The following is a 461,373-nucleotide window of genomic DNA, read 5'->3' on the forward strand; positions in this document are numbered from 1 at the left end:
CGGATGGGGTTTCTTTTTGTGTGGCGAGCAGGAACTGACTGGTACGCATAGTTGACCGTTCTGTCTGTTGCAAGGGCATTAAATTGACCGGCATTGTACGGTGCCTGCACGGAGACGTATAGGATGCAGCTACGCACAATAAGAGGAGATTAGGATGTCGGGACTAACCGCGGAGCAAGTTCAAGCACTTATCTGGTCCGGATTGCCGCAAGCAGAAGAGATGCAACTGACCATTGATCGACTTGATGCAGAGGGTGTTTTGGCGCGCGTACCCTTCTGCGCAAGGTTGGTGCGTCCCGGAGGCACTATTTCGGGGCCAACCATTATGGCGCTGGCAGATGCAGCGATGTATGCGGTGGTGCTAGGCCGATTAGGTCGAGTTGAGATGGCGGTGACTTCAAACTTGAATATTAATTTCCTGGTTAAGCCAAAGGCGGTCGACTTATTAGCACAAGCAAAAATATTGCGCTTAAGTCGGCGTCAAGCGGTGTGCGAAGTCGCGTTGTATTCAGCAGGCAATGAAGATGAGTTGGTTGCGCATGTGACAGGAACATATGCGTTACCCATTTGAGACGCTAGTACTTTATATATTGCTAGGCGATATTTAATTAAAGCGATAAAAAAACCCGGCCTAAGCCGGGTTTTTATAACGCTTATCAACTAACCGAGGATTACAGCACGTCCAGCGGGTAGTCTACGATCAGACGAAGGTCGTTCAGATCGCCACCGTTTGTATCGGCGTAGCTGTTGCTGTTGCGGTAGAAAGCGCTACGTACGCGGAGTGAGAGGTCTTTAGCAGCACCGTCCTGAATCACGTATTTGGCTTCAATGTCGATCTCGCGCTCTTGAGCGTCAGTACCTGTGCCAACGTCAATGTTGTCGCCAACGATGTAGCGGGTCATGAAGCTCAGACCTGGTACGCCGTAGGTGGCCATATTGATGTCGTAACGAGCCTGCCAAGAGGTTTCGTCTTTGCCGTTGAAGTCGGAGTATTGAACCGAGTTCGCCAGGTAGACGGTACCGCCACCGTCTACGCCGTAGACGTAGCCAGCATCACCGGAAGAGCGCTGGTGACCAACAGTGAAGGTGTGCGCGCCGATGTTGTAAGCGGCTGCCAAGCTCCAGATATCGTTGTCAGCTTCGCCTGAAAGCTCTGCGCCATCACCCTTGGTGTGGTAGCCGTTCAGGTCAAAGTTTAAGCTTTGATCTTCAGCGATTGGCAGGTTGTAGTTGACGTTCAGATAGGTTTTCTTGAAGTGATCTTCAACGTCGGAGTAGTGCACGCCAGCGCTGAGGTTATCAGTGAAGCTGTAGTTTGCGCCGAAGATATTTGCTGACTTCAGGCCGAAAGTGTCACGGTCTGTCGAAACTTGGCTGCTTATTGCAGTGAAGCGACCAGCGCTCAGTTCCAGGCCTTCGATTTCGTTGCTGACCAGGTAGGTACCGGTTGCAGATTCAGGCAGGATACGGCTGTCGTCAGTGCTGAATACTGGGCTGCTAACAAACTGGTCGCCGTATTTCAGGCCAGTGTTGGAAACACGGAACTTGACCGCGCCGCCAGCTTGGGACTGAGTTTTTTCGAAGTCGCCTTCGCTATCAACGTCAAACAGGCCATTGCCGCCGTGACCACTGCCGCCATCCAGCTTCAGGCTGCTCAGAGTGAAGGCGTCAAAGCCAACACCGATGGTGCCCTGGGTGAAGCCCGATTCGAACAGGGTGCGCAGGCCCCAGCCAGTTTCTTCGCGATAGCTTTGAGCGCTACGGCTTGCAGGGTTGCCGCTACGGAAGTCACGGTTCATGTACAGAATACGGTTGTGGATGTCGAAGCTGCTGTCTTCGAGAAAACCGTTAGATTCGGATTGGCTAGAGGCGAAAGCCATTTGAGTGCTACCTGCCGCGGCTACTGCCAGGGCCATTACGCTCCACTTCATCACTTGCATCGTGACTGCTCCTTTGGTTTTTAGAAGAGTTGTGCTGCCCAATTAATTATTGTATGGACGGCTCTTTCTTTTTGTGTCGACGATAACTTATAACACGCCGCCAATATTGGCGATAGTTGCCACCTGCTTGTTGCTAGTTCTTCTCAGTGATGTCGCAAATACCGATGGAACATGTCGCAAATTTGTAGGTTTCACTTGTGTCCTAAAATAACGCCAACGGATCTTGTAATTATTCACTTATTAAGCTTGGTTTGCGGGTTTGCATCACCACATTCCGAGCATTGTTGTAGCACTAAGCAAAAGTCGTGCTCAAAACGCAGTCTTTGCTAAATTCCTTGATCATTTGGTCCGCTCTTGTTGGCGGCTGGGCGATCTGGGCCATGTTATAGCTAGTCTTTGCGGGCCTCACAAGCATTTTTTCTTGGAATTTCAATGCTTGAGACGCTGTTTCAATTTTGTATCTTCGCTTTGCCCAGTGTTTGTCTGGGGATTGCCCTGAACTGCTTTTGAGCGGCTATTCATTACCGAAGGGAACAAAGTGGTGCATTCAAATGACCGTTTGGGATTATCTGTGCGATGTCTTGGTGCACATGTCTTACGCTAGCGTTCTGATGCATTCCTAAGCGTTTATGTGCAGCCTTTCGGCGCGTATCCTTGAAGCGTTGGCGGCAGGGTACGGCTGCTTGATTACAATTTTATTACTATCATTGTTGTGAGGTCATTTATGTTCGTGTTGGATTCACGTCTGCACAACGATACGCGGGTCATCGGCGATTTTGCTCTGTGTCGTCTGCTGTTAATGAATGATGCCAACTACCCATGGTTTATTCTGGTGCCACGGCGTGACGGGGTGAGCGAGGTGTTTGATCTGGAAGCGGCAGACCAGCTTTTGCTTTGGCAGGAGACCGCGCAGCTAGCCGCGTTCTTGAAGGATGAGTTTGCCGCGGATAAAATCAATATTGCGACCCTGGGTAACATGGTTCCCCAGCTTCATATGCATGTGGTCGTGCGGCGCACCTCAGATGCTGCTTGGCCTGCGCCTGTCTGGGGCAAGGCTCCAGCCCTGGCTTATTCCGAGGCCGAAATCGACAGCCTCCGTCAGTGTTTGCAGTCGGCGCAACTTCAAGGCTTTAGCGGGGCGCAGGTATGAGTAAGGAGATTGAAGGGCGGGTTGTTGAGCTTGAGACGCGTCTGGCATTTCAGGATGACACCATCCAATCGCTTAATGATGTGTTGGTCGAGCAGCAAAAGCGTATCGACCATCTGCAGCTGCAGGTTGCAGGGCTGGCTAAGCGTCAGGAAGAGTTAACCGGACAAATTGAGATTTCTGAGGATGAGGCGCCTCCGCCCCATTATTGATCGCTGAACAATACCCACAAAAAAACCCGCTAGATGCGGGTTTTTTTGTATTTAGCTGATTAGCGCCGTGCGGGCGGTGCAGCAATTACATCTTCAGCTTGCAGGCCTTTGTCGCGTTGCATCACTGAAAATTCGACACGCTGGCCTTCGACCAATACGCGGTGGCCTTCACCACGAATTGCCCGGAAGTGGACAAAAATGTCATCGCCGGAGTCGCGGGAAATAAAACCAAACCCCTTGGATGTATTGAACCACTTGACCGTACCATTTTCGCGGTTGGCGTCAGTCGGTGTAGAGATGGATTGACGTGATGCCAAGCGCAGGTTGATGCACAGGTGCAGCAATACGCCGACAGCCAACACCAGCAGGCTAAAGAGTATTGCTGGCAGATTTGCGATGGTTGGCAGTGGCGCAAGTAAAACCAAGGCTTGCAGCACACTTGCCGTCAATAAAAGTACAGAGACCAGATTTTGCAGATAACTGCGCTGCCCGGCATGCCAGATCGGCAGTTGTGGTGCGAGGATGAGGTTAAGCAGGCCAAACAAGGCAAGGCATAGCGCATCGGCGTGTTGCAGGAATGCCGGGGCGTTATTTGTAAGGCTGGGCACAAAAGATAGAAGCAGGGCTGCTAGGCCCGTTAGTAGGTGGACGATTTTCAACATGTTCAATGAGCTCACTTAATTTAACGAATCGCTAGGAAAACTGGCTGCCTATGCGTTGCCGTAGATGTGAAAGGCGTGGATAGCGTAAGCAGGCAGGCGTGCTAAAAAAGCCAAAAAGTGGAGTTGCTAGCACGGAGGCGTATTTAACAGTAAAGGGCAGGGCGACTCAATGCTGGTGCTGTTCTCTCACCGCTTTTGTGGGTGATAAATAATTTGGATCGTAATAACAAAGCCCGAACATGTCGGGCCTTGTGGCAATGCCATGCGAAACTTTATTCGGCGGCGAGCAGGCTGCGCAGCATCCAGGCAGTCTTCTCGTGGACTTGCATGCGCTGAGTCAGCAGGTCAGCTGTTGGCTCATCGTTAACCTTTTCCAGCAGCGGAAAAATTCCACGTGCAGTTCGAGTTACGGCTTCCTGACCTTGGACCAGTAGTTTGATCATGTCCTGAGCGTTAGGAATATCTTCTTCCTCTTTAATAGAGGAAAGGCGAGCGTAAGCCGCGTAAGTGCCCGGCGCAGGGAAACCAATGGCACGGATGCGTTCAGCAATATCGTCAACCGCTACTGCCAGCTCGGTGTACTGACCTTCAAACATCAGGTGCAGGGTATTGAACATCGGGCCGGTGACATTCCAGTGGAAATTGTGGGTTTTCAAGTAGAGGGTGTAAGTGTCTGCCAGCAGGCGAGAAAGCCCTTCGGCGATTGCTGCGCGATCCTGTTCGGCGATTCCGATGTTGATTTCCATACCATTTATCCTCTCAGGTTGGGCGTGAGGTGATGTGCCCCGTAATGGGCAAATTCTAACATTGGCAGTATGGCATTCTGCCTATGATTGTCTCAATGGGTGTCATTGGTTGAGCCTATCTAGAGCAGTTTGGTTCAATAAATGTCGCGCACGAGCGGGTTATGGCCCTCGCGATTGAGGGGAGAAGATTGCTGATTTACTTGCTGGTTAAGCGCCCGCCGTCCGGTCTGTGATCGAATAGCCGCAGTGGGGCGGCTGCATGTAGCGGCTTAACCATATATAATCTCGCGCTTTGCCGAGATTTATGCCGGTGTTTTGCGCTGCTCAAGCTCAGTGCAGAGCGATTGCGTGTTGTATCTTGTGTGTGATCAACACAAATTAGTGCATACATCTATAAGGCCAGATTTGCCTGAAGCTAAATGCTGCAAGTCGCACGCTAGGCGTTCGAACGTGCAGCCATACGAATTCAAGACTCAAGAGAAGCGATTACTACCATGATGCGCAGCCACTATTGCGGCCAGTTGAACGAGAGCCTGGACGGTCAGGAAATTACCCTTTGCGGCTGGGTTCACCGTCGCCGTGACCACGGCGGGGTTATCTTCCTCGATATTCGTGATCGTGAAGGCTTGGCTCAGGTAGTGTTTGACCCTGATCGTGCTGAAACCTTTGCTGTAGCCGACAAAGTGCGCAGCGAATTTGTGGTCAAGATCACCGGTAAGGTGCGCTTGCGTCCAGCGGGTGCGGGCAACTCGAACATGGCCTCCGGCGCGATTGAAGTGCTTGGCTATGAGCTTGAAGTGCTCAATGAAGCCGAAACGCCGCCATTCCCGCTCAACGAATACTCCGATGTCGGCGAAGAAACGCGCTTGCGCTACCGCTTTATCGACCTGCGTCGTCCAGAAATGGCGGCCAAGCTGAAGCTGCGTTCCAGCATCACCACCAGCATTCGTCGTTATCTCGACGAAAACGGCTTTCTTGATGTTGAAACGCCGATCCTGACCCGAGCCACTCCCGAGGGCGCGCGCGATTACTTGGTGCCTAGCCGTACCCATCCAGGCAGCTTCTTCGCATTGCCGCAGTCGCCACAGCTGTTCAAGCAGTTGTTGATGGTTGCTGGTTTTGATCGTTACTACCAGATCGCCAAGTGCTTCCGCGACGAAGACTTGCGTGCAGACCGCCAGCCAGAGTTCACCCAGATTGACATCGAGACCAGCTTCCTCGATGAAAAAGACATCATGGGCATCACCGAGAAGATGGTGCGCCAGTTGTTTAAAGAGGTGCTCGACGTTGAATTCGGCGAGTTCCCGCACATGACCTTTGCAGAAGCCATGCGTCGCTACGGTTCGGACAAGCCGGATCTGCGTAACCCAATGGAACTGGTTGATGTTGAAGACCAGCTCAAAGACGTTGAATTCAAGGTCTTCAGCGGCCCAGCCAATGATCCGAAATGCCGCGTTGCTGCGCTGCGCGTTCCGGGTGGTGCGAGCATGCCGCGTAAGCAGATCGACGACTACACCAAGTTTGTAGGTATCTACGGTGCTCGCGGTTTGGCGTACATCAAGGTCAATGACCGCGCCAGCGGTGTTGAGGGTCTGCAGTCGCCAATCGTTAAAAACATCCCGCTGGAAAACCTCAACGTGATCCTTGATCGCGTGGGTGCGGTTGACGGCGATATCGTCTTCTTCGGCGCTGACAAGGCTAAAGTCGTCAGCGAAGCGCTGGGTGCGTTGCGTCTGAAACTGGGCACCGACCTGGATCTGCTGACTTGTGCGTGGGCGCCAATGTGGGTGGTCGACTTCCCGATGTTCGAAGAGAACGACGACGGCAGCCTCAGCGCCTTGCATCACCCGTTCACTGCACCGAAGTGCAGCCCGCAAGAGCTGGAGGCTAATCCGGCCACCGCTCTGTCGCGCGCTTACGACATGGTGCTTAACGGTACTGAGTTGGGTGGTGGTTCGATTCGTATCCACCGTAAAGAAATGCAGCAAGCGGTGTTCCGTCTGCTCGGTATTGAGCCGGCTGAACAGGAAGAGAAGTTTGGCTTCCTGCTCGATGCACTGAAGTACGGTGCGCCGCCGCATGGTGGTCTGGCATTCGGTCTTGATCGTCTAGTGATGCTGATGACCGGCGCACAGTCGATCCGTGAAGTGATTGCCTTCCCGAAAACTCAAAGTGCTGCCTGCGTGATGACGCAAGCACCGGGTCTGGTCGATAACAAAGCGCTGCGTGAATTGCACATTCGCCTGCGCGAGCAGCCAAAGGCTGAGTAATAAGCATTGGGCGCTCTCGTTAAGTGGGCGCCCATAAGTAATAGAAAGCGGAGTTGTTATGGCGGGTCATTCCAAGTGGGCAAACATCAAGCATCGCAAAGGTCGTCAAGACGCCAAGCGCGGCAAGATATTTACCAAACTAATTCGTGAGCTGACAGTTGCTGCAAGTCAGGGCGGTGGGATTCCGGCGGATAACCCGCGTCTGCGTTTGGCGGTTGATAAAGCCCTGACCGCAAACATGACGCGCGACACCATTGATCGGGCCATTGCCCGTGGTGTGGGTTCGGCGGATGGCGAAAAAGTTGAAGAACTCAGCTACGAGGGTTACGCGCCGAGTGGTGTGGCAATCATCGTTGAAGCCATGACCGACAATCGCAACCGCACTGCCGCCGAGGTGCGCCATGCGTTCACCAAATGCGGTGGTAATCTCGGTACCGACGGTTCGGTTGCCTATATGTTCGAGCGCAAAGGGCAGATCAGTTTTGCCCCAGGCTTGGATGAAGAGGCGCTGATGGAGGCCGCTCTTGAAGCGGGCGCTGATGATATCGTCACCAACGACGATGGGTCGATTGATGTATTTACTGCGTTTGTCGACTTCATTGCGGTGAGCGAAGCCCTGAGTGCGGCAGGTTACAAGGCCGAGGAGTCGGAGGTGGTGATGTTACCGTCTACCTACTCAGCGCTTGAGGATGTCGACACTGCGCAGAAAGTGCTTAAGCTGATCGATATGCTCGAAGATCTGGACGATGTGCAGAATGTCCATTCAAACGCTGAGATTCCTGACGAGGTCATGGCCCAGTTGGGGTAATAAAAAAGCCGGGTTAGCCCCGGCTTTTTTAATTCGTCAGCGCTTTGCAGTGGTAGGGTGGGCAAGCTTCGCGTTCTCACACCCTGCGGGCTTTTAAATTCATCGGCGTTTTGTTGTTACCAGAGAGCCTGCTGTTATGACACTGATTCTAGGGATAGACCCAGGTTCACGGATCACCGGTTACGGCGTAGTGCGCGACACCGGGCGCACGTGTGAATACGTCGCTTCTGGCTGTATCCGTACAGGCAATGGCCCGCTGCCTGAGCGCCTGCAGATTGTATTTCGTGGTGTGCGTGAGGTTATCGAAACCTATGGCCCGGTAACGATGGGGATTGAACAGGTGTTTATGGCGCGCAATGCCGACTCGGCGCTTAAATTGGGGCAAGCCCGTGGTGCGGCAATTGTCGCAGGTGTCGAGGCTGGCTTGGATATTGCCGAATACACCGCAACCCAGGTTAAGCAGGCTATAACTGGCACAGGTGGCGCGGATAAAGAACAGGTGCAAATGATGGTCATGCACTTGCTCAAACTGGTAAAAAAGCCACAGATTGACGCTTCGGACGCCTTGGCCATTGCCTTGTGTCATGCGCACCATCGGCAAAGCCTTATTCCTCATGGTCTAGCCGGTGCTAAACGGCGCGGCGGACGTCTTCGTTTGTAGTTTGAATTTTTAAGGATTTAGCGGTGATCGGACGTTTGCGTGGCACCTTGGCGGAGAAGCAGCCGCCACATTTGATTCTGGATGTGAATGGCTTGGGTTATGAGTTGGAAGTGCCCATGACTACGTTGTACCGTTTGCCAGCAGTCGGTGAGCCGCTGACGCTGCACACGCATTTGGTTGTGCGTGAAGACGCGCAGTTGCTCTATGGTTTTTTTGAAAAACGCGAACGCGAGCTGTTTCGCGAGCTGATCCGGCTTAATGGTGTAGGCCCCAAGTTGGCGCTGGCATTGATGTCTGGGCTGGAAATCGATGAGCTGGTGCGCTGCGTGCAGGCGCAAGATACCTCGACACTGGTGAAGATCCCGGGCGTCGGTAAAAAGACCGCAGAACGCTTGCTGGTTGAGTTGAAGGATCGCTTCAAGGCTTGGGAAACCCAGCCGGGGATGACTTCTCTGGTGGTGCCGACTGTCGGCGTTGGTGTGCCAAGTGCTGAGAATGACGCGGTGAGCGCATTGGTTTCGTTGGGTTACAAGCCGCAAGAAGCCAGTCGTGCGGTTTCAGCGATTAAAGGTGATGGTTTGAGCAGTGAAGATTTGATCCGTCGTGCTCTGAAAGGAATGGTTTAAATGATAGAGGCTGACCGCCTGATTACTGCCAGCACGCGCGACCGCGATGAGCAGGTCGATCGTGCAATCCGTCCGCTGACGCTGGCCGAGTATATCGGCCAGCCGAGCGTGCGTGAGCAGATGGAGCTGTTTATCCAGGCGGCCAGAGGGCGTAATGAATCCTTGGACCATACCTTGATATTCGGTCCGCCGGGGCTGGGTAAAACCACGCTGGCCAATATCATCTCTCAAGAGATGGGTGTGTCGATCAAAAGCACCTCGGGTCCGGTGCTTGAGCGGCCTGGCGATTTAGCCGCGCTGCTGACCAATCTTGAGCCGGGTGATGTGCTGTTTATCGATGAAATTCACCGGCTTTCGCCCATTGTCGAAGAAGTGCTGTATCCAGCGATGGAAGATTTTCAGCTCGATATCATGATTGGTGAAGGTCCGGCAGCGCGCTCGATCAAGCTGGATTTGCCGCCTTTTACCTTGGTCGGCGCGACTACGCGTGCGGGTATGCTGACCAATCCGCTGCGTGACCGATTCGGTATCGTCCAGCGTCTAGAGTTTTACAACACAGATGATCTGGCGACTATCGTCACCCGGTCTGCTGGGATTTTGAATTTGCCAATAGAGGCTCAGGGCGCTTTCGAGATTGCCCGTCGGGCACGCGGCACGCCGCGCATTGCTAACCGCTTGTTGCGCCGGGTGCGTGATTTCGCCGAAGTGCGCAGTAATGGTGATATCACTCGTCAGGTTGCAGATTTGGCGCTTAACCTGCTGGATGTTGATGAGCGCGGCCTGGACCATCAAGACCGCCGCCTGCTGTTGACCATGATTGAGAAGTTTGACGGCGGTCCGGTAGGCATTGATAGCTTGGCGGCGGCGATCAGCGAAGAGCGCCACACCATTGAAGATGTGTTGGAGCCGTATTTGATCCAGCAGGGCTACATCATGCGGACCCCGCGGGGGCGCGTTGTTACACGGCATGCTTATTTACATTTTGGACTCAACGTACCGAAGCGCATGGGGGAACTTCCAGCCGCAGATCTGTTCAGTGTTGACGGGGATTCGGTTGTTTAGCTATGCCAGCCGTCGGCCAGATAACTGGCGAACGGTCAGGGATGTTCCAAAAAATATATTTGCTCTACCCAATTGGCAAGACTAGGAGCTAGCACTAAAGTATGCGCGCGCAAAACGGAGTTCAGCCGTTCGCTTATCATTGTCGGGTTTATTACGAAGACACTGATGCCGGCGGTATCGTCTACTACGTCAATTACCTCAAGTTTATGGAACGGGCTCGCACCGAACAGCTGAGATATCTGGGATTTTCCCAATCTACGCTGGCAAGTGAGGGCCTGTTATTCGTCGTGCATTCGACTGAAGCGCGTTACCACGCACCGGCGAAACTCGACGATGAGCTAAAAGTAAGTGCGCAAGTAATTGAATTGAACCGTGTCAGTCTAAAGTTTCGTCAACAAGTCAGGCGGGCAACGGATGATGTGCTGCTCTGTGAAGGGCAGTTTTTGGTGGCCTGTGTGCGCGCCGACAATTTGAAACCCCGGGCCATTCCCGAAGCTTTGCGCACAGCCTTTGCTGAGCAGAGCGGCGCGGGTACATCTACAGCAGGAGAGTAAGCGTGGAAGCCAACGCCGTTGACCACATGTCTATGTGGAGTTTGATCAGCAATGCCAGCCTGGTTGTTCAGTTGGTAATGTTGACCTTGGTGGCCGCATCGGTCACTTCCTGGATCATGATTTTCCAGCGCACCACCATGCTGCGCGCTGCCAAGCGTTCGCTCGACTCGTTCGAGGAGCGTTTTTGGTCAGGTATCGATTTGTCCAAGCTGTATCGTCAGGCGGGTAGCAATCCTGATCCGGATTCAGGTTTGGAACAGATCTTCCGCGCTGGTTTCAAAGAGTTTTCGCGCATGCGCCAGCAGCCAAATGTTCACCCTGATGCGGTCATGGACGGCGTGGCCCGTGCCATGCGTGTGGCAATCTCGCGTGAAGAAGAGAAGCTTGAAGCCAGCCTGCCATTCCTTGCGACCGTGGGTTCAACCAGTCCTTACATCGGCCTGTTCGGCACCGTTTGGGGCATCATGAACTCCTTCCGTGGTTTGGCTCAGGTTCAGCAAGCCACACTGGCAACCGTTGCTCCGGGTATTGCCGAGGCGTTGATCGCCACCGCAATCGGCTTGTTTGCCGCGATTCCGGCGGTAATTGCCTATAACCGTTTTGCTTCGCGCGGTGAGATGTTTATTGCGCGTTACTACACCTTTGCCGACGAATTCCACGCAATCCTGCACCGTAAAGTACATACAACAGAAGACTGACCGCCAGTTGATTTAATAGCGGGCGTCAGCTGATTACCAGGAGTGAGGCGGGTACACAGAGCACGCCAACTCTCAACGCTGACGCGGTATTCTGCCAAGGGCTGGTTTAGCTGTTGGCTCACTCGATAGGTTTTTAAGCGATGGCCAGAATTCGTAACAGACGCAAGCCGGTCGCCGAGATGAACGTGGTGCCTTACATCGACGTGATGTTGGTGCTGCTGGTTATCTTCATGGTGACTGCGCCAATGCTCAATCAAGGGGTCAAGGTCGATCTGCCGCAAGTCAGCACCCAGACTTTGCCGCAAGACAACGACTCAAAGGTGCTGACGATTTCGATCAAGGCGGATAAGTCGTATTACTGGAACATCGGTACAGAAGTCGACACCGACACCGTGCAAGACCAATCGGTATCGCTCGACGGCATGACCAAGGCGGTGACTGCGATCATCAATGAGAGTCGTCGTCAGGGCAAACAGGTTCAAGTGTTTGTACGCGGTGATAAATCGGTCGACTACGGCACGGTGATGGCTGCCATGGGTGGTTTGCAGCAGGCTGACGTGGGTAACGTCGGGCTGATTACCGAGGCCCCGTAATGCGCGAGCAACGTGAGCGCTCCACCTCAGAAAACTATTTCTGGCCGATTGTCTGGGCAGTAGCCCTGCACACGTTGATGTTCGGCATGTTGTTTGTCAGTTTTGCTTTTGCCCCCGATCTGCCACCGGCCAAGCCGATAGTTCAGGCGACGTTGTATCAGCTTAAATCGCAGAGTCAGGCGACCACGCAGACCAACCAGAAAATTGCCGGTGAAAAGAAGAAAACAGCCGCTCCGCAGTATGAAGCTGAACAACTGGAGCAAAAAAAGGCTGAAGAACAGAAGGTAGCAGCGGCCAAGGCGGCGGAACAAAAGAAAGCGGATGAGGCTCAAAAAGCCGAAGTCGCCAAGAAAGCTGATGAAGCTGCAAAAGCAGAGCAAGCCAAAAAAGCTGATATCGCCAAGAAGGCTGATGAGGCTGCTAAAAAGAAAGCAGCCGATGATGCGGCCAAGAAAAAAGCCGCTGAGGACGCGAAAAAGAAAGCGGCCGAAGACGCCAAGAAAAAGAAGGCAGCAGAGGACGCCAAGAAAAAGGCGGCGGATGATGCCAAGAAGAAAAAGGCCGCCGAAGAGGCGCGCCGTAAAGCTGTAGAAGATAAAAAAGCCGCTGCTTTGGCTGAGCTGCTCTCTGATGATGTGGGCCACCAGCAAGCACTGGCAGATGAAGTAGGTGATAACGTGGCTGGCAATCTTGATGATCTGATCATTAAGCTAGTCAGTGAACAATGGCGTCGTCCGCCTTCCGCACGTAATGGAATGAGTGTGGAGGTGGTCATAGAGATGTTGCCTGATGGCACCATCACCAATGCCAGTGTGTCGCGCTCAAGTGGCGATGCACCGTTTGATAATTCAGCGGTACAAGCTGTGCGTAACGTCGGCCGTATCACTGAGATGCAACAACTCGATCGCGCAACGTTTGACAGTCAGTACCGTAAACGTCGCGCCATCTTTAAACCGGAGGATTTAGATCTGTGAATACCCTGATGCGTATCGTTCTACTGGGTTTGACCATGATGGTCGGCGCAGTACAGGCGGCTGATCCACTGGTCATTAGCACCGGTACAGACCGTGCGACGCCAATTGCCGTAGTGCCATTTGGTTGGCAGGGCGGCAGTGTGCTGCCTGATGATATTGCCGAAATTGTTGGTAATGACCTGCGCAACTCGGGTGTTTTCGAACCCATTCCTCGGCAGAACATGATCAGCCAGCCGACCCAGGCCAGCGAAGTGATCTATCGCGACTGGAAAGCGGTTAACGCGCAGTACGTGTTAGTCGGTAGCATGGTGCCTGCTGGTGGCCGTATTCAGGTGCAGTACGCACTGTTTAACGTGGCCACTGAGCAGCAGGTGATGACCGGTACTGTTGGCGGTACGACTGATCAGCTGCGCGACATGGCGCACTACATTTCCGACCAGGCATACGAGAAGTTGACTGGCGTTAAAGGTGCGTTTTCTACCCGTTTGCTTTATGTCACGGCTGAGCGCTTCTCGGTAGATAACACTCGCTACACCTTGCAGCGTTCGGACTATGACGGCTCTCGTGCTGTAACCCTGCTGCAATCGCGTGAGCCAATCCTGTCGCCTTCGTTCGCGCCAGACGGCAAGCGTATTGCCTACGTATCGTTCGAGCAGCGTCGTCCGCGCATCTTTGTCCAGCATATTGATACCGGTCGTCGCGAGCAGATCACCAATTTTGAAGGCCTCAATGGCGCTCCAGCCTGGTCTCCGGATGGCAAGCGTCTGGCGTTTGTTTTGTCTAAAGACGGCAACCCGGAAATCTACGTGATGGACATGGCCTCCAAGTCACTGCGTCGCGTGACTAATCAGTTTGGTATTGATACCGAACCGTTCTGGGGTAAAGATGGTCAAACCATCTACTTCACATCGGATCGTGGCGGTAAGCCACAGATCTATAAAACCAATATCAATAGTGGTTCAGTTGAACGTGTAACGTTTGTAGGTAACTACAACGCCAACCCAAAATTGTCCGCTGATGAGAAAACCTTGGTCATGATTCATCGCCAAGAGGGCTTCACCAACTTCAAAGTAGCGGCTCAAGACCTGCAGCGCGGAAACGTGCGGATACTTTCATCCACAAATTTGGATGAATCACCCACTGTTGCGCCTAATGGCACCATGATAATCTTCGCAACCCGCCAGCAGGGTCGGGGAGTCTTGATGTTAGCGTCCGTAAATGGTCGTGTCAGGCTCCCTCTTCCTACCGCTCAAGGCGAAGTTCGAGAGCCTTCCTGGTCCCCCTACCTGAACTGATGCGGCGTTGTAGATTGCTATATTGAAATTTTTGCTTAACACACTGGGGTTCATTAGGAGCTATATGATGGAAATGCTGAAATTTGGTAAGTTTGCTGCGCTGAGCTTGGCTCTGGCTGTTGCTGTTGGTTGTTCTTCTAAAGGCGGCGATACCGCTGGCGAAGGCGCAATCGATCCTAACGCTGGTTACGGTGCTGACGCGGGTTCGGTTGACGGCAACATGAGCGAAGAAGCTGCTCTGCGTGCTATCACCACTTTCTACTTCGAATACGACAGTTCGGACCTGAAGCCAGAAGCCATGCGCGCTCTGGACGTTCACGCTAAAGACCTGAAAGGCAATGGCGCTCGCGTCGTTCTGGAAGGCAACACCGACGAGCGTGGTACTCGTGAGTACAACATGGCTCTGGGTGAGCGTCGTGCTAAAGCCGTTCAGCGTTACCTGGTTCTGCAGGGCGTTTCTCCTGCACAACTGGAACTGGTTTCCTACGGCGAAGAGCGTCCAGTTTCGACTGGCAACGACGAACAGTCGTGGGCTCAGAACCGTCGCGTAGAACTGCGTAAGTAATTCGATATGCAAACGTGCCGACGTCTCGTAAGCCTACTCGCTCTCAGCCTGCCACTTGTGGCGTGGGCTGAGGTTCCAGTTGTTGACAGTAACTCGGGTAGCTACCCAGCCCCGAGTTATGAGGCGTCCGGCGCTTATGCAGGAGGCGGAGCGCAAGCTCCGGCCTCTGCGCAGAGCATGCTATTCAACCAGTTGCAGCAGATGCAGGACGAGATCGGCCGGCTGCGCGGCATGCTTGAAGAGCAGCAAAACGATATTCAGCAGATGAAACAAGAAAACCTTGAGCGCTATAAGGACCTTGATCAGCGGCTGAGCAGTGGGGCAGCGGGTGCTGCAGCCACACAGAATTCTTCAGCGGATGGCGCCACAAACGCCAACGCGACACAAAACTCCCAGGCATCAGCCGGAGCCAGTGAGCCAGACCCAGAGAAGGAAAAGTTGTTTTATGACGCTGCCTTCGATCTGATCAAGGCTAAAGATTTTGACAAAGCCAATCAGGCGTTCAGCGCTTTTTTGCGTAAGTACCCTAAAAGCCAATATGCTGGGAATGCCCAGTACTGGTTGGGTGAAGTCAACCTGGCCCAAGGTAATCTGCAAGGGGCCGCACAGGCATTTGCCGACGTTGCCCAGAAGTACCCGCAGCACAGCAAAGTGCCTGACTCGATGTTCAAGCTGGGCGATGTTGAGCAGCGTCTAGGTGATCAGGCCAAGGCTAAGAGCACTTTCCAGCAAGTGATTGCGCAATACCCTAATTCATCCGCTGCGCAGCTTGCCCAGCGGAACCTGCAGCGGATGTAACTTAAGTTCTTCGTGCAGTAGTTCTTCGTGCAGTGGCTTGATGTTTGAATTGAAATTGTAATTGTAAAAGACGCCGTGCCCAAACTGAGCGCGGCGTTTTCATTGGTGGACAGGCTAACTGTGCTTGTCCTGGGTGTTATTCGTAATGATTAACACCTTTCTTTCCCGCAACGGAGGCGGACAGCCTGTTTAGCTGTTACGCCCGTGGCTACTATGCAAAAGACTCTGCGCATCACCGAGATTTTTTTCTCGCTGCAGGGGGAGACACGTACTGCTGGTTTACCCACAGTATTTGTGCGCCTGACCGGCTGCCCCCTGCGTTGTCAATATTGCGACACCGCTTACGCTTTCAACGGCGGCGAGCTAATGTCGCTTGACGCCATCATCGAAAAGATCGCCAGCTACTCACCGCGATACGTTTGTGTCACCGGTGGCGAACCCTTGGCTCAACCAAACTGCATAGCACTGCTTGAACGCCTGTGTGACGCTGGCTTTGAGGTGTCGCTGGAAACCAGTGGCGCGCTCGACGTTTCTGCGGTTGACGCGCGTGTGAGCAAGGTTCTTGACCTGAAAACACCGGGTTCGGCGGAGGTTGCGCGCAATCGCTACGAGAATATTGACCTGCTCACCCGCAATGACCAGGTCAAGTTCGTCATTTGCTCCCGTGAAGACTACGACTGGGCGACGACTAAACTGATCCAGTATCGGCTCAATGAGCGTGCCGGCGAGGTGCTGTTGTCGCCAAGCCATCAGCAAGTCAGCGCGCGTGATCTGGCTGACTGGATCGTCGCCGACAATTTGCCGGTTCGCCTGCAATTGCAGTTGCACAAAATTCTCTGGAATGACGAGCAAGGCCGTTAACCGGCCCCAGCGATTTTATGCCGACGCAGAATTTTGCGTTGTAAGCCTTCAATCTGAGCATGGCGTCCTAAGTTAAGGCGCGAGGATTCAATATGAGTATTAAACGAGCCGTTATCTTACTTTCTGGCGGCCTTGATTCGGCAACCGTGGTCGCGCTGGCCAAAGCCGAGGGTTATGCCTGCTACACCATGAGTTTTGACTACGGTCAGCGCCACCGCTCCGAGTTGCAGGCTGCCGAACATGTCGCCAGGCAGTTGGGCGTCGTTGAGCACAAGGTGATTGGTTTAAACCTTAACGGCATGGGCGGCTCAGCATTGACTGACAGCAGCATAGACGTACCTGAGGCGCCGTCTGAAGGCATTCCAGTGACTTACGTGCCTGCACGTAACACTGTGTTCCTCTCGTTGGCGCTCGGTTGGGCAGAGGTGCTGGGCGCGCGTGATATTTTTATCGGCGTGAATGCCGTGGATTATTCGGGTTACCCGGATTGCCGCCCAGAATTTGTCGAAGCATTTGAGCGCATGGCCAATTTAGCAACCAAGGCCGGTGTCGAAGGCAATGGCTTTCGGATACAGGCGCCGCTGCAAAACATGAGCAAAGCGCAAATTGTGCAAGCCGGGATTGCCCATGGCGTTGACTACGCCTTGACCGTGTCATGTTACCAGGCAGATGACCAAGGTAGAGCCTGCGGCAAGTGCGACAGCTGCCGCTTGCGCAGTGAGGGATTCATTGCTGCCGGGGTTGCTGATCCAACTCGGTACAGCTAAAAAATACGTTAAAGGGTTGAATTACTGAGTTAAATCAGTATTATGCGCCTCCGCAACGGGTCGTTAGCTCAGTTGGTAGAGCAGTTGGCTTTTAACCAATTGGTCGTAGGTTCGAATCCCACACGACCCACCATATTGCCTTCACAGTCAGATTACTTGGCTGTGAAGGGAAAAAGCCCGAGTGTTCTCTTGCAGAACCTCGGGTTTTTTTGTGTCTTCTGTTTGTGTGCTGGCTATGTAGATCAAGTGGTTTGAGCAAACTTGCCTGAACGCGATATTATGCTCGCCGCTACCCCAGTCGAGGCCTGAACATAACAGGCACGCTCCAGCCTCTCCGCTTGTACACCTGTCTGTTTGGCGCTTGTATTGCCGGCAGCGGGGGTATACTTGAATCCCGTGCTGATAGACCGTTACAGGGCCTGATGACATGACGCAGATTTCCGAACGCCTTCTGGTTCAGGCGCACTTAGATGCCAAGCAACCGGCGCCGCTGACCGCTGAGCAAGAAGCTTTTTATCGCGCTGAAATTGCCGCGGAGCTAAAAAAGCAGAACGCCGTGTTGGTCGCACATTATTACTGTGATCCGGTGCTGCAAGCGCTGGCCGAAGAAACTGGCGGCTGTGTTTCTGACTCGCTGGAGATGGCGCGTTTTGGTAACGAGCACGAGGCACAAACCGTGCTGGTGGCAGGCGTTAAATTCATGGGTGAGACGGCGAAGATTCTCAACCCTGAAAAGCGCGTGCTGATGCCGACGCTGGAAGCCACTTGCTCGTTAGACCTGGGTTGCCCGATCAATGAGTTTGCTGCTTTTTGTGATCAGCATCCTGAGCGCACCGTGGTGGTTTACGCCAATACTTCAGCAGCGGTTAAAGCGCGTGCCGACTGGGTGGTGACATCGAGTTGTGCGGTTGAGATTGTTGAGCACTTGATGGACAACGGTGAAAAAATCATCTGGGCACCTGACCAACACCTCGGCCGTTATATCCAGAACAAGACCGGTGCAGACATGCTGTTGTGGGATGGCGCCTGCATTGTCCACGAAGAATTCAAAGCCAAGCAGCTTGAAGACATGAAGGCGCTGTATCCAGACGCTGCAGTGTTGGTTCACCCGGAATCACCAACTGCGGTGATTGAGTTGGCCGATGCTGTCGGTTCGACCAGCCAACTGATTGCGGCTGCGCAAAGCTTGCCGAATAAGAAATTAATCGTCGCAACCGACCGCGGTATTTTCTACAAGATGCAGCAGTTGTGCCCGGATAAAGAATTTGTCGAGGCGCCAACCGCTGGTAACGGCGCGGCATGCCGGAGTTGCGCGCATTGCCCGTGGATGGCGATGAATACCCTTGAGCGTACGCTGAGTTGCCTGCGTGAAGGCAGCAATGAAATCTTTGTCGATTCAGCGCTGATTCCCAAGGCGATCAAACCGCTGACGCGCATGCTTGAGTTCACCAAGGCGGCGCGCATGAGGCTGTCCGGTAACGCCTGAGGCGGGTAGGGCTTCATTCACAACTGCTGTTAACGCGTCGCGCTTATTGTTGAGGTCTTGCCGTGAGTTTGCGGTGGACAAGCTTCGCGTTGTCCGCCCTTGTATCTCGACTACTGCTTATTTTAGAGCGATAGTTCCCGATTGATCCTCGGGGGAGCGAGTGCAAGCCGTGTCCGCCCTAAAGCTTCGAGCTTGTAACGTAGATAGCGCTGCACTCCTCCGCACTCATCCAGTAAGTCCGAACGGTATCCTGAGCCTCGAGCTCGCATCAGCAAGGTTGGACGGATGAAGTGATGATCGACCTAACTCAATGAGGAGTAAGCGTCATGACGATAGTTGTCGGCATCGACATAGCTAAACAGACCTTCGATATCGCCACTCTGCAAGATAACGGCAAGTACCGCACCAAAGCCAAGCTGAGTAATAACGCTGCGGGCTTTGAGGTCTTTCGGCAGTGGCTGCTTAAGCACGCTGAAGCCGATGCCTGGGTCGTAATGGAGGCCACTGGCATCTATCACGAAGCTTTGGCTGAGTGGCTGTTTAAGCTGGGTTACCGTGTTTGCGTCCTTAACCCCGCACAAATGGCCTATTACGCTCGCAGCCAGCTGCAGCGGGTAAAGACGGATAAAGTCGATGCCAAGCTCATCGCTGACTATGGCCGCAGGCATCAGACCGAACTACGAGCTTGGCAGCCTGAGCAGCCTTCTATTCGCCGTCTGAAAGCGTTAGTGCGCCGTTTGAAGGATTTGCAGGAGCTGGAGCAAATCGAACAAAACCGCCTAGATGTGACCAACGAACAGAAGGTCAGGGCGTCAATTGAATCGGTGCTTGAGCACTTGCGTCAACAAATCGATGAAACGCTAAAGGCGATCAAACAGCACTTCGATGACAACGACGATCTACGCGGCCAGCGAGACCTGCTAACCAGTATCGACGGCATTGCGGACAGAACCGCAGCGCTTGTACTGGCGGAGTTGGGCGATATCGAACGCTTCGAAAGCAGCCGTGCGGTCACGGCCTTTGCCGGACTTAATCCCAGGTTACAAGAATCAGGAATGCTCAAAGGTCATGTGCGGATATCGCGCATGGGCTCAGTTAGGTTACGCGCCGGGCTTTATATGCCAGGTATCGTATCCATCACTCGTAACCCCGCTATTCGGGCACTGGCTGAGCGAATGAGAGCCAATGGCAAAACGGGTAAACAGATCATCTGCGCAGCTATGCGCAAGCTGCTCTGCATTGCCTACGGAGTACTAAAATCCGGAAAACCATTTGACCCTCTTCTCGCTATTGCAAGATGAGGATCAAGACGGTATCTACGGTCGATTAGTTAAGCATTTCGTCGATCATGCGTTTCTCGGCAATCAACTCACGCTGGCGAGCATCAATCCGTGAGGCCAGTTGGAAGTTGTTGGTGGCGCGACGTTTGGCGTAGTCAAGTTGCTCAATTGCCTGCTTGTAGTCACCAACCAAAGCAAAGAACTCGGCACGGGCCTGGTGCAGGCCAATTCTATTGCCGCTGAGGCCGCGTACTTCTGCAACCTGATACCAGACGTCAGGATCCTTCGGTCGCGACTTGAGAAGGGCGTTGAGCTTGCTCTCGGCGTCTTGAGTGCGGCCTTGGCGGATCATCAAGTCGACCCGTGCCTGATTCAATGGATAATTGTCAGGAGAGTCGCGCAGCATCCGCTCAAGGCGGCTTTGTGCGTCGCTCAAGCGGCTAGCCGCAGTATCCAGGCTGACCTGGGCGAGGTTGTAGGGAACCGATTTGGGCGATTTGCTCAGCAACTGCTTGAGAATTTCACCGGCTTCTTTCTGGCGGCCGCCTTTTATTAGCGCAATAGCCAGGCCATAACGTGCGGCGTCGTTGTTCGGGTCTTCTGTCAGTTCTGCGCGAAAGCGTTTTGCCGCAAGCCCTGGAGTGCCTTCATAAAACAGCTGCACCCGTGCGCGCATTATCTGGTATTCCAAGCTGTCTTCCTTGCCGCCGCTCGGCAACTGCGCCGCGCGGTTGCGGGTATCGGCGATACGTGACTCAGACACCGGGTGAGTCAGCAGGAACTCGGGAGGCATGCGGTCATAACGGTATTGGCGCATCAAGTGCTCAAACATCGCTGGCATGGCTTTCGGATCGTAACCGGCTTTCTCCAGGTTGATGATGCCGATGCGGTCGGCTTCAGCTTCGTTTTGCCGGGAAAAGCGCCGTTGCTCCTGAATCGCCGCTGCCTGTGTCGAGGCAATTGCCGCAATACCGGCGTCACCTGCGCCTGCTGCTGCTGCGACAATGCCGGCAAGCATGGCTGCCATCACCGGCAGTTGCATGCGTTGCTGGGCCTCAAGGCCGCGAGCAAAGTGGCGTTGCGATAAGTGAGCTAATTCGTGAGCGAGTACCGAGGCATATTCGGCTTCAGTTTCGGCATATAGAAACAGGCCGCCGTTAACCCCGATTATCCCGCCAGGCGCCGCGAATGCGTTGATCTGCGGACTGTTCAACAGGACAAACTCAAGCCGGCGGTCATTCAGTTGGCTGCTTTCACTGAGCCGATAAACGCTGGTCTCGACGAAGTCTTTGAGCTGTGGGTCGGATAACTGGCTGACCTGACCGCGCAGCAGACTCAACCAGGCTCTGCCCAGCTGATGCTCTTGCTGGGGGGAGACAATTGCCGAGCTGGCGTCGCCTAATGACGGTAAGTCGCTGGCAGCCTGAGCCGAGGCTGACAGGCAGGCAAGCGTCAAAAGGGCAGGGCGCAGGAAATTCATTCAAGTTGCTCTTGGTTTTTCTAGTGTCCCTACTGTAGCTGTGATCAGGTTGCGATGACTAGCGTCTCCAGGAAACCGTTGGAAAGTTCTGTGAAAGATACTGTGAGGCAGCCCTTCGCTGCGGCAACCGACGCTGGGGCAGCCGTTCGCTATTCGGCTGCTGCCACCGCCAGTCCTTGCGCCCTGTACTTGCGCCGCTTGCACCGTCCCTTGGCGGCTCTACTGAGCATGGCATCCTTGGGTTACATCGCGTATGTTGCGCTTCGACAATCGTACCTGAGCGCGCATGTGGGTTATGCGGTTGTGAGTCATGAAATAACCGGTAAAAATATCAAGCATATTATCCGGCAGAATTTTGGAGATAGTTTGATGGCTGATGTGCAAGATTCGCCTCCAGCGTTTGATGCAGAGGTCGATGCCAGCGGTTTGAATTGCCCGATGCCACTGCTTAAAGCCAAACTTGAGTTGAATAAACTGGTCAGTGGCAATGTGCTCAAAGTGACCGCAACGGATGCTGGCTCACAGCGCGATTTTCGCGCTTTCGCTACTCTGGCAGGCCACGGCCTGTTGCATGAAGAAGTGCAGGACGGGGTTTATCGTTATTGGTTACGCAAAGCTTAAGCGATGCCGGTTGGTAGTGCGGCTCATTATCGGTTGATCAAGGATTTTTAATGCTCAAGGTTTTACGCGATTGGCTACACCGTTATTTCTCTGATGAGCAGGCGGTGATACTGGCAGTTTTGCTGGTTGTTGGCTTTGGCTTGATTTTGACCCTAGGCGGCATGTTGGCGCCTGTATTAACGGGTCTGGTTTTGGCTTTTTTAATGCAAGGCATGGTCAGTGCGCTTGAGCGCATTCGCGTGCCGCATATCATTTCGGTGTGGTTGGTCTTTGCTTTATTTGTCAGCGGTCTTGCGTTAATCATTCTGGGGTTGATGCCGTTGCTCTGGCATCAGCTCAGCACGTTATTCAATGAGTTGCCGCGCATGCTGGGCGAGTGGCAATCATTGTTTATGATGCTGCCTGAGCGTTATCCGGGCTTAGTCACCGAGCAACAGATCGTGCAGTCGATCGAGTCGCTGCGTGGCGGGGCAGGTCGATTCGGCCAGTGGGCCTTGTCGTTCTCGCTGTCGAGTCTGCCGGTGTTGATCAGCGTGATGATCTATCTGGTACTGGTACCGATCCTGGTGTTTTTCTTCCTCAAGGATCGCGAAGTCATCGGTCAATGGTTCCGTGGGTATCTGCCGCAAGAACGAACCCTGATCAGCCAGGTCGCAACCGAGATGAACAAGCAGATCGCCAATTACATTCGCGGCAAAGTGATCGAAATTATCATTTGCGGTGTGGTGACCTACATTGCCTTTGCTGCGCTCGGCCTCAACTATCCCGCATTGCTGGCACTGGCTGTGGGTTTATCAGTGGTGGTGCCGTATATCGGCGCAGTCGTGGTGACGGTTCCAGTGGCGCTGATTGGCTTGTTCCAGTGGGGGTTTGGTGATCAGTTTCTCTACTTGATGCTGGTTTACTCGATCATCCAGGCGCTCGATGGCAATGTGCTGGTGCCGCTGCTGTTCTCTGAGGCGGTCAATCTGCATCCGGTAGCGATCATCTGTGCGGTATTGCTGTTCGGCGGCCTGTGGGGCTTTTGGGGCGTGTTCTTTGCGATCCCATTAGCCACTCTGTTCAAGGCACTATTGGACGCGTGGCCGCGAGTGGAGGTCATCGAACCCCCTCAGCAGTCTTGCTTATAAGTTATGCAGTTTGAGTGGTTTAGCCCACTAGAACTCCACGCACAAAAAAAGGCCACTTAAACAGTGGCCTTTTTCGTACTTAGGGTAATCAGGCTTTATTGAGTTCTTGTGCCGCCGCCAGCACGGCATCCACGTGCCCCGGGACTTTAACCCCACGCCACTCCTGGCGCAGTACACCGTCTTTGTCGATCAGGAAGGTGCTGCGATCAACGCCCATGTATTCCTTGCCATAAAGCTTTTTCAGCTTGATCACCGCAAACAAATTGCACACGGCTTCATCTTTGTCGGAGATCAACTCAAACGGAAAGCCCTGCTTGGCCTTGAAGTTTTCGTGGGACTTCAAACCGTCGCGCGACACCCCGAAGATCTGCGTGTTAGCGGCCTGAAAATCGGCAAACCGATCACGAAAGCCTTGGCCTTCGGTGGTGCAGCCTGGCGTGCTGTCCTTCGGATAGAAGTAGATCACCACTTGTTGACCTTTGAGTGCGGACAACTGGAATTGCTGCTCGCTGGTGGCTGGTGCCTGGAAATCGGTTACCGGAACGTCAATTTTCACTGTCATACAAATCTCCTTGGAAAACCCTCTGCAAAACGACTGCACATAACGCTGTGACAGTCGATTTTAAGGGGTTTGTGGGCGCCAGGGCTCGATCAACGCATCCAGGTTGAGAGCATCGGCAAAATCCAGAAACTGATCGCGTAGCCAACTGATTTGCGTGCCCGCTGGCAGCGTGACGGTTAGCGTGGCATTGAGCATGGTGCCGCCCGTTTGTGGCGCCTGATAGGTGTCACACGTCAGGTTTTCCAGCTCGACGTTATGGTCGATAAAGAACTGGCACAACTCATTGAGGATGTCCGGGCGATACACCGAGCTGACATAGGCCACGTAAGGCAACGCCTGCGGACGATTTTCGGTGGCCGCGCTGCGAATCACGTTAGCGGTAAAGCTGTGCTTCTTGGACAGCGCTGGCAAACTTGTTTCCAGGCGAGCCAGAGCGTCCCAGCTACCCGTGATCTGCAATACCAGAGCGCTGAACTCTCCGTGTCGGCTCAAGCGCGTGCTGATTACCGCGCAGCGGTTTTCGTGGCTAGTGCGGCACAGGACGTTAGTCAGCTCCATGGCGTTAGGGCCAAGTGCGCTGATAACGAGGAATTGTTCGCGTACTGAGGGGGGGGACATGCAGCCTTCCTAAAACGATGAGCGAGCGACTTTACCTTAAACAGTGTCGCTCAAAGGGGGAAGGGTAGCGAAAAGCGCTGCTCAGGGGAATCACCCACGACTAACCGACTGATTAAGCCCAAGGCAAGCGCTGAAAAACACCCTGCGTGGTGATTATCAGCTGTATCAAGCTCATAACTTGCAAATACGCCCTGAAACGGGTGTCTCAAGACTGTTTATCCGTGCGCAAAACCTGGCAAAACGGTGTGTAATCCCGGTTGAGTGGTATCCACTTGCCGGTAACGCTTGCGCTTTGCTTGTGCAAGGCTCATAGCGCCAGTACCATTACGGCTCTCTTTTTTCGGCAGGAGCGGTTGCATGATTGCGGGCAGTATGGTGGCACTGGTCACTCCTATGGATGCACAAGGTGATCTCGACTGGGATAGCCTGAGCAAACTGGTGGATTTCCATCTGCAAGAAGGCACCAACGCCATCGTCGCGGTCGGCACCACGGGTGAGTCGGCGACGTTGGAAGTGTCTGAGCACATTGAGGCGATCCGTCGCGTTGTTGATCAGGTAGCGGGGCGCATCCCGGTGATCGCCGGCACTGGCGGCAACTCCACGCGTGAGTCAGTAGAGCTCACCCGCGCCGCCAAAGACGTCGGCGCAGACGCCTGCCTGCTGGTTACGCCTTACTACAACAAACCGACCCAGGAAGGTTTGTACCTGCATTTCCGGCATATCGCTGAAGCCGTCGCCATTCCGCAGATCCTGTATAACGTGCCGGGCCGTACTGTTTGCGACATGCTGCCTGAGACTGTTGAGCGTCTGTCGAAGATCGACAACATCATTGGTATCAAAGAAGCCACTGGTGACTTGCAGCGCGCAAAAGATGTGATTGATCGCGTCAGCAAAGACTTCCTGGTTTATTCCGGCGACGACGCCACCGCGGTTGAGCTGATGCTGCTGGGCGGTAAAGGCAATATTTCGGTCACCGCCAACGTTGCGCCACGCGCCATGAGCGACCTTTGCGCCGCTGCAATGCGTGGTGAAGCGGCAATCGCGCGCGCCATCAACGACCGTTTGATGCCGCTGCACAAGAACCTGTTTATCGAATCCAACCCGATTCCAGTCAAGTGGGCACTGCACGAGATGGGCATGATGCCAGACGGTATCCGTCTGCCTCTGACCTGGCTCAGCCCGCGCTGTCATGAGCCGCTGCGTCAGGCCCTGCGCCAGTGCGGCGTATTGGTTTAATTGAGGAATTACAACGCATGAAGCGACTGGCCGGACTTACAACACTTGCCTTGATTATCTCCAGCACCAGCGGTTGTGGCTGGATTTGGGGTGAAGATGGTTATTTTCGTGATCGTGGAAGCGATTACCTGACAGCTCGTCAGACTGCACCTATGCAGCTGCCAGCCGATGTTCACAGCAAACCGCTGGACCCACTGCTGCCTATTCCGCAGCAAGTTGCTACTTCAACCGTTGAAGGCGAATACGACATACCGCGCCCTCAGCAATTGCAGGTTCAGGCGGATGCCAGTGAATTTAGCCTGCAGAAGAGTGGCGCTTCACGCTGGATCGTTGCTCAGCGTGTGCCTGCCGAAGTCTGGCCAGTGGCGCGTCAGTTTTATGAGTCGAATGGCTTTCGTATTGCCGATGAGCGTCCGCAAACCGGCGAGTTCACCACCGACTGGCAGCGTTTTGGCGATCTTTCCGCCGCTATGGCACGTCGTCTGAGCACTCGCGTTTCCGGTTCTACCCCCGATGCAGAAACCCGTGTTCGAGTACGTATCGAGCCAGGCGTGCAGCGTAATACAAGTGAAATTTTCGTCGTGAGTGCTGAGCGACCTGCGGGTAGCACTGCCGATGTGGCCTTCACCGAGAAAAGCATCAACGAAAGTCTTGATGCCGCTTTGCTTGATGAAATGTTGGTGAGCATGGCGCGTAGCACCGAGCAAGGTGGTTCGGTTTCACTGCTGGCCGCGCGTGACTACGACACACCAAGCCGTGTGAGCCTGTCGCAAGACGGTAACGGCAACCCAATCCTGACCCTCGGTGCGGACTTCGACCGCGCTTGGTCTGGTGTTGGCCGCTCGCTGGATTCTGCGGATGTACGTATCGACGACCTCAACCGCAGCCTGGGTGTTTACTACGTCAACCTAGCGGAAGGTTCCAAATCCAAAGAAGAGGAGCCGGGCTTCTTCAGTAGCTTGTTTGGCAGCGAACCTGATCAAGAAGAGATCGATGCACGTGCCGAGCGTTATCAAGTACGCCTGACAACAGTGGGTGACAGTGTTCAAGTGTCGGTTGATAAAGACATCAACACCGTTGCACCTGAAGACGTATCGCGCAAAATCCTCGGCCTGATTCAGGACAACCTGGGTTAAACCGATATCACCTGGCTCGGGCCAGGTGGTTTGGACACCGCGCAAGGCTGCACGCGCAGCCCGCATGAAACCGATAGGCGAAACCCCGTGTTTCGCCTGTTTCGTTTGTTTAAGACGGAAACTCCGACATGACTATGCCTGCGACCCTCAGCCTGAAAAAAATCTACTCAGGTAAAGTCCGCGACCTCTATGAAATTGATGATAAGCGCATGTTGATGGTTGCGACCGACCGCCTTTCAGCGTTTGACGTCATCCTCGATGAGCCGATCCCAGAGAAGGGTAAAATTCTCACTTCGATTTCAAATTTCTGGTTCGACAAGCTCGCGGGTCTGGTGCCTAACCACTTCACCGGCGATAAAGTCGAGGACGTCGTTAGCGCTGCTGAATTGCCGTTGGTAGAAGGTCGTGCAGTGGTTGCCAAGCGCCTAAAACCAGTGGCTGTCGAAGCGATCGTACGTGGCTACATCGTTGGTTCTGGTTGGAAGGAATACCAAAACAGCGGCACCATCTGCGGGATTCAACTGCCTGCTGGCCTGAAAGAAGCTTCCAAGTTGCCGGCGCCTATCTTTACGCCATCGACCAAGGCCGCTGTAGGTGACCACGACGAGAACATCTCGTTTGAGCAGTGCCAGGCCATCATCGGTGACGAACTGGCGCTTAAAGTCCGCGACACCGCTATTGCCCTGTACAGCGCTGCTGTTGAATATGCAGCCACGCGCGGCATCATCATTGCCGACACCAAGTTTGAGTTCGGCCTCGATGAAGACGGTACGCTAACCTTGATGGATGAAGTACTGACCCCTGACTCAAGCCGCTTCTGGCCAGCCGAAAGCTACGTCGAAGGTAGCAACCCACCAAGCTTCGACAAACAGTTCGTACGCGATTGGCTAGAGTCCACCGGCTGGAACAAACAGGCTCCCGCGCCGACCGTTCCTGCTGATGTCGCGCAGAAAACTGCCGACAAATACCGTGAAGCACTGACCAAGCTAACAGCCTGATCGGGCAATCGGCTAAGAAGGGCGCTTAAGCGCCCTTTTTTGTGGGCGTAATTCGGCGTAATACGCGCTCGTGTGAATGCGCTCAATCTCTAGCGCTAGAGCTGTTTTGACTGGGCGCAACTGGTTGCCAGAGGCGGCAGCTATTGCGCGCCTGCTAATGCTTTTGTAATGCCTGGCGTTACTCCGACTCTATTCAACAGTTCGCAAGCGTCAAGGCAGCTCAGTGCTGGCGCCATGTGGGTACTTGTAGTGCTTATACCTGATAAGAATACCTATGCTCAGATTCTATTGTTGCCGTTAGTTTGATTATCGCAAACTATTTACCGCGCTAATGTTTAGTACAAATAGTATTGATTTTTCTGGAGAAGGATCGGGTGTTTAACTAGCTACGTACCCAGCAATTACCAGCCATAACCCTCAGGCGACAATGCCTGGATTGGCTCGGTAGATGCCCGAACACGACCTATTGAATTAACTCAGGAGTGACCCAGATGAAAGCTACCATTGCCCTCGCAGCAGCATTACTCAGCTTGGCACCTGCCGCATTTGCCAGCACCAGCAATTTTGCCAATATTGATCCAGTCCAATACCAATACGGTGACGAGTTGGATGTGGCAAAAGTGATTTCGTTGACCGATGTCAGCCAGCAACGCGGCGTAGTTCCGGTCACCATGGTGTATCAGGACAGCAAAGGCCAGGTACACGAACTGAAGTTCCTTCAGCTTGGCGGCGCAAATTCATCGGGCTAACCCATGCGTAACCACAAACCGGAAGCCGAACGTCAGCACGTTTCGCTTCCGGTTTTTTTATGCCTGCTGATCAGGCCGCGAGAAAGGGCTGGCATTTCAAAGTGAGCGGCTAATACGCCTCAATCACAGGAGAGGAGCAGGCGAATAATTGCTGCTACCAGTCATCGCCTTTGGCAGTCTTTTCTGTAATTTCAAGTGGCCACTTAACTCTATAAGCCCGTAAGAGTAAGCCGGTACTCAGGTGGCAACACAAGGACCGACCTAGAAACACCCAATGAATGGACTCAGGAGTTACCCAGATGAAAGCGACTACAGCCCTTGCGGCAATATTATTGAGCCTGGCCCCAGTAGCCTTTGCCAACGCCAGCAACATTGATGACATCAAGCCAGTTCAGTACGAGTACGGTAACAAGCTGGATGTGGCCAAAGTTATTTCCTTGACCGATGTCAGCGAGTTACGCGGCGTGGTTCCGGCCATCATGGTGTATCAAGACAGCCAAGGTAATGTGCACAAGTTGCAGTTCCTTCAGATTGGCGGTGCAGACTCTTCGGGCTAAGCATGGGCAACGCCACAACAAGCAGAACACCAAAGCTTCTGCTTGTTGTTTGATCAGATACCTCCCCGGGCTGTACATCCGCACCACGACAAGACATTTTCCCGTTTGGACTTCAAGCGCATGGGCACAGCCGCTTAGGTCGATAAACGTGGCAGTGACTTGGAGCTCTCGGCAGCCTTGCCTGCCAACTCAATTACGACCAACGATGAACATAGGTTCTCACAGTCGTACCTGCACACATTTCCCCAAGCAATGATGTTGACCTGCAGCCGCCAGCGCAGCAGTTTTCTGTGGTTTCTCTAAATTGAGTTTCAGAGGCGTGGAGCTGCGATAACGCGGCGCATCCTAGCGCTTGTGTGCCCTGCAATTATTTCAGCGCGGGCGGTTATCAGCACAGAAAGCTGTGGCTTGCCCGGTATTGCTCATGCAGCCTGTTTGAGCAGTACCGGGCTGTACCGTGTTAACAAGTAGTTGACCTGTCATTTCTCGACACCTTCGGAAACTTTACTATCGTTAAGGCTTATTGCTTTGCCTTGAATCTTAGCTGCTCGCTAGAACGCAAGGTTCGCTAGGTTGGATAGAGAAGCAACCGTACGCATCCTTATCCTATGATTTTCTGGGACCCCAGCTTCGCGAGTTAACACATATTTCAATGGAGATGAATAATGAAGTTAATGCTCACTGGATTAACCGCAGCGATCCTGCTGACAGGGTTACCTGTCCAGGCCGCGGAGTCCAAACCCAATATCATTTTGATTGTGTCGGATGACACGGGCTACGGTGATTTGGGAGCCTACGGCGGTGGTGAGGGGCGCGGAATGCCTACTCCTAATCTTGATCGGTTGGCTGATGAAGGCATGACCATGTTTTCATTCTATGCCCAACCAAGCTGTACGCCGGGTCGTGCTGCCATGCAGACGGGCAGGATCCCCAATCGTAGCGGTATGACGACTGTTGCGTTCCAGGGGCAGGGCGGCGGGCTTCCAGCTGCAGAATGGACGCTGGGTTCTGTACTCAAGAAAGCAGGGTATTCAACATACTTCACCGGCAAATGGCACTTGGGTGAAGATGATACCGCCTTGCCAAATGCGCAAGGCTACGACGAGATGAAATACGTCGGTCTTTACCATTTAAATGCTTACACCTACGCCGACCCAACATGGTTCCCAGACATGAGCGATGATCTGCGGGCCATGTTCAAAAAAGTCACCAAGGGCGCACTTTCTGGTAAGGCGGGAGAGGCTGCAACTGAAGACTTTGCGGTCAACGGCCAATACGTAGATAAACCAGACGAAAAGTCCGATGAGTACCCTAATGGCGTAGTGGGTATTCCGTTCTACGACAACTATGTTGAAAAAGCCTCGATAGACTTTATCGAAAAAGGCGCCAAGTCAGGTGAGCCGTTCTTTGTAAACGTGAACTTCATGAAGGTTCACCAACCCAGTATGCCTGCCCCCGAATTCAAGGGTAAGTCACTGTCTAAATCCAATTTTGCCGATTCGATAGTTGAGCTTGATACTCATATCGGACGCATCATGGATAAAGTCCGTGAACTTGGGATCGAAAAAAATACCCTGGTTTTCTATACCACTGATAATGGCGCGTGGCAGGATGTTTATCCGGACGCAGGTTACACACCATTCAGAGGTACAAAAGGGACCGTGCGTGAAGGCGGTAACCGTGTACCGGCAATTGCCTGGATGCCAGACAAAATCAAAGCTAACTCCAAGAACCATGACATTCTCGGTGGGCTCGACCTGATGGCAACCTTCGCTAAGGTCGCAGGAGTTGAACTGCCTAAGAACGATCGTGAAGATAAGCCAATCATTTTCGACAGCTATGATATGTCACCTGTGCTGTTCGGCACCGGCAAGTCAGAACGTAAGAGCTGGTTCTACTTCACTGAAAACGAGCTGACTCCAGGCGCAGTGCGCGTAGGCAACTACAAAGCGGTGTTCAATCTGCGTGGCGATAATGGTCAAGCCACCGGTGGTTTAGCCGTCGATACTAACCTTGGTTGGAAAGGGCCTGACAAATACGTCGCCACCGTGCCTCAGGTATTTGACCTGTGGCAGGACCCGCAAGAGCGCTATGACATTTTCATGAACAACTACACTGAGCGCACCTGGACACTGGTGACGATCAACGAAGCGATCAAAGAAAAAATGAAGACCTACATCGAATACCCACCACGTAAAATGCAAGGTGAAGGGTACGCAGGTCCGATCACACTCACCCAATATCAACGCTTTAAGTACGTGCGTGATGCCCTCGGTAAAGAAGGTTTCAGCATCCCAATGCCGACAGGTAACTAGTACGTATTAACCAACATTGCTGACACAACTTGGCCCTTCAAGGATTTCCTTGAAGGGCCATTTTATTTGCGGTTACCGCTGCTGTTTCAGCTATCTTTGCATTGCATACAACCTATAGAGACAAGGCGTTAGCCAGGCAGTGGTTGGGCTGAAGGGGAAACCATGCGAATGCAGCGTTTGAGCGGGTCGGGCTGATCGAGCATCAGTCCCTAAATATACTGCTTACCGCGCAAACAATGGGTGTCTTACATCTTGTCGTGGGATCCCGGAAAGGTATCTTTGCTGACAATATCGGTTGCGTACATAACAGCCGGCTTGCCGCTTTCATTGACTGCCCAGTGGGAGTCACCGCGACCGGCGCGGTAGACATCGCCTGGCTTCATCTCGACGCCGACGGTGCAGTTCTTGGAATAGATCATAACCTTGCCGTTCAGCATGGTTGCTATTTCAGGACGCTTGTCGTGGGAGTGAAGTTGCGCCACGGAATCCTTGCCAAAATAGATCGTGCGCGAGCGGAGATGCCAGCCTTTCGCTGCAACTTCCTCGTTATCGAGATCGATTTTGCCGTTTTGGATTACTTCGATTGAGCCTTTACTTTCCATGGCGGGCTTGAAAGGGGTCGGCCCCTCTTTGCCTGCTGGACACTCGTTTGCCATGGCGGCAGTTGACGAAAGTGCGAGTACACAAGTCGCAATTATAGAAGCAGTTTTCATTGAATAAATTCCATTTTAAATAAAACATAATCCCTCAATTCAAGAGGTTACGTTATCTCGCGAACTTAGATCAACACACACCTAGATTATAAGACCAGAGGTAGCCAGCATTTTGCCGTCCCGCTATTGGCCAGGCCAGTGAAGGCATCAATCTTATCAGCTACCGGGAGCACCTTCACATTGTCGGCCATGGGGTTGCGTTGGTTGAGCAAATGGCAATGTCACGCAAAGCTATTCCCTCCAAAATTTCCCCAATGAGCCAGAAACGAAAAGGCCCCAGAGGGGTGAACCTATGGAGCTTTTGAATGGTGGGGGGAGGGAGGGGATTTGAACCCGTTTCTATCGTTGTCCGTTGCTGACCTATTCAGGTCAAAGCCAGTCATTCTCTGGTTTACGTTTTCATCCATCTGGTCAATGCAGTGCATTTTTGGTTAGTGATTTCGACACTTTTTCGACACCTAGACTACTGAAGTCTATCCTTCGCTCTGTTGCTATGGCAGATTGATATTGCTGTGCTGCTTTCGTGAAAGTGTGGAGTTCTTTCAAATCACTGTTGCAGGCCTATATTTTGTCACTTGAAAAATTACCAATAGCAATGATAGATGACTTTAAGCGTTATCTAGAACATATGCCAATTAAAAGCGATGTCTCTCTATCTGTTCTCAAAGGACATTTGTTGATAGAAGAGCTAATCTGGTCATTAATACGCTCAAAAGTCGTATCTTCTAGCGAGCTTGAAAAAACTAGATTCTCATTTGAACAGTTAACATACTTAGCAAGAGCACTCTCCGGGGACAGCGGAGATTCATGGGTATGGGACTCGGTTAAAAAACTCAATAGAATACGCAATCTTCTTGCTCACAGGCTTGAACCAAAAAACCTAAATGTAAAGTTAAGCGAACTCTATATTAGTATACAAAAAGGACTGTCTGAAGAAAAAGAAATTAGCTCAATAGCACTGGTTGGAGAACTACACTGGTATCTTGGTGCGCTTTATCTTTCTCTGTCCGCGAGGCTGCATGTTAAACCTAAAACCTTGCTTGGTATGTCGCCTGAGGAATTGGCAAAGATCGTGCTCAATGAATAAAAAATACAAGCCTGTTAATTGCCCCGTTTTGTCTTGTTGTAGGTGTCCATTTTATGATAAGTAAAACGTAATATGATATAGGTTGTAGTCAAGCGTAAATTACAAAAAAATAGAGCTTGTCGCATATAAGGTTTGCTGGCGTAGCATTAAATAAGGTCATCAAGTGCTGTTATGTGTTTTATCGGATATTGGATGATTCATGGCAAAGAAAAATATATTGACTATCGGGTTTTCTGTAGCTGAAGAAGATGTTGAATTCAGTGATTTTGATTCGGATATGTCCTTGTTGGACTGGGATATCATTCTTTTTAAACCTGATATAAATGATTATATTCGAAGATGTGTAGACACATTTGAAGGAAGGCCATGTTTGTCTGACGATGATTCTTTTAAACTAAAATCACAATCAGAGCATTGGCGTAGAGAAATCAAGTCCGCTATGGATAATGGGAAGCTTGTAATTGTATTTCTGAGTGAGCTTACAAAGTTAAACATAGCTACTGGTGAGAAAAGATTTTCTGGCACAGGAAGAAATCAACAAGTTACACGGATAGTTACTAGTTATGATAATTACCATTCGATCCCTTTAAGCCTGAAACCTTTAATCGCTAAGGGTAAGGAGATTAAGCTATCGGCAAAAAATTCCGAAATTATTTCTTCTTACTGGAGTGAGTTCTCAGCCGTATCATCATATAAAGTCATTCTCGATGGAGAATGTGAACCATGCTTGGTTACTAAACATGGTGATAAGGTCGTTGGCACAATAGTTCGTTCAAAAAATTCTAATGGTGCTTTGGTATGTCTGCCGGATATAGAGTTTTATCCTGATTCATTCTTCGTTGGCGAGGAGGATGAGGAAAATGAAGGCGAATTTACAGAAGAAGCTAAGCAGTTCTCGTCCAAATTTATCAAGTACATTGTATCGCTAAGCAAGACGTTAAACTCTCAAGGGGAGTTGACCCCCGAGCCAGACTGGGCTAAGAGTTATAATTTCAAATTAGAATTGGAAAAATCTGAGGCACAAAAACTACTAAAAATAGAGCAAAAGCTTGAAAAGGTGCAAGCTGAAAAAGAAAGTGTTATCGATAAAGTTAAAGATCTCGAACGCATCAGGTATTTGTTATTCGAGAAAGGAAAACCGCTGGAGTATGCAATTCTTGATGCTTTGCGCACAATTGGGTTTGAAGTTTCTCAGTTCAACGATGGCGAATCTGAATTTGATGCTGTCTTTGAGTCAAAAGAAGGCAGATTGATTGGCGAGGTTGAAGGTAAGGACAATAAAGCGATAAATATTGATAAGTTACGTCAGCTTGCACTGAATATATACGAAGATCTAGAACGTGAAGAGGTGGAGGTTTCAGCCAAACCAGTACTTTTTGGAAACGCTTATCGATTGCTACCAGTAGAAAGTCGCGCTGCTCCCTTTACCTCCAAATGTCTCTCTGCAGCTATAATAAGCTCAACGGCTCTTGTGTCTACACCGGACCTTTTCGTAGTTGTTAAATATTTAAAAGACAACAAAGATATAAGGTTTGCAACCAAATGCCGCAAAGCAATATTGGATTCTGTAGGGTTAGTGGATTTTCCAGAAATTCCTAGAAGAGGAAGTGTGTTGAGTAAACAGGAGAGGGGGTCGAGTGCAATATAGTAATGTGTTCGATTTGTTCGCGCCTTTCACCGATTGCTGTACCTTATTGTTAGTTCTAACATCAGAAGTAAAGGGGGTTTTATGAGTGAATATAGTTATGGTTGGGAAAAACTTCACGTTTCTATTCATGCTCTTGCAGGGCCTGGAACACAATCTGAACGCTTGGTCAATGCGGTCGTTTTTAATTTGATTCATATTGACTCTGGTGTAGATTTGCCTCCGTCGATACGCGATGAATTTGAAGAATTTATAAGTTACATTAGTTCGGGGGAGCCGAAAGGAGAGGAAGGAACTGTAGAGGCTAAAGTTAATACTTTTAGCGATTTTGATTTGAAACTAGCAGTTGAGAGAATTATTAGTTTTTATGATCAAGTCTGCCGGTATATGGAGCCCAGCTAAGCTTGGTTAAGCTAATGGTGTTCCAGTCTTTGTATGCTAGAGTAGGTTAAAGTTAGCCTTTGTTTTAACTGTTGTATTCTCGAAGTTGAGGTGCCATATGAGTTACAGTGCAAAAGCTTATAGCGTCATGATTGCTTCGCCGGGTGATGTCGCTTCAGAGCGTGCAATTATTCGTGATGTCATATATGAATGGAACGCCGTACATGCCAATGCACGAAAAATTGTCTTGCTTCCGATTGGATGGGAGTCCCATTCATCACCTGATATGGGAGGAACACCTCAATCAATTATTAATGGTCAAATTTTAGAGAAATGTGATCTTCTTATTGGTGTTTTTTGGACAAGAATAGGTACTGCCACCGATGAATATGCTAGCGGGACTGTAGAAGAAATCGAAAAGCATATCGAAACAGGTAAGCCCGCAATGCTTTACTTTTCTAGCCAACCAGTAGCACTGGATACAGTCAATTTGGAGCAGGTGGCAGCTCTTAAAGATTTTAAAAACTCATGTCAGAGTCGAGGGCTGTATGAAAGTTACGACAGTCATTCAGATTTTAAGGAGAAGTTTTATAGACACCTACAGCTTAAAATTAATGACCATTCGTTATTCAAAGTGGCTAAGAGTGAAAGTTCTGTAGTTATTGCTGAGTCCAAAACGCAGCTTCCACAGCTTTCGGATGAGGCTCGGTCTCTATTGAAGGAAACAAGTCAAGACCCACAAGGAACAATTCTGTACATAAGGTATGTGGAGGGGGTTGATCTTCAGGTGAACGGAAGGAATATGATTCCTTCTGACGAAAGAAGAACAGTTGCAAAATGGGAGCAAGCCCTTAATGAGCTAGTCCAACTAAAACTCATTGTCGCTCGCGGTAAAAGAGGCGAGGTATTTGAGTTATCAAATCTTGGCTATCAAATTGCAGACATGATTGTGTTATAAGCATTGCAGTTTTCTTAAATCACTCATTTTCTCGCTGGCACCAGTTAAAGTTAGCACTCTAACTCTAACGCTGTATGTATAAGAGTGCTGCCTTAATTTAATCTCTGTAGTTTAGACCAACTCTTGCCCTGCAATTTCTTTTTACAATACTTCCTTCTTCAGCCACCCCACATACTCTGTCCTTCATGCTTGGCTTTTGCCCAACAATCGTGATTTTCGTCTTCTCTGGGGGATTCGGGGCTTGTATCGGTATTTTGGGTTCTTCGAATTTCAAAACGTTATCCGCGCCGCGTGGTACGTAGTTTCGGTCGTTGAAAGAAACTTGTTTAGCTTGGGCGGGTTCTGATTCGTTTTGAGACGGTGGGGGGATGGTCACTGTTTCACGGGCTTGATCACGCCTTGCTTGCTGTTCTACGACTCGATCCCAGTTTTTGGAATCACTGCTTTCGCTTTCGCTTACGCTTCTGCTGCGCTGCCTTTCATAGTCGGGCGTGGGCCGTACGTAGTTTGGGTTTGTGAAGTTCTTTGCCAAGTCGCCCATGCGGGAGTCGGTAAAGGCAATCCCTCCCAGCGTCACGCAGGTTCCGATCACACCGGCTATGATCAGTCCCTTTGTGTTTCCCCTGCGTGCCCTTGTCCGTATGTAGTCTGAATAATAGGGGTCATATGAATAATAGGGGTCAGACCACGTTTAATTCAAAATCTCAGCTCGAATAACGTGGTCTTTCCCCTGTTTACGTTACCGCACTCTTCAATACACTACGAAAATAATAGGGGTCAGACCACTAAAATAATAGGGGTCATAAAATAATAGGGGGCAGACCACGGTTTTCTAGTTGGGGTTTAGAATAAACGTGGTCTGTCCCCTATTGTACTCCACGGCCTTTTTACTAACTGCCTGAATAGCTTTGACCAGACGTTAGCCGCCTCAAAGATTCCCCTTCCTGCAGGCCAATCCTCGCACGTTCTCCGGCATACGTTTGCCAGTAGGTTTGTCATGAATGGCGGCAACATCCTGACCCTCCAGAAGATCCTTGGTCACACATCGTTGGCGATGACCATGCGCTATGCGCATTTGGCTCCCGATCACCTGCAGGATGCTGTTAAGTTTGGGCCGGTGAGTGATTTTTCCGTGTTGTTAGCTGAGCAGGGCTAGCTATTCAGAAGTACTTTCTTTCGTTGCTCTAGGTAACTCATCAACCTGCGACTTTCTGACCAATTCAGCCATGACTGCATGCACTACAAATGAGAAAATAACCATGCATAGAATTATGAAGCCGTTGAGAGCGCCAAACCAAGGGGATACGTTTTCAGCGAACGCAAGCCAAGCGACATAAGCACCTATGCCCAGCAGAAGCATTATCGAGATGAATGCAAAAACTATAAATTTCTCTATGGCGAGGTCAGTTCTGCTAGCGGCTAAGCCTTTCATGAGTGAAATGATGCTTAGCGCAGCCAAAATCATGCCTGCCATTGGTAGTTCAGGGCTGGCAATAAACTTATGGTAGGAGCCGTTCAAAAGGCTTCCAATCGCGTAGAACATGAAAGGTAGTAGTACAAAAGCAACCTCAACCCCAGCGCCTCTATACAACCATAGTATTTCGTTCTCTTTTCTATCGCTTACGTTGCCTAACAGCATTAGGCCCAATATACCCAACAGCGATAAAATTAAGATGGTGCTTAGTGTGTAGGCGACTGTGCTATCCAGCATGTCCATGTGCCATATCCTTGCGTCACATTAATTCCCTGCATTGTACTTTTTCGACACTTCTTCGACACATTGCGTGTCCAGAAACGCAAAAGCCCCCGAAACTCTAAGAATTTCAGGGGCTTAAGTATTGAATAGTGGCGGGAAGATAGGGATTTGAACCCTAGGAACTGTTGCCAGTTCAACGGATTTCGAATCCGTCCCGTTCGGCCACTCCGGCATCTTCCCACAGCGGCGCGCATGATATCAGCTGATTCGCATTTGGCGAAGCCTAAAGTGCATTTTTTCGCATCTTTTCATGTGCTTGCGATAGCTTTTAGGCTTCAGTCCGGGCTCGTGCGGATTAGTTCAGTCGCGGCTAGGGATATTCAGGCCGCGCTGAACCGCAGGGCGTGCCAGGAACTTATCCAGCACGCGCTTGATGTTCGGGCACTTGTTGAACTCGACCAGATCACCAGCCTCATAGAAGCCAATCATGTTGCGCATCCACGGGAAGATGGCGATGTCGGCGATGCTGTAGTCGTCGCCCATGATCCACTCGCGGCCTTGCAAGCGCTGCTCCAATACGCCGAGCAGCCGTTTGACCTCATCGACGTAGCGGTCGCGCGGGCGTTTGTCTTCGATGTCTTTGCCTGCGAATTTATGGAAGAAGCCCAACTGGCCGATCATTGGCCCGATACCGCCCATTTGGAACATCAGCCATTGCAGGGTTTCATAGCGCTGTGCCGGGTCGGTGGCTAGCAACTTTCCGGTTTTCTCCGCGAGGTAGATGAGCATGGCGCCTGACTCAACCAGCGCCAGCGGCTGGCCGTTTGGTCCGTTGGGGTCGATCATTGCGGGGATTTTATTGTTTGGATTGAGCGATAGATATTCTGGCGAAAACTGGTCGCGGGTTTCGAAGCTAACCAGATGCGGCTCATACGCCAGACCGATCTCTTCCAGCATGATCGACACCTTGACCCCGTTTGGCGTGGGCAAGGAATAAAGCTGCAGGCGCTCGGGGTGAGTTGCTGGCCATTTCTGGGTAATCTTGAAAGTAGATAGATCAGGCATACGGACTCCAAGTCAAAAGGCTTAGCGGATACGATTGGTTAAGCCTATCTAGTTTTATCTGTTTAGGTAAAACCGGTATGGTTAAGCTTTCATCCACTGATAATGGAAACCCTCATGAGCTTGCATGGCGATTACGACTCTCAGAACATTTTTGCCCAGATCATTCGTGGCGATGCGCCGTGCTACAAGCTTTATGAAGACGATGATGTGCTGGCTTTTCTCGACGTATTTCCGCAGTCGTTTGGCCACACGCTGGTAATTCCCAAGCGATCCGCTGCGCGCAATATGCTTGATATTGACGCCGATAGCCTGTGTAAGGTGATGCAGGTGGTGCAGAAAATCACCCGCGTATTGGTCGATGAATTGCAGCCCGCTGGCGTTCAGGTTGCGCAATTTAACGGTGCGCCTGCTGGGCAAACGGTTTTTCATATCCATATGCATGTGATCCCACGCTTCGCCGGTGAAGACCTCGGCATCCATGCCAGCGCCAAAGCCGATGCCAGTGAGCTTGAAGCTTTACAAGCGCGTTTGGTGACTCGCCTCAAGGCTTAAAGCCTTTGTTTGATTGCGTCCGGTGTAGGCGGGCGGCTGAATAGGCTGGCGAACTAGCCGAGCCAGTTCAGCGTCACGTCTTGTTTTCGTTCTGGTAGAAGCGCCGGGCCTTGGCCCGGTTGCCGCAGGTACTCATCGAGCACCATCGGCGCCTACGGCTGCGCGATGTATCAATAAACATCCAGGTGCACGCCTCGCATTCCTTGATCTGCTGGTATTTGCCGCCGGTAATGCCCTTGTTCAGGTGCAGGGCCAATCGATGCCTGATGGTCGGCAGCCCTGTTTGGTCTGGGTCGACATACCAAAAGGCGAGTTCGCCAGCTGCGTAGCGCAATTGAGCACTGGCCAGTGCTTGCTGGATAACCATCTCTACACCTTTTACAGCGCCAGCTTCTGGCTCTTGGCTGTGGGCATAGGCATGCATAAGCGCATGCACGGCTTCGCGCCACTGGATGATCAGGCTCAGTTCGCTATCGGCTGCAACAGGGGCAGCTTGGCCTAGCTGTGTCAGTAGTTGGTGTTCGTGATCATCAATCAGTTCTGCGGCCAAGCCCCAGTCAAACAGTGCGCGGCTTGAAGTGAGCCTTTCGTTCGTGCGTTGTTTGCTTTTACTGCCTGTGGTGTTGAGAAAGTCGAGCAGCAGATCTTCGGCGATGAAGTCGGCAGGGGCCCAGCACGCTTGATCGGTTGTATTCATATAACCCCTTTATTAATAGATAAAGGTTAGGTATGGTGAATTCAATTCTAACCTTTATTGATACTTAAAGGGGTTAAAAATGAATGCTGATGATCTGTCATTATCGTTGCCACACACTTTTGAGTTCGAAGGTCGACAGGTTCGCTACGGTGTCATGGGCGAAGGCCCTGCATTGGTATTGGTGCACGGCACGCCTTTTTCTTCTCAGGTGTGGCGACGCATTGCGCCACATCTGGCCAGTCATTACCGCCTGTATTACTTTGATTTACTCGGCTACGGACAGTCTGAAATGGCGGAGGGCGAAGATGTTTCGCTTGGCGTGCAGAATCACCTGCTCGCGGCGTTGATCGAGCATTGGGGATTGCGTAAGCCTCATGTCGTTGCCCATGACTTTGGTGGTGCTACGGCTTTGCGTTGCTTGCTTCTCAATCAATTGGAGTACGCAACGCTGACGTTGATCGACCCGGTTGCGATCGCGCCCTGGGGCTCACCTTTTGTGCAACACGTGCGTCAGCATCAGCAGGCATTCAGCGGTTTGCCCAGTTACATACACGAAGCGATATTGGCCGCCTACATACAGGGTGCGGTGTGTCATGCGATGCCTGAGCGCGATCTGCAGCACTACACCAAACCCTGGACAGGCGAGTGCGGACAAGCCGCTTTTTACCAGCAGATTGCGCAGATGGATCAGCGTTTTACTGATGAAGTTGAAAGCGCATACCCGTCGATAGGTTGCCCGGTCCTGCTGATTTGGGGCGAGCAGGATCAATGGATACCCATCGAGCGAGGCGAGGTGCTGGCGCGGCAGATTGGTAACTGCCAAATGGTACGTGTCCCCGGCGCAGGGCATTTGGTTCAGGAAGATGCCCCCGAAGCCATCATCGCTGAGCTACTCAAGTTCTTGCCCCGCGAATAGTGCGTGGCAATCGATACGCCTTGATCAACCTTGCGCTTCACGCTCAAGCAACTGGCGTTTACGTTCAATACCCCAGCGATAGCCCGACAGATTGCCGTCACTTCTGACCACGCGGTGGCATGGGATGGCCACCGCTAGTTTGTTGGCACCGCAGGCTTGGGCGACGGCACGGAATGATTTCGGGGCGCCAATCAATTGGGCGATTTCTGCATAGCTGGCGGTTGTGCCAATCGGAATATTGCGCAGCGCTTGCCAGACGCGCTCCTGAAACGCGGTGCCGCGTAGATCCAGTGGTAAGTCTAGGCCGATTGCCGGCGCTTCAATAAAGCCAATGACCTTGGCGATTAGCTGTTCGAAGTCATCGTCAGCGCCAATCAGGTTGGCGTGAGCAAAGGTGTCTTGCAGTTCATGGACCAAGGCCTCGGGGTTGTCACCAAGTAAGATTGCGCACACGCCACGGCTACTTTGTGCGACCAGAATGGCCCCGAGCGAGCATTGCGCCACGGCGAAGCGAATATCAGTATTGGCGCCACCTGCGCGGTAGTCACTGGGCTTCATGCCTAATACGCCTGCGCTGCTTTCATAAAAGCGGCTGCTGGCGTTGAAGCCGGCATGGTAAAACGCATCGGTGACCAAGCTGCCTTTTTGCAGTTGTGTGCGTACCTTGCGCGCACGGTTTGCGGTTGCGTAGGCCTTGGGCGTCAAGCCGGTTGCAGCTTTGAATAAGCGGTGAAAGTGATACGGGCTGACGCCTACTTGTTGAGCAAGCTGGTCAAGACTAAGCAGCTGCTCTGCATGTTCGATAATCTCGCAGGCCTTGCTGACTATCGCGGCGTGTTGCTGGTTAAGCGAGGTGTCGCCGCAATTGGCCCGCTTGCAAGGCCGATAACCGGCAGTGGTCGCTTGTTCTGGCGTGTCGAAAAACTCAACGTTATCGAACTTCGGAAGCCGTGAAGGGCAGTTGGGGCGGCAGTAGACTCCAGTGGTCTTGACCGCGTAGACAAAGGGCTTATCCAGTGATGGGTCGCGAGCGAGCACACGTTGCCAGCGCAAGTCATGCTCGCTGGCAGTTACTTTGGCGGCTACAGATTTAGTCGGTTTCATCGCGATGTCCACAAGCTGTGAAAGTGACTCAAGCTTAAGCGGTTAGGCGGTTACCAAAACTCCGAGTCTTGCTTTGCAATTCGCAGCCACTTCTAAAGGTTTATTCGTCGCGGGTGAGTACTTCGAGTAGCTCTATCTCAAAACACAGGTTTGAGTGTGGCTTGATATGTTGGCCCATCTGGCGCTCGCCGTAGGCCAGTTCGGCGGGTACGAAGAGTTTGCGCTTACCACCGACTTTCATACCGATCAGGCCTTGATCCCAGCCTTTAATAACGCGCCCTGTGCCGATCACACACTGAAACGGCTTGCCGCGATCATAAGATGAGTCGAATGTCGTCCCGTCTTCGAGGGTGCCGTGATATTGGGTGGTGATCAGCGCGCCTTTGACTGCTGCCTTGCCGTCGCCAAGACGGATATCTTCGATGATTAATTCATTGCTCATAATCTGTTCTCAATCAGTGTGTCGTTGCGGCAATGCTTAGCGCAGCAGTTTTCAGTCGGTGTCCAGAGATTGGCGCAGGTGTTTACGCAGCGTGACCAATGCCTGCTTGATTTCATCGAGCTGCTCAAGGGGAAGTCCTGCGGACTTGAGGATGCAGCCTGGCAGTGCTTTGGCCTGCTCATGCAACGCTCGACCTTTGTCACTCAGGTGCAGTTCGACCACACGCTCATCAGCCTTGGTACGGATGCGTTTTAGCAAGCCTTCAGCTTCAAGACGTTTGAGCAATGGTGTGACTGAGCCCGGGTCAGTAAGCAGTCGCGCACTGATTTCACTCACGGTAAGCCCGTCAGTCTCCCACAACACCAGCATCGCTAGGTATTGCGGGTAGGTGAGTCCGAGCTTTTGCAGTAAGGGTTTGTAAGTCTTGGTCATCAGCAACGAGGTCGAGTGCAAGGCAAAGCACAGCTGATTATCCAGCAGCAGGGCGTTGCAGGGTTCGAGCGAGGCGTTCATTGAGGTGACCTGTGCGCAGTAAAGATGGCAAATAAGTTAACGCACTAACAGCCTTCGCGCCAACAGATCAGCTGCGCTGGCTTTATAGGGACGTTACGAAACTGGGCCATTGAGAGACTCAATCATCGTGATAGATAAATCTGTAAATATTTATCTTGTGCGCTAAATAAATGCGCACTAATATTATTTCAAGCCAACGGTAATACCCCGGTCAACACGACCCGCTATCGTTGTAGCAGCTCTCAATTCATTTCATTCAAGCACTAAGAGGAAATCATTATGTCGATCGAAACTGTTGCATACCGTGCATACGCAGAAGCCACCGGCGGCCGTGATGGCCGGGCTATCTCGTCTGATGGTGTACTTGATGTTGCTCTGACCACGCCAAAAGAATTGGGCGGCGCAGGCGGCGAGGGCACTAACCCTGAGCAATTGTTCGCAGCGGGTTACTCGGCTTGTTTCCTTGGCGCGATGAAGTTTGTGGCTGCTCGCGACAAGTTGCAGGTTCCGGCGGACACATCGATCGAAGGCGTTGTCGGTATTGGCGCGATCCCGAATGGTTTCGGTATTGAAGTTGAATTGCGTATCAGCTTGCCGGGCCTGGAAAAAGATATCGCGCAAACGCTGATTGATCGCGCGCACATCGTTTGCCCATATTCGAACGCAACTCGTGGCAATATTGATGTCACGCTGACCTTGGTTTAATCGCCTGGCTGTAATCTGATGTGCAACAAAAACGCGCCTGAATGCAGGCGCGTTTTTTATCTACAACGACTTACTTTTTGACCCACTCACTGCCTTGTTGGATGTACTGTCCGGCAGGGGTTTTTTCGATCGCCTTTTTCCCGGCTATCGCCTCTACGGCGGTGACTTCGATGCCGTTCTTCTCAGCCAGTTTCTTGTATTCATTACGGCGCGCATCGTTGATCAACTTGGCTATCTCTTCGGCGTTGCCGCCGGGCTTGACCACACCCAGATAACCAGTTTGCGTTTCGCCCAACTGGCCAGATGCTTTGGCGCCGCCGAGTGCGCTCATCGCGTCATTAAGGTTTATGGCAAAAGCTGGAGCGCTCAGGCTGAGCAGCAATACCAGGCTGGCAATACGTTTATACAGGGTCATCACGTCGCTCCTTAAAACAATCCGCTTGATTCGTTGAACATGCTGTCGAGCTCTTTGTCGACCTTGATGTAAATCTCGTGCTCGATTTTGACGTTGAGATTGATATTGATGGGCTCGTTAGGCACCGCAAGCTGGACTGTTGGTGTACAGGCCACGCTTATCAAGCCGAATGCCAGAGCGGCTAAACCGTTGCGTAAACGCATGTTGCGTGCTCCTTATTAGTTGTCCTTTGGCGCTGCTTGTTGTTTGCGTTTGAGGATGTATTGTTGAACCCGTTGCTGAACGATATCACTGACTTTATCGCTCAGTTGGATGCTGGCCAACAATGTCGGAATGTTTTCTTCAAGGTTGATGTTGAAGTTGATCGGCCGTCCTTTCTCGATTGCCGGGTTTCTGCCCTCCAGGCGCAAGGCTAGCAAGAGCTGGCCGTCGGGGTCATAACTGACGCCACTGGAGAGGGTGGTGTAGTGGAAGTCTTCCAATGACTGCGCCACTAATTGCATTGCCGGATTGCTTCTGCCCATCGCTTTGATTTTGTCGTTGTTGAACTGCAAGCGACCACCGGGTTGGCGTGCACTGATCCGGCCTTGATCAACGCTGAGACCTGCAGCATTCACACGCAGAGGAATTGAGCCATCGATCAGGCCGCTACCTGACAAGCCTTCTGCGGGGTATGCGGCAAACAGGTTTTCCAATTTCAAGCCGTTTATCGTCAGGGCAAATAGCAAATCTGACTGCTTCAAGTCCCATTGTTTGGCAGGCAAAGTGACTTGTCCGCCAAGGACCTGAGCCGTGGCTTGCTGCAAGCTTAACTGGCCTTTATCGAGCGCATTGAGTGTGGCGCTGTAGCGGCCGCGCAGGTCGATTGGCCCAAGCGGTACTCCCGGGTTCGCCTCAGTTAAACGCAATCGTTTGACCTCAGCCTGAAGCCGTTGGTTCGCCAGGCGCAGCTGTACATCAGCGCTTAAACCGCTGAGTTCAGTGCGGTTATAAATGCCAGAAAGCCCTTGGCTGGCCAGGTTGAGGCTAAGTGCTGTGCTGCTGCCGGGCGCCAGGTGCAGATCTGCGCTGGCGTTGAGCCGACCATTATTGAGGTCGAGCAGAGCTGGCCAGCCGTTTAGAGTGCTTTTCAGCGGGTTGCCTGCACGGAAAAATATTTCAGCGAACTTAGCGTTTAACTGAATACCTTTTTGCACGGTGTTTTGTGCATCTAACTGCGCCTGCAAACCCGCGCCATTATTTAGCGAGCCAATAAGGGTTTGCTGCTGAGCGTCGGCCTGTAGTTTGCCTTTGAAGTCCCAGCTTTGTGGTTTTAACGCGGATTGCTGCAATGACTTGGCGCTCAAAGCAATGGGACCGCTGAGTTGCCAATCGCTCAGCGCTGAGTTGTTGAGTGTCGCATTCAGGCTTAACCCGGCGAGAGCGGCGCTGAGGTCAGTGGCGCTAAATTCCGGGTGGCTGAGTTGCGCCAGTTGCAGTCGCGAGCTTTTGTCCAGGTTGAGCTTGAGTTGCTGCGCGTCGGCATAGCCATTAAAAGCCAACTGCGCGTCTATGCCTTGGGCTTTCCAATCAGTTAATTGCAGGGCTTTGCTGCTGGCTTTAAACGTTGCGTTGTGCAGTTGCACGGCCCAAGGCAGGGTGTTGGCGAGGTCCAGCCGGGCTTGCAATTGCAAGGTGCTGGCGCCGCTGCTGTTGAGGCTGAGTTGTAGCGGGAGATTACGCCCGCGCAGTTGCTCTTGCACGGGGCTGGATACGTCATCTGCTGCTTTAGCAGGCTGCACGCTGAGGTGAAACTCATCGTTTTGCAGAGCCGCGGGCAGTTGGCTACGCAGCGATTCGGCGAGGTGTTGAAGCCTTAGATCAGCCTGTATTTGTTTGGCGAGCCACTGCCCTGCCTGCGCATTCAGCGCCAAGCTGAGTTCGCCTTGAACTTGACCCACACCCGGCATCGGCCAAGGTTCGGGCAGATTGGCAGTTGCCGCAATATTGCCGCTGGCCTGTTGTAGTTGTTCAAGATTGATAGGACCTGCAGGCAGCTCTAAATCCCAATTAGCCGATAACGCCGCGGCGCTCGGTGCTTCGGGTAGCTCAACACCTGCCGGTAACGCCCACTGACTCAGCCAATGTTGCAGGGCGCTGGCCTGGCTCAAATTGGGCGCAGCTATTGCGCCGGTAAGCTGATGGGTTGATTGCCCTGAGTTATCGGTCAGCTTGTGCACGCCCAAATTTGCACCCACTTGCGGTTGCCCATCGACCTGCAGCGCAAGCTGGAGGTCGATAGCGTCATCGGCATGCTGCAATTGACCATCAATGGTCAGCACTTGATCCTGACTTTGCAGATTGCTCAGCAGGGTCATGACTAAAGGCTGGTGTGAGGTTTTATTCAGTTGCAGGTCACCTTGCAGCGTGCAGTGCCCTTGGGCACAAGGCAGTTGTGCCGTGAGTTGTTCAATCTTCAGTGATTGCGGCGCCAGAGCCAGCGGAGCAACCATCTCCAGGAAATCAATGGCGGGTGAGGGCGCAGGTTCATCTTTGGCGCTCGGTTTCCAGTCGAGGTTGAGTGTGCCAAGTTCGATGTGCTGCCAGAACGGTGCAGCGGTGCTGAAGTCCTGCCATTTAAGGGTCAACCCCTTGGCGTCGAGACTCAGGGCTGCGCTGTCACTTTGTTGCTGTATCGAGAGGGTGCGCAGATGAATACCATCGAAGGAGATGCGCAGGCCTTGCCAGTCGAAACGACTAATCTGCTGACTTTGTAAAAAATGCTGCCAGCTGATTGCGGAAGCCCCGGCAAGCACGCTCAGAAGCACAACCAATCCGGCCAGCCGCAGCCATGCTCTGCGGCTAATCATCGGTAACGATCCATTGAATGAGTTGGTGCAATCAATTGCTGTGCAACCTCTGAAACTTCAGTGCTGGGTCTGTGCGCTTCGACAATTAATAGCAATCGTCGATCATGGCCAGAGCATGGGCTGACGTTAGCGCATGCAGACCATGCTGCCAATGAGGATGTTACATATTCTGTGCATTTGCGACATTAGGGTTTATTATTGATGTAAATAGACATTCGAGGGTGCTACGTATGAGCGCAAAAATACAGCCTGTTAGCGATGTTGACAGCGTATTGGCCAAAGCGTTGCTCAATACGCGCGAGCAACTCGGCCTTACTCAGCAAGAGCTTGCCGATATTGTCGGCGTGCACCGCAGTGCGATCAGTCGTTGGGTGGATGCAGGGTTAAATCCGCACAGTAAAACTGGCGAGTTAGCGCTGTTGTTTATTCGCGGTTATCGCGCATTGTTCGCCCTATTTGGCGGTGACCTGGCAGATATGCGCCATTTTTTGCGCACTGAGAACCGTCACCTGGCGGGTGTGCCTTTGCAAATGATGGGGCAAGTGCAAGGTTTGGTGCGGGTAGTCGAATACCTCGATGCGATTCGCGGCAAGGTTTGATCGCAAACTACCGTGCTTCTATAAGGCTGCGCTGATATGCAAATTTGGCAGGCCTGTCATGGCCCTGAACACATCACTGCGTTACGTGGCCGGCTGGTACGCTTGGTTGAGAGCCAGGAGCAGGTTGCCACCCTGCAGTTGGTTGATACTCTGGCTGAGCAGGCATTGCTCGAAGAAATGCTCGAAACCAGTAAACCGCCGCTGCCTGAGTCCGCGCAGGGTTTGCACTATCTATTAAAGACGCCATTTCGTTATCCACCGCTGCGTTGGGGCTCACGCTTTGGTTCGCGCTTTGAGCCAAGTTTGTTTTATGCGGCTCAACGTCTGGAAACGGCGATGGCTGAGGCGGCTTATTATCGATTTGTGCTCTGGGATGGTATGTCCGTGGCGCCGCCCAGTGAACGAATTCTGTCTGAGCATTGCTCGTTTGAGGCGCGCTATAAGGTGACGTGTGGCGTTGCGCTGCATAAATCACCCTTTGATCAATATCGCGCGCAGCTGATGCACCCCAGTCAATATCAGCAAACCCAGGTCTTAGGTGCGCAGATGCGCGAGGCTGGGGTTGAAGCATTTGAATATCGCTCAGCGCGCTGTGCTCAAGGTGGAATCAATGTTGCGCTCTATACTCCGCGAGCGCTGGCGGAGAAGCGCCCAAGTAACCTGATGCCATGGTTTTGTGAGACCACGGCAGAGTATGTGGCTTTCAAAAATCCGCATTCGGCTGCTGCGCTACAGGTGTTCAAGTTGACCGATTTTCAACGAGAAGGGCGGCTACCGTTGCCCGCCTAGAATCTGATCGAATGGTTGGTTAACTGCCAATCGGTTGTGCTGAGGACAATGAATGAGTGCGCGCTCATTTGCCGCAGTTTTTTTGGCGGTTAAATAGTGGGGTCGCTGGAGATGGCACAGTTACTGGGGTTGCATGTCAGGGTCAAGACTTTGACACCTACAGGCAGGGGTCTAAAAGTGGCAAATATGCGCCCAAATAGGGCATTTCTGACCTGTGGTAAATTGACTTGTGCACAATTTCAACGCGCCTTAGCAAGCTTGATTCAAAGAGCGTTGTAAATCATTGATTATTCATAGAGATTTTTTAAGTCAATGAAAAATATCAATTTTTTTTGCTGGTGAAAAAATCGTCAGTTTAAGCTCAGCCCCCAAAATACAGGCGTTCACGGCGCTTGCTCCCATCTTGTCCACCGAGTTATCCACAGGTTCTGTGGATTGTCTGCGGGGAGGCTACATACGTTTGTCACATTGATCTGTTTAGGGGTTTACCTCTGAAAAAAAGAGAGTAGAGTGGCGCGCCTTTCCACCCTATCGCCGTTATTTATGCCTCGCGTATTACCCCGTACTCATTCAGCCCCCGTTTCCATCAGCACCAAACTCCCCATGCGTGTCGCGCTGTGGCTGCTAGATAGCCCGCGCTTGGGCCAAGCGGCTTCGGTCAAGCGCTTTGCTGGCCAACTGCTTAAGCAACCTGCTCGTGAAGGTGTTGTCGTTGCGCAGAGCCGTTTGGGGCAAATGCTGTGCCGTGATTGCGGCAACACCCGTGATCGCCGCATGGGCCTTGAAATGTTGCGTCTGGCTGCGCGTGCGGGTGACAGCTGCGCTCAGCTGGAGCTCGGGCGTCATTACCTGAAGCCCCGTGTTAACGAGCCGCGTCAGGCGCATCAGTGGCTTGAACAAGCGGCTGCACATGGGTCGCAAGAAGCCAAAGCCTTGCTCAAGTCGCTCTAAAGCTGCGAAGCCGAATCAGGCAAAAACCAATCCAGCCAGAATGTTTCAGGCATGCAGCCATGTATGCCTGTGCTGAGATGTTGCCCAGCGAATGATTCAAGTGGCGCAACAGGTGCCTGACGTATCGGCAAACTACTGGGTATACTTCCAGTAATGCTGATGCGGAGTTGCATATGCCAATCGATTTACCGAGTTTGTTTGTCGGCCTTGCCGGGGCAGGAATACCTTTATTGGTGCTGGCACTGGTGCTGCAGCGCCGCGCTTCAACCTTGGGGTTTGAGTGCAGCTTGTTGCAGGAGCGCTTGAGTAGCGCGCAACTGGCGCAAACAGGGCTGAGTGCACAGCTCGATGCGTGCCGCGAAGAAATCTCCGAGATCGCTGAAATTAAGGCCGATCAGCAAGCAGAGCTCGCTGCAATGCGCCGCGAAGCCGAACTGTTGCAGCACGAGCAGCAGATATCACGTGAAGCCGCGCGTGACTGGCAGCAGCAGCGTGAGCAGCAAGAAGCTGAACTACGCCGCCTCGGTTCAGAGCGAGCAGGGCTTGCCGCAGAACTGCGCGATCAACAAGATCATCACCAGCAGCGCCTCACTGACCTGCAAGGCTCGCGGGATGAATTGCGTGCGCAATTTGCTGAGCTGGCCGGGAAAATCTTTGATGAGCGCGAGCAACGCTTTGCTGAAACCAGTCAGCAGCGTCTGGGGCAGTTGCTTGATCCATTGAAGGAGCGGATTCAATCGTTCGAGAAGCGCGTTGAAGAAAGCTATCAGCAAGAGGCGCGTGAGCGTTTTTCGCTGGGCAAGGAGCTTGAGCGTTTGCAGCAGCTTAATCAGCGCCTGGGTGATGAAGCGACCAACCTGACCCGCGCGCTGAAAGGTCAGAAGACGCAAGGCAACTGGGGTGAGTTGATTCTAGAGCGAGTGCTTGAACATGCCGGTTTGGAGAAGGGCCGCGAGTATCAAACGCAGGTCAACCTCAAAAGCGCGGATGGTGAGCGTTTTCAGCCTGATGTATTGATTCAACTGCCCGGCGATAAGCAAGTGGTGGTGGATGCCAAAGTCAGCCTGACAGCCTATCAACAGTACGTTTCAGCTGAAGATGAAGGCGCGCGCCAGCTGGCGCTTAAACAGCATGTTCAATCGCTACGCAGCCATCTCAAGGGCTTATCGCTGAAGGATTATCAGCGCCTTGAAGGCCTGCACAGCCTCGATTTTGTATTGCTGTTCGTGCCGATTGAAGCAGCATTTGCCGCCGCGCTACAGGCAGAACCTGGGCTGTTTCAGGAGGCGTTTGAGCAGAATATCGTGATCGTCAGCCCCACCACCTTGCTGGCGACTTTGCGCGTGACTGACAGCCTCTGGCGTCAGGAGCGTCAAGGTCAGAATGCGCGTGAAATTGCTGAGCGCGCCGGTGCGCTGTATGACAAGTTTTATGCCTTTGTTCAAGACCTTGATGAGATCGGCGCGCGCTTGCAACAACTGGACAAAGCCTACGCTGCGGCGCGGAACAAGCTCTGTGATGGGCGGGGCAATATTATTAGCCGTGTCGAGAATTTAAAGCTGCTTGGCGCGCGGGCAAGTAAAAGCTTGCCGACCGACTTGCTTGATCAGGCAGCGCAATTACCCTTTGAGGATGATGCCTGAGGCCGTGTTAGCCAGTGGTTGCGGTTGGTGGGCAAGCTTCGTATTGCCGCCTCCCTCGAGGGAGGCGGCGCGTTTTGACCTAGGGTGGGTAACGCTTTTTACCCACCACAAGCACGCTCACCGCAACGTCAGATGGCGACTGAGCAAGGCACGTAATGCGGCAGGCTTGACTGGCTTCGACAGGTAATCAAGCCCGGCTGCATGTACGGCGGCTATAAGTTCTGGGCGACCGTCCGCGCTAATCACCACGCCGGGCACGGGTTCGCCGAGCCGAGTGCGTAGCCATGCCATCAGTTCGGTGCCGGTATCACCTTCATCCAGGTGAAAATCGACCAGTGCAAGCTGCGGTCGTACATCTTCGCTAAGCAGGTGTTCACATTCCAACCGATTACGAGCTGTCCAGACTTGGCACCCCCAACGCGACAACAAGCTGTGCATGCCGGTCAGAATGCTGTCTTCGTTATCAATACACAGCACGTGGGAGCCCGGCAGCAAGGCATTGTTCTGTTCGATGCTGTTGTTGACCGGTTTGCGCTGTGGTGTTCGTGCCAGCGGAACGGTGACGCTAAACACACTGCCTTTGCCTGGCCACGAGCGAACCTCAAGAGAATGGTTGAGCACACGACACAAACCATCGGCAATCGCTAAACCTAAACCCAAACCTTTCTCTGCGCGGGTCTGATGGCTGTCCAAACGCTTGAACTCTTCAAAGATTTCCTTGCGTTTATTCTCAGGAATACCGGGGCCGCGGTCCCATACTTCAAGTCGCAAATGGCCTGGAATATGGCGCACGCCGAGGATCACGCGACCTTGAGCGTAGCGGAAGGCATTAGTCAGGAAGTTCTGCAGCACGCGGCGCAATAAACGGATGTCACTGTCTATACGCTGACGGCTGCCGCGCAGTCGAAAATCGATACCTTGCTCGGCGGCGAGCACCTTGAACTCAGCGCCAAGAGGGTCGAACAGGGTACTCAGTGGGAAGGGGTTGCAGTCGGGAGTGATGCGACCGCTTTCCAGGCGCGAGATATCCAGCAGGTCGGTTATCAACTCTTCGGCAGAACGTAGCGATGAATCGAGATGGCGCACCAATTCCTGAGCTTCACGCGGTAGCGCATCGTCCTGCAGTGACAGTGCGGCGGAGAACAGCCGAGCAGCATTCAAGGGCTGCATCAAGTCATGACTGACTGCGGCGAGAAACCGTGTTTTCGACTGATTGGCGGTTTCGGCATTGCCCTTGGCGTCGGTCAGCGCAATATTGAGTTGCGACAATTCGTGGGTGCGTTCGCTTACCCGGTGTTCGAGGCCTTCGTTGGCTTCTTTAAGGGCCTGCTCGGCTTGGCGGAATTCGGTAATGTCAGTGAAACTCATGACAAAGCCGCCGCCCGGCATTGGGTTGCCGATCAGCTCGATCACGCGGCCGTTGGGGAACATACGCTCGGAGGTGTGCGGCGTGCCTTGACGCATCCAGTACAAACGCTTGCTGACGTTGGTTTCAGTCCCGCCTTCTTTAAACAAGCCACGTTCAGCGTTGTAGCGGATGATGTCGGCGATTGGACGGCCAACGTAGATCAAATCCTCGGGATATTCGAACAGCTCAATGTAGCGATGATTCCACGCCACCAGCCGCAACGATTGATCGACCACACTAATGCCTTGGGTGATGTTTTCGATCGCACCTTGCAATAACGCACGATTGAACTGCAGCACTTCGGAGGCTTCGTCGACGATGCGCACGACGTCTTCAACCTGCATCTCACGGCCTTCAATGGCCGCTTTAACCACTGCACGTGTTGATGAAGCGCCGAGCACGCCGGCGAGCAAGCGCTCCGTGTGGGCGATCCATTCACTGTTGGCTTGATGGTTGGGGTTGAACTCAAGTTCCTGGCGCACCGCAAAGCGCATAAAGCTTTGCTTGGCGCGTTCCTCACCCACAAAGCGGCTGGCGAGTAATAGTAAATCGTTCACTTGCACGGCCAGGCTGTTGCGCGCACCGAGTTTGCTGCCCAGATCGTGACCGATAAAGCGTCCGGCTTGCCAGTGTTCCGATACCCGTGTTCGCGAGAAGTATGAGACCCAGGCAAATAGCAGCATATTGCCAGCTAGCGACAACACCACGCCGCGGGTGAGTGCATCGACCTCAAAGCCAATCGGTGCGTAGAGCAATGAATTTAAACCGGGCACATGCTCAATCGACCAGCCCATGCTGCCGGTGATCAAAGGAATTACCAAGGTGTAGAACCAGATCAGAGCGCCAACAATAAGCCCGGCGAACACGCCACGGCGATTGGCTTGTTTCCAGACCAAAGCACCGAACATGGCTGGTGCCAACTGACCAATAGCGGCGAATGAAACCTGGCCGATGGTTGCAAGGCTAGCGTTGGACCCGAGTAGGCGGTAGCAGACATAGGCGAGCAGTAGAATCAGCACAATACTCACGCGCCGCGCCGTGAGCATCCAGTGACGGAATGCTTCATAAGGCCGCTCGGTACTGTTGCGGTGCAAAAGCCAGGGTAAGAGCATGTCGTTGGAAATCATCGTCGACAGCGCAACAGAGGCCACAATCACCATGCCGGTTGCCGCCGACGCGCCACCAATGAATGCGAGCATTGCCAGCGCTGGATGCGCCTCTGCAAGTGGCAGGCTAATCACAAACGAATCCGGGGTTACGCCTGGGCTCAGAAGCATCTGCCCAGCAAGGGCAATCGGCACCACAAACATCGCTGCGAGTACCAGATAAGCCGGGAACACCCAGCGCGCCAGACGCAGGTCTTGCGGTTCGATGTTCTCGACAACGGTGACGTGGAACTGTCGCGGCAGGCAGACGATTGCAATCATCGCCAGACAGGTTTGCACCAGCATCGCTGGCCAGTTAACCGCTACTTGCCAGAAATCATTCAGTTCAGTGGCGTTTTTGGCCTGAGTGAAAACATCGTCAAAACCGTCGAACAGGCCAAAGGTGACGAAGGCGCCAACCGCGAGAAATGCGAGTAGCTTTACCAGTGATTCAAAGGCAATGGCCAACACCATGCCGCGGTGGTGTTCGGTGGCATCAAGGTTACGGGTGCCGAACAAGATGGTGAATAACGCCAATATCAGCGAAACAATCAACGCAGTGTCTTGTGCGCGTGTGCCGGAGGCGTTCGGCACGGAGCCCACTAACAGGTTTACCCCGAGTACGATGCCTTTCAGCTGCAGGGCAATGTAGGGCAGCACGCCAACCAGGCAGATCAGCGCGACAGCGACTGCAAGCCCTTGCGATTTGCCGTAGCGCGCGGCAATGAAGTCAGCAATCGAGGTGATGTTTTCTTGTTTGCTGATCAGCACCATTTTCTGTAGCACCCAAGGTGCGAACAGCAACAACAGAATGGGGCCAATATAAATAGGTAAGAACGACCACAGCTGTTCGGCCGACTGGCCCACAGCGCCAAAGAATGTCCAGCTGGTGCAGTAAACTGTCAGCGACAAGCTGTAGACCCAAGCGCGAATTTTCGGCGGCAAAGGTTTACGGCGCCTGTCGCCATAAAATGCGATGGCGAACAGGACAGCCATATAAATAAGGGCAACCGCAGCGATCAGCCCGCCAGACAGCGACATGCAGACTCCAACAGCAAACTAAGTAGAATTAACTCGGTCTTATCTTCAACAACCGATGGTTATGACATTTTGGGCGCTTCTGAAAAGTAATAGGCTGCATCATCGCAGTTGTTTTCAAAGGCTTGCGTGTTACGACCGACAGTGTCGCAGTAAAGTCTGCAAACGTCAGTTGCTACCTTGGTCGCAGGGCTGCGGCAAGGAATAAATCAGCGGTTGTTAATTGTGAAGTGGTTATCACCCTGTTAGCGTGATCTGTTGCAGTCAATGTATGTAAAGGAGCTTTATGTTCAAGCCGCAATTAATAACCCTGCAGCGCGGCGCTCTGCGCATTGAACCCATGGTTGATGCGGACATTCCTGGGCTGGTCACTCTGGCTGAGGCCAATCGCCGCGAGCTGGTCTATGTTGATGGCGCGCAACGTCTGGATTGGTATCGTCAGGGCCTGGCAGAGCAGCGTGAGGGTAAAGCCTTGCCGTTTACAATCCGCCTGAGCGACCAACTGGTAGGGACCACGCGTTTTGCTGACTTTATGCCCAAGCTGCCCGCCACTGAAATCGGCTGGACCTGGCTTGATCAAACCCAGCATGGCACCGGGCTGAACAGCATGATCAAGTACCTGATGCTACGTCATGCATTTGAAAACTGGCGCATGGTCCGCGTGCAGCTAAAAACCGCTGCGAGCAACCTGCGCTCACAAGCCGCCATTGAAAAACTCGGCGCTGAGCGTGAGGGATTACTGCGTAATCATCGGCGACTCGCAGATGGGCGCTTGGATGATACGGTGCTATACAGCGTTACTGATCGGCAGTGGCCGGCGATTAAACAGCAGTTGGAGGCGCGATTCGGCGCGTTGTGAAGTCATGGGCGAGGCGCGTGAACAAACCCGTTTTTGGCAGGCCAAGGGTCTTGCCGATGTCGAACTACTGCATGCACGTTATGTACAGCAGCGCTTTGTTCCGCATGTGCATGAAGGATTTGTCTTTACCGTCATCCAAAACGGTGCCCAGCAGTTCAGGCACCGAGGCAGTGACCATTTAGCGCCGCAAGGCAGCATGGTGCTGATCAACCCGGATGAGGTTCACACGGGGTCCAAGGCGCATGACGATGGCTGGCGTTATCGAGCTTTTTATCCCGATAACCGCCAAGTGCTTGGGGTGTTGCAAGAGCTTGATTTAGCGGGCGGCGGGCTGCCGAGCTTTGCCGTTAGCGTGCTCCATGACCCGCAATTGCACGCAGCATTCACTCGTTTGCATCTTTTGCTCGAAGGCGGCGCTGATGTTTTGCAGCAGCAAATCGTCTGGCGTGAAGCCGTCTTACTGTTGTTCCAGCGTTATGCCAAAGTGGCTGAACCGCGTGCGCCCGGCCGTGAGACGCGCGCGGTGGAGCAGGCCAAGGAATTGCTCAGCACTCAACTGGCTGCGCCGCCGTCACTCGAAGCTTTGGCGGCTGCGGTGAATCTCTCGCCATTTCATTTCGCTCGGGTATTCCGCCGCGCAACGGGCTTGCCGCCGCATGCCTGGTTGAAACAGCGGCGTTTAAGCCAGGCCCGCGCCATGCTCAAGCAAGGTTGCATGCCGTTGCAAGTAGCGATGCAGCTTGGCTTTGCTGATCAGAGTCATATGAGTCGCCAATTCAAACAGGTTTTCGGCGTTGCTCCCGGTGTTTATCGGGCTGCAAGTTCGGGGCTGGCAAGCTGGCCATAAGGTTTTGGGGCAAACATCTCAAGTGAGCAATATCGTTCAAGATGCTCGGCTGGAGTTGCGTTAGGCTTGCGGGTCAAGGAGATGCGTTATGACCCGCGTGCAGGAGTTTTATCAAGGTGTTCGCGACATGCTGCCTATGCTGTTAGGCGCCATGCCGTTCGGCATCATCTACGGCAGCCTGGCGGTTGCCTCCGGACTGAGCCCATGGCAAACCGTGGCCATGTCGGTATTTGTTTTCGCCGGCTCCGCACAGTTTATTGCGATTAGTTTGCTCAGCAGTGGCGTCGGTATCACCGTATTGCTGCTGACTACTTTGGTGGTCAATCTGCGCCATGCTTTATACAGCGCGAGTTTGCAGCCGTTTGTGCGGCACTTGCCGACGCGCTGGCGCATGAGTCTGGCTTTCTGGCTGACAGACGAAGCCTTTGCAGTGGTGCAGCACCGTTATGCGCTGCGTGATGAGTCGTTGAACAAGCACTGGTATTTTCTCGGCGCTTCGCTGGCGATGTACAGCAACTGGCTGCTGTGCACCGTTATTGGCTTGGTGTTTGGTCAGTCGGTACCCAATCTGGCCGAGTGGGGGCTGGATTTCGCCATGCTCGCGACATTTATCGGGATTGTCGTGCCCATGTTGCGTAATCGCCCACAAGTCGCAGCAGCCTTGGTTGCCGCAGCGGTTGCGCTGGTCTGCCATGAGTTGCCTTATAAGTTGGGGCTGATGGCGGCTGCATTCAGCGGAATTGTGGTGGGTGTCGTACTGGAACGGCACAGCGTGTTGCCAGAAGAGGAGCTTGCGTGATGGAGAATTGGTTGCTGATCTTCGGCATGGCCGTCATTACCTACAGCATTCGCTACAGTTTGTTTGCCTTGCCCAATTTGAGTTTTCCGCCGTTGGTACGCCAAGGTCTGCACTATGTGCCAACCGCAGTACTGACCGCCATTGTTGTGCCCGGCATGTTGCTGCCTGATGGTCAGAACTGGCAGTTTTCTCTGGATAATGCCTATCTGCTTGCGGGATTGATCACCATCGCGATTGCGGCGTTCACCCGGCATTTGCTGGCAACTATCGGCGGCGGTTTGCTGGTGTTTTTCCTGCTGCGCTGGGCGATGGGGCAGTTGCCGATTTAATAGAAAACCATCATTCACCCTGATGTAGGGTGTGACAACGCGAAGCTTGTCCACCGCAGGGCGCGAAATATTGGCGCCAAATGCTGGTGGAAGGGTGAAGGGTCTTCCACCCTGCCGAGCGGGGTTTACTAAATCAAAGAGCGCCCAACAGCGCTTTTTTCGTTAATCGCCTGCAAAAAAATGCTTTGGGTGTAGCTTTCAGCGGATGTGATGCAGTCAAATGCATAACAAATTCGCATTAGGTACATGGAAGATGACCCAACAATCGCAGTTTGCGTTGCTTAGCACTAAGCGGTTCTTGCCGTTTTTTCTGACTCAGTTGCTCGGCGCTTTTAACGACAATATTTTCAAGCAGTCGCTGATTCTGGCAATTCTGTTCAAGCTGACTGTGACTGCAGACCGCGATTTACTGGTCAACCTGTGCGCATTGCTGTTCATTCTGCCGTTTTTTCTGTTCTCGGCACTCGGCGGACAATTCGGCGAGAAATTCGATAAAGACTGGCTGATCCGCAAGATCAAGTTCGCTGAAATCATCATCATGCTTGCAGGCGCTGCCGGGGTTTTGCTGGGCAGCTTGCCGCTGATGTTGTTGGTGCTGTTTGCGATGGGGACTCAGTCGGCGCTATTTGGCCCGGTTAAATACTCAATCTTGCCGCAGCACTTGCTGGAGCGTGAGCTGATTGGTGGCAATGCGCTGGTTGAGATGGGCACATTTCTGGCGATTCTGGCGGGCACCATCGGCGCCGGTGTGATCATGGCAAGCAGCAACTACGCGAATATTGTTGCAGGCGCAGTGGTGACCGTTGCGGTACTCGGCTATTTGACCAGCTGTAAAATTCCTTCCGGTGCGGCAGCCTTGCCTGAGTTGAAGATGGACTGGAATATCTTCCGCCAGTCCTGGGCCACAATGAAAATTGGTTTAGGCCAAACCCCAGCCGTTTCACGTTCGCTGGTGGGCAACTCATGGTTCTGGTTTCTCGGCGCGGTGTACCTGACGCAGATCCCGGCATACGCGAAAGATTGGCTATATGGCGATGAGAGCGTAGTGACCCTGATTCTCACCGTGTTTTCGCTGGGTATTGGTCTGGGCTCGATGCTTTGCGAAAAGATGTCGGGTGGAAAGGTCGAGATTGGTCTGGTGCCGTTTGGCTCTATTGGTCTGACCGTATTTGGGATTTTGCTCTGGTGGGTGTCTGGTGGCTTTCCTCAAGCCGCGCAGCCGCATGATTGGCTCGGTGTGCTGGGTCATGCTCAGGCATGGGCAATTATGGGCTCGATCATGGGGATTGGCCTGTTTGGCGGTTTTTATATCGTGCCGTTGTACGCGTTGATTCAGTCGCGCAGCGTTGAGAGTCAGCGGGCGCGAGTGATCGCTGCCAACAACATCCTTAATGCGTTGTTTATGGTGGTTTCAGCGATCGTTTCGATTGCTTTTTTGACCGTGGCCGAGCTGTCGATTCCGCAGCTGTTCCTGGTCATCTCGCTGATGAACATTGCCGTCAACAGCTACATCTTCAAGATCGTGCCTGAGTTCAGCATGCGCTTTATGATCTGGCTGCTGAGCCATTCCATGTACCGCGTTGAACACAAGAATTTGCAAGTGATTCCAGATGAAGGCGCGGCATTGTTGGTCTGCAATCATGTCTCGTTCGTAGACGCGTTGCTGATTGGCGGCGCTATCCGGCGTCCGGTGCGCTTTGTGATGTATTACAAAATCTATAATTTGCCGGTGCTCAATTTTATCTTCCGCACGGCGGGAACTGTACCGATTGCCGGGCGCAATGAAGACCTGCTGATTTACGACGCTGCGTTTAAGCAAATTGCGGAGTATCTGCGCAACGGTGAAGTGGTGTGTATCTTCCCGGAAGGCAAGTTGACCACTGACGGCGAGATCAATGAGTTCAAGGGCGGTGTTGATCGCATTCTTGAGCAGACCCCGGTGCCGGTAATTCCGATGGCATTGCAGGGGTTGTGGGGAAGTTTCTTTAGTCGCGACCCGAACAAGGGCTTTTTAAAGCGCCTGTGGTCGCGCATTTGTCTAGTGGCGGGGGCGCCGATTGCCGCGCAAGATGTTAATCGCGCCTACTTGCATGAGCAGGTTGCAGGGCTGCGTGGCGATATTCGTTGAGGCTATAAGCTGTTTGCCAGCGCGACGTTTGTCGGCGCTGGCAGCCGTTGACGGGCTAGTGGCTGAGCTTCAAACCCAGCAGCCCAGTGACGATCAAGGCCACGCTGAGTATGCGCATCGGGGCCATTGATTCGCCGAACAGGATAATCCCGGCAATCACCGTGCCGATGGCGCCAATGCCGGTCCAGATCGCATAAGCGGTGCCGAGCGGCAGATCTTTCATGGCAATGCCAAGCAGCACCAGACTTACCGCCATGGCGGCAACGGTTAGCGCGGTAGGTATTGGGCGGGTAAAGCCGTCGGTGTATTTAAGGCCTACAGCCCAGCCAACTTCGAATAAGCCGGCGAAGAACAGAATGATCCAAGACACACAAACCTCCAGACGATATATGAACGTCGCTGGGGTCGTCCCCAAAGAATGGACATGTGGCTTGAGGTCGTCCTCAAGACATGGCTAGTCTAACGGAGTCTTGCGGCGAGGCAAATCGCCGCAATATCCAAATATTTCTGACTTATTGGCTTCTCTCTGGTCCGTCATCTTTCATGCGTCGATAGAGGCTGGCGACCAATGGCCCGGACAGGTTGTGCCAAACGCTGAACAGCGCGCTCGGTACGGCAGCCAATGGTGAGAAATGCGCACTGGCCAGTGCAGCACCAAGCCCTGAGTTTTGCATGCCGACTTCAATTGACATGGTTTTGCGCTGCGCCAACGGCATGCCCATCACACGACCTGCGAAGTAGCCAAGCGCCAAGCCGATACCGTTATGCAGAATTACTACCGCCATGATCAGCAGGCCAGACTCAGCAATCTTGGCCTGGCTCGCAGCAACTACGGCCGCAACGATTGCAACGATACTGACCACCGAGATTAGCGGTAATACATCGACCGCCAGTTTTACCCGCTCACCCAGCAGGCGCTGGACGACCAGGCCGAGAATGATCGGTAGCAGCACCATTTTCAGAATCGAGATAAACATTGCCATAAACGACACCGGCAGCCATTCCGAGGCAAGCAGCCATATCAGCGCCGGTGTCACCAGCGGGGCGAGGAGGGTGGTTACCGAGGTGATTGCCACCGACAGCGCAACATCACCACGGGCGAACCAGGTCATGACGTTTGACGCAGTACCGCCGGGGCAGCAGCCGACCAGAATGACCCCAACCGCAATTTCGGCAGGCAAATTCAGCAGTTTGCAGAGTAACCACGCCAAGCACGGCATGATCACAAATTGAGCGATCACCCCGGCGAAAACGCGGACTGGGCGTCGGGCGACTTCACGGAAATCATCGGTTTTCAGGGTCAGACCCATGCCGAACATAATCAGACCCAACAGCGGCACGATCCAAGCGGTGAGCGGTAAAAATACGCTTGGCAACATAAAGGCCAAGACCGCAAATAACAGCACCCACAAAGCAAACGTATTGCCGATAAAACGGCTCAGGCTAATCAATGCACGCATGTTGTTGATCCATTAAAAGATGGTGTGGTGGCCGATGCCCTGGGCATGCGCCGCTCTTATTCATAAGGGACTTACTTGTTATAGGGTGTTGCCGATGTAGCCATGTAGCGATGTTGCCGATATTGCGATATAGCTGGCGCCAGGGTGCGTCAATAGAACGCATCCTAGCGCCATGCTGGCTTAGAGACCTTGAGGGGTGTCTTCGCCGCCGAGGGCTTCAAACAACGCTGGCAGGAACTCAACGAAGGTCAGCATCATCAGGGTGAAGCTGGCATCGAGTTGACCAAGGTTGTCATCACCGCCGTCTTGCTCTGCCTGCTCTTGCAGCAGGTCTTCAAAGCGCAGGCGTTTGACGGTCAGCTTGTCATCGAGGACGAACGACAGTTTCTCTTGCCACGCCAGAGACAGCTGGGTGACTTGCTTGCCAGATTCCATGTGCAGCTGAATCTCATCGCTGGTCAGGTCCTGGCGTTTGACCCGCACCACGCCGCCATCTTCATGGGTGTCGCGCAGTTCGCATTCATCAAGTACATAGAAGTCGTCGGCGCTTTTCTGGGTCTTGACCCAGTCGGTCATGGTCGCGGACGGGGCGATTTTGACCGTCAATGGACGAACTGGCAGCGAGCCGATGGCCTCACGCAGAGTCGAAAGCAGGTCTTCAGCACGTTTAGGGCTGGATGCGTCTACCAGAATCAGGCCTTGAGCTGGGGCGATAGCGGCGAAGGTCGCTGACTTGCGGATGAACGCGCGGGGCAGGAAGGCTTGGACGATCTCATCTTTGATCTGATCGCGCTCCTTCTTGTAGACCTTACGCATTTGCTCCGCTTCGATCTCGTCGACCTTGTCCTTGACGGCGTCACGTACCACGCTTCCCGGCAGGATGCGTTCTTCTTTGCGTGCAGCAATCAGCAGGAAACCCTGACTGCTGTGGACCAATGGTGCATCGGCCCCTTTACCAAACGGCGCAACAAAACCGTAAGTGGTCAGTTCCTGACTAGCGCATGGGCGCGCCGGCTTGGCTGCGAGTGCGGCTTCCAGCGCATCTGCATCAAACGGCACATCTTGGGTGAGGCGATAAACCAGCAGGTTACGAAACCACATAGCAGGGTGACTCTCCATTAACGCAAAGCCGCCATTATTCCCGCCTAATCGTCTCAGGCCAACCCTGAGTGTAGGAATCGCTTTAAAAGCGGGTGAGTGGCGGCCGTGCAAATCTAAAAGGTGTAAAGACATACGGCAGTAAGCCCGTTGCTTGGGCAACGTTTTAACGCAGGAGTGCCTAACGCGGTAGCTTTTCAGGATTTATCTAAGCCTTTGCTGGATAAATAAAATTTATTTCTCAAAGGGGCTTGCCAAGGTGCGATTGGCTCTCTAGAATGCGCCCCACTTCGAGAGTGAAGGGTGATTAGCTCAGCTGGGAGAGCATCTGCCTTACAAGCAGAGGGTCGGCGGTTCGATCCCGTCATCACCCACCAAACTCGCTTTTTGAAGTTACGCGCAGCGGTAGTTCAGTTGGTTAGAATACCGGCCTGTCACGCCGGGGGTCGCGGGTTCGAGTCCCGTCCGCTGCGCCATTTTTTCCTCGCTACACTCGTTATTCCCCCCTCCTTGTAATATCTCTTAGTAATACCTCTTAAAGATTTATCTATTTCTCCTCAGATCGACTGTTTTCGTCGAATTTTGACTTAAATAGCTGAACTTATAAGCATTTTCCTAATCCTAAGCTGGTAGCCAGTGATCGTTGTGGCCTGCTAAGCTCGCGCTTTCACTCGAATGCCCTCCGGGCGTGCACCGAACAAGGAATAAGCATGAAACAGCATCGTTTAGCAGCTGCGGTAGCCCTGGTAGGGCTGGTGCTCGCTGGTTGTGATTCGCAAACCAGCAGCGTAGAGCTGAAAACCCCAGCGCAAAAAGCTTCTTATGGTATCGGCCTGAACATGGGCAGAAGCCTGGCCCAAGAAGGCATGGACGATCTTGATTCGAAAGCAGTTGCGCTAGGCATTGAAGATGCAATCGGCAAAAAAGATCAGCGTCTGAAAGACGACGAGCTGGTTGAAGCATTTGCCTCGCTGCAAAAACGTTCAGAAGAGCGTCTGGCCAAGCTGAGCGATGAGTCGAAAGCTGCTGGCAAGAAGTTCTTGGAAGAGAATGGCAAGCGCGATGGTGTTGTGACTACTGATTCTGGTCTGCAGTACGAAATCGTTAAGAAGTCTGACGGTGCGCAGCCGAAGGCAACCGATACCGTGACTGTTCACTACGAAGGCAAGCTGACTGACGGCACTGTTTTCGACAGTTCGGTTGAGCGTGGTAGCCCGATTGATCTGCCAGTTAACGGCGTAATTCCGGGTTGGGTCGAAGGCCTGCAACTGATGCACGTTGGTGAGAAAGTTAAGCTGTATATCCCGAGTGACTTGGCTTACGGCGAGCAAAGCCCAAGCCCAGCGATTCCAGCAAACTCGGTACTGGTGTTCGATCTTGAATTGATCGGAATCAAGGATCCGAAAGCTGAAGCTGCTGCTCCTGAAGCGCCAGCTGAAGAAGCTCCAACAGCCGAGTAATTCATACTCGCTTAAACAACGCCCTGTTTCGACGGGGCGTTGTCGTTTCTGCGAGTCATAAACAGAACCAAAAAGCGACTCCCTGGTCTTAAAATGAAGGGAGTGCTTGGTGACTGTTACTGTTATGCACATTTTTTGAGGGTTTCATTTTTAGCGATTTCTGCATGTCTAAAAAAACCTTTTGATTTATATAACTTATTGAATTTAAACGGTTTTATTTGCTGAGCAAAAAATGCCCGATCTGTAGAGAAGCCGCATGAGCTGGGCGTTTGGTAAGCTAATCAAGTATTTGTTCACAAGGTTATCCACAGCTTTGGTGGATAACCCATTCCAGCCCTTATAAGACGCGGGCTGGCGAGGGAGGCACTATGAAAGCACCCTGGAATTTTTCGCGTTACCTGAAGCTTGCGCAAAATTTTTTAGGCAACGGAAGGCTGCCAGCTTTATTGGCCGCTACGACTAAAAAGATCACCAAGAAAGGCCCGGCGCTGAGCGGTCTGAAAGAAGACTTAAGCCTACTGCAAAGTCTCTGCATTGCTTGGTGGCGGGGCGAATATCGCGCGATTAGTCACGAAGCGTTACTGGCGTTTGTGGGGGCATTGTTATACTTCGTAACACCGCTTGATGCGTTACCCGATTGGATCCTCGGTGTTGGTTTTGTTGATGACATTGCGGTATTGGCTTGGGTTCTGCGTAAATGGTCTGACGAGTTACGCATGTTCCGTCTATGGCAATCGCAGCAGCCTGCCGAAAAGCTCAAGCGCATTGAGCATGTACCTGACTCGCCGGTGCTTGAAATGGAAGAGCTCAAGCCCTGAGTAATGCCCGGTCAGCCCCTCAATGCTGGGCGTTTACTACCCAGCCTTGGTTAACATTGCCCGACTAATACTTGTTCAATGGCGCCAAGCAGGCGCCGATCACGCTTATTCCCCGCCGGGGCTGCTAAGATGTTGGTAAGCGAATGCAAATATTAGTCAGATGCCGCACTGTTTCATGGGCATCTGTATTGCATTGGTAAATTAGCGGGTGGAGAGTTGAACATGAGTGTGCAAGTTATCTCACGTGACGGTGAGCCTGAATATGCGGTAATCCCTTGGGCACAGTATCAAGCGCTGTTGCAAGCCGCAGGGACCGCTCAGCCAGTCGCTGCACCAAAGTCTGACGATGTCCCCGCTATCAGCAAATTGAGCGCCCTGCGCGAAGCCAAGGGCCTGGATATTGATGCACTGGCACGTGCCGTGGGGATTAGCCCGCATTACTTGAAAATGATTGAAAGTGGCGAGCGCGAACCTGATGCGGCGATTCAACGGGCACTGGCCTGGAATCTGGGTGTAGAGGGCTGGGAGTCAGACTCTTGAGTGTGCGAATTACTCGACAACACTATGACGCTTTATTGGGCGCTCTGGATGATGCACGGCGCCAGCGCCACCTCCTGACCTACCGCGCATTGATAGAGCGTTTGGCGTTACCGCCGCCAGCAATGCAGACGCTTACCGCCGCCCTCGAGCACTTGGCAGCCTTGGATGCCAAAGCGGATCGTCCGCTGCGCAGTTCCCTCGTAATCAGCCAAGGTGCGAGCCGCCTGCCACGTACCGGTTATTTTGATTGCGTGACTCGCCTTGGGCGCTTCAGTGGTGCGACTGATGGCGTGGCCGCTGCATCCTGGCATGCCTCTGAGGTGGCGCGGGTATTTGAGTTTGATTACCCGGCGGAGGACTAAATGCTGCATAAACTGCGTGCCCGAATCAGCTACTGGTTAGCCCGGCGTTTGTTTCATTGGCCGTGGTTGGTCAAGCAGCCGCGTGGCTGGCAGTGGCTCGAAGGGCAGTTTGCACGTATGGCCAATCTGGGTGACGTTCAGGCGCAGAGCTTCTACGGGCATATCCTGTTGTTTCGCGGTCAGGGCTTGGGCGCGCGCGAGGAAGGTGAGCGTTTGTTGCGATTGGCGGCAACCGCGGGTGACGCTAAGGCGGCCTATCAGGTCGGACTGTTGTCCCTCAAGGGTGGTACTCGGCAAGCCCCTGATGCCAGCCAGACGGCACATTGGTGGGCGTTGGCGGCAGCGGCAGGACACCCGCTGGCTGCGCAGCGATTGTCAGAGTTATACCGCGATGGTGCGCCTGGTTTACCCGCCGACCCGGTGCAAGCTGAGCACTTCGCTATGCGCGCAGAATCACTCGGCTTATAAGCCGCCCATTACCCCGTTGAATGCGCAAGCGCACAGGTCCAGTTCGCGAACGGTATGGCCGCAGCCGAACTTAGTGAGCTTTCCAGCGCTTGGAGCTGTGCGCAAGTTGTTGGCGCAGGGTTTCGAGGGTGGCGGATAACTCGAATGTCAGCAGCACATAACCGCCCATGCCCGATGCGGCGGCAGCTTCCAGCGCTAACATCTTTTCTGGTGGGTGAGTCGGCTCATTAAGCATTTTTGCTGAGTCAAGCCGTAGGGCGCGTGCCATGCTTATCATCAGCACTCGGATGCGTTTGTTTTCAGGTGCCAAAGTTGATTGCAGTAACTCCAGGCCTTTGCTGTCGTTGGCTTCTGGGCGCGTGTGAGCCAGTATTTCCAAGGTGCTGATACACATGCGCAGGCTACGCTGAATAGCATCCAGACGAGTCATCGAAACATGCATTTCCTTTGATGCCGATGGCATTAGCGAGCGTTGCTCAACCATGCGTTTATTCAGGCGGTTGAGCAGCTTTTGGTGCTCGTCATCGGTCACCGACAAGCCCGTGATAATGCGCCGGTGAATGGTCGCGCAATCGCGTAGTGCGCCGGACAAGTTGTAGCGCCACGAGTAATAGGCATAGAGCGGTAGGGCGAAGGAAAATATCAGCGCCAAGGCAATGCCAATGAGGATATTGACCCCACGCCAGATACCGTCACTCACCGGGTTCTCGCCGTGGCCTGCAACAACAAACAAGGTGATTGCTGCCAGCAGGGCTGTATAGCCGCCTTTGCCAATTGCGTGATAGGCAAAAAAGCCGCAGCAGATGGACATCAACAGATAGGTGAGCCCGGGTAGATCCATGTAACTGTGTTGGATAACCAGCAGTAAGCCCAGGCCTGCGCCTATCAGCGTGCCGACTGCACGTTCAGCTGCTTTTCTACGGATATTGCCGTGGTGCTGGAGGCCGCCAATTACCACGAGCATGGTGACTGACGCCCACTCGCCGTGGGGCAGGTTGAGCCCACTGGTGAGCAGGATCGAGGCCAGTAAGCCTACCGAAATGCGCGCAGAGTGAATCAGCCGGGCATTGCGGTAACGCCGATAAGGGTCTGTTATGGGTCTGGCGATTTTGCGCATCAATGCGCTGATAAAGGATGTGCGCAAGTTACCGGCCTTGGTCGAGAGTATTTCGCTGGTCGTGACAATCATGCAGGTCGTCAGCCAGGCTCGCACCGATAATCTTAACGCAAGCCGTGAGCGTATCGCAGCGAGGTTGTGACTAATTGCTCAGGAACCTCTGAAAAACGACTGCGCTTCGCTACCTTTTTCAGAGGCTCCCCAAGTCCTGGGCTCAGGCAATCGATTTTGACATGCTTCAGGCAGATAATTTTTGTGTATCGATCAGGTGCAGGCTGTAGCCGGGAATTGCCTTGGCGTGATGTTTGGCTTCTGAGGCCAGGGCGGCAAGTTGGCTGGCATCCATATCTGCAGTGTGTTGCGGGGTAATCTGCACGATACCTATGGAGATCGACAGTAACGCAAACTCTTGGCGATTGCCGTGACGGTCATGCGATACAAAGCAGCCGGCATTTAAATCCTCCTCGCGATAAAAACGTCGGCATTGACTCTGAAAGGCTTCAAACATTCGACTCAGCTGTTCACGCCATTGCTCTGAACTCAAGACCAAAAGAAAGTCATCGCCGCCAATGTGGCCAACAAAATCGCGGGTTGGGTCGACACACTCGCTCAGGCATTGCGCCAGATAAAGCAAAACCTCATCACCTTTGGCGTACCCGTATAAATCGTTAAAGGGTTTGAAATTATCAATGTCCACGTAGCAAACCACGGCGGGCCTGGCTTGTTGCAGCAGACGCGTGAGGCATTGCTGGATGGGCACATTGCCGGGAAGCATGGTCAGTGGATTGGCATGTTTGGCTTGCTGGATTTTTAATTCGGTAATCAGCTTGAGCACATCAATCACCCGGCCAAGCCCTTGGTAGCGGCCGTTGAGGGTGATGATGAAGTCTTCTTCAATACGTTGTCGCGCCCGACTGGTGAGCAAGCGACTGACTTTTTGCAATGACTGGCTGACTTCGACACTGAGAAAGTCTGTGCTCATCAAACGGCTAATGGGTTTGCGGGCGAACAGTTCCGTGGCAAAGGGTTTGAGCAAGGCATCGGCAAATGCTTGGCGGTGAACGATACCAACAGGCTGTTTCTGTTCATCAAGCACTGCCAGTGAATTTAGGTTGGCTTGTAGGCGAAAAGCTTCAAGCACCGCAGCCGTTGGCGTGTTGATGGTCACCGCCGGCTGCTCATTGAGCAGGGCGCATAGATCTCCCTCTTCCTCGCTGAGCGTGGCGGGAGAGTTGAGCAGTTTAGACAGTAATACCCGTGCATCCCGTGGCGGGTGCTCTTGTGGGCGGCAGAGTAGATAACCTTGGAGCAGGTCGACGCCCATCTCGGAAAGTACCGCGAGTTCCTCTTCAAGCTCGATTCCCTCGGCAATCACCGTTGCGCGTGATGCCTGGGCCATTTTAAGGATCGAGCCGACAAACTCGCGTTTAACCGAATCAAGGTGGATGCCGTCGATAAAGTGGCGATCAATTTTAACGTAGTCAGGCCTTAATTCTGACCACAAGCGCAGGCTCGAATAACCTGCGCCGAGGTCGTCCAGTGCGATTGAAAATCCCATGGCGCGATAGTGATGCAAGGCGGTATGGAGCAACGAGAAATCTTCAGTTGGGGTGTGCTCGGTCAGTTCGATCACCACATTGTTGGGTGATATGCCAAAGGCCTGAAGAAGTTGCAGAGTGCGGCCCGGGCGGTGGTTTGCTTCGAGCAGTGAGTCGGGGGAGACATTGAGGAACAGCTTACCTTCAAGCTTTTGCTGGCTGAAACTCTGGCAGGCACTCTTACGGCAAGCCAATTCCAGTTCGCTGAGGCGACCGGCCTGGCGCGCAACGCTAAATAGATTAACCGGTGAGTGCAGGGCGCTATTGGATGGACCACGGGAGAGCGCTTCGTAACCGATGATGCGTCGTTCGGATAGCGAGGCAATAGGTTGAAAAAGGCTATGCAAGTCGCCGTGAGCCAGGATGTGCTCCAAGGCGCTCAACTGCTCGGGGACGGTCATTTAGAGTCTCAGTGTCAGAAAAAACAAAAGGGCTGACGGTGCTGTCAGTCCTTTGATTTTGCGACAAATTAATGACTTTTTAATGACAGCTGAAATTACCGCGAAGAGTAAAACTCAGCCCTGCTCAAGCTCAGTTTCGAGCTTGAGCAGGAGCGGTCATTTTTTAACCAGCGCAGAGGTCAGGTTCAGGTAGTCGAGCAGAATCTGCCCAGCTTCGCTGAGGAAGGCATCATCTTCAGGCTTGGTTTTCTTGTCCGGGTCGGGAACTGCCTCTTCATCGACTTCTTTGAGTTTGGTCAGCAGTTCTTCGCCTTTGGACTTGCGCAGCTTGTTCTCGATGGCCAGTTGCTCGCCCTCGATTTGCTTGTGCTGTGCGCGGCGCGTGACTTCATTGAGGCTCACCTTGGTTTCTTTCATGAGCTTTTGCGCAAGCGCTAGGCGTTCACGAGAGAAGGTGAAGTCAGGATTTTGCGCAGTACGTTCCTCATAGTGCTCTTTGAGGCGCGCAAGGTAAGGTTTGAACGGATCACGCTCAGGCTTGATGGCCGGGCTGATGGTGTCCCAAGGCATGGCTTCAGGCAGAGCGCTTTCGCCAATTTCTTTGGTGTCCATTACATCCGGATAAGCAATATCAGGCAGTACACCCTGATTTTGCGTGCTTTGACCAGAAACCCGATAGAACTTAGCCAGGGTCAGCTTTAGCTCGCCGTGGTTAAGTGGCTGAATCGTCTGCACGGTGCCTTTACCGAAGGTCTGGCCGCCGATGATCAGGGCGCGGTGGTAGTCCTGCATGGCACCCGCGAAAATCTCCGAGGCTGAGGCAGACAGGCGGTTAACCAACAACACCATTGGCCCTTTGTAGAAGATGCCAGGGTTTTCATCGTTAAGTACATCAACCCGGCCGTCGCTGTTGCGCACTAACACTGTCGGGCCTTGATCGATAAACAGGCCTGTCAGTTCGGTGGCTTCTTGCAGAGAGCCGCCGCCGTTGTTGCGCAGGTCGATGACCACGCCATCTACTTTTTCTTTATTCAACTCTGTCAGCACACGCTTGACGTCACGCGTGGTGCTCTTGTAGTTGGGATCGCCGGCACGGAAGGCTTTGAAATCGAGGTAAAACGCAGGGATTTCAATGACGCCAAGCTTATAGTCACGACCATCGTGCTTGAGCTTGAGAATCGATTTCTGCACCGCTTGATCTTCAAGTTTGACCGCTTCACGGACGATGGTGACGGTCTTGCTGGTCTGGTCATTCGGCGCGTTGCTCGCCGGAATCACGTCGAGGCGAACCTTCGAGCCTTTAGGGCCGCGAATCAGCTTAACCACCTCGTCCAGACGCCAGCCGATGACATCAACCATTTCGTCATCGCCTTGGGCGACGCCAATGATTTTATCCGCAGGGGAAATTTGCTTGCTCTTTTCGGCAGGGCCGGCCGGAACCAGGCGTACGACTTTGACGTTGTCATTATCGCTTTGCAGAACCGCGCCAATACCTTCGAGCGACAAACTCATGTTGATGTCGAAGTTTTCCGCGTTATCCGGTGACAGATAAGAGGTATGCGGATCGTAAGACATCGCAAAAGCGTTGATGTAGGTCTGGAAGATATCTTCGCTACGGGTTTGATCAAGACGAACCAGTTGGCGCTTGTAGCGCTTGACCAGCGTTTCTTGAATTGTCTTGGTGTCTTTGCCCGCAATCTTCTGGCGCAACACTTCATCTTTGACCTGGCGACGCCACAGGTTTTGTAGCGCGGCTTCGTCTTTGACCCACGGTGATTTCTCACGGTCGAGAGTCAGTTCTTCATCGACGCTGTAGTCGATCTTGTCTACGCCTTTTTCAAGCATTGCCAAGGCGTAGTTAAGACGGCTTTTCAGGCGCTGAAGGTGGCGTTTGTACATGACAAAGCCAGGCTCAAGGTTGCCGCCCTTTAGAAAGTCATCGAACTGATCTTTCCACTTGTCGAACTCGGCGATATCGGCGTCAGTGAAATAACTGCGCTGAGGGTCGAGCATCTTCAAGTAGCCGGCGTAGATGATTTCCGAGCGGGCATCATCGAGCGGGGGCTTACTGTAGTGGTGGCGCTTGAGCAGCTCCACAACGTTGAGACTTGCAATGACTTGTTCGCGATCAGGCGTCAAATAATCCCAGCTATGATCACTGGTGGTCTTTGCTGCCAAAGGCAATGCACTCAATCCGAGTGCAAGGGCGAGGGTGGCGCTGATAAATGAACGCTTCATGCTGATTCGACGTGTGGGCTGTTGATAAAGCATATTAGGCCATCTTTAAGGGCGCCGAGTTCCAACGGCGCAATGCAAAAGCCCGACAGTCGTGCCGGGCTCGGTTCAATTGCACTATGGAGGCAGCGTGAAGTCATTGCAAGGCGTTGAAGGTCGTACTGAGTGGTTAGACACCACAACCCCATCATGTGATGTGGGTGAAATTCGTATAAAAGTGGCTGCAGCAGGGCTCAATCGAGCTGATCTACTGCAGCGCGCGGGCCTATATCCGCCGCCACCTGGAGCCAGTACCGCGCTTGGGCTTGAGTGCTCCGGGGTAATTACTGAAGTCGGTGCGGGCAGTGATTGGCAAGTGGGCGATCGGGTTTGCGCGTTACTGGCCGGTGGCGGTATGGCCGAAGAAGTCGTGGTTGACGGTCGCCATGCCTTGCCTGTGCCCGAAGGCATTTCCCTGCACGAGGCGGCGGCTATACCTGAAGTGTATGCGACCGCTTGGCTTAACTTATTTCAATTGGCCGGGCTTAAACCGGGTGAAAAGGTACTGCTGCACGCTGGCGCCAGCGGTGTTGGGTCAGCGGCAATCCAACTGTGTAAGGCCTTTGGTAGCCCTTGCTGGGTTAGTGTGGGTTCGGCTGATCGCTTAGTTTATTGCGAATCGCTGGGTGCGCAGGGCGGCGTTTTGCGTGGTGAAGAGGGGCCGCAGGCTTTGCGCGACTTTGCCCCCTTTGATGTGATTCTCGATCCGGTCGGCGGCAAATATGCGGCGCTGAACCTTGAATTGCTGGGGCTGGATGGTCGTTGGCTGAATATTGGCCTGATGGGCGGGCGCAAGGCAGAGTTGGATATGGCGTTGCTGCTAAGTAAGCGCGTGCAGTTGATCGGTTCGACTTTGCGCAGCCGCGATGAGCAATTCAAGGCAGATCTGATGAGCGATCTTTTGCAGCAGGTTTGGCCATTGTTTAGTGAAGGGCGGCTTAGTCCTCAGTTAGTGCGCAGTTTTGCGATTACCGATGCTGAAGCTGCATTTGCCGAACTGGCAGGTAATCAGGTGAATGGCAAGTTGGTATTGGTGGTTGATCCAAGCCTCGTCTAAGCGTCTTCAGCCCAGCAATGTGCATGAAAACGCTGCGGCTAATCCTGTTTAGCGGGCGCTGATCAGGCGCTGCGGCAGGTCATGAGCTTGATCTGAAGGGATATGGTGGGTTTCCGGCAATCGGAGGCTCATCTTATCTCTATGTTTTTTAAAGATTTTGTTGTGGTTCGATTGAGTTTCTTAATCAGCGCTATGGGGGCAATCAATAAGACCTTTTAAGACTCAATGGTTAATCTTGCAGGGTAAATTTTCAACCATCCAACCCTCCCAAGGAGTTCATCGATGTCTTATATCAATAGCGAAGTTAAGCCGTTCAACGCCACTGCCTATCACAACGGCGCATTTGTTGAGGTCAGTGAAGCCAACCTGAAAGGCAAATGGTCGGTCGTATTCTTCTACCCTGCCGACTTCACCTTCGTCTGCCCAACCGAGCTGGGTGACCTGGCTGATAACTACGCTGAGTTCCAGAAGCTGAATGTTGAGATTTACGGCGTGTCGACTGACACCCACTTCACACACAAAGCATGGCACGACACTTCTGACACCATCGGCAAAATCCAGTACCCACTGATTGGTGACCCAACTGGCACCATCACTCGCAACTTCGGCGTGATGATCGAAGAAGCTGGTTTGGCTGATCGCGGTACTTTCGTCATCGATCCAGAAGGCAAAATCCAGATCGTTGAAGTCAACGCAGGTGGCATTGGTCGTGATGCACAAGAACTGCTGCGCAAAGTAAAAGCTGCTCAGTACGTTGCTGCGCATCCAGGCGAAGTTTGCCCGGCTAAGTGGAAAGAAGGCGAAGCCACTCTGGCTCCATCGCTGGATCTGGTCGGCAAAATCTAAATCTGTTTTGCAAATCGCCAGCTAATTGGCTGGCGCGTTCAATGACAGATAGAGGCTGAGGTGTCTAGGCGCCTCAGTAGCTGGCAAACACGTTTTCGACAGAATCGATAGCGTTACAAGCGCCTGGGCGCAATCCGTCCGGGCGTTTTTGTCTCTGAAATTCGTAATAAGGGAAGTCGTATCATGTTGGACGCCAATCTGAAAAACCAGTTGAAGGCTTATCTGGAAAAGGTCACCCAGCCGTTCGAGATCGTCGCGTCCCTTGATGACAGCGATAAATCCCGTGAACTGCATGGCTTGCTTGAAGATATTCGCAGCCTTAGCGACAAAATTACCCTAAAGACCGATGGTGTCGATGCACGTACGCCATCATTCTCGTTAAATCGCCCTGGCGCTGATATCAGCTTGCGTTTTGCAGGTATCCCAATGGGGCACGAATTCACCTCGCTGGTGCTGGCGTTGCTGCAAGTCGGTGGGCATCCATCGAAGCTGGCCGCCGATGTGATTGAGCAGATCAAAGCCATTGAGGGCGATTTTGCCTTTGAAACCTATTACTCACTGTCGTGCCAGAACTGCCCGGATGTGGTGCAGGCGCTGAACTTGATGGCGGTGCTTAACCCAAATATTCGCCACGTAGCCATCGACGGCGCGCTGTTCCAGGCGGAAGTTGAAGAGCGCCAGGTCATGTCGGTGCCAAGCATTTACCTCAATGGTGAGTTGTTTGCTCAGGGGCGCATGGATGCCGAGCAGATTCTGGCCAAGATCGACACCGGCGCGGTTGCACGTGACGCTGAAAAAATCAGCAGCAAGGACGCCTTTGACGTATTGGTTGTCGGCGGTGGCCCCGCGGGTGCTGCAGCGGCCATTTATGCGGCGCGCAAAGGTATTCGTACCGGTGTCGCGGCTGAGCGTTTCGGCGGTCAGGTGCTCGACACCATGGCCATCGAAAACTTTATCTCGGTGCAGGAAACAGATGGCCCGAAAATGGCCCGCGCCCTGGAAGAGCACGTTCGCCAGTACGACGTCGATATCATCAATCTGCAACGCGCCAGCGCCCTGATTCCGGCCAGTGCAGCGGGTGGCTTGCATGAGGTTAAGTTCGACAGCGGCGCATCGCTTAAAGCCAAGACGGTAATTCTCGCCACTGGCGCACGCTGGAGAGAGATGAATGTGCCCGGTGAGCAGCAGTATCGCGGCCGTGGTGTCGCCTATTGCCCACACTGTGATGGTCCGCTATTCAAAGGCAAGCGTGTGGCTGTGATCGGCGGTGGTAACTCCGGTGTTGAGGCGGCGATTGATCTGGCTGGCATTGTTGCTCACGTCACCTTGATCGAGTTCGACAGCCAGTTACGCGCCGATGCGGTGTTGCAGAAAAAACTCGCCAGTTTGGCCAACGTGACGGTGATCAAGAGCGCCTTGACCACCGAAGTGCTGGGTGATGGCCAAAAGGTCAACGCCTTGGTTTACAAGGATCGCAACACTGATGAGTTGGTGACTGTTGAGCTGGAAGGTATCTTCGTGCAAATCGGCCTGTTGCCAAACAGCGACTGGTTGAAAGGTGCAATCGAGTTATCGCCACGCGGCGAGATCATCGTGGATGCCAAAGGTCAGAGCAACGTGCCAGGCATTTTTGCGGCCGGCGATGTGACCACTGTGCCCTACAAGCAAATCGTCATTGCCGTGGGTGAGGGTGCAAAAGCTTCATTGAGTGCATTCGATCACTTGATTCGCAGCGTCTAAACCAGCGCTGGCAGCGCCATCCACAGCGGGTAACCAGAAATGGTTACCCGCTTTTTTGTGCCTGTTGATTGGTGTCTGCGCCAGTGCCATATCCGGCTTCGTTTCGGGTTATTCGCAGGTGACAGTATCCGTATATCGACTGTCCGTTGTAGTGAACCTTGTGCGGCTGAACTTTCGGCTAGGCTTGTGCTGCTGAGTCGGTTTTTCCGCATCCTGGGTCCCACGGTGGTGTATGGTTTTTGCAGTGGTTAAATAAAATTATAGATGCAATATAAATATAGAATTATGATCGAAATATAACTATGTGGGACAGTTTTCTCACCGGCTCAATCGCAGCCATACCACTCCGAGGAAGCAACAATGAATCAACATCTGAATCAACATCCAAGTAAAGGAACCGCTTTGATCACTGGCGCATCCTCAGGGATTGGCGCCACCTATGCGCAGCGCCTTGCTAAGCGTGGTTATGACCTGCTGTTGGTGGCGCGTGATCAACAGCGGCTTGAAGCGCTTGCTGAAACCCTGAATAAAGAAACCGGGGTTAAGGTTGAAGTGCTCAAAGCAGATCTGACTAACCGTACTGATTTGCAAGTTGTAGAGCAGCGTTTGCGCAGCGATGCGGCGATAAGTCTGTTGGTCAACAATGCCGGTGTCGCGATCAATGGCACTTTGGTTGAGGGTGATGCAGCTAAGGTCGACACCTTGATTCAGTTGAATATCGTTGCCTTGACGCACCTGTCTGCGGCTGCCGCAGCAAGCTTTAGTGCGGCAGGGCGAGGCTCAATCATCAACCTTGCATCAGTGGTCGCTCTGATTCCTGAGATGTTCAACGCTGTCTACAGCGCGAGCAAGGCCTATGTGTTGAGCCTGACGCAAACACTGCACGCGGAAGTCGCCAAGCAAGGTGTGCAAGTTCAAGCCGTGTTGCCAGGCATTACCCGTACGGAAATCTGGGAGCGTTCAGGCATGGATGCAGCGGCACTGCCGCCAGAGATGGTGATGGATGTCGAAGAGATGGTGGATGCGGCGCTTGCAGGGTTTGATCAAGGCGAGCTTGTGACTATTCCATCGCTGCCAGACGTTGAGGACTGGCAGGGGCTGGTGACTGCACGGACAAAGTTGGGACCGAACCTGTCACGCAATCAAGCTGCTGCGCGCTACAAGTAAACCCTCAAGACCCGAACGCCCGGGTTAGCAGTAATCCAGCGCTAGCTCGGGCTTTTTTATATCGGATGGGGTTTTAGTTTGGCTAAGTCAGTCGGCTTGAGCCTGCGCCAATACCTGAGCCTGCGCCAATAACTGTTGGCGAGCTGTTTTAAGCAGACGTTCTGACAGCTCGGGATCACTGACGCTGCGTGCCAGCACCAATGCGCCGATCATTGTAGAAAGCATGACCACGCTCTGCTCAGCTGCATTCTCGCCGGGTAGGCAATTTTCGATAGACTCCAGACGCTTTTGCACCAGTTGATCGGTAACCGGGCTGGCCTGACCTCGTTGGCCAAGTTCCGCTGACATGGTTGGCAGCGGGCAACCTTCTCCCGGGTTGGCGCAGTGCGCACTGGACAGATAACTACGAATGAATGTGGCGAGCGGTGCTTCAGCGCTGAACAGCTGTTGCGTACGTTCGCCGAGTTGCTCGGCGCTATGGGCTAACGCGGTTTCAACCAGTTCATCCTTGGACTTGAAGTGCGCATAAAAGCCGCCGTGAGTTAACCCCAGGGTTTTCATCAGTGGCTGCAGCCCGGTCGCACCAATGCCGTCACGCCGAAACAGGCGCGCTGCTTCTTCAATGATGCGCTGGTGGGTTTTAGCCTTGTGATCGTCCGAGTAACGCATTGCTTGCCTCATAGGTTCTTTGCATGCTGACTGACATATTAATTGACCCAGTCCATCTTGGGTAAATGTTAATGGCCAACATCCTGATCGATGCTTTAGGGAAGCTCTGAAAAAGGTAGCGAGCGACGATAGTACAAGGCAAAAAAATGCGAAAAAGCGGAGTTTAGTTGACCTAAATGAGCATTTTGAGCAGTTTTTTAACGCAGTAATATCTAGCGCAGTAGTTTTTCAGAGGTTACTTAACTGGGCTGGCCAAGAATCAAACAAGTGGTCGAGCCAACGGCGTAGAGACGATCATCAACGTCATAGATACGTCCTTCAGCAATCGCTGTTGAGCGGCCGACATGCACAATGCGTCCTTCAGCACGTACCGGCCCGACTTTGCTGGTCAAGGCTCGTATGTAGCTGATACGCAAATCGGTGGTGGTATAGCCCTGACCGCGTTGCAAGCGGGTATGAATCGCGCAGCCCATGCAGGAGTCGAGCAATGTCGCGGCATAGCCGCCATGCACGCTGCCCAGAGGATTGTAATGGCGGGCATCGGGCGAGCCTTGAAACAGGAAAAATCCCTCTGCCCATTCAATCGGCACAAAATCGACCAAGTGCCCGAAAGGCGGGCAGGGCAGTTGCCCTTCGCCAATGCCGTTGAAGAACTCCGCAGGTGACATTTCGCTGATCTGCGCCATGTTCATGCTGCCAGGTGCAGCCAGCTTGCTATGGGCGATTTGTTCGGCATCATTCCAGCTTGCGAGTTTTTCTTCGCGGGAAAGTGTGTGCATGGCGTACGCCTCTAAAAGATGTATTAAACGGTTGCCTTATTAAATTACATGTGTAATCTGATCAAATAAATTACAACCATAATACTATCGTGGCAAGCGCTATTGTCGATTGCCTTCAATCATTTCTGAGCAGGAAAGTCGCTATGCAAACTGCCGTTCAGCCTTCGCGCCAGCTTCTTGTGCTGTTGATGGCACTCTGTGCATTGGGTGAGATATCAACTCAATTGATTATTCCCAGCCTCTCCGCATTGGAGTGGGTGATGGCGGCTAAACCGGGCAGTAGCATATTGGCGCTGTCAGTCTTCGTCGCAGCGTTCGGCTTGGGTCAACTGGTGCTTGGGCCGCTGTCTGATCGCCTGGGGCGCCGGCCGATACTGGTCGCAGGTTTGCTGGTTTATCTGGTTGCAACCTTGTGGATGCTTTTGGCTAACAGCATGCCTGAGTTCGTTGCTGCGCGAGCTTTACAAGGGCTCGGTGCTTGTGCGGCTTTGGTCATGTCCCGAGCGATTGTGCGTGATGTATGGCAGGCTCAAGCGGGGCCCGCATTGGCCCTGACCGTGATTGGCATGCTGTGCGCCATCGTTATTTCACCTGCGCTCGGCGGTGTATTGGTTAGATTGGGTGGCTGGCAAGCACCTATTCTGTTGGCGTTTGTGGTTGCCAGCATCATTGTCTTGGTGGTGCTCGGCCGCTATCGCGAAACTAACACCCAGCTTGACCCTCAGGCGGGTAGGTTGGCAAAACTGGCCGCAAATTATGCCGACTTGCTCGACCGCTCATTTTGCGCGTTGGCCCTGACCCTGGCATTTACTTATGGCGCGATGTTTGCGGTTATCGCGGGTTCTTCGGCGGTGTATATCGGCCTGTTGCACCTGAGCCCAAGCCAGTACGGCATGACCATAAGTGCGATCGTTGCCGCACTGATTGGCGGTGCGGTTTTTACTCAGCGCACCATCACTCGACTCGGGCCAAACAAGATTGTCAGTATTGGCGTGACCTTGGTCGCGCTGGGCGGGCTCATTACGCTGCTGGTTCATCAAATCTTCGGATTATCTGTGCTCGGGCTGTCTTTACCGCAAGTCTTGGTGACCCTCGGCGGTGGCATGGTTCTGCCTGCTTCTGTTGCGGGCGCGGTGATGCCTAATGCCCATCGGGCGGGTTTGGCTGCCGGATTTATGGGTTTTGCACAAATGGCTGGGGCAACATTCAGTGGTTTGCTGCTGAGTAATCTGCAGGACGGTAGCGCCTGGACTATGGTTTTTCTCAATGCCAGCTTCGCGTTTGTTGCGTGGTCGGTTTTCCATCTGCTGCAACGTCAGCGCCGGCCTGCTACCGCCTTGCCTTAATGTGTCTGTGCCGAAGCTAATTCCGTTGGCTAGCCTTTGATTGGCGGTGGTTCTGAAGGAGGTGCTCATGAGCAATATGTACGACGTGGTGATCATTGGCGGCGGCCCAGGTGGCTATAACGCGGCCATTCGTGCCGGTCAGTTGGGGCTTAAGGTTGCCTGTGTTGAGGGCCGTGAAACGCTTGGCGGTACCTGTCTCAACGTTGGGTGCATGCCGTCCAAGGCCTTGCTGCACGCCTCTGAGTTGTATGAAGCGGCCAGCAGCGGCGAGCTGAATAATCTGGGGGTTGAGGTGCAGCCAAGCTTGAACCTCGCGCAGATGATGAAGCAGAAAGATGCCAGCGTCAGCGCGTTGACCAAGGGTATTGAATTCCTGTTTCGCAAGAACAAGGTTGATTGGATCAAAGGCTGGGCAAAGCTTGACGGGGTTGGCAAGGTCAGCGTCAGCCATGCAGACGGAAGCCGTAGTCAGTTGCAGGCCCGCGACATCGTTTTAGCCAGCGGCTCAGAGCCAACCCCGTTGCCGGGTGTGGCCATCGATAACCAGCGAATTATTGATTCCACCGGAGCCCTTGAATTACCCGAGGTGCCCAAGCATTTGGTCGTTATCGGCGCTGGAGTTATCGGTCTGGAGTTGGGCTCGGTGTGGCGGCGTTTGGGCAGCAAAGTGACGGTGGTTGAATATCTCGATCGGATTTGTCCGGGGCTGGATAGCGAGACGGCTACTGCATTGCAGCGCACGCTTGGCAAGCAAGGCATGACGTTTAAGTTGGGAAGCAAGGTGGTCAGTGCGCAAAGCTCAACCAACAGTGTTGAATTGAAGATCGAGCCCGCGGCAGGCGGCGCGAGTGAAGTCTTGCAGGCCGATTATGTGCTGGTTGCCATTGGCCGGCGGCCGTACACCGAAGGCCTTGGTCTCGAAAGTGTCGGCATCAGCACTGATAAACGCGGCATGCTGAGTAATAAACAGCATCGCAGTGAGGTTCCGGGTATCTGGGTAATTGGCGATGTGACCTCCGGACCGATGCTGGCGCACAAGGCCGAGGATGAGGCGATTGCCTGCATTGAGCGAATTGCCGGGCACGCCGCCGAGGTCAATTATGGGGTGATTCCCAGTGTGATCTATACCAAACCGGAGGTTGCCAGCGTCGGCAGTAGCGAGCAGGCGCTGAAGGAGCAGGGGCGTGCTTACAAAGTTGGCAAGTTTCCGTTCACGGCCAACAGCCGGGCGAAAATAAATCACGAGGCCGAAGGTTTCGTCAAAGTGCTGGCTGATGAGCGTACCGATCAGATTCTCGGCGTACATATCATAGGCCCAAGCGCCAGTGAACTAATCGGCGAGTACTGCGTGGCCATGGAGTTTTCGGCCAGCGCTGAAGATATAGCCCTGGTTTGCCATCCGCATCCAACTCGCTCGGAAGCGTTACGTCAGGCGGCGATGAGTGTGCATGGCTGGACCATGCAGGCTTAGGGAAACGGCAAGCTCTGCCGCATACCAAAAAGCCCGTCAGGTTTGGCCTGACGGGCTTTTTACATTGCTAGTATTTACAGCCCAAGTGCCTTCACTAAGCCCGCACCGTAGGCCGGGTCAGCCTTGGTGCAGTTGTCGACGTGGCGCTGTTTGATTGGATCGGGTACGCCGTTCATGGCGCGTGCAGTGTTATCGAACAGCGCTTGCTGTTGCTCTGGGCTCATCAGGCGGAACAGATCGCCTGGCTGCTCGTAGTGATCATCATCAACTCGGTGATCCCAGGCTTTGGCGTCGCCATCAAGTGGTAATGCCGGTTCGGCCAGTGCTTGGTGGTCGGCCCATTCGCCTTGGCTGTTGGGCCAGTAAGCGATTTTCGAGCCGAGGTTGCCATCGGTGCGCATACCGCCGTCGCGGTGATAGCTTTGATGCGGGCAGATCGGCGCGTTGACTGGGATGTGGTTGAAGTTAACGCCCAGACGATAGCGCTGTGCGTCGCCGTATGAGAACAAGCGTGCTTGCAGCATCTTATCTGGCGAGAAACCAATGCCGGGCACGATGTTGGCTGGCGAGAAGGCTGCCTGCTCGACCTCGGCAAAGTGATTTTCGGCGTTGCGATTAAGCTGCATGACGCCGACATCGATCAATGGATAGTCGCCATGTGGCCAAACCTTGGTCAGATCGAATGGGTTGTGCTTGTGATGGCGCGCCTGCTCTTCGGTCATGACCTGAATGCGCAGCTTCCAGGATGGGAAATCGCCCGCTTCAATGCTCTCGTAAAGATCGCGCATGCTGCTTTCGCGGTCTTTACCGACTACGGCTTCAGCTTCGGCGTCAGTCAGGTTGTCGATGCCTTGCAGGCACTCAAAGTGAAACTTGACCCAAACCCGTTCATTCGCTGCGTTGAGCATGCTGAAGGTGTGGCTACCGAAACCATGCATATGCCTGAAGTCTTTCGGGATGCCACGATCGCTCATGACGATGGTCACCTGATGCAGTGCTTCGGGCAGTAGGGTCCAGAAGTCCCAGTTGCTGGTGGCGTTGCGCATGCCGGTGCGCGGATCACGCTTGACCACGTGATTGAGGTCGGGGAAGCGCATAGGGTCACGGAAGAAGAACACCGGCGTGTTGTTGCCAACGAGGTCCCAGTTGCCTTCTTCGGTGTAGAACTTCACGGCGAAGCCACGAATATCACGTTCAGCGTCAGCGGCGCCACGCTCACCGGCAACCGTTGAGAAGCGTAAAAAAAGCGGGGTTTCTTTGCCGACTTTAGAAAACAAAGCAGCGCGTGAATATTGGCTGATGTCGTCGGTCACGGTGAAGGTGCCGTAAGCGCCAGAACCTTTCGCGTGCATGCGTCGCTCAGGGATTACTTCGCGGTCGAAGTGAGCGAGTTTCTCAATCAACCAGATGTCTTGCATGAGGGCTGGGCCACGGGGGCCAGCAGTTTGTGTGTTGAGGTTATCGACAACAGGTGCGCCAGTGGCGTGGGTCAGGCTTTTCTCGGTCATTGCTGCGTTCCTAGTTATTGATTTGGCTCTGCAGGGAGTGACTCTGAAACGGCTGTGGCTATGTTGTTCAGAGGCTCTTGGTATGTTCGGCGGACTCTATACAACCCTTGATAATTTAGCTGTTTAGTCAATGGCTCAAGCTAATCAGCTTAGCGCATGGCTTGCGCTATTTTTTGATGTACGTCATTAGCCTAGACCGCCTTTGCTGCTCAACGTTACTAATGACGCTTTCTTTACATCCTCTTCCTCCGTTTTTCACACCTTCGTTGAGTCGTTATCCCGCAGTTCTCTGACTGGCGGGTTCTGGTGTTTACTGGCTGTTAGTTAACCTTGGTGCAGTGAATAAACTTGTATGAAGCTCGGTCCAGTTTTGTGGCTGATGGCTTAATGCTATGTAGGATGTTTCGGTGCTTTTGAATTGCAACCATCGTAAAGTTAGGCACCGCACACTTTGGCTCCGTCCTGTGTTTATATTACTTTTAGTCATTACTCTTAATGGGTTACGAGCCTGTTACCAGCTGCTTTGGGCCGTAACTCGACTGATATGAGGTGGCTGAGAACAACTCCTATTTACTAGCCAGAGAAGATTGGCATTTTGCCTCTTCTGGGCTTAGTTATTTTTTATACGAGGTTGCTATGCATACACTTTCGATCAATGGAACTGAACAACAAGTTGATGTGCCTGGCGACATGCCGCTGCTGTGGGTATTGCGTGATGTGCTGGGTATGACCGGCACCAAGTTTGGGTGTGGCATTGCTCAGTGTGGAGTTTGCACTGTGCATGTTGATGGCAATCCGGTGCGCTCCTGTGTGTTGCCGATCAGCGCCGTCGTTGGTCACGACATCACGACGATTGAAGCCATTGGTGAGACCGAGATCGGCAAGAAGGTTCAAGCTTCGTGGCTTGAGCATGAAGTCGTTCAGTGCGGCTATTGCCAGTCGGGCCAGGTTATGGCTGCTGTGGCTTTGCTTGAGAAGCAGCCCGATGCAGATGACTCCGCGATTGATGTGGCCATGGCAGGTAACCTTTGCCGCTGCGCCACTTACACGCGCATTCGTGCTGCGATTAAAAGCGTCAGCCAGGCTTAAGGAGCAATTTACTTATGGTAAAGCCAAGCTTTAAATCATCTCGTCGACGCTTTTTGCAGGGCAGTTCTCTGGCTATGGGCGGGTTGGTATTGAGTACCTGGTTGCCCCCGCTGGTTGCGCGCAGTGCGGCGGCTGAAGCCGTTGCTTCGGGGCGTCTCGGTGAACAAAGTGCTACCGGCTATGGCGCTTTTGTGCGGGTTGGGCATGATGGCCGGGTAACCGTTATTTCGCCCAAAATCGAGATGGGGCAGGGCACGCATACCGGCATTGCCATGATGGTGGCAGAAGAGCTCGAAGTCAGCCTTGATCAGATTGAAGTGGTCGATGCGCCGCCAAATGCCGAGCTGTACAGCGACTCATTGCTGGAGTTTCAGGGAACCGGTGGTTCAACCGCAACGCGTGTTACTTGGGAGCCATTGCGCCAGGCCGGTGCAACGGCGCGAATCCTGTTGATTCAAGCCGCCGCGCTAGGCTGGAAGGTTGCGCCGAGCCAGTGCCACGCTGAGAACGCAGTGGTCTTTGGTCCCAATGGTTTGCGAGCGGGTTATGGCGAGTTGGTTGATGCGGCCAGCGCTTTGCCGGTGCCCACTGATGTGCCGCTTAAAAAACCTGATCAGTTCAAGGTTATCGGCAAACCCCTGCAGCGTGTTGATACGCCAAACAAGGTCAATGGCAAAGCTAAATTCACCATCGACCTGAATGTTGCTGATATGCAGATTGCCTCGACACTCACTTGTCCTGTGCACGGCGGCACCTTGCGTAGCATTGACGACAGCGCCGCGCGTAAAGTGTCGGGGGTGCGTGATGTGGTCAAACTGGACAACGCCGTCGCGGTTATCGCCAGTAATTATTGGGCCTGCCAGCAGGGGCTCAATGCTCTGAAAATCGACTGGGATCTGGGCGCCAATGCTTCAATTAACTCGGCTGAGCTAGACCAAGCCCTGCAAGACGCCAGTAGCCGTGACGGTGTTATTGCCCATAAATCAGGCGATATCACCGCCAGCTTGCAGTCGGCCAGCAGCCAGTTTGAAGCAGTTTATGAGCAACCCTTTTTGTCCCATTCGCCACTTGAACCTATGACCTGCGTTGCCCATGTTCGTCCCGATGCCTGCGAGCTTTGGGTGGGTACTCAGGTGCCGGTGTTCGCTCAGCAGACTGCTGCGCAAGTCACGGGTTTGGCCCCGGAAAAAGTTACCGTGCATAACCAGTTGATTGGTGGAGCTTTTGGCCGGCGGCTGGATTTTGACTTTATTACCCAGGCGGTGGCCATCGCCAAGCAGGTCAGCTACCCGATCAAGCTGATCTGGAGCCGGGAAGAGGACATGACTCATGATATGTACCGTCCTCACTACGTTGACCGCATGAATGCTGCGTTCGATGGCGACAAGCTGCAGGGTTGGCAACATCGCATCGCCGGGGCATCGGTATTGGCCCGTTATGCTGGCAGTCTGCCGGACAATGGTGTGGATGCTGATGCAGTGGAAGTGGCGATTGAACCGCTATACGCCATGGACAACTTGCAGGTGCACTACATCCGCGAAGAGCCGAAAGCCATCCCCGTTTCGTGGTGGCGCGGGGTGGGCCCGTTGCGCAGTACCTTTGCGATCGAAAGTTTTATTGATGAGTTGGCCCACAACGCCAAAGCTGACTCAATTGAATATCGCCTCAAACTGATGCAGGACCAGCCGCGTGCTCAAGCGGTGCTGAAAACCCTCGCTGAAAAAGTCGACTGGAAAGCGCCGTTACCTGCTGGCCATGGCCGGGGAGTGTCGGTAGGCGCCGTGTTTGGTAGCTTTGTTGCGACCATGGTTGAGCTGGAGATGGTGGGCGATAAAGGCGTGCATTTCAAACGTCTGGTTAGCGTTGTTGATTGTGGTCTCGCGACTAACCCAACCTCGATTTCCGCGCAGATTGAAGGCGGTACTCTGTTTGGTTTATCGGCCGCGTTTTTCAACGAAATTTTGATCGAACAGGGACAGGTCCAACAGACCAACTTCGATAATTATCGTCAAATACGAATCAATGAAGCGCCTCCAGTTGAAGTACATCTGTTACCAAGTCTCGAAGCTCCGGGGGGTATCGGTGAGGCGGGGACCGCGCTCATTGCACCTGCGTTGGTCAATGCACTGCATGCTGCGTCTGGTACGCGTATACGCCGCTTACCGTTGATCCGTGCTGGATACTTCATTGTTTAGGGATGAACACATGAGCTATTTGAAAAACACCCTTGTGCTTCTAGGTTTATCTGTTGCAACGGGTAGCGCGATTGCTGCTGGCGCTGATGCGGCGTTGATCGAGAAAGGCGCATATCTGGCCAAAACAGCAGATTGCGTTGCCTGCCACACCACCGAGAAGGGCAAGCCATTTGCAGGCGGTGTCGAATTTGAGCTGCCATTTGGCTCGTTGTTTTCGCCCAATATCACTGCGGATGTGGAAACCGGAATTGGTGCTTGGAGTGATGATGATTTCGTCAGCGCCCTGCAAGAAGGGGTGGGTCGCGACGGTAAGCATTATTACCCGGCGTTCCCCTACACCTCGTATACCTTGATGCCTAGAGATGAAATTTTGGCGATCAAGGCGTACTTGTTCAGTTTGCCAACGGTTAAACAAGCACCGATTGAAAACACCTTATCGTTTCCGTTCAACCAACGATGGGGCATGTTCTTCTGGAATGCGTTATTTCTCGATAACCAGCGTTATGAGCCGAATAGTAAACAGTCGGCCGAGTGGAACCGTGGTGCCTATCTGGTTCAAGGTCCCGGTCACTGTGGTGAGTGCCATACACCTCGGACCCTGTTCCAATCGCTCGATTCAGATAAGCAATTGGCGGGTGCGCCAATTGAAGGCTGGCATGCTTACAACATCAGCTCGGATCCGCTGAAGGGGATTGGCGCCTGGTCGATCGAAGACCTCACTGATTACATGGCCAAGGGCTATTCCTCAGGTAACGGCTTTGCTGGCGGGCCAATGGCTGCGGTGGTTGAGCACAGCTTGAGCCAACTCACCCCCGCAGACCAAAAAGCCATTGCCGTGTACCTGAAAAGCACTCCGGCGCAAACAACTGGAGTGGCTCGTGCGGTACCCAAGGATCTCAGCGCTAGAGCTGTGGTTGCCGATGATCTGGGCAGTAGAGTTTTTGCCAAGGCTTGCGCCTCATGTCACCGCTGGGATGGTGAAGGCAATCAGAGTCCGGTGGCCAAGCTGGCTGGGCTGAAAACTGTGAATGATCCAAGCGCTGCAAACTTGCTCGGTGTCCTGCTCAATGGCCACATGAACCGTGATGGGCCAGTTGATCAACGCATGCCGAGCTTCGCCAAAGGCTATAACGATCAGGAACTGGCTGCCGTGAGCACCTTCGTCCTTAAACATTTTGGCCAGAGTGATGCGGTGATTACACCGGAGGCCGTAGCAGAGCGGCGCAAGGTGCAAAGCCACTGATTGAGCGTTTCCTGTACACCATTCGCGTGAACCATTAATACCGCCGGGCTTCGATTATCGAGGCTCGGTGTTTTTTTGTGGCGATGATTATATCCATCACAGAGTGAAACCAAGCATCTGCTTGGTGCTATTGTTTGAGTTCCTAAAGTGTTCAGCGAGAGAACAAAAACAATGGCTCTTGAACATCAGCATGTAGTGATTATCGGTGCAGGATTGTCAGGTATCGGCATGGCCTGCCATCTTGTCCGCGATTGCCCAGACAAGCGTTTCAGCATTATCGAACGGGCTGAAAACATCGGCGGTACCTGGGATCTGTTTCGCTATCCGGGCATTCGTTCTGACTCGGATATGTTCAGCTTCGGTTATCAGTTCCGCCCCTGGAATGAATTGAAAGTGCTGGCTGGTGGTCCCTCCATCCGCCAGTACATAGGCGAAACGGCTGAGCAATATGGCATCACTCAGCATATCCAGTTTGGCTCTGAAGTGACGGCAGCTGATTGGTCGAGCGCTGAGCAACGCTGGAGGCTAACGGTACAGTCAAGCGCCAGCGGCCAGACCCGCACGATGACCTGTGATTTCCTGATTTCCTGTACCGGTTATTACAACCACCGCAGTGGTTATCTACCCGATTTTCCCGGCATCGAGCAGTTCAATGGCCAGTGCATCCATCCGCAACACTGGCCAGAGCATCTGGACTATGCAGACAAGAAGGTTGTGGTGATTGGCAGTGGTGCGACAGCGGTAACGCTGGTTCCGGCAATGGCTGAAAGCGCTGCGCATATCACCATGCTGCAACGCTCACCCTCGTATATATTTTCGGTGCCGGGGCAAGATAAGTTGAGCGCTGTGCTGCGCCGTTTTCTTCCTGATGCCTGGGTTTACAAACTGGCGCGTAAACGCAATATCAGCCTGCAACGCTGGATGTTTAAAGCCGCCAAGCGCTGGCCAGACAAAGTGCGCAAGCTATTGCTTAATGGTGTGCGTAAACAACTGCCAGATGACTTTGACATGAGGCATTTCAGTCCGAGTTATAACCCTTGGGATGAGCGGCTGTGCGCAGTGCCGGATGGCAATTTATTCAGGGCAATCAGCAGTGGTAAAGCCTCGATAGTCACTGATCAAATTGAAACCTTTACCGAGCACGGTATTCGCCTCAAGTCGGGGCAACAACTCGATGCTGACATCATTATTACGGCGACAGGTCTGCAGTTGCAGGTGCTTGGCGGTATGGCGTTGAGCCTCGACGGCAAGCCGTGCCTGATCAATCAACAGCTGACCTACAAAGGCGTGATGATGGAAGGTGTGCCCAATATGGGGTGGATATTCGGCTACACCAATGCATCCTGGACGCTCAAGGCAGATATCGCTGCGCGTTACTTATGCCGCCTGCTCAAGCACATGGATGAGCAACAATACAAAACCGTGCACGCACATGATGCTGAAGGCTGCGCGGTGGATGAGTCGATCATGGGGTCGCTGCGGTCGGGTTATGTGCAGCGTGCCAATGAGGTGTTACCGCGTCAGGGCTCAAAGCTGCCATGGCGATTGCTGAACGACTACGCTCGCGACTCACATATGTTGCTGGAGGAGCCGATTGTTGACCGTTATTTGCAGTTTGGTACGGCCTCTGCGGTGCGCGCGCCTGCTGCGGCTGAGGCGCACGTTGGTTGAGGAGACTGGTGGTTTACGAGGGTGTGGTTTGCCGCTACAGCGTCGCTTAGCGCTGCGCAGCCCAGTAGTCGTGAATCGCCAGCGCTGCTGGTCCAATTGCCGCAACGTTCTGTTGATGTAAGGCGACGTCGAGATCAGCCGGAAGCTCGAAATTGTCCTGTTCAGCGCAAAGTGTGATTGCCTGAAATTTGGCAGTCAGTGGCGCAGGCAGTTCTGGCCAGTTACCCAGCGAAACGCCGCGCAGGTAACCAAAGCACCATTCTTCTGCCAGAGTTAACGGCTTGCCTTGATGCTCGATTTGCTCAAAGTGCGGGTTAAACGTTTGCGGCTCCAAAGCCAGTTGGCTTGCCAATGCATTCATGTGACGCACGCTAAGCTCGATAAACTGCTTAGCTTCGTCGGGGTTATCCCAATCAGGATTTTGCCCGCCCCAGATTGCCGGGAACCAGTCACTGATATCCACCTGTGTGGGGCTTGAAACCAGCGCGGTGAAATAGCCATCAAGTTCGGAGCAGTTGAGTACGCTGTTGTCATCGCCATACTTGAGTAGAATGTCCTCGATCAAGTCGAAGTCGGCAGCGTTGAGAGGTTGGTCTTGCATGGGAGTGTTCCTTGCGTAATCGGTAACAACAGCATCTTGTGCTGCGTGGAAAATATCCGCCTAGGATGGCGCTCTTGGTTGGTTTTATCCAGTCTCCGCGCGACCCAATCGTGCGTTTGTCAGGCTTAATTGAGTCTGCCTGAGTGGTTGCACTTCACGGTTTGGTAAATCCTTTGCACCATCCATCCTTTTGCAGTGAACTCAATCCATTCAACTGCTGTCTGTCCTTTGTCGGCCCGCCGGGTGGGTGTGGGGTGTTAGTCATCCAAGGGACTGCTTGGCAGCTTTTACCTTCACCAGCGCGTATTTCTGCATTTTATACATGGCCGATTTTTTTGCGTGCCCGTTTGCCGGGCTTCTTTTGATTGCCATGCGAAGATATTGCCTCATGTCCCTATTTAGTCATTCCCTTGTTCGTGTCATTCCATTTAAGCGTCATGCAATTAACGCCTGTGTGCTTGGCGGTTTGCTAATCGCCGGTACTTCGGTGCAGGCCGAGGAGGCTGCAGCAAATGTGCGCTGGGTGAGCGATAGCCTTACAACTTATGTGCGCAGCGGCCCTACAGATGGCTACCGTATTGTCGGCACCTTGGTTTCGGGGCAGAAACTTGAGCTACTGAAAACCCAAGGGGATTACAGTCAAGTGCGCAGTGAAAATGGCGACAGCGTATGGATTCCAAGTCGCGACCTGCAGAATGTACCGGGTCAGGCTGAGCGCTTGCCGCAGTTGGAAGAAAAGTTGGCTGAGCTGACATCTGAGCTGGCTGGCATTGACGAGACATGGAAAAACCGGGTTCAGGGCATGCAGGAAACCATGGATGCGCGTAAGAAGCTGATCGACGAGTTACAGACTGCGCGAACCACGCAAGATACTGCGTTGAGCCAAGCGCGTTCGGAACTGCGCGAAGCTAAAGCGCAGCTCGGCAATGAACAGCAGCAAGTATTGATGCGTTATATGGTTTACGGCGGCGGCATTGCCGGTGCTGGCTTGTTTGCCGGTTTGATCTTGCCAGCTTTGCTACGTGTTCGGCGCAAGCGTAATGATCAGTGGTTTTAAGCGGAGTAAATAGATAGCCGCGTTCGAGTTTGGTCAATGGCCGGGATTGTGCTGTGGCTGGCGGACAAAAGAGCGCTGTCCGCCCTTGTATCTCGACTACTGCTTATTTTAGAGCGATAGTTCCCGATTGATCCTCGGGGGAGCGAGTGCAAGCCGTGTCCGCCCTAAAGCTTCGAGCTTGTAACGTAGATAGCGCTGCACTCCTCCGCACTCATCCAGCAAGTCCGAACGGTATCCTGAGCCTCGAGCTCGCATCAGCAAGGTTGGACGGATGAAGTGATGATCGACCTAACTCAATGAGGAGTAAGCGTCATGACGATAGTTGTCGGCATCGACATAGCTAAACAGACCTTCGATATCGCCACTCTGCAAGATAACGGCAAGTACCGCACCAAAGCCAAGCTGAGTAATAACGCTGCGGGCTTTGAGGTCTTTCGGCAGTGGTTGCTTAAGCACGCTGAAGCCGATGCCTGGGTCGTAATGGAGGCCACTGGCATCTATCACGAAGCTTTGGCTGAGTGGCTGTTTAAGCTGGGTTACCGTGTTTGCGTCCTTAACCCCGCACAAATGGCCTATTACGCTCGCAGCCAGCTGCAGCGGGTAAAGACGGATAAAGTCGATGCCAAGCTCATCGCTGACTATGGCCGCAGGCATCAGACCGAACTACGAGCTTGGCAGCCTGAGCAGCCTTCTATTCGCCGTCTGAAAGCGTTAGTGCGCCGTTTGAAGGATTTGCAGGAGCTGGAGCAAATCGAACAAAACCGCCTAGATGTGACCAACGAACAGAAGGTCAGGGCGTCAATTGAATCGGTGCTTGAGCACTTGCGTCAACAAATCGATGAAACGCTAAAGGCGATCAAACAGCACTTCGATGACAACGACGATCTACGCGGCCAGCGAGACCTGCTAACCAGTATCGATGGCATTGCGGACAGAACCGCAGCGCTTGTACTGGCGGAGTTGGGCGATATCGAACGCTTCGAAAGCAGCCGTGCGGTCACGGCCTTTGCCGGACTTAATCCCAGGTTACAAGAATCAGGAATGCTCAAAGGTCATGTGCGGATATCGCGCATGGGCTCAGTTAGGTTACGCGCCGGGCTTTATATGCCAGGTATCGTATCCATCACTCGTAACCCCGCTATTCGGGCACTGGCTGAGCGAATGAGAGCCAATGGCAAAACGGGTAAACAGATCATCTGCGCAGCTATGCGCAAGCTGCTCTGCATTGCCTACGGAGTACTAAAATCCGGAAAACCATTTGATCCTCTTCTCGCTATTGCAAGATGAGGATCAAGACGGTATCTACGATGCTGCGGCAGTGGGTGGACAAAAAAGTGTTGTCCACCACGGCTTCGTACCCAGGCAGTGGCTAACTTTTTCGTGAACCGCCATGCAGTTGGCGGTTGCCCCAGCTACGCAGTGCCCGCTGAGTAATACTGGCGATCTTTAGTTGTCCGTCCACTTCGCTGAACACAAACTCATAGGCGCCGCATGAATGGAAAAAGTCATCGGCGTCTTCTCGCGCTGTACTGTCGAATCGCAGGATCAGGTAATTGCAGCGGGCGTTGATGCCTGCTGCGCTTTTCGATAGCAACAGGTTGGAAAAGCTGTGGTGTTTGCTCAAGTTGTCCACGGCATTCTGACGGCGCTGCACAAATTCCTGATTGCTCATCCTGCCTGGCTGCTCTCGTCCTGATGAGGCGTAATCAATATGCACTTGAGGCGCCAGGCAGTCGCTCATCAGCTGCCAGTCACGCTCATCGAATGCCAGAAAAAAACGGCTCAAGGTATCGTTTATGGTCATGAATTCGAGTGGGCTTACTGTCGGCATCACTTGGTTTCCTGGGTCAGGTTTGGGGCCAGATAAATCCGCTGTTGCGGGTTGATTGGTTATTTCACGAGCTCAAAATTGGATTGTCTTGATCTGTGCTCAGCGAAGTCCCAAGCGTTTGGCGAGCCGGTTAAGGTTGGCGCGATCAACTCCCAGCTCACGTGCGACATCAGCCCACTTGCCCTGATGGCGAGTCAGTGCCTCGCTGATCAAGCTGCTTTGGTAGATATCGATCGACTCTTTTAAGTCTCGTCCGCGCACAGTTGAGGCGCCACTATCAATAGCTGAGACTGCGTGGTTCTGGGTTTTAGAGTCCAGACCTAACGCATCTTCATCGATGGTCAGTACGCGCGGTCGCTCAGGTTTCGTCTGCAGGGCTTTGAGCGCGGCTCGGCTGACCAGGTGTTCGAGTTCGCGCACGTTGCCGGGCCAGGTGTAGGCGAGTAATGCGCGTTGGCTGTCGCTGTTTAAACGCAAGCTGCGCAAGCCGAGGCGTGCGCGATTTTGTTCGAGAAAGTAGCCCGCAAGCAGCAATACATCGCGACCGCGCTCACGCAATGCGGGCACATGCAGCGGATAAACACTGAGGCGATGATAAAGGTCAGCGCGAAAGCGACCGTTGCGCACTTCTTCAGCCAGGTCACGATTGGTTGCCGCAATCACCCGCACATCAACATGGTGCTCGCTATCGGACCCCACACGCTGTAACTGACCGCTCTGTAATACGCGCAGCAACTTGGCTTGCATGGCCAGCGGTAACTCGCCGACTTCATCCAGAAATAACGTACCGCCATCGGCTAGCTCGAACTTGCCGCTGCGCTCACTCATGGCGCCGGAGAAGGCGCCTTTTACGTGGCCGAACAATTCGCTTTCGGCCAAGGTTTCCGGCAGGGCGGCGCAGTTAAGGCTGATTAGCGGTTTGCTGGCTCGCGGCGAGTGCTTGTGAATGGCTTCGGCGACCAATTCTTTACCGACCCCTGTTTCACCGGTAATCAAGACACTCAAAGCGCTGTTGGCGACGACGTCGATTTCTTTTCGCAGTTGGCGCAGGCTACTGCTTTGGCCGATTAATTCCTGGTTGTGCTTACTCCCTGCGGCGCGTTTGTAGATCTCGGCCAGTTGGCGCTGATCCTCGGCGTTACGGGCGAGAAGATTGATTCGTTCGCCAGCCATCACCGTCGCCGCAGCAAGGCTGGCGAAAGCATCAAGGGTGCTCAGGTCCACTTTGCCAAAACTGGACGGATCAAGTGAGTCCAACGTGATCAACCCCCAGATCTGTTCCTGCACATACAACGGGCAGCCCAGGCAGTCGTGAACGACGAGATGACCTCGGTGGTTTTCAACTAAGCCGTCATAGGGGTCCGGTAGTTCACAATCGGTAGCAAACCGCATCGGACCATTGTTATTAAGCAATGCGTTTAAGCGTGGGTGCTCGTCCACCTTAAACCGTCGCCCCAGCGTATCCGCGCTCAAGCCGTCTACTGCCAAAGGTACCAACACCTGGCCTTCCAGCTTGAGCAGTGCCACGGCATCGCAAGGCAACAGTTGGCGCAACGCCATAAGCAGGCGTCGGTAGCGTTCATCGTCTGACAAGTCTCGCGAAAGATCAGCGATTAGCGGTATCAGGGTCAATAACAAAGGGTTTGTCAAAATGACTCCATTAAGTCTTTATGACTACAAATTGCATGAGTCATAAAGACCAATATTTTTATAAGCTATTGAATTTATTGGTTTGTTTATTTGGCATGGAAAATGATTGTCTATTGGTGAAAGAACACTACCACGCGGCCGCCAAACCGACCAGTTAGCAAGATTGACCAAGGAAACCCCAGAATGACTCCTGAACAACGTGCAATCGTTAAATCAACTGTGCCATTGCTAGAAACGGGTGGTGAGGCGCTCACTCGACATTTTTACGCGCTGATGTTCACTGAATATCCGCAAGTGCGTTCCTTGTTCAATCAGGCGCATCAGGCCAGTGGTGATCAGCAACGTGCGTTGGCTAATGGCGTGCTGATGTATGCCAAGCATATTGACCGTCTGGAGGCGCTCGGCCCACTAGTCGGGCAGATTGTCAGCAAGCATGTGTCGTTGAATATCTTGCCGGAACACTACCCGATCGTTGGCACCTGTTTGCTGCGGGCAATTCGCGAAGTCCTGGGTGAAGAGGTCGCCACTGACCCAGTGATTGAGGCCTGGGCGCAGGCATACGGCCAGCTGGCAGACATTCTGATTGCCGCTGAAGAGAGTGCCTACAAAACCAACGAACAAGCGGCGGGTGGTTGGCGCGGGCGCCGTACCTTCAAGGTTGCGCAGAAGATTGTTGAGAGCGATGAAATTACTTCGTTTTACCTGAGCCCAGTCGATGGCAAAGCGGTGCTGGCGCATCAGCCTGGCCAATACATCTGCCTTGTTGTAACGCTGAACGGTGAAGAAGTACGGCGTAATTATTCATTGTCTGCACTGAGTAATGGTCAGACTTATCGAATCAGCGTCAAGCGCGAGCCACAGGGTTCGGTCTCCAACCATTTGCATGACAACGTAGCTGTGAACGATGAGATTGAATTGTTTGCGCCGGCTGGTGAGTTTGTTCTGCGCGAGTCGCAAAAGCCGCTCGCGCTGATCACTGCTGGGGTGGGTGTTACGCCTGCACTGGCCATGCTCGATGCGGCGAAGGCCAGTGGCCGGCCGATTCACTTTATTCACTGTGCACGTAACGGTGCCGTGCACGCCTTTAAAGACTGGGTCGACAGCCAAGTTGCTGCCCATCCTCAGCTAAAGCGGTTTTTCTGTTACAGCGAGCCTGGGCCGCATGATCAGAGCGATGCTCAGGGTTTACTCAGTCGTGATTTGTTGGCTGAGTGGCTACCGGAGAACCTGGATTTAGACGCTTACTTCCTTGGGCCGAAACCCTTTATGGCGCAGGTTAAAAAGCACTTGGGTGATTTAGGTGTACCCAGCGATCAGTGTCATTACGAGTTTTTTGGCCCCGCCAGTGCTTTGGAGGCTTAATCATTAATCGTCCGAACATTGCCGAGGGGTATGTGTTGCGTTTGGCTGCACGTAATCGATTAGGTTTCTAGCCTAAAGTGAGCGGTGTAAATTGAGTGGTCAGCGCTGTTCTGAAGCTTGAGCGCGCTGGCCACTACCTGAGATTTTAGAGGGGGCAAGATGACAGTTTTAACCCAGCGTTTAGGGATTGAACATCCGATTGTGCAGGCGCCTATGGCGGGTACTTCAACTGCTCAGCTGGCTGCGCAGGTCAGTAATGCCGGAGGTTTGGGCTCAATTGCGATTGCCGCGGTTGACGCTGGCGCCGGGCAAAAAATGATTGCCGAGACACGCGCACTGACTTCGCGTCCGTTTAATGTGAATGTCTTCTGTCATCAACCGAGCAGCGCAAATGCACCGGTCGAGCAGGCGTGGATCAAGCATTTACAGCCATACTTCGCTGAATTCGGCGTGTCTGCTCCGACAGCTTTAAAAGATATCTACAGCAGCTTTTGCAACAACGATGACCAGCTCGAGGTGCTGCTTGCGGAGCGTCCGGCGGTCGTGAGTTTTCACTTGGGGTTACCGCCGCAGTCGCGCATTGATGCACTCAAGGAAGCCGGTATTACCCTTTTTGCCTCGGCGACAACCCTTGAAGAGGGCTTGCTGGTGCAAGAGGCGGGCATCGATGTGGTCGTTGCTCAGGGGATTGAAGCCGGTGGCCATCGCGGTGTTTTCAACCCTGAACAAGATCAAGCGATTGGCACTACTGCCTTGGTGCGGTTGCTGGCAACTCATACACGGCTGCCAGTGGTTGCGGCAGGCGGCATTATGGATGGCGCAGGTATCGCTTCGGTTATGGCGCTTGGTGCCAGCGCGGCGCAACTGGGTACTGCCTTTGTGTTATGCCCGGAGAGCGCTGCGAATGCCGGTTACAGGCACATGCTCAGCAGCGAACGAGCACGTACAACGCAAGTGACCAAGGTGATCTCTGGACGTCCGGCACGGGGCATGGTTAACCGCTTCATGCGCGAGGTTGGCGCAGCAGGGCATCCGCCTGTGCCTAGCTTCGGCATCGGTTATGACGCTGGCAAGCAACTGATCGCGGCGGCAGCGGCGGCCGGTAATCTGGAGTTCGCAGCCTACTGGGCTGGGCAAGGTGCAGCGCTGGCCCGCGAGCTGCCTGCGGCTGAGCTGTTTGCTTTGTTGGTGCAGGAGTATCAGGCTGCGCTTGGGCATTAAGATTGCCGATCGATTGATCGGTAGCAGGCAAGGCTCTGGGCTAGGCGTCAATTTCCTTTTCGCCCGGGTCCTTGCCTTCCTCGACACTGTGCTCAATGACTGCATTCAGTTCGGCACCGAATAGCAGCACCGCCGATGAGATATACAGGTAGAGCAGCAAGATGATGATTGCGCCAATGCTGCCGTAGGTGGCGTTGTAGCTGGCGAAGTTCTGCGCATAGTAGCTAAAGCCAGCTGACGCCGATATCCATACAATTACCGCGAGTATGGAGCCCGGCGTGATGAAGCGAAATTCCTGCTCGACATCTGGCGCGACGTAATAGACCACCGATACCACGAGCATCAGCATGCAAATCGCGATGGGCCAGCGCAGGATCGACCAGAGCGTGACCACGATTTGCTCGATATCGAGTTGCTGCGCAAGCCAGTTCATCGCCTGTGGTCCCAGCACCATTAGCCCGGCAGCGCTGAGCAGGGTAATGGCAATGGCTATGGTGTAGATAAATGAAAGAGGGAAGCGCTTCCAGGCTGGGCGGCCTTCCTTGACGCCGTAAGCTCGATTGGTCGCGGTCATCACTGAGCGAACCGCTGATGATGCGGTCCATAGCGCGACTACGATGGCGACCGAAAACAGCCCAGCTTTTTGCGTCTGCAGCTGATCGATCGCCGGGTTGACCAAGTCATATGCCGCGCGCGGCATCACCAGTGCGGCTTGCTCACGCAACCAGTCAAAGAACGGCTGAAGATCAAGCACACTGATGATCGCGACCAAAAACAACATGAAGGGGAACAGAGAGAAGAATATCTGAAACGCTAACGCCGAGGCATAAGTGGGCAGCTCGTCGTCGACATAATCGATAACGGTTTTTTTGATGATTTTATGTAGCTTGAGGCCGGTCAAATCCGGGAAAAGCATGCTGTTTCCTTGCTGCGCGATTCGGGCCAGTGACTCGTAAATGCTTCGCTTATTTACTTTTGAGCGCAGCCGATTAATAACAGTTCAGTTGTGTTTGCAGCAAACAGTCGCAAGGCATTCAAACTCAAACCTCTACGGTTTCGACCTTGCGGGTGTCGGCTTGATTCGAGATCGCTTGCGCTTCGCCGGTGAACCGTTGGAGCTGCATCTCTTGCAGGCGACTCAACGTGCGCCGAAAGGCAAATTGCAGATAGCCTTGGGTATACAGCTCAGTCAGTTCTACTGCAGCCTCGATATACAGCGGCACGCGGCGGTCGTAGCACTCATCAACCAAGGCAATAAAGCGGCGTACGCTGTCGTCGTGAACTGACAGACTCGGCAGCTCGCGATCACCCGCATCAATGCGTTGCGCACCATCTTCGGTGCCGCGGGCGATCTTTGCACTGCGTTGCTCAGCGCTCAGATCAGGTACAGCGCTGACGAGAATAGCGCTGAATTGGTCGCACAGGGCGATGTAGTCTTCTGGAGCCAGCGCCTCTACGCAGAGGTCGGCAAAGCGGCACCAGATTACAGTGTCCGCACGGCGCACTAATTTTATCCTGCGTTGATTGAGGATGATGGGTTCGGCGGTGTTGTGCTGACCTTCACTCAAACGGAGAAAGACGTCATGCAAGGCGCTGGGACTATCCTTGGCGCTGCGCCAGAAACGTTGGACTTGCGTACCCGGATGCAAACGGTGGTCTTGGCCGCCATCAATCTTGACCACTTGCATATTCGCCTTAATAGCTGCGATTGCCGGAAGGAACCGCTCGCGATTAAAGCCACCTTCATACAGCTGATCCGGAGGTTGGTTCGATGTGCAGACCAGCACCACACCTTCCTCGAACATCACCTGGAACAGCTTGCCGAGAATAATCGCGTCACCAATATCATTGACGTACAGCTCGTCAAAACACAGCACGCGCACTTCATTGCGCAATTCACAAGCCAGCGCCCGCAACGGGTCCGCGGTACCGGTTAACTGGAACATGCGCTGATGTACCCAGCGGATAAAGTGATGGAAATGCTGACGGCGACTCGGTACTTGCAGGCTTTTATGGAACTGATCCATCAACCAGGTTTTGCCACGCCCAACCGGGCCCCACAGATACACCCCGGTTGCCAACGCTTTATCTGGCGCTGTGCTATGCAGCGCTTGATAACAGGCTTGCAGTTGCTCCGCGGCGAATAGCTGCGCACTGTCCGGTTTGAAGCCGAGTTGGTCGAGGGCGCGCTGGTAAGCAGCGAGCGGGGCGAGTTCTGTCATGGTTGCAAGCGCGCTCTATAAATTCGCTCGGCGATATCGCTGCCTGTTGCCGTGCAGCTTTCGGTGCGGGAGTGTGTGTTGCAAACAAACCCGATTGTAACCTGCTCGACTGCGTGCTGAACAAGGATTAGGGAACAGTTATTGCTTTCTTTGTTAGCAAAACATCAAAAGATAGCTAGCAAAGTTAGGAGCTGAACCGATGATAGCTGAGTCTCCTCGTGGCGTGATCTGTACACCACACCCTGATGCGAGCGCTGCGGGCCTGCAGATTATGCAGACCGGCGGCACTGCGATTGATGCGATGTTGGCCGCGAGTGCGATGCTTGCAGCGGTGTATCCGCACATGACGGGTTTGGGTGGTGATGCGCTATGGATGATTCACGACAGTCAAGTACGCACCATTATGGGGATCGGTCAGGCCGGGCAGCAGTTACCGCTGGGTGGGGCAATTACCTTGCGTGGGCCCGGCGCTGTCGCGACGACAGCAGGCGCTATGGCGAGTTGGAAAACGGCTCAGCAAATTAGCCGGCAGTGGGGCTCACGTATGAGCTGGACTGACTTGTTGGATGAAGCAGCTGCAACCGCGCAGCGCGGGGTTGCAGTGTCAGAGTCGCAATTATTCTGGCAGGAGCGGCGCAAAGCCATGATCGAAGGGCTGCCCGACCTCCATGCTCTGTGCAAGCGTGATGGGCGCTGGATGCAACCGGGCGATATATTGCGCCAACCTGAACTGGCCAATACCTTGCGGCAGTTGTCACGCGCAGGGATTGATGACTTTTATCAGGGGGAACTCGCGCATACGTTTGCCCAGTCATTCAGCCAGTTGGAGTGTGGTTTAACCGCTGCAGATCTAGCCGCCACGCGGGCGCCAGAAGTCGCACCAATCTCGATTCGCTATCGTCAGGGACGGCTATTTAATGTTGCGCCTCCGTGCCAAGGGCTTTACACCCTTCAGGCAATGTCGGCGTTGCAGCATATGCCGTTGCACGAATATGCAAATGGCTCCGCCCGTTATTACCACTGCCTGGTTGAAGCCATCAAGCAAGGCTTGCTGCGGCGCAATGCGCAATTGTGTGATCCGCTTGTGACGGGGTGGGATTTCAACGCCAGCCTGTCTGACTCCTGTGCTCGGCAATATGCTGCGCAGATTGATGAGAACCGTGCTGCGGCGTGGTCTGAACCCGGCCGCCCGGCGGATACGGTGTGGATGGCGGCAACAGATGAACAAGGCCGGAGCGCATGCTTGATCCAGAGCCTGTTTCACGACTTCGGCTCGGGCTGCATTCTCGGTGACACGGGCGTGCTTTGGCAAAACCGCGCAGCAGGTTTTAGCGCTAACCCGGCACACGCAAATGCATGGGCGGCGGGTAAACGTCCGGCCCATACGCTTAATCCGTCGTGTTACTTGGCAGACGATGGGCGCCGCTTATTCTTTGGCACGCAAGGCGGTGATGGCCAGCCGCAAACTCAGCTGGTATTAGCCACGCAACTGATCGATTTTGCTCAACCCATCGATGAAGCCCTGAGCATGCCGAGGTTTTTGTTGGGCAGAAGCTTCTTCGACAGCACTGATAACTTGAAACTTGAGGCGGATATCGGCAGCAACGTAATCGATCAACTAGCAACGCTGGGGCATGATGTTGAAGTGATACCTGCCGGTAGTCCATTTACTGGGCAAGCCGGTGCTATTGCCATCGAAAACACTGGCAAACGCTTTGCAATGCATGACCCTCGTGGCCAAGGAGTAAGTTTGGCTCAGCCAGATTAAGCATTGCTTGCGGGTTGAGTGTTTACCGGGTTGTCGACTGTGGCGGATAATAAGCCTCGATTATGGGTGTTTTGCAATGTAGCGACTGGGTGACCGAGGGCAACATGGGTTCGATGAGCGTCAGCGCTAAACAAATTGAGGTCCAGCGCATTGTTGATGTGCTGTCAAAGGCGATTGCTCAGCATCGCCTGCGACCAGGTACGCGCCTGGTTGAGGCGCAAATCGTCGAAACACTGCAGGCCAACCGCAATCACGTTCAAGTTGCGATACAGCGTTTAGCGATGCAGCGTATTGTCACCATCGAACCGAACCGCGGGGCACTGGTTTCTCAGCCGACAGCAAAAGAGGCGCGTGAAGTATTCGCGGCCCGACGGGCCATCGAGCGTGCGATAGTCGAGAGCATCAGCCCGCAAGTAATGCGTGACCATGCGCAACGGGTCAGTACTCATTTGAGTAACGAGCGCTGTGCCACCAACGCAACTGATCGTCGGGCAATTGTGCGTGAACTCAGTGAATTTCACCTGCTCCTGGGGGAACTCAGCGGCAACAGTGTGCTGAGTGAAATACTGGCTAATCTGATGGTGCGAAGTTCGCTTATCGTTGCGCTATACCAGCGCAATGATGTGCCATCCTGCGCCTCTGACGAGCATCAGGACATCATCACTGCATTGCAAGAGGGTGATCGTGAAAGGGCGGTGCAGGTCATGCTTGATCACCTTGATGAGCTTGAAGGCCAGCTGGCACTTGATGATCAAGAGCCTGAAGAGGTGAATCTGCGTCAGGCCCTCGCCGGGCTTTAAATCAGGAGCGGCCTGTTTAACCATTAACGCCCAAGCCGTGCAGCATAACTGCAGTGCTTGGGCGTCTGTATTGAACAGGTATTGTTACTGCAGTAGCTTCAGTACGGCTTCAGCTGTGGCTTCTGACGAAGCAGGGTTCTGACCTGTGACGAGGTGGCCGTCGCTGACCACATAGCTTTCCCAGTCTGCTGATTTTGAATAGATACCGCCTTTCTCCTGAAGCATGTCTTCAACCAGGAAGGGCACGACGTCGGTCAGTTGCACGGCGTCCTCTTCGCTGTTGCTGAAACCAGTGACACTTTTGCCGTTAACCAGTGGCTTACCATCGACTCCTTTGGTGTGACGGAAAATTGCTGGCGCATGGCAAACTGCGCTAACCGGCTTACCTGCCGCGTGAAAGTCTTCGATCAGGGCAATTGAGTGTTGATCCTCGGCCAGGTCCCACAGAGGGCCGTGGCCGCCAGGATAGAATATGGCGTCATAATCCGTGGCATTCAGGGTTTCAAGCTTCGCGGTATTGGCCAAGGCTTTTTGCGCTACCGCATCGGTACGAAACCGCTCGGTAGCCGCCGTTTGCGCGTCTGGCTCATCGCTTTTGGGGTCAAGTGGCGGTTGGCCGCCTTTGGGTGAGGCTAGAGTGATTGCTGCGTTAGCATCCTTGAACACGTAGTAAGGCGCGGCGAATTCTTCGAGCCAGAAGCCGGTTTTATGGCCGGTGTCTCCAAGCGTGTCGTGCGATGTTAAAACCATCAGAATTTTCATATCAACCTCATCATAGGTGTGCGGTTTAGCGATCAGTCGGATTGGTTTTCAGCGCCCACTTGAATCACCAATTTGCCGAAATTCTTGCCTACAAGCAGGCCGATGAATGCTTCAGGGGCATTCTCCAAACCGTGTACCAACTGTTCGCGGTAACTGATTTTTCCATCCGAGAGCCATTGGCTCATGTCGCGGGCAAACTCGTCGTAGCGGTCTGCGTAATCATCGAAAATAATGAAACCTTGAATCTTCAAGCGCTTGGTGAGGATGGTGCGGGTTAGCAGAGTCAAACGGTCCGGTCCGTCTGGCAAAGCGGTCATGTTGTACTGGGCAATCAGCCCGCAAACCGGAATCCGCGCACGGGTATTGAGCAGTGGCAGCACTGCGTCGAAGACCTTGCCGCCGACGTTTTCGTAATACACATCAATGCCTTTAGGGCAGGCTTTTGCCAATTGTTCAGCAAAGTCGCTGGCATGGTGATCCAGGCAGGCATCAAACCCCAGTGTTTCGACCGCATGGCGACACTTTTCGGCGCCACCGGCGATGCCGACAACATGGCATTGTTTGATTTTGCCGATCTGGCCGACAGTTGCGCCGACAGGCCCGGTTGCCGCCGCCACGACTAATGTTTCACCCGCTTGCGGCTGACCAATATCGAGCAAGCCCATATAAGCCGTGAAACCGGGCATGCCCATGATGCCCAAGGCATAAGATGGATTTTGCGGGTTGCTGCCAAGGTTGGTCAGGCCAGTACCATCGGACAATGAGTAATCTTGCCAGCCGCTGTAGGACAGCACCCAGTCGCCGGGTTTGAAGGCTGGATTATTTGAGCTGACGACCCGGCAAACGGTGCCGCCGATCATCAGATCGCCAACCTCAACTGGGTCGGCATAGGAGGCTGCGTCGCTCATACGCCCACGCATATAGGGGTCGAGTGAAAGATACACGGTGCGCAATAACAGCTGATTTTGTTCAGGCGTGGGCAGCGGCTTTTGTTCAATTCGGAAGTTTTCTGCGGTCGGCGCGCCATGCGGGCGAGAGGCGAGAACAACTTGGCGGTTAATACTCGTTGATTGCGGCATATCTGCATGACTCCTTTTGTGTGGCTTCAGCCCCGATTAATAATCGTGACGGCTAGTGATTGCGTGCCGTAGCTACAGGCTTAGGCGCGCTTTCTGCACAATCGTTTCAATTAACTGTTGATCGAGCTCAGCGCTAAGCCTAGCTGTTCTCGATCAATAGAGATTATTGGACGGGGCGTCTATGAGAAGTCGAGCTAATTTGAATGGCTGATGACGCTTCAATCACTGAGTTGCTGCTTGCTTTAAGTCCCAAGCAGCATACAAGCAGCATGGTTATCAGCTCGGATTCAGCAGTTGCGCCTGATGACGCTGAAAGGTTTGTCGGCCCGCTTTGAAACCGGCCAGCGGTGGGCTTATTTCGGCAATTACTGCGACACTGTCAGGCGCATCAAAGACGATAAAGTCAGCCCGACAGTTGGGTTCGAGACCATAGTTTGGCAGGTGTAAAAGCTTGGCTGACTCGGTTGAAACCCAGCTCATGCAGTTAAGTAACTCGACCTCGGTGGCGAGTTGGCTGACGTTTGCGAATAAATTCGCCTGGCGCACCAGAGAGGCGTCTCCATAAGGGGTGAATGGGTTGCCGATGTTGTTGGTTGAAAGCGAGCAGGTTACGCCGCACGCATGCAGGTGGGCCAGTGGCGCCAAGCCTCGGGGTTTATTATGGAAGTGCTCGCGAGCGGTTAAAAACAAATCGGTACTTGGCAGGCAAGTCACTTGCACACCCGCTTCGCCCAGGGCCATCGCTATGCTTATCAACTGAGCTTTGGGCAGTGCCGAGAGCTTGGTCACATGGCCGATGGCAACTCTATGTTGCCAGCCAAAATCGAGGGTGCAGCGGATCACTTCGTCAACCGTCAAGCCTTCTGGGTTGAGGTCAAAGTCGAGATGAAAATCGATCTCGCAATCGTATTCGCGGGCTAATTCAAACACTCGCTGGATATGCGCCAAGGGTTGATCGTCCATGTACGGGCAACCGCCGATTACGCTTGCACCTTGCTCAAGGGCTTGGCGCATAAGCGCCTCGGTTCCCGGGTTATTGAGCAGTCCTTCCTGGGGGAAGACGCATAGCTGCAGGGTGATTGCCCACGCGTAATCTGCCTGCAAGCGTTTGATCGCGTTGAAACCGGTCAAGCCGATTTGCGGATCAATCTCAATGTGCGTGCGCATGTGGCTGGTGCCTTGAACGATGGCTTTTTCCAGCACGCTTGCGCCGCGTTGATAGACATCCTCTTCGGTAAAGTCAGCTTTTGCTGCTCGGGTCTGACTGATCGCCTCGTTCAATGTGCCGTGCTGCAGTTGGCAGCGCGACATAATGCAGGCTTTGTCCAAATGGATATGGCTTTCAACCAGCCCCGGCAAGATCAACTTTCCTGCCAGATCCAGCACTTCAATGTGTCGAGCGGGAGAGGGCGCTGCAACGAACACACCGTCCTCAATATACAGTTCGACTGTTTGTGTCGGCTGATCTGCGCGGCGCGCATTGATGATTTTCAAGCTGTTCATGCTGCGGCCCCTTCACCGAGATAGGCCGCTTCAAGTTCGGGGTCGCCACGGAGTTGTTCAGCGCTACCTGTTTTGACGATGCGTCCGGTTTCGAGCACATAAGCGCGGTCAGCGACTTGCAAGGCCAGGTTGGCCATCTGGTCGACCAGCAATATGGTCACGCCTTCATCGCGTAGCGCGGCTAGTGTGTTGTAAAGCTCACCGATCATGGCGGGTGACAGCCCCAGCGAAGGTTCGTCGAGTAACAATATTTTCGGTTTGGCCATTAACCCACGGCCAATGGCGACCATTTGTTGTTCGCCGCCAGAGAGCAACCCAGCAGGGCTGTCGATACGGTCGCGCAAGCGCGGGAAGCGCTTGAGAATTGCCTCAACTTCTGCGGCTGCGTCATAAGTGTCGCCACGCGAATAGCCACCTAGCAGAAGATTGTCGCGCACACTCAGCAGTGGAAAGACTTGGCGTCCTTCCGGGACTAACGCCAGCCCTTGAGCAGCAATACTATTGGGCGGCGCGTGGTGAATACTCTCGTTATCCAGGAGGATGCTGCCGGACGTTGCCGAGTGCAGGCCCGCCAAACATTGCAGGATGCTTGATTTGCCTGCGCCATTCGCACCGAGAATCGCCACCAGTTCACCTGGATTAACCAGAAGGTTGACCTTGTCGACCACGGGCGCTGCTCCATAGTCAATCACCAAGTCTTTGACGAACAGGCGCGCATCTCGTGAGCCGTCCCAAGGTGTGTGACGCGGGGGCGCCTGATAGCTGGTACTGCCTAAGTAGGCGGCAATAACACGCTCGTTGCTGCGCACTTCTTCGGGCGTTCCCCAGGCAATTGGTTTACCTGCATCCAGCACCAGTAAACGTTCGGAAACGGCCATGACCAAGGTCATGTCGTGCTCGACTAAAATCACGGCTATACCAAATTCGGCTAAGCGCTTGAACAGAATCGCCAGTTTGTCAGTGTCGCTGCGGCTTAAACCGGCTGCAGGCTCATCCAGCAACAGCACGGCTGGGCGAGTTGCCAGCGCTCGGGCAATTTCAACCAGACGCCGGTCTACGTGCGGCAAGTCTTCTGTCTGTGTATTCACCGAGCCGGCATAGCCAACCAAGGCTAATAGTTGCAACGCAAGTTCGCGTTGTTGCTCATTCGCCTGACTGAAGGGCTGCTTCAATCGACCTTTTTGCAAGGCAATCAACAGGTTTTCAAGTACAGATAACTCACCGAACAATTGTGTTGTCTGGTAGGTGCGGGCGATACCTGCACGGGCTACTTTCCAGGCCGGTTTACCCGCCAGTGGTTGGTTCAGGTTAATACTGCCGCTGTCGGGCGCGTAGAAACCGCTGATCATATTGAGGACAGTGGTTTTACCCGCACCGTTTGGACCAATAATACTGGTGATGCTGCCAGGCTGCGCTGAAAAGCTAACGCCCTGTGCTGCCTGGACGCCACCGAAGCGAATGCCAATCTCGCTGACCTGTAACCCTTGGCTTGTATCGGCTTGAGCGAAGTGCTGGGCCAATAGCTGGGTGTTAACTGTGCTGCTGACAAGCAATTTAGCGGGGCGCATCCATAGGCCGGCAAGGGTACCTAAAACGCCACGGGGGGCGACCCAAAGCACAGCAAGCAACAAGGCTGAGAATATGAGTAGACGGTATTCGGCAAAGTCCGAAAGCATTTCGGGCAAAAGCACGATCAGCAAAGCCCCGAGTAACGGGCCAAACAATGTGCCGCTACCGCCGACTATCACTGCCAGTACAAACAGAATGGATTGCGAGAATGGGAAGGACGCCGGATTGATAAACATCATCAAGGGTGCGACCAAAGCACCTGCAATTCCGGTCAGCCCAGCGGATAAGGCAAAGGCTAACGTTTTGCTGTGCATGGGGTTAAATCCCAGCGATTTTGCTGCGATCTCTGTTGATTTCACCGCGCGCATCGCCAGCCCCCAGCCGCTATTGCGTAAACGCTGATAAAACACCAAAGAGGCGATCATTAGCGCACTTGAAATCAAGGCCAAAGAGACGGTTGGGTCGAGTGAGCCAAATTCAGGCAGAGGAATTCCCATCAATCCATTAGCGCCGCCGGTCAGCGAGCGCCATTCGATCAGGCTGTGATGAACCACCAGTGCAAATGCAATCGTAATCATCGCCAGATAAGGTCCGCTAACCCTTAAAGCCGGGATTGCCAATAGCCCGCCAATGGTCGCGCAAACCAGTCCTGCTGCCAGCATTGCCAAGCCAAGGGGAATTTGCGCAATGCTGAGCAAGGCGCAAACATAGGCGCCTATTGCGTAAAAAGCGATGTGGCCGAAGGAGATTTGCCCGCTTAAGCCGATCAGGATGTTCAAGCCGACACCGACCACGACAGTCAGTGCACAGAATGTAAATACCAACAGCGAATAGCTGTCGAGCGTCAGCGCTAACACACCGCTGACAATGGCAAGCAAGACTAGGCAAGCAGGCGCGATCAGTGTTTTATTCAGGCTCATACTTTCACCAGTGTTTTGCTGCCGAAAAGGCCGTTGGGGCGCAGGGCCAAGGCCACGATAACCAGTGCAAAGGTAAATATTTGGGTAAACGCCGAACCGAAATAGACCGTGATCAAGGCTTCAGCCAAACCAAAAATCAGCCCTGCGGCGAATACTCCGCTGGCGCTGGAAATACCGCCCAAAATAGCCACGGCAAAGGCCTTGAGACCGAATAAGGTGCCCATCTCGGCGCTGACGTTGAACAAGGGCGCTATCAACAGACCGGCCAGCGCGGCAAATACACTCGACACGGCGAATGCGATTGCAACAACCCGGTTAACCCGTATGCCCATCAACATGGCGGCACGCGGGTTCTGCACACACGCCTCCAAAACCTTGCCTAAACGCGTATAGCGGCGCACCAAAAACAGCGCGAGGGCAATGCTTGCTCCTGCAATCGGGATCAGCATTTGCAGGGTACCTATGCTGCTGCCAAACACGTCCAGACGTTGGCTCGCCAATTCAGAGGTGAATTGGCGGGGCTCCTTGCCGAAACTGAACATCGCCAGGTTATCCACCAGAATGCCACCGGCTACTGTCGCCATCAGCCAGGCTTCTGATCCGCGCGAGTGGAATGGCCTGACTAAAAAGCGCTCAATCGCCAAGCCGTAAATCGCACACAACGTCAGGGTAGCGGGTACCGCCAACCAGAGCGGCCAACCCCAAGTGATATAGAAGCTGTAGCCTAAGACTGCGCCTACCATCATGGCGCTGCCCTGGGCAAAATTGACCGTATGTGAAACCACGTAAGTGATGTGAAAACCCAAGGCCAGCAAGGCATACATACTGCCCAAGCCGATGCCGGTAATGATGGCGGCGGTTATCATCTGCATATCCTTCTGGCGGCCCTGTACGCAGGGCCGCTCACAGCTGCGTTTAAGGTGCTATCGGGACAATCTGGTCGTTTACGAAATGGGTGAACACATAATCATTCGGGCCCAGGGCGTCATGCTTGGTCGGGGTGAACGGCTGTTTATAATCTTTGATCAGGCCGCTGTATTGATTGATCGCATAAAAACCATCGCGCACCTCTGTGCCTTTGGTACTGCCTGCTTTCTCGATAGCCAGCGAAGCAAGGAACATTGCGTCGTAGGCGTTGGCAATACCGACGGCAGGGGTGACATCAGCCAGGGTTTTAATTTCCGTATAGCGTTTTTTCAATGCCGCCAGAACCGCGTCTCCTCTGGGGCTATTGTTGTCGGTAAATACATAGGTCTGAATGAAATGAACTTTGCTGGCATTTGCACCTGCTAGCTCACCGAAGCGACCGCCAGCCGGGCCCCAGTGAGAAACAATCGGTACATCCCAACCCATCCGGTCGAGTGACTTGACCACTTGTGCTGACGGCCCCACGTTGCCGACCATTAATAAACTGTCAGCACCGGCATTTTTCAGGCGTGTTAGCTGTGGGATAACGTCGAGGTCACTGTCTTCTATACGCTCGATGCCGGCCGCTTGCATGTTGCGTTTATCCAGTGCGTGCTTAAAGCCGATCTCATTCGACTCGCCCCATGGATTGTTAATCAGGATCATGCCGGGTTTGCGCATACCTTTTTTGCTGACGCCATATTCCACCAATGCCTCGTCGACAAGTTCATCGACGGCTGACACACGAAACACGTAGTTATCTTTAGCGCCGTTTTCAGTGATTTTGGTGCCGGCCGCCCAAATGCCCATGAAGGGCGCTTTGAGTTGGTTGGCCAGAGGCACGATAGCCAGTGATACCGGGGTGTCGAGACCACCAAATAACACCGCAACCTGTTCGCGCTGAATCAGTTCTCGCGCTGCCAGCATGCCTTTGGCTGGGTTGCTCTCATCGTCACGGCGGATCAGTTCCACTGGTCGTCCGAGAATCCCGCCAGCGGCATTGATTTCGTCAATTGCTACCGTCAAACCACGGGTCAGGGCTTCGCCTGATTTTGCTGACTGCCCAGAAAGTGCTGCAACCAGCCCCACTTTGATCGGTTCCTCAGCATAAGCACTGTTCAGGGTCAGGCTAATAGTTGCTATGGCCACTGCACGGGGCAGCAAGTTGGTAATGGGGGAGAGCAGTTTTTGCATGTTTTGCATGTTGTTTCTCCAGATTGCTAGCATTTGTATGAAGTTTGCTAGCAAACTGGGTGCCACATAGCAAAGCCCCATGTTCTGGGGGTATAGAGCACTATTACTGGTTCTTTACGCACAGCATTTGGGCGGCTTGCACCAGACCAATGCGCCAATTTGAATACCTAAACGTTTATTGATTCGGAGTTAACAGCCATGCAGCACGACAACCCAGCCGTACAAATTGTCAGTGATTTTTTAGATGCCTCGATGGCACCTGACCCAGTCAAGGCCGCAACCTACATGTCTGCAGATGTACGTATAACCTTTACCGGTGGGCGGGTAATGCCAACCGCAAAAGACATCACGGCTTTCAACGCGGCGCGTTATAACTGGGTCAAAAAGGCGTTAGGGCAGTTTGACTGGACTGATCGCGGCGACCATACGGTGGTGTACTCGAACGGCACCCTGTACGGCGAGTGGCCTGATGGCCGCAGTTTTAGTGGCAACCGTTATCTGGATCGCTTTGAGGTGCGTGATGGAAAAATCACCCGAATGGATGTTTGGAATGACAGCGCCGAGTGGATACTGGCTCCAGCTGTGGCGAAAGCCTGACGCGGATTAAAATGTATGGCGTGAGCCAATACTGTTTAGTCGCTAACCACAACATCCTTCCAAAACGCCACGTGGCCCTGAATGTTGGCAGCTGCCTCTTTGGGTTCTGGGTAATACCAGGCTGCGTCGGCGTTGTGCTTATCCTTAACTTCAAGACTGTAGTAGTGCGCCTTGCCTTTCCATGGGCAATGGGTGCTGTAGTCGCTGGGCTTGAAATACTCGCTGACGATGGAGTCTGGCGGAAAGTAGTGGTTACCCTCAACTACGACAGTGGCATCGGACTGAGCGATCACCGTTTCATTCCAAGTCGCTTTCATGTCTATGTCCTCATGACACAACAAGCTGTGGCGCGGTCTCGCGCCACAGGACTAACAGCAATTAAAGTTTTTTAATCGAGCTTCTTCAAGGAGACGGCATTCATGCAGAAGCGCAAACCGGTTGGCTCTGGCCCATCGGGGAACACGTGGCCCAAATGTGCACCACAAACATTGCAGGTGTTCTCTATGCGGGTCATGCCGTGGCTTGAGTCCGTATGATAGGCAACCGCGTTGTCTTTGATGGGTTGCGTGAATGACGGCCAGCCGCTGTGCGACTCGTACTTGCTGCTGCCATCAAACAGTGGTGTGTCGCAGCACACACAACCATAAACACCCGGCTCAAACAGGCTACACATTTGCGAGCTGTGTGGTCGTTCTGTGCCGGCTTGGCGGGTGACCCGGTATTGCTCCGCATCGAGTTGGGCACGCCACTCGTCTTCGGTTTTGGTGACCTTACGATCAGGCGCTGGGTTGCCGTGGGTGGCTCGAGAAATAACATCGTTCCAGTTATGCATCTTAGGCTCCTAGCTAAATATCGAATGTGCAGCTGACTGAGGCAACTCAGGTAGACGCTGTTTGTATCGCGTCGTTGAGAAGTAAGTGCCGAGAGTGGCACATCTTGAGTCTCAACGAGCCGACTGTTAAGCATCTACACAGTAGGGACTCGTGAACTTGCAAACTGTTACAGGCGTTGAGTGTCAGCGCGCTGGGCTGTGCGCTGCGCTAGTGCAGGTTTGGTGGCTGGCTGGACATCGCTGAAAAGCGATGTCCAGCAGCATCAGCATCTTACACAATCTACAAGCCTTAGCGGCTGCCGTGGGTGCGTGGATTGGCTCACGCCACTCTCAGGCTCAGCGCCAGTTGAGGATTGGCCAGCCGGCCTGCTCGGCATAGCGTCGCAGCTCTGCAACCGGGTTCACCGCTCGCGGGTTGTCGACTAGCTTGAGCAGTGGCAAGTCATTGTGTGAGTCTGAGTAAAAATAGGCACCTGCAAGTGATTCGTCGTGTTCGGCAAGCCACTGCTTGAGGCGTGTGACTTTACCTTCACGATAGGTCAACACGCCCTGGGTGTTGCCACTGTAGCAGCCATGCTGAATATCCAGGTCTATCGCCAGCACCTCATCGATGCCTAAGCGTTGTGCAATCGCGCTGACCAAAAAGTGCGCTGAGGCAGAGATAATCACTATGCGCTCGCCCGCTTTACGGTGAGTGGCCAAGCAGCGGGTTGCATCACTGTGCAATAGTGGTTCGATCACATCCTCGACAAATGGCTCGACGACAAAAGCGACTTCCTCCGGGGTGCGGCCAACCAGTGGCGACAGGCTGAACGCCATGTAGTCTTCCATCGCCAGTTCGCCTTGGGCGTACAAAGCCATTAACTGGTGATCGCGGGCAAGAAAGCTTTCGCCGTCGACCCAGCCAATCTTGGCCATTTCGGCACTCCACAAGCTCGCGCAGTCGCCATCAATCAAGGTGTCATCAAGGTCAAAAATTGCCAGAGTCATCATGCCACCTCACGCACGGCTTGCTCATCGATGCTGAGGATAATGCGTTGGCCTTTGCCGTGCAGATCACTCTCGCTACGGTTGAGTACATCGACCAGCAACTCAACGCCCCGCGCTTCCACGCGGTAGCGGATAACGTTACCGAGCAAGCTGTGGCTGCGAATCAGACCTTCAATTTCGCCCCCGGCGCTAATCGCAATCGCTTCTGGGCGAATGGCCACACGCGTGCTGATAGGACGGCCGAGTAGACGGCTGGCGGTTTCAGCATCGAGTAAGTTGTAGTTGCCGATAAAGCCTGCAGCGAAGGCATCAACAGGTTCGGTATACAGCGTTTCAGCATTGCCGCTTTGGACGATCTTGCCCGCGTTCATCAAGAAGATGCGGTCGCTCATGACCAGTGCTTCTTCTTGATCGTGAGTGACGAAAATCGTGGTCAGGCCGAGTTCTTGCTGAATCTCGCGGATCTGCTCACGCAAATGTTTACGAATACGCGCATCGAGCGCCGAAAGCGGCTCATCCAGCAACAGCAAACGTGGGCGAGTGACCAGCGATCGGGCCAGCGCCACACGCTGGCATTGGCCGCCAGACAGCTGGTGCGGATAGCGATCGGTGAAATCGCCCAGCTCAACCATCTTCAGCGCTTCTTTGACCCGCTCGCGGCTTTGCTCTTTATTGACTTTCTGCATGCGCAGGCCGAATGCGACGTTTTGCTCGACGCTCATGTTCGGAAACAACGCATAGCTTTGGAACACCATGCCGATCCCGCGCTTTTGCGGAGTGACGGGTACCAGATCTTCGCCGTCGAGCAGGATCTGCCCGCCATTGACTGTGGTCAGGCCAGCAATGCAGCGCAGCAAGGTCGACTTACCGCAACCTGATGGGCCGAGCAGGGTGACGAATTCACCTTGAGCGATTTCACAGTTGATATCGCTGAAAATCTGCGTGTTGCCATAGCGTTTATGCAGGCTCTGAATACTCAGAAAACTCATGATTTGTCCTTGTTCAGGCGGTTGGCTGCCCAGGTAAATATCAACACAAAGAAGAAATAAGAGATCACCAGCGCACTGTTGAAGTGACCGCTGCTGTTGCGCATGTTGTTGAGGTAAACCTGCAATGTTTCATAGCGCGTACCGACCAACATATTGGCGAAGACAAACTCGCCAAACAAAAACGAGAACGACAGAAACAGCGATACCATCAAGCCTTTGCGCAGGTTTGGTAGCACCACCAGAAAGGCTGCTTTCCAAGTGCTGGCACCAAGCAGATGCGCTGCATCCATCAGGTCTGGCAGGTTGATCGCCTGCAGGTTATTGGTGATCGCACGGTACATAAAAGGCAGGGCAATGGTGAAGTAGCAACCAATCAGAATCCACGGCGTACCCACCAACTGCACAGGCCCGGAGCCGTAAACTTGCAGCAAGCCAACCGATGACACCACGGGAGGCATGGCGAAGGGCAGCAGGATGAGGATATTCATCAGCGCGTCTAGTTTCGGGAAGTAGTAATGCACCACAAACAGCAGTGGCAGAATCAGTACTGAGGCCAGAAACAACGCGGAAAAGCAGATCAACAGCGATTGCCCAAAGGCCTTGAGAAAACGCGGTTCGCCCCACAGTTCGAGGTACCACTTGAAGGTCAGGCCATCAGGCAGAATGGTTGCCGACCAGCTGGTCGCCAGCGAATACAACAAAGTGCCTGCCAGCGGGAGCAGCAAGATCAAAAACAGCAACCACACCACAACACGGTGATAGAGGATGCTGACGGTTTGGCCTTCAACGCGCGACATGGTAGCTCCTCTTCAGTAGCAGTTGATGGACGACGGTAATCAGCGCCATAAGCCCGAGCAGCACCATCGACAACGCGCTGGCCAGGTTCGGGTTCAGCGAGATATCGCCGGAAACCAGGCCCGCGATGCGAATCGGCATAATGTTGAAGTTACCTGTGGTCAGGTAATACACCGTGGCATAGGCGCCCAATGCGTTTGCCAGCAGAATCACAAAAGTGCCGAGCAATGCCGGTGTCAGTACGGGTAAGCCGATATGACGCCAGAAATCCCAGGTGTTGGCACCGAGCAAGGCTGCCGACTCGCGCCAGTCTTCGCGCAGTGCGTCAAAAGCGGGGTAGAGGAGCATGACCCCGAGTGGAATCTGGAAGTAGGTGTAGAGCACGATCAAGCCGGTTTTGGAGTACAGATTGAAGTCTTCAATCCAGCCAATTTGTTTGAGCAGCAGGGTGATCGCGCCATTGAAGCCGAGCAGGATGATAAAGGCGAACGCCAGAGGCACCCCCGCGAAGTTGCTGGTCATGTTGGAGAACGCCATGACGAAATCGCGCAACTTTGAATCAACCTGATGCAGCGAATAACTGCCGATGATGGCGATGATGATGCCGAATAGACTCGACCAGAATCCCACCTGCAAACTGTGTTTGATTGCTTGTAGGTAGAACTTGGAGGAGAAGATTTTCTCGAAGTTGGCCAGGCTCCAACTGCCATCAACGTTAACGCTGTTGAGCGTGATCCAGATCAGCGGGGCGATCTGAAACGCGAAAAAAAACAGCGCAAATGGAATCAGACACAGCGCAGCCAGCCATTTGCTTCGTGATCCTCGTGGTTTCAGGGCACTCACTTAAGCAGTTCCTTACACTGTGGTTTGTCGTGGGCCACGCCAAGCAATTGGCAGACGGTGCCGCACAGCTCCGTCTGCTTGGGCGCAGCTTGTGGGTCCAGGCTGAAGGCCTCACCCAGTACAAACAGCGGCACTTCGCGCTCTTCAGCCAGCAAGCCGTTGTGCGAGCGATCGTTGTTCATGCCGTGATCGGCGGTCACCAAGACTTGATAGCCGTCATCAAGCCAACGCTGCAAATATTCGGCGATGACTAAATCAGCGCGTCTGGCGCTGTTGCGATACTGCGCTGAATCAAGCCCATGCTTATGACCGGCATCGTCAATATTCATGGGATGAACCAGTAAGAAATTCGGTTTGTGCTGCGCGCGTAAGTGCTCAGCATCATCAAACACGTGTGAATCCGGGTAGTGATCGGCGTAGTAAAAGTGGCCATGTTGAATCATCAGCGTGGCGTCGTCGGTGTGGCGATCACGGGCAGGCATGAACGGTGAACGGTTATACAACTCGCTCATCCAGTGATAAGCCGCCGCAGCCGTAGTCAACCCAGCATCACGGGCATAATGGAAGATGCTGCGTTGGTTGCTCAGGCGCACCACATCGTTATGCACGATGCCGCTGTCGATGGGGGCAACACCGGTCATGATGCATTCGTAGAGTGGCCGAGACAGCGAAGGTAGCTCACATTCGAGTTTATACAGTGCAGCGCGACCAGCGCCACAGTAGGCCTGCAGATGGCCCATGGCATGTTGGGCGACCTCATAGTTCAGGCCATCCAGAATCACTAGGATGACGTTGTGTTTCATAGTCGACTCACAGCCAGTACTGGGTTTTCTAAATCAACAGGGAGGCAACTCGCGTTGCCTCCCTTTTGGTTAAGCATTTAGAAAACGCTTATTCCATGTTGATGATGACGTTCTCTTGCCACATTTGCGGCAGAGCTTTGGAGGTTGCCTCCCAAGCGGCGGCATCTTTGATCGGCTTGACATTGGCGTACTGCTCGTTAGGCAATAGTTTGGCCTGAACCTCTGCTGGCAATTTCAGGTGCTCGGCACGAATGGGCCGTGCATTACCTTTGGCCAAGTTGATCTGGCCTGCGTCGCTGAGAATATATTCACGTGCGAGTTTGGCCGCATTAGGGTGCTTGGCGTATTTGTTGATGATGGTGGTGTAGCCCGAAATCACCGAGCCGTCAGACGGGATCAGTACTTCAAAGCGGCTTGGGTCGATCTGGTCGCGGTAGCTAAGGCCGTTGAAGTCCCAGACTACGCCGACTTCAACTTCACCTTTCTCCAGGGTTTGGATGGTCGGGTTAGACAGCGACAGGCGACCTTGCTCGGCAATGGTGCCAAAGAAGTCCAGGCCGGGTTGGATGTTCTTCTCGTCACCGCCGTTGGCGATGGCGGCTGCCAATACGCCGTTTACAGCTTGAGCGGCGGCACTGACATCGCCAATGGCAACTTTGTATTTGCCGTTTTTCAGGTCAGCCCAGCTCTTGGGTATATCTTTAACCAACTGCTTGTTGACAATGAACGCGATCGAGCCGGTGTAGGCAAGCATCCAGTGGCCATCTTTATCTTTGGCCCAATCTGGAATCTGCTCCCAAGTGGTTGGTTTGTAGGGTTGGGTTACACCTTGCTGCACGGCGATAGGGCCGAACGCAGCGCCAACATCGCCGATGTCTGCGGTGGCATTGTCTTTCTCAGCGGCGAACTTGGCGATTTCTTGGGCCGAGCTCATGTCCGTATCGAGGTGTTTGAGGCCGTAGATTTTGTTCAGGTCTGCCCAGGTGTCTTTCCAGTTAGCCCAGCTGTCGGGCATGCCAACGCTGTTCACTTCGCCTTCGGTACGAGCAGCCTGCTCGAGTGCTTTGACATCTGTATCCGCAGCCATTGCAGTTGTTGCCATGGCGATGGCCGAGCCCATCAAGGTCGCTAGCAGCAGTTGTTTCATTTGAAACTCCCTTGCAAATTAAGTGTTGGTCTAGATCAGCAATACCCGAGCCAATTTAGGCTCTATAAATGACAGTTTTATGTCTTGCGCCACTGCGTATTTTGAATAGGCGCTGGCAGCGGACTGCTACTCAAGCGTAGACCATAGATAAGTGGCTGTTTTCATAGACCATATTTGCCCGAATAGGCGGTGTAAGAGGCGCTGTAAGTCTGACTGTCATCTAGGCGTCATCTAGACTGCCTAGGCTTGCTGCAAATGCTGAGCTGCTTAAATTGAGCATTAAATCAGGCTGGACTAGTCCAAAAGGAACAACTTGATGCGTGAGGTAACACCGCGGGCGGTAACGACTATCTGTCGAGCACTTGAAGAGCAGATCGAGCACGGCTTGCTCGTATCTGGCAACAAGCTGCCCGCTGAGCGTAAGTTGAGTGAGCTGTTCGATACCACGCGCATCACGTTGCGCGAGGCTTTGGGGCAACTGGAATCGCAGGGGCTGGTGTACCGTGAAGAGCGTCGTGGCTGGTTTGTTTCGCCAGCACGTGTGGCTTACAACCCATTGGTGCGCAGTCATTTTCATGCGATGGTTGCTGAGCAAGGGCGTGAGCCAGCCACAGAGGTGTTAAGCGCTCGGTTGATTCCGGCAAATGCAGAAATTTGCCAGATACTCGGTCTGCCAGCGCTAACCAGTGTGTTTCAGATTCGCCGGGCTCGGCGTATTGATGGACGCTTGGTGCTCTATGTTGAGCATTACTTGAACCCGCTGTATTTCCCGGCAATTCTCGAGTTTGATCTGACCCGCTCGCTGACTGAGCTGTACGCCAAGCAATATCAGATTCGATACGGTCGGGTGCGCTTTGACATGGTGCCAACAGCGCTGCATGCAGAGGCCGCGAGCAGTTTGAAGGTTGCGGTGGGCAGTCCGGCACTGCGCATTACTCGAGTCAATCGCGATCAGCATGACCGGTTGATCGACTGTGACCTCGAATATTGGCGCCATGACGCGATTCACGTCAGTGTTGAGGTACCGGATTGATTGCCGGGCAATGGTGGACAAGCTGCGCGTTGTCACCCCCTGCGCGTAGGGTGGGGGACGCTTTATCCACCCACCACAGCGCTTATATCATGCGTAGTTTTCAGGATTGAGCTTGCGCTCAATCAGCTCAATCAGGATATGCACGACTTTGATGTGCAGCTCCTGAACGCGGTCGGCGTAGTTGCCCCCTGGCGCGCAAATACAAATATCCGCCAGCTCTTCCAGCTTGGAGCCGGGCTTACCGGTCAGGCCAATGACTTTGACCCCGAGTTGCTTGGCTGCAGCTACAGCATTGAGCACGTTGGGGCTCTTGCCGCTGGTGCTGAAAGCCAGCAATACATCGCCTTCACGACCGTGCGATTCGATATAACGCGAGAAGATGTATTCGTAACCGAAGTCATTGGCCACGCAGCTTATGTGGCTGGCATCGCTGATTGAAACCGCAGCAATACCCGGGCGATTGCCGCGATAACGGCCCGTCAACTCTTCGGCGAAGTGCATGGCGTCGCACATCGAGCCGCCGTTGCCGCAGGAGAAGACCTTGCCTTTGTGCTCAAAACTATCGACCAGCATTTGCGCTGCGTCTTCGATGTTTTGCAGGGTCTGCTGGTTGTTGATGAAGTTGTCCAGCGCACTTTGCGCTTCCAGCAGGCTGTTGCGAATATGCTCGATCATATAGGCCTCAAGGCAGCTCGGAGCTGCTGTAGAACGCACTCAGAACTTTGACCAGATGAGCCAGGTCGTGGCTACCGGCAAGCTCGCGGATTGAATGCATGGCAAAGGTTGGCAAGCCGATATCAACGGTTCGTACACCCAGTTGGCTAGCGGTGATTGGGCCTATGGTCGAGCCACAGGCCATGTCACTGCGTACCACGAAGCTTTGTACCGGAACTTCGTTTTCCAGGCACAGATGCCGGAAGAAGCCCGCGGTTTCACTGTTGGTGGCGTAGCGCTGGTTGCTGTTGATTTTGATCACTGGACCGGCATTGAGCTTGGGGCCGTGATTCTCATCATGTTTGTCTGGGTAGTTCGGGTGAATGCCATGGGCATTGTCGGCAGAGACCAGCAGCGAGCGCTGGATGCTACGGATGAAGTCTTGGTCCTGTGGAATGACTCGACGCAATACTTGCTCGAGCATTGGACCATCGGCGCCGCATGCGGAGCTGGAACCAATTTCTTCGTGGTCGGTGCAGACCAGCACGCAGGTTTCAGCATCACCGGCGCTGAGCAGGGCTTGTAGTCCGGCGTAGCAAGAGAGCAGGTTGTCGAGACGCGCACCGGCGATGAAGTCACGGTTAAGCCCGATTATGGCTGCAGGTTGGGTATCGTAGAAGCTCAGTTCGTAATCGAGCACAGCATCGGCGTTCAAGCTGTGTTCAAGGGTCAGTTGGTTGGCGAGCAGGGCGCGAAAATCAACCGGTTCAGTGCCCGCGACCTGGGCCAGAATCGGTGGCATCTCGGTCTGCTTGTTGATCTCCCAACCACTGTTCGCTTCACGGTTAAGGTGAATGGCCAGGTTGGGGATGACAGCTATCGGCAGTTCGAAGTTGATCAGTTGGCTTTCAACTTTACCGTCGCGGCGGAAAGTTACACGGCCAGCTAACGATAAGTCGCGGTCGAACCAAGGGGCGAGCAACGCACCGCCGTAGATCTCTACACCCAACTGGAAAAAACCGTGGCGTTGCAGTTCCGGGTGCGGTTTAACGCGCAGGCATGGGCTGTCTGTATGGGCGCCAACGAGGCGAATACCGGCATCAGTCAGCGAACGTTTGCCGACTTTAAAGGCAATGACAGCTGAGTCATTGCGAGTGACGTAATACTGGCCACCGGCTTCGGTGTGCCAAGTATCGCGTTCATCTAAACGCTGGTAACCAGCCGCTTCTAGGCGAAGGGCAAGGTTAGCTGTGGCATGAAAGGGCGTTGGCGAGGCTTTGAGGAAGTCGATCAAGCCTTGGTTCAGTTCGTCGCGCATAGGTGCTCCTGGCAGCAATTACCAGAGTTTATCGGATTTGCGCGCGAGAAGGGATTAACTGACGCTACTGTGATGATTGATGTGGAATATGGACCAAACTCATCAGGTGGTGACCGAACATGCAAAACTGTCCTTCGATTTCACTCCCTGCGGGCCAATCATGATTCAAGTCGATAAGTAAACGCAGGCGGGCTCGTCCTTGCTGGCTGTTGTCGCAGTTGATTAGCTCGGCATCCTCAAAGTAAAAACGGGTCAAAACCAAAGGGTAGAGGGCTTTGAACAGACTTTCTTTGAGTGAGAACGTCAGGCTGATCCGCCAGGCTTGTTGCTCAGCGCTGGTGCTGGCAATGCTGTGTAACTCGCGCTGGGTCAGAATTTCACTGGCCAGGCGTATTGCCCGCTCAGCACTCAAGGGCTCCTCGATATCCAGACCAAGGCCTCGCCAATGTGTCCGTTCGGCAACAACCGCAGCAGCCAGACCGTGGCCGTGAGAGATGGAGCCACAGACATCCAATGGCCAGACTGGTGCGCGGTCTTCACCCACTGCTGGCACGCCAGCCACGCCAGTAACCTGACGCAGTGCTTCGCGTGCACAAATACGGCCCGCAAGGTACTCGGTTTGACGTTTTGCAACGCCGCGCACCGGGGCAATCGCACAGCACTCAAACGCCGTGGGGTCAAACAAGCTGGGGTCAAATTGCGTGCTGATTAGCCGAACGCCAGGCATTTGCACCGGTAATGGCCAGCACTCACTCAGTGGTGTGCAGCAGTTCGGTAAGTAGTTTTCATTCATCGTTGTATTCTGCACTGTGTCCAACAGTCGATCCAGGCAAGGCTGCGGCTACTAAGGTGGGCATCGTCAAATTCTTTATTGCTGTCAGCGTATGTCGCAAAGTGCCAGCTTGTATCAGGCCAGCTTAAGGGTTACGACGCCGAGCAGGATCACTAGACAGGAGACAATCCTGAGCAGTGGCAATGACTCTTTGAGGACTAAGCGTCCGATCAGCAAGGCAAACAACACACTGCTTTCACGCAGCGCAGAGACTACGGCAACCGGAGCCAGGGTCATGGCCCAGATGACGATGCTATACGCCAGCAGCGACATCACACCGCCGCCCAGTCCACCTTTCCAGTGCTGGCTTAATTTACCCAAAACTGATGTGCCACGCAGGCCGACGAGGATAATAAATGTGGCTGCGCCATTCATCGCAAACAGCCACATTGCGTAAGACAGCGCATCACCATTAACCCGTGCGCCAACAGCATCGGCCAAGGTATAGGCGGCAATAAAGCTCGCAGTGGTGAGTGCGGTCAGTAGCAGTGGGGTATTGAACTGGCTGTCCTTGTGGGTTCGCAGCGCCATCATCCAGATACCCGTTACCAGAATCAGCAGCCCACTTATTTGTTCCCAGCTCAGGGTCTCATGGAGCAGGGCGACGGATATCAATGCGACGATCAGCGGCGAGCTACCCCGAGAGAGCGGGTAGACCTGACTCAGGTCGCCGTATTTATATGCATGGGCGAGGAAACCGTTGTAACCGATATGCAGCAATACCGAGAGGATGATCCACGGCCAAGCAGCGGTTTCGGGAAAGGTGACGAAGGGCAGGGTGCAAATTGCAGCTATGCCAGCGCCCATTTGAATCAGGCACACACTCAGGTAGCGGTCCAGACCAATTTTGATCAGGGCGTTCCAGCCTGCATGCAGCATGGCGGCTGCCATCACTGCGAAGAAAATGCTGCTGTCCAAGCGCGTTTATCCTTGTCACAACCCATTGCGATGTCAACGCGCAGTAGAAACAGGCGTACCCAGTGCAACAGTGTACGCCTGTCTTTTTACCGTTTACCAACCCGGCACGCCAGTCATGTCCGGTAGTTTGTGGGCGATCCCTTTATGGCAATCAATACAGGTGGCCTCACCGCTGGCCAATGAAGTTGAGTGCATTTGTGCAGCACGTTTACTTTGCTTGGTGAAGTCCATGAAGTCGAAGTTGTGGCAGTTGCGACATTCCAGCGAGTCGTTGGCCTTGAGCCGCTGCCATTCATGTTCGGCAAGTTCGCGGCGGTGGGCGAGAAATTTCTCCCGGGTGTTGATGGTGCCAAAAATCTTGCCCCACACCTCTTTTGATGCCTGCATTTTACGGGCGATTTTATCAGTCCACTTATGCGGCACGTGACAATCCGGGCAAGTTGCGCGAACGCCTGAGCGGTTGCTGTAATGGATGGTGTCCTTGAGCTCAACAAATACGTTGTCACGCATCTCGTGGCACGAGGTGCAAAATTGCTCGGTGTTGGTTACTTCCAGAGCGGTGTTGAAACCACCCCAAAAAATGATTCCGGCAATAAACCCGCCAAGGGTTAAGACCCCCAGGCTGATGTGCAGGCTGGGTCGGCGCAGTGTGCCCCAGTAATCCTTCAGGAAGGCGAACAAAGATTTCATAACACCTCCTCAAGGATTCTGCTTGGCCGATTTGTTTTCTTGTTCAAGCACTCTATCGATGTTCTTGAAGGTATTGCCCACGAGTGGCGGCGCCTCTTTTTGCGTAACATGGCACTGGTTGCAGAAGTAGCGCCGAGGCGAGACCGCCGCCAGTGCCTGACCATCACGGTCCATGTAATGCGTGATGCTGATCATCGGGGCCTGAGTTTTGGCACTGTTGGCGCGGCTGTGACATGACAGACACTTGTTGCTGTTTATATCCAGGTGATAGCCGCGCGTACTGTGCGGAATCGTCGGCGGCTGTTCTGGATAATTACGTTCGCGTTTGATGTCCTTGTTTTCAGTGCTACTCAACTTCGGAGCAGGAAGATCCTGGCTCAAGGTGCCACCCGGACGTCGCCCATCGGGTGCGGGCGCGTCGAGTGGATAATTGATGTCGCTGGCAACTGCAATGCCAAACACGGCAAGTAGTAAAAGCGGCAGTAGGCGGTAGCTCATGACTGTATTCCTCAGGCCAGGTTGACCAGTTCGATCTTCACCGCACATTTTTTGTAGTCGGTTTGTTTGGAGATCGGGTCGGTGGCATCCAACGTGACTTTATTGATCAGTTTTCGAGCATCAAAAAAGGGTACGAATACCAGCCCTTGAGGAGGCTTGTTACGCCCGCGGGTTTCGATGCGTGCACGGGTTTCGCCACGGCGGCTGATGACCTTAACTTCGCTGCCGCGCCGTGCCTTCATGGCTTTAGCATCGTCGGGATGCATGTAAACCACTGCGTCCGGCACGGCTCTATGCAACTCCGGTACGCGCTGGGTCATGGTCCCGGTGTGCCAGTGTTCGAGCACTCGACCGGTACACAGCCAGAACGGGTATTCCTCATCCGGTGATTCTGCTGGCGGCTCGTACGGCAGGGCGAAGATGATGGCTTTTTTATCGGCATGGCCGTAGAACTGCACCTCGCTGCCTTTTTCCACGTACGGGTCAGAGCCTTCGCGGTAGCGCCACAAGGTTTCCTTGCCATCCACCACCGGCCAACGCAGGCCGCGAGCGTTGTGATAATCATCAAAGGGTGCGAGATCATGGCCATGCCCTCGGCCAAAGGCGGCGTACTCTTCAAACAAGCCTTTTTGCACATAGAAGCCAAAGGCTTTGGTCTCATCATTGAGATAGCCTTCAGCCAATTGTTCGCTTGGGAATTGGTCGACCTGACCATTTTTGTAGAGCACTTCGAACAGCGACTTGCCTTTTAGCTCTGGGGTTTTTGCCAGCAGCTCTGCTGGCCAGACATCTTCCGTTTTGAAGCGCTTGGAAAACTCCATCAGTTGCCACAAATCTGACTTTGCATCGCCCGGCGGGCTGACAAGCTGATGCCAAAATTGCGTACGCCGCTCGGCGTTGCCGTAAGCACCTTCCTTCTCGACCCACATGGCAGTCGGCAATATCAGGTCGGCGGCCTGGGCAGACACGGTTGGGTAGGGGTCGGAGACAATTACAAAAACATCGGGGTTACGCCATCCCGGCAATACTTCCTGCATGATGTTGGGCCCGGCCTGCATGTTGTTGCTGGCCATGGTCCAGTAAACCTTGAGTACGCTGTCTTTGAGCATGCGGCTCTGTTGCACCGCATGAAAGCCTGGTTTTTCCTGAATCGTTCCGGCGGGTAGCTTCCAGATCTTCTCCGCCGTTTCTCGGTGTTTAGGATTGGTGACGACTAAGTCAGCCGGTAAACGGTGTGAAAAGGTGCCCACTTCTCGAGCAGTACCGCAGGCTGATGGCTGGCCTGTCAGCGAGAAAGGGCTGTTGCCCGGCTCGCTGATTTTGCCGGTGAGCAAGTGAATGTTGTAAACCATGTTGTTGGCCCAGACGCCGCGAGTGTGCTGGTTAAAGCCCATGGTCCAGAACGACACTACTTTACGTTTTGGGTCGGCGTACAACTCGGCCAACTGCTGCAGCCGCTCAGCTGGCACGCCACTCTCTTTGGCCGCTCGCTCAAGGGTATAGGGTTTGACGAATTCAGCGTATTGCTCGAACGAGATATCGCCCCAGGTGTTGGCGTTGTCGGCGTTCTTGGCTTGCACCTCCAGTGGGTTGTCTGGACGCAGGCCGTATCCAATGTCTTCGGCACCTTTGGCGAAGCGGGTGTGCTTGCTGACAAAGTCCTTGTTCACTGCGCCAGACTGAATGATGTGGTTGGCGATGTAGTTAAGGATTAACAAGTCAGTCTGTGGGGTGAAAACCATGGGTATATCGGCAAGCTCAAAACTGCGGTGCTCAAAGGTCGAAAGCACGGCCACTTTGACATGGGGAGAACTCAGGCGCCGGTCAGTCAGACGGCTCCAGAGAATCGGGTGCATCTCCGCCATATTTGAGCCCCAAAGCACAAATGCATCGGTGGCTTCAATGTCGTCATAGCAGCCCATTGGCTCATCCATGCCGAAGGTACGCATGAAGCCCATGACCGCTGAGGCCATGCAGTGGCGCGCGTTAGGGTCGATGTTGTTACTGCGAAAACCTGCCTTCATCAACTTATTGGCGGCGTAGCCTTCCCAGACTGTCCACTGGCCGGAACCAAACATGCCGAGCGCTGTTGGGCCGTCTGATTTAAGGGTCTGTTTGACCTTGGTTTCCATGATGTCGAACGCTTGCTCCCAGCTGATCGGCTGGAAGTCGCCCTGTTTGTCGTATTGACCGTCCTTCATGCGCAGCATCGGCTGGGTCAAGCGATCGCTGCCGTACATGATCTTCGACAGGAAGTAGCCTTTAACGCAGTTAAGGCCGCGGTTGACCTCAGCCTTGACATCACCATGGGTTGCCACCACTTGGTTATCGCGAGTCGCAACCATCACACTGCAACCGGTACCACAAAAGCGGCAGGGTGCCTTGTTCCAGTTCAGCGTGGTCATGTCTGACTCAGTGACTAGATTGGAGGCCGTGGTAATTATTGGTAAACCCGCTGCGGCTGCAGCGATTGCAGCGGCCTGTGCTTTGGCAAACTGACGACGAGTCAGGTTCATGGTGTTGCTCCTTCGCTGGCAAGGAGTTCGTGATAAACCAGTGCGGCATTTAGCACACCGGGAATGTTGTTGATCTGGTCAATACGTTGAAGTATTTGCTGCTCATCTTTCGCCTCAATGACCACTACGAGCTTGCCGACAGGGCTCTCCTGATGCAGTTCAAGGCCAGGTAGCAAGCGCAAGTTGGCTTTCACCGCGGCAAATAATTCGGGGCGTGCGTGTACCAATAAACTGGCGATATGCATAGATTCATCCATGTCACGTTGCTCCAGGTTGAGCGTGTGCTGTGCGGTGAAATGCGAAGTTAGGAAGGAGGAGGGCCGGGTGGGCCGACAAGCATCTGCAAAAACCAGACAAAGAAGCCGTAGCCACCCACAATGGCGATGGCTAACGCAGGGAATAGGCAAATAACAAGAAATAGGAAAAGTCGGGTTTCCTTGCCCTTTGTGCCCTTATCATCCGCAGTATCACGCATGCAGGCTCACTCCTTTAGATAGGTGTGAAGCAAGTTTAGACACGCTTGGAAAAAGCGAATTGATTGAGGTCAATGACCTGATAAATGGTAGGGGAAAGTAGCGGTGGAAACAGGCTCTGGAGGTTTTTGATTGTGCCCGAGCGGCGCGCAAGGTGGATAGCATGCTAACATTTGTTTGCGGCCAATCAGGGGCCGTTTTTTGTGAGCAGTAGAATGTCCGATAGCAATCCTTCCAGCCATCTGCAACAAGGCACCAGAGCTTATAAACGCGCAACCTTCGCGTTATTTTGTGCAGGGTTTTCGACCTTTGCTTTGCTCTATTGTGTGCAACCGTTGCTGCCTTTACTGGCCAGTTATTTCAGTGTTTCAGCCGCAGCAAGCAGCTTGGCGTTATCCCTGACAACGCTGAGCCTTGCCTTGTGTTTGTTGATCTCTGGCGCGCTAGCAGAAAGCTGGGGGCGTAAGCCGGTCATGGCTGTTGCACTGGGGCTGGCTAGCCTGCTTGGTGTGGCCTGCGCATTTGTCAGCGACTGGGATCATTTATTGGTTTTGCGCGCATTGCTCGGTTTGGCGCTCAGCGGGTTGCCAGCACTGGCTATGGCTTATGTGGGCGAAGAGTTCGACCCTGAAGCCTTGCCTGCTGCGATGGGGCTGTATATCGGCGGCACCGCATTGGGTGGTTTGTTAGGGCGATTGCTGGCGGGTCTACTCAGCGATATTGGTGGATGGCACCTGGCCTTGGCCGGTATTGGCGGCCTTGGGGTTTTAGGTCTTGGTTTGTTCATCTGGCTGTTACCTGCTTCGCGACATTTTCAGGCGCAGTCGTTGTCGTTCAGCGGCCTGTTACGCAACTTTCGGTTGCACCTGGCCAATCGAGAGCTACGGCTGTTATTCAGCATGGGTTTCTTGTTGATGGGCGGTTTTGTCGCCATGTTCAATTACGTAGGCTTCCGTTTGGCTGCAGCCCCATTCAACTTGTCGTCGACGGTGATTGGCTTGCTGTTTACGGTTTATCTGGTAGGTATTTTCAGTGCCGGCTGGGCTGGAAGACTTGTGCCACGTTTGGGCGCACGCCAGGTTATGCAGGGCGGGATTGTCATCATGCTGATCGGTGTCGGGCTGTGCGCGACGCCTTGGCTGGTTGCCGTAGTCATTGGTTTGGGATTGTTCACCCTTGGCTTTTTTGCTGCGCATGCGGTCGCCAGTGGCCAAATCGGCCAGCGAGCAAAAGGCGCTAAAGCTCAGGCGTCTGCACTGTACCTGTGTGCCTATTATCTGGGCTCAAGCGTGGTCGGTTACGTTGGCGGCTATGTATGGGAGCACGCGGGTTGGTTGCCGTTGTTGGGCGTTTTGGCGGGTTTGTTTATTGTCGCTGCATGGCGTGCTCGCAAGCTGTAAGTATCAGCACGCAGCCAATTCACTGCTCCATCGAGCGATACGCTCCAGGCGTTAATCCGGTCCATTTTTTGAAAGCACGATGAAAGGCTGAAGGTTCAGAAAACCCCAGCTGTTCGGCAATCATCTGAATCGACACCTCATCGCGGCTCAGGTGGTAAATAGCCAGGTCGCGGCGTAAATGGTCTTTCAACTCCTGAAAACTGGAGCCTTCTTCGCGCAGGCGGCGACGCAAGGTTTGTGGGCTCATGTGCAGTTTTTGCGCGACTTCTTCAAGGTCCGGCCAGTCGCTGCAATCACGTCCGAGCGAGCGCCTTATCTGACTGTTCAAGCTATGCCCGCCGTCGGGGCGGGCAAGAAGATCTGCCGGTGAATGTTGAAGAAAATGCTTGAGCGTGCGTTCGTCCTGCAGCAAGGGCATCGCCAGATAACGCTTGTGAAAACGTATGCAGGTTCGTTGACTATTGAACTCCCGCGGGCAGGGAAACAGCAGTTGATAGTGCGTTTCATGATCCGGCTTGGCGTAGCTGAATGTTGCTTGCTCAAGGCGAATACGCTGACCGATCAGCCAACTGCCCAAGCGGTGCCAAATAACCAGTAATGACTCGATCAAAAAATGTTCAGGGTCATCCAGGGTTGGGCCATCGACTGTGAGGCAGGCGAAGTCACCTTCGTGGCTTATTTGAATGCTTGGTGCTTCGGGGAACAAGCTATAAAACAGGCTGCCGCGACTCAGGGCTTTTTCCAGTGAATGGCAATGGATAATTGCATGGCACATCATGGCGAAGGTGCCGCGCTTGCTTGGGTATTTAGCGAAACCGAGATATTCGTCGTCGAGCATTTCCCAAAGCTGCTGAATAAGCAGGGCGAATTGTTCGGGAGCGATGCGTGCTCGCGGCTCGTCCAGTAGCGCGGGTTGGATATTGAGCTGGCGAAGCAGTGCCGAACAGTCACAACCCTTGCGCTGCGCACCGCCTAGAACGGCACGGACAAAATGGCTGGCAATGGTTTGTTCGCTCATGAAAATGTTCCCGGCTAACGACTGCCCGATGGTGCCAGTCAGTCGCGGCAGGGACAAGCATACTGGCGCACGGATGAGCAGACGTGCGCTGAAATGGCCGTTTCAGCGCATGGCGTGTTATCTGTCAGCGCCGATAAATACCAGGTCAGATGGATTGCCAATGCTGACTCGTTGCTGGACTTTTCCCAGTTTGCCGCTGAGCGCGTCGCGGGTAATCACCAGCACTTCATTGCTGCCTTGATTGGCAACCAGCAGGTGATTACCACTCGGGTCCAGGCTGAATTCACGTAACTCTTTGCCTTCGATCATGTGGCGCTGAATTAACGCTAGTTGAGCATCCGCTGGGTTAGTTTTGAATACCAGTATCTGACTCACCGGACCGCGAGTTGCAACGTATAAAAAGCGGCCATCCGCTGAGGTGTGCAAAGCCCCGGCTGCATAACTTGCGGGTTCAGTGTTGGCCTGATCAAGGTCAATAATGTGCGGGTTTAATAGCTTGCCTTGCTCGTAGTCGAACACGGCTAACTGATTACTGAGCTCAAGTGTCAGGTAGGCTTGCTTGCCGTCATTGCTGAACAGCAGGTGGCGCGGGCCGCTGCCGGGTGGCAACGCAGTTGAGCCTGCGGGCGTTAAGGGGGTTGAGCCTGCTTGGGGGTTATAGCGATAGCTAAACACTTGATCAGCGCCTAGGTCGCTGGCAAACAAATACTGGTGATCATTGCTCATTATCACAGAGTGAACGTGTGAGCTAGCTTGACGCTCTTTGTTGACACGGCTGGGCGGGTGGCTGAAGCGCTGGCTTGGCGCATGCAACTCACCGTCGGCGCCAACGGGTAACACGCTTAGACTGCCGCCAGGGTTCGGATTGACCGCATAGTTGGCGACAAACAGGAAGCGCTCATCAGCGCTCAAACTGGCATGGGTTGGCTCATCACCGCCGCTGTCGACACGGTTGATTGGCTTAATCGAGCGGTTGTTTGCGTCAATTGAAAAACTACTGGCCTGACCGATATTAGCGGCTTGGCCCGGACCGTTTTCATTAACGCTAAATAGCCTGCTTTGATCCGCCGAAAGCAACAGGAAGGATGGATTAGCAGCGCTGATGACTTGTTCCGGTTGCTCACCGATACGACCTGTTTGGTTGTCGTAGTGATAACGATAAATACCTTGGCTTGTGCCTTGGGTGTAGCTGCCAATTAACAGATCGTATTGGTTGGGCATGGTCGGGCTCGTGGTGCAGGCGCATAAGCTGGAAATGCTTAGCAACAGGGCGGTTGGTTTGAGCATGCTTGCTCCTTGGCAAAACAAAAAGAGGGCCTTGCGGCCCTCTTGAAGTACAAACAGCTAGTTTAAGCGCTGTTATTTTTTCGGCAGTGCAAAGGCCATTACATAATCACCTTGCTTGGTGCCGAGCGAGCCGTGACCACCGGCAACCACCAACACGTACTGACGACCGTCTTTGCCGGTGTACGTCATCGGTGTGGTCTGGCCGCCAGCAGGTAGACGGCCTTCCCATAGTTGCTTGCCGTTACGCACGTCATAGGCGCGCAGGTATTGGTCGAGTGTACCGCTGAGGAAGGCCACGCCAGCTTCAGTGGTGATTGTTCCACCAAGGCTTGGTACGCCCATCGGTAGCGGCAAAGGTACAGGTGAGCTGTCACGCACGGTGCCGTTTTTGTGCTGCCAGATGACTTGATTGGTGGTCAGGTCAACAGCTGCGACATAGCCCCAGGGTGGCGACTGGCACGGCAAGCCTAGCTGCGACAGCAATGGCTGTAGAATCACGCCATATGGCGCGCCTTTGTTTGGTTGCACGCCTTCTGTTTCACTCTTGCGGGCTGGGCCACCTTCAACGGCCTCACTCGGTACCAGTTGTGAAGTAAACGCCATGTAGTTGGGGTTTACGATGGCAATCTGACGTTTAGGGTCAACCGAGATACCGCCCCAGTCAAACACGCCGAAGTTGCCCGGGTAGACAATCGAACCTTGCAGCGATGGCGGGGTGTAGATGCCTTCATAGCGCAGCGATTTGTACTGGATGCGGCATAGCATCTGGTCAAATGGCGTGCCGCCCCACATGTCCTTCTCGGTCAGGGTTTCCGGCATGAAATGCAGTTCAGACATTGGCTGCGTCGGGGACGTGAAATCGCCTTCGACTGCGCCCTGCGGAACGGCTACTTCATTGACCGGGACAATCGGCTTACCGGTTGCACGGTCAAGCACATAAATGCTGCCTTGCTTGGTCGAAGCCACCAGCGCCGGCTTGACGCCGTCTGCTGTTTTGATATCAATCAGGGTTGGTTGGCCACCAATGTCCATGTCCCACAAGTCGTGGTGGGTCATCTGGAAGGTCCAGCGGACTTTACCCGTTTTGGTATCCAGCGCTGTTACGCCAGCACTGTAGGTTTCTGATGCCTCAGAGCGATTGCCGCCCCATTGGTCAGGCATTTGGTTGCCCATCGGCAGGTACAGCAGGCCGAGTTTGTCGTCGATGCTCATCACCGACCACATGTTCGGTGAGTTGCGGGTGTAGGTTTCACCTTCGGCAATAGGCGCAGTGGCATCTGGATTGCCGCTGTCCCAGTTCCATACCAGGTGGCCATCTTTGGCGTCGTAGGCGCGAATTACCCCAGAAGGTTCATCGATCGACAGGTTGTCAGTCACATGACCGCCAATGATCACCAGATCGCCACTGACACCGGGAGGCGAGGTCGAGTAGTAGCCACCTGGGGTGAAGCTGCCAATGTTGGCAGTCAGATTAACTGTGCCATTGTCACCGAACTCGCTGCAGACTTCACCGGTGTCAGCATTGATTGCCATCAAGCGGGTGTCAGCAGTTGGCAGGAATAACCGGCGCGGGCAGGCATTTTGCACAGGTGCGGTGTCGGTTTGAGCAACACTTTTATCTTCGTGATAGGCAACGCCACGGCAGGTCATGTGCGCCCAACCTTTGAAGCTCTCAGCATTTTGTGTGCTGAGCTTAGGGTCGAAGCGCCAGATCTCCTTACCGCTGTCCGGGTCAAGCGCTATCAATTGGCTGTGTGGCGTGCAGACATAAAGCATGCCGTTTACTTTCAGCGGAGTATTTTCTGCCGTGGTTTCCTGTGGGTCGTTTGGCCCTGGAATGTCACCGGTACGATAGGACCATGCCAGCTCAAGCTGGTTGGCATTTTCTGGGGTGATCTGGCCCAGCGGAGAGTAGCGGTCACCAAAGTTGGTGCGACCGTATGCTTGCCAATCGCCGTCAGGCATTTCGGGGGCCGCACTTTTTACATCAGTGGTGGCACGGGTTAGCTCGCCCTTGATTTCACCGTTATAACCGGTGAACTGGCTTGCAACCGCAACAGCCCCGGCCAACACCACCGAAGCGCCGAGCAAACCGTTAGCCAAGCCAACAGGTTGTGGCTGTAATGGGCGACGCAGCCACGGTAGCCACAGCAGTAAGCCAATGGCGAACCACAACGACAGGCGTGGCACCAGTTGCCACCAGTCAAGGCCAATTTCCCAGACCGACCAGCCGGTGCTGGCGAACAGGAAAATCGCATAAATAATGACGACTGCTGGATGCAAGCGGAACAGGAAGAAGCCGCTGAGGCTAACGCCAATACCTGCTAGCAAGTAATACCAAGAACCTCCGAGCATGCCGAGGCGGATGCCACCGACCAATAATGCCAAGCCCATGATGAGCAGAAGGCCAGCCAATATTTTGGCGGGTATTCGGCCGCGATTCCGTGCACCAGCAGTGCGCATATATAAAGCTCCTGTTTGGGGATTAACGACAGTGTTAACAGTCTGGCATCGATTTAGAACATCGGAATACCTGAATGGCGATTGGTTCAGTACCTGAGAGCATTTCGCTATCACGTGCACGGTTGAATCGCCGTTCGGAATATTTTGTGACAGATGTCCATAGTACCTGACACAAACAGTCAATGCAGGCTGAGCGTATGCGTCATTGAGGCGGGTGCATGCGGCGTCTAGTCTGAAGGCCCGCTCAGTTTTAGAGAACGCACGGATTCTGAGGCATTTTTGCCAAGTCGAACCTAGCCTGTCGTGTACTTCAGCTTAATGGGTTTTTTGCGAAGCCATTTGGTTTCTCATCAAGCGGGCATGTGTTGTAGATAAAAGTGCTTTGCAAATAAGTTAGTGGTGATAGTTGCAGGGGTATCAAGGGCGGCAACAACTGACTCAAATCGGTGTTTGTTTCGATACAAAACACAGTTCACGCACAGTCTCTTAACTGCGCGACGCTCCCCTAATAATTACAATGAGGTTTATCGATGAGCCAACAACTGCCGCTACAGTGCCTAGAATATCGACTGGCAACAACCCCTGACAAAATATGGCTAAGCCAGCCTGTAGCAGGACATTGGCAGGATATTAGTTGGTATGAAGCTGATCAGCAGGCCAGGCAAATAGCGGCTGCGTTGCAGGCCATGGATTGCCAGCCGGGTGATCGTGTGGGGTTGTTAGCCAAGAACTGTGCGCAGTGGTTCATTGCTGATCTGGCGATTATGCAGGCAGGGCTGGTGAGTGTTCCGCTGTATCCATTGCAGTCGGCCCAGAGCATTGATTATGTGCTGCGACACTCCCAGTGCAAGGCTATCTTTCTGGGCAACCTCGATGAACCTAATAAAATTGAGGCAGGCATCCCGTCAGAGGTTATTCGTATCGCCATGTCGCAGTCGAATATTAAGGCCCAGTACCAGTGGGATGAGTTGCTTGCACAGCACCAACCGATATCGCATGTGCATCAACAGCAACCGAACGATTTGCTCAGCATCCTCTACACATCAGGTACAACGGGTGTCTCAAAAGGGGTGATGCTGACAGCGCAAGCCTTTGCGTATGCCGGAGCTAATGTGGTCGCAGAAATGCAGATTGGTGCCGACGACCAGTATTTCTCGTATTTGCCACTTTCGCACGCGGCTGAGCGTTTCATGGTCGAGATGAGCAGCCTGTATAGCGGCGGCAGTGTTGGCTTTTCGGAGTCACAAGAAACGTTCAGCGCAGATATGAAACATGTGCGGCCAACGATATTTTTCTCGGTGCCGCGTCTCTGGACTCGTTTTCAAATGGGCGTGGTTGCGCAGTTACCCCAACAGAAATTAGAGCGTTTGCTGAAATTACCGATAATCGGGCGATTAGTGGCAAGTAAAATCCGCAAGAGTTTGGGGTTAGATCGGGCTCGCTTTATGGTGAGTGGAGCTGCTGCAATTCCTCAAGCTTTGCTGGAGTGGTATCAGAAGCTGGGAATGACGATTTGTGAAGGGTACGCCATGACCGAAAACTTCGCATACGGCACTTTCAATCGCCTTGGGCAGGTGCGTTTTGGCAGTGTCGGACGGCCTATGCCAGGTTGCGAGCTGAAAATTTCTGACGCTGGTGAAATCCTGTTTCGCAGCCCCTGTTTAATGCAGGGTTATTATCTGGAGCCCGAAAAAACATCCGAGACCTTGCAAGACGGCTGGTTGCATACAGGTGATAAAGGTCAGGTTGATGCTGATGGTTACTTGAGGATTACCGGTCGAGTCAAAGATATCTTCAAAAGCAGTAAGGGTAAGTACATTGCCCCTGCGCCGATCGAGGGTGTGATTGCCAAGAATCTGTTGATTGAACAGGTGTGTCTCATGGGCAGTAATCTTGATCAACCTCTTGCGCTGATTGAGTTGTCGAGTGCCGCTCGTGCTCAGCCCCGCCAGCAGCTTGAACAAGCACTTGAGACTGTTAGGGTTGAACTCAATCAACAACTGCAACCCCACGAGCGAGTGAGTCATTTTATTCTGGTGCGTGAGCCGTGGACGGTGGATAACGGTTGCATGACCCCAACAATGAAAATTCGCCGCAATGTATTGGAAGAGCGTTTCTCCCCGGAAGTGTTAAACCTACAGGCTGAACAATCACTGTATTGGCAGCAATAGTTGTAGTTAAGGTCGCTGAGTAAAATTGGCGCTTAATCCGTCAAACCTGCTCAACGATGATTGTGTGGCGCTGAATAATCAGACTCAAGGAGTTGCTATGACCGGTCCGCTCGCTTCGCTCAAAGTGTTGGACTTTTCAACCTTGCTGCCGGGGCCTTTTGCCTCGCTGCTGTTGGCTGACATGGGGGCGCAGGTGTTGCGGGTTGAGTCGCCTACGCGGGTCGACCTTGTACGTATTTTGCCGCCGCATGTCGATGGTGTCTCAGCCAGCCACGCTTATCTCAATCGCAATAAGCGCAGCATTGCCTTGGATTTGAAACAAGCAGCCGCGGTTGATGTGGTCAAGCAACTGGTCATGGAGCATGACATTGTGCTTGAACAGTTCCGGCCCGGGGTGATGGATAAACTCGGTGTTGGCTATGAAGCGTTAAAGGCGATAAACCCCAGATTGATATACGTCTCTATCACCGGTTACGGGCAAACCGGGCCGTACAAGGACCGCGCTGGACACGACATCAACTACCTGGCACTGGCTGGCGTTGCGAGTTACACCGGGCGCAGCGAATCCGGGCCGTTGCCGCTTGGGGTGCAGCTCGCCGATATAGCGGGCGGTTCGCTGCATGGCGTCATGGGGCTTTTAGCTGCGGTTATTCAGCGTAATGTCACTGGCGAAGGCCAGTATGTTGATATCAGCATGACGGACTGCGCCTTCAGCCTCAATGGCATGGCCGGTGCGGGCTATTTAGCCGCGGGGGTTGAGCCGGAGATGCAAAAGCAGGCGCTTAACGGCGGCAGTTTCTATGACTATTACCGCACACGGGATGGCCGCTGGATTTCAGTAGGGAGTCTGGAGCCGCAATTCATGCAGCAGTTTTGTGCGGCAATTGGTCGTCCAGAGCTGGCTTTACGGGGTCTGACACAAAAACCAGAGGATCAACAGGCCCTTAAGCGGGAGCTGGAGATCGAATTTGAAAAGCACGATTTTGATGAGCTGTGTCAGCGCTTTTCGCAAACCGATGCCTGCGTTGAGCCGATGCTCAATCTATCCGAAGCCTGTGAACATCCGCAGCTCAAGGCCCGAGAAGTGGTCATAGACGTGCCGCGTGAAGGGCAGGCGGCGCAAAAACAGTTGGCCTGTCCAATCAAGTTCTCCTCAGGTCTACCCGCGCCCCGGCATGTTGGGGCTGAGGTCGGTGCGCATACGACTGAAGTGCTCGCTGAACTCGGTTATAGCGAGCAGCAAATTGCAGAGTTAAAGGCCAGCAAAGCTGCAATCTGAAACCCGTTTACGCTTGGGTAAGGGTCATCAATACATCGGCGTACCAGGTGCAATTGAGCCCCAGCGCTTCATCAAGCTCAAGATCACGGGTGCCGACATCAAGACGAGCAGAGTGAATGCCCAAAAGGACCCAGGGTAATTCACCGAGCGCTTGCTTTTGTGCCGAAGTCGCACGCATTACCACGGGGGCGCCACTGATGCCACGGTGCGTGCGGGCATCGCTCAAGAAATAGCCTTCGCCCTGAAATCTGAGGCCGAATGATGATGCGATAACCGCCTGCCTGACCACGGGAATATGGTGCAAGGTGTCGTGAAAGCCCAGTGGGAAGCCCACCACCAGCAATGAGCTGCCGACTTCTACCTGATCCAATGAGTGCTGCAAATGCGCGGGAGTGAAAGCCTGATAGAACATTTTTTCAGGCAAGGCCGCGCGATTGAGTTCGATCACCGCGACGTCAATTTCTCCGGTGGCATCCTCGGCCTGACGCCAGATACTTTTGCCATCCAGGTACAAAGGGACCGAAAATCCGATCGACTCTGCAATGTTGTCCACATCGGTGTGCAACTCGATTTCAATGCGATTGGGATAGTGCTCGGTGGCCGCGTCGACCACCACGTGACGGCTGGTCACTAAAAATAGTCGCTTATCACGCTCAAAGAAAAAGCCAGTTGCGTTGGTCAGTTGACGGTCCTGATCAAATGTCCACAAGCGGGTAGCGGTAAGCAAAATGGGTTCGATCATTAGCCTGTCCTTGCGCAATTAGAAATTGAGTATGCACGTTCGAGACCGCGCATGGAAATTGCCCAGCAGCGCATTTATGGGGCAGGCCAAGGCCCGTGTGGCCGTTGACGCGAGACCTGCGTAACGGGGCTCAAGCATGCAGCGGCTTCGCGAGGACAATAATTATTAGATGCGGTGGCGAGGGTTATTCGACGCGCTGCTCGCCAGTGAAGCTCAGCGTGACTTTACAGCGTCGACAGAAATAGCGCCGACCTTTAGCAACCAGCGCATGGCGTTGGGCAGAGAAGGGGAACTCACCTTTGCTGTCCGGGCAAGTGCAGCGGTAGATATAACGCTGCACTTGGCGACGCTGGACCGCATAGCTGTGGCAGCGATGAGGCGGCAGTTCGTAAACGCCACGCATGATTAGTTGCCACTCTTCGCCGTGGGCCTGAATGCTTAACCCAAATAGATGATGGGCAATCAGGTGGGCGACTTCGTGGGCAACGGTTTGCGTTAGAAAGTCTTGCTGGTTATCACGGTACAGTTGCAGGTTAAAACGCAGCTTGTTCTCCGTGAGGTGGGCGACTCCAGCCTTTTGTCCACGCAGCTTGAAACTAACTTCCGGGCGCGGAAAGGGTTGCTTGAAGAAGGCCTCAGCTTGTAAGTAACAGGCTTCTACGCGGTCGTGGATCTGGTCGGGCATAGGCTTCACAGCAACTAATCAGAGGCCCAATTATGCCCGTGCCAAGCCGTTCTGGCAGCTGTTAAACGACGAAACCACCCGTGGGTGGTTTCGTCAGATGTTTTCAGCTATTGATCAACTGGTGTATTCCGGGCCAATGCCTATCCCCCAAAAAATGACCGATGCGGCAATCATCGCCACCAGAACCACCAAACCAACGGCGAGCACTGAACTTGAGAACATAAACCCCTCGTCCTCAGGAATGCTCATGAAGGTTGGAATACCCACGTAAAGCAAGTACACCGTGTAGCAAATGGCTATTGTGCCAAGTATCAAACCCAACCACATGTGCGGATAGAGTGCAGCCAAACCTCCTATAAACAGTGGGGTCGCGGTATAAGCGGCAAACACCACGCAGCGGGTGAATGATGGCGTGGCGTCATAGGTGCGCGCCATCCAGTGAATAAACGCGCCCATGACTGCAACCCCTGCAAGCATGGCGATATAGGACATGATCGTGAGGTACAGTGCGCTACTTTCGGTCAGCATCACCGGTTCGCGCTGGCCGATTGACCAGCCTACCTGCGTGGTTCCGATATACGCCGATACTGCGGGAATCGCCGCGAGTACCAGGACGTGGGTGAGATACATGTGGCTGATGGATTCTTCTTCGCCACGTATTTCTTGCCATTCTTGGTCGGGATGGGTGAAGAGCCCCCAAACATGGTGGATCATACAGGCACCTCCTCTTGTTATCCGGCCGCCCCCCAGCGGAGTGCCCGAGACGCGTGGGCAGCGTTGCCGGGTACAGGCCAATTTAAATGCGACCGTATGTCGCAGTATAGGCAAAGACTAGAAAAGGCAAGGGCAATACCCTTAGAGCAAATAGGTATTTAGAACTCACTGGTAATAGCGAGTGAGAATTTCCATGGCCTTGTTGATCGACTGCAAGCGCTGCGTATTGCCGCCCCGGTCCGGGTGATGAATGCTCACTAATTGGCGATAGCGCTGCTTGATCCGCACTAAATTGAGGGTTTCAGTGCTGTTTTGGAGTTCGAATAGCTCAAGGGCGGCCAGTTTTTCATCGCCGCCTTGCATACGCGTCCAGAAACTCACCAATAGCTTTTCAACATCGCGTTCTTCAATACCGCTCAAGTTGGCCATGTCCAGGTAATAGCTGCGCAGTGGGTCATGTTCGCCCAAGGTTTGCTGCCCCGATTGCGGGTCGACTTGAAAGGGGCGTAACTCGATCAAGATTGCGCTGATGTGTAGATCGGCGCTTTGTTGCTGCCAAAGCTGATCGCGCAGGCGATAGAGCGCGTTAAACAATAGGAAATGGGTGCGAAACAAGGCCAGTTTGTCGGTCAACGGCACGTTGGGGATATGCGTTGAGTTCAGGCTTTTCAGCTGCTGAATAAGCGCGTACTCGCTAAGCCCTTCGGGTGCAGCCTGTAGCAGGCTCAGTAGCTGCTCGGGTAAATCGAGGTTTGGGTCAAGAACATCAGTCATGGGCTAAGCCTACCAACTGTGTCGCCAGCTCGCAGCGAGTGATCGAGTTGAGCGCCGGTAACTGTGTCCAAAGTCTCATTTGTCACTTGCGCGGCTAAATCGCTGCATCAGGCGATTAATGGGGTGGGGCGGCGCGCACAATCTAGGTAAACTGTCGGGCTTTAGTATTTCTATGCGGACACCAGCGCACCATGGGCACCCTCTCGGTCAATCAGAACAAACTGCAAAAACGTCTGCGTCGTCAGGCTGGCGAAGCTATTGCCGACTACAACATGATCGAAGATGGCGACAAGGTGATGGTGTGCCTGTCGGGCGGTAAAGACAGTTACACCATGCTCGATGTGCTGCTGCATTTGCAGAAAGTAGCGCCGATCAAGTTTGAAATTGTCGCAGTGAACATGGATCAAAAGCAGCCAGGTTTCCCTGAGCACGTGCTGCCAGCGTATCTGGAGTCGATTGGCGTGGCGTATCACATCGTCGAGAAAGACACCTATTCAGTGGTCAAGGAAAAGATACCTGAAGGCAAAACGACCTGTTCGCTGTGCTCGCGCCTGCGTCGCGGCACTCTTTACACTTTCGCTGATGAAATTGGCGCAACCAAAATGGCTTTGGGCCATCACCGTGACGATATTCTGGAAACCTTCTTCCTCAATATGTTCTACGGCGGCACCCTGAAAGCCATGCCGCCCAAGCTGCGTTCTGACGACGGGCGCAACGTGGTGATTCGTCCGCTGGCCTACTGCAACGAGGCGGACATCGAAGCCTATTCGACGTTGAAAGAGTTCCCGATCATTCCGTGCAACCTGTGCGGCTCGCAAGAGAACCTGCAGCGCCAGGTGGTCAAGGAAATGCTGCAAGAGTGGGAGCGCAAAACCCCTGGGCGCACCGAGATCATGTTTCGCTCACTGCAGAACATTGTGCCGTCGCAATTGGCTGACCGAGCGTTGTTCGACTTCGCCAGCTTGAAGATCGATCAGGATGCGACGCCGCGCTTTGTTGATGTAATGAACCTCTGAACCTCTGAATCGCAGCTGCCTCTATTTCCAGTCTGCAAGCAAAGGCTCGCAGGCGGCTGCGTTAAAGTCGGACAAACTCTTGGCAAAGGTAATCAATGCGCGACTACAAATGGCTTAACGAATATTGCCTGAATCGTTTTGGTTCTGCCGCCGAGCTTGAAGCCCACTTGCCTCAACCTGCGTCGGCTGAGTATCTACGCAGCATTACCGATGACCGCTACTTGTCGGTGATGAGTTTGCGGGTGTTTCGTGCTGGGTTGAGGCACAGTGTGATTGATGCCAAATGGCCTGCCTTTGAGCAGGTTTTCTTTGGTTTTGACCCCGAGAAAGTCGTGCTGATGGGCGCTGAGCGGATTGAAAACCTGATGCAGGACGCACGGATCATTCGTCACCTTGGCAAGCTCAAGAGCGTGCCGCGTAACGCTCAGTTTATTCTCGATGTGCGCCACGAAAAGGGCAGTTTCGGTGAGCTTATTGCCGGTTGGCCGGTGGCTGATATTGTTGGCTTGTGGAAGTACATCGCCAAACAGGGTGCGCAAATGGGTGGTTTGTCCGCACCACGGTTTTTACGCATGGTCGGTAAGGATACCTTTGTGCCGACCAATGACATGGTCGCCGCGCTAAATGCGTAGGGCATTATCGATAAAGTCCCGACCAGTCTCAGAGACCTTGCCACGGTGCAGGCGGCTTTTAATACTTGGCATGAACAAAGCGGGCGGCCGCTGTGCCAGTTGTCTACGATGTTGGCGTATACGGTTAATCACTGAGTGCGACTATTTGCCGCGACGGCGCGACGGCGCAACGGCGCAACGGTAAGGAGTCAACGATGCTGAGCGATATCGAGCAACTGGCCCGGGCGTTCAATTGCGCCGAGCGCGTGTTGATTATCACCGGTGCAGGACTTTCAGCTGATTCAGGCTTGCCGACCTATCGTGGCGTTGGCGGCCTCTATAACGGCAATACCAGCGAGGGTTTGCCGATTGAGGCCGCACTTAGCGGACCGATGCTGCAACGTGACCCGGCGCTGTGCTGGAAGTATCTGGCTGAGCTTGGCCGTGCATGTCTTGGCGCACACGCTAATGCGGGGCACCGGGTAATCGCTGAGCTGCAAAGACTCAAGCCGCAGTGTTGGTTGCTAACGCAGAATATTGATGGCTTTCATCGCGCGGCGGGTAGCCCGGATGAAAGACTGATCGAAATTCACGGCCAGCTTGCACCGCTTTACTGCCAGTCATGCGGGCAACTTGAGCATGATCTGGCGGCTTGCCTAGAGGCTCAATTACCACCGCGGTGTCGGCAATGCGCTGGCGTCTTGCGACCGCCAGTGGTGTTGTTTGAAGAGATGCTGCCGGAAAAAGCGCTCGACTCACTTTATCAACAGATCGGTCAGGGCTTTGACTTGGTGCTGACAATCGGGACCAGCGCGAGCTTCCCATATATTGTCGAACCCGTGCTGCGAGCCCGTGCCGCTGGCAGCTTCACGGCGGAAATAAACCCTGCACGAACTGAGCTAAGCGCTACGGTTGATGTGTATTTGCCAGGAAAGGCCTTAGATGTTTTGCCGGAGCTGCTAGGTCACATTTCAGGCGATAGAATTTGCAAATCGACGCTATAGAAGGCATAGTCTCGCGAATTTATTGAATTCGACACGGCTGTGCCCATGCTAAAACGCTTCGCACCCCTCGTGCCTATTGCACTCACGGTTCTTCTGGCGGCCTGTGCTAGCCAGGCACCACAACCTCAGATTACCGAGCCTGTGGCGTTCTCCGACAATACTGCGACGGAAGACTTTACCGACTTTACTGATGCGCTCGCCGAACAGAAGTCTTACCAGCTACCGCAGTTAGCCGACTCTATTCTAGAGCACGGTCTTTCCTTGGTTGGTACGCGCTATCGCTGGGGCGGCAGCACTGTTAAATCGGGATTCGATTGCAGTGGCTTTATCGGCTATTTGTTTGAAGAAGAAGCTGGCATGCAGTTGCCACGTTCTACCCGCGAAATGATTAACATCGATGCGCCGATAGTGAAGCGCGATGAGTTGGAACCAGGTGATTTGGTGTTCTTCAGCACCAATGGCCGTGGCCGCGTTAGCCACGCCGGGATTTATCTGGGGGATGATCGATTTATCCACTCTGCCAGCCGGCGCAGTGGTGGGGTTCGCGTAGACAGCCTGCAAAGTCCCTATTGGAAGCGAACCTACATGGAAGCCAAGCGCGCACTGGCGATGGCTTCAACCGGGCAGGGAGTTACTGTCCGCTAATTTGTTTGTGCAAAGGCGCTTCGGCGCCTTTTTTCATTTTTGTTGTGCCGGTTTCATCGTTGTCTGACACGTTGATGGGGCTGGGGCGGTAGGTATTTTTTTAGCATCCGCAACCGCTGTTGCTGCTCAGGTTTTGTAATGCGTAAATCTCTATTAAGTTTGCTGTTTTGTTGCTCGTTTGGGTTGCTTGCGAGCTTTTCTGTACATGCCACAGATAAACACGCCAAATCAGAAAGAATGTCTCTGGGTAACGCTGCTGCGGTAGTGGGCCGCGCCCAGGAATTGATCGGTGTGCCTTATCGTTGGGGCGGCACCAATGTTCGCCGTGGTTTTGATTGCAGTGGCTTGATCGTTTACCTGTTTGGTAGCGAGGCGAATATCCACCTGCCGCGTACCACTGCGCAGATGATTAAGATGAAGGCCCCTAAAGTCGCCAAAAACGACCTGCGCGCCGGGGACGTGGTGTTCTTTAACCACAACGGCAATGGTCGCGTAAGCCACATTGGCCTGTACATCGGTGAGGGGCGTTTTATTCACGCACCCCGTACCGGTAAGACCATCCGTATCAGTAAGTTGGGTAACAGCTATTGGTCCCGCCACTATATTGGGGCCAAGCGCTTCCTCAACGGTGAGGGTTCGCGCAATCAGCCAATGTTGGCTTCGCGTGCTCGCTCGGGGCTAAATCACAAGGCTGGATTTTCGCGAACTGTGCTCTCTGCGCATAAAGCTTCTCGCAGCCAACCCGTGCTCGCATCACGCTCACGCTTGCGTCATAAGCGATAGCACGGCAGAGTAGGCGCATTAGGGAAGAAGGTGCGCCTCGCATGACTCGAACGATCCGCATTGTATTGATCTCACTTGCAGCGCTGCTCAGCGCCTGCTCCAGTCATCCTCCGGCATCACAGCCTGTCCCTCGAATAACCAATCCCGCCGCCAATGGCAATGCCGATGATGTGCTGATTCGTGCAATTGGCTTGGTCGGCACGCCATACCGTTATGGTGGTAATACGCCTGACGGCGGCTTCGATTGCAGTGGTTTAATTGGTTTCGTCTACCGAGATGTAGCGGGTATCAGCTTGCCACGCACCACTTCGCAACTGAGCCAAATGCGCGGGCAAAACGTGAGTCGCAGCAATCTGCAAAGTGGTGACTTGGTGTTCTTTGCGACCAGTGGCGGCAGCAGAGTCAGCCATGCGGGAATCTATGTGGGTGAAGGCCGGTTTGTGCATGCGCCCTCGAGTGGCGGCACCGTGCGCCTCGACAGCCTGAGCAATCGTTATTGGCAGGGTGCCTATCTGGATGCCAAGCGCGTATTTGGCCCTGAGCTTGCGCACAACATGTGAGAAACCGCTGAAAACTACCGTGTTAGAAAGCCCTGTCGGGCGCTAACTGATGGCGAGCCGGAAAGATAATGACCAACCGAACGCTCAATCTTGATCAGTTGTTGTACCAATACTTGCTCGATGTATCGCTGCGCGAATCGGTGTTGCTTAAGCGCTTGCGCGAAGAAACCGCAGAGCTGGCCAATGCGCGTTGGCAAATAGCACCTGAGCAAGGTCAGTTCATGGCGCTATTGGTGCAGTTGCTTGCGCCAAAGTGCATTGTTGAGGTTGGTACCTTTACCGGTTACAGCGCCATATGCATGGCTCAGGCAATGCCCGCTGGCGGCCAGCTTATTTGCTGCGACTTGCCTGCGGATTACAATGCCATTGCCGAGCGTTATTGGCAGCAAGCTGGAGTTAGCGAATGTATTGAGCAGCGCTTGGCGCCAGCCCTGCAAACCCTGGCTGAGCTTGAAAATGAAGGGCTCACCGAGGCGGTCGATATGATTTTTATCGATGCCGACAAAGCCAATTATCCGCAGTATCTGGAGCAGGCGCTGCGCTTGCTCAAGCCCGGTGGTTTACTGCTTTTCGATAACACCCTGTGGAGCGGTCGAGTGCTTGAGGTTGCGCCTGAAAGCGCTGATACGCGGGCTATTCAAGCGCTTAACCTGCAACTTAAAAATGATCCACGGGTTGACCTGTCGATGCTGCCAGTGGGTGATGGGCTGACGTTGTGCCGTAAGCGCTAAACAGCTTCTATGCCTGAACCTATTCGTCTGCCGCCCCAGCCCGAAGCCTGCGAGTTATGTGCGCGCAATGCGCTGTTAACCCGTCATCATTTGATCCCCAAGTCGCTACATAACAAACCCTACGTGCAAAAGCGCTACGCCAAGAGCGAGCGCATAACGGCCACCTTATGGTTGTGCCGCGCTTGCCATAACCAAGTACACCGCTTATTCAGCGAAAAAGAGCTGGCGCTGACCTACAACACGCGCGATAGCCTTTTGAGTGATGAGCGCCTGCGCACCTTTGTGGCCTGGTTGGCGGACAAACCTGCTGGCTTTCATCCGCGTCACTGACTTCAATTCGGTGGTTTTCTGCGAAATCAGGTAATCGCAAGCCGTCTGTGCATTGTTGTTTGACCTTCTGCTCGCAAGTCACTACTCTGCGCGGCTTGCTTCAGGTGCCTTGTATTTACAGGGTGAAACAGGGAAGTCGGTGCGTTTCGCGTGTTCACGCCAAACTATTCCGACGCTGCCCCCGCAACGGTAAACGAGTCAAATCAAACGCTTTTTCAACCACTGTGCATCTGCATGGGAAGGTGCGTTTGTAGCTGTGCTGGTAACAGCGCGCTGCTCGTAAGCCCGGAGACCGGCCTGTCGCAATTTCACGGCATCGCGGAGGGCTTTGTCGGGCGTAGCACCGTCTTGTGCGTCTTTGCGTGCCTGTGGTTAATGCGTCCGCTGTTCTCCGTATGTCTTTCCCAGCCTAGGTCGCACGGGTGAGAGCGGCGGAGCATATACGATGAACAGTAAGTCCTTTTTCACGTCAGCAGCAGTTCTGTTCTGCGGCGTTTCCAGCGGTTCGCAGGTTTTCGCAGTAGAACCGAACCAGCTTGACGATACCGTGGTTACCGCCACGCGCACGGCGCAAACAGCTGAACAGAGCCTGTCTGCCGTGACTGTATTTGACCGTGCAGAAATCGAGCAAAGTCAGGTCAACTCTGTACCTGAGTTATTGCGCAAAGTCCCGGGTGTTTCGTTGGCCAACAATGGTGGTCCGGGAAAGTCGACCTCGCTGTTTATGCGCGGCACTGAGTCTGATCATATTTTGGTGATGATCGATGGGGTCAAGGTTGGCTCTGTCAGCTCGGGCGGCGCAGCCTTGCAGGACCTGCCAATCGAGTTGATCGAGCGTGTTGAGGTGGTGCGCGGCCCACGCTCTAGCCTGTATGGCTCAGAAGCGATTGGTGGAGTCATCCAGATTTTTACCCGTAAAGGGCAGAACGGCGGTGCCAAACCGTTTTTCTCGGCAGGTTACGGCACCCATGACACCTACACCGGCAGCGCAGGTGTTTCCGGTGGCGACGACAAGGCCTGGTACAGCGTCGGGGTCAGCAGTTCGGACACCGACGGCATCAATGTCAAATCGGCAAATATCAACGGCTATGAAAGCGACGACGATGGTTATCGCAACCTGTCGGGTAGCTTGAGCGCCGGTTACCGTTTCGACAACGGCCTGGAACTTGATGGCAACGTGCTTAAAGCCAAGTCGCATAATGATTACGACAGCGTCAGCCGTAGCCGCACTTCAGGTTTCAACGCCAATGCTGATGGCGAGACCAACGTTTACGGTGCGCGTGCGCGTTTCTCTCCCTTCGATATCTGGCTGGTTACTTTGCAAGCCGGGCGCAGCGAAGATAAGTCCGACAGCTACACCGACGGTAGCTTCGAGTCCCGCTTTGACAGTCGCCGCGATACCGCCAGCTGGCAGAACGATGTAACCATTGCTGATGGCCAAACCTTGACCATGGGCACTGACTACCAGCGCGACGAGATCAACGGCAGCACCGACTACGACAGTGACTCGCGCGACAATAATGGCTACTTCGTTCAGTACCTGGGTGATGTCGGGCGTCATGACTGGCAAGTGGCACTGCGCCGCGATGATAACCAGCAATTCGGTGATCACCAGACAGGCAATGTTGCCTATGGCTTTGCCCTGACTGACTGGTTGCGCAGCACCATCAGCTACGGCACTGCATTTAAGGCGCCGACGTTCAACGAGTTGTATTTCCCCGATTATGGCAATCCAAACCTGGATGCTGAAACCTCGGAGAGCCTGGAAATTGGGCTGACCGGTCAGCACGATTGGGGGCACTGGTCGATTAACGCTTTCCGCAATGAAATCGACGACCTGATTGCTTATGACTCCTCAATTCAAGGCCCGTCAAACGTCGATAAGGCACGAATCAATGGGGTTGAACTGGTGGTGGCCAGCCAGCTGCTAGGTTTCGACTGGAACGCAAACTACACCCTGATGGATCCGGAAAACCAGTCGGGCGGGGCCAATGATGGCAACGAATTGGCGCGCCGGGCCAAGCAACTGTTCAACCTTGATGTGGATCGCCGGATAGGCAAGTTCAGCATCGGTGGCAGCGTGCATGCCGAAGGCCAGCGTTACGACGACTTGGCCAACACCAAGGAGCTTTCGGGCTTCGCCACGGTTGATCTACGCGGTGAGTATCGCCTGACCGAGGAATGGCGCCTGCAAAGCCGCATAGCGAATTTGCTCGGTGCCGATTATGAAACTGCCGAGGGCTACAACCAGCCAGGGCAGGCCGTGTATTTCAGCGTGCGTTACCAAGCGCTCTAGCGGATAAAACCACTAAGGCAATGCCCGGAACGTCCCAGGGCGTTCTGGTGCAACCCACAGGAGAAGATGATGAACCTTTCACCGCGTAACCAGTTGCTGGTCGGCATTGCACTTGCTGCCTTGATGGCCATGACCCGTGGTCAACATTTCGCCACGGTCAACCTGCCCAGCGCATCCTGGGCTGTGTTCTTTATGGCAGGTGTGTTGCTTAAACCGCGCTGGGTATTTCCTGCGTTGTTTGTCGAGGCTTCGTTGCTCGATATGGCTGCTGTGCAATGGGCGGGCGTGAGTGACTGGTGCATGTCACCTGCTTATTGGATGTTGATCCCAGCCTATGGCTCACTCTGGTTGGGTGGGCGGTTGTATGCCGGTATGCACCGTCATCAACTGAGTAACCTGTTATTGCTGGCTGCAATTGCCTCGGTGAGCGCTTTTGTCTGTTATCTATTTTCAGGTGGCGGGTTTCTGTTCTTCTCGGGCCGTTACCCGGACCCAAGCCTGGCCCAACTGGGTGAGCGTATTGCGGTTTATTACCCGCGCAATCTAATCAACCTGGCCTTATATGTGGGCGTTGCCTGTGTTTTGTTTGTCGGCCTGCATGCCGCATTTTCTGACCGTCAGCGTGAGGTGCAGTCGTGAGTGAGTCCAATGAGCGTGATACTCGGCATAAGGTCCGGATGGAGCGCAAAAAAGCCCTGATCGATGAAAAAATTGCTCAGGCACAAGACGAGTATGGTTTGTTGTTGGTGCATACCGGCAACGGCAAAGGTAAAAGCAGCTCCGCCTTCGGCATGGTCGCCCGAGCCCTGGGGCACGGTTATAAAGTCGGTGTGGTGCAGTTCATCAAGGGCGCGGCGAGCACCGGTGAAGAGAGTTTCTTCCGCCGTTTTCCGGATGAAGTCAGTTACCACGTCATGGGTGAGGGCTTTACCTGGGAAACTCAGGATCGTCAGCGCGATATCGAAAAAGCCCGTGAGGCCTGGGCGGTAGCTGCACAGTTATTGCACGACCCGGAAGTTGCGCTGGTGGTACTGGATGAGCTCAATATTGCGTTGAAGTACGGTTATCTTGAGCTTGAAACTGTGCTGGCGGATATCGAATCCCGGCCGCTGTTGCAGCATGTGGTTGTGACCGGGCGCGGCGCTCTGCCGGGGATGGTAGAGGCGGCGGATACCGTGACCGACATGACGCTGGTCAAGCATGCCTTCAAAGCGGGGGTGAAAGCGCAGAAAGGGGTTGAGTTTTGACCGCCCGCCAGTGCCCGGCATTGCTGATCGCTGCGCCTGCTTCCGGGCAAGGCAAGACCACGGTTACTGCTGCGCTCGCGCGCTTGTATTCGCGGCAGGGCAAACGGGTTCAGGTGTTCAAGTGTGGGCCTGATTTTCTCGATCCGATGATCCTTGCGCGCGCTTCCGGTCAGCCGGTGTACCAGCTGGATTTATGGATGGTCGGAGAGGTCGAAAGCCGGCGTTTATTGTGGCACGCGGCGGGCGATGCCGATTTGATCCTGATTGAAGGGGTCATGGGCCTGTTCGATGGTTCGCCATCTGCAGCCGACCTTGCCCGGCATTTTGCGGTGCCGATCATGGCGGTCATTGACGCCTCGGCCATGGCGCAAACCTTCGCTGCACTGGCCCATGGTTTGGCCACTTTTCAACCGGGGTTACCTTTCTCTGGGGTCTTGGGCAATCGCGTTGGCAGCGTGCGTCACGGGCAAATTCTGGCCGATGCCTTACCAGAGTCTATTCGCTGGTATGGCGCTTTGCCGCGCAGTGCCGACATCGAATTGCCAAGCCGTCACCTGGGTTTGGTTCAGGCCGATGAGTTGACTGATCTGGATGCCCGGCTGGATGTAGCAGCAGATGCGCTGGCCGCCAGTGCGCAAGTCGAACTGCCGCCGCCGGTTGATTTTGCAGCACCTGAAGTGCATCCGGTTGAGCCGCTGTTGGCTGGTGTGCGGATTGCGGTCGCGCGCGACGGCGCATTTGCCTTTTTGTATCAGGCAAACCTCGATGTATTACGCGAACTGGGCGCCACCCTGTGCTTTTTCTCACCGCTCAAGGACAACGCTTTACCGCCGGCGGATAGCCTGTATTTGCCGGGTGGTTATCCAGAACTGCATTTGCAGCAGTTGGCAGCGAACCAGGCAATGGCCACGGCGATCAGGCAGCATCATGCCGCGAGGAAACCGATATTGGCCGAGTGCGGCGGCATGCTCTATTTGCTTGAGTCCTTGACCGACAAGCAAGGCGAGAGCGCTGCAATGCTGGGGTTGCTGGATGGTCGTGCGACCCTGCAACCACGGCTGACAGCATTGGCTTTGCAAGAAGTTGAGTTGCCTGAAGGGCTGTTACGCGGGCACACCTTCCATCACTCATCGCTTGAGGGCGAGCTGCCTGAGATCGCTCGTGGTGAGTGCCCGAACTACCGGCGCACCCGTGAGGCGGTCTATCGTCAGGGGCGACTGACCGCCTCGTACATTCATTTCTACTTCGCCTCTAATCCTCGCGCTGTTGCAGAGCTGTTTCGGCCATGAGTGAACATGCCTACAGCGCAGCAGAGCGCGCCGCGATCTACCGAGTCATTGCCGAGCGACGTGATATGCGTCACTTCAGTGGTGGCCAGGTCGCGCCTGAACTGTTAGCCAAATTGCTTGAGGCTGCGCATCAGGCGCCGAGTGTTGGTTTGATGCAGCCTTGGCGATTTATCCGTATCACCCAGGCGCAAACCCGCGAGGCGATCGCCGGGTTAGTCGAGCAAGAGCGTGTGCGCACGGCCGAGGCGCTTAATGAGCGTTCTGAGGAGTTTATGCGCCTCAAGGTCGAGGGCGTTCGTGACTGCGCTGAACTGTTGGTGGTCGGCCTGATGGACCAGCGCGAAGCGCATATTTTTGGTCGCCGCACATTGCCAGAGATGGATTTAGCCTCTCTGGCCTGCGCAATTCAGAATATGTGGTTGGCTGCACGTTCTGAAGGTTTAGGGATGGGGTGGGTGTCACTCTTTGATCCTTTTGCACTCGGCAAACTATTGGACATGCCCGCTGGCAGTAAGCCGCTTGCCGTTTTGTGTCTTGGACCCGTGCACGCGTTTTATCAGCAACCCATGTTGCAGGAGCAAGGTTGGGCGCAACCTCGTGAGCTGAGTGAACTGCTTTTTGAGAATCGATGGGGAGCGTGATGGTAGGACCACAACGCATAGTATGTTTGTCTACGGAAACCTGTGAAACCCTGTACTTGCTCGGCCAGCAGTCGCGTATTGTGGGTATTTCCGGCTTCACCGCACGACCGCCGCAAGCCCGCAAGGAAAAGCCCAAGGTCAGCGGCTTCACCAGCGCAAAGCTGGAGATGATTATCGCCCTGCAGCCGGACTTGGTGCTTGGCTACAGTGATTTGCAGGCGGATATCGTTGCAGACCTGGCCCGAGCAGGGCTGGAAGTTCACCTGTTTAATCAGCGCGATATCAATGGCTGCTTACGCATGATCGAAACCCTTGGCGCGCTGGTGCATGCCAATGATCGCGCCAGCCAGTTGATCACTGAATTAATGGCGGGTCTTCAGCAGATCCGCCAAGGTGCAGAACAGTTAGCGTTTCGCCCGAAGGTTTACTTTGAGGAGTGGAACGAGCCCTTGATCAGCGGTATTGGCTGGGTCAGTGAGTTGATTCAACTGGCTGGCGGTGAAGATTGTTTTGCTGAACTGGGCCATTTCAAGGCTGCCAAGCAGCGAATTATTGCCGACCCGGACGAGGTGGTGCGGCGCGCTCCTGATCTGATCATCGGTTCATGGTGCGGCAAGCGGTTCCGCCCTGAACAGGTGGCTGCGCGTCCGGGTTGGGAAAAAATACCGGCCGTGCTCAATCAACAGCTGCACGAGATCAAATCGGCAGATATCCTCCAGCCCGGTCCTGCTGCGCTCACCGATGGCGTGCAGCAGTTACAGGCATTGATAAGAGGTTGCGTAGAAGCGCGAGGATGAGTTTGTTTTTGAGCACTGTTGCAGGTGTTGCCGCGGATGCAATTTTTGGTGAGTCCAAAGGTTGGCATCCGTTAGTGGCGTTCGGTCAGTGGGCCGAGCGAATTGAGCAACGGTTTAATCCGTCAGGCGCTGGCTGGCGCAGTCATGGTGTCAGCGCATGGTGCCTTGCCGTGTTGCCGTTGACCGGTCTGGCTTGGCTGCTTAGCCAGGTCTCAGCCTTTGGCTGGTTTGTCGAGATTGTTGCGCTTTACGTGGCGCTGGGCTTGCGCAGCCTGGGTGAGCATGCGCGGCCTGTCGTGCAAGCGTTGCGCCTGGGTGATCTCGGCCTGGCTCGCGAGCGTGTAGGTTATATGGTCAGTCGGAATACGGCGCAGCTTGACGCTAATGGTGTGGCGCGTGCGGGCACCGAATCGGTGTTGGAGAACGGCAGTGATGCAGTGTTTGCCACGCTGTTCTGGTTCATCATCGCAGGGGCGCCAGGGGTGGTATTGTATCGCCTAAGCAATACCCTGGACGCGATGTGGGGCTATCGCAATCAACGCTATGAACGCTTTGGTTGGGCCGCGGCGAAGATTGACGATGCACTCAATTACATTCCTGCGCGTCTGGTTGCGCTGACGTATTCATTGCTCGGCAATACCCGTCTGGGCTTGCGTTGCTGGCGTCAACAAGCACCGCTGTGGGACAGCCCAAATGCGGGGCCGGTCATGGCGGCCGGGGCGGGCGCCTTGAATGTGCAATTGGGCGGCGCTGCGCAATACCACGGCGAGATTCATCAACGTCCTGAGTTAGGCGCTGGGCCACAGGCGCGCGCCGCCGATATCGAGCGGGCGCTTAATCTGGTCTGGGGTGGCGTGTTGCTTTGGCTGCTGCTGTTGGGCGCGTGGGAATTGTTCAGTGCTTGAGCACGGTGGACGCTTGCGTCTGGCCGCGCTGCAATTTGGCATCGCGTTGCCGCAGTGGCTGGATTTGTCTACCGGTATCGCGCCCTATGGCTGGGCGCTGCCCGATATTCCTGCGTCCGCGTGGCAACGATTGCCAGAAACTGAAGACGGCCTGGAGGCTGCGGCACGTGATTATTATGGCTGCAGCACGCTGTTGCCTGTGGCCGGCTCGCAAGCTGCGATTCAGGCGTTACCGCGTTTGCGGCGTAAATCAATTGTCGGAATGCTACCGCTGGCCTATGCCGAGCATGCAGCTGCATGGCGCCGTCACGGGCACAAATTGCTGAGCTTTAGCGAGGCCAGTATCAATCGCGCGCTCAATCGTCTGGATGTGCTGGTGTTGATCAATCCGAACAACCCGACCGGGCGTCTTATCGAGCCGGAACAACTACTCGCATGGCATTCGCGCCTCGCTGAGCGCGGCGGTTGGTTGGTGGTTGATGAGGCGTTTATCGACTGTACCCCAGAGCAGAGTCTGGCCCGCTTCAGCCATCTACCGGGGCTGATTGTATTGCGTTCGTTTGGCAAGTTTTTCGGTATGGCCGGTGTGCGTTTGGGCTTTGTCCTGGCGCAGCAACACTTGCTGCAAAACCTCGCCGAAATGCTCGGGCCATGGCCGATTAGCGGTCCGACTCGGGTGGTGGCAACGGCGTTGCTAAAGGATGTTTCGGGCCAGTCAGCGCAACGCCAAAGGTTGCTGAGTGATTCCCAGCGGCTTGCTGACTTACTGGCAGCGCAAGGTTTGCCAGCGCTTGGTGGCTGCCCACTGTTTCAGTGGGTGGCAACTGAGCGGGCGCCACAATTATATGAATATATGGCCAATCAAGGCATTTTGTTACGTCACTTCGAACAGCCGGAAAGTCTGCGCTTTGGACTGCCCGCCGGTGAATCGGGCTGGCAGCGTCTGTGTACTGCGCTTGAGGCGTTCAATGAGAGTTTGGGATGAATAACAATCAGCAGCCGAACGGCGCAGGCTTGATGATGCAAGGCGCTACTTTAATGGCGCAAGGCACTACTTTGATGGTGCAGGGTACGACCTCTGACGCCGGTAAAAGCACCTTGGTGACAGCGCTGTGTCGCTGGTTGCAGCGTCAAGCGGTGAGTGTGGTGCCATTCAAACCGCAAAACATGGCGCTCAATAGCGCCGTGACTGCCGATGGTGGCGAGATTGGCCGGGCGCAAGCTGTGCAAGCGCAGGCCGCAGGCTTGGCGCCGCACACTGATATGAATCCGATACTGCTCAAGCCGAGTAGCGATACGGGCGCCCAAGTGATTATTCATGGCCGGGCAATCAGCAGCATGGATGCGCTGGCGTATCACGACTATAAAAAGGTCGCGATGAACGCTGTGCTGGAGTCGCATCAGCGCTTGCGCAGCGCCTATCCAGTGATCATGGTCGAAGGTGCAGGCTCTCCGGCGGAAATCAACTTGCGTGAGGGCGACATCGCCAACATGGGCTTTGCCGAAGCGGTCGACTGCCCGGTTATTCTGATTGCTGACATCGATAAAGGTGGTGTGTTTGCCCACTTGGTCGGCACTTTGGCGCTGCTATCGGAAAGCGAGCAAGCGCGGATCAAAGGCTTTGTGATCAATCGCTTTCGTGGCGATATCGCGCTGCTGCAACCGGGTCTTGATTGGTTAGAGGCGCGCACCGGTAAGCCGGTGTTGGGTGTGCTGCCGTATTTGATGGATTTCCACCTTGAAGCCGAAGATGCAATAGATACCCGGCAAATCAATAAAGCAGAGCAGGTGCTGCGGGTTATCGTGCCGGTCCTGCCGCGTATCAGCAATCACACTGACTTCGATCCGCTGCGCTTGCACCCACAAGTCGAACTGACATTTGTCGGACCGGGCCAGCCGATACCCGCCGCCGATTTAATCATCCTGCCGGGCTCGAAAGCCGTGCGCGCAGACCTCGCATTTTTGCGTGAGCAGGGCTGGGACGAGGCGATCAATAAACACCTGCGTTACGGCGGCAAAGTGCTGGGTATTTGCGGTGGCCTACAAATGCTTGGCAATAGCATTGCTGATCCACATGGGCTCGAAGGTCTCCCTGGCGGCAGTCCGGGCCTTCGCTTGTTGGCGATCGACACTGTGCTTGAATCGCACAAGCAATTACGCAATGTGTCTGGGCGCATACGTGCAACAGGCGAGGCGATTAGCGGTTATGAAATCCATGCGGGCGTTAGCTTGATTTCCCCTATGCTCGCACCGGCTATTGAGCTTGATGATGGCCGGGTTGATGGGGCTGTCAGCGCCGATGGACAGATTATGGCGACTTATCTGCATGGTTTGTTTGAGTCAGCATCGGCTTGTGTCGCATTCCTCCAGTGGGCGGGTTTGCGAGAGGTCGAAGAAGTTGATTATCACGCCTTGCGCGAGCGCGATATCGAGCGTTTGGCCGATATGGTGGAGGCGCATCTTGATTGCGCCGTGCTTAAAAAATTGTGCGGATTAAGCTGATGCTTATTTACCGATGTGGGACTACCGATGTGGGGCAGCGCTATGCATGAATTAATTCTCGGTGGCGCCCGCTCTGGCAAAAGTCGCCTAGCCGAACGCGTGGCTGAGGAGTCGGGGCTGGCGGTGACTTATATCGCTACCAGCGAACCGCTTGATGACGAGATGAGCCAGCGCATTGCCCATCATCGCCAGCGTCGTCCGGCACATTGGCGATTGATTGAAGAGCCTTTGCAGTTAGCCAAAATACTGCAGGAAAATGCCGCGGCTGATCGCTGTTTACTGGTTGATTGCCTGACGCTGTGGCTGAGTAATCTGCTTATGTTGAACGATGATGCGCGCATGCAAGGTGAGATCGATCAGTTGCTTGAGTGCATCGAGGCACTACCCGGACGCGTCATTATGGTGAGCAATGAAACCGGTCTTGGTGTGATTCCGCTCGGCGAGCTGACCCGGCGTTATGTCGACCAAGCGGGGTGGCTGCATCAGGCACTCGCTGAGCGCTGCCAGCGCGTGGTGTTTACCGTCGCCGGTTTGCCAATGGTGCTCAAAGGAGCTGCGTTTTGAGTGAGTCATGGTTGCAGCTTGCCTGTTGCCCGCTGAATGTAGCGGCGCAGCAGGCGGCACAGGATCGTCAAGCGCAGCTGACCAAGCCAGCGGGCTCCTTGGCGCAGTTGGAGCAGGTCGCGGTGCGCCTGGCTGGGCTGCAAGGGCGTGAGAAGCCTGCGGTTGAGCATATCTGGATCAGCATCTTCGCGGCTGATCACGGAATTGCCAGTGAAGGTGTCTCGGCTTATCCGCAAGAGGTCACCGGGCAAATGTTGCGTAATTTTGTCGGCGGTGGCGCAGCCATTAATGTGCTGGCCCGCCAGTTGGCCGCACAGCTTGAAGTGATTGACCTCGGCACGGCGACTGCACTTGAGGCTTTACCCGGCGTACGTCATCTGGCCTTGGGCGCGGGCACGCAGAGCTTTTTACATGGCCCGGCGATGAGCCAAGACCAAGTAACCCAAGCACTTAACGCCGGGCGTGATGCTGTGCTACGCGCTAAGTCCGCGGGTACTGAGCTGTTTATCGCAGGCGAGATGGGCATTGCCAACACCACTTCCGCTTCGGCGCTGGCCTGTTGGTTGTTGCGGTGTGAGGCGTCAGCGGTGGTCGGCCCCGGCACTGGTTTGAATGCTGAGGGTGTCCGGCATAAGGCTCAGGTGATCGACACGGCATTAGCGCTGCATCGCCCGCAGATAACTGATGTGGTTGATGGCCTACGGCGTTTGGGCGGCTTTGAAATTGCTGCTTTGGCGGGTGCTTATCTGGCGTGTGCGCAGCAAGGCATAGTGGCGCTGGTCGATGGTTTTATCTGCACAGTGGCCGCCTTGGTCGCGCAACAGTTGAATGCAGATTGCGTGCACTGGTTATTCTTCGCGCATCAAGGCGCTGAACCTGGGCATGGCAAGGTGTTGCAAGCGCTCAATGGCCAGCCTTTGTTGAATCTGGGTTTGCGCCTGGGCGAGGGCAGTGGCGCGGCCTTGGCAGCACCGCTGCTGCGCATGGCTTGTGCGCTGCATAACGATATGGCGACTTTCGCTGAAGCTGCTGTTTCCGGGCGATCAGCATGACATTGCAGCTGGATTTACTGCGTCATGGTGAGACCGAGCAAGGCGGTGGCTTGCGCGGCTCGATTGATGATGCATTGACCACCACCGGTTGGGCGCAATTGCGTGAAGCTCTCGCAGCTGCGCTGAGTGAACAGCAGAGCCAGCCTGTGTGGGATCGCGTCGTCAGTTCACCGCTGCAACGTTGCGCCCGCTTCGCCGAAGAAGTTACCCGGATGCAGGGCATTCCTTTGAGTTTCGACCCTGCCTTGCAAGAGTTGCATTTCGGTGACTGGGAAGGCCTCAGCAGTGCAGAACTTATGCAGCAGGACGCTTCTGGGCTTGGTCAGTTCTGGGCTGATCCTTATGCGTTCACACCGCCCAATGGTGAACCGCTGAGCCAATTTGAAGCGCGTATATTGGCCAGTGTGCAACGCTTGCAGCAAGCCCATTCCGGCGAACGTGTTTTATTGATTACCCACGGCGGAGTGATGCGCCTGTTGTTGGCGCGGGCGCGAGGCTTACCACGCAGCGATCTAATGCAGGTCAGTGTTGGTCATGCGCAGCTGGTTAAACTGGCGATAACGCTGGACGGAAAATTGCGTGAGCGTATATGCAAGAATTCATGATCGCACTGCAGTTCCTGACCCGCTTGCCGATCACCCTGAAGCAGATGCCCAGTGCTGAGCAAAATGGTCGTTCAGCACTGTATTATCCGCTGGTTGGTCTGCTGATCGGCGTGGTATTGCTGCTTACACAATACCTGCTGGGAGGAGTGCCTACGCTGTTGCAAGCTGCACTGCTTTTAAGCATATGGGTGGCGATCACCGGCGGTTTACATCTTGATGGCCTGGCCGACAGTGCTGATGCTTGGGCGGGTGGTTTTGGCGACAAGCAGCGCACACTCGAGATCATGAAAGATCCGCGCAGTGGCCCAATTGCCGTGGTGGTTGTGTTGTTGCTGTTGCTACTCAAGTTTACCGCGCTGGTTGCCTTGCTCGATGCCGGGGCAAGTTCAGCGCTGTTGTTGGCTCCGCTTTTGGCGCGCAGTGCTTTGCCTTTACTGTTTTTAACCACACCCTATGTGCGCAAGGGCGGCTTAGGTCAGGCGTTGTCGACACACTTGCCGCGTCAGCAGTTGCTGTGGCTGTTGGTGGCAGTCGTGGGATCGGTGTTGATATTTATCTCAGGCGCTTGGTTGGCAGCGTTAACGGCTGGAGTGGTTTTTGTTCTGTGTCGCTGGCTTATGCTCAAGCGCCTGGGCGGTACGACTGGCGACACTGCCGGAGCGTTGCTCGAGATAATGGAGTGCGCGATAGTGGTTATCCTGGGTTGCACCGTTAACTGACCGACATCTCGAAGGATTTGCCTGTGTCTGAGAAAATTATCATCGCCGTGGTCGTTATCGTTTCTCTGGCGGCGCACTATTGGCTTTATCGCTGGGTGAAATTCAAGATTGACGAAGGTGTTGTCCTCAAGTGCCTTGAGGATGCCAAAACCACTTCAGGTGACGCGCACCTGAGCAGCCAGTCGATTGCCCAGCATACGCAAATGAAACTGCAACGCGTCGCGACGGTTTGTCAGCAAAGCCCTAAAATTCAACACTCGCCAGGCGCTGAAGACACTTGGCAGCTTGCCTAGCTAGGGCAGCCTTCAATTACTCGTTATACGGCTCAATTTAATTTGCTTTTCGGTTAATGCGGGTATATACCCCTATCTATGTTATCGACTCCATGCTTATGTACCCAGTTGCGCCGTGCCTCGCGCGGTGTCAGCAAGTTATATGACGATGCGCTAAGCGCTATCGGGATCAATGTTGCCCAGTATTCGCTGCTTAAGCATTTGCAGCGCCTTCAGCAACCGAGCATTAGTGATCTTGCACAAGCGTTGGGGCTTGATCGCAGCACGCTAGGGCGCAACCTGCGGGTGCTTGAGACAAAAGGCTTGGTCGTGATGCAAGAGGGGGCCGATCAGCGCAATCGTATCGTCATGCTGAGTGCGTGTGGGGAGCAGGTAATCAAGGCGGCGTTTGCTGCATGGCAGGGTGTCCAGCAGTTACTCGTCGAGCGTATGGGGGCAGAACAGGTGGATGAATTGAGCAACTTGCTCAATAAGTTGCAAACACTCGACCAGTTGCAAACGTTCGACACGGACCCCGATTGACCGCAGATCACTGCGTATCCAGGAATTGATATGAATAATGTGTGGCGCAAAAGTGGCTGGATAATGCTTGGGGCTTCGTTGATTCTCGGATTGTCGCTTGGGATTCGTCATGGCTTTGGCTTGTTCCTGCCGCCTATGAGCGCAGAGTTTGGTTGGGGGCGCGAAGTCTTTGCCTTTGCAATTGCCCTGCAAAACCTTATCTGGGGTCTTACTCAGCCGTTTACCGGTGCTATTGCCGACCGCTTTGGCGCGCAACGTACAGTGATTATTGGCGGTATCTTGTATGCGTTGGGCTTGGGCTTGATGGGCTTTGCCGACTCACTGTGGTCGCTGTCGTTGAGCGCTGGCTTGCTCATCGGCATGGGCCTGTCCGCCACTTCATTTTCAGTGATCCTGGGCGTGGTCGGGCGTGCCGTTGCGGTTGAAGACCGCAGCATGGCAATGGGAATTGCCAGTGCCGCTGGATCGTTCGGTCAGTTTGCCATGTTGCCGGGCACACTCGGTTTGATTAGCTGGTTGGGCTGGTCATCTGCGCTATTGGCATTGGGTATGCTGGTTGCGCTTATTGTGCCGCTGGCGAAGATGATCAAGGACGCCCCAATCCCTGCGCAGGCAGGCGAACAAAGTTTGCTTGAGGCGCTGCGTGAAGCCAGTTCGCATTCAGGGTTCTGGTTGTTAGCCTTGGGATTCTTTGTCTGTGGTTTTCAGGTGGTATTTATCGGCATACACCTGCCAGCTTATCTGGTCGATCAGCATTTACCGGCGCTGGTCGGTACCACGGTGCTGGCGCTGGTTGGGCTGTTTAATATATTTGGCACCTACACAGCAGGCTGGCTCGGCACCTCGCACTCCAAGCCACGTTTGCTCAGTGCGTTGTATTTGGCGCGCGCGGTGGTGATAGGCGCCTTTATCTGGGCGCCAATCACTGTGTGGAGTGCTTATGCATTCGGCATCGCCATGGGTTTGCTCTGGTTATCAACAGTGCCACTCACCAACGGGACGATTGCCACGATATTCGGCGTGCGCAATTTGTCGATGCTGGGCGGTATCGTCTTTTTGTTTCACCAGCTTGGCGCGTTTCTCGGCGGCTGGATGGGCGGCTACCTGTACGACAAAACGGGCAACTATGACCTGGTCTGGCAGATCGCAATTGGCTTGAGCCTGATGGCTGCCGTGCTCAACTGGCCAGTGCGCGAACAGCCGGTGGCGCGTTTGCAGAATATCCAGGCAGCGACATGAATAAGCTCTGGTTGACCCGTGCTTGCCTCGCTGTTGCTGGGCTGTTACTGCTCAGTATGATTTGGTGGGGCTGGCATCAAGGCGGCTTGGCTGTACTGCAGTTGGGGGTTGGTATTTGCTGAGGCGCAGGTGCGGATTGTAGCGGGCGGGACTGTAGCGTGCTGGCTGTAGCGGGCGTTATGGGCCGGGGAAGGGGGCGGTAGATTTGAGCGGCTTTGTTGTTTTTATTTGTGCCGCGCAAATTGAGTGCTTAGCCGCTACGAATCAGAAGCGGTAAGTCACCTGAGCACCTAGACCGTGGGCGCTGTTTTCATAGGTAGAGTTGTACTCGCCGCGCAACGGATCACTGTTGTCGAGCTTGGCGTCGTCTTCTTTCAGGTAGGAGTAAGCCACGTCGATGGTCATGTCATCGGTTGGGCTCCAGCCAGCACCCAGGCTGAAGATTGTGCGGTCGCCCGTTGGGATACGTGGCGAGCGGTGAGTGTTATTGGCAGGCGACTGGTCAACAGCCAAGCCAGCACGAAGCACCCATTGCTTGTTCAGCTTGTAGGCAGCACCGACGGCATGCGCCCAGGTGTCGTGCCAATCTTGCTCTTCGGTGATGGTTTCAAACGGAGCGCCGACGCCTTCGTTGTTGACCGTGATGTCTTCCAGACGGCTCCAGCGCGTCCAGGTGCTGCCGGCGTAAACGGTCCACTGATCGTTGATGTCGTAGGTCAGGGACATGTCGACAGACTCAGGCGTGGTGATGTCCAGGCCAGCGTCATACTTGCCTGTCAGGCCCAGCGCCGTCAGCGGGCTGCCATCTGGTGCTGAAACTTTGGTGTCGCCATCAAGTTCGTAATCAACCTTGGAGTGATACGTCACACCAGCACGTACGTGCTCGTTGAATTCGTAGAGCACACCCACGTTATAACCAATGGCAACATCGTCACCCTTGATTTTGACCTTGCCGTCTTCAGGCGTGAAGCTTGGGATTTTCGAGGTCAGTTCGCCGGAGATGTGGTTGATGGTCGGACCGAAACCGATCGAAAGATTGTCGTTGAAGCGGTAGCTGACAGTTGGCTGCAGAGTGATGACTTGAACTTCGCTCTTGTCACCAAAATAACGTCCTTGGAAGTCGCTCTCGTAATCCGTTACCAAGCCAAACGGTACATACATACCGATACCAAAGCTGACTTTGTCGTCGATTGGCTTGACGTAGTAGCCCATAGGCACACCCACGACAGGCACCATATCGCCATCATTGCTGCCATTCAGGCTGCCATCGGCGTTTTTGATGTCCGTTTTAGCGAAAATCACTGCAGCACCCGCAGACACTTGTTCGCGCTTCAGGCGCGACATGCCAGCAGGGTTACCGTACAGCGTGGTTGCGTCGTCAGCAGAAGAAGATCGGCCAGCAAAACCAGTACCCATGCCGCTGATGCTTTGCTCATTGAGAGCAAAACCGCTGGCTAGGCTGTAGCTGGATGCGACGCTGACGGTTAAGGCCAAAGTGCTTTTTAGAATTTTTTGGCTCACAGGAGGACTCCAAAGGGTAGCTGGGGGGCGCAAGCTAACAGGCTTGTTAGAGGTTTGCCAAGGGGGATAAGTTCTCTTAAATGCCAAGTTTTGTAGGACAATTTCTGGCGCTGTGCGGCTATCTTCGTCGAATGTGAACAAGCGTTCACTGAGTTGATAGGGCTAAAAGCCTGACTATTCGGACAGTTTGGCAAATCGGTCAGGCGACTTGATCGAGTTGACCAATACAGCGTTGCCACGCATCAATAAAATCTTGCGCGCGCCCCGTTGGTCGAAAAACATGGCGCCAGATTGTTGCCATACCGGCCAAGTCATCAACTGCTGGCAGGATGCGATGTTCGATTTCAATCAACATCCAGGCAATAGCGGTTGCGTAACGCAGGTTCACCGTGAGTTCCAGATGCGGCGCATCGAGGAACGCATGCTGGCTGGCAAGCCCACGGATCAGGCTTGCTAGGTCCGGGTCAAAGGCTAGATGGCAATCCCACAGTTGCTGATGACGTGCTTCGGTTATGCGAAACAGGCCATGCCCCAGGTTGTCATCCAGCTCCGAGCAGAGGCTCGATTGACTGGCTGCGGCGCCCAGGAGCAGGGCTTCGGCAGCAGGTGAGTAGTGGCCTAAGTAGACCAATGTTGGGCGAATAACGTGCTGGCTTAGTTCACAGGCCGCAATTCCCATACCATCCTCACAAAATAGGAGACCGGCAGGGCGGGCGCTTGGCAGCTGGTTGTTCGTACAAAGGCTCTACCGGGAGCGGGTTTAGCCGCTCATGTTGAAGTGTAGTGCGACCTTTGAGCTGTAAAGGACTGTTTTTAAATTGTTTTCTTTGATCGCATATTGCCTATATATCACTTGGTAATTAGCAGACCCGCTGATGTAGCGGGTTTAGGCAGCGCTAACAGTGGTTAATCGCCAGTGGCCACGGGCCTTTGCTGGTCAGTGATCCACTCGCTCCACGAGCCTGCGTAGAGTGGCGCCAGTGGATAGCCCGCCAGGCACAGGCTAAACAGGTTGTGGCAAGCCGTTACGCCGGAACCACAATAAGCAACCAGCTGTTCAGCAGAGCGTTGCCCGAGTAGATCGCTGAAGCGCTGACGTAACTGAGTCTCTGGCAAGAAACGCCCGTCACTGCCAAGGTTGTCGGTGAACACCGCGCATTGAGCGCCTGGAATATGCCCGGCGACCGGGTCGAGCGGTTCTACTTCGCCTTTGAAGCGTGGCAGCGCTCGGGCATCCAGCAGGGTCAACTCGGGTGTGTTCAGGCGTGCCTGTAATTGCTCGGCTGTGAGCACCATCGCGGTGTCTGGCTGGCCGCTGAAGGTACCTGGACTGACTGATTGCGTCTCGTCGGTGATCGGCAAGCCCGCCTCGTGCCACGCCTTGAGCCCACCATCAAGCAAGTACACCGCTTCGCGTTTGCCCAGCCATGCCAGTAACCACCAGGCTCTTGCTGCATAAGCACCTGGGCCGTCATCGTAAAGAATGACTTCACTGTGATTATCCAAACCAAGCTCAGCCAGTCGCGCAATCAATTTTCCGGGTTGTGGCAGTGGGTGGCGGCCGGTAATTCCGGTTTTTATTTCACCGGATAAATCATCTTCCAGGTCGAGAAACTGCGCGCCTTCAATATGCCCTTGTGCAAAGCTGCGTTTGCCATAGCCGGTGTCGTCGAGGGCAAAGCGGCAATCGAAAATACGAATGTCCGGGTTGTGCAGGCGATCATGCAGTTGTTGTGCGGTGATCAATTGGGCAATAGGCATATGGGTATTCTCGGGCTGGAGGGTTCCAAGGGTTTAAAGCGCTGCTTAATCAGGTACCAGGCAAATAAGCTTTTTATCATTGGCGCTGGAAAACTGAAACGTATCGGCGCTGTCTTATGTTTACTGTCGATAGTTATTGTCGAAGGTGATCACCCGTGATCGCTAGCGTTGGCCAATGGCGAGGTGGATAAAATGCTAACAATTAAACCGAGTGAACATACTAATGTCATTGAGTTTGAGCTTGATGGCGGTTTGAGTCGTGAGGAATTTGATCTGTTGGCTGCACGCATTGAGCAGGTCATCAGCGAGCATGGGCTGGTGCGCATAATCGAGGTGGTCAAGCATGTCGGTGCGATCTCCCCATCTGCGCTATGGGCTGACTTTAAATTTGCACCCAAGCACCTTAAAGACTTCTCGCATGTGGCAATTGTTGCCGATCAAAAATGGATTGGTTGGTTTAGCGAGCTGGTTAAACCCCTGATGAATGCGCAGATTCGTAACTTTGGTCTGGATGAACTTGATCAGGCGCGCTACTGGATCCGTAACGCCTCAGATAATGCCTGATCGACGATTACCCTTTTAATCACGAGAGCGAGTGTAATGCAGCCACAACCTCTGATTGCAGTTGCTGATGTGCCCGCCAGCAGCCTCTGGTACCAGCAACTGCTCGCCTGTAAGTCAGCGCATGGTGGTGCTGAGTATGAGCAACTGGTTAATTCGCAGGGCCAGATGATTCTTCAGCTCCATGCCTGGGATGCGCATAATCATCGGTACCTGGGCGACAGCAGCATAGCTTCACGTGGTAATGGCATGCTGCTGTGGTTTCTGGTCAATGACTTTGCCGCCGCACTGGTGCGCATTGCCGCTCTGCAAATCAAGGTGCTGCAAGGGCCATTGTTGAATCGAAATGCGCAGCATCGAGAGGTCTGGTTGCGCGACCCTGACGGCTACACCGTGGTATTGGCCGGGCAACACGGCGAGCTTTAAGGAACTGTTGAAAAACTACTGCGCTTGGTATTACTGCGTTAAAAAACTGCTCAAAATGCTCATTTACAACACGTAAACTGCGCTTTTTCGCAGTTTTTTGCCTTGTACTCCCGTCGCTCGCTACTTTTTTCAGCGAATCCCTAAATGTTTTAAAGCGTGGCGGCGCTGCTGTATTGTGCGCGGCATTCAATATTGTCTACACGCGAGTTGCCGATGAAACGCTTTGTATTGCTGGATACCGCGCCTATTCCTCAAAGCAGTTCAGCCTTGTGTCTGTTTGAGTACGGCGAAGACTTTGTGATCAAGATTGCTGGCGGTGATGGCGGTCAGTTGATGAATACCCGGATGCACGGCTCGGAAGATGCGTTGGCGGCGATCCCTTGCAAAAAGATCGCTGGCCGACCTGAGCCGCGCGTGCTCATTGGCGGCTTGGGCATGGGCTTCACGCTGGCCTCAGCACTGTTGCACTTGGGCAAAAATGCCGAAGTGGCCGTGGCAGAACTGGTACCGGGTGTGATCGAGTGGAATCGTGGCGCGCTAGGCGCGAAGTCGGGGCATCCAATCAATGATCCGCGCACACGTATCATTGAGGATGATGTAGCCAACGTGCTCAACGCCGCTAAAAGCGACTATGACGCCATCATGCTCGATGTCGACAATGGCCCTGAAGGGCTGACGCAAAAGAGCAATACCTGGCTGTACTCAATGGAAGGCTTGCGCCAGTGCCACAAAGCCTTGCGCGCCAAAGGCATGCTCGCTGTCTGGTCCTCGAGTGCTGACCGCAAATTTTCCGAGAAAATCGCTAAAGCAGGTTTCAAAGCCGAAGCGGTGCAGGTTTATGCACATGGTAATAAAGGCACTCGCCATACGATTTGGATAGCCGAAAAACTGGCTTGAGAAGCGCTAGTCTGAAACTACACAAGGCCCAGATGCAGGGCCTTGTGTAGTCTTTCTTAGCGGATTTTCAATTTACCAATACGGTCGTTTTCAAGGCTGCCAAGGTACAAATAGTCACCGACCGGTTTGGCGGACGTGACCATGCTCAAGTGACTGCCGCTGGTGTCGTGCAGGCTTTGGATTATTTCGCCTTGCTGGTTAATGGCAATCACCAGTCCATAACGCGTGGCTTTGGGCCAGAACATGCGTGGCAGCTTACTGATTTGCGCTTTTAGCCATGGGTATTGGTGGAGGAAATCAGCATCAGCTTTGCGTGGTGAAGGCATTGCAACCCAGAAGGTGCCGGCATGGTCGCTTTCAAGGTTGTCAGGCAGGCCGGGCAGATTGTCGATGAACACATCATGGCTACCCGCCTTGTCACCTTTGAGCCAGTAGCGGCTGATGCGGTAGCGATAGGTTTCGTTGACCAGTACGAAGTCTTCTTGGGTGGATAGCGCGATGCCGTTGGCGAAGTACAAATCCTTGAGCAGGACTTTGGTCTCACCGGAACCTGGCGTGTAGCTCAACAAGCGGCCCCAGGGACGCGCTTCCAGCAGGTCGAGCAGGTAGTCGGGTTGAGCAAAGCGTGAACTGGCATCGCTGAAGTAAATCGTGCCATCGCTGGCGATAGCCAGGTCATCGGTAAACATAAACGGTACGCCACCAGCACTGGTGGTGAGGACTTTGATACTGCCTTTAGGGTCAATCGACAGCAGGCCTTTATAGGCGTCGGCGACAATAAGGTTGCCAGCTGCATCGAAGTCCATGCCCAGTGGGCGGCCTTGCGTGTCGGCAAAGGTGTCGACTGTCTCGCCGTCAATGCGCACAATCCTGCCGTCTGCCAGGCCTGCATAAACGCGGCCTTGTGCATCAAGTGCGGTGTCTTCCGGGCCATGAATCTTCCCCTTGGCGATTAACTGCGCCTTCATCAATGTGTCATTTGGCTCAAGTACACCGGTCATAGCGGGCGCTTCAGGTGCTTGCCAGGCGACAGGGTTGATCGGGCTGGGCGTTACAGCGAGGAAGATCGCAACACAGGCGATCAGCAGTATTAAAAGACCAAACAGTGTTTTCATTATTATTTTCCGTGTTGAGTGATGTGCGCAGCACGTTGACACTAACCGGCAGATTACAGGTTTCGGGGCAAAGATTGCGCCAACTATGCAGTACTTTGTGGTTGCGTCATTCAGCCAGATAGTAAGCGCTAGCGCACGGCTATGTCGGTGATTTTCAGCACTGAACAACGATCTTTACGGGTCCATATGCGCTTGCATGAGTCGAGCAGGCCCCGATATGTGGCGCGGGCATATATACTGCCTGTCATTCAACATGGGAGAGCCGCGTGGCGATTGATATTCAGTGGATCAGTGACAACCAAAGCTTGGCTCAGTACTGCACGCAATGGCAGGGTTTAGCGTTTGTAGCATTGGATACCGAGTTTATGCGGGTTGACACTTTCTACCCGATCGCTGGCCTGATTCAGGTTAGCGAGGGTGAACGCGCCTACCTGATAGATCCGCTGCTGATTAGCGATTGGACGCCATTCGCGGCGCTGCTCGAAAATCCTGCGGTGATCAAGGTCGTACACGCCTGCAGTGAAGACCTTGAGGTTTTCCTGCGCCTGACCGGCAGTCTGCCAGCGCCGTTGTTTGACAGTCAGATTGCCGCGGGATACCTCAATCTGGGGTTTTCCATGGGCTATTCGCGTTTGGTTAAAGCCGTACTGGATATTGAACTGCCGAAAGGCGAGACGCGTTCAGACTGGCTCAAGCGTCCGCTTTCCGAGACACAAATCAGCTACGCAGCCGAAGATGTATTGCACTTGGCGCATGTTTATTCTGAGCTGCGAGCCAAGCTGTCGCCTGAGAAGGCCCAGTGGGTGCTCGAAGACTGCGCCGATATGGTCACTAACCTTGGCCGTGAAGTTGACCCGCAAGAGGCTTATCGTGACGCCAAGCTAGCGTGGAAGCTGTCGCGTGCGCAGTTGGCGGTGTTACGTGAGTTGTGCGCCTGGCGTGAGCATGAAGCGCGGGCACGTAATCAGCCGCGTAATCGAATCCTGCGTGAGCATTCATTGTGGCCGTTGGCAAAGACTCAACCGGATAACCTGCAAAGCTTGGCGCGTATTGAAGACATGCATCCCAAAACGGTGCGTCAAGACGGCGAGTTTATTCTGCAACTGATCAAGGAGGCCGCAGCGCTGCCCGCGTCACAATGGCCAGAAGCATTGCCTGAACCATTGCCGATTGAGGCTTCCTCAGTACTGAAAAAGCTGCGCGCGATTGGCCAGCAAGAGGCGGAACGTCTGGATATCGCACCTGAGCTTATGCTGCGTAAAAAGATCCTCGAAGCCCTGCTCAAAAGCGGTTACCCAACGGGGCCGTATGAATTGCCTGAGTCGCTTACTGGCTGGCGCCGTGAGTTGATGGGGCAAGCATTATTAGATCGTCTGGCTAAAATCAGCGAAGCCAAAGAAGAGGATAGGGTGTGAAACGCATCTGCAATATTTACAAGAGTTCGAAACGCAATGAGATGTACCTCTATGTGCTCAAAAGTGATGAGCTCAAGCGGGTGCCTGAATCCCTGATGACTGCATTTGGTACGCCAACTCTGGCTTTCAGCATGATTCTTACACCCGAGCGGGCGCTGGCCCGTGAGGATATTCATCAAGTGCTGGAAAACCTTGAAAATCAGGGTTACCACCTGCAGATGCCGCCGCAGGAAGAAGACTACATCCAGCATCTACCTGATGAGTTGTTGCGTCGTAATGACCCTGTGTAGGTAGAAAGCACCATGCGCGTACTGATCGCTGAAAATTCCCATGCCAATTACGCCGAACTGCTCAAGTCCGCCCTGAGTGCCAGCTCGCAGCCGCTTGAGCTGGTCGGTAGCAATGACCCGCAAGGCTTGCCAGCCTTGGCTGCTGATTGCCAAATCTGGCTGGGTCAGCCTGATTTACTTACAGGCTTGCTGCGTGAAGGGTTAAAGCCGCAGTGGCTGCAATCGACATGGGCGGGTATCACCCCGTTACTGGCGGATGGTTTGCCGCGCGATTACTTGCTGAGCCGGGCGGTTGGCATTTTCGGCCAGGTCATGGCTGAGTACGTGCTCTGTCACATGCTCGCCCATGAACGGCAGGTTTTTGCTCAACAAGCCGCGCAGGCAGAGCAGCACTGGCGCGGAGAATTACCGCACAGCTTGGCTGGACGACGGGTATTGGTTGTTGGTTGCGGCGATATCGGCCACAGCGTTGCACAGTTTTTGGCGCCTTTTGCTGTCGAGTTGTTTGGCATTGCCAGCCAAGCACGTGAGCAGGCGCCGTTTATTGAGGTGGCGGCAATCTCTGAGCTGGCGCGCATGGCAGCACAAGCGGATTATCTGATTAACCTGCTGCCAGATACGCCAGCGACCCACGATATCTACGATGCCAAGTTGTTTGCCCAGCTCAAGCCAAGCGCAGTGTTTATCAATGCTGGACGCGGCGCTGCAGTGGTTGATACAGCGCTAGTCAACGCTCTACAGACTGAGCAATTAGCGGCGGCGGTGATCGATGTTTGCCGGGTGGAACCGTTGCCAGCCGGGCATATGTTCTGGACAGCGCCACGTTTATTGTTGACCGGGCACAGTTCCGCACCGACGCAACCGGCATTGATGGCCGAGCTGTTTGTCAGCAATCTGCAGCGGTTCAAGGCGGGGCAAAGGTTGCAGGGGCAGGTTGATTTCCCCCGCGGTTATTAACCTCCTGCCAAATCCAAGCTAGGCTTAATATCAGCAGCGGTACAAATGCTTGAATTCCTGCGGCCAAGCCTTGGCTAAATATCAGCTTGGGCTTGGTCGCGAAAGGGCGCCGCGTTAGACTGCCGGCCTTTTCGCACCTCACTCGTAGTTTTTTGCCATGGCCGCTAAAGTCGAACCCTTCTGGAAACGTAAAACCCTCGATCAGCTTGATCAAGCTGAGTGGGAGTCGCTGTGCGATGGCTGCGGGCTGTGCTGTCTGCAAAAGCTTGAGGATGAAGATGATGGCAGCGTCTATTACACGCGCATTGCCTGCAAGCTGCTTGATCTGGATAGCTGTCGTTGCACCAACTACGAAAACCGTATCAAGTTCGTGCCCGACTGCATCCAACTGACGCCAGCCCAGGCTGATCAATTCCAATGGCTGCCGCCGACTTGCGGTTACCGCTTGGTCAGTGAAGGTAAGGATCTGCCGCTCTGGCATCATTTGGTCTGTGGTGACCCGGAAGCGGTGCATATCGAGCGTATTTCGCAGTCTGGGCGCATGCTCAGCGAAAAAAACGTCGCTGAAGATGATTGGGAAGACCATTTGATTTTTCGCGCGGGCTGATTTCTGCGCAAATAAATCACTGCTACATTCGCTACTCTTTTAATGATCGCTTCGGGTTCGGTGATGGAATTGCCGGGCCAGCGTTTTGTCTATGATTTGAACTGACCTCGTTTGCCATGGAGTTGCCCTGTGATGTCGATTCGTCGTGTATTGCTGTCTGTTGTATTGTTAAGTTTTGGCTCACCGCTATGGGCCGCCAACAAGGTTGATCTGGATTACGACGTGCGACTCGTACCAGAGAGTGACTTGGCCGAAGTCAGTATCTCACTGGATAAAGGCGAGGCCATCGACCAGCTTTCTTTCAACTTGGGTGATGAGCAGCGCTATTCGGATTTCACCACTGAAGGCGGTGAGTGGGCTCAGAAAAGCGCTGAGCGCGGCATCTGGAAGCCGGGCAAAGGCGAGACCAAACTCAACTATCGGGTGAAAATCAGCCATCCGCGCAGTGACGGCAAGTTTGATGCGCGTATGACCGAAGACTGGGCACTGTTTCGCGGCGACAATCTGATACCCAGCGCAGCGATGCACATTCAGGATAAAACCGTTCTGGTCGCACACCTGACCTTCAAACTGCCAAAAGGCTGGCCAAGTGTTGAAACTGGCTGGCCGCGGGTGGGCAAGAACAAATTTCGAATTGATAACCCACAACGCAAGTTTGATCGGCCAACCGGTTGGATTCTCGCGGGTAAAATCGGTACTCGTCGGACTAAATTAGGCGAAACCGATGTGACCATTGCCGCGCCAACTGGTGAGGGTATGCGGCGTATGGATATGCTGACCCTGCTCACTTTCGTCTGGCCAGAAGCCCAGGCAGTGTTCCCACGGGATCCGAAAAAGCTGCTTATAGTGGGAGCCAATGATCCGATGTGGCGTGGTGGTCTGTCAGCGCCCAACTCCTATTTCATGCATGCCGAGCGACCTGCGGTCAGTGAAAACGGTACCAGTTCGCTGGTACACGAATTGGTGCATGTATTCACCCGCATCAAGGACACTGACAAGAGCGATTGGATCAGCGAAGGTTTAGCTGAGTACTACGCGATCGAACTGGTGCGTCGTGCGGGCGGCATGACGGAAGACCGCTACCAAAAAGTACGCGAGCAACTGATCAAGTGGAGCAAGTCGGTCAAGACGCTGCGCACTGAAAACTCAACGGGACCGGTGACTGCTCGTGCGGTGTTGATGCTGCAGGACCTGGATCGTGAAATCCGCAAAGCCACCAATGATCGTAAGCAACTGTCGCTGGATGACGTGACACGCGGCCTGATGCGCCTCGACAAGGTCAGTACCAAAGACTTTATCGAGATCAGCGAAAACGTCATGGGCCAGTCGTCTGACGTGCTCGACAGCAAGCTTCTGAAAAGCAAATAAACCGTAGGGTGGGTGACGCCTTTTCACCCACCATGGGCCGCCGCACCTAGGTCGATGGTGGACAAGCTTCGCGTTGTCACACCCTACGGAGCGGCTTGATTTGTGGGGTGGATGGCGTTTTTCCATCCACCACTGGTGGCGGTAATCAAGCGCTGCAGGTTTACCCCAGCCTCTAGAATTTCGGCCCAGACTTGGTGTTATTACCTTTGGCCATGCGGTCATACAGCACCACATTAACCGTCGCTGCAAGGTTCATGCAGCCTTGTGTGGGGATATACACCACGTCTTCGCACCAGGCGCGAATCTCTTTGTTTAGCGAGCCGTCTTCCGGGCCAAAGATATAGATCGCGCGGTCCGGATGGGTGTATTCCGGCAAGGAGTGCGCACCATCGACCAACTCCACCGCGACGGGCGTGCAGCCCAGCGGGATGATTTTCTGCAGGTCATCGATGTTGATCAACGGGATATCAAGGTGCACGCGCTTGGTGTCGGTGACAAAGTCTTTGGCACGGTCATAGCGGGTGCCGGTATAAAACACGCTGCTAACGCTGTAGCAGCCTGCAGCCCGCATGATAGAGCCGACGTTGTCCGGTGACTTCGGGTTAACCAAGCCAATGCAACTGTATCGTTTGTTCGCCACGGCTTGTGCCCTTTGCGCAAAAGGCGCTGATTATACGTGCAGTTGCGCGTGGGTGATTACTCTTTGCTTTTAAGCAGCGCGGCCAAGTCAGCAAATGGGTTGTGCGTGACCTGGGCTTTTTTCGGTGATCCGGTTGATGAGTCCGAAAAGTACTGCTGGTCGGTGTAGCGCGAGTGTTCGTTATCGTGACAAAACAGGCAGAGTAATTCCCAATTGGAACCGTCTTGCGGATTGTTGTCATGGTTGTGGTCGCGGTGGTGAACGGTTAGCTCGCTCAGGCGCTTGCCAGCGAATTCGCGCGCACAACGGCCACAAACGTGCGGATACATTTTCAACGCCTTGTCGCGATAACCTTCTTCACGGCTGCGCTGGGCATCAGCAAGGATACGGTCGAGTTTGGCGGTGGCGGGTGGTTTTTGCGAGTTCATGCAGGTTGTCCGAGAGAGTGGCCTTGCTCATTAGTTTAGCGCCAGTGGCGATCAACGAGAACTGTCTTGATGATCTGCCGTCCAATGTAATAGATAAGCACTACACTGAGGCCAAAGGTTCTGGAGGTTAATATGCGTGTCAGCAAGCCTATTATCACTGCTCTGGCGCTGAGCCTATGCGCTACGGTCACGACGGTGCAGGCACAAAATTACGGAACGCTGGGTGCTGGCAGTTCTGGGAGTTCCAGCAGTTCGCCCGGCAGCGCCAACCCGCAACCCTATGAGCAGCCACGTTTACGTTCGGCGCCAAGCGGCGCGCCGGCCAGCAGCCCGCCCTTACTCAATAATTCGGTTAATCAGCCCAGTCTGCAGCAACGGCCAGCCACCACTTTGAGCCCGGCGGATAAACCAATACCTGAGCTTGAAGAACAATTGCAGCGCAACCGCGAAGGGTTCAAGCAAGAGCAGAAATCGGAACAGTAAGGTAGGTGACGCTTTTCATCCACCATTGGCTGGCGCGTTTAGGTGCGTGGTGGACAAGCTTCGCGTTGTCACACCCTACGGAAGAGGTTCTATGTGTAGGGTGGATGACGCTTTTCCATCCACCGTTGGCTGGCGCGTTTAGGTGCGCGGTGGACAAGCTTCGTGTTGTCGCACCCTACGGAAGAGGTTCTATGTGTAGGGTGGATGACGCTTTTCATCCACCATTGGCTGGCGCGTTTAGGTGCGTGGTGGACAAGCTTCGCGTTGTCACACCCTACGAATGGAGTTGCTTAGGTCTTAAAGCTGCTGCTCCACAAGTTGTCCATCCATCATGCGTAAGCGTTTGGACATGGACACGGCAATCGCTCTGATCAGTTTAGCGGCCGCTCGTGGGGTTTCGCTGATCATCTTTTCCAACGAGTCCCGTGATAAAACCACCAGCGTGCAGTCGCTCACGGCCACGCAACTGGCTGAGCGGCGCTCGCCATCCAACACCGCCATCTCGCCGAATGCACGGCCTTTACGCAATTTAGCAATTTCAACATTGTCGCCACTGGAGTTGCTCTTGTGGACTGATACGGCGCCAAAATGAATGACGCACATAAACGTACCGGCTTCACCCTCGCTGCAAATCAACTGCTCAGGCGCATACTTGCTGATGCTGAAATAGCCAGCCGCAGCCAATACATCAGCAGGATGCAAGCTATTGAACAGGCCGCAGTCGAGCAGCATGTCGCGGATTTCGTTGATCAGGTAAGAGCTATCAGTCATGGTCATGTCAGGGCAGTTTCAGTGGTTGGCGCAAGCATGCCAGTCCTGTGATTAACAGGCTGTGAACGCCCGCACAGGCGGGTGCTCACAGTCTGCTCAGGGGTAGCTAGCCAAGCTGCAAAACCTTGAACACAAATGCGTATTCCAAGGCGACATCCTTGAGTGCCTGATAACGCCCGCTCATGCCGCCATGGCCGGCATCCAACTCGGTTTTCAACAGCAACAAATTATTGTCGGTCTTGCTTGCGCGCAGTTTGGCCACCCATTTTGCCGCCTCCCAATACTGCACACGGCTGTCGTTGTAGCCTGCAACCACCAGCATGGCCGGATAGGCTTGAGCGCTGACATTCTCATAAGGGGCGTATGCCTTGATGGTGGCATGCACCTCTGGCTGGTTTGGATCGCCCCATTCGTCGTACTCGGTCACGGTTAATGGCAGGTCCGGGTTGAGCATGGTGTTGAGCACATCGACAAATGGCACTTCAGCAATGGCCGCGGCGAACAGGTCGGGCCGCTGGTTTAGCACCGCACCCATGAGCAAGCCGCCAGCACTGCCGCCGCTGATCACCAGTTGCTCGCTACGGGTGTAGCCGGTAGCGCATAAGTGCTCGGCGCAGGCGATAAAATCATCGAAGCTGTTGTGTTTATGCGCAAGTTTGCCTGCGCGGTACCAGGCTTCGCCCAGTTCACCACCGCCGCGAACATGGGCGATTGCGAATACCACGCCGCGATCCAGCAGGCTCAAGCGCGCATGCGAGAACCATGGATCAAGGCATTCGCCGTAGGCACCATAGCCGTAGAGATACAGCGGGCAGGGCGTGCCGATCAGGTCTTTGCGCGCGACCAGGCTAATTGGGACTTGCTGACCATCTGCCGCCGTTGCCCATACGCGCTGGCTGACATAGGCATCTGCGTCAAACGGGCCTTCGACTGGGGTTTCCTTGAGCACCTGCTGCTCACCCGTCGCCAGGTTCAGTTGGCGCACCTGTGCTGGGCGATTCAGCGCTTCGTAACGCAGACGCATGTTGGCGCTGTCAAACTCGAGTGCATCTTGCACGTACAGGCTGTAAGCCGCATCGGGCAGGCTGACGCGGTAGGTCGGCAAACCTTGCGGGCTGACTTCAATTACCGGTAAACCACCCTCACGCAAGCTCAGAAGCAGGGCGTTGGCATTGAGTGTCATGCCATCAATCATTACCTGCTCATCATGGGCGCGCAGTTCAATCCAGCTGTCGCGGGTGAAATTCTGCTCAGTCGCATGGTAAAGCGCGAAGTTGATACCGCTTTGATTACTGCGAATAAACCATTGCCACTTGCCGTTATACAGGCCGTGGTCAACGTCGTATTCGTGGTCTTCCTGGCGCGGGGCAACGCAGCTAAAGGCTTGCTCAGGCGTCTCAGCATCCAATACCCAGACTTCGCTGGTGGTCTTGCTGCCCATCATGAGTATCAGCTTGCGCTCGGATGAGGCGCGGTAGCAGTGCAAAAAGAAACGCCCATCCGGCTCGTGAAAGACCAACTCGGCTTTATCACTGCCCAGAGTGGTGCGGTACAGCTTGTGTGGGCGATGGGTGTCATCCAGCTCGACAAAAAACAACGTTTGACTGTCGTTGGCCCAGGTCATGCTGCCATCGCAGCCTTCAAATTCCAGGGTCTGGATACTGTTGTCGCTGAGTTGTTTGACGTGCAGTTGGTAAATTTCTTCACCGCTGGTGTCGGTGCTATACGCCAAACGCTGATGGTCAGGGCTGATGCTGAAAGCCCCGAGCGAGAAGAATCCACCATCAGCCAGTTGGTTGGGGTCGAGCAACAGTTGCTCGCTGCTGTCATCAACAGTGTGCGAGCCATCTGCCGGGCGTTTGCAGCGGTAATGGCGCGGGTACTCATCACCAGCTGTGGTGCGTTGGTAGTACAGGTAGGGGCCCCAAGGGGACGGTAGCGATAGATCCGTTTCGCGGATTCGGCCTTTAATCTCTTGGAAAAGCTGCTCGCGAAGCTCAGCCTGATCGCTTAATTGGGCTTCAAGGTAGTCGTTCTCGGCATGTAAATACTGGAGAACATCTTCGCTATCGCGGTTTTCCAGCCAGCGATAAGGGTCGCTACCAGTTTCACTGCGGGCGATAGGGGCGTTGGCCATGAGTAACTCCAGAATCATTGAGTGCCGACGGCAGGGGCGCCGTAAAGCGTAAAAGTCGCTATCATAAGCGTCACCTTACAACGCCCGCCATCTTGCTAGGGATTTGCCACATTATGTTTGAGAACGAAAACCTACTCGCCTGGGCCGTCTACGCCGTTGCTGCGCTGGGCTGCTTACTGGTTTGTTTCCGTTTAACCAGCTGGATGTGGCGTTATGTGCGCGAGCCATTGCGGGTGCTTGTCGCGGTCTTGTTGTTTAGCCCGACCATTGTTGACCCGAGCAAAGAGCTGTTTGCTCCGGCGATTGCCGTCAGCGCCTTGGATATTTTGTTTAAAGTGGGTAACAACCTGTGGCGCGCAGTGGCGGATTTAGCTCTCTACGGCATGATTGCCTTTGCCGTATACCTGATTTTTGTAGCGATTCGCTGGCCGATCGAGCGCTGGTGGAAAGAGCGTCGCCAAGCCAAGCTTGAACCCCAAGACGAAAGTGATCCACGCACCCTGCGTGAGATTATGGACGATGGTGATGCCGAGCCAAATTACGCTCAACATGATCGCCATGGCATGCGTGTAGAGCCAAGACTCTAGCCTAGGTCAAACCGCCTGTTATTTGCAGGCGGCTCGGTCTCTCAGGCACCTGCTGACAGCTTTTCATCCTTAAGCATGCTGCTGACAAGCCTTACTCCGCTGCAAAAAGCTATCGCGGTATGCATATGGCGGGCGACTGCTGAGTGTCGTCTGGGCTAATCTTGTGCGCAATGCACAGCGCATCATTGCGAGGCGCTAAATAGTGCGCTCATGTAATTACGGCGGTTGGAGAAAACAGGATGTGTGAACTGTTGGGCATGAGTGCCAACGTGCCGACTGATATCGTTTTCAGCTTCACCGGGCTGATGCAGCGTGGTGGCAGCACTGGGCCGCACCGCGATGGGTGGGGTATTGGCTTTTATGAAGGCCGCGGCTTGCGCTTGTTTCAAGACCCAAGCGCCAGCTATGAATCGGAAGTAGCCAAGCTGGTGCAGCGCTATCCGATCAAGAGTGAAGTGGTGATTGGGCATATTCGCCAGGCTAATGTGGGCCGGGTTTGCCTGGCCAATACTCATCCCTTCGTGCGCGAAATGTGGGGCCGTAGCTGGTGTTTTGCCCACAATGGCCAACTGGCGGACTTTGCCCCCGAGCTGGGGTTTTATCAGCCGATTGGCGATACTGACAGTGAAGCGGCCTTTTGCGATCTGCTCAATCGCTTGCGGGCTGAGTTCCCCTGTGCGGTCGCGGTAGAACAAATGTTGACGACCTTGGTCGACGCCTGTGTGGCCTACCGGCGTAAAGGGGTGTTCAACTGCTTGCTCAGTAATGGCGATTGGCTATTTAGCTTTTGTTCAAGCAAGCTGGCGCATATTACCCGCCGCGCACCTTTTGGTCCGGCACACTTGACGGATGTCGATGTGCAGGTCGATTTTCAGTCAGAGACCACACCCAATGACATCGTCACAGTGTTGGCGACTGCGCCGCTGACCAATAACGAAGACTGGAACTTATACCAGCCGGGTGAGTGGCGTTTGTGGCGCGCCGGGGAATGTATCGCTCAGGGGAAGACTGAGTAACGTTTGCCAAACAAAGGATTAACGGGGGGCTCGGATGTTTAAAAGCTATTTACGCTTGGCGCTGTTTGCTTTGGGCTTGTTGGTCGGGGTGCAAGTACCGGGCTATATCAGTGATTACAGCAAGCGTGTTGATGCGCATCTGCAGGAGTCCGAGCAAAGCTTGCAAGGCTTTCGTGACACCGCAAAACGCTTTTTCAAGGGCGATATGGTTGCCTTGGTGGCGCATTATCAGGCCAGTGATGACCCGGTGATGCAAAGCGATGCCAAGAGTGTCAATACGTTGGTGATGCGCTCAGATTGGCTTAATGCTGAATCGCAAGCCATGCATGGCCCGTGGTATCAGCAGGTTTGGCATCTCGCCACTGCTGCAGATTCGCAGTTGCTCGAAGAAACGTACAAGGCTTACACCTTTCAGGTATTGCTAGTGCCTGAGGCGATTGCGTGGGGCATTGCCTGTGCCTTGCTGCTGGCGTTGCTGGTTGAGCTGCTGCTGGTGACTGTAATCAGTCTGTTTGGTGGCGCTCAGGACAGCCGTGTGCGTGATCGTCACTGGCGATAAGCGCCGCCAATCAGCTTGAAATAATGCCGCAGGCTTCCCTGCGGCATTTGCTTACTTCGAGAGCAATTTCATACCGTCTTCAAGGCCCTGCAAGGTCAAGGGGTACATCTTGTCTTCGACCAGCTCACGGATGATGTTGGTCGATGCGGTGTAGCCCCAGGTATCTTTCGGGTAGGGGTTGATCCAGATTAGTTTCTTGTATTTCTCCATGAATCGCTTGATCCACAGATAACCCGGTTCCTCGTTCCAGTGCTCGACGCTGCCGCCCGCCTGGGTGATTTCATATGGCGCCATGGCCGCATCACCGACGAACACCACTTTGTAGTCAGCACCGTACTTGTGCAGCAAGTCCTGGGTGGAGAATCGCTCGGAGGTGCGGCGCAGGTTGTTCTTCCACACTGACTCATATACGCAGTTGTGAAAGTAGAAGTATTCCATGTGCTTGAACTCGGTCTTGCATGCGGAAAACAGCTCTTCACAGACTTTGACGTGGGCGTCCATCGAACCGCCGATGTCGAACAGAATCAGCAACTTCACCGTGTTACGGCGTTCTGGGCGCATCTGAATATTCAGCAGGCCAGCGTCCTTGGCTGTGTGGTCGATGGTGCCGTCGAGATCCAACTCATCTTCCGCGCCCTGGCGGGCAAACTTGCGCAGGCGGCGCAGCGCTACTTTGATGTTGCGCGTGCCCAGTTCAACCTGGTCGTCGAGGTTTTTGTAGTCGCGCTGATCCCAAACCTTGACGGCTTTGCCTTGGCGCTTACCTGCATCACCAACACGAATACCTTCCGGGTTGAAACCGCCTGAGCCAAACGGGCTGGTACCACCTGTGCCAATCCATTTGTTACCGCCAGCGTGGCGTTCCTTCTGCTCTTCGAGGCGCTTTTTAAACTCTTCGATCAGTTTGTCCAAACCGCCGAGAGATTCGATCTTGGCGCGCTCTTCTTCGCTTAGTGAGCGCTCGAACTCTTTGCGTAACCACTCATCCGGGATCAGCGCCTCAATGTGTTGGTTGAGGTTTTCCAGACCATTGAAGTAGGCACCAAAGGCGCGGTCGAACTTGTCGAAATGGCGCTCATCTTTGACCAAGATAGTACGGGCGAGGTAATAGAACTCGTCCATGTCAGCGAACACCACGTTGTGTTTCAACGCGTTGATCAGATCGAGCAGCTCACGCACCGAGACCGGTACTTTGGCTGCACGCATTTCATTGAATAGGTTAAGCAGCATCGCTGCGTCCTCATGTGTTGGTTCTGACCGGACGGCGGCGTCTCGGCCTGGCTCGCGAGCCTATGGCCGAGCGGGGTGACTGTCCGGCTGAGACGTCACAGTCGACAGTTAGCGACCCGCGCGGCGGCTCATAAAGGCCAGGCGTTCGAGCAGTTGAACGTCTTGCTCGTTCTTGACCAAAGCTCCAGCCAGCGGCGGAATCGCTTTAGTCGGGTCGCGCTCACGCAACACCGCTTCGCCAATATTGTCGGCCATGAGCAGCTTCAACCAATCGACCAGTTCGGAAGTAGAAGGCTTCTTCTTCAGGCCCGGCACCTTGCGCACGTCAAAGAAGACGTCGAGTGCTTCGCTGACCAAGTCTTTCTTGATGGTCGGGTAATGCACGTCAACGATGCGCTGCAAAGTGTTGCGATCCGGGAAGGCGATGTAGTGGAAAAAGCAGCGGCGCAAGAAGGCATCCGGCAGTTCTTTTTCATTGTTCGAGGTAATGATGATAATGGGGCGTTGAACCGCTTTGATGGTTTCGTCAGTCTCGTAGACATAGAACTCCATCTTGTCGAGCTCTTGCAGCAAGTCGTTCGGGAACTCAATGTCGGCTTTGTCGATTTCATCAATCAGCAGAATGACCCGTTCTTCAGACTCAAAGGCCTCCCAGAGCTTGCCCTTCTTGATGTAGTTTCGCACATCGTGGACCTTGTCGGAGTCGAGTTGCGAGTCACGCAGGCGGCTCACTGCATCGTATTCATACAGGCCTTGGTGGGCTTTGGTCGTCGATTTGATGTGCCAAGTGATCAGGCGCGCACCGAAGGACTCGGCCAGTTGCTCTGCAAGCATGGTCTTGCCGGTGCCAGGCTCGCCCTTGACCAGCAACGGGCGCTCCAGGGTAATGGCAGCGTTAACCGCAAGCTTGAGGTCGTCGGTTGCGACATATGACTGAGTGCCTTCGAACTTCATGGGTAAATCCTCACACCAGAACGCCCGGGTAATCGCCGCGGGTCAATTAGTTAAAGATCAACTATACCGTGCAGGTGAGGGGGCTGTGAACGAATACGGGGTATTCAGTCACTGAATGGGGAGTCACCTTGTAAACGTTCTTTTGAGATGGGGCTGCCTGAGTCATTGCTGCGTTGAATCAAACCGATTGCTGAAGGCCTTGACGAAGGCGTTACGCAGAATTGATTTGAAGGCCTGCCAGTTGCTGACGTCGTAGGCGTTAAGGTCACCCGCAATCTCAATACGTGTGGCGAATTGGTCTTTGCTGTGGTTCTTCAGCAGCCAGCCGCCACTGCCAACCAAGGCTTCCCAGATCCCGCTGAACAGGTTTTTATCCTTGGCGGCAACATCTTGCTTCCAATCGAAAATTTCCATGTCACGCAGCAATGGCTTGGCATAGCCGTCGACTTTGCCTTTGCGCGCCTCAAGCTCCATGACGAAATCACCATTACCTTTGGCAAAGTCAAAGTCGGCGTAGGTGCGAGTGAAGCTATTGAGTTGTTTCAGTTCGATATCGGTAGCGCGCAGCTTTATGTCGAAATCATCCAGCTCGCCCAGTGGGTTGAGCTTGGCGCTGGTTTGCAATGGTGCATTGCCAAAGATTTTACCGGTTGCCTGAAAGCTGGCAGGCAGTAGCTCCTTGCTCTCGTTGGTGTTGCTTAAATTAAGCAGCGTGGCATTCAGTTGTGTGGCTTTGATGTCGACTGGGGGTTTTGAATTGAAGTTGCGGAAGGCGAGAGTGCCTTGATTAACGCGCACTTCGTTGAGCGTGATTGGCAGCAGTGCTTTAAGCTGCTGGCGCCAGTCAACGCCTTCACCTGTTTGTGAGTCGGCGGCATTACCACCGTCAACAAAGGTCAGTTTGGGCTGCTCGAAGACCACGCTCGCCACCACGGCTTGGTCGTGCCATAAAGCACTCCAGCTCACCGACAGATCAATCGAGGGCGCCTCAAGCAGCGGCACTGGAACCTTGCCGTTAACCTTGCTGATGTTCAGTTGATTAATCCGGTAGGCACCGCGCCACAGTGCGAGGTCAACGTCGGTGATATGCCCGCGATAATCACCCATGTCGGCAAGCTGCTCGTTTAGGTAATCACGCACCAATGTCGGCAGCATGATATGCAGCACTACCAATAGGCAGGCGATGCTGATCAGAGTCCACAGTGGGATAGCGAAACGTTTTCTCATAACTAAACTGACTCACTAAATAACAATTGGTTTCCAATCATCGCGTTCAAGACGCGCATGACTACTGGACTGTCGGTAGCTTGCGTCATAGGCTAACCAGCTAACCCCGTACAAGGAATTCGTCATGAGCCGCATCTTTGCAGACAACGCGCAAGCCATCGGCAATACACCGCTGGTGATGATCAATCGTTTGGGCCCGAAAGGGGTGACCATTCTTGCAAAAATCGAGGGGCGTAATCCCGCTTACTCGGTGAAATGCCGGATTGGGGCCAGTATGGTTTGGGATGCGGAAGCTCGCGCTGTGCTTAAGCCGGGTATGACTATTGTTGAACCGACTTCCGGTAACACCGGCATTGGCCTTGCGTTTGTGGCGGCTGCCCGAGGCTACAAGCTGCTGCTAACCATGCCGGCCTCGATGAGCCTTGAGCGGCGCAAGGTGCTGAAAGCGCTTGGCGCTGAATTGGTGCTGACGGAACCAGCGAAAGGCATGAAAGGCGCTATCGAAAAAGCCACTGAAATTGCTCAGTCGGACAGCGCTAAATACTTTATGCCGCAACAATTCGAGAATCCGGCAAACCCGGAAATTCACGAGAAGACCACCGGCCCCGAAATCTGGAATGACACCGATGGCGCGATTGATGTGCTGATCTCCGGTGTCGGCACTGGCGGCACTATTACCGGCGTTTCGCGTTACATCAAAAACACCAAGGGTAAACCGATCCTTTCGGTCGCTGTCGAGCCCACCAGCTCGCCAGTTATCAGCCAGACCATTGCGGGCGATGAGGTCAAACCGAGCCCACACAAGATTCAAGGTATCGGCGCTGGTTTCGTGCCGAAAAACCTCGACTTGAGCATGGTTGATCGAGTTGAACAAGTGAGCGATGAGGACTCAAAAGCAGTGGCGCTACGCTTGATGCGCGAAGAAGGCATTCTCTGCGGTATTTCGTGTGGCGCCGCCATGGCCGCCGCGTTAAGAGTCGCGAATGAGCCGAACATGCAAGGCAAGACCATCGTGGTGATCTTGCCCGACTCCGGCGAGCGCTACCTGTCGAGCATGTTGTTTAGCGACATGTTCAGCGAGCAAGAGCTGCAGCAGTAATAGTCTTCCCACTGCAGCAGCCGTGCTGCTGTAGTGGGGGTATATCTGCCGTCAGGCCAGTGGGCGTGTGGTGTGAGGCTTGCTTATCGTCTCGAAGGCTTGGGCGAACTTGAGCAAGGTCAACTCATCGCGATAGCGGCCGATGATCTGCAGCCCGACGGGTAATCCATCGTCGCTAAAACCACACGGAACCGAGATGGCTGGATGGCCTGAGAGTGTGATTAGCGAGCAAGAATTCATCCATTCGATGTAATTGTTCATCGATTGCTCGCCGATACGTTCGACGAAAGGCTGTTCCACCGGGAATGGCAACACTTGGCTGACTGGCGCGATGATAAAGTCATATCGCTCAAGCAACGCTTGGGTATCACGGAATAACCGCGCTCTGACCGCTTCAGCATCAATCACATCCTGGCTACTAAAACGCTGCGCTAGCTCGACGTTCCAGATCACTGTGTCTTTGAAGTGCTGACGTTGAGTCTTGAGCAAGTGGCCATAGCCTGTAGCGTAGGTCAGCGCACGTAACACTTGGAAGGCTTCTGCTGCGCCGCTGAAATCGGGTTCCGCATGTTCGACTGTACAACCCAGATCAGCAATGCGTTTTGCGCCAATTTCAGTCATCGCGCGTACCGCTGGATCCACCGGCAGCCCACCTAAGTCTGGGCTGTAAGCGATCCGTGCGTGCTTCCAGTCGTCTTGCGCAAGGTCACGGAACTGGTTAGCGGGTGATTCGATGGTGAGTGGGTCGCGTCGGTCAGGACCGGCGATCACACTCAGCAATAACGCCACGTCTGCCACGCAACGCCCCATCGGACCGGCTACCGTGAGTTGGCCGAAACTGTTGTTATTCGGCAAATTTGGAACGCGACCAACCGAGGGGCGTAAACCCACCACATTGCAGAAGCTGGCCGGGTTGCGCAGTGATCCACCCATATCTGAGCCATCCGCCAGAGCGACCATGCCCGAGGCGAGGGCAACCGCTGCTCCACCGCTGCTACCTCCGCAGGTTTTTGACGGCGCATAAGGATTGCGGGTCGCGCCAAAAACGCTATTGAAGGTCTGCGAGCCTGCACCGAACTCTGGCAGGTTGCTCTTGCCCAGCAAAATAGAGCCCGCTTGCGCTTGGCGGGTGACAATTAGCGAGTCTTGAGTGGGAACATGTTCGGCATATATTTTTGAGCCCCACGTTGTACGCATGCCTGCAGTCAGAAAGGAGTCCTTGTGCGCAATCGGCAGGCCATGTAATGGGCCGAGCGATTCGCCGCGGGCTTGGCGCTGGTCAGCTGCATCGGCTTTGCGCAAGGCGCCTTCGGCATCAAGTGTCACCAGTGCGTTGAGCGTTGGGTTGTGCTGCGCAATTTTAGCCAAACAGGCTTCAGTCAGCTCGCGGGCGGATAAATGCCCTGAGCGGATTTCATTAGCCAATTCACATGCTGACCATGTCGTTAGCTCAGATTCTGGCTGCTTGGGCATGAGTAATCCTTTGAGATGTATTGCAATGCAATACATATTGTCTTTAAGAGATACTATATATACGGTAACCTTATTGACAGGGTCAAGGCAGGCGATGTCTCCGCCCCAAAAAGCGTTGAACAGCGGTTGAAGCGTTAGGCAAAGCCATTGACGCAAGCAGCAATGAACCGCAGAAATAGCCCGCAACGATAAGTTAAATAAGCACAGTCGCAGTAAAACAAGAACAGCGTTAGGGGTGTGCAGTGATTGAGAAAGACGCAAGGCAGCAGCATGCGCAATTCATCGAAACCCTCGAAAAGGGCGTTCGAGTGCTTGAGGTTTTTCGCAACGGTCAAACCTCAATAGGTCTGACAGAACTGGCACATCTCTGTCATATGAGCAAAAGCGCCGCGCAGCGCTTTACCCATACCTGGTGTGAGTTAGGTTATCTGGCTAAAGACGAGCACTCTCGTCGTTATCGATTGACCCACAAAGCCCTGGAACTGGGCTTTTTGTATCTACATACAGATCCGTTGATCAGTCGTGCCTTGCCCGCGTTGAAGCTGATTCGCGAACGCTGCAACTTGACCGTCAATCTTAGCGTGCTCAGTGGTCACGACATCGTCTATGTCATGCGTATTCCGGGACCGAACCAAACCTTTGCGGAAATGCTGCCGGGGCGACGTATGCCGGCTTGGTCAACCTCGGCTGGGCGAGTACTTTTGTCGGCATTACCCGATGAACAAATTCGCGCGAGCCTTGCCAGTGTTGAGCCGGTCCCCTACACGGCGCATACCGAGCTGGATCGCGACGTGCTGTTCGAGCAGATTGTTCAGGCCCGCAAACAGGGATATGCATTCACCCGTGATCAAGTATTGATCGGCCAGCTCGGGCTTGCCGCGCCTATTCGTAATGTGCATTTTCAAGCTGTAGCGGCCGTGAATATCACTGCCCATTCAAGCAATTGGTCCGCTGAAAAAATGCAGCAGGAGCTGGTGCCGTTGTTGATGGAAGTGACTCAGGCAGTGAGTGTTGGCTAGCGGCTGATGGCTCAGATCACCGTACGCCTAAACGCATATGCAATGTAGGTCACGTCATAAACGTACTCGGCGTGCCAGCAGCCAAACTCTTGCCTTCCTCCCAGAGGACCGATGATGCTCTTGATCGACGAAGAACTTACCCTAAAGAAGCTGGAAGTCTTTCTCGCCTTCATGCGCAGCGGCAACCTGACACGCGCTGCCAATGATTTGAAAATCAGTAACGTCAGCGTACATCGGGCTATTCACTCGCTGGAAAGTGCCTTGCGCTGCCCATTGTTCAAACATGTTGGCCGCCACTTGATCCCTCTGGAAAGCGCCTATGTGCTTGAGGATAAAGCACGCAAGCTGGTTCAAGGCGCACAAGATATGGTCCGGCAGACTCGCGAAGCTGCGGGCTTTTCGGCAGGGCGCTTCAAGTTAGGCTCACTTTACTCATTAACGGTTAAGACTGTGCCGCAACTTATAATGGGTCTGAAATTGCGCCGTAGTGAGCTGAATATTGACTTGATCCTCGGCTCAAACGTCGACCTGATGTACAAGCTGAAAGACATGGAGCTAGACGCCATTTTGGTGGCTTTGGATGAGAGCACCAATAACCTGGACTGCCAGCTGTTACCGTTATTTTCAGATGATATCTTCCTCGCGGTGCCTAATGATTCACCCTTCGCCATGCAAGCCGAAGCAGATCTGGCAGAGTTATGCGATGCACCATTCATAACCTTAGCGCAGGGCTATGCAACATTTCGCGACGGTGAACGGGTGTTTCAGCAAGCAGGCTTCGAGCCTAAAGTGGCGATGCAGGTGAATGATATCTTCACCTTGCTTAGCATGGTCAGCTCTGGTGTGGGCTATGCGTTGCTCCCAGGCCGGGTTGCAGCGGTTTATGAAGGACGCATTCGGCTGATTCCGCTCCAAGCTAAATACAACCTGCAACAACACATCGGCGTGGTTTTTCTCAAGACCAGAGAGCGCGACCCAAACCTGCTTGCGCTAGTTGCTGAGTGCCGTATGTACGCTCACAAGCATGCAGTGCAGACAGTGGATCAGAAGAGCAGAGTGTGGCCTCAGGTGGTCTAGGGTTGTTGCGATTAGCTAGACCACCGGGTGCAGCAACGGCTACATATGCATATAGATGTCTGGCCCGACCGGAAAGCCAAGCAAGGTCCACAGCAGCATAAACAATGTCCACGTCACCAGGAAGCCTAACGCGAGCGGCAGCATCGTCGCCATTAAGGTGCCAAGTTTTAACTTTGGATAGTATTGCTGCATAAACGCTAGCACCACCGCGAAGTAGGGCGACAGTGGGGAAATGATATTGGTCGTGCTATCACCCACCCTAAACATTGCCATGGTGAATGCAGGCTCGATATTCAACTGCATCAGCATCGGGATAAAAATAGGCGCAAACAAAGCAAACTGTGCAGAGCCTGACGTCATGAAAATATTCATGACTGCTGTCAGCAAAATGAAACCGACAATCAAGCTGTAGCCGGTTAACCCCAGCGAGGACAAAAACGTCGCGCCCTCAAAAGCAACCAGGCTGCCAATCCCACTCCATTTGAACAACGCAATGAACTGCGAAATCATAAAGAACAGCACCAGGATGGAGGAGAGACTCTTTATGCATTCCGTCATGATCTCGGGGATGTCTTCGGCTTTTTGAATAACCCCCGTAGCCTTACCGTAAATGTAGCCAACCCCAAGAAAGTAGATAAACAGAAAGGGGACAAAAGACTTCATGAACGGCGAAGGAATCAGTCCACCGTCGGCATTTCTGAACGGAGAGTCTGTAGGCAGCAAGATAAAAGCTATCAGCCCTATAAACGCCAAGGTGAAAAGTCCCGCTTGTTTTAATCCGCGTTTTTCTTCTGCGCTGATTTCTGTTTGTAACGCTGCTTTTGCTTTGGGATTTATGGTCAATACCGACAGCGGCAAAATCCGATTGAGCCGAGGCTCAACAATTTTGTCGACGATGATCGTACCGACAATCGCAAGCAAAATGACAGAGCAGGCGGCAAAGTAATAGTTGTCCACTGGCGACACATAAGCATCTGGGTCAATTATCCTTGCTGCTTCAGTCGCGATTCCTGAGAAAATTGCATCACCTGCGGTGACGAAGAAGCTGGCGTCGTAGCCTGCGCCAACGGCGGCGTATGCAGCGGCGGCACCGGCGATAGGGTGACGCCCAACTGACTGGAAAATCATCGCAACCAAGGGAATGAAAATCAAAAAACTGGCATCTGAAGCAATCGAAGACGACACCCCTGTAACAAACACCAGAAACGTCAGCAGGTGCCTTGGCGCCTTGGTCACGGTTTGCTTCATCACGATAGAGATAAGGCCTACGTGATCGGCAACACCGACGCCGAACATCACAACAATTATCGTACCCAGTACAGGGAAGTTGACAAAGTTACTGACCAAACTGGTAAAGATATGAACAACACCCTCTCCAGAGGCGAGGCTTTTAACCAATACCGCTTCACCCGTTTTCGGGTTCATGCTGTGAATGCCAAAATAGTTCAGTGCTGCTGAAAGTATTATCGTGAATATCAATAAATAAAAGAACAAGAAGAAAGGGTGTGGAAGCTTGTTGCCAACTTTCTCTATTGCCCCCAGAAAGCCAGATAGCTTATCCGTTTCAGGCAATACCGTTTCGACATTATTGCTCATGCGTCTTTTCCCTTTTTATACTTTATTTTAAGAAAGTAATGAGTCTGCAAGGCTTAAGTAGCAATCCTTCGCTACTGAAATAATGGAATCGTTGAAGTCATAATGAGGGTTGTGCAAGTAAGCAGAATCCAAACCGTTACCAATGAAGAAATAGCAACCGCAAACTTCTTCCAGGTAAAAGCTGAAGTCCTCTGCGCCCATGGTGGGCATATAGTCAATTTTTTCAACTTTCCCATGGTCAAAATTCTTCTTGAACGCATTTATTGCTATATCGGTTGCCTTTGGGTCATTAACGAGCGCAGGGATATCCAACAGCACGTTGAAGGCATAGTCACAGGCTCCGGAAATGCAGGCAGACTTGAGTGCGTTTTCGGTTGCGGCGACTAATAAATTACGTGTATTCAGTGAGTCGGAACGTAAACTAATGGTTAGCGTGCACGCGTCCGGGATTACATTGATTCCCTTGCGACTACCGGCCTGAATGCTGGATACCGTCACCACACCTGAGCGTAAAGGTGATAACTGCCGAGCCACTGCTGCTTGCACGTGATTGATGAACTGAGCCGCGACAACGATAGGATCGCAGGCCAAGTGGGGCATTGCAGCATGCCCGCCTTTGCCGGTGATAATGATTTCAATGGAGGTGTCGCCGCCCATTGCTGAGCCGGGCTTGGCAAAGATATAGCCTTGTTCGAAACCGGGTCGGTTATGAAAGCCGAAAATCATGTCAACTTTCGGGCTTTCCAGAACACCGTCGTCAATCATTGCCTTGGCTCCGGCCCCACCTTCTTCAGCGGGTTGGAAAATAAGTTTAATTTTCCCTTTGTATTGGTCCTTTCTCTGCATCAGTGCTTCTGCTGCACATAACAATGATGCGGTGTGGCCGTCATGGCCGCAGGCGTGCATTTTTCCATCGATCGTTGATTTGTAAGGAATGCAGTTTTGCTCATGAATGGGCAGTGCATCCATATCACTTCGAAATGCAATACAAGGTCCCGGCCGCTGGGTATCCAGCAAACCAACGACACCCGTCTTGCCAAGCCCTTCGGATACTACATAACCTAGGTCTTTGAGGATTTTGGCGACTAATTGCGCAGTGTTAGTTTCTTCATATTTGAGTTCAGGGTGCTTGTGAATTTCATGCCTGAGTTCAATGTATTTACTGATGTCGAGATGTGTATTCATTGTTGTTATTACTCTCTACTTAAGCGGCCACTGTATGCGTGAATATAAAAATATGCGCAAGATTTCAACGCTATACGTTTAACTTCGTATTTAACCAAGATGCTGTATAAGTGATATCGCGTAATAAATACTTAGCTGGGGCATGCGTGGACTCCACGAGGTTGCGCAATTGTGGAGTTACCTTAGGCAGATGAGTTGATGCTCATCAATCAAGCTGGTTGAACCATTATTACTCTTGGGCTAATAGTAATTTGTTTCGACCAGACTTTAGCGCTGTTGACAGGCATTCAACTGGCTACAAAGAGTCGTAATGTTGTTCTGCAGATATGTGCTGATACAGCATATTACTGACTGAAGTTACCCCGCTGGCGCGCATAGTGCATATGCCAGAGGGGGTTGTTTGCAAGCGTGGCTGAAAACTACTGCACGGTTTTGTCGGTTACCAACGGGGCGGCTGGAGGTGCAATGGTCGCAGTTGGAGTGCTTGGCCTGACCACCAGCCATAATGCTACAGCGATAATGGCGCCACCGTAGACGTAAGCCCAGGACAAAGGCTCATCAAGCAATAGCCAGCCCCAGAGCACACCGAAGATAGGGATCAAGAAAGTCGTGGTTGATGCCTGAACCGGACCGATATCGCTTATCAAGCGGAAATACAGCACGTATGCAAATGCGGTGCAGATAAACCCAAGCCCCGCCAACGACAGCCATTCATTGCTGCCACCCCATGAAGCCGGTGGCTGCACGATCAGAGAGCCGATAAATAGCGGGGTCAGGAACAAGCTGGCACCAACCAAGCTGCTAAAGGCTGTTAGGCGATTGTCGAGCCCGCCTTGTTGGCCAATCCATTTACGGGTCAGAAACCCGGCAAAACCATAGCAGGTCGTTGCCACAAGGCAGGCTGCGGCGCCCAGCAGCATTTGCAAGTCGATGTTTACAGGGCCGGTTTGGGTCAAGAGCCATACACCAAACAAGCCTAAGGCAACGCCAACAGCTTTGCTGGTGGTAAGCGCCTCACTGAAAAACAGCATGCCAATGAGAACACCCATCAGCGGTGTCATCGCATTGAAGATGGATGAATAGCCAGCAGGCAACACTAAAGCGGCTAGGCAGTACATCGCCGAAGGCAGGCCAGCGTTGATAGTGCCGAGCACCAGGCATTGTTTGAGTTTGCCGCGGAAGTCCCATTTGACCCGCATGATCAGCAGGATCACCAGCAAGCCCAAGGCGCCAAGAGTGGCGCGAAAGAATGCAGTCGGCATGCTGCCAAGTACCGGTGCGACGACACGCATAAACATGAAGCTGGCGCCCCAGATGGCGGCAAGCAACAGCAGTCGACTCAAATCAATCAAGCGCACGGTACAACTCCAGGCAGAAGTAGCCAGAAAGTGTTGCCGTCAACCGTCGTTAATGCAATACACAGTTGAGGTTTAAAAATGCCCACACTGTATTGCCTGCGCAGGCAGAGTACGAAAACTGCCGAGCCCCAACTGAGGTTTCGGCAGTTTTCGTTTGTGCGCATGTGCTCAAGCCTTACTGAACATGGCGTGCTGAAACCTGTTGTTCAGCGCACTGCTCAGATTTGTACTGCGCCAGTAATCAACGCAGCTGCCAGCATGGTTAGGCTCACACCCCACGCCCAGAAGAAGGTGTAGGCGATGTGTTTGCGTAACTCGACTCCTGCCAGTGCAAGGGCGAGGTAGACGCTTGGCACAACTGGGCTGATTGCGAAACCGGTGTTTTCACCAATCAGCATGGCTCGCGCAACTGATTCCAAAGGCACACCTGCTGCCACGGCAACGTCGCGAATAACGGGTAACAGGGCAAAGTAGTAGGCGTCCGGTGAGAAGATCATGCCCAGCGGAACACCGAAAAAGCCAACCAGTACGTGTAGGTATTGAGCCGATCCGTGGGGCAGGATGTCGATGATCGACAGGGCCATCGCATCAGACATCTTGGCCCCAGACAGCACGCCAAGCAGCACTGCGGCAGCCATCATCACCAGCGACATTTGCAGTGCGTCGGCCGCGTGCGCCTTGATCCGTTCGGTCTGCACATTGATATCCGGAAAATTCAGCGGCAAGGCGATGCCAAGCCCCACCATGAAGCACGCATACAGCGGGAAGGTACCGGTAAACAAACAGGCCAGAATAGCCACGGTGAGCGCAACGTTGCACCAGTAACGCAGGGTGCGCGGCGACAAGCCAAACTCTCGCGACTCAGGCTGCCCGAGGCTGGGGTCGAAGGTTGCGGCTGCGCCGAGGGACTTGGGCGCATTGCGTTGGGCACGCAGGCCAAGCCACGCGGCAATCATTAGCATCATCGCCAGCCCGAGTAGCTGCAAGGGGAGGAGGCCGAGCCAGAGCTCAGTCGCATCCAGACCGGTGGTGGCTGCCGCGCGAGCTGTAGTGCCGCCCCACGGCACCATATTGATGACTCCAGCCGTGGTGCCAACAAGCATCAACAGCAGGTTAGGGCTCATGTTTAAACGCTTGTAGAGAGGCAGCAGCGCAGGGATGACCAGCAAGAAGGTCGCGGCACCCACGCCGTCAAGATGGACTGATGCGGTAATCAACACCGTGACCAGTGCGACCGCTATTGGCTTGCCGCCGGTACGCCGAATCAGGAAATTGACCAGCGGATCGAACAGTCCGCGGTCGCGCATGATGCCGAAGTAAAGAATGGCGAATAGAAAAAGCGCAGCAGTTGGCGCCACGGTTATCAACCCGCTCTTGATAAAGTCACCGACTTCGGCGGGTGTGAAACCAGCCAGCAGGCAGATAGCGACCGGAACAGTAGTGAACGCCACTACCGGACTCATCTTACGCAACAAAATTAGCGAGATGATGCCAAGCATCATCAGGAAACCCATGGCGGTGATCATTATTCAACCTCAATAATTATTTTTATTGTTCAATGTGTCGCCTGCTAAAAGCGACGACTTTTATGGCTTCAGCAATGCCGCAAAGCAGACTCGCTCAATCCGGTGGCGGTAACTGCATGGCCAACAACAGATAGCTCAGGCTTTTACCGTGGCGATCAAGTCCGGGGCTGCGGGTCACTCCGCCTTCCAGGGCGCCTTCCAAAACAAAGTTGAGTGCCTGCAGTGAGTCGATTTCATAGCGTTTGATGGCAGTTGGGCGACGTCCAGCAAACTGCTCGCCAATTCGTTCTGGGGTTAACTCACGCTTGAGCCATTGATAATGTTCGGGGTTCAGCGGGAACACGGCTATGCAGAGAATGTTGCCCTTGTCACCCGCACGCGCATGGGCATAGTCGGCCAAGGTAATGGTTGTATTCATCAGTACCACTCCAGTCGGGTTTGAACTGCGCTGCGTGGGATCAGAAAGTCGCGGGTGGTGATGGATTCACTGAGGTGTCTGCGCACTCCGCCACCACCAGCAGGGCCGTTGGTGTAGAGCGATTCAACCTCAGCCTGAAGCTGCTCAATCAGTTGGCGATTTTCATCAACGATACCGACCCGGACCTGTACATCTTCCACCGTTGGCGACTGAGCAAGGCACTTGCTCAGGTAGTCGCTGTGCTGGTCATTGAACAGGCTGGCAACACCCACCAGATCAATCCTTGGCGTGAGCTGCGGCGCCAATTGGGCAAAGCGTTGCAGCAATATTTCGCGTGCGAGGCTGGCTCGCTCCACCGCCCCAGGGCCCGCGTAGCTAATTGATGCTTCGCCGAACCAGAGGCCGCGCATGCCCGCCAAACCCTTGAGCGTGTCCGGGCGCGGATGGCCTTGAATGCCTGCAACCCTGACCCGGTTTTCGTCGATCTGCTCAACGCTGACTTGGCTTATGTCGAGTATTACGTCCGGGGTCAGGTAGCGACGCGGGTCGTGAATTTCGTAAAGCAATTGCTCTTTGACCGTGCGTTCATTCACGCACCCGCTGGTGCCTTTGACCTTGGTCACGATCAGCTCACCGCTGCTGCTGATCTCAATGATCGGGCAATCAAGGTTGGCCGGATTAGGCACATCCTTAATTCCGGGGTGGGCAAAATAGCCGCCGGTAACCTGAGTGCAACACTCCAACAGATGGCCTGCGGTTGTGGCGATCGCCATTTTTTGCCAGTCATCAAAGGCCCAGCCCAAACCATGGCGAATAGGCCCTACTGCCAGCGAAGGGTCGGCCGCTCTGCCGCACAGCACGATATTGGCACCTTGCTCCAAAGCCTGAGTGATGCCATCGGCGCCGGTATAGACATTTACCGAGACCAACTCGCCCGGCAATTCGCGAGTCGCCAGCCACTGCTGTAATTGTTGCTCGCCCAGCTCAAGGAGATCATCACCCAACACGCAGGCAATTTTCAGCCCGGGGTGGCGACCGGCAAGCTTATTGCGCAGGTTCAGTGCCGCGGCCTTGGGGTTAGCCGCGCCACCATTGGTGATGATTGGAATGCCTGACTCGATGCAGATATCGAGAATCGGGTCGAGAAAGTCAAACAAGCGAGAGGCGTAACCACTGTTAGCGTCTAGCTGTTTGCGCAGTTGAGCTTCGGCAAGGGTGCGCTCGGCAAGCAGCTCGAGCATTAAATAGCGCTTTCCAGAGCATGTGGCCAAGCTTTGGGCCAAGCGCAAGGTTGCGTCTGGGCGATCATTGGCAAAACCCGCTCCGCAACCGATGTGAATTGTATTTGTCATGGTTTAAAGCTCGGTATGTGTGCCCGAGCAATAGTGGCGTCAATTGATATTTCTGTGAATTTTAATTATAAGAACAACTATTCCAATAATTCTAATAGATCAATTATGGACATTAACTTCCGGCAACTGCGCGCTTTTACGTTGATCGCGCAAACGTTGAGCTTCACCCGCACCTCGGAGTTATTGCATTTGTCGCCGCCGGCACTCAGCTACAGCATCCGCAAACTAGAGGAAGCGCTCGGGCTAAAGCTGTTCGCCCGTAATACCCGTAGCGTTGAGTTAACCCCTGCTGGCGAGCATTTTTTGCCGCAGGCACAGCAACTGTTACGGGTCATGGGCGATGCCGTCAGCGATGCTCAGGAGCTGTTGAATCTGGACAGCGGCACTTTGCGTCTGGCGGCCTTGCCGACCGCCGCTGCGTCATTTTTGCCTGGGGCGATTGCCGCCTTTAGCTGTGATCATCCAGGGGTGCAGGTATCGTTGCAGGATGGTCGGGCAGGGGAAGTTAAAGACTGGGTGCTCAGTGGTGAGGTTGACGTGGGTATCACCTCGTTGCCCGAAGATATGTTGGGGCTTGAGTTCAAGCATTTGGTCAATGACAACCTTGTGCTTCTGGTGCGAGATGAGGGCTTTGATACCGAAAGCTGGAAAACGCGGCCCTACATTGCTTTAACTGCGGACACCAGTATTCGTCCGCTGGCGGATATGACGCTCCACCATTTGGGTGTGAGTACCGATCCGGCATGGCAAGTCGCACACATGAGCACTGCCGCCGCCATGGTCCGTGAAGGGTTGGGATTTACGTTATTACCGACGAGTTGCATGTCCTTTTTACACCTTGGCGAAGCGCTGCAAGTGTTGTCTGTCGCGCAACCTGTTCAGCGCTCTTTGGGGCTGCTGCAACGTAAGCCAGTGAGACAAACACCGGCCATGCAAATGTTTATCCATTACCTCGACAACTGTTTGAGCAAGGCACCGGCCTAAACTGCTTTCGCCGGTGAGGGCGGCGTTCAGCAGTTAACCCTTTGGATGTCCGTATTTACTTTCGCTGAGTCGGGCATGTGACTAAGCTCGGCCACAAAGCAATATTTCAGCAGAGGATTGCCCATGACTCAGCAAACTCCAGCGGCAGATATCGCTCGCCATACGCTTGATGGCTTTGACGATTATCGCGAGGCGTTCCGCCAGATCACCGATGGCGCCCGTGCGCGTTTTGAACAAGCGCAATGGCAGGCCGGGCAAAGCGCGTCGGCAGCGCGGATCAACCTCTATGAAGATAAGGTCAAGGAGGTCAGTCAGCGCCTGCGCGAGACCTTTGGCGATGAGTTATTTGATGTGCAGCTGTGGCCGCTGGTCAAAACCGCTTATATCAAGCTGATTGACACGCGTTTTGACGATGAACTCTCTGAAACCTGGTTTAACTCGATTTTTTGCAGTTTGTTCAACCACGATCAAATCAGCGATGGCTGCATGTTTATTCATACCACTCGGCCTGCCATAAACAGTCGTCAACGTGCTGCACAGACGCGTCGCTACACGTTGGGCGCTGATCATGCACAGGCCCGTGGCCTGAGCTTGATGCTCGAAGCTATCTTCAATGATTACAGCTTCAGTGCGCCGTTTGAGGACTTGCCGCGTGACCTTGCACGGCTTGAGGCGCAAATGCGTGAAAACCTGCCTGACTGGGTGTGCAAGGACCCGAACCTGACCATTGAGCTGTTTTACTCGGTGCTCTATCGCAACAAAGGCGCGTATCTGGTCGGGCGCGTGTTCAACCAAGATGAGCAATGGCCGCTGGTGTTTCCATTGCTGCACCGCGAGGGTCTGGGGATTCAGGTCGATGGGCTGATTACCGATGAGGCCGAGGTGTCGATAATCTTCTCGTTCACCCGCTCATATTTCATGGTTGATGTAGAGATCCCTGCGGAGTTTGTTAGCTTTCTCAAGCGCATTTTGCCGGGCAAGCACATTGCCGAGCTATACAGCTCTATCGGTTTTTACAAGCACGGAAAGTCTGAGTTCTACCGGGCGCTAATCAATCATTTGGCGAGTACTGACGACCAGTTCGTCATGGCGCCAGGTGTACGCGGCATGGTCATGAGCGTGTTTACCTTGCCGGGCTTCAATACTGTATTCAAGATCATCAAGGACCGCTTTTCGCCGACCAAGAACGTGGTGCGTAGCACGGTCATTGAGAAGTACCGGCTGGTTAAAAGTGTCGATCGGGTAGGGCGTATGGCCGACACTCAGGAATTCGCAGATTTTCGCTTCCCAAAATCTAAATTTACCCCAGAGTGCTTGGCTGAACTGCTCGAGGTTGCACCGTCCACGGTCGAGGTTGAAGGTGAGACGGTTCTGGTGCGCCACTGCTGGACTGAGCGACGCATGACGCCGCTTAACTTGTATGTTGAAAATGCCAGTGAGGCGCAAGTGCGTGAAGCGCTTGAGGACTATGGCCTAGCGATCAAACAGTTGGCAGCCGCCAATATATTTCCGGGCGACATGTTGCTGAAAAATTTTGGTGTGACGCGTCATGGCCGGGTGGTGTTTTATGATTATGACGAAATCAGTTTTCTGACTGAAGTAAACTTCAGGCGTATACCTGAGCCGCGCTATCCAGAAGATGAAATGGCGTCTGAGCCCTGGTATTCAGTCGCGCCCAATGATGTGTTTCCGGAGGAGTTTCCTCCATTTCTATTTGCCGATATCAAACAGCGGCGACTATTCAGTCAGCTGCATGGCGAACTTTACGATGCCGATTACTGGAAGAGCCTGCAGGCGGCGATCGTTGAAGGTAAAGTCATCGATGTATTTCCGTATCGACGAAAATCCGAATAGTCCAGTTGGCGTGAGCCGCTGAATATTCATCAGTATTAAAGAGGTTGTTTTGAAGTTAACCATGGTAGCGGCCGGCGTGCTGCTGGGAACAAATGCAGGCTTAACACACGCAGCTGAGCGCAGCGAAACAGACGCACTCGAAATGGCACCGCTGATTATTACTTCACAGCGTACAAGCACGCGCTGGCTGAGCACCCCTGCGGCGGTGAGTGTGGTTGAAAGCGATAAGTCCAGCGCCGAAAAGAACCTCACGCTACAGGGTTTACTCGCTTCTGTGCCTGGTGTGTTTAGCCAGAACCAATACAACCTGGCGCAAGGCTTGCGCCCGTCGATTCGCGGCTTTGGTTCACGCGGCAACTTTGGTGTGCGTGGCGTGCGGGTGTTGGTCGACGGCGTGCCGCTGACCATGCCCGACGGCCAGACCGAGCTTGATGGTCTTGATCTGGGGTTGGTTGAGCGCATGGAAGTCTTGCGCGGCCCGTCTTCGGTGCTTTACGGCAATGCGGCCGGTGGCGTCCTGGATATTGAAACGCGGCAACCGCTTGCCACACCATACAGTTTCTTTGACCTCAGCATGGGCGAGCTGGGTTACCAGCGCGCTCGGGTAGAAACGGGCGGCACCGTGGGTGATATCGGTGGGCTGTTGGCATTCAACAGCACCCAGTCAGAGGGGTATCGCGATCATGCCAAAGCTGAAACCAACAGTCTGACCGGCAAGCTGAATTGGTACAGCGACTACGGCCGTTTGGGCATCAATTTCAATGCCATCGACAACCGTGCTGAAGATCCCGGTGGTCTCAATGCCAGTGAAGTCGCCGATGATCGCGGTCAGGCGGCGCCGAATAACCTGCGCTACGACGCCGATGAATGGATTCGCCAGCAGCGTTTAAGTGCCGTTTGGGATGGATACGGTGCTGGTGATGATGAATATCAGGTGCGCACCTATGTCGGGCAGCGTCAATTTGGTAACAGCTTGTCGTTCACCAATGGCGGACAAACCACCTTTGATCGCATGTTTGCCGGTATTGGCAGCCAATACAGCCACCGCGAAGAGCTGCTGGGCATGTCGCACAAATTCACCGGCGGGTTTGATCTTGAACTCCAGCGTGATGACCGCAGGCGCTACGACAATTTGCTGGGCGAGCGCGGTGACGAAACCCTCAAGCAAGATGAAAACGCTGACAGTAGCGGTATCTTTATCGAAGATCAGATCGACCTGAGCGATGACTGGCAAGCGACCTTGGGTGTGCGTTACGACCGTGTACGTTTGTCGGTTGATGACCGTTTTCTCAGCGATGGCGATGACTCTGGCTCACGTAATCTGCAAGATTGGAATTACAGCGCGGGCTTGAGCTATCGACTTGATCCACATCAGTCGGTGTACGCCAAGGTCGGCACTTCATTCGAAACGCCAACCATCAGTGAGCTGGCGAACCCTAACGGCGGTGGTTTCAACTCGTCGCTGGATCCCGTACGCACACTCAACCGCGAAATTGGCTTGAAGGGGGAGTGGTCAACCCTGCGTTATGACGTGGCGTTGTTTAGCATGGAGCTTGATGACGAACTGGTTGGCTACAGCCTTCCGGGCCAGTCAGGTCGCAACTATTACCGCAATGCCGGCAAGTCACGCCGAGATGGTCTTGAGATGAGCCTCAGTTGGCAAGTGGCCGAGGCTTGGCGTTTGACCGGGGCGTACTCATACAGCCGCTTCAAGTTCGATGATTATCAAGTTGATGACAACGATTATCATGACAACTCACTGGCTGGCATCCCGCAACAAACCCTGTTTACTGAAGTTGCTTATGAGCACAACGACAACTACGCCCGCTTGAATATGAGCGCGTATGACTCGATGTATGCCAATGATGCCAACAGCGTCGAAGTCAGCGGTTATGCTCTGACCAACTTGCGGGTTGGCAAGCGTATCAAAGCGGGCGAGCAGACGTGGGAGCCGTATCTGGGGGTCGATAATGTGTTCGACCGCGATTACTACGACAATGTGCGGATTAACGATGCCAACGGCCGCTATTTTGAACCGGGGCCAGGGCGCACGGTCTATGCCGGGCTGCGTGTAACATTTTGAGCAAAGTTGCTGGTGAATAACTGACGAGTATCAATCTGGCGCAGAGTCATTCAAGGTAATCTATGCTTAGTACAGGACGTGACTCACGTCTTGCCCGTAAGCCTTGGCAGGAGGAAGTTAAATGATCGCCAAGATGCAGAATGCTTTTCACGATCTTCTGGTCGCGCTGGGGCTGCTTGACCGGCCTAAGCTGCAACCCATTCCCGTGCGCAACGACGATTCTCGTCGGCCACGAGAGCCGCGCCGCCAGCGCTGAGCCTTGCTCAGTTGTTCACGCCGCTAAAGCTTGGTCAGTGGTTCGCACTACTGACCAGCCATTCGTGCAGCCGAAACTCTTAATCTGACCGCTATGCAGCGCCACATGAATGTGGCGATTGCAACATTTCAACATTTCAACATTTCAACAGTGCAGCAGTGCAGCAGTGCAGCAGTGCGACCGGGCGTAGAATTTACGCCCGGCAACGCTTGGTTAATTAACTCTCAGTGGTCGCGAGTGTCTGTGTGGCAGCCGGTTTTTCCGAACACAGACTCACCAGTACAAAGCTGACTGCGCCAACCGCCAGGCTGTAGTAGATCGGTGTATTGGCTTCGAGGCCGTCGATAAACATGAAAACCGCCGCCGTGAGGCTACCCAGCGCCATACTTGCAATGGCGCCAGCAGTGGTTGCGCGCGTCCAGTAAATCGCACCCAACAACGGAATCAGCATGCCACCGACCAGCAGGTTGTAAGCCATGGTCAGAGCGCTGATAACATCACTGACGAGTAACGCAATCACCAGTACCACACAGCCCAGCAGCAGCGTGAAAACACGGTTTACATGTGCGCTTTCACTGGTGTTTTTGCGCTTGCTGAAAAGCGGCCAAAGATCTTGTGCTGCGGTGGTTGAGGCTGCCAATAGCCCGGCGCTGGCGGTCGACATCAGCGCAGCCAGCGCGGCGGCAATGACTAGCCCGCGTACGCCATCGGGTAGGCTGGTTTGGACAATGCTGGCAAAGGCATCGTTGACGTTAGCCAAGTCGGGCAATACCACTTTGGCAGCCATGCCGATAATCGCAGCGGCCAAGCCGTAAAAGATGCAGTAGATGCCCGCTGCTGTACCGGAGATCTTGGCGACCTTCTCGCTGCGCGCGGTGAACACGCGTTGCCAGATGTCTTGGCCGATAAAGATGCCGAAGAAGTAGATCAGGAAGTAGGTGATGATGGTGTCCCAGCCAATCGCGGTCAGCGAGAAGTAGCTGGCAGGGAGTTTCTCGACCAGCGCATCCCAGCCGCCAGCGTCGCTGACCGACATCGGCATCAGGATGAACACCAAGCCAATGGTCATGATCAGAAACTGCACGATGTCCGTCAGGCTCAGCGACCACATGCCGCCAATGGTTGAATAGGCAACGACAATACCGCCACCAATCAGCACGGTCATCCAGAACGGCATACCAAACAGCACCTGCATCACCGTACCGATGGCGATGGTTGAAATGGCACCGATCATCAGGGCGTAGATCAGCATGATGGCTGCGCTTGCGTGCCGTGCTGTTGGGCTATAGCGCCGCTCAAGGACCTGAGTGACGGTATATATCTTGAGTTTTAACAGTGGTTTGGCGAGCAACAGGCTGATGCCGATGATGCCCAGGCCCAGTGAGGCACACAGCCAGAAACCGGAGAGGCCGTAGACATAACCGAGGCGCACAGTGCCGATGGTTGATGCGCCGCCGAGCACGGTTGCAGCCATTGTGCCGAGGTAGAAAGCCGGGCCTAGATTGCGGCCAGCCACCAGATAATCTTCACGACTCCTGGCCCGGCGCATGCCGTAGAAACCCAAGCCCAGCATGGCCGCAACGTAAATCACGATTACCAACATATCTAGAGTCATTTTTAGCGTCTCTTTTAATTGTTTTTATGTTTCGTACTTGTCACAGCGCAAACCCTTGAATCGGGTCACCCGATTGTGTTTGCGCAGCCAGTCCATAGGCTGTAGTCAGGTTGTTCTCTGACGTTTAGCGATGTTCTACACCTGGAAGCACGCAGAGCATTTCGTAAAGCAGGTTGGCACCGAGCAGCGAGGTATTGCCGGTGGTGTCGTAAGGCGGGGAAACCTCAACCAAGTCACCGCCAATCAGGTCCAGGCCTTGGCAACCACGAATGATTTCAATCGCCTGAATGGTGGTCAGGCCGCCGATTTCCGGGGTGCCGGTGCCGGGTGCCCATGCAGGGTCGATGCCATCGATATCAAACGACAGGTAAACCGGACCGCCACCGACTTTCTCGCGGACTTCCGCCATCAGCGGCTCAAGCGACTTGTGCCAGCACTCCTCGGCTTGTATTACGCGGAAACCTTGTTTGCGGCTCCAGTTGAAGTCTTCGGCGGTGTAACCCTGGGCTCGCAGACCAATCTGGCATACGCGATCGCAATCAAGCAGACCTTCTTCAACGGCGCGGCGGAAGGTGGTGCCATGCGCGATTTTTTCGCCAAACATGTGGTCATTGACGTCAGCGTGGGCGTCGATATGGACCAAGCCGACTTTGCCGAACTTCTTCTTGATCGCGCGTAAAATTGGCAGGGTGACGGTGTGATCACCGCCGAGCGTCAGCGGCAGAATGCCGTCTTCAAGAATCTGCTCGTAAGCCTCTTCAATGATGCGCACTGCCTCGGCCATGTTGAAGGTGTTGATTGGTACATCACCGATATCGGCGATGTTCAACGAATCAAACGGGGCAGCGCCGGTGGCCATGTTGTATGGGCGGATCATTACCGATTGGGCACGGATTTCACGAGGGCCGAAACGGGTGCCAGAACGCAGCGAGGTGCCAATATCCAGAGGGATACCAACAAAGCCAACGTCGAGTTTTTTGCGTTCTTCTGGGGTTTGGATATGCGGCAGGCGCATCATGGTGGCGATGCCGCCGAAACGCGGCATTTCATTACCGCCCAGGGGCTGGTGCAGAATCTTGTCCATGGGGGAAGGCCTCACAGTCGTTATGGTTGTAATGTGTGTTGTGCTGATTCTTGGCCATCGCCGCTCTGCGACAAATCTCTGAGAGCAAAAAATTAGTTTAGAAATATCTAAACTAATGGCTAAGGCCTTAGAATCCCCAGAATGCGGATTAATGTTGTTGCGGAGTTGTTATGAGCCAGGCTTTACCCGACCTGAAATTGCTAAAGATCTTTGCCAGCGTGGTGCGTCACCAAGGCTTCGCGGCGGCTCAGCAAGAACTCAAACTGTCGACCTCCGCGATCAGCACCTACATGAGTCAACTCGAGGGCAGCCTTGGATTAAGCCTGTGTCACCGCGGTCGGGGAGGCTTTAGTCTGACCAGCAAGGGCGAGCTGTTTCATCAGGAAACTTTACGCTTGCTCGGTGAGCTAGAGGGTTTTGAACGCTACTCGGCAGCGCTTAAAGGCGAGCTGCGCGGCACTCTGAATCTCGGTGTTCTTGACTCAACGGTAAGCGATACGGCTTTACCATTAGCTGAAGTAATTGGTGCTTACAGCCATGAGCATCCGGCGGTGCACATGCATTTGTCGGTCTTGAGTCCGTATGAATTACAGCTCGCGGTTTTGGATAACCGCCTGGATATTGCCATCGGTGCATTCTCAACCCGCATGAATGGTCTGTTCTATCAGCCGCTGTACCGTGAGCAGCATTGGTTGTATTGCAGCGAACGGCATTCGCTGTTTAAACAGCGGCGCATTCCTGCCGAGGTGATTACCCAGCAGCGCATGGTCGGTCGTGGTTACTGGAGTCAGGCAGAGCTGGCGCGCCACGGTTTCAAGCACAGTGCGGCGACTGTTGAGTCGATGGAGGCTCAGTTGATCCTCGTGTTGTCGGGTGCTTACATCGGCTATTTGCCTGAACACTACGCACAACATTGGGTCGAATTGCAGCAGTTGCAGGTATTGTTGCCGGCAACCTTTGGTTATCAAGCGCCGTTCTCCCTGATTATTCGCCGAGGTCGCTCGCGTGAGCCGTTGATTCAAACCTTCCGTGATCTGCTCAAGACCCAATTGAATGCGGTTGATAAGCACGCTGCTGGCTAAGGAGCCGTTGATATGTCTCGCCCCCGTTGTGAGCGCTGTGCGCGACCGCTTGAGCATTGCTTGTGTGCGCTGATTCCGAGCCTGCCAAGCCATACACAGGTGCTGATTCTGCAACACCCAAGCGAGGTCAAGCATGCGCTGAATACCGCACGGTTACTGGCCTTGGGGTTAAACAATGCGCAGTTGTGGGTCGGTGAGCAGTTTGAGCAACTGGCTGATTATCTGGCGCAGCCGGGTTACCGCAGCTATTTGTTGTTTCCGGGAGAGGCGGCGCAGTGTTTAGCGGATGTGCGCGAAGAGGCGAATGGCACGCCAATTCGCCTGGTGGTACCCGATGGCACCTGGCGCAAAGCGCGTAAGTTGCTGTACCTGAATCCGGCGTTGGAAAGCCTGCCGCGCGTGACATTGCCAAGCGGCCAACAGTCGCGCTATCGCCTACGAAAAGCACCGTCCGAGGGCGCATTGTCGACGATAGAGGCGGTAACCGTTGCGCTGCAAATACTCGAGCCAGAACAATCATTCGCCGCGCTGTTACGACCGTTCGAGGCATTGATTGAGGGGCAGATTAGCGCCATGGGCCAGCAAACCTTTGTGCGTAATCATTCAAGCAAGGATTAGGCAACCTCAGCGTTCACGTAGCGCCTCGGTACGGGCTTTCAGTACAGGCTTGAGCAGGTAATCGAGCACACTCTTATTGCCGGTGATGATGTCGACCGTGGCGATCATGCCGGGGATGATTATCAGTGGCTGTTTATCAGTGCCTAAATGGCTTTTATCGGTGCGCAGTTGGATCAAATAGAAGCTGTTGCCTTCATCATCGGTGATGGTGTCCGCGCTGATAAGCTCCAGATTGGCCTTCAATCCGCCATAGATTGTGTAGTCATAAGCGCTGAATTTAACCATGGCTTTCTGGCCTGGATGGAGAAACGCTACATCTTGCGGACGGACCTTGGCCTCGATCAGCAAATTGTCTTCCAGCGGCACAATCTCAAGCATGTCGCTACCGGGCTGAACCACGCCGCCAATAGTATTGACCTTGAGTTGCTTGATGATGCCATTGACCGGCGAAATGACCGTGGTTCTGCTCACTCGGTCGTCAATTGCCGAGCCACTGGCGTTGATCTTTTTCAGGTCGGTGCGGGCATCGTTAAGTTCCTTGAATGCGTCGGAGCGAAAGCCCAGCTCGGACTCTTCAATCTTGCTTTTGATCTCGCTGATGGCCGACTCTGCCCTTGGAATCGCCAGTTTTGTTGCTTCAAGTGAGCCTCGAACTTCAACCGCGCTGCGTCTTAAACGCAGAATTTCCACTTGTGAAATAGCCCCTGCTGCGACCAACGGTTGCGACATATTCAGCTCTTGCTGAATTAAACCGAGGCTGGAGCCATATTGCTGCGCCTTGGAGCGGAACTCGGCGAGTTCTTGGGTCTTTTGCCGCAGTTGTTCACCGAGCGTACGTTGTTCACTCTGCAGGCGTTGTTGTCGTGAGTTGTACAGTCCAGCCTCATCTTCGGCCAACTGCGGAGCACTGCGGGTTATTTCTTCGGGCATCGCTAGTGGCCGGCCTTCAGCTTCGGCACTCAAGCGTTCGACGCGGGCAATCAGCGCCAATCGGTCGGCATCACTTTCGCCTTTATTCGAGCGAAAGCGGGTGTCATCGAGACGCAGCAGTACATCGTTTTTGTTAACCACCTGGCCGTCACGGACGAAAATTTCGCTGACGATGCCGCCTTCGAGGTTCTGTATCACTTGAATTTTGCTGGATGGAATGGCCTTGCCTTGACCGGTGGTGACCTCATCAAGCACCGCGAAATTGGCCCAGACCAAGGCAGATGCAATGCAGGCAGTGACTGCCCAAATGGTGATGCGGGCAAACCACGGCGTGTCTTCAAGGACCGCGCCGTCGATTTCAGGCATGAATTCGGTGTCTTCTCTGCGCCCTTTGCTGGCGGAAAAGTAGTTGCTGAGAATCTGCTGGCTCATGACTTTTCCTTAACCCGCAGCCGGGCCTACTCGGCCTTTGCGCAATGCTTCGATTACCGACTCTTTAGGGCCGTCGGCGACAATACGCCCGTTATCCAGAACGATCAGCCGGTCCACTAAGCTGAGCATCGAGGCGCGGTGGGTGATCAACAGCAAGGTTTTACCTTGGGTCCAGGTTTGCAGGCGGTTGCGCAGGATCTCTTCACTGCTGTTATCCATAGCGCTGGTGGGTTCGTCGAGCAACATGATCGGTGGGTCAAGCAGCATCGACCGGGCCATCAATACAGCTTGGCGTTGGCCGCCGGAAAGCAACTGACCGCGTTCGCCAACTGGGCGATCAAAGCCTTGTGGGTGTTGCTTGGCCAGTTCGTTGACTCCGGTTAACTCGGCGACTTCGAGCATGCGCGCATCACTGGCATAGCGTGCGCCCAAGGTCAGGTTGTCGCGCAGGCTGCCAGAGAGCAGCGGTAAGTCATGTGAGACGAAACCGATCTGGTGCCGTAAGTCAGCCACATCGAGTTGACGTAGATCCAGATTGTCGAGCAGAACCTGACCTTCCGCAGGTGTGTAAAAAGCCATGATCAGCTTGGCCAATGTGCTTTTGCCCGAGCCACTGCGACCAATAATGCCAACCCGTTCGCCCGCTGCCAGTTGCACGCTGACATCGCTCAGCGCAGGGCTGGACTGGTTGGGATAGCTGAAGCTGACTTGGCGAATTTCCAGCGCTCCAGACAGATGTGTACGTTCCAGTGGACGCTGTTTAGCTTGGCGCTCTTGCGGCATGGCCATTAGCGCATCGGTACTGGTCATGGTCAGGCGTGCTTGCTGGTAGCGGGTAATCAACCCGGCAATTTGCCCAAGTGGCGCCAATACCCGGCTGCCTAGCATGTAGCACGCAACCAGAGCACCGACGCTAAGGTTGCCAGCAATGATGCTGTAAACCCCTGCAACAATGGTTGCCATGCCTGCAAACTGCTGTAAAAACAGGGTGCCGTTAGTTGCCAGTGAAGCGAGAAAACGTGCGTGAGTATCAAGTCGGGTGAGGGCGCCGTGGGTTTTCTCCCATTCATGCTGACGTTCACTTTCGGCGCCACAGGCTTTGAGGGTTTCCAGCCCGCCAAGGGTTTCGATCAACAACGCCTGACGCTGTGAGGCCAATGCCAAACTTTTTTCCACCGTGTCGCGCAATTGCACTTGGATGATCCAGGCAAATATCGCGGTGATTGGGAAGGCCAGAATCGGAATTACCACCAACCAGCCACCCAGCAGGCCGATGACGGTAATCATCAGCAGGGCAAACGGCAGGTCGATCAGGCTGGTCAAGGTCACGGCGGTTAAAAATTCGCGCAGCCCCTGAAAATCATGAATGCTTTGCGCAAAGCCGCCAATGCTGGTCGGGCGTGAGGTCATCGACATTCCGGTAATGCGCTCGAACAAGGTTGCCGAAAGCACCACGTCAGTTTTTTTCCCTGCGGTGTCGAGCAGATGCGCGCGAAGCACGCGTAGCAATAACTCAAAGCTGGTGCCGATAAATAAACCAATGGCTAATACCCACAAGGTCGCAGTGGCTTGATTGGGCACCACGCGATCGTAGGTCTGCATGACGAACAGCGGCACCAGCAAACCCAAAAGGTTGATGAGCAAACTGGCGAGAACGGCATCGGCATACAGCCAGCGGGACAGTTTTAAGGTGTCGCGAAACCAGGCTTCAATTCGAGGCACAAGCGGCTGTCTGGCCTCTTCGAGTTGATGTCGGGGGCGTGCAAATAACGCCAGGCCGGCGTAAGCAGCCTCAAGCTCGGCACGGCTGACAGGTTGTTCGCCGCCGTCTGCTTCACAGGGCAATATCAGCGCGTTATCGGCATCAAGCCACTTATGCAACACAGCACTACGACCGTCTTTCAGCAGTAATAGCACCGGTAAGTTAAGCGCCGATATTGCGTTCAATTCGCGGCGCAGCAAGCGCCCCTGCAACCCTGCTCGGGCCGCAGCACGGCTAAGCAGTTCAGGAGGCAGAGACTGCTTGGGCATGGGTAAGCCCGCACTCAAGCTACCGCGGCTGACGGTGCAGCCGTGTAGCTTGCATAGAATCAGCAAACCATCCAGTAATGGATCGTCGTGACTCACGCGCGGGTCGCTGTGGCTTTTAGGCAACTCCATGGTTGTCAAAGTTACTGCTCCTCGCGCTGGGCTACTTCATTTCTGGCAGACGGGCTTCGCTTTTTACTTCGCTCAAGGCGATGGCTTCGGCCGGAACGACAACCTGTTGTTGCTGAAGCAGTTCACCGATGGAAGCGACGACCCGGTACATCGAAAACTCTTCGGTGTAACGCACATCGGTATAGCGCCGGTTGGCCGTGAACAGTTCGTTTTCACTGTCGAGTAAATCGAGCAATGTGCGTTGCCCCAGGCTGAATTGCTGCTGGTAGGCTTCACGAACGCTGGCGGTGTAGTTCGCATAATCACGCGCTTTGGGGGTTTGCAGTCGCGCGTTTTGCATGGCGTTCCAGGCCAGTGACAGGTTTTCGTTGATTATCCGCAATGCGTTGTTGCGGATGTCCATCGATTGGTTGACCTGGTGAGCAGTGGACTGCATCCGCGCTTTGTCGCGCATGCCGTTGTACAAGTTGTAGTTCATCACCACCGCAGCTCGCCACGTGTTGTAGTGGCCTTCATCACCCTGAATGTTGTTGTCCGCTGTGGTTGCCAGTTCACCATCGAAGCGAGGGTAGAAAGGTGATTTGGCAACCTCGTATTGTTTCTCTGCGGCATTGACATCAGCTTGTGCGGATTTCAAGTAGGGGTTGGACGCCATCATGGTCTGGCGAGCAACCAGTAGATCGGCCGGCATGTTGCCTTTGATGGTGGTTGGACTTTCCAATTCATCAGCTGGACGGCCAACGGCGCTGTAGAAATTTGCTTCGGCGTCAGACAGGTTGACTTGCTCGGTATACAGGTTGTTTTCAGCCAGTGCCAAACGCGCGCTCGACTGGTCGAAGTCCGCCGTGCTGCCAACCCCTTGCCGGCTGCGCAGGTCGATTTGATCGTTGATGCGCTGGTGTGCCTGCAGGTTATTTTTCGCCAGGGTGACCATTTCACGGCGCTTGAGCACATCGAGATACACCTCGACGGTGCGTAGTGCCAAGCTCTCCGCAGTACCGCGTACGTAGTAGGCGCGAGAGTTGACCACCGCCTCAGTGCGCGCAACTTCGTTGGGGGTATTGAAGCCATCGAAGAGCATCTGCCGCAGGCGTAACTCTGACGTCGCGTAGTTCAGGGTTTCGTCATTGTGATTGCCAGCAAAGCGTGTGCTTGGGCTGTCGGTATTTTCCCGGCCGTAGCCTGCCAGCAAGTCAACGGTGGGGTGATAACCACCTTTGGCGATTTTGACCTCCTCGTCTGCCGAGAGTCGGCTATTCATCCCGGCATGCAGTTCCGGGTGGTTGTCGAGGGTGCTTTGAATGGCTTCAGTCAGCGACATCGCCTGAGCCTGTGAATAGGTCAGCGCTAAAACGATGCCGCTGTAGAGTAGGTTTAATGCGCGCATGTGGAGAACTCCTTTGTTCCGTGCCCTAGCTTTGTCGCCAATAAGTTGACGATTTTTAGTGTTAAACCGTTTCAGGTTTGTAACAACAAAGCTAAGAACAACTTTGGCGCGACCTCATAAAGATTTCTCACAAGCCTTATTGCTAAAAAATCTTAGGCACTCTGAGGAAAACAGCACATTGTTACTGCTAGATGAGCCAGCAAATAATGGGCTTGGCGCATTTTTTAAGTTTTTGTGCAGCAAAGGTGCAAGGGCGAATACCAAGAAATAAGTATTAGGGCGGGGTTGATTCAGATGGACGCTGCAGGTGACTTGTTAAGCGACATTTTTTTGGCATGGTCTGTTTTTTGAGTGCGTGTTGCGCCATTTGAATCTGTTTTTTTGTAACGCTCGATAGCTGAAATTTGTGTATTCGTCTTCTAACAGATGTGCCGGTAAATACCGGCCGCCGTAATGAGGGCGAGACCATGGCGACGTTGATTGGTGTAGTTACCCAAGTAGTTGGCGAAGTATTCGCCGTGGCCAGCAACGGTTCCCGGCGTCCCCTGGCTGAGGGGGATCGCTTGTATGCAGGGGAACAGATCATTACAGGCTCTGCTGGCGCGCTGGCGGCCAAGCTCAGCAATGGAGAACTGCTGACTCTCGGCCGTGACAGCAGCCTTAATCTTTCCGAGCAACTGCTCGCTCATTCCGCAGACCGCCCAAGCGTACCGGAGCAAGACACAGCCGTTGCTGCGCCGAGTGCCAGTGACTTAGCCGATGTAGAAAGGCTGCAGGCCGCAATCGAGGCTGGGGTTGACCCGACTCAAGAAGCAGAGGCAACTGCGGCGGGTCCCGGCAGTTCGGGCGGCGCTGGTAGTGCCGGTGGCGGGCACAGTTTTGTTTTGCTGGATGCGGTGGGCGGTGCACTCAATCCTGACATTGGTTTTCCCACTGCGGGCTTCAACAATGGACCTGAATTCGTCGATCCAGACATTATCGCCGACCCACAGGCGCCGGTTGCGGCCACGCCAGAACCGCCAGTCGAACCACCCGTTGAACCTCCGGTTGTGGTTCCGCCGGTAGAGCCACCTAATTTCACCCCCGTGGTCACGGTGAATTATCAGGACTTTATCGGTAGCGTGATTGCCGGACCGGCAATCGTCGAAGAGTCCGCGCTAGCCCAGGGCACCAATCCTGCGAGTAATGGCGAACAAGCCAGTGGCACGTTGGTGGTCGAGTCCCGCGATGGCGTATCGGCGCTTGAGGTCATGGATGTAAATGGCAACTGGGTGGACGTAACTCAGGGCGCAACCGTGCAAGGCCAATATGGGGTGTTGACGGTTGATGCCAATGGCAATTGGAGCTATGTGCTGAGCACCAATACGCTGGATCACACTAACCCCGATGCGACAGGCGCTGATGATCAGGTGGGGGAAAGTTTCAACGTGCGGGTCACTGACCTCGATGGCGATGTTTCCCCCATCGCGACCTTAGACGTGCTGGTCAATGATGACGGGCCGATTGCTGCGGTGGGTGAGGCTGCGCAGATTCACTTGTTTGTCGATGAGGATGAAACCACTGAAGGCAACACCGATGGCGATAGTACCACCAATATCACCTCAGGTGCGCCGGGTACGCTCAATACCCTCGTCAACTTTGGTGCCGACGGTGTGGGCGCATTCGGTCTGTCGAACAGTGGCGCTGCAATCAACTCCCTTACAGCCCAAGGCCTGACCTCGGGCGGCGCAGCTTTGAGTTACAGCGTGACTGGCAATACCTTAACCGCAATGGCCAACGGTGAAACCATTTTCACCTTTGTGGTGGGGGCCGATGGTAGCTACAGCTTCACCCTTAGCGGGCCCGTTGATCACCCCGTTCAAGACGGCAACGACGACGAACTGTTGAACTTCCCGCTGGATCTTTCGGCGCTGATTACTGCAACCGATGGTGATGGCGACTCTCTATCCATGGGCTTCCCTGCGGGTAGTTTTACCGTCAACATAGAAGACGATGTGCCGGTATTTGCCGGGCCTTCAAGTATTCAAAACGCCAGTAACGTGTCAGTTGCCGCCGCTCAGCCGTTTGGCGTACATGGCAATGTGCAGGAAGATGCGCTGAATACATCAGCAGGTGCGCCTTATCAGGGCAACCCCGAAGGTGGGCAAACGGTGACCGCGCACGGTGATGCTGGCGTGCTCAGCAGCTTGGTGAAGTTTGGTGCCGACGGTCCTGGTGATTTCTTCCTCAATGCAGATGTCAGCCAGCTCAACGCCCAAGGCTTAACCAGCGGAGGCACGGCGTTAAGCTACTCGGTTGTCGATAACACCCTTACCGCCAGCGCTAACGGTCATACCATCTTCACGCTGACCGTGACCGCGACAGGCGGTTATGACTTCGTGCTCAAAGGCCCGATCGACCACCCGATTGTCGATGGCGATGACAGCGAAGATCTGTCAGTCCTAAGTATTGATTTCTCAGCATCGCTTGCCGTGACCGATGGTGATGGCGACCCTCTAGCTGGCGGCTTCCCAGCCAATACCTTTACCATCAATATCGAAGATGACGTACCGGTTGCGCAAAACGCAACCGCTCCGTTGATCCTTGATGATGAAGGTTTGCTTGGCGGGATAAATGGCGGCGATGGTGACACTCCAGGCGCCGCAACAAGCGTCAGCGGTACGCTCAGTTATGCAGCGGGTGCCGATGGTTTGAAGTCGGTGGTGCTTCGCGGTCCGGATAAGCTGGGTCAGGAAGATGTTGTCTCGGAGTGGCATGCCAACAGCAACACGCTGATCATCTCCTCCTCGCGTGGTGATCTGGTTTCAATGGTGCTCAACCCCGCGACTGGCGCCTACACCCTGACCTTGTTGCAGCCGGTGCTGCATGTCGAGGGCGGTGCAGAAAATGATGCGTTGCTGAATATCGACTTCACCGTCACCGATGGCGACTCGGATGCAGTAACCAAAACCCTGCAAGTCACCATCGACGATGACACGCCAACGATTGAGCAAAGCGCTCTGGCTGAGAGTTCCTTTGTGACCTTCAATGGCAGCGACGCTGGATACGCCAATAGTTATGGCTACTACGTTAAAAATCCGGACGGATCGCCAGCGGGTGGCAAGGTGATCTGGGCAAACGTTCATGATGTGGATGTGGGACAAACCGCCAGCTTGAATGGCTTGAACCCTGAAGATGTTGGCTTCTTCATCATTCCAAACGGTGCTGCAAATGCCAGCCTGGTCGACGGCGCCGAACTGACTTTTGCCCTGGTTGGTGGCCTGTGGCAGGCGCAATTCAATGGCACGGCCCTCACCGGAGCAGACGGTGCCAATGTGTTGTTCAGTGATGCCGCGCTTAATCCGGGCGGTGCGCACTTGCAGGACACTGCTGACCCTGGCAACCAGAACTGGGAAGACCAGACCCTGAGTTCCGACTATGACTACAACGACGTCAGCACCTCGGTCACCTGGGGCGGGCAGTTGCAGGTTGATGAAACCTATCTTGATATTGATGCCAATCGTGACTTTAGCGGCATATTCAATGTTCAAGCGGGGGCTGATGGCCTGCGCAGTCTGGAGTACTCGCTGAGCATTGCGGCCCCATCAGGTACCGTCGATTCCGGTTTGGTCGACTCGCTGACTAATCAGGCGGTATTGCTATCGATCAATCCCGCTGGAGCGGTCGAGGGGCGTACCAGCTCCGGTGACTTGGTATTCACTGTCAGCGTAAGTGCTGCCGGTGTCGTTACCCTTGATCAAGCACGGGCGATTGTTCACCCAACCAGCGAACCTGATGAAGTTAAAGTGCTGGGCAGTGACCTTGTCCATCTGACTGCAACCGCAACCGACAAGGACGGTGACTCGGTTGGCAGCACGCTGGATTTGGGCAAACTGATCAGTTTCAAGGATGACGCGCCGACTGCGAATAACGATTTTGCGCAGCCGCTGACCGAAGGCAATGCCAGCAACGTCGCCTCCGGTTCCGTGCTGACCAACGACTTGGCGGGTAATGATGGCGGCAAAGCCTTTGTTGGCTGGAATGGCACGCTGAACAGCGCAGCCATGGCCGAGCTGAGTAAGTACGGCACCTTGGCGCTAAACGACGCAACTGGCGAGTACAGCTTTACCCTCAATAACAGCGATCCAGACACCATTGCGTTGGCCGATGGACAGGTGGTTAGTCAGAATCTCGAATACACCATGCGCGATTTCGATGGCGATATTTCGACCGCGACGCTGACGATTAAAATTGTCGGCAGCGACACTGGTGTGACGGTTGAAGGCTTGAACGTAGAAGGCGGTGAGCTGACCTTCAACGAAGAAAACCTGGCCAACGGCAGCTCACCCAATGCAGCACTGCTGAGCGATGGCGGCACCTTCACCATCACTGCGGGCGATGGTATCTCCAGTATTCAGATTGGCAGCAGCAGTTTTACCTTCGCACAACTGCAGGGCGCTACTGTAGGTGCTCCGCTGAGTGTCGACAGTCCGGCGGGTGTTCTGCATATCACGGGCTTCACCGGTACCATCGGCGGCGGCACTGTGAGTTATTCATACACCTTGCAAGATCCGTCGATGCATCCAACTGCCGACGGCGAAAACTCCATCGTCGAGCAGTTTGCAATTAAGGTTACCGACCTTGATGGCGACACTGACACTGCGACGCTGGATGTGACGGTGATTGACGATCTGCCGACCGCCGTTGATGACAAGCCAGCCTGCATTGTTCAGTCGACGCAGCCCGAGGTGAATCTGACGTTGGTGCTGGATGTTTCCGGCAGCATGCAGGGCGCCAAGCTGACTGCGTTGAAGGCTGCGGTAGCTAACCTCGCGCTTTCCTATGCCGAGTTGGGCACTGCGGTACATATCAACTTGATTACCTTTGCCGGGTCGGCATCAGAAATAGGCGACTACAGCTTCTCATCGGTCACTGATCAGGGCTATATCGACTTGCTCGCCAAGGTGCAGGGCTTGGATGCGAGCGGCAATACCAACTATGAAGCCGCACTCAACGTTGCTAAAGCGGAAATTGGCAATGACCTGATGGCATTCGGCGCTGACTCTGCGCAGCAAAACAAGCTGTATTTTATTTCCGATGGTGAGCCTACTGCGGGCAAAACTGGTCCAGCGCTAACCAACTGGATCAATAACAACTGGAGCAACTTCATCGGCAATATTGACGGTGATAATGATCCGGCGACTAACAGCTTCCAGGCGTATTCGGTTGGCATCAGTTTCACTGGCTCGTATCTGCAACAGATCTCTAGCAGCAATGTGGTGATCAACACTACGCCGGAGAATCTGTCGGCGACGCTTGCTGATCTTGCGGGTGTGGGTGGCGATGTTTCAGGCAACGTGCTGGCTAACGATCAACCGGGCGCGGATGGTATCGACCATATCCAGTCGATCACCGTTGGCACACAAACATTCAGCTTGAACGTTGCTGGCAATGCCATCGTTACCAGCGGGGCTGGCCCGGTCACATACAGCTATGATGCAACCACCGATAAACTGACGCTGACCACTGCCACCGGTAAGTTGACCATCTATCTCGACAGTTCACCTGGCCACGCAGCAGGCGATTTTAGCTTTGCCGCCAAAGCTAATCTGGTGTTTGGTGAAACCGGGCAAGTCACCCAAAGCTTTACTTACACCGTGCTTGATGGTGATGGCGATCCAAGCAGCGCCAATCTGGATATCTGTATCCGCAGCGACCAATCCGTGCTGGTTGTCGGTAACAACGCCAGTGACTTTGGTACGGGCGTTGACAGTTCGACCACACCGCACTTTATCGCAAGCCCGTTTGACAGCGATGGCAAAGGGTTGATCGCAGGTGTGGGTGGCAAGGACACCTTGATTGGTGACATCGGCGGAGCCGGGGAGCCAACGGTTGACCCCGCGAAGAACTACAACATCGCATTGATCCTCGACCGATCAGGCAGCATGGCCGACGATCCAGATGGACAGGGTGGCTACAGCAGCCGTTTGAACCTGCTCAAGGATGCCGTGCGTTCGTTCCTCGATAAACTCGAAGCACACCCGGGTAATATCAACATTGCCTTGGTGGTGTTTTCATCGACCTCATCGATATTGCTCAGCGGTTCGCTGGAAGAGGTGCAAGCGGCGCTAAGTGGCAATAAGGATGCGCTGGACAAAGTCACTGCAGACGGTGGCACCAACTACGAGGCAGCCTTTCAAACCACTAATGGATGGTTTGACGGCATTGAAGGTAATAACTATGAAAACCTGGCGTACTTCCTGACTGATGGTGACCCAACCATCCATAACAATGACACCAGCAATACCGGCAGCACCGTCAATATTAATGACGTGAACCGTGCGCTGGATGACGCCAGTACTTTGATGGGGCGTGCCGAGTTGCATGCAATTGGCATCGGTTCAGGTATCAACAGTGATGTGCTGCGTTACTTTGATAATACTGACCAGCTTACCGGCAACGTCAGCACCAATGTGGTGGGCGGTACGGTGCAGGCGCAAGTTGGCCAGCCTGAGATTGTGCTGACAGCTGACCAGCTCTTGGCAACGCTTGACCCGGGGTATGTGACACCGGGGGAGTTGTCGCCATTGGGTGATGATCATCTGGTCGGTGGCGCTGGCAATGACCTGATCTTTGGTGATGCATTGAATACCACCTGGATCGCCGGTTATGAAAGCACAGCACCGAGCTTCCAGGTGCTGATTAGCCATCTAACCAATGTTAATGGCGGCACGGCACCCAGTCAGGCGCAACTCATTAGTTTTATCGAAACCAATGCTGAGGCTCTGGGCCTCTCGGTGCCAGATTCGGGTGGTGATGACCTGCTCGAAGGTGGCAGTGGCAATGATTGGCTATTTGCCCAAGGCGGCGATGATCTGCTGATTGGTGGCATCGGCGATGACCAGATGTTTGGTGGCCTGGGGGCTGATACCTTTGTCTGGAACAGCGCTGATCGAGGCAGCGGTTCGCATGATGTGGTGCACGATTTCAGCGTGGCTGAGGGTGATGCATTGGATCTTTCATCGCTGCTGGTCGGCGTGGTTGATAGCAGCAGTGCGGCTGAACTCAGCGCCTATTTGAGTTTTGCCCCAAGCGGCAGCGACACGCAAATAAATATCTCCAGTTCAGGGCATGTAGCAGACGCTGGCAGTATTGATCAGACGGTGACCTTGGCCAACGTCACCTTATCTGGCGGCGATAGCGCGAGCATTATTCAAAACATGCTGGATAATCACACGCTGGTGTCGTGAGATTTTCTGCCTGGCAAGACGCTGTTTTTTCAAACAGCGTCTAACCTTAATCAAGCCCGCCAGTTGAAAAGCTGACGGGCTTTTCTGATCTGCGCAAGGTGGAGCTTATGGTTTATGTTCAGCTTGATGAGAAACAACGAATTTTGCGAGTCGAGCAAGAACCGTTTTCGACCATGACAGTAACCTTGCCGCAAGATAACCCGGATGTGCAGGCATGGATGGCCAGCCATGCCTTGAATAATCGACTGATTGACTTGCAACGCTCCGACCTGGAAATGGTGCGGGTGCTTGAGGATTTGGTCTCGGCGTTGGTCGATCGTGGTGTTATCCGTTACACCGACTTGCCTGAGGCGGCGCGGCGCAAGCTGCATGTTCGTGCTGAAGCGCGGGCAAAACTGGATGGGTTGAGTGGCTTGTTAGGTGATGCTGACGAACGCATCTCATAGGGTATGCCAACGCGAAGCTTGTCCACCATGAATCAGGCACCGCAAGGCTCAAGGATTAGCCAATAGTGCGGACTTGCTGAACAGTAAAGGGTGGATGAAAGAGCGTCTTCCACCTTACAAAAACAGCTTCATGAACCCGTCCAAGGGGTTGGCGCGCCAATCAGGCGACCCATTGCTCCCTCAATACCTAATTCTTTGAGCACATTGAGTTCCGCTTCAGTTTCGACCCTCTCGGCAATCAATGGCAAGTCGATGCTGTTGGTTGCACGGAATATGGCTTCGATAAACAGACGTTTGTCACCCTCCTGATCAATTGCACGAATGTAGCTGCCGTCAACTTTAAGGTACGCCAGACCTAGATGAGTCAGGTTGCCGATCAAACTGAAGCGACCCCCAAAGTGCTGCAGACCAAGGTGGTAACCCGTGGCTCGAATTTGCTGGCCAAGCGCTTCCAGTTCAGCCGCTGGCGGCAGGTGACGCTCATCCAGTTCCAGGGTCATGAATGTAGCTTGTTCAGGGTGCTGTTCAAGTACGTCCAGCAGTTTGGCCCAGCTTTCTGGCTCGCGCAGGGTGGCTGCCGACAGGCTCAAGGCGAGCGGGGTCGGGTGCAATGCCAGATGCTTGAGGCTGTGCTCAAGCATCGCCAGGTCAAATCGTGCAGCCCAGCCTAACCGTTCAACCCAAGGTATAAACTGCCCAGCGGCGATGGCTTCACCTTGCGGGTCTATTAGTCGCGCCAGGACCTTGTGATGCATCAGCTTGCTGATGTCGTCACACTGGCTCACGGCCTGAAAGTACAGCTGGACTTTGCCACCCACTAACGCCTCGTCGATCCATTTGCGCCATTCGTGGATACCTTGACCCGTTGTCAGGTTGAAGTCATCCAGGCGTTCCCAGGGTTGTTCTGGATTTTTACTTTGTGCCTGCGCGAGCGCCTGATCAGCGCGGCCGATGACAGTGGCGGTGCTTTCTCCCGGGCGGTATGCGGCAATGCCTATGTGCGCCACGGGAATACAGTCACTGGCGCCCGTTTGGTACAGACTTTCCAGTTGCTCGCTAAGTTGCTGTGCAAGTTTGTCGACATCTTCGCTGCTCAGGCCTGGGGCGAGCAGGGTGAACTCACCACCACGGCTACGCGAGGCCAACCAGGCGCGGGCGTTACGCTGCTGCAAAATATGCGTCAGTTGCCCGCCAATCGCCTGAATCAATCTATCGGTTTTTTGCCCGCCAAGGCGCTGGTTGAGGCCTGCAAGATCATTGACCCGCAAGAACAACAAATAGCCGTCGGTATTTTGCTCGGTCGCCTCGAGTTGCTGAGTCAGCTTGAGGTCAAAGAAGCGCCGGTTAGCCAAACCCGTAAGGCTGTCTTGATAGGCTTCCTCACGCAGTTTTTCGCTGCGCGCCGCCTCTTCAGCAAACAGGTTTTTCAGCTTCTCGACCATCAGATTCATGGCCAGCACGACACGTTTCAGCTCGGGTGTACGCGGTACTTTCGGCATGCTTAAGAACTCACGCCGGGTAATTGCCTGAGCCTGTTGCACCATATTGTCCAGTGGTCGAAGCTGGGTGCGCAGGAGCCAGCCGCCCAATACTGCACTCACCAGGCCGCAGCCTAATAACCAGATAAGGCTGCCGATGGCGCTGTCCCATAATTTGGTCAAGGCAAATTGCGGATGACTCAGTACTTCAACCCGCGCGGCTTGCTCCCAGCCGCGCATGATCAAGGCGTCTCCGCCTTCCGGAGTTAGATCGACCAGATTGATAAACCAGGCCGGCACATTCTCTGGGGCCGTGGTTGTGCGTCGCTCGACAATGACGCGGTTGTCCGCAATGTTCACCACCCTGATCGTTGCGTAGTAACCGCTGTCAAATATCGAGCTGACCATCAGTTCGATCATCGCAGGGTCATCCACATGGGGCGTCAATGACAGCCCGAGTGAGGTTGCCGCATCCTGCGCGTGCGAACGTAACTGGCTCAATAACTGTTCGCGGGAGTTTTCCACGCCAGCAATGAAACTGCCGCTGAATGCCACCACCAGAAACAGGCAAATGGCGATGAACAATTGTTTAAGTAATGACATCAGGACCTCCTAGCCTTCGCCTATGGCAAAGCCTTCCGCACGCATTTTTTTTAGCAGTTCCTGCCAGCGCGATAATTTTTTAGTGTCACTTTTCTTGCTGTTAGAGCCGGGCAGATACACACCTTCAGCGTTGAATGCATACACCGGTAGCAAGTCCTTGCGCTGCGATGCCGGGTGAATTTCGCCCTTCAGGTTGTCGAGTACCAGCGGTTCGCTACTGGGGCTTGAGTAATACGTAAGCACCATATGCGCTTGATTTTGCTCAAGCGCTTTAACGTAGGTAATTCGCAGCTTCTCACTGGCAATACCGAGGCGGCGCAAGGTGAAGTACTTGGCGATGGAGTAGTCCTCACAGTCACCGGCGCCTTTCACCAGTGATTCGACTGGGGTTGCCCAATAGTCGGTTTGGCGCCAAGTACGACGATCATCGGCAAAGCGCAGTTGTCGATTAAAAAATGCATTAACAGTTTTTAGTTGTTGGCTCTCAGAACTTTGCAGATTGCTCTCGATAAGTTGCTGCCACTGCTGCAAGCGCTGTTCGGCTGGGCCAAGCGAGCCATAGCGGGCTTGCGCGTTGTGGATGATCAGCGCGAAATCCCAATTGGCTGCAGCCGTCGTTAACCCCAAGGCAAACACAAGCGCACCCAGCCATAAGTGGCTGAAGCGCTGGAGAACATTGCTGAACAGGCATGGCTGCATCTGCATCTGCTCGAATAAGGGTCGATCAAAGTCTAGGTGCAGTGATGGCTTTGTGCTTCAGCGGGCAAGTAAAAACACTCTAGGGTGTGACAACGCGAAGCTTGTCCACCGGGTGCGCCCGAAATATCTGCGTCGGTGATGGTGGAAGGATGAAGCGTCTTCCACCCTACGGTTATTCAGTGCAAGGGGCGAGCGTCTTGAACAGCTGCCGCGTAGGGTGTGACAACGCGAAGCTTGTCCACCGGGTCGCCCGAAATATCTGCGTCGGTGAAGGTGGAAGGATGAAGCGTCTTCCACCCTACGGTTATTCAGTGCAAGGGGCGAGCGTCTTGAACAGCTGCCGCGTAGGGTGTGACAACGCGAAGCTTGTCCACCGGGTGCGCCCGAAATATCTGCGTCGGTGATGGTGGAAGGATGAAGCGTCTTCCACCCTATGGTTATTCAGTGCAAGGGGCGAGCGTCTTGAACAGCTGCCGCGTAGGGTGCGACAACGCGAAGCTTGTCCACCAAGGTTGCGATCAGCGCTTGGCGGGAGGCGGGGTCGGTAGGGTTTTCTGGCGCAAGATATAAATGGTCACACAGACCGCGCTGGTCAGCATAAACAGTCTGGCCCAGAACATAGGCACCAGATAGCAGGACAAACCGATACTGAGCCACATTAAGCTGATCGAGTAGATTTTGGCTTTGCGCGGAATCCCTTCACCTTCAAGGTAATCGCGGATCCATGGACCTAATTGGGGGTGCTGGACCAACCAGTTATAGAAGCGCTCAGAACTGCGCATAAAACAAGCGGCTGCAAGCAGTAGAAACGGCGTGGTAGGCACCACAGGCAAGAAGATACCGATGACCCCGAGAGCTACGCTTAGCCAGCCAATGGCTAACAGGGCGTAGCGTACAGCGGGGTTACGGCTGTGTTTGATCTTACCCGTCATACGGACGGTGAGGGATCAGTGTTGGCGCGGCTTGAGCAGCGCTGGCTTTTCTTCCGGGGCATTGCACAGCAGAAACAGTGCAGTCAGCAGTTCAGGAATTTGCTCGACCATGCTGTCTACTAAATCGCGGTCATCGGCGATTTCGTCAAACTCAGGCTGCTCATCAAACAAGCCAGAGCCGACCATGATGGGTAGCAGTAACTCGCTGACTTCGTCTTCTGAGTCTTCGAACCAGACTGACTCACGCAGGAACACACCTTCCATAAACCCGATGCACCAGCCACGCAGGTCGGAATCGTCCGGGTCCTCGCCAAGGTCCAGCTCGCAAGGCATTTCAGGGTCATCATCACTCGCCAACTGGCGGGCAATGTGAGCTTTGAGCAGCACCAGCGTGGCTTCGATTTCTTCGCGCTCAGCGTCACTACGGTAATGAGGGGCTTCAGAGAACAGGGCGTCGATCCACTCACGCTCCGGCACCTGCTCCGTACAAATCGACAGGGCAGTGAGGTAGCCGTGGGCGGCGACGTAGTCCAGGGCTTCTTCGTGCAACTCATCAGCATCGAGGAAGGCTTGCAGGCGGGACAGTTGCTCGGCAAAGGACATCGTAGGGCTACCTTGAAGAAGTAAACGAGGCTGGATTCTAGTCTAGACAGCGCGCAGCGGCCATAGCTCAAGTTTAACCCATGCATAAACGATTGCAGAGTTGAGGGGGGAGATTACATGGTTTATTTGATCAGGATCATTGGTATAGCTCGGTTATAGCCTGAAAAGCTCCTCTGGCACGTACTTTTAGCCCATGTCGATACGTTAACCGTCGACAAATTTTAGATGCAAAATTTTCTGAGTCGAGCACGTGCGTATAATGCCGACCTCGATTTGGAGACCTTTCATGCAAGACCCGGCACAACGCATCCTTAAAGACATCTTTGGCTATGACAGTTTTCGCGGCCGTCAGGGCGCGATTATTCAACGTGTAGCCAGCGGTGGTGATGCCCTGGTGCTGATGCCAACGGGCGGCGGCAAGTCGTTGTGCTTTCAGGTGCCAGCACTGATGCGTGAGGGGTTGGCGGTGGTGGTTTCGCCACTTATCGCCTTGATGGACGATCAGGTCGCAACCCTTGATGAGCTCGGGGTGGCTGCGGTCGCATTGAACTCAACCTTGAGCAGCGATGCGCAACGCGACATTGCTGACCGGATTCGCCGTGGCGAAGTCAAAATGCTTTATTTGGCACCTGAACGCTTGGTTCAGCCGCGCATGCTGGCCTTTCTCCAGCGCTTGGATATTGCCCTGTTCGCCATTGATGAGGCGCATTGCGTATCGCAGTGGGGGCATGATTTCCGTCCGGAGTACTTGCAATTGGGGCAACTGGCCGAATTTTTCCCGCAGGTACCGCGTATCGCCCTGACGGCGACTGCAGATATGCGCACCCGTGAAGAAATCATCAACCGTCTGCACCTGCAGGATGCAGAGCGGTTTTTGTCGAGCTTCGACCGGCCTAATATCTTTTACCGGATTGTGCCTAAAGAGCAGCCACGCAAACAGCTGCTGGGGTTTCTCGCCGCGCGTAAAGGTGATGCGGGCATCGTCTATTGCTTGTCGCGTAAGAAAGTCGATGAAGTCGCGGCGTTTCTCAGCGCCCAAGGTTTTCCGGCGTTGCCTTACCACGCAGGCTTGCCCAGCGAGCTGCGTGCCTATCATCAAAAGCGCTTCCTTAATGAGGAAGGCCTGATCATGGTCGCAACCATCGCCTTCGGCATGGGCATCGACAAACCTAACGTACGCTTTGTCGCACATCTGGATTTACCCAAGTCACTGGAAGCCTACTATCAGGAAACCGGTCGGGCAGGGCGTGATGGTTTGCCCGCCGATGCATGGATGGCTTACGGTCTGCAGGATGTTTTGCTACTCAAGCAAATGCTCAATAACTCCGATGGGGATGAGCGCCACAAGCGGGTCGAGCAACACAAGCTCGACGCTATGCTGTCACTGTGCGAAGAGACGCGTTGTCGGCGGCAGGTGTTGCTTGGCTATTTTGATGAGGTTCTCGAAAAGCCCTGTGGGCACTGCGACAACTGCATCGACGGCGTACAAACCTGGGACGCAACCGAGCCTGCGCGGCAGGCGTTGTCGGCTATTTACCGCAGCGGTCAGCGTTACGGCGTCGGTCATCTGGTTGATGTGTTGCTGGGACGTGATAACGACAAAGTGCGCAGCCTGGGGCATCAGCACCTATCAGTATTTGGTGTTGGCAAGGATCGGGCTGAAAGTGACTGGCGCACCTTGTTCCGCCAATTGGTTGCGCGCGGTCTAGCTGACGTCGATCTTGAGGGCTTTGGAGGCTTGCGCTTGTCCGACAGCTGCCGGCCACTCTTGCGCGGCGAAGTGCAGCTTCAGCTGCGACGAGACCTTAAACCCCAGCAAAGCGCCAAGGCTTCAAGCAGCGCCGCCAGCCAGCTTGTGCGAGGCGAGGAGCGTGAGATGTGGGAGGCGCTGCGTACTCTGCGGCGCAAGTTGGCAGAGGAGCATGCGGTACCGCCTTACGTTATTTTTCCCGATGCAACCTTGCTTGAAATGCTCCGCAGTCAGCCTGGCAGCCTGAGCGAGATGGCGCAGGTCAGTGGTGTTGGTGCTCGCAAACTTGAGCGATACGGCAGTGCCTTTTTAGATGTACTCGGTGGCAAGGCCGAAGCGCCGCGGGTGGTCGCCGACATGCGCCATGAGCTAGTCAGCCTGGCGCGGGCAGGAATGACCCCAGAACAGATCGCCAGCCAGCTGCAATGCGGCACCAAAAGTGTTTACGGCATGCTTGCAGAAGCGATTAGTCGCCAGCAGTTATCACTTGATCAAGCTCTGGATATACCAGAAGAGCTGCTCGGGGAGGTGCAGGACGCATTTCTTGATGGTGAAGGCGAGCTGCCAGCCGTGACTGAAATCAGCCCGTTGTTCAGCGGGCGGATAGAAGAAGGCGTGTTGCACTGTGTACGTGCGGCGCTGCACGCTGAGTTTGAGGGTGGAGCGGAGTAGCCTCAAAGCGACATTTGTGTACTGGAATCCACATTTTGGAACATCTTGTAAGCCATTGACAGATATCCAACTTGCTCTGCTGTTGGGGTTATGATTAGCTGACTAATAATTAGTTTTTTATACTTATAAGAGTCGTTCCATCATGTCGTTATCTGATCAACATCGTTTTGCTATGCAAATTGCACAAATGTCACGCGCCTGGCGCGCCGAGCTGGACCGGCGGTTAGTCGGCCTCGGGCTTTCTCAGGCACGCTGGCTGGTGCTGTTGCACTTGGCCCGTTTTGCTGAGTTGCCGACGCAGCGTGAACTCGCGCAAAGCGTGGGTGTTGAGGGGCCGACATTGGCACGCTTGCTTGATAGCCTTGAAGCGCAAGGCTTGGTCAGTCGTCAGGCCGTGCCTGAAGATCGTCGCGCCAAGAAAATTGCCCTTAGCCCGCAAGCTGAACCTTTGATCAAGAAAATCGAAGCGATTTCTACTGAGTTGCGCCAAGAGCTCTTTGCCGGCATCGACGAAGAGGAATTGGACCGCTGCCAGCAGGTCCACGCCAAAATTCTGAGCAACTTAGAGCGGCGCTAAACCTTCCACGTACAAGCATCAGAAGTTGCGAGCAGCTCACCCACGCCAGTGAGTTGCTCTTGCTGATGGGTACGTTTATTCTGTTAAAACTGTGATGTAGTTCAATTTAATCCGTCGAGCTGATTTTTCTTTCCTAACCTTGAATCGCTGATGGCAGTTTGCCTTTGATTGTGCTCGGGAGCCTGAAGGCTCCCGAGCACAATGGCTATACTGTTCCTGCAGCCGGGTTGTACAGGGGGCGTAACTCCTGATCGAGGATCTATAGCTACAGACAGATTCATTGCACGACAGGTCGCGCGCAATGCGTGGGCGATGAATGCTGAGTTGCTAAGCGTCAGGGAGAATCCATGTCTCGAGTTCGTCACGTATTGATCGGTCTAGCCTCCAGCTCGGCACTTTATTCCAGTTTTGCAGCTGCACTTGGACTCGGTGAAATCACCCTGCACTCGGCTTTGAATCAACCACTCGAAGCGGATATCCAACTGCTGCAAGTGGGTGACCTGAATGCGAGTGAAATCAGGGTAAAACTGGCCTCTGCAGATGCGTTCAGTCGCTCTGGAGTTGAGCGTTTTGTTTTTCTCAATGACCTGAGATTTACCCCGTCACTGGGTAACGGTCGCAATATTATTCGGGTTACCTCGAATCAAGCTGTGCGCGAGCCATACCTGAACTTTATTGTCGAAGTCTCGCGGCCAAACGGCCAACTGTTGCGTGAGTACACGGTGTTGCTTGACCCACCAACTACTCCGGCTTACGGCTCTGCTTCGCCCGCGCCAAGCGGCCAATACAGTGCCCCCGCAGCCACTTCAACTGCAACTCGCGCATCCGTGCCAGCGCGAGCACAAGGTTATGTGCCTCAGGCACCGAGCGTGACGCCTGCGATTCTGCTCGGCCAAACGCATCAGGTGCGCAGTGGCGAGAGCATGTGGCAGATCGCATCTGAATTGCGCAATCAAGGTAGCACTGCTTCGCAGCAGTCCTTGATCAATGATATCTACGCCCTGAATCCGCAGGCGTTTGCCAACGGTGATATCAATCGACTTAAAGCTGGGGTTAATTTGCGCCTGCCGGACAGTGCTATTGGCGCATCGGCCAGCAACACAGATCCAGCGCCGGTTAGTGAGTCTGAAGTATCAACAAGTGCAGCCACTGCAACTGATAGCCGCACAACGGATGCTGTTGTAAGTGCAAATCAACAAGATACCTCCGGGCAGGCTGAAAGCTTGGCGCAAATCCAGCGGCGTCTGGATCTTGAGCTGGCTAGCCAGACCAGCGAGAGTCTGCGACTGCAACAGCGCTTTGCCGAACTGCAAGAACAGGTTAAGGCCTTGCAAGCTCAAGTCGATGCCAAGGATCAACTGTTGGCTCAATTGCATTCACAAGTAAACGCTGGCCCAGCGTTACAAACTCAGGGTGGTGATCAACCTCAAGTCATTACGCCCGCGCCGGTAGAGGAGGTTGAGCAGCCAACTGACTGGATGAACTACCTGTATGGCGTTCTCGCGTTATTGTTGGCTGGGTTATTGGTGCTCTTGTGGCGCTCCAAGCATGAGCAGCCTGCGCCACAAGAGGCATCGGCTGGGTCCGTGGCCAGCAATGAACTGGCACAGCTTGAGCCATCAGAGCCGCTGTTTCAGCCTGTCTCGACCAGTCGGCCAGCGCTCGCTGTTGCGTCAACCCGTCAGGCAACTGCGGTCGATGCCGTCGAGGGCGCAAATATTTACATCACTTATGGTCGTTATCCTGAGGCGGTAAGTTCGTTACGCAAGGCATTGCTGGTTCACCCGGAGCGTCACGATATTCGCTTTCGCTTGCTGGAAGTTCTGGCATTGCAAGGTGATGCACAAGGCTTTCAGGCCGAGGAGCGCGCTCTGCGTCAGAGCACATTTGCATCTGAGCGCATTGATCAACTGAACGCACGTTATCCGCAACTGCTGGACAACCCTGGCTCGGAGCTTGATTTCGATGCCTTAGAACTGGATGAGCTGCCTGAGTCGAAACCCGCGCAGAGCAGTGCAGATGACTATCAACTCAATCTTGATGATTTGTCGTTGGACGCGGACTGGGATTTGGTCAGCCCATTCCCTGCAAAATCCAAGGCGAAGCCGCTCAAGCCTGAGCACGTTGATATAGACACCAACTTGCGCGATCTACCCGGTCTCGAAGAGCTGGCGCATGACGATGACGCGTTCGCCACACTGACAGCAGAAAATGATGCGGCGCTTGAGGCCTGGTTTGAGGATGAGCCGGAGAGATTCCTGACCAATGTCGATGATCTGGCTCACCTCGACAGCAACGCCAGCAATATGACCAAGCTCAATCAAGCGCTGGCCTACATCGAGCAAGGCAGTATCGAAAGTGCCTGCGACATTCTCAATGAAGTACTCAACGATGGTGATGACAAGCAAAAGCAGGAGGCCCGTGAGCTGCTGGCTAAGATTGCTTGAGTCGGTGAGCCACAACTGTGCATGATGCCGCTGAAGCCAACCTCTGAGAGGCCGGGGCTTTATTACAGATCAAACCGGCTAACACCGGTTACTATGGGCTATCCGTGACAGTTGAGAACGACTATGCCTAGCGCAAAACCTGAAATTACCATCACATACTGCACGCAGTGTCAGTGGTTGCTCCGCTCCGCTTGGCTGGCCCAGGAACTGCTTTCAACCTTCGCCGATGATCTGGCTAAAGTAACCCTTGAGCCTTCGACGGGGGGCGTGTTCAAGATCGTCTGCAATGGCGTGCAAATCTGGGAGCGCAAGGCCGACGGCGGTTTTCCCGAGGCCAAGGTGCTCAAGCAGCGGGTGCGCGATCAGTTTGATCCGCAGCGCGATCTCGGCCACAACGATGACCGCAAGATCCACTGAAGTTTTTCAGCAGAGGCAACGCTGCTTACTTGGCCTGACGTGCGGACACAACGATTGCCAAGATGATCAAGGTGCCGCCAGCGAGCATGCGCAAGGTCGGCTGTTCGCTGAATAACCACCACGCAAACGCGATGCCATAGACCGGCTCCAAGGCAAATATCACCGCGGCGGTACGTGCTTTTATCACGCGTAGGCTGGCTACGAATAAGCTGTGCGCAAGGCCCGTGCAGAACACCCCCAGCAGTGCCAGCCAGAACCAATTGATCAGACTGATTTCGGGCAGGTGCTGCCAAGCCATTGGCATAAGCACCAACATGACTGTCAGGTTTTGGCACAGTGCCGCTTTTACCGGGTCCAAGCCTTGGGTGCTGGCGCGGTTGAGTAGTGATAGCAGCGCAAACAAAAAGCCGGATAACACCGCCCAGAGCAAGCCAACGTTGGTATCACTGCTGAGGTTAAAGTCGGGTGTTACCAGAATCAAACCAAGGCATACCACACCAACCATCAGGTACTCGATCCTACGGGTGCGCTCCCGAAACAACACGCCTTCGAGAATGACGGTGAAGGCCGGGAAACTGGCAAAACCAAGAGTTGCGATGGCCACGCCTGAAACTTTCACCGATTCAAAGAAGGTAATCCAATGGCTACCCAGTAATAGCCCGCCAAGTGCTAATAAACCCAGTTGGCGAGCGCTCGGAAGTTGCCCACGTGACTGGCTCGACAGTTGCGCAAACAAGGCCAGCGCGAGTACCGCAAATACGGCCCTGCCAGCTGAAATATTCAACGGCGTGGTGGTGGCTAGCTTGCCAAAAATACCTGAAAGGCCGAAGAGCAGGGCGCCCAGGTGAATGGCGAGTAATGCTTTACGTTCAGTCATGCCAGGCGTGCACCATTGGCGACGGGTTTGTCGAAGCTTGCCAGCACCACCTTGTTATCGTCGTCGTAAACGCCGGTGACCAACACTTCTGAGCGAACCCCTGCGATGCGTTTAGCTGCGAAATTACACACGCACAATACTTGGCGGCCGATGAGGTCTTCGACCTGATAATGAGCGGTGATTTGTGCGCTTGAGGTTTTGATTCCGAGTTCGCCTAGGTCAATTTCGAGTACATATGCAGGCTTGTTTGCCCTGGGATTCGGTGCAGCCGCAATAATGCTGCCGACGCGTAATTCAATTCGCTCAAAGTCTTGCCATTCAATCTGCTGCATAGCGCCCCCAATTAGTTTCTTCGCGCCATTCTAGAGCGCGCTTCAGAGGGCGTCTGTCGCAGGAATATTGATTTTTATCTAGCGACTACTGTGCGGCCGGCGAGGTGCGGCCGGCTAGGTGTGGCCTGCTTGGCGTGGCACAGCCTGTGTAGCACGAATCGAACGTGCTGTGCAGCCCAGATGGCGCGACAACGCAGCCGTGAAAGCGCTTTGCGATGAGTAGCCAACACGCGCAGCAATTTCACCGACAGCAAGGCTGCTGCTTAAAAGCATCTGACGGGCCAATTCGAGACGTTGATTGCGCACGTATTCCATGGGTGTCTGGCCGGTTTCAACCAGGAAACGGCTGTGAAAGTGCGCGGTAGAGAGCCCAGCCAAGCGTGCAAGGTCCGCCACTTGGAGCGGGTGGGCTGCATGCTCATGGATATACCGGTCGATTGCATGCAGGGGCAAGCGGGGTTCGCTGGCATGCTTGCAAGACTGCTCACTCACAAGGCTTGCAAGCAACAATGCCGCCCCTTGCTCGGCAATCACCGGGTCGTTGATCGGACTGGCTGCCAGCCAACCAACCAGTTGCCCTTGTGCAGTGTTAAGCGACAGCGCTTGGCTGCTGTCGATCAGTCGTAGGCTAGCGTCAGCATGTGTGCCTAGACGTTCTTTGAGCCAACGTTCAGAGGGGATATCCAGCACCAGACAATCACTGCCCGCGGGGCTGCCACAGGCATGTTGGGCTGCTGCAGGGACTACCGCCACACAATGTCGAGTCACCCGGCTACCGACGCCTGCCACTTCGAACTCGAGTTGGCCGTTGAGGCCGAACACTAATTGCGAGTGATCGTGGCTATGGCTCAGCAGGTCATGGCTGTAGTGACGCAGTGAAAGTAGCGGCTGCATATCAATAGCTCCCTTTTAGGTCGAGCAATAGTATCAGCAGAACCAACATGCCAGCAGAACCAACATATCAGCAGGCACGTGAGTGTACGGCTGTGTGTTTGTCATTGAATTGAAGTCATAGCGTCATATTGCGTTCACCGGCCTCAAGCAAGCTCAATAAAACTCTGCCTGAGGTTGCCGCAATGACAAGTGCACAGTTGATCAAGCCAAGCCAGAAGCAACGTGTCAGGACCTTATGGATCTCTGACGTCCACTTGGGTACACGTGATTGTCAGGCAGAACACCTGTCAGCCTTCCTCAAGCGTTATCAGGCGGACAAAGTGTATCTGGTTGGCGACATTATCGACGGCTGGAAACTGCGCAGCGGTGTTTACTGGCCACAGTCGCACAGTAACGTCATTCGGCGGTTGTTGACCATGAGCAAGCGTGGCACGGAAGTGATCTATGTCACCGGCAACCATGACGAATTTCTACGCCGTTATTCAAAGCTGATTCTTGGCAATATACATCTGGTCGACGAAGCAGAGCATGTCACGGCAGACGGCCGCCGGTTGCTGGTGATTCACGGTGATCAGTTCGACGTGATCACGCGTTATCACCGCTGGTTGGCGTTTCTTGGCGATTCAGCTTACGAGTTCACCCTGACGTTGAACCGCTGGTTGAATCACTGGCGCCGGCGTTATGGCTACGGTTACTGGTCGCTATCGGCCTACCTCAAGCACAAAGTGAAGAGCGCAGTTAACTTCATCAGTGACTTCGAACAAGCAATCACCCATGAGTGTGCAAAACGCGGTTTTAACGGCGTGGTTTGCGGGCATATTCACCATGCTGAAATTCGTCCGATGGGTGAAGTCGAGTACATGAACTGCGGCGATTGGGTCGAGTCATGCACTGCATTGATCGAACACCTTGACGGGCACATCGAGCTTTATCGTTTGGCTGACGATCAACTGCGTCAGGCGCAGCAGCGCGCAGAAAATACGCCGGCTGTTGAGCCCGTTGCATGAGGATTCTGATCGTCAGCGATGCATGGGCGCCACAGGTTAACGGCGTGGTGACCAGTCTGCAGGCTTTGATTGGCGAACTGCATAACATGGGCCATCAGGTAAAACTTTTATCGCCAGCCGATTTTCGCTCGATCCCATGCCCGACGTATCCAGAAATTCCGTTGGTTTGGAATACCTGGCGAGTCGGTTCTGCGATCAAGGCTTTCCAGCCTGACTGCGTGCACCTGGCCACAGAAGGACCGCTTGGTTGGGCCGCGCGACGCTGGCTGAAAAAGCGCAATCTGGCTTTTTCCAGTGCGATTCACACACGGTTCCCTGAGTACGTCAGTGCACGCTTTGCCTGGATACCGTTGAGCTGGGGCTATGCCTATTTACGTCACTTTCATCGACCCAGTCAGGCGGTTTTGGTGACTACTGAGCATTTGCGTAGCGAGTTTTCTGCTTGGGGTTTGCAGCGTTTGAAACTCTGGCGAAAAGGGGTCAATTGCCAAGTGTTTAAACCAAAGGCGGTTGAGCTTGAAGCTCAGTCTGTGCCGGTCTTTCTCTACGTTGGCCGCCTTGCTCCGGAGAAAAATCTTGAAGCTTTTCTTCGCCTCGATTTGCCCGGTATCAAACGGGTAGTCGGGGACGGGCCACAACGCGAAGCATTGCAGCAGCAATATCCGCAGGTTGAATTTTTGGGTTATCAGCACGGTCAAGCACTGACCGCCGCGTATCAACAAGCAAGTGTGTTGGTATTCCCCTCGCTAACTGATACCTATGGTTTGGTCATGCTTGAAGCATTGGCCTGTGGCACGCCGGTCGCTGCGTTTGCGGTGCGCGGGCCGCTTGAAGTATTGCAACAGGGCATCACCGGCTATATGCATGAAGACCTTGGCAAAGCGTGCATAGAGGCGCTGAGCTTGAGTCGGGAGCGCTGCGCTGCAGAGGCCGCCAAGCAATCGTGGAAGGTTTCAGCGCAAGAGTTTTTGGCTGAGCAGCCTTTAGTTGATGGTGAGTTGTGTGCTCCCCAGCAGTTGCTGACTTAATCACTTCCTACGCAAGGACCAGCGGTTAACGCTTAAATAGACGGCCTGCAGGCAACTTTTAAGTTGTTAGGTATTAGGGAGCTTCTGAAAAAGGTAGCGAGCGACGATAGTACAAGGCAAAAAAATGCGAAAAAGCGACCGAGGTCGCGCTCGACTTTAGTTGGCCTAAATGAGCATTTTGAGCAGTTTTTTAACGCAGTAATATCTAGCGCAGTAGTTTTTCAGAGGTTCCTTAGCGGTGCTGTCCGTTAAAGGATTACCTTGTCGCGCAGTTCCTTGGCAGCCTGTTGCAGGGCCTGAATCACGCGTTCCTTATCGAAGTTCTGAATGCCGTTGGTGTCCAGGTACATGGAGAAACCGGGCAGCTCATGTTCGACGTAACTTGAGGTTGCGCCAAGGTCGCGACGGAAATCGACTACTTGGTAAATCTGCACTGGGCGAGTGAATCCCTTGACGCTGATCTGGCCCTTGTCGCGGCACATGATGACGTCTTTGACCAGTGAGTAGGTCTCGTGCGAAATCAGGATTTCGCCTGATTCAGCCGCACTTTCCAGGCGGCTGGCAAGGTTCACGTCGCGTCCGATTATGGTGTAGTCCATTCGCGTGTCAGCGCCGAAGTTACCGACAGTGCAGTAGCCAGTATTGAGACCCATACGAATTTCGAGGGGTTTGGTTATGCCCTGAGCACGCCATTGCTGGCGTAGCACTTTCATGTGCTTGCGCATGGCGATGGCCATTGAAACGGCTGCAACGGCGTCTTTCTTCGCGCCTTTGCTGGCTGGGTCGCCAAAGAACACCATGACACTGTCACCAATGAATTTGTCGATGGTGCCGCCGTATTTCAGGCAGATCTTCGACATTTCATTGAGGTAGGTGTTGAGAAGGTCGGTCAGTGCTTCTGCCTCGAGCTCTTCAGAGAGTTCGGTGAAACCTTTGATATCGGAGAAAAACACCGTGAGCTTTTTGCGTTGAGTCCCCAGTCGCACGGTTTTTTTACCGCTGAAAATCGATTCCCAGACTTGCGGAGACAGGTACTTGGCAAGGTTGCGCGCAAGCCGCGCAGCTTTTTCTTGTTCGCGCCGGATGTCACTTCGCACCTGAGCCAGATGCAGACCCTGTTGGTGGACAAAGTAGGCGGTAATGGTGATGTAGAACGTGGTGAACAGGATGGACACCAAAGATACGAGTGTTGGGGTTTGGCCAGCGAAGTTCGGGCCTACCAACGCAGATAACGCCAAGGTGCTGATCAGCGTGGTGACCAGTGCCAGCCCCATATTGCGCAAGCCACCGACAACCAGTGAGCTAAACAGCAGTGTCAGCAGGCTCATCAGGCTCAGGACTGGGGAAAAATTCAGCAGAACGGCCAGGCAGCCACAGTGTATGGAGTCGACAAGCATCAAGCCTTGGGTGGTTTTTTCGGGATAGTCTCGCTTGTAGCGTTGACTGACCTGATGCGCTAAATGCGGATAAAGCAGGGCGTAAGGAACAATCCACAAAATGCTGTATTCGAAATACTGTGCGTACGTCCCCGCTGCAATACTGGCTGCGACAGAAATGTAGGCCAGAATCCGCGAGTAATACTCCCGCATGAGTGGTGCCGGCAACACACGGGGCTGGTTAGCGGTGCGAACAGTCATGGTACGGCGATGATCCCTGATGTTGGAACGCCTCTAGGTGGGCGTTAAATTGACCAGAATCTACGATATAGACCTCGGCCAGACAGGGATCATAACTAAGCATGGCTTACCCGCCAAGCGGCAATGACGAATGCATCATTTTGGCGGATTACTGGTTGTCACAGCGCTTTATCAGGCGCTTTTTTTAACATCACGGTAAATGGAGCTTTTAGGTTGGGCAAATACACGCCGTAACATCGGTTCAAAAAATGCGAGCGGTAACGCCTCGTACTCAGGATCAAAGGCCGAGGCGTCATATTTGGCGCAGAAATCGATAGTCGCCTGGTACTGCGGATGGTCTTTGAATTGCTCACGCAAATGACGATCCATGCCCAGGTGATGAAAGAAGTAGTAGCCCTGAAAGATTGCGTGTTTTTCGACTATCCAATGATTTTCGGCACTGACAAAGGGTTTGAGCATGGCCGCAGCAATGTCGGCATGGTTGTAGCTGCCCAATGTGTCACCAATATCATGCAGCAGGGCGCAAACTACATACTCTTCGTCGCGGCCATCCCTGTGTGCGCGAGTTGCGGTTTGTAGTGAATGGGTCAGACGGTCAACAGGAAAACCGCCAAAGTCGCCGTCCAGCAGCTTTAGGTGCGTGATAATGCGATCAGGCAGTTGATCTGCAAAGGCGCGAAAGTCTTTGGCGATAATTGCCCAGTCATCTTCAGTGCCGTTTTCCATATGGGTGAAACGCGCGTGCATATTCATTACTGAGCCCCTCGTATTTATGGATCTTCTGAAAAAGGCAGCGAGCGAAGGTAGTACAAGGCAAAAAAGTGCGAAAAAGCGCAGTTTAGTTGTTCTAAATGAGCATTTTGAGCAGTTTTTTAACGCAGTAATATCTAGCGCAGTAGTTTTTCAGAGATTCCTTAGAATTTAATGCGGCCGGTGCAGACATCTTTGAACATCACCCAGTCACCCATTAATGAGTACAGCGGGTACTTGAAGGTTGCCGGGCGATTTTTTTCGAAGACAAAGTGACCAACCCAGGCAAAGCCGTACCCCACCAGGGGGATTGCCAGTAACCACAGCCATTGCTGGCTGAGTAAGCTGTAAGCCACAATCAATAGAACCAGTGTGCTGCCTGCATAATGCAACCGGCGGCAGGTCGGGTTGCTGTGTTCTTGCAGGTAATAAGGGTAGAACTCAGCAAAAGAGTGAAAACGTTCAGTCGTTTGGGCAGTCATGGTGTGCCTCCTATTATTATTTTAGTCAGACCTTGGCTATTGGTTAGAGTCTAGGCTCCGCGCGGCTATTAACCAGTGACATTAAGTGCCACATTACTATCCTTACCCGCCATTGCGTTCCGCCTTGATATGTCGGTATACAATTAGCCAGTTGGATTCATAAAATAAGAAACCTCAATGAGTGAACGGACAACATCATCGAATTGGGCTCTAGGCATCGTTCAGGCGCTGGAAATGGGCGGGGTGGACTGTCGTTCGATTTTCCCCGAGCTAGGCCTTGATTACGCCTCACTGGAAGACCCGGAAGCGCGATTTCCCCAGGATGGCATGACCCGGCTGTGGACGCGTGCCGTCGAACTATCAGGCAATCCGGCGATTGGCTTGAACATGGCTAAAGTAGTGCGTCCAGCCTCGTTTCATGTGGTTGGCTATGCATTGATGTCGAGCAGCTCACTGAAAGAAGGTCTGGCGCGGCTGGTTCGCTACCAGCGAATCATTGCCGAAGGCGCAGACTTGGGCTTCAGACCAACCCCTGATGGCTATGAACTCGTGCTGGCGATTCATGGCGATCGTCTGCCGCCAGCACGCCAAAGCGCAGAGGCGTCACTGGCTTATGCATTGGCTTTTTGCCGTTGGATGACCGGTAAGCTGATTCGCCCTCGCAGGATTCTTTTACAAGGTGATCCGCCCGCGGATATCGAGCCGTTTCAGCAGGTGTTTCAAGCGCCGCTGGAGTTCAATGCCAGCCATTATGCCTTGCTGTTTGAGCGAGCCGACATGGAGATGCCGCTGCCCACTGCCAACCCGTCGTTGGCGCAATTGCATGATCGTTTTGCCGGTGAGTTTCTGGCGCGGTTTTCAGAAAGCCGGGTGACTCATCAGGCCCGTCAAGTGATTTGCCGATTGCTGCCGCAAGGTGAGCCGAAGCGGGAGGTTGTCGCGCAAACCTTGCACATGTCGCAACGTACGCTGCAACGCCGTTTACAGGAGGAGGGCACCAGCTTTCAGCAGTTGCTTGACGATACCCGCTGTGAACTTTCGCAACAGTACCTTGCGCAGCCGAACCTGACCTTGCTGGAGATTTCTTATCTGTTGGGGTTTGCTGACCCGAGTAACTTCTTTCGGGCGTTTCGCCGCTGGTTTGAGTTAACGCCCAGCGAGTATCGGGCACGCATGTGACCCTGCCGTCCGGTGGACACGCTTCGGGTGTCACACCCTATGTAGGGAGGACAACGCCTTTTTTGTCCGCCATTGCCGTGGGGTATTTGCCAGATGTATCTGGACAAGCTTGGCGTTGTTCTGGCGTTTAATGGCGCCAGAACGAAGGCATCAGCACCACCATCACCGTCAGGATTTCCAGGCGACCGAGCAGCATGCCGCAGGTAAGAATCCATTTGGCGGTATCAGGCAGGCTGGAGAAATTCCCGGCAGGGCCAATGATCGGTCCCATGCCCGGGCCGACGCCGGAGACAGTACTGGCCGCACCGCTAAGTGAGGTTATCCAGTCCAGCCCACACAGGCTCAAACCCAGCGCCATCACGGCGATGGTGGTGGTGAAGAAGAATGAGAAGGTCAAGATCGAGCGGACGATGTCTTCGTCGAGCCGGTGTTGGTTGTATTGCTGTTTGATCACTGCGCGAGGATGAACCAGCTGTTTAAGGTTGGCCTTGAGCAGGATGTAGGCGACTTGGAAGCGGAAGATCTTCAAGCCTCCCGCAGTTGAGCCCGAGCAGCCACCAATAAACCCCAGGTAGAAAAACAACATCCCAGCAAAGCCGCCCCAGAGAGTGTAATCACCCAATGCAAAGCCGGTGGTGGAGATAATCGAGGTGGTGTTTACCGCAACGTGGCGTACTGCTTCCAGCCAGTGCAAGTCTGTGGTTAGCGCATACCAAGTGCCTAGCATGATCCAGGTACTGAGCAAAATACCTAGAAAGCCGCGTACTTGTTGGTCGTAGTACAGCGCACGAAAGTTACCACGCAGCGCTGCAACATAAAGCACGAATGGCAGGCTGCCGAGAATCATCAGTAACACGGTTACCCAATGCACGGCCGGTTGTTGCCAGTGGCCAATTGAGCTATCTGAAGTTGAAAAACCGCCAGTGGCGATGGCCGACATGGTGTGGTTGATCGCGTCAAACCAGCCCATACCCGCTAGCCACAATGCCACAACACCGAAAATGCTCAGGCCGACATAGGCCGCGACCATATATTTGGCGACCATATGTGAGCGCGGCATGATTTTGTCGGAACGGTCGGATGACTCAGTCTGGAACAGGCGCATCCCACCAATGCGCAGCATCGGCAGAATGGCGACAGCCATGGCAATGAAGCCGACGCCACCCAGCCAGTGCAGCAGTGAACGCCAAATCAGGATGCCCGGCGACATGTCGTCCAGACCATTCAGTACGGTCGCGCCGGTTGCGGTAATACCCGACATACTTTCAAACAGCGAGTCGGTAATGCTCATATGTTGGCTGAAAATAAACGGCAGCGTGGCAAACAGGCAAACCATTACCCAACTCGAAACCGTCAGCATGTACATGTCACGTGGGCGAAGTTGCGAAGCTTGCTGGCGGTTGCGGCCTTGAGCAATGAGGGTTAACCCACTAAGAAAGGTGATCAGGCTTGACCATAAAAACGAATTGATTTCGTAAGGGCGCTCAAACACCAGCAAGGTGATGACAGGCACCAACATGCTTACCGACAGAGTGACCAGAAACACGCCATTGATGAAAGCGAGAATGCGCACTGTCGATTTAGACATCCAGTTCAGCCCTTGCGCGCAACATAGATTTCATCTTGAAACCGGCTTCCATGTGATTGGTATTTTTGTACTTTAGTCTGCTGATATCAGTGGCGCCAAAATGAGCGAGTGACCAATACCAGTACGGTCAGAATTTCCAGTCGACCAAGTAGCATGCCCAAGGTCAATAACCATTTGGCCGCGTCAGGCAGGCTGGCAAAGTTTCCGGCCGGGCCAATAATAGGGCCTAAGCCCGGACCAACGTTACACACTGCTGTTGCTGCGCCGGTAAGGGCGGTAATCCAATCAAGCCCCAGCAGCGCCAGGCCCAATGCAATAACGCCAATGGTGATGGTGAAAAAGAAAGAAAAGGTAATCAGCGAGCGAACGATATCTTCGTCGAGGTTGTGGTTGTTGTACTGTTGCTTGATCACCGCGCGCGGGTGTACCAGTTGTTGCAAGTTGGCGCGCAGCAGTACATAGGCCACCTGAAAACGAAAGATTTTCAATCCGCCAGCAGTTGAGCCCGAGCAGCCGCCGATAAACGTCAGGTAGAAGAACAGCATCACTGCGAAACTGCCCCACAGCGTGTAGTCGCCCAAGGCGAAACCAGACGTGGTGACCACCGAGGTCACGTTAACCGCAACGATGCGCACAGCGTCCATCCAGCTATAGTCTGAATGGGTCCACAACCAAGTGCCGAATACCAGCCAGGTTACAACCAGAAAGCCAAGAAAGCCGTGAACCTGATGGTCTCGAACCAGTGCGTGACGGTTGCCTCGAACGCTGGCAACGTACAGGGTGAAGGGCAGGCTACCGGAAATCATCATCACTACAGCAACCCAATGCACCGCGGGTTGATCCCAATGGGCGAGCGATGAGTCAGAAGTTGAATAGCCGCCAGTCGAAATTGAGGTCATCGCATGGTTGATCGCCTCAAATGGCGTCATGCCGGCCAGCCAGTAGCTGACAAAGCCAATCAGTGTCAGGCCCAGATAGACGATAAGGATGGATTTGGCAGCCATATGCGAGCGCGGCATGACTTTCTCGCCCCAGTCCGATGATTCGGTCTGGAACAGGCGCATACCACCAACTCTCAGCAGCGGCAGAATCGCAACCGCCATACCAATAAAGCCGATGCCGCCAAGCCATTGCAGCATTGAGCGCCAGATCAGCAGGCCAGGGGATGCAGTGTCGAGCCCGCTAAGTACGGTTGAACCGGTGGTGGTGATGCCCGACATGGTTTCAAAAAATGCATCGGTGTAGCTGATGTGATGGATTTGCACCATGGGCAATGCCGCAAATATGCAGACCACCAGCCAGCTGCCAGTGGTCAGCAGGTACATGTCACGCGGGCGCAACTGAGCGTTTTCGGGGCGGCCGGGAATAACCAGCGCCATGCCTGCAACGGCGGTAATCAGGCTTGACCAGAGGAATGGGTCGAGGTCTTCGGTACGTCCATATACCAGGAGCGTCAGCAGAGGAATCATCATGCTGAGTGCCAGAGTCAATAAAAAGATACCGAGGATGAAGCCAATTATTCGTAGTGTCGCCAAGGCCATATAGGGGGCTCAAGTGGAGGACAGACGGAAAGTCGCAAAGGGCGCCATTCTACTCGGGAGAAGAAAGCTGTACACCAACAATCAACTTTGCTTTACAACGCCTTCGGTAAGCATAGAATAGCCGCCAGGTGCCGGCCCTTGCCGGTTTCTGAGTCCTTATAATCATGTCTGAAACTAATCCTTGTTTAACGTGTGGCGCTTGCTGCGCGTATTTTCGTGTGTCTTTCTTTTGGGGCGAGTGCCAATCTGCTGGCGGCACGGTGCCGGATGATCAAGTTGTTCTGATTACTCCGCAACGTGTTGCCATGCGTGGTACCGAGCATAAACCAGCACGCTGTAATGCACTGCTGGGGAATGTGGGCGAAGGGGTGCGTTGTACCTTATATGAGCATCGTTCCAGCCCGTGCCGTGATTTTGAGGCATCCTGGGCTAATGGCGAACATAACCCGCGTTGTGATGATGCACGCAAGGCTTATGGTTTGCCGCCGCTGACACCGCCGGTACAGCCGAGCGTGTCGCCGGATCGAGTCGCTTAAACGCTACCTAGACGACGAAATATCAATACGCCCAGAGGTTAGCCTCTGGGCGTATTTTTTTGCCCTGCCACAACTGGCGCAGCAGCTTTCAATGGTTGCTGGGTGAAGGCAGTTTGTTTGAGGTTTTCCCCACAGGCTTTCTTGTAAGCTTTAAAATTCAGCTTCATGTTTTGCCAGAGGTGATCGATGGACGCGCTAGATGCACTTATAAACCGAGTTTCTGTTCCGCGCTTGAGCGAGCCTGCTCCTGATGCTGAGCAGCGGGAGATGTTGTTTCGTGCGGCATTGCGAGCCCCGGATCACGGGCAGTTGAGACCTTGGCGATTTTTAACGGTGGAGGGTGATGCACGCAAACAACTCGGTGAGCTGTTTGCTGAGGCGCTATCGGCTTCTGCTGAGCAACCTAGCGTGGAAGCGCTAAATAAGGCCCATGCAATGCCATTGCGCGCGCCGTTGCTGGTAGTGGTCATCGCCAGCGTTAAAGAGTCGCCGAAAGTACCTGCGCAAGAGCAAATAATTGCCGCGTCCTGCGCGGCACATAGCATTTTGCTGGCGGCACATGCTCAAGGAATTGGCGCTGTATGGCGTACCGGCGATATGGCAACCAATGCGCACGTAGCCGCTGGCCTGGGTTTGTCAGCCAACGAGCAGGTCGTGGCCTATCTGTATCTGGGAACCCCAGAGCGTGAGCTACGTACACCGCCAACATTGAATGTCGATGACTTTGTCAGTGCTTGGTCACGTTAGCTGCACGCCACTGCCTGAACACGCCACTGCCCGAAAATGTCAGGATTTTGCATCAGTCTGAGTTGAAATGATCAGGCTGGCGCAAAAGCCGCCTTGTACATGATTTTCCAGCACCAGCTTGCCGCCATGGCGTTCAACCGCTCGGCGTGCAATCGCTAAACCCAAGCCGTGGCCGGGTGCTGTTTGCCCGGGTGCGCGGAAAAAAGGCTCGCCCAGTTGCTTCAGGTGTTGCTTGTCAACGCCGGGGCCGTGGTCGCGTACCTGGATAACAACTGCGCCATCTTTCATCTGCGCGTTCACTTCAATCGGCTCGCCTGGCGGATTGAAGCGCAGGGCGTTACGCAGCAGGTTGTCCAGTGCGCGCTCAAGCATATTTGGCCAGCCGGTGAGTTCCAGCCCGGGCGCTATATTGATATCAACCCGTTGTTCCGGGGCACTGATCTGCACGTATTCAAGCAGCTTTTGCAGGACTGCTTGAAGTTTGATCTGTTGCACAGCCCCCGGGTTGGCATCCAGGCGAGCGAGCTCGAGAATTTCGCTGATCAGTGCTTCAAGGCGATCGCACTCTTTGGTGAGTCGCGGCCATAGCTTTTCACGTTCTTCAGCGCTGGCACGTTCTGCCAGTGCAATTGCAATGCGCAGACGCGCCAGTGGCGAGCGCAGTTCGTGCGAGACATCGCGCAATAACTGGCGCTGGCTGCCGATAAGACCTTGCAACCGAGCGCCCATGCGATTGAAGTCATTTGCCAGCACGCCCAGCTCATCACGACGTTTGGACAGGTGCGCAAGGCTGTTTTGCTGATAACTGGTCTGGCCGAGGTCATGCACTGCGCCGCGCAGGCGGTCAAGTGGGCGGGTAATTGACAGTGTCAGTAACAGGCTAAGGGCGGTCAAGACCACCAGAGCAATGACCAATGCACTGATTGGCCAGATCAGGCTGTCGCGGTGCCAGCTGTTGAGCACCGGATAAGGTATTCGGTAAATAAACAGGTAAGTCTTGTTTGTGGTTGGGCTGATGTATTCAGTGGTCAGACGCCGCCATGGCAGGCGCTTGTTCTTCTGACGTGATTCGAAGGCGGCTGCGCGCGCTGGGAAAGTGCCAGGGACTAGTTGTTGGCCGTTTTCGCCAAGCACTTGCACGTCGATCTGGTATTGCTCTTTGTGCTGCCTGAGGAATGCCTGTGCTGGAAGTTTGCCAGAGCTTTCATAGCGTTCGGTCCATGTCTCGGCAATGCCCTGTAGTGCAGGGGTATTGTTGAGAATCCAGCTGTCCTGATTCAGCGCTCGGCCGAGTAACATCGATAAGCCGGCAACCAAGGCAATAGCCAGCCAGAAACTAGCAAAAATGCGCCAGAACAATGACCGCACAAGTAACTCCTTGATGCAGTCAGGCCCGGCAGCGTAATGCTGTCGGGCCTAACAGTTGAGTGGTAAGCCCCGTCAGGCGAGGCTGTGGTCTGGCTATTTACTCAGCTTTAGCTTGAGTCTCAGCCTTGGCTTTGTGCTTTGCTGCACGACGCTCTTCCATCTTCTTCACGTGTGCATCAAACTTTTTTTGCTGCTCTGGTGTGAGCAGGCTACGCATCGCCGCCTGCTGCTTGTCGAAAGACGCTTTAAGCTCGGCTTTCATTGCTTGCTGCTCTTTCTCTGGCAGTTTGTCCAAGTAGCGCTTGGTGATGTCATGGCGAGTTTTCATCTGTTCGCCCATCAGTTTGCGCATGTCTTGGCGCTGTTCTTTGTTCAGGTCCAGATCTTTGAATATGGGTGCGCCGCGATGGCCTGGGCCTTTGCCGTCATGGTGGCCGCCGTCAGTTGCAGCCATGGCCAGGGTTGGCAGAGTCAGGGCGAGTAGTACTGCAGTGAGTGTCTTGCGCATGTTGTTTCTCCTAATCTCAAGGCCGGTTCGTTACCGGATGAGCTCAGTTTATGCAGGTCTCGGTCAAGCGCAGTCAGCGAATGGTAAAGCCAAGGTAAAGATCACCAGGCAAGACCTGGGTGTTTTAAACGCTGTAGTAATAGCCGCGGCTGCGCAGAGCCATAATGCGTGGGCGGCCGTCGGGGTGGGGGCCGATCTTCTTGCGCAGGTTGCTGACGTGCATGTCCAGGCTGCGGTCGTAGAGCGTAAGTTTGCGGCCCAAGGCCAATTGCGCCAGTTCTTGCTTGTCGACCGGTTCGCCCGGTTGATGCAGCAATGCCTCAAGCACCCGGCTTTCAGAGAGCGTCAGCAGTACCTCGGTTTCACCAATATTGACCACGCCCCGCGCAGGGCTGTGTTGCAGATCGCCCAAAGACTGCTGCTGGGGTGTGGTTGCGGCTGCTGTGGTGCTGCGGCGTAGAACGGCCCGCAAGCGCGCTGTTAATTCGCGCGGATCACAGGGCTTGGCCAAGTAATCATCAGCGCCTAGTTCAAGACCGAGGATACGGTCGAGTGGCTCGCCTCGTGCTGAAAGCATCAGCACCGGCAGATCGGCATGCTCGCTACGCAGTTTTTTGAGCAGCTCAAGACCACTGCCGTCAGGCAGCATCACGTCGAGCACCACGGCGTCTGGAGACAAATGGCTGAGGGCTTCGCGAGCCTGCTGGCCGTCATGGCAGGCAGTAACGGCAAAGCCTTCTTGGGTCAGCCAATTGCTCAGCAGCTCACAAAGCTCGACATCATCGTCAATGAGTAAAAGTGCGCTCATGTTGATTAATTAGTCCATTCACGACGGCTGCGGCGGCTACCACGCAAAATTGCGCCAATAATCACGCCGAGTAGCCCAGAGCCAGCTCCGACCGCAAACCATTGCTGGCGTTCACTTATTAGTGGCGGAGGTGTTTGTGCCTGAGCCGTTTTAAGTTGCAGTTTAAGTCGTTGGTTATCTTGACGCAGGCGTTGCAGCTGGGCGCTTTCGCGTTCTGTACTTTGACCTTGCAATTGCTCGGTAAGTTGAGCGCGTTGGTCTTCGCTCAACGCCAGGCGTTGTTCCAATGCATCGATACTGGCTTGTGCGGTTGCCGGTTCGTCAGGCGCCTGCTCTGCGTACAGGAAGGTCGGGAGCAAACAGGTGGCAAGTAACAAGATGAGCTTAGTAGGGCGCATTGGAACTCCGTTGTCCGCTACTGTTTATTGGCTGGTGCTTGGCGTTGTTGTGGTTATGGCAGTACGAGCTTAAACGGTTTAACCAGTACGGAACTATAGACACCCGCCGCTTTAAACGGGTCGGCATTGGCCCAGTCCTGGGCTGCAGTGAGCGAGTCAAACTCAGCTACGATTAAACTACCGGAGAAACCAGCGCTGCCAGGGTCGTTGCTATCAATTGCCGGGTGCGGGCCTGCGAGAATAAGGCGGCCTTCAGTTTTAAGTTGCTCAAGACGGGCAAGGTGCGCAGGGCGCGAAGACATGCGGTTTTCCAGGGAGTTTTCTACATCAGTGGCGATAATGGCGTAGAGCATCTCAATCCTTAGTCAGTAATGGGCGCAGGGGCCTGAAGCTTAAGTGATGGGGCTGGTGTGCGGCTCAATCAATTATATAGCCGTAGATCATAGCGCTTTGGCTTTTAAAAACAGCTGTTTGCGACTCAACTCAGCAAGAATCCGCATCTGTCGGCATAATATCAACCATAAATTACTGAGATATGCCCATATGGATGTTGATTTACATTGTCACAGCACTGCATCCGATGGCGCACTGGCGCCAGCAGTGGTCGTGGCCCGGGCACATGAGCGTGGGGTTAAGCTCCTTGCTCTGACCGATCACGATACGATCGAAGGCCTTGCTGAGGCGCACTCCGCTGCGAACGAGCACGGCATGCAGTTGGTCAACGGTATTGAGTTGTCCTGCATGTGGGGCGGCGCGACCATTCATGTATTGGGCTATGCCTTTGCCAGTGATGCGCCAGCATTGAATCAGGCGATTGAAGACTTGCATCATGGTCGCTGGCTGCGCGCTGCTGAAATTAGCCAGCGTCTTGAAGCTAAAGGTATGCCGGGTGCGCTTGAGGGCGCGCGAGCGATTCAGCAAGAGTTAGGCGACAGTGGCAATGCTCCCGCGCGGCCGCATTTCGCCGAGTTCATGGTCCGCGCAGGCTTTGTAAAAGACCGCGCAGAAGCGTTTCGCAAGTGGCTTGGCTCCGGCAAGTTAGGGGATGTGAAGCAGCATTGGCCTGCACTTGATGACGCCGTCGCGACCTTAAAACAGGCCGATGCATGGATTAGTCTGGCGCACCCGTGGCAGTACGACTTTACTCGTAGTAAGCGACGCCGTTTGGTGGCAGCGTTTGCAGAAGCGGGCGGGCATGCCTTGGAGGTGTGCAACGGCATGCAGCCAGCTGAGCAAGTGGGAGGGTTAGCCATCTTGGCACGCGAGTTTGATCTGCTGGTCAGCGCTGGCAGTGACTTTCATGCACCGGGCAATTGGTCTGAACTGGGCATGTATCGCCCTGTACCTGAAGACCTCTCGCCACTTTGGGCGCGTTTTGAGCATGTCCGACAATCAGCAATCATTTGAGCAGGGAGCAAATGTGAGTCAATTTTTCCAGGTTCACCCGGAGAACCCACAGTCGCGCCTGATAAAGCAGGCTGCGGAAATCATCCGCAATGGCGGTGTCGCGGTGTACCCGACAGACTCCTCGTATGCGATCGGCTGTCGTTTGGGTGACAAGAATGCGCTGGAGCGTATTCGGCGCTTGCGCCAGTTGGATGACAAGCACAACTTCACTCTGGTTTGCCGGGATTTATCGCAGTTGAGTACCTTCGCCAAGGTTGATACTGGCGCTTTTCGTCTGCTCAAAACCCATACGCCCGGGCCTTACACCTTTATCCTCAATGCCACGCGTGAAGTGCCGCGTATCATGCTGCACGCCAAGCGCCGGACTATTGGCTTACGTGTGCCAAGCCATCCGATTGCCCTGGCATTGCTTGAAGAACTTGCCGAGCCGATCATGAGCGTCAGCCTGATCCTGCCGGATGAAACGCTGCCCATGAGCGACCCTTATGAAATGCGTGCGTTACTTGAGCACCATGTCGACCTGATCATCGATGGCGGTTTTGGTGGCCTGGAGGCTTCTACAGTGATCAGTCTTGCAGAAGATGAACCAGAAATCGTGCGTGTCGGTTGTGGCGATCCGGAACCCTTTGAAAATTTCTGAAGCATTTTTCAGGGTGTGATACAGGCGCAAAATACGATGCTTTTTCGGACTGTCGTTAAGCGCTGGGTCTTGGTAATGTTTGTGCAATTGCCTTATGCGGGAAACCCGGTTTGAACCTTGTTGATTCAGAGAGACGCGTGCTTTCAGGCATGCGCCCAAGCGGCCAATTGCACATTGGTCATTACCATGGCGTGCTAAAAAACTGGGTCCAGCTGCAACACAGCTACGATTGTTTTTTTTGCATCGTTGACTGGCACGCGCTCACCACTGATTACGAGGACGTCAGCCAACTGCCCAGGCATGTAATGGACATGGCGGTGGACTGGTTGGCATGTGGCCTGAGTCCAAGCTCGGCAACCTTGTTTATTCAGTCGCAGGTGCCGGAACATGCGGAGTTGCACTTGCTGTTGTCGATGCTTTGCCCGCTGAGCTGGCTGGAACGCGTGCCGTCGTATAAGGAGTTACAGGATCAACACCAAGGACGCGATCTGGCGACCTACGGTTTCCTCGGTTATCCATTGTTGCAAGCCGCTGACATTCTGCTTTATCGCGCAGGCGTGGTGCCGGTGGGGTCTGATCAGCTGGCGCATATCGAGTTTGTTCGCGATGTCGCACGTCGCTTCAATCATTTATACGGCCGTGAGCCCGGTTTTGAAGACAAGGCTGAAGCGGCAATCCGCAAGCTCGGTAAAAAGAACTCAAAGCTCTACACTCACCTGCGTCAGGCTTATCAGGAGCAGGGTGATAGCGAGGCTTTGGACACCGCCCGAGCCTTGCTAAAGGAGTTGCAAAACATCACCCTGGGTGACAAAGAGCGTTTGCTCGGTTATTTGGAGGGCGGCGGCAAACTGGTGTTGCCTGAGCCACAATCGATGCTCAGTGAGGCGCCACGGTTGACCGGGTTAGACGGTGGCAAAATGTCCAAGTCGCATAACAACGCGATTTATCTGCGCGACTCTGAAGAGCAGGTTGAAGAGAAAATCAAGCGCATGCCGACTGATCCTGCACGTGTTCACCGAAATGATCCAGGCGAGCCAGCGCGCTGTCCGGTGTGGCCGTTGCACAAGCTGTATTCCAATGAGACAACCTGTGATTGGGTGCAGCGAGGTTGCACCAGCGCGGGTATCGGTTGTGTGGAGTGCAAGCAGCCGCTGATTGAGTCGGTGCAGCAAGACTTGCAGCCGATCCAGCTGCGTGCAGTTGAGTACGAGGACAATCTCGATGTGGTGCGTGGCATCCTCGCCAGCGGTGCCGAGCGTGCTCGCGATGAAGCGCGTGACACCTTGATCGAAGTGCGTCAGGCACTCGGCATGAACTATCGATGAGCCAGCCATGAGCCAAGCCACGCCACCGACCCTTAATGATCAGGCCAACGCCCAGCAAGAGCTGCAATTCGCCAAGGTTTACGGCGAAGCCTATACCGAAATACCACTGGATTTGTACATTCCACCGGACGCGCTTGAGGTGTTTCTTGAGGCGTTCGAAGGGCCGCTGGATTTACTTCTGTACCTGATCCGTAAGCAAAACATTGATGTGCTGGATATTCCCGTTGCGGAAATTACTCGCCAGTACATGGGGTACGTTGAGCTGATGCACACCGTGCGTCTGGAGCTTGCTGCCGAGTATTTGGTGATGGCGGCGATGCTGGCTGAGATCAAGTCGCGCATGTTGCTGCCGCGCTCTGCGAGTGCAGAAGAGGAAGAGGAAGACCCACGCGCTGAGCTTATCCGCCGGTTGCAAGAGTACGAACGCTACAAGGCGGCGGCCGAAGGCCTGGATTTAATCCCGCGGGTTGGCCGTGACCTCAGCGTGCCACGCCTCGATGCGCCCCAAGCCAAAGCGCGCAAGCTGCTACCGGATGTCAGCCTGGAAGAACTGTTGGTGTCGATGGCGGAGGTTTTGCGCCGTGCTGATATGTTTGAAAGCCACCAGATAACCCGTGAAACCCTGTCAACTCGTGAGCGCATGAGTGATGTGCTCGAACGGCTCAAGGGCGGTGAGTTTGTGCCGTTTGTTAGCTTGTTCGTGGCAGAGGAAGGGCGCTTGGGTGTAGTGGTTACGTTTATGGCGGTGCTTGAGTTGATCAAGGAATCCTTGGCTGAGTTAGTGCAAAATGAGCCCTATGGTCCAATCCACGTGCGGGCGCGAGCTGAGCAAATAAATGAATTTGAATGAACCCAAAGACCTGGCCACCTTGCTTGAAGCCTTCTTGCTGGCTTCCGGCAAGCCGCAGACGCTTGAGCGCTTGTATGAATTGTTCGAGGAAGGCGAGCGCCCGGAGCCTGCGGTATTCAAAAAAGCCATCGAAGTGCTGCGCAAGGCCTGTGACGGGCGTGCGGTCGAGCTGGTCGAGGTGGCGAGTGGCTATCGCCTGCAGGTGCGTGAAAAATTTGCTCCCTGGGTTGGCCGTTTGTGGGAAGAGCGGCCGCAGCGCTATTCCCGGGCAATGCTCGAAACTCTAGCGCTGGTTGCCTATCGTCAACCGATTACCCGGGGAGAAATTGAAGATATTCGCGGCGTTGCGGTCAACAGCAATATCGTCAAAACCTTGCTTGAGCGTGAATGGATCCGTGTGGTCGGCTACCGCGATGTGCCGGGAAAGCCGGCGATGTTGGCGACGACCAAGCAGTTTCTCGATCACTTCAACCTGAAAAGCCTTGATCAGCTGCCGCCACTGGCTGATTTGCGTGAGCTTGAGCCTGCAACCGAGCCCGAGCCTGAGTTTGTTGGCTACGCAGAAGGCGAAGCGCCGGTACCCGCGAGCCTGCAAGCGCGGGCTGACCTGGCATTGGCGGGTGAAGAGGGCGATGCTGAAGCCGAGCCAGCCGCTGATAAAGTCCCCGAAGAAACCAGCTTCAGTAGCCTGCTGGCCGAGCTGGATAACATGGAACAGGGCCTGAAGATTGACTTCGACGATCTAGAGCCATCGCCTGATGATGAGCTGCCATCTGAGCTTTCTGAGCCATCTGATGGGCAAGCAGCGCAAGATCAGGCCACGCAAGCACCAAACCTGGCTACCGGTGCTGACAGCGCTGAACAAGCCGGGCCGGATCTGACGCCTTATGACCCGGTCCAAGCCGCGCTGGATGAAGAGGCTGAGGCCGAGCGAGCCTTGCAAGCCGCTATTGCCGATGAGCTTAACGGTAACTATTAATGACTCGGCTGCAGCAAAACATACAAAGCCGTAGGGTGTGACAACGCGAAGCTTGTCCACCGGAGGGCGCCCGAAATGTCTGCGTCGGTGATGGTGGAAGGATGAAGCGTCTTCCACCCTACGGTTATTCAGTGGAAGGGGTGAGCGTCTTGAATTGCTGCCGCGTAGGGTGTGACAAGGCGAAGCTTGTCCACCATAAGCCAAACACAAGAAATGCCAGTCGGCAGAAATCCCACCATTATCTTTGCCGCTAGCTACTCTTTCAGCGGACGCGTATGATGCGCGCCCTCGACGAGATGTCGCCCCATCACAGAGAAACACCGGGAGGTGCCCAGATGAGTGAAGAAATTGAACAAACTAGCCCTGCAGGCGAAAAACTGCAGAAAGTCTTGGCCCGCATGGGTTTGGCCTCACGTCGTGAGATCGAAACCTGGATCGGCGCAGGCCGTGTCAAGGTCAATGGCGTAGCTGCAAGCCTCGGTCAACGTGTTGACCTGCATGACGCAATTGCCCTCGATGGCAAGGTTATCAAGCGCGAAGAAGCAGCTGAAAACCTACGTCGTGTGATTATCTACAACAAGCCCGACGGCGAGATTTGCACCCGTGACGACCCAGAAGGCCGTCCTACCGTATTCGACCGTTTGCCGCGTCCTAAAGAAGGTCGTTGGATCAATATTGGTCGTCTCGACATCAATACCACCGGCTTGCTGATGTTCACCACCGACGGTGAATTGGCTAACCGCTTGATGCATCCTTCGTATCAGATGGACCGTGAGTACGCCGTGCGTGTGCGTGGTGAAGTCGACGAAGAGATGATCGAACGCTTGAAAGCGGGCGTGATGCTTGAAGATGGCCCGGCCAAGTTTACCGACATCAAGGAAGCGCCTGGCGGCGAAGGTTATAACCACTGGTATCACTGCGTGGTTATGGAAGGCCGTAATCGCGAAGTACGTCGTCTGTGGGAGTCGCAAGGTTTGGTCGTCAGCCGTTTGAAGCGCGTACGCTTCGGTCCGGTGTTTATGACCTCCGACCTGACCATGGGTCGCTGGCGTGAAATGGGTCAGCGCGAAGTCGATATTCTTAGTGAAGAAGTCGGCCTCAAGCCTGTTGCCCTGCCAGACATGAAAGAAAAAGCGCGCGATAAGCTTGATCGTCAGCAGCGCAAGTCGGCCAAGCCAGTCGGTCGTGGCGACCGTTCTGCGCGCACCTTGCGTCCAGCGCATGGTGGCCCAGCCGACGGTGATGCACGTTCCGGCCGCGGTTCGCGTGATCAGTCACGCGGCGGTGCTGGTAAAACGTCTGCCGTGGCTGAACGTCCAAGCGATGTGAGCAAGCAGCGTACTTCTGGCAAGCCTCGCCCTGAGCGCGCAGGTTCAGAGTCGCCTGAGCGTGGTGGGCGCAAGCCTGCAGGTGCTCCGGCCAAGCGTCGTGGTGCGCCAGCGGGTGATGGGCAGCGTCCAGGCTTCGGTCGTGGGCGTAAGCCTGAGCCAAAGGCATAAGCCTAAGCACTGCTCTACTTGCCCAAAAATAAAAAGGGTCGCCTCGGGCGACCCTTTTTGTTTTCTGCTGAGTCCTGAAGCTAGCGGCGAGTTAGATTAACCGGCCATATTCAGGCGGTTGCGGCCATCACGCTTCGACACGTATAGCGCGTTGTCGGCTCGGCGCAGCAGGCTTTCGTCAGATTCGCCGGGCTACAAGCTGGCGCCGCCGAGGCTGATCGACAGCCCAAGTGGCTGACCTTGGTTGACGTATTGCAGTTGCTCGACTGAATGGCGCAGGCGTTCGCCGACCATGATCGAGGCGTCGCGGCCAGTACCAGAAAGCAGCACCAGAAACTCCTCGCCACCGTAGCGGAAAATCATATCCACGTTACGCAATTGCATCTTGATGGTGTTGGCTACGACTTTGAGTACTTCATCGCCAACGCTATGGCCGTGGTTGTCATTGATCTGCTTGAAGTGATCAAGGTCGACCATTAGCAGTGACAGCGGTTGCAGGCTGCGCCGAGCGAGATCCACCTCGCGGTGCAGCATCTGCTCCATTGCAATACGGTTGCCGGTGTTGGTCAGCGGGTCGCGTAGCGCATTCTGGATGGCAGTGCGATACAGCAGAGCATTACGCAGCGGGTAAAGCAGGCTACCAAGCAAGGCTTCTAGCTGATTTAGCTCAACTTCGCTGAAACGTAGTTTGCGCCGGAACACTAACTCACCAAGATACTCACCCTCATGACTGAGGCGGTAGCTGGCTGAATTACCTGCAGTTTCACCGAACTCCAGGTTCAAATCACAGACGCTGTGCTGATAAGACAAGCCATCGAGGGCAATCAGGCGCTGAATTTCGCTGAAAAAAATATTCAGTGTGCGTTCAGTCTCAAGACTGGTCTGTAGCTGTAAATTCAGATGCTGGCGCAGTTGCGCAAGATTAAGCGGCTGCAGTGCTTGCTTGCGCTTGCTTGAATAACCGAGACGCTGCAGCTTGGCTGCATCGAAATCAATTGTATTGGTTGAGTTGGGGGGAACCATGAACGCTAAACCTCTGGCGCTAAGTGCGGCAATAATGGTTTAGAGCGATTTCCGTGCCAGCTGTTTCGTTTCAATAAAAAAATATGTGAAGTCAGTCACTTACAGCTGTCGGATGGCGGCGGCGTGAGAGTGATGACAAAAGACCGGCGAGCTGTTGCCGGCCGGCTGCCAAAAAGCTGGCATTGTTTTGCCACTATCGAGCGTTACTGAGCGTCAAATGCCTGGCCGCTTACGCCTGTGCTGTCTGGGCCCATCAGGTACAGGTATACGGGCATGATGTCGGCTGGCGTCGGGTTGTTGTCCGGGTTTTCGCCTGGATAAGCCTGGGCGCGCATGTCGGTGCGGGTTGCGCCTGGGTTGATGCTGTTGGCGCGCACTGGGGCGACATCTTCCAGTTCGTCTGCCAGTGTCTGCATAAAACCTTCGGTCGCAAATTTCGACACACCGTAAGCGCCCCAGTAAGCACGGCCTTTGCGGCCAACGCTGCTTGAGGTGAATACCACGGAGGCGTCGTTTGAGAGCTTCAGTAATGGCAGCAGGGTGCTGGTGAGCATAAACATGGCGTTGACGTTTACTTGCATGACACGCATGAAGTTCTCGCCAGACAACTGCTCGACCGGGGTGCGTGGGCCAATGATTGAGGCGTTGTGCAGCAGGCCATCGATTTTGCCGAATTCACTTTCAACCATTGCCGCCAATTCATCGTACTGGTGCGGCAGAGCAGTTTCCAGATTGAAAGGAATCACCGCTGGTTGTGGATGACCGGCAGCTTCGATTTCATCGTAGACCGCGCTCAGGTTGCTTTCAGTCTTACCCAGCAATAGCACTGTTGCGCCATGTGCGGCAAAGGTTTTGGCTGCAGCTGCGCCAATGCCACGGCCTGCGCCGGTGACTAAGATAACGCGGCCGTTGAGGAGGTCGGGACGGGCGGTGTAATCGAACATGACTCGGTCTCACTTGCTAGGGGCTGGCGAGGCTGCGCCAGTCGCCAGTTTCAATGGTTTCGCACAAGCCTGCGAACATGTTTATGGCGCAGGTCGGCAGAGGTTTCAGCAGCAGCACAGTGCGTTGTCCAGCACTGAGCGTAGTTGCAATGGATGGTCGACGACGACGTCGGCGCCCCAATTGCGTGGGTTGTCTTCAGGGTGAATATAGCCGTAGGTGACCGCGGCTGTTTTGGTTCCGGCTGCACGGCCAGACTCAATGTCACGCAGGTCATCGCCAACAAATAAAACGCTGGCTGGGTCCAGGCCCAACGTTTTGCAGGCGAGAATCATTGGCTCAGGATCAGGTTTGCTGTTTTTGACATGATCTGGGCAGATCAATATGGCTGAGCGTTTGGCCAAGCCCAGTTGCTGCATGATTGGCTCGGCGAAGCGCAGGGGTTTGTTAGTCACCACGCCCCAGATCAGCTTGGCCTGCTCAATGTCAGCGAGCAGCTCGTTGATCCCGTCAAACGGTCGGGTCAGTACTGCGCAGTGGCTTTGATAGCGCTCGAGAAACTCAAGGCGCAGTGGTTCGAACTCAGACGCTTGCGGGTCCAGGCTAAAAGTGGCCGAAACCATGGCGCGGGCGCCGCCTGAAACTTGGTCGCGGATCAGTTTTTCAGCAATCGGCTCAAGCCCGCGCTCAATGCGCATGGCTTGGCAGATCGCAATAAAGTCGGGGGCACTGTCGAGCAGCGTGCCATCCATGTCGAAAAGTACTGCACGCAGTCGCATCATTGCTCCTTGAGCGTTTGGATCATGTAGTTGACGTCTACATCGGCTGACAGCTTGTAGTGCTTGGTCAGCGGGTTGTAGGTCAAACCGATGATGTCTTTGACTTCGAGTCCCGTCGCGCGGCTCCAGCTGCCCAGTTCGGATGGGCGGATGAATTTCTTGAATTCATGGGTGCCGCGTGGCAACAGGCGCAACAGGTATTCCGCGCCGATTACGGCAAACATATACGCCTTCGGGTTGCGGTTGATGGTCGAGAAAAACACTTGGCCGCCCGGTTTAACCATGCGGTAGCAGGCGCGGATGATCGAGGCAGGATCAGGCACGTGCTCAAGCATCTCGAGGCAGGTTACGACATCGAATTGCTCGGGCATTTCTTCGGCGAGGTCTTCAGCGGTGATCTGCCGGTATTCAACGGATACCCCGGATTCCAGCTGGTGCAGCTGTGCAACCGCTAACGGCGCTTCACCCATGTCGATACCGGTCACGGTCGCGCCGCGCTGGGCCATGGATTCACTAAGAATGCCGCCGCCGCAGCCTACGTCGAGCACTTTTTTGCCTGCCAGACCGACGCGCTCATCAATCCAGTTAACCCGCAGTGGGTTGATTTCATGCAGCGGTTTGAACTCGCTTTCACGGTCCCACCAGCGGTGGGCAAGGGCTTCAAACTTGGCAATTTCAGCTGGGTCGACGTTGCTCATGAGCTGTTCCTGATTAAATCTGCAAAGGGTGCCTGCATGGCTTCCTATAGCAATGGTGCCATTTTCACGCCTGTTAGTGGGCGCTTGTCAGCAGGCCAGTGTATGTCAGTTTGTCGCAGCGGCTGGCATATATGTGTAGCCGCTTCTATATATCGTTAAAGAACCTCTGAAAAAGGTAGCGAGCGACGATACTACAAGGCAAAAAATATGCGAAAAAGCGGCCGGGGTCGCGCTCGACTTTAGTGGCCTAAATGAGCATTTTGAGCAGTTTTTTAACGCCGTAATATCGAGCGCAGTAGTTTTTCAGAGGCTTCTTAGGCCTTTGCTCCAATCTTGGCGCCCCACGCTCGGGTGTTGGCGATAATTTGAGCTTCATCCATACGTGTCAGTTTGCCGTTATCCAGCAACTGCTTGCCACCGACCCAGACATGGGCAACACAGGCGCGGCTGCTGGCATAGATAAGTTGCGAGACCGGGTCGTACACCGGTTGTTGAGCCAGGCCGGACAGGTTGAATGCGCAAATATCAGCTGCTTTGCCGACTTCCAGTGAGCCAACCTCTGCCTCAATGCCCAGAGCGCGAGCGCCATTCAGGGTAGCCATGCGCAGTGCGCGGTGGGCATCCAGCGCCGTGGCCGAGCCTGCGACTGCTTTGGCCAGTAGCGCGGCAGTGCGCGTCTCGCCCAGCAGATCAAGGTTATTATTGCTGGCTGCGCCGTCAGTGCCGATGGCAACGTTGACGCCTGCATTCCACAGCTTCTCAACCGGGCAAAAGCCGCTGGCGAGTTTGAGGTTCGATTCCGGGCAATGAATAACACTGGTGTTACTGGCGACTAACAGTTCGAGGTCGTCGTCATCAATCTGGGTCATATGCACGGCTTGAAAGCGTGGCCCCAGGAGGCCAAGGCGGGCCAGTCGTGCGAGCGGGCGTTCGCCCTGCAACTCCATGCTTTGCTGAACTTCAAATGCAGTCTCGTGGACGTGCATGTGAATACCTGCTTCGAGTTCTTCAGCGAGTACATTGATGTTGCTCAGCTTGTCGTCGCTAACGGTGTACGGGGCGTGCGGGCCAAAGGCGATCTTGATCCGTGGGTGATGCTTGAGATCGCTAAATAGCTCAAGGCCCTTGTGCAGGGCTTCAGCCGCATCACGGGCGCCGGGAATCGGAAAGTCGAGTACCGGGATAGTGATTTGTGCGCGGATACCGCTACTGTGGACCTGCTGGCTGGCAATTTCGGGGAAAAAGTACATGTCCGAGAAACAGGTGATGCCGCCTTTGAGCTGCTCGGCAATCGCCAGTTCGGTGCCATCTTTGATGAATTGTTCGTTCACCCATTTGGCTTCAGCAGGCCAGATGTGCTGTTGCAGCCAGGTCATCAGCGGTAAATCATCCGCTAACCCGCGAAACAGCGTCATTGCAGCATGGCCATGGGCGTTGATCAGGCCTGGGGTGATGATGTGGTCGGGCAGTTCGCGAATTTCCAGTGCGGCTTGTTTAAGCGCCTGCTCGCGTGGAGCAATCATCACGATTTGGCCGTCGCGAATACCCAGCCCGTGGTCGCGCAACACGACACCAGCCGGTTCAACAGGGACCAGCCAGGTGGGGAGCAGGATAAGGTCGAGTGGGGCTTCGGACATTTATAGGGGCCTTTGCATAGTTGACCGGCGATTCTATAGTGGAACGCCGCGCGCATGAAGTCGAAAGGACTGCAAACACAGTCTTAATCGGTGATTTTGAGATTTTGCAGCAACTAGGGTTACAGGCCGGCGAGCGCTTGGGCGTATACTCAGCGGCTTTGTTTTACGAGGGCAGGTCGATGCGCGAGCAGTTGTTAGCAGCAGAAAAGGTCAAAGCTATTGAGTGGCGTGATGGCCGTCTTTATCTGCTGGATCAGCGCGTGCTTCCTTTCGAAGAGCTGTGGCTTGCTTATGAAAATGCCGCAGAAGTAGCTTTGGCAATCAAATCAATGGTGGTGCGCGGTGCGCCGGCCATCGGTATCAGCGCGGCTTACGGCGTGGTGCTGGGCGCTCGTCAACGTATCAAGGAAGGCGGCGACTGGCGTACAGCGCTTGAAGCTGACTTCCAGGTGTTGGCAGATTCGAGGCCCACTGCGGTTAACCTGTTCTGGGCGCTGAACCGCATGCGCGACCGCTTGGCACGGATCAAGCCGGAAGACGATGCGTTGGCGGTGCTGGAGACTGAGGCGCTGGGTATCCACGAGAGCGATCGCGAAGCCAATCTGACCATGGCCCAGCTCGGTGTCGACTTGATCCGTAAGCATCAAGGCAACCTGCAAAACCTGTTAACCCATTGCAATACCGGCGCCTTGGCGACTGGCGGTTTTGGCACTGCGTTGGGGGTGATTCGTGCGGCTTATCTTGATGGTCTGGTTGAGCGGGTATACGCCGATGAAACACGGCCATGGCTGCAAGGCTCGCGGCTGACCGCCTGGGAACTGGCTAACGAAGGCATTCCCGTTAGCCTCAATGCTGACTCAGCCGCGGCCCACTTGATGAAAACCCGCGGCATTACCTGGGTCATTGTTGGTGCCGATCGGATTACTGCAAATGGTGATGTCGCCAATAAAATTGGCACCTACCAGCTCGCGGTCAACGCCATGCACCACGGTGTGCGCTTTATGGTGGTGGCGCCGAGTTCGACTATTGATATGGATCTGGAAAGCGGCGAAGACATTCCGATCGAAGAGCGTGACGGCAGTGAGCTTCTCGAAGTCGGTGGCCACCGAGTGGCTGCCGGGGTCGATGCAGTTAACCCGGTATTCGATGTGACGCCCGCTGACTTGATCGACTTCATCGTCACCGAAAAGGGTGTGGTCGAGCGTCCAGATCTGGCCAAGATGACTCAGTTGATGTGCCGCAAGCGCCTTCACTAAGTTGAGCGTGTTAATGATGTTCAGCTTGCATTTGCGCGGTGCCTGCCGGGTGAGGCTGTTGAGGAATAAATCGGCTTGTACGGCCTCTCAGTGCGTCACAGGGCTATTCAGTGGTTTTGCTGGTCGGTTTTAGGGTAGGTGAAAAGCGCTGCATGTGGTAACCTCCGGCAGTTATCAGGGCAACTGCTTAGGGTTGCCTCAACTGCGTATATCCATGGCATAACTTATTGATTTGTCGTGAGTCGTTGTCGACTTGATGTTACAGCGACAGGCTTCGCCTCGTTCACAACGGATGGAGCGGAGTTTCACCAGAAAAAGGAACCAGGCTACTCATGGGCGAACTGGCCAAAGAAATCCTCCCGGTCAATATCGAAGACGAACTCAAGCAGTCCTACCTCGATTACGCGATGAGCGTAATTGTCGGTCGTGCACTGCCGGATGCGCGCGATGGCTTGAAGCCCGTGCACCGTCGCGTGTTGTACGCGATGAGCGAGCTGGGTAATGACTGGAACAAGGCGTACAAGAAGTCGGCTCGTGTCGTTGGTGACGTGATCGGTAAATATCACCCACACGGTGATACTGCGGTCTACGACACCATCGTCCGTATGGCTCAGCCATTCTCATTACGCTACCTGCTGGTAGATGGTCAGGGTAACTTCGGTTCGGTTGACGGCGATAACGCCGCTGCCATGCGATACACCGAAGTACGTATGACCAAGCTGGCCCATGAGCTGCTGGCTGACTTGCATAAAGAAACTGTGGATTGGGTGCCTAACTACGACGGCACTGAAATTATCCCAGCGGTCATGCCGACCAAGGTTCCTAACCTGCTGATCAACGGCTCCAGCGGTATCGCTGTGGGCATGGCGACCAATATTCCGCCACATAACCTGACCGAGGTTATTAATGGCTGCTTGGCGCTGATCGAAAACCCGGAGCTGAGCATCGATGACTTGATGCAGTACATCCCGGGCCCGGATTTCCCAACCGCCGCTATCATTAACGGTCGCGCCGGTATCATCGAAGCCTATCGCACCGGTCGCGGGCGCATCTATATGCGTGCCCGTGCTGAGATCGAGGACATTGATAAGGTTGGCGGCCGCCAGCAAATCATCGTCACCGAACTGCCTTACCAGCTGAACAAAGCGCGTTTGATCGAGAAGATCGCCGAGCTGGTTAAAGAGAAGAAGCTTGAAGGCATCACCGAGCTGCGCGATGAGTCTGACAAAGACGGCATGCGCATTGTTATCGAATTGCGTCGTGGTGAAGTGCCGGAGGTCATTCTTAATAACCTCTACGCGCAGACCCAGATGCAAGGTGTGTTCGGTATCAACGTGGTTGCTTTGATCGACGGCCAGCCTAAGGTTCTTAACCTTAAGGACATGCTCGAAGTCTTCATCCTGCACCGCCGCGAAGTCGTTACCCGTCGCACGGTGTTTGAACTGCGCAAAGCCCGTGAGCGTGGCCATATTCTTGAAGGCCAAGCGGTTGCCCTGTCGAACATCGACCCGGTTATTGCCTTGATCAAAGCCTCGCCGACCTCGGCTGAAGCTAAAGAAGCCCTGATTGCCAAGGCCTGGGAATCCAGCGCCGTGCAGAGCATGGTTGAGCGCGCAGGCGCTGACTCGTGCCGCCCAGACAATCTGGACCCGCAATATGGTCTGCGTGACGGTAAGTATTACCTGTCGCCAGAACAGGCTCAGGCCATTCTTGACCTGCGTTTACACCGTCTGACCGGTCTTGAGCACGAAAAACTGCTGGCTGAATACCAAGAGATCCTGGCGCAGATTGGCGAGTTGATCCGCATCCTTACCAGCGCTGAGCGCTTGATGGAAGTGATCACCGAAGAGCTTGAAGGTATCAAGGCTGAGTTTGGTGATGCTCGTCGCACTGAAATCCTCGACAACCGTCTCGATCTGACGCTGGCTGACCTGATCACCGAAGAAGACCGTGTGGTGACCATTTCTCACACCGGTTATGCCAAGTCTCAACCACTGGCTGCGTACCAAGCGCAACGTCGTGGTGGTAAAGGCAAGTCGGCGACCGGGGTCAAGGATGAGGATTACATTTCTCACCTGCTGGTTGCCAACAGCCACACCACGCTGCTGCTGTTCTCCAGCCGTGGCAAGGTTTACTGGCTGAAGACCTATGAAATTCCGGAAGCCTCGCGTGCTGCGCGCGGCCGTCCATTGGTTAACCTGTTGCCGCTGGATGAGGGTGAATACATCACCACCATGTTGCCGGTTGATGAGTACACCGAAGGTCACTTCATCTTTATGGCTACCGCTGGCGGTACTGTGAAGAAGACGCCGCTGGAGCAATTCAGCCGTCAGCGTAGCGTTGGTTTGATTGCCCTCGACCTGGACGAAGGCGACACCCTGATTTCTGCCTCGATCACCGATGGTAGCCGTGAGGTGATGTTGTTCTCCGACGGCGGCAAGGTGACACGCTTTAAAGAGAGTGATGTGCGCGCCATGGGCCGTACCGCTCGCGGTGTTCGCGGTATGCGTTTGGCTGAAGGCCAGAAGCTGATCTCGATGTTGATTCCAGAAGAGGGCAGCCAGATTCTGACCGCCTCGCAGCGCGGCTACGGCAAGCGTACTGAAATCAGCGAGTTCCCAGAGTACAAGCGTGGCGGTCAGGGCGTAATCGCCATGGTCAGCAACGAGCGTAACGGTAAGTTGGTTGGCGCGGTTCAGGTACTTGATGGTGAGGAAATCATGCTGATTTCTGACCAGGGCACACTGGTGCGTACGCGTGTCGGTGAGGTCTCAAGTCTGGGACGTAATACTCAGGGCGTGACCCTGATTCGCCTGGCCAAGGACGAGAAGCTGGTCGGTCTGCAACGTGTTCAAGAACCTTCTATTGAAGAAGAATACGATGAGAATGGCGAGCTGATCGTCAATGAAGAGATTGAAGGTGAACTTGCAGAGTTGGCGCCAGAAGATGGCGCTGAACCTGAAGCACCTGCTGCGGGTGAAAACCCCGCAGATCCAGAGTAATCCACGCAACAAGCCTGCTTCGGCAGGCTTTGTTGTCTGTGGTGTTTGATCAGGCGCTGGCTTAGGGCCAGCGTCCATTTTTGAGAGAGTGGATGTGAGCAAGCGAGCCTTTAACTTCTGCGCCGGCCCAGCCGCGCTTCCCGAAGCTGTTCTGCAACGTGCCCAAGCTGAACTCCTCGACTGGCAGGGTAAAGGCCTGTCAGTGATGGAAATGAGCCATCGCAGTGACGAATACACCGCAATTGCCGAGAAGGCCGAGCAGGATCTGCGTGATCTGCTGTTCATTCCCTCGAATTACAAAGTCCTGTTTTTGCAGGGCGGTGCCAGCCAACAGTTCGCTGAGATCGCCCTGAATTTGCTGCCAGAAGACGGTGTGGCTGACTACATCGACACCGGTATCTGGTCGAAGAAAAGCATCGAAGAAGCCAAGCGCTACGGCAACATCAATGTCGCAGCCAGTGCCAAGCCATACGACTATTTCGCGATTCCTGGGCAAAACGAATGGCAGCTGTCGAAAAATGCTGCCTACGTGCACTACGCCAGTAACGAAACCATTGGCGGCCTGCAGTTTGACTGGATTCCGCAAGTGGGTGACGTACCGCTGGTTGCGGATATGTCTTCGGATATCCTTTCGCGCTCGTTGGATGTCTCCAAGTTCGGCCTGATCTACGCCGGTGCGCAGAAAAACATCGGCCCAAGCGGCTTGGTGGTAGTTATCGTGCGTGAAGACCTGCTGGGCCGCGCGCGCAGTTCGTGTCCGACCATGCTCAACTACAAGGTCGCAGCTGACAACGGTTCGATGTACAACACCCCGGCGACTTTCTCTTGGTACCTGTCGGGCCTGGTGTTTGAATGGCTGAAAGAGCAGGGCGGTGTTGCGGCGATGGAAACACGCAATCGCGCCAAAAAAGACCTGCTGTACGGCACCATTGATAGCAGCGGGCTGTATAGCAACCCGATCACGCCAAATTCACGTTCGTGGATGAACGTGCCGTTCCGTCTGGCTGATGATCGCCTGGACAAGCCATTTTTAGCCGGCGCTGATGCGCGCGGTTTGTTGAACCTTAAAGGCCACCGTTCAGTTGGCGGCATGCGTGCCTCTATCTATAACGCAGTGGGTCTTGATGCGGTGCAGGCATTGGTTGCCTACATGGCTGAGTTCGAGAAGGAGCACGGTTAATGTCGGATCAAATCTCCGAGCAAGAATTAAAGGCGCTACGCCTGCGCATTGACAGTCTGGATGAGAAAATCCTTGAGCTGATCAGTGATCGCGCCCGCTGCGCTGAAGAAGTCGCACGGGTAAAAATGGCTGCGTTGCCAGAAGGCGAAAAACCGGTTTTTTACCGTCCCGAGCGTGAGGCGCAGGTGCTCAAGCGCGTCATGGACCGTAATGCCGGGCCCTTGGGCAATGAAGAAATGGCTCGTCTGTTTCGTGAAATCATGTCTTCATGCCTGGCGCTTGAGAATCCGCTGAAAGTGGCTTACCTCGGGCCAGAAGGGACCTTCTCGCAAGCGGCGGCCATGAAGCATTTCGGTCACGCGGTGATTAGCGTGCCGATGGCGGCAATCGATGAAGTATTCCGTGAAGTGGCTGCCGGTGCAGTGAACTTCGGTGTGGTGCCGGTCGAAAACTCGACCGAAGGTGCGATCAACCACACGCTAGACAGCTTCCTTGAGCACGACATGGTGATTTGTGGCGAAGTTGAGCTGCGTATTCACCATCACCTGTTGGTTGGTGAGTCGACCAAGACTGACAAGATCACCCGCATCTATTCGCACGCGCAGTCATTGGCGCAGTGCCGTAAGTGGCTGGATGCGCATTTCCCTAATGTTGAGCGTATTGCTGTTTCAAGCAATGCTGATGCAGCCAAGCGCGTCAAAAGCGAGTGGAATTCAGCGGCGATCGCGGGCGACATGGCTGCGAGCCTGTATGGCTTGACCAAGCTGGCTGAAAAAATCGAAGACCGTCCGGACAACTCGACGCGCTTCTTGATCATCGGCAGCCAGGAAGTACCACCGACCGGGGATGATAAAACCTCAGTCATTATTTCCATGAGCAACAAGCCGGGTGCGTTGCATGAGTTGCTGGTGCCGTTTCATCACAATGGTATCGACCTGACGCGCATTGAAACGCGGCCTTCGCGCAGCGGTAAGTGGACCTATGTGTTCTTCATCGATTTTGTCGGCCATCACCGTGATCCGTTGATCAAGGATGTGCTGGAAAAAATCAATCAGGAAGCAGTCGCGCTAAAAGTGCTGGGCTCATACCCCAAAGCCGTTCTCTGATGCTCCGTAGGGTGGATGACGCTTCTCCATCCACCAGGACGCGACGTGTGATTTGTGGTGGACAAGCTTCGCGTTGTCGCACCCTTACGATGGCGTTTTTGTATCCATCACCGGTGGCACCGAATATTCAACAAACGAGTTTTCCGGATTGAACGAGGCAAGCAATGAGTTGTGATTTCCTCGCGCTGGCGCAGCCAGGCGTGCAAAAACTGTCGCCCTACGTGCCAGGCAAGCCGGTTGATGAGCTGGCGCGTGAGCTGGGTCTTGATCCAGCCAACATCGTCAAGCTGGCCAGCAATGAAAACCCGCTGGGCCCTAGTCCTAAAGCGCTAGACGCTATTCGTGCTGAGTTGGCGGAGCTGACCCGTTACCCTGATGGCAATGGTTTTTCATTAAAAAGCCTTTTGGCGCAGCGTTGCGGTGTCGCAACCCAACAAGTGACCCTGGGTAACGGTTCCAACGACATTCTTGAGTTGGTTGCCCGTGCTTACCTGGCGCCAGGGCTGAATGCGGTGTTTAGTGAGCACGCCTTCGCGGTGTATCCGATTGCCACGCAGGCCGTTGGCGCGCAGTGCAATATCGTCCCGGCCAAGGACTTCGGTCATGATCTGGAAGCGATGGCCAAGGCGATCAATGAGCACACGCGTGTGGTGTTCATCGCAAACCCCAACAATCCAACCGGCACCTGGTTTGGCCCGCAAGCTTTAGCTGATTTTCTGGCCAAGGTGCCTGAGTCAGTGCTGGTTGTGCTGGATGAGGCGTATATCGAATATGCCCACGGCAGTGAACTGCCTGATGGCCTCAATTATTTGAGTCAGTACCCGAATCTGTTGGTGTCGCGCACCTTCTCCAAGGCTTATGGCTTGGCGGCGCTGCGTGTCGGTTACGGCATCAGTAGCGCGCAAGTGGCGGATATATTGAATCGCGTACGTCAGCCCTTCAACGTCAATAGCTTGGCCCAGGTCGCTGCGTGTGCCGCGCTTGATGATGTTGAGTATCTGGCGCAAAGCCGCAAGGTCAACGATGACGGCATGGCCCAGCTTGAGGCCGGTTTTCGTGAGCTTGGTCTTAACTGGATTGCTTCGAAAGGCAACTTCATCGCAGTTGATTTAGCCCGTGATGCAGCGCCGATCAATCAGGCATTGCTGCGCGAAGGCGTTATCGTCAGGCCAACGGCCAATTACGGCATGCCGACGTATTTGCGTGTGTCCATTGGTCTGCCTGAAGAGAACAAGCGGTTCTTGGCTGCCTTGAACAAGGTGCTTGGCGCGTGACTGAGGTTAAACCTGCTGCAACTGCGTCGCTTGTAACCTGCGCGCAATCGACACCCCCTATGATCGGCCGCCTGGTGGTTGTAGGGCTGGGTTTGATTGGTGGCTCATTCGCTAAAGGTTTGCGTGAGCGTGGCGTCTGTCGTGAGGTGGTTGGGGTTGATCTCGATCCGCAATCACGTGAGACAGCTGTAGCCTTGGGTGTGGTTGATCGCTGCGAAGAGCAGTTGGCGCTCGCGTGTCAGGGTGCTGACGTGATCCAGCTGGCGGTGCCGATTTTGGCCATGGAGCGTGTGCTTGGCGAGTTGGCCAAGCTTGATCTAGGGCAGGCCGTGCTTACCGATGTCGGTAGCGCCAAGGGTAATGTGGTGCGCGCTGCCAGTCTGGCGTTTGGTGGCATGCCAGCTCGTTTTGTGCCGGGGCACCCGATCGCGGGCTCAGAGCAGAGCGGTGTTGAAGCCGCCAATGCAGAGCTGTTTCGCCAGCACAAAGTGATTTTGACGCCGCAGGAGACCACCGATCCGCAGGCGCTGCAGCTAGTTGACCAACTGTGGCGTGAGCTGGGTGCTGATGTTGAGCACATGCAGGTTGAGCATCATGACCAAGTGCTGGCGGCGACCAGCCATTTGCCGCATTTGCTGGCATTTGGTTTGGTCGACTCCTTGGCCAAGCGCAGCGAGAATTTGGAAATTTTTCGCTACGCAGCCGGTGGTTTTCGCGACTTTACCCGCATAGCCGGAAGCGATCCGGTGATGTGGCACGATATCTTTTTGGCCAATCGCGAAGCTGTATTGCAGAACCTGGACGTATTTCGCAGCGATCTCGACGCTATACGCGACGCGGTCGATGCAGGGGATGGGCATCAACTGCTGGGCGTCTTTACTCGCGCCCGCGTTGCCCGGGAACACTTCAGCAAAATTTTAGCCCGCAGGGCTTATGTGGACGCTATGCATACGAATGATCTGATTTTTTTGGCTAATCCTGGTGGCAAGGTCACTGGTAAAATTCGCGTACCGGGCGATAAATCCATTTCACACCGTTCGATCATGCTCGGCTCGATTGCCGAAGGCATTACTGAGGTCGAAGGTTTTCTCGAGGGCGAAGACGCCCTTGCGACGTTGCAGGCATTCCGCGACATGGGTGTTGTGATTGAAGGTCCGCACCATGGTCGTGTAACTATCCACGGCGTCGGTCTGCGCGGTCTTAAAGCGCCGCCTGGTCCGATCTATGTCGGCAACTCGGGCACATCAATGCGTTTGCTCAGTGGTTTGCTGGCGGCGCAGCCGTTCGATGTCACGTTGACTGGCGATGCCTCGCTCAACAAGCGTCCGATGAATCGCGTGGCCAAACCGCTGCGCGCCATGGGTGCGATTATCGAGACCGCAGCGGAAGGTCGTCCGCCATTGACTGTGCGTGCAGGTGGCCGCTTGGGCGGTATGACCTATGAAATGCCTATGGCCAGCGCTCAAGTTAAATCCTGCCTATTGCTCGCAGGCCTCTACGCTGCGGGTTCTACCACTGTTATCGAGCCTGCGCCGACGCGTGACCATACAGAGCGCATGCTGCGTGGCTTTGGCTATCCGGTCACGGTTGAAGGTAATGCGGCGACGGTTGAGTCGGGCCATACCCTAAAAGGTACGCATATTGAGGTGCCTGCGGATATCTCGTCTGCTGCATTCTTCCTGGTTGCCGCGAGTATTGCCGAAGGCTCTGATCTATTGCTTGAGCACGTTGGTATCAACCCAACGCGCACCGGTGTTATCGATATTCTCAAGCTGATGGGTGGCGATATCACCCTCGAGAATGAGCGTGAAGTCGGTGGTGAGCCGGTCGCAGATATCCGCGTGCGCTCAGCTAAGCTTAAGGGCATTAACATCCCGGAAGACCTGGTGCCGCTGGCGATTGATGAGTTCCCTGTATTGTTTGTCGCCGCTGCCTGCGCTGAGGGGCAGACCGTATTGCGTGGTGCTGAAGAGCTGCGAGTCAAAGAGTCTGATCGCATTCAGGTGATGGCTGATGGCCTGATTGAGCTGGGCGTGAGCGCTGAGGCTACACCAGACGGCATCATCATCGAAGGTGGCACCATGGGCGGTGGCGAAGTGTATGCCCATGGTGATCACCGGATTGCCATGGCCTTCAGTGTTGCCTCGCTGCGCGCCAGTGCGCCAATTCGTATCCATGATTGCGCAAACGTCGCCACCTCATTTCCAAACTTCCTGGCGTTGGCTGCGCAAGTTGGGATGCAAGTTGGTGAGGAGGGTAAGTGATGAACGCTGCGCCAGTAATCACAATCGACGGGCCAAGCGGTTCAGGCAAGGGCACTATTGCCTGCCTGGTGGCACAAAAGCTGGGCTGGGGCTTGCTTGATTCAGGCGCGCTCTATCGTTTATTGGCATTTTCTGCGCGCAATCACGGTGTCGACATTACCAACGAGGCGTCAGTCACCATGTTGGCGGCACACCTCGATGTGCAGTTCATCGCCAATTCCGGTGGCAAGGGGCAGAGCATCATCCTTGAAGGCGAGGAAGTGACTAACGCGATCCGCAATGAGCAGGTCGGTGCAGGGGCTTCACAGGTCGCGGCTTTGCCAGCAGTGCGTGAGGCTCTGTTGCAGCGTCAGCGGGCGTTTCAGGAGTTTCCGGGGCTGGTCGCAGATGGTCGTGATATGGGCACGGTGGTGTTTCCGGATGCCCCGCTGAAGATATTTCTGACTGCCAGTGCGGAAGAGCGTGCGCGCAGACGTTACTTACAGTTGAAGGCCAAAGGCGATGATGTTAATCTTGCGAGTCTACTTGATGAGATTCGCGAGCGTGATGAGCGCGATACCCAGCGCACGGTGGCTCCGCTTAAGCCAGCGACCGATGCAATACAGCTGGATTCAACCGAACTTTCCATTGAGCAGGTGTTTGAACGAATTCTGAGCGAGGTCGCCATTCGCGATCTGGCTGGATAATAGAGCTTCGGTAATAACTGATAGTTCGCCAAGGAGGCATGCAAGAAACCAGTCCTAGTCTTGCAAGCCTCTTTTTATATGAACGTACCCACATTGTCTGGAGTGTGGTTTGGGCGGATAAACTGCCCTGAATCAACAGGAATCAACATGAGCGAAAGCTTCGCGGAACTTTTTGAAGAAAGCCTAAAAACCCTCGACATGCAACCGGGCGCCATCATTACCGGTATCGTAGTCGACATCGACGGTGACTGGGTCACTGTTCATGCCGGTCTTAAGTCAGAGGGCGTCATCCCGCTCGAGCAGTTCTTCAATGAACAAGGCGAGCTGACCATCAAGGTCGGTGACGAAGTCCACGTTGCGCTGGACGCGGTTGAAGATGGCTTCGGTGAAACCAAGCTGTCCCGCGAAAAAGCCAAGCGCGCTGAGTGCTGGATCGTTCTGGAAGCAGCTTTCGCCGCTGAAGAAGTGGTTACGGGCGTTATCAACGGTAAGGTTAAAGGCGGCTTCACAGTCGACGTTAACGGCATCCGTGCGTTCCTGCCAGGTTCTTTGGTCGATGTTCGCCCAGTGCGTGATACCACTCACCTGGAAGGCAAAGAGCTCGAGTTCAAGGTCATCAAGCTGGACCAGAAGCGCAACAACGTTGTTGTTTCTCGTCGTAGCGTCCTCGAAGCTGAGAACAGCGCTGAGCGTGAAGCTCTGCTCGAATCTCTGCAGGAAGGCCAGCAAGTTAAAGGTATCGTCAAAAACCTCACCGACTACGGCGCGTTCGTGGATCTGGGCGGTGTCGACGGCCTGCTGCACATCACCGACATGGCTTGGAAGCGCATCAAGCATCCTTCCGAGATCGTCAACGTTGGTGACGAAATCGACGTTAAGGTTCTGAAGTACGATCGCGAGCGTAACCGCGTATCGTTGGGCTTGAAGCAGCTGGGCGAAGACCCGTGGGTTGCTATCAAAGCTCGTTACCCAGAAAGCACTCGCGTTGTTGCACGCGTAACCAACCTGACCGACTACGGCTGCTTCGCAGAGCTGGAAGAAGGCGTGGAAGGTTTGGTGCACGTATCCGAAATGGATTGGACCAACAAAAACATCCACCCATCTAAAGTCGTTCAGGTTGGCGATGAAGTGGAAGTTATGGTTCTTGATATCGACGAAGAGCGTCGTCGTATCTCCCTCGGCATCAAGCAGTGCAAAACTAACCCATGGGAAGATTTCTCGGGTCAGTTCAACAAGGGTGACAAGATCTCCGGCACCATCAAGTCGATCACCGATTTCGGTATCTTCATTGGTCTGGACGGCGGCATCGACGGCCTGGTTCACCTGTCAGACATCTCCTGGAACGAAGTCGGCGAAGAAGCCGTACGTCGCTTCAAGAAGGGCGACGAGCTCGAAACCGTCATCCTGTCTGTTGATCCAGAGCGTGAGCGCATCTCCCTGGGCATCAAGCAACTGGAAGAAGATCCGTTCTCCGACTACGTTGCCATTAACGATAAAGGCACAATCGTGACCGGTACCGTTAAAGAAGTTGATGCCAAGGGCGCTGTAATCACCCTGGCTGAAGGCATCGAAGCCACACTGAAAGCCTCTGAAATCAGCCGTGACCGCGTTGAAGACGCGCGCAACGTTCTGAAAGAAGGCGAAGAAGTTGAAGCTAAGATCATCAGCGTTGATCGTAAGAGCCGCGTAATCAGCTTGTCGGTCAAGTCGAAAGACGTTGAAGACGAAAAAGAAGCAATCAAGGAAATGCGCACTAAGCAGGACGAAGCTGCTCCTGCTGGTCCGACCACCATTGGTGATCTGATCCGCGCACAAATGGAAAACCAGAACTAAGTTCGGGTAATTCATGAAAAAGGGCGACTTCGGTCGCCCTTTTTTGTGGGCGTTTGTAAAGTGGATGACGCTTATTTCATCCACCAATGGACGCTGCTATTAATCTGGACATTTGCTTGCTGACATGGAGTTTGGCAGGCAAGTTGAGCGCTGCTACACCTAATGTCGGGTGGATGACGCTTCTCGTTCCACCAATGTGGGCGCCTTCGGTCTATAAATCTGCTTGAGGTGTGCGGGCTCTGGTGGGCAAGCTTCGCGTTGCCACACCCTACGGATTAAAAACTTGTTGCCAAATTAGAGCGGTCTGGAAAGGTTACTTGGCTGCTGCTATAGAGCCTGTGAACGGAATCAACATCATGGAAGCGTTTTTAGAGGCTGTTCAAAAGCTTGGGAGCATGCTAAAACCATACTATCGAGTGATCTAGCCGCTTGAAAACGAAGGGAAAATTATGACCAAGTCGGAATTGATCGAAAGGATCGTGACCCATCAAGGCCAACTCTCATCCAAGGATGTTGAGCTGGCGATTAAAACAATGCTTGAGCAAATGTCCAGTGCCTTGTCTTCAGGCGACCGTATCGAGATACGTGGCTTTGGCAGTTTCTCGCTACACTTCAGGGCTCCGCGGGTAGGGCGTAACCCTAAAACGGGTCAATCAGTCAGCCTTGACGGTAAATTCGTGCCTCACTTCAAGCCAGGTAAAGAGCTGCGCGACCGTGTGAACGAAGACGAGTGATTCTTTGCCTCGCACAGAAATGAAATTGCTAAATCAATCAGTTATTTAGCAATGCGTAGTAGTGGTATGACGCGTGGGTAAAACGTTAAACTGCGCACGTTTTTGTCTTTGATAGACGTTTTCACGTCATTAACCCCCATGACCAGTAAAAAAGTTCCTTGGCTGTGGGGGATAAATGGAATTTGTGTGAAAAAACAGCGTCCAATCTGATTGGGTCGCGGTTCCTGCTTTTGATTTGCTGCAGTAAGCGAGCGAGTAGGAAATCACGCATAAAATATGTTGGATGGCAGAAGGCTACAGCCCTTCGCCCTATGATAAGAAACGACAAAAACTGGAGCTTACGTGGATCAAAGAATTACTGCTGAACAGTCTCGCGCTTCCGATGAGATTGATTTGGTTGAGCTTGTAAAACAGCTCTGGATGCAGAAGTGGCTGATTGTTGGTTGCACATTACTAATAACGGCAATTGCTGCTGCCTACGCATTTTTAAGCGCTCCTACGTATCAAGCGACTGCAGGCGTCATGCCTCCGCGCCTCAGTGATATTTCCGGTTATAACCTGGGCCGTAGCGAAGCGAAACTCAGAGAGTTCACCGTTAAAGATGTGTACGGCGTCTTCAAGCGCAATCTGTTGTCAGGGTCATTAAAACGCCAACTATTTGAAGAGGCATATTTGCCTAGCTTATCGCCAGAAGAGGCGAGTGCAGCGAAAGATACGCTATGGAAGCGTTTTAACGCGGATTTCAGTGTTCAGGCTCCCGACGTAAAAAATAACCCTGATTATTACGAGGTGAAAGTCGTAGGTAAACAGCCTGAAGTAGTCGCTGACTGGGCAAATCGCTACGTCAACATGGCCGCAGATAAGTCAGCCGAGGTGATGCAAGCAAACCTTTTGACCGAGATAGGCACTGAAACCCAATCACTTTCCAGGCAAGTCGATGCCCTGCGCTTGACCGCCGCTAAAAGACGCAATGATAGAATTGCTCGCCTTCAGGAGGCCTTGATCGTCGCTGATGCCGTTGGCTATGACTCACCGCAAGTGACTCCCGGCAAAACGTCTTCAGACGGTGACTTTACCGAGTTTATGGACGGTAGTTTGATGTACATGCGCGGCGCCAAAGCTGTTAAAGCAGAACTAGCCGTGCTGGAAAAACGCACAAATGACGACCCGTTTATTGTCGAGTTGCGTGGCATTGAAAACCAAATGGATTTTTTGCAGAAGATCGATGTGAATCCAGCCAACGTGGCTGTGTATACGCTTGATAGTCCAGCTTTGGTTCCAGAGACACCTATCAAACCTAATAAGTTATTGGTCGTATTTGTAGGGTTGATTTCAGGGATTATGTTAGGAGTGTTCTTCGCTTTATTTAAAGTTTTTATTATTAACCTTAAATAAGATCATTTATTGAGGAATTGCAGTTTGCACGAAAGATGAGTTGGCACATGACTGTGTGCCACGCAGGAGTAAAAGCTATTGCTTAATATATTCAGTCGTAAATTTATCCAATACTCAATCTTCAAAGATATTCTTATCGTTGTAATGGTTAGAGTGTTGGGCGCAGGGTCGATTTTTTTATTAAATTACATAGTAGCAAAACAATTAGATGTGACGACGGCTGGTTACTTTTTTTGGGCAATGTCGTGTTTTTTTATTGTAACCCAGTTATCTCTAATGGGGATGTCAGATGTAGCCCTTAAGTACATTTCTCAAAAAAATAATACTTCAGAATGGGGGCAAGCGGTATTCATCCTGAAGAAAATACTTAAGTGGGTCGTGTCGGCACTTATGCTTATAAGTTTCGTGCTATTTGTAGTTGCGGCATATTTACCCGTTGCCTATTTTGAAATGAAGTCTGATATAAGATATATGATGCTTTGTATGATACCTGGAATCATATTTTGGGGGGTATCAAATATTTTAGCTTATGCATTGCAAGCTACCGGACATCAACTAAAATCGATTTTTGTACTATCAATCGGACCGTATCTTTTCTTTTGTATCGGCTATATGTTATTAACACCATTAAGTTTGATAAATACAGGGGTGTTATTTACAGTTTCATATGTAGTTAATTTTTTAATTGCCTGTGTTTGGTTTACTAAACGATATATTAACGAAAAGCCTATAGAGTTTTCTTCCCAGCAATTGTGGCAAATGGCTCTCCCTCTTTGGGCTGTATCAATGATGAGTATTACACTGGCTTGGGGAGGGGCTTTTCTATCCGGCCGTTGGGTTGCTCCAGATCAGATTGCTTTATACTCTGTTGCGGTTAGAGCTGCTGCTTTAATAAATTTTTTTATGATCGCTGTGAATTTTGTTTTGGCTCCTAAAATAGCGAGGCTCTATGCGCTAGGTGATATGAAATTACTTCAACGCGAAGTTAAGGTATCAGTAAGAGTTCTGTATTGTTTTTCAATACCGGTGATAGCTGTCATCCTAATGTACTCTAAAACAATTATGGGGCTCTTTGGTGAGACTTATGAGCAAGGGTATAAAGTACTTTTGATACTTGTTGTTGGTCAAATTGTTAATATAATTACAGGTCCAGTTGGTTATTTGCTAACAATGACTGGAAATGAACGTTATATGAGGAATATGTATGTGTTAACTGGGCTAGCATGTTTAGGTCTAATATTCACGCTGACTCCTTTGTACGGTATTCAAGGCACAGCTTGGGCGACTTGTATTGCAATGGCAATACACAATATTGGTTGTGCGGTTCTTGTGTTCAAGAAAATGAATATATCTGTTTCGCCATTTGGAAGCTAGATAATGTTAAGCGCATATAATGCTGCAGTTTACTTAATCATGATGGCATAAAAAATGGCATTATGGTTTTTTGTTTCTTCCGTGCTAGCTATTTCTAGCTTATTTTATAAAAGTAAGCCGTTAGTTTGCATGTTATGGTTGTTTATAACTGTAGTCGTTGCTTTTAGATTTAATATAGGCTCGGATTATCTAGGGTATGTTGTTCTTTTTGATCAATATGAGCGGATGTGGCCAAAAGATTTTGGGTTTTACGCTATTGCATCAATATTGAATTTTGGTGGGCTCAACTCTCAGGCACTATTCGTTTTTTACGCCGTTGTCACATGTCTATTTAATGCTTTAGCTGTGAACAAATTTTCTAAACTGGGAGGAACTTTTGGTTTATTAAGTTTTGTTTTTTTTGCATTAATGTTGTTTCCGTCACTAAATGTTATAAGGCAGGCCGCGGCCGCAGCTATTATTTTTTATGCTTTGTATTTCGCGTGTGAAAGAAGGTGGCTGATATATTTAAGCTTAATTGTCATGGCTTCAACATTTCACCTGTCTGCGTTACTTATGGTTTTCGTAATACCGTATTTTTTTGTTGATTTTAAAAAGAATACGTGCCTTTTATTATATTTGGTGCCGATATTCTTTGTATATGTCGATGTTTCTGAGTTGATTAAGTTTGCAATATCGTATTCAGGGTTGTATGCAGAGTACGCTGATTTTGGGCGATTTTCTCGAGCAGTGACATTTGTTGATTTAATAAAATCCCAAGTCCAAATATTGTTTTGTTTCGTATTGAGCCTATTGGTTTCTAAATATACTACTAATACACGGTTCTCAATGTTTATCATAAAGGGACTGTTGTTGACTGCAATCCTTTTATCAATATCCGTAAATATGGCAGTTGTTGGTAGGCTGTATTTGTATTTTAAACCTTTTGCGGTCCTGGCTATCGCATTACTTATTTCTAATCTTTCAAGCGTAGTAAAACAAAAAAATATGGAGTTTGTGAGTATATTTACTCTCGTTTTTACAATTTTTATTGCGACGTCGTACTCCGCATACAGAAAAGAGTCTGCGTACAGACAATTTTCGCTTAATTTCTGTATTGTAAATGAATCATGTCCTGTAGCTATTTACGGTGATTACGGAACCGTTGAACGATGGGATGCGCAGATTGAATGAAATCTTATTATAGCGACATCTAAAGATTAACTACGGTTTGTTGATCCGTATAAAAAATTAAGTCTGGTGGGCTTGTGAAGATTATAACAGTTGGTTTTTATGATGATTTCTCAAGATTTTTTTTGAGGCTTAACAAGGAAATTTGTAACCTGTGTCCAAGTAGTACGTATTTGCACTTGTCTTTAAATTTCAGTGGCTATCTATATTGGCGATTGCGTGATTCTCATGTGAAGTTGTTGCCTTGGTTAAACTGGTTCTCTTCAAATAAGAAGCAGTATGCAAAACAATATAGCTATAGTGGAAAAGTTTACAATGGCGTTAATTTAGACTGGTGCGTGGCTTATCATTTAGGGGAACATAATTTATCAGATAAGCAGCAAGATAAATATTACCGGCTGGCAATGTCATATGTAGATCGATTTGATATATTGCTTAAGAAAGAGCAACCCGATCTTGTTTTGTTAAGTGGTGACTCGCGATTGGCTGTTCGCGTGATGATTTCACTATGTAACTTGAAAAAAATAAGTACTCGATTTTTTGAGCAAGGCCCGTTTGCATCAACAATAATTGATAGCTCAGGTGTAAATGCTAATGCTTCAATTCGTCATACTTGGGATACGCGAGAACAAGTGAATGAACATGAAGATTTGAGTCTGATTAGTCAATACATCTCAAGACCAAAACTTAATAGATATAAGAGAAACTTGATATATAGGTTGTTGGATATCGCTTTAAATACATACCCGATCAAGTGTTTAGTACCATATGATATAAGGGAGAGAGGGGTAGGGGGGGTTATTGTTAACAAGCTATCTAATGTGTTTCGCTCATTTACTTCAGCTAAACAAGAGCATCACACTGTAAAAGATGCCCCATATTCATGCACTGTACTCTTAGCGCTTCAAGTTCCTCAGGATGCAAACATGCTTTTGCATAGCCCTTTGTATGATAATCATGCGGATATAATTGAGGACTGTATCAAAGCATTGCCGGAACAAGCTAAGCTAGTAGTTCGCGAACATCCGCTATATAGAGGATATTATGAGTCGCGAGTTTACGAGTTGATTAATAGATACGCTTGTGTGTTCTTAGATGATAATCAAAAGGTTGTCACGAGTATTGATGATGCAGATATTATAGTCGTTAATAATTCAATGCTAGGAGTTGAAGCCCTTCTTTCTTTCAAGCCAATACTCGCATTAGGGGACTCATATTATGATGGTGTCGTTGCTAAAGTAGATGCGAGGGAGGACATTGCACAAGCATTAATCAATACCATGCACGAACCCGTAGATCGCTATTCTCGAATCGCATTTATGAGAAAACTCTGCTTTAGTTATCTACAGGCTGGTCATTATAGGTACGAAAACTTAGATTTTACGCGAGATATTGCCAAGCATTTAATTTCAAATCTAATTCGATAGGTTATCAGAAGGTTTTATTTATGAAAATATTAGTTACTGGTGGTGCTGGATTTATTGGCTCTCATTTGATTAAAAAGATTTTGCGCCTCGGTCACACTGTCAAGGTTCTTGACAATCTGTCCCCGCAAATACACGGTGAAATCCCACAAGGTCTCGATTGGCTAAATGACTCTAGGATTGAGTTTATTAAAGGATCTGTTACGAGTGCTAATGATTGGGCACTGGCTTTGGATGGTGGTGTTGAAGCGGTTGTTCATCTGGCAGCTGAAACCGGTACAGGACAATCTATGTATGAAGTTGCGCGCTATAATGAGGTTAATTCTCAAGGGACTGCTTTGTTATTTGACGTGCTTGGGAAATTATCTAAGTCTAGTGTGAAGAGAATCGTTCTATCTTCGAGTCGCTCTGTATATGGTGAAGGGGCATATCTTAACTCTAGCGGGCAACGCGTGTTTCCTTCTGGACGTACTTTGACAGCTTTAAGCAACAGGGAGTGGGAACCAGTCTGCAGCGACACTGGAGAAGCTCTGCAACTAACGCCGACGCTTGAAACAGATCTCGTATTTCCCTCTTCTATATATGCAGCAACGAAGTATGCTCAAGAGGATCTTGTGAGGATCGGGTGCCAATCGCTAGGCATAGAGTTCGCAATATTCCGACTGCAGAATGTCTATGGTCAAGGTCAATCTCTTAATAACCCTTATACCGGTATTTTGTCGATATTTTCAACAAAAATTCGTCGCAATAGCGTGCTACCACTGTTTGAAGATGGAAATGAAAGTCGAGATTTTGTACATGTCGATGATGTTACAGAGGCATTGTTACAAGGGCTTATTCATAAGCAGGCTCCGAATACTATTATAAACGTAGGAAGTGGCGTTGCGACATCAGTTAAAACTGTCGCGGAAGAGCTCTCGCTTGCTTTTGGTATGGAACCAAATTTGAAGATTACAGGTCAGTTCAGGGTTGGCGATATTCGGCATAACTATGCAGATATTTCACGTTTAAAGTCTCTCTTAGGAGTTACCCCTAAGATTAGTTTAGCTGAAGGATTGAAGCAGTTTTCGGATTGGGTTAAAACACAACCACTAGCTATTGATAATTTAGATAAAGCTAATCAGGAACTACGTGATCGCAATCTTATGAGCTGAGGTGTTTTATGAGTATAGATAAGATTAAGTTAAGACAGACTTTAGCTCTAGATATAGTGCAACAAAACAAGTTGCTAGGAGTTAAGTCGCATTCCTCTGGGTTTAAGTTTTGGATTGGAATTCTTTCTCCGCGATTTTTACCAGTACTGCTATATAGGCTTTCATACAAATCTCAAGTCTCAGGGTTTGCTACGATTGCGCGTTTTTTTTCCCTTATAAATTTTTTGCTATTTGGTATCGAAATAGCAACTGTATGTAAAATTGGTCCAGGGTTATTTTTTCCGCATACTCATGGTACGGTAATCGGGGCTGTATCCATTGGTAATAATGCAGTCATTTATCAAGGTGTGACCTTGGGAGCTAAGGACCTTGATTTTACTTATGATGAATTGCATCGTCCGTGCGTAGGTCATAATGTGATGATTGGTGCAGGTGCTAAGGTGCTTGGGGGCCTGACGCTGGGCAATAACGTGAGTGTGGCCGCTAATTCAGTTTTACTTGTTAATGCGCCTGATAATTCGGTCGTCGCAGGAGTGCCTGCAAAGGTGGTAAGTTTTAAAACTCTCGACAGTGTCAGTGTTAAATAATATCGATTCTTTTCGTGTTTTTCATGTTGTTCGAATCAGTCAAAAAATAGTGGATGTTTATATGGTTGAGGTTGGTGAGGTGAAGGTTGCATTGATTGGGCCAAGTTTTTTTTCTTATGTGCAGTCGATAAGAGATGAGTTTGTTCGTCGTGGGCTTAAGTCTGATTATTTTGACGAGCGACATTCAAACACTATTTTCAGCAAGATTAGTTACCGGTTAGGTTTAAGTTTTCTCTTCTCAAATAAGAAGAATGAATATTTTGATGCATTGATTTCTAGGTTAATTGCAGGTGCATACACTGACGTTTTGTTAGTTGATGTTGAGGTTGTTGATGAGCCTTTTGTCGCATCTCTGGTTCAGAATGGTATGAAAGTACACATCTATATGTGGGACAGTTCGCAAAACAAAAGTGGCTTTCTAAAATTTATTAGTTTGGTTTCTGGTAAGGGAAGTTTTGAACCTAGAGATTGTGCTAAATATGGTATGAGTTATATTCCTTTGTTTGCGGAAGATGTATTCGCCTCCGCACGTCTACCTGCGAATTGCCGAAAGTTTGATTTTTCTTTTTGTGGTACTCTTCATTCCAATCGAGGGTATTTTGTAAACGAACTTCGTAAGTTTTGTGTTTCAATGGGGTTGACCTTCGAAGAGTGGTTGTTTTTTCACTCTAAATGGCTTTTTGCGGTGACTTGTTTATTCCGTCCCGTAAATTTACGTTCATTTTTTAAAGTTTCAGATAAAGGGTTTTCTAAGTCTGATGTTGCAAAACTTTTTGCTGAGTCTAAGTATGTATTAGATATACCGCACAGTGGTCAGCGCGGTCTTACTGCGCGTACTTTTGAGGTCCTTAGAGCTGGTAGTTGTTTGGTTACTAGCAATCAGGGTGCTGATGAGTTGCCGGTCGAGCTAGCGTCACGTGTTTTAGTTTTTGATGAAATTAAGAACATTGACTATGCTGAACTCAAGAGGCTAGAAGGCGGACCAATCAGTGCTTCCGCAGATTACTATTTGTCTATTGGCCGTTTTGTTGATCAGTTAGTAGAAATTATGGGGCTTGGGGAGAGGTATTTGATTTCGAACAATATTCTCGATGATAAATACTAAATTTTTAGCACAATTTCCACATGAATTTTCGTGTTTTCATCGTGCGGCTGTTTTATCCTCATTATTATTTTTAGATTGCTAATCTGAGGTGGTGTTGTAAGTGCGTAAAATTCTTTTGACTGGGGCGTCTGGTTTTGTGGGCTATGGCGTTTATAAACATTTATCTGAATTTAGCATGGATGATTTGGTTCTTGCGCTTCGGAATCCCTTCCCAGGTCCACTTCAGTCCACTTTAGTCAAATTGATTCCTACAATTGATGGAACCGCCGATTGGAGCGAAATTATTGATGGTACTCATGTAGTCATCCATTGCGCGGCCCGTGTTCACGTCATGAGAGATCATTCTACTGACCCACTTGCTGAGTTTCGTAAAGTTAATGTAGAAGGTACATTGAACTTAGCGCGTCAAGCTGTTGCGGCTGGGGTCAAGCGGTTTATCTTTATTAGTTCGGTCAAGGTTAATGGCGAAGGTACAAAGCTAGGATCCTCGTATCAGGCCGATGATGAACCAGCTCCGGTTGACCCCTATGGCGTTTCTAAATTCGAGGCAGAGCAGGCGTTACAGGCCTTAGCAGCGCAGACTAGTATGGAAGTGGTGATTATTCGTCCTGTTCTGGTGTATGGGCCTGGTGTTAAGGCTAATTTCTTGAGCATGATGGACTGGCTAAATAAGGGGGTTCCTCTACCTTTTGGTGCTCTCTATAACAAGCGCAGCCTAGTTGCTTTAGATAACTTGGTTGATCTGATCGTGACTTGTATCGATCACCCTTCTGCGGCGAATGAAACCTTCTTGGTTAGCGATGGCGTGGACCTTTCTACGTCAGAGATGTTAGCCAAAATGGGTATGGCTTTAGGCAAATCGGTACGTTTATTACCTGTGCCAAGTTGGATGTTACAGGCTGGAGCTTTAGTGCTGAATAAACGAGCATTAGCTCAGCGCTTATGTGGTTCCTTGCAGGTGGATATCAGTAAGACCCATAGGTTATTGGGCTGGGTGCCCCCCGTCAGTGTTGATGAAGCGTTTCGGCGTACGGCTAAGCACTATCTTGCCGAGCAAAATGGTATGGACAAAAAGTAGGCTCGGGTGTGCGCTGTGCATAAATCTATTCTGCTACGTGTTTATATTATTGCGAGTTTGTTTGTGTTGTATAATTGATTTTTGTTTTTCTCCGTTTCTTGGGGTTAACGCAGTGGTTCGAGTTTTATTAAATTCAGTGGGTCGATTAAATTGAGTATTACTGATGAAACGTTTATTTGATTTATTTCTGGGCTTAAGTGCTGCAGTTGTGCTTTTTATTCCTATTCTATTTGTAGCCCTTGCTGTTTGTCTCACGTCGAAAGGGCCGGTGCTGTATTGGTCTGATCGTGTGGGCAAATGCAATACTATTTTTCGCATGCCGAAGTTCCGCAGTATGCGTGTTGGCACGCCTGCCGTTGCTACACATCTTTTGCAAGACCCGAACGCCCACTTGACGCCCATTGGTTCTTTTTTGCGTAAATCAAGCCTCGATGAGTTACCGCAACTCTGGAGCATTCTGAAAGGCGATATGAGTTTTGTTGGGCCGCGCCCTGCATTGTTCAATCAAGATGATTTGATTGCGCTGCGCACGTCTAGTGGTGTGCAGCATCTACTACCAGGGCTGACCGGTTGGGCGCAGGTGAATGGGCGCGATGAGTTGCCAATTCCGGACAAAGTCAAACTGGATGTGGAGTATTTACAAAGGCAGTCGCTGTCGTTTGATATTCGTATTCTCTGGCTGACTTTCGTTAAAGTAGTACGTCGGGATGGCGTTACGCATTGAAAATTGTGCGATACCCGTTCGCGATTAATCTCTGTCTGTGGTTTTTAGCGTAGGGTTTCTCGTTCAGAGTTCATAGATAGATTGCTCTTTGAGCTCCTGAGTAGGCTTCACAGTATAGTATTCAGGCTGTAACTGAAGTGATAGTTTTCGTTCCCCGAGGGGGCAAACGGCTTAGCTACGCCATATCCAATCTCTATGCTGTCGTTTTGCGGCGACAAAGCCTCACATTTTCGCAAGGAGCTCGCTACTACGGATGATTATGTCTTAATATTGGTACTGTGATTTGTTGTTTAATTTTGATCTGAGTATTGAGGGAGTATCGTATTGGGAATGGCGGGAAAAATACGTAATGGCCTGATTAAGTTACCTAGACGCTATAAGCGCTTATTACAGCTTGCCGTTGATATCTGCCTTGTCTGGGGGGCTCTTTGGTTAGCCTTTGCTGTCAGGTTGGGTATCGAAAACCCTGTCAACCCTGTCGGTGGCCATGTATGGCTGTTTATAACTGCTCCGTTGATAGCCATCCCGGTTTTTACCCGGGCCGGCATGTACCGTGCGGTTATGCGCTATTTCGGTAATGATGCGCTGATCACTATCTTCAAAGCGATCAGTGTTTCCTCGCTTCTGCTCGCATTAGCGGTCTATTGGTATCAAGCATCTCCCGTAGTGGTGCCTCGCTCTGTTGTATTCAATTACTGGTGGCTGAGCCTTGTCATGATTGGCGGCTTGCGTTTGGGTATGCGCCAGTATTTTATGGGCGATTGGTATGTTGCTTCGCAACAAGTACCGTTCTTCAATAAACATGAAAACCTGCCTAAGGTAGCTATTTACGGCGCAGGTGCTGCGGGTAATCAGCTCGTGGCTGCGTTGCGTATGGGCCGTGTGATGCGTCCTGTGGCCTTTATTGATGATGACAGTGACATCGCCACCAGGGTGATCGCTGGCCTCAAGGTCTATAAGCCTAAGCACATTCAACAGATGATTGATGAGACGGGGGCGCAAGAGATTCTCTTGGCGATTCCTTCGGCCACGCGAGTTAAGCGTCGTGAAATACTTGAGCACCTTGAGGGCTTCCCGCTGCATGTTCGCAGCATCCCGGGGTTTATGGATTTGGCTAGCGGGCGCGTTAAGGTCGATGATGTGCAGGAGGTTGATATTGCAGACCTCCTTGGTCGTGACGCTGTGCCTCCTCGCAAGCCGCTGTTTGAGCGCTGTATTCGCGGCCAGGTGGTTATGGTCACGGGGGCAGGGGGCTCGATTGGTTCTGAGCTATGTCGACAAATTATCGCTACTGGCCCAACCACGCTGATTTTGTTCGAACACAGTGAGTTCAACCTATACAGCATCCATGCTGAGCTTGAGCAACGCGCTGTGCGCGAGTCGTTGCCTTTAAAACTGGTTCCGATTCTAGGCTCGATCCGTAATCCAGGGCGCTTGCTTGATGTGATGCGTACTTGGAAAGTGAATACTGTTTATCACGCTGCAGCCTATAAGCATGTGCCCATGGTTGAGCACAATATTGCTGAAGGTGTGCTTAATAACGTTATTGGCTCGGTTAATACCGCCCAGGCTGCGCTTAAAGCTGGTGTTGAGCATTTCGTTTTAATTTCAACTGACAAAGCTGTGCGGCCAACTAATGTCATGGGCAGTACCAAGCGTCTTGCCGAGATGGTTTTGCAGGCATTGAGTCAGGAGTCTGCTCCAATCCTGTTTGGTGATAACGATACGGTTCATCACGTCAACAAAACTCGCTTCACCATGGTTCGTTTTGGCAATGTGCTGGGCTCGTCAGGGTCTGTTATCCCACGCTTTCATGAGCAAATTAAGCATGGTGGGCCGATTACTGTTACCCATCCCAATATTACTCGCTATTTTATGACCATTCCTGAAGCCGCACAGTTGGTTATCCAAGCCGGAGCGATGGGCTTGGGCGGTGATGTGTTTGTTCTGGATATGGGCCACCCGGTCAAGATCGTTGATCTTGCGGAAAAAATGGTTCACCTGAGCGGCCTAAGTATTCGTTCAGAAAAAAATCCGCACGGTGATATCACCATTCAATATACCGGGTTGCGTCCCGGCGAGAAGCTCTATGAAGAGCTGTTGATTGGCGACAATGTGAGCCCGACTGAACATCCGATGATCATGCGTGCCAGCGAAGAACATCTTGCATGGGATGATTTCAGGAAAGTACTCGCTGAGTTGGTCAGCTCAGTTTCGACTGATGATTACGGCCGTGTCCGTCAACTGCTGCGCGAAACTGTCAGCGGCTATAAACCCGATGGCGAGATCGTTGATTGGATTCATCAGCAGCGTCGGCTGGAGCCTTGATGCGCTATTGAGTTGCTGTAGTTTGCCCTGAACATTCAGGAGGCTAATGGTACGTGGGTAGGATTATTTCCTTGGTTACACTGCCTACCATTAACCACAGCACTACAAGGCGACCTCTGTATGCAAAATCGCATCATGATTACTGGCGCAGGCTCCGGCTTAGGCCGCGAAATAGCATTACGTTGGGCGCGTGAAGGTAGCCAGTTGGCGCTCTCTGATGTCAACGAAGCCAGTCTTGTTGAAACCCTTCGCCTGGTTCGTGAGGCTGGCGGTGATGGCTTTTATCAACGTTGTGATGTTCGTGACTACAGCCAGTTAACTGCCTTTGCCCAAGCCTGTGATGCCAAGTTCGGCGGTATTGATGTCATCGTCAATAATGCTGGCGTCGCCTCTGGAGGCTTCTTTAGCGAGTTGTCGCTTGAGGACTGGGATTGGCAGATTGCAATCAACCTGATGGGTGTGGTGAAAGGTTGTAAGGCCTTCTTGCCGTTGCTTGAACGCAGCAAGGGCAAGATCATCAACATTGCGTCAATGGCGGCACTGATGCAGGGCCCGGCAATGAGCAATTATAACGTGGCTAAAGCCGGTGTTGTTGCATTGTCCGAGAGCTTGCTAATCGAACTCAAAGCTCAGGAGATCGGTGTGCATGTAGTCTGCCCATCGTTCTTCCAAACCAATTTGCTTGATTCATTCCGTGGGCCAACGCCTGCGATGAAGGCTCAGGTCGGCAAGCTACTTGAGAGTTCACCGATAAACGCTGCCGAGATTGCAGACTATATCTTTCAGCAGGTTGCTGAAGGTAAGTTTATGATTTTGCCGCATGAGCAGGGGCGTATGGCGTGGGCGGTAAAGCAAAAGAACCCACAGCTGCTCTACGATGAGATGAGCAGCATGGCTGAGAAAATGCGTGCCAAAAAACCAGCTTAGAATTTTAACTTAAGGTAAGTGCTCCATAAACTGCGGTTCAAAGTAGCCACCTGAAGCTCGCGCTGTGCTCCCGGTTCCTTTCCGGCGCCAGCGCCTTTCGTTCTTCCAGCAAGCCTCGAAACTGAGTGAAAGTTCTGCATTATGCACGTAGTTGTTTTTGCCTTTTGCTAAAAGCCTGGAGTCTGAGTGCTTGACAACATCCTCTAATTGTTCGGTTAAAGCCGTTGTGCTCACCGTTCAAGCGAGACTGTTTCTTGGGCTGTTTTGATTTGTGGCGTAACCATCGGTACCAAGTTTTGATGCCTTAATTCGTCGCCATGCTCGGTATAATCCAGAGCATGATTTCCTATAATTAAATACCTTTTTGGGAACTATGTTTTGCTCAAGCAACTACTTGAACAAATTCTGAGCACGTTCGAGTCAGATAAAGGTAAGGTTTTTGATCTTGGAGAATACGCACTTTTGCGTCAGTACCTTTTGGGCACAAGCCTAACCCCGAAGACGATCCTACGCCTCGCAAATGTCTTTGCTCAACGAGTCTGTAAGCATGGTTTAACGTGTTGACGAAGCTGTCGTCGTCCTGACTATACGGCGAGGTAAGCGCAAGACTTGCCCGCTGATCCTGCCCGTATTGAAATCACTTAAGAACTGCCTGATCTTGATCGGCATCTGCTGTTGCCGTAAATGCAGCCTTGGTGAGAAAGTTAGAGAGCAGTTTGAAGTCGCACCAATGCAAATCCCCGTGATCAAATATGTGTGCAAAAAATACTCTTGCCATGATTACTGGACTGCACCGGTTACAGCGGACAAGACTGTTTAATTGATTGAGAAAAGCATCGCTAGCCCGAGCGTCCTAGCAATGCTCCTGACGATCAAATACGTCTACGAATTATTACTGCAGCACTGCTTCGAAAAAGTATACAGCCGTCGCGATAGCGATAGAGACCTCACGCAAAACTTTCATTCGTGAGGTTATTCAATACGATGGGCACTTGCACATAGCTTTCTTTAGCGTGCTAAGGGTAGCTTGGCCACTGTAGGACTAGGGCAGCCTGGCTGCTCAGTCGAAAATCTCAACTACCCCCACTACGGCCGAATTGTTTTCGTCGAGAACGGCCAATGCACGGATTTTGTTGTTGAGCATGTAGGCCTCAGCCTCTGCGAGCCGGGCATCAGAGCGAATGGTGTGCGGGGTGGCAGTCATTACATTGGCTACTGTTTCATTTAACACACTCGGGTTTTCAAGTAGCGAACGACGCAGATCTCCATCGGTCACGATACCAATCAGTTTACCCTGAGGCTCTAATACCAATGCAAGACCTAGGCGGCTCTTAGTCATGACTAATAAGCAGTCGTGAAACGGAGTGTCGGGCCTAACCTGCGGTGCAGGCGAATGCATAACGTCGCGCACGCGTGTCAGCAACTTACGTCCTAGACTACCGCCTGGGTGGTAGCGAGCGAAGTCCATTGGTTTAAACCCTATAGCTTTGATTAACGCTACTGCAAGGGCATCTCCCATGGCCATAGTAGCGAGAGTTGAGGTAGTAGGTGCTAAGTTGTTTGGACATACCTCGCGCTCCACCGAAACATCGAGCCATACATCCGCGTGCTTGGCTAATGTAGACGTATTGCTACTAGTCATTGCGATAATTGGATTACCAAATGACTTAAGGCTGGGAATGAGCTTTACAACTTCTTCAGTCTCACCGCTGTAGCTAATTAGGATGAGCACGTCGCTTGCCTTAAGCATTCCCAAGTCTCCATGGAACGCTTCAGCTGGGTGCAAGAAAAAGCTTGGAGTGCCGGTAGAGGCAAAAGTAGCTACCATTTTTTGACCAATCAGTCCGGACTTACCCATGCCACAGACTACTGCTCGTCCTTTGCATGAACGAATAAGCTCAACGGCGTGTTGGAAATCTTGGTCGAGGCGTTCAGCCAGTTGAGCAATCGCTTGCGACTGTGCTGTTAATGCTGCTTTGGCAATAATTAAATGATTCATAGAGGTTATATAACTTATTGTGCACGTTTAGAAAATGCGGGACTTTATCAAGCTAATAGTTATTACGAAACTATTAATTATTTGAGTAATAATTCACTCGGTATCTTTTTAGACAAGCGAAAAGCATAGGGCAGCAGGCATATCCAACTCGACCAAGACTACTCGGCCGTCCATAGGCTTTGACGGCCCCTGTTTCAGATGAAGGCACATGGGATTCGAGCACAACATCAGTTATAAGCGAATCACTTGTGCCTAACAAAGAATTTAGAGCTCTTTGAGCACTTCAGATAATTCTTCACGCCAGTCGCTCTGCGCAATGTTCAGCTTTTCTTCAATCAAGCTGCAATCCATTACTGACCAGGCCGGGCGGCGTGCAGGTGTTGGGTAATTGACCGTATTGATTGGATTAACCTTCGGCGCTTTCGCTAGTTGCTCAAACGCTACGGCTTGCTGGAATATCTCTTCCGCGAAGCCATGCCATGTGGTCGCTGGCGTGTTGCTGAAGTGATAAATGCCCCAGTTCAAGCTGCCACGATCACGGTACTGGCTGGCCAGTGCCCAAAGCGCTTTGGCAATGCTGGCAGCCGATGTTGGGCAGCCATGCTGGTCGGCCACAACACCCAACTCATCGCGGGTTTGCGCCAAGCGCAGCATGGTTTTAACAAAGTTATTGCCATGGGCGCCAAACACCCAGCTTGTGCGCATGATTATGTGTTGCGCACAGTGGTTGGCCACAGCCTGTTCACCGGCCAGCTTGCTAGCGCCGTATACGCCTGTAGGGGTGGTTGGGTCTGTTTCTTTATACGGGCTGTTGGCATCGCCGCTGAATACATAGTCGGTAGATATATGTAATAGCGGGACACCAAGTTTGGCGGCTACTGTGGCTAGATTCTCGGCACCTTTGGCATTGACTGCATAAGCGCGTTCGCTATCACTTTCAGCCTTGTCTACTGCAGTGTAGGCCGCAGCATTAATGATCAACTGCGGCTGGAGCTCGCCAAGTTTGCTGACGACTTGATCTGGGTTACTGATATCAAGCTCAGTCGAGCCCAGCCCTATGGCGGTAAAGCCTGCAGGTGCAAGGCGAACAAGCTCATGGCCCACTTGGCCGTGGGCGCCGGTGATCAAAACACGCATGCTTAGCCCTTTTGCTCGATGAGTTGTTGCAGAGTCGGGTTGAGTTGGTCTTTACCGGAGAGCAGGGGCTGCTCGATAGGCCAGGGGATATTGACCTCGGGGTCATTCCAGATCAGGCCGCCTTCATCTTCTGGGAAGTACAGGTCGGTACACTTGTATTGGAAGTCCGCAACCTCGCTCAACACACAAAAGCCGTGGGCATAGCCTGGTGGCACCCAAAGTTGACGGTGGTTTTCGTCGTTCAATTCAACGCCAACGTATTGACCGCAGGTTGGCGAGTCAGGGTTAATATCGACTGCCACGTCATACACCGAGCCGCGGCTGACGCTGACCAGCTTGCCTTGCGGGCGCGTGCGTTGAAAATGCAGGCCACGCAGGACGCCACGCTGCGAGCGCGAGTGATTGTCCTGGACAAAGGGCAGGTCGATCCCGGCTTCACGGTAGCGCTCTGTCTGAAAACTTTCGAGGAAGAAGCCACGATGATCGCCAAACACTTTCGGCTCAAAGATCAATACGCCGGGCAACGCTGTTTCTATAACCTTCACTGAGGTTTCTCCTGTTCAAGCAGGCGACTTAGGTATTGGCCGTAACCCGTCTTGCTCAGTGCTTGGGCTTGGGCAGATAACTGCTCGGCTGATAGCCAGCCTTGGCCGTAGGCGATCTCTTCAAGGCAAGCGACTTTTAGCCCCTGGCGCATTTCGATGGTATGCACAAACTGGCTGGCTTCCATGAGCGAGTCATGGGTGCCGGTGTCCAACCATGCGAAACCACGGCCAAACATGCTGACGTGCAAGTCTCCGCGCTGTAGATAGGCGTTATTGACATCGGTGATCTCAAGCTCGCCACGTGCGGAGGGTTTGACGTTTTTGGCGATTTCTACCACTGAGTTGTCGTAGAAATACAGGCCAGTTACTGCGTAGTTGGACTTTGGCTCGGACGGTTTCTCTTCGATTGAGATGGCCTTGCCTTTGTGGTCAAACTCGACAACGCCGAATCGCTCTGGATCGCTGACATGGTAGCCAAATACAGTGGCGCCGTCGGTCCTGCTCGCGGCCTCTTTAAGCATTGCGCTAAAGCCATAGCCGTAAAAAATATTGTCGCCGAGAATCAGGCAGACATTACTGTCGCCGATGAAGCTTTCACCAATGATAAATGCCTGCGCAAGGCCATCTGGGGAGGGCTGTTCGGCGTAGCTGAGTTCAATACCAAACTCTTCGCCATTGCCGAGCAGTTTACGAAACTGCGGTAAGTCCTCAGGCGTCGAGATGATCAGTACTTCCCGAATGCCGGCGAGCATCAGCACCGACAGCGGGTAGTAAATCATCGGCTTGTCATATACCGGCAAAAGCTGTTTAGACACACCACGAGTAATTGGGTGTAGGCGTGTGCCGGAGCCACCAGCGAGGATGATGCCTTTCATAAAAACGTCCTGTATGAAACGGTATTGTTTGCTAAAGCGGGGCTTTGGGATCGCGTTCCCCGCAACATAATTTAGTTATCAGCACCGAGCCGACCAAGCCGATAATCGCCGGATAGCACACGTTGCCACCAGTCCTGATTATCGAGGTACCAGCGCACAGTTTTACGCAGGCCGCTGTCGAAAGACTCCTGCGGTGTCCAGCCTAATTCGCGCTCGATTTTTGAGGCATCAATGGCATAACGCAGGTCATGCCCCGGGCGGTCTTTAACGAATTTGATCAGTGTCTTGTAGCTCTGGGCTGACGCTTGTGGCACCAGTTCATCGAGCAGCTCACAAATGGTTTCCACAACCTCCAGGTTACGCTTCTCATTGTGGCCACCAATGTTGTAAGTCTCGCCTACAGCGCCTTTGCTCACCACGTCAACCAAGGCGCGGGCATGGTCTTCAACATATAACCAGTCACGTATTTGCGAGCCATCGCCGTAAACCGGCAAGGGCTTGCCCGCCAATGCATTAAGAATTACGTGGGGGATCAGCTTTTCTGGGAAGTGGTAAGGGCCGTAGTTATTCGAGCAATTGGTCAGCAGCACCGGTAAGCCGTAAGTGCGCTGCCAGGCGCGGACCAAGTGGTCGGAACTGGCTTTTGACGCGGAATAAGGCGAGCTCGGCGCATAGGACGTGGTTTCGGTGAATAGGTCGTCAGTGCCTTCAAGGTCGCCGTACACTTCATCTGTGGAGATGTGATGAAAACGGAAATCTTGCTTTTCATCATCAGGCAGCGCATTCCAGTAACGGCGCGTGGCTTCCAGCAGGTTATAGGTGCCCACAATATTGGTTTGGATAAACTCGGCGGGTCCATCAATCGAGCGGTCAACATGTGACTCTGCTGCGAGATGCATCACTGCGCTGGGTTTGAACTCAGCAAATACGGCGTCCAATGCTGCGCTGTCGCAGATATCAACCTGGTAAAAGCTGTAGCGTGATGAGTCCTTGGCCTTGGCAAGCGATTCGAGGTTGCCTGCATAAGTCAGCTTATCGAGGTTGGCGACGATGCACTGCGTGTTCTCAATCAGGTGACGAACTACAGCAGAGCCAATAAATCCCGCGCCGCCGGTTACAATAATCCGCATTAATGCTTCTCCGCTAAAGCTACTTTCCAAAGTGCTTTGATCTAAGTTTTCTAACCTACGTATGTTACATCATCTTCTTGCCCGATTCTTCCAAGCCCAGTGTTTTCTATAATGGCAACGAGTTTCAGAGAAACTGACTATTTAGTCAGTTCTATGTTGCTGAAGCTTGCCCAATGATGGTGCGACGGTTAGGGTGGCTTGCTAGCCTAACTTTGAAGACACTGGACGCTCTGTGAAGCCTGTATCAAAGACCTTGCTGCTGATTGCTCTAATCATTGCGGCAATAAATCTACGCCCTGGTATTACCTCGCTTGCTCCGCTGATTGAGCGAATTGCCGAAGAGCTTTCGCTGAGCCGCAGTTTGATTAGCCTGACCACAGCGCTACCGGTTCTATGTATGGGGTTGTTGGCGCCGTTTGCGCCGCGTATTGCGCTAAGTCTGGGCTTGGAACGCACAATTACTCTGTGTTTGGTCCTCATCACAGGGGCTTTATCGACCCGTTTGATCGGTGATTCGACAGCCATTCTGATTGGCAGCGCTGTTGTGATGGGCGCTGCAATTGCGATTGCCGGGCCGCTATTGTCCGGTTTTATCAAACGTCATTTTATCGGCCATGTAGGCAAGGTGGTCGCGTGGTATTCGTTGAGCATGGCGATTGGCGGTGCTGCAGGTGCTGTGTTGACCGTACCTGCTACACAACTGTTCGGTGACAACTGGTCGCGCGGCTTAGCCGTATGGGCGTTACTGGGAATAGTTGGAGTGTTTTTGTGGCTGTTCGTGCCCAATCTGAACACGCCTGCGCAGGCTACTGAGCAACCTGCGGGTTTACCATGGCGCAAACCTCGCGCTTGGCTTATCAGCAGCTTTTTTGCGCTGCAGGCTGGTTTGTTCTATGCCATCGCAACCTGGACTGTTGCCCGTTATCACGAAGCGGGCTTCAGCCTGCTGCACAGTAATAACTTGTTTGGCATCATCATGTTGATGGGATTACCCAGCGCGTTTCTATTGCCTTGGTTGGCTCAGCGTTTTAATAACCGCTATGTCTTGTTGATGCTGTGCGCAGCTACGTCTGCACTGTGTTTGGCGATGATTACCTTTATGCCGCGACTTTTGCCTGAGGTCTGGGCGGTCGCTCTGGGTTTTGCACTCAGCGGCTCGTTTGCGTTGTCGTTGGTGTTGCCGCTGTATGAAACGGATTCGCCGCTGGACGTCAGCCGGTGGACGGCAATGATGTTGTTCATGGGGTACAGCTTCGGTAGTTTGATGCCGGTTATCACGGGCTTTATGCGCGATTTTTCCGACTCATACTTGTTGCCCTTTGCAATGATGATGGGCATGGCTTTGTTGATGACTGTATTGGCCGGTTTCTTGCGCCACGGTGCTCAGCGATCAAGTCCAGTCATGTCCCAGTAGGGCGGAAGACGCTTTTCCATCCACCATTTGCCGTTGCAAATATTTGGATATTTACGTGAGGCTTGGTGGACAAGCTTCGCGTTGTCGCACCCTACGGGGATGGCACTTTTTTATTCACCATTTGCGGTCGGGTATGTTTGGATATTTACATGGGCGGTGGGCACGCTGCGCGTTGCTACGCTCTACGGCCTGTGATAGAAGGCAGCCTGGATTTTGTGGAGTGGCGGTGTGGAGTCTGAGTCGATTGTTTATGGCTGTATCCGTGACTGGCCGTCAGATAGCGCGCTCGAAAGCCGCTTGCGTCGGCAAATAAATCGGCAGGTATTGGGTGAATTACCTGCGGGTGATTGCTGGCCGTTGTTGGGGCGTGAAATGTTTTCCTGTTGCCAGGCACCGAGTGAGGGTGTTTACCAAACACAGGTGATTCACTTCGGCGCGAGTTATAAGTCGGTTGAGTACGAGTGGAACCTGTGGATTGAGCAGTTCGAGACCCTGCTTAAGCGTTTGTATTGGGTCAGTGCTGTGGTCCATCTCGAGACTGAATTAAATGGCACGCATACTTTTCGCTGGGAGTCCGATGGTGACTTTCATAGCCCGCAGGAGGGCGACTTGCGCGTACGCTGCGCCTGGGAGCGTGAAGGTGGCGGGCGTAAGTAAAGCGAGGCGATTGAATGCTGAATTACCTGTGGTTTTTTGCAGCTGCGTTATTTGAGATCGCAGGTTGCTATGCATTCTGGATGTGGCTTCGTCTGGATAAAAGTGCGCTGTGGGTTCTGCCGGGCCTGGCCAGTTTAGTGTTATTTGCGTTGTTACTGACTCGAATAGAAGCCAGTTATGCGGGGCGCGCATATGCAGCTTATGGCGGGGTTTATATTGTTGCTTCGCTGCTGTGGCTGAGCGTGATTGAGAAAAGCCGCCCATTGCTGAGTGATTGGTTAGGCGCAGCGCTATGTATCGCAGGGGCGCTGGTGATATTGCTGGGGCCGCGCTTTTCCAGCTCTTGAGCTAGCCCTCAAGCGAGTCTTCCAGATCGCTGAGCCACTCCTTGGGCACATCACGCTTCATGGCCAGCTGGCACTGTTCACTTTCAGGGTCGAAGATGATCACCGCTTCGCCTTTATCAAGTGCCCGGCGCACGCGCAGCACGCGCGTTTCAAGCGGCGTCTCGTCGCCATTGTCAGTGCCGTCACGGGTGACGAAGTCCTCGATCAGCAAGGTCAGCGTCTCGGCTTGCAGCATAGTGGCAGGGATTAACACTTGAGCGCTCCATCAGTGATTGGGGAACCTCTGAAAAACTACTGCGCTAGGTATTACAGGGGCAGCCCTTGCTGCGTTAAAAAACTGCTCAAAATGCTCATTTACAACACGTAAAGTCGAGCGCGACCTCGGTCGCTTTTTCGCATTTTTTTGCCTTGTACTCCCGTCGCTCGCTACATTTTTCAGAGGTTCCATAGCTATGCAGTGGCGATGCTAACTGTTGCGCTCGCCGCTGACCACCAAATGACCACCAAAGTTGCGCTTGATGCACCATGACCCAGGCCGCGTCAGTCTGGGCCATGGCCTGGTCGTTACTTTTCTTTGCTATCCAATGTGTTGAGCAGGCTGTCAACGCAAGGCACGCGTGTTTCGCTTTCCATTTGTGCGTCATGTTCCAGTTGATGGCTGAAGCGTTCAAGCGAGCCTTCAGCAGGCTGGGCATCGCTGGCGAAGACCGGTGGGCTGAGCAGATAAGCACTGATCAGCCTGGTTAGCGCAGCAAGGCTGTCAATATGGGTGCGTTCATAACCGTGGGTTGCATCGCAACCGAACGCGAGCAGTGCGGTGCGGATATCGTGACCGGCGGTTACGGCAGACTGCGCATCGCTGTGGTAGTAGCGAAACAGATCGCGGCGAACCGGAATATCGTTCTCGCTGGCAAGACGCAGCAGTTGGCGCGACAGGTGGTAATCATACGGGCCACCGGAGTCATGTAGCGCGACGCTGACGGCATGCTCGTTGGACTGCTGGCCGGGCGCAACAGGGGCGATGTCGATGCCTACAAATTCGCTGACATCCCAAGGCAATGCGCCGGCTGCACCAGAACCCACTTCTTCAGTGATGGTGAATAGCGGGTGACAGTCAATCGGTGGCTCTATACCGCTATCAACGATGGCCTTCAAGGAGGCGAGCAGGGCGGCAACACCGGCTTTATCGTCAAGGTGACGGGCGCTGATGTGGCCGCTTTCGGTGAATTCTGGCAGCGGGTCGAAGGCGACAAAATCACCGACCGATACGCCCAGGCACTCGCTGTCGGCGCGGGTGGTGGTAATTGCATCCAAGCGCAACTCAATGTGATCCCAGCTAACCGGCAACTCATCGATTGCAGTGTTGAAGGCATGCCCCGAAGCGAGCAATGGCAACACACTGCCACGCAAAACGCCGTGATCAGTAAATACGCTGACGCGGCTGCCTTCAGCAAACCGGCTTGACCAGTGGCCGATAGGCGCCAAACTTAAGCGACCGTTATCTTGCACCGCACGAACGATTGCACCAATAGTGTCCAGGTGCGCCGATATGGCCCGGTCCGGGCTGTAGCGCTTGCCTTTGAGGGTCGCGCGAATAGTGCCGCGACGGGTCATCTCAAAGGGAATGCCCAGGTCGCTAAGACGCTCGGCGACGTAACGCACAATGGTGTCGGTAAAGCCTGTCGGGCTGGGGATGGCAAGCATCTCGAGCAGTACTTTCTGCAGGTATTCAAGATCCGGCTCTGGAAGTGGTTGCATAGAGGCCTCCTGGCAAGTGAAAGAGTCTCGAACGCTGGCGGGTTATTACACGCCAGCGCTCGGTATTGATGGCTTAGTTGACGCCGCGACTCAGTGGAAATAACAAGTCGATAAAGCGTTCGGCAGTGGGCTGGGGTTCGTGATTGGCTAGCCCTGCGCGTTCGTTGGCTTCAATGAATACGTATTCGGGTTGGTCAGCTGCTGGCACCATAAGGTCCAGCCCGACCACGGGGATATCGAGCGCGCGTGCAGCTTTGACCGCGGCATCTGCGAGCACCGGGTGGAGGATGGCGGTCACGTCTTCGAGGCTGCCGCCGGTATGCAGGTTGGCGGTTTTACGAACGAACATCTTTTTGCCAGTAGGCAAGACACTCTCGTAATCAAGACCGGCGGCTTGCAGGGTGCGCAGGGTCTCTGCGTCCTTGGGGATTTTGCTTTCACCATCGGTGGCGGCTTGGCGGCGACGGCTTTGTGAGTCAATCAAGTCGCCAATGCTGTGTAGGCCGTCACCGATGATCTCAGCGGGACAACGAATCGCGGCGGCAACCACTTCAAAACCAATCACCACAATGCGCAGGTCAAAGCCTTCGTGGAAGCTTTCCAGTAGCACTCGCTCATCGAATGGTTTGGCTCGTTCTATGGCGTCGTGAACCTCAGACGGGCTGCGCAAATCGACGGCCACGCCTTGGCCTTGTTCGCCGTCTACGGGCTTGACGACTACGCGTTGGTGAGTGGCGAGAAACGCTGCGTTTTCTTCCGCGTTACCGGCGAGTCGCTGCGCGGGCACACTCAAGCCTGCGCGGCTGAGAGTGCGGTGAGTCAAGCGTTTGTCCTGGCACAGCGTCATGCTTACGGCACTGGTCAGGTCCGTGAGAGACTCACGGCAACGAATGCGACGTCCACCGTGGTTGAGCGTGAAAAGTCCGGCCTCAGCGTCATCAACGTTAACCTCAATGCCGCGGCGCATGGCTTCATCGATGATGATCCGCGCGTAAGGGTTCATTTTACTTTCTGGACCGGGGCCGATGAACAATGTTTGGTTGATGCCGTTTTTGCGCTTGATGCTGAAGGTCTGTAACTCGCGAAACCCAAGTTTGGCGTACAGGCGCTTGGCCTGTTTGTTGTCATGCAGCACTGACAAGTCAAGGTGGCTCAGGCCGCGACTCATTGAGTGTTCGATCAAGTGGCGCACCAGCACTTCGCCCACGCCAGGGCGCGAACAATGTGGGTCAACCGCCAAGCACCACAAGCTGCTGCCGTTTTCCGGGTCACGATAGGCCCGTGAATGGTTAAGGCCCATGACGCTGCCAATAACCGAGCCACTGTCCTGATCTTCAGCCAGCCAGTAGGTCGGGCCACCTTGTTCGTATGGGGTCAGTTTTTCGGGATTAATCGGTTGCATACCGTGCAACTGGTAGAGACAGTTGATGGCTTGCCAGTCTTCATCACTTTGCGCACGACGGATGTTGTAGCCACGAAAGCCGCGACGGGCAGGGCGATAGTCGGTGAACCAGATACGCAAGGTGTCGGATGGGTCGAGAAACAGTTGCTGCGGGGCGTGCGCAAGCACTTGATGAGGGGCGGCAACGTAAAGCGCGATATCACGTTCGCCGGGCTCTTCGGTAACCAGCTCGTCGGCCAGTGCGGCCGCATCGGGGAAGGTATGGCCAATTAGCAGTCGGCCCCAGCCGCAATGTACCGCCACAGGCTCGCTGGGTTGAGTTTCGCGGTCTTCGGCGAATCGTGCTTGCAGGCGTTCGTAGGTGGGGGCTTGGCCGCGAAGAAGTCGCTGATTGTAGACATTGGCTCGCATTGGAACTGTTCCTTTGCTAGGCGTATCGCCCGGATCGAATCCGGGTTATTAAAATATGCGTCAACCCGACAGTTTTTCAGCGGTTCCAAAAACGGTCGGGTTGACGTGGGGCAGCCTGTATCCGCAAGAGGCTGCTGCAACTAAGTATTGACCACGATTTACAGGCCCTGTTCGCTGAGCCATAAATTGAGCGCGGCCATTTGCCAGAGTTTCGAGCCGCGTAATGGCGTCAACTGGCCGTCTGGGTTGCTTAACAATTTATCCAGCATGGCCGGGTTGAACACGCCACGGTCCTGGCTCGGGTCGGTAAGCAGGTCACGTACCCAGCCGAGTGTTGCGCCTTCAAGGTGTTTAAGACCGGGAACCGGGAAATAACCCTTTTTACGGTCAATGACCTCGGCAGGGATGACCTTGCGCGCAGCTTCCTTGAGCACGTATTTGCCGCCGTCAGGCAGCTTGAAGCGTCCAGGCACACGTGCCGACAGCTCAGCCAAACGATAGTCGAGGAACGGAGTGCGTGCCTCTAAGCCCCAGGCCATGGTCATGTTATCCACTCGCTTGACCGGGTCATCAACCAGCATCACTGTGCTGTCGAGGCGCAGGGCTTTGTCGACAGCTGCGTTGGCACCCGGCTGCGCGAAGTGTTCGCGGACAAATTCACCGGCGTGGTCATCGGTCAACCAGGCAGGCTGTACGCAAGCCGCATACTCATCGTGTTCACGGTCGAAGAAGGCTTTGCGATAGGCCGCGAAAGGGTCATCAGCGCCATCAACCAATGGATACCAGTGATAACCGGCAAACAATTCATCAGCGCCTTGGCCGCTTTGCACCACTTTGCAGTGTTTGGCGACTTCACGCGAGAGTAGATAAAAAGCAATGCAGTCATGACTGACCATCGGCTCGCTCATCGCACGGAACGCCGCTGGCAACTGATCAAGAATTTCGTTCTCGCCGATGCGCAGTTGGTGGTGATTGGTGTTGAAGCGCTCGGCAATCAGGTCCGAATACTGGAACTCATCGCCGCGTTCGCCACCGGCATCTTGAAAGCCAATCGAAAAGGTCGAAAGGTTTTCCACGCCTGCTTCACGTAGAAGACCTACCAGCATGCTCGAATCAACGCCTCCCGAGAGCAGTACGCCAACGTCGACCGCCGCCCGCTGACGAATCGAAACCGCTTCACGCATGCCGTCAAGGACACGGTCACGCCAGTCTTCAAATGTGTAGTTCTGCTCGTCGGCTCGCGGGCCAAAGTCCAGCTTCCACCAGCTTTGCTGTTCGCACTTACCGTTGGCATCAATGCGCATCCAGCTCGCCGCTGGCAGTTTTTCGACGCCAGCCAGAATGGTCCGTGGCGCAGGTACTACCGCATGGAAGTTGAGGTAGTGATTGAGCGCAATCGGGTCGAGAGTTTTGCCGATATCGCCGCCTTTAAGCAGAGCAGGCAAGCTCGATGCAAAGCGTAGACGTTGGCCAGTACGCGACATATACAGCGGTTTAACGCCGAGGCGGTCACGGGCGATGAACAGCTCTTGGCTGTCGCGCTCCCAAACAGCAAAGGCAAACATGCCGTTGAGTTTGGGCAGCATGTCTTTGCCCCAGGCGTGATAGCCCTTGAGCAGCACTTCGGTGTCACCGCCTGAGAAAAAGCGATAACCCAGTGCTTCGAGTTCTGCACGTAATTCTGGGTAGTTATAGATGGCGCCATTAAAGACCATGGACAAGCCCAGATCACTGTCGATCATCGGCTGGCCTGAGGCCTCGGCGAGGTCCATGATTTTTAGTCGGCGGTGGCCGAGGGCGATAGGGCCTTGGCTGTGGAAGCCATGGGCATCGGGGCCGCGAGGGGCCAGATGATGGGTAATTCGTTCGACTGCAGCTAAATCGGCTGGTCGATTATCAAAGCGTAGTTCACCTGCTATTCCGCACATATATCCTTACCGGTATTGCCGTTGGGGAGTGGTGTTGGCATTGCCTAACCTTTTACACCAAAACAAAAAAATGCTTTCATGTCAAAGTTTATGGCAGCAAGTAGATAGATAAATGGCAGATAAAAAAGTTTCAGCTGAAATCAAATTGTCATCCGTTGTCGCGTTCGAGATGCCTGTTTTTCAAGCCTTGCGACGCTTGCAGCAGGCCGGAGAAGTGCATGCCAAGCGCTTGAGCCGCTTCGGTGGTTTGACACCGATGCAGTTGATGGTTCTGCAAGTATTGGAAAAAGAATCGCGGATAACCGCGAGTGATTTGAGCGGGCGAGTGAGTCTCACCGCCGCAACATTGTCAGGCTTACTCGATCGCTTGGAAGAGCGAGGCTTGTTGCAGCGTCAGCGTGATGATCAGGATCGTCGCCGTCAGTGGTTGTTGATCAGTGATGAAGGCCGCGAACTCCTGAAGCGCGCACCGTCGCTGTTGCCGCCCGAGTTCAACCAGCGTCTGGCAGCGATTCCCGAGTGGGAGCGACACAACCTGACCGCCGCGTTATTGCGCGCCGCCGAGTTCTGTGACGATGACGAGTAGGGTGTGACAACGCAAAGCTTGTCCATCAAGTTCGGCCTAGCCACCAATGGTGGACGGAAAAAGCGTCGTCCACCCTACCGCCGCGTAGGATGTGACAACGCGAAGCTTGTCCACCAGCCACCAGGCGCTACAAATTGCGGATTAACTTGCGCAATACAAAGCGATTCGGGTGACAACCTTCCGCAACATCACGCGGCACTGGCAATGGTTCAGCGTTAAGCCAAGCAGCGATCAGCTCGCCTGACAGGGGAGCGGTAATCAGGCCCCGTGAACCATGGCCGCTATTGATATACAAACCATCCAGCCATGGGCATTGAATATCCGGGATTTGCTTCGCGTTTTTGCTCAGCGCCTGATAACTGTCGAGAAATGCCTGTTGGTCAGCCAGCGGGCCAACAATCGGCAAGTAATCTGGGCTGGTGCAGCGAAATGCAGCACGTCCGGCGAGGGTTTGCGGATCTTGCTTGGCGACATTCAGACGGCTGCTCAGATCGGACGAAATTTCCTCCAGCATCTGCAAGTTACCGATGTGGTCTGCGCTGTTAAGGCTTAAGTCATCGCTATCAAAGTCGAAGCTGGCGCCAAGCGTGTGTTCATGCAGGCGAGCAGGGGCGACGTAACCTTGAGCGCAGACAACCGTGGTTAATACACTGCTTGCGGTCGTCTGCTTTAAGCTGCTGATTTGCCCACGGATACGCTTAAGTGGCAGTTCTGCGCTGTATGCAAAGCTTTTAATCTCCGCGGCACCGGCCAGCACCACAACTTCGGCGCTGGCCAGCAACTTTTCCCCATCCCAGGCTTGCCACTGTTCGCCTTCCCGTACAAGTTGCAGCGCGTTGTGCTGGCTGAGCAGGGTTACGTTCGGCTGACGACTGAGCAACTCGCATAACGCAGGCGGGTGAACCCAGCCCGCTTCTGGATAAAACAAGCCGCCGGCCGGCAATTGAATGCCAGCTAATTGCTCGGCGGTGGGTTGGTCGACTTGTTGCAGCAGGCCATGGGCAAATGCCTCGGCCAACTTGCTTTGCCGCTTGTGCTCCTGAGCATTGAACGCCAGTTGCAATACGCCGCAGTCACTCCAGTCCTGGCCTTTCTCCAGGCGCTCAAGCAGTCGCCGGGTGTAGCCAAAACCGCTGACGATCAAGCGCGATAGAGCGGTGCCATGGGCTGATAACTTGAGGTACAACACGCCTTGAGGATTACCTGATGCTTCTTGCGCGATAGCTGAATGGCGCTCCAGCAAGCTTACCTGCCATCCACGAGCCGCGAGGCTGGCGGCAGTGGCGCAACCGGCAAGGCCTGCACCAATAACCATCGCATGACGGCTTGAGGGATTAAATGCTGGCCGGGCAAACCATGGCTTTACCGGGCTAATGGATTGCCGGCTCAGGGGCGCAGCAGGCTGCTCAGGCAGCCCAATAAACTGGCCTTTGAGTACATGCCATTTACCGCCAATGCCGGGCACTCGTTTGATTTTGAAACCTGCTTCTTTCAGCGCTCGGCGCACATCACCTGCACTGGTGAAAGAGCCAAGCGTTGCACCGGGTATAGATAGCCGGGTGATTTCGGCGAACAACTGCGCAGACCACATTTCCGGGTTTTTAGCCGGTGCGAATCCGTCGAGAAACCAGGCATCTACACAGGCGTCCAACTGGCTGAACATCTGGCTGGCATCGCCGATCAGTAAGTCGAGGGTCACGCGTCCAGCAGCAAACTGCAACCGCTGAAAACCAGGGTGAATCGCTACATATTGCGCCAGCAAGGCCTGACTAAAGCGTGCCAGCTCAGGCCACAGGCTTAATGCGCGCTGCAGGTCGTCACGGCTCAACGGATACTTTTCGACACTGACAAAATGCAAGCGCGCGCTGGCCGTGGCATGTTGTTCAAACAGTTGCCAGGCGCAGAAAAAATTCAGCCCGGTACCAAACCCGGTTTCAGCGATGGTCAGTTGTTGATGCTCGGCAAGCTCGCTAAAGCGCTGGGTAAGGTCGTTATTGTGCAAAAACACGTGGCGGGTTTCTGCAATGCCTTGCTGAGGTGAGAAATACACATCATCAAACACTGAAGAAAGCGGGCGGCCCTGGTCATCCCAGTCAAGTTGCGCGTGCTGATGCTGGGCGGTTTGTTGCGCTCGCTCGGTCATGGTCTTCGCTCGGGAAATCAGGGGTGCATTCTAGCCGAATCTGGGCGTCGAATATTGCCCGCGACCCTCTTCAAAACCGCAAAGCTTTGCGACAACAATGGGTGTAATCCGCTAGGCTGAAGCAATCAGTTCAGGGAGATGTACATGTTCGAGTCCGCAGAGATTGGTCGCACGATCGACAAGGAAACCTTTGATGATGCCGAACCGGCGCTGCGGGAGGCACTGCTGGAAGCTCAATATGAGCTGCAGCAGCAAAAGCGCTTCTCGGTAATTATTCTGATTAATGGCATCGAAGGCGCAGGTAAGGGCGAGACCGTTAAGCTGCTCAACGAGTGGATGGACCCACGGCTGATTGAGGTCAGTACCTTTGATCAGCAAACCGATGAAGAGCTGGCGCGACCACCGGCTTGGCGCTTTTGGCGTCAGCTGCCTGCGAAGGGGCGGATTGGCGTGATGTTTGGCAACTGGTACAGCCAAATGCTTCAGGCAAGGGTCCACGGGCGTTTGAAAAATGCCGCCTTGGACCAAGCTATTGATAGCGCTGAAGGCCTTGAGCGCATGCTTTGCGATGAAGGTACGCTGATTTTCAAGTTTTGGTTTCACCTGTCCAAGGAACAAATGAATGCGCGCCTGAAAACCCTCAAGGACGACCCGCTGCATAGCTGGCGCATTAGCCCGTTGGATTGGCAGCAGTCGAAAACCTATGACAAGTTTGTCCGTTACGGCGAGCGTGTTCTGCGCCGCAGCAGTCGTGATTATGCACCTTGGTATGTGGTTGAAGGGGTCGATGAAAACTATCGCAACCTCACCGTTGGCCGAATCCTGCTGGAAGGCTTGCAGGCAGCACTCAAATCTAAAGTTCGCCCAGCGGCCCAGCCCCATACCGCGCCGTTGATTGCTTCGCTTGAAGGCAATGGTTTGCTCGATAGTCTGGACATGACTCAGGCGCTGGAAAAAGACGACTACAAAGAACAGTTGGCGATGGAGCAGGCGCGCTTGTCCGGCTTGATGCGTGACAAACGGATGCGTAAGCACTCGGTGGTCGCGGTATTTGAGGGCAATGACGCGGCGGGTAAAGGGGGAGCCATCCGCCGCGTAGCTGCGGCAATGGACCCGCGCCAATACCGGATCATTCCAATTGCTGCGCCGACTGATGAAGAACTGGCGCAACCCTACTTGTGGCGATTCTGGCGACATATCCCGGCACGCGGCAAGTTCAGTATTTTCGACCGTTCGTGGTATGGCAGGGTGCTGGTTGAGCGGGTGGAAGGCTATGCTTCGCCAACTGATTGGTTGCGTGCATATGGTGAGATCAATGACTTTGAAGAGCAGTTGACCGATGCCGGTGCAGTCGTCGTCAAGTTTTGGCTAGCGATTGATCAGGACACCCAGCTAGAGCGTTTTAAAGCGCGAGAGAAAGTCCCGTTCAAGCGTTTTAAAATCACCGAAGATGACTGGCGCAATCGTGAGAAGTGGCCGCAGTATCGTGACGCAGTCGGTGACATGGTCGATCGCACCAGCACCTCAATAGCGCCTTGGACCTTGGTTGAAGCCAATAGCAAACACTTTGCCCGGGTTAAGGTGATACGCACTATCAATGAAGCCATTGAGGCGGCATTTGCTAAGAATTGAGCGGCGGTTTATGCATGCAGCAGGTGCAGGTTCATATGTCTGATGAATGATCATCGCATATGAGCATTGTACGAACTTATGCTCAAGCTAACCCTTTATAGCGGTGCACTTGCCAGTAGCGATGCCCGTCAGCTCATCATGGAGAACAGCTATGCGTGAAGTAGTGATTGTCGAGAGTGTAAGGACCGGTCTGGCCAAATCGTTCCGCGGTAAATTCAACATGACCCGCCCTGACGACATGGCGGCACACTGTGTTAATGCTTTGCTTGAGCGTACCGGCATTGACCCGCAACTGGTTGATGACTGTATTGTCGGCGCCGGCTCCAACGAAGGCGCCCAAGGCATGAACATCGGGCGTAACGTGGCGGTGTTGTCTGGTTTGGGCACACACGTCGCGGGTATGACGTTGAATCGCTACTGCTCCTCGGGTTTGCAATCCATTGCGATTGCCGCCAACCAGGTCGCATCCGGCTGCAGTGACGTTATTGTTGCGGGTGGTGTTGAGTCGATCAGCATGACCCTGAAAAGCATCAACATGGACAACCTCTACAACCCAATTTTGCAGGAAAACGTTCCGGGGATTTATTACCCGATGGGGCGCACTGCCGAAATTGTGGCGCGTCGCTATAACATCAGCCGTCAAGCGCAGGACGCGCTCGCTCTGCAAAGCCAGCAGCGTACTGCCAAGGCGCAGCAAGCTGGGCTGTTTACTGATGAAATCGTACCGATGAACGTCAGTTACCAGGTCGAAGATAAAGCCACGGGCGAGAAATCAATCGTTGAAGGGGTGGTTGATCACGACGACTGCAATCGCCCGGATACCACCCTGGAAAGCCTCGAAGGCCTGAAACCGGTATTTGCTGAAGATGGCTCAGTGACAGCGGGCAATGCCTCGCAGCTGTCGGATGGCGCCTCAATGACCCTGATCATGAGTTTAGATAAAGCGCTTGAGCTGGGCCTCAAGCCTAAGGCGTATTTCCGCGGCTTTACTGTGGCCGGTTGTGAGCCTGATGAAATGGGTATCGGCCCGGTATTTGCGGTGCCTAAACTGCTGAAAGCCAAAGGCTTGAGTGTTGCCAACATTGATCTGTGGGAACTCAATGAAGCATTCGCCTCGCAATGTCTTTATTGCCGTGATGAGCTGGGCATCGATAACGAGAAATACAACGTCAATGGCGGTTCGATCTCTATTGGTCACCCATTTGGCATGACCGGGTCACGACTGGTCGGGCATATGATCCGTGAGCTACAGCGCCGCGAACTGCGCTATGGCGTTGTGACCATGTGTGTGGGCGGTGGCATGGGCGCGGCGGGGCTGTTTGAGGCCTATCGCCCGTAGAGCGAACAGGGCAAAGCTCCAAGCAAGCACAGTGTTGAAGTACAAAAAACCGCGCAATTTAGCGCGGTTTTTTGTGGGTGTTAGTTTGATAGTCGCGACTGGAGCCTAGAACGTTCTGCTTTCAATTAATTGGTGCGACTGGATCATACGCTGCACATAACGTTCGATCTGGTGTTCGGCATCTATGCGCGTGAAGAACGGGCCTTCCAATGTGCCTTCACGGGTCGAAAAGAAATATTGACCATTTATTGAACTGATGCGATCACAGCGATAGTGCGTTTCGGGTCCGGGGTCAATAGCGCGCTGGCCTAGCATGTCTCCATCCTCAGTTGGGGAATCTCTGAAAACGACTGCGCTACTTTTCTCAGAGGCTCGTGAAAAACAAGGTTTTCTGAGTGTAACTGGCAATATAGATTTTGCTCGGCAGGGCGATAAGTGGTTGTTTTGCAGTGTGTTAGACGAATTTGGCGGTATTTTGGCGACAACTTAATGACTATTAGAGCTGCGCTTGATCACGCCCAGGCGCCCAGGTTTTCAGCTTTGCGCAGCCACGCCTGACGCTGGTCTTCGGACGCGGTGTGGATGGAGGCGAACTCAGTCAAGCGGCAGGGTTTTATTCCGCAACTGTAGAGTGTTGCTCGAGTGATACGACTATGTGCCGGCGCCCCAAATCGCCAAGGTATACGCCATGTGGGTGTATCGAGCGTGACGAGGATATCGGCTGTTCGCCCGCTCAACAGTTTGTCCCATTGGCATGAGTTTGCGCGGTATTTGAAGGCAAAGCCGGGCATCAGCACGCGCTCGAAAAAGCCTTTAAGCAAGGCGGGCGGGCCGCCCCACCAAACGGGATAAACCAGTAAAAGATGTTCGGCCCAGTGAATCTGTCTTTGCGCTTCAAGCAAGTCAGGTTCAAGTTGTTGCGTGCTTTCATAGCCGCTGTGCAGCACAGGGTCGAACGCCAGTTCGCCGAGACGTAACTGGCGAACCACGTGGCCTTCGTTACGCGCGCCATGCGCATATGCATCGCTTAGTGCATGGCACAGGCTGTTGCCCTTGGGCGTACCAAGGATGATCAAGATGCGTTTGCCGTCGCCTTCATTAGGCGTGGCACCGCTCTTGATTGATTCAGTCATGACGGGGTTCCAGCATGTTTTCTGGGCGAACCCATTGATCAAACTCTTCAGCGCTCAGATGGCCGAGCTCAATCGCCGCCTGACGCAAAGTGGTGCCGTCGTGATAAGCCTTTTTCGCGACTTCAGCAGCCTTGTCGTAGCCAATATGCGGGTTGAGTGCTGTCACCAGCATTAAGCCGTTATCAAGATGCTTGGCCATTTGCTCAGCATCAGGTTCCAGGTCTGCGATGCAGTGCTGTTGAAAGTTACTGCAGCCATCGGCCAGCAAGCGAATTGACTGCAAGATGTTGTGAATGATCACCGGCTTGAACACGTTCAGTTGCAGGTGACCCTGACTGGCGGCAAAGCTAATGGTGACATCGTTGCCCAATACCTGACAGGCCAGCATCGACAAGGCTTCACACTGCGTCGGGTTAACCTTGCCCGGCATGATTGAGCTGCCCGGCTCGTTGGCCGGTAACTTCACTTCTGCAAAGCCTGCTCGCGGTCCTGAGCCAAGCAAGCGCAGGTCGTTGGCGATTTTCATCAAACACACGGCCAAGGTTTTTAACGCGCCGGACATATGGGTTAATGGTTCATGGCCTGCCAGCGCAGCAAATTTGTTCGGCGCACTTATCAGCGGCAAACCACTCAGTGCCGCGAGCTCGGCTGCGATTGCCTCGCCAAAGCCGGGTGGTGAGTTCAAGCCGGTACCGACCGCTGTACCGCCTTGGGCTAACTCACACAGGGCGGGCAGGGCGCTACGAATAGAGCGTTCGGCATAGTCGAGCTGGGCGACATAGGCTGACAGCTCCTGACCAAAGGTAATGGGTGTGGCATCCATCATATGGGTACGGCCGGTCTTGACCAGCTTGGCGTGGCGCGCAGATTGTTCGGCGAGCCCGCCGGATAGCTCAGCAATTGCCGGAAGCAGTTGCTGGGTAACCGCGCGTACTGTGGCTATATGCATGGCAGTGGGGAAGCTGTCGTTAGAGCTTTGTGCGCGGTTGACGTGATCGTTGGGATGAACCGGGCTTTTACCGCCACGTTCGCCACCTGCCAGTTCGTTGGCACGACCGGCAATGACTTCATTGACGTTCATGTTGCTTTGCGTGCCGCTACCGGTTTGCCAGACCACTAGCGGGAACTGGTCGTCATGCTGCCCGGCAATGATTTCATCGGCGGCTTGCTCGATGAGTCGGGCGATATCCTGCGGCAGATCACCAATGCGGTCGTTAACGCGCGCAGCGGCTTTTTTGATCAATGCCAGCTCGTGAAGCACGGCCAAAGGCATACGTTCCTGGCCAATTGCAAAGTTGATCAGAGAGCGCTGGGTCTGAGCACCCCAGTAGGCGTCTTCAGGCACTTCAATTGGGCCGATGCTGTCAGTTTCTGTCCTGCCTGGTTGGGTCCGGCCGGGTTTGGTTTGGCCAGGTTCGGTACGACTCATGACAATCCTCCAGTAGCGAAACGTTTACGCACTGCTTTAGCCTCGAAGGGGTGAGCAACGCCAATCAAATGTTTATTTAACCCATAAAGCCAAGCGCGACCTCGGCCGCATTTCGCCTGTTAGCTTTATCAGCCCGCAGGTTGCTGTGTTCTCCAGGCAATTTAGTTATCCGGGCAATTTAGTTATCTAGGCAGTTTAGGCTGCAATTGAAGCTTACAGGTTCCGCAGTCGACTGATATTTGCTGATTGGTGAAGACTCGGTCTGCTGGCGGGGGGTTACCAGCGTGCGTCAGTGCTGCCGAGCCAGCCAAGCGCGGCTTTAACTGGCACATGCTCGCCTTGTGGGCTGACGAGTTCGCCGTCGAAGTGGCCAAACCACTGGCGAGTGTCAGCGAAAAGCGGTCCAAAGTGCGGCGAGGCCTGGTGCAGTTGGCGAGGGGTGAATGTCAGGTTGACCCGTTGATCAACGGTTTTAATCGACCAGCTTGCAAGCGGCTCGGCGTGCATTGGTGTCATTTCGGCACTGTCGGCAAGCTGCTGCAATTTGCCACCAAACCACACTGCGTTTTCAGACAAGCCGCTGTAATCGAGCCAGTGCGTGCCGAAGTTACCCGCAATGCCGCCGGGTGCGGCGAATGCTGCGCGCTTCCAATGAGTATTGAGCGGCCACACGCCGCGACCAAAGTCCATCGCGGCGAAACTTTGCCCAGGCGCGCAGCTATAGCTGCGGTTGCCCAGTTTCACGCTACCGCTAAGTGGCAAACCAAGCTGGCGGCATGTTGCATGAAAACTAGTGGGCCCCATGGGAGCGACTAAATTGACGGACTCAAGGTGGGTTGGCCGCTGAATATCCAGCAATATCTCAATTGGCGGCCCACTTAAATTGCTGGCGCTAAGGCTCAAGCAGGCGCGCCCTGGATATTCGCTGAGCTGGAATGACAGCTTGCGGTGTTCGAATGCATGGCTTTGCTGGGGTCTGTCCGGCAGTTGGCAGCCGCGACCGAGCGCGCGCATTTGACTGAAACTTGCAGACTCACCGGTTTCAAGGTCAAGAAAATAGGCTGCGCCGTAGCCCACGTAGTCGAGATCGGCCTGGGTCACGGAGAGCATCCATTGGGGAGTGGTAAAACACCAATGGTTCCAGCGCTTGCGCCGACCCTTGTGCTGCAGCAGCGCACAATTAACCTGTGGACGATTTGCCCAGCCAATGGCTTCGGGATTGAGCGCGCCGTTACTCAGGCATAAATCTGTCTGGGTGAAAACAGAAGAGTGAATGGCGCTGTTCATCGTACACATCCATGTGGGTGCAGCGCGACTGCGCGGCAGTTATCAGAATAATAGAGCATTTGCGGCGGTGAGCATGCCTTTACTGGGTAAACTACTTCAAGTCATGGCAGTTTGCTTTTGGGGTGGTTCGTGACCGAGCGCACAAAGCCTGCTTTAGCTGTATAAGCAGGGTCAATTATACGAATTATTCAGTGCTCGGGCACAAAATGGCTTTAGCGGCTGTCCAACCCGATTCAAACCTTTGTTAGGAGTCGCCAATGCCTCGTTTTCCGGTTCTATGCCTCGCTGCTGTGCTGTCATGCGCCAGTGCTCAGGTGTTCGCAGATGCGACCAGTCACGCAGCCGATGCAGAGCGTTTTTTACAGTTAGCCCATGCCGACAAGCTCGCCGTGCCGGTTTACGCTCAAGTGCAGCAGATGTTTGCCCAGCGTTACGCACAAAGTGGTGCAGGCGGTGAAAAGAAGGCGCTATTGGAGTCCTATCAAGCTAAAGCAGATGCCGTGCTTGACCAGTCAATCAGCTGGAACAAGATCAAACCCGATCTCGTTAAGCTTTACACCACCAATTTTACTGAGCAAGAACTCAAAGAGCTGATCAAGTTCTACGAGTCCCCAGTCGGTGAGAAAGTGCTTAAAACCATGCCGCGCCTTACTGCTCAATCGGCAGAATTGACCCAAAGCAAGCTTCAGCCTGCCGTGCCTAAGGTCAACAAATTGCTAGAAGACATGACCAAGGAACTGGGTCCTAAGAAGTCTTAATCGGCAGTCCATCCGTGCATTTTTGCTCGATGATGAAAAATGGCTTTGGCTTGAGCTTTACACTTCGTAAACTCATGGCCTGAGCCATTTTTTTGCGCTGCGATTAAGTAAGCATGCGCTAAGAATCACAACGGATGTTGGAGTTAAAGATGACAAAGCAAGCGCAGCTTGAGGCCGCACTCGCAACTTTGCAGCCTGAGCATTTGCAAGTGCTCGATGAAAGCCACATGCACAGCCGTGGCCTTGAAACACATTACAAGGCCGTGATCGTGAGTGAGCAGTTTCAAGGGCTGAGCGCGGTCAAGCGCCACCAGAAAGTCTATGCCAGCCTTGGCGATTTGATGGGGCAGATCCATGCCCTGGCGCTACACACCTACACCGCGCAAGAGTGGGCCAAGAACGCGACTGCGCCCGCGTCACCAACCTGTCTGGGCGGCAGTAAGCACGACCACTAAGACGGGGAGCGCATTGTTCACCCAGCATTTTGCGCTGCGGTTATTAGGTGCAGGTCCTGGCTCATGTCTGAGAACTTCGCTGTCTGAGTCATGGTGGACAAGCTGCGCGTTGTCGCACCCTACGCTCACAGCCCAAAAAACACGTTAAACTAGGCACCCGCACCGGCAATGGTCGGTGCCGCTGTTAATTAAACCCCCGTTAATCAATCACCAGTCCGCCCTTTACGTGGGCGACTACTGAGGAAGTAAAAGCATGACCGACAAAATTGTCGTTGCAGCGTTGTACAAATTCGTCTCGCTGCCAGATTTCCATGAGCTGCGCGAGCCGCTGCTCAACACCCTGATCGAAAACGGCGTTAAAGGCACTTTGTTGATTGCCGAAGAGGGCATCAACGGGACTGTTTCGGGTAGCCGTGAAGGCATTGACGGGTTATTCGCATGGTTTGCTCAAGACCCGCGCCTGGCCGATGTCGATCATAAAGAGTCGTATTGCGATGAGCAGCCGTTCTATCGCACCAAGGTCAAGCTAAAGAAAGAAATCGTCACCCTTGGCGTTGAGGGTGTCGACCCGAACAAGCAAGTGGGTACCTATGTCAAACCTAAAGACTGGAACGCGCTGATTGCCGATCCAGAGGTGCTGCTGATTGATACCCGTAACGATTACGAGGTTTCGATTGGCACATTCGATGGCGCTATCGACCCGAAGACCAAAACCTTCCGCGAGTTTCCTGAATACATAAAAGCTAACTTCGATCCGGCCAAGCACAAAAAGGTCGCGATGTTTTGCACCGGCGGTATTCGCTGCGAAAAAGCCTCTAGCTACATGCTTAACCAAGGGTTCGAAGAGGTCTATCACCTGCAGGGCGGGATTCTTAAATACCTCGAAGAAGTACCGCAGGATGAATCGAGCTGGAAGGGCGACTGCTTTGTGTTCGACAATCGGGTCACTGTTCGTCATGACCTGACTGAAGGTGAATACGATCAATGCCACGCCTGCCGCACACCGATCTCAGTGGCTGATCGCGAGTCAGAGTTCTTCACCCCCGGTGTGAGCTGCCCGCATTGTTGGGATTCTCTGCCGGAGAAAACCCGCGCCGGTGCCCGTGAGCGGCAAAAGCAGATTGAACTGGCCAAAGAGCGCAACATGCCGCATCCCCTTGGCTTCAATCCGCGTTTAAAAAAACAAGGCTAACCCATGCAAACTCGCTTGCTCTATGTGATGGACCCGATGTGCTCGTGGTGCTGGGGCTTTGCGCCAGTATTTCAGTCTCTCGCAGAGCAAGCGCAAGCTCAGGGAGTTGAGCTGCACCTGATTGCCGGTGGTTTACGTACCAGTAGTGGTGCGGCGTTGGATAGCGCCACCCGCAAGTACATCCTTGAACATTGGCAGGCTGTTGCTGATGCGACGGGGCAGCCGTTCAAATTTGACGGTGCCTTACCCGATGGTTTTGTTTACGACACCGAGCCTGCATGCAGAGCGTTGGTCACTGCGCGTAACCTTGATCCGCAGAGTTCCTGGCCGCTGGTTAAATTGATTCAGCAGGCGTTCTATGCCGAAGGTCGCGATGTCAGCCAAGCCAGTGTTTTGGTTGAACTGGCGGAGAAGGCCGGACTGCCGCGCATTGTCTTTGCTGAAGCATTCGACAGTGTCGAGCAACACGCCGCCACGGCAGATGACTTTACCTGGGTTCAAGATTTGGGTATTGCAGGCTTTCCAACGCTGTTGGCTGAGCGTGACGGGCAGCTTGCATTAGTGACTAATGGCTATCAGCCGCTCGAAAGTTTGTCGCCACTCCTGGCGCGTTGGTTAGAGCGCGCTGCCAATGCGTGATCAGTTAAGCTGGGCGGAAATTCGTCGCCTGGCTTTGCGTCATCGTAAAGCCTTGTTCCTAGCCAACGGTGTCGCCGTACTGGCGACACTTTGCAGCGTACCGATCCCGCTGTTATTACCTTTGCTGGTTGATGAAGTCCTGCTCAAACAGGGTGACTCAGCGCTGCAGGTGATGAATAACTTCTTGCCTGCCGGTTGGCAAACTGCGGTTGGTTATATCGGCTTGATGTTGGCACTGACCTTTGTGCTGCGCGCCTGTGCGTTGGTTTTCAACGTGCTGCAGGCCCGTTTGTTTGCACGGCTGTCGAAAGACATTGTCTATCGAATCCGTGTGCGCCTGATCGAGCGGCTAAAGCGCATATCGCTATCTGAATACGAAAGTCTAGGCAGCGGCACAGTCACCACCCATCTGGTGACGGATCTCGACACCCTGGATAAATTCGTCGGTGAAACCCTTAGCCGATTCCTGGTGGCGGTCCTGACCTTGGCCGGTACATCGGCAATATTGCTGTGGATGCACTGGCAGTTAGCATTGTTGATTTTGCTGTTCAATCCGCTGGTTATCTACGCCACGGTGCAGCTCGGCAAACGCGTCAAACACCTGAAAAAACTCGAAAACGACAGCACTTCACGCTTCACCCAAGCATTGACTGAAACCCTGGATGCGATTCAGGAAATTCGTGCAGGCAATCGCCAAGGCTTTTTCCTCGGCAGGCTCGGTACGCGTGCGCAAGAGGTGCGCAATTTTGCTGTAGCGTCACAGTGGAAAAGCGACGCATCCAGCCGAGCCAGCGGATTGCTTTTTCAGTTTGGTATCGACGTATTCCGTGCGGCGGCGATGCTGACTGTGCTGTTCTCGGACTTGTCGATCGGGCAGATGCTCGCGGTGTTCAGTTACTTATGGTTCATGATTGGCCCGGTCGAGCAATTGCTCAGCCTGCAATACGCGTTCTATGCGGCGGGTGGCGCACTGTCACGCATCAATGAGCTGCTTGCACGTCGCGATGAGCCGCAATATGCCGGTGGCGCTGATCCTTTCAGTGGGCGCGAAACCGTTGGCATTGAGATTGAGAAGCTGACCTTTTCTTACCAAGACGAGCCGGTACTCAACCAGCTTAATCTGCAGATTGCACCTGGCGAGAAAGTCGCCATTGTCGGGGCTAGCGGCGGCGGTAAAAGTACCTTGGTGCAACTGCTGCTGGGTTTGTACAGCGCGCAAAGCGGCTCGATTCGTTATGGCGGCTACAGTCTGCAGAATATTGGCCTTGAACAAGTACGCGAGAACGTAGCGGTGGTGTTGCAGCATCCGGCATTGTTTAACGACTCGGTGCGCGCCAACCTATGCATGGGCCGAGAGCGCAGTGATGAAGCTTGTTGGCACGCTCTGGAAATAGCCCAACTGGCGACGACTATCAAGCAACTGCCCAAAGGCCTCGACAGTATTGTCGGCCGCTCTGGCGTGCGATTATCCGGAGGCCAGCGTCAACGCTTGGCCATCGCCCGGATGGTGCTTGCCGAGCCCAAAGTGGTGATTCTCGATGAGGCGACCTCAGCCTTGGACGCCGCAACTGAGTACGCTTTGCATCAAGCCATGAGTAGCTTTTTGGTCGGGCGCACGACACTGATCATTGCTCACCGTTTGTCAGCGGTAAAACAGGCTGATCGTGTATTGGTGTTCGATGGCGGTTGTATTGCCGAGGATGGCGATCATCATCAATTGATCGCAGATGGCGGCTTGTATGCACGTCTCTACGGGCATTTGCAGCAGTAGCGAGTGCAAAAGGCTAGGGTTATGGCTAACAGGATTTAGCCGAACTCTTACGTAATAAATGCATGACGTAATTAATCCGCGTGGACGGCGTCGAATGAGCAGTCGTCTTATCAAACACGGGCTGTGTACGGAGTGGCCCGGACATAAACGAGGGATATGTGAATGAATCGAGTCAAGGTTGAGTTTGCTGGCAGCTCCGGGCAGCAACTGGCAGGTTTGCTAGAACTGCCAAATAGCCTGCAGCCAGTAAAGTATTACGCGCTTTTTGCCCACTGTTTTACCTGCGGTAAAGACATCGCCGCGGCGTCACGGATTAGTCGTGAATTGGCTGATCAAGGTATTGCCGTGTTGCGTTTCGATTTCACCGGCCTGGGCAATAGTGACGGCGATTTTGCTAACACCAATTTCACATCCAACGTTCAGGATCTGGTCGCTGCTGCAAAGATGCTTGAGGCTCGCTATGCCGCACCCAAGTTGATCATCGGCCATAGTCTTGGCGGCGCGGCGGTTCTTTCTGCCGTCAATAAAATTCCGTCGCTGCAAGCGGTTGCGACCATTGCAGCACCTTCTACTGCGTATCACGTGCAGCACCTGTTTGACAGCTCAAAAGCAGAAATAGAAGCACAAGGCGAGGCCAAGGTTAATCTTGGAGGTCGGAAGTTTTCGATCAAGAAGCAACTGATTGAAGACCTCGATCAATACGCCGACTTGCAGCACATTGCGCACCTGCGATGCCCGTTGATCGTCTTTCATTCGCCGCTTGATAACATCGTCCCGGTCGATGAGGCCTCGAAGATTTTTACCGCCGCCAAGCACCCGAAAAGCTTTGTTTCTCTGGATAAAGCAGATCACCTGCTGAGCAAAAAAGAAGATGCGCGTTATGTCGCCAAGACTCTTGCCGCCTGGGCTGAACGCTATGTTGAGGTGCTCGTAGCTGAACCCGTCGCAGCGAATCTTGAGGATGGTCACGTGTTGGTGACTGAACTGGACAAGAAGTTTCTGCGCGGTCTTTATACCCGCTCGCATAAATCGGTGTCCGATGAGCCAGTGAGCGTTGGCGGCTCTGATTTAGGGCCTACACCCTATGCTTTGTTGTTGATGAGCCTGGGTGCTTGTACTTCAATGACAATCCGTATGTATGCCAACCGTAAGGGCATACCGCTGGAAGATATCAATATCCGCCTGGTCCATGACCGAGTGCATGCCGAGGATTGTGCCGCCTGTGAAGAGCGCGAAGGCCAGATCGAGCGAATCCAGCGCTTCATTAGTTTTAAAGGCGAGCAACTCACTCAAGAGCAGATTGAAAGCATGTTGAAGATTGCCAACCGCTGCCCGGTGCACAAAACCCTGGAGTCCAAACCAGTCATTACTACTGAACTGGAAAGCGGCGAGTAGGTAACAGTCCGTAAACACCAGGTAAAAAACCACCTTCGGGTGGTTTTTTTATGCCCGCAGATGCCTGGCTGCAACAAGTCGCTGAAACTCGGCTGCTGCGTTGGCAGCTTATTGAACCGCTTTGTAACGAAAACTTTACGGGGGTTGGGCGCTAATCACGTGGTTATTGCGATAAAACAGGGATGTAAGGAAAACGTGCCACTCAACCCAGGTGTCTGGTTAAAAGTGCCGTGCTTGTGCGCTTGTTCGCCCAGCGTTCTAAGGGTGTTATGGCTGCACTAAGGCTGCTTTTTAAGGCAGCTCACAACCGCCCGAGAACAACAAGGAGGCGCAATGAACGCCGTGAACAAAATCGAACAGCACAACCCGATTGGTACTGATGGCTTTGAATTCGTTGAGTACACAGCTCCGACGCCTGAAGGTATTGAACAACTGCGCGAGCTGTTCACTGCCATGGGTTTCACTGAAACCGCCAAGCACCGCTCGAAGGAAGTGTTTCTGTTCCAACAGAATGACATCAACTTCGTACTCAATGGCAGCCCGACCGGTCATGTTCGCGAGTTCGGTCTCAAGCACGGTCCAAGTGCCTGCGCCATGGCTTTCCGGGTTGAAAACGCTGCGCAAGCCGCTGCCTATGTTGAGTCGCAAGGTGCCAAGCTGGTCGGTAGTCACGCCAACTTTGGCGAGCTGAATATCCCATGTGTTGAAGGGATTGGCGGCTCTCTGCTGTATCTGGTTGATCGCTTTGGCGAGAACACTATCTATGACGTGGACTTCGAGTTTATCGAAGGCCGTACACCGAACGACAATGCAGTGGGTCTGGTCAGTCTCGATCATCTGACCCACAACGTTAAACGCGGGCAGATGGACGTTTGGTCCGGCTTCTATGAGCGCATCGCCAATTTCCGTGAGATTCGTTACTTCGATATCGAAGGTAAGCTCACCGGCCTGCTGTCGCGCGCAATGACCGCACCTTGCGGCAAAATCCGTATCCCAATCAACGAGTCGGCGGATGATAAATCGCAGATCGAGGAATTTATCCGCGAATATCAGGGTGAAGGCATCCAGCACATCGCCCTGAGCACTGACGATATTTTCGCCACCGTGCGTCAGTTGCGCGCCAATGGCGTCGATTTCATGAGCACTCCAGGCACCTATTACGACAAGGTTGATACCCGCGTCGCAGGCCATGGCGAGTCAACTGAGATGCTGCGTGAGCTGAGCATCCTGATTGATGGCGCACCGGGCGATGACGGTATCTTGCTGCAGATTTTCACCAACACGGTGATTGGTCCGATTTTCTTCGAGATTATCCAGCGCAAAGGTAATCAGGGCTTCGGTGAAGGCAACTTCAAGGCCTTGTTCGAGTCGATCGAGGAAGATCAAGTTCGCCGCGGTGTTATTTCCGCTGACTAAGCTCCATGTACCAGTGGCGCAGCGCTTCAAGCTGCGCCAACTGCTTCTGCCAATTTGAAGGTTTGATTATGAAGTTAGCCTCACTCAAGCAAGGTCGCGACGGCGTCTTGGTCGTGGTTTCCCGCGATCTCAGCCGTGCCATCAAGGCTCCATCCATCGCCGCAACCCTGCAGGAAGCGCTCGATGACTGGGCAACCATTCGCCCGCAACTTGAAGCGTTGTACCAGCGCTTGAACGACGGCCTTGAGGCCCAGGCGTTTCCCTTCGAGCAAAGCGCTTGTCACAGTCCGCTGCCGCGTGCGTTTCATTGGGCCGATGGCAGCGCTTACGTCAACCACGTTGAGTTGGTGCGCAAAGCGCGTGGCGCCGAAATGCCGGAGAGTTTCTGGCACGAGCCGCTGATGTATCAAGGCGGTTCGGATGCCTTTATTGCCCCGCACAGCCCTATTCGTATGGCTGACGAGGCGTGGGGTATCGACCTTGAGGCCGAGTTGGCGGTGATTACCGACGACGTGCCGATGGGGGTTAGCGCCGCCGAGGCCGCTGATCATGTGCAACTGCTGATGCTGGTCAATGACGTATCGCTGCGTAACCTGATCCCAGGCGAACTGGCTAAAGGTTTTGGCTTTTATCAGAGCAAGCCATCATCAAGCTTTTCGCCGGTTGCCGTGACCCCGGATGAGCTGGGTGATAGCTGGAAGGGCGGTAAAGTCCATCGTCCGTTGGTTTCACACATCAATGATCAGTTGTTCGGTGAGCCGGATGCGGGTACCGACATGACCTTTAACTTCCCTACGCTGGTGGCACATGCGGCTAAAAGCCGTCCACTGGGCAGCGGCACCATTATTGGTTCTGGCACCGTTTCCAACTATGACCGCAGCGCTGGTTCATCTTGCCTCGCGGAAAAGCGCATGCTCGAAGTGATTGAGCAGGGCGAAGCGAAAACCCCATTTCTGAAGTTTGGCGACCGCGTACGCATTGAGATGTTTGATGCCGCTGGGCAGAGCATTTTCGGCGCGATTGACCAGGTAGTGGAACGCTATGATGGCTGAGCTGACGCTCTATTCCTATTGGCGCTCCAGCGCTGCTTATCGCGTACGTATTGCCCTCAACCTCAAAGGTCTGGCGTATCAACAGGTAGCGGTCCATCTGGTCAAGGATGGTGGTGAGCAATTGGCGCCTGCGTATCAGCAGCTCAACCCGCAAGGCTTGTTGCCGTTGCTGGTCGATCATGTATCTGGCGCTGATGAAATCAAAATTGCTCAGTCGCTGGCGATCATCGAATACCTTGAAGAAGCGTTTCCCGTACCCGCACTGCTGCCAGTCGAACCCGCGCTGCGCGCGCAAGTTCGGGCGCTGGCGCTGCACATCGCCTGCGATGTGCATCCCCTGAATAATTTGCGTGTGTTGAAGTACCTGTCGACCGAGTTGGGCGTTGCTGATGACGCCAAGACGCAGTGGTATCAACACTGGGTGCACAGCGGCTTGAAGGCAGTTGAGCAAGGGTTGGCGGTATTTGCTGACAATTTGTCCCTTGGTCAGCGGCCTGGATATCTAGAAGCCTGTTTGATCCCACAGGTGTACAATGCGCGCCGTTTTAACTGTGACTTAAATGCGTATCCGCGCATTCTCGCCATGACGGCGCGTTGTGAAGCCCTTGAAGCCTTCCAGAAGGCCGCTCCGGAGGTGCAACCCGACGCAACTTGAGGTTTACAACCTTGCGGGGAGACTGGCGCGCTAGCCAATGCTGGTGCTGCTGAACTCTTCATCACTCCGCCGCGCCATAAGCGCAGCGGGTTAGATTCCGTCACAGATAAAAACAACAGGTGACGCATGACCCGAGAAAAACCGAAAAACCTCTGGCTCTCTCGCTGGGGCTTTATTCTTGCCGCAACTGGCTCCGCCGTGGGGCTGGGCAATATCTGGAAGTTCCCTTACATCACCGGTGAATACGGTGGTGGGGCTTTCGTACTGATGTACCTTGCCTGCATTTTGGCCATTGGTATTCCGGTGATGATGACCGAGATCGCAATTGGTCGCCGAGGACGCGGCAGCCCGATTGATGCGATTGGTCGCGTGGTCAAGGAAAACAGCGGCAATCCGTTGTGGAAAGCGGTAGGCGGCATGGCCATGCTTGCCGGGTTTATGATTCTCTGTTTCTACGTGGTAGTGGCCGGCTGGGCCTTTGCCTACACCTGGAAAATGCTCGACGGATCACTTGCGGCCACCAGCGTTGACGCACTGGGCGCGGTGTTTGAGGCGCACAATGCCAATCCCTGGCAGCTCGGCGGCTGGAGTGTTCTGGTTGCGCTGTTAACGCTGTGGATCGTTGCCAAAGGCGTGCAGAAGGGTATCGAAAGCGCGGTGCGCTGGATGATGCCTGGGCTGGCGGTGATGCTGGTGGCGTTGGTGGGTTACGCCTTTACCAGCGGTAGCTTCTCGGCGGGTTTCGATTTCCTGTTCAGCTTTGATGCCTCGAAAATCACAGGCGAAGCGCTGCTAGCTGCCTTGGGGCACGCGTTCTTCACCCTGAGTTTGGCGTCTGGGGCGATTCTGACTTACGGCTCATACATTCCCGACGGCCAGTCGATTGCGCGAACCACCTTCATGGTTGCCATCTGTGATACCGCTGTTGCGCTGTTGGCTGGCTTGGCGATCTTCCCGATTATCTTCGCCAACGGCATGAGCCCAAGCGCGGGTCCAGGCCTGATCTTCATGAGCCTGCCGCTGGCCTTCCAGCAAATGCCATTTGGTACCGTGTTTGGCGTGTTGTTCTTTGCCATGGTGTCGATTGCCGCATTGACCTCCGCGATTTCGATGATCGAAGCCACTGTTGCCTATCTCAACGAGAAGCACGGTATTAGCCGGATCAAGTCCGCCATGGTTTCGGGGGCGGTGTTGTTGGTCATCAGCTTGTTGGCGATGCTCTCGTTCAACGTGCTCGCGGGCTGGACGCCGATGGATAAGAATTTCTTCGATTGGCTGGATTACCTGACGTCACGCTGGATGATGCCTTTGGGCGGAATCTTCATCGTATTGTTTGCCGGTTATGCGCTGCGTGACGAGATCATGCGTGATGAGCTTAATCTGCCGCCGATGGGTTACGCACTCTGGCTGTTCATGGTGCGCTACGTGTGCCCGGTGCTGATTATGATTGTGTTCCTCAACGCTCTCGGCTGGCTGGGGTTTGACCCGATTGCAGGCTGGTACTGGATTGCTGGGGCAATTGGTGTGCTGACAATCTTTGGCGAAGTTTTTCGCCCGCGAGTGATGCCAGCTCTAGCAGGCCGCTAATCGACGGAGCAACTTGTAACTGAAAAAGCGTACGGCGAAAACCGTGCGCTTTTTTTGTGCCCGTGAAATGAGTCAGCTCAACGTACTAGCCTGGCGCTTGGCGATAAATTAATGGCGAAATGCCGCCAAAGTAATGGTTCAGCTCAGCATAAAGCTGCCGATACAGGTTATCTAGATGCTGTGGCTAATCGTTTTGGGTATTAGCTGATGCTCTGTTATGCGTGTAATAGAGGCTTCGCGAGTAGGGATGCATGGATGGCACAAGCCTTGCGGTAGCTAACGGTTCAACAAGCACTGTGCCAGTTAAGTCTTGCTAACAGCTGGCGATTTCAGTGAATAAATATAACGGAGTAGCCCCATGTTTTTGTCTGTCTCACGCCTATTCAGTGACCTTGCCGTAGGTAAAAAACTGCTCGGCGGTTTTGCCATTGTGTTGCTGCTGACTCTGGCAGTTGCCTTAACCGGTTATTGGGCCGTGGAGGCTGTTGCGAATAGACACGAGCAGGTCAATCAGTTCTCGGAAATTGACTTGGCTGTATTGGATGCTCGGCGCTTTGAAAGTGCGTTCGCTCTGAAGAAAACCCCAGAGGCCGCCGCACAAACCAATCAGCAGATAACCTTGGTTAAGCAGTTGATTACGGCGCAAGCTAGCTCGGCGGTTGGCGACAAAAAAGCCCAATTGCAGGCAATGGATGAGGCGGTTGATCAATACCGGCAACAGTTCGAGGGCTTTGTCCAACTCAATGACCGCTCACGCACAGCCCGTGAGCAAATGAGTCAAGCCGCTGGCGAAGCGCGTGACCAGTTTGATGTTATTGAATTTGAAATGTACGACGCTGTACGTGAGTTGCGCTTGCAGGGCGACAACCTTAAAGGCAGTGACCCGCTGACTCTGGCTGAGACAGCATCAGGCTTGAGCAAGCGCATGCTTGATCTGCGCAGCAATGAAAGCTTGTACATCATTGATAAATCCGCAGACGCTTTGAAAGACTGGAAATACACCAATGAAGACCTGGAAACTGTCGCTCGCAACTTAATGATCTGGCTCACCGATGAGCAAAAAAGCGCGATCACCGCTGCGCTGGATGCACTGAAGGTTTATCAGCAGGCGTTTGCCAATTACCAGCAGGTCATTACTGAGAGCGACAACGCTGAAAAAAGCATGGTGGAAAAGGCAGGCTCGGTGCTGAGCCTGGTTGATAAAGCCAAGGCAGCTGAAGATCGCAGCATGTTGGAAATTCGCAAGCAGGCTTTGCTGGGCCTGAGTGTTATAGCGCTGGCGGCCATGGTGATTGGCGTGTTGGCGGCATTGTTGATTACCCGCTCGATTGTCTCGCCATTGCGTCAGGCCGTGTCCTTTGCCGAGCAAATTGCCGAGGGTGATCTCAGCCAAAACATCACCAGTAACCGTGGTGATGAAGTGGGCCAACTGATGTCCGCCATGCAGCGCATGACCCTGAGTCTGCGTGAGTTGATCAACCATATTGGCGGTGGCGTCGGGCAAATTGCTGCGGCAGCCGAACAGTTGTCGGCAATTACCGCGCAAACCAGTTCAGGTGTGCAAGAGCAGAAGCTCGAAACGGAGCAGACTGCAACAGCAATGCATGAAATGGCGGCGACTGTGCAAGAAGTTGCGCAGAATGCTGATCAAGCGTCAGTCGCGGCGCGTGAGGCGGATCAAGAAGCACAGCAGGGCAACCTGGTCGTACAGCAGGCGGTGGGGCAAATTAACAGCCTGGCCGGTGAAGTTGAGCAGTCTGCTCAAGCCATTCAAGCGCTCAACCTCGAAAGTGAACGCATCGGCAGCGTGCTTGAGGTGATTCGTTCGGTTGCAGAGCAGACTAACCTGCTGGCCTTGAATGCGGCGATTGAGGCGGCGCGTGCAGGTGAACAGGGTCGTGGTTTCGCGGTAGTTGCCGATGAGGTTCGTGCCTTGGCGCAGCGCGCGTACAGCTCTACCGAAGAAATCGAGGCGTTGATTGCTGGTCTGCAATCCATGGCTAAAGATGCGGTGACGCAAATGGACAGCAGCCTGAGCCTGACTCAGCGTACCGTGGTGTTAGCGGCGCAGGCTGGCGATGCACTGGGCCGGATTACTCAATCGGTAAGCACTATCGAGCAGATGAACCATCAAATCGCAGCCGCAGCTGAAGAGCAAAGCAGCGTGGCGGAAAATATCAGCGAGAGCATCACCCGAGTCCGGGATATCGGGGAGCAAAGCGCTTCGGCCAGTGAGCAAACCGCTGAGTCCAGCGCCGAGTTGGCACGCCTTGGGGTTGAGCTGCAAGGTTTGGTCAAGCGGTTCCGCACCTGATTATTCGTTTCTAACAAATCGGCGTAGGGTGCGACAAGGCGAGGCTTGTCCACCAGACTTGGTTATCCTGCAAATGGTGGAAGGGTAAAGCGTCTTCCACCCTACGGCTGCTCGCCAAATTCGAACAAGCGCCATTGATGTGCGGGTAGGGTGCGACACGCGTAGCTTGTCCACCAAGCTCGGTTACGCCACCAATGGTTGACAGGGAGGCGTCGTCCATCCAGTAACAATCAACGGGTTTGGCTGACCAATGGCTTGCTCAGTTCACTGGCCCAGCTCGCCAGTGGAATAGGCGTTTGTGGCTGCCAGATACGCGTCCACAGTAGCTTCAGGCGGTTCAGGTCGCCACGGGCAACTGGCCAGCGCTGGATCTCATCCTGAATCTGCCACTTACCGTCCTGCCAGTGGGCAAAGTCGAAGCGAAACGGGTGAAAGCCGGTCATCCCCAAACGCAGGTCAGTGACGATCAGGCGGTCATCAATTCGGTCATAACGCAATACGCCATCTGTGAACCAGCTAAGACGGGCCAACGCTGGTGAATTGGCTAGCGCTTTACCCTGCTCGGTGCCCAGCGGAATGCGTTCAAGTGTGGGTGGCGCGCTATCAAGCCAGCCAGACAGCGCCTCGTAGTAATCATCGCCATCAAGCACGATCACCCGCCACAACAAGGTATTGAATGGTGTCGGCGAGCTGAATATTTGCTGAGCCTGAATACCCTGGTGTGCGAGCTCAGTCTCAACGCGATGCTCGGCAACGTTTTTGCCGACCAGACTTGAAGCAAGGTACGCGGTCGAAATTACCAGCGCGATAGCGGGCGCTTTGGCGACTTTGTCGCGCAGCCCGTAAATTAGCCCGAGTATCACTGCTGCAAGCAATGGCACGGTGTAGAGCGGGTCGATGATGAAAATGCTCGACCAGGCAATGGGTGTCGAGGTCATCGGCCAGAACAGCTGCGTGCCGTAGCTGGTGAAACTGTCGAGAAGAGGATGAGTGGCCAACACTAGCCAGATCGTCAGCAACAAACGCTGGCTGGAATAATCGGGATTGGGCTGAAAGCGCCGCACTAGCAAGGTTAGTAATAACGCCACGCCGCTGAGGACGAAGATCGAATGGCTAAAGCCGCGATGGTAGGTCATTTGCGCGACTGCATCGCCATAGTGAATGAGCACATCCATATCCGGCAGGGTGCCGAGCAGCCCGCCGTACAACAGTGCCTTGCGGCCTTGCCAGCGGCCCAGCAATGCACCTTGAATGCTAGCGCCAAGCACGACCTGTGTAATTGAATCCATTGCCAGTCCTCATCTTCGAACAGCCGCTACGTTAACCGAGTCTGGCCTCAGACTATGTACTGAAATTTACTAAAAAACATTTCGGTACGGAGCACAATACACTGGCCGATCTTGGCTAAGGAACCTCTGAAAAAGGTAGCGAGCGACCGGAGTGCAAGGCAAAAAACTGCGATAAAGCGACCGAGGTCGCGCTCGACTTTACGTGTTGTAAATGAGCATTTTGAGCAGGTTTTTAACGCAGTAATACTGAGCGCAGTAGTTTTTCAGAGGTTCCCTAAGCGCGAACTGAGCTGTATATCGGGTTATTCTGCGTACTTACTTTTGTGCAAGGTCTTGCCATGCTGGTGGTTTCAAACAGTATTCATCTCGCCGATGACGAAATTGAGCTAACTGCGATCAGGGCTCAAGGCGCAGGCGGACAAAACGTCAACAAGGTCTCCAGCGCCATGCATTTGCGCTTTGACAGCCAAGCCTCATCATTGCCGCCATTCTATAAAGAACGCTTGCTCGCGATGCGTGACAGCCGGATTACTGCGGAGGGCGTGGTGATTATCAAGGCCCAGCAGTTCCGCACTCAAGAGAAAAACCGTGCGGATGCATTGGAGCGTCTATGCGAGCTGATTCGCAGTGCTGGTAAAACCGAAAAGGCTCGGCGCCCGACCAAACCGACTCTGGGCTCAAAGAAACGCCGACTGGAAGGTAAGACCAAGCGCGGAGCCATTAAGGCAGGACGTGGGCGCGTAGACTTTTAATCGTCAGGAGCCCGCCAATGATCAGGCTCTGGTTAATCCCATTCAGGTGCAAAGCCTGGGTTGGCCAAGCGCTCACCACGATCCAGTTGCGCGATTTCAGCCATTTCAACTTCACTCAGTTTTAGGTTGATCGCCTGCAAATTGCTTTGCAGGTTGTGACGCTTGGTCGATGAAGGAATTACTGCAAAACCTGACTGCAGCAGCCAAGCCAGTGAAATCAGGGCGGGGGTGGTGTTGTGGGTGCTGGCGATACGCTGCAGCAGCGGATCATCCATTACCTTGCCATACGCCAATGGCATGTAAGCCGTCAGCTGCAAGCCGTTTTCGCGGGCAAATTCAACCACCTTGCGGTTTTGCAGGTAAGGGTGGATTTCGACCTGATTGGTCGCGATCTGCTCAACGCCAACCGTCTCGAATGCCTGTTGCATATGCTTGATGGTGAAGTTGGAGATGCCAATCTCGCGGGTCAATCCTTGAGCCTTGGCTTCGAGCAGGGCGCTCATGTATTCGCTAACCTGGATTTTATCGTCTGGTGATGGCCAATGGATCAAAGTGAGATCGACATAGTCCATTTTCAGCTTGCTCAGGCTTTGCTTGAGGCTGGGGATCAGATCATTGCTGGCCAGATTATCGGTCCAGATCTTGGTGGTGACGTATAGATCCTTACGCGCTATTGCGCTGGCAGCAATCGCTTGGCCGACTTCGGCTTCATTGCCATAAATCTGCGCGGTATCGATGTGTCGATAACCGAGTTCAAGGCCTGTAGTGACTGAATCGATGGCTTGCTGGTCTTTCAGGCGGAACGTACCAAGGCCAAATGCTGGAAGAGACATTTTTACTCCTGACGGCGTGAGTGGTGAGTAACAACTAAATTTAGGTCGATAGATTAGCTGACAGCGTAATTGGCCCGTCGTTTCGCGCGGGTTACCCCGTCAGTGGTCACGTGCGGTGTCCATCAACTGAACAATGCGTTTAGTTTTAGCGTTGCGAAGGGATGCGCACCGATATCGACCTGTAGAGGTTGCTTGCACTGAAGTGTGCAGCTTTTATTTATGCGCAGTAATAGCGTTGCAGGCTAAAGATAATTGACTAAAATTCACTAATGAAAACGACTTTAGATGAATTACAAGCGTATGTGACTGTGGTCGACAGCGGCTCTATCAGTGGAGCTGCAGAGCAACTTCAACAAACTGCTTCGGGGGTTAGCCGCGCATTAAGCCGTCTTGAAGAGAAACTCGATGTAACTCTGATGCGTCGCACCACGCGGCGCTTGGAAATTACCGAAGAGGGCATCGTTTTCCTGGCGCAGGCGCGCAAGATCCTCGCCTCGGTTGAAGAGGCCGAGGAGCAGATGGCCTTACGCCGTCAGCTTCCGGCAGGCCGTTTGCGGGTCAATGCTGCTGCGCCCTTTATGCTGCACAGCATTGTGCCGCTGGTGGCGGAGTTTAGGCAGCAGTATCCGGATATCGAGCTTGAGCTTAATAGCAGTGATCAGATCATTGATTTGCTTGAGCAGCGTACAGATATTGCAATCCGGATTGGTCCACTGCGTGACTCAACGCTGCATGCACGTCCTCTTGGGAGCAGTCCGCGGCGTATTTTAGCCAGTCCCGAATACCTGAAGCTGCATGGTGAGCCGAAATCAGTTGCGAGTTTAAGTCAGCACAGTTTGCTTGGCTTCACTCAGCCAGAGTCGCTTAACCGCTGGCCGTTACGCAACGAACAGGGCAACTCATACACAATCAACCCTAGTTTATCGGCTTCCAGTGGTGAGACCTTGCGTCAGCTAGCCTTGGCAGGTGCAGGTATCGTTTGTTTGGCCGGTTTTATGACTGACAAAGACCGAGAAAGCGGCAATCTGCAGCAGGTGCTCAAGCGCGAGACCGTTGAAGCGAAGCAGCCGATCAATGCTGTTTACTACCGCAATACCGCTTTGGCTTCGCGTATTACCTGTTTTATTGATTACCTCAGCCAGCAGATGCTTGAAGCCTAAAGAGCGTTGCGACAGGCTGAATCCACCTAAAAAAACCGGCGCAGTGCCGGTTTTTTTGGTGCTATGCCTTTGAGTCATGATGGACAAGCTTCGCTTCACCACACCCAAACGGTAGGGCGGATGACGCTTGTTTCATCCGCCACTTCCGGCCTAAACGTGCTCTGTAGACGGTTTGCCTACTATGCTCGTTGGGCTGGGCGTCGCGTTTGCTGTTTCACTGCCGATTATCGGTACGACCTCACCTTGTGCATTGAACAGCTTGCCGCTTTTGAAGTAGTCGCCGTCTTCCAGCGCTTCAATATCGCGGTAGCGCAGGCTGCGCTCGGTGCCTGCAACAAACACCGATTGTTGGTCGGAGTTGCCTGTCGTGATGTGGTTGAATACCAGGTTAAGCACGATCGCCATGATTGCAGCAGAGCTGATGCCCGAGTGGAAAATGGTTTCAAACCAGGTGGGGAAGGCATGGTAGAAGTTGGGTGCAGCGATTGGGATCATGCCAAAACCGATCGAGGTGGCCACGATGATCAGGTTCATGTTGTTGCGGTAATCAACCTTAGACAGTGTGCGAATCCCGCTAGCCGCTACAGTCCCAAACAGCACGATGCCTGCGCCGCCAAGTACAGAAGTTGGCACTGCTGCGATTACCCGGCCCATTACGGGCAGCAAGCCGAGTAGCACCAGAAATACGCCGCCGGTGGCAACTACGTAGCGACTTTTGATGCCCGTTACCGCAACCAAGCCGACATTCTGGGCAAAAGCGCTTTGGGTGAACGAGCCAAATATTGGCGCCAGCATGCTGGAGAGCATATCGGCGCGCAGACCATTGCCGAGACGTTTGGAGTCAACTTTGGTTTCGATGATTTCGCCAACGGCAAGGATGTCGGCGCTGGTTTCGACCAGTGTCACCATTATCACGATGCACATCGAAATAATGGCGGCGATGTGGAAGGTCGGCATGCCGAAGTGAAAAGGGCTGGGCATGGCGACTAACGTACCGTCGCCAATGCGCGAGAAATCGGCCATGCCAAGTGTCATCGCAACCACTGTGCCGATGACCATCGACAATAGAATCGACAAGCGCGAAATGCTTGCACTGCCAAGTTTGCTCAGTATCAGTACGCAAACCAGCGTAATCGCAGCTAAGCCAATGTTGGCCATGCTGCCGAAGTCTGGCGCATTGCTGTTGCCGCCCATCGCCCAGCGGGCTGCAACTGGCATCAAGGTCAAACCGATGGTGGTGATAACAATACCGGTCACCAGTGGCGGAAAGAACTTGATGATTTTCGAGAATATGGGGGTTATCAATAAGCCTATCAGTGAGGCAACCACCACGGCGCCGAACACCGCTTGAATTCCGCCTGCACCGTCGCTGGTAACAATCGCGACCATTGTCGCAACACCGGCGAATGAAACACCTTGCACCAGTGGCAATTGGCAGCCAAAAAATGGCAGGCCGAGGGTTTGTAGGAGTGTGGCTAAACCGCCTGCAAAGAGTGAGGCGGTGATCAGCAAGCCGATATCGCTTGGCGATAGACCTGCGGCCTGACCAACAATTAGCGGTACCGCAACGATACCGCCGTACATGGTCAGAACATGTTGCAAGCCGTAAGCCATGTTGGCTCCGGTACCGAGGTTCTCATCTTCAGGACGTTGCGATGAAGCACTTTCAACTGATTGCGATTGCATAGTGAGGTGTTCCCGTTTTTTTCTTGTGTCCGTAATGTAGGGAACAATGGGTGCGCTTGGCTAGTGCTTGTATACAATTTTGTCATAAAAGCTGGATAACTTGTCCGACTGGTCAGCCAAAATAAAGGGTTCTTCTTAAAGTTTGAACCGTCTAGAACAGGGATTTTTGACAATTCGTACTTGTATTCAGCTAAAAAACATTGTGTACGATTTATTGATTATGAGTCGACGAAAGGTATAAAAACGCCACAGTTTTTGAGCTGTGGCGTTTTTATTTATCAGGCTTAAGTCTTATGGGTGCGCGTGCTCAACTTTCAGTTCCTGTTGCGCTTGGCGGATGACTTGATAAGCCGAAGTAATTGCCAGAAGCGCCATTACGCTGGCAACCAGCAGGTCTGGCCATGCGGTGCCGGTGCCGAACACACCCGCTGCGGCGATTAGTACCGCAACATTGCCCAGAGCATCGTTACGTGTGCACAACCACACGCTGCGCATATTGCTGTCACCTTCTCGGTATGCATAGAGGAGGGCGGCCACACCGAGGTTTGCGAGCAAGGCCAGGGTGCCGATCACACCCATGGTTTGTGGTTCTGGTATTTGGCCATTTACTGCGTGCCAGATAGCCACCGCTAAAACGCCTACACCAAATACCAGCATCGATGCGGCTTTGACTAATGAGGCTTTGGCGCGTAATGCGATGCTCATGCCTAGCACCCAAAGGCTGATGCCGTAATTAGCGGCGTCCCCTAGAAAGTCCAGGGAGTCGGCAAGCAGTGACACCGAGTTGGCTTTAACACCGCTGGTGATCTCGATGAAAAACATCCCAAGGTTGATCAGCAGTGCAATCCACAGAATCTTGCGATAACGCTCTGGCTGTTGTTGGGTTGATGGATCTGGTGTGTGATTGCAGCAATGGGCGCTCATAAGACTTCTCCTCAGTGGCGATAGGCGTTACGCTAAACCCTGTAGTCACTACGGAGTCAAGCATGAAAAAGCCATTTACCATCAGCGCATTGAGTAAGCAGAGCGGCGTCAATCTTGAGACGATTCGTTTTTATGAGCGCAGTGGATTGTTGCCACAGCCGCAGCGCACCGCTTCTGGCTATCGCAACTACCAAGATGCAGATGTGCGGCGCGTGCTGTTTATCCGCCGTGGTCGCGAGCTGGGTTTTAGCCTGGATGAAATTCGCAATCTGCTGGATTTGGCAAATAGGCCACACAGCCCTTGTGTCGAGGCAGATAAGTTGGTGCAAAGCCATCTGGTGACCATCGAAGATCGTATTCGCGACCTGCAAAAAATGCAGGCCGAGTTATCACGAATGGCCAATTGCACCAGTTCCGAGGCGGAACATTGCAGGCTGCTCGAGGCGCTCGATAATCGTAAGTGCTGCGCGCCACTTGAAGGGGTGGATGCGTCATAGAGTGTGGCAATGCGAAGCTTGCCCGCCAGCGTTGCTCTAATAACCTGATTATCTGCCGCAAAAAGGGTGGCTGAAAAAACTCAACCACCTCGCTAACGTGCTTAGCTGCGTTCAGCCAGATACCTGCTGTAATCAGGGATCCGATAACTATGTTGTTGTTCTAACAAACTACTGCTGAGCATGTAGTCGGCGCTGCTTTCGTTGCAGGCCACCGGAATGTTCCAAACCGCGGCCACCCTAAGCAGTGCTTTGATATCTGGATCGTGGGGTTGTGGCTCGAACGGGTCCCAGAAAAACACCAGCATATCGACACGCTGCTCAGCGATGCGTGCGCCTATTTGCTGGTCACCGCCCAGCGGGCCGCTGATCATGCTTTCGACGGGCAGTTGCAAGTTGCGGCTCAACAAGGCGCCGGTTGTTCCTGTTGCCAGTAGCTGGTGATTAGCCAGTTTTTCACGATGGCGCACGCACCAATCGAGAAGAAACACTTTGCAGTGATCGTGGGCGACCAGTGCAATCCGTTTGCGTGCAGCAAGTGTTGCGGTCGTAAAGCTGATACGGCTCATGCATTAACTCCAGCTACTCGGGCGCGTTGCACAGGGCCAGGCAGGTATCGAGCATGCGATTGGAGAAGCCCCATTCGTTATCGTACCAAGCCATCACTTTGAGCATTTTGCCGCTGAATTTGGTGTGATTGGCGTCGAAAATCGACGAAAAAGGATTATGATTGAAGTCGCATGAGACCAGTGGAAGGCTGTTATAACCGAGCACATTTGAGCCTTCGCTGGCGCTTTTCATTAGTGCATTAACCGTTTTTGTGCTGGTCTCACGGCTGACCAGGAGCGTTAGGTCGACCAGTGATACATTGATCACCGGAACCCTTACAGCCATGCCGGTTAGCTTGCCAGCAAGCTCAGGTAGAACTAGACCTACAGCTTCGGCTGCGCCGGTTTTGCTCGGGATCATCGACTGCGTGGCCGAGCGTGCGCGGTAGGGGTCGCTGTGATAAACGTCAGACAAGTTCTGGTCGTTGGTGTAAGCGTGAATGGTGGTCATCAGGCCTTGTTCGATGCCCAGTTCACGATGCAACACTTGGGCAACGGGTGCCAAGCAATTGGTGGTGCAGGATGCATTGGAGATAATCTGATGAGATTGGCGCAGAATACGGTGGTTGACCCCGTAAACTACAGTTGCATCAGCGCCTTTGGCTGGCGCCGAGATAATCACTTTTCGCGCTCCGGCGCTTAGATGTGCAGCGGCTTTATCGCGTTCGGTGAATAGCCCGGTGCATTCGAATACCACGTCAATTGCCAGCTTCTTCCAAGGCAGTTCGGCGGGGTTGCGGATTGCACTGACAGCAATACGGTCACCGTTTACGGTCAGGCTTTCCTGGTCGAACTCAACATTGCCGTCGAAGATGCCGTGCACGCTGTCATACTTCAGCAGATGAGCATTGATAGCGCTATCACCAAGGTCGTTGATAGCTACGATTTGGATGTTCTGACGGTAGGCTTGGGTGTACAGCGCACGCAGCACGTTGCGGCCGATGCGCCCAAAGCCATTGATAGCGATACGCAGTGTCATAAATGAAGTCCGTTAATGATTTTGTTGTTGGAATTACAAGATTATTCCCGTGAATGTAGAAATCAAGTCTTTTAAGTGGCAATATTTTGTTAAAGGTACAAATAAATTTGCCCGCTAGCCTGGAGTCGACAACATGCATCCCCGTGTCCAAGAGGTAACTGATCGCCTTATCGCCCGCAGCCGTGCTACTCGAGAGCACTATTTGGCGATGATTCGTGCGGCTGCAAGTGACGGTCCGCAGCGTGGCAAATTGCAGTGCGCCAACTTTGCTCACGGCGTGGCCGGTTGCGGCACCGACGACAAGCAAACCCTGCGCCTGATGAACGCTGCCAACGTGGCAATCATCTCCGCATATAACGACATGCTCTCGGCGCATCAGCCTTATGAGCGTTACCCTGAGCAAATCAAACAGGCCCTGCGTGATGTTGGCTCGGTTGGCCAGTTTGCCGGTGGCGTGCCAGCCATGTGCGATGGTGTCACCCAAGGGGAGCCCGGCATGGAGCTGGGTATTGCCAGCCGCGAAGTGATTGCCATGTCGACTGCGGTAGCGCTGTCGCACAACATGTTTGACGCTGCGCTCTGTCTTGGTATTTGCGACAAGATTGTTCCGGGCCTGCTGATGGGCGCGTTGCGTTTTGGTCACTTACCGACGATGTTTATTCCCGCAGGGCCGATGCCTTCCGGTTTGTCGAATAAAGAAAAGGCGGATGTTCGCCAGCGTTACGCTGAAGGCAAGGCGACTCGCGAGGAGTTGCTTGAGGCCGAGATGAGTGCTTATCACAGCCCCGGTACATGCACCTTTTACGGCACAGCCAACACCAACCAGTTATTGATGGAAGTGATGGGCTTGCACCTGCCAGGCGCCTCATTCATAAACCCGAATACACCACTGCGTGATGCCTTGACTGTTGAAGCGGCGCGGCAGATCACCCAACTGACAAAGCAAAGCGGGCAGTTTATGCCGCTGGCCGAGATCGTTGATGAGCGCTGCCTGGTTAACTCGATTGTTGCCCTGAGTGCGACCGGCGGCTCAACCAACCATACCTTGCACATGCCCGCGATTGCTCGCGCGGCCGGAATCATGCTGACGTGGCAGGACATGGCTGACTTGTCCGCTGTGGTGCCGACCTTGGCGCACGTCTATCCGAATGGTAAATCCGACATCAACCACTTCCAGGCGGCTGGCGGTATGTCGTTCCTGATCCGTGAATTGCTCGATGCTGGCTTGCTGCATGAAAACGTCAACACCGTTGCCGGTTATGGTCTGAGTCGATATACCCAAGAGCCTTTCCTTGAAGATGGCAAGCTGGTGTGGCGCGACGGTCCGAGCAAGAGCTATGACGAAACGGTATTGCGTCCAGTGGCCAACCCGTTCTCGGTGGAAGGCGGTTTGCGGGTGATGGAAGGCAATCTGGGGCGCGGTGTGATGAAGGTTTCGGCAGTCGCCCTTGAACATCAGATTGTTGAGGCGCCGGCACGAGTATTTGAGGACCAGCAAGAGTTGGCTGATGCCTTCAAGGCTGGCGAGCTTGAGCATGACATGGTGGCGGTGATGCGCTTCCAGGGCCCACGCTCAAATGGCATGCCTGAATTGCACAAGATGACGCCGTTCCTGGGTGTGTTGCAGGATCGCGGCTTTAAAGTCGCGCTAGTCACTGACGGACGTATGTCGGGCGCTTCGGGCAAAATCCCGGCGGCGATTCATGTTTGTCCTGAGGCGTTTGATGGCGGCCCGTTGGCGCGAGTGCGTGATGGCGACATCATCCGAGTGAACGGGCAAACCGGTGAGTTGCAAGTGCTGGTGGACGATAAAGAGCTGGCTGCGCGCGAGTTGGCGAGCCGCTCTGTGAACAGTGGCGAGGGCTGTGGTCGCGAGCTGTTTACCTTCATGCGCCACTCATTCAGTACCGCAGAGCAGGGCGCGAGTGCGTTCACTGAAAGCCTGGAGTCGCTTAAGTGAAGCTAGCGTTAGTCGGTGATATTGGCGGCACGAACGCACGTTTTGCGTTGTGGCGTGATGAGCAGTTGGAGTCAGTCAGTGTGCTTGCGACGGCTGATTTCACTACGCCGGAAGCGGCGATTGAGCAGTACTTGGCCGAGCATAATGTGGCGCCTGGCTCGCTCGGCTCGGTTTGCCTGGCATGTGCCGGGCCGGTGAGCGATGCGGTGTTTCGCTTTACCAATAACCATTGGCGGATCAACCGCGCCGAGTTTTGTCAGCGCTTGCGGATCGATCAGTTGTTGCTGGTCAACGATTTCTCCGCCATGGCCCTGGGAATGACCCGCCTGGTTGAAGGTGAGCGGTTACAGGTGTGTCCGGGCGAGTCTGATGAGGGGCGCCCATTTGTGGTGATCGGTGCGGGTACTGGCTTGGGGGTTGGCACATTAGTGCCGCAAGCGGACGGCAGCTGGGCCGCGCTGCCCGGTGAAGGTGGGCATGTTGATCTGCCCATTGGCAGTGCTCGTGAGGCGCAACTGTGGCAAGTACTGTTCAAACAATTGGGCCATGTACGTGCTGAGGATGTGCTTAGCGGCAACGGTTTGCTGGTACTTTATCGCGCCATGTGCGAACTGGATAATGTTGCACCGCAATTGGCTAGCCCTGCACAGATCACCACGGCGGCGCTTGCAGGCGACGCCACGGCAAGTGCTGTGCTTGAGCAATTCTGTTGTTGGCTCGGGCGCGCAGCAGGCAATAACGTACTGAGTCTGGGTGCGCGCGGTGGCGTGTACATCGTTGGTGGTATTGTCCCGCGCTTCGCAGAGTTCTTTTGTAACAGTGGTTTTGCGCGCAGTTTCAGCGACAAAGGTTGCATGAGCGGTTATTTTGCTGGGATTCCGGTGTGGCTGGTAACTGCTGAATACCCAGGGTTGATGGGGGCCGGTGTAGCGTTGCAGCAAAACAGCCGGGAATAGCGAGTCTGCGTTGGCCGTTGTCGGCGGCCACTCATAACAAGAAAAGGTGATGTCTTGAGCCAGTGCGGAAAGTCGGTCTTGTTGGTTGACGACGATCAGGAAATTCGCGAACTGCTGCAAACCTATTTGAGTCGCGCCGGTTTTCAGGTGCGTGCAGTCGGTGATGGCGCCGGATTCCGGCAGGACCTTACGGCGAATTCTGCTGATTTGGTTATTTTGGATGTGATGCTGCCCGATGAAGACGGTTTCAGTCTGTGTCGCTGGGTGCGTGAGCATCAACGCTTTGCGCATATCCCGGTAATCATGTTGACCGCCAGCTCGGATGAGGCTGATCGGGTGATCGGTCTGGAGCTTGGCGCTGATGACTATCTGGGCAAGCCCTTTAGCCCACGTGAGCTGCAGGCGCGTATCAAGGCCTTGTTGCGCCGGGTCAACTTTAGTCAGGAACGCGGCACTGAGGTGCTGGCGTTTGAAGACTGGCGGCTGGACATGGTCAGCCATCGCTTGTTTCATGCCGATGGTGAAGAGGTGATTCTTTCCGGGGCGGATTTTATCTTGCTCAAGCTGTTCCTTGATAACCCGCAGCAAATCCTTGATCGCGACACCATCGGCAACGCCACGCGCGGCCGTGAAGTGATGCCGCTTGAGCGAATCGTCGATATGGCTGTCAGTCGCTTGCGTCAACGCCTGCGCGATGTAGAAAAACCACCGCGACTGATTCGCACGGTTCGCGGCAGTGGTTATTTGCTGGCGGCCAATGTCGAGCCGCATCAGGGGCACGCTTATTAAGCGCTTATTCGGCAGGTTGATACCGCGTTCGCTGCTGGCAAGGATGCTGGTCTTGACCCTGTTGGTGGTATTGATTGCCCAAGCGCTTTCGAGCGTTATTTGGGTCTCGCAGTTGCGCGCCAGTCAGGTTGAGGGGTTGGTCACCAGTTCGCGCAGTCTGGCGCAGTCGTTGGCGGCCAGCGTCAGCTACTTCCGTTCATTGCCGCTGGGCTATCGACCGTTGGTGTTGGATCAGTTGCGCAATATGGGCGGTACGCGCTTTTTCGTATCGCTTAACGACAAGCCGCTGAGCATGGATGTGCTGCCAGTCACGCCGCGAAAGCGTGCAGTACTGGACGCCGTTGACGCAACCTTGCGTGAGCGCTTGGGCCACGATCTTGATGTGTCGGTGCAGTTTGTCAGTCCGAATGACCTGCGTATTTTCAATAACGCGGTGAAGCTCGATGAATTGCCGCGCTCGTGGGCGCACTACGCGTTAAGTCTTGAGCCGATGAACCCACCAGTGCTGGTTACCCAGATAAGGATTGGCCCGCAGGAGTGGCTGTATCTTGCGTCGCTGATGCCTGAGCCTTACGTCAGCCTTGAGCAGCCGGGCCTGCCTGCGCAACAACTTTGGTTCATCATTTTGACCAGTGGTTTTCTGTTGCTGTTCATTGGGTTGATGGTGCATTGGCAAAGCCGTCCGCTTAAGCATCTGGCGGTGGCTGCGCGTGAAATGTCATTGGGGACCGAGGTTGAGCCGCTTAAAGAGGCGGGTGGCAGCGAAGTGGTGGAAGTGAGCCGTGCATTCAACACCATGCGCGAGCGTATTGGTCGTTACCTGCGTGAGCGCAGCCAGTTATTCAGCGCTATCTCCCATGATTTACGCACCCCCATCACCCGTTTACGTTTGCGCGTTGAGTTACTTGACGATGAGGCGGTACAGGATAAGTTTCGCCGCGATCTTGATGAGCTTGAGCTGCTGGTAAAAGGGGCTCTGCAGTGTGTTAAAGACACTGATATTCACGAGAACATAGAGCCGATAGACCTCGATTATGTGGTCAATTGCGTGATTGAACCTTATCTGGCACCTGCCGGTGATGGCTTGGTAACACTGCAGGGGCAGACATGCACAAGTTATCAGGGCAAGCCTTTGGCGCTGAAACGCTGTATTGGCAACCTGGTTGATAACGCTTTGAAATATGGTAAGCGTGCGCATTTATCTATCGAAGATGATGACAGCGCGTTTGTCTTGCATGTGGACGATGAAGGGCCGGGCGTGCCCGAGCAACAATTGGAGCATGTGTTTGAGCCGCATATTCGCCTGTCCGCGCAACAGCAGGGTTACGGCCTTGGCTTGGGCATCGCGCGCAACATTGCCCATAGCCATGGCGGCGAAGTGACCCTGAAAAACCTGCGCGAAGGCGGCTTGCGCGTGTCGCTGTATTTACCGCGTTACGCTGAGTAGGTTTTGTAACCATCCTGTGACGTTTCTATATCCCTTCGTTACCCGTTTTCGCCAATGCCTTGGTTAGTATCCAATGCAGCACAAGCGTCAGACTTGTTCGCGAATAACAACAAGAAAGGTACTGTTAATGAAAGTTATCTCTCGCCTGGCAACCGCTGTTTGTCTTGCCTCCCTTATTCCGTTTGCTGCCCACGCTGGTGAAGTAGAAGTTCTGCACTGGTGGACATCGGGTGGTGAAAAGCGCGCTGCTGATACCCTCAAACAAATGGTTGAAGCCAAAGGCCATACCTGGAAAGACTTCGCGGTCGCCGGTGGCGGTGGTGAAGCGGCCATGACCGTACTCAAAACCCGTGCTGTTTCTGGTAATCCACCTGCAGCTGCGCAGATCAAGGGCCCAGATATTCAAGAATGGGGTGAGCTGGGCTTGCTGACCGACTTGAATGACGTTGCCAAGCGCCAGAAGTGGGATGAACTGCTGCCGGCACAGGTTATTGAAACCATGCAGTACGACGGAGATTACGTCGCCGTGCCGGTCAACGTGCACCGGGTTAACTGGCTATGGATCAACCCAGAAGTGTTTGCCAAGGCCGGCGCCACGCCGCCAACCTCCCTCGACGAATTTTTCACTGCCGCCGACAAACTCAAAGCTGCTGGCTTTATTGCAATTGCCCACGGCGGTCAGCCATGGCAAGACGGCACCGTGTTTGAAGATTTGGCGTTCGCAATTCTGGGGCCAGCCGATTTCCGCAAAGCATTTGTCGATCAAGATGAAGCGGTGCTGACGGGCGACAAGATGGTTGAAGTTTTCGCCACCCTGAAAAAACTGCACGGTTACATTGACTCTAACGCCGCAGGGCGCGATTGGAATGCCGCAGCGGGCCTCGTCATCAACGGCAAGGCCGGTATGCAGATCATGGGTGACTGGGCCAAGAGCGAATGGACCGCGGCTGGTAAGGTTGCGGGTAAGGATTACACCTGCGTGCCGTTCCCAGGCACGCAAGGTAGCTTCACCTACAACATCGACTCATTGGCCATGTTCAAACTCACTGATGCGGACAACCGCAAAGCTCAGGAAGACCTCGCCGAAATCGTAATGGGCAAGGAATTTCAAGCCATTTTCAATAAGAACAAAGGCTCGATTCCGGTTCGTCAGGACATGGACATGAGTAGCTTTGACAGTTGTGCCCAAGCCTCAATGAAGGACTTCAAGGAAGCCGCCAGCAATGGTGGGCTACAGCCAAGTCTGGCGCACGGCATGGCGGCTTCAAGCTATGTGCAGGGCGCGGTATTTGACGTGGTGACCAACTTCTTTAACGACGCCGATGCTGATCCGAAGAAAGCTGCACAGCAACTGGCTGCGGCAATTCAAGCGGTTCAGTAATAGCCCGGCTGCCGGTACGCCGGCAGCTATGGAACCTCTGGAAAACTACTTTCAGAGGTTCCTATTCCTCATGTAAAGCGGTTTTCAGTGCATTAACAGGCACTGTGGCAACGCTTTGCCTGAATTTTGTCTTACGCAGCTTGAGAGGCCTGTATGAGCTCAGTCGCAACTTTGAGCAAAGCTTCACCACTGGATGCGCTACAACGCTGGCTGCCCAAGCTGGTGCTGGCACCGACCATGCTTATCGTGCTGGTTGGTTTCTACGGTTACATCCTTTGGACCTTTTTGTTGTCCTTCACCAGCTCGCGGTTTATGCCCAGCTACAAGTGGGTGGGCCTGCAGCAGTACGAACGGCTGCTGGACAACGATCGCTGGTGGGTGGCGAGCAAGAACCTGATGATGTTTGGTGGCTTGTTCATCAGCATCAGCTTGATCCTCGGGGTATTGCTTGCGGTGCTGCTCGATCAGCGAATCCGCCGCGAAGGGTTTATCCGCACCATTTTTCTGTACCCGATGGCGATCTCGATGATTGTCACTGGTACGGCCTGGAAGTGGCTGCTCAACCCAGGGCTGGGGCTGGATAAGCTGCTGCGCGACTGGGGGTGGGAAGGGGTCCGCTTTGACTGGTTGGTGGACACCGATCGCGTGGTCTATTGCCTGGTGATTGCTGCTGTCTGGCAGGCTTCGGGTTTCGTTATGGCGCTGTTTCTGGCTGGGCTGCGCGGGGTTGATCAATCAATTATTCGCGCCGCGCAAGTCGATGGCGCGAGCTTGCCGAATATCTATCTGCGCATTGTGTTGCCGAGTCTTGGCCCGGTGTTTTTCAGCGCGGTGATGATCCTCTCGCACATCGCGATCAAAAGCTTCGACCTGGTCGCGTCGATGACTGCTGGCGGCCCCGGTTACTCATCTGATTTACCGGCGATGTTTATGTATGCCCATACCTTTACCCGCGGCCAAATGGGCCTCGGCGCGGCCAGTGCGATTTTGATGCTTGGCGCGGTGTTGGCGATTTTAGTGCCGTATCTGTATTCCGAGTTGCGGGGCAAGCGCCATGATTAATCAAAACAAGTTCAGCTTCAGCCGTTTGGCGATCTACGCAACATTACTCGCGGCCTGTGCGGTTTATCTGGTGCCGTTGATCGTCATGCTGCTCACCAGCTTCAAGACGCCTGAAGATATTCGCAGCGGCAACCTGTTGTCATGGCCTGATGTGATTACCGCGATTGGTTGGGTCAAGGCCTGGGACAGTCTCGGTGGCTTTTTCTGGAATTCGGTGAAGATCACCGTCCCAGCAGTGCTGATTTCCACATTGCTCGGCGCGCTTAACGGCTATGTGCTGGCGATGTGGCGCTTCAAGGGCTCGCAACTGTTCTTCGGCTTGCTGTTGTTTGGTTGCTTCCTGCCGTTTCAGGTGGTGTTGCTGCCTGCGTCATTCACCCTCGGCAAGCTGGGTTTGGCCAACACCACAACCGGTTTGGTGTTGGTGCATCTGGTCTATGGCATCGCCTTCACCACGCTGTTCTTCCGTAACTATTACGTCAGCGTGCCGGAAGCATTGGTGCGCGCTGCGCGATTGGATGGCGCCGGATTCTTTACCATTTTCGGCCGCATTCTGCTGCCGATGTCAGTGCCAATCATCATGGTTTGCCTGATCTGGCAATTCACCCAAATCTGGAATGACTTCTTGTTCGGTGTGGTGTTCGCCAGTGGTGATACCCAACCGATTACGGTGGCGCTGAATAACCTGGTCAACACCAGCACTGGCACCAAGGAATACAACGTCGATATGGCGGCCGCAATGATCGCTGGGCTACCTACGTTGGTGGTCTATGTGCTGGCTGGAAAGTACTTCTTGCGCGGGCTAACAGCCGGTGCGGTGAAAGGCTAACAGGTCGCTTTCGACCTTGACCTGTTTGGAGAGACAACATGGCAACGCTTGAACTACGCAATGTACACAAGAGCTACGGCAGTGGCTTAGCCGATACGCTGAAGAATATCGAATTGAAAATCGACTCGGGTGAGTTCCTGATTCTGGTCGGCCCGTCCGGTTGTGGTAAGTCGACGCTAATGAACTGCATTGCTGGGCTGGAAAGCATCAGTGGCGGCGAAATCATTGTCGAAGGCGCCGATATAAGCGGCATGAGCCCAAAGGACCGCGACATCGCCATGGTTTTTCAGTCCTATGCGCTGTATCCGACCATGAGTGTTCGCGACAATATTGCCTTCGGCTTGAAGATGCGCAAGATGGCGCCCGAGGCGATTGAAGAAGAAGTCGCCCGTGTCGCCAAGCTGCTGCAAATCGAACACTTGCTCAAGCGCAAGCCGGGGCAATTATCCGGCGGCCAACAACAGCGCGTGGCGATGGGGCGAGCACTGGCCCGACGTCCAAAAATCTATCTTTTCGATGAGCCATTATCTAATTTGGACGCCAAGTTGCGCGTCGAGATGCGTACCGAAATCAAGCTGATGCACCAGCGCCTTAAAACCACCACGGTGTACGTCACCCACGATCAGATCGAGGCCATGACTCTGGGTGACAAAGTGGCTGTTATGAAGGAGGGCATCATTCAGCAGTTCGGTACGCCGCAGCAAATTTATAACGATCCGGCCAATCTGTTCGTCGCCAGTTTTATTGGTTCACCGCCGATGAATTTTATTCCGGTGAAGCTGGAGCGTGGTGACAATCAACTGTTTGCGCAATTGCACAGTGGTGAAAAAGGTGAGCTTAGCTGCGCCTTGCCATTGGCGGTGATGCCGGAAGGTGTTGAGGATCGTGAAGTGATTCTGGGTGTTCGCCCAGAACAGATCCAGACCGTTGCAGGCACGCCGGGGCTGGTGGCGATTGCTGCCGAAGTCGAGATTATCGAGCCGACCGGCCCGGACACACTGGTATTTGTCACGCTCAATCAAACCAAGGTGTGTTGCCGCATGTCGCCCGACGAGGCGCCGCGAGTCGGTCAGGTTGTTGAGCTTCAACTCGATCCAGAAAAAATCATGTTGTTCGACGCCCAGAGCGGCGAGCGCCTTCGCCCGGTTTCGTCCACGGCAGATCACTCAGCCAGCAATGTCACGCGTTTGAAAAGTCTTTAACGACTGCTGAATTGATGGGTGCTGTGCGGCGGATTAAGCGCCGCACTGAAAAACATTTTGTGGGTTGTTCAGCCGGGCTTTCCAGCCTGGTTGAGGGAGTTTTGCGTGGATATGGATATCGCTTAGCGGTTTATGCGACGGCTGCCTGCTTTTGTCACATGAACTGGCAAACTTAACAATAAAAATAATGGAGTTGAAATGAGAGCAGCAACACGTATGAGTCTTGCAGTGGCGTTGGGCTATTTGGCTATGCCAATGGCGGCCGATGCGCTGGAGTTCAGTGGTTATGTGCGGAGCGGGGCGGGTAGTTCAGAAAACGGAGGAAGCCAGTCGTGTTTCCAATTGCCCGGCGCGCAATCCAAGTATCGTCTGGGTAACGAGTGTGAAACCTATGCAGAGCTCGACTTGCGTCAGGATTTGCTGAGTTTCGACGACGGCTCCACCGTCAGCGTTGAAGGCATGGCTCAGCTGTATAACGAGTATGGCCACACGCCAAAATTCACCGGTGAGTATGGCTTTGCCCGAATGAACCAGATGTACGCAGAGTGGAGCAACATGCCTGCGTTGAATGGCGGATCGCTTTGGGCGGGGCGTCGTTTCTACAAGCGTAATGACATTCATATCTCCGACTATTACTACTGGAACCAGAGCGCGACCGGTTTCGGTGTTGATGAAATGGTCATTGGTGATCTCAAGTACAGCTATGTGTTCTCGCGTAAAGACAGCTACTTTCAGGAGGACTACACCACTCGCCATGACTTCAACGTCGGAGGCTTCAAGACCAATCCGGGCGGAGAAGTGGAGATCGGCTATAGCTACATCGATAACCCGGATCGCGGTGACAGCAGCAGTGGTTGGGCGATTACCGGGCAACATGTGCAAAAGGTTTTCCTTGGTGGCACCAACAAGTTTGCCCTGCAGTACGGTCAGGGGCCTGGCACCGGATTGGGCACCACTGGCGATGTCGGGCTTGATCGCGACAGCAAGAGCTACCGTCTGGTTGAGTTCTTTGACTGGCAGATCACTCCGCGATTAGGCGGTCAGGTCGAGGTGGTTTATCAAAAGGATATTCGCCCCGACAGTGAAGATCAGGACTGGTTGTCGGTCGGTGGGCGCACCACGTATGCGCTGACTGATCAATTCAAGCTGGTGGGTGAGCTGGGTCGCGATCAGGTGGATGCCGCCGATGGCACCCGCAAACTGACCAAGTTTACCGTTGCGCCAACCTGGTCGCCGGCTGGCCCTGGGTTTTGGGCGCGTCCTGAGTTCCGTTTGTATTACACCTATGCCAGCTGGAACGAAGCGGCGCAGCGTGCAGCGAGCCAGATGGCAGCGGGCTCCGCGCTATCGGATACGGGTGTATTTGATAACGCCCGGCATGGCTCGAATTTCGGCTTGCAAGTCGAGTATTGGTGGAAGTAACCAATGCGGCGGTTCGGGAGATATTCAATCAACCAGACCACCGAAGTCATCAATCTTCATCGGCCGGGTAGCGGCTGGCGTTGAGGCTTTCCTTGATTTTGCGCAGATGCGGCTGGAAATCGACGCCTCTGCGCAAGGTAACGCCAGTCGCAAGCACATCAAGTACGGTTAGTTGAATGATGCGTGAAGTCATCGGCATGTAGATGTCGGTATCTTCAGGCAAGGGAATATCCAGGCTCAAGGTGCTGGCTTTGGCGAGCGGTGAGTTGGCCGCGGTGAGGCCCAATACCGAAGCGCCTTTTTCGCGGGCGATACGCGCCACTTCAACCAGCTCTCGGGTGCGCCCGGTGTAGGAGATGATCACGAACAAATCGCCGGTATGCGCCACCGAGGCCAGCATGCGCTGCATGAGCACATCGGCGTGGGCGGTTACGGCAAGGTTGAAACGAAAGAATTTGTGCTGTGCATCCAGCGCCACCGGAGCGGATGCGCCGAGCCCGAAGAAGTGTATCTGCCTGGCCTGAATCAGCAGGTCGACAGCGCGACTGATGAGTTGTGGGTCGAGTGACTGACAGGCGCTGTCTAGCGAGGTGATAGCGCTGCCAAAAATTTTACGGGTGTAGGCTTCCGGGCCGTCGTCTGCTTCAACCGCTCGGCTGACATAAGCCGCGCCACTGGCAAGGCTCTGCGCAAGTTGCATTTTCAGTTCGGGATAGCCGTTGACGCCGAATGAGCGACAGAAACGGTTAACGGTCGGTTCGCTGACGGACGCCGCTTGCGCGAGTGCGGCTATGCTCAAGCGAGTGGCTTGCTGCGGATTGTGCAAAATCACTTCAGCAACCTTGCGCTCTGCCTTGTTCAGGCTGTCGAGGCGGGTCTGGATTTGCTCCAGAAGGTTTCGCACGCGATCCATTTTTGTTCCTTATGTAGACATACAGACGACGAAAATGCAGGCCTATCGTACTGATCGGCCCTGATTGTCACCACTTGTTATGTTAATTTCCGCTAAATGTTGTTTTTATTACTACATCTTGCGGTGTAGTATGCCAATAAGTCCCGTGTTTCTCGCTTAAGTTGATAGAAGAACATATATCATGCCAAGCATAACTGTTGAACCTTGTACCTTCGCTTTATTTGGTGCGCTGGGTGATCTGGCACTGCGCAAACTGTTCCCAGCACTTTTCCAGTTGGATCAAGCTGAGTTATTGCACGCCGATACGCAAATTTTTGCACTGGCGCGCGATGCCGGTGAGCCGCAGCAGCATATCGATACGATTGAAAAGGCCTTGCGCGGCTACATTGACGCACCGGGCATCGATGACGCTGCCATGCAGCGCTTTTTGGCGCGCTTCAGCTACTTGCAGATGGATTTTTTGCAGGCTGATGATTATCTGCAACTAGCGGAACAAATTGCTGATGACAAATGCCTGATTGCCTACTTCGCCACCCCGGCTTCGGTATACGGTGGCATCTGTGAAAACCTTGCACGGGTCGGTTTGGCAGAACGCACACGAGTGGTTCTGGAAAAACCGATTGGCCATGACTTGGCTTCTTCGCGTGAGGTAAACGATGCTGTAGCGCGATTCTTCCCGGAAACGCGCATCTACCGTATTGACCATTACCTGGGCAAAGAAACCGTGCAGAACTTGATTGCACTGCGTTTTGCGAACAGTTTGTTTGAAACCCAGTGGAATCAGAATCACATCTCCCACGTTGAAATCACCGTGGCGGAAAAAGTCGGAATCGAAGGCCGTTGGGGTTACTTCGATCAGGCTGGCCAGCTCCGTGACATGATTCAGAATCACCTGTTGCAGTTGCTTTGCCTGATTGCGATGGACCCGCCAAGCGACTTGTCCGCTGACAGCATCCGTGATGAGAAGGTCAAGGTGCTTAAAGCCCTTGAGCCCATTACTGCCGAGCAAATCAGCCAGCGTGTTGTGCGCGGCCAGTATGTGGCCGGTAATAGCGCTGGTAAGCCAGTACCGGGCTACCTTGAGGAAGAAAACTCTAACACCGAAAGCGATACTGAGACCTTCGTGGCGTTGCGGGCTGATATCCGTAACTGGCGTTGGTCGGGAGTACCGTTTTACCTGCGCACCGGTAAGCGCATGGCAGAAAAAATGTCTCAGATCGTGATTCATTTTAAAGAGCCACCGCATTACATCTTTGCTGCCGAACAGCGCCCGCTGATCAGCAATCGACTGATCATCCGTCTACAGCCCGATGAAGGTATCTCGCTGCAGGTCATGACCAAAGATCAAGGTCTTGATAAAGGCATGCAGTTGCGCAGCGGCCCATTGCAGTTGAGTTTCTCTGATACCTACCAAAGCGCACGTGTTCCCGATGCGTATGAGCGTTTGCTGCTTGAGGTCATCGGCGGCAATCAGAACCTGTTCGTGCGTAAAGATGAAATCGAACACGCGTGGCTCTGGTGCGACCAATTGATCGCTGGCTGGAAGCGGCTTGGCGATAAACCTAAACCCTACGCCGCAGGCTCGTGGGGGCCAATGGCTTCAATCGCCTTAATTACACGTGACGGGAGGGCTTGGTATGGCGATCTCTGATTTGCAGCTACCGACAGGCGTGGTAACCCACAGCCTGAACAGCTCGACCCAGCTTGCCAATAGATTGGCCGCTAACGTTGCCGATGCGTTGCGTTCGGCAATCGCTGATAAGGGCCAAGCCACATTAGTGGTGTCAGGCGGGCGCAGTCCCGTGGCGTTCTTTGAGGCCTTGGCGCAGCAAGAGTTGCAGTGGTCAAGCGTGGTGGTAAGCCTGGCTGATGAGCGTTGGGTGCCTACCAGCCATGCCGACAGCAATGAAAACTTGGTGCGTCGTCATCTGCTGCAAGGGCCTGCTGCAGCTGCACGCTTTTTTGGGCTGTATTTCAAGGCTGCATCGCTTGAAGAGGCCGCTGAGGCGGCTGATCAGGCGCTGCGCGATTTACCTCCGATAGATGTGCTGGTGCTCGGCATGGGCGATGACGGGCACACCGCATCGCTGTTTCCCAACAGCCCCAATTTGCTAAAGGCATTGGCGCCGGACGGGGGGCGTCGTTGCTTGCCAATGCTCGCGCCGAATGTGCCGCATCAACGCTTGACCATGACCTTGGCGTTGCTTGCTACAGCAAAGCTGGCGCTGTTGGCGATCCAAGGCCAAAACAAGCTGTCGACTTTGGCTCAAGCACTTCAGGTCGATGAGCTGGCGCAAATGCCAGTGCGTGCCTTTTTACAACCACCTCTTGAAATTTACTGGTGCGCGTAGCCCGGTAGCTTTAGCTTTTAAGGACTTTTAATAATGACAATTCATGAGACTAACCAGCAGCGCATGGTGGCTAAAATTGCGCAAATCGACGCTATTTGCGCGCAAGCGAAAATAATGCCGGTCATCACCATCTCCCGTGAGGAAGATATTCTGCCGATGGCTGATGCGTTGGCCGCAGGCGGGCTGACTGTGCTTGAGGTGACGCTGCGCTCTGAGCATGGGCTTACCGCCATTCGTCTGTTGCGTGAAGCGCGCCCAGATTTGGTGATTGGTGCCGGTACAGTGCTCGACGTCGATATGCTTGCAGCGGCAGAAGCTGCTGGTGCGCAATTTATTGTCACGCCTGGCTGCACCCGTGAATTGCTTGAGGCCAGTTTGATCAGTGATATCCCACTCTTGCCGGGTATCGCCAGTGCCTCGGAAATCATGCTGGGTTACGCGTTGGGTTACCGCCGCTTCAAGCTATTTCCAGCTGAAGTCAGCGGCGGTACTGCAGCACTCAAGGCTCTGGGTGGACCATTCCCTGCTGTGCGTTTCTGTCCGACTGGCGGTGTCAGTCTGGCTAACGTCAAAAGCTACATGGCGCAGCCGAATGTGATGTGTGTCGGCGGGACTTGGATGCTCGACAGTGCCTGGATCAAAGCCGGGGACTGGGCGCGCGTAGAGCAGACCAGTGCTGAAGCCCTGACGCTATTGGCGCAGTAAAGCTCGACCAGCAGGTCGGCGACAACTTGCCGACCTGCTTCCCTCCATGGATTTACCGTCAGTCAATCAGACTGGCAACTGCTTGATCTCTCTCCTATGGTCATTCGACCAGTCTTAGTCAGCCGCTGAAAACTACAGCTTTTGAGTGTGCGGGAGCACCGTTGTTGGCGCCTTGCATTCAGTAGCTCACAAGCTTTTTCAGCTGCGGCTTAATCAGCCATACAGTGACTAATTATGCCTGTCTGAAAATAATTTTCAGGCCTTGTCGATTTGCCGTATGCCCGTTCGACTAACGCATAGTTAAACCGAAAATAATCAGGAGTTTGTTATGCGTTGCATGGTGATAGTCAAAGCCAGCCCAGAGTCAGAGGCTGGTGAAATGCCCACTGAAGAGCTGCTTGAACAGATGGGCAACTTCAATGAAGAGTTGGTCAAGGCGGGCGTCATGCTCGCAGGTGAAGGTTTGCACCCGAGTAGTAAAGGCGTGCGTGTTCAGTTCTCCGGTGAGCGGCGCACGGTGGTTGATGGTCCATTTATGGAAACCAAAGAGCTGATTGCGGGGTTCTGGATCTTCAATGTCGCTTCTATGCAAGAAGCGATCGATTGGGTCAAGCGCTGTCCAAATCCAATGGTCAGTGATTCTGAAATCGAAATTCGCCAGATATTCGAGGCAGAGGATTTCGGCGAAGAATTTACCCCGGAGTTGCAAGAGCAAGAGCGCCGCTTGCGCGCACAAATTGACGCAAATAACTGAGCCCCTTGGGTACTACTTGGGGACTAGGAGTTAACCATGAAAATCAATAGCTACCTGACATTTGATGGCAACTGCGAAGAAGCTTTCAACTTTTATGCGGAGTGCCTGGGCGGCAAGATCGATGGTCTAATGCGCTTTGCTGATATGCCTTCTGAGGAAGGGGAAGTTCCTCCCGAACTCGCTGAGCGCATTTTGCATGCGCGCCTGGTTGTGGGTGATCAGGTCCTGATGGCTTCAGATTCATGCCCCATGAGTCCTTATGAAGGCATCCGCGGTAATTCGGTTGCACTGAATCTGGATTGCATTGATAAGGGTGAGCGCATCTTCAATGCGCTGGCGCAGGGCGGAACCATTGAAATGCCGTTTGAGCAGACATTCTGGGCAACTCGCTTCGGCTCCGTGAAGGATCGTTTTGGTGTGCCGTGGCTGATTAACTGCGAAACTGAGGCTTAAGGCTTAAGGCTTAAGGCTTAAGGTTTAGGTTTAAAACAGCTCTGGTGTAACAGCTTGGGCATGACAGCAAAAAAATACCCGCTGCACAGACTGTTAAGTACAGTCTGTGCAGCGGGTATTTGCAGGAGTGGCGCTAATTAAGAAGCAAGGCCAATCGCGCTGACATTTTCAGGCTTTTCCAGTTCAAACGGCGCCTCGGCAACTGCGCTCAGGAACTCGTCGCCCCAGCGGCGAATGTCGTTGTAGCTGACAATGTCGAACAGCTCACGCAGGCGCGCTTGTGCCTCGTCTTTTGGCAAGTTGAGCGCCCAATAACAGGTGCTGGTCAGGTCGGCCGGGTCATGGGGATTGGTTAGCAGTGCGCCCTTGAGTTCAGCTGCTGCGCCGGCAAACTCGGAGAGCACCAGTACGCCGCTACCGCCGAGCAAGCCTTGTGCTGCGACAAATTCCTTGGCAACCAGGTTAAGGCCGTCGCGCAGGGGAGTGATCCACATCACGTCGGCCATCGCATACCAGGCACTGACTTCTTCAAACGGCAAGCTGCGGAAAAAGAACTGGAGTGGCGTCCAACCAATACGCGCGAAGCGTCCGTTGATACGGCCAACGGCTTGTTCGATCTGCGATTGCAGCTCGTCGTAGATGGTCATCTCTTTCGCTGCAGGTACGCAGACGGTAACCAACGTGACCTTGCCGAGCAGCTCCGGGTTTTCCTCGAGAAGACGCTCATAGGCGTTGAGCTTTTCGAGAATGCCCTTGGTGTAATCAAGGCGTTCAACCGAGAGGATCAGCTTGATGCCAACGAGTTCTTCACGCAGGCGCGCCATCATGTCGCGGATTTTAGGGTTGTCCAGCGCGCTGCGTACACGATCAATATCCAGGCCAACAGGATGAGCGCCGAGCTTGACCACGCGGCTGCCGGTGTCGACGGCCGTGGTCATGCGTTCAAGGCCAACTGCGCAACCGTAGGTGATAAAACGTGGCGCACAGTTTTGACGGCTAACTGTTTGCAGAGGCGTTACGCCTCGCGCAACATCGACGAAGTTCTCCACCTGACGCGGGATATGAAAGCCAATATAGTCGCATTGCAGTAGGCTGCCGATGATCTGGCGACGCCACGGCAGTACGTTAAACACGTCAGCCGAAGGGAAGTAGGTGTGGTGGAAAAAGGCAATCTTCAGGTCCGGGCGTAGCTCACGCAGATAGCCTGGCACCATCCACAAGTTGTAGTCGTGCAGCCACACGGTCGCGCCTTCAGCGGCTTCAAGCGCAGTGCGCTCAGCAAAGGAGCGGTTGACCTTGAGGAACACCTGCCAGTCATCCTCGCGGAAAGTTGCGCGCTCCCAAAAGGTATGCAGCGTTGGCCAGAAGGCTTCTTTTGAGAACCGCTTGTAGAAGATATCGACCTCTTCTTTAGTCAGCGCCACACGTGCTGCTTTGAGTTTTGGATAGCGCTCGGCATCAACTGTGGTGTGGGTTTCAAAGGGTTCTTCTTCATCACCTTCATGAATCGCCCAGGCGACCCACGAACCGGGGCGGCCGTCGCCAAAGAAGCTCAGCAGGGTTGGAATGATGCCGTTGGGTGAGGTGGGTCGGCGGCGCTGTAGCTTGCCGTCATTGCCGCGATATTCTTCGTACGGCAGGCGGTGATAAACCATGACCATCTCGGACTTACCCGGCTGCGCGGCTTGGCGTTTTTCAGCAGCGATACCGTGCTCACCAAGAAAGCCGAAGTGGGCAAATGCTTCGAGAATCCCACCGCAGCCGCTGCGCTGCGCATGCAGGGTGCGTGAGTGGTGCTGGGTGGCATTGAGCAGCGTTAGTTCGGACTTGCCCACACATACGCCGTGGAACTTGCTCGTGAGCATGCTCAGGTCATTGAGCGTGTCGCCAGCGGCGAGAACCTGATCATCATCCAGCTCAAGCCATGCAGCCAATGCTTCGAGGCTGCTGCCTTTGTTCACGCCCTTGGGTAAAAAGTCGAGATAACGTGCGGCGGAGTAGAGCAGGTCGCAGCCCAGTGAGTCGGCGATGGCCTGGAGTTCTGGTGCAGCCGCTTGTTCAGGGGTGCAGAAGTAGGAGCAACGGCGAACTTGCGGTACATCCTGACGCTCAAGATTAAAGCCTTCAACGGCACTGGCCACCTGGCTTTCACCGGGCCAGAGTGCATCGACGGCGTTTTGCAGCGGCTGAATGGGTTGCAGGCTATCGCCGTGGACCATGGTCGCGCCGACATCGGCAATGATGTAGTCGGGGTGGGGCAGAGTTGGGTCTGCCAGTAACGGCAGTACCGCCTCAAGGCTGCGACCGGTGACGTAGGCCAGCTTGATTTCTGGGTGGGCGGCAATGGTTTGGTAAAGGCTTAAACGATCCTCGGGATCGCCAGCTAGAAAAGTACCATCAAGATCGGTTGCAAGTAACATGCGCTGTCTCCCTGTCCATATATAGTGGGTGCAGTTGACGCGCCGACATCGGCCGACGAGCTTGAACTTGCTGTTGAATAACTGCGCTGTTAATCAACAACAAGCTCTGCGTTTCGAGCAGTTGCACGCACAGTAAAGTGGGTGACTGCCTTCATTGTTATGTAGCGCCAGACTGTGTCTGTCGTTACGGTGATTCGGGTTCAGGTCCAGCGTTGTTGGTCCCTGAGTCTAGATCTGCATGCGGTGTGTCGGGCATGAGTTCCAATACGGTATGACTGGTGCGCAACATGGGCACGAAGTGCGCCTGATCCCCGCTGACCAAATCGCTGACATGGCGCAGACGGTAGAGCGTGTAGACGGCCAGTAAGCCCAGGACCACAGCAAAATAAAGCGGCAATGCATGGGCACCGAGGTGTTGCATAAGAACACCGGCAAGCAGTGGCCCGCATACCGAGCCAATACCGTTGACCATTAACAAGCTGCTGGAACCGGCGAGAATTTCGTCGCTGTGCAACTGGTCAATCAGTTGCGCCACGGCAATCGGGTAGATGGCAAACGCCAAACCGCCCCAGATAAACATCAATCCTAGCAGGATGGGGCCGGCAGGTACGAAACTCATTAGCAGAGCCACGACAACGGCGAGCGCTACGACCCAGAACATGATCAGGCGTCGGTCGTGTTTATCTGAATAACGGCCAATGGGCAGCTGCAGTAATGCGCCGCCAAGAATGGCGCTACTCATCAACAGGCCCACCCCTTTTGCGTCGAAGCCGCTGAGGTTGGCGTAGACCGGCGCCATGCCCCAAAACGCACCAAGGGCCAAACCGGATAAGCCTGCGGCGGCAATTGATAGCGGAGCGATTCTGGCGACCTGGCGAACATCAGTGTGCAGTGTTTCAGGCACAGTGGGTTGGATCTGCCGGGTCAGGGTAATAGGCATCAATGCCGCGCTGATCAGAATCGCAGCCAGTGCAAACAGCATAAACTCAGTTGGCTCGGCAAGGTTAAGCAACTGTTGCGCAGCGGCTAACGCGCCCAGGTTGACCGCCATATAGATCGCAAACACAGTGCCGCGCTTGTCATTGGGTACCTGTGCGTTAAGCCAGCTTTCGATCACCATGTACAGGCTGACCAGCGCTAAGCCATAGATAACCCGCAAGCCGAGCCAAACCCACGGGTCGACAATAAGTACGTGGAGCAGGGTGGTGATGGCGGCGAGCGCAGCACAAAACGCAAACGCACGGATATGTCCGATGCGCCGTACCAGCGGAATAGCTAGCCAGGTGCCGAGGAGAAAACCGACAAAGTACCCAGACATAATCAGTCCGAGCATCCCGGTGGAATAGCCTTGGGCTACGCCACGCAGGGTCAGAAGTGTATTGAGCAGACCATTGCCGAGCAGGAGTAAAGCGACCCCGCTCAGCAGCGAGCTGATAGGGGCAATAAGGGACCACATGGCGAGCTACCCTAGGGAACTAGTCGCAATATAGCAAGCATAAAGCGCGCCACAATCTTTCGATTGGTGTTGTTAAGTATTTGATTTAAAAAGATAAAATCCAATCTAAAAAAGATTGGCTAATTTTTCATGAACCATAAGTGCGCGTTTTTGGTGCGATTTATCGGTCGCTAGTGGGTCTTAATCCTTGACAGTGCAGGCAGGCTTTCCTTGGCCGCGCTGTTGATCCGCTCGATGAAATCATTGATTTCTTCGCGGTCGCGTGGCGTCGCCAAGTGTTCATCGGCGCTTTCTATAACGCTACGGGCGTGGCGTAAAAGCTGCTCTTTGTGCTCTGGCTTGGGGTTTTGATGGAGCAGGTTCTTGAAGGCCTGTAGCAGGCTTACCAGCACACTCGGATCTGCTGCGCCATAGGTACGAATGGGGCCGAGAACTTGTTGTAGTAACTGGTCGAGCGGCAACTCATTGATAAACAGACGCGGTGGCTCGTCTTCCAGTTCGCTAAAGTCGAAGGTCGGCAGGTTCAAGCGCTGGCTGAAGAGTACGCTGAGCATGTCGATGGATTTAATCGCGGTGCCCGGATCATTAATCCCGGGGCTGAGTGCCTTGACTGCGATTTCAGATATCTGTTTGCAGCCAAACAAGTAATGGGTGCTGGGGTATTCCTCGATAAAAAAATCGAAGCAGTCGAGCAGTTTATTAACCACGTTGTCATCGACCTTGCGATCGAGCTTGAACAGTGGGTGCCCCTCGATAACAAAGAATCCTCGATGCACCTGAATGGTCATTTTTAAATCATGTTCGCAGAGCAGTTCATTGGTCAGCGAGGCGTTAATTTCTTTGAAATAACCACTGCGTTCAGAGCGAATCTGCAGCCATTTTTGATCATCCGGCCAGCTTGGGGCGGGGCTCTGAGCCGCCATTTTACAGATGCTGGCGTCTAATTTTCTGCGGGTCACTTGGTACAGGTTGGTGATGATATGTTCGACTTGGATCGACTGCGAAATTGATCGAATGAAGTAGACGAACAACCCAAGGCAGGCAACGCCCAGGCCGAGGCAGATCAATACGCCAAGGCTCGGGACTTTATCGCCGCCATTTTGCTCAATGGTGGTGATCAGCAGCAGTGCATAGATGATTGTGCCGAGGTAAAAACCGAGGGTTTTCTGGTGGCTTTTGCTGCTCACCAGTCCCGGCATAACTCGGGGTGACAGGGCTGTGGCGGCGTTGTTGAGCACCACCATGACCATCGAAAAACTGAACACCATCAATGACATCAAGCTGCCGACAAGGGTGCCAAGAATCAATCGGGCGTTATCCGCACTTCGTACCAAGCCGATATCAAACTTGCTTTTAATCGCCATTAGCCACGGTTGATATTCAATAGAAATATTCAACAGGCAGGCGAAAACGAAACCCAAGGCAATGAGTGTTGGGTAGAAGGCCAGACTATGGATCGTTCGCTGGTAGACGCGAAAAAGCATGTTCGATGGATTGATCACGGGTGTTCCTTAATCAGGCAGTCATCGAACTATAGCTAAGTAGCCTTGGGCTATAAAATAATATGTGCAGGCAGAACACCTGATTAAGCATGGCGCGTTGGCGGGGGAAGCGTCTTTGGCGCGCAGTCATCTGGCCGCTTGGCAGTGCTGCCAAGCGGCTTAGACGGTTCAGTTACTCTACGCAGACGTGAGCGATGGCCTGAGCCAGTTGCGCAAAGCGTTCAGCGTCAATCCCTGCGACGTTAGCCCGACCGGAACCCACCATATAAATGCTGAACTCTTCGCGTAGCCGTTTGACCTGCAAGGGCGACAAGCCGGTGTAGGAGAACATGCCGCGTTGCTGGCTGATATGAGCAAAGCGTTGCGCCAGACCGTGGGGCTCCAGTGCAGTGACCAGGCCATCACGCAAACTGGCAACCCGTAGCCGCATGTTGCTTAACTCATCGCTCCATAGCATTTTAAGTTCTGGGTCAGCCAGGATGGTGGCGACCACGGCTGCGCCATGCGCCGGTGGCGTTGACCATAGATTACGCGCCAGAAACGCCAGTTGACTGCGGATGTCGAGCAGCTTTTCAGTGTCGCGTGCGCAGACCAGCAGCGCACCTGTACGCTCGCGATAAAGGCCAAAGTTTTTCGAGCAAGAACTGGTGATCAACAATTCAGGTAGTGCTTCTGCGAACAATCGAGGTGCCCAGGCATCTTGCTCAAGGCCTTCACCAAAACCCTGGTAGGCAAAATCGATGAGTGGCAACAGTTCGCGGGCTTTGACCACCTCAAGTACCTGTAGCCAGTCCACATGGCTCAGATCAAAACCAGTCGGGTTGTGGCAGCAGGCATGCAGTAACACCACATCGCCTTGCGGAATTTGGTTAAGCGCCGCGAGCATCGCCTCGACATTCAGCCGGTTGTCCGCGCCGACGTAAGGGTAATGCCCGACTTGCAAGCCAGCCTCGGCAAAGATGCTTTCATGAATCGGCCAGGTCGGGTCGCTCAACCAAATGCCACGTGTTGGCAGATGGTGACGAATAAAATCTGCCGCAAGACGCAATGCGCCCGTGCCGCCGGGTGTTTGCGTGGCGCCGACACGCTGTTCGGCCAGTGCTTGGCTGTCAGCACCCAGGACTAATTCTGTTAACAGTTGGCCAAATAATGGATCACCGTGACCACCGATATAACTCTTGGTGGTTTCGCTATCAAGCAAGCGTTGTTCTGCAAGTTTGACCGCCTTGGGAATCGCTGTCAGGCCTTGGGCGTCTTTATAGACACCGACACCAAGGTCAAGCTTGCCTGGGTGGCTATCGGCGCGGTAGGCCTCCATCAGGCTCAAGATCGGGTCGCCCGGCACCCGGGCGATGGACGCGAAGTGATTCACTTGCGGCCCTCTGCGTGTGTGGCGACCTCATCGGTGCGCGCAGCCATGATGAAATCGTTACGGTGCAGACCTTTGATTGAATGGCTCCACCAGGTAACAGTCACTTTGCCCCACTCGGTGAGCAAGCCTGGATGGTGACCTTCAGCTTCGGCAACATCGCCAACGGCATTGGTAAACGCCAGTGCGTGTTTGAAGTTCTTGAACAGGTAAACCTTTTCCAGTTGCATGATCGAGTCACGAACCTCGATATTCCAATCTGGAATCTGCCTGAGCAATTCTGGCAGCTCCTGATCAGATACTTGAGGGGCACCCGCTTGGCAGGCTTCGCAATGCGCTTGGTTAAGAGCAGTCATGATGACTCCTTAAAATCAGTAGATAAAAGCAATATAGGTTTGAGACGCCGCAAAAGTGCAGGCGTTCACGCCGCTTGTTTAGGTGGGAATTGTGGCGCATGCAGCCCCAGCTGACTGGCTTGAACAACCATCGACATGATGTCTTCATGGGCAAGGTCGAACAGTCGCTTGAGGTCTGGCAGGGCAAAGTAAACCGGTTGCAGAATGTCTATTCGATACGGTGTACGCATCGCTTCAACTGGGTCGAAGGCCTGATGCTGGGGTTGATCAGACAAGCAATACACGGTTTCTTTGGGTGATGAAAGAATCCCGCCGCCATAAATTTTTCGGCCTTGGCTGGTATCGACCAGACCAAACTCGATGGTCATCCAGTACAAGCGAGCCAGAAATACGCGCTGTTCCTTGCTGGCTTGCAGGCCAAGCTTGCCGTAGGCGTGGGTGAATTCAGCGAACCATGGGTTGGTCAGCAACGGGCAGTGGCCAAATATCTCGTGGAAGATATCCGGCTCTTGCAGGTAATCAAGTTCTTCAGGGGTGCGAATAAAAGTCGCGACCGGAAATTGCTTGCTGGCCAACAGCTCGAAAAAAGTCTGGAAGGGGATTAGTGCAGGCACCCGGGCAACTTGCCAGCCAGTGGTTGACTGCAACACCTGATTGACTTCTTTAAGCTGCGGGATACGCTCATGGGGCAGGTTAAGCTGCTCAATGCCGTCCAGGTATTCTTGGCACGCGCGACCCTCAATCACTTTCAGCTGACGAGTGATCAGGGTGTTCCAAAGTTGATGCTCGGTTTCGGGGTAATCAATAAAACCGTTGTCATCCGGTTGCCGAGCGACGTATTGCGTGCTCTTCATCTATTTCGCCTCCTGATGGAGCTTTTGTTGTTGTGTTTATCTATGGATAACCCAGCAGCGGAGCGTTTGCAGCCCCAAGGCACCCGCACCAATAGCGAATTAATGAGTTTTTTCGTAAAGAAATAATTACAGCCTGATGGCGCTGGCCCAATATCATCTTGCTGAACAGCTAATCTGTCACATATTCTTGACGGATAATTCATCGCAATCGTCGATTTTTCATCGCTGCGGCCCGTAAAAATACAATTAGAGCTCAGTCATGCGTATCAAAGTGCACTGTCAAAACCGCATTGGCATCCTTCGTGACATTCTCAATTTGCTGGTTGAGTACGGCATCAACGTAGCTCGCGGCGAAGTGGGTGGTGAGCAGGGCAACGCCATCTATCTGCACTGCCCGAACTTGATCAATTTGCAGTTCCAATCGCTGCGCGCCAAGTTTGAAGCCATCACCGGCGTATTCGGCGTCAAGCGTGTGGGTTTGATGCCCAGCGAGCGTCGTCATCTTGAGTTGAACGCTTTGCTCGGCGCCTTGGATTTTCCGGTGTTGTCGATCGATATGGGTGGCTCAATTGTCGCCGCCAACCGTTCTGCGGCGCAGTTGCTCGGGGTACGGGTGGATGAGGTGCCGGGTATTCCGCTGTCGCGCTACGCCGAAGACTTCGACTTGCCGGAATTGGTACGTGCGAACAAATCGCGGATCAATGGCTTACGGGTGAAGGTCAAGGGCGATGTGTTTCTCGCTGACATCGCGCCACTGCAGTCCGAACACGATGAAAGCGAGGCGCTGGCCGGAGCGGTGCTGACGCTGCACCGAGCTGACCGTGTAGGTGAGCGTATCTACAACGTGCGCAAACAAGAGCTGCGTGGTTTCGACAGTATTTTTCAAAGCTCAAAAGTCATGGCAGCAGTGGTGCGCGAGGCGCGGCGAATGGCGCCATTGGATGCGCCGCTGCTGATCGAAGGTGAAACCGGCACAGGCAAGGAGTTACTGGCCCGCGCTTGCCATTTGGCCAGTCCACGCGGTCAGTCGCCATTTATGGCGCTCAACTGTGCAGGTTTGCCTGAGTCGATGGCTGAAACTGAGTTATTTGGTTATGGACCCGGTGCATTCGAGGGGGCCAGGCCTGAAGGTAAGTTGGGCCTGCTGGAATTGACGGCTGGCGGTACGTTATTTCTTGATGGCGTCGGGGAGATGAGCCCGCGCTTGCAGGCAAAGCTGCTGCGCTTTTTGCAGGATGGCTGCTTTCGCCGGGTTGGCAGTGATGAAGAGGTGTATCTCGATGTGCGCGTGGTGTGCGCCACTCAGGTGGATTTGTCCGAGTTGTGCGCCCGCGGCGAGTTTCGCCAGGACCTGTATCACCGGCTCAACGTACTGAGTCTACATATCCCGCCATTGCGCGAGTGTTTGGATGGTTTGGCACCGCTGGTTGATCATTTTCTCGATCAAGCCAGCCGGCAAATTGGCTGTGCGTTGCCCAAGGTTGCGCCGCAGGTGCTTGAGCGTCTCAGCCAATACCACTGGCCGGGTAATGTGCGTCAGCTAGAGAACGTGTTGTTTCAGGCGGTTTCATTGTGTGATGGCGCGATGATCAAAGCTGACTACATTCGTCTGCCCGATTATGGCGCGCCTCAGCCGATTGGTGATTTCTCGCTTGAAGGCGGCCTGGATGCGATTGTTGGACGCTTTGAAAAAGCCGTGCTTGAGCGTCTGTTCAGTGAGCATCCGAGCAGTCGCCAGTTGGGCAAACGGCTCGGCGTATCGCACACCACGATTGCCAATAAGCTGCGCGAGCACAACATTGGTAAAGAGACCAAGCAGCCGTGAGTCAGGGTTGAGCATCCAGCACTGGCCGCATTTCGCGGCCAGTGCTGGTTGGACTAGCCTTCAGGCCTGAGCAAACTGCGTTGTAGCGCCGCGTTTTTCAGTTGGTTTTGGAAGCTGTTTGCCGTCTGGTTAGACGCTGGCTGTTGCTCGGGAGCCTGCCACGGGAGAGTCAGGTTATCTGGGGTGGTGCCGAACAATGAGGGGTTGCTGAGCAACCCGTCAGCAGTCAAGTCGACACGTTCCTGACGGCTCAGAATCCAGGCCATGTCCAATTCGCTGTCGAACTGGCTTTCGAGCACCTGCTGGTGAACGAACTGGCCCGCCACCGGATTAATCTCAACTATGTCGTCGAGCAATCCGTGCGCAGAGCCAAGCAGCAGCTTGCTACCATCTGATTCTCGGGCCATGAAGGCGTGTATCTTGCTGTCACGCTCCACTACCGGACTGATGAACACCGCTGGATCAATATCCTTGAGCAGCGGTTGATATTGATCGGCTGGATCACGATCACTCTCATGGTGGAACGGACCGTCTTTAGAGGGTGGAATAAACGGCGCAGTGATATCGAGAGTAATCACCAGTTCGGCAGGGTCAGTGGCACCGGCCAAGTCACCCAAGGTGTAGGTAAATACATCACTGAGCACTTGACCCAGCCCTGCGGCTGCCAGGACTTCGTTGTTGGTCAGATCAATGCTGTACGTGTAGCTGCCGTCGGCATTGAGTACCAAGGTGCCGTAGCGGCCTACCAATGGCTGGCCGATGGCTCCGGTTGTACCCGTTGCATCTTCGGCTCCGGTGCGGATCGCCACGACTTGCAGACTGTCGCCGCCATCGACATCGCTGTCATTGGGTAACACGTTGCCACTGGTTTGCGGCGCTGGGAGTTGGTCGCTGGCAACATTGCTGTCGTTGACCGCCAGTGGGTTGTCATTGGCGCCCTGAATCAACAAGTTAAGCCGTGCGCTCGACTCGGCTCCTGCAGCATCGCGCATACGATAGGTGAAGGTTTCGCGCAGGGTTTCGCCCGCAGTACGCAAGGCTTGCACCGTTGGGTTGTTATTGTCCAATACGTACTGATAGCTGCCATCGGCGTTTAGGGTGAGGCTGCCGTAGCGGCCCACAAGTACTTGGCCTGCGCTGGAGGTGTTACCGGTTTCACTGCTGGCACTCAGCACTTGTTTGGTTTCACCGTTGGCTACGCTGTCGACGTCGGTGTCGTTATCTAGCACATTGCCTTGCGGATTCACCCCCGGAGTGCCGTTGAAGATGCCTCCGGCTTCCACCGCTGTGGCGTTATCGTCGACGGCGACTGGGGTGTCGTTACGACCATCAATGGTGATGACAAGCTGTGCGGTGTCATCGGCAAGGTAAGGGTCTTCAACGGTGTAGGTGAACGTCTCAGTCAGGGTCTGGCCGCTGATGCGCAGTGCCTGAACAGCTGCCAGGCTGTTATCAAGCACGTAATTCCAGGTGCCATTGCTGTTGAGCGTCAAATTGCCGTAAAGGCCTCGTAGGCTGGTGCCGACCGTGCCATTCGTACCCGTGCCTGACTCCGTGCCGGTACGAATACCGGTTACGGTGAGCACGCCGTTTTCAAGGTCGGTGTCGTTGCTTAATACGTTGCCGCTCGGATTGACCCCCGGTGTGTTGTTGTTGATACCGCCAGCTTCGATGGCGGTGGCGCTGTCATCGACCCCAACCGGAGGGTCGTTGCGGCCAATAATCAGGATCGACAGTTGCGCAGGGTCGCTGAGCCCGCCGTTGTCTGTTGCGGTGTAGGTGAAGTAATCGAAGAGGGTGTCGAGTAAGTCGAGGGCCAATACATCGGGGTTGGTTTTGTCGAGAATGTAGTCGTAGCTACCATCGGCGTTGAGCACCAATGAGCCATATTGACCGACCAAGACGCTGCCGACTGTACCCGCAGTGCCGCTGCCAGATTCCTGGCCGGTGCGAATTGCGGTAACGGTCAAGCTGTCGCCAGCGTCAACATCGGTGTCATTGGTCAGCACGTTGCCGCTTGGGTCGAAGAACAGCCCGTCACCATTGTCGGCGACTGCGATGCCCACATCATTGGCTGCAACAGGCGTGTCCCACGCACCTTCAATCGTGATCAGCAACTGGGCAATATCTTGTGCACCAGCGGTGTCGTGCATGCGGTAGCTAAAGGCTTCACGCAAGGTGTCACCTGGTTTGAGAGCTTGCACTGCAGCCAGATTGTTATTGACTACATAGTTGTAGTCACCGTTGGCGAGCACGGTCAGCGTACCGTATTGACCGACGATCGATTGGATTGCGCCAACACTGGTGAAGCTGCCGCCAACCACCTCCAGGCCGGTGCGAATCCCATCGATGGTTTTGCTATCGCCGCTGTCAACATCGGTATCGTTGTTGAGCAGGTTGCCGTTAGGGTTGTTGCCCGGCGTGCCATTATTGACGCCGCCAGCCTCCGTCGCTGTATTGGTGTCGTTGATTGCGACTGGGTTGTCGTTGCGACCTGAAATGGTAATTGTCAGTAGCGCGCTGCTGGTTGCGCCAGCCAAATCGCGGATGGTGTAGGTAAAGCTTTCGCTCAGTTTATTGGCATTGGTGCGTAGCGCCTGAACCAGTGGATTATTGTTATCGACGGTGTAGGTGAAGCTGCCGTCGCTATTGAGCGTCAGGCTGCCGTACATACCTGAGAAAGCGCTGCCAATGTCGCCGCCCGTCACTGCGGAAACAGTGAGGACCTCACCATTGAGGTCAACGTCTGTGTCATTGCTCAACACATTACCGCTTGGGTTTACTCCGGGAGTCGAGTTATTCAACCCGCCTGCTTCAACAGCGGCAGCCGTATCATCGTTGGCGACCGGGGTGTCGTTACGGCCTTGAATGGTGATGGTCAATACCGCTGCATCGGTTGCGCCAGCGGTATCAATAACGGTGTAGTTGAAACTCTCTGTCAGGGTATTGCCTACGCGCAAGGCTTGGACTACAGCCATGGAGTTGTCCAGCCGATAGCGATACTCGCCATCCTCTCCAAGGGTCAGCCAGCCATAAGTACCGCGCAGTTCAACGTCCAATGAGCCGGCAGTGCCCGCACCTTCAGTTGCGCCCGTACGCACTGAGTCGACAGCCTTGGTTTCGCCATTGCTGACGCTGTCAACATCGGTGTCATTGGTCAGTACGTTGCCTATCGGATCAGTCCCGCCTGTGGCGTTATTCACGCCGCCAGCCTCAATCGCTGTTGCGGTGTCATTGGCAGCAACCGGGTTATCGTTCTGGCCGCGAATCACCACGATTATTTCAGCGCTGTCACTGAGTCCGCCAGGGTCTGCCACGGTATAGGTGAAGCGTTCTATCAGGGTGTCGCTCGCTTGGCGCAGCGCCTGCACCGCTGCAAGATCATTGTCGACCTCGTAGCTGTAGCTGCCGTCACTGTTCATGGTCAACCAGCCATACAGCCCCTGCAGTGCCTGGCCGACGGTGCCAGACGTGCCAGTTGAACTCTCTGGGCCGGTACGAATTGCGGTAACAGTAAGCGGGTCGCCATCCGGGTCTTCGGCCGAGATATTACCTGTTGGGTTGACCCCGGCGGTTGTATTGTTGACGCCGCCAGCTTCGGTTGCCAGTGCCACACCGTTACCCGCCAACGGCACGTTATTGGCGCCGGTGACGGTGATGACGAGCTGGGCGGTATCGGTCAGGCCTGCGGTGTCTGTGATCTGATAGGTCACGACCACATCAAGGGTCTGGTCAACCGTCAAGGCGACAATCTCTGGATGATCACTGTTGACGTTAAAGCTGAATGAGCCGTCCGGGTTGATCGTCAGCTCACCGTAAGAAGAGCCGCTGGGATTGGTTGAGCCTTGGGCGAAACTGGTGCTGAGCGTGGTGCCGGCCGTCACTGGGCTCAATGCGCCGCCCGCAAGTTCAGTGCCGTTGCGGATGCCGGTGACAGTCAGGTTGGTGTTAGGGCGGTCAGCACCGTCGACATCCTGGTCAATGCCGTTGCCACCGGACGTACCTGTATCGTCAGGGCGGCTTGGGAAGGTAATGACATTACCAGTCGGGTTGGCTTCATTGCCGTCGTCATCCGTTTCACTGGCTTGCGCCTGGGCATGGTCATCGCTGGCAACCGGGTTGTCGTAGTTGCCCTGGACGATAATGGTTAAGTCAGCCAGATCGTTCAGGCCCAGTGCATCGGTGACCTGATAGCTGAACTGGTCTGTCAGCGTGTCATTCGGTCCCAGGCGTTGTACGGCAATGTTGTCTTGGTCAATTACGTAGCTGTACTCACCATCAGAAAAGATCGTCAAAGTTCCGTAGGTGCCATCGATACTGATCGATCCACCTGGAGGCACTACTTCCGGTGTGCCCACATCTGTTTCCGGGACACTCCGAATAGCGGTGACGCTTTTAGTTTCGCCATTGCTGACGCTGTCGACATCGCTGTCGTTGTCCAGCACGTTACCGGTTGCGTCAGCACCTGCGACGGGGAATCCAGGCGGAGGGTTATCGCCAGGGTTGCCAATATCGGTGTTGTCGACCCCGCCTTGTTCGATTGCGGTGGCGGTATCGTCCACGGCTACAGGCGTATCGTTGGCGCCTTGGATGGTCACGGTTAGGACTGCAGTGGAGTTGGCAGTCGCCAACGGTATGCCGCGGTCGCTGATCTCATAGCTAAAGGTTTCAGAGAGCGTCTGGCCACTCAGGCGCAAGGCCTGAACCACAGGGTTGTCATTGTCGACAACATATTCATAGGCGCCGCTGATGTCGACGAACAAGCTGCCGTATTGGCCCCTGATTTCGACAGTGCCTAATGCCGGTACGGCAACGGTTTCGATGGACGAGGTGACCGAAATCAGATCGAGGTTTTCGGTGTCCGGATTGGTAATCAGGTCAACGTCGGTGTCGTTGTCGGTCAGGTTGCCGGCTGGATTGATGCCTGGTGTCTGGTTGTCACGACCGCCAGCCTCAACCGCGGTTGCGGCATCGTCTACCGCCGTCGGTGCGTCATTGACCGCTGCCACCACGATCAACAGTGAGTCCTGATCGGTGCGGGCATCAGTAAGCTCGCCGGGAATACCATTACCGTCGAAATCACCAAAGTTGCCCAAGTCACTGGTCAAGACAGTCAGGGTGTCTTCACCGTTGTAGTTGGCGTTGCCTAGATAGTTGAGGCTGGCCAGCGCGGCATTGATGTCAGCGATGCGGCCGACTAACACCATCGAGTTGCTGTTACTGCCAGTGACTGTCACACCAGTGGTGGCACCGGTAAAAAACAGCGTGCCCTGGGTGACGCTCAAGGTGACCTGGATTGCCTGGTCATTGGTATCAGGGTCGCGCTCAGCATCAACATCACTGACTGAAACTCCAGATATTGCCAAGGCGATGTCTTCTTGAGCGTTCTGCGTGCCGGGAAGGCTGTTGACCGGCGCGTCATTGAGCTCCACGTAGCCTGAGTCGGCCACTTGGCTGTCGGCTTCACCAAGGGTGATATTGACTTGGCCGAGGGTTGCGCCATCCGTGTCGATGCGGATGCGCATATCGCCAAAGGCAACAACACTGTTGACCTCGGTGGGGGCGTCAATGCGATACAAGCCTGACGGCAACACGCCAAAGATGAATTGGCCATTGGCGTCGGTGGTCGCGGTAAAGACTGCATCGTCAGCATTGCCGAAAACTCCATCATTACCGGCCCAGGTCAGCGTCACGTCTTCACCAGCAATGGCCAGGCCGTCTGGCGTGGTGGAGCCGTCGGCTGAGCTGGTGTCGTTCCACAGCGTGCCACTGATGATGCCCAAGCCTGCGGCTTCGACCAACTGATAGTTATTTAGCACCGAGTCGTTGTCTGGGCCTACGCCGTCAGCGCTGGTACGCTCGCCATCGACACCACCATCGGCGCCGACAGTGCTGCCACCCCATTCGGTGAAGGTTTCCGGCAGGCTACTCCAGGTGAGACTGGCGTCGCTGCTGGCAACTATTGCGTCGTTGGGTACATCGACGGTGTAAACCACGCTGATCTGGCTGCCAACATCAATCTGGCTGAAATCAACACTCAGGCCACCAGCGGTGCTGAAACTGATGCCATCAGCCGGTAGATCAGCGGCTGCATAGGTGGTGCCGCCAATGGTGATGCTGACCAGTTGGTAGTTGCTGCCGGTTGCAAAGCTGTCGCTTAAATTGACGTCATAGGCTGGCAGTTCACCGCTTTGATTAAAACCGATGGTCACTGTGGCTGTGCCGTTGCTGCCGCCGACATTGGGGTCAAAGTTGCTGACCGTTTTGTCCAGCCCGCTAAAGCCGCCTTCGACAATCCGCTCAAACAGGGTGTCGCTGGTGGCACGCAGATTGCCGTCAACGCTGTCTTGAACAAATACGCCGAGTTGATCGCCGGCCTGGTTGCTGACTTGGTTATTCACCCGCGCAGTGAACTCAACAATGATCCCTTCAAGGTTGTCATCGTTGCCGTCATCACCTGCGCCGCCTGCACCGTTGGTAACATTGCCAAAGTTGATGGTAATAACCTGGCGTCCGCTGGCATCAGTGGTGATGGTCACATAGTTTGAGTTAAGTACCCCGGTCGGACCCGCGCCAGACAAGTCTGGTGTGATGTACAAGGCTTCGGGGGAGTTCTCGTCGCCATCAATGGCTAGCACACCGCTGGTAATCAAGTCGCTCAGATCTGTTACCAGGCCTCCATTGGAGACGAACGCCACACGCATGCTGGTGAGGTCGGCCAGGGTCAGCCCTGCATCAAGGGTGATGCTGATTTTGTAGTCGGGGTTTTCGCCTTCAGGAATTAGCGCAGCGGCGCGATAGCGGACCAGTTCACCGACCGCGACATTTTCGACACTGGCGTTGGTCGGGTTCGGCGCGGTGGTGTCATCCAGACCGCCAACACGGGAGATCCTGATGCCCTGAGCGACCGGGAACACCAGCGCGCTGTCGAGGCGGTAGTCGTTGAGCACACCGCTATTGAGCAAGCCGTCAACCCCGGTACGTTCGTCGCTGTTGGTGCCGTCAATGCTGGTCCATTGCACTTGTGCCTGGTTGTCAAAATTCGGCACTGCGGCGCCGGTGGCGTTGACCACACCACTGAGACTGATGGTAATGCTGCCGCCTTTGGCGATATCAACATTGCCGGTGTTAACCAGCGTGCGGGTAACGGGGTCAAGGCTGAAACTGCTGGTGATGTCGGTGCTAACGCCATTAACCGTGTAGATGACGCTGTTCAACGTCAGGCCATCCAGCTCAGTAGGCAGAGTGTCGCTGAAGTTAATATCAAAGGCATCGAAGTCAGTGGCGCTATTGCCATTGCTGATGGTGATGGTGAAGTCGACAGGGTCATCCTGGTCAAAACCGAAATCAGTCGGGGTGTCGATTGTTTGGCTAATTTGCAGCGTCGGCTCACGCACGGTAATCGTTGGTTTATCACCGGTCAGTGCGACATTGCGGTCAATATTATCTGCAGGATCGGTGCTGTTAGGAGTGTCGCCGTCAGTATCGGTGTAGGTCAGCGTGGCGTCGTTCTGCAAAACCGTATTGGCCTGGTTGCCGCTGACGTCGGTGGCGATCAAGCGCACTCGAATGACAAACTTATTGTTGTCGGTGTTGTTGTCGCCACTGGCCGAGGAAATGCTGAATACGAAGTTTGCATCGCCGCCATCAGTGCCTGTTGTGGTGAGCTGGCTAATATCCACCGTGCCGCCGAAGTTCAAGGCGAGATAACCGCCGGCAGTGGTGATTAATTGATAGCCGCTGCCATTGAAACTGGTGTCCAGGCGCATGCCTGGTGGAATCAGGTCGTTGATGTTGAGTGACTGGGTGACGCCTTCAGGCAGGGTAACAATGATGTCGTAGAGCATGCTTTCGCCCACGACCAGATCAGCGCCTGTGGTGTGGCTGGCACTTGAGTCTGAGTTGTCGAGACCGCCACCGGCAAAGCCTTTGCTGATCTCGGGGGCCGCAACTTGTTGCGATGCCGTATCACTCAGTACGCCGCTGTCGAGGAAGTTTGCGCCGCCTTCAACGCTGGCATAGTTAAGCAGCGTGCCGGTGCTTTCAAGGGTTGCGCTGGCGTTGATATTGCCTGCAACCAGCGTGTCATAGGTGATGACAATCAGGTTTGCACCACTGTTATCGGCATCCGTCCCAGGACGACCCGCGAGGAGGGCGCCGACACCGGCGCCATCAACAAAGGTGATGGTGTTGGTGGCGTTGTCGACGGTGAAGTCGACCCCCGCTATCAATTGTGTACCATCGCCGCGGAATATCAGCAGGTTGGCGCTGGACAAGCTGCCGCCAACGAAAGACAGACCTGGCGGTAGGGTAATCTGGGTGCTGACATCATAGGCATTGCCGCCCCCCGAGTTCTCGATCGCAGTGGCCAGACGAATGGTGTCGCTGGCGTCGATATCGTTGACGTTGCCTTCAATCGCATTGATATCGGTAACGCTGCCGGTGAACGGTGCTCCGCCCGTGCCAGGTGCGTTCCAGCTACCGGTTGTGCCGGTGACTGTACCGTTGCTTGAGGAAACCACACCGTGGGTAATGCTCAGGTCAGGCTCGGCGACCGAGGCAATAAGGGTGACGTCATCCGAAGACAGGATTTCGTTCTTGTCGAGCGTTGTGGTTTGACTCGACTCCGCCAACACGTTGAAAGAGCGCTGGTCAGCAAAGGGTTGGTCGCTGACTGTCAGGGTGAAATCAATTTGGATGGTGCTGCCGTCAGTCTCGCTGTTGACGTAATCGTCGAAGGTGAAAATCAACGAGTTGCCCGGGCCGATAGTCACCGAACTAGGGCTGTTGGGGTTGGTGTTGTCGGTGCCCAGCTGCCAAAGGGTATCGGCATCAAGACCGGTCAGGTCGAACAGTGGCAGCGGCAGATAAGCGGTGATGCTGAAGTTTTCGTAGTCACCGGTAACCAAGTCATAGGTGAGGCTGAAAGTAACTTCATCGCCCGGCCGCAGTTCTGTCCCAGGCGGCGGTGCGCCATTGCCATTCAGGTCGGCAATATCGATATCAACCGTGCTGGTTGGAATGGTGCTGGTGGTGCTTGATGAGTCGGACTGGTCAAAACCCGTGAGGTTGACCTCGTCTTCCATTATGGTCGCCGTAACCGTCGCATTGTTGCCGAATGAGTCGCCTTCGTTGATCTCACTGTGTGGTGTGCCTGCGGGCGGTGTATAGCTCTGGCCAATAACCGCCTGGTAGCTGAGTACCGCTGTGCTGGCACCCTGCAGAATGTCATCAAAGGAAAGGTCGCCATTCATCCACTGGTGGTCGGGGTAGTAGCTCTCAACCGAGGCGGCGATATCGAACACCAACGAGGTGGTACCGTCTGGATTCACAACCTGGGTGAAGGTGACCGGGATTTGATAGTTGATACCGTCAATGTTGGCGGACAAGGTCAAGGTGCCACCGACCAGCGTCTGGCCGTCGCTCAGGGTGTCGCTGATAACGAAGCTGCCTTCGTTGAGGAGTGTCTTACCAAATGCAAAATAGTCAGAGACATTGATATTGATGACGTAGTTAAGGGTGTCGCCCGGGCTTAAACCGGCGCTGCCAATATCGGTTTGCAGGCTGACTTGTTTTTCCAGCGTGATCGACTTGGCGACGATGCTGGTTGCCACCCCATCACCGCTGAAGGCAATTGTGTCACCCGGATTTGCCACGTCGCGCGGGTCTACCGGTTGCCATTGGCCGCTGGCAGTAGGCGGGCCGAAGGTAATTGTGGCGTCATCGCCGGTGACTGGGTTGAGGACTGAGTCGCCTTCGGCATCAATGTCCGGCACAAAGAAATCAACATTGGTTGTCACAGGTGCCGAGAAGTCGCTGTAAGAGACCGTAAACGACTGGATGTAGACGTCGTTGGTCTGGTCGGCATCGTTGTTGCGCGCAAATACCGCATTGATTAATGCAGGGTTGGTAATGGTGTCACCGTTATGCAAGGTGATCGAGGTGAGGGTACCGTTTGCGCCCGGTGTAATTTCGGTGATGATCACATTGTCGGGTACCGGTTGCGTGATCTCCAAGTCGGTAATGGTCTGTGAGGTTGCCGGGCTGACGGTTATTTGCAACTCCCGGCCATAGTTAGGCCCGGTAGCGGTTTCACCTTCGGGGGCAATGATTTCCTGATCGAATGTGATCACCGTTGGGTGCACCACATAACTAATAGAGCCAGACTCTACCAGGCTTGGGTCGACCGCCGGATTGTTCAGCGCGTCGTTGCCGTATTGGAAGCCGCTGCGGGCGCGAATAGTTAAATCAGGGGTGGCCGCGGAAGACGAGAAATCGGTGTCGGCCAAGTCACTCAGCGTTGCTGTCACTTGAATACCGATATTCGGCTGGCCCTGGCTGACACTGGCAAATGGTAATTCGAGCACCACCATTTGGTCGCCGGCGCGCATCCCATAGGTGGCGGCGTTAACGACTAAAGGCTGACCATCAGTGCCGACGGCCAGTGGGTGTACCGCCTGGCCATTGGCGTCGAAGGTGATAACGTGAGCAACCAGAGATTGGCCAAGGTAGCTGGCTGAAACAAAGCTAATGCCGTCATCAATTTCCGTGCCCGCCCCATCGATACCTGTTGTAGGCAGGAATACATCGACAAAGGGCGCATAACCAGCGTCTGATGAGGTGTTGGAGAAGTTCAGGGTAAAGGTAAAGTTGCTGCCCAGTTGAACATCGGCTCCTGTGCCGCTGACAGAAAGCGTGGGCGCTGCGTCAGGCAACAACCCTGAAAAGCTATCAATGGCTGCAGCGCTAAGGGCAATTGATTTATCAATATCGCCGTCACGTACTTCAAGTTCCCAATTGCCACCTGCCGCTTTACTGCCCGTGTCATCGTTGGACGCGGCGACATCAGCGCCAGTCCATCTGGCCAGCTCACCGACCAGGGTTTTGCCAGCCTCGCCAGCGCCAATCTTGCAGCCATAGAGCTGAATGTCCGCACCAGCGCTGAGGTTATTGCTCCATTGCGCGAAACGACTGCCGAGCTGATCAATATTGTCGCTCGACACCGTGGTGCTGCCCAAGGTGAATTGGCCTGCGGCGCCGTGCGAGAGGATTTGTACAGAATCAACCTGACCCATTGTTTCAAGGGCCTTTTCAATGGCGGCGATGCCATCTTGTTGAGTGTCGACAATAATGGCTTTAACGCCCGACGGCAGCTGCTGAGTGAGTTGCTCACTGTTCTCAAGGCGACTGTCTATGACCAGCAAGGCACGTGCAGCGGATGTAGCCGGCGGGGCCGAGCGTGCCGTCTCAACCGCTGTTGCAGGCACATGGCTGTTGTCTTGGCTGTTTTGGCCGTCGTGTGCCGAGGTGTCGGTCGTATGCTGCTCGGTGGCAACTGCCGCTGCACCATCGAAAAGAATCCTCGGTTCCAATGCCAGCGTACGGCTGCTGGGCTTGAAGGGATTACCGTTACGACCGGCAGTGATTTTTGACATCGACATGGCTCCATGCACAAGAAAAACATCGTCAACAAATAATAGACGTCTCTGCCGTATTCGTAGCGAAAAAAACCAAATAAACAGCGTGCTAAAGCGTAAAAGAGCAGGTTTTTGGATGCCAAAAGACCTGTCGTCAAATGGCTCACGGGACTGGTCCCCCAAATAAAAACCCCTGCGAAAGCGTAGCTCTCGCAGGGGTTGGGGTGACCATCCCAGTAACCCGGCAAATTAGGTGCCGGACGCTTAGGTGCAGTCAGGTATTAATGCGTAGGCAGATTACTCGTCCATTGCACCCATTGCCGTGGTGTTAAAACCGCCGTCAACGTACATGATTTCACCGCTCACACCCGAAGCCAGGTCGGAGCAGAGGAAAGCGCCGGCGTTGCCGACTTCGTCGATGGTGACATTGCGGCGCAGCGGGGTTTGCTTCTCGTTGGCTGCCAGCATTTTGCGGAAACTCTTGATTCCAGAAGCGGCCAGCGTGCGGATTGGACCTGCCGAGATTGCGTTAACGCGAGTGCCTTCTGGACCCAGGCTACCAGCCAGGTAACGGACACCGGCTTCGAGGCTGGCTTTGGCCATGCCCATAACATTGTAGTTAGGCATGGTGCGCTCAGCGCCCAAGTAGGAGAGCGTCAGCAGGCTGCCATTGCGACCTTTCATCAGCTCGCGACCACCTTTGGCCAGAGCCACAAAGCTGTAGGCGCTGATGTCGTGGGCAATGCGGAAGCCTTCGCGGGTGGTGACGTCAGTGAAGTCGCCGTCTAGCTGGTCGCCCGGGGCGAAGCCGACTGAGTGAACGATGCAATCCAGGCCGTCCCACTTTTTGCCCAGTGCTTCGAATACAGACACGATTTCTTCATCGTTGGCCACGTCACACGGGAAGCACAGGTCAGCGCTTGAGCCCCAATCAGCGGCAAAGCCTTCAACACGGCCTTTAAGCTTTTCGTTCTGATAGGTGAACGCCAGTTCAGCACCTTCACGGTGCATCGCTGCAGCAATGCCCGAGGCAATGGAGAGTTTGCTGGCAACGCCAACGATCAGTACGCGCTTACCGGTTAGAAAACCCATGTGTTGTTCCTCTTCCTATTCGCAAGGATTAGTCAGCAGTTGCTGGTGCCAAAAAGGCTGCTTCCAGCAGTTGCTGAGTATAAATATGTTGCGGTGCAGCAAATATTGCCTTTGCCGGACCTTGTTCAACCACCTGACCGTGTTTAACCACCATTAGATGATGGCTGATTGCCCTGACAACGGCCAGGTCATGGCTGATGAACAGGTAAGTCAGGTTGTACTTGGCCTGCAATGACCGCAACAACTCAATAACTTGACGCTGAACGGTGCGGTCGAGCGCCGAAGTGGGCTCATCCAGCAGTATCAGCGCCGGTTTAAGTACCAGTGCTCGGGCAATGGCAATACGTTGCCGTTGCCCACCAGAAAACTCATGAGGATAACGGTGCCGAGACTCCGGATCGAGATCTACCTCTATGAGCGCATCAATCACAGCTTGTTCCTGCTCAGCCGCGCTACCCATGTTGTGAATGTCAAGGCCTTCACCGATGATTTGGCCCACCGACATACGCGGGCTCAGACTACCGAAGGGGTCCTGAAACACCACCTGCATTTGCCGGCGCAACGGTCGCACTTCCTTTTGCGAAAGGCCATCAACTGCCTGCCCCTGAAAACGTATCCCGCCTTGGCTTCCCAGCAAACGCAAGATCGCCAAACCGAGCGTGGACTTACCGGAACCACTTTCGCCGACAATGCCGAGGGTCTGGCCCTGTGGCAGGCTAAAGTTGATGCCATCCACTGCTTTCACGTGATCAACGGTACGGCGCATGAGTCCTTTTTTAATCGGGAACCAAACGCGCAGGTCGTCAACCTCCAGTATCGGATCCCCTGGGGGATTATCGACTGGGTCACCGCTGGGCTCCGCTCCGAGCAATTCCTGAGTATAGGAATGCTGCGGGGCAGCGAACAAATCTGCACATGACGCCTGTTCGACGATCTTTCCGCGCTGCATGACACATACGCGGTTAGCAATTCTTCTCACCAGATTTAAATCGTGGCTGATCAGCAGCAGCGACATGCCCATGCGCGCTTGTAATTCCTTGAGCAATTCAAGGATTTTAAGCTGCACGGTGACGTCGAGCGCAGTAGTGGGTTCATCGGCAATTAATAGCTCTGGCTCATTCGCTAGCGCCATGGCGATCATCACGCGCTGACGCTGGCCGCCAGATAACTCATGGGGGTAAGCCTTGAGGCGTTTGCGCGGATCCGGGATACCCACCAAGTCGAGCAGTTCAAGGGTGCGCGCGGTAGCGGCCTTGCCGCTAAGCCCTTTATGCAGCGCCAACACTTCGTTGATTTGCTTCTCGATACAATGCAACGGGTTGAGCGAAGTCATGGGCTCCTGAAAGACCATGGCGATGCGGTTACCACGGATACCACGCAGCTTCTTCTCGTTCATGTTCAGCAAGTCTTCGCCTTTATAGCGAATGGTGCCGTTTGGGTGCTGCGCCAAAGGGTAAGGCAGCAGGCGCAGAATTGAATGCGCGGTGACTGACTTGCCGGAGCCACTCTCGCCAACCAGAGCCAATGTTTCGCCACGGCGGATGTCAAAGCTGATGTTTTCCACCACACGTTGACGGTTATCGCCCGTGACAAATTCAACGACGAGGTCGCGTACTTCGATGAGGTTGTCAGTGTCGGTCATCTTATTTCCTCGGGTCGAAGGCATCGCGAGCGGCCTCGCCAATAAACACCAGCAAACTGAGCATGATTGCCAGCACGGCGAAAGCGCTGATTCCCAGCCATGGTGCTTGGAGATTGGCTTTCCCTTGTGCAACCAGCTCACCAAGCGATGGTGAACCTGGCGGTAAGCCAAAGCCGAGGAAATCCAGCGCGGTCAGCGTACCGATCGCCCCAGTGAGGATAAACGGCATAAAGGTCATGGTTGAAACCATGGCATTGGGCAGAATGTGGCGGAACATAATGGCGCCGTTCTCCATACCCAAGGCTCGCGCTGCACGTACGTATTCAAGGTTACGTCCGCGCAGGAACTCGGCGCGTACCACGTCCACCAGGCTCATCCATGAGAACAGCAACATGATGCCCAGCAACCACCAGAAGTTGGGTTGCACGAAGCTGGCCAGAATGATCAACAAGTAGAGTACTGGCAGGCCCGACCAGACCTCAAGGAAGCGCTGGCCGACGAGGTCAACCCAGCCCCCATAGAAGCCTTGCAAGGCGCCTGCAAAGACGCCAATGATCGAGCTGAGAATGGTCAGGATCAGGGCGAACATCACCGAAATCCTGAAGCCATATATCACTCTCGACAACACATCCCGACCTTGATCATCGGTGCCTAGCCAGTTGACCGAGGAGGGCGGTGCAGGGGCCGGGACTTGCAGGTCGTAGTTGATGCTCGAATAGCTGAACGGGATGATCGGCCAGATCATCGTGCCATCCTTGTCGGCAATCAGTTTTTTGATGTAAGGGCTTTTGTAGTTGGCCTGTAACGGGAACTCACCGCCAAATACGGTTTCTGGGTAGCGTTTGAATACTGGAAAGTACCATTCGCCGTCGTAGCGCACGGCCAAGGGCTTGTCGTTGGCGATCAACTCGGCACCCAAGGTCAGCGTGAACAGTGCGAGGAAGATCCACAATGACCACCAGCCGCGTTTGTGGGCTTTGAATAGCTCGAAACGACGTTTATTGATTGGGGAAAGCGCCATATCAATTCTCCCTGCTTTCAAAGTCAATCCGCGGATCGACCAGGGTGTAGGTGATATCGCCGATCAATTTCACCACCAAACCTAATAACGTGAAGATAAACAGGGTGCCAAATACCACGGGGTAATCGCGGTTGATAGCCGCTTCAAAACTCATTAAGCCCAGGCCGTCGAGTGAGAAAATGACTTCAATCAGCAGTGAGCCGGTAAAGAAAATACCGATAAAAGCCGCCGGGAACCCTGCAATGATCAATAGCATCGCGTTGCGAAATACGTGGCCGTACAGCACGCGTGTATTGGTCAGGCCCTTGGCGCGGGCGGTGACCACATATTGCTTGTTGATCTCATCGAGAAAGCTGTTCTTGGTCAGCAGGGTCAGGGTGGCGAAGTTGCCGATAACCAGCGCGGTGACGGGCAGGACCAGGTGCCAGAAATAATCAAGAATCTTGCCGGTGGTGCTCAGGTCCTCAAAGTTGTTTGAGGTGAGCCCGCGCAATGGAAACCAGTTGAGGTAACTGCCGCCGGCGAACACCACAATCAATAGAATCGCGAACAGGAACCCCGGAATCGCATAGCCGACGATGATGGCCGAGCTGGTCCAGACGTCAAATGCGCTGCCGTGTCGGGTGGCCTTGGCGATGCCCATGGGAATCGAGATCAAATACATGATCAAGGTGCTCCACAGCCCCAGCGAGATGGACACTGGCATCTTCTCGATGATCAGGTCGAGTACCTTGGCGTCACGGAAGAAACTTTCGCCAAAATCGAAGTGTGCGTAGTTCTTGAGCATTATCCAGAAGCGTTCTGGTGCTGGTTTGTCAAAGCCATACATATGCTCGATTTCAGCAATCAGTTCAGGGTCAAGACCCTGCGCTCCACGGTAATTCGAGCCCGCGACGGACACTTCGGAGCCGCCACCGGATATCCGGCTGGTCGCGCCTTCAAAGCCTTCAAGTTTGGCAATCATCTGTTCAACCGGGCCACCTGGCGCGGCCTGGATGATGATGAAGTTAATCAGCAGAATGCCAAACAGCGTCGGGATAATGAGCAAGAGGCGACGGATGATATACGCCAGCATATTATTGCTCCGTGCCTTCAGTCGTTAGCGCATCATTCGGCTTTTTGGGTGGTTCAGCTTGCTCTTCAGGGGCATCAGTTGCTGGTGTTGTCTGCTCTGCAGCTTGCGCCTCTGGCGATTTGGGGCGTGCCCACCAGGTATTCAGGCCAATGTCGGACATCGGCGTGACATCGGGGTGTTGCAGGGTATTCCAGTAGGCCACGCGCCACGTCTTGATGTGCCAGTTAGGCACTACGTAGAAGCCCCAGAGCAACACGCGATCAAGCGCGCGGGTGTGATTAATCAGGCTTTGCCGCGAGTCGGCGCCAATTAGGCCAACCACCAGTTCATCAATGGCCGGGTCTTTAAGGCCAATAAAGTTGCGGCTGCCAGGTCGGTCTGCACTGCTCGAATGCCAGTATTCACGCTGCTCGTTGCCCGGTGAGTTGGACTGCGCAAAGCCGCTCACAATCATGTCGTAATCACGCGAGCGGAGACGATTGATGTACTGCGAAACGTCGACGCGGCGGATTACCATGTCGATGCCCAAATCAGCCAGGTTGCGTTTATAAGGCAGCAACACACGCTCAAATTCAGTCTGGGCGAGCAAGAATTCGAAGCTGACGGGTTTGCCGGTCGCGTCGAGCATGTGATCGCCCTCGACCCGCCAGCCGGCTTCTTGCAACAACTGATAAGCACGGCGCTGTTGCTCACGAATCATGCCGGTGGCGTCGGTCACTGGCAGAGTGAACTCGTCGGTAAACACCTTGGCCGGGATTTTGTCGCGCAGCGGCTCAAGTATCTTTAGCTCGGCCGCATCCGGCAGGCCGCTTGAAGCCAACTCAGAGTTGTCGAAATAACTATGGGTCCGGGTGTAGGCACCATTGAACAGCTGTTTGTTAGCCCACTCAAAATCAAACAACAGGCCAAATGCCTCACGCACGCGTGAATCTTTAAACAGGTCGTGGCGAATATTGAAGACAAACCCCTGCATGCCGGTGGGGTTGGAGTTTTTGAGTTCTTCCTTCATCAACTGGCCATTAGCAACGGCTGATGTGTCATATGCGGTCGCCCAGTTCTTGGCACTGGTTTCCAGCCAGTAGTCGAACTGACCGGCCTTGAGCGCCTGCAAGGCAACGTCGTTGTCGCGGTAGTAATCAATGCGCATGGTATCGAAGTTATAGAAACCACGGTTTACCGCGAGGTCCTTGCCCCAATAATCCTTGACCCGCTTGTAGCTTATGCTGCGGCCGGGCTTAACCTCGCTGATGCGATAAGGCCCGCTGCCCAGCGGCACTTCCAGATTGCTCTTGCTGAAGTCACGCTCTGCCCACCAGTGTTTGGGTAGCACGGGCAGTTGACCGACGATCAGCGGCAGTTCGCGGTTGCCCGCATGTTTGAACTTGAAACGTACTTTAAGAGGGCCTTCGACCTCGACGCTTTCAACGTCCGCATAGTAGCCGCGGAACATCGGTGAGCCTTTGCTTATCAGCGTGTCGAAGGTGAACTTGACGTCTTCGGCAGTGACTGGCGTACCGTCATTGAAGCGGGCTTCAGGCCGCAGATAGAAGCGCACCCAACTGCTGTCAGGGGCTTTTTCGATTTTGCCTGCGATTAAGCCATATTCGGTGAATGGCTCGTCCAGGGCGTGGACGGTGAGCGTGTCGTAGATCAAGCCGAGATCATTGGCAGGTACGCCCTTGTTGATATACGGATTAAGGCTGTCGAAGCTGCCGAAGCCTGCTTGCCGCAAGGTGCCGCCTTTTGGGGCGTCAGGGTTGGTGTAGTCAAAATGGGTAAAGTTGGCCGGGTATTTCGGCGGTTCGTCATACAAGGTGACGGCATGTTGTGGCGCTGCTTGGACCAAGCAGGACAGGCCGAGCAACAAAATGGCGCTACTTTGTACTGCAAATGAGCGCAGTGAATGCGTCATTGGGTTTTCTCCGTGGGTTTCAGCCACCACGTACGCAGCCCTAGTGTGTAAGGCGGTGTGGGGACATGAGCAAAGCGATTGCGATAAGCCAGCCGGTGATAATTGATGTACCAGTTGGGGATGCTGTAATAGCCCCACAACAACACGCGGTCCAAGGCGCGGGTTGCTGCGACTTGTTCGTCGCGGGTTTGCGCTGAAAGCAGCTTTTCAACCATGGCATCAACCACGGGACTGTCGATACCAGCATAATTCTTGCCACCTTTGACTTTGCCTTGGCTGGAATGGAAATAGAGCGACTGCTCAAGCCCCGGGCTGAGTGTTTGCGGAAGTGTCAGGGAAATCATGTCAAAGTCGAATTGATCCAATCGCTGCTTGTATTGGGCGCGGTCGACGGTGCGTAGATTCGCTTGAATCCCGAGCATTGCCAGGTTTCTGGTAAATGGCTCATAGATACGTTCCAGACCAGAGTTGACCAGCAGTAACTCAAACTGGAACTGTTCACCTTTACTGTTGACCAGACCATTTTCCGAAGCCTTCCAGCCAGCGTCGGCAAATAGACTCAGGGCGCGGCGTAAGGTTTCCCGCGGAATACCGTGACCTTGGGTTTTGGGCACCACAAAGGGTTCGGTAAACAGCTTTTTCGGCAGCTTATCGCGGTAGGTCGAGAGCAGCAGCCACTCCGCGCCTACAGGCTTGCCGGTCGCAGAGAACTCACTGTTCGGGTAGTAGCTGCTGGCGCGGGTGTAGGAGCCGTTGAACAGGGTGCGATTGGTCCACTCGAAGTCAAACATCAGCCCCAGCGCTTCGCGGACTTTGGCGTCGGCGAACAGTGGACGCCGCGAATTCATAAACAGCGCTTGGGTCTGGGTTGGGATTTTGTGCGGAATTTCTGCACGAATAACATCGCCATGCTGCACGGCAGGGAAGTTGTAGCTGTTCGCCCAGTTTTTAGCCTGCTGTTCGATGTAAAAATCAAACTCGCCCGCTTTGAATGCCTCAAAGGCGACATTGCTGTCACGATAAAAGTCGACTCGAACCTTATTGAAATTGTACTTGCCGCGGTTGACGGCCAAGTCTTTGCCCCACCAGTCTTTCACGCGCTCAAAGGTCAGGCTGCGCCCCGGACTCACTTTGCTGATTTTGTAGGGGCCACTGCCCAGCGGAGGATCATAAGTGGTGGCCGTAAAGTCTCGGTCCTTCCAGTAGTGCTGCGGCAATACCGGCAACTCGCCCAAGCGTAGTATCAATAAAGGATTACCCGCGCGCTTGAACACGAAACGGATGCGGTGGCGATTGAGAATATCGACACGCTTCACTTCCTGCAGATTGGTGCGGTATTGCGGGTGGCCTTCCTTGAGCAGGATGCGATAGGAGAAGGCAACGTCATAGGCGGTAATCGGCTTGCCGTCGTGGAATTTGGCGTTCTTACGCAGGTTGAAGACCACCCAGCTGCGATCTTCGCTGTATTCGACCGTCTCGGCGATCAAGCCATAGCTCGATGCGGGCTCATCCCCTGAAGGGTCATAAGCACCGGTGCCAACCATCAACGGCTCGTTCATCTCGTTGACGCCGTACTGCAAGAAGTTTGCAGTCGAGATCGGACTGGAACCCTTGAATGTATAAGGGTTGAGTGTGTCGAAGGTGCCTGAGGCCATCATGCGCATGGTGCCTTGCTTTGGCGCATCAGGATTCACCCAATCGAAATGGGTGAAGCTAGCTGAGTACTTGAGTGCACCAAATTGAGCGTAGCCATGACTTTTGATGATGGTTGCCCCAGCGGGGAAACACACAACAAGGCTGACCAGTAATGGGATGAGGCGACGTATCAAGTGATATATCCGATCCGTGGCGGCTATGGGCATCTTGCCCGGTACAGTAACAGCTTGTATCGACAGGAAAAAGACTAGGTTCTTGAGTGTCCTGTAAGCGTACTGTTATTAAAAATGAATCTTGCCCATGACAGGTATCGGGCGCCGCTCAGGAACGCTGTTACGGCCGCATAACCTATACCCGCACGGACTCAATGTGCAAAATTTCGACTTACTTTCGCGCGGCTAATTTTTTACCGGTGATTAGCGTCATTTGTCGTTGCTGCGGTCACAGGGTAACGTTAGGGAGCGCTTTGTACGCAGGTCGTGTGTCTTTAGACGCGAAGCCTACACGACCAAGCGGGTGCTTGGTCGTTTTCAGATTGTTAGCGAGGCAAGCGCAGGGTCAAGGTTTGGCCGGGGCGCAATGCGCTGCCGGTACGTGGATTCCACGTCCTGAGGTGTTTGACCGGTACTTTGAAGCGCTGCGCGATCATCGATAATGAGTCACCCTTACGCACTTTGTAGTAAGTAACAGTATTTTGCTTGCGACTAACCGGTGAGCCAGCGCTAGGCGTACCTGCAAGCGCCAGGGTTTGACCAATTTTCAGCGAGTTGCCGCTGAGTTTGTTCCAGCGTTTGACTTGATTGACTGAGACCTTGTTGGCTTTGGCGATCGACCAGAGGTTGTCGCCTGCCTTGACTCGATAGCTGCGTGGCGTCGTGGCCCGGGCACTGGCAATCTGTTGGCCAGAGTCAATCTTCACACCCGCGCGCATTGGCAGGCTAAGAGTCTGGCCAACGCGTAGGCTGTTGCTGGTTAGCTTGTTCAGCTCACGGATGCCGTTGACGCTGGTGTTATAGCGACTCGCGATACCGCTCAGCGTGTCACCGCGGCGAACCTTGTATTCCTGCCAGCTGATCATGTCCTGGGGCTTCATGGTCGACAAGCTAGCAGTGAATTTTTCGGCTTTATCGATGGGCACCAATAAGCTCGGTGGGCCGTCCATGGTGATGCGCCGCTTGAAGGCTGGATTGAGCTGATACAGCTCATCCTCGTCAAGGTCCATCATTTCAGCGATCTTCGACAGATCCATGTTCTGTTTTAGCGCAACTTGCTCGAAGTAGGGTTGGTTTGCAACCGGGCTGAGACTGACGCCATAGGCTTTCGGGGTCATTACGACCTGCGAAAGGGCAAGTAGCTTAGGCACATAGTTCTGGGTTTCAGTGGGTAGCGAGAGGTTCCAGTAGTCAGTTGGCAGGCCAAGTTTCTGGTTACGCTCAATCGCTCTGCTGACCCGGCCTTCGCCTGCGTTGTACGCCGCGAGTGCGAGTAGCCAGTCACCGTTGAACATGTCATGCAGACGCGTCAGGTAATTCATCGCTGCATTGGTCGAAGCCGTGACATCGCGGCGGCCGTCATACCAACTGGTTTGACGAAGGTTGAAGTGTTTGCCGGTGGCTGGCATGAATTGCCATAAACCTACTGCCTTCGCATGAGAAAGAGCGAGTGGGTTGTAGGCGCTTTCAATCATCGGTAGCAATGCCAGTTCGGTCGGCATATTGCGCTCTTCGAGCTGCTCTACGATGTAATGAATGTAGGGGCTGCTGCGTTCGCTGGCGTTTTCGATGAAGGAGGGGTTGCTTACAAACCAAAGGCGCTGCTGTTCGATGCGTGGATTGATACCAATGATATCTTGCATCTGATAGCCGTCGCGTACACGTTCCCAGATGTCAGTGGCCACGTATTCTTTGGTCTGTGTATTGAGCCACACAGGTTCTGGTTTGTGACGTTGAGTTAAGGTCAATTCGTCACTGACTTCTGGCGCAGTTTGGCAGCCAGCCAGGGTTGCACAAAACACCACCACGAGCGCTTGAGCGTTTTGTGCTAATGCCTTTGAATTCAAGGGGTTATGTGGTGATAGAAGCATTGGCGGCGGTGGTTTTCCAGATGCAAAGATCGGGCGATTCTAGAAACCGTTTCCGCGCTGGTCAAGTTTTGACCAGCGTTTTGTGGGTGTGTCGACTTTTTAGAAGTTATCTTTCCAGGCACGAAGCTCTGCAAATGCCTGCACCGGGGAGCGTTCATGGGTGCCGCTCCGCTCGTCTAATTTCTGCAAAATGCTGGGTTTATCTGTGCGCAAAAAAGGGTTGGTTGCCAGCTCCAGTTCTAGACTGGAAGGTAGGCTTATCTGATCGTTCTGGCGCCATTGCGTGACATTGCTGATGCGCTGGGCAATATCGTCATTGTCAGGTTCCGCGGCCAAAGCAAAGCGCAGATTGCTCAGCGTATATTCGTGGGTGCAGTAGACTGCGGTAGAAGCGGGCAGGGCTGCCAGCCGGGTTAAGGAGTCATGCATCTGTTCAGGGGTTCCTTCAAACAAACGACCGCAACCCGCTGCGAACAACGTATCACCGCAGAACAGCCAATTATTCTCGGCCTGGTAATAAGCGATATGCCCCAGTGTGTGGCCTGGGACCTCAATAATCCGTAAGGTCTGTCCAAGCACTTGAATTTCATCGCCTTCGCTTAACGCCACGTCGCGGGCTGGGATTTTTTCATTGGCAGGGCCGGTCACGCGGGCCCCGGTGGCTGCTTTTAACTGCTCGACACCGCCAACATGATCAAAGTGATGATGGGTGACCAGGATGTCGGTTAGTTTCCAGTCTGGGTGACTGCTCAGCCACTTTTCAACGGGAGCTGCATCGCCTGGGTCCACTACCGCGCAATGGCGTAACGCGGGATCTTGTAACAACCAGATATAGTTGTCAGAGAATGCAGGTAGGGCTTCGATGTTTATCATGGTCGTCATTCGCCAAGGTTTAAACAAAAGTGCATCTTAGGCCTCACAGAGGTTAAGGGCTACGCAGGAACCGATTAATGTCAGATCAGCATCGCTCAGAAACGCCGTTTGCCGACGCCGATGCACAATGGTTGAATTTGATTGCCAGTGCTCGGGAATGGTTTCAAGGGCCTTATGGGCAACTACTGCTTGAAAGTGAGCAGCCCTTGCTTGAAGAGGAGCTTGCGCGCTTCTTCGGCAGCTATATGTTGCACTACGGACCCTTTGCAGGCGAGGTGCCTAACGCTGCACAAGTTCAGCATAGTGTGCGTGTCGGCGCACCCTTTGCCGGGGTTGATATCGCCTGCGAAGAACAGGCTTGGCCAATGACCGAACATGCGGCTGATGTGGTGCTGTTACAACATGGCTTGGATTTCAGTCTGTCACCTCACGGGTTGTTGCGTGAGGCGGCGCACAGCGTTAGGCCCGGTGGGCATTTGCTGGTCGTCGGAATTAACCCGGCAAGCTGCTGGGGGCTGCGCCATGTGTTGGCTCGTGATGCCTTGCATCAGGCGCGCTGTATCTCCGCCAATCGGGTATGTGACTGGCTGCATCTGCTCGGTTTTGCGCTGGAGAAACGCCGCTTCGGGTGCTATCGTCCGCCGCTTGCTTCGCGTGCCTGGCAGGCGCGATTGACCCCATTGGAATCATGGGGTGGCGCTTGGCATGCTCCTGGTGGTGGTTTCTATCTATTGGTGGCGCGCAAGTTGGTCGTGGGTTTGCGGCCACTGCGTCAGTCCCGTCGTGAGCCGATGGGCGCAATGGTGCCGATGCCGGTGGCAAAGGTCAGTCGCCGTGATTCCGACAAGCCCTAGTACATAAGGCAGGCACGCTCGCCTGTTTGATTTAATTATTGAGAGAAATGCTCTGCATGTCAGAACAAGTTGAAATCTATACCGATGGCGCGTGCAAGGGTAACCCTGGCGTAGGTGGTTGGGGCGCTTTGCTGGTGTTTAAAGGTGTCGAGAAAGAGTTGTGGGGTGGCGAGGCCGAGACCACCAACAACCGCATGGAACTGACCGCGGCAATTCGTGCGCTGGCTGAACTCAAGCGCGAGTGCGATGTACGTCTGGTGACGGACTCGCAATATGTCATGCAAGGTATTCAAGACTGGATGCCGAACTGGAAAAAACGCGGCTGGAAGACTGCTGCCAAGCAGCCAGTTAAGAACGCAGATCTATGGCAACAGCTAGACGAGCAGGTTAATCGGCACAAAGTGACGTGGCAGTGGGTGCGCGGCCATACCGGCCATCCCGGCAATGAGCGCGCCGACCAACTGGCTAATCGTGGGGTTGATGACGTCAGGGCTTTGAAGCACGCCTAGTTTCACCACCGCTGCCTGGCGGTGGTGAAGGGTGACGGAGTCAGAATGTCATTTCCGGCACGTGCTCAGGAATGATCAGCCGGCCCGCGGTTTTCTCGGCAATTTCCTCGACGCTAACCCCTGGCGCGCGCTCGCGCAGAATGAAGGCCCCGCCTTCTATTTCAAGGTAGGCGAGGTCGGTCAGCACTTTTTTAATGCAACCGGCACCGGTGAGGGGCAGGCTACAGCGTGACAGCAGTTTGGACTCACCGTCTTTGGACGCGTGAGTCATGGTCACGATGATATTGTCGGCACCCGCCACCAGATCCATGGCGCCGCCCATGCCTTTGATCAGCTTGCCCGGAATCATCCATGAGGCGATGTTGCCGTCGACATCGACCTCGAAAGCACCGAGCACGGTGAGGTCAACGTGACCGCCGCGAATCATGGCAAAGGATTCGGCCGAGGAAAAAATCGATGCGCCCTTGATGGCAGTAACGGTCTGCTTGCCAGCATTAATCATGTCTGCATCGACTTGATCATCTTTAGGAAAGGCGCCCATGCCGAGCAGGCCGTTCTCTGATTGCAGCATTACTTGAATGTTATTCGGCACATAGTTGGCCACCAGTGTTGGAATGCCAATGCCCAGGTTAACGTAGTAGCCGTCCTTGAGTTCGCGCGCCACGCGTTGCGCCATTTGTTCACGGGTAAGTGCCATAGTCGCCTCTTGTCAGTTCGGATGGGTCACGCCAGCACGGTGCGTTTTTCAATGCGCTTTTCGAAGCGGCCTTGAATGATTCGGTCGACATAGATACCGGGCGTGTGGATTTGCGCCGGATCGAGTTCGCCGGGTTCGACGATTTCCTCAACTTCGACCACGGTGATGCGCCCGGCGGTGGCGGCCAGTGGGTTGAAATTCTGCGCCGTATGCCGATAGATGACGTTGCCGAAGTGGTCTGCTTTCCAGCCTTTGACGATGGCGAAGTCGCCGGTTATCGACGGTTCCAGGATGTAGTTGCGACCTGCGTACTCGCGTACTTCTTTACCTTCAGCAACGGGGGTGCCGTAACCTGTGGCGGTGAAAAACGCCGGAATGCCCGCACCGCCTGCGCGCAGTTTCTCGGCAAGTGTGCCTTGCGGCGTCAGTTCCACTTCCAGCTCGCCGCTTAGCAGTTGCTGTTCAAACAATGAGTTCTCGCCGACGTATGAGGCGATCATCTTGCGAATCTGCCGGTCCTCAAGCAGTACACCCAGACCAAAGCCATCAACCCCGCAGTTGTTGGAAACCACAGTCAGGCCCCGAACGCCAAGGCGGTGTATTTCAGCAATCAGGTTTTCAGGGATTCCGCAAAGACCGAAGCCACCGGCCAATACAGTCATGCCATTGGTGAGCCCGGCAAGTGCCTCCTCATAGCTATTCACGCGCTTATCTAGTCCTGCCATCTCGTTGCTCCTGTGGTCGTGGCATCGGTCGGGGACCGGAGATGGCTTCAGTGTCGGTTGCTGGGTATTATTTGTTAAGTTTGTTTTTAATTGGTATTGATAGGTTTTTCTGAATAATGTCGATCAAGCAACTTCGCGCCTTTCTTGCCGTCGCTCAATCCTTGTCTTTTGCTCAGGCCAGCCAGCATCTGCACCTTTCGCAGCCTGCCTTGAGCTTGGCGATCAAGACACTTGAAGAGTCGCTCGGCGGCGCCTTGCTGGTGCGCACAACCCGCAGTGTGGCGCTGACTCGCGAGGGTGAGGTGCTGTTGCCCATCGCCCGTCGGTTGATCGCTGACTGGGACAACACCGAGGAGCTTTTACGTCAGCACTTCACCCTAAAGCTCGGCCGGGTCGCCATTGCGGCGCTGCCATCATTCGCGGCAAGTCTCTTGCCGGTGGCGCTGAAGGCGTTCCGTGATTGCCACCCTGATATCAATGTCACGGTGCACGACGTGGTTAACGAGCAGGTGGTGGAAATGGTGCGCAACCATCGCGTTGAGTTGGGTGTCGTGCTGGAGCCGGAGTCACTCGAGGGATTGGACTTTACCCCGCTGTATTTGGATCGATTCATTGCTGTAGTACCTGCAGCCAGCCGGTTGGCCAGCTATGAAGAACTGCAGTGGAGCGACTTGCTTAGCGAGCCGTTTATTGCTCTGCAACGGCCTTCAGCAGTACGGACTTTGCTAGAGAATAGCGTCAGCGCACACCATGGTCGTCTGCCCGTGGCGTTTGAAAGCCATCAACTGGTGACTATCGGGCGCATGGTGTCCCAGGGCTTGGGCGTCAGTGTGGTGCCGAGTTTGTGTCTCCAGCAGATGGAGGCGCTGGGGGCGCGTTGCGTCGCGTTAAACCAGCCACGCGTAGAGCAGCGGGTGGGGCTGATTCACCTCGCCGGAACAACTATCTCTGCGGCAGCCAAAGCGCTGAGCGAAAAACTAATTGAGGTCACTGATAAGCGCTAGCTGGGATTCACCCATGCTAAGATTCAGCCTGTGTTTAGAGGTGGGTATGCAATGACGGTTAACAATCAAACGGCTGATAGGAAAGTAGTTCTCGATACAGAAACCACTGGTTTGTCGGTCACCGATGGCCATCGGATTATCGAGATCGGTTGTGTTGAGATGGAAGGGCGGCGGTTAACGGGGCGCCACTTTCACGTGTACCTGCAGCCTGATCGCGAGATCGATGAAGGCGCCATCGCCGTTCACGGTATTACCAATGAGTTCCTGGCTGATAAGCCGCGCTTCAAAGATATTGCCGAAGAGTTTTTTGAGTTTGTCAAAGACGCGCAGTTGATCATTCACAACGCGCCGTTCGACGTTGGCTTTATCAATAATGAATTCGTGCTGCAAGGGCGTCTGGATCGCTCTGATCTGACCGATCATTGCTCAGTCCTCGATACTCTGGTGATGGCGCGTGAGCGTCATCCGGGACAGCGCAACAGCCTCGATGCCTTGTGTAAGCGTTACGACGTTGACAACTCGGGCCGTGACTTGCACGGCGCCTTGCTCGATGCCGAGATTCTGGCCGATGTTTATCTAGCGATGACCGGTGGCCAGACTAACCTGTCGTTGGCGGGTGATGGCTCGGAAGGCGATGGAACCGGTGGGCGTCAGCAACCTACGGCAATCAAGCGTCTGGCTGCAGACCGCCAGTTGACCAAGGTTATCGTCGCCAATGATGCTGAGCTTAACGAGCATATGGCACGTTTGGCGATGATTGAAAAGTCTGCCGGTGCATTGCCGTTGTGGCTGCAAATGGAGCAGCCCAAGGTCGAAGCTGAATCCTGAGTTGGCTTGCACTTAATTATCAGCGAGCGACCTTTTCGTACAGTGTGAAGCAGTGGGGGTTCCGTCAGCGTTACGGAGCCTCTAACCTGAGGTGATAGGCAGGCCGTGGCCTGTCACTTTCAGGGACAACACAATGCATAAAGATCTAAAGTTTCCTGTACTGATTGTGCATCGCGACATCAAGGCTGACACGGTCGCCGGTGATCGCGTACGGGCGATTGCGCAAGAGTTGGAGCAGGATGGCTTCAGTATCTTGTCGACAGCAAGCTCGGCTGAAGGACGCATCGTTGCTTCAACCCACCACGGTCTGGCCTGCATTCTGGTGACCGCCGAGGGGGCGGGGGAAAACAAGCACCTGCTACAGGACATGGTTGAGCTGATTCGGATTGCCCGTGCGCGTGCTCCGCAACTGCCAATCTTCGCCCTTGGTGAACAAGTCACTATCGAAAACGCCCCCGCCGAGGCGATGGCTGATTTGAATCAGCTGCGCGGCATTCTTTATCTATTTGAAGATACCGTGCCATTTCTCGCTCGCCAGGTGGCCAGAGCTGCACGCAATTACCTTGATGGTCTGCTGCCGCCGTTTTTCAAAGCGCTGGTACAGCACACTTCGCAGTCCAATTATTCTTGGCATACACCGGGTCATGGCGGCGGCGTGGCTTATCGTAAAAGCCCGGTGGGGCAGGCGTTTCACCAGTTCTTTGGTGAAAATACGCTGCGCTCCGACTTGTCTGTTTCGGTGCCAGAGCTGGGCTCGTTACTGGATCACACCGGGCCACTGGCCGAGGCTGAAGCGCGCGCAGCACGTAATTTCGGAGCTGATCACACCTATTTCGTGATTAATGGCACCTCAACGGCGAATAAGATTGTCTGGCACAGCATGGTCGGACGTGATGATTTGGTGCTGGTTGATCGCAATTGCCATAAATCGATTTTGCATTCGATCATTATGACCGGTGCCATTCCGCTGTATCTATGCCCGGAGCGTAACGAGCTGGGCATCATCGGGCCGATCCCTCTCAGCGAGTTCAGCCGCGAGTCGATTCAGGCGAAAATCGACGCCAGTCCACTGGCCCGTGGCCGCGAGGCTAAAGTCAAGCTGGCCGTGGTCACCAATTCGACCTATGACGGGCTCTGTTACAACGCTGAACTGGTCAAGCAAACCCTTGGCGATAGCGTTGAAGTGCTGCATTTCGATGAGGCGTGGTTTGCCTACGCGGCCTTCCATGAGTTTTACAGCGGTCGTTACGGTATGGGCACCACCTGTACCGAGAACACGCCACTGGTGTTTACCACCCATTCGACGCACAAGTTGCTCGCGGCATTCAGTCAGGCATCCATGATCCATGTGCAGGACGGCGGCGTGCGTCAGCTGGATACGGACCGCTTCAATGAAGCCTTCATGATGCACATTTCGACATCGCCGCAGTACGGCATCATCGCTTCGCTGGATGTTGCCTCGGCGATGATGGAAGGGCCTGCGGGGCGCTCGTTGATCCAGGAAACCTTTGATGAAGCGCTCAGCTTCAGGCGTGCATTGGCTAACTTGGGGCAAAATCTCAGTGCTGATGACTGGTGGTTTACTATCTGGCAGCCACCGCAAGCTGAAGGCACTGTTGACATCGCAACGGCTGATTGGGTGTTGCAGCCGCAGGCTGATTGGCATGGCTTTGGTGACATTGCCGAAGATTATGTGCTGCTTGACCCGATCAAGGTCACCTTGGTCATGCCCGGGCTTACTGCGGGCGGCAAGCTTGATGAGCGTGGGATTCCTGCGGCTGTGGTCAGCAAGTTTCTCTGGGAACGCGGCTTGGTGGTCGAGAAGACCGGCCTGTACTCCTTCCTCGTATTGTTCTCAATGGGCATTACCAAAGGTAAATGGAGCACGCTGCTCACCGAGTTGCTGGAGTTCAAGCGCAGCTACGACGCCAATTTGCCTTTGGCCAGTGTCTTGCCATCCATTGCCAAGGCCGGTGGTGCGCAGTATCACGGGCTAGGGCTGCGTGATTTGTGCGATGCTCTACACAATTGTTACCGTGAAAATGCCACGGCTAAAGCCCTTAAGCACATGTACACGGTGCTGCCTGAAATCGCCATCAAACCAGCTGATGCCTATAACCAACTAGTACGTGGTGAAGTTGAGGCTGTGCCAGTGAACCAACTGCAAGGGCGCGTGGCTGCGGTGATGTTGGTGCCATACCCGCCAGGTATCCCGCTGATCATGCCTGGTGAACGGTTTACTGCGGCGACGCGCTCTATCATTGATTACTTGGAGTTCGCCCGTCGTTTTGATGATAGCTTTCCAGGTTTCGACGCTGACGTGCATGGCTTGCAACGCCGTGAAGATGCCGGCGCAGTGGTTTATACCGTCGACTGCATCCGCGAATAAACCCCTCTATTGCGTGCTTTGCAAGGCGCACCGACGGCAACGGGTTGCTTGGTACCGCCACAACCCGTTGTTTTCCACAAAGACTGGATTAGATAGGGCGATGGCGATTCTCGGTAGATCAATATCTTAGCTGCGCTTAGCAAGGTTATGCTTTAGCCTAAGAAAGTGGCCTGCGTCACAATGGATAGGATCGACATTTATGTCGTGCTTGATATAGTTGAGCGCTTGTCATTAGAAGCAAAAATTGCGCGCTTCATCTGCCGCTGAGGAACCAAGCCATGGCCGAATACAAAGCCTTTCAGGTTGAATTGGCAGATAAAATTGCCCATGTGCAAATCAACCGCCCTGAAAAAATCAATGCAATGAACGCAGACTTCTGGTCAGAGATCATTGAGGTCTTTCGCTGGATTGATGCCACGGACGAGGTTCGGGTTGTAGTGCTTTCAGGTGCAGGCAAGCATTTTTCATCGGGCATCGACCTGATGATGCTGGCGCAGGTTGGTAATAACTTAGGCAAAGATGTCGGGCGCAATGCCGAAACCCTACGCCGTAAAATTCTAGAACTGCAAGCGTCTTTCACTGCCGTGGATCTGTGCCGTAAGCCTGTGCTGGCGGCAATTCACGGTTACTGTCTTGGCGGTGCGATTGACTTGGTGTCTGCTTGTGACATGCGTTACTGCACTGAAGATGCCCAGTTCTCGATCAAGGAAATCGATATTGGCATGGCCGCCGATGTCGGTACGTTGCAGCGGCTGCCGCGTATCATCGGCGATGGCATGATGCGGGAGCTGGCCTTTACCGGCCGCACTGTCGACGGTCTTGAAGCACGCAGTATCGGTTTAGTTAACCGCACTTACGCCGACTATCACGCCTTGCTCGATGGGGTAATGCAGCTTGCAAGACAAATCAGCGAGAAATCACCTGTGGCAATCCGCGGCACCAAAGAGATGATTCGCTACATGCGCGATCACCGCGTCGATGATGGCCTTGAGTATATTGCTACCTGGAACGCCGCCATGCTGCAGTCGGTAGATTTGCGTGTGGCCATGGCCGCTCACATGAGCAAGCAAAAGCCGGAGTTCGCCGACTAATGCAATGCCCGCAATTTTTATTACCTACAGCGCGGGAGGCGCAATAGCTAATGGTTTCCGGTGCTACTTCGCTTAACCTGGTTCGTGAAGAACTGTTCGCCACAATGTTTGAGGCTGAGTCGAGCCTTGAGCAATTTATTCTCGAACGCCATAACGGCAGTCTGTTGCAGCAAGCTGTAGAAAGCCTGCATCAGGTGCGTGGCACGCTTAATTTGATAGAGCTGGCGGGTGCTGAGTTACTGGCTCAAGAAGTGCTCGACCAAGCCACCGATATTCCTGCTGGCGCTGGTGAAGAGCGAGATGTGCAGATCGCTGCGCTGAGCAATGCGCTGCACGTGTTACGCCGCTACCTTGAAAATCTTGATGCGCATCGTCAGGAAATGCCTGAGCTGTTGTTGCCTGCCATCAATGATCTGCGTAAAGCGGGCGGTCAGCATGCTTTACCAGAAAGTTTTTTCTTTAGTGTGCGAATCGATCAGCCGCGTCCGCGTATGGCGCCTCCTGCGCTGGATGCTGCGGCTAAAGAGGTAGAAGGTCGTCGTTTACGGCAGATGTATCAGGTTGGCCTGCTTGGTTTTATTCGTGAGCCGAATCCGCAAAGCAGCCTTAAATTGATGACTCGGGCGATGCAGCGCCTCGACGGCCTGTTTGCGAATGAACCCCGTGGTCGTCTGTGCTGGATTTGTGCGGCTGCATTGGAAGCACAGGACGAAGGGTTACTGCTTTCGCGTCAGCCGCGTAAGCAATTGTTTGGTCGGGTTGATCGTGAGCTGAAAAAAATCCTCCTCAATAGCACCTATGAGCCGCCACGCAGCCTGCTCAAAGAACTGCTTTATCTGGTCGCACTGTCCGATAGCGCTGGGCCGTATGTTTCCGCCTTGCGCAAGGTGTTTGGTCTAACCCCGCTGCCTTTCACCGACCACCTTATTGAGCAAGAATCGCAGCGTTTGGCCGGGCCTGGGCAGTCGGTCATGCGCTCGCTTAGCACCGCGATTCGTGAAGAGCTTTCTAGCGTCAAAGACATGCTCGACCTGATTGAGCGCGGGACGGTGCAGGCCGATGTTCTAATGAGTCTGCATGCCTTGCTTGGCAAAATGAGCAAAACCCTGGGCATGGTCGGTTTAAGCTCTGCCGGCAACTCATTGAGTGAGCAAGTGCTGGTCGTTGCAAGTTGGAGCGAGGGCACTGTGCCGTCGACTGCCGAATTGCACAAATTGGCTGATACGATTCTCTATGTTGAGGGCATGGTCTCCAGTCTGAATACTGATCAGCAGCGGATGCGGGTTCCGGCTGAGCCGCAGCGTAGTGAAGCAGAGTTGTTTGCTTACCATCAGTTGCTCGAAGCGCGAATTGTCGTGATCGATGAGGCGCAAGCGGGTTTGGCCTTGAGCAAGCGGGCAATTACCGCTTATCTGGAGTCCAGTGGTGACCGTATGCATCTGGCAAACGTGCCATTCAGTCTGCAAGCGGTGCGCGGTGGGCTGTGGTTCCTTGGGCAGGAGCGGGCTGCTGAGTTGATCGGTGCGTGCGCGTCCTATATTCAAACTCAAATGGTTGATACGACCCAGATGCCAAGCGAGCATATGCTCGAGACGCTGGCTGATGCACTCAGCAGCCTTGAGTACTATCTGGAAGCGGGCGCGGTGATGCGCGAAGAAACTCGTCCAAGTGTGCTGGATCTTGCGGCTGATAGCGTGCGTACGCTGGGCCTCTCGGTTGCTGCCTGATGAGTACGCGCTGGCAGCCATCTATTATTGATCACAACCAACCGGGTGGTTGGGCGATAGCGCATTGTAAGCAACACTTTCTGGCCGACAGTAATGGTGTTTTGTTTCCACGCGAGTGGCTAAAGAAACAAGACATTGAGGTCATCGGCGAGCACGGTATTGGCCATTTCGATGGCGATGCCATCTACTTGCTCGAAGTCGATCAGCCGATTGAACTTGCCGATTGCAGTTGGCAGGGGCTGCGTCAGTTCATGCTGCAGGGTGAAGCGGATATGTTCCGCTTACTGAGTTTCGCTGCGCAAATTGGCACCTGGTCGCGTGAGCATCGCTTTTGCGGCAGTTGCGCCGCTGCCATGGAGCAAGTACCGGGTGAGCGCGCGATGCAATGCACACGCTGCGAATTGCGCAACTACCCGCGTTTATCGCCGAGCATGATTGTCTTGGTGACCCGCGGTGATGAAGTCCTTCTGGCGCGTTCGCCGCGTTTTGTCAGCGGTATCTACAGTACCTTGGCCGGCTTTGTCGAAGCGGGTGAGTCAGTTGAGCAATGTGTGGCTCGTGAAGTCTTTGAGGAAGTCGGCGTTGCAGTCAAAAACATCCAGTATCTAGGCAGTCAGGGTTGGCCGTTCCCGCATTCATTGATGCTCGGTTTCCATGCTGAATATGCCTCTGGCGATATCGTCATGCAGCCAGAAGAGATTGAAGATGCGCAGTGGTTTAACGTGCATGAGCTGCCGCCATTGCCGGCCAGTCGCTCAATCGCTCGTTATTTGATTGATGTCTATGTGGCACGGCGTTTAGGCCTGCCCGAACCAGTGTTGCCAAGCTAGGCGTGCAGTCAGTGCTAGCACCACCAGAATAAACACCGGGCGGATAAACTTTGAGCCGCCTTTAATCGCGGTGCGCGCACCAATATAGGCGCCAACCATCAGCGCTGAACCCATGCAGATCCCGAGTACCCAAGCCACCTGGCCGCTGGCGATAAACACCGCGAGTGCGCAGATGTTGCTGACGAAATTCATGGTTCGGGCAACACCGCTGGCACGAACTAAATCAAGCGGGTAGAGCAGCAGCGTACTGACTGTCCAAAACGCTCCGGTGCCAGGCCCAGCAACGCCGTCATACAAACCGAGGGTGATACTTTGGGGCCACTGACGACCTTTCGGGATTGGTGCATCTGGGTTAAGTGGCGCATCCGGGGCCTTTCCGAACAGCAAGTACAGGCCGCAGCCAAATACCACCACAGGCAGCATTTGATTGAGCCACTCAGCGGGTAGCCATTGAGCGATTGCCGCACCGAGCAAAGCACCGATAGCGGTGCCGATCAAGGCATTACGCCAGTTTATCGGGCTGAACAGCTTACGCCGGTAAAAGGTATAGCTGGCCACGGCTGCGCCAAATGTGGAGCTGAGCTTATTGGTGCCGAGCACTAGATGGGGTGGCAAGCCTACGGTGAGTAGTGCCGGAATGGTGAGCAAACCGCCGCCGCCAGCAATTGCATCAATAAAACCGGCAATAAATGCGACGCCCGCCAGAATTAATAAAGTAGTCGGGTCAACAGCAAGCTCGAAAGGCAGTAGCATAAGAAAAGAAGACCTGTGTCTGGTTGTTCAGCTCTGGCGCTGTGCGGTGATGCAGTCGCTGCGCATAATGCCAGCATTTTCATCAATAAGGGATGTACTTGATGCAATACGATGGCTTGGCATGGGCAACAGCACTGCTGGCAGTTATTACGGTGCTGGTTGCTGCGCGTATCTTGTTCGGTGGCAACTGGCTGCTCGGCTGGCTGCGCGGTACCTGTGGGTTATGTTTTTTAGGTTTGGCTGCTCTAATCGGTCTGGTTGCCTACGACCTTTATAGCTATTCACCGTTGCCAGAACGCGGGCCGGTTGCAACCCTTAGCTTCAAGGCGGATGGCTATCGCTATCAGGTGCAAATCACTGAAGGTGAAGCGGTGCACAGGGCGATCATTCAAGGCGATTTGTGGCAGCTGGATGCACGTTTACTGCGCTGGAAAGGCATTGCTGATCTTATTGGACTTAAACCTGGCTATCGCTTGCAAAAGCTTACCGGACGCTTTTTGGCCATTGAGCAGCAGTCGATGTCGCAACACGCTCAAGCGGAGCTTGCGAAAAGCCCTTACGGTATTGATTTGTGGCGCTGGATGCGTTTGGGGAAACACGACTTGATGATGTTTGATCCGCAGGCGCTTCGTGTGACCTATTTGCCTATCGCTGACAATGCACAGTACGCGGTGAGCTTGACCCCGACCGGGTTGCTTGCAGAGCCGACTAATGAGGCCGCTAAACAGGCGCTCAAAGACTGGAAGTGACCCGTGTTGTGGCTTCGGTTGTGGGGTGGATGATGCTTTTTCATCCGCCATCAACTGTTGCTGATATTCGCGTTATCGACTGAGCCGTAGCGGACAAGCAGTACGTGGCTGTTCTTACCAGCCATTAAAATACAAAACGCCCGATGCGGTGCATCGGGCGTTAGGTGTAAACCTATATCAGGATCAGGCTGTTTGTTGACGCCAGCTTATGAAAGGAAGCCGCCATCAACGTTCAGTGCAACGCCTGTGGTGTAGCTGGATGCATCACTGGCAAGGTAGAGCACGGTTCCAGCCATTTCGCTTGGGTCTGCTACACGCTTGAGTGGAATGCGTTGCAGTGCAATCTTGAGAATTGAGTCGTTCTTGGTCAGTGCCGAGGCAAACTTGGTGTCGGTTAAACCGGGCAGCAACGCGTTGCAACGGATGCCGAACTGCGCGCATTCCTTGGCAAAAACCTTGGTCATGCTAATCACTGCCGCTTTGGTTACCGAGTAAATACCCTGGAACTCGCCAGGTGATACGCCGTTAATCGAGGCGACGTTGATAATGCTGCCGCCACCGTTTTGCTTCATCAGCTTGCCACCTTCGATCGACATGAAGTAATAGCCGCGAATGTTGACATCTACGGTCTTCTGGAAGGCTGAAAGGTCGGTGTCGAGCACGTTGCAGAATTGTGGGTTGGTTGCTGCGTTGTTGACCAGAATATCCAAGCGGCCAAATTGCTCGCGAATCTGGGCAAAGACGTTCTGGATCTGCTCCATCTCACCAATGTGACATGCAATTGCAGTGGCTTTGCCACCCTCGGCGATGATCGCATCGGCAACGGCTTGGCAGCCATCAATTTTGCGGCTGGAGACGATCACGTGAGCGCCTTGCTGGGCCAGCAATTTGGCAATGGCTTCACCAATGCCACGGCTTGCACCGGAAACGAATGCGATTTTGCCGTCGAGGTCGAACAGTTGCGTCTTGGACATACAATTCTCCTGAAATTGGGTCAGCTTAAAGTTGTGATTTATTGATGACCTGCAGGCTCATTTGCTCGAGTAGCTTGTTCATCTGGATGAACTGCGCAAAGCGTTTGTCCTGAGTCTGGCCATGGTAAAAGCGGTAGTAAATCTGCTGGACAATCCCAGCCAGACGGAACAAACCATAGGTGTAGTAAAAATCGATGCTGGCGATTTTGATACCGGCGCGTTCGGCGTAGTAATCGGCGAACTCCTGGCGCGTAAGCATCCCCGGAGCATTGCTCGGTTGGCGGCGCATCAGTTGCATGGGGGCCGAGTCATTCGCTTCGATCCAGTAGGCGAGGGTGTTGCCCAGATCCATCAGCGGATCACCGATGGTTGTCAGTTCCCAGTCGAGTACACCGATGATCTGCATTGGATTATTCGGGTCGAGAATGACGTTATCGAAGCGGTAATCGTTGTGCACGATGGCCGACTTTGGGTGATCGGCTGGCATTTTATCGCGCAGCCAGGCCTTGACTGGCTCCCACAGCGGCGCATCAGGGGTGAGGGCTTTTTCGTAGCGGTCAGACCAGCCACCGATTTGACGTTGCACGTAGCCTTCAGGCTTGCCCAGATCAGCCAGGCCGCAGGCCTTGTAGTCAACGTTATGCAGATCGACCATTTTGTCGATAAAACTCATGCACAGTTGGCGTGTTTTCTCGGCGTCCAGGTTAAGTTCGGCAGGGATGTCTGAACGTAAAATGATGCCGTTGACCCGTTCCATGACATAGAACTCAGCGCCAATCACGCTTTCGTCCGTGCAGTGAACATAGGCTTTTGGACAGTAAGGAAAGCCGTCATTCAGTTGGTTGAGAATACGGAACTCACGGCCCATATCGTGAGCCGACTTGGCTTTGTGCCCATGGGGTGGACGGCGCAACACAAGCTCTTTATCTGCGTATTCAAGCAAATACGTCAGGTTCGATGCACCACCCGGGAACTGACTGATTCGCGGTGTGCCGCTCAGACCTGGAATATGCGCCTTGAGGTAGCTGTCGATTGTTGCCGCATCAAGCTCTTCGCCTTCGCGGATACGGGTGGACTGATCAGTAAGCGCCATGCTTATCCCTTTTACTTATGATTAGGGTCCGAGATTATTGACTAATCTAATACCGAGCTCGCGCAGCTACAAGCAATTCGCATCGTTATAGACGGGGTTGTTTCTGCTAAATCAAGATGCCTGATCGCTTGCGCAACCTGTGCGGTTTTCCAGATCACCAGTTCGTAAGGATAGGCAAGGTTCTTCCGCGTGTTCGCAGTTATCGACTGGGGGTATTTCTGATGAAAAAAAACCGGAGCCTGGGCTCCGGTTTTACAGATATCTGCATAACAGTCTTGATGAATATCCCCTGGGCCAGTGCTTGAGCAACAAGTCACCAAGGCTCAGGCATTCATCGAGCAGTTATTAAACTGGGAACAGTTCGCCCAGTTTCATTGCCAGCATCATGTCGCCTTCGGCGCGCAGTTTGCCAGCCATGAACGCTTGCATACCGTCGGTTTCGCCGCTGGTGATGCCTTTCAGGGTTTCGGTGTCCATGATCAGCGTCACGTTGGCGTCAGCGCTTTCGCCTTGGTGAACGGCGCAGGTGCCGTCTTTAACGACCAGGTAGTGGTTCTCGCCATCTTCGATGTTGAACTGGAAAACCAGGTCCAGGCCTGCGGCTGCATCGGCGTTGAACTTGGAATTCATGGTTTGGACGATGTCTGCAACGCTCATGGTGTATTCCTTTATTTTCAAGTTTTATTGCGCCTAGGCGCATGTATTTAGAGCTCACCGATAAGTGATGAGTTCTGGGGTCTTCTCCAGCGCTAAATGCACATTGCTGTTGAAGGAAGCCAGGCTCACCTGTTTGCCGCGAAACCTCAGGCAACTCAGTGAGCTGTTAACGATTTGCCAGTTAAGCTCAAAAGCTTTATCCGGGCGTATACCGGTGATCAGTTGAAGCAAGGCGGTGATTGTGCCGCCTGAGGTAAACACGGCAATGCTTTCTTTATCATGCGCCGTTTCCAGCAAGCGGTTGAGGCCTTGCTCAACTTGGGCAACAAAACTGAGCCAGCTTTGAAGTCCCGGTTTGTCATGCTCACCACTGATCCAGCGGCCGATCAGAAGGGCAAACAGACGTTGAAACTCGTTACGCTGCTGTTTGGCGTTGCGTAATATTTCAAGCGCTTGCGGTTCCTCAGCCGTTATGTCCGGGAGCAGGGTGCGAATAACCGCTTCGGCATCAAACTCATTAAACGCTGAATCAATTTGTAATTGCGGTGCTGCATAACCCAATTTGCTCAACTCAGCCATGGCTGAGGTGGCTGTATGCTGCTGGCGGCGTAAATTACCGCTGATGCAGCGATCAAGACGAATGCCTTGGGCGGCTAAATGCGCGCCCACTATTTCAGCCTGACGGATCCCTATCGGCGACAGCACATCATAATCATCACTGCCGAAGGAGGCTTGGCCATGTCGAATCAGGTAAATTTTGCCCACGTGCGCTGGTATCCAGGTACGTTGAAGTTTAGCGAGGGTATGGGCTTCACAGGGATGCTGTCAACGAAAAAACATACGCTTGTTTGAATCACTGTGTTGCGGTGCTTCCCTCGCTGCGAAGTTGCTGGGTAATCGAACTATCCAGCAGCTGTTCAACTGTAATAGCGGATGCCGTGCGGCTGGCCTAGTACGTAAGCGTTGCTGTATGGGTTGGCATTAGCTGGTGTGATTGGGTTTGCCCCGCTGCAGGAAACCTCTGAAAAAACTACTGCGCTAGGTATTACTGTGTTGAAAAGCTGCTCAAAATGCTCATTTAGGACAACTAAAGTCGAGCGCGACCCCGGTCGCCTTTTCGCACCTTTTCGCCTTGTACTCCCTTCGCTCGTTACCTTTTTATGAGGCTCCCTAGGCGTTATCGAGGGAGATCGGTATGCTTGATCGATCTGCCTGCCAAGGCGTTTCCGAAGCGGTTTTCGGAGCGACCCGATGCGCTGTAGTTTTGAATATATTTTGAGGGAATAACGTGGATTTTCTTGCTGATTACGCAGGTTTTTTGGCCAAAACCGTTACTTTGGTTGTTGCAGTTCTAGTTGTGCTCATCGCTATTGGTGTCGCGCGTAGCAAGGGGCGGCGTGCGCCTGGACAGTTGCAGGTTAAAAAGCTCAACGACTTTTACAAGCAGTTGCGCCATGGCCTCGAAGAGTCCGTGCTGAATAAGGAGCAGCTCAAGCAATTACACAAGGCTGAGGCCAAAGCGGCCAAGCAGGAAAAGAAATCCCCTTCGACCAAGCCTCGTGTCTTTGTGTTGGATTTCGACGGTGATATCAAAGCCTCGGCTACCGATAATCTACGTCATGAAATCACTGCTTTGCTAAGCATTGCGACCGCTCAGGATGAAGTTGTTGTGCGTCTGGAAAGTGGTGGTGGCATGGTTCATAGCTACGGTTTGGCTTCGTCACAGTTGGTGCGCATTCGTGATGCGGGTGTGCCCTTGACCATTTGCATCGACAAGGTCGCAGCCAGTGGTGGTTATATGATGGCGTGCATCGGCGAGAAGATCATTTCTGCGCCATTCGCGATTCTTGGCTCAATTGGTGTGGTTGCGCAGTTGCCCAATGTGCACCGTTTGCTGAAAAAGCATGAAATTGATTTTGAAGTTCTCACTGCTGGCGAATACAAGCGCACCTTGACGGTGTTTGGTGAAAATACCGACAAAGGCAGGGAGAAGTTTCAGGAGGATCTGGAATCTACACACGAGTTGTTCAAGGGCTTCGTTTCGCGTTATCGCCCGCAACTTGATATTGATGCGATTGCCACCGGCGAAGTCTGGTTAGGCATGGCTGCGCAGGAAAAACTACTGGTTGATGAGTTGAAAACCAGTGATGAATACCTCGCCAACCGAGCTAAACAAGCTGAATTGTTTCATCTGCATTTCGCCCAGAAAAAAACGCTGCAAGAGCGCATTGGAATTGGCGCAAGTGTTGCGCTCGACCGCTTTGTGCTGAACTGGCTAAGCCGCCTGACTCAGCAACGCTTCTGGTAGGCATGGGTATAAATTAGCCTGTTTGGGGTGGAGTTAATTTTTAACCGCACTGGTTATCCTCACTAACTAGACGTACTAACTAGACGTACTAACTAGTGGTACTAAGCTGAGCGCTAAAACTTGGTGCCGGTTTACCCCAACTGACCGCTAGCTGATAACGTAGATTTTGGAGAGTCGCGATGAGTACATTCAATGCTTTGGTTGCGCGCGAGGGCGCCGACGGTAAATTTGAACAAGTGGTTATCCAGCGCGACATCAGCGATTTACCGGCCGGCGACCTGCTGATTCGGGTTAAGTACTCTTCGGTGAACTTTAAAGATGCATTGTCTGCGAGTGGCAGCAAGGCGGTGACCAGGCATTTCCCGCATACCCCAGGCATTGATGCGGCAGGTGTTGTCGAACGCTCAACTGTGAGTGGTTTCAAGGAGGGCGAAGAGGTAATCGTCACCGGTTACGACCTCGGTATGAATACCTCGGGAGGCTTGGCCGAATACATTCGCATACCTGCCGCATGGGCGATCAAATGCCCACAAGGCCTGACTCTGCGTGAGTCTATGGTTTTGGGTACTGCAGGTCTGACTGCTGCGCTGTGTATTGATAAGTTGCAGTCGGTGGGTGTGCGTCCAGAATCTGGGCCGATATTAGTCACAGGTGCAACCGGTGGTGTCGGTACGGTTGCGGTGTCACTGCTGACCAAGCTGGGTTATAGCGTGACAGCCTCTACTGGTAAAGCGTGGCAGAGTGACTTTCTGAAGGCACTTGGTGCGACCGAGGTGGTGTTACGCAGTGATTTACAGCAAGGCACTGAGCGGCCGCTGCTTAAAGAACAATGGGGGGCTGCTGTCGATACGGTTGGCGGCGCGATACTGTGTAACGTGATCAAATCTCTGCGCTATGGCGCAAGTGTCGCGGCCTGTGGTTTAACTGCGGGTGTAGACATGGACGGCACGGTATTGCCGTTTATTTTGCGCGGGGTCAACTTATTAGGTATTGATTCAGTTGAGTTGCCACTGGCAGTCAAAACTGCAGTTTGGAACAAGCTGGCAAACGAGTGGAAGCTCGATACCTTAGACAGCTTGGTGACTGAGGTCAGCCTTGAGCAAGTGCCTGAGGCGCTGGCAAAACTGCTCGAAGGTCAGATGGTTGGCCGGGTAGTCGTTGCTCTGAGTTAGGTTGGAGCCGGGCCAGCGCTATATAGCACCCGCCCGGAGCGTTTAGGACACAACCTAGAAGTTGTAGAGCATGCCTAAGCTAAGGCTTTTGATGCGGGTGTCGTAGAAGTCGATATTGCTGTCTTCCTGGCCATAGTTGGCTACGGCTCGAGCACGCCAGTTCTTCAGGCCGAACGGCTCTTTATAGGTCGCGGCAAAGGAAATACCTAGGCGATCAATGTCAGCTTTTTTGTCATAGATTGGATTGCTATCATCGCTTTCTAGACGGCCCGCCAGCAAATTGGTTACCAATTCCCAGCGATCAAAACCGGTGTAAGCGTAGTTGAGCTCCATTTGATAGCCGTCCATAGCCATCGCATCGCCATCGAGATCACGGTTTATGTAGCTAAGGGTCGGGATCACAATGTGATCACTGCCAATGCCCCATACATAACGCACGTCGAGTTTTGATTCGTCACCTTCACGATCAAGCAAGCTGCGCTGGGCAGCAGTCAGGCCCAATGCATCACCGCTATTCTCATCGTCGATTTCGATCTTACGATGGGTATAGGTGACATCAAAGTTGGACTCAAAGATGTGTTCCCAAGCCATGCGCGCACCGGAACTTGAACGGTCGGTTTCTTTGCGCTTGCCGTTGACTAGGTATGGGTCTTCCCAAACTTCCACTGGCGTCGAGGCAAGTGCGCTGACGCTGATATTGCCGAAGTGACCAATGCCCTGGCGCACACCCAGCGCAAGGGTGCCATCTTGGGTCAGGAAGTCTTCTAGTTCGGTACCGCCGAAGATAACGGTGCGGCTGCCTTTCAACTTATAGGACAGGCCGAAAGCAGGCACAATCTTGCTAAAGCTTTCGCTGTCTGGAGAACTGTTCAAAGAGTCGATGTGACTGTCACCAACATCAGTGCCGGCCAAGGTGGCAACCGTGTTGCTTTCCATGCGATTGGTGCTGGCGCCAAGGTATGCATAGCCACTGAAGCCATCTTTCTCGGGTATTCGGTCGAACGCTTGTGCAGAGCACGCTACCGTCATACCGAGGGCTGTAAGGGTAAGTCTATGCATGGGTTACTCCTGTAAACGCAGCTGGGCTGGGTGATGATGCAAATGATTGTGACCTAGAAAACCACGCTTATTATAGGCGCGCGTATCAACGTAATAACGTCGTAGTCAGTTTGCCGAGTAAATTAGAACATGTTCTAGCGGCTGAGCGTCAGAAATATTACGGAGTTGAAGTTGTCTTTCTATGATTCGCTCTATTAATGTATTGATTCCTACGCAGAATTGTGATTTTGCTGAGTTTCTGGCCGTAGCTACAGGCAATAATAGAGGCAATAAAACTGACTGTATAAGTCGGGTATTAATAGTTAATTGCTTATTGGGTGATAAATGCTACTGGCGTTGAGGTCTCACTCGCAGGCGTTTATTTAATGATGGGTCAGTGTTTTGTTTCTTCCATTGACGGGGACTTATACCCGTCCAGCGCTGAAATGCGCGTGAAAAAGCACTGAGTTCAGAGTAGCCAAGGAGTTCGGCAAGCTGAGTTAGGCTGGTCGATGAGTCGCGTAAGTAGCGCGTTGCCAAAGACTCTCGGGTCTGGTCGAGCAGGTTCTGAAATGAGGTGCCTTCCTCAGCTAAATAGCGTTGCAAGGTCCGGGTGCTCAGCATCATGTAGTCAGCAATCTGTTCAATGGTGACGCGACCATTGGGCAAGAAATTACGCAGAAGTTGCTGTACGTAGCCGGGCAGTTCACCGAGTTGCAGTTCATCGAGGTTATCCAGGTGCTTCTGCAGCAGCTTGTGCAGTTCTTCATCGGCAGAACTTAAAGGGATTTCCAGTAATTTGGCATCAAACAACCACGCGTGATACGGGCTGTTGAACTGAGGTGTCACATCCCAGGCGCGTCGGTAGCTGTTCGGGCTGGCGAGTGGCGCATGCTGTAGCAGAACGCCTTGCGGCTGCCAACGATTGCCGAGCAGGGTACGCATAAGTTGTGCACCGACTGAAATTGCCAGTTCAGCCGCCTGAGGTAAGCCCGGCAGATTTTGCTCTTCCGTTTGATAACACAACAGTACATGGCGACCTTGAACTTCGATACGTACTTCTGCGGCGCCCATATGCAGGTGGAAATAGTTACCGAGGTCGCGCAGCGCCTCGCCGACATTGCGAGCATTACGGATTAAATAAATCAGCGGCCCAAAGACACTTATGCCTTGGTGCAGCCCATAGTGCAATCCAAATAGAGGGTCGTTGCTTTTTAGCGAGCTAATGTTCAGCAAGTTGACAAACTTGCGATATGAAATCATCGTCTCCTGACTATTTAGGATATCGCTAGGCAGCTTGGCTTGAGCAAGAAGTTCGGTCGGATTGAGCCCCTTGCTGAGGGCAAATGCATGATAACCGGACAGCGTAGAGGCGCGTGCAAAGTCGGTCATATTGGGGCCGTTTATTGTTATATGTTACAAAAAATTAAATAGTTAGTGTGGCGCTGATAGTCTTGTTGTTGTCATGAAATGTCAAGTTTTTGGTTGTTTTTCACTCTGGCTCGCTGGACTGAAAAAATGTTGTTGCGTAACGCTTGCAAACATAATGAAGTGACTATTCAATCGGCATCAGGACACACCGATAATCAGACGGATTAGAAACCACTGAAAGCGGCTCGCATTCGACGGGTTGTAAATGTGCACTCTTAACGGCTTTAGAGTGCAGCACCGGCTGTCCCAGCATCCCTAGCGCAGTAGTTCTAGCTGTTCGTTAGCACCTCCCAGCATATTAAGGATTACGTTTTGTTTTACATTCGCTCTTTCATGATTAGTTTGCTGGTTGTTGCGTTGGGACATACAGCGGTATTCGCAGAAGAAGCTCCAGTACCTGCAATGGCTCAACAGGCCGAAGGCTATGCGCCAGAAGGTGCCTGTGACAGTTGCCACACTCAGCAAGTTAAGGACTGGAAAGACTCTGATCATGCATGGGCGATGCGCAAAGCTACTGCAGATAATGTGTTGGGTGACTTCAATAACGCGACATTCAAAGAGGGTGAAATTCAAGCGCGTTTTTTTAAACGCGATCACAAGTATTTCGTCAATATTGAAGGTGAAGACGGCAAGCTCCATGATTTCGAAATTGCCTACATCTTTGGCCATGATCCGCTGCAACAATATTTGGTTGAGTTTGATCGCGGCCGTTTGCAAAGCCTGACTATCGCTTGGGACTCTCGTGCCAAGGCCGCTGGCGGCCAGCGTTGGTTCTCTCTGTATCCGGGGCAGAAATTTACCCCGGATGATGCATTGCATTGGACTGGACGCTATCAGAACTGGAACGCGATGTGTGCAGATTGCCATTCGAGCAACCTGCAAAAAAACTACGACGACAAAACCGACTCATTTGCGACCACGTGGCATGAACAGAATGTGGGATGCCAAAGCTGTCATGGTCCGGGTCAAGCGCATGTCGATTGGGCTGGTAAGGCTAAAGAGCAAGCATCAACAGAGCAAAGCTACAGCACGGCTGCGGATATCGGGTTGCCAGTCGACTTCAAAAAGCTGGGGAGTCACGGTCAGGTAGAACAATGCGCGCGCTGCCATAGTCGTCGGCAGTCATTGGGCGTAGGCCCGCTTCCGGGTGAGCCACTGTTGAACACGATGCTGCCATCGACTTTGCGCCCTGATCTTTACCATGCGGACGGCCAGATTGACGGAGAGGTCTACGTCTATGGCTCATTCACGCAAAGTAAAATGTCTGCGGCCGGGGTGACCTGTACTGACTGCCACAACCCGCACAGTAACAAGGTCAAGATCGAAGGTAACGGTCTGTGCTTGCAGTGCCACACCGAAACCCCTCCTGAGCGCTTTCCAAGTCTGCGGGCGAAAAATTACGACAGTCCTGAGCATCATCATCACCCGGTGGATTCAGAAGGGGCTCAGTGCGTCAACTGCCATATGCCGACCAAGACGTACATGGTGGTTGACCCAAGGCGCGACCACAGCTTCCGCATCCCACGACCCGACCTAAATGAAATTACCGGCAGCCCAGATGCTTGCACGGCATGTCATACCGATCAAAAACCGAAATGGGCCGCTGATGCAATCAAGGGCTGGTTCGGTACACCCGCATTGCCGACTCAATACGGTGAGGCGTTTCAGGCTGTACGCCAAGGCCACCCAGACTCAATTAGCCAACTGGCTGGTTTGATCACTGACTTGGGTAAACCTGAAATTGTTCGTGCAACGGCTGCCGATCAACTGGCAAATATGGGGGCTCCAGCCGTCTCCGCGCTTGAACCGGCACTTAAGGATGACAGTGCCTGGGTTCGCGCAAGTGCTGCTTCGGGTTTTGTTGGGCTGAGCCCGGTCGAGCGAGTTAAACGCTTATTGCCGCTAATGGATGACCCGCATTTGGCGGTTAGAGATGAAGCCGTGCGCGCACTGGCGGGGATTCCGTTGATTGCTTTGCCGAAGGATCGTCGTGAAGACTTTAGCGCGGCCTTGCAAGACTATGAAAAACGCCTGCGCTCGAATGCCGATTTGCCTGGCAATCGACTCAATCTTGCAGTGCTGATGGAGCGGCAAGGGCGCGTGCTTGAAGCACTTGAGCAGTATCGTCAAGCCTTGAAGCTCGATCCATACTTCTCGCCAGCCCGGGTCAATTTGGTAACGCTGGCTAATAGCAATCTGCGTCAGGGCGAGGCTATCAGCGCCTTGCGTGAAGGCCTGGCGTTGCCAGATATGCCGCAAGGCGATCGCGGTAATTTGGCCTACATGTTTGCGTTGTTGCTGGTTGAGGCCAAGCAGCAAGAGGAAGCACTGAAGTGGATGGATATTGCTGCGCAGGCGCTGCCTGAGAATCCACGCATTCTCTATAACCAAGGATTGCTCAACATGCAGATGAAGCGCCCGGCGCAAGCGGTAAAAGCGCTGGAAGCGAGCGTTGCACTAAACCCCAATGATCCGGATGTGCTGTATGCATTGTTGTTTATGAATGCAACATCGGGCAATCGTGAAAAAGCCGCTGAATACTATCAGCGCATGCAGCAAGTCGCGCCCAACGATCCACGTTTTCAGCAATTACAGAAGCAGGGCGGACCGCGCTAAGGCTTATAACATCACAGGCTTGGCGCCCGAGTGCCAAGCCTGTGTGAAGCTACACCATGGCCTCTATTGTTGTGCTGCGCGGCGGTTGGTGCTGGCTTGAACCACGCGTTCAGCTGGAATCCGTAGTTGACGCAACAGGTATTGCGCGAATTGTGCAGGGTAGTCTTGCCGTTCTATTGCCAGCTTCATGCAGTGTAGCCAGGCCTCGCTGTGCGCTTGATCGATCGGCCACTTAGCGTGGAATGCCGGGATCGAGATTGAGCCGTATTTTTCGCTGAACAGTCTGGGGCCGCCCAGCCAGCCGCTAAGAAAACATGCCAGCTTGTCACGCGCCATATCCAAGCTAGCTGAATGCATGGCCCGCACATCCCGTGCTAGTGGTTCGCTGTCGAGGAGCAGGTAAAAGTCGTCGACGAGTTTACGTATGCCATCAATTCCTCCTGCCGCTTGGTATGAAGCGTCAGCGTTGCCGTATTCGTTTGCTGGGGTCATGACAAGGTCTCAGCTTAGCGTTGCGCAGATTATCGTGTGGTTGGTTGGGGGCGTTGTTTAATTGCGGTCTATGCTCAGTTTGATAACCCAAATCAAGGAAATAGCACATGCTATCTAACATTGCTGCATTGATAATTTTGGCGCTGGATATCTGGGCGATAATCAATATCGTCAAAAGCAATGCAGAGACTGGCAAGAAAGTATTATGGGTGATTCTGGTGCTGTTGTTGCCAGTGATTGGCTTGATTATCTGGGCACTTATGGGCCCACGGGGTAACGTCAAGCTATAAGGATAACAATGCCTGCTCAGGGAATGAGGCACCTTCCAGCGTCAGTAACTGCGCCTTGCGTTGCAAGCCGCCAGCATAGCCGGTAAGGCTACCGTCGCGGCCAATGACTCGGTGACAGGGAATGATCACCGAGATTGGATTTGCACCATTAGCCGTGCCGACTGCGCGCACGGCTTTAGGGTTGCCAATCTGCTCGGCAAGTCTGCTGTAATAACTGGTACTGCCATAAGGAATGTCTTGCAGGGCTTTCCATACTCGCTGCTGAAACACCGTGCCTTGTGGCGCCAGGCGCAGATCAAAGCTTTTACGGCGTCCGGCGAAGTACTCATCGAGTTGCAGGCAGACGTCGTCAAACTGTTTGCCCGCAAGTTGCCAGTCCGTGCCGATAGTCCACGGGTGACGTTCTACGTCCATTAACAGTTGTTGCAAGCCGCTATCGTCGCCACTGAGAAATAAGCGGCCGATTGCACTGTCGTGATAACGATAAAACACACTCATACCTCGGAATAGTTTTGCCACAAATGTGCTGCCGCATAGGCTCGCCATGGACGCCATGCTTCTGCGTGAGCATGCAGTTGTTTAGCACTGATACCTTGTTCACCCCAGACAGGTGCTTTAAGTAGGCCCAGGTCGCTTGCTGGAAAAGCATCCGGTTCGCCAAATGCGCGCAAAGCAATGTATTCGGCAGTCCAGGGGCCAATGCCGGGGAGGGCGCAAAGTTTCTCCACCAGCGCCAGATAACCCTGTTGCATGCTCAGCTGCAACTCACCACTGGCAATCTGTCCGGCAAAATATTGCAGCGTTTGCACACGTTTGCCGGGCATGCCGATACCATCAAGATTCGCCTCGGCGATAGCTTGTGGCAATGGGAACAGCCGCTCAATACCTTCTGGATTGGCACCGGTTAACGGCTCACCCAAGCGGCTGACCAAGCGACCGGTGACGGTGACAGCAGCCTTTACTGTGACCTGCTGGCCAACAATTGCGCGCACCGCCTGTTCAAATGGGTCAAATGCAGTGGGCAAGCGCAGGCCGGGGTTGCGTTTGACTAACTCAGCGACATGCGGATCAGCACTGAAGTGTTGAGCAATCGCCAGCGGATCGGCGTCAAGATCAAACATGCGCCGAACTCGCGGAATCAGTTGATCAATCGCACCGAGTGCTGACTCACTGACGCTGAGTTTGAGCGCATCTTGCTCAGCTAGGGGCTCAATACTGAACCAACCCGCGTGTTCGCCCAACCGGAAACTGCGTGTGTAGCGGTCATCGCTCAGATGCTCGACGCCGAGTAGCTTGCGTAAAGCAAAATGTGCATGAAATTGTTGCCAGTGCCACGGCGCGCTGTAAGGCAGTAAAACGGGTGATTCGCTGGAGGTCTTCATGCCTCGACAATAACGCCGCGAGGCTGTTTTGTCAGGTGTTATAGGTAATACAGGTTCGACCTGTCATATGGTGCAACGTAGAATAGCCGCCTTGATTTATTTGGCCGTCAGTATGGCCGTCAATCGCACGGGCTTATTGGTCTGCCGCGATACTTTATTTCGACGATTTTTCTCGGCATTCGCAATTGTTGCGTGTGTCAGTCATGTTTTGAGTTTGCTAGGAGCACGCCCATGAGCGATTACCAAGAAACGCTTTACCCTGGCTACGGCCAGCGCTTTGCAATGGATAAACTATTGCATGAAGTTCGCACCGAGCATCAGCATTTGGTGATCTTTGAGAATGCGCGCATGGGCCGGGTGATGGCTCTTGATGGTGTGATCCAAACCACTGAAGCCGATGAGTTTATCTACCATGAAATGCTCACCCATGTGCCGATTCTCGCCCATGGTCTGGCCAAGCGTGTATTGATTATCGGGGGTGGTGACGGTGGCATGCTGCGCGAGGTGTGCAAGCACGATTCGGTTGAGCACATCACCATGGTCGAAATCGACGGCACCGTGGTCGATATGTGCAAAGAGTTTCTGCCCAACCACTCAAGTGGTGCCTATGACGATTCACGGCTGAATTTGGTCATCGATGATGGCATGCGCTTTGTTGCAACTACCGAAGAGAAGTTCGATGTGATCATCTCTGACTCAACCGACCCAATCGGTCCGGGCGAGGTGTTGTTCTCTGACAACTTCTACCAGGCCTGCCGGCGTTGTCTGAACGATGGCGGAATCCTGGTAACGCAAAATGGCACGCCGTTCATGCAACTTTCTGAAGTGCAAACCACGGCAGGGCGGATGAATGGCTTATTCCGCGACTGGCATTTTTATATGGCAGCGGTGCCGACCTATATTGGCGGCAGCATGACGTTCGCGTGGGGCAGTACTGATCCGGCTTATCGAAAAGTCTCGTTGGAAACTTTATGTGCTCGTTTCACCGGCAGTGGGATTGTGACCCGGTACTACAATCCGGCGATTCATATCGCTGCATTTGCGTTGCCGCAGTATGTTCTGCAAGCAATCAACAAGCCGAGCAATGACTGTATAGAGTAAGTCTTAAAGTCGTAAAAAAAGGGCCTGATTCGGCCCTTTTTTGTGCATGATGACCCGTCCTGAATAAGGTTTTGACCCGTCCTATAAACAAATCAGAAAGTGTAAAGCTATTTCAGGAATGGCCATGTTTTTACAGTGTGACACGATTTGCAGCAGACTCCGTGTTTGAAAAATCGAGTAAAAGACGGAATTTTCACACTTTAACGCAATGGGTTCTTTATTCTCGTCACCGTTCAGGCGCGTTGAACAGGACTCTGCCTGTGCGTTTATCAAGAACGTCTCGAAATAGTAAGTGTCTACCCGCGTTGAATCTATTCACCAGTTTTGTGCCGCGCGTGCGAGCGTTTTCTGCGGTTCGATGTGTGTTTAGGGAGCCTCTGAAAAAGGTAGCGAGCGACGGGAGTACAAGGCGAAAAGGTGCGAAAAGGCGACCGGGGTCGCGCTCGACTTTAGTTGGCCTAAATGAGCATTTTGAGCAGCTTTTCAACACAGTAATACCTAGCGGAGTAGTTTTTCAGAGGTTTCTTAGATAAAAACTGACGTGCTGACTTCAGCTTAAAATGATTGTCCAACGGATTCGGAACTACATGGCTACCAAGGTTAACAAGACGAACACTGAGTCACCTGCCGCGGCGCATTTCACCCCGACGATTAAAAGCCACTTGGGCTTCACTGCGCTCAGCGCTGTGGCGCTATTAGTTATATACGCATTATTGCGTGTGGCGCTGTTGGTCTATAACCGCGAGCTGATTAACGATGCGCCGGTGTCTACTTTCGTCGAGGCGTTCTACAACGGTTTTCGTTTCGATTTGCGCTTGGTGGTGTATGCCTGCGCGCCGTTGTTGTTGTCGCTGCTGAGTGTTAAAGCCATGTCCGCTCGTGGCTTTCATCGTGCATGGTTAACCTTCTTTGCCAGCGTCACCTTGTTCCTTGGGATTACCGAGCTGGATTTCTATCGCGAGTTTCACCAGCGCTTGAATAGTTTGGTTTTCCAGTACTTCGAAGAAGACCCTAAAACCGTCATGAGCATGATCTGGAACGGTTTTCCGGTGGCGCGTTATTTGATCGCCTGGGCGATAGCTACATGGCTATTGGCCAAGTTATTCAAAGCATTGGATTTGCTCAGCCGACCGAATGTCTCTACAGCGGGCCCTCGCAAAGCCCCCGCATGGTATCTGCGCGGTTCGGTGTTTGTTGTGTGTTTGTTGATTGCGGTCATCGCTGCGCGCGGCCATCTGCGTCAAGGCCCGCCATTGCGTTGGGGCGATGCTTATACCACTGACTCCATGTTCGCTAACCAGTTGGGCCTGAACGGTACTTTGACGTTGGTTACCGCGGCAAGGGCCAGTTTTTCCTCGCATCGTGACAATGCATGGAAATCAACCATGCCCGACGAAGAAGCATTGGCAGCGGTGCGCAAGATGCTGCTGACGCCGAATGACAAGCTAGTCGATGCCGACACTGCTGCAATCCGTCGAGACTTCACCCCGCCTGCCGACAACACCTTGCCGGTGAAAAACGTGGTGGTGATCCTCATGGAAAGCTTTGCTGGACACTATGTTGGTGCGCTCGGGGCGCCGGGCAATATCACCCCGTACTTCGATGAGCTGGCCAAGGAGGGTCTGCTGTTTGATCGCTTCTTCTCTAACGGCACGCACACCCACCAGGGCATGTTTGCGACCATGGCGTGCTTCCCGAACTTGCCTAGCTTTGAATACCTGATGCGCATGCCAGAAGGTGCCCACCAGTTCTCTGGTCTGCCGCAGTTGCTCAGTGCCCGGGGTTACGACGACTTGTATGTCTACAACGGTAACTTTCAGTGGGACAACCAATCGGGTTTCTTTAGCAATCAGGGCATGACCAACTTCATCGGCCGTGAAGACTTCGTTGACCCGGTCTACATGGACAAAACGTGGGGCGTGTCTGATCAGGATATGTTCGATCGTGGTGCTGCAGAGCTAGAGAAGAACTTCGCAGGCAAAGACAAGCCGTTCTATGCCTTGCTGCAAACGCTGTCTAACCACACGCCGTACGCGTTGCCTGAAAACCTGCCGGTTGAGCCTGTCACAGGTCACGGTTCTACCGATCAGCACCTGACTGCAATGCGTTATTCGGACTGGGCGTTGGGCCAGTTTTTCGAGAAGGCGAAGAAGTCAAAATACTATAAAGACACTTTGTTTGTGATCGTTGGTGACCATGGTTTTGGCAGTAATGAACAGCTAACAGAGATGGATCTGTTTCGTTTCAACGTACCGCTGTTATTGATTGCACCGGGTGTCCAGGAGAAGTTTGGCAAGGTTAATCATAATGTCGGTACGCAGATTGATATCGTGCCAACCATCATGGGCCGTCTCGGCGGTGAGGTGCGTCACCAATGCTGGGGCCGTGATCTGCTGAACTTGCCAGAAGGTGATCAGGGCATAGGTGTGATCAAGCCGTCCGGCGGAGGGCAGACAGTTGCAATCGTAACGCCTGAGCGAATTTTGATTCAGCCAAAGGACATTGAGCCACGTCTATACGAGTACCAACTGGGTGCCAAGCCGAGTGCAACACGTTTGCACACTGATATCGATCCGACACTGCAAAAGGACCTCGAAGCCTTTCTGCAAACCGCTACCAAAAGCCTGCTCGATAACAGTGCCGGGGTAAAGGACAGTCTCAACAAGCAGTAATTAACCGGTTGGCAATTCTTGTCTGACTTCGAAAACCGCACTTGAACGTGCGGTTTTTTTTTTGCAGGGCTGCAAGTCAATTGGCTTACTTTTTATACCCGGCTATAAGAATAGACATGCAGGGCTTGTCGCTCGATTGTGCGACATACCAGTCATTTCACAGGACTATTTTCCATGACCGCACAATCAATCCTCGGCCTATGTCATAACTCTTGGGAGTCGCTGGAAAAAAGCAAACCTGATTGATGTCAGCACATTGGGCCTATAAGAATGAATAAAAAACCCGAAGCATGCACGGACGTGCGCGTAATAATTATTGGTACTGGCTTTGCGGGCCTGGGGCTCGCCATACAACTACAAAAGGCCGGTATCGATAGGTTTCTGCTGTTGGAGAAGGCAGAGGATGTTGGCGGGACGTGGCGTGACAACAGTTATCCAGGGGCAGCCTGTGACGTGCCATCGCATCTGTATTCCTTCTCGTTTGAACCCAAGTTGGATTGGACACGTAAGTTTGCCCCACAAGCCGAAATCCACAGCTACATGCAGCATTGCGCCGACAAGTATCAATTGCGCCCGCATATTCGCTTTAACAGCGAAGTGGCAAGCGCCACTTACGAGGCTGAGCACTCTCAATGGCGGGTTACGCTGGTAAGCGGCGAACAATTTGTTGCGCCAATACTGGTGAGTGCTTGTGGCCAGTTGAATCAACCTGCATATCCTTCGATACCCGGTCGTGACAGCTTTGCTGGCGAGGCTTTCCATTCGGCTCGTTGGCGCCACGATATCGACTTGACAGGCAAGCGCATCGCGGTCATTGGCACAGGCGCATCCGCCATTCAATTTGTGCCGCAAATTCAGGTAAATGCTGCTCATTTGACACTGTTTCAGCGCTCGGCGGCTTACGTGATCAGCAAACCTGATCGTGCCTATCGGCCATGGGAATTGGCTGTTATGCGTCGCTTTGGCTGGTTGCAGAAAATTGATCGTGGGCTCAAGTACATTCAGCATGAGTCGCGTGCGCTGGCGTTTGTGTCATTTCCACTGCTGCTCAAAGCCGGGCGTTTTAGCTTTAAGCGTGCGCTGGCGCGTGGTATTTCCGATAAGCAGTTGCGCAGTCAATTAGAGCCCGATTACCCAATCGGCTGTAAGCGTATTTTGATCAGCAATGATTACTACCCGGCGCTGAGCCAAGCCAATGTCAGTGTGGTCAGTCAGCGTATCAAGCAGATCAGCAACGATGCAGTCATCACTGAAGATGGTGTCGCGCATCCTTGTGATGTGCTGATTTACGGCACAGGCTTTATGGCTACAGACTTTTTGTCGCCGATGGCAATCACCGGGCTCGAGGGTCTTGACCTCAACCAAGTGTGGCGCGAGGGTGCCGAGGCCTATAAAGGCATTAGTGTCAGCGGCTTCCCTAATCTATTTCTGTTGTACGGGCCCAATACCAACTTGGGGCACAACTCGATCATTTATATGCTTGAGAGCCAATTTCGCTATGTGCTTGGTTGTATAGAGGCTTTAGACCGCTACAGCCTGACGGCACTTGATGTTAAGCCAGATGTGCAGCGCCAGTTTAATAACAAGATTCAACGCGCAATCCATCACACTGTGTGGGCCCAAGGGTGCACAAGTTGGTACCAGACAGCGTCGGGCAAGCACACAAACAACTGGCCAGGTTATACATTCAATTACCGGCGAATCACCCGAGCACCCGAACTACAGGATTATCAAACCATACCCGTACGCTTCACGCCTCCGGCGGATGCCCAGCCAGTTTTGCGCACAGTATTGCGTGGTGGGCTGAGGGTGCTGTTTCGCGGAATCGTCAGGCCGCCTGTACCGGTTGCGCTGCAACGCTGGCTGGTGACAGCCTTGGCAGCGGTTCATTGGGTCGAAACCGATGGCAGCCGCACTAAAGGCAAGATTGCTGGCCGTTCATGTGAGTGGTACAAGCCGAGCCAGGAAAGTGATGGTGTCATTCTTTATTTGCACGGTGGCGCCTATGTTATTGGCGGCGCTAATACACACCGGGCTATCTGTAAGACACTAATGAGCAAAGCTCAGGTCCAGCTCTGCGCACTGAACTACCGATTAGCACCTGAACATCCGTTTCCGGCTGCCCGTGATGATGCCGTCGCTGCATACCAAGCCTTGCTGGAGCAGGGGTTTGCGCCGAGTAAAATCATTATTGCGGGCGACTCTGCCGGCGGAAATCTAGCGCTGCTCACTGCGTTGCATCTGCGACACTTGGGGCTGGCGCTACCTCGCGCGTTGGTCTGTTTGTCGCCGCTTACGGATTTCAGCCTTGCTCAGTTGCATAAACCTGAAGGGGGCGACCCGATGCTCAGCCAAGCTTGGATGGAACAATCCAGGCGTGATTTTCTGTCTGCGCAGATAGCCCCGCAGGACCCAGCTGTATCTCCGGTATTTGCAGACCTAAGCGGGTTGCCGCCGATACTGATTCAGGTCGCAGAGCAAGAGCTGCTACTTAATGACAGCTTGCGGTTTGAGCAGCGTGCTAAAGAGGCCGGGGTTGATGTACGGCTAGAGTTATACCCCGGTGTCTGGCATGTCTTTCAGGCTCATGCTGGTTTACTCAAAGCCTCTGACTATGCATTGGCACGAGTTGTCAGCTTCATCCGCGAACAGGGGCTTATATGAATAATATTTTGATTACCGGCGCAGCTTCCGGTATCGGCGCAGCAACCGCTCGCTTGTTTCATTCGCGCGGATGGCGAGTGGGTTTGCTCGATATCAACGCCGAGGCGTTAGCCAGTTTATCTGCTGAGCTGAGTGGTAGCTGGTATCGCCAACTTGATGTGACTGATATTGATCAGGTGCAAGCCTCGCTCGCTGAGTTCTGTGCCAAACATGATGGCCAGCTGCGGCTGCTGTTCAACTGTGCAGGTATTCTCCGGTTCGGCTATTTCGAAGAAGTTGAACATGCAGAGCATATGCGCATTATGCAGATCAATGTGGCGGGGGTATTCAACATGACCCATGCTGCATTTAGCTACCTGAAAGCCACGCCTAATGCGCAGGTTATTAATATGGGCTCGGCGTCTGGTCTCTATGGCGTACCTGAAATGGCCACGTATTCAGCTTCAAAATTTGCTATTCGTGGGTTTACCGAGGCGCTGGATCTTGAGTGGGCACGCCACGATATCCGGGTTGCAGATTTGATGCCGCCGTTTGTAAATACGCCCATGGTTAGCAGTCAGCAGCACACCCCAGCAACATTGTCGCGCTTAGGGGTGAACCTTGAAGCTCGCGAAATAGCACACGCTGTGTGGCAGCAGATTGATAGCAATGCTGTACACCGCCCGATCAGCCTGCAATTTAAGCTGATGTATTGGGCGGGACAGATTTCACCCGCATGGATGTCACGCCTGAGTATGCGCTGGTTAAGCCGTAAGTAGGGCGGGTGATGTTATTTCGAAGTGCTTTGTATGGGCGCTGAACTCCAGCCTGAGGGGCTAAGGTGCATGTCACAAGCAAAAGCATGCATAAATTTTTTAACAGCGCTATTCTGCAATCAGAGGCGTCGCGTTGATATTCATGAGAAGCGTGTAACAGTGGAGGGGGGGCACGCTCTATAACGTAGCGTCTCAAGGCCTTGGGTCTACTTCAAGGCCATGACACATCAGTCAGGACCTAGTTTGCATTTTGTTGATACTCGGGCGACACGCTTCATGGTGTCGCGACACCGCTGAGATTCGAGCGGTTGCAATGGAAGAGCAGCATCCAACCATCGCCTGAGGAGTTCGTATCATGAGCATAGTCATGCAAGATGATGTCAGCAGTAACGTCCTAAAGCGCATGAAAGAAGGTGGTTTTGATTTTGCGCGCTTTCATCCCATCGAGTTCTACGCCATTTTTCCCGACGAGGAACGGGCCCGTATGGCAGCCACAAACTTTCGTGGTGAATCACTTAATGCGCAAGTCACACCGCGTGAAGATGGTGTCTGGCATTTGCAGGTCAGCAAGGTAATGTTTGCGACCTATTACGGCATCGGTGATTTTGAGCAGGACTTGGGCTCAGTCGTGCACCCGCTGGGTGGCAAGCTTGAAGGCTGGGGCGTAACGCAGGAACGTAAGGATTTGCTGCCAGTCGATTGAGGCCGGCAGACGCTATATACACGTTGGCCAACTGCGGTTGGCTGGCGTGTAGATTGATCATCTTTTACAGGAAACATATCGACCTCCGACAAACTAATGCGCGAGACTGACGCAAAGGAGGGCGTATGACTGACATTCTGATTATCACCCATACTGACTATTGCACACCTGGCCATCTGGCCAAGGTGCTTGATGACGCGCAGCTATCGTTTACCGAGTTACGGGCAGACCTTAACCAGCTTGAAGGCTACGATCTGGATCGGCCAAAAGCCGTTGCGATTATGGGTGGGCCCATGAGTGTCAATGATCCTTTGCCGTGGCTACAAACTGAAATCAATGCGCTCCAGCACTTTATAAAGCGAGACATCCCGTTGCTTGGTCATTGCCTGGGCGGACAGCTATTGGCTAAAGCATTAGGTGCGCAAATCAGCAAAATGGCTTATACCGAAAGTGGTTGGCAGCCATTGGATATTGTCACAGGTGCAGAGCAAAACCCTTGGCTTGCGCACTTGCCGGACAACTTTAGTATTTTTCAGTGGCACGGCGATACGTTTGCCTTGCCCGATGGTGCTCAGCGGCTACTCAGTAGCCGCTGGTGCCCTAACCAAGGATTTGCTTGGGGCGATAAAATTCTGGCTTTACAGGGACATCCCGAAATGACTGCAGAGCTAGTCAGCCAATGGTTGCATGACTGGTCGCATTTACTGGATGCCAGCCAGCCTAGCCAGCAGTCGCTCGAGTCCATGCTGAATAAGCTTGATGATAAGGTCGAGGCATTAAACCAGGTGGCCGAGGGTTTCTATCGGCATTGGCTGAGCCTTGCCTCAGGACTTAATGCCTCAGAACTTGATGTTCGCTCGAACGATTTGAATTAAATGCGTCTGCATTGTCTATATTAAAACTGAAAGTACAGGCAGATAAGAATTAGATTAAGGATGCTTCGCCTTAGCGCAGGACATGCTGAGGCGCTTAATACGTTGCACAGTTTCGGTGCTTGATATTTTTGATTAATAACTAACTGTTTGATTTTTAATAAAAATATCAGCTGGCTCGAGCTTTGCAACGTTATGGCACATACGGGTGACAAGGAGTTAGGTATGACCCACACCTTTTATGATGAGATGTACTTGGCGAATGGTGAGTGCCGTTCTCATTATCGGGAATTTACCCGTTGGTTGGCAGATACGCCCAGCGATGTGTTGGCGCAGCGGCGGCGCGAAGCAGACCTGCTGTTTCACCGTGCTGGCATTACCTTTACGCTCTACGGTGACGATCAAGGCACTGAGCGATTAATTCCATTCGACATTATCCCTCGTAGCATTCCGGCTAGCGAATGGCGCATTGTTGAGCGTGGTTGTATTCAGCGGGTGCAAGCGCTGAACATGTTTCTTGCCGATATTTATCACGACCAGCGCATCCTCAAGGCTGGAATTATTCCGCCAGAACAAGTGCTGGCTAACGAAGGTTATCAGTTAGCGATGCAGGGCCTCGACCTGCACCGCAATATCTACTCGCATATCTCCGGCGTTGATCTGGTGCGTGACGGTGATGGCAGCTACTACGTGCTGGAAGACAACCTGCGTACGCCAAGTGGCGTGAGCTATATGCTCGAAGATCGCAAAATGATGATGCGTCTGTTCCCAGAGTTGTTCGCGGCTCAGCGTGTAGCACCGATCAACCACTACCCGAATATGTTGCTCGATACGCTTAAGTCATCCAGCCCGATGGAAAACCCAACGGTGGTGGTGCTAACCCCGGGACGCTTCAACAGTGCCTACTTCGAGCATGCGTTTTTGGCCCGTGAAATGGGGGTTGAGCTGGTCGAAGGTGCGGATTTGTTTGTCCGTGATGACAAGGTTTACATGCGCACCACTTCAGGCGCTAAACCAGTAGATGTGATTTATCGTCGCCTTGACGACGCCTTCCTTGATCCACTGGCCTTTAACCCCGATTCGATGCTGGGTGTGCCTGGGCTGTTGGCAAGCTATCGTTCGGGTAACGTGGTGCTGGCCAATGCGGTGGGGACTGGGGTCGCGGACGATAAGTCGATTTATCCGTATGTCGATGAAATGATCCGCTTCTACCTGTCAGAAGAGCCGATTCTGAAGAACGTACCGACCTGGCAGTGTCGCAAGCCTAAAGACTTGTCGCATGTGTTGGCCAACCTGCCTGATCTGGTGGTTAAGGAGACACAAGGATCGGGTGGCTACGGGATGTTGGTCGGACCCGCTTCAACCAAAGCGCAGATCGAGGAGTTTCGCGCCCGCTTGATTGCGCGCCCAGAGGCATACATCGCCCAGCCCACGTTGTCGCTGTCGACCTGCCCAACCTTTGTTGAGAGCGGTATTGCGCCACGGCATATCGATTTACGTCCGTTTGTATTGTCGGGTCGAGAAATACGTTTGGTACCAGGTGGATTGACTCGTGTTGCCCTGCGTGAAGGTTCACTGGTGGTGAACTCCTCACAAGGCGGCGGAACCAAAGACACATGGATAGTGGGGGACTAATTATGCTCAGTACTACTGCCTCCAACCTGTACTGGATGTCGCGCTACCTGGAACGTGCCGAGAATCTGGCGCGCATGCTCGAAGTCAGTTATTCGCTGTCATTGATGCCGCAAGATGATCACGGCAATGGCCTCGATGAGCTAGCCATGCCGCTGATTATTACCGGTACGCTTGAGGTGTATCTGGAGCAGCACGGCGAAATGCATGCCGAGCGTATGCTTAATTTCTTTGGCCTGGACGCCAATAATCCAGCGAGCATTTATTGCTGCCTGCAAGCTGCTCGGGTCAATGCACATGCTGTACGTGGGCGTATTACCGCGGACATGTGGGAGAACATTAACGCCAGTTGGCTAGAGATTCGTGACATCTCCCAGCAGGGAATTGGCCGATACGGAATCAGCCACTTTTGCGAATGGGTCAAGGAGCGTTCGCACCTGTTCCGGGGGGCGACGTTCGGCACCATCATGCGCGGCGAAGCGTATCGCTTCATCCGTTTGGGAACATTTATCGAGCGTGCGGACAACACATTGCGCTTGCTCGATGCGCGCTATGAGCTGCTTGGCGAAGACATTGACGAAGTCGAGGGTCGCTCAGCACGTAGCTATTACCAGTGGACTGCATTATTGCGTGCACTGTCTTCATTCGAGGCATTTGCCGAGATTTACCGTGGCTCACCTGGCGCGCGCAAAGTATCTGAGTTGCTGCTGCTGCGCCCTGAAGTTCCACGTTCACTGCGCTCGTGCACAGAAGAGCTGTATTTGATGCTGAGTAGTTTGCCCGGTGACAACGGTCGTCCGGCGCAACGTCTGGCAGCAGAGCTTGAAGCGCGTTTGCGCTACACAACCATCGATGAAGTATTGGACGAAGGCCTGCACACTTGGCTGAATGATTTAATTCTGCTGATTCGTGAGCTGGGCCAAGCCATCCATAGCTCTTATCTGGAGGTCGCATGAGACTGTCCATTAGCCACGACACCACCTATAAGTATGACGAAGAAGTCCGCTCCAGCATCCAGTACTTACGTATCACACCGCAGCAAAATGAACAGCAACAAGTACTCAGCTGGAAGCTAAACCTGCCACGTCCGGTCCGTGCCCAGCGTGACCCTTACGGCAATATCCTGCATGTGCTGACCGTGGATGTACCGCATGACAGTATCGTTATTGGTGCGCACGGCCAGGTTGATATTGACGACACTTGTGAGTCCTTACACGAGAAGCAATCGGCCTTGCCGTTCTTGCGTACAACGCGGCTGACCGAGCCCAATCAGGCATTGCGTGAGTTTGCCAGCGTTCAATGCAAAACGCGGCGTGATCGCACGGCAATGATTGATTTGATGCAGGCCCTGAACGCGCATATTCGTTACGAGAAGGGTGTGACCACAACCGAGACCAGCGCTGGCGAGGCGTTCGCCGCCGGGTGTGGCGTCTGTCAGGATCACGCCCATGCATTCTTGGCCTGTGCCCGCAGCTTGGGCGTGCCTTCACGTTACGTTTCAGGTTATTTGTACACCGATGACAGTGACCATTTGGCCAGTCATGCTTGGGCGGAGTCCTGGCTCGACGGGGCCTGGTACAGCTTTGATATCACCAATAACCTGACCCTGCCTGAACGCCATTTGAGGCTTGCGGTGGGTCTTGATTACTTGGATGCGTGCCCGGTTCGTGGCATGCGACGTGGTGGTGGAGGCGAGCAGATGCACGCTCACGTTGATGTCTCGCCACTGCTCATGGTGCAAGCGCAGTAGCACGAAGAACTGAAACACAGAAGGCCCAGTATTGCTGGGCCTTGTCATGTAAGGGATTGGTTATGACCTACTGCGTCGGAATAAGCTTGGAGCAAGGCTTGGTGTTTGTGTCGGATTCGCGCACAAATGCCGGTGTGGATCACATCGCTACATTTCGTAAGCTGCATGTATTCGGTGTGCCGGGTGAGCGGATTATCGTTCTGCAAACCGCGGGTAATTTAGCGACGTCACAGTCAGTGATCAGTCTGTTACAACAGCGCTTGAATAGTGAGTGTATCAACCTCAACAGCGTGGCCAATCTTTATCAAGCGACTTCACTTGTGAGTGAAACCATGCGTGAAGTTATGGCACGTGACAGTAATGGGGTAATGATGCAGGGCGTTGACCTGAGCTGCTCGTTTATCGTTGGCGGGCAGGTGAGTGGCGAGGCGCCGGGGCTTTATAATATTTATCCGCAGGGCAACTTCATCGCCGCAACTGAAGACACACCTTACTTTCAGATTGGTGAAAGTAAATATGGCAAACCTATTCTCGATCGCTCGCTGGATAATGGTGCGAGTTTGGAACATGCCCTGCTGACTGCATTGATCTCATTCGATTCGACGATTCGCAGTAATCTCTCGGTCGGTATGCCTTTGGATGTGCTGGTCTACAACGCTAACAGCTTGCATGTGCCAAGCGGTTTTCGTGTCAATGAAGATGATGTTTATTATCAAGGTATTCGCCAGCAGTGGGGCGATGCATTGAAGCAGTTGCTGTTAGAACTGCCTTCAACACCTGAGCAATACCTGTTGTAAGAAGGCTGCATGCAACAGTTGTTGCATGCGCAAGGACTACTGGAGTTTGCGCCCAGCCATGTGGCTCAGGTATGCCAATAGCTGCTTCAGCTCCACGTTGCTGATGCTGGCCTCACTGAAGGTTGGCATTTTGCCTTGTGGCCAGTGACGCATACTTTGCGGGTCGCGAATGTAGCGGCTGAGAAATTCAGGTTTGAAGTATTCCGTTGGGTTATGAGGCAGGTTCAAGTCCGGACCAAACTGCGAGTCACCAGCCTTGTTTAAACGGTGACAAGCCATGCAGTTTTTTTGGTACTGAGCAAAGCCGAGTTGTACCTCTTCACTCGCATCCGCCGCCGGCAAAAGTGCCGGGAAACGTTCTGCAACCACAGGCAGGCGGCGTAAAGTCGCAACCTGATATGGCCACTGCTCAGGGCCAATATTGCCCGCCTGAGGATTTTGCCAGACCAAGTAAAAGGGGCCGGCGCTGTAGTCTTTACTACCCAGTGCTGGCCATGGCTTTGAGGGTTCCTCGATCGCCAGCCAAGCTTTTGCCCCTTGGGTGTTCAGCAAGGGGGCTGCGGGTAGCTCTGCGGCAAATCCATCTGCGGCAACTGCTTGAATATGCTCGTCGGGTTTAACTGATTTGAGCAGAACGGCCACGGGTACTGCTTTGTAATTCATGGCGCGTTTGTAGCTCACGTCAGCCGGGATATTGATTTCTCGCATTTGCGGCAAAGCCAGCAGCTCAGCGGTCGACCAGCTTTTACTTTGCTCGCCTAGCTCGACGTTCAGTTGAGCTGCATGACTGCTTGCGCAGGTGAAAAATACTGAGAACAGCACAACGCCAAGATAAGTGTGCGATTTCAATTGCGATCCTCCCGCACAGTCTTCAATCCTTCATCATTGCCCGAGTTTGTGACGTGGCTATAACTTGGTTTGATCGGCGGGTCTTGCGCGACTTCTTGCTTGTCGGTACGCACATCAATCAACAGCGCATCCTTTATATGAATCGCATCTATTACTTTTTGCTGGTCAACATTGGCAGCGGAAATAGTCGCGCTTGAGCACAGTGCAAGCAACCCCATTAGAACGCGCATGATCGTCTCCTTTGATCATCACTGGTAGCGTCAAGATACCAGCAAACTTCCCTGTGTTGTGGGTGTGCTGTACTGCGAAAGCTGTCCGTTTTAACGGCTGGCTTGCCCGGCGAGGGCGAGAGTTACCTGATGATATGCGTCAGGTTGGGGATGATCAGTACGACTGTAATGACGAATACAATCAAACTGGCTTGGCGGATTTTTGGCTGATTACGCATGGCAATTGCCTTTTATTGTTGGAACAACAACTGTTACTTGAGCGCGGTCGTTGACTCTTCAACTGAAGAAACTTCGCGCCCAAAGCTTTGACTGACATTGCGGGTACTACCGTTGTGGGTACAACCATTGTAGGTACTACGATTGCTGGAACTAGATTGCTGGGACTACGGGAGGGCAGATATGCCCAATCAAGATCAGCTGGTTGCGACCTGAAAGAACTGTCGGTAGCTAGCTAATATTAGGCTTACGTCACAAAAAATCTAGAAGACTTGGCTGTAATTGGAGTTGCTTTAACAACTTGTTGTTATGTCAGCGCATCGCTAGCTAAGAGCAACCCTTGTGCCAGAGGCATTCATTGCTTTTTTATAACAAAGTGCCACTACTGAACCGTTTGTCTGAGAGTTGATATTGGCTCTCAATGAGGTGTCGGTATGGTTGAACAAAGCGGTCAATAGTGCTGAGCACATCGGTCATTGAGGCCAGCGCCATGCGGCGTATTGTAATCATCAGGAACGTATTGGCGTTGCTGGCCGCGACAAAGCAACCTGATGAGCTAATTACAACAAGACGCCTAGCGCTACACGCTAGCCTCCTGAGGAAGTTTGAGGACGTTATGACCGAAGCATATATTTTTGATGCGGTGCGCACGCCCCGCGGTAAAGGTAAGAAGGACGGGGCGCTTTACAGCGTTAAACCGGTCAATCTAATTGCAGGTTTGCTACACGCATTGCAAACACGTAACAACCTCGATACCAGCCATGTGGATGACATCGTCCTGGGCTGCGTGACCCCGGTCGGTGATCAGGGCGCAGATATCGCTAAAACTGCAGCGATGGTTGCCGACTGGGATGTAAGTGTTTCGGGTGTGCAGCTTAATCGGTTTTGCGCCTCAGGCCTTGAAGCCGTCAACCTTGGTGCAATGAAAGTCCGTTCAGGTTTTGAGGATTTGGTGGTGGTCGGCGGGGTTGAGTCGATGTCGCGGATTCCCATGGGTTCTGATGGTGGCGCATGGGTAATGGACCCTGAAACCAACATGCATACGCACTTCACCCCGCAAGGCATTGGTGCTGACTTGATCGCCACGCTTGAGGGATTTAGCCGTGCTGACGTGGATGCCTACGCACTGCGTTCGCAGCAAAAAGCGGCGCGAGCCAGCGCTGATGGTTCGTTCAATAAGTCGTTGGTTCCAGTGGTCGATCAAAACGGCATCGTGCTGCTTGATCACGATGAGTTTATTCGTGGTGATTCAACTGTCGAAGGTCTGGCCAAGCTTAAGCCCAGCTTCGAAATGATGGGGCAGATGGGCTTTGATAGCACGGCGCTTCGGGTTTATAGCCACGTCGAGCGTATAAACCATGTGCACACGCCGGGTAATAGCTCGGGCATCGTCGATGGATCCGCACTGATGCTAATCGGCTCCGAAGCCAAGGGCCGTGAGTTGGGGCTAAAACCACGCGCTCGTATTGTCGCCACGGCAGTAACCGGCACCGATCCAACCATCATGCTTACCGGGCCTGCGCCAGCTACGCGCAAGGCGCTGGCAAAGGCGGGCCTGAATGTCGATGACATCGATTTGTTCGAAGTCAATGAAGCCTTCGCCTCGGTGGTCATGAAATTTATGAAAGACATGGGCGTCAGCGAGGACAAGGTCAATGTCAACGGCGGCTCGATCGCAATGGGGCACCCGCTAGGTGCAACAGGCTGCGCAATCCTCGGCACCTTGCTCGATGAGCTTGAAAAGCGCGAACTGCGCTATGGCTTGGCCACCTTGTGTGTCGGCGGCGGCATGGGCATTGCCACCATCATCGAACGAATTTAATCAGCGTTCAGCGCATGCTTGCTGGCTAACCCGATAAGCGGATTGCCACCTCGCGCTAAACCTCTCCCAACTGCAGGGATATCAAGACATGACAGATGCTATCCACTACCAAAAAGGCCAGGACAATATCGTCGTCCTGACCATCGATATGCCGGGGCAAAGCGCCAATACCATGAACGCGGTTTACCGCGAAGCGATGGCCGCGACCGTTGATCGGCTTGAGGCTGAAAAAGACAGCATTTCCGGCGTGATCATTACCTCCGCCAAGAAAACCTTTTTCGCGGGTGGCGACTTAAACGAGCTGGTCAAAGTCACCAAGGCTGATGCCAGTGACTTTTATCACATGGTACTCGGTATCAAAGCGCAATTACGCCGCCTCGAACTACTCGGCAAACCCGTAGTGGCTGCCATTAATGGTGCCGCATTGGGTGGCGGCTGGGAGATTTGCCTGGCGTGTCATCAGCGTATTGCTCTGGATAACAGTAGCGTGCAAATCGGTTTGCCCGAAGTCACCCTTGGTTTGTTGCCGGGCGGTGGTGGCGTGGTGCGTATGGTGCGTTTGCTTGGTCTTGAGAAGGCTTTGCCGTATCTGGCTGAAGGCAAAAAAGTACGCCCTGATGCAGCGCTTAAAGCGGGGTTGATCCATCAATTGGCGACTGATAAAGACGACATGATGGCCAAGGCGCGGGCCTGGATTAATGAGAATCCAGCTGCCAAACAGCCTTGGGATACACCAGGTTATAAGATTCCGGGTGGCACTCCGGCAAGTCCAAGCGCGGCGCAGATGCTGGCGATTGCGCCATCAGTTTTGCGCGATAAAACCAAGGGCTGTTTCCCTGCGCCCGAGAAAATCATGTGCGCAGCAGTTGAGGGCGCGCAAGTTGATTTCGATACCGCGCAACTGATTGAAACCCGTTACTTCACCGAGTTGACGACCGGCCAAGTGGCGAAAAACATGATTGGCACCTTTTGGTTCCAGCTTAACGAAATCAACGCGGGCGGTTCGCGGCCCAAAGGCTTTGAGCCGAGCGTTACACGCAAAGTCGGTGTGTTGGGTGCTGGCATGATGGGGGCCGGTATTGCTTATGTCTCAGCCGCAGCAGGCATCGAAGTGGTGCTCAAGGATGTGTCGCTGGAGGCTGCGCAGAAGGGCAAAGCCTATTCCGCCAAGCTACTCGACAAGAAAGTTTCGCGCGGTCATATGACGGCTGAAAAGCGTGAAGCGTTTTTAGCCTTGATCAACCCAAGCGACAACGAAGCGGATTTCGCTGGCTGCGACTTAATCATCGAAGCTGTTTTTGAAGACCGCGACCTCAAGGCCAAGGTTACTGCCGCCGCCGAGCGTAATGCGTTGAGTGATGCGGTTATCGCTTCAAACACTTCAACCTTGCCGATCACTGGTTTGGCTAAGGCTATTGAGAAGCAAGATAAGTTTATTGGCCTGCACTTTTTCAGCCCGGTCGACAAAATGCCGCTGGTTGAGATTATCCGCGGTGAGCACACCAGCGATGAAACCCTCGCGCGTGGTTTCGATTATGTGATGCAGATTAAAAAGACCCCAATAGTGGTGAATGACAGCCGTGGCTTTTTCACCTCGCGGGTGTTTGGCACCTTTACCAACGAAGGTATCGCCATGCTTGGCGAAGGTATTAGTGCGGCGTTGATAGAAAATGAGGCACGTAAAGCTGGGATGCCAGTGGGGCCGTTGGCGATTAGTGATGAAGTCTCGATGAGCCTGATGAATCACGTGCGTCAACAAACCATCAAAGATCTTGCCGCAGAAGGTAAGCAACTGCCTGAGCACAAGGCCTTTGCGGTTATCGATATGATGCTCAACGAATACAAACGTCCGGGTAAGGCTGCCGGTGGTGGTTTTTATGAATACCCGGAAGGCGCCAAGAAGTACCTGTGGCCCGAGCTGAAAACTCGCTTCGAACAAGCGTCGGCGCAAATATCGCAACAGGATGTACGCGACCGCATTCTGTTTATTCAGGCCATTGAAACTGTGCGTTGCCTGGAAGAGGGCGTATTGACCTCAGTTGCAGATGCCAATATTGGTTCAATCTTCGGCATTGGTTTCGCGGCCTGGACTGGCGGTGCGCTGCAGTTTATCAACCAATATGGGTTGAAGGATTTTGTCGCGCGCGCCGAGTATCTGGCTGAGCAATACGGCGAACGTTTTACTCCACCCGCACTGCTGCTGGATAAAGCCGCTAAAGGTGAAACGTTCTAAGTTTTTTCGCCCAGCGTTTATCCCGCCCCAAATTAAACCGGCTCTCAATGAGCCGGTTTACATTGTTCAGGCACTGAGCGCCTCTGAAAAGCTGCTCGGCTCGAAGCTGTTAACAAACACGTAATCAGCCTTGGGTGGCGGGGAGGTACTCATCCGCTTCAGTTGCTGAGCGATTTGCAGATTGCGTGCAATATTTGAATTGCATTCAAGCGTGCGCGCTAACGCACCAGCGGAGCCATACTCTAGCCCGAGCAAAGACAGGCCGTTGGTCATGAATGCCAGCGCCGCGATGATTAGCAGATTACGATTTTTCAGTTTCATGATGCACTGGCCTAAAAGTGAGGTGTTACAGGTCCTTAGTGGGTGCCGGTTGAAGCGCATAAACGCTGTTTTTGAGCAGCACTGAAGCGTCACCGCTGGTCAGGGGTAAAGGTAAATAGTGGTGTGTGACAGAGGTCTGAATAACTGGCTTCTCCCCAGCCCTGTGTTAATCGCTCAGGGCTGGGGAGAAGCGTATTTAGCAGCCGTAGTGTTGGCGCATTACCTGCTCGATAGCTTTACGCTCGGTGAGCTGCGTCGGCATTCGTAGCGTGGTTAACTTGCCGTCAGCCAGTTGGATTGCCAGTTCAGACTCGTAGTGAATCCCGCGCTCATCAAGGGTTGCGTAAGTCACTGCGTAAACATTTTGCTGAGTGATGAATTCGACAGTCATGACCGATTCCCCTGCGTTGTAAGTGAACCGTTGTTCGGTTTATTTGCTGGATGAAACTGCGGGCTTCAGCGTTTGAGTCTGTGCGTTTTGCGCTTTCTCAACGTGACGCTGACCGTCTGCACTGACATTACCGGTAAAGGCTGAGGCGGCGATCAAGCTGGCAATTGCGGCGAAACTATTCATGGCGAGTATCCTTTTATCTAATGTGGGCAGCTGCCCGATGGAGCGATAATCCGCCGTGGCCGGTATTAACAGAAGTGAATGGTCGTTATGGTAACTATCAAGGCCACTGATAGCTCAGCGACGCTGTGTCTTGGTACTGGTCTGATATGTCTAATCCTTTAACATCAGGTGCTTGCCTTAAATGGCCTCACAAGGCAGGCTACTGACGCTCGCAAGAACCAATATGAGGGGCGGCTCTGATCGCGCCGTTTATCGACCTTGGACAGTTTTTTGCAGCGAAGGAGCCTTTGAAAAAGGTAGCGAGCGACGAGAGTACAAGGCAAAAAACTGCGAAAAAGCGGAGTTTAGTGGCCTAAATGAGCATTTTGAGCAGTTTTTTAACGCCGTAATATCGAGCGCAGTAGTTTTTAAGAGGCTCCCTAAACGAATGACTACCACCCGTGGCCCAGGACAATTCCATGCCGTTGCAGATTTGTATTCTTGAAACAGACGTACTTCGCCCCGAGCTGATCGATCAATATCAAGGCTACGGCAAGATGTTTGAGCGCCTCTTTGCGCTCCAGCCGATTGCCGCTGAGTTCACCGTATACAACGTCATGCAAGGCCTGTATCCGGCGGACAACGAGCAGTACGATGCTTACTTGGTAACAGGTAGCAAGGCTGATTCATTCGGCGAAGATGCCTGGATTCAAACCCTCAAGACATACTTGCTTGAGCGCTACGCCCGTGGCGATAAACTGCTCGGTGTGTGCTTCGGTCATCAACTGCTGGCACTGTTATTGGGCGGCGAGGCTAAGCGCGCTGATCAAGGTTGGGGCGTCGGTATTCACCGCTATGTATTGGCCAAAAAAGCCCAGTGGATGACCCCTGCGTTAGATGATCTGACCCTGTTGATCAGCCATCAGGACCAAGTGACCAAGCTGCCAGAGAAGGCCACACTGCTTGCCTCGAGCGAGTTCTGCCCGATTGCAGCCTATTGCATCGATGATCAAGTGCTGTGCTTCCAGGGGCATCCTGAGTTTATCCATGATTACTCAAAGACTTTGCTGGATATCCGTCAGCAGCATATTGGTGAGCACAATTATCGCAAAGGTATTGATAGCTTGAAGGACGATCATCAAGGCGCTGCAGTGGCTGAGTGGATGATGCGTTTTGTAGCCAACGGCCGTGAGGTTCAGGCCTGATTCTTGGCGTTAACCTATAAAAGCCCAGCCTAGTGCTGGGCTTTGTAGTTTTAGAGCCAGCCGTTGTATTTGAAGCTGGCATACAGGCCCACGCAGCCTGTTCCAATTAAACCGAGCACGCCAAAGTAGCCGTATTGCCAGCTCAGTTCGGGCATGTTGTGGAAGTTCATGCCATAAATACCGGCAATCGCTGTGGGAAACGCCAGTATTGCTGCCCAGGCCGCAAATTTGCGCTGGGTAATACTTTGTCGCGCAGAGTCCATTAACAAACCAATTTCGATTGCGTGGTCAGCCATCTCACGCAGCGCAGTGAGGTCTTCCAGCAGGCGATTGACGTGGATCGCCACATCCCTGAAGTACGGACGCATTTGTTTATCGATAAATGGAAAGCCCAAGCGCTGTAACTCCTGGCAGATTTCCGCCAGCGGGCCGATATTACGGCGCAAACGCAGCAGGTCACGGCGCAGACTTTGAATTTTTACTGCATCGGCCATGGTTACAGCGTCTTTAAGCACCGTTTGTTCAGTTTCTTCCAAGGTGCTGTTGTAGCTGTCCAGTATCGGCCGGTAGTTTTCAGTCACGAAGCTGAGTAGGGCATAGAGTACAAAGTCTTCACCGTGCTCAAGCAATAGTGGCCGCGCCTCACATCGCTGGCGCACGGTTGAGTAGGGCGCAGACTGGCCATAACGGGCGCTGATGACGTAGCCGCTGCCAGCAAATAATTGAGTTTCGATAAACTCAAGCTCGCCGTTGGTAAGCGTGGGTGAATAAAGCACCATAAACAGCGCATCACCAAAGGTTTCTAGCTTCGGCCGGGTATGACGAATCAGTGCGTCCTCAATGGCCAGTTCGTGCAAGTTGTATTGTGCCTGGAGCTTGGTCAACACCTCAGGCTCAGGGTCTTTCAGACCAATCCAGGCGAAGTGTCCAGGTTTACCCAGCCAAGTCACAGCCTCTTCCAGGTTGATGTCCGTGACTTTTTTCCCGTGGCTGTACACTGCTGCGGCTACAACACTCTTATCCATTTTTGACTCGGCCCATTCGTTGCACAAGGTGCTCAGCTTAGCCTGAGTGGGGCATCAAGCGCTGCATTCAAGCGTCATGGATGCATAAAAAAGCCCACCTCAGTCATGCTCAGGCGGGCTGGGTAAAGCGCAGAAGTTTAGGCTTCAGACAGCTCTTTATTCATAGCCTCGATACAGGCTTGCATCTGCGTTTGGCAGGTTTCGATCAGGGCAGGGACGTCGGCGATAGTCAAACCCGCAGTGGCGATCTCAGGCAGCGAGCGGATCATTATCGTGCCGCTGTTCCACTGGTTGACGCGCAACTTATTGGCGTAGGTGCTGGTGCACACCGGAATAATTGGCACTCCAGCAGCAATCGCCATCATAAATGCACCTTTCTTGAATGGCAGCATTTGTGGGCCAGGATGACGCGTGCCTTCAGGGAACACCCAAATCGAGGTGTTTTTATGTTTGAGCGTTTCGGTGGTCTGCAGCATCGCTTGCTTGGCACTGCGCGAGTTACCACGGTCAAGCAAGATATTGCCGGCCAGCCAATACAGTTGCCCGAAAAAAGGCACCCACTTCAGGCTTTTCTTACCGAGGCTAACCGTGCGATACGGGACCACGCGGCCAAGCACATATAAGTCGTAGTTAGACTGGTGGTTGGCAATAACTACGCAAGACTTGGCGTGATCGCGCAGCCCTTCGGTCTGAGTTTTGATGTTCAGGTTTAAAATACGCAATGCAGGCAGCGAGTAAAGACGTGCGCAAATACGGCTGTTATCTGGATTGAAAGGACGACAAATTCCCACTAACAAACCGAGCACACCGGCGATAATAAAGTGCACGCCCATTAACACCATGCGCAGAATAAAAAGCATTTAATACGCTCGTTTAACTAAAAAGGCGCGCAGTGTACGGCTGTAAACTGTTTTCAGCAATTACAGCTGATCAGGAAGCTGTATGTGAATATTAAAGGCACAAAAAAGCCCGGAAAATCCGGGCTTTAGCGTCGTGCAGCAAAGGTTACAGGCTGATGGTTTTATCCAGCTCAATCGCATGGTCGAGTGTCTCAAGCAACGCTTTGCGGACCTTCAGCTTGGTGTTCTTGTGCGCCGTCATGTTGATCTTCTTCAACTGCTGGGCAACGGCTTGTGCCGTAGCCATAAGCTGTTCTGCTGGCACGACCTTATCAAGGAAACCTGCTTCGACAGCGCCTTGTGGATCAAACATCTCGCCACAGATAACTGAGCGGTGGAACGCCGACTTACGCAGACGGTCACGTGCCAGTTCGATGCCCACATGATGCATGGTCATACCGATCTGAACTTCATTGAGACCAATGCTGAACGTGCCTTCAGTGCCCACACGATAATCAGCAGAGAGCAGAATAAATGCGCCTTTCGCAACTGCGTGGCCAGGGCAGGCGACAACAATCGGGTAAGGGAACGACAACATGCGGCGCGCCAGCGTCGAGCCCGCGGCAACCAGATCAATTGCGTTTTGCGGGCTGGAAGTCATGACTTTGAGATCGTAGCCACCAGAAAGAATCCCAGGTTGACCGGTGATAATCACCACCGCTTTATCCTGTACCGCTCTGTCCAATGCCTGATTAAAGACTGCAATTACGTCCGGGGAAATCGCGTTAACCTTGCCATTGCTCAGGGTGAGAGTGGCGATGCCACCTTCTAATTGGTAGCTGATCAAGTCGCTCATTGTCGGAATCCTTGTGCTGAAGATGCGCTGACGTTACCCATACCGCGCTCGACGGTAAAGCACTATGACCGACTGATGAGTCAGGAAATGTGCTGTTTTCCCTGCGCTTATCCTTCCAAGCAGCCCCGGCAGTGGTTACCAGCAGCCACTGTCGTGCAGAACCGAGTGCTTATAAAAATCAATATTAGCCTTGGCTGCGAAGAAGCCCGCTGCGCCGAAGTGCAGGCTGTCTGCGATTCTGGGGTAGCCAAGATAATCCAGAATGATGCTGAGGATGACAATGATCACCATCATGACAACGGTGTAAAAGATCGCTTTTTTCCACATGCGTTTAACGAGGTAATAAAAGGGGCCGAACAAAAACGCCAAAAAATTAAAGCTAAACGCTTTTTTACGCTGGCTTTTGGGTAGACTTTTAATGTTTTTTAGCGCTGGCCCGCCCGCTGCGGCGATCGCCCGAAATCGCTCCTTCCAGGTATCAGATACCTCAAGGTGGTCAATCCTGTGATTGATAGCCTCTAGATCAGAGTCGATGACTGCTGACTTGGGCGTTGCATATGGATTCTCAGTTTGCATCAAACGTCCCTGTAAACGGTTGGCTAGCGGATTTTAGCTTGATTTTAGGCCGTGCTATTCACAGTTCAATATAGCTGTGCTGTTTGCGCTGCGTGTCGCTTGCGCACGCGAGTTAAGTACAACGCTGTGCTGATAGTTATGCTCAACACCAGCAGGTAACCGATGTAAATCAACGAACCGGCGCGGACAACTGCACTTTTTAAATCCAAGCCTTCCGTCTGCATTACATGGCCAACAGCACCCCACACCGCGCCGGTGAGCATGCCGATCAGCAGTGTTGGGAGATAAGTTGAGAGAATCACGACTTGCGACTTTTGATCTGTGGCAGGCGCAATCAGCCAGGCGCCAAGGTAAAGCAGGGAGGTCATTAAAGCGCTGACCCAGATGCCTACATTCAGAGCCCAGTGCGCAAGCGGTCTATGGCCAAATGTGGGCAGGGCTATAAATGTGAGTAATAGTGCGCAGGCACAGATAATTAGGAGCAAGAAGAGGTTTAGCGAGCGCATAACATTCCTTGTACGGCGTTAGGTTTGAGGTGAGTCATTGCAAAATCGCTGACGTGGGCATTACTCCGCTGCGTGGCAGACCACGCACAACTTGTTGCCGTCAGGATCCCTGAAATAGGCACCGTAATAATGCGGGTGGTATTCAGGTCTCAGGTTTGGCGGACCCTCACATTCTCCACCAGCGGCCATAGCCGCTGCATAGACTTGCTTCACACGCTGGCGAGAGTCAGCCAGAAACGCAACCATTTGCCCGTTACCCGGTGCATGCGCTTGTTTGTTGTAGGGCTGGCCAATCAGAAACAGGGGCCTATCGCTTCCAGCGATTTGCCACGCGGCCCAAGGTTGATCTTCATCAACAAAACGAAACTCTAGACCCAGAGCATCCATGACTGGTTGGTAAAAGTTGATGGCGCGCTTGAAGTCAGTAATGCCAAGCATTATGTGCGAGAACATAGCGTCACTTCCTCTATTGATCGGGCAATACCTCTACGTCTGCATACCTATATACCGTTCTGATAGACCCGGGAACAGGGGGCTGTCTGGATTTGACAGAAGAGCGCAGAGAAGGAGGGGTAAGCGCATGAAAATTCTGAAAAAACTTTTGCTTTTAAGGCATTGTTCGGATACATTAGCGCGCCTCGACAGACAGCAATGCCTGACGAGATCCGGTGAAGTGTCCGAGCGGTTGAAGGAGCACGCCTGGAAAGTGTGTATACGAGAAATCGTATCATGAGTTCGAATCTCATCTTCACCGCCACTTTCAAAAAAGCCCTGCAGATCAATGATCTGCGGGGCTTTTTGTTTTCCGATTGAACGACTTAACTTCACTACACAGGGCGCAAGGCTCTGTGCCTCTCTCTATATCCATAAGTTTGCTCTGCCTGAGTAAGGCTTTCATCCAAGCCCGGAGCATTTTGCCTTTGTGCGGGCTAGCTGCAGTGTTATCAAAACTCAGCTTTGACCGGCTTTGGATGTCGAACAACGTATGCGTCGATCCGGAGGGACGCGGCCTTCGAGCTCGCTGAAGAGCCAATCTTGGAAGCTGCGTATCTTGGGGAGTTCTGCGCGTGACTTTAGCAGGTTAAATGTGTAGCCCTGAATTTTGGGACCCTCAAATCCTAACGGGGCTACAAGAAGGCCTGTTTCGAGCTCGCGCTGCGCGAGCAGCAGGCTTTCAAGGCACACCCCCAGTCCGTCGACCGCGGCACTAATTGCCATAAAAGAACGATCGAAACGTGGTCCTCGCGAAACGTCGAGTGGAACCTTGCGATGCTGACGCATCCAGTCGCGCCAACTCACCAGGCATACCTCGCTGTGGATCAAGGTGTGGTGGTTCAGGTCCTCTGGTGTGCGGATCCGTTGCGCACCAATCGCGAGCGAGGGGGCGCAGAGAGGCACGATGGTCTCAGGTGGGAAGGGGAGCACCATCGTTCCGGCAGGCTGCAGTCGTTTCGTGCCATAGCGGATGTCGATATCCACTCCTTGCATCAGCAGGTCAGCGGCCGGCGGATATGACGCATTGAGTCGCACGTCCACATCCGGTTCTAGGGCGTTGAAGCGTGCGAGCCGCGGCATCAGCCATTGAGTGGCAAAGCTGGGCGTCGAATGTATGGTGAGGATGTCACTTTTAGCGGTACGGCCCAGTTCGCGCGTCGCCATTTCTATTTTTGCAAATGAGGCAGAGACCTCTTCCGCATAAATGCGACCGGCATCTGTGAGCACTACTGCCCGATGCACGCGGTGGAACAGGCGAACCCCGAATTGCTCCTCAAGCAGCTTGATTTGGTGGCTCACGGCCGAAGGCGTTACGAACAATTCCTCTGCCGCAAGCGCAAAAGAGGACAGTCTTGCAGCGGCTTCGAAAGCCTGTATTGCCTTCAGGGAGATCCGGTGGTGCATGGCAGTTCACATGAGCTCAATTCAACTATTGGCCATATTTATTCGTTTGAGCAGCAAAAATCAAGGGAATATGCTTGATTTCAGTCACCGGACGCCCCCTTTTGGGGCGACGGGAATGGAGGTTCACCTCTGCGACCAATAAAAACAATGCCGCCCGATATCGCGAGAAGCCGGGTCAAGCTCAAGGAGAACTGCGTGCAAAACACAACTTCACCAGTCAACACCCGGGTTGCTGAAAGCGCCTACCGCATCCGCCGCTTTGCGCTACGGATGGGCGAAGTGCAGGGCCAGGGTTATGTGGGTCAAGCGCTGGGTTACGCCGATGTGTTGGCAACAGCTTACTGCCATTCGATGAACTTCCGGCCCGAGGATCCGACCTGGGAGGGGCGCGATAGATTTCTGCTTTCTCACGGTCACTACGCGATTGCTTTCTACGCTGCGCTGATTGAGGCCAAGATCATTTCCGAAGAGGAACTCGAGACTTACGGTAGCGACGATAGCCGTCTGCCAATGTCGGGTATGGCGACCTACACCCCTGGCATGGAGATGTCGGGTGGCTCACTCGGTCAGGGACTGCCGATTGCTGTGGGCATGGCGCTCGGCTTGCGCCTGAAGGGGAATCCAGCCTTCGTTTATAACTCGATGTCCGATGGCGAGCTGGATGAAGGGTCGACTTGGGAAGCGGCGATGAGTGCTGCCCACCATGGTCTGGGAAACCTGATTTGCTTGGTGGACATTAATAACCAACAAGCTGACGGCCCTTCGAGCAAGGTGATGGGCTTTGAGCCGCTTGCAGACAAGTGGGCTGCATTTGGATGGCATGTACAGCGTGTGGATGGCAACGACCTCCCGGCAGTCATCGCCGCCTTCGACACCGCGCGTAATCTCACCGAGGCCAAACCTCGAGTGATCTTGTGCGACACCTTGATGGGTAAGGGAGTGCCTTTCCTCGAAGCTCGCGAGAAAAACCACTTTATTCGCGTCGATCAGCCTGAGTGGCAGCAAGCCCTCGACATCCTTGATCAAGCCCAGGGAGCCACCCGATGAGTACTACCGCCAAGAAACCACGCCTGACTACCTCGGCGATGATCGCTTCGATCGCCTCCGAAGGCCAGCGCGTCAAGGCTGCGCCCTTCGGTAAGGCTTTAGTCGAGCTTGCTGCTAACCGTCCTGAGATTGTTGGTCTCACCGCCGACCTCGCCAAATACACAGACCTGCATCTTTTCGGTCAGGCCTACCCAGAGCGTTTCTTCCAAATGGGCATGGCCGAGCAATTGCTGATGGCTTCGGCTGGCGGGATGGCCAAGGAAGGCTTCATACCCTTCGCCACAACCTACGCAGTTTTCGGCACTCGTCGTGCCTTTGACTTCGTGCATCAGGTGATCGCTGAGGAGAATCTCAACGTCAAGATTTGCTGTGCGCTGCCCGGTCTTACCACCGGCTACGGTCCAAGTCACCAGGCCACTGAGGACATTGCGTTGATGCGTGGCATACCGGGCATGACGATCATCGACCCCTGTGATGCGCTCGATACCGAACAGGCTGTGCCGCAGATCGCTGCTCACAATGGTCCGGTGTACATGCGGCTGTTACGCGGTAACGTGCCGCTGGTGCTCGACGAATACGATTACAGCTTTGAGCTGGGCAAGGCCAAGATGCTGCGCGACGGCCGTGATGTGCTGATGATCTCGTCTGGGATTCTGACCATGCGTTCGCTTGAGGTGGCCAAGGCATTGGCAGCAGACAAGATTGATGTAGGTGTTTTGCATGTGCCGACGATCAAGCCCCTCGACGTCGCGACAATCCTGCGCGAAGCAGGGCGTCTCGGCCGTCTTGTGGTCGTGGCGGAGAATCACACATCAATCGGCGGGCTTGGTGAAGCTGTGGCGACTGCACTGCTGACTGCTGGCGTGACCCCGCAATTTCGCCAGATTGCGCTGCCCGATGCCTTCCTCGACGCCGGCGCTCTACCGACGCTGCATGACCGCTACGGGATCTCTACCGATGCGATGACGGCAACGATTAAAGGCTGGCTCGGCTGAGAAGGCGGCCATTCCAAGGTAATGAACACACGAATGCACTCCGCTGGAGTGCCACTGAAAGGAACTTTCGTATGAACAACGCTCTTCTTCTCGATGGCAAGGTCGCCATGGTTTCGGGCGCGGCCTCGGCACGCGGTATAGGGCTCGCCACCGCCCGCCTTTTTGCCAGTCATGGTGCCAAGGTTGTCATTCTCGATCTTGACGAGGGCGCAGCTGTCGAGGCAGCTGCCTCCATCGGTCCTGAGCATCGAGGCTATGCCTGCAACGTGGTGGATAAAGATGCTTGCCTTGAGGCTGCCGAGCGCGCCGTCGCTGAGTTCGGCCACATTGATGTATTGATCAACAACGCTGGCATCACCCAGCCGGTGAAGACACTAGAGATCGACCCAGCAAGCTGGGATCGTATTCTTGATGTCAATCTGCGGGGTGTGCTCTACCTGTCACAAGCAGTCATACCGCACATGAAAAAGCAGGGGGGTGGTGCAATCGCCTGCATGTCTTCGGTGTCGGCCCAGCGTGGCGGTGGGATCCTCGGCGGTCCGCACTACTCGGCAGCCAAGGCCGGTGTGCTAGGCCTGGCCAAGGCTATGGCGCGCGAGTTTGGTCCGGACAATATCCGCGTCAACTGCGTGACCCCAGGCCTGATTCAGACCGATATCAGCGCCGGAAAACTCAGCGATGAACAGAAAGCCGATATCGCCGCCAGTATCCCGTTGAATCGCTTGGGTAACGCCGAAGAGGTGGCCGGTGTCTATCTATTTCTAGCTTCGAACTTGTCGGCCTACATCACGGGCGCGGTTATCGATGTGAATGGAGGCATGCTTATACACGGTTGAGTAAATCATCTGGTCAGACCAGTGCGGGTGCCCCTCAAGGCGTCCGCATGATTGGACTGATTTTTCGTATACGCAGTACGAAAAAAGTCAGTGAGAAGTGCAAACAATATCAATAAGAAATGCAGGTGAAACTTATGAAAAAGACACTGATCGCGATTGCAGCAACCATTGCAATGGCTACTGCCTCCACAAGCTGGGCTCAGCAGATCTTGCGCCTTTCCCATAATGCCGCGCCGGGTAACCCGAAGGCAGTGGCTTCACAGAAGTTTGCCGAACTGGTCGAGCAAAAGACCAATGGCCGCGTCAAGGTCGAGGTGGGTGGAAGTGCTCAGTTTGGCGATGACGTCGAATCGTTGACCAATATGCGCCTGGGCTCACTGGCTTTTAGCGCTAACTCTCAGGGCAGTACCGCTGGCGTAGTCCCCGAGTTCAATCTGATCGGTTTGCCTTTTCTATTCCGCGACCTCAAACACGCCTACAAGGTGATTGACGGCCCGGTCGGTACCAAGCTTGATGAGCTGGCCAACGCCAAAGGATTGGTGGTGTTGGCGCTGTGGGACAATGGCTTCCGACACGTCAGCAATAGCAAGCGTCCGATCTACGAACCGGATGACCTTCAGGGCATTAAATTGCGCACGCCGCCTGACGCCATGACAATCGACATCTTCAATGCCCTGGGTGCCAACCCAGGACCGCTGGCCTTTTCCGAGTTGTACATTGCACTGCAGCAGGGTGTGTTCGATGGCCAGGAAAACCCATTGATGAACGTGTATTCGTCCAAGCTTTACGAGGTGCAAAAGTACATCTCGCTGACCGGACACAAATACGAGACTACCCCGCTGCTGGCCAGCAAGGTGATTTGGTCGACGCTATCCAAGGAGGATCAACAGGCTGTCAAGGAGGCTGCGATTGAAGCGGGCAACCTCAATCGTGAGTTATCAGCCTCTGCGGATATCGATCTGCGCACCAAGCTCACCGACGCAGGCGTGAAGATCAACGAGATCGATCAGGCTGCATTCGCCGAGAAGACCAAGCCCGTTTATGACAAGTGGTCCAAGCAGTATCCCGAGATGGTCAAGCTGATCGTCACGGAAGCGGGCAAACTGTGATGACTGCCTATATCCCTGACAAAGAAACGGCACAGGCCAGCTTTCTAGCACCCGTGGTGACTTGGGTTGACCGCGCGATAGAGGCTGCTAGCGCAGTGGTTGCTATTGCTGCGCTAGTTGCAATGTTTATCTCCTTGATGGCTGAGGTAGTGGTGCGCTACCTCACCAACCAAGGTATGGGTTGGCCGACAGAGATGCCTAACATTCTGTTCCCTTGGTTAGTTATGGGTGGAGTTGTGCTGGCCGCTCAGCGTGGCCAGCATATTGCGGTCACCGCCATTCAGGGGGTTATCGGTCGCGTTGGCAATCGAGTGCTGTTGATTGCCCACCAGATATTGATCGCTGGTACCTTTTTTTATCTCGCCTGGGTCGGCCTCGACGTAATCGAAATTACCGGCAGTGAGATCTATCCCGTCACCGGTCTTTCTGCGAAATGGGCTTATCTCGCCATGATCGTCGGATTCGTCGGCCTCGGTCTCACCGCACTGACCACGTTGGTACACCTACTGCACGCCGTCGATCCGCTATCCGTCCGCGCCCACCGAATAGAGGAGGACGTATGACTCTCGCTATGATTCTCGTATTCAGTATTCTACTGGCGCTGGCATTGCCTGTTGGTTATGCGTTGGTGATCAGCTCGGGGCTTGCGGCAGTCGCCGTTGGTGGCATGCCCAGTGTGGCGGCGGTAGTGAAGATCTTTCAGCCGACCCAGAGCTTTCCTTTGTTGGCGATTCCGTTCTTCATGCTCTCGGGCAGCCTGATGATGGGCGGCACGCTGGGCAAGCGCTTGATTGATTTCGCCACTATGCTCGTGGGCCGCTTTCACGGTGGCCTCGGTCAGGTCACCGTGGTCGGTTCGACTGTGTTCGGAGGCGTATCCGGCTCTGCAGTTGCGGAAGCTTCAGCGCTAGGCTCGATGCTGATCCCCTGGCAAAAGCGCGAAGGTTATCCGGGAGCATTTGCCGCTGCGGCTACCGCTTCATCGGCGACCATTGCAGGTCTGATTCCACCTTCGATCCCGCTGATTCTTTATGCCGCCGTATCCAATCAATCGATTGCTGCGTTATTTCTCGCTGGTTTGCTTCCAGGTGTGATTCTGTGCGCCGGCTTTATGTTGGTCTGCTACCTGTCCGGGCGTTTGCGCGGCTTCAAGCGCCTGACTGATAAGGTCACTCTGAAAAGCGTGCTCCGCGCCACCCTTTTAGCCGCTCCTGCTCTGGCCATGCCTCTATTCATCGTGGTTCTTCTGCGCGCAGGAATCGCCACGCCGACCGAAGTCAGCGTATTGGCGGTGTTTTACGGTCTTATGGTGAGCATGCTGGTGTATCGGGATTTGACTATGCGTCGGCTCTATGACGCGCTCGTGCATACCGCGATTACTACCGGCGTAGTGATGCTGGTGATCGCGGCCTCGAACTTGGTGGGTTATGTTCTGACCGTGGAGGCAGTGCCGACTGCGGTAGCCGAATGGATGGCGCAAACGCTGAAGTCGCCGTGGATGGTCATTTTGATGATGAACCTGATCATGGTGATAGTGGGCATGTTCCTTGACCTGCCGGCGGCAATCCTTCTGCTTGGTCCGACCTTTGTTGCTATTGGTAATGCGATTGGCCTCGATCTGACTCAGCTCGGCATCATGATGGCGGTGAACCTCAGTATTGGCCTCTTCACCCCGCCAGTTGGCACCACGCTGTTTATCGCCTCAGCCATCTCGCAGGAGAAGGTCGGTGCAGTGGTGCGCGAACTGTGGCCATTTTATTTGGTGGCGATCACTGTTCTTGGCCTCATCTCCTTTGTCCCTGCCTTCACTATTAGTTGATCGGATACGGCCTTTGCTCAGGCTAGGCCGTGTAACCGACGAGGAAATTTTATGAGTACGATTGCATTTGCCGGACTCGGTGCGATGGGCCTGCCAATGGCAAAGAACCTAATCGTCGCTGGTCACCGTGTACGCGGAATTGATCTCAACCAAGCTGTCCTTACTTCGCTCGCTGCGGCCGGTGCTGAACCGGTTGCAGATGCAGCCGCTGCTGTGCGTAGCGCTGACATACTGATCCTGATGGTGGTTAACGCCGCTCAGGCTGAGCAGGTGCTGTTCGCCGACGGTGTGTTGCAGGCTATGGAGGACAACGCGATCGTCTGCCTTATGGCAACCTGTCCGCCTGCTGCGGTCGAGCACATCGCAGCACGGGTGACCGCGACAGGCCGTTGTTTCGTCGATGCTCCAGTGTCGGGTGGTACCGCCGGGGCTACTGCAGGCTCTTTGACCATCATGGCGGCCTGTGAGCACGCGGCTTTCGATGAGGTGAAACCGGTGTTCGAAGCTATTGGGCAGCGCATTTTTCATGTCGGCGAGCGCGCTGGTCAAGGGGCCATGGTCAAGACCGTCAACCAATTACTTTGCGGCGTGCATATTGCCGTCGTGGCCGAAGCCTTCGCGCTAGCGGCCAAGGTCGGTGTCGATCTCGAGGTGCTGCTCGAAATCATGGCTGGATCAGCTGCCTCCAGCTGGATGCTCAAGGATCGTGGCCCGCGTATGCTGCAGGAGGCTCCGGAGGTCAGTAGTGCGGTAGACATCTTCGTTAAGGACTTAAGCATCGTGCTCGAGGCCGGCCGTGACGCCAGGGCGGCGCTGCCAATTGCAGCGGTGGCACATCAGCTGTTCCTCTCGGCCTCAGGGCGCGGCGAGGGGCGAGTAGACGATAGCCAAGTCATCCGAAGCTACTACGCCTTGAACGGGAAGACGGCTCAGGATTGACGCCTAAGTAATAGGGGGCAGGCCACGGTTGCTATCCCACGACGGCAAGTTTTTGGCCGGTTTATTTCGTGGGTCACCGGCAGCTCGATAGCCATTTGACGAGGAGTTCGTCAAATGGCTGCTGGTCTCGGTAGCTACATTCCCTGTGCTGCAGTTCAGACGTGAGCGATCCAGTTGAATACTGCTCAAACTGTTCTTTGTTGCGGCCACCAAAAACTCGCTGTTTGTGGGCTGCACAGTTGGAGTCGGGCACAAGCCAACTCAAACTGGCTTGCATAGATTTAGGGTTTACTCGATGGGCTCAAAAGGCAGGCCAACGTAGTTTTCGGCGATGGTTTTGCGCCCGGCTTCAGAGCCGACAAAGTAGTCCAGTTCAGTTTGTTGCATGCGTTGGCTGAAGGCATCGGTGTCGGGAAATTTGTGCAGCATTGAGGTCATCCACCAGGAGAAACGCTCAGCTTTCCAAACACGTTTCAGGCACACTTCAGAATAACGTTCGAGCAGATCGGTGCGACCATCGCGATAAACCTTGAGCAGTATGCGGTACAACGTGTTGACATCGCTGGCCGCTAAATTCAAACCTTTAGCACCCGTCGGTGGAACGATGTGTGCTGCGTCGCCAAGCAGAAACAGGTGACCATATTGCATCGGTTCAACCACGTAGCTGCGCAGCGGTGCGATGGATTTTTCGATTGAGGGGCCAGTTACCAGGCGCTCTGCAATATCAACGGGCAGGCGACTTTTCAGTTCATCCCAGAAGCGTTGATCAGACCAGTCTTTGACTTTCTCTTGCGCCGCGACCTGCACGTAGTAACGGGTGCGGGTGGGGGAGCGCATGCTACAGAGGGCGAAGCCGCGCTCGTGGTTGGCGTAGATCAGCTCTTCGTTTACCGGCGGTGTATCGGCCAGCACACCCAGCCAGCCGAACGGATAGACTCGCTCGAACTCTTTGAGTACACCTTCTGGAATTGACTGCCTGGACACCCCGTGAAAACCGTCACAACCGGCGATATGATCGCAGTCAAGACGTACCGCCTTATTATTGAGGATGAAGGTTACATAGGGTTTGTTGCCTTTCAAGTCATGCAATTGGGCGTTCTTGACGTTATAAAACGTTTTAGCGCCGCTGGCTTCGCGAGCTTGCATCAAGTCACGGGTGACCTCGGTCTGGCCGTAGATCATCACCGTTTTACCGTCAGTTAGGTGTTTGAGGTCGATGCGCTCACGGCGTCCGGCAAAGGCCAATTCAAAACCGTCATGGGGCAAGCCTTCGCTGTCCATTCGCTGGCTCACGCCAGCTATGCGAAGCAGGTCAACCATGCCTTGTTCGAGCACACCGGCGCGAATCCGGCTGAGTACGTATTCTGGGGTTTGGCGTTCAATAATGATGTTATCGATACCGGCCTTGTGCAGCAGTTGTCCAAGCAGGAGTCCAGCTGGGCCCGCGCCAATAATGGCGACTTGAGTCTTCATTGTTATTGTCCTCTGCAAGCTGACTATTGAGCTTGATATGGGTGAAGTCGCCTGTATTTTTGGTGGATTGCTTGCGCAATTGAAGGCACTATCCGATTACTTTTATGGACTTTTCGAGGGTTGCCGGACGATGAGTAGAACGTCAGCCACTAGCGTTCCTGTGTTTAAGCTGTATGGCGAAACCACTGCTTGGCCAACCCCCGATTTGATTCATTGTGAATCCATACCGGAGCGCAGCCGTCTGCATGACTGGCAGATAAAGCCCCATCGTCATGGCGATCTGGTGCAACTTTTATATGTTAAGGCGGGCCAGGCGGAGCTTGAGGTTGAAGGACAGATCAATCAGGTGAGACAGGCATCGCTGCAAATAGTGCCCGCATTTAGCGTGCATGGATTTGGCTTTTCCGAGGATGTGCAGGGTTATATTTTAAGTCTTGCCCAGCCATTGGTTGATACGCTCAGTGCGGCGCTGGATAACACGCCATTGACGCATGCAGCGTTCTACACGCTCGGGACACAAAAAGGTTATGTGGATGAGCTATTTGATTCGATCGTGCAGGAGTACACCGAGCCAGCGCTAGGCCGAGAGCTGATGTTGCAGTCGTTAATCAGTGCGCTACTGGTGTGGGTTGCTCGGCGTGCACAAGCCTTGGATTGCACCCAGACACAGACTCCGGACCGGGGGCGTGATCACTTGCAACGCTTTACTGGCCTGTTGGAGGCACATTACCGCACGCACCGCCCCATTGATTTCTATGCCAGTGAGCTGGGGCTCAGCGCCGCCCATCTCAATGCCTTGTGTCGGCGATTGGCTGGGCAGTCCGCTTTACAGCTGATTAATCAACGGTTATTGCTGGAGGCCAAGCGTAGCTTGGTTTATACCGCGATGACGGTGAATCAGGTCTCTGACAGTTTGGGCTTTTCCGAGCCTGCTTATTTTTCCCGTTTTTTTAAACGTGGCTGTGGGCTCACACCCAAAGCTTTCCGTTTACAGCGTTGAACGTGACCCACACATGAATATCGATAATCGCATCAAGTTTCGTCATCTGCTGTGCTTTCTTGAAGTGGCGCGCCAAGGCAGTCTGGCACGGGCCGCGGAGGAACTGGCTGTCAGCCAGCCAGCGATTTCCAAGACGCTCAAGGAGCTTGAGGAAATTCTCGATAACCGTTTATTCGAGCGCAGCAAGCAAGGGGTTACACCGACTGCCGCCGGGCTGGCCTTTTTGCGCTACGCCGGGCCAAGCGTGCAGGCGCTACGCGAAGGGGTGCGCAGTTTGCGTAGCGGTGAACATGAAGCAGGGGTAGTGCGTCTTGGTGTGCTGTCAACGGTAGAAAGCTCATTGCTGCCAGAAGTGGTTCGCCGCCTGCATGAACAACACGCGGCGTTGGTAGTCAGCGTGGTAACAGGCCCGAGTGCTTATCTACTCGGGCAATTACGGGTTGGCGCGCTGGACTTGGTGGTGGGGCGTATGACCGACAGCCCGCAGATTGCCGGGCTTACGTTTGAGCACCTATACAGCGAGGCGATGATCTTGGTGGTTCGCCCCGGCCACCCATTGCTGCAAGCTGAGCTGCGTGATCGCAGTCGCTTAGCTGATTTTCCAGTGGTGGTGCCACTGGCCGGGACGACGATTCGTCGTTATGCCGACAGCTTGTATGTGCAGTGCGGTATCGCCGTGCCAGAGCAGCGCTTGGAAACCCTTTCAGTCGCATTGAGTCGACGCTACGTACAAGTCAGTGATGCTATTTGGGTTGCTCCACATGATGCTGTTCGTCAGGAAGTCGCGCGCGGCGAATTGTTTGAGTTGGATATCGGTCTTCATGAACCGGGCGGCTCGGTAGGGATTTGCAGTAATCCTTCAGCACCTCCATCGCTGGCTGCTCAGTGGTGTTGCGAGGCGCTACGTGCAGCTGCAGCAGATTATCGAGAAGCCTTTAATCCATAACCAAATGGTTATGGATAAGGCGAGTATTTTCAATTTTCAGTGCAGTCACTCTGTTGGACACTAGTGCAAAGCCTGAGCCTGCAGGCTGCTCCAGTATTCCAATAAGAGGAAATCGGCATGACCGATGCACAGCACAGCCGCTTTGTCATTCGTGACCGCAATTGGCACCCGAAGGCGCTGACGCCTGATTATAAAACTTCGATTGCCCGCTCGCCGCGCCAGGCATTGGTCAGTATTCCTCAATCCGTTTCAGAGACGACTGGTCCTGATTTCTCGCACCTGAAAATGGGCGATTACGACAACGATTTGCTGCTCAACTTCAACAACGGCGGCTTGCCTGTTGGCGAGCGCATTATCGTGGCTGGTCGGGTGGTCGATCAGTACGGCAAGCCGATTCCACACACCTTGGTTGAGATGTGGCAGGCGAACGCAGGTGGTCGCTATCGTCACAAAAACGACCGTTATCTTGCGCCGCTTGATCCTAATTTTGGTGGCGTGGGTCGTGCCCTGACTGATCGCGACGGTTACTACAGCTTCCGCACGATCAAGCCTGGCCCGTACCCATGGCGCAACGGCCCGAATGACTGGCGCCCAGCCCATATTCACTTTTCCATCAGTGGCCCGGCCATTTCTACGCGCTTGATTACCCAGTTGTATTTTGAGGGTGATCCGTTGATTCCGATGTGCCCAATCGTTAAGTCGATCGCCAATCCCGATGCGGTGCAGAGCCTGATTGCCAAGCTTGATATGAGCGCGGCCAACCCGATGGATTGCCTGGCCTATCGCTTCGATATCGTGCTGCGTGGGCAGCGTCAGACTCATTTTGAAAATCGCTGAGGGGAATTGTCATGCCTATTGAATTACTACCCGAAACCCCTTCACAAACCGCTGGCCCATATGTGCATATCGGTTTGGCTCTGGCGGCTGCGGGTAATCCATCGCGGCCACAGGAAATCTGGAATCAGATGGCTAAACCCGAGGCGCCAGGTGAACACATTCTGTTGGTCGGTAATGTCCATGACGGGAATGGTCATCTGGTTAAAGACTCGTTTCTGGAGTTTTGGCAGGCCGATGATCAAGGCCGTTACGACAGCGACTACGACCTGGAGAAACCCTTCAATTGCTTTGGTCGTACCGCCACCACTTTTGAAACCGGTGGCTGGACGCTGAACACCATCAAGCCCGGTGTGGTGAATAATGCTGCGGGTGTGCCGATGGCGCCGCATATCAATATTTCCCTGTTCGCTCGGGGGATCAACATTCACCTGCAAACCCGTTTGTATTTCTCTGATGAAGCAGAGGCTAACGCGGTAGACCCGGTGCTTAACCTGATTGAGCAGCCACAACGGCGCGAGACTTTAGTCGCGCAGCGCTGTGAAATTGACGGTCAGTTGGCTTATCGTTTTGATATCACTATCCAGGGCGAGGGAGAAACGGTGTTTTTTGACTTCTAGCGAGCGCCTGCCCGAGCAGCTCGTGCGCGCGCATTTTACGGCGTTGCTCGGTGAACATGGCTTTAGCGCCGATCCTGCACAACAGATAGCCATTGACCATCTCGGTCAGTGGCTTTCGGCGTTTCTGGCCCGTCGTTCGCGCTGGTTAAGCAAGCCCGTGGCCGGGGTTTATTTATGGGGCGGGGTGGGGCGCGGGAAAAGTTTTGTGATGGATGCGTTCTTTGCAGCCGCACCATTGGAAGACAAACGCCGCGTGCATTTCCATGCGTTCTTGCAGGAGTTGCAGCAGCGTATGTTGGCTTACACAGGTAAAGCTGACCCTTTGGACCGGGTCGCGGGTGACATCGCCAAGAGCACGCGCTTGCTCTGTTTTGATGAGTTCCATGTACACGATATAGGCGATGCGATGTTGCTCGGACGCCTACTCAAGGTCTTGGTCGAAAAGGGCGTGGGTGTGGTGTGCACTTCGAACTATGCCCCTCAAGATCTGTGCCCCAATCCGCTGTATCGCGAGCGTTTCAAGCCGGCAATCAGTTTGCTTGAGCAACGCTTTGCGGTTTTACACCTCGATGGTGGAACCGATTACCGGCAGAACCAGGGCTACAAATGGGGCGAGTATATCTGGCCCGTTGTTGAATCCAGTTGCGTGCTCGGTGAGCGACTTGGTTTCACCGAGAACGCTGAATATGGCCTCGAAACAACCCTTAACCATCATCCGCTCAAACTGCGCGCTCGTGAGCGTGCGATGCTCTGGCTGGATTTCAGCGAGCTGTGTCGACAGCCGCGCTCAAGCGCAGATTTTTTGTGGTTATGCGGCGAGTACCGGCAAGTGGCTGTTGGCGGTGTGACCTGTCTTGATGCTGAGGGGATTGATGTACAGCAGCGCTTTCTCAACTTTGTCGATATTGCTTATGACAGCGGCGTGCAACTCTTTCTAGGCTGTGAGGCGGGCCTGGATGATCTGTGCCAGCCGGGTAGTCATGTCGATTTCTCACGTACACGCAGTCGTTTACAGCAACTCTGCCAACTGAAGTATTGAGATTATGTTGCAGATTTTGGGCATCACCGCGCCGATCTTTCTGATCATAGGCATTGGCTTTATCGCCGCCCGCTTGCAGTGGATCAGCCGCGAACAAGTAGCCGGAATGGGGCGCTTCGTTATTAGCTTTGCGCTGCCAGCGTTGGTGTTCAAAGCACTGGTCGAGCGGCCGTTGGATGAGGTGTTTGAGCGCAACTACCTGCTGGCCTACGGCTTGGCCTCGCTGCTGATATTCGCTTTGGGTTTTGTTGTATCACGACGCTTGCGTGGTGATTCGCTCAGCGGCAGCGCGATTACCGCGGTCGGAATGTCTATGTCCAACAGCGGCTTTATAGGTTATCCGATTGCTGCATTGGTGGTCGGTGAAGCTGCCGCTGTCGGGCTGGCCATGGGCGTGCTGATAGAAAACCTGCTGATGCTTCCGCTTGCGTTTGCATTGGCTGAGGTGGGGCAGAGCCATGGCCTGGGCCTGCGCGCAACTGTAGCTACCACCTGCAAGCGGCTCGTGAGTAACCCTATTATTATCGCCATCTGCTTGGGGTTACTGGTCGCGCTACTGGGTTTGCATGTGCCAGCTATCCCGATGCGGGCGGTGGAGATGTTGGCTCAGTCTTCTGCCCCGGTGGCCTTGTTCGTGATCGGCGGCAGTTTGGTGGGGATGCGGGTTGGCGGCATGGTCACCGACGTGGTGCAGATCAGTCTAGGTAAGTTGGTGTTGCATCCTCTAGCGGTGCTGTTGTGTTTTAGTTTTCTGCCAGTGGAAGACCCGGCCTTGCGTGTGGCAGGCGTGTTATTTGCCTGTGCGCCGATGATGAGTATTTACCCCATTGTCGGCCAGCGCTTCGGTTTGCAAGGGCGCTGCGCGGCAGCCTTGGTCGGCGCTACGCTGTTGTCGTTTGTTACTTACAGTTTGTTTATCGGGTGGCTTGCCGGGCCCCATCTATGAATACAAATTGCTGTGAATGTGGGTGAACCACGATTGCGATAATCGAGCATTGGTTCGATAATCGCTCAAGGGTTCGGGTATCAATAAAGGATAACCACAATGAGCGATGACCAACGCCAACCACTGTCAAATCTGGCTCCGCCTATTGTGGTATCGCCAGCGAAACGGATTGAAGCACTGACCGGCGACCCTAACTTTATGACCTCGCTGGCCCGTGGGCTTGCGGTGGTTCATGCCTTTCAGGAGCGTAAACGCCATCTGACCATTGCGCAGATCAGCCACCGTACCGAGATTCCCCGTGCGGCGGTGCGCCGCTGCCTACACACCTTGATCAAGCTTGGCTATGCCACAACCGATGGACGCACCTATTCATTGCTGCCGAAAGTGCTGACGCTCGGACATGCTTACTTATCTTCGACGCCCCTTGCAGTCACTGCTCAGCCGATTCTCGACCGCATCAGTGAGCAACTGCATGAAGCCTGCTCGATGGCCAGCCTTGAAGGCGATGAGATTCTCTACATTGCGCGTTCAGCTACACCTCAACGATTGATTTCAGTCGATCTCAGCGTCGGTAGCCGGTTGCCTGCGTACTGCACATCGATGGGGCGGATTCTGCTGGCGGGGCTGGATAACCTGACGCTTGATGAATACCTCGAACATGCTGATTTGCAGATCAAAACCAGTCGCACCCTGCATACGCCAGAGGCGCTGCGCGAGAATATCGAGCAGATTCGCCAGCAAGGCTGGGTGATCATTGATCAAGAGTTGGAGATTGGCTTACGGTCCATCGCCGTACCGCTTAAAGACTCGGCAGGTCAGGTTCTGGCCGCGCTGAACGTCGGAACGCATGTCAGCCGCACCAGCCGCCAAGAGTTGGAAACACGCTTTCTGCCGGTGCTGCTAGAAGCCAGTAAAGAGTTGAGCACTCGTTTGTTTCATTGATAAACCCTTGTGCGCTGGGCGTTATGAGTCAGTCACAGGCTTATGGGCAGCGGTATAGACCAAAGTCTATTTTTGATCGTTAATCGAACGCTGAATCGATTATCGTATTGAGCGAGTCATGGTGGACGCTTAAGTTGCAGGTGGCGTTTCGGATGCATTTAGCGCCGCAATCTACACCACAATAAGAGACCGCCATGACCGCTATAACTTCCTCGACTGCCAGCCTAGATGTGCAGTCATTTATCAATGCCCAGCCTCTTTCGCGTTATCAATGGCGCATCGTGATCCTGTGTTTCCTGATTGTGTTCCTTGATGGCCTGGACACTGCCGCCATGGGCTTTATTGCCCCGGCATTGACGCAGGATTGGGGTATCGATCGCGCTAGCCTCGGCCCGGTCATGAGCGCGGCTCTGATTGGTATGGTGTTCGGAGCCTTGGGTTCTGGCCCGCTGGCTGATCGTTACGGGCGCAAAGTTGTCTTGGTGGTCGCGGTTTTTCTGTTTGGCTTGTTTAGCCTGTTGTCGGCGTTCAGTGGCAATGTCGACCAGCTTATTGTGCTGCGTTTCCTCACTGGGCTGGGGCTGGGCGCGGCAATGCCTAATGCTACGACTCTATTGTCTGAATACACGCCGGAACGTCTCAAGTCGCTGCTGGTAACCAGTATGTTCTGTGGCTTTAATCTGGGCATGGCGTGCGGTGGTTTTGTTTCTGCTGCGCTGATTCCGGCATACGGCTGGCACAGCTTGTTGTTGGTCGGCGGTGTCTTGCCGTTGGCGCTTTCTCTGGTATTGCTATTGCGTTTACCCGAGTCTGCGCGGTTCCTGGTGGTGCGCAATCGTGGAGCTGACAAGGTACGTCAGGTCCTTGAGCCTATCGCACCCGCTGCCATGCGAGACGTCAGTGCATTCACGGTTCCCGAGCAAAAAACCGTGCAAAGTCGCAACGTGCTCAAGGTGATTTTCTCGGGCACCTACAGTGCAGGCACGCTGCTGTTGTGGCTGACTTACTTTATGGGTCTGGTCATTGTTTACCTGCTCACCAGTTGGTTGCCGACGCTGATGCGTGACAGCGGCGCGAGCATGGAGCAAGCAGCGTTCATCGGGGCTTTATTCCAGTTTGGCGGAGTGCTTAGCGCTGTTGGTGTGGGCTGGGCAATGGATCGCTTCAATCCGCATAAGGTCATTGGTGTTTTTTACCTCTTTGCTGGCGTATTTGCCTATCTGGTTGGGCAAAGCCTCGGTGAGGTCACGTTGTTGGCCACCTTGGTATTGCTGGCAGGGATGTGTGTTAACGGTGCGCAATCGGCCATGCCGTCGTTGGCTGCACGGTTTTACCCAACCCAAGGGCGTGCGACGGGTGTGTCATGGATGCTCGGCATTGGTCGCTTCGGCGCCATCCTCGGTGCCTGGATGGGCGCTACATTGCTTGGGCTGGGCTGGAACTTTGAACAGGTTTTGACCGCACTTGTCGTGCCTGCTGCCATCGCTACGGCGGCTGTGGTTATCAAGGGTGTTGTCAGTCACGCAGACGCCACCTAAGCATTTGCGCCTGTTAACTCATCGTGCAACGACCAGTATTTCAGGTGTTGCACGAATTGAGTGTTGTTCGATTATCGCCCGGATAGTCGATTATCGGATTGTTCAGGCTACGTCGTCAGAGTATTTTTTACCTACACGACGTGCTGCCACGTCCCGTCTACCAATCGAGACTTACCATGGCTGACATTATTTCTCTGCGCGAAGCGGTTCAGCGTTTCGTCAACGACGGCGACACTGTTGCCCTCGAAGGTTTTACCCACCTGATTCCAACTGCCGCCTCTCACGAATTGATTCGGCAGAACAAAAAAGACCTGACGCTGGTGCGCATGACGCCGGATCTGGTCTATGACCTGATGATTGGTGCCGGTTGTGCGAAAAAACTGATCTTCTCCTGGGGCGGCAATCCAGGTGTCGGTTCGCTGCATCGCCTGCGTGACGCCGTCGAGAAAGGCTGGCCACAACCGCTTGAGATTGAAGAGCACAGCCATGCGGCCATGGCCAACGCTTATGTGTCGGGCGCTTCTGGTTTGCCTTTCGCCGTTTTGCGCGGTTATCAGGGTTCGGATTTGGCTAAGGTCAATCCTCGTATCAAGTTCATTGATTGTCCGTTCACCGGTGAAACGCTGGCGGCGGTACCAAGCGTGCGTCCGAACGTAACCGTGATTCATGCACAAAAAGCCGACCGCAAAGGCAACGTGCTGATTCAAGGCATTCTCGGCGTGCAAAAAGAAGCGGCACTGGCAGCCAAGCACTGCATCGTTACGGTTGAGGAAATCGTTGATGACTTGCAGGCACCGATGAATGCCTGTGTGTTGCCAACCTGGGCAATCGCCGCCGTTTGCGTGGTGCCGGGGGGCGCGCATCCGTCCTACGCTCACGGTTACTACGAGCGCGATAACCGTTTCTACCAAGCCTGGGACCCCATCGCCCGTGATCGCGAAACCTTCACTGCCTGGATAGATGAATACATCCGTGGCACTGCGGATTTTGCCGAGTATCAAGCGAAAGTGAGCGGGGAGAGCAAGTGATGAGCGACTTCAATACCAATGAAATGATGACCGTCGCTGCAGCACGCCGCCTCGGTAATGGCAGTGTTTGCTTTGTCGGGATTGGCCTGCCTTCCAAGGCCGCTAACCTGGCGCGTCTGACCCATGCACCGGAAGTCGTGTTGATTTACGAGTCCGGCCCAATCGGTGCCAAACCAACTGTGTTGCCGTTGTCGATTGGCGATGGTGAGTTGGCTGAGACTGCCGACACCGTTGTGCCAACGGGTGAAATTTTTCGCTACTGGTTGCAAGGTGGCCGGATTGACGTTGGCTTCCTCGGCGCCGCGCAGGTCGATAAGTTCGGCAATATCAATACCACGGTGATCGGTGACTATCATCAGCCCAAGGTTCGTTTGCCGGGTGCTGGTGGCGCGCCGGAAATTGCTGGTTCAGCAAAGAAGGTGCTGATCATCCTCAAGCAGGGTCATCGTACGTTTGTTGAAAAGCTGGCATTCATCACCTCGGTAGGTCACGGCGAAGGCGGCGATCATCGCAAGCGGCTCGGTTTGCCTGGCGAGGGGCCGGTGGCGATCATCACAGACCTGTGCATCATGGAGCCGGAAGCGGGCAGCAATGAATTTATTGTCACTTCCTTGCATCCGGGTGTGACGCGTGAGCAAGTGATTGAGAACACCGGCTGGCAAATCCGTTTTGCTGAAACGGTAACCACCACTGAAGCGCCAAAACTTGAAGAGTTGACTGCGCTGCGCGAGCTTGAAGCACGTACCGCTGTCGCCCATGGCCAAGCCGGGGGTGATGAATGAGTCGCGAAGTATTTATCTGTGATGCCGTGCGTACGCCGATAGGTCGCCTGAATGGCGGGCTTTCAGCCGTGCGTGCTGATGACTTGGCCGCCGTACCGTTACGTGCATTGATTGAGCGCAATCCGCAGGTTGACTGGAAAGCTCTTGATGAAGTGTTCATGGGCTGCGCCAACCAATCTGGCGAAGACAATCGCAACGTTGCGCGCATGGCATTGCTACTCGCAGGCCTCCCGGAAACAGTGCCGGGAGTAACACTTAATCGCTTGTGCGCTTCTGGTCTGGACGCAGTGGGTTCAGCGTTCCGCGCTATTGCGTTGGGTGAGATGGAGCTGGCGATTGCCGCGGGTGTTGAGTCGATGACCCGCGCACCTTATGTGATGGGCAAGGCGGAGAGCGCCTTTGGCCGTGGCCAAAAAATTGAAGACACAACCATGGGCTGGCGTTTCATCAACCCATTGATGAAAGAGCAGTACGGTGTTGATGCCATGCCGGTCACGGCGGATAACGTCGCTGATGAATACGCGGTCAGCCGTGCGGATCAGGACGCCTTTGCACTGCGCAGTCAGCAACGTGCTGCGGTGGCTCAGGCGTCTGGTTATTACGCCGAAGAAATTGTTCCGGTGGTGATCAAAGCCCGTAAAGGCGAAACAGTTGTAGACACTGATGAGCACCCACGCGCGGACAGCAACGCCGAAGCCATGGCCAAGCTCAAGCCGGTCAATGGTGCGGATAAAACCGTCACCGCAGGCAATGCTTCGGGCTTGAATGACGGGGCGTCGGCAATGATTCTGGCATCGGCTGAAGCCGTGCAGAAGTATGGTCTCACCCCACGCGCTAAAGTGCTTGGCATGGCCAGCGCCGGTGTTGCCCCACGGGTGATGGGTGTTGGTCCGGTGCCTGCGGTACGTAAACTTCTGGCGCGACTGAACCTGGATATCAACGCATTCGATGTGATCGAGTTGAATGAAGCATTTGCCGCCCAAGGTTTGGCCGTGACTCGCGAACTCGGTTTGGCCGATGACAGCGTCAAGGTAAACCCCAATGGTGGTGCTATCGCGCTTGGCCACCCGCTGGGCATGAGCGGTAATCGCTTGGTGCTGACGGCTGTTCACCAGCTGCAGAAAACCGGCGGTAAACTGGGGTTGGCTACAATGTGCGTCGGTGTTGGCCAAGGCTTGGCGCTGGCTATCGAACGGGTCTGAATATCCAAGGCCGGTAGCGACCAGGATTTTTGCTTGCTGCTACTGGCTTGGCCCCGTTCACTGCTATAAAACAGTCACACATTCCTAGACTCAGGAGCACCGGCTTGAACAGCCCGAGCAACCAACTATTCGATGCCTATTTCACCCAGCCCGCCATGCGCGCGATTTTCTGTGATCAGGGCAGGGTACAAGGCATGCTCGATTTCGAAGCTGCGTTAGCCCGCGCGCAAGTGCGCGTCGGCCTGATACCGGCGACAGTGGTTGGCCCAATCGAGTCGGCTTGCAGCGCCAAACACTTTGATTTCGCGATGTTGGCTCAGACGATTGTCAGTGCCGGTAACTCGGCGATTCCGTTGGTTAAAGTGCTGGGTAAACGCGTCGCCAGTGAAAGCGTTGAAGCCGAGCGTTATGTGCACCTCGGTGCGACCAGTCAGGATGTGATGGACAGTGGTTTGGTGTTGCAGCTGCGTGCCGCGATTGAATTGCTTGAGCACGATCTGCAACGTCTGGGTGATGCGCTGGCACAACAGGCTGAGCGGTATGCCGATACGCCAATGGCTGGGCGCACCTGGCTGCAACATGCAACGCCGGTGACGCTGGGTATGAAGTTGGCTGGCATGCTGGGCGCCATTACTCGTCACCGCCAGCGCCTGCTTGAGTTGAAGCCACGTTTACTGTGTCTGCAATTTGGCGGTGCATCTGGCAGTTTGGCGGCGCTGGGCGATCAAGCATGGCCGGTTAGCGAGGCATTAGCCGATGAGTTGAAGCTGAATCTACCCGATCAGCCTTGGCACACCCAACGTGATCGTTTGGTTGAGTTTGCCAGCTTGCTGGGCATGCTCGCCGGCAGCTTGGGTAAATTGGGCCGCGACCTGAGTCTGTTGATGCAGACCGAGGCGGGTGAAGTGTTCGAGCCTGCCGCGCCGGGCAAAGGCGGCTCATCAACCATGCCGCACAAACGCAATCCGGTCAGTGCCGCGGTGCTAATCGGTGCGGCCACGCGGGCGCCGGGGCTGGTCTCAACCATGCTATCAGCCATGCCGCAGGAGCATGAGCGCAGCCTGGGCTTGTGGCACGCTGAATGGGAATGCCTGCCAGAGCTGTGCTGTCTGGTTTCCGGAGCCTTGCAGCAGGCCTTGTTGGTCGTGCCGGGGCTTGAGGTGCAAGCATTGCGCATGCGTGAAAACCTCGACCTGACTCAAGGGTTGGTACTTGCCGAGGCGGTCAGCATTGCCTTGGCTCAGCGTATCGGTCGCGACGCCGCTCACCATTTACTCGAACAATGTTGCCGCGAAGCTGTGGCGCAGGGCACACACCTGCGCGCAGTACTTGGCGCCAACGCCGAAGTAACCGAGCAGCTTTCTGCTGCGGAACTGGATCGTTTGCTTGATCCGGCTTTTTATCTCGGTCAGGCGCGGCGCTGGGTTGAACGTGCACTGAGTGAACACCAAAATTTCTGCGAATAGGGGCCTCTGATGTCTGTTGTGCAACTTGCCGATGGCGAACTGAATTACTTGTTAGAAGGTCCGGCTGATGCGCCTGTACTGGTGCTGTCGAACTCGTTAGGCACCGACCTGCATATGTGGGATGTACAGATTCCTGCATTCACCGAACATTTTCGCGTGTTGCGTTATGACACTCGCGGCCATGGTCAATCGCTGGTCACCAAAGGCCCGTACAGCATTGAGCAAAATGGTCGTGATGTATTGGCGTTGCTTGATGCATTGGATATTCAACACGCTGCATTCTGTGGTTTGTCGATGGGCGGCTTGATTGGCCAATGGCTGGCGATAAACGCGCCGCAGCGTCTGAGTAAATTAGTGGTGTGCAACACTGCCGCAAAAATAGGTTCACCAGAAATCTGGAACCCACGCATTGAAACTGTATTGCGTGACGGCGCTGCTGCAATGTCTGCTCTGCGCGATGCATCAATTGCACGTTGGTTTACCGAAGGGTTTGCCGCACACGAACCGGCTAGGGTCGAACCTATAGTCGGCATGCTTGCGCAAACTTCGCCAGAAGGTTACGCCGCCAATTGCGCAGCGGTACGTGATGCTGATTTCCGTGAGCAAATCGGCGCAATCGAGTTACCAGTACTGGTGGTGTGCGGCACGCATGATGCGGTGACAACACCTGCCGATGGGCTATTCATGACCTCGCGAATTGCAGGTGCTCAGCAAGTGGAGTTTCATGCGGCGCATCTATCTAACGTCGAGGCGGGCGAGCTATTCACTCAGCGTGTGCTGGATTTCTTGCTGTCTTGATCGGAGTTTTAACAATGGACGAGAAACAACGTTACGAAGCGGGTATGCAGGTGCGTCGCTCAGTACTGGGTGATGCGCATGTCGACCGCAGTCTGGAAAAAATGACGCCGTTCAATCAAGAGTTCCAGGAGATGATTACCCGCCACGCCTGGGGTGATATCTGGACACGTCCGGGGCTGCCGCGACACACCCGCAGCCTGATTACCATTGCAATGCTGATTGGCATGAATCGCGAGGGCGAGTTGAAGCTGCATCTCAAGGCTGCGAAAAACAACGGAGTGACCCGTGACGAGATCAAGGAAGTGCTGATGCAGAGCGCGATCTATTGCGGGATTCCTGCAGCCAATGCCACCTTCCATCTGGCGGAAGAGGTGTGGGACGAGATGGGTGTCGAGTCGCTGCAAGACTGAGTAAACCGGAGGTGGCGGCTCTGCTTGAGGGTTCAACCGGGTGTAGCGCTGAGCCTGCCACGCGAGCCACTAAACTAAGGCTTGCCGTAAATACACGGTTGGCTGTGGTCATATCTGTTAAGCTTGCCCGGTAACTTGTTGTTGCCATTTTGCTTATCCAACTCTGAAGTTGGGCTAATAGCTTCATGTTCACCCCCCTACGCTTCGATGCGTTTCGCAGTTCGCTGCCTTGATCGCCATTTTGCGATCGCCCGCTTATTAGTATTTCTCTTCGCGATCCCACGAGCGCTTGCTCGTGTGCACCTGCAATAACGCAGGAATCAGGATTGCCATAAACACACCGTGCCGATGTTTAGGTCTTTCGCCGTGCCAGCGGCGTCTGGGTGATAATAAGGCGAAAATATGTATCTGCTGTCCACTCCTACAACACTGTTGTTGCTCTTCGGTTTCTATGGCCTGACGTTTCTGATGACCTTGTTCATCGGGCATAAAAAAGAAAATGTCGATGGCTACATGGTCGCCAATAACTCCCTGGGTTTTGCCCTGTCAGCTGCGAGCATGACCGCCACGTGGATTTGGGCCGCCTCGTTTTATGCCGCTGCCAGTTCCGGCTATAAATACGGAATATCCGGCGCTATTCATTACGGATTCTGGGGCGCATTGATGATTCTATTCATCTACCCCTTCGGTATGCGTTTTCGCCGGTTGGCGCCCAAGGCGCATACCCTCGCTGAAATAATGCATGCCCGCCACGGTAAATCGAGCCAAATGATTTTGGCCGGCTCCAATGTTTTGGGCAGTGTTATCAGCCTGGTAGTGAATTTCACCGCCGCCGGTGCGCTGGTTTCGGTGCTATCGCCTTTGAGCTTCGTGCAAGGTGTATTGATCGCCGGGTTGGGCGTGCTGGCCTATACCCTGTGGTCAGGCTTTCGCGCGTCGGTGTTGACGGATTTTGTTCAGCTACTGGCAATGATTGCGGCGGCAGTGATCATTATCCCAATGATATTTTTCAACATGGGCGGCAGTGAGCTGTTCGACACGGGGATGGCGAACCTGACGTTGGAGCAAAGTGATTTCTTCTCGGTAACAGCGATTCTCGAACAGGGCGCGCCATTCTTTGTTGCAGTGCTTGCCTACGCAATTGGCAATCAGACCATTGCTCAGCGCTTGTTTGCCGTGCGCGAAGACTTGATCAAACCGACTTTCATAACGGCAACTATCGGCTATGGCTCAATTGTCATTGGCTTGGGCATGCTTGGCATGCTGGCGCTGTTCGCCGGAATCGTGCCGCTGGAAGGGGATCTCAATAACCTGATTCCGCAAATGGCTTCAACTTATCTGCCGCCGTTCGCCATTGGTTTGTTATTCATCATGGTTATCGGCTCGCTATCATCAACTGCAGACTCGGATCTAGCCGCTCTTTCAGCCATTGTCATGACTGACGTTTACGGTAAAAACATAGCTAAAGGCAAAGCTAATCCGGCAACCATGCTTATGGTCGGCCGGATAACCATGATTGTCGCCACAATGATTGGTGTGGTTTTCGCGGGGCTCAAGCTGGATATTTTGTCGATGTTGATATTCGTTGGCGCCCTGTGGGGGGCAATCGTCTTTCCAGTGATAGCCAGCATGTTCTGGGACCGTGTCACCAATAAGGCATTCACCAGTTCAGTGCTTGTCGCGTTCGTATTGTTTCTAGTGGCGCGCTTCGAGTTGATAGCGCTTTCCGGTGTCTTTGCCTTGCTGCTTGAAGTATTGGCCGCAATAGGCGGTGGCGTGGTAATCGGATTAATGTGCTTTGGCTTTTTGGGGCGGATTGCGGGCTTGATCGTCGGCGTTATCAGCGCCTTGGTGTTCATACCTTTCAGCGTCGATTTTCTGCGCGACTATCCCGTGCTACTCAGTTCATTGACGGCTTATGGCGCAAGCACCTTGGTGTGTACGGCCATGAGTTTGCTGTCGACCCGTCGCTTCGATTTCGACCTGCTCGGTGAGCGTGTCACTGCGTTTCAGCAAGCAGATAGTAATGAGCTTGATGATCAAAAGGAGGGCAATGCATGTCCAGCTTCGGTTTAACGTTATACGTGTTGATCTGGCCAGCTATCGCTGCCGTGGTGTTAGTTGTGCTTTCAGTTAGTTTGGTAAAGGATCTGCGCGCCGCGCATCGTGAAGGCAAGAAGATGGTCTGAATGATCGTCGCTAGTACAAGCAAACAGCCGGGTTGCGAAGTGCGCAGCCCGGCTGCAGTGACGCTAGGGAGCTTCTGGAAAAGGTAGCGAGCGACGATAGAACAAGGTGCAACGACCAACGGGAGTAACAGCCAAAGGCTGGCCCGAAGGGCGAGCGCAGCGAGTCAAAAAATGCGAAAAAGCGACCGAGGTCGCGCTCGGCTTTAGTTGGCCTAAATGAGCATTTTGAGCAGTTTTTTAACGCAGCACGGGCTGCCCCAGTAATATCTAGCGCAGTAGTTTTTCAGAGGTTCCCTAGAGAATATCCAGTGGGTAGTTGATGATGATGCGGTTTTCATCCATGTCACGCATGGCAAAGTCTTGGCGCAGTGTTGAGTTGCGCCATTTCATGTTCAGCGCTTTAAGCGCACCACTTTGAATGGTGTAGGCCAACTCAGTTTCGCGGCCCCATTCCTTTCCGTCGTTGGTGGTCGCAGTGTGTACATTGTCACCACTGATGTAGCGGTTCATCAGGGTTAGGCCGGGAATGCCGAGCCCCGCAAAGTTGAAGTCATGGCGTACTTGCCAGGAGCGCTCTTGGGCGTTGTCGTAGCTGTTGTTAAAGCTGTCGTTGGCCAAGGTGCCGCCGCTGGTGCCGTTGACGCGCATCCAGTTGTTATCGCCGGTGAGTTTTTGTAGGCCGACATAGAAGGTGTTACTGGCGTATCTGGCTGAGAACAGTCCTGAAATGGTTTTGTTATCAAGATCGCCGGCCAGTGCACTGCCGTCTTCTTTACCGATGAAGTAACCGATGTTGGCGCCGAGCACCCAGTCGCCGACAGGCTGGCTGTGCTGCAGGTTGAAATACTGTTGCTGGTAAACATCCTCAAGCTCGGCGTACCAAACACCCACTTGGGTATGCTTGTCATTGAATGCATAGTCGCCGCCAGCAAAGTTGAAACGATCTGAGAATGCACCGCCGTAACTCATGTCATCCATGCTTGCGCTGTCACGCGGGCTGTTTTGCCGGAACTGGCCGCCGTAGAGATTTAAACCATCAATTTCTTTGGACGTCAGCTGCGCACCTTCAAAGGTTTGCGGCAGTGAGCGACCGTCGTCAGAGCGCAGTATCGGCAGCACAGGCATCCATTCACCAACCTTCAATTCAGTGTTGGAGATTTTCGCTTTGGCGGCGACCGCCACACGACCGAAGTCGTCTGATGGCCCGTCTGGATGAACAGGCAGCAAAGCCGTTCCATCAGTGCCATTGCCGCCATCGAGCTTGATTGCCAACATGCCCAAGGCGTCGAGGCCGAAGCCAACGGTGCCTTCAGTGAAGCCGGACTGCGCGTTAAGAATGAATGCTTGGGTCCATTCTTCGGCATAGTTTTGCGGTGCGTTGGAGTCGACGAAATTGCGGTTGATATAGAAGTTACGCAAGGTGGTGGAAACCTTGGCGTCTTCGACGAAACCAGCAGCGTGCGTGAGTAACGGCATGCTTGAGCAGGACACGGCAATTGCCAAGGTGGTAGGCAAAATATGAAGACGATGAGCAGTCATGTTTATTTCCTTTGTTTATTGTTCTTAGGGACGCATGTAATGGGCGCATGCAATAGACGTATGTAATTGGCGTATGCAATAGACGAGCGCGGTCCAGCCACTTGACTGCGCGAGCAGAACAAGTAGTGCAGATTTGCTGGATGAGATTGCTTGCGCGAGTTAACCGTCGATCACGCGCAGTGCGCTTAGATGTGTTCGCGCATCATCGGCTCGGTAAGTCGCGATGCATGGCATCGGCCGTCTTACACCGGTTAGCAGAAGGGTGGGCATTGTTTGCAGTGGAAGCACTGCGTAGAGGTATTTGGTAGCAAGACAATATCAACATGGCAATGAACCTTTATTTGTATTTATTGGCACATCGGTGAAGGCGGCAGTCGCGGGACGCGCACTTCATTGAGGATTCGATAGTGGAAGTTCATTGCCAATAGCGCAATTCGTTTAGAGCTGTTTTGTTCGTTAATCGAACGGATAATTAACTATTTGGTACATTTATTTTATTGAGACCATCATTTAGATGGGTTTTTTCTTCTTGTATCTGTGAATTTTGCTGGCTTTTAGGTGAGTCAAAACGTGCGACAGTTTTTGCTGTTTCAGATTGTCCGATAATCGAACGTAAAGGTAACCGTTTAGTACAAAGTGTTTGCGGTCTTCCGCATAAGCTCGAATACTCCATGTACCCTGATCCGTATCTGCTCGACAGCGCATGTTGCTTGAGTCCTCTGCGGGTACTTCAATACATGTCGCGGCAGGTTCGGCGGCGCCAATAAAAACAGGAGTTTGAGCATGCAGCGTTCAATTGCCACCGTGTCTTTGAGCGGCACTCTGCCAGAAAAGCTTGAAGCGATTGCCGCCGCCGGTTTTGACGGCGTGGAAATCTTCGAAAACGACTTGCTTTACTACGCAGGCAGTCCGCGTGACGTGCGCCAAATGTGCGCCGACTTAGGCATCGCCATCACGTTGTTCCAACCGTTTCGTGACTTCGAGGGCTGTCGCCGTGAGCGCTTGCAGCGCAATTTCGACCGGGCTGAACGCAAGTTTGATCTGATGCAAGAACTGGGCACCGATCTGGTGCTGGTGTGCAGTAACGTTGCGGCTGACTCATTAGGTGACGAACAAATTCTGGTCGATGACCTTGGCCAACTGGCTGAGCGGGCGGGTGCTCGAGACCTGCGTATCGGCTATGAAGCATTGGCTTGGGGGCGGCATGTCAGCACTTACCAGCAAGTCTGGAATATCGTGCGTCAGGCTGATCATCCGGCACTTGGTGTGCTGCTCGACAGTTTCCACACCCTGTCCCTGAAGGGTGATCCTGCTGCGATTGCAGATATTCCCGGCGATAAGATTTTCTTTGTGCAGATGGCTGATGCGCCGATTCTGGCCATGGACGTTTTGGAATGGAGCCGCCATTTCCGCTGTTTTCCGGGGCAGGGCGAGTTCGATCTGGCGGGTTTCCTCGCACCTATTCTTCGTACTGGCTACAGCGGCCCGTTGTCTCTTGAAATCTTTAATGATGGCTTTCGCGCGGCACCTCCACGGGCCAACGCTGCTGATGGTTTGCGCTCATTGCTGTATCTGGAAGAGAAGACCCGCGATTTGCTCGAAAAGCAGGCCCGTGAGCAGGAACAAACAGCGCAGCCAAGCCTCGACCTGTTGTTTGATCCGCCCGCAGCTAGTCAGTACGACGGCGTCGAGTTTCTTGAGTTTGCTGTCGACAGTGATCAGGGCAGCAAGCTGGGCAATTGGCTCGAGCGCCTGGGCTTTGCTCGCGCGGGGCGGCACCGTTCGAAAGACGTCAGCCTAATGCGTCAGGGCGATATCAATATTGTGCTCAATGCCGAGCCGTACTCCTTCGCCCATGGTTTTTTCGAGGCCCATGGCCCATCGCTGTGTGCGACTGCGTTGAGGGTGCGTAATGCCAGCGATGCATTGGAGCGAGCGCGGCAGTTCAAGGGACAGCCTTATCGCGGGTTAGTCGGTCCGAACGAGCGTGAAATCCCTGCGGTGCGTGCGCCAGATGGAAGTCTGATCTACCTGCTCGACAAGTCACCTGCAGGTGCAACCATTTACGACAGTGATTTTATCGTCGATCCGCAGGCCGAGGCGACGGGCAACTTACAGCGTATCGACCACATGGCGTTGGCTCTGCCAGCCGATAACCTCGACAGCTGGGTGCTGTTTTACAAGAGCGTGTTCGACTTTGAAGCGGATGATGAAGTTGTGCTGCCCGACCCCTATGGTCTGGTCAAAAGTCGCGCCTTGCGCAGTCGCAACGGTAGTGTGCGCCTGCCGCTGAACATCTCTGAGAATCGCAACACTGCGATCTCCCATGCGTTATCCAGCTATCGCGGCTCTGGCGTGCACCACATCGCGTTCTCTTGTGAAGACTTGTTCACCGAGATTAACCGCGCCAAGGATGCAGGCGTGCCGCTGCTGGATATTCCACTGAATTACTACGATGACTTAGCTGCGCGCTTCGATTTCGATGATGAGTTTCTCAGCGAGCTGGCTTATTACAACGTGCTTTATGATCGCGACGCCCAAGGGGGCGAGCTATTCCATGTGTATACCGAAGCCTTTGAAGGACGGTTCTTCTTCGAGCTATTGCAGCGTAAAAACGGCTATGTCGGTTATGGTGCAGCTAACGTTGCCGTACGGCTTGCGGCTATGGCCAAGGCGCGCAGCGGAGCGGGTGGAAAAAAGCGTTTGTAGTGAAACGCGGCATGCAGGCTAACTCGTGAGCCCGGCACCTTGTTAGAACCTGAGGTGCCGGGCTTTATTCGTTTGGCCGACACGACCATAATCACTTTTAATCAATGTAAGCGATCAGCCAACTATGACAACAACAACAGGGCTTGCCGACGCTGTTGAAGACGCGCCGCGTAAAAGCCGCAAGAACAACCCGGAGAAAACCCGCGAGAATATTCTCCAGGCAGCTATTACGGAGTTTGTTCAATTTGGCCTGTCTGGCGCGCGAGTGGATGCAATTGCGGAGCGCACACACACCTCAAAACGCATGATCTATTACTACTTCGGTAGCAAGGAACAGCTCTATCAGGCGGTGCTAGAGAAACTCTACGGCGATATTCGTTCTACCGAGCAGAGCCTGCATTTGGGTGAGCTGGGGCCAGTCGAGGCAATTCGCCGGTTGGTTGAGTTCACTTTTGATCACCATGACCGCAACGTTGATTTCGTGCGCATTGTCAGCATCGAGAACATCAACTTTGGTCAGTACGTCGGGCAGTCAGAAACTATCCGCACAGAGAGTAGCCATGTACTCAAGTCACTCGGTGAGATTTTAGATCGCGGCGCCGATGTCGGGCTTTTCCGCAAAGGGCTTGATCCGGTGGACGTGCACATGTTGATCAGCTCATTTAGTTTTTATCGGGTTTCTAACCGCCATACCTTTGGCTCAATCTTCCAAATCGACCTGCCCAGCGAAGAAGTCAAACAGCGGCATAAACGCATGATTTGCGAGTCTGTATTGGGTTTTTTGCAACGCTGAGCACTAGCAGCGCATAAAAAAGCGGCCTGATGGCCGCTTTTGTTTAAGGTCTGTTGTGTTGGTTATTTAAACCAGGCGGCGCCGGGACGCTAACAGACCCCAATGCTTGGATTAGTTACTGCTGCGGGCCTTTTCAACTGAGTCATACATGGCTTTGACCAATGCTGGATCCATGTCTTTCGAGAATTGTTCGATGACCGGTTTGACCTTCTCACGGAAGCGATCCATCTCTTCAGGGGTCACAGTGTTGGCCTGCATGTCTTTCGACAGTTCTGCAAATGCCGCATCCTGAGCTGCAGCTGTGATTTGGCGCTGGTAAGCCGTGGCTTCCTTGGCTGCATCAACAATCACCGCTTGCTCCTCGGCATTCAGCTTGGCCCAGCTCTTCTCACCGATGATGAAGGACTGTGGGTTGTAGATGTGCTGAGTGACCGACAGGTACTTCTGCACTTCATTGAACTTATTGCCCTTGATTACCGTGAACGGATTTTCCTGACCGTCAACAGTGCGCTGCTCCAGGCCGGTGTATACCTCAGGGAATGGCATCGGCACTGGGTTTGCGCCTAATGCTTTGAAGGTTTCAAGGTAGATTGGAGACTGGATAACACGGATTTTCAGGCCCGCCATATCTTCCCATTTTGCCACCGGTTGCTTGCTGTTGGTCAGGTTGCGAAAACCTAGATCCCAGTAACCGAGGGTTTTCAGGCCTTTGCCTTCCAAACGCTTGGAAAGCTCTTGGCCGACAGGACCGTCGATCACGGCTTGAGCCTCGGCAGTGCTGTTGAACAGGAACGGAAAGTCGAGCAGGGCATACTCCGGCACCTGCGCTGCAAGAATTCCCGAGTTGAGTACGGTCAGGTCCAGCGTTGCACCTTGCAGGGCTGAAACAGTCTGCAAGTCACCACCGAGAACGCCACCGGCAAACAGGCGAACCTTCATCTTGCCGTTGCTTTTCTTTTTGACCAAGTCAGCGAACTTTTGCGCGCCCTGACCTTGCGGGTGTTCCTTCACGTTCTGGAAGGCAAAACGCAAGGTGTGTTCACCAATCTCGGCATGGGCAGACAGGCTATTGAGTAGCAAGCCTGCCAAGCAGGCGGATGTCAGCAGTGGTTTAAACCAGTTGTTCATTGTTTGGCACTCCATCGTTATTGTTTGAGTTACGGGGTTTGCAGTGAATCGAGCGTTCAACCGGAGAAAAACTTCAACGGTCCCAGAACCAATTGTGGGAACAGAACTAGAAGAATCAGGACGATCACCTGTGCCAGCAGGAACGGCCAGACGCCTCGGGTAATTTCATCGATGCGCAATTTGGCTACACCGCAGACAACGTTGAGCACGGTGCCCACCGGCGGGGTGATTAGACCAATCGAGGTGTTGACCAGGAACAACACGCCAAAGTACACCGGATCAATGCCAGCCTGTTTGATCACCGGCATCAACACCGGGGTCAAAATCAGGATCGACGGAGTCATGTCCATGACCATGCCGACCAGAATAATCAGGAGCATGACCATCAGCAGGAGCAGTGTTGGCGAGTCAAGGAATGGCTCAAGTAGATCGGTCAGTTGGCCGGGCAGGTCCGCGATAGTGACCAGCCATGACGAAACCATAGCGGCGGCGACCAGTAGCATGACAACTGATGTGGTTTTCGCGGCGGATAGTACGACCTCGAACAGCTGGCTTATCTTCAACTCGCGGTAGATTACCAGCGACACAAAAAGGGCATAGACCGCCGCAACGACTGCCGCCTCTGTTGGTGTGAAGATACCGAACTTGAGGCCGACAATAATGATGATTGGCAGCCCGATAGCCCAGCTTCCATCAAGTAGGGTTTTGATCACCTCGCGACGGCTGCGCTTAGGTGGCACCTCAACGTTTTCGCTGCGTGATACAAACCACCATGCGACAGCCAAGGCACCGCCGAGCATGATGCCCGGCACGATCCCGGCGAGAAACAGCTTAGAGATCGACACGCCAGAGGCAACGCCAAAAACGATAAAGCCAATGCTCGGTGGAATAATTGGCGCAATGATGCCACCGGAGGCAATCAGCCCTGCTGCACGTTCACGGTTGTGCCCAGCTTGCACCATCATCGGCACAAGGAGTGCTGCCAGTGCTGCTGCGTCGGCAACGGCTGAACCAGACAGTGAAGCCAGCAAGCAGGACGCGATAATCGCTACATAGCCGAGGCCGCCGCGCTTGTGGCCGACCAAAGCCATTGCAATGTTGACGATACGCTTGGACAAACCGCCAGCGTTCATGATTTCGCCGGCCAGCATGAAAAAGGGTACAGCCAGCAATGGGAAACTGTCGGCACCGTTAAGCAGGTTCTGCGCGATGATTTGTGCATCGAACAAATCCAACTGCCACATCAGTGCGACGCTGACCATGAGTAGGGCAAAGGCGATCGGAATGCCTAGCGCCATGGTGCCGAGCAGGGTGCCTAGAAAAAGAGCCAGAGTCATTAGTTGGCCCCCTTACTGGTTGGTAAATGTGTGGATTCGATTTCAGATTTGCCTTGCGGTAGTTGGCCGCGCAGAGCCAGTACAAAGTCGCGGGCAATGATCGGAATTGCAGTCAATCCAAACAGCACACCGACGCCGTAAAACCAAGCCATCGACAGGCCGGAGGCGGGCGCTGCGACATTCAGGTTGATCTGTGCTTGTTGCCAGCTGCCACTGAGTATCAGCCAGGCGATGAGCAGCATCATCAGGTGGCCGAGGGCCAGGCACATGTTGCGCCCCGCTGGAGGCATTTTCTTGATAACCAGATCAAGTCCGAGATGGGCGCGCTCGTGCAAGGCAACCAGGGCGCCGAGGAACACCATCAGCACGAACAGCCAGCGCGACAGTTCTTCAGAAATCGTGATGCCGGAATTGAAGGCATAGCGCATAACGACGTTGCCAAATACCATCACCACCATGCTCAGCATGCACAGGACGATAATCAGTTTCAGCAGGCTAAAGTACAGATTGACGATTCTTGTCATTTTGACCTCGCAAGGCTCGCCAGTGTGCAGTGCAACTGGGGCCATTCTTATTGTTAAACGCTAGGCACTGATTGCTCAGTTCATGGCGTTAAAATGTTCCTGCATACGCTGTGCATCTGCTTCCACGCCGCTAAACAATTCAAATGCTTTAACTGCCTGAAACACGGCCATTGTGCTGCCATCCAGCGTGCGGCAACCCAGCACACGAGCCTCACGCAACAGCTCAGTTTCAAGTGGGAAATAGACAATTTCAGCGACCCATAAATCGGATCGCAATAAAGCCTTGGGTACAGGCATACCCGGCAGTTTGAGCATGCCCATTGGCGTGGTGTTAACCAGACCATTGGCATTTTGCATTGCATCTGGCAAATCGATACCGGCATGAGCACGGTTGCCGGAAAAATTCTGGTTTAAATTGTCTGCAAGGTTCTGGGCCCGGCTGACATCTACATCAAAAATATTCAGCTTCTGCACGCCTTCGCTCAGCAATGCATGGGCGACTGCCGCCCCGGCGCCACCGGCACCCATCTGCACAACTTGAGCACGGGCAACATCACCCAGGCCGCGGCGAAAACCTTCGGCAAAGCCCAAGCAGTCAGTGTTGTGGCCGATCCGCTTGCCATTGGTAAATACAACTGTATTGACCGCACCTATGCCACGCGCTTCAGGCGAAAGCTCATCGAGCAGTGGGATAACCGCTTGCTTGCACGGAAAGGTGATATTGAGACCAGTGAAACCGGTATTCTGCGCCGCATTAAGGAGCTCGGGCAGGGCGTTTATATCCAGTTTCAGTGCATCGAGATCAATTAGCCGATACAGGCAACGAACGCCTTGCGCATCAGCTTCATGCTCGTGCAAAGCAGGTGTGCGCGAGGCTTGAATGCCTGCGCCGATGAGACCAGCAAGGACGCCAGGAGTATTTAGGGACGGCATTAGAGGTTAGTCCTGCAGAATATGAGCGAAGTGTTCTATAGCCAAGCGATAGCCATTGCTACCGAGGCCGCAGATCACTCCAACAGCGATTGCTGAAACAAATGAGTGGTGACGAAACGCTTCGCGCTTGTGCACGTTGGACAAATGCACTTCGATCACCGGGACTTCGCTTGCGACTAGAGCATCGCGAATGGCAACGGAAGTGTGGGTCCAGGCAGCAGGGTTGATGACAATCCCGGCGCAACGGCCGCGCGCCTCATGTATCCAGGTAATCAACTCGCCTTCATGGTTGGTCTGCTTGAACTCACTCTTGAAGCCGTGTTGCTCAGCGTTTTGCCGACATAACTCTGCAATATCGGCCAGCGTTTCGTGGCCATAGGTCGCAGGCTCGCGAGTTCCGAGCATGTTCAGGTTAGGCCCGTTAAGGACCAAAATGGTGCGAGGCATTTAAAGGTACTCCACTTTTATTTTTGTGGTTCTGGGTACTAAGCCAGAACGCTTGTGGAGAAAATGTACCAACTGGTTAGTTTGGTCAACCAACTTCTCTACGTAATAAGCGCCTACCTGTTGATGATGGATTTGATGATTTAAGTTTAACTTATTGTTTTTTATGTTTTTTTATGGGTAAAGCGGTGTTTATACCTTTATTTTAAAGCGTTCGTTTATCGATCAAAAACATCAGTTTTGACCGTTTTTAGGGCTTAAAGGGCTTGGCTGTGAACACGGAAGACAGGCAACAACGTCTGTGCGGTAGCCTGAGCAGAGGCTAAGGAAGAGGAGGTTAAAGGCTTCGCGGCGCTCGCTATCCGGAGACTGGATCTGTTGATTATTTAGGCGTTACAACAGGCGACATGCTTTCTATAGATAACGACTATCAATTCGACTGATTTCAACTCCCAGGGCTGGCGGCATATCGTTTGTCCCAAGCAAAGTTCTGGAGGCGACCATGTCACACATCAATATCATGTCAGTAGTCGGCAGTGCAGTACCCGCGGCGTTACGGGCCGCAGGATCTATAGCCTGCTGGTATGTAGTAATTGATGGCGTGCAAAAGTCAGGACCTTTCACATCCCTTGATGCTGCCATTGCCAACCAGTCGGTGTGGGAATTTGAGCTGCTCATGCGTCATAAGGGCCTCCAGTCATTTGCTGCTTAATTTTTTAGTACAGCCATAGTTTTGCTGTTCCGCTTTGTCCCCTGTGTTGCTCCTCCCTTTACCCGCCTTCGTGGCGGGTTTTCTTTGTCCGCTATTACCTACTGAGTCGTTGCGATTAATTTGCTATCTATGACGTGTCGAGGATGTAGCGGCCGACGCTGCGCGCTAAACTTGCGCATCAAATGCCAGCGGTGTCTGTTGTGAAGTGGGATATTTTCTGCAGTGTGGTCGATAACTTCGGCGATATCGGGGTGACTTGGCGGTTGGCCAAGCAGCTGGTTGCTGAACATGATGCGACCGTGCGCCTGTGGGTCGATGATGTCAGTGCCTTTGCGAGGATTTGCCCGGCGGCAGATGCCTGCGCTGATCATCAGGTGCAGCAGGGCGTGGATGTTTACGCTTGGCATGAGCGATGGTCAGCCATTGAGCCGGGCGATGTAGTGGTAGAAGGCTTTGCCTGTCATCTGCCAGACGCTTATGTGGCTGCAATGGCTGCGCGTGAAGGCAAGCCGCTGTGGTTGAATCTGGAATATCTCAGTGCAGAAGACTGGGTCGGGGGCTGTCACGGCTTGCCGTCAATGCAATCCAATGGCTTGCAGAAATACTTCTTTTTTCCTGGGTTCACCGCGGATACCGGTGGCTTGCTACGTGAGGCCGCGCTGGTGCATGAACGCCAAGCCTTCCAGGCGGATGCCGCGGCAGGGGTGAGTTTTTTGCGTGGGCTCGGCGTAGAGCCGATCAATGGTGCACGCCTTATCTCCTTATTCGCCTACGAGAACAAGGCGCTGGATAGTTGGCTGGATGCGTTGTCGGCGCTGCCGCAAACCACTCAACTACTGGTGCCTGAAGGGCGAATTCTGGGCGATGTTCAAGCCTGGCTTGGCGGTGGAAAGCTGCTGGCGGGTGATTGTCAGGTACTCGGCCAACTGCAAATCAACGTGCTGCCATTCCTTGAGCAAAGCCAATACGACCGCTTACTGTGGAGTTGTGATTTTAATGCGGTGCGCGGTGAGGATTCATTCTTGCGTGCTCAGTGGGCCGGGCGGCCAATGCTTTGGCACATCTATCCGCAAGAGGAGGGCGCTCATTGGGACAAGCTCAATGCGTTCCTGAAACTTTATACTGAAGGTTTATCTGCGCCTGCCAGAGAGGCGCTAATTTCACTGTGGCGAGACTGGAATCGCGGGCAATCGACGACTAAAAGTTGGTCTTTTTGGTTGGAAAACGCCGAAGAGCTGACCATTCATGCAGAAAAATGGTGTCTAGAACGGGCTTCTCGTACAGATCTTGCTGCTGCGCTGGTGCAGTTTCAGCAAAATTGGATATGATACGCCACCTAGAATTCTGTAACTCCATTCATATCCGGATATTAGTATGAAAACCGCACAAGAAATGAAGCCCAACAGTGTGGCTCTGATCGACGGCCAACCTTGGCTCATCCAGAAAGCCGAGTTCACCAAATCCGGTCGTAACAGCGCCATCGTTAAAATGAAGCTGCGCAACCTGCTTACCGGATCTTCGACAGAAACCGTTTACAAAGCTGACGACAAGCTCGAGCCTGTCATCCTCGACCGTGTTGACGTAACTTACTCGTATTACAGCGAGCCTAACTACGTGTTCATGGACGAAGAGTTCAACCAGTACGAGTTGAACAAAGAAGACCTGGAAAGCGTAATGCCTTACATCGTCGACGGCATGACTGACGTTTGCGAAGCGGTCTTCTTCGAAGGCAAAGTGGTATCGGTTGATCTGCCAACCACTATCGTTCGTCAAATCACTTACACCGAAGGCTCCGCTCGCGGCGACACTTCTGGCAAAGTGATGAAGCCTGCCAAGCTGAGCAACGGCACTGAAGTCAAAGTTGCTGACTTCTGCGAGATCGACGATTGGATCGAAATCGACACCCGTACTGGCGAATACAAGTCGCGCGCTAAAGCTCCAGTTTGATCTGAGCTTTAAGCCGTCGTAAAACCTGACACATGTCATGTGCCAGGTTGACCAGATGGTCATCCCGACACCCTGCGAGGGCTCCGCTTTCGCAGGGTGTTTTTATTTGGGAGCATGACCATGGGCGGCGTAACACTGGCCGCTATCGACCTCTGCAGGCATACGGTCTGAACACGCCGGGTCGAGAACTGTTTCGCAACAAGTGTTCACCTCAACACCCGTGGCACGGTCAATCTGTAGGTGATGCGACACGAAGTTGTTGCGCTTCGACACCCGGACCTGTGTCAATGCCGTTTCAAGGGCAAATTCGTTAATATTGTACGGATCAATCGGTCAAGGCTTTTACAAGAAGCCATCGACACCCCAGTGGTTGTGCTTAACCTGCACGGCGACGTTTCCCCCGATCCTTCGGGAAACCCTCGGAACTCATTAATTTCTGCATGTGGTATTCCCTTCTATGACTCGTTTAAAAGGCTCGGATCTCCTGGCCCTTGGTTTTATGACGTTTGCGCTTTTTCTGGGCGCAGGCAACATCATCTTCCCGCCGAGCGCTGGTATGGCGGCAGGCGACAATATGGGTATGGCGGCGTTTGGCTTCTTGCTTACTGGTGTCGGTTTACCCCTGCTAACCATCGTTGCACTGGCCCGGGTTGGTGGCGGCATGGCGCTGCTCACTGCACCACTGGGTAAGGCCGCGGGCATTGCTTTTGCGGTTGCGGTTTATCTGGCTATTGGTCCGTTGTTCGCAACCCCGCGTACTGCAGTGGTTTCGTTTGAGATGGGCGTCGCGCCATTTACCGGCGAAGGCGGTACACCGCTACTGATATATACCTTGGCGTATTTTGCGGCGGTGATGTTCTTGTCGCTCAATCCTGGTCGGTTGGTCGATCGAATCGGTAAGTTCATCACCCCTGTTTTGTTGGCTGCCTTGTTGGTGCTTGGCGGCGCGGCATTACTGGTGCCGGCAGGTGAGATCGGCCAAAGCACTGCGCAATATCAGTCTGCACCCTTTGTGCAGGGTTTCTTGCAGGGTTATCTGACCATGGATACCTTGGGTGCATTGGTCTTCGGCATTGTTATCGCCATGGCGATTCGTGATCGTGGCGTGACAGATAGCAAGTTGGTCACTCGCTACTCGATCATTGCTGGATTGATTGCCGCAACGGGGCTGTCACTGGTGTATCTGGCTTTGTTCTACCTCGGTGCGACCAGCCAGGGTATTGCCGGTGAAGCGCAGAATGGCGTGCAGATTCTCACTGCTTATGTGCAGCACACCTTTGGTATCACGGGTAGCCTGTTGTTGGCGGTGGTGATTACGCTAGCTTGCCTGACCACTGCGGTAGGCTTACTGACTGCTTGTGGTGAGTTCTTCAGCGAGTTGTTGCCAGCACTGCCGTATCGTGTAGTGGTGTTGGTGCTGGGTGTATTCAGTTTGTTGGTGGCGAATCAGGGGCTTACTCAGTTGATCAGCCTGTCAGTGCCGGTTTTGGTCGGTTTGTACCCGCTGGCCATTGTGCTGATTTGCTTGAGCTTGCTTGATCGGCTCTGGCTATCGCCGCGTCGAGTGTTTATCCCTGTGATGTCGATTGCATTCATTTTCGGTTTTGAAGCTGCGTTATCAGCCGCTGGCTTTAAAAACCTGGTGCCGAGCTTCTTCTCGATGCTACCGCTTTCTGAGCAGAGCTTAGGCTGGGTGTTGCCAGTATTGGCAACGCTGCTGCTGGCAGTGATCGTCGACCGCATTGCAGGGCGTAGCGCAGCTGTAGCTGTCTAGGCTTAGGCCTGGTGCTAAAAAGCCGCCCATGAGGCGGCTTTTTATTGCGATCTTGTTGCCAGTCTCGACTCAATTATTGATGAGACTGAGGAACTCACTGCGTGTGGCTGAGTTTTCGCGGAATTCGCCGAGCATCACTGAAGTTACCATTGAGGAGTTTTGCTTCTCAACACCGCGCATCATCATGCACATATGCTGGGCTTCGATGACCACCGCAACACCGAGCGCGCCTGTGACTTGCTGAATGGCTTCGGCAATCTGGCGGCTGAGGTTTTCCTGAATCTGTAAGCGGCGTGCGTACATATCAACGATGCGCGCAATTTTCGACAGGCCCAAGACTTTGCCGCTTGGGATGTACGCCACGTGTGCTTTGCCGATAAACGGCAACAGGTGGTGCTCGCACAGCGAATACAGTTCGATGTTCTTGACCAGTACCATTTCACTGGCATCGGAGCTGAACAGTGCACCGTTGGTAACTTCTTCCAGTGTTTGCTGGTAGCCGCGGCAGAGGTACTGCATGGCTTTTGCAGCACGTTTAGGGGTGTCGAGCAGGCCTTCGCGGGAAACATCTTCGCCAAGCTGACCGAGAATCTGGGTGTAGTTCTGTTCCAGGGACATGGATCTTCCTGTTGGGACTAACAAATATGCACAGACGCGCAGGGTAGGGTGCAGATTGCCGACTGGCAAGCGCGGCGTACGCCAAGCTGATACAGATTTAACGTCAACGGGTAATACCGCTGGCTAATCTTACAGATTATGGCGCATTTAATCCTCGTCACGGCCATCCATCATCGTGCGCTTGAGCACTATGTAAACGGCTCCTGTACCACCATGCTTTGGCTGGCAAGAGGTGAAGCCGAGAACCTGCGGGTGCTGACGAAGCCAGGTGTTGACGTGGCTTTTGATCATGGGCTTACGGCCGTCGACGCGCACAGCTTTGCCGTGGGTCACGCGCACGCAGCGCACTTCGAGCTTGCAGGCCTCAGCTAGGAACTCCCACAAGATGTCCCGGGCTTTCTCAACGCTCATGCCGTGTAGATCCAGGCTGCCATCGAATGCAATCTGGCCAAGCTTCAGCTTGCGCATCTGGCTTTCCTGCATGCCGTTTGCCGCCCAGTAAAGCGGGTCCTCGGGGCCAACATCGATCACGAATTGGTCCGACAAACCATCAACCTTGGTTGTGTTTGCGCGCACCGTAGCGTTCTGGCGTAGCGTGGCCAGCTTGGATTTATCGAGC

General features: G+C 53.8%; 415 protein-coding genes, 5 tRNA genes, 5 pseudogenes and 1 riboswitch (2 of these 426 cut by a window edge). Of the genes and pseudogenes, 247 read left to right on the forward strand and 178 right to left on the reverse strand.

Annotated elements, in window-relative coordinates:
* Positions 1-49, reverse strand: the beginning of a protein-coding gene (locus tag B9K09_RS07465; RefSeq protein WP_087516212.1) for a proline--tRNA ligase. Its footprint begins 1,667 nt before the window's first position; only the first 49 of its 1,716 coding nucleotides appear in the window; it begins with the start codon at positions 47-49; its stop codon lies beyond the left edge, outside the window.
* A gap of 105 nt (positions 50-154) precedes the next feature.
* Here B9K09_RS07465 and B9K09_RS07470 point away from each other — a divergent pair, with 105 nt between their 5' ends.
* Positions 155-571, forward strand: coding sequence for a PaaI family thioesterase (locus B9K09_RS07470; protein WP_087516213.1), 417 nt, complete (start codon positions 155-157; stop codon positions 569-571).
* A 100-nt stretch (positions 572-671) separates the two neighbouring features.
* On the opposite strand, the gene B9K09_RS07475 is transcribed toward B9K09_RS07470, so the two are convergent.
* Positions 672-1,940, reverse strand: coding sequence for an OprD family porin (locus B9K09_RS07475; RefSeq protein WP_087516214.1), 1,269 nt, complete (start codon positions 1,938-1,940; stop codon positions 672-674).
* 724 nt (positions 1,941-2,664) lie between these two features.
* On the opposite strand from B9K09_RS07475, the gene B9K09_RS07480 reads away from it, so the two are divergent.
* On the forward strand, positions 2,665-3,090 hold the full coding sequence (locus B9K09_RS07480) for an HIT domain-containing protein (protein ID WP_087516215.1): 426 nt from the start codon (positions 2,665-2,667) through the stop codon (positions 3,088-3,090).
* The gene (locus tag B9K09_RS07485) at positions 3,087-3,299 is read left to right on the forward strand and encodes a SlyX family protein (RefSeq protein WP_087516216.1); all 213 of its coding nucleotides are present in this window, start codon (positions 3,087-3,089) and stop codon (positions 3,297-3,299) included. The genes B9K09_RS07480 and B9K09_RS07485 overlap by 4 nt, the downstream gene beginning before the upstream one ends.
* Before the next feature lie 59 nt (positions 3,300-3,358).
* On the opposite strand, the gene B9K09_RS22670 is transcribed toward B9K09_RS07485, so the two are convergent.
* From B9K09_RS22670 to B9K09_RS07495, 3 genes and pseudogenes are all read right to left on the reverse strand, one after another.
* Positions 3,359-3,598 (reverse strand): cold-shock protein, encoded by a 240-nt coding sequence (locus tag B9K09_RS22670; RefSeq protein ID WP_177408709.1) that lies wholly within the window; start codon positions 3,596-3,598, stop codon positions 3,359-3,361.
* A gap of 42 nt (positions 3,599-3,640) precedes the next feature.
* Positions 3,641-3,961: pseudogene (locus B9K09_RS22890) on the reverse strand (cold shock domain-containing protein membrane protein); the annotation flags it as partial.
* Between the two features lie 272 nt (positions 3,962-4,233).
* Positions 4,234-4,707, reverse strand: coding sequence for a Dps family protein (locus B9K09_RS07495; protein WP_087516218.1), 474 nt, complete (start codon positions 4,705-4,707; stop codon positions 4,234-4,236).
* Positions 4,708-5,201: 494 nt separating this feature from the next.
* Here B9K09_RS07495 and aspS point away from each other — a divergent pair, with 494 nt between their 5' ends.
* The 17 genes from aspS (at position 5,202) to B9K09_RS07580 (ending at position 20,026) form a co-directional block, all read left to right on the forward strand.
* Positions 5,202-6,977 carry an aspartate--tRNA ligase gene (gene aspS / locus B9K09_RS07500; protein WP_087516219.1) on the forward strand — a complete coding sequence of 592 codons (1,776 nt, stop codon included), beginning with the start codon at positions 5,202-5,204 and terminating at the stop codon, positions 6,975-6,977.
* Positions 6,978-7,035: 58 nt separating this feature from the next.
* Positions 7,036-7,785, forward strand: a complete 750-nt coding sequence (locus B9K09_RS07505) for a YebC/PmpR family DNA-binding transcriptional regulator (RefSeq protein WP_087516220.1) — start codon at positions 7,036-7,038, stop codon at positions 7,783-7,785.
* A gap of 136 nt (positions 7,786-7,921) precedes the next feature.
* Complete coding sequence (ruvC, locus tag B9K09_RS07510) at positions 7,922-8,446, forward strand: crossover junction endodeoxyribonuclease RuvC (protein WP_087516221.1); 525 nt, start codon at positions 7,922-7,924, stop codon at positions 8,444-8,446.
* Between the two features lie 23 nt (positions 8,447-8,469).
* The gene (gene ruvA, locus B9K09_RS07515) at positions 8,470-9,072 is read left to right on the forward strand and encodes a Holliday junction branch migration protein RuvA (RefSeq protein WP_087516222.1); all 603 of its coding nucleotides are present in this window, start codon (positions 8,470-8,472) and stop codon (positions 9,070-9,072) included.
* Positions 9,073-10,134 carry a Holliday junction branch migration DNA helicase RuvB gene (gene ruvB / locus B9K09_RS07520; protein WP_087516223.1) on the forward strand — a complete coding sequence of 354 codons (1,062 nt, stop codon included), beginning with the start codon at positions 9,073-9,075 and terminating at the stop codon, positions 10,132-10,134.
* A 101-nt stretch (positions 10,135-10,235) separates the two neighbouring features.
* Positions 10,236-10,688, forward strand: coding sequence for a tol-pal system-associated acyl-CoA thioesterase (gene ybgC, locus B9K09_RS07525; RefSeq protein WP_087516224.1), 453 nt, complete (start codon positions 10,236-10,238; stop codon positions 10,686-10,688).
* 2 nt (positions 10,689-10,690) lie between these two features.
* A complete protein-coding gene (gene tolQ / locus B9K09_RS07530; RefSeq protein WP_087516225.1) occupies positions 10,691-11,386 on the forward strand; it encodes a protein TolQ in 696 nt (231 codons plus the stop codon).
* Between the two features lie 140 nt (positions 11,387-11,526).
* Entirely contained in the window at positions 11,527-11,979 is a 453-nt protein-coding gene (gene tolR / locus B9K09_RS07535; RefSeq protein WP_087516226.1) for a protein TolR, read from the forward strand.
* Positions 11,979-12,953, forward strand: a complete 975-nt coding sequence (gene tolA / locus B9K09_RS07540) for a cell envelope integrity protein TolA (RefSeq protein ID WP_087516227.1) — start codon at positions 11,979-11,981, stop codon at positions 12,951-12,953. Before tolR ends, tolA begins: the two co-directional genes overlap by 1 nt.
* Positions 12,950-14,248 carry a Tol-Pal system beta propeller repeat protein TolB gene (gene tolB / locus B9K09_RS07545; protein WP_087516228.1) on the forward strand — a complete coding sequence of 433 codons (1,299 nt, stop codon included), beginning with the start codon at positions 12,950-12,952 and terminating at the stop codon, positions 14,246-14,248. Before tolA ends, tolB begins: the two co-directional genes overlap by 4 nt.
* Before the next feature lie 67 nt (positions 14,249-14,315).
* Positions 14,316-14,813, forward strand: coding sequence for a peptidoglycan-associated lipoprotein Pal (pal, locus tag B9K09_RS07550; protein ID WP_087516229.1), 498 nt, complete (start codon positions 14,316-14,318; stop codon positions 14,811-14,813).
* 6 nt (positions 14,814-14,819) lie between these two features.
* Complete coding sequence (ybgF, locus tag B9K09_RS07555; RefSeq protein ID WP_087516230.1) at positions 14,820-15,611, forward strand: tol-pal system protein YbgF; 792 nt, start codon at positions 14,820-14,822, stop codon at positions 15,609-15,611.
* Positions 15,612-15,824: 213 nt separating this feature from the next.
* Entirely contained in the window at positions 15,825-16,472 is a 648-nt protein-coding gene (gene queE, locus B9K09_RS07560) for a 7-carboxy-7-deazaguanine synthase QueE (RefSeq protein ID WP_087516231.1), read from the forward strand.
* A gap of 92 nt (positions 16,473-16,564) precedes the next feature.
* Positions 16,565-17,239 carry a 7-cyano-7-deazaguanine synthase QueC gene (gene queC / locus B9K09_RS07565; protein ID WP_087516232.1) on the forward strand — a complete coding sequence of 225 codons (675 nt, stop codon included), beginning with the start codon at positions 16,565-16,567 and terminating at the stop codon, positions 17,237-17,239.
* A 57-nt stretch (positions 17,240-17,296) separates the two neighbouring features.
* Positions 17,297-17,372: transfer RNA gene (locus B9K09_RS07570), tRNA-Lys, on the forward strand.
* A 294-nt stretch (positions 17,373-17,666) separates the two neighbouring features.
* The gene (gene nadA / locus B9K09_RS07575) at positions 17,667-18,725 is read left to right on the forward strand and encodes a quinolinate synthase NadA (RefSeq protein ID WP_087516233.1); all 1,059 of its coding nucleotides are present in this window, start codon (positions 17,667-17,669) and stop codon (positions 18,723-18,725) included.
* Positions 18,726-19,051: 326 nt separating this feature from the next.
* The gene (locus B9K09_RS07580) at positions 19,052-20,026 is read left to right on the forward strand and encodes an IS110 family transposase (RefSeq protein ID WP_087516234.1); all 975 of its coding nucleotides are present in this window, start codon (positions 19,052-19,054) and stop codon (positions 20,024-20,026) included.
* A 25-nt stretch (positions 20,027-20,051) separates the two neighbouring features.
* Here the strand turns inward: B9K09_RS07580 and B9K09_RS07585 are convergent, their stop codons facing one another.
* Positions 20,052-21,485 carry a M48 family metalloprotease gene (locus B9K09_RS07585; protein ID WP_087516235.1) on the reverse strand — a complete coding sequence of 478 codons (1,434 nt, stop codon included), beginning with the start codon at positions 21,483-21,485 and terminating at the stop codon, positions 20,052-20,054.
* Positions 21,486-21,854: 369 nt separating this feature from the next.
* On the opposite strand from B9K09_RS07585, the gene B9K09_RS07590 reads away from it, so the two are divergent.
* Both B9K09_RS07590 and B9K09_RS07595 read left to right on the forward strand, forming a co-directional pair.
* Positions 21,855-22,106 carry a sulfurtransferase TusA family protein gene (locus B9K09_RS07590; protein ID WP_087519026.1) on the forward strand — a complete coding sequence of 84 codons (252 nt, stop codon included), beginning with the start codon at positions 21,855-21,857 and terminating at the stop codon, positions 22,104-22,106.
* Between the two features lie 50 nt (positions 22,107-22,156).
* Entirely contained in the window at positions 22,157-23,236 is a 1,080-nt protein-coding gene (locus tag B9K09_RS07595; RefSeq protein ID WP_087516236.1) for an AI-2E family transporter, read from the forward strand.
* A gap of 88 nt (positions 23,237-23,324) precedes the next feature.
* Here B9K09_RS07595 and B9K09_RS07600 read toward each other — a convergent pair whose 3' ends face one another.
* Together B9K09_RS07600 and B9K09_RS07605 are read right to left on the reverse strand one after the other, a co-directional pair.
* Positions 23,325-23,798, reverse strand: a complete 474-nt coding sequence (locus B9K09_RS07600) for a peroxiredoxin (RefSeq protein WP_087516237.1) — start codon at positions 23,796-23,798, stop codon at positions 23,325-23,327.
* A 60-nt stretch (positions 23,799-23,858) separates the two neighbouring features.
* A complete protein-coding gene (locus B9K09_RS07605) occupies positions 23,859-24,416 on the reverse strand; it encodes a glycine cleavage system protein R (protein ID WP_087516238.1) in 558 nt (185 codons plus the stop codon).
* A gap of 357 nt (positions 24,417-24,773) precedes the next feature.
* Between B9K09_RS07605 and dapA the strand changes: the two genes are divergently transcribed.
* From dapA to B9K09_RS07635, 6 genes are all read left to right on the forward strand, one after another.
* Positions 24,774-25,652 (forward strand): 4-hydroxy-tetrahydrodipicolinate synthase, encoded by an 879-nt coding sequence (dapA, locus tag B9K09_RS07610; protein WP_087516239.1) that lies wholly within the window; start codon positions 24,774-24,776, stop codon positions 25,650-25,652.
* Positions 25,653-25,669: 17 nt separating this feature from the next.
* Positions 25,670-26,788, forward strand: a complete 1,119-nt coding sequence (gene bamC, locus B9K09_RS07615; RefSeq protein WP_087516240.1) for an outer membrane protein assembly factor BamC — start codon at positions 25,670-25,672, stop codon at positions 26,786-26,788.
* A 128-nt stretch (positions 26,789-26,916) separates the two neighbouring features.
* Positions 26,917-27,786, forward strand: a complete 870-nt coding sequence (locus B9K09_RS07620) for a phosphoribosylaminoimidazolesuccinocarboxamide synthase (RefSeq protein ID WP_087516241.1) — start codon at positions 26,917-26,919, stop codon at positions 27,784-27,786.
* Between the two features lie 491 nt (positions 27,787-28,277).
* Positions 28,278-28,535, forward strand: a complete 258-nt coding sequence (locus B9K09_RS07625) for a DUF2790 domain-containing protein (RefSeq protein WP_087516242.1) — start codon at positions 28,278-28,280, stop codon at positions 28,533-28,535.
* Between the two features lie 299 nt (positions 28,536-28,834).
* On the forward strand, positions 28,835-29,092 hold the full coding sequence (locus B9K09_RS07630; protein WP_087516243.1) for a DUF2790 domain-containing protein: 258 nt from the start codon (positions 28,835-28,837) through the stop codon (positions 29,090-29,092).
* Between the two features lie 665 nt (positions 29,093-29,757).
* Positions 29,758-31,407 (forward strand): arylsulfatase, encoded by a 1,650-nt coding sequence (locus B9K09_RS07635; protein WP_087516244.1) that lies wholly within the window; start codon positions 29,758-29,760, stop codon positions 31,405-31,407.
* A gap of 245 nt (positions 31,408-31,652) precedes the next feature.
* Here the strand turns inward: B9K09_RS07635 and B9K09_RS07640 are convergent, their stop codons facing one another.
* The gene (locus tag B9K09_RS07640) at positions 31,653-32,120 is read right to left on the reverse strand and encodes a cupin domain-containing protein (RefSeq protein WP_087516245.1); all 468 of its coding nucleotides are present in this window, start codon (positions 32,118-32,120) and stop codon (positions 31,653-31,655) included.
* Positions 32,121-32,643: 523 nt separating this feature from the next.
* Between B9K09_RS07640 and B9K09_RS07645 the strand changes: the two genes are divergently transcribed.
* From B9K09_RS07645 to B9K09_RS07670, 5 genes and pseudogenes are all read left to right on the forward strand, one after another.
* Positions 32,644-33,207: a hypothetical protein gene (locus tag B9K09_RS07645; protein WP_157699332.1), complete on the forward strand. Its 564-nt coding sequence runs from the start codon at positions 32,644-32,646 to the stop codon at positions 33,205-33,207.
* A gap of 199 nt (positions 33,208-33,406) precedes the next feature.
* Positions 33,407-34,855 (forward strand): hypothetical protein, encoded by a 1,449-nt coding sequence (locus B9K09_RS07650; RefSeq protein WP_087516247.1) that lies wholly within the window; start codon positions 33,407-33,409, stop codon positions 34,853-34,855.
* A gap of 81 nt (positions 34,856-34,936) precedes the next feature.
* A complete protein-coding gene (locus B9K09_RS07655; protein WP_087516248.1) occupies positions 34,937-35,254 on the forward strand; it encodes a hypothetical protein in 318 nt (105 codons plus the stop codon).
* Between the two features lie 97 nt (positions 35,255-35,351).
* The gene (locus B9K09_RS07660) at positions 35,352-36,191 is read left to right on the forward strand and encodes a DUF4062 domain-containing protein (protein WP_087516249.1); all 840 of its coding nucleotides are present in this window, start codon (positions 35,352-35,354) and stop codon (positions 36,189-36,191) included.
* Between the two features lie 877 nt (positions 36,192-37,068).
* Positions 37,069-37,347: pseudogene (locus B9K09_RS07670) on the forward strand (tyrosine-type recombinase/integrase); the annotation flags it as partial.
* Here B9K09_RS07670 and B9K09_RS07675 read toward each other — a convergent pair.
* From B9K09_RS07675 to B9K09_RS07685, 3 genes are all read right to left on the reverse strand, one after another.
* Positions 37,348-37,908 (reverse strand): hypothetical protein, encoded by a 561-nt coding sequence (locus B9K09_RS07675; protein WP_087516252.1) that lies wholly within the window; start codon positions 37,906-37,908, stop codon positions 37,348-37,350.
* A gap of 129 nt (positions 37,909-38,037) precedes the next feature.
* Positions 38,038-38,127 (reverse strand) — tRNA-Ser (locus B9K09_RS07680).
* 120 nt (positions 38,128-38,247) lie between these two features.
* A complete protein-coding gene (locus tag B9K09_RS07685) occupies positions 38,248-38,952 on the reverse strand; it encodes a glutathione binding-like protein (RefSeq protein ID WP_087516253.1) in 705 nt (234 codons plus the stop codon).
* A 114-nt stretch (positions 38,953-39,066) separates the two neighbouring features.
* Here B9K09_RS07685 and B9K09_RS07690 point away from each other — a divergent pair, with 114 nt between their 5' ends.
* Positions 39,067-39,504 carry an HIT family protein gene (locus B9K09_RS07690; protein WP_087516254.1) on the forward strand — a complete coding sequence of 146 codons (438 nt, stop codon included), beginning with the start codon at positions 39,067-39,069 and terminating at the stop codon, positions 39,502-39,504.
* A gap of 73 nt (positions 39,505-39,577) precedes the next feature.
* Here the strand turns inward: B9K09_RS07690 and B9K09_RS07695 are convergent, their stop codons facing one another.
* A complete protein-coding gene (locus tag B9K09_RS07695; protein ID WP_087516255.1) occupies positions 39,578-40,201 on the reverse strand; it encodes a CGNR zinc finger domain-containing protein in 624 nt (207 codons plus the stop codon).
* Between the two features lie 79 nt (positions 40,202-40,280).
* Here B9K09_RS07695 and B9K09_RS07700 point away from each other — a divergent pair, with 79 nt between their 5' ends.
* Positions 40,281-41,117, forward strand: coding sequence for an alpha/beta fold hydrolase (locus B9K09_RS07700; protein ID WP_087516256.1), 837 nt, complete (start codon positions 40,281-40,283; stop codon positions 41,115-41,117).
* Positions 41,118-41,141: 24 nt separating this feature from the next.
* Here the strand turns inward: B9K09_RS07700 and ada are convergent, their stop codons facing one another.
* The 3 genes from ada to B9K09_RS07715 form a co-directional block, all read right to left on the reverse strand.
* Positions 41,142-42,221 (reverse strand): bifunctional DNA-binding transcriptional regulator/O6-methylguanine-DNA methyltransferase Ada, encoded by a 1,080-nt coding sequence (gene ada, locus B9K09_RS07705; protein WP_087516257.1) that lies wholly within the window; start codon positions 42,219-42,221, stop codon positions 41,142-41,144.
* Positions 42,222-42,321: 100 nt separating this feature from the next.
* Positions 42,322-42,663: an FKBP-type peptidyl-prolyl cis-trans isomerase gene (locus tag B9K09_RS07710; protein WP_087516258.1), complete on the reverse strand. Its 342-nt coding sequence runs from the start codon at positions 42,661-42,663 to the stop codon at positions 42,322-42,324.
* Positions 42,664-42,714: 51 nt separating this feature from the next.
* Complete coding sequence (locus B9K09_RS07715; protein ID WP_087516259.1) at positions 42,715-43,176, reverse strand: MarR family winged helix-turn-helix transcriptional regulator; 462 nt, start codon at positions 43,174-43,176, stop codon at positions 42,715-42,717.
* 279 nt (positions 43,177-43,455) lie between these two features.
* Here B9K09_RS07715 and B9K09_RS07720 point away from each other — a divergent pair, with 279 nt between their 5' ends.
* The gene (locus B9K09_RS07720) at positions 43,456-43,881 is read left to right on the forward strand and encodes an organic hydroperoxide resistance protein (protein WP_087516260.1); all 426 of its coding nucleotides are present in this window, start codon (positions 43,456-43,458) and stop codon (positions 43,879-43,881) included.
* A 70-nt stretch (positions 43,882-43,951) separates the two neighbouring features.
* Here the strand turns inward: B9K09_RS07720 and B9K09_RS07725 are convergent, their stop codons facing one another.
* From B9K09_RS07725 to B9K09_RS07735, 3 genes are read right to left on the reverse strand one after another with little or no spacing between them, the layout of a single operon-like run.
* The gene (locus tag B9K09_RS07725) at positions 43,952-44,296 is read right to left on the reverse strand and encodes a YdbL family protein (protein ID WP_087516261.1); all 345 of its coding nucleotides are present in this window, start codon (positions 44,294-44,296) and stop codon (positions 43,952-43,954) included.
* A gap of 11 nt (positions 44,297-44,307) precedes the next feature.
* Positions 44,308-44,499, reverse strand: coding sequence for a YnbE family lipoprotein (locus B9K09_RS07730; protein ID WP_087516262.1), 192 nt, complete (start codon positions 44,497-44,499; stop codon positions 44,308-44,310).
* Between the two features lie 15 nt (positions 44,500-44,514).
* On the reverse strand, positions 44,515-47,145 hold the full coding sequence (locus B9K09_RS07735; protein ID WP_087516263.1) for a YdbH domain-containing protein: 2,631 nt from the start codon (positions 47,143-47,145) through the stop codon (positions 44,515-44,517).
* Positions 47,146-47,375: 230 nt separating this feature from the next.
* Between B9K09_RS07735 and B9K09_RS07740 the strand changes: the two genes are divergently transcribed.
* From B9K09_RS07740 to rmuC, 4 genes are all read left to right on the forward strand, one after another.
* Positions 47,376-47,744, forward strand: a complete 369-nt coding sequence (locus tag B9K09_RS07740) for an XRE family transcriptional regulator (protein WP_087516264.1) — start codon at positions 47,376-47,378, stop codon at positions 47,742-47,744.
* A gap of 36 nt (positions 47,745-47,780) precedes the next feature.
* The gene (locus B9K09_RS07745) at positions 47,781-48,533 is read left to right on the forward strand and encodes an RES family NAD+ phosphorylase (protein WP_087516265.1); all 753 of its coding nucleotides are present in this window, start codon (positions 47,781-47,783) and stop codon (positions 48,531-48,533) included.
* A 543-nt stretch (positions 48,534-49,076) separates the two neighbouring features.
* Positions 49,077-49,484 (forward strand): tetratricopeptide repeat protein, encoded by a 408-nt coding sequence (locus B9K09_RS07750; RefSeq protein ID WP_087519027.1) that lies wholly within the window; start codon positions 49,077-49,079, stop codon positions 49,482-49,484.
* Positions 49,485-49,771: 287 nt separating this feature from the next.
* Positions 49,772-51,127 (forward strand): DNA recombination protein RmuC, encoded by a 1,356-nt coding sequence (gene rmuC / locus B9K09_RS07755; RefSeq protein ID WP_177408710.1) that lies wholly within the window; start codon positions 49,772-49,774, stop codon positions 51,125-51,127.
* Positions 51,128-51,244: 117 nt separating this feature from the next.
* Here the strand turns inward: rmuC and B9K09_RS07760 are convergent, their stop codons facing one another.
* Complete coding sequence (locus tag B9K09_RS07760) at positions 51,245-54,721, reverse strand: PAS domain-containing hybrid sensor histidine kinase/response regulator (RefSeq protein ID WP_087516267.1); 3,477 nt, start codon at positions 54,719-54,721, stop codon at positions 51,245-51,247.
* 283 nt (positions 54,722-55,004) lie between these two features.
* Between B9K09_RS07760 and B9K09_RS07765 the strand changes: the two genes are divergently transcribed.
* From B9K09_RS07765 to B9K09_RS07785, 5 genes are all read left to right on the forward strand, one after another.
* A complete protein-coding gene (locus tag B9K09_RS07765) occupies positions 55,005-55,577 on the forward strand; it encodes a GNAT family N-acetyltransferase (RefSeq protein WP_087516268.1) in 573 nt (190 codons plus the stop codon).
* Between the two features lie 4 nt (positions 55,578-55,581).
* Complete coding sequence (locus tag B9K09_RS07770) at positions 55,582-56,424, forward strand: AraC family transcriptional regulator (protein WP_087516269.1); 843 nt, start codon at positions 55,582-55,584, stop codon at positions 56,422-56,424.
* 88 nt (positions 56,425-56,512) lie between these two features.
* A complete protein-coding gene (locus B9K09_RS07775) occupies positions 56,513-57,223 on the forward strand; it encodes an AzlC family ABC transporter permease (RefSeq protein WP_087516270.1) in 711 nt (236 codons plus the stop codon).
* Positions 57,223-57,552, forward strand: a complete 330-nt coding sequence (locus B9K09_RS07780) for an AzlD domain-containing protein (protein WP_087516271.1) — start codon at positions 57,223-57,225, stop codon at positions 57,550-57,552. The genes B9K09_RS07775 and B9K09_RS07780 overlap by 1 nt, the downstream gene beginning before the upstream one ends.
* Positions 57,553-57,805: 253 nt before the next feature.
* Positions 57,806-59,680, forward strand: coding sequence for a 1-acyl-sn-glycerol-3-phosphate acyltransferase (locus B9K09_RS07785; protein WP_087516272.1), 1,875 nt, complete (start codon positions 57,806-57,808; stop codon positions 59,678-59,680).
* Between the two features lie 55 nt (positions 59,681-59,735).
* Here the strand turns inward: B9K09_RS07785 and sugE are convergent, their stop codons facing one another.
* From sugE to rdgC, 3 genes are all read right to left on the reverse strand, one after another.
* On the reverse strand, positions 59,736-60,050 hold the full coding sequence (sugE, locus tag B9K09_RS07790; RefSeq protein ID WP_087516273.1) for a quaternary ammonium compound efflux SMR transporter SugE: 315 nt from the start codon (positions 60,048-60,050) through the stop codon (positions 59,736-59,738).
* Between the two features lie 142 nt (positions 60,051-60,192).
* Positions 60,193-61,140 carry a bile acid:sodium symporter family protein gene (locus B9K09_RS07795; protein ID WP_087516274.1) on the reverse strand — a complete coding sequence of 316 codons (948 nt, stop codon included), beginning with the start codon at positions 61,138-61,140 and terminating at the stop codon, positions 60,193-60,195.
* 180 nt (positions 61,141-61,320) lie between these two features.
* Complete coding sequence (rdgC, locus tag B9K09_RS07800) at positions 61,321-62,241, reverse strand: recombination-associated protein RdgC (RefSeq protein ID WP_087516275.1); 921 nt, start codon at positions 62,239-62,241, stop codon at positions 61,321-61,323.
* A gap of 298 nt (positions 62,242-62,539) precedes the next feature.
* On the opposite strand from rdgC, the gene B9K09_RS07805 reads away from it, so the two are divergent.
* The 7 genes from B9K09_RS07805 (at position 62,540) to B9K09_RS07835 (ending at position 65,886) form a co-directional block, all read left to right on the forward strand.
* Positions 62,540-62,615 (forward strand) — tRNA-Val (locus tag B9K09_RS07805).
* A gap of 22 nt (positions 62,616-62,637) precedes the next feature.
* Positions 62,638-62,714: transfer RNA gene (locus tag B9K09_RS07810), tRNA-Asp, on the forward strand.
* A gap of 234 nt (positions 62,715-62,948) precedes the next feature.
* Complete coding sequence (locus B9K09_RS07815; RefSeq protein WP_087516276.1) at positions 62,949-63,698, forward strand: FKBP-type peptidyl-prolyl cis-trans isomerase; 750 nt, start codon at positions 62,949-62,951, stop codon at positions 63,696-63,698.
* A gap of 368 nt (positions 63,699-64,066) precedes the next feature.
* Positions 64,067-64,516 carry a YkvA family protein gene (locus B9K09_RS07820; RefSeq protein WP_087516277.1) on the forward strand — a complete coding sequence of 150 codons (450 nt, stop codon included), beginning with the start codon at positions 64,067-64,069 and terminating at the stop codon, positions 64,514-64,516.
* Positions 64,517-64,738: 222 nt separating this feature from the next.
* The gene (locus tag B9K09_RS07825; protein ID WP_087516278.1) at positions 64,739-65,056 is read left to right on the forward strand and encodes a helix-turn-helix transcriptional regulator; all 318 of its coding nucleotides are present in this window, start codon (positions 64,739-64,741) and stop codon (positions 65,054-65,056) included.
* Positions 65,053-65,418: a hypothetical protein gene (locus B9K09_RS07830; protein WP_087516279.1), complete on the forward strand. Its 366-nt coding sequence runs from the start codon at positions 65,053-65,055 to the stop codon at positions 65,416-65,418. The genes B9K09_RS07825 and B9K09_RS07830 overlap by 4 nt, the downstream gene beginning before the upstream one ends.
* Positions 65,419-65,886, forward strand: a complete 468-nt coding sequence (locus tag B9K09_RS07835) for an SEL1-like repeat protein (RefSeq protein ID WP_087516280.1) — start codon at positions 65,419-65,421, stop codon at positions 65,884-65,886.
* A gap of 70 nt (positions 65,887-65,956) precedes the next feature.
* On the opposite strand, the gene B9K09_RS07840 is transcribed toward B9K09_RS07835, so the two are convergent.
* From B9K09_RS07840 to B9K09_RS07850, 3 genes are all read right to left on the reverse strand, one after another.
* A complete protein-coding gene (locus B9K09_RS07840) occupies positions 65,957-67,003 on the reverse strand; it encodes an FUSC family protein (RefSeq protein ID WP_087519028.1) in 1,047 nt (348 codons plus the stop codon).
* Between the two features lie 238 nt (positions 67,004-67,241).
* The gene (locus B9K09_RS07845) at positions 67,242-69,002 is read right to left on the reverse strand and encodes a bifunctional diguanylate cyclase/phosphodiesterase (RefSeq protein ID WP_087516281.1); all 1,761 of its coding nucleotides are present in this window, start codon (positions 69,000-69,002) and stop codon (positions 67,242-67,244) included.
* Positions 69,003-69,158: 156 nt separating this feature from the next.
* Positions 69,159-71,240, reverse strand: a complete 2,082-nt coding sequence (locus B9K09_RS07850) for a carboxy terminal-processing peptidase (protein ID WP_177408648.1) — start codon at positions 71,238-71,240, stop codon at positions 69,159-69,161.
* A 127-nt stretch (positions 71,241-71,367) separates the two neighbouring features.
* On the opposite strand from B9K09_RS07850, the gene B9K09_RS07855 reads away from it, so the two are divergent.
* The 4 genes from B9K09_RS07855 (at position 71,368) to B9K09_RS07870 (ending at position 76,086) form a co-directional block, all read left to right on the forward strand.
* On the forward strand, positions 71,368-72,333 hold the full coding sequence (locus B9K09_RS07855) for an NAD(P)H-quinone oxidoreductase (RefSeq protein ID WP_087516283.1): 966 nt from the start codon (positions 71,368-71,370) through the stop codon (positions 72,331-72,333).
* A gap of 282 nt (positions 72,334-72,615) precedes the next feature.
* Positions 72,616-73,179 (forward strand): alkyl hydroperoxide reductase subunit C, encoded by a 564-nt coding sequence (ahpC, locus tag B9K09_RS07860; RefSeq protein ID WP_087516284.1) that lies wholly within the window; start codon positions 72,616-72,618, stop codon positions 73,177-73,179.
* A gap of 183 nt (positions 73,180-73,362) precedes the next feature.
* On the forward strand, positions 73,363-74,919 hold the full coding sequence (gene ahpF / locus B9K09_RS07865) for an alkyl hydroperoxide reductase subunit F (RefSeq protein ID WP_087516285.1): 1,557 nt from the start codon (positions 73,363-73,365) through the stop codon (positions 74,917-74,919).
* 372 nt (positions 74,920-75,291) lie between these two features.
* A complete protein-coding gene (locus B9K09_RS07870; protein ID WP_177408711.1) occupies positions 75,292-76,086 on the forward strand; it encodes an SDR family oxidoreductase in 795 nt (264 codons plus the stop codon).
* Between the two features lie 87 nt (positions 76,087-76,173).
* Here the strand turns inward: B9K09_RS07870 and B9K09_RS07875 are convergent, their stop codons facing one another.
* A complete protein-coding gene (locus tag B9K09_RS07875; RefSeq protein ID WP_087516287.1) occupies positions 76,174-76,755 on the reverse strand; it encodes a TetR/AcrR family transcriptional regulator in 582 nt (193 codons plus the stop codon).
* Positions 76,756-76,994: 239 nt separating this feature from the next.
* Positions 76,995-77,534, reverse strand: coding sequence for a PaaI family thioesterase (locus tag B9K09_RS07880; RefSeq protein WP_087516288.1), 540 nt, complete (start codon positions 77,532-77,534; stop codon positions 76,995-76,997).
* Between the two features lie 143 nt (positions 77,535-77,677).
* Between B9K09_RS07880 and B9K09_RS07885 the strand changes: the two genes are divergently transcribed.
* Together B9K09_RS07885 and lpdA are read left to right on the forward strand one after the other, a co-directional pair.
* Entirely contained in the window at positions 77,678-78,880 is a 1,203-nt protein-coding gene (locus tag B9K09_RS07885; protein ID WP_087516289.1) for an MFS transporter, read from the forward strand.
* Positions 78,881-78,947: 67 nt separating this feature from the next.
* Positions 78,948-80,351, forward strand: coding sequence for a dihydrolipoyl dehydrogenase (gene lpdA, locus B9K09_RS07890; RefSeq protein WP_087516290.1), 1,404 nt, complete (start codon positions 78,948-78,950; stop codon positions 80,349-80,351).
* A gap of 74 nt (positions 80,352-80,425) precedes the next feature.
* On the opposite strand, the gene B9K09_RS07895 is transcribed toward lpdA, so the two are convergent.
* Positions 80,426-81,859, reverse strand: coding sequence for a catalase (locus B9K09_RS07895; protein ID WP_087516291.1), 1,434 nt, complete (start codon positions 81,857-81,859; stop codon positions 80,426-80,428).
* A 636-nt stretch (positions 81,860-82,495) separates the two neighbouring features.
* On the opposite strand from B9K09_RS07895, the gene B9K09_RS07900 reads away from it, so the two are divergent.
* The 4 genes from B9K09_RS07900 to B9K09_RS07915 all read left to right on the forward strand — a co-directional run bounded on the left by B9K09_RS07900 (position 82,496) and on the right by B9K09_RS07915 (position 88,057).
* Positions 82,496-82,948 (forward strand): (2Fe-2S)-binding protein, encoded by a 453-nt coding sequence (locus B9K09_RS07900; protein WP_087516292.1) that lies wholly within the window; start codon positions 82,496-82,498, stop codon positions 82,946-82,948.
* A 14-nt stretch (positions 82,949-82,962) separates the two neighbouring features.
* Positions 82,963-85,143, forward strand: a complete 2,181-nt coding sequence (locus B9K09_RS07905) for a molybdopterin cofactor-binding domain-containing protein (protein ID WP_087516293.1) — start codon at positions 82,963-82,965, stop codon at positions 85,141-85,143.
* A 10-nt stretch (positions 85,144-85,153) separates the two neighbouring features.
* On the forward strand, positions 85,154-86,386 hold the full coding sequence (locus B9K09_RS07910) for a cytochrome c (RefSeq protein ID WP_087516294.1): 1,233 nt from the start codon (positions 85,154-85,156) through the stop codon (positions 86,384-86,386).
* A 171-nt stretch (positions 86,387-86,557) separates the two neighbouring features.
* Positions 86,558-88,057, forward strand: coding sequence for an NAD(P)/FAD-dependent oxidoreductase (locus tag B9K09_RS07915; RefSeq protein WP_087516295.1), 1,500 nt, complete (start codon positions 86,558-86,560; stop codon positions 88,055-88,057).
* Positions 88,058-88,103: 46 nt separating this feature from the next.
* On the opposite strand, the gene B9K09_RS07920 is transcribed toward B9K09_RS07915, so the two are convergent.
* Entirely contained in the window at positions 88,104-88,658 is a 555-nt protein-coding gene (locus tag B9K09_RS07920; RefSeq protein WP_087516296.1) for a UPF0149 family protein, read from the reverse strand.
* Between the two features lie 388 nt (positions 88,659-89,046).
* Between B9K09_RS07920 and B9K09_RS07925 the strand changes: the two genes are divergently transcribed.
* Positions 89,047-89,715 (forward strand): TIGR04211 family SH3 domain-containing protein, encoded by a 669-nt coding sequence (locus B9K09_RS07925; protein WP_087516297.1) that lies wholly within the window; start codon positions 89,047-89,049, stop codon positions 89,713-89,715.
* A gap of 312 nt (positions 89,716-90,027) precedes the next feature.
* Complete coding sequence (locus B9K09_RS07930; protein ID WP_087516234.1) at positions 90,028-91,002, forward strand: IS110 family transposase; 975 nt, start codon at positions 90,028-90,030, stop codon at positions 91,000-91,002.
* Positions 91,003-91,084: 82 nt separating this feature from the next.
* Here B9K09_RS07930 and B9K09_RS07935 read toward each other — a convergent pair whose 3' ends face one another.
* Together B9K09_RS07935 and norR are read right to left on the reverse strand one after the other, a co-directional pair.
* Positions 91,085-91,546: a nuclear transport factor 2 family protein gene (locus B9K09_RS07935; protein ID WP_087516298.1), complete on the reverse strand. Its 462-nt coding sequence runs from the start codon at positions 91,544-91,546 to the stop codon at positions 91,085-91,087.
* Positions 91,547-91,645: 99 nt separating this feature from the next.
* Positions 91,646-93,199, reverse strand: a complete 1,554-nt coding sequence (norR, locus tag B9K09_RS07940) for a nitric oxide reductase transcriptional regulator NorR (protein ID WP_087516299.1) — start codon at positions 93,197-93,199, stop codon at positions 91,646-91,648.
* A 180-nt stretch (positions 93,200-93,379) separates the two neighbouring features.
* On the opposite strand from norR, the gene hmpA reads away from it, so the two are divergent.
* A complete protein-coding gene (hmpA, locus tag B9K09_RS07945; protein WP_087516300.1) occupies positions 93,380-94,558 on the forward strand; it encodes an NO-inducible flavohemoprotein in 1,179 nt (392 codons plus the stop codon).
* A 159-nt stretch (positions 94,559-94,717) separates the two neighbouring features.
* Positions 94,718-95,779, forward strand: coding sequence for a nitronate monooxygenase family protein (locus tag B9K09_RS07950; protein ID WP_087516301.1), 1,062 nt, complete (start codon positions 94,718-94,720; stop codon positions 95,777-95,779).
* 40 nt (positions 95,780-95,819) lie between these two features.
* Here the strand turns inward: B9K09_RS07950 and B9K09_RS07955 are convergent, their stop codons facing one another.
* On the reverse strand, positions 95,820-96,695 hold the full coding sequence (locus B9K09_RS07955) for a YihY/virulence factor BrkB family protein (protein ID WP_087516302.1): 876 nt from the start codon (positions 96,693-96,695) through the stop codon (positions 95,820-95,822).
* Between the two features lie 124 nt (positions 96,696-96,819).
* Positions 96,820-98,001: a cell division protein ZapE gene (gene zapE, locus B9K09_RS07960; RefSeq protein WP_087516303.1), complete on the reverse strand. Its 1,182-nt coding sequence runs from the start codon at positions 97,999-98,001 to the stop codon at positions 96,820-96,822.
* 199 nt (positions 98,002-98,200) lie between these two features.
* Between zapE (B9K09_RS07960) and B9K09_RS07965 the strand changes: the two genes are divergently transcribed.
* Together B9K09_RS07965 and B9K09_RS07970 are read left to right on the forward strand one after the other, a co-directional pair.
* Positions 98,201-99,769 carry a gamma-glutamyltransferase family protein gene (locus B9K09_RS07965; RefSeq protein ID WP_087516304.1) on the forward strand — a complete coding sequence of 523 codons (1,569 nt, stop codon included), beginning with the start codon at positions 98,201-98,203 and terminating at the stop codon, positions 99,767-99,769.
* A gap of 104 nt (positions 99,770-99,873) precedes the next feature.
* On the forward strand, positions 99,874-100,569 hold the full coding sequence (locus B9K09_RS07970) for a GntR family transcriptional regulator (protein ID WP_087519029.1): 696 nt from the start codon (positions 99,874-99,876) through the stop codon (positions 100,567-100,569).
* A gap of 84 nt (positions 100,570-100,653) precedes the next feature.
* Here B9K09_RS07970 and B9K09_RS07975 read toward each other — a convergent pair whose 3' ends face one another.
* From B9K09_RS07975 to B9K09_RS08000, 6 genes are all read right to left on the reverse strand, one after another.
* Complete coding sequence (locus B9K09_RS07975) at positions 100,654-101,331, reverse strand: type 1 glutamine amidotransferase domain-containing protein (RefSeq protein WP_087516305.1); 678 nt, start codon at positions 101,329-101,331, stop codon at positions 100,654-100,656.
* Positions 101,332-101,363: 32 nt separating this feature from the next.
* Positions 101,364-102,410 (reverse strand): NADP-dependent oxidoreductase, encoded by a 1,047-nt coding sequence (locus B9K09_RS07980; RefSeq protein WP_087516306.1) that lies wholly within the window; start codon positions 102,408-102,410, stop codon positions 101,364-101,366.
* A 276-nt stretch (positions 102,411-102,686) separates the two neighbouring features.
* Positions 102,687-103,913: an amidohydrolase family protein gene (locus B9K09_RS07985; RefSeq protein ID WP_087516307.1), complete on the reverse strand. Its 1,227-nt coding sequence runs from the start codon at positions 103,911-103,913 to the stop codon at positions 102,687-102,689.
* Positions 103,910-106,402: an ATP-binding cassette domain-containing protein gene (locus tag B9K09_RS07990; protein ID WP_087516308.1), complete on the reverse strand. Its 2,493-nt coding sequence runs from the start codon at positions 106,400-106,402 to the stop codon at positions 103,910-103,912. The genes B9K09_RS07985 and B9K09_RS07990 overlap by 4 nt, the downstream gene beginning before the upstream one ends.
* Positions 106,399-107,268, reverse strand: a complete 870-nt coding sequence (locus B9K09_RS07995; protein ID WP_087516309.1) for a branched-chain amino acid ABC transporter permease — start codon at positions 107,266-107,268, stop codon at positions 106,399-106,401. Before B9K09_RS07995 ends, B9K09_RS07990 begins: the two co-directional genes overlap by 4 nt.
* 49 nt (positions 107,269-107,317) lie before the next feature.
* Positions 107,318-108,511 carry an ABC transporter substrate-binding protein gene (locus B9K09_RS08000; protein WP_218191987.1) on the reverse strand — a complete coding sequence of 398 codons (1,194 nt, stop codon included), beginning with the start codon at positions 108,509-108,511 and terminating at the stop codon, positions 107,318-107,320.
* 189 nt (positions 108,512-108,700) lie between these two features.
* On the opposite strand from B9K09_RS08000, the gene B9K09_RS08005 reads away from it, so the two are divergent.
* Positions 108,701-109,099, forward strand: coding sequence for a nuclear transport factor 2 family protein (locus B9K09_RS08005; RefSeq protein WP_087516310.1), 399 nt, complete (start codon positions 108,701-108,703; stop codon positions 109,097-109,099).
* A 35-nt stretch (positions 109,100-109,134) separates the two neighbouring features.
* On the opposite strand, the gene B9K09_RS08010 is transcribed toward B9K09_RS08005, so the two are convergent.
* The 8 genes from B9K09_RS08010 to B9K09_RS08045 all read right to left on the reverse strand — a co-directional run bounded on the left by B9K09_RS08010 (position 109,135) and on the right by B9K09_RS08045 (position 115,498).
* Positions 109,135-109,416 carry a DUF427 domain-containing protein gene (locus B9K09_RS08010; protein ID WP_087516311.1) on the reverse strand — a complete coding sequence of 94 codons (282 nt, stop codon included), beginning with the start codon at positions 109,414-109,416 and terminating at the stop codon, positions 109,135-109,137.
* A 71-nt stretch (positions 109,417-109,487) separates the two neighbouring features.
* Entirely contained in the window at positions 109,488-109,931 is a 444-nt protein-coding gene (gene msrB, locus B9K09_RS08015) for a peptide-methionine (R)-S-oxide reductase MsrB (RefSeq protein ID WP_087516312.1), read from the reverse strand.
* A gap of 336 nt (positions 109,932-110,267) precedes the next feature.
* On the reverse strand, positions 110,268-110,921 hold the full coding sequence (locus B9K09_RS08020) for an HAD family phosphatase (protein WP_087516313.1): 654 nt from the start codon (positions 110,919-110,921) through the stop codon (positions 110,268-110,270).
* Complete coding sequence (locus tag B9K09_RS08025) at positions 110,921-111,910, reverse strand: ABC transporter ATP-binding protein (RefSeq protein WP_087516314.1); 990 nt, start codon at positions 111,908-111,910, stop codon at positions 110,921-110,923. The genes B9K09_RS08020 and B9K09_RS08025 overlap by 1 nt, the downstream gene beginning before the upstream one ends.
* Positions 111,907-112,707: an ABC transporter permease gene (locus B9K09_RS08030; RefSeq protein ID WP_087516315.1), complete on the reverse strand. Its 801-nt coding sequence runs from the start codon at positions 112,705-112,707 to the stop codon at positions 111,907-111,909. Before B9K09_RS08030 ends, B9K09_RS08025 begins: the two co-directional genes overlap by 4 nt.
* Positions 112,694-113,539, reverse strand: a complete 846-nt coding sequence (locus B9K09_RS08035; RefSeq protein ID WP_177408712.1) for an ABC transporter permease subunit — start codon at positions 113,537-113,539, stop codon at positions 112,694-112,696. Before B9K09_RS08035 ends, B9K09_RS08030 begins: the two co-directional genes overlap by 14 nt.
* Positions 113,540-113,544: 5 nt before the next feature.
* The gene (locus tag B9K09_RS08040) at positions 113,545-114,351 is read right to left on the reverse strand and encodes an alkaline phosphatase family protein (RefSeq protein ID WP_087516317.1); all 807 of its coding nucleotides are present in this window, start codon (positions 114,349-114,351) and stop codon (positions 113,545-113,547) included.
* 88 nt (positions 114,352-114,439) lie between these two features.
* Positions 114,440-115,498 (reverse strand): ABC transporter substrate-binding protein, encoded by a 1,059-nt coding sequence (locus tag B9K09_RS08045; protein WP_087516318.1) that lies wholly within the window; start codon positions 115,496-115,498, stop codon positions 114,440-114,442.
* A 316-nt stretch (positions 115,499-115,814) separates the two neighbouring features.
* Between B9K09_RS08045 and B9K09_RS08050 the strand changes: the two genes are divergently transcribed.
* Complete coding sequence (locus B9K09_RS08050; RefSeq protein WP_087516319.1) at positions 115,815-116,531, forward strand: UTRA domain-containing protein; 717 nt, start codon at positions 115,815-115,817, stop codon at positions 116,529-116,531.
* A gap of 87 nt (positions 116,532-116,618) precedes the next feature.
* Here B9K09_RS08050 and lpcA read toward each other — a convergent pair whose 3' ends face one another.
* The 9 genes from lpcA to B9K09_RS08095 form a co-directional block, all read right to left on the reverse strand.
* The gene (gene lpcA, locus B9K09_RS08055; protein WP_087516320.1) at positions 116,619-117,206 is read right to left on the reverse strand and encodes a D-sedoheptulose 7-phosphate isomerase; all 588 of its coding nucleotides are present in this window, start codon (positions 117,204-117,206) and stop codon (positions 116,619-116,621) included.
* 7 nt (positions 117,207-117,213) lie between these two features.
* Positions 117,214-118,503: a M18 family aminopeptidase gene (locus tag B9K09_RS08060; protein ID WP_087516321.1), complete on the reverse strand. Its 1,290-nt coding sequence runs from the start codon at positions 118,501-118,503 to the stop codon at positions 117,214-117,216.
* 64 nt (positions 118,504-118,567) lie between these two features.
* Positions 118,568-119,296, reverse strand: coding sequence for a 4'-phosphopantetheinyl transferase (locus tag B9K09_RS08065; protein WP_087516322.1), 729 nt, complete (start codon positions 119,294-119,296; stop codon positions 118,568-118,570).
* Between the two features lie 114 nt (positions 119,297-119,410).
* Complete coding sequence (locus tag B9K09_RS08070) at positions 119,411-120,253, reverse strand: EamA family transporter (protein ID WP_087516323.1); 843 nt, start codon at positions 120,251-120,253, stop codon at positions 119,411-119,413.
* A 93-nt stretch (positions 120,254-120,346) separates the two neighbouring features.
* Positions 120,347-120,943, reverse strand: a complete 597-nt coding sequence (locus B9K09_RS08075) for a cytochrome c3 family protein (RefSeq protein WP_087516324.1) — start codon at positions 120,941-120,943, stop codon at positions 120,347-120,349.
* A 9-nt stretch (positions 120,944-120,952) separates the two neighbouring features.
* A complete protein-coding gene (locus B9K09_RS08080; RefSeq protein ID WP_087516325.1) occupies positions 120,953-121,441 on the reverse strand; it encodes a nitrate reductase cytochrome c-type subunit in 489 nt (162 codons plus the stop codon).
* 11 nt (positions 121,442-121,452) lie between these two features.
* On the reverse strand, positions 121,453-123,957 hold the full coding sequence (napA, locus tag B9K09_RS08085) for a nitrate reductase catalytic subunit NapA (RefSeq protein WP_087516326.1): 2,505 nt from the start codon (positions 123,955-123,957) through the stop codon (positions 121,453-121,455).
* Positions 123,954-124,214 (reverse strand): chaperone NapD, encoded by a 261-nt coding sequence (locus B9K09_RS08090; protein WP_087516327.1) that lies wholly within the window; start codon positions 124,212-124,214, stop codon positions 123,954-123,956. Before B9K09_RS08090 ends, napA begins: the two co-directional genes overlap by 4 nt.
* Before the next feature lie 47 nt (positions 124,215-124,261).
* Complete coding sequence (locus B9K09_RS08095) at positions 124,262-124,432, reverse strand: periplasmic nitrate reductase, NapE protein (RefSeq protein ID WP_087516328.1); 171 nt, start codon at positions 124,430-124,432, stop codon at positions 124,262-124,264.
* A 213-nt stretch (positions 124,433-124,645) separates the two neighbouring features.
* Between B9K09_RS08095 and B9K09_RS08100 the strand changes: the two genes are divergently transcribed.
* Positions 124,646-125,830, forward strand: coding sequence for an MFS transporter (locus B9K09_RS08100; protein ID WP_087516329.1), 1,185 nt, complete (start codon positions 124,646-124,648; stop codon positions 125,828-125,830).
* 19 nt (positions 125,831-125,849) lie between these two features.
* Here B9K09_RS08100 and B9K09_RS08105 read toward each other — a convergent pair whose 3' ends face one another.
* The 3 genes from B9K09_RS08105 to B9K09_RS08115 all read right to left on the reverse strand — a co-directional run bounded on the left by B9K09_RS08105 (position 125,850) and on the right by B9K09_RS08115 (position 130,598).
* Positions 125,850-126,848 (reverse strand): AraC family transcriptional regulator, encoded by a 999-nt coding sequence (locus B9K09_RS08105; RefSeq protein WP_087516330.1) that lies wholly within the window; start codon positions 126,846-126,848, stop codon positions 125,850-125,852.
* Between the two features lie 117 nt (positions 126,849-126,965).
* A complete protein-coding gene (locus tag B9K09_RS08110; RefSeq protein ID WP_087516331.1) occupies positions 126,966-128,135 on the reverse strand; it encodes a lactonase family protein in 1,170 nt (389 codons plus the stop codon).
* A 72-nt stretch (positions 128,136-128,207) separates the two neighbouring features.
* Positions 128,208-130,598, reverse strand: a complete 2,391-nt coding sequence (locus tag B9K09_RS08115) for a glucose/quinate/shikimate family membrane-bound PQQ-dependent dehydrogenase (protein ID WP_087516332.1) — start codon at positions 130,596-130,598, stop codon at positions 128,208-128,210.
* 530 nt (positions 130,599-131,128) lie between these two features.
* Here B9K09_RS08115 and B9K09_RS08120 point away from each other — a divergent pair.
* Together B9K09_RS08120 and B9K09_RS08125 are read left to right on the forward strand one after the other, a co-directional pair.
* Positions 131,129-132,769 carry an AMP-binding protein gene (locus tag B9K09_RS08120; protein ID WP_087516333.1) on the forward strand — a complete coding sequence of 547 codons (1,641 nt, stop codon included), beginning with the start codon at positions 131,129-131,131 and terminating at the stop codon, positions 132,767-132,769.
* A 97-nt stretch (positions 132,770-132,866) separates the two neighbouring features.
* On the forward strand, positions 132,867-134,048 hold the full coding sequence (locus tag B9K09_RS08125; protein ID WP_087516334.1) for a CaiB/BaiF CoA-transferase family protein: 1,182 nt from the start codon (positions 132,867-132,869) through the stop codon (positions 134,046-134,048).
* Between the two features lie 7 nt (positions 134,049-134,055).
* Here B9K09_RS08125 and B9K09_RS08130 read toward each other — a convergent pair whose 3' ends face one another.
* From B9K09_RS08130 to B9K09_RS08145, 4 genes are all read right to left on the reverse strand, one after another.
* The gene (locus tag B9K09_RS08130; protein WP_087516335.1) at positions 134,056-134,790 is read right to left on the reverse strand and encodes a serine protease; all 735 of its coding nucleotides are present in this window, start codon (positions 134,788-134,790) and stop codon (positions 134,056-134,058) included.
* 184 nt (positions 134,791-134,974) lie between these two features.
* Positions 134,975-135,475 (reverse strand): SprT family zinc-dependent metalloprotease, encoded by a 501-nt coding sequence (locus tag B9K09_RS08135; protein ID WP_087516336.1) that lies wholly within the window; start codon positions 135,473-135,475, stop codon positions 134,975-134,977.
* 114 nt (positions 135,476-135,589) lie between these two features.
* The gene (locus tag B9K09_RS08140; protein ID WP_087516337.1) at positions 135,590-136,189 is read right to left on the reverse strand and encodes a Yip1 family protein; all 600 of its coding nucleotides are present in this window, start codon (positions 136,187-136,189) and stop codon (positions 135,590-135,592) included.
* Between the two features lie 165 nt (positions 136,190-136,354).
* Entirely contained in the window at positions 136,355-136,963 is a 609-nt protein-coding gene (locus B9K09_RS08145) for a DNA-J related domain-containing protein (RefSeq protein WP_087516338.1), read from the reverse strand.
* Between the two features lie 191 nt (positions 136,964-137,154).
* Between B9K09_RS08145 and ttcA the strand changes: the two genes are divergently transcribed.
* The 24 genes and pseudogenes from ttcA to B9K09_RS08265 all read left to right on the forward strand — a co-directional run bounded on the left by ttcA (position 137,155) and on the right by B9K09_RS08265 (position 157,314).
* Entirely contained in the window at positions 137,155-137,979 is an 825-nt protein-coding gene (ttcA, locus tag B9K09_RS08150; protein ID WP_087516339.1) for a tRNA 2-thiocytidine(32) synthetase TtcA, read from the forward strand.
* 95 nt (positions 137,980-138,074) lie between these two features.
* Positions 138,075-138,746, forward strand: a pseudogene (locus B9K09_RS08155) (DNA-3-methyladenine glycosylase I).
* A 59-nt stretch (positions 138,747-138,805) separates the two neighbouring features.
* A complete protein-coding gene (locus tag B9K09_RS08160; RefSeq protein WP_087516340.1) occupies positions 138,806-139,594 on the forward strand; it encodes an NAD-dependent deacylase in 789 nt (262 codons plus the stop codon).
* Positions 139,595-139,639: 45 nt separating this feature from the next.
* Positions 139,640-140,239, forward strand: a complete 600-nt coding sequence (locus B9K09_RS08165) for a C40 family peptidase (protein ID WP_087516341.1) — start codon at positions 139,640-139,642, stop codon at positions 140,237-140,239.
* A 237-nt stretch (positions 140,240-140,476) separates the two neighbouring features.
* Positions 140,477-141,022, forward strand: coding sequence for a C40 family peptidase (locus B9K09_RS22780; protein WP_371917438.1), 546 nt, complete (start codon positions 140,477-140,479; stop codon positions 141,020-141,022).
* A gap of 41 nt (positions 141,023-141,063) precedes the next feature.
* Positions 141,064-141,582, forward strand: a complete 519-nt coding sequence (locus B9K09_RS08175) for a C40 family peptidase (protein WP_087516343.1) — start codon at positions 141,064-141,066, stop codon at positions 141,580-141,582.
* A gap of 68 nt (positions 141,583-141,650) precedes the next feature.
* Positions 141,651-142,313, forward strand: a complete 663-nt coding sequence (locus B9K09_RS08180) for an O-methyltransferase (RefSeq protein ID WP_087516344.1) — start codon at positions 141,651-141,653, stop codon at positions 142,311-142,313.
* Between the two features lie 9 nt (positions 142,314-142,322).
* Positions 142,323-142,643, forward strand: coding sequence for a hypothetical protein (locus B9K09_RS08185; RefSeq protein ID WP_087516345.1), 321 nt, complete (start codon positions 142,323-142,325; stop codon positions 142,641-142,643).
* Positions 142,644-142,728: 85 nt separating this feature from the next.
* Positions 142,729-142,959: riboswitch (cobalamin riboswitch) on the forward strand.
* Positions 142,960-143,088: 129 nt separating this feature from the next.
* Positions 143,089-144,939 carry a TonB-dependent vitamin B12 receptor gene (gene btuB, locus B9K09_RS08190; RefSeq protein WP_087516346.1) on the forward strand — a complete coding sequence of 617 codons (1,851 nt, stop codon included), beginning with the start codon at positions 143,089-143,091 and terminating at the stop codon, positions 144,937-144,939.
* A 66-nt stretch (positions 144,940-145,005) separates the two neighbouring features.
* Complete coding sequence (locus B9K09_RS08195; RefSeq protein WP_087516347.1) at positions 145,006-145,578, forward strand: hypothetical protein; 573 nt, start codon at positions 145,006-145,008, stop codon at positions 145,576-145,578.
* Positions 145,575-146,186, forward strand: a complete 612-nt coding sequence (gene cobO, locus B9K09_RS08200) for a cob(I)yrinic acid a,c-diamide adenosyltransferase (RefSeq protein ID WP_087516348.1) — start codon at positions 145,575-145,577, stop codon at positions 146,184-146,186. The genes B9K09_RS08195 and cobO overlap by 4 nt, the downstream gene beginning before the upstream one ends.
* On the forward strand, positions 146,183-147,475 hold the full coding sequence (locus B9K09_RS08205) for a cobyrinate a,c-diamide synthase (protein WP_087516349.1): 1,293 nt from the start codon (positions 146,183-146,185) through the stop codon (positions 147,473-147,475). The genes cobO and B9K09_RS08205 overlap by 4 nt, the downstream gene beginning before the upstream one ends.
* Complete coding sequence (gene bluB / locus B9K09_RS08210; protein ID WP_087516350.1) at positions 147,472-148,116, forward strand: 5,6-dimethylbenzimidazole synthase; 645 nt, start codon at positions 147,472-147,474, stop codon at positions 148,114-148,116. The genes B9K09_RS08205 and bluB overlap by 4 nt, the downstream gene beginning before the upstream one ends.
* Positions 148,116-148,913: a cobalamin-binding protein gene (locus B9K09_RS08215; protein WP_371917439.1), complete on the forward strand. Its 798-nt coding sequence runs from the start codon at positions 148,116-148,118 to the stop codon at positions 148,911-148,913. The genes bluB and B9K09_RS08215 overlap by 1 nt, the downstream gene beginning before the upstream one ends.
* Positions 148,910-149,818 carry an adenosylcobinamide-phosphate synthase CbiB gene (cbiB, locus tag B9K09_RS08220; protein ID WP_087516351.1) on the forward strand — a complete coding sequence of 303 codons (909 nt, stop codon included), beginning with the start codon at positions 148,910-148,912 and terminating at the stop codon, positions 149,816-149,818. The genes B9K09_RS08215 and cbiB overlap by 4 nt, the downstream gene beginning before the upstream one ends.
* Positions 149,811-150,803 carry a threonine-phosphate decarboxylase CobD gene (gene cobD, locus B9K09_RS08225; RefSeq protein ID WP_087516352.1) on the forward strand — a complete coding sequence of 331 codons (993 nt, stop codon included), beginning with the start codon at positions 149,811-149,813 and terminating at the stop codon, positions 150,801-150,803. Before cbiB ends, cobD begins: the two co-directional genes overlap by 8 nt.
* Positions 150,804-150,856: 53 nt before the next feature.
* Positions 150,857-152,320, forward strand: coding sequence for a cobyric acid synthase (locus B9K09_RS08230; protein WP_087519032.1), 1,464 nt, complete (start codon positions 150,857-150,859; stop codon positions 152,318-152,320).
* A 42-nt stretch (positions 152,321-152,362) separates the two neighbouring features.
* Positions 152,363-152,884, forward strand: coding sequence for a bifunctional adenosylcobinamide kinase/adenosylcobinamide-phosphate guanylyltransferase (gene cobU, locus B9K09_RS08235; RefSeq protein WP_087519033.1), 522 nt, complete (start codon positions 152,363-152,365; stop codon positions 152,882-152,884).
* Complete coding sequence (gene cobT / locus B9K09_RS08240; protein ID WP_087516353.1) at positions 152,881-153,936, forward strand: nicotinate-nucleotide--dimethylbenzimidazole phosphoribosyltransferase; 1,056 nt, start codon at positions 152,881-152,883, stop codon at positions 153,934-153,936. Before cobU ends, cobT begins: the two co-directional genes overlap by 4 nt.
* Positions 153,933-154,541, forward strand: a complete 609-nt coding sequence (gene cobC / locus B9K09_RS08245) for an alpha-ribazole phosphatase family protein (RefSeq protein WP_087516354.1) — start codon at positions 153,933-153,935, stop codon at positions 154,539-154,541. Before cobT ends, cobC begins: the two co-directional genes overlap by 4 nt.
* Positions 154,526-155,260: an adenosylcobinamide-GDP ribazoletransferase gene (locus B9K09_RS08250; protein ID WP_087516355.1), complete on the forward strand. Its 735-nt coding sequence runs from the start codon at positions 154,526-154,528 to the stop codon at positions 155,258-155,260. Before cobC ends, B9K09_RS08250 begins: the two co-directional genes overlap by 16 nt.
* Positions 155,261-155,283: 23 nt before the next feature.
* On the forward strand, positions 155,284-155,553 hold the full coding sequence (locus tag B9K09_RS08255; RefSeq protein ID WP_087516356.1) for a hypothetical protein: 270 nt from the start codon (positions 155,284-155,286) through the stop codon (positions 155,551-155,553).
* Between the two features lie 78 nt (positions 155,554-155,631).
* Entirely contained in the window at positions 155,632-156,075 is a 444-nt protein-coding gene (locus B9K09_RS08260; RefSeq protein ID WP_087516357.1) for a MarR family winged helix-turn-helix transcriptional regulator, read from the forward strand.
* A 30-nt stretch (positions 156,076-156,105) separates the two neighbouring features.
* The gene (locus B9K09_RS08265) at positions 156,106-157,314 is read left to right on the forward strand and encodes an MFS transporter (RefSeq protein WP_087516358.1); all 1,209 of its coding nucleotides are present in this window, start codon (positions 156,106-156,108) and stop codon (positions 157,312-157,314) included.
* 264 nt (positions 157,315-157,578) lie between these two features.
* Here B9K09_RS08265 and B9K09_RS08270 read toward each other — a convergent pair whose 3' ends face one another.
* From B9K09_RS08270 to B9K09_RS08280, 3 genes are all read right to left on the reverse strand, one after another.
* Positions 157,579-158,835, reverse strand: a complete 1,257-nt coding sequence (locus tag B9K09_RS08270; RefSeq protein ID WP_087516359.1) for an OmpP1/FadL family transporter — start codon at positions 158,833-158,835, stop codon at positions 157,579-157,581.
* A gap of 199 nt (positions 158,836-159,034) precedes the next feature.
* On the reverse strand, positions 159,035-159,514 hold the full coding sequence (locus B9K09_RS08275) for a hypothetical protein (RefSeq protein ID WP_087516360.1): 480 nt from the start codon (positions 159,512-159,514) through the stop codon (positions 159,035-159,037).
* A gap of 227 nt (positions 159,515-159,741) precedes the next feature.
* Positions 159,742-160,596 carry a sulfurtransferase gene (locus B9K09_RS08280; protein WP_087516361.1) on the reverse strand — a complete coding sequence of 285 codons (855 nt, stop codon included), beginning with the start codon at positions 160,594-160,596 and terminating at the stop codon, positions 159,742-159,744.
* 192 nt (positions 160,597-160,788) lie between these two features.
* On the opposite strand from B9K09_RS08280, the gene B9K09_RS08285 reads away from it, so the two are divergent.
* The 3 genes from B9K09_RS08285 (at position 160,789) to B9K09_RS08295 (ending at position 162,480) form a co-directional block, all read left to right on the forward strand.
* Entirely contained in the window at positions 160,789-161,160 is a 372-nt protein-coding gene (locus tag B9K09_RS08285; RefSeq protein ID WP_087516362.1) for an STAS/SEC14 domain-containing protein, read from the forward strand.
* Between the two features lie 36 nt (positions 161,161-161,196).
* Positions 161,197-161,583, forward strand: coding sequence for a VOC family protein (locus B9K09_RS08290; protein WP_087516363.1), 387 nt, complete (start codon positions 161,197-161,199; stop codon positions 161,581-161,583).
* A 213-nt stretch (positions 161,584-161,796) separates the two neighbouring features.
* Positions 161,797-162,480: a spermidine synthase gene (locus tag B9K09_RS08295; RefSeq protein WP_087516364.1), complete on the forward strand. Its 684-nt coding sequence runs from the start codon at positions 161,797-161,799 to the stop codon at positions 162,478-162,480.
* Positions 162,481-162,536: 56 nt separating this feature from the next.
* Here B9K09_RS08295 and B9K09_RS08300 read toward each other — a convergent pair whose 3' ends face one another.
* Positions 162,537-163,595: an SMP-30/gluconolactonase/LRE family protein gene (locus B9K09_RS08300; RefSeq protein WP_177408649.1), complete on the reverse strand. Its 1,059-nt coding sequence runs from the start codon at positions 163,593-163,595 to the stop codon at positions 162,537-162,539.
* A 266-nt stretch (positions 163,596-163,861) separates the two neighbouring features.
* Here B9K09_RS08300 and rnd point away from each other — a divergent pair, with 266 nt between their 5' ends.
* From rnd to B9K09_RS08325, 5 genes are all read left to right on the forward strand, one after another.
* Positions 163,862-165,010, forward strand: a complete 1,149-nt coding sequence (rnd, locus tag B9K09_RS08305; RefSeq protein ID WP_087516365.1) for a ribonuclease D — start codon at positions 163,862-163,864, stop codon at positions 165,008-165,010.
* Positions 165,007-165,300 carry a YcgL domain-containing protein gene (locus B9K09_RS08310; protein ID WP_087516366.1) on the forward strand — a complete coding sequence of 98 codons (294 nt, stop codon included), beginning with the start codon at positions 165,007-165,009 and terminating at the stop codon, positions 165,298-165,300. The genes rnd and B9K09_RS08310 overlap by 4 nt, the downstream gene beginning before the upstream one ends.
* 12 nt (positions 165,301-165,312) lie before the next feature.
* Positions 165,313-166,257 (forward strand): D-2-hydroxyacid dehydrogenase, encoded by a 945-nt coding sequence (locus B9K09_RS08315; protein WP_087516367.1) that lies wholly within the window; start codon positions 165,313-165,315, stop codon positions 166,255-166,257.
* 157 nt (positions 166,258-166,414) lie between these two features.
* Positions 166,415-166,864: a YcgN family cysteine cluster protein gene (locus B9K09_RS08320; protein WP_087516368.1), complete on the forward strand. Its 450-nt coding sequence runs from the start codon at positions 166,415-166,417 to the stop codon at positions 166,862-166,864.
* Positions 166,865-166,996: 132 nt separating this feature from the next.
* A complete protein-coding gene (locus tag B9K09_RS08325; RefSeq protein ID WP_087516369.1) occupies positions 166,997-168,232 on the forward strand; it encodes a hypothetical protein in 1,236 nt (411 codons plus the stop codon).
* A gap of 172 nt (positions 168,233-168,404) precedes the next feature.
* Here the strand turns inward: B9K09_RS08325 and B9K09_RS08330 are convergent, their stop codons facing one another.
* Together B9K09_RS08330 and B9K09_RS08335 are read right to left on the reverse strand one after the other, a co-directional pair.
* Complete coding sequence (locus B9K09_RS08330; RefSeq protein WP_087516370.1) at positions 168,405-168,872, reverse strand: RNA methyltransferase; 468 nt, start codon at positions 168,870-168,872, stop codon at positions 168,405-168,407.
* A gap of 56 nt (positions 168,873-168,928) precedes the next feature.
* Positions 168,929-169,300: a YajD family HNH nuclease gene (locus B9K09_RS08335; protein WP_087516371.1), complete on the reverse strand. Its 372-nt coding sequence runs from the start codon at positions 169,298-169,300 to the stop codon at positions 168,929-168,931.
* A gap of 132 nt (positions 169,301-169,432) precedes the next feature.
* On the opposite strand from B9K09_RS08335, the gene B9K09_RS08340 reads away from it, so the two are divergent.
* Positions 169,433-169,783: a hypothetical protein gene (locus B9K09_RS08340; RefSeq protein WP_087516372.1), complete on the forward strand. Its 351-nt coding sequence runs from the start codon at positions 169,433-169,435 to the stop codon at positions 169,781-169,783.
* A 297-nt stretch (positions 169,784-170,080) separates the two neighbouring features.
* Here the strand turns inward: B9K09_RS08340 and B9K09_RS08345 are convergent, their stop codons facing one another.
* Together B9K09_RS08345 and B9K09_RS08350 are read right to left on the reverse strand one after the other, a co-directional pair.
* A complete protein-coding gene (locus tag B9K09_RS08345) occupies positions 170,081-170,554 on the reverse strand; it encodes a cyclic nucleotide-binding domain-containing protein (protein WP_087519035.1) in 474 nt (157 codons plus the stop codon).
* Between the two features lie 106 nt (positions 170,555-170,660).
* Entirely contained in the window at positions 170,661-172,691 is a 2,031-nt protein-coding gene (locus B9K09_RS08350; RefSeq protein ID WP_087516373.1) for a S9 family peptidase, read from the reverse strand.
* Positions 172,692-172,804: 113 nt separating this feature from the next.
* On the opposite strand from B9K09_RS08350, the gene B9K09_RS08355 reads away from it, so the two are divergent.
* The 3 genes from B9K09_RS08355 to B9K09_RS08365 all read left to right on the forward strand — a co-directional run bounded on the left by B9K09_RS08355 (position 172,805) and on the right by B9K09_RS08365 (position 174,853).
* On the forward strand, positions 172,805-173,278 hold the full coding sequence (locus B9K09_RS08355; protein WP_177408650.1) for an MFS transporter: 474 nt from the start codon (positions 172,805-172,807) through the stop codon (positions 173,276-173,278).
* A gap of 239 nt (positions 173,279-173,517) precedes the next feature.
* Positions 173,518-174,294 carry a class II glutamine amidotransferase gene (locus tag B9K09_RS08360; RefSeq protein WP_087516374.1) on the forward strand — a complete coding sequence of 259 codons (777 nt, stop codon included), beginning with the start codon at positions 173,518-173,520 and terminating at the stop codon, positions 174,292-174,294.
* A 34-nt stretch (positions 174,295-174,328) separates the two neighbouring features.
* Positions 174,329-174,853, forward strand: a complete 525-nt coding sequence (locus B9K09_RS08365) for a DUF2937 family protein (protein WP_087516375.1) — start codon at positions 174,329-174,331, stop codon at positions 174,851-174,853.
* 51 nt (positions 174,854-174,904) lie between these two features.
* On the opposite strand, the gene B9K09_RS08370 is transcribed toward B9K09_RS08365, so the two are convergent.
* The 3 genes from B9K09_RS08370 to B9K09_RS08380 form a co-directional block, all read right to left on the reverse strand.
* Positions 174,905-176,083 carry a VWA domain-containing protein gene (locus B9K09_RS08370; RefSeq protein ID WP_087516376.1) on the reverse strand — a complete coding sequence of 393 codons (1,179 nt, stop codon included), beginning with the start codon at positions 176,081-176,083 and terminating at the stop codon, positions 174,905-174,907.
* 108 nt (positions 176,084-176,191) lie between these two features.
* Positions 176,192-177,037: a MoxR family ATPase gene (locus B9K09_RS08375; protein ID WP_087516377.1), complete on the reverse strand. Its 846-nt coding sequence runs from the start codon at positions 177,035-177,037 to the stop codon at positions 176,192-176,194.
* 162 nt (positions 177,038-177,199) lie between these two features.
* Complete coding sequence (locus B9K09_RS08380) at positions 177,200-178,264, reverse strand: DUF748 domain-containing protein (protein ID WP_177408651.1); 1,065 nt, start codon at positions 178,262-178,264, stop codon at positions 177,200-177,202.
* Between the two features lie 124 nt (positions 178,265-178,388).
* On the opposite strand from B9K09_RS08380, the gene cysK reads away from it, so the two are divergent.
* Positions 178,389-179,363, forward strand: a complete 975-nt coding sequence (cysK, locus tag B9K09_RS08385; RefSeq protein ID WP_087516378.1) for a cysteine synthase A — start codon at positions 178,389-178,391, stop codon at positions 179,361-179,363.
* Between the two features lie 51 nt (positions 179,364-179,414).
* Here cysK and B9K09_RS08390 read toward each other — a convergent pair whose 3' ends face one another.
* Positions 179,415-180,836, reverse strand: coding sequence for an amidase (locus B9K09_RS08390; RefSeq protein ID WP_087516379.1), 1,422 nt, complete (start codon positions 180,834-180,836; stop codon positions 179,415-179,417).
* Positions 180,837-181,078: 242 nt separating this feature from the next.
* On the opposite strand from B9K09_RS08390, the gene B9K09_RS08395 reads away from it, so the two are divergent.
* The gene (locus B9K09_RS08395; RefSeq protein ID WP_087516380.1) at positions 181,079-181,855 is read left to right on the forward strand and encodes an IclR family transcriptional regulator; all 777 of its coding nucleotides are present in this window, start codon (positions 181,079-181,081) and stop codon (positions 181,853-181,855) included.
* Positions 181,856-181,969: 114 nt separating this feature from the next.
* Complete coding sequence (locus B9K09_RS08400; protein WP_087519038.1) at positions 181,970-182,932, forward strand: LysR substrate-binding domain-containing protein; 963 nt, start codon at positions 181,970-181,972, stop codon at positions 182,930-182,932.
* A 39-nt stretch (positions 182,933-182,971) separates the two neighbouring features.
* Here the strand turns inward: B9K09_RS08400 and B9K09_RS08405 are convergent, their stop codons facing one another.
* From B9K09_RS08405 to B9K09_RS08430, 6 genes are all read right to left on the reverse strand, one after another.
* Positions 182,972-184,528, reverse strand: a complete 1,557-nt coding sequence (locus B9K09_RS08405) for an AbgT family transporter (RefSeq protein WP_087516381.1) — start codon at positions 184,526-184,528, stop codon at positions 182,972-182,974.
* A 27-nt stretch (positions 184,529-184,555) separates the two neighbouring features.
* Complete coding sequence (locus B9K09_RS08410; protein WP_087516382.1) at positions 184,556-185,713, reverse strand: M20 family metallopeptidase; 1,158 nt, start codon at positions 185,711-185,713, stop codon at positions 184,556-184,558.
* 419 nt (positions 185,714-186,132) lie between these two features.
* Positions 186,133-187,071 carry a DMT family transporter gene (locus B9K09_RS08415; protein WP_087516383.1) on the reverse strand — a complete coding sequence of 313 codons (939 nt, stop codon included), beginning with the start codon at positions 187,069-187,071 and terminating at the stop codon, positions 186,133-186,135.
* Positions 187,072-187,289: 218 nt separating this feature from the next.
* On the reverse strand, positions 187,290-188,597 hold the full coding sequence (locus B9K09_RS08420; protein ID WP_087516384.1) for a CitMHS family transporter: 1,308 nt from the start codon (positions 188,595-188,597) through the stop codon (positions 187,290-187,292).
* Between the two features lie 94 nt (positions 188,598-188,691).
* Entirely contained in the window at positions 188,692-189,015 is a 324-nt protein-coding gene (locus tag B9K09_RS08425) for a hypothetical protein (protein WP_177408652.1), read from the reverse strand.
* On the reverse strand, positions 189,015-190,367 hold the full coding sequence (locus B9K09_RS08430; RefSeq protein WP_087516386.1) for an acyclic terpene utilization AtuA family protein: 1,353 nt from the start codon (positions 190,365-190,367) through the stop codon (positions 189,015-189,017). Before B9K09_RS08430 ends, B9K09_RS08425 begins: the two co-directional genes overlap by 1 nt.
* 105 nt (positions 190,368-190,472) lie before the next feature.
* On the opposite strand from B9K09_RS08430, the gene B9K09_RS08435 reads away from it, so the two are divergent.
* The 4 genes from B9K09_RS08435 to B9K09_RS22785 all read left to right on the forward strand — a co-directional run bounded on the left by B9K09_RS08435 (position 190,473) and on the right by B9K09_RS22785 (position 195,544).
* Entirely contained in the window at positions 190,473-191,351 is an 879-nt protein-coding gene (locus tag B9K09_RS08435) for a LysR family transcriptional regulator (RefSeq protein WP_087516387.1), read from the forward strand.
* A 123-nt stretch (positions 191,352-191,474) separates the two neighbouring features.
* A complete protein-coding gene (gene aceK, locus B9K09_RS08440) occupies positions 191,475-193,205 on the forward strand; it encodes a bifunctional isocitrate dehydrogenase kinase/phosphatase (RefSeq protein WP_087516388.1) in 1,731 nt (576 codons plus the stop codon).
* A 49-nt stretch (positions 193,206-193,254) separates the two neighbouring features.
* Positions 193,255-195,288, forward strand: a complete 2,034-nt coding sequence (locus B9K09_RS08445; protein WP_256574276.1) for a TonB-dependent receptor — start codon at positions 193,255-193,257, stop codon at positions 195,286-195,288.
* 121 nt (positions 195,289-195,409) lie between these two features.
* The gene (locus tag B9K09_RS22785; RefSeq protein ID WP_256574277.1) at positions 195,410-195,544 is read left to right on the forward strand and encodes a PA1414 family protein; all 135 of its coding nucleotides are present in this window, start codon (positions 195,410-195,412) and stop codon (positions 195,542-195,544) included.
* A 217-nt stretch (positions 195,545-195,761) separates the two neighbouring features.
* Here the strand turns inward: B9K09_RS22785 and B9K09_RS08450 are convergent, their stop codons facing one another.
* Together B9K09_RS08450 and speB are read right to left on the reverse strand one after the other, a co-directional pair.
* Positions 195,762-197,159 (reverse strand): sodium:solute symporter, encoded by a 1,398-nt coding sequence (locus B9K09_RS08450; protein WP_087516390.1) that lies wholly within the window; start codon positions 197,157-197,159, stop codon positions 195,762-195,764.
* A gap of 124 nt (positions 197,160-197,283) precedes the next feature.
* Entirely contained in the window at positions 197,284-198,243 is a 960-nt protein-coding gene (gene speB, locus B9K09_RS08455; protein WP_087516391.1) for an agmatinase, read from the reverse strand.
* Positions 198,244-198,413: 170 nt separating this feature from the next.
* Here speB and B9K09_RS08460 point away from each other — a divergent pair, with 170 nt between their 5' ends.
* Both B9K09_RS08460 and B9K09_RS08465 read left to right on the forward strand, forming a co-directional pair.
* Positions 198,414-199,325, forward strand: a complete 912-nt coding sequence (locus B9K09_RS08460; RefSeq protein ID WP_087516392.1) for a LysR family transcriptional regulator — start codon at positions 198,414-198,416, stop codon at positions 199,323-199,325.
* A 12-nt stretch (positions 199,326-199,337) separates the two neighbouring features.
* Positions 199,338-199,943 carry a tRNA-uridine aminocarboxypropyltransferase gene (locus tag B9K09_RS08465; RefSeq protein ID WP_087516393.1) on the forward strand — a complete coding sequence of 202 codons (606 nt, stop codon included), beginning with the start codon at positions 199,338-199,340 and terminating at the stop codon, positions 199,941-199,943.
* 6 nt (positions 199,944-199,949) lie between these two features.
* Here the strand turns inward: B9K09_RS08465 and B9K09_RS08470 are convergent, their stop codons facing one another.
* From B9K09_RS08470 to B9K09_RS08480, 3 genes are read right to left on the reverse strand one after another with little or no spacing between them, the layout of a single operon-like run.
* Positions 199,950-201,305, reverse strand: coding sequence for an HlyD family type I secretion periplasmic adaptor subunit (locus tag B9K09_RS08470; protein ID WP_087516394.1), 1,356 nt, complete (start codon positions 201,303-201,305; stop codon positions 199,950-199,952).
* 9 nt (positions 201,306-201,314) lie between these two features.
* On the reverse strand, positions 201,315-203,465 hold the full coding sequence (locus tag B9K09_RS08475; protein WP_371917451.1) for a type I secretion system permease/ATPase: 2,151 nt from the start codon (positions 203,463-203,465) through the stop codon (positions 201,315-201,317).
* 31 nt (positions 203,466-203,496) lie between these two features.
* On the reverse strand, positions 203,497-204,852 hold the full coding sequence (locus B9K09_RS08480; protein WP_087516396.1) for a TolC family outer membrane protein: 1,356 nt from the start codon (positions 204,850-204,852) through the stop codon (positions 203,497-203,499).
* Positions 204,853-205,319: 467 nt separating this feature from the next.
* On the opposite strand from B9K09_RS08480, the gene B9K09_RS08485 reads away from it, so the two are divergent.
* Together B9K09_RS08485 and B9K09_RS08490 are read left to right on the forward strand one after the other, a co-directional pair.
* Entirely contained in the window at positions 205,320-212,081 is a 6,762-nt protein-coding gene (locus B9K09_RS08485; protein ID WP_087516397.1) for a retention module-containing protein, read from the forward strand.
* A gap of 107 nt (positions 212,082-212,188) precedes the next feature.
* On the forward strand, positions 212,189-212,527 hold the full coding sequence (locus tag B9K09_RS08490) for a tryptophan synthase subunit beta (protein WP_087516398.1): 339 nt from the start codon (positions 212,189-212,191) through the stop codon (positions 212,525-212,527).
* Positions 212,528-212,655: 128 nt separating this feature from the next.
* On the opposite strand, the gene lapD is transcribed toward B9K09_RS08490, so the two are convergent.
* From lapD to B9K09_RS08510, 4 genes are all read right to left on the reverse strand, one after another.
* Positions 212,656-214,608, reverse strand: a complete 1,953-nt coding sequence (gene lapD / locus B9K09_RS08495) for a cyclic di-GMP receptor LapD (protein WP_087516399.1) — start codon at positions 214,606-214,608, stop codon at positions 212,656-212,658.
* 9 nt (positions 214,609-214,617) lie between these two features.
* Positions 214,618-215,307 carry a cysteine protease LapG gene (gene lapG / locus B9K09_RS08500; RefSeq protein WP_157699333.1) on the reverse strand — a complete coding sequence of 230 codons (690 nt, stop codon included), beginning with the start codon at positions 215,305-215,307 and terminating at the stop codon, positions 214,618-214,620.
* Between the two features lie 518 nt (positions 215,308-215,825).
* Entirely contained in the window at positions 215,826-216,239 is a 414-nt protein-coding gene (locus B9K09_RS08505; protein WP_087516400.1) for a YbaN family protein, read from the reverse strand.
* Between the two features lie 15 nt (positions 216,240-216,254).
* The gene (locus tag B9K09_RS08510; RefSeq protein ID WP_087516401.1) at positions 216,255-216,842 is read right to left on the reverse strand and encodes a YecA family protein; all 588 of its coding nucleotides are present in this window, start codon (positions 216,840-216,842) and stop codon (positions 216,255-216,257) included.
* A 286-nt stretch (positions 216,843-217,128) separates the two neighbouring features.
* Here B9K09_RS08510 and recQ point away from each other — a divergent pair, with 286 nt between their 5' ends.
* The 4 genes from recQ (at position 217,129) to B9K09_RS08530 (ending at position 222,705) form a co-directional block, all read left to right on the forward strand.
* Positions 217,129-219,264, forward strand: a complete 2,136-nt coding sequence (gene recQ, locus B9K09_RS08515; protein ID WP_087516402.1) for a DNA helicase RecQ — start codon at positions 217,129-217,131, stop codon at positions 219,262-219,264.
* A 142-nt stretch (positions 219,265-219,406) separates the two neighbouring features.
* A complete protein-coding gene (locus B9K09_RS08520; RefSeq protein ID WP_087516403.1) occupies positions 219,407-219,841 on the forward strand; it encodes a MarR family transcriptional regulator in 435 nt (144 codons plus the stop codon).
* Positions 219,842-220,188: 347 nt separating this feature from the next.
* Positions 220,189-222,288, forward strand: coding sequence for a FimV/HubP family polar landmark protein (locus B9K09_RS08525; protein ID WP_087516404.1), 2,100 nt, complete (start codon positions 220,189-220,191; stop codon positions 222,286-222,288).
* Between the two features lie 123 nt (positions 222,289-222,411).
* The gene (locus B9K09_RS08530; protein WP_087516405.1) at positions 222,412-222,705 is read left to right on the forward strand and encodes a SelT/SelW/SelH family protein; all 294 of its coding nucleotides are present in this window, start codon (positions 222,412-222,414) and stop codon (positions 222,703-222,705) included.
* Between the two features lie 25 nt (positions 222,706-222,730).
* Here B9K09_RS08530 and B9K09_RS08535 read toward each other — a convergent pair whose 3' ends face one another.
* The 3 genes from B9K09_RS08535 to B9K09_RS08545 form a co-directional block, all read right to left on the reverse strand.
* Entirely contained in the window at positions 222,731-223,582 is an 852-nt protein-coding gene (locus B9K09_RS08535) for a DMT family transporter (protein WP_087516406.1), read from the reverse strand.
* On the reverse strand, positions 223,579-223,914 hold the full coding sequence (locus B9K09_RS08540) for a tRNA-binding protein (RefSeq protein WP_087516407.1): 336 nt from the start codon (positions 223,912-223,914) through the stop codon (positions 223,579-223,581). Before B9K09_RS08540 ends, B9K09_RS08535 begins: the two co-directional genes overlap by 4 nt.
* Positions 223,915-224,028: 114 nt before the next feature.
* Positions 224,029-224,808 carry an AraC family transcriptional regulator gene (locus B9K09_RS08545; protein WP_087516408.1) on the reverse strand — a complete coding sequence of 260 codons (780 nt, stop codon included), beginning with the start codon at positions 224,806-224,808 and terminating at the stop codon, positions 224,029-224,031.
* Positions 224,809-224,990: 182 nt separating this feature from the next.
* Here B9K09_RS08545 and B9K09_RS08550 point away from each other — a divergent pair, with 182 nt between their 5' ends.
* Positions 224,991-225,815, forward strand: coding sequence for a UDP-2,3-diacylglucosamine diphosphatase (locus B9K09_RS08550; RefSeq protein ID WP_087519040.1), 825 nt, complete (start codon positions 224,991-224,993; stop codon positions 225,813-225,815).
* A complete protein-coding gene (locus tag B9K09_RS08555; RefSeq protein WP_087516409.1) occupies positions 225,812-226,843 on the forward strand; it encodes a glycosyltransferase family 1 protein in 1,032 nt (343 codons plus the stop codon). The genes B9K09_RS08550 and B9K09_RS08555 overlap by 4 nt, the downstream gene beginning before the upstream one ends.
* 248 nt (positions 226,844-227,091) lie before the next feature.
* Here the strand turns inward: B9K09_RS08555 and B9K09_RS08560 are convergent, their stop codons facing one another.
* From B9K09_RS08560 to B9K09_RS08570, 3 genes are all read right to left on the reverse strand, one after another.
* Positions 227,092-228,480: an adenylate/guanylate cyclase domain-containing protein gene (locus B9K09_RS08560; protein WP_087516410.1), complete on the reverse strand. Its 1,389-nt coding sequence runs from the start codon at positions 228,478-228,480 to the stop codon at positions 227,092-227,094.
* A 171-nt stretch (positions 228,481-228,651) separates the two neighbouring features.
* On the reverse strand, positions 228,652-229,233 hold the full coding sequence (locus B9K09_RS08565) for an HD domain-containing protein (protein WP_087516411.1): 582 nt from the start codon (positions 229,231-229,233) through the stop codon (positions 228,652-228,654).
* Positions 229,234-229,394: 161 nt separating this feature from the next.
* Complete coding sequence (locus B9K09_RS08570; RefSeq protein ID WP_087516412.1) at positions 229,395-229,712, reverse strand: Mpo1-like protein; 318 nt, start codon at positions 229,710-229,712, stop codon at positions 229,395-229,397.
* A 177-nt stretch (positions 229,713-229,889) separates the two neighbouring features.
* On the opposite strand from B9K09_RS08570, the gene B9K09_RS08575 reads away from it, so the two are divergent.
* Positions 229,890-230,891 (forward strand): AraC family transcriptional regulator, encoded by a 1,002-nt coding sequence (locus B9K09_RS08575; RefSeq protein ID WP_087516413.1) that lies wholly within the window; start codon positions 229,890-229,892, stop codon positions 230,889-230,891.
* A gap of 127 nt (positions 230,892-231,018) precedes the next feature.
* On the opposite strand, the gene B9K09_RS08580 is transcribed toward B9K09_RS08575, so the two are convergent.
* Complete coding sequence (locus B9K09_RS08580) at positions 231,019-232,479, reverse strand: TrkH family potassium uptake protein (RefSeq protein ID WP_087516414.1); 1,461 nt, start codon at positions 232,477-232,479, stop codon at positions 231,019-231,021.
* A gap of 86 nt (positions 232,480-232,565) precedes the next feature.
* Entirely contained in the window at positions 232,566-234,020 is a 1,455-nt protein-coding gene (locus B9K09_RS08585; RefSeq protein WP_087516415.1) for a TrkH family potassium uptake protein, read from the reverse strand.
* A 164-nt stretch (positions 234,021-234,184) separates the two neighbouring features.
* Here B9K09_RS08585 and B9K09_RS08590 point away from each other — a divergent pair, with 164 nt between their 5' ends.
* Positions 234,185-234,556 carry a YkgJ family cysteine cluster protein gene (locus B9K09_RS08590; protein ID WP_087516416.1) on the forward strand — a complete coding sequence of 124 codons (372 nt, stop codon included), beginning with the start codon at positions 234,185-234,187 and terminating at the stop codon, positions 234,554-234,556.
* A 186-nt stretch (positions 234,557-234,742) separates the two neighbouring features.
* A complete protein-coding gene (locus B9K09_RS08595; protein ID WP_087516417.1) occupies positions 234,743-235,303 on the forward strand; it encodes a nitroreductase family protein in 561 nt (186 codons plus the stop codon).
* Positions 235,304-235,342: 39 nt separating this feature from the next.
* Here B9K09_RS08595 and B9K09_RS08600 read toward each other — a convergent pair whose 3' ends face one another.
* From B9K09_RS08600 to B9K09_RS08620, 5 genes are all read right to left on the reverse strand, one after another.
* Positions 235,343-236,671 (reverse strand): HAMP domain-containing sensor histidine kinase, encoded by a 1,329-nt coding sequence (locus tag B9K09_RS08600; protein ID WP_087516418.1) that lies wholly within the window; start codon positions 236,669-236,671, stop codon positions 235,343-235,345.
* A 97-nt stretch (positions 236,672-236,768) separates the two neighbouring features.
* Positions 236,769-237,179 carry a Spy/CpxP family protein refolding chaperone gene (locus B9K09_RS08605; RefSeq protein ID WP_087516419.1) on the reverse strand — a complete coding sequence of 137 codons (411 nt, stop codon included), beginning with the start codon at positions 237,177-237,179 and terminating at the stop codon, positions 236,769-236,771.
* 124 nt (positions 237,180-237,303) lie between these two features.
* Positions 237,304-237,987, reverse strand: coding sequence for a response regulator transcription factor (locus B9K09_RS08610; RefSeq protein WP_087516420.1), 684 nt, complete (start codon positions 237,985-237,987; stop codon positions 237,304-237,306).
* Between the two features lie 5 nt (positions 237,988-237,992).
* Positions 237,993-238,385, reverse strand: a complete 393-nt coding sequence (locus tag B9K09_RS08615; RefSeq protein ID WP_087516421.1) for a translation initiation factor 2 — start codon at positions 238,383-238,385, stop codon at positions 237,993-237,995.
* A gap of 53 nt (positions 238,386-238,438) precedes the next feature.
* The gene (locus B9K09_RS08620; protein ID WP_087516422.1) at positions 238,439-238,738 is read right to left on the reverse strand and encodes a YciI family protein; all 300 of its coding nucleotides are present in this window, start codon (positions 238,736-238,738) and stop codon (positions 238,439-238,441) included.
* A gap of 190 nt (positions 238,739-238,928) precedes the next feature.
* Here B9K09_RS08620 and B9K09_RS08625 point away from each other — a divergent pair, with 190 nt between their 5' ends.
* The 6 genes from B9K09_RS08625 to rluB all read left to right on the forward strand — a co-directional run bounded on the left by B9K09_RS08625 (position 238,929) and on the right by rluB (position 245,085).
* Entirely contained in the window at positions 238,929-239,792 is an 864-nt protein-coding gene (locus tag B9K09_RS08625) for a PHP domain-containing protein (RefSeq protein ID WP_087516423.1), read from the forward strand.
* A gap of 13 nt (positions 239,793-239,805) precedes the next feature.
* Positions 239,806-240,432: an L-threonylcarbamoyladenylate synthase gene (locus B9K09_RS08630; RefSeq protein ID WP_157699334.1), complete on the forward strand. Its 627-nt coding sequence runs from the start codon at positions 239,806-239,808 to the stop codon at positions 240,430-240,432.
* Between the two features lie 110 nt (positions 240,433-240,542).
* A complete protein-coding gene (locus B9K09_RS08635; protein WP_087516425.1) occupies positions 240,543-241,757 on the forward strand; it encodes a tryptophan--tRNA ligase in 1,215 nt (404 codons plus the stop codon).
* A gap of 7 nt (positions 241,758-241,764) precedes the next feature.
* Positions 241,765-242,607 (forward strand): ScpA family protein, encoded by an 843-nt coding sequence (locus tag B9K09_RS08640; RefSeq protein ID WP_087516426.1) that lies wholly within the window; start codon positions 241,765-241,767, stop codon positions 242,605-242,607.
* The gene (gene scpB / locus B9K09_RS08645) at positions 242,594-243,586 is read left to right on the forward strand and encodes an SMC-Scp complex subunit ScpB (protein ID WP_087516427.1); all 993 of its coding nucleotides are present in this window, start codon (positions 242,594-242,596) and stop codon (positions 243,584-243,586) included. Before B9K09_RS08640 ends, scpB begins: the two co-directional genes overlap by 14 nt.
* 335 nt (positions 243,587-243,921) lie before the next feature.
* Positions 243,922-245,085 carry a 23S rRNA pseudouridine(2605) synthase RluB gene (gene rluB, locus B9K09_RS08650; RefSeq protein WP_087516428.1) on the forward strand — a complete coding sequence of 388 codons (1,164 nt, stop codon included), beginning with the start codon at positions 243,922-243,924 and terminating at the stop codon, positions 245,083-245,085.
* Positions 245,086-245,181: 96 nt separating this feature from the next.
* Here rluB and B9K09_RS08655 read toward each other — a convergent pair.
* From B9K09_RS08655 to B9K09_RS08675, 5 genes and pseudogenes are all read right to left on the reverse strand, one after another.
* Positions 245,182-246,108: pseudogene (locus B9K09_RS08655) on the reverse strand (GGDEF domain-containing protein).
* 203 nt (positions 246,109-246,311) lie between these two features.
* The gene (locus B9K09_RS08660; protein ID WP_087516429.1) at positions 246,312-247,052 is read right to left on the reverse strand and encodes a YciK family oxidoreductase; all 741 of its coding nucleotides are present in this window, start codon (positions 247,050-247,052) and stop codon (positions 246,312-246,314) included.
* 105 nt (positions 247,053-247,157) lie between these two features.
* The gene (gene mupP, locus B9K09_RS08665; RefSeq protein ID WP_087516430.1) at positions 247,158-247,829 is read right to left on the reverse strand and encodes an N-acetylmuramic acid 6-phosphate phosphatase MupP; all 672 of its coding nucleotides are present in this window, start codon (positions 247,827-247,829) and stop codon (positions 247,158-247,160) included.
* Positions 247,829-248,527, reverse strand: a complete 699-nt coding sequence (gene ubiG, locus B9K09_RS08670; protein WP_087516431.1) for a bifunctional 2-polyprenyl-6-hydroxyphenol methylase/3-demethylubiquinol 3-O-methyltransferase UbiG — start codon at positions 248,525-248,527, stop codon at positions 247,829-247,831. Before ubiG ends, mupP begins: the two co-directional genes overlap by 1 nt.
* Before the next feature lie 314 nt (positions 248,528-248,841).
* Positions 248,842-250,164 carry a TRZ/ATZ family hydrolase gene (locus tag B9K09_RS08675; RefSeq protein ID WP_087516432.1) on the reverse strand — a complete coding sequence of 441 codons (1,323 nt, stop codon included), beginning with the start codon at positions 250,162-250,164 and terminating at the stop codon, positions 248,842-248,844.
* Between the two features lie 179 nt (positions 250,165-250,343).
* On the opposite strand from B9K09_RS08675, the gene mtnA reads away from it, so the two are divergent.
* The 20 genes from mtnA to B9K09_RS08775 all read left to right on the forward strand — a co-directional run bounded on the left by mtnA (position 250,344) and on the right by B9K09_RS08775 (position 276,765).
* Complete coding sequence (gene mtnA, locus B9K09_RS08680; protein ID WP_087519041.1) at positions 250,344-251,420, forward strand: S-methyl-5-thioribose-1-phosphate isomerase; 1,077 nt, start codon at positions 250,344-250,346, stop codon at positions 251,418-251,420.
* 332 nt (positions 251,421-251,752) lie between these two features.
* The gene (gene gyrA / locus B9K09_RS08685) at positions 251,753-254,422 is read left to right on the forward strand and encodes a DNA gyrase subunit A (RefSeq protein ID WP_087516433.1); all 2,670 of its coding nucleotides are present in this window, start codon (positions 251,753-251,755) and stop codon (positions 254,420-254,422) included.
* Positions 254,423-254,516: 94 nt separating this feature from the next.
* On the forward strand, positions 254,517-255,602 hold the full coding sequence (serC, locus tag B9K09_RS08690; RefSeq protein ID WP_087516434.1) for a 3-phosphoserine/phosphohydroxythreonine transaminase: 1,086 nt from the start codon (positions 254,517-254,519) through the stop codon (positions 255,600-255,602).
* A complete protein-coding gene (pheA, locus tag B9K09_RS08695; RefSeq protein WP_177408653.1) occupies positions 255,602-256,708 on the forward strand; it encodes a prephenate dehydratase in 1,107 nt (368 codons plus the stop codon). Before serC ends, pheA begins: the two co-directional genes overlap by 1 nt.
* A gap of 164 nt (positions 256,709-256,872) precedes the next feature.
* A complete protein-coding gene (gene hisC / locus B9K09_RS08700; RefSeq protein WP_087516435.1) occupies positions 256,873-257,982 on the forward strand; it encodes a histidinol-phosphate transaminase in 1,110 nt (369 codons plus the stop codon).
* A gap of 59 nt (positions 257,983-258,041) precedes the next feature.
* Positions 258,042-260,246, forward strand: coding sequence for a bifunctional prephenate dehydrogenase/3-phosphoshikimate 1-carboxyvinyltransferase (locus B9K09_RS08705; RefSeq protein WP_087519043.1), 2,205 nt, complete (start codon positions 258,042-258,044; stop codon positions 260,244-260,246).
* The gene (gene cmk / locus B9K09_RS08710) at positions 260,246-260,932 is read left to right on the forward strand and encodes a (d)CMP kinase (RefSeq protein WP_177408654.1); all 687 of its coding nucleotides are present in this window, start codon (positions 260,246-260,248) and stop codon (positions 260,930-260,932) included. Before B9K09_RS08705 ends, cmk begins: the two co-directional genes overlap by 1 nt.
* A gap of 147 nt (positions 260,933-261,079) precedes the next feature.
* The gene (rpsA, locus tag B9K09_RS08715) at positions 261,080-262,765 is read left to right on the forward strand and encodes a 30S ribosomal protein S1 (RefSeq protein ID WP_087516437.1); all 1,686 of its coding nucleotides are present in this window, start codon (positions 261,080-261,082) and stop codon (positions 262,763-262,765) included.
* Between the two features lie 449 nt (positions 262,766-263,214).
* A complete protein-coding gene (ihfB, locus tag B9K09_RS08720) occupies positions 263,215-263,499 on the forward strand; it encodes an integration host factor subunit beta (protein ID WP_087516438.1) in 285 nt (94 codons plus the stop codon).
* Between the two features lie 342 nt (positions 263,500-263,841).
* A complete protein-coding gene (locus B9K09_RS08725; RefSeq protein ID WP_256574278.1) occupies positions 263,842-264,894 on the forward strand; it encodes an LPS O-antigen chain length determinant protein WzzB in 1,053 nt (350 codons plus the stop codon).
* Between the two features lie 78 nt (positions 264,895-264,972).
* Positions 264,973-266,268: a polysaccharide biosynthesis C-terminal domain-containing protein gene (locus B9K09_RS08730; protein WP_087516439.1), complete on the forward strand. Its 1,296-nt coding sequence runs from the start codon at positions 264,973-264,975 to the stop codon at positions 266,266-266,268.
* 54 nt (positions 266,269-266,322) lie between these two features.
* Positions 266,323-267,441: an EpsG family protein gene (locus B9K09_RS08735; RefSeq protein WP_087516440.1), complete on the forward strand. Its 1,119-nt coding sequence runs from the start codon at positions 266,323-266,325 to the stop codon at positions 267,439-267,441.
* Positions 267,442-267,515: 74 nt separating this feature from the next.
* Entirely contained in the window at positions 267,516-268,865 is a 1,350-nt protein-coding gene (locus tag B9K09_RS08740; protein WP_157699335.1) for a hypothetical protein, read from the forward strand.
* A gap of 20 nt (positions 268,866-268,885) precedes the next feature.
* Positions 268,886-270,016, forward strand: a complete 1,131-nt coding sequence (locus B9K09_RS08745; protein ID WP_087516442.1) for an NAD-dependent epimerase/dehydratase family protein — start codon at positions 268,886-268,888, stop codon at positions 270,014-270,016.
* A gap of 8 nt (positions 270,017-270,024) precedes the next feature.
* Positions 270,025-270,603, forward strand: a complete 579-nt coding sequence (locus B9K09_RS08750) for a serine O-acetyltransferase (protein WP_218191988.1) — start codon at positions 270,025-270,027, stop codon at positions 270,601-270,603.
* 61 nt (positions 270,604-270,664) lie between these two features.
* On the forward strand, positions 270,665-271,708 hold the full coding sequence (locus B9K09_RS08755; RefSeq protein ID WP_087516443.1) for a hypothetical protein: 1,044 nt from the start codon (positions 270,665-270,667) through the stop codon (positions 271,706-271,708).
* A 100-nt stretch (positions 271,709-271,808) separates the two neighbouring features.
* Positions 271,809-272,786, forward strand: coding sequence for an SDR family oxidoreductase (locus tag B9K09_RS08760; protein ID WP_087516444.1), 978 nt, complete (start codon positions 271,809-271,811; stop codon positions 272,784-272,786).
* A gap of 163 nt (positions 272,787-272,949) precedes the next feature.
* Positions 272,950-273,510 carry a sugar transferase gene (locus tag B9K09_RS08765; RefSeq protein WP_087516445.1) on the forward strand — a complete coding sequence of 187 codons (561 nt, stop codon included), beginning with the start codon at positions 272,950-272,952 and terminating at the stop codon, positions 273,508-273,510.
* Positions 273,511-273,840: 330 nt separating this feature from the next.
* Positions 273,841-275,838: a nucleoside-diphosphate sugar epimerase/dehydratase gene (locus tag B9K09_RS08770; RefSeq protein ID WP_087516446.1), complete on the forward strand. Its 1,998-nt coding sequence runs from the start codon at positions 273,841-273,843 to the stop codon at positions 275,836-275,838.
* 120 nt (positions 275,839-275,958) lie between these two features.
* Positions 275,959-276,765, forward strand: a complete 807-nt coding sequence (locus tag B9K09_RS08775) for an SDR family oxidoreductase (RefSeq protein ID WP_087516447.1) — start codon at positions 275,959-275,961, stop codon at positions 276,763-276,765.
* Positions 276,766-277,825: 1,060 nt separating this feature from the next.
* On the opposite strand, the gene B9K09_RS08780 is transcribed toward B9K09_RS08775, so the two are convergent.
* From B9K09_RS08780 to rfbB, 5 genes are all read right to left on the reverse strand, one after another.
* Entirely contained in the window at positions 277,826-278,764 is a 939-nt protein-coding gene (locus tag B9K09_RS08780) for an SIS domain-containing protein (protein WP_087516448.1), read from the reverse strand.
* 264 nt (positions 278,765-279,028) lie between these two features.
* Entirely contained in the window at positions 279,029-279,901 is an 873-nt protein-coding gene (gene rfbD / locus B9K09_RS08785) for a dTDP-4-dehydrorhamnose reductase (RefSeq protein ID WP_087516449.1), read from the reverse strand.
* Positions 279,902-279,903: 2 nt separating this feature from the next.
* Complete coding sequence (gene rfbC / locus B9K09_RS08790) at positions 279,904-280,446, reverse strand: dTDP-4-dehydrorhamnose 3,5-epimerase (RefSeq protein ID WP_087516450.1); 543 nt, start codon at positions 280,444-280,446, stop codon at positions 279,904-279,906.
* Entirely contained in the window at positions 280,443-281,321 is an 879-nt protein-coding gene (gene rfbA / locus B9K09_RS08795) for a glucose-1-phosphate thymidylyltransferase RfbA (protein ID WP_087516451.1), read from the reverse strand. Before rfbA ends, rfbC begins: the two co-directional genes overlap by 4 nt.
* 71 nt (positions 281,322-281,392) lie before the next feature.
* Positions 281,393-282,451 carry a dTDP-glucose 4,6-dehydratase gene (rfbB, locus tag B9K09_RS08800; protein ID WP_087516452.1) on the reverse strand — a complete coding sequence of 353 codons (1,059 nt, stop codon included), beginning with the start codon at positions 282,449-282,451 and terminating at the stop codon, positions 281,393-281,395.
* A 232-nt stretch (positions 282,452-282,683) separates the two neighbouring features.
* On the opposite strand from rfbB, the gene B9K09_RS08805 reads away from it, so the two are divergent.
* The 3 genes from B9K09_RS08805 to B9K09_RS08815 all read left to right on the forward strand — a co-directional run bounded on the left by B9K09_RS08805 (position 282,684) and on the right by B9K09_RS08815 (position 284,869).
* Positions 282,684-283,865, forward strand: coding sequence for a CynX/NimT family MFS transporter (locus B9K09_RS08805; protein ID WP_087516453.1), 1,182 nt, complete (start codon positions 282,684-282,686; stop codon positions 283,863-283,865).
* A 228-nt stretch (positions 283,866-284,093) separates the two neighbouring features.
* Complete coding sequence (locus B9K09_RS08810; protein ID WP_087516454.1) at positions 284,094-284,522, forward strand: hypothetical protein; 429 nt, start codon at positions 284,094-284,096, stop codon at positions 284,520-284,522.
* 14 nt (positions 284,523-284,536) lie between these two features.
* Positions 284,537-284,869 (forward strand): YnfA family protein, encoded by a 333-nt coding sequence (locus B9K09_RS08815; RefSeq protein ID WP_087516455.1) that lies wholly within the window; start codon positions 284,537-284,539, stop codon positions 284,867-284,869.
* 1 nt (position 284,870) lies between these two features.
* Here the strand turns inward: B9K09_RS08815 and B9K09_RS08820 are convergent, their stop codons facing one another.
* From B9K09_RS08820 to B9K09_RS08835, 4 genes are all read right to left on the reverse strand, one after another.
* Positions 284,871-285,122, reverse strand: a complete 252-nt coding sequence (locus B9K09_RS08820) for a YheU family protein (RefSeq protein ID WP_087516456.1) — start codon at positions 285,120-285,122, stop codon at positions 284,871-284,873.
* Between the two features lie 311 nt (positions 285,123-285,433).
* The gene (locus tag B9K09_RS08825) at positions 285,434-286,627 is read right to left on the reverse strand and encodes an osmoprotectant NAGGN system M42 family peptidase (RefSeq protein ID WP_087516457.1); all 1,194 of its coding nucleotides are present in this window, start codon (positions 286,625-286,627) and stop codon (positions 285,434-285,436) included.
* A 73-nt stretch (positions 286,628-286,700) separates the two neighbouring features.
* Positions 286,701-288,440 carry an N-acetylglutaminylglutamine synthetase gene (gene ngg, locus B9K09_RS08830; protein WP_087516458.1) on the reverse strand — a complete coding sequence of 580 codons (1,740 nt, stop codon included), beginning with the start codon at positions 288,438-288,440 and terminating at the stop codon, positions 286,701-286,703.
* A gap of 158 nt (positions 288,441-288,598) precedes the next feature.
* Positions 288,599-290,368: an N-acetylglutaminylglutamine amidotransferase gene (locus B9K09_RS08835; protein WP_087516459.1), complete on the reverse strand. Its 1,770-nt coding sequence runs from the start codon at positions 290,366-290,368 to the stop codon at positions 288,599-288,601.
* Between the two features lie 112 nt (positions 290,369-290,480).
* Here B9K09_RS08835 and B9K09_RS08840 point away from each other — a divergent pair, with 112 nt between their 5' ends.
* Positions 290,481-290,954: a MarR family winged helix-turn-helix transcriptional regulator gene (locus tag B9K09_RS08840; RefSeq protein ID WP_087516460.1), complete on the forward strand. Its 474-nt coding sequence runs from the start codon at positions 290,481-290,483 to the stop codon at positions 290,952-290,954.
* 127 nt (positions 290,955-291,081) lie between these two features.
* Here B9K09_RS08840 and mnmC read toward each other — a convergent pair whose 3' ends face one another.
* A complete protein-coding gene (gene mnmC, locus B9K09_RS08845; protein WP_087516461.1) occupies positions 291,082-293,097 on the reverse strand; it encodes a bifunctional tRNA (5-methylaminomethyl-2-thiouridine)(34)-methyltransferase MnmD/FAD-dependent 5-carboxymethylaminomethyl-2-thiouridine(34) oxidoreductase MnmC in 2,016 nt (671 codons plus the stop codon).
* A 144-nt stretch (positions 293,098-293,241) separates the two neighbouring features.
* Here mnmC and pap point away from each other — a divergent pair, with 144 nt between their 5' ends.
* Both pap and B9K09_RS08855 read left to right on the forward strand, forming a co-directional pair.
* Entirely contained in the window at positions 293,242-294,729 is a 1,488-nt protein-coding gene (gene pap, locus B9K09_RS08850; protein WP_087516462.1) for a polyphosphate:AMP phosphotransferase, read from the forward strand.
* A gap of 151 nt (positions 294,730-294,880) precedes the next feature.
* A complete protein-coding gene (locus B9K09_RS08855) occupies positions 294,881-296,068 on the forward strand; it encodes a thiolase family protein (RefSeq protein ID WP_087516463.1) in 1,188 nt (395 codons plus the stop codon).
* A gap of 105 nt (positions 296,069-296,173) precedes the next feature.
* Here the strand turns inward: B9K09_RS08855 and B9K09_RS08860 are convergent, their stop codons facing one another.
* The 4 genes from B9K09_RS08860 to B9K09_RS08875 all read right to left on the reverse strand — a co-directional run bounded on the left by B9K09_RS08860 (position 296,174) and on the right by B9K09_RS08875 (position 299,917).
* Positions 296,174-296,383: a DUF6316 family protein gene (locus B9K09_RS08860; protein ID WP_087516464.1), complete on the reverse strand. Its 210-nt coding sequence runs from the start codon at positions 296,381-296,383 to the stop codon at positions 296,174-296,176.
* A gap of 197 nt (positions 296,384-296,580) precedes the next feature.
* On the reverse strand, positions 296,581-297,201 hold the full coding sequence (locus B9K09_RS08865; RefSeq protein WP_087516465.1) for an NAD(P)H-dependent oxidoreductase: 621 nt from the start codon (positions 297,199-297,201) through the stop codon (positions 296,581-296,583).
* Entirely contained in the window at positions 297,194-298,630 is a 1,437-nt protein-coding gene (locus tag B9K09_RS08870; protein WP_087516466.1) for a class II fumarate hydratase, read from the reverse strand. The genes B9K09_RS08865 and B9K09_RS08870 overlap by 8 nt, the downstream gene beginning before the upstream one ends.
* A 276-nt stretch (positions 298,631-298,906) precedes the next feature.
* Positions 298,907-299,917 carry a DUF2804 domain-containing protein gene (locus tag B9K09_RS08875; RefSeq protein ID WP_087516467.1) on the reverse strand — a complete coding sequence of 337 codons (1,011 nt, stop codon included), beginning with the start codon at positions 299,915-299,917 and terminating at the stop codon, positions 298,907-298,909.
* 257 nt (positions 299,918-300,174) lie between these two features.
* Here B9K09_RS08875 and B9K09_RS08880 point away from each other — a divergent pair, with 257 nt between their 5' ends.
* The 12 genes and pseudogenes from B9K09_RS08880 to B9K09_RS22935 all read left to right on the forward strand — a co-directional run bounded on the left by B9K09_RS08880 (position 300,175) and on the right by B9K09_RS22935 (position 313,151).
* Positions 300,175-300,675, forward strand: coding sequence for a DUF2059 domain-containing protein (locus tag B9K09_RS08880; protein WP_087516468.1), 501 nt, complete (start codon positions 300,175-300,177; stop codon positions 300,673-300,675).
* A 149-nt stretch (positions 300,676-300,824) separates the two neighbouring features.
* The gene (locus B9K09_RS08885) at positions 300,825-301,130 is read left to right on the forward strand and encodes a BolA family transcriptional regulator (RefSeq protein WP_087516469.1); all 306 of its coding nucleotides are present in this window, start codon (positions 300,825-300,827) and stop codon (positions 301,128-301,130) included.
* Between the two features lie 253 nt (positions 301,131-301,383).
* On the forward strand, positions 301,384-302,322 hold the full coding sequence (locus B9K09_RS08890; protein WP_087516470.1) for a rhodanese-related sulfurtransferase: 939 nt from the start codon (positions 301,384-301,386) through the stop codon (positions 302,320-302,322).
* 3 nt (positions 302,323-302,325) lie between these two features.
* The gene (locus B9K09_RS08895) at positions 302,326-302,961 is read left to right on the forward strand and encodes a DsbA family protein (protein WP_087516471.1); all 636 of its coding nucleotides are present in this window, start codon (positions 302,326-302,328) and stop codon (positions 302,959-302,961) included.
* Positions 302,954-304,732: an ABC transporter ATP-binding protein gene (locus B9K09_RS08900; RefSeq protein ID WP_087516472.1), complete on the forward strand. Its 1,779-nt coding sequence runs from the start codon at positions 302,954-302,956 to the stop codon at positions 304,730-304,732. Before B9K09_RS08895 ends, B9K09_RS08900 begins: the two co-directional genes overlap by 8 nt.
* Before the next feature lie 162 nt (positions 304,733-304,894).
* Positions 304,895-306,127, forward strand: a complete 1,233-nt coding sequence (locus B9K09_RS08905) for an alpha/beta fold hydrolase (protein ID WP_087516473.1) — start codon at positions 304,895-304,897, stop codon at positions 306,125-306,127.
* A gap of 333 nt (positions 306,128-306,460) precedes the next feature.
* Positions 306,461-307,543 carry a 4-hydroxyphenylpyruvate dioxygenase gene (hppD, locus tag B9K09_RS08910; RefSeq protein ID WP_087516474.1) on the forward strand — a complete coding sequence of 361 codons (1,083 nt, stop codon included), beginning with the start codon at positions 306,461-306,463 and terminating at the stop codon, positions 307,541-307,543.
* A gap of 68 nt (positions 307,544-307,611) precedes the next feature.
* The gene (locus tag B9K09_RS08915; protein WP_087519046.1) at positions 307,612-308,595 is read left to right on the forward strand and encodes a fumarylacetoacetate hydrolase family protein; all 984 of its coding nucleotides are present in this window, start codon (positions 307,612-307,614) and stop codon (positions 308,593-308,595) included.
* Positions 308,585-309,250: a maleylacetoacetate isomerase gene (maiA, locus tag B9K09_RS08920; protein ID WP_087516475.1), complete on the forward strand. Its 666-nt coding sequence runs from the start codon at positions 308,585-308,587 to the stop codon at positions 309,248-309,250. The genes B9K09_RS08915 and maiA overlap by 11 nt, the downstream gene beginning before the upstream one ends.
* A gap of 126 nt (positions 309,251-309,376) precedes the next feature.
* Positions 309,377-310,837: a sodium-dependent transporter gene (locus B9K09_RS08925; protein WP_087516476.1), complete on the forward strand. Its 1,461-nt coding sequence runs from the start codon at positions 309,377-309,379 to the stop codon at positions 310,835-310,837.
* 358 nt (positions 310,838-311,195) lie between these two features.
* A pseudogene (locus B9K09_RS22930) lies at positions 311,196-312,296 on the forward strand (HAMP domain-containing protein); the annotation flags it as partial.
* Positions 312,288-313,151, forward strand: coding sequence for a methyl-accepting chemotaxis protein (locus tag B9K09_RS22935; protein WP_371917452.1), 864 nt, complete (start codon positions 312,288-312,290; stop codon positions 313,149-313,151). The pseudogene B9K09_RS22930 and the gene B9K09_RS22935, both read left to right, overlap by 9 nt.
* Positions 313,152-313,381: 230 nt before the next feature.
* Here B9K09_RS22935 and B9K09_RS08935 read toward each other — a convergent pair whose 3' ends face one another.
* Positions 313,382-314,440, reverse strand: a complete 1,059-nt coding sequence (locus tag B9K09_RS08935; RefSeq protein ID WP_087516478.1) for a metal-dependent hydrolase — start codon at positions 314,438-314,440, stop codon at positions 313,382-313,384.
* Positions 314,441-314,778: 338 nt separating this feature from the next.
* On the opposite strand from B9K09_RS08935, the gene arfB reads away from it, so the two are divergent.
* A complete protein-coding gene (gene arfB / locus B9K09_RS08940) occupies positions 314,779-315,192 on the forward strand; it encodes an alternative ribosome rescue aminoacyl-tRNA hydrolase ArfB (RefSeq protein ID WP_087519047.1) in 414 nt (137 codons plus the stop codon).
* A 32-nt stretch (positions 315,193-315,224) separates the two neighbouring features.
* On the opposite strand, the gene dkgB is transcribed toward arfB, so the two are convergent.
* Positions 315,225-316,025 (reverse strand): 2,5-didehydrogluconate reductase DkgB, encoded by an 801-nt coding sequence (gene dkgB / locus B9K09_RS08945; protein WP_087516479.1) that lies wholly within the window; start codon positions 316,023-316,025, stop codon positions 315,225-315,227.
* 269 nt (positions 316,026-316,294) lie between these two features.
* Here dkgB and B9K09_RS08950 point away from each other — a divergent pair, with 269 nt between their 5' ends.
* A complete protein-coding gene (locus B9K09_RS08950) occupies positions 316,295-317,185 on the forward strand; it encodes a LysR family transcriptional regulator (RefSeq protein ID WP_087516480.1) in 891 nt (296 codons plus the stop codon).
* A 150-nt stretch (positions 317,186-317,335) separates the two neighbouring features.
* Here the strand turns inward: B9K09_RS08950 and B9K09_RS08955 are convergent, their stop codons facing one another.
* The gene (locus tag B9K09_RS08955) at positions 317,336-318,871 is read right to left on the reverse strand and encodes a nucleobase:cation symporter-2 family protein (protein WP_087516481.1); all 1,536 of its coding nucleotides are present in this window, start codon (positions 318,869-318,871) and stop codon (positions 317,336-317,338) included.
* 291 nt (positions 318,872-319,162) lie between these two features.
* Positions 319,163-319,795, reverse strand: a complete 633-nt coding sequence (locus B9K09_RS08960; protein ID WP_087516482.1) for a cation transporter — start codon at positions 319,793-319,795, stop codon at positions 319,163-319,165.
* A gap of 62 nt (positions 319,796-319,857) precedes the next feature.
* Between B9K09_RS08960 and B9K09_RS08965 the strand changes: the two genes are divergently transcribed.
* Positions 319,858-320,292: a helix-turn-helix domain-containing protein gene (locus tag B9K09_RS08965; RefSeq protein WP_087516483.1), complete on the forward strand. Its 435-nt coding sequence runs from the start codon at positions 319,858-319,860 to the stop codon at positions 320,290-320,292.
* A 101-nt stretch (positions 320,293-320,393) separates the two neighbouring features.
* Here the strand turns inward: B9K09_RS08965 and B9K09_RS08970 are convergent, their stop codons facing one another.
* Both B9K09_RS08970 and gap read right to left on the reverse strand, forming a co-directional pair.
* A complete protein-coding gene (locus B9K09_RS08970; protein WP_087516484.1) occupies positions 320,394-320,858 on the reverse strand; it encodes a methylglyoxal synthase in 465 nt (154 codons plus the stop codon).
* Positions 320,859-320,871: 13 nt separating this feature from the next.
* On the reverse strand, positions 320,872-321,876 hold the full coding sequence (gene gap, locus B9K09_RS08975) for a type I glyceraldehyde-3-phosphate dehydrogenase (RefSeq protein ID WP_087516485.1): 1,005 nt from the start codon (positions 321,874-321,876) through the stop codon (positions 320,872-320,874).
* A gap of 133 nt (positions 321,877-322,009) precedes the next feature.
* Between gap and edd the strand changes: the two genes are divergently transcribed.
* The 9 genes from edd (at position 322,010) to B9K09_RS09020 (ending at position 332,924) form a co-directional block, all read left to right on the forward strand.
* The gene (gene edd, locus B9K09_RS08980; protein WP_087516486.1) at positions 322,010-323,836 is read left to right on the forward strand and encodes a phosphogluconate dehydratase; all 1,827 of its coding nucleotides are present in this window, start codon (positions 322,010-322,012) and stop codon (positions 323,834-323,836) included.
* Complete coding sequence (locus B9K09_RS08985; protein ID WP_087516487.1) at positions 323,833-324,792, forward strand: glucokinase; 960 nt, start codon at positions 323,833-323,835, stop codon at positions 324,790-324,792. The genes edd and B9K09_RS08985 overlap by 4 nt, the downstream gene beginning before the upstream one ends.
* Positions 324,793-324,846: 54 nt before the next feature.
* Positions 324,847-325,581, forward strand: coding sequence for a response regulator (locus tag B9K09_RS08990; protein ID WP_087516488.1), 735 nt, complete (start codon positions 324,847-324,849; stop codon positions 325,579-325,581).
* Entirely contained in the window at positions 325,550-327,028 is a 1,479-nt protein-coding gene (locus tag B9K09_RS08995) for an ATP-binding protein (protein ID WP_087516489.1), read from the forward strand. The genes B9K09_RS08990 and B9K09_RS08995 overlap by 32 nt, the downstream gene beginning before the upstream one ends.
* A gap of 127 nt (positions 327,029-327,155) precedes the next feature.
* Entirely contained in the window at positions 327,156-328,409 is a 1,254-nt protein-coding gene (locus B9K09_RS09000; RefSeq protein WP_087516490.1) for an ABC transporter substrate-binding protein, read from the forward strand.
* A 153-nt stretch (positions 328,410-328,562) separates the two neighbouring features.
* Positions 328,563-329,471: a carbohydrate ABC transporter permease gene (locus B9K09_RS09005; protein ID WP_087516491.1), complete on the forward strand. Its 909-nt coding sequence runs from the start codon at positions 328,563-328,565 to the stop codon at positions 329,469-329,471.
* Positions 329,464-330,300: a carbohydrate ABC transporter permease gene (locus B9K09_RS09010; protein WP_087516492.1), complete on the forward strand. Its 837-nt coding sequence runs from the start codon at positions 329,464-329,466 to the stop codon at positions 330,298-330,300. Before B9K09_RS09005 ends, B9K09_RS09010 begins: the two co-directional genes overlap by 8 nt.
* Positions 330,301-330,338: 38 nt before the next feature.
* A complete protein-coding gene (locus B9K09_RS09015; protein ID WP_087516493.1) occupies positions 330,339-331,502 on the forward strand; it encodes an ABC transporter ATP-binding protein in 1,164 nt (387 codons plus the stop codon).
* A 216-nt stretch (positions 331,503-331,718) separates the two neighbouring features.
* On the forward strand, positions 331,719-332,924 hold the full coding sequence (locus B9K09_RS09020) for a carbohydrate porin (protein ID WP_087516494.1): 1,206 nt from the start codon (positions 331,719-331,721) through the stop codon (positions 332,922-332,924).
* A 49-nt stretch (positions 332,925-332,973) separates the two neighbouring features.
* Here the strand turns inward: B9K09_RS09020 and B9K09_RS09025 are convergent, their stop codons facing one another.
* The gene (locus B9K09_RS09025) at positions 332,974-333,828 is read right to left on the reverse strand and encodes a MurR/RpiR family transcriptional regulator (RefSeq protein WP_177408716.1); all 855 of its coding nucleotides are present in this window, start codon (positions 333,826-333,828) and stop codon (positions 332,974-332,976) included.
* 190 nt (positions 333,829-334,018) lie between these two features.
* Here B9K09_RS09025 and zwf point away from each other — a divergent pair, with 190 nt between their 5' ends.
* From zwf to B9K09_RS09050, 5 genes are all read left to right on the forward strand, one after another.
* Positions 334,019-335,488, forward strand: coding sequence for a glucose-6-phosphate dehydrogenase (zwf, locus tag B9K09_RS09030; RefSeq protein ID WP_087516496.1), 1,470 nt, complete (start codon positions 334,019-334,021; stop codon positions 335,486-335,488).
* Entirely contained in the window at positions 335,475-336,188 is a 714-nt protein-coding gene (gene pgl, locus B9K09_RS09035; protein ID WP_087516497.1) for a 6-phosphogluconolactonase, read from the forward strand. Before zwf ends, pgl begins: the two co-directional genes overlap by 14 nt.
* A 33-nt stretch (positions 336,189-336,221) precedes the next feature.
* A complete protein-coding gene (locus B9K09_RS09040; protein ID WP_256574279.1) occupies positions 336,222-336,893 on the forward strand; it encodes a bifunctional 4-hydroxy-2-oxoglutarate aldolase/2-dehydro-3-deoxy-phosphogluconate aldolase in 672 nt (223 codons plus the stop codon).
* 328 nt (positions 336,894-337,221) lie between these two features.
* A complete protein-coding gene (locus B9K09_RS09045) occupies positions 337,222-337,647 on the forward strand; it encodes a YciI family protein (RefSeq protein WP_087516498.1) in 426 nt (141 codons plus the stop codon).
* 36 nt (positions 337,648-337,683) lie between these two features.
* Entirely contained in the window at positions 337,684-338,100 is a 417-nt protein-coding gene (locus B9K09_RS09050) for a VOC family protein (RefSeq protein WP_087516499.1), read from the forward strand.
* 137 nt (positions 338,101-338,237) lie between these two features.
* Here B9K09_RS09050 and ggpS read toward each other — a convergent pair whose 3' ends face one another.
* From ggpS to phhA, 6 genes are all read right to left on the reverse strand, one after another.
* Positions 338,238-340,520, reverse strand: a complete 2,283-nt coding sequence (gene ggpS / locus B9K09_RS09055; RefSeq protein WP_087516500.1) for a glucosylglycerol-phosphate synthase — start codon at positions 340,518-340,520, stop codon at positions 338,238-338,240.
* A 184-nt stretch (positions 340,521-340,704) separates the two neighbouring features.
* Positions 340,705-341,976, reverse strand: a complete 1,272-nt coding sequence (locus B9K09_RS09060; RefSeq protein ID WP_087516501.1) for an MFS transporter — start codon at positions 341,974-341,976, stop codon at positions 340,705-340,707.
* Between the two features lie 170 nt (positions 341,977-342,146).
* Positions 342,147-343,478, reverse strand: a complete 1,332-nt coding sequence (locus tag B9K09_RS09065) for a DUF2254 domain-containing protein (RefSeq protein ID WP_087516502.1) — start codon at positions 343,476-343,478, stop codon at positions 342,147-342,149.
* 172 nt (positions 343,479-343,650) lie between these two features.
* On the reverse strand, positions 343,651-344,850 hold the full coding sequence (locus B9K09_RS09070) for an amino acid aminotransferase (protein ID WP_087516503.1): 1,200 nt from the start codon (positions 344,848-344,850) through the stop codon (positions 343,651-343,653).
* Entirely contained in the window at positions 344,847-345,203 is a 357-nt protein-coding gene (locus B9K09_RS09075; RefSeq protein WP_087516504.1) for a 4a-hydroxytetrahydrobiopterin dehydratase, read from the reverse strand. Before B9K09_RS09075 ends, B9K09_RS09070 begins: the two co-directional genes overlap by 4 nt.
* A 65-nt stretch (positions 345,204-345,268) precedes the next feature.
* Positions 345,269-346,057 carry a phenylalanine 4-monooxygenase gene (phhA, locus tag B9K09_RS09080; protein WP_087516505.1) on the reverse strand — a complete coding sequence of 263 codons (789 nt, stop codon included), beginning with the start codon at positions 346,055-346,057 and terminating at the stop codon, positions 345,269-345,271.
* A gap of 259 nt (positions 346,058-346,316) precedes the next feature.
* Here phhA and B9K09_RS09085 point away from each other — a divergent pair, with 259 nt between their 5' ends.
* Positions 346,317-347,882 (forward strand): sigma-54-dependent transcriptional regulator, encoded by a 1,566-nt coding sequence (locus B9K09_RS09085; RefSeq protein WP_087516506.1) that lies wholly within the window; start codon positions 346,317-346,319, stop codon positions 347,880-347,882.
* Positions 347,883-347,935: 53 nt separating this feature from the next.
* Here the strand turns inward: B9K09_RS09085 and B9K09_RS09090 are convergent, their stop codons facing one another.
* The 9 genes from B9K09_RS09090 to gloB form a co-directional block, all read right to left on the reverse strand.
* The gene (locus B9K09_RS09090) at positions 347,936-359,317 is read right to left on the reverse strand and encodes a VCBS domain-containing protein (protein WP_087516507.1); all 11,382 of its coding nucleotides are present in this window, start codon (positions 359,315-359,317) and stop codon (positions 347,936-347,938) included.
* Positions 359,318-359,596: 279 nt separating this feature from the next.
* Entirely contained in the window at positions 359,597-360,391 is a 795-nt protein-coding gene (gene fabI, locus B9K09_RS09095) for an enoyl-ACP reductase FabI (protein WP_087516508.1), read from the reverse strand.
* A gap of 28 nt (positions 360,392-360,419) precedes the next feature.
* Positions 360,420-362,033 carry an ABC transporter ATP-binding protein gene (locus tag B9K09_RS09100; protein ID WP_087516509.1) on the reverse strand — a complete coding sequence of 538 codons (1,614 nt, stop codon included), beginning with the start codon at positions 362,031-362,033 and terminating at the stop codon, positions 360,420-360,422.
* A gap of 1 nt (position 362,034) precedes the next feature.
* On the reverse strand, positions 362,035-363,054 hold the full coding sequence (locus B9K09_RS09105; protein ID WP_087516510.1) for an ABC transporter permease: 1,020 nt from the start codon (positions 363,052-363,054) through the stop codon (positions 362,035-362,037).
* 1 nt (position 363,055) lies between these two features.
* Positions 363,056-364,129 (reverse strand): microcin C ABC transporter permease YejB, encoded by a 1,074-nt coding sequence (locus B9K09_RS09110; protein WP_087516511.1) that lies wholly within the window; start codon positions 364,127-364,129, stop codon positions 363,056-363,058.
* A gap of 1 nt (position 364,130) precedes the next feature.
* Positions 364,131-366,041 (reverse strand): extracellular solute-binding protein, encoded by a 1,911-nt coding sequence (locus B9K09_RS09115; RefSeq protein ID WP_256574280.1) that lies wholly within the window; start codon positions 366,039-366,041, stop codon positions 364,131-364,133.
* The gene (locus tag B9K09_RS09120; protein WP_371917453.1) at positions 366,038-367,867 is read right to left on the reverse strand and encodes an extracellular solute-binding protein; all 1,830 of its coding nucleotides are present in this window, start codon (positions 367,865-367,867) and stop codon (positions 366,038-366,040) included. The genes B9K09_RS09115 and B9K09_RS09120 overlap by 4 nt, the downstream gene beginning before the upstream one ends.
* A gap of 368 nt (positions 367,868-368,235) precedes the next feature.
* Positions 368,236-369,780, reverse strand: coding sequence for a LysM peptidoglycan-binding domain-containing protein (locus B9K09_RS09125; RefSeq protein WP_087516513.1), 1,545 nt, complete (start codon positions 369,778-369,780; stop codon positions 368,236-368,238).
* Positions 369,781-369,879: 99 nt separating this feature from the next.
* Positions 369,880-370,653: a hydroxyacylglutathione hydrolase gene (gloB, locus tag B9K09_RS09130; RefSeq protein WP_087516514.1), complete on the reverse strand. Its 774-nt coding sequence runs from the start codon at positions 370,651-370,653 to the stop codon at positions 369,880-369,882.
* A 77-nt stretch (positions 370,654-370,730) separates the two neighbouring features.
* Between gloB and B9K09_RS09135 the strand changes: the two genes are divergently transcribed.
* Positions 370,731-371,507, forward strand: coding sequence for an SAM-dependent methyltransferase (locus tag B9K09_RS09135; protein WP_087516515.1), 777 nt, complete (start codon positions 370,731-370,733; stop codon positions 371,505-371,507).
* A gap of 56 nt (positions 371,508-371,563) precedes the next feature.
* Positions 371,564-372,016 carry a ribonuclease HI gene (gene rnhA, locus B9K09_RS09140; RefSeq protein WP_087516516.1) on the forward strand — a complete coding sequence of 151 codons (453 nt, stop codon included), beginning with the start codon at positions 371,564-371,566 and terminating at the stop codon, positions 372,014-372,016.
* Positions 372,017-372,056: 40 nt separating this feature from the next.
* Here rnhA and B9K09_RS09145 read toward each other — a convergent pair whose 3' ends face one another.
* Positions 372,057-372,713: a CoA transferase subunit B gene (locus B9K09_RS09145; RefSeq protein WP_087516517.1), complete on the reverse strand. Its 657-nt coding sequence runs from the start codon at positions 372,711-372,713 to the stop codon at positions 372,057-372,059.
* A gap of 26 nt (positions 372,714-372,739) precedes the next feature.
* Positions 372,740-373,438, reverse strand: a complete 699-nt coding sequence (locus B9K09_RS09150) for a CoA transferase subunit A (protein ID WP_087516518.1) — start codon at positions 373,436-373,438, stop codon at positions 372,740-372,742.
* Between the two features lie 116 nt (positions 373,439-373,554).
* Here B9K09_RS09150 and B9K09_RS09155 point away from each other — a divergent pair, with 116 nt between their 5' ends.
* From B9K09_RS09155 to nudC, 6 genes are all read left to right on the forward strand, one after another.
* Positions 373,555-374,442, forward strand: a complete 888-nt coding sequence (locus B9K09_RS09155; RefSeq protein ID WP_087516519.1) for a LysR family transcriptional regulator — start codon at positions 373,555-373,557, stop codon at positions 374,440-374,442.
* A 51-nt stretch (positions 374,443-374,493) separates the two neighbouring features.
* Positions 374,494-375,270: a DNA polymerase III subunit epsilon gene (gene dnaQ / locus B9K09_RS09160; RefSeq protein ID WP_087516520.1), complete on the forward strand. Its 777-nt coding sequence runs from the start codon at positions 374,494-374,496 to the stop codon at positions 375,268-375,270.
* 133 nt (positions 375,271-375,403) lie between these two features.
* A complete protein-coding gene (locus B9K09_RS09165) occupies positions 375,404-377,659 on the forward strand; it encodes an Orn/Lys/Arg decarboxylase N-terminal domain-containing protein (RefSeq protein ID WP_087516521.1) in 2,256 nt (751 codons plus the stop codon).
* Between the two features lie 278 nt (positions 377,660-377,937).
* Positions 377,938-378,750: a crotonase/enoyl-CoA hydratase family protein gene (locus B9K09_RS09170; protein WP_087516522.1), complete on the forward strand. Its 813-nt coding sequence runs from the start codon at positions 377,938-377,940 to the stop codon at positions 378,748-378,750.
* Between the two features lie 50 nt (positions 378,751-378,800).
* Positions 378,801-380,477 carry a ferrous iron transporter B gene (locus B9K09_RS09175; protein WP_087516523.1) on the forward strand — a complete coding sequence of 559 codons (1,677 nt, stop codon included), beginning with the start codon at positions 378,801-378,803 and terminating at the stop codon, positions 380,475-380,477.
* Complete coding sequence (gene nudC, locus B9K09_RS09180) at positions 380,477-381,307, forward strand: NAD(+) diphosphatase (RefSeq protein ID WP_087516524.1); 831 nt, start codon at positions 380,477-380,479, stop codon at positions 381,305-381,307. The genes B9K09_RS09175 and nudC overlap by 1 nt, the downstream gene beginning before the upstream one ends.
* Here the strand turns inward: nudC and B9K09_RS09185 are convergent.
* A complete protein-coding gene (locus B9K09_RS09185; protein WP_087519049.1) occupies positions 381,275-382,054 on the reverse strand; it encodes a TSUP family transporter in 780 nt (259 codons plus the stop codon). The two genes, nudC and B9K09_RS09185, sit on opposite strands and share 33 nt — an antisense overlap.
* A gap of 107 nt (positions 382,055-382,161) precedes the next feature.
* Between B9K09_RS09185 and B9K09_RS09190 the strand changes: the two genes are divergently transcribed.
* Positions 382,162-382,809 carry a hypothetical protein gene (locus B9K09_RS09190; RefSeq protein WP_087519050.1) on the forward strand — a complete coding sequence of 216 codons (648 nt, stop codon included), beginning with the start codon at positions 382,162-382,164 and terminating at the stop codon, positions 382,807-382,809.
* Positions 382,810-383,015: 206 nt separating this feature from the next.
* On the opposite strand, the gene B9K09_RS09195 is transcribed toward B9K09_RS09190, so the two are convergent.
* The 4 genes from B9K09_RS09195 to B9K09_RS09210 form a co-directional block, all read right to left on the reverse strand.
* Positions 383,016-383,783 carry an SDR family oxidoreductase gene (locus tag B9K09_RS09195; protein ID WP_087516525.1) on the reverse strand — a complete coding sequence of 256 codons (768 nt, stop codon included), beginning with the start codon at positions 383,781-383,783 and terminating at the stop codon, positions 383,016-383,018.
* A 25-nt stretch (positions 383,784-383,808) separates the two neighbouring features.
* Positions 383,809-384,876 carry a phosphotransferase family protein gene (locus B9K09_RS09200; RefSeq protein ID WP_087516526.1) on the reverse strand — a complete coding sequence of 356 codons (1,068 nt, stop codon included), beginning with the start codon at positions 384,874-384,876 and terminating at the stop codon, positions 383,809-383,811.
* A 345-nt stretch (positions 384,877-385,221) separates the two neighbouring features.
* Positions 385,222-385,533 (reverse strand): SCP2 sterol-binding domain-containing protein, encoded by a 312-nt coding sequence (locus tag B9K09_RS09205; protein WP_087516527.1) that lies wholly within the window; start codon positions 385,531-385,533, stop codon positions 385,222-385,224.
* Between the two features lie 54 nt (positions 385,534-385,587).
* Positions 385,588-386,298: a histidine phosphatase family protein gene (locus tag B9K09_RS09210; RefSeq protein WP_087516528.1), complete on the reverse strand. Its 711-nt coding sequence runs from the start codon at positions 386,296-386,298 to the stop codon at positions 385,588-385,590.
* A gap of 523 nt (positions 386,299-386,821) precedes the next feature.
* Between B9K09_RS09210 and sohB the strand changes: the two genes are divergently transcribed.
* Both sohB and B9K09_RS09220 read left to right on the forward strand, forming a co-directional pair.
* A complete protein-coding gene (gene sohB / locus B9K09_RS09215; protein WP_087516529.1) occupies positions 386,822-387,841 on the forward strand; it encodes a protease SohB in 1,020 nt (339 codons plus the stop codon).
* 179 nt (positions 387,842-388,020) lie between these two features.
* On the forward strand, positions 388,021-389,013 hold the full coding sequence (locus B9K09_RS09220) for a YhdH/YhfP family quinone oxidoreductase (protein WP_087516530.1): 993 nt from the start codon (positions 388,021-388,023) through the stop codon (positions 389,011-389,013).
* A 54-nt stretch (positions 389,014-389,067) separates the two neighbouring features.
* On the opposite strand, the gene B9K09_RS09225 is transcribed toward B9K09_RS09220, so the two are convergent.
* Positions 389,068-390,072, reverse strand: a complete 1,005-nt coding sequence (locus B9K09_RS09225; protein ID WP_087516531.1) for a DUF2860 family protein — start codon at positions 390,070-390,072, stop codon at positions 389,068-389,070.
* Between the two features lie 327 nt (positions 390,073-390,399).
* Positions 390,400-391,443 carry an AraC family transcriptional regulator gene (locus B9K09_RS09230; protein ID WP_087516532.1) on the reverse strand — a complete coding sequence of 348 codons (1,044 nt, stop codon included), beginning with the start codon at positions 391,441-391,443 and terminating at the stop codon, positions 390,400-390,402.
* A gap of 372 nt (positions 391,444-391,815) precedes the next feature.
* Here B9K09_RS09230 and B9K09_RS09235 point away from each other — a divergent pair, with 372 nt between their 5' ends.
* The gene (locus B9K09_RS09235; RefSeq protein WP_177408717.1) at positions 391,816-394,098 is read left to right on the forward strand and encodes a tetratricopeptide repeat protein; all 2,283 of its coding nucleotides are present in this window, start codon (positions 391,816-391,818) and stop codon (positions 394,096-394,098) included.
* Positions 394,099-394,161: 63 nt separating this feature from the next.
* On the opposite strand, the gene B9K09_RS09240 is transcribed toward B9K09_RS09235, so the two are convergent.
* Positions 394,162-394,590 carry a group II truncated hemoglobin gene (locus B9K09_RS09240; RefSeq protein WP_087516534.1) on the reverse strand — a complete coding sequence of 143 codons (429 nt, stop codon included), beginning with the start codon at positions 394,588-394,590 and terminating at the stop codon, positions 394,162-394,164.
* Between the two features lie 107 nt (positions 394,591-394,697).
* Here B9K09_RS09240 and B9K09_RS09245 point away from each other — a divergent pair, with 107 nt between their 5' ends.
* Positions 394,698-394,880 carry a PLDc N-terminal domain-containing protein gene (locus B9K09_RS09245; RefSeq protein ID WP_087516535.1) on the forward strand — a complete coding sequence of 61 codons (183 nt, stop codon included), beginning with the start codon at positions 394,698-394,700 and terminating at the stop codon, positions 394,878-394,880.
* On the opposite strand, the gene B9K09_RS09250 is transcribed toward B9K09_RS09245, so the two are convergent.
* Together B9K09_RS09250 and B9K09_RS09255 are read right to left on the reverse strand one after the other, a co-directional pair.
* On the reverse strand, positions 394,875-395,372 hold the full coding sequence (locus tag B9K09_RS09250) for a methylated-DNA--[protein]-cysteine S-methyltransferase (RefSeq protein WP_087519051.1): 498 nt from the start codon (positions 395,370-395,372) through the stop codon (positions 394,875-394,877). The two genes, B9K09_RS09245 and B9K09_RS09250, sit on opposite strands and share 6 nt — an antisense overlap.
* A 2-nt stretch (positions 395,373-395,374) precedes the next feature.
* Positions 395,375-396,262: a DNA-3-methyladenine glycosylase gene (locus B9K09_RS09255; RefSeq protein WP_087516536.1), complete on the reverse strand. Its 888-nt coding sequence runs from the start codon at positions 396,260-396,262 to the stop codon at positions 395,375-395,377.
* 231 nt (positions 396,263-396,493) lie between these two features.
* Between B9K09_RS09255 and speE the strand changes: the two genes are divergently transcribed.
* From speE to B9K09_RS09305, 10 genes are all read left to right on the forward strand, one after another.
* Positions 396,494-397,363 carry a polyamine aminopropyltransferase gene (speE, locus tag B9K09_RS09260; RefSeq protein WP_087516537.1) on the forward strand — a complete coding sequence of 290 codons (870 nt, stop codon included), beginning with the start codon at positions 396,494-396,496 and terminating at the stop codon, positions 397,361-397,363.
* A gap of 587 nt (positions 397,364-397,950) precedes the next feature.
* Positions 397,951-400,035 (forward strand): LTA synthase family protein, encoded by a 2,085-nt coding sequence (locus B9K09_RS09265; protein ID WP_087516538.1) that lies wholly within the window; start codon positions 397,951-397,953, stop codon positions 400,033-400,035.
* Between the two features lie 270 nt (positions 400,036-400,305).
* On the forward strand, positions 400,306-402,699 hold the full coding sequence (locus B9K09_RS09270) for an alpha/beta hydrolase fold domain-containing protein (RefSeq protein WP_087516539.1): 2,394 nt from the start codon (positions 400,306-400,308) through the stop codon (positions 402,697-402,699).
* On the forward strand, positions 402,696-403,457 hold the full coding sequence (locus B9K09_RS09275; protein ID WP_087516540.1) for an SDR family oxidoreductase: 762 nt from the start codon (positions 402,696-402,698) through the stop codon (positions 403,455-403,457). Before B9K09_RS09270 ends, B9K09_RS09275 begins: the two co-directional genes overlap by 4 nt.
* Positions 403,458-403,809: 352 nt before the next feature.
* Positions 403,810-404,157, forward strand: coding sequence for a ribonuclease E inhibitor RraB (locus tag B9K09_RS09280; RefSeq protein WP_087516541.1), 348 nt, complete (start codon positions 403,810-403,812; stop codon positions 404,155-404,157).
* A gap of 125 nt (positions 404,158-404,282) precedes the next feature.
* Positions 404,283-405,032, forward strand: coding sequence for a type 1 glutamine amidotransferase (locus tag B9K09_RS09285; protein ID WP_087516542.1), 750 nt, complete (start codon positions 404,283-404,285; stop codon positions 405,030-405,032).
* A gap of 222 nt (positions 405,033-405,254) precedes the next feature.
* Positions 405,255-406,664: a circularly permuted type 2 ATP-grasp protein gene (locus B9K09_RS09290; RefSeq protein ID WP_087516543.1), complete on the forward strand. Its 1,410-nt coding sequence runs from the start codon at positions 405,255-405,257 to the stop codon at positions 406,662-406,664.
* 2 nt (positions 406,665-406,666) lie between these two features.
* Positions 406,667-407,617, forward strand: coding sequence for an alpha-E domain-containing protein (locus B9K09_RS09295; RefSeq protein ID WP_087516544.1), 951 nt, complete (start codon positions 406,667-406,669; stop codon positions 407,615-407,617).
* Positions 407,614-408,411 (forward strand): transglutaminase family protein, encoded by a 798-nt coding sequence (locus tag B9K09_RS09300; protein WP_087516545.1) that lies wholly within the window; start codon positions 407,614-407,616, stop codon positions 408,409-408,411. Before B9K09_RS09295 ends, B9K09_RS09300 begins: the two co-directional genes overlap by 4 nt.
* Before the next feature lie 62 nt (positions 408,412-408,473).
* Positions 408,474-409,208 carry a proteasome-type protease gene (locus B9K09_RS09305; RefSeq protein WP_087516546.1) on the forward strand — a complete coding sequence of 245 codons (735 nt, stop codon included), beginning with the start codon at positions 408,474-408,476 and terminating at the stop codon, positions 409,206-409,208.
* 36 nt (positions 409,209-409,244) lie between these two features.
* On the opposite strand, the gene B9K09_RS09310 is transcribed toward B9K09_RS09305, so the two are convergent.
* Positions 409,245-410,057, reverse strand: coding sequence for a cytochrome c (locus B9K09_RS09310; RefSeq protein ID WP_087516547.1), 813 nt, complete (start codon positions 410,055-410,057; stop codon positions 409,245-409,247).
* Entirely contained in the window at positions 410,054-410,287 is a 234-nt protein-coding gene (locus B9K09_RS09315; RefSeq protein ID WP_087516548.1) for a hypothetical protein, read from the reverse strand. Before B9K09_RS09315 ends, B9K09_RS09310 begins: the two co-directional genes overlap by 4 nt.
* An 832-nt stretch (positions 410,288-411,119) precedes the next feature.
* Here B9K09_RS09315 and B9K09_RS09325 point away from each other — a divergent pair.
* Both B9K09_RS09325 and B9K09_RS09330 read left to right on the forward strand, forming a co-directional pair.
* Positions 411,120-412,325: an acetyl-CoA C-acetyltransferase gene (locus tag B9K09_RS09325; protein ID WP_087516550.1), complete on the forward strand. Its 1,206-nt coding sequence runs from the start codon at positions 411,120-411,122 to the stop codon at positions 412,323-412,325.
* An 88-nt stretch (positions 412,326-412,413) separates the two neighbouring features.
* Entirely contained in the window at positions 412,414-414,558 is a 2,145-nt protein-coding gene (locus B9K09_RS09330; protein ID WP_087516551.1) for a 3-hydroxyacyl-CoA dehydrogenase NAD-binding domain-containing protein, read from the forward strand.
* Between the two features lie 66 nt (positions 414,559-414,624).
* On the opposite strand, the gene B9K09_RS09335 is transcribed toward B9K09_RS09330, so the two are convergent.
* From B9K09_RS09335 to B9K09_RS22555, 3 genes are all read right to left on the reverse strand, one after another.
* On the reverse strand, positions 414,625-414,879 hold the full coding sequence (locus B9K09_RS09335; protein ID WP_087516552.1) for a hypothetical protein: 255 nt from the start codon (positions 414,877-414,879) through the stop codon (positions 414,625-414,627).
* A 196-nt stretch (positions 414,880-415,075) separates the two neighbouring features.
* Positions 415,076-415,270 (reverse strand): type III secretion system co-regulatory protein PtrC, encoded by a 195-nt coding sequence (gene ptrC / locus B9K09_RS09340; protein WP_087516553.1) that lies wholly within the window; start codon positions 415,268-415,270, stop codon positions 415,076-415,078.
* Between the two features lie 39 nt (positions 415,271-415,309).
* A complete protein-coding gene (locus B9K09_RS22555; protein WP_157699338.1) occupies positions 415,310-415,453 on the reverse strand; it encodes a hypothetical protein in 144 nt (47 codons plus the stop codon).
* Between the two features lie 458 nt (positions 415,454-415,911).
* Here B9K09_RS22555 and B9K09_RS09345 point away from each other — a divergent pair, with 458 nt between their 5' ends.
* On the forward strand, positions 415,912-416,637 hold the full coding sequence (locus B9K09_RS09345; protein ID WP_087516554.1) for an amidotransferase: 726 nt from the start codon (positions 415,912-415,914) through the stop codon (positions 416,635-416,637).
* Positions 416,638-416,687: 50 nt separating this feature from the next.
* Here B9K09_RS09345 and B9K09_RS09350 read toward each other — a convergent pair whose 3' ends face one another.
* The 6 genes from B9K09_RS09350 to B9K09_RS09375 form a co-directional block, all read right to left on the reverse strand.
* On the reverse strand, positions 416,688-417,662 hold the full coding sequence (locus B9K09_RS09350; RefSeq protein ID WP_087516555.1) for a magnesium and cobalt transport protein CorA: 975 nt from the start codon (positions 417,660-417,662) through the stop codon (positions 416,688-416,690).
* 137 nt (positions 417,663-417,799) lie between these two features.
* Positions 417,800-418,522, reverse strand: a complete 723-nt coding sequence (locus tag B9K09_RS09355; RefSeq protein WP_087516556.1) for a 1-acylglycerol-3-phosphate O-acyltransferase — start codon at positions 418,520-418,522, stop codon at positions 417,800-417,802.
* A 145-nt stretch (positions 418,523-418,667) separates the two neighbouring features.
* Positions 418,668-419,357 (reverse strand): crotonase/enoyl-CoA hydratase family protein, encoded by a 690-nt coding sequence (locus B9K09_RS09360; protein WP_087516557.1) that lies wholly within the window; start codon positions 419,355-419,357, stop codon positions 418,668-418,670.
* 135 nt (positions 419,358-419,492) lie between these two features.
* A complete protein-coding gene (locus B9K09_RS09365) occupies positions 419,493-419,933 on the reverse strand; it encodes a DUF2628 domain-containing protein (protein ID WP_087516558.1) in 441 nt (146 codons plus the stop codon).
* Between the two features lie 65 nt (positions 419,934-419,998).
* Positions 419,999-420,301 (reverse strand): hypothetical protein, encoded by a 303-nt coding sequence (locus B9K09_RS09370; RefSeq protein ID WP_157699339.1) that lies wholly within the window; start codon positions 420,299-420,301, stop codon positions 419,999-420,001.
* A 198-nt stretch (positions 420,302-420,499) separates the two neighbouring features.
* Positions 420,500-420,892 carry a VOC family protein gene (locus tag B9K09_RS09375; RefSeq protein WP_087516560.1) on the reverse strand — a complete coding sequence of 131 codons (393 nt, stop codon included), beginning with the start codon at positions 420,890-420,892 and terminating at the stop codon, positions 420,500-420,502.
* 214 nt (positions 420,893-421,106) lie between these two features.
* On the opposite strand from B9K09_RS09375, the gene B9K09_RS09380 reads away from it, so the two are divergent.
* Positions 421,107-421,196, forward strand: a tRNA-Ser gene (locus B9K09_RS09380).
* 194 nt (positions 421,197-421,390) lie between these two features.
* Here the strand turns inward: B9K09_RS09380 and gcvA are convergent.
* Positions 421,391-422,338: a transcriptional regulator GcvA gene (gcvA, locus tag B9K09_RS09385; RefSeq protein WP_087516561.1), complete on the reverse strand. Its 948-nt coding sequence runs from the start codon at positions 422,336-422,338 to the stop codon at positions 421,391-421,393.
* Positions 422,339-422,533: 195 nt separating this feature from the next.
* Between gcvA and B9K09_RS09390 the strand changes: the two genes are divergently transcribed.
* The 7 genes from B9K09_RS09390 (at position 422,534) to B9K09_RS09420 (ending at position 429,083) form a co-directional block, all read left to right on the forward strand.
* On the forward strand, positions 422,534-423,385 hold the full coding sequence (locus B9K09_RS09390) for a transketolase (protein ID WP_087516562.1): 852 nt from the start codon (positions 422,534-422,536) through the stop codon (positions 423,383-423,385).
* Positions 423,382-424,380, forward strand: coding sequence for a transketolase family protein (locus B9K09_RS09395; RefSeq protein WP_087516563.1), 999 nt, complete (start codon positions 423,382-423,384; stop codon positions 424,378-424,380). Before B9K09_RS09390 ends, B9K09_RS09395 begins: the two co-directional genes overlap by 4 nt.
* Before the next feature lie 71 nt (positions 424,381-424,451).
* The gene (locus B9K09_RS09400) at positions 424,452-425,216 is read left to right on the forward strand and encodes an SDR family NAD(P)-dependent oxidoreductase (protein WP_087516564.1); all 765 of its coding nucleotides are present in this window, start codon (positions 424,452-424,454) and stop codon (positions 425,214-425,216) included.
* Between the two features lie 134 nt (positions 425,217-425,350).
* Positions 425,351-426,325, forward strand: coding sequence for a TRAP transporter substrate-binding protein (locus B9K09_RS09405; protein WP_087516565.1), 975 nt, complete (start codon positions 425,351-425,353; stop codon positions 426,323-426,325).
* Entirely contained in the window at positions 426,325-426,888 is a 564-nt protein-coding gene (locus B9K09_RS09410; protein ID WP_177408656.1) for a TRAP transporter small permease, read from the forward strand. The genes B9K09_RS09405 and B9K09_RS09410 overlap by 1 nt, the downstream gene beginning before the upstream one ends.
* Entirely contained in the window at positions 426,885-428,144 is a 1,260-nt protein-coding gene (locus B9K09_RS09415; RefSeq protein WP_087516566.1) for a TRAP transporter large permease, read from the forward strand. The genes B9K09_RS09410 and B9K09_RS09415 overlap by 4 nt, the downstream gene beginning before the upstream one ends.
* 51 nt (positions 428,145-428,195) lie before the next feature.
* Positions 428,196-429,083: an NAD(P)-dependent oxidoreductase gene (locus B9K09_RS09420; RefSeq protein ID WP_087516567.1), complete on the forward strand. Its 888-nt coding sequence runs from the start codon at positions 428,196-428,198 to the stop codon at positions 429,081-429,083.
* Positions 429,084-429,371: 288 nt separating this feature from the next.
* On the opposite strand, the gene pobA is transcribed toward B9K09_RS09420, so the two are convergent.
* Positions 429,372-430,556 carry a 4-hydroxybenzoate 3-monooxygenase gene (pobA, locus tag B9K09_RS09425; protein WP_087516568.1) on the reverse strand — a complete coding sequence of 395 codons (1,185 nt, stop codon included), beginning with the start codon at positions 430,554-430,556 and terminating at the stop codon, positions 429,372-429,374.
* Positions 430,557-430,686: 130 nt separating this feature from the next.
* On the opposite strand from pobA, the gene B9K09_RS09430 reads away from it, so the two are divergent.
* The 16 genes from B9K09_RS09430 to B9K09_RS22710 all read left to right on the forward strand — a co-directional run bounded on the left by B9K09_RS09430 (position 430,687) and on the right by B9K09_RS22710 (position 446,296).
* Positions 430,687-431,556, forward strand: coding sequence for a helix-turn-helix domain-containing protein (locus tag B9K09_RS09430; RefSeq protein ID WP_087519053.1), 870 nt, complete (start codon positions 430,687-430,689; stop codon positions 431,554-431,556).
* A gap of 13 nt (positions 431,557-431,569) precedes the next feature.
* Entirely contained in the window at positions 431,570-432,502 is a 933-nt protein-coding gene (pcaQ, locus tag B9K09_RS09435) for a pca operon transcription factor PcaQ (RefSeq protein ID WP_087516569.1), read from the forward strand.
* A gap of 117 nt (positions 432,503-432,619) precedes the next feature.
* The gene (pcaH, locus tag B9K09_RS09440; protein WP_087516570.1) at positions 432,620-433,339 is read left to right on the forward strand and encodes a protocatechuate 3,4-dioxygenase subunit beta; all 720 of its coding nucleotides are present in this window, start codon (positions 432,620-432,622) and stop codon (positions 433,337-433,339) included.
* Between the two features lie 11 nt (positions 433,340-433,350).
* Positions 433,351-433,956 carry a protocatechuate 3,4-dioxygenase subunit alpha gene (pcaG, locus tag B9K09_RS09445; protein WP_087516571.1) on the forward strand — a complete coding sequence of 202 codons (606 nt, stop codon included), beginning with the start codon at positions 433,351-433,353 and terminating at the stop codon, positions 433,954-433,956.
* A 22-nt stretch (positions 433,957-433,978) separates the two neighbouring features.
* Complete coding sequence (gene zapE, locus B9K09_RS09450) at positions 433,979-434,995, forward strand: cell division protein ZapE (protein WP_256574282.1); 1,017 nt, start codon at positions 433,979-433,981, stop codon at positions 434,993-434,995.
* Positions 434,996-434,999: 4 nt separating this feature from the next.
* A complete protein-coding gene (locus B9K09_RS09455; RefSeq protein ID WP_087516572.1) occupies positions 435,000-435,941 on the forward strand; it encodes an AEC family transporter in 942 nt (313 codons plus the stop codon).
* Between the two features lie 99 nt (positions 435,942-436,040).
* Complete coding sequence (locus B9K09_RS09460) at positions 436,041-436,883, forward strand: IclR family transcriptional regulator (protein ID WP_087516573.1); 843 nt, start codon at positions 436,041-436,043, stop codon at positions 436,881-436,883.
* A gap of 194 nt (positions 436,884-437,077) precedes the next feature.
* A complete protein-coding gene (locus B9K09_RS09465; protein WP_087516574.1) occupies positions 437,078-438,421 on the forward strand; it encodes an MFS transporter in 1,344 nt (447 codons plus the stop codon).
* Between the two features lie 176 nt (positions 438,422-438,597).
* Positions 438,598-439,449 (forward strand): CoA transferase subunit A, encoded by an 852-nt coding sequence (locus B9K09_RS09470; RefSeq protein WP_087516575.1) that lies wholly within the window; start codon positions 438,598-438,600, stop codon positions 439,447-439,449.
* The gene (locus B9K09_RS09475; protein ID WP_087516576.1) at positions 439,449-440,231 is read left to right on the forward strand and encodes a CoA-transferase subunit beta; all 783 of its coding nucleotides are present in this window, start codon (positions 439,449-439,451) and stop codon (positions 440,229-440,231) included. The genes B9K09_RS09470 and B9K09_RS09475 overlap by 1 nt, the downstream gene beginning before the upstream one ends.
* Positions 440,228-441,433, forward strand: coding sequence for a 3-oxoadipyl-CoA thiolase (gene pcaF / locus B9K09_RS09480; protein WP_087516577.1), 1,206 nt, complete (start codon positions 440,228-440,230; stop codon positions 441,431-441,433). Before B9K09_RS09475 ends, pcaF begins: the two co-directional genes overlap by 4 nt.
* A 104-nt stretch (positions 441,434-441,537) precedes the next feature.
* A complete protein-coding gene (locus B9K09_RS09485) occupies positions 441,538-442,899 on the forward strand; it encodes a 3-carboxy-cis,cis-muconate cycloisomerase (RefSeq protein ID WP_087516578.1) in 1,362 nt (453 codons plus the stop codon).
* A 9-nt stretch (positions 442,900-442,908) separates the two neighbouring features.
* Positions 442,909-443,697 (forward strand): 3-oxoadipate enol-lactonase, encoded by a 789-nt coding sequence (gene pcaD / locus B9K09_RS09490; RefSeq protein WP_087516579.1) that lies wholly within the window; start codon positions 442,909-442,911, stop codon positions 443,695-443,697.
* A gap of 14 nt (positions 443,698-443,711) precedes the next feature.
* Entirely contained in the window at positions 443,712-444,107 is a 396-nt protein-coding gene (pcaC, locus tag B9K09_RS09495) for a 4-carboxymuconolactone decarboxylase (RefSeq protein WP_087516580.1), read from the forward strand.
* Between the two features lie 402 nt (positions 444,108-444,509).
* On the forward strand, positions 444,510-446,183 hold the full coding sequence (locus tag B9K09_RS09500) for a sodium:solute symporter family protein (protein ID WP_087516581.1): 1,674 nt from the start codon (positions 444,510-444,512) through the stop codon (positions 446,181-446,183).
* Complete coding sequence (locus tag B9K09_RS22710; RefSeq protein WP_218191990.1) at positions 446,165-446,296, forward strand: putative transporter small subunit; 132 nt, start codon at positions 446,165-446,167, stop codon at positions 446,294-446,296. Before B9K09_RS09500 ends, B9K09_RS22710 begins: the two co-directional genes overlap by 19 nt.
* Before the next feature lie 294 nt (positions 446,297-446,590).
* Here the strand turns inward: B9K09_RS22710 and B9K09_RS09505 are convergent, their stop codons facing one another.
* On the reverse strand, positions 446,591-447,772 hold the full coding sequence (locus tag B9K09_RS09505; protein ID WP_371917454.1) for an OprD family porin: 1,182 nt from the start codon (positions 447,770-447,772) through the stop codon (positions 446,591-446,593).
* Between the two features lie 846 nt (positions 447,773-448,618).
* Here B9K09_RS09505 and quiC point away from each other — a divergent pair.
* Both quiC and B9K09_RS09515 read left to right on the forward strand, forming a co-directional pair.
* A complete protein-coding gene (quiC, locus tag B9K09_RS09510) occupies positions 448,619-450,544 on the forward strand; it encodes a 3-dehydroshikimate dehydratase QuiC (RefSeq protein WP_087516583.1) in 1,926 nt (641 codons plus the stop codon).
* Positions 450,545-450,668: 124 nt separating this feature from the next.
* On the forward strand, positions 450,669-451,337 hold the full coding sequence (locus B9K09_RS09515) for a TetR family transcriptional regulator (RefSeq protein ID WP_087516584.1): 669 nt from the start codon (positions 450,669-450,671) through the stop codon (positions 451,335-451,337).
* A gap of 111 nt (positions 451,338-451,448) precedes the next feature.
* Here B9K09_RS09515 and B9K09_RS09520 read toward each other — a convergent pair whose 3' ends face one another.
* From B9K09_RS09520 to aroQ, 5 genes are all read right to left on the reverse strand, one after another.
* Positions 451,449-452,465: a TRAP transporter substrate-binding protein gene (locus B9K09_RS09520; protein ID WP_087516585.1), complete on the reverse strand. Its 1,017-nt coding sequence runs from the start codon at positions 452,463-452,465 to the stop codon at positions 451,449-451,451.
* 56 nt (positions 452,466-452,521) lie between these two features.
* Positions 452,522-453,802, reverse strand: coding sequence for a TRAP transporter large permease subunit (locus tag B9K09_RS09525; protein ID WP_087516586.1), 1,281 nt, complete (start codon positions 453,800-453,802; stop codon positions 452,522-452,524).
* A complete protein-coding gene (locus tag B9K09_RS09530; RefSeq protein WP_087519055.1) occupies positions 453,802-454,326 on the reverse strand; it encodes a TRAP transporter small permease in 525 nt (174 codons plus the stop codon). Before B9K09_RS09530 ends, B9K09_RS09525 begins: the two co-directional genes overlap by 1 nt.
* 75 nt (positions 454,327-454,401) lie before the next feature.
* The gene (locus B9K09_RS09535) at positions 454,402-455,259 is read right to left on the reverse strand and encodes a shikimate dehydrogenase (RefSeq protein ID WP_087516587.1); all 858 of its coding nucleotides are present in this window, start codon (positions 455,257-455,259) and stop codon (positions 454,402-454,404) included.
* A 6-nt stretch (positions 455,260-455,265) separates the two neighbouring features.
* The gene (gene aroQ / locus B9K09_RS09540) at positions 455,266-455,706 is read right to left on the reverse strand and encodes a type II 3-dehydroquinate dehydratase (RefSeq protein WP_087516588.1); all 441 of its coding nucleotides are present in this window, start codon (positions 455,704-455,706) and stop codon (positions 455,266-455,268) included.
* A gap of 499 nt (positions 455,707-456,205) precedes the next feature.
* Here aroQ and B9K09_RS09545 point away from each other — a divergent pair, with 499 nt between their 5' ends.
* The 4 genes from B9K09_RS09545 to brnQ all read left to right on the forward strand — a co-directional run bounded on the left by B9K09_RS09545 (position 456,206) and on the right by brnQ (position 460,136).
* Entirely contained in the window at positions 456,206-456,415 is a 210-nt protein-coding gene (locus tag B9K09_RS09545; protein WP_087516589.1) for a hypothetical protein, read from the forward strand.
* Positions 456,416-456,597: 182 nt separating this feature from the next.
* Positions 456,598-457,743, forward strand: coding sequence for an elongation factor P maturation arginine rhamnosyltransferase EarP (gene earP / locus B9K09_RS09550; RefSeq protein WP_087516590.1), 1,146 nt, complete (start codon positions 456,598-456,600; stop codon positions 457,741-457,743).
* Positions 457,744-457,789: 46 nt separating this feature from the next.
* The gene (gene efp, locus B9K09_RS09555) at positions 457,790-458,362 is read left to right on the forward strand and encodes an elongation factor P (protein ID WP_087516591.1); all 573 of its coding nucleotides are present in this window, start codon (positions 457,790-457,792) and stop codon (positions 458,360-458,362) included.
* Between the two features lie 457 nt (positions 458,363-458,819).
* Positions 458,820-460,136, forward strand: a complete 1,317-nt coding sequence (gene brnQ / locus B9K09_RS09560; protein WP_087516592.1) for a branched-chain amino acid transport system II carrier protein — start codon at positions 458,820-458,822, stop codon at positions 460,134-460,136.
* A 69-nt stretch (positions 460,137-460,205) separates the two neighbouring features.
* Here the strand turns inward: brnQ and folE are convergent, their stop codons facing one another.
* Together folE and B9K09_RS09570 are read right to left on the reverse strand one after the other, a co-directional pair.
* Positions 460,206-460,754 (reverse strand): GTP cyclohydrolase I FolE, encoded by a 549-nt coding sequence (gene folE / locus B9K09_RS09565; RefSeq protein WP_087516593.1) that lies wholly within the window; start codon positions 460,752-460,754, stop codon positions 460,206-460,208.
* A gap of 147 nt (positions 460,755-460,901) precedes the next feature.
* Positions 460,902-461,373 carry the 3' portion of a Smr/MutS family protein gene (locus B9K09_RS09570; protein WP_087516594.1) on the reverse strand. The gene runs 89 nt beyond the window's last position, so the window shows 472 of its 561 coding nt (coding positions 90-561); its start codon lies beyond the right edge, outside the window; its stop codon occupies positions 460,902-460,904.

The sequence above is a fragment of the Pseudomonas sp. M30-35 genome (genome assembly GCF_002163625.1).
In the GTDB taxonomy this organism is placed as follows: Bacteria; Pseudomonadota; Gammaproteobacteria; order Pseudomonadales; family Pseudomonadaceae; genus Aquipseudomonas.

Bases quoted from the DNA above. Each gene is read 5' to 3' on its own strand.
- B9K09_RS08675 (WP_087516432.1), bottom strand. From the start codon at position 250,164: ATGTCCGAAGCCCCACTCGACCTTATCCTGCTCCCCACCTGGCTGGTC.
- B9K09_RS07990 (WP_087516308.1), bottom strand. From the start codon at position 106,402: ATGAGCCTGAATAAAACACTGATCGCGCCTGCTTGCCTAGTCTTGCTT.
- B9K09_RS09410 (WP_177408656.1), top strand. From the start codon at position 426,325: ATGACTGCCTATATCCCTGACAAAGAAACGGCACAGGCCAGCTTTCTA.
- ybgF (WP_087516230.1), top strand. From the start codon at position 14,820: ATGCAAACGTGCCGACGTCTCGTAAGCCTACTCGCTCTCAGCCTGCCA.
- B9K09_RS08430 (WP_087516386.1), bottom strand. From the start codon at position 190,367: ATGACAAATACAATTCACATCGGTTGCGGAGCGGGTTTTGCCAATGAT.
- pobA (WP_087516568.1), bottom strand. From the start codon at position 430,556: ATGAAGACTCAAGTCGCCATTATTGGCGCGGGCCCAGCTGGACTCCTG.
- B9K09_RS08770 (WP_087516446.1), top strand. From the start codon at position 273,841: ATGGCGGGAAAAATACGTAATGGCCTGATTAAGTTACCTAGACGCTAT.
- B9K09_RS08090 (WP_087516327.1), bottom strand. From the start codon at position 124,214: ATGGATGAATCTATGCATATCGCCAGTTTATTGGTACACGCACGCCCC.
- btuB (WP_087516346.1), top strand. From the start codon at position 143,089: ATGAACAGTAAGTCCTTTTTCACGTCAGCAGCAGTTCTGTTCTGCGGC.
- B9K09_RS08230 (WP_087519032.1), top strand. From the start codon at position 150,857: ATGGCGCAAGGCACTACTTTGATGGTGCAGGGTACGACCTCTGACGCC.
- B9K09_RS09325 (WP_087516550.1), top strand. From the start codon at position 411,120: ATGACCGAAGCATATATTTTTGATGCGGTGCGCACGCCCCGCGGTAAA.
- maiA (WP_087516475.1), top strand. From the start codon at position 308,585: ATGATGGCTGAGCTGACGCTCTATTCCTATTGGCGCTCCAGCGCTGCT.
- napA (WP_087516326.1), bottom strand. From the start codon at position 123,957: ATGAACCTGACTCGTCGTCAGTTTGCCAAAGCACAGGCCGCTGCAATC.
- B9K09_RS09330 (WP_087516551.1), top strand. From the start codon at position 412,414: ATGACAGATGCTATCCACTACCAAAAAGGCCAGGACAATATCGTCGTC.
- B9K09_RS09470 (WP_087516575.1), top strand. From the start codon at position 438,598: ATGGCTGACATTATTTCTCTGCGCGAAGCGGTTCAGCGTTTCGTCAAC.
- B9K09_RS08780 (WP_087516448.1), bottom strand. From the start codon at position 278,764: ATGAATCATTTAATTATTGCCAAAGCAGCATTAACAGCACAGTCGCAA.
- bluB (WP_087516350.1), top strand. From the start codon at position 147,472: ATGAGTGAACATGCCTACAGCGCAGCAGAGCGCGCCGCGATCTACCGA.
- B9K09_RS08550 (WP_087519040.1), top strand. From the start codon at position 224,991: ATGACAAGTGCACAGTTGATCAAGCCAAGCCAGAAGCAACGTGTCAGG.
- B9K09_RS22935 (WP_371917452.1), top strand. From the start codon at position 312,288: ATGACCCTGAGTCTGCGTGAGTTGATCAACCATATTGGCGGTGGCGTC.
- B9K09_RS08315 (WP_087516367.1), top strand. From the start codon at position 165,313: ATGCGCGTACTGATCGCTGAAAATTCCCATGCCAATTACGCCGAACTG.
- B9K09_RS09045 (WP_087516498.1), top strand. From the start codon at position 337,222: ATGCGTTGCATGGTGATAGTCAAAGCCAGCCCAGAGTCAGAGGCTGGT.
- hppD (WP_087516474.1), top strand. From the start codon at position 306,461: ATGAACGCCGTGAACAAAATCGAACAGCACAACCCGATTGGTACTGAT.
- B9K09_RS08545 (WP_087516408.1), bottom strand. From the start codon at position 224,808: ATGCAGCCGCTACTTTCACTGCGTCACTACAGCCATGACCTGCTGAGC.
- B9K09_RS08425 (WP_177408652.1), bottom strand. From the start codon at position 189,015: ATGAATACAACCATTACCTTGGCCGACTATGCCCATGCGCGTGCGGGT.
- B9K09_RS08130 (WP_087516335.1), bottom strand. From the start codon at position 134,790: ATGATCGAACCCATTTTGCTTACCGCTACCCGCTTGTGGACATTTGAT.
- B9K09_RS07715 (WP_087516259.1), bottom strand. From the start codon at position 43,176: ATGAACGCCTCGCTCGAACCCTGCAACGCCCTGCTGCTGGATAATCAG.
- arfB (WP_087519047.1), top strand. From the start codon at position 314,779: ATGCTGGTGGTTTCAAACAGTATTCATCTCGCCGATGACGAAATTGAG.
- B9K09_RS08215 (WP_371917439.1), top strand. From the start codon at position 148,116: ATGGTAGGACCACAACGCATAGTATGTTTGTCTACGGAAACCTGTGAA.
- B9K09_RS09020 (WP_087516494.1), top strand. From the start codon at position 331,719: ATGAGTCTTGCAGTGGCGTTGGGCTATTTGGCTATGCCAATGGCGGCC.
- B9K09_RS08570 (WP_087516412.1), bottom strand. From the start codon at position 229,712: ATGACTGCCCAAACGACTGAACGTTTTCACTCTTTTGCTGAGTTCTAC.
- B9K09_RS08815 (WP_087516455.1), top strand. From the start codon at position 284,537: ATGCTGAATTACCTGTGGTTTTTTGCAGCTGCGTTATTTGAGATCGCA.
- B9K09_RS09205 (WP_087516527.1), bottom strand. From the start codon at position 385,533: ATGAGCGTTGCAGACATCGTCCAAACCATGAATTCCAAGTTCAACGCC.
- B9K09_RS22710 (WP_218191990.1), top strand. From the start codon at position 446,165: ATGTCCAGCTTCGGTTTAACGTTATACGTGTTGATCTGGCCAGCTATC.
- B9K09_RS07475 (WP_087516214.1), bottom strand. From the start codon at position 1,940: ATGCAAGTGATGAAGTGGAGCGTAATGGCCCTGGCAGTAGCCGCGGCA.
- B9K09_RS08005 (WP_087516310.1), top strand. From the start codon at position 108,701: ATGCAGCACGACAACCCAGCCGTACAAATTGTCAGTGATTTTTTAGAT.
- B9K09_RS07895 (WP_087516291.1), bottom strand. From the start codon at position 81,859: ATGACCGAGAAAAGCCTGACCCACGCCACTGGCGCACCTGTTGTCGAT.
- B9K09_RS09275 (WP_087516540.1), top strand. From the start codon at position 402,696: ATGAATAATATTTTGATTACCGGCGCAGCTTCCGGTATCGGCGCAGCA.
- recQ (WP_087516402.1), top strand. From the start codon at position 217,129: ATGCAAGACCCGGCACAACGCATCCTTAAAGACATCTTTGGCTATGAC.
- B9K09_RS09545 (WP_087516589.1), top strand. From the start codon at position 456,206: ATGTCACACATCAATATCATGTCAGTAGTCGGCAGTGCAGTACCCGCG.
- B9K09_RS09520 (WP_087516585.1), bottom strand. From the start codon at position 452,465: ATGAACAACTGGTTTAAACCACTGCTGACATCCGCCTGCTTGGCAGGC.
- phhA (WP_087516505.1), bottom strand. From the start codon at position 346,057: ATGAAGAGCACGCAATACGTCGCTCGGCAACCGGATGACAACGGTTTT.
- B9K09_RS09295 (WP_087516544.1), top strand. From the start codon at position 406,667: ATGCTCAGTACTACTGCCTCCAACCTGTACTGGATGTCGCGCTACCTG.
- B9K09_RS08590 (WP_087516416.1), top strand. From the start codon at position 234,185: ATGTCTGAAACTAATCCTTGTTTAACGTGTGGCGCTTGCTGCGCGTAT.
- B9K09_RS09345 (WP_087516554.1), top strand. From the start codon at position 415,912: ATGCCGTTGCAGATTTGTATTCTTGAAACAGACGTACTTCGCCCCGAG.
- B9K09_RS09365 (WP_087516558.1), bottom strand. From the start codon at position 419,933: ATGCAAACTGAGAATCCATATGCAACGCCCAAGTCAGCAGTCATCGAC.
- B9K09_RS07795 (WP_087516274.1), bottom strand. From the start codon at position 61,140: ATGCGTGCATTGATTAGCCTGAGCCGTTTTATCGGCAATACGTTTGCT.
- pcaD (WP_087516579.1), top strand. From the start codon at position 442,909: ATGTCTGTTGTGCAACTTGCCGATGGCGAACTGAATTACTTGTTAGAA.
- B9K09_RS08520 (WP_087516403.1), top strand. From the start codon at position 219,407: ATGTCGTTATCTGATCAACATCGTTTTGCTATGCAAATTGCACAAATG.
- B9K09_RS08875 (WP_087516467.1), bottom strand. From the start codon at position 299,917: ATGAACAGCGCCATTCACTCTTCTGTTTTCACCCAGACAGATTTATGC.
- B9K09_RS08100 (WP_087516329.1), top strand. From the start codon at position 124,646: ATGTCCGATAGCAATCCTTCCAGCCATCTGCAACAAGGCACCAGAGCT.
- B9K09_RS07845 (WP_087516281.1), bottom strand. From the start codon at position 69,002: ATGACCGTCCCCGAGCAGTTGAGCGCCTTGGAGCACATCCTGGCTCAC.
- pgl (WP_087516497.1), top strand. From the start codon at position 335,475: ATGGCGATCTCTGATTTGCAGCTACCGACAGGCGTGGTAACCCACAGC.
- cmk (WP_177408654.1), top strand. From the start codon at position 260,246: ATGAACGCTGCGCCAGTAATCACAATCGACGGGCCAAGCGGTTCAGGC.
- B9K09_RS08295 (WP_087516364.1), top strand. From the start codon at position 161,797: ATGAAACGCTTTGTATTGCTGGATACCGCGCCTATTCCTCAAAGCAGT.
- B9K09_RS07965 (WP_087516304.1), top strand. From the start codon at position 98,201: ATGATAGCTGAGTCTCCTCGTGGCGTGATCTGTACACCACACCCTGAT.
- B9K09_RS08965 (WP_087516483.1), top strand. From the start codon at position 319,858: ATGAAAAAGCCATTTACCATCAGCGCATTGAGTAAGCAGAGCGGCGTC.
- B9K09_RS09400 (WP_087516564.1), top strand. From the start codon at position 424,452: ATGAACAACGCTCTTCTTCTCGATGGCAAGGTCGCCATGGTTTCGGGC.
- B9K09_RS09405 (WP_087516565.1), top strand. From the start codon at position 425,351: ATGAAAAAGACACTGATCGCGATTGCAGCAACCATTGCAATGGCTACT.
- edd (WP_087516486.1), top strand. From the start codon at position 322,010: ATGCATCCCCGTGTCCAAGAGGTAACTGATCGCCTTATCGCCCGCAGC.
- aceK (WP_087516388.1), top strand. From the start codon at position 191,475: ATGACTCAGCAAACTCCAGCGGCAGATATCGCTCGCCATACGCTTGAT.
- queE (WP_087516231.1), top strand. From the start codon at position 15,825: ATGCAAAAGACTCTGCGCATCACCGAGATTTTTTTCTCGCTGCAGGGG.
- B9K09_RS07720 (WP_087516260.1), top strand. From the start codon at position 43,456: ATGTCGATCGAAACTGTTGCATACCGTGCATACGCAGAAGCCACCGGC.
- B9K09_RS08750 (WP_218191988.1), top strand. From the start codon at position 270,025: ATGAGTATAGATAAGATTAAGTTAAGACAGACTTTAGCTCTAGATATA.
- B9K09_RS08095 (WP_087516328.1), bottom strand. From the start codon at position 124,432: ATGCGTGATACTGCGGATGATAAGGGCACAAAGGGCAAGGAAACCCGA.
- B9K09_RS09455 (WP_087516572.1), top strand. From the start codon at position 435,000: ATGTTGCAGATTTTGGGCATCACCGCGCCGATCTTTCTGATCATAGGC.
- B9K09_RS09300 (WP_087516545.1), top strand. From the start codon at position 407,614: ATGAGACTGTCCATTAGCCACGACACCACCTATAAGTATGACGAAGAA.
- B9K09_RS07920 (WP_087516296.1), bottom strand. From the start codon at position 88,658: ATGCAAGACCAACCTCTCAACGCTGCCGACTTCGACTTGATCGAGGAC.
- pap (WP_087516462.1), top strand. From the start codon at position 293,242: ATGTTCGAGTCCGCAGAGATTGGTCGCACGATCGACAAGGAAACCTTT.
- B9K09_RS08050 (WP_087516319.1), top strand. From the start codon at position 115,815: ATGCGTGAGGTAACACCGCGGGCGGTAACGACTATCTGTCGAGCACTT.
- B9K09_RS07820 (WP_087516277.1), top strand. From the start codon at position 64,067: ATGAAAGCACCCTGGAATTTTTCGCGTTACCTGAAGCTTGCGCAAAAT.
- B9K09_RS08075 (WP_087516324.1), bottom strand. From the start codon at position 120,943: ATGAAATCTTTGTTCGCCTTCCTGAAGGATTACTGGGGCACACTGCGC.
- gap (WP_087516485.1), bottom strand. From the start codon at position 321,876: ATGACACTGCGTATCGCTATCAATGGCTTTGGGCGCATCGGCCGCAAC.
- efp (WP_087516591.1), top strand. From the start codon at position 457,790: ATGAAAACCGCACAAGAAATGAAGCCCAACAGTGTGGCTCTGATCGAC.
- B9K09_RS08325 (WP_087516369.1), top strand. From the start codon at position 166,997: ATGTCGATTCGTCGTGTATTGCTGTCTGTTGTATTGTTAAGTTTTGGC.
- B9K09_RS08350 (WP_087516373.1), bottom strand. From the start codon at position 172,691: ATGGCCAACGCCCCTATCGCCCGCAGTGAAACTGGTAGCGACCCTTAT.
- B9K09_RS08285 (WP_087516362.1), top strand. From the start codon at position 160,789: ATGCTAACAATTAAACCGAGTGAACATACTAATGTCATTGAGTTTGAG.
- aspS (WP_087516219.1), top strand. From the start codon at position 5,202: ATGATGCGCAGCCACTATTGCGGCCAGTTGAACGAGAGCCTGGACGGT.
- B9K09_RS08265 (WP_087516358.1), top strand. From the start codon at position 156,106: ATGAATAATGTGTGGCGCAAAAGTGGCTGGATAATGCTTGGGGCTTCG.
- B9K09_RS07850 (WP_177408648.1), bottom strand. From the start codon at position 71,240: ATGAAGCGTTCATTTATCAGCGCCACCCTCGCCCTTGCACTCGGATTG.
- B9K09_RS08580 (WP_087516414.1), bottom strand. From the start codon at position 232,479: ATGTCTAAATCGACAGTGCGCATTCTCGCTTTCATCAATGGCGTGTTT.
- B9K09_RS08370 (WP_087516376.1), bottom strand. From the start codon at position 176,083: ATGCTGCTTAACCTATTCAATGAAATGCGTGCAGCCAAAGTACCGGTC.
- B9K09_RS07700 (WP_087516256.1), top strand. From the start codon at position 40,281: ATGAATGCTGATGATCTGTCATTATCGTTGCCACACACTTTTGAGTTC.
- B9K09_RS08895 (WP_087516471.1), top strand. From the start codon at position 302,326: ATGCAAACTCGCTTGCTCTATGTGATGGACCCGATGTGCTCGTGGTGC.
- B9K09_RS08555 (WP_087516409.1), top strand. From the start codon at position 225,812: ATGAGGATTCTGATCGTCAGCGATGCATGGGCGCCACAGGTTAACGGC.
- scpB (WP_087516427.1), top strand. From the start codon at position 242,594: ATGAATTTGAATGAACCCAAAGACCTGGCCACCTTGCTTGAAGCCTTC.
- B9K09_RS07970 (WP_087519029.1), top strand. From the start codon at position 99,874: ATGGGTTCGATGAGCGTCAGCGCTAAACAAATTGAGGTCCAGCGCATT.
- B9K09_RS08010 (WP_087516311.1), bottom strand. From the start codon at position 109,416: ATGAAAGCGACTTGGAATGAAACGGTGATCGCTCAGTCCGATGCCACT.
- B9K09_RS08135 (WP_087516336.1), bottom strand. From the start codon at position 135,475: ATGCCCGACCAGATCCACGACCGCGTAGAAGCCTGTTACTTACAAGCT.
- B9K09_RS09000 (WP_087516490.1), top strand. From the start codon at position 327,156: ATGAAAGTTATCTCTCGCCTGGCAACCGCTGTTTGTCTTGCCTCCCTT.
- ngg (WP_087516458.1), bottom strand. From the start codon at position 288,440: ATGCGAGCCAATGTCTACAATCAGCGACTTCTTCGCGGCCAAGCCCCC.
- B9K09_RS08540 (WP_087516407.1), bottom strand. From the start codon at position 223,914: ATGCAGCAGATTGAATGGCAAGACTTTGAGCGAATTGAATTACGCGTC.
- B9K09_RS07660 (WP_087516249.1), top strand. From the start codon at position 35,352: ATGAGTTACAGTGCAAAAGCTTATAGCGTCATGATTGCTTCGCCGGGT.
- B9K09_RS08405 (WP_087516381.1), bottom strand. From the start codon at position 184,528: ATGAGCAATAATGTCGAAACGGTATTGCCTGAAACGGATAAGCTATCT.
- B9K09_RS08045 (WP_087516318.1), bottom strand. From the start codon at position 115,498: ATGAAACAACTGCTGCTAGCGACCTTGATGGGCTCGGCCATCGCCATG.
- B9K09_RS07605 (WP_087516238.1), bottom strand. From the start codon at position 24,416: ATGTCCCCCCCCTCAGTACGCGAACAATTCCTCGTTATCAGCGCACTT.
- B9K09_RS08260 (WP_087516357.1), top strand. From the start codon at position 155,632: ATGTTATCGACTCCATGCTTATGTACCCAGTTGCGCCGTGCCTCGCGC.
- B9K09_RS07885 (WP_087516289.1), top strand. From the start codon at position 77,678: ATGCAAACTGCCGTTCAGCCTTCGCGCCAGCTTCTTGTGCTGTTGATG.
- tolA (WP_087516227.1), top strand. From the start codon at position 11,979: ATGCGCGAGCAACGTGAGCGCTCCACCTCAGAAAACTATTTCTGGCCG.
- B9K09_RS07780 (WP_087516271.1), top strand. From the start codon at position 57,223: ATGGAGAATTGGTTGCTGATCTTCGGCATGGCCGTCATTACCTACAGC.
- B9K09_RS07985 (WP_087516307.1), bottom strand. From the start codon at position 103,913: ATGAACAGCTTGAAAATCATCAATGCGCGCCGCGCAGATCAGCCGACA.
- pcaF (WP_087516577.1), top strand. From the start codon at position 440,228: ATGAGTCGCGAAGTATTTATCTGTGATGCCGTGCGTACGCCGATAGGT.
- B9K09_RS09155 (WP_087516519.1), top strand. From the start codon at position 373,555: ATGTCGATCAAGCAACTTCGCGCCTTTCTTGCCGTCGCTCAATCCTTG.
- B9K09_RS08890 (WP_087516470.1), top strand. From the start codon at position 301,384: ATGACCGACAAAATTGTCGTTGCAGCGTTGTACAAATTCGTCTCGCTG.
- B9K09_RS08340 (WP_087516372.1), top strand. From the start codon at position 169,433: ATGCGTGTCAGCAAGCCTATTATCACTGCTCTGGCGCTGAGCCTATGC.
- bamC (WP_087516240.1), top strand. From the start codon at position 25,670: ATGAAGCGACTGGCCGGACTTACAACACTTGCCTTGATTATCTCCAGC.
- B9K09_RS08020 (WP_087516313.1), bottom strand. From the start codon at position 110,921: ATGACTCTGGCAATTTTTGACCTTGATGACACCTTGATTGATGGCGAC.
- B9K09_RS07825 (WP_087516278.1), top strand. From the start codon at position 64,739: ATGAGTGTGCAAGTTATCTCACGTGACGGTGAGCCTGAATATGCGGTA.
- B9K09_RS09165 (WP_087516521.1), top strand. From the start codon at position 375,404: ATGCATAAAGATCTAAAGTTTCCTGTACTGATTGTGCATCGCGACATC.
- B9K09_RS08605 (WP_087516419.1), bottom strand. From the start codon at position 237,179: ATGCGCAAGACACTCACTGCAGTACTACTCGCCCTGACTCTGCCAACC.
- ptrC (WP_087516553.1), bottom strand. From the start codon at position 415,270: ATGACTGTCGAATTCATCACTCAGCAAAATGTTTACGCAGTGACTTAC.
- rpsA (WP_087516437.1), top strand. From the start codon at position 261,080: ATGAGCGAAAGCTTCGCGGAACTTTTTGAAGAAAGCCTAAAAACCCTC.
- B9K09_RS09535 (WP_087516587.1), bottom strand. From the start codon at position 455,259: ATGCCGTCCCTAAATACTCCTGGCGTCCTTGCTGGTCTCATCGGCGCA.
- B9K09_RS09100 (WP_087516509.1), bottom strand. From the start codon at position 362,033: ATGACCGACACTGACAACCTCATCGAAGTACGCGACCTCGTCGTTGAA.
- lapD (WP_087516399.1), bottom strand. From the start codon at position 214,608: ATGTCATTACTTAAACAATTGTTCATCGCCATTTGCCTGTTTCTGGTG.
- B9K09_RS09145 (WP_087516517.1), bottom strand. From the start codon at position 372,713: ATGGCACTTACCCGTGAACAAATGGCGCAACGCGTGGCGCGCGAACTC.
- B9K09_RS08140 (WP_087516337.1), bottom strand. From the start codon at position 136,189: ATGATCCACCATGTTTGGGGGCTCTTCACCCATCCCGACCAAGAATGG.
- B9K09_RS07640 (WP_087516245.1), bottom strand. From the start codon at position 32,120: ATGAAAACTGCTTCTATAATTGCGACTTGTGTACTCGCACTTTCGTCA.
- B9K09_RS08360 (WP_087516374.1), top strand. From the start codon at position 173,518: ATGTGTGAACTGTTGGGCATGAGTGCCAACGTGCCGACTGATATCGTT.
- B9K09_RS07505 (WP_087516220.1), top strand. From the start codon at position 7,036: ATGGCGGGTCATTCCAAGTGGGCAAACATCAAGCATCGCAAAGGTCGT.
- B9K09_RS08755 (WP_087516443.1), top strand. From the start codon at position 270,665: ATGGTTGAGGTTGGTGAGGTGAAGGTTGCATTGATTGGGCCAAGTTTT.
- B9K09_RS09235 (WP_177408717.1), top strand. From the start codon at position 391,816: ATGATTAGTTTGCTGGTTGTTGCGTTGGGACATACAGCGGTATTCGCA.
- B9K09_RS09015 (WP_087516493.1), top strand. From the start codon at position 330,339: ATGGCAACGCTTGAACTACGCAATGTACACAAGAGCTACGGCAGTGGC.
- B9K09_RS09125 (WP_087516513.1), bottom strand. From the start codon at position 369,780: ATGCTTCTATCACCACATAACCCCTTGAATTCAAAGGCATTAGCACAA.
- quiC (WP_087516583.1), top strand. From the start codon at position 448,619: ATGCAGCGTTCAATTGCCACCGTGTCTTTGAGCGGCACTCTGCCAGAA.
- B9K09_RS07745 (WP_087516265.1), top strand. From the start codon at position 47,781: ATGCAAATTTGGCAGGCCTGTCATGGCCCTGAACACATCACTGCGTTA.
- B9K09_RS08615 (WP_087516421.1), bottom strand. From the start codon at position 238,385: ATGCGCCCTACTAAGCTCATCTTGTTACTTGCCACCTGTTTGCTCCCG.
- B9K09_RS09335 (WP_087516552.1), bottom strand. From the start codon at position 414,879: ATGAAACTGAAAAATCGTAATCTGCTAATCATCGCGGCGCTGGCATTC.
- B9K09_RS09515 (WP_087516584.1), top strand. From the start codon at position 450,669: ATGACAACAACAACAGGGCTTGCCGACGCTGTTGAAGACGCGCCGCGT.
- B9K09_RS09255 (WP_087516536.1), bottom strand. From the start codon at position 396,262: ATGAAGACCTCCAGCGAATCACCCGTTTTACTGCCTTACAGCGCGCCG.
- B9K09_RS07765 (WP_087516268.1), top strand. From the start codon at position 55,005: ATGTTCAAGCCGCAATTAATAACCCTGCAGCGCGGCGCTCTGCGCATT.
- B9K09_RS07775 (WP_087516270.1), top strand. From the start codon at position 56,513: ATGACCCGCGTGCAGGAGTTTTATCAAGGTGTTCGCGACATGCTGCCT.
- mupP (WP_087516430.1), bottom strand. From the start codon at position 247,829: ATGCGACTGCGTGCAGTACTTTTCGACATGGATGGCACGCTGCTCGAC.
- B9K09_RS08470 (WP_087516394.1), bottom strand. From the start codon at position 201,305: ATGAGCCAGCAGATTCTCAGCAACTACTTTTCCGCCAGCAAAGGGCGC.
- ttcA (WP_087516339.1), top strand. From the start codon at position 137,155: ATGGGCACCCTCTCGGTCAATCAGAACAAACTGCAAAAACGTCTGCGT.
- speB (WP_087516391.1), bottom strand. From the start codon at position 198,243: ATGGACAAGATTCTGCACCAGCCCCTGGGCGGTAATGAAATGCCGCGT.
- B9K09_RS09525 (WP_087516586.1), bottom strand. From the start codon at position 453,802: ATGACTCTGGCTCTTTTTCTAGGCACCCTGCTCGGCACCATGGCGCTA.
- earP (WP_087516590.1), top strand. From the start codon at position 456,598: ATGCCAGCGGTGTCTGTTGTGAAGTGGGATATTTTCTGCAGTGTGGTC.
- B9K09_RS07835 (WP_087516280.1), top strand. From the start codon at position 65,419: ATGCTGCATAAACTGCGTGCCCGAATCAGCTACTGGTTAGCCCGGCGT.
- B9K09_RS09240 (WP_087516534.1), bottom strand. From the start codon at position 394,590: ATGACCCCAGCAAACGAATACGGCAACGCTGACGCTTCATACCAAGCG.
- pheA (WP_177408653.1), top strand. From the start codon at position 255,602: ATGTCGGATCAAATCTCCGAGCAAGAATTAAAGGCGCTACGCCTGCGC.
- rluB (WP_087516428.1), top strand. From the start codon at position 243,922: ATGAGTGAAGAAATTGAACAAACTAGCCCTGCAGGCGAAAAACTGCAG.
- B9K09_RS09075 (WP_087516504.1), bottom strand. From the start codon at position 345,203: ATGACTGCTCTTAACCAAGCGCATTGCGAAGCCTGCCAAGCGGGTGCC.
- B9K09_RS09460 (WP_087516573.1), top strand. From the start codon at position 436,041: ATGAGCGATGACCAACGCCAACCACTGTCAAATCTGGCTCCGCCTATT.
- B9K09_RS09315 (WP_087516548.1), bottom strand. From the start codon at position 410,287: ATGCGCGTTCTAATGGGGTTGCTTGCACTGTGCTCAAGCGCGACTATT.
- B9K09_RS09305 (WP_087516546.1), top strand. From the start codon at position 408,474: ATGACCTACTGCGTCGGAATAAGCTTGGAGCAAGGCTTGGTGTTTGTG.
- B9K09_RS08060 (WP_087516321.1), bottom strand. From the start codon at position 118,503: ATGCGCGACGAACTGAACCAAGGCTTGATCGACTTCCTCAAAGCCTCG.
- cysK (WP_087516378.1), top strand. From the start codon at position 178,389: ATGAGCCGCATCTTTGCAGACAACGCGCAAGCCATCGGCAATACACCG.
- B9K09_RS07930 (WP_087516234.1), top strand. From the start codon at position 90,028: ATGACGATAGTTGTCGGCATCGACATAGCTAAACAGACCTTCGATATC.
- B9K09_RS07750 (WP_087519027.1), top strand. From the start codon at position 49,077: ATGCCTCGCGTATTACCCCGTACTCATTCAGCCCCCGTTTCCATCAGC.
- B9K09_RS09350 (WP_087516555.1), bottom strand. From the start codon at position 417,662: ATGGATAAGAGTGTTGTAGCCGCAGCAGTGTACAGCCACGGGAAAAAA.
- B9K09_RS08355 (WP_177408650.1), top strand. From the start codon at position 172,805: ATGTTTGAGAACGAAAACCTACTCGCCTGGGCCGTCTACGCCGTTGCT.
- B9K09_RS09110 (WP_087516511.1), bottom strand. From the start codon at position 364,129: ATGCTGGCGTATATCATCCGTCGCCTCTTGCTCATTATCCCGACGCTG.
- B9K09_RS08565 (WP_087516411.1), bottom strand. From the start codon at position 229,233: ATGAATATGCACGCGCGTTTCACCCATATGGAAAACGGCACTGAAGAT.
- B9K09_RS08485 (WP_087516397.1), top strand. From the start codon at position 205,320: ATGGCGACGTTGATTGGTGTAGTTACCCAAGTAGTTGGCGAAGTATTC.
- B9K09_RS09475 (WP_087516576.1), top strand. From the start codon at position 439,449: ATGAGCGACTTCAATACCAATGAAATGATGACCGTCGCTGCAGCACGC.
- ruvC (WP_087516221.1), top strand. From the start codon at position 7,922: ATGACACTGATTCTAGGGATAGACCCAGGTTCACGGATCACCGGTTAC.
- B9K09_RS08625 (WP_087516423.1), top strand. From the start codon at position 238,929: ATGGATGTTGATTTACATTGTCACAGCACTGCATCCGATGGCGCACTG.
- nudC (WP_087516524.1), top strand. From the start codon at position 380,477: ATGAGTACGCGCTGGCAGCCATCTATTATTGATCACAACCAACCGGGT.
- B9K09_RS09195 (WP_087516525.1), bottom strand. From the start codon at position 383,783: ATGTCCAAGACGCAACTGTTCGACCTCGACGGCAAAATCGCATTCGTT.
- B9K09_RS07690 (WP_087516254.1), top strand. From the start codon at position 39,067: ATGAGCTTGCATGGCGATTACGACTCTCAGAACATTTTTGCCCAGATC.
- B9K09_RS08125 (WP_087516334.1), top strand. From the start codon at position 132,867: ATGACCGGTCCGCTCGCTTCGCTCAAAGTGTTGGACTTTTCAACCTTG.
- B9K09_RS08030 (WP_087516315.1), bottom strand. From the start codon at position 112,707: ATGTCGCGCGTTGAAGGCCAAACCGTCAGCATCCTCTATCACCGTGTT.
- B9K09_RS07620 (WP_087516241.1), top strand. From the start codon at position 26,917: ATGACTATGCCTGCGACCCTCAGCCTGAAAAAAATCTACTCAGGTAAA.
- ahpC (WP_087516284.1), top strand. From the start codon at position 72,616: ATGTCTTATATCAATAGCGAAGTTAAGCCGTTCAACGCCACTGCCTAT.
- B9K09_RS09115 (WP_256574280.1), bottom strand. From the start codon at position 366,041: ATGACGCATTCACTGCGCTCATTTGCAGTACAAAGTAGCGCCATTTTG.
- B9K09_RS08300 (WP_177408649.1), bottom strand. From the start codon at position 163,595: ATGAAAACACTGTTTGGTCTTTTAATACTGCTGATCGCCTGTGTTGCG.
- B9K09_RS08660 (WP_087516429.1), bottom strand. From the start codon at position 247,052: ATGTTCGATTACACCGCCCGTCCCGACCTCCTCAACGGCCGCGTTATC.
- fabI (WP_087516508.1), bottom strand. From the start codon at position 360,391: ATGGGTTTTCTAACCGGTAAGCGCGTACTGATCGTTGGCGTTGCCAGC.
- B9K09_RS07495 (WP_087516218.1), bottom strand. From the start codon at position 4,707: ATGGAAATCAACATCGGAATCGCCGAACAGGATCGCGCAGCAATCGCC.
- B9K09_RS09375 (WP_087516560.1), bottom strand. From the start codon at position 420,892: ATGTTCTCGCACATAATGCTTGGCATTACTGACTTCAAGCGCGCCATC.
- B9K09_RS07905 (WP_087516293.1), top strand. From the start codon at position 82,963: ATGGTAAAGCCAAGCTTTAAATCATCTCGTCGACGCTTTTTGCAGGGC.
- B9K09_RS09040 (WP_256574279.1), top strand. From the start codon at position 336,222: ATGACAATTCATGAGACTAACCAGCAGCGCATGGTGGCTAAAATTGCG.
- B9K09_RS08375 (WP_087516377.1), bottom strand. From the start codon at position 177,037: ATGAAGTTCGAAGGCACTCAGTCATATGTCGCAACCGACGACCTCAAG.
- B9K09_RS08775 (WP_087516447.1), top strand. From the start codon at position 275,959: ATGCAAAATCGCATCATGATTACTGGCGCAGGCTCCGGCTTAGGCCGC.
- B9K09_RS08620 (WP_087516422.1), bottom strand. From the start codon at position 238,738: ATGCTCTACGCCATTATCGCCACTGATGTAGAAAACTCCCTGGAAAAC.
- B9K09_RS07740 (WP_087516264.1), top strand. From the start codon at position 47,376: ATGAGCGCAAAAATACAGCCTGTTAGCGATGTTGACAGCGTATTGGCC.
- ada (WP_087516257.1), bottom strand. From the start codon at position 42,221: ATGAAACCGACTAAATCTGTAGCCGCCAAAGTAACTGCCAGCGAGCAT.
- dkgB (WP_087516479.1), bottom strand. From the start codon at position 316,025: ATGTCTCTTCCAGCATTTGGCCTTGGTACGTTCCGCCTGAAAGACCAG.
- mnmC (WP_087516461.1), bottom strand. From the start codon at position 293,097: ATGACCGAGCGAGCGCAACAAACCGCCCAGCATCAGCACGCGCAACTT.
- cobC (WP_087516354.1), top strand. From the start codon at position 153,933: ATGACATTGCAGCTGGATTTACTGCGTCATGGTGAGACCGAGCAAGGC.
- B9K09_RS08870 (WP_087516466.1), bottom strand. From the start codon at position 298,630: ATGAGTCGTACCGAACCTGGCCAAACCAAACCCGGCCGGACCCAACCA.
- ggpS (WP_087516500.1), bottom strand. From the start codon at position 340,520: ATGTTACTTGCAACCGATCTTGATGGTACTTTTCTAGCTGGCGATCCC.
- dnaQ (WP_087516520.1), top strand. From the start codon at position 374,494: ATGACGGTTAACAATCAAACGGCTGATAGGAAAGTAGTTCTCGATACA.
- B9K09_RS08885 (WP_087516469.1), top strand. From the start codon at position 300,825: ATGACAAAGCAAGCGCAGCTTGAGGCCGCACTCGCAACTTTGCAGCCT.
- B9K09_RS09050 (WP_087516499.1), top strand. From the start codon at position 337,684: ATGAAAATCAATAGCTACCTGACATTTGATGGCAACTGCGAAGAAGCT.
- B9K09_RS08000 (WP_218191987.1), bottom strand. From the start codon at position 108,511: ATGCAAAACATGCAAAAACTGCTCTCCCCCATTACCAACTTGCTGCCC.
- rfbB (WP_087516452.1), bottom strand. From the start codon at position 282,451: ATGCGGATTATTGTAACCGGCGGCGCGGGATTTATTGGCTCTGCTGTA.
- B9K09_RS08390 (WP_087516379.1), bottom strand. From the start codon at position 180,836: ATGCCCAAGCAGCCAGAATCTGAGCTAACGACATGGTCAGCATGTGAA.
- dapA (WP_087516239.1), top strand. From the start codon at position 24,774: ATGATTGCGGGCAGTATGGTGGCACTGGTCACTCCTATGGATGCACAA.
- B9K09_RS07695 (WP_087516255.1), bottom strand. From the start codon at position 40,201: ATGAATACAACCGATCAAGCGTGCTGGGCCCCTGCCGACTTCATCGCC.
- B9K09_RS07915 (WP_087516295.1), top strand. From the start codon at position 86,558: ATGGCTCTTGAACATCAGCATGTAGTGATTATCGGTGCAGGATTGTCA.
- B9K09_RS08970 (WP_087516484.1), bottom strand. From the start codon at position 320,858: ATGAGCCGTATCAGCTTTACGACCGCAACACTTGCTGCACGCAAACGG.
- B9K09_RS07480 (WP_087516215.1), top strand. From the start codon at position 2,665: ATGTTCGTGTTGGATTCACGTCTGCACAACGATACGCGGGTCATCGGC.
- B9K09_RS07595 (WP_087516236.1), top strand. From the start codon at position 22,157: ATGCTCAAGGTTTTACGCGATTGGCTACACCGTTATTTCTCTGATGAG.
- B9K09_RS07815 (WP_087516276.1), top strand. From the start codon at position 62,949: ATGAAACAGCATCGTTTAGCAGCTGCGGTAGCCCTGGTAGGGCTGGTG.
- brnQ (WP_087516592.1), top strand. From the start codon at position 458,820: ATGACTCGTTTAAAAGGCTCGGATCTCCTGGCCCTTGGTTTTATGACG.
- B9K09_RS08505 (WP_087516400.1), bottom strand. From the start codon at position 216,239: ATGACGGGTAAGATCAAACACAGCCGTAACCCCGCTGTACGCTACGCC.
- pcaH (WP_087516570.1), top strand. From the start codon at position 432,620: ATGACCGATGCACAGCACAGCCGCTTTGTCATTCGTGACCGCAATTGG.
- zwf (WP_087516496.1), top strand. From the start codon at position 334,019: ATGCCAAGCATAACTGTTGAACCTTGTACCTTCGCTTTATTTGGTGCG.
- B9K09_RS08195 (WP_087516347.1), top strand. From the start codon at position 145,006: ATGATGAACCTTTCACCGCGTAACCAGTTGCTGGTCGGCATTGCACTT.
- B9K09_RS07875 (WP_087516287.1), bottom strand. From the start codon at position 76,755: ATGCGTTACTCGGACGATCACAAGGCTAAAACCCACCAGCGCATCATT.
- B9K09_RS09220 (WP_087516530.1), top strand. From the start codon at position 388,021: ATGAGTACATTCAATGCTTTGGTTGCGCGCGAGGGCGCCGACGGTAAA.
- cobU (WP_087519033.1), top strand. From the start codon at position 152,363: ATGCATGAATTAATTCTCGGTGGCGCCCGCTCTGGCAAAAGTCGCCTA.
- B9K09_RS07935 (WP_087516298.1), bottom strand. From the start codon at position 91,546: ATGCCGACAGTAAGCCCACTCGAATTCATGACCATAAACGATACCTTG.
- B9K09_RS07910 (WP_087516294.1), top strand. From the start codon at position 85,154: ATGAGCTATTTGAAAAACACCCTTGTGCTTCTAGGTTTATCTGTTGCA.
- B9K09_RS08865 (WP_087516465.1), bottom strand. From the start codon at position 297,201: ATGACTGAATCAATCAAGAGCGGTGCCACGCCTAATGAAGGCGACGGC.
- B9K09_RS07955 (WP_087516302.1), bottom strand. From the start codon at position 96,695: ATGCTTTTCCCGGATTTGACCGGCCTCAAGCTACATAAAATCATCAAA.
- B9K09_RS09500 (WP_087516581.1), top strand. From the start codon at position 444,510: ATGTATCTGCTGTCCACTCCTACAACACTGTTGTTGCTCTTCGGTTTC.
- B9K09_RS09190 (WP_087519050.1), top strand. From the start codon at position 382,162: ATGCAATACGATGGCTTGGCATGGGCAACAGCACTGCTGGCAGTTATT.
- B9K09_RS07880 (WP_087516288.1), bottom strand. From the start codon at position 77,534: ATGCACACACTTTCCCGCGAAGAAAAACTCGCAAGCTGGAATGATGCC.
- B9K09_RS09270 (WP_087516539.1), top strand. From the start codon at position 400,306: ATGAATAAAAAACCCGAAGCATGCACGGACGTGCGCGTAATAATTATT.
- mtnA (WP_087519041.1), top strand. From the start codon at position 250,344: ATGCGCGAGCAGTTGTTAGCAGCAGAAAAGGTCAAAGCTATTGAGTGG.
- nadA (WP_087516233.1), top strand. From the start codon at position 17,667: ATGACGCAGATTTCCGAACGCCTTCTGGTTCAGGCGCACTTAGATGCC.
- B9K09_RS08110 (WP_087516331.1), bottom strand. From the start codon at position 128,135: ATGCTCAAACCAACCGCCCTGTTGCTAAGCATTTCCAGCTTATGCGCC.
- B9K09_RS08420 (WP_087516384.1), bottom strand. From the start codon at position 188,597: ATGATCACCGCCATGGGTTTCCTGATGATGCTTGGCATCATCTCGCTA.
- B9K09_RS08365 (WP_087516375.1), top strand. From the start codon at position 174,329: ATGTTTAAAAGCTATTTACGCTTGGCGCTGTTTGCTTTGGGCTTGTTG.
- B9K09_RS07995 (WP_087516309.1), bottom strand. From the start codon at position 107,268: ATGATAACCGCCGCCATCATTACCGGCATCGGCTTGGGCAGTATGTAT.
- B9K09_RS22555 (WP_157699338.1), bottom strand. From the start codon at position 415,453: ATGAATAGTTTCGCCGCAATTGCCAGCTTGATCGCCGCCTCAGCCTTT.
- B9K09_RS08585 (WP_087516415.1), bottom strand. From the start codon at position 234,020: ATGGCCTTGGCGACACTACGAATAATTGGCTTCATCCTCGGTATCTTT.
- B9K09_RS08465 (WP_087516393.1), top strand. From the start codon at position 199,338: ATGTCTCGCCCCCGTTGTGAGCGCTGTGCGCGACCGCTTGAGCATTGC.
- B9K09_RS07630 (WP_087516243.1), top strand. From the start codon at position 28,835: ATGAAAGCGACTACAGCCCTTGCGGCAATATTATTGAGCCTGGCCCCA.
- B9K09_RS08120 (WP_087516333.1), top strand. From the start codon at position 131,129: ATGAGCCAACAACTGCCGCTACAGTGCCTAGAATATCGACTGGCAACA.
- ybgC (WP_087516224.1), top strand. From the start codon at position 10,236: ATGCGCGCGCAAAACGGAGTTCAGCCGTTCGCTTATCATTGTCGGGTT.
- B9K09_RS09370 (WP_157699339.1), bottom strand. From the start codon at position 420,301: ATGACCTCCCTGCTTTACCTTGGCGCCTGGCTGATTGCGCCTGCCACA.
- B9K09_RS07635 (WP_087516244.1), top strand. From the start codon at position 29,758: ATGAAGTTAATGCTCACTGGATTAACCGCAGCGATCCTGCTGACAGGG.
- B9K09_RS07760 (WP_087516267.1), bottom strand. From the start codon at position 54,721: ATGTCGCTGTCTGGCGGGCTGATCGCTGCGGTTGCCCTTATTTATATG.
- B9K09_RS08080 (WP_087516325.1), bottom strand. From the start codon at position 121,441: ATGAGCTACCGCCTACTGCCGCTTTTACTACTTGCCGTGTTTGGCATT.
- B9K09_RS09090 (WP_087516507.1), bottom strand. From the start codon at position 359,317: ATGTCAAAAATCACTGCCGGTCGTAACGGTAATCCCTTCAAGCCCAGC.
- rnhA (WP_087516516.1), top strand. From the start codon at position 371,564: ATGTCAGAACAAGTTGAAATCTATACCGATGGCGCGTGCAAGGGTAAC.
- B9K09_RS07925 (WP_087516297.1), top strand. From the start codon at position 89,047: ATGTCCCTATTTAGTCATTCCCTTGTTCGTGTCATTCCATTTAAGCGT.
- B9K09_RS08275 (WP_087516360.1), bottom strand. From the start codon at position 159,514: ATGGGAATTGCGGCCTGTGAACTAAGCCAGCACGTTATTCGCCCAACA.
- pcaG (WP_087516571.1), top strand. From the start codon at position 433,351: ATGCCTATTGAATTACTACCCGAAACCCCTTCACAAACCGCTGGCCCA.
- B9K09_RS08160 (WP_087516340.1), top strand. From the start codon at position 138,806: ATGCTGAGCGATATCGAGCAACTGGCCCGGGCGTTCAATTGCGCCGAG.
- B9K09_RS08180 (WP_087516344.1), top strand. From the start codon at position 141,651: ATGACCAACCGAACGCTCAATCTTGATCAGTTGTTGTACCAATACTTG.
- B9K09_RS08510 (WP_087516401.1), bottom strand. From the start codon at position 216,842: ATGTCCTTTGCCGAGCAACTGTCCCGCCTGCAAGCCTTCCTCGATGCT.
- B9K09_RS09060 (WP_087516501.1), bottom strand. From the start codon at position 341,976: ATGTGGTCCCTTATTGCCCCTATCAGCTCGCTGCTGAGCGGGGTCGCT.
- B9K09_RS07585 (WP_087516235.1), bottom strand. From the start codon at position 21,485: ATGAATTTCCTGCGCCCTGCCCTTTTGACGCTTGCCTGCCTGTCAGCC.
- B9K09_RS09230 (WP_087516532.1), bottom strand. From the start codon at position 391,443: ATGACCGACTTTGCACGCGCCTCTACGCTGTCCGGTTATCATGCATTT.
- B9K09_RS08345 (WP_087519035.1), bottom strand. From the start codon at position 170,554: ATGACTGATAGCTCTTACCTGATCAACGAAATCCGCGACATGCTGCTC.
- B9K09_RS08745 (WP_087516442.1), top strand. From the start codon at position 268,886: ATGAAAATATTAGTTACTGGTGGTGCTGGATTTATTGGCTCTCATTTG.
- B9K09_RS08535 (WP_087516406.1), bottom strand. From the start codon at position 223,582: ATGACTGAACGTAAAGCATTACTCGCCATTCACCTGGGCGCCCTGCTC.
- B9K09_RS09010 (WP_087516492.1), top strand. From the start codon at position 329,464: ATGATTAATCAAAACAAGTTCAGCTTCAGCCGTTTGGCGATCTACGCA.
- B9K09_RS22780 (WP_371917438.1), top strand. From the start codon at position 140,477: ATGTCTCTGGGTAACGCTGCTGCGGTAGTGGGCCGCGCCCAGGAATTG.
- B9K09_RS08925 (WP_087516476.1), top strand. From the start codon at position 309,377: ATGACCCGAGAAAAACCGAAAAACCTCTGGCTCTCTCGCTGGGGCTTT.
- hisC (WP_087516435.1), top strand. From the start codon at position 256,873: ATGAGTTGTGATTTCCTCGCGCTGGCGCAGCCAGGCGTGCAAAAACTG.
- B9K09_RS07675 (WP_087516252.1), bottom strand. From the start codon at position 37,908: ATGGACATGCTGGATAGCACAGTCGCCTACACACTAAGCACCATCTTA.
- B9K09_RS08835 (WP_087516459.1), bottom strand. From the start codon at position 290,368: ATGTGCGGAATAGCAGGTGAACTACGCTTTGATAATCGACCAGCCGAT.
- B9K09_RS09290 (WP_087516543.1), top strand. From the start codon at position 405,255: ATGACCCACACCTTTTATGATGAGATGTACTTGGCGAATGGTGAGTGC.
- B9K09_RS08735 (WP_087516440.1), top strand. From the start codon at position 266,323: ATGGCATTATGGTTTTTTGTTTCTTCCGTGCTAGCTATTTCTAGCTTA.
- B9K09_RS09245 (WP_087516535.1), top strand. From the start codon at position 394,698: ATGCTATCTAACATTGCTGCATTGATAATTTTGGCGCTGGATATCTGG.
- B9K09_RS09430 (WP_087519053.1), top strand. From the start codon at position 430,687: ATGAGTAGAACGTCAGCCACTAGCGTTCCTGTGTTTAAGCTGTATGGC.
- B9K09_RS08905 (WP_087516473.1), top strand. From the start codon at position 304,895: ATGAATCGAGTCAAGGTTGAGTTTGCTGGCAGCTCCGGGCAGCAACTG.
- B9K09_RS08320 (WP_087516368.1), top strand. From the start codon at position 166,415: ATGGCCGCTAAAGTCGAACCCTTCTGGAAACGTAAAACCCTCGATCAG.
- B9K09_RS07710 (WP_087516258.1), bottom strand. From the start codon at position 42,663: ATGAGCAATGAATTAATCATCGAAGATATCCGTCTTGGCGACGGCAAG.
- B9K09_RS08825 (WP_087516457.1), bottom strand. From the start codon at position 286,627: ATGCAACCACTTCCAGAGCCGGATCTTGAATACCTGCAGAAAGTACTG.
- B9K09_RS08950 (WP_087516480.1), top strand. From the start codon at position 316,295: ATGAAAACGACTTTAGATGAATTACAAGCGTATGTGACTGTGGTCGAC.
- B9K09_RS08435 (WP_087516387.1), top strand. From the start codon at position 190,473: ATGGACATTAACTTCCGGCAACTGCGCGCTTTTACGTTGATCGCGCAA.
- B9K09_RS08705 (WP_087519043.1), top strand. From the start codon at position 258,042: ATGATCGGCCGCCTGGTGGTTGTAGGGCTGGGTTTGATTGGTGGCTCA.
- B9K09_RS08185 (WP_087516345.1), top strand. From the start codon at position 142,323: ATGCCTGAACCTATTCGTCTGCCGCCCCAGCCCGAAGCCTGCGAGTTA.
- lapG (WP_157699333.1), bottom strand. From the start codon at position 215,307: ATGCAGCCATGCCTGTTCAGCAATGTTCTCCAGCGCTTCAGCCACTTA.
- B9K09_RS07485 (WP_087516216.1), top strand. From the start codon at position 3,087: ATGAGTAAGGAGATTGAAGGGCGGGTTGTTGAGCTTGAGACGCGTCTG.
- B9K09_RS07735 (WP_087516263.1), bottom strand. From the start codon at position 47,145: ATGATTAGCCGCAGAGCATGGCTGCGGCTGGCCGGATTGGTTGTGCTT.
- B9K09_RS08880 (WP_087516468.1), top strand. From the start codon at position 300,175: ATGCCTCGTTTTCCGGTTCTATGCCTCGCTGCTGTGCTGTCATGCGCC.
- gcvA (WP_087516561.1), bottom strand. From the start codon at position 422,338: ATGCACCACCGGATCTCCCTGAAGGCAATACAGGCTTTCGAAGCCGCT.
- pcaQ (WP_087516569.1), top strand. From the start codon at position 431,570: ATGAATATCGATAATCGCATCAAGTTTCGTCATCTGCTGTGCTTTCTT.
- B9K09_RS07685 (WP_087516253.1), bottom strand. From the start codon at position 38,952: ATGCCTGATCTATCTACTTTCAAGATTACCCAGAAATGGCCAGCAACT.
- B9K09_RS09085 (WP_087516506.1), top strand. From the start codon at position 346,317: ATGCGTATCAAAGTGCACTGTCAAAACCGCATTGGCATCCTTCGTGAC.
- B9K09_RS07590 (WP_087519026.1), top strand. From the start codon at position 21,855: ATGGCTGATGTGCAAGATTCGCCTCCAGCGTTTGATGCAGAGGTCGAT.
- B9K09_RS08335 (WP_087516371.1), bottom strand. From the start codon at position 169,300: ATGAACTCGCAAAAACCACCCGCCACCGCCAAACTCGACCGTATCCTT.
- B9K09_RS07625 (WP_087516242.1), top strand. From the start codon at position 28,278: ATGAAAGCTACCATTGCCCTCGCAGCAGCATTACTCAGCTTGGCACCT.
- aroQ (WP_087516588.1), bottom strand. From the start codon at position 455,706: ATGCCTCGCACCATTTTGGTCCTTAACGGGCCTAACCTGAACATGCTC.
- B9K09_RS09135 (WP_087516515.1), top strand. From the start codon at position 370,731: ATGTCAGATCAGCATCGCTCAGAAACGCCGTTTGCCGACGCCGATGCA.
- B9K09_RS08115 (WP_087516332.1), bottom strand. From the start codon at position 130,598: ATGCGCACTGCTGGTGCACGGAATCGCGGCCGAATACCCGCCAAAATA.
- B9K09_RS08480 (WP_087516396.1), bottom strand. From the start codon at position 204,852: ATGCGCGCATTAAACCTACTCTACAGCGGCATCGTTTTAGCGCTGACC.
- B9K09_RS07900 (WP_087516292.1), top strand. From the start codon at position 82,496: ATGCATACACTTTCGATCAATGGAACTGAACAACAAGTTGATGTGCCT.
- B9K09_RS08145 (WP_087516338.1), bottom strand. From the start codon at position 136,963: ATGACTGATGTTCTTGACCCAAACCTCGATTTACCCGAGCAGCTACTG.
- hmpA (WP_087516300.1), top strand. From the start codon at position 93,380: ATGACTCCTGAACAACGTGCAATCGTTAAATCAACTGTGCCATTGCTA.
- B9K09_RS07580 (WP_087516234.1), top strand. From the start codon at position 19,052: ATGACGATAGTTGTCGGCATCGACATAGCTAAACAGACCTTCGATATC.
- B9K09_RS08450 (WP_087516390.1), bottom strand. From the start codon at position 197,159: ATGACTCTAGATATGTTGGTAATCGTGATTTACGTTGCGGCCATGCTG.
- B9K09_RS09225 (WP_087516531.1), bottom strand. From the start codon at position 390,072: ATGCATAGACTTACCCTTACAGCCCTCGGTATGACGGTAGCGTGCTCT.
- B9K09_RS07770 (WP_087516269.1), top strand. From the start codon at position 55,582: ATGGGCGAGGCGCGTGAACAAACCCGTTTTTGGCAGGCCAAGGGTCTT.
- lpdA (WP_087516290.1), top strand. From the start codon at position 78,948: ATGAGCAATATGTACGACGTGGTGATCATTGGCGGCGGCCCAGGTGGC.
- B9K09_RS09150 (WP_087516518.1), bottom strand. From the start codon at position 373,438: ATGGCAGGACTAGATAAGCGCGTGAATAGCTATGAGGAGGCACTTGCC.
- B9K09_RS08165 (WP_087516341.1), top strand. From the start codon at position 139,640: ATGCTAAAACGCTTCGCACCCCTCGTGCCTATTGCACTCACGGTTCTT.
- B9K09_RS08475 (WP_371917451.1), bottom strand. From the start codon at position 203,465: ATGGAGTTGCCTAAAAGCCACAGCGACCCGCGCGTGAGTCACGACGAT.
- B9K09_RS09005 (WP_087516491.1), top strand. From the start codon at position 328,563: ATGAGCTCAGTCGCAACTTTGAGCAAAGCTTCACCACTGGATGCGCTA.
- B9K09_RS22785 (WP_256574277.1), top strand. From the start codon at position 195,410: ATGATCGCCAAGATGCAGAATGCTTTTCACGATCTTCTGGTCGCGCTG.
- pcaC (WP_087516580.1), top strand. From the start codon at position 443,712: ATGGACGAGAAACAACGTTACGAAGCGGGTATGCAGGTGCGTCGCTCA.
- B9K09_RS08410 (WP_087516382.1), bottom strand. From the start codon at position 185,713: ATGAATACACATCTCGACATCAGTAAATACATTGAACTCAGGCATGAA.
- B9K09_RS08765 (WP_087516445.1), top strand. From the start codon at position 272,950: ATGAAACGTTTATTTGATTTATTTCTGGGCTTAAGTGCTGCAGTTGTG.
- B9K09_RS08595 (WP_087516417.1), top strand. From the start codon at position 234,743: ATGGACGCGCTAGATGCACTTATAAACCGAGTTTCTGTTCCGCGCTTG.
- B9K09_RS09285 (WP_087516542.1), top strand. From the start codon at position 404,283: ATGACTGACATTCTGATTATCACCCATACTGACTATTGCACACCTGGC.
- B9K09_RS07470 (WP_087516213.1), top strand. From the start codon at position 155: ATGTCGGGACTAACCGCGGAGCAAGTTCAAGCACTTATCTGGTCCGGA.
- B9K09_RS09280 (WP_087516541.1), top strand. From the start codon at position 403,810: ATGAGCATAGTCATGCAAGATGATGTCAGCAGTAACGTCCTAAAGCGC.
- B9K09_RS07840 (WP_087519028.1), bottom strand. From the start codon at position 67,003: ATGCGCAAAATCGCCAGACCCATAACAGACCCTTATCGGCGTTACCGC.
- pal (WP_087516229.1), top strand. From the start codon at position 14,316: ATGGAAATGCTGAAATTTGGTAAGTTTGCTGCGCTGAGCTTGGCTCTG.
- B9K09_RS07730 (WP_087516262.1), bottom strand. From the start codon at position 44,499: ATGCGTTTACGCAACGGTTTAGCCGCTCTGGCATTCGGCTTGATAAGC.
- B9K09_RS09360 (WP_087516557.1), bottom strand. From the start codon at position 419,357: ATGAGCGACTTGATCAGCTACCAATTAGAAGGTGGCATCGCCACTCTC.
- B9K09_RS08560 (WP_087516410.1), bottom strand. From the start codon at position 228,480: ATGACTGTTCGCACCGCTAACCAGCCCCGTGTGTTGCCGGCACCACTC.
- B9K09_RS08380 (WP_177408651.1), bottom strand. From the start codon at position 178,264: ATGAGAAAACGTTTCGCTATCCCACTGTGGACTCTGATCAGCATCGCC.
- B9K09_RS07950 (WP_087516301.1), top strand. From the start codon at position 94,718: ATGACAGTTTTAACCCAGCGTTTAGGGATTGAACATCCGATTGTGCAG.
- B9K09_RS09395 (WP_087516563.1), top strand. From the start codon at position 423,382: ATGAGTACTACCGCCAAGAAACCACGCCTGACTACCTCGGCGATGATC.
- B9K09_RS08175 (WP_087516343.1), top strand. From the start codon at position 141,064: ATGACTCGAACGATCCGCATTGTATTGATCTCACTTGCAGCGCTGCTC.
- B9K09_RS08490 (WP_087516398.1), top strand. From the start codon at position 212,189: ATGGTTTATGTTCAGCTTGATGAGAAACAACGAATTTTGCGAGTCGAG.
- B9K09_RS08935 (WP_087516478.1), bottom strand. From the start codon at position 314,440: ATGGATTCAATTACACAGGTCGTGCTTGGCGCTAGCATTCAAGGTGCA.
- B9K09_RS08025 (WP_087516314.1), bottom strand. From the start codon at position 111,910: ATGAGTTTTCTGAGTATTCAGAGCCTGCATAAACGCTATGGCAACACG.
- B9K09_RS08900 (WP_087516472.1), top strand. From the start codon at position 302,954: ATGCGTGATCAGTTAAGCTGGGCGGAAATTCGTCGCCTGGCTTTGCGT.
- B9K09_RS08280 (WP_087516361.1), bottom strand. From the start codon at position 160,596: ATGCCTATTGCCCAATTGATCACCGCACAACAACTGCATGATCGCCTG.
- B9K09_RS09265 (WP_087516538.1), top strand. From the start codon at position 397,951: ATGGCTACCAAGGTTAACAAGACGAACACTGAGTCACCTGCCGCGGCG.
- B9K09_RS08400 (WP_087519038.1), top strand. From the start codon at position 181,970: ATGCTCTTGATCGACGAAGAACTTACCCTAAAGAAGCTGGAAGTCTTT.
- B9K09_RS08610 (WP_087516420.1), bottom strand. From the start codon at position 237,987: ATGAGCGCACTTTTACTCATTGACGATGATGTCGAGCTTTGTGAGCTG.
- B9K09_RS09530 (WP_087519055.1), bottom strand. From the start codon at position 454,326: ATGACAAGAATCGTCAATCTGTACTTTAGCCTGCTGAAACTGATTATC.
- B9K09_RS09170 (WP_087516522.1), top strand. From the start codon at position 377,938: ATGGCCGAATACAAAGCCTTTCAGGTTGAATTGGCAGATAAAATTGCC.
- B9K09_RS08955 (WP_087516481.1), bottom strand. From the start codon at position 318,871: ATGCAATCGCAATCAGTTGAAAGTGCTTCATCGCAACGTCCTGAAGAT.
- B9K09_RS09105 (WP_087516510.1), bottom strand. From the start codon at position 363,054: ATGGCGCTTTCCCCAATCAATAAACGTCGTTTCGAGCTATTCAAAGCC.
- B9K09_RS09200 (WP_087516526.1), bottom strand. From the start codon at position 384,876: ATGGCGCTTACTGATCAGTCCACCCGTATCCGCGAAGGCGAAGAGCTT.
- rdgC (WP_087516275.1), bottom strand. From the start codon at position 62,241: ATGTGGTTTCGTAACCTGCTGGTTTATCGCCTCACCCAAGATGTGCCG.
- B9K09_RS08640 (WP_087516426.1), top strand. From the start codon at position 241,765: ATGAGCCAAGCCACGCCACCGACCCTTAATGATCAGGCCAACGCCCAG.
- speE (WP_087516537.1), top strand. From the start codon at position 396,494: ATGAGCGATTACCAAGAAACGCTTTACCCTGGCTACGGCCAGCGCTTT.
- B9K09_RS07785 (WP_087516272.1), top strand. From the start codon at position 57,806: ATGACCCAACAATCGCAGTTTGCGTTGCTTAGCACTAAGCGGTTCTTG.
- B9K09_RS08040 (WP_087516317.1), bottom strand. From the start codon at position 114,351: ATGAAACACAACGTCATCCTAGTGATTCTGGATGGCCTGAACTATGAG.
- ihfB (WP_087516438.1), top strand. From the start codon at position 263,215: ATGACCAAGTCGGAATTGATCGAAAGGATCGTGACCCATCAAGGCCAA.
- B9K09_RS08525 (WP_087516404.1), top strand. From the start codon at position 220,189: ATGTCTCGAGTTCGTCACGTATTGATCGGTCTAGCCTCCAGCTCGGCA.
- tolR (WP_087516226.1), top strand. From the start codon at position 11,527: ATGGCCAGAATTCGTAACAGACGCAAGCCGGTCGCCGAGATGAACGTG.
- B9K09_RS09505 (WP_371917454.1), bottom strand. From the start codon at position 447,772: ATGCCGTTACTCACGCACGCTGCTGGTTTCGTCGAAGACGCCAAGGTT.
- B9K09_RS08960 (WP_087516482.1), bottom strand. From the start codon at position 319,795: ATGAGCGCCCATTGCTGCAATCACACACCAGATCCATCAACCCAACAA.
- B9K09_RS09415 (WP_087516566.1), top strand. From the start codon at position 426,885: ATGACTCTCGCTATGATTCTCGTATTCAGTATTCTACTGGCGCTGGCA.
- folE (WP_087516593.1), bottom strand. From the start codon at position 460,754: ATGTCCCTGGAACAGAACTACACCCAGATTCTCGGTCAGCTTGGCGAA.
- msrB (WP_087516312.1), bottom strand. From the start codon at position 109,931: ATGCATAACTGGAACGATGTTATTTCTCGAGCCACCCACGGCAACCCA.
- B9K09_RS07975 (WP_087516305.1), bottom strand. From the start codon at position 101,331: ATGAAAATTCTGATGGTTTTAACATCGCACGACACGCTTGGAGACACC.
- ruvB (WP_087516223.1), top strand. From the start codon at position 9,073: ATGATAGAGGCTGACCGCCTGATTACTGCCAGCACGCGCGACCGCGAT.
- gyrA (WP_087516433.1), top strand. From the start codon at position 251,753: ATGGGCGAACTGGCCAAAGAAATCCTCCCGGTCAATATCGAAGACGAA.
- rfbA (WP_087516451.1), bottom strand. From the start codon at position 281,321: ATGAAAGGCATCATCCTCGCTGGTGGCTCCGGCACACGCCTACACCCA.
- zapE (WP_087516303.1), bottom strand. From the start codon at position 98,001: ATGACAGAACTCGCCCCGCTCGCTGCTTACCAGCGCGCCCTCGACCAA.
- B9K09_RS07725 (WP_087516261.1), bottom strand. From the start codon at position 44,296: ATGACCCTGTATAAACGTATTGCCAGCCTGGTATTGCTGCTCAGCCTG.
- B9K09_RS08840 (WP_087516460.1), top strand. From the start codon at position 290,481: ATGGCAGATAAAAAAGTTTCAGCTGAAATCAAATTGTCATCCGTTGTC.
- B9K09_RS08065 (WP_087516322.1), bottom strand. From the start codon at position 119,296: ATGAATGAAAACTACTTACCGAACTGCTGCACACCACTGAGTGAGTGC.
- B9K09_RS08105 (WP_087516330.1), bottom strand. From the start codon at position 126,848: ATGAGCGAACAAACCATTGCCAGCCATTTTGTCCGTGCCGTTCTAGGC.
- lpcA (WP_087516320.1), bottom strand. From the start codon at position 117,206: ATGATCGAGCATATTCGCAACAGCCTGCTGGAAGCGCAAAGTGCGCTG.
- B9K09_RS08530 (WP_087516405.1), top strand. From the start codon at position 222,412: ATGCCTAGCGCAAAACCTGAAATTACCATCACATACTGCACGCAGTGT.
- B9K09_RS08855 (WP_087516463.1), top strand. From the start codon at position 294,881: ATGCGTGAAGTAGTGATTGTCGAGAGTGTAAGGACCGGTCTGGCCAAA.
- B9K09_RS08290 (WP_087516363.1), top strand. From the start codon at position 161,197: ATGCAGCCACAACCTCTGATTGCAGTTGCTGATGTGCCCGCCAGCAGC.
- ahpF (WP_087516285.1), top strand. From the start codon at position 73,363: ATGTTGGACGCCAATCTGAAAAACCAGTTGAAGGCTTATCTGGAAAAG.
- B9K09_RS09420 (WP_087516567.1), top strand. From the start codon at position 428,196: ATGAGTACGATTGCATTTGCCGGACTCGGTGCGATGGGCCTGCCAATG.
- B9K09_RS09465 (WP_087516574.1), top strand. From the start codon at position 437,078: ATGACCGCTATAACTTCCTCGACTGCCAGCCTAGATGTGCAGTCATTT.
- B9K09_RS09355 (WP_087516556.1), bottom strand. From the start codon at position 418,522: ATGCTTTTTATTCTGCGCATGGTGTTAATGGGCGTGCACTTTATTATC.
- B9K09_RS09175 (WP_087516523.1), top strand. From the start codon at position 378,801: ATGGTTTCCGGTGCTACTTCGCTTAACCTGGTTCGTGAAGAACTGTTC.
- B9K09_RS07600 (WP_087516237.1), bottom strand. From the start codon at position 23,798: ATGACAGTGAAAATTGACGTTCCGGTAACCGATTTCCAGGCACCAGCC.
- B9K09_RS07655 (WP_087516248.1), top strand. From the start codon at position 34,937: ATGAGTGAATATAGTTATGGTTGGGAAAAACTTCACGTTTCTATTCAT.
- B9K09_RS08250 (WP_087516355.1), top strand. From the start codon at position 154,526: ATGCAAGAATTCATGATCGCACTGCAGTTCCTGACCCGCTTGCCGATC.
- B9K09_RS08995 (WP_087516489.1), top strand. From the start codon at position 325,550: ATGTCGAGCCGCATCAGGGGCACGCTTATTAAGCGCTTATTCGGCAGG.
- gloB (WP_087516514.1), bottom strand. From the start codon at position 370,653: ATGATAAACATCGAAGCCCTACCTGCATTCTCTGACAACTATATCTGG.
- B9K09_RS08915 (WP_087519046.1), top strand. From the start codon at position 307,612: ATGAAGTTAGCCTCACTCAAGCAAGGTCGCGACGGCGTCTTGGTCGTG.
- rfbD (WP_087516449.1), bottom strand. From the start codon at position 279,901: ATGCGTGTTTTGATCACCGGCGCCCACGGCCAAGTGGGCCATGAGCTT.
- B9K09_RS08460 (WP_087516392.1), top strand. From the start codon at position 198,414: ATGAGCCAGGCTTTACCCGACCTGAAATTGCTAAAGATCTTTGCCAGC.
- B9K09_RS08860 (WP_087516464.1), bottom strand. From the start codon at position 296,383: ATGCTAGGCCAGCGCGCTATTGACCCCGGACCCGAAACGCACTATCGC.
- cbiB (WP_087516351.1), top strand. From the start codon at position 148,910: ATGAGTTTGTTTTTGAGCACTGTTGCAGGTGTTGCCGCGGATGCAATT.
- B9K09_RS07980 (WP_087516306.1), bottom strand. From the start codon at position 102,410: ATGCCGCAATCAACGAGTATTAACCGCCAAGTTGTTCTCGCCTCTCGC.
- queC (WP_087516232.1), top strand. From the start codon at position 16,565: ATGAGTATTAAACGAGCCGTTATCTTACTTTCTGGCGGCCTTGATTCG.
- B9K09_RS08575 (WP_087516413.1), top strand. From the start codon at position 229,890: ATGAGTGAACGGACAACATCATCGAATTGGGCTCTAGGCATCGTTCAG.
- B9K09_RS07650 (WP_087516247.1), top strand. From the start codon at position 33,407: ATGGCAAAGAAAAATATATTGACTATCGGGTTTTCTGTAGCTGAAGAA.
- ubiG (WP_087516431.1), bottom strand. From the start codon at position 248,527: ATGAGCAACGTCGACCCAGCTGAAATTGCCAAGTTTGAAGCCCTTGCC.